Origin of the sequence: Synechococcus sp. CCAP 1479/9 (assembly GCF_019038535.1) — a bacterium.
In the GTDB taxonomy this organism is placed as follows: domain Bacteria; phylum Cyanobacteriota; class Cyanobacteriia; order PCC-6307; family Cyanobiaceae; genus Cyanobium.
Window position 1 is genome coordinate 225,434 of sequence record NZ_JAFKRK010000016.1, and the last position, 353,912, is coordinate 579,345.

Genomic DNA, 353,912 nt, shown 5'->3' on the forward strand with positions numbered 1-353,912 from the left:
CCGCAGTCCTGCAGGGCCTGCCAGGCGCGGGTCTCGGTGGGGGGATGGACGAAGCCGCTCACCAGCAGGTGCTCCCCCCGGTGCGGCGTCCAGAGCAGCTCCAGGCTCGCCACCGGCGGCCGTTTGCCGATGGCGTCCCGCACCGGCACCAGCCGTTCCGCCCAGGCGAAATGGTCGGGCTGGTGGGTGAGGGCCAGGCCGTGGCGATCAAGGCGCCCCTGCACCGTCTCGAGCGGCAGGCCGGCCCAGGTGATGCCGATGGCGCTGAACAGCTCCGCCAGGGTGACGCCGAACTTCACCGGCATCGGATCGCCGCCGTGCAGCACCACCGGCACCGCGTCGCTGGCCAGCACCAGGGCCACCAGGGGCAGCAGGGGGGCGGTGCGGCTGCGGCCGTCGTAGGGCACGCCGAAGCAGAGCGGCCGCCGGCCGGGGGTTTCCAGCACCGGCCCGCAGCGCCGGTAGCTGTCGAGCATGCCGGAGAGCTCGGTGGGGTGGGGACGGCGGATCCGGTGGGCGATCAGGAAGGCCCCCATCTGGGCGTCCGCGACCCGACCCTGGAGCATCAGGTCCATGGCCTCGGCGGCCTCCTGGCGATCCAGGCCGGTGCTGGTGTGCTCGCCGCTGCCCACCTTGCCGATCAGCTCGCGGAACCTGGCCCGCTCGGGGCCGAGCGCCTGCAGGCGCACCTGGCGCCGATCGTCGGCACCGTTCCGGGGCTCCGCCGTCCCCCCGGGGGAAGCGTCAGGTCCCGGCCTGGCCGGTTCTGGTAACAGTGACGACATGGGTGGACGGTTCCATGCCGGAAACTAAAGCCTTCCGGATCGGTGGGTTCGCGCAGCTTTCCCCGGCGCTCCCCGACACAACGATCCTTCCGGACGACGCAGCTCTCATCGGCGTCCCGGGTTCCCGTCTCGCCGGACCGGCTTGAGACGCGCTCCCTGAAGCACCCCCCGAGGCTCAGCTTCCGCCCACCTGCCTGGCAGGAATCCGCCGCATGGCTGGCCATGCGGACCGCCGTTTTCGCATGAACAGCACCGATACCAGCACCGATACCAGCGTCGCCACTGACACGTCCGCCCCGCTGCCGGCGGAGCTCAGCAAGGTCGAACGCGCCAAGGCGGAGCTCTGCGGCCTCGATCTGGCCCCGCAGCTGGCGGAGCTGGCCGCGGCGGGCTGGGAGTCCCTCGACGAGGCCACCCTGACGATCCGCCTCAAGTGGCTGGGGATCTTCTTCCGTCCCGTCACCCCCGGTCGCTTCATGGTGCGGCTGCGGCTGCCCAACGGCGTCATCGCTGCTGAACAGCTGGAGCTGCTGGCTGACGCCGTCGACCGCTGCGGCGAGCACGGCAGCGCCGACATCACCACCCGCCAGAACCTGCAGCTGCGGGGCCTGCTGCTGGAGGACATGGCGCCCCTGCTGGCGGCGATGGAGCGGGTGGGCCTCACCAGCCGCCAGTCGGGCCACGACAACCCCCGCAACATCACCGGCAACCCCCTGGCCGGCCTCGATCCCGAGGAACTGATCGACACCCGGCCGCTGGTGGACGCGATCCAGGCCCGGCTGCTGGCCGATGGCGGCCCCCGCAACCTGCCGCGCAAGTTCAACGTGGCGGTCGGCGGCGCCCCGGACAGCTTCCTGCTCCACAACGACCTGGCCTTCCTGCCGGCACCCCATCCGCAGGAGCCGGCCGGGCCGCTCGGCTTCACGGTGATGGTGGGCGGCTTCTTCTCGGCCCAGCGCAACGAACTGGCCGTGCCCCTCGGCCTGTGGCTGCGGCCCGACCAGCTGCCCGACTTCACCCTGGCCCTGCTGCGGCACTACGACGCCCACGGCAACCGGACCCAGCGCAACAAAAGCCGGCTGATGTATCTGGTCGATGGGCTGGGGCTGGAGGCCTACCGCGATGCCGTGGTGGCGGCCTATCGGCAGCTGGCCGGATCGGCGGCGACGGCGCCCCTGCCCCACGACGGCAGCCATCTGGTGGTGCGGCCCCCCCGCGACGGCCTGGGACTCCAGGCCCAGAAGCAGGCGGGCCTCCACTGGGCGGGTCTTCATGTGCCGATGGGTCGCCTCGACGCCGCTTCGATGCTGGAGCTGGCCCGCCTGGCCCGCACCTACGGCAGCGGTGAACTGCGCCTCACCGAGGCCCAGAACGTGCTGATCGTCAATGTGCCCACCGATCGGCTCGGGGCGCTGGGGGCCGAACCGCTGCTGGAACGGTTCCGCCTGGAGCCCGGCGCCCTGCAGGCCGAAGCGGTGAGCTGCACGGGCAGCCGCTACTGCAGCTTTGCCCTGATTCCCACCAAGCGCACCGCCCAGGCGGTGATCGACGAACTGGAGCGGCGGCTGGAGCTGCCCGAGGCCGTGCGCAGCCACTGGACCGGCTGCCCCAACGCCTGCGGCCAGCCCTACATGGGCCAGATCGGCCTGATGGGGGCCAAGGCCCGCCAGGACGGCCAGATGGTGGAGGCGGCGAAGATCTTCCTGGGGGGCCGCCTGGATCAGGACCCGCAGCTGGCCGAGCTGCACGAGAAGGCGGTGCCCCTCTCCGAGCTCCCGGATGTGCTCGAAGGGTTGCTGGTGGAACGCTTCGGCGCCCGGCGGCGGACCGCGCCATGAGCGCCCCGTGACGGCCGCGCGCGCCCCCTGGGATCCCCGGCAGTTGCCGGTCGGCGGCAGCCCCGAGCGCTGGCCCTGGCTGCAGGGCCTGCGGCGGGCCCGGGACCTCGACCTGGAACCCTGGCTGCAGGCGGTGGAGGCGGGATCGCTGCGGCCCGCCCCCGATCTGCTTGCCGCCCTGGCCGAGCGGCTCGATGGCCCGGCGGCGGCACGGTTGCTGGCCTGGTGGCTGGCCCAGCCTGCCGCCGACCCCGCCCTGCTGGCCGTGATCGGCCGCCACCGCGATCCCCGCTGCCGCACCTTGCTGCGGCAGGCCCTGGCAGCGTCCGCCGCTTCCCTCGCCGACGGCTCGGCAGCGGCGGCACGGGCCGCGCTCCTTCTGCCCCTGCTGGGCCATCAGCGCCACCCGGACGATTTCCCGCTGCTGCGGGAGCGGGCGCTGACGCCCTTGCCGCTGCAGCAGCGCCGGGCCGCCCTGGAGGGGCTGGCCGTGGGGCTCGGGGTCTGGCCGCCGCTCCCCCTGCGGCAGGCGCTCGGCGCCCTGGTGGGGGATCTGGATCCGGCCCTGGCCGCCACGGCCGTGGATCTGCTGGCCCGCCTGCCCGGGGGAGGCCAGGACCTGGCCGCCCTTGATCGCCGCCGCCTGGACCCGGAGCTGGCGCGGCGCGTGGAGCGCCGCCTGGCCGCCGGGCGATCATGACCGCACCCCAGCGCGCGTGAGGCAAGGCCGATGTTCCGTCACCTGCTGGTGCCCACCGATGGCTCCGATCTCTCCGATGGCACCATTCGCCGGGCGGTGAGCTTCGCCCGCGAGGCGGGGGCCACCATCACCTTCCTGCACGTGCTCGCCAACCTGGCGATGCCGCCCCAGGGTTCCCTCTACGGCGATCCGGTGCTGCTCGATCCGGCCGTGGTGGAGCAGTTCACCCAGGCGGAGCGGTCCTATGCCGACGAGTTGCTGGGGCGGGCCAGGGCCCTGGCCGAGGAGGCCGGGGTCCCCTGCGACACCGCCATCGGTGAGCATCCGGTCGTCTACGAAGCGATCATCGACGCCGCCACCCGCCACGGCTGCGACCTGATCTTCATGGCCTCCCATGGCCGCCGCGGCCTCGCCGGGCTGCTGCTGGGCAGCGAGACCCAGCGGGTGCTGACCCACACCGAGCTGCCGGTGCTGGTGTTCCGGCGCCCCGGGCCCACCGCCGGCCAAGCTCAGGAGGCCCCCTCGGCCCCGGCCGCGCCGGCCTCCTGAAGGCGCCAGCGGCGCACCACCTCGGCCACGTCCAGGCCGTCGAGGTCGACCTGGGCATTGAGGCGCTGCATGGTGGCGGCGGGGATCCGGCCGGCCAGCGCCTCGATCACGGGCACCAGCTCCGGGTGCCGCCGCAGCGTCGCCGCGTTGAACACGGGCACCGCGTCGTAGGGGGGGAAGTAGTGGCGGTCGTCCCGCAGCTGCTGCAGGTCGAGGGCGGGGATCAGGCCGTTGGTGGTGTCGCCGGCGATCAGGTCAACGCGCCCCTCGGCCAGGGCCCGGTAGGTGAGGCCCAGATCCATGGCCTCGGGCGGCTGGGCGAAGCGCAGCCCGTAACGCCGGGCCAGGCCGGCGAAGCCGTCGGGGCGGTTGAGGAACTCGTAGCCGAAGCCCGCCCGCCAGCCGGGGGTGTGGGGGGCCGCCTCGCTGATCGTGGCGATTCCCAGCCGGCGCGCTTCGGCGCGACGCACCAGGATCGCGAAGCTGTTCTCGAACCCCAGCGACGGGAACACGGTGAGACCGAAGCGCTCGCCATAGAGCCGGCGCGTCTCCTCAAACACCCGCCGCGCCGGATCGGGCGTGTCAGGAGCTGGCGGCGGCTGGGCGAGCAGGGTGGTCCAGGCGGTGCCGGTGTACTCCACATAGCCGTCGATGCGGCCGCTGCGGACGGCGGCATGGATCAGGCCGGTGCCCCCCAGGCCGAAGTCCCGCTTCACGGTCAACGGGGTGGCGGCCTCGATCTGCTGGGCCAGAAGTTCCCCCAGGATCAGCTGCTCGGTGAAGCTCTTGCTGCCGATCCGCACCGTGCCGGCGCCGGTGGGCGGCAGCAGCCGTAGCGCCAGCACGGCCCCCAGGGCCAGTCCCGCCAGACCCCAGGCGAGCCGCAGCAGCCGTCGCCGCCCGCCGCTGGGACCCTTGGCGCGGGGCTGGGCCAGCCGCCGTTCCAGCCACCCCAGGCCGCCGTCGGCGAGCAGGGCGATGGCGGCGGCCGGCAGGGCCCCGGCCAGGATCAGGCCGTTGTTCACCGTGGCGATGCCCCGGAAGATGAACACCCCCAGACCACCGGCGCCGATGGCGGCGGCGATGGTGGCCACCCCCACGCCGATCACCGTGGCCACCCGCAGGCCGGCCATCAGGGTGGGCAGGGCCAGGGGCAACTCCACGTGCAGCAGCACCTGGCGGTCGCTGAGGCCGAGGGCATGGCCGGCCTGCTTCAGCTCCGGAGGCACCTGGGCCAGGCCGGTGACCAGACCCCGCAGCAGGGGCAGCAGGGCGTAGAGGGTGAGGGCCACGATCGCCGGGGTGGTGCCGATGCCCCCCAGCAGCGGCACGGTGAGCAGCAGGCCGAAGATCGCCAGGCTCGGCACCGTCTGGACGGTGCTGGCCACCGCCAGGACGGGCCCGGCCCAGCGGGGCCGGCGGCTGATCCACAGGCCCAGCGGCAGGCTGATCGCCAGGGCCAGGCCGATGGCGGTGCCCACCAGCAGCAGGTGCTCGCCGCTGCGCTGCAGAATCTCCCCCGCCAGGGCGCCGTCCCACCAGGCCGGCGGCCACCGCGAGCTCATGGGGCTTCGGCCGGCGTCAGGGCCCGGGTGGCCTGGAACACCGGCACGCTGACGCCGATCAGCAGCAGGGCCCAGCCGCTGTTGGCGGTGTCGTTGAGCAGGGCGCCCACCAGAAAGGCGATCGACCCCACCAGCACGATGGCGGTGCTCCACGGGTGGCCCCAGGCCTTGAACGGCCGTGGCCGCTCCGGTTCCCGGTGGCGCAGCACGAACAGGCAGACGATCCCCACCAGGTAGAGGCTCACGTAGAGGAACGCGGCCAGCCCGAGCAGGATCGTGAAGTCGCCGCAGAGCACCAGCAGGGCCGAGGCCAGGCTGGTGAGCACCAGGGCCACGGTGGGGGTGCCGCCCCTGTTCACCCGGTCGACCAGGGGGCTGAACAGCTTGTCCCGGCTGAGGCCGTAGAGGATGCGCGGCGCGCCCATGATCGAGGCGTTGATCAGCCCCGCCAGGGAAAGCAGCGCCAGCACGGTGATCGCCTGGCCGCCGAAGGCGCCGAACAGCAGGGCGGCCGCGTCCGCCACCGGCAGGCTGGAGACGGCGATCACCTTCAGGGGCAGCACCCGCAGCAGGGCCAGGTTGAACAGGGTGTAGAGGACGATCACGGCCAGCACGCCGCCGATCAGGGAGCGGGGCAGGTCCTCCTGGGGTTCGCTGAACTCCTCGGAGAAATAGATGGGGCTGTGCCAGCCGTCGTAGGTGGTGACGATCGCCTGCAGGGAGAACACCAACGCCACCGCCATCCCCGTCCAGCCCGCCGGGGTGGCCAGGGCCGTGGCGGTGGTGGGGATCGCCGCGCTGGCGGCGGCGCGGCTGTCGGGGCCGCCCAGCAGGAAGCAGGCCGCCACCACCGCCAGGAAGGCGATCGCCTTGGCCAGGCTCAGCAGCTTCTGGCTGCCGCTGCCGGCCTCCACCCCCAGCAGCTGAATGAGGGTGAACAGGGCCACCACCCCCAGCCCCACCAGCTTCCCGGGCAGCTCCAGGCCCGGCAGCAGGAAGGCCGCGTACTCGCCGATGGTGACCGCCACCCAGGCGATGCCGGTGCAGTGGCCGACCCAGTCCATCCAGCCCACGGTGAAGCCGGCGGCATCGCCGAAGCAGCGGCGGGCGTAGACGTACCAGCCGCCGGCCAGGGGCAGGCTGGCCCCCAGTTCCGCCACCGCGTTGGCGCCCAGCAGGGCGTAGAGGCCACCGGCCAGCCAGGCCGCCACCACCCAGGGGCCGCTGCCCAGCTGGGCCGCCACCAGGCCGGGGGTGCGCAGGATGCCGGCGCCGATGGTGCCGCCCACGGCGCCGGCGATGCCGAAGGTCACCCCCAGAACGTTGAGCAGGCGGCCCGGGGTCTGGGCGGTCGCGGGCTGGTCCGGGACCACGGGATCGGGGGGAGCGGCGGGAGTCAGGAGGCGATCACCCGTTCCAGCAGCCCGTGCAGTTCCTCCAGCTCGTGGCGGCTCAGCAGCCAGTCGCCCTCCAGATCCTTGGTGACGCGGGCCTCGAGGATCCAGCCATCTTCCGTGCGCACGAGGGCGAAGTGGGGGGACTGGAGGGGGGCGGCCATGGGCTGGCGGGAGGGGGGCGTTACCTCCTGCTTAGCCAGGGCCGGTGGGGCGGGCAGCGCCAGATCCGCCAGCAGCGGCGGTGGGCCCAGCTGCTCGAGCCGGAACGTGGCGCCGTAGCTGGGGGTGGGCTGCTGGGAATAGAAGCGGGCGGGGGCGGGCCGGCCCAGGCGGGCGCGGCCTCCGGCCACCAGGGCGGCGGCCCGGCTGCGGGCCCGCAGGGACCCCAGCACCAGCGCCTGCAGCCAGTCGGGTGCGGTGCTCCAGCCCAGGGCGGCGCAGGTCTGGCGGTCCAGCAGGCCCAGCAGACCCCGCCGCAGGGTGGGGCGCAGGGGGCCGGGCCAGTCGGCCAGGAGCATGGCCAGGGTGGCGTCGGCGATGCGCCGGTTGGTGGCCGCCGGGGCGAAGGCCTCCCCCTCCACCCGTTCGTTCAGGGCCAGCAGGTCCGCCAGGCAGTCCGGCAGCGCCCCGATCCCCATCCGCTCGCCCACCCCACGCCAGAACCGGAACAGGTGCTCCTGCTCCAGGGGGGTCAGGGGCCGCCAGCCGTAGCGCGCCAGCCAGCGGATCGGCTCGGCCACGAAGGTGGAGAGCACGTAGAGGAAATCGTCGTTGCCGATCGCGTAGTGGCCGTGGATGCGGTTCATGCGCTCGATCACCGCGGCCCCGGCCGGGCTGTCCAGACCATGGCGCATTAGTTCGGCCACCATCAGCCCGGTGTCGTCGTAGCGCTTGCGGGGCCGGCGTTCGAATTCCCCGGTGCGGGCCAGCAGTCCTGAGATGGAGGGCACGCAGAAGGTCTTGAGCAGGGCCAGCTCCAGGGCCCGGGTGAGGTCCCAGGGAAACAGCTCGCCGGCCAGCCGGTGGGCGGTGGCTTCGGCGGCCCGCAGGGTCGTGTCGGCGTCGGCGGCGTCGGCGGCGTCGGCAGGGTCGGCGGGGGAGTGCATCGGGGGCCTCAGAAGCGGGAGCCGGGCTGCTGCAGGAACGCCCGTTCCTCCGGGCTGCTCGGCCGCCCGAGGATCTGGTTGCGGTGGGGGAAGCGGCCGAAGCGGGCGATCACCGCATGGTGACGGCGGGCGAACTCGGTGGTGCGGGCGTCGGTGTGGCGCTCGAACAGGGGCAGGCCCAGCTCCTGCACCGCCAGATCCTCGCTGTGCATCAGGGGCATCAGCCAGAACGGCCGCCGTTCCGGTGCCGGCTCCGCCTCCACCCAGCCGGCCTCCACGGCCCGCAGCGTCAGGGCCAGGGCCTGCCCATCGCCAGCGAAGGCGCGGGCCTGGTCGCGCCAGATCTGACGGGGGAACTGGTCGAGCACCAGCAGCAGGGCCAGGGCGTCCACGGCGCTCTCGCCCCAGGCGGCCCGGTTGCCGGCCAGGGCCTGGTCGGTGAGGGCCCCGAACCGCTCCCGCACGATCCGGTCGCGGTCGGGACCGGGTCGGAACCAGGCGGAGGAGGGCGTCTCCTCAAACCAGAAGTGCAGCACCTCCTGCGGCGTCGGCATGGCTCAGACGAGGAATCGGTGCAGGAGGAATGGAAGCACCATCAGCAGCAGGGCCACGGCCACCAGGGCCGGCAGGTGGCTGATGCCGTAGGGAACCACCACCAGCAGCACCCCGCAGCCCAGGGCCACCGCATGGGCCTGTTTCCTGCCATAGAGCACGTAACCGAGCCCGATGGACCCGATCACCAGCATCAGCAGCTGGCGGAGGCTGGGATCGCTGCCCATGGAACCTGGCCCGGAGCGGCGGACGCCCCCATGCTGGGGCTCCCATCGCCCTCCTGCCCACCCATGACCCACCTGGTGGTGCTCCAGCACCTGGAGCGGGAAGGTCCGGGCCGTTTCGGCGAAGAGGCCCGGCGCCGGGGCTGGACGGTGACGGTCTGCCGGCCCGACCTGGGGGAGCCGATGCCCCGGCTCGGGCCCGACCAGGCCCTGCTGGTGCTGGGGGGACCGATGGGGGTGGGCGACATCGGATCGCCGTCCTTCCCCTGGCTGGCGGCGGAGGTGGCCCTGCTGCGGGAGTGCCTGGCGTGCGAGCGCCCGGTGGTGGGGCTGTGCCTGGGGGCCCAGCTGCTGGCCTTCGCCGCCGGGGGGCAGGTGGTGCCGCTGACGGCGGGGGACCCGCCGGTGCGGGCCTACGAAGTGGGCTGGGGGCCGGTGGCCTGGACACGGCCCGAGGGTCAGGAACCGGTGCTCGCGGGGCTCGGGGCCGGCCTGCCGGCGCTGCACTGGCACGGGGACCGGATCCGGCTCCCCGCCGCCGCCACCCTGCTGGGGTCGACGCCCCTCTGCGCCGAACAGATGTTCCGCATCGGCCACCACGCCCATGGGCTCCAGTTCCACGCGGAGGTGACGGACGCCGCGCTGGAGGTCTGGCTCGAAGAGGACGGCGACTACGTGCGCCAGGCCCTCGGACCCGACGGGGTGGAGCAGATCAGGGCCGGCCGGGAGCGCTGGGGGGAGGAGGGGGAGCGCCTGGGGCGCCGGCTGATCAACAACCTGCTGGATCGGGTGGGCGCCCTGCTGTGTGGCTATCCCCTGCTGTGAGGGCCAGCCCGTCGGCCAGCTGGCGGCGCCGGTCCTCCACCGCCCCATCCTCCAGCAGCCGCTCCGCCCGGGTCAGCCCCGCCTGGAGGCTCTCGCTGATCCCGGCGCGCCAGAGCAGGAAGCCCCCGTTCCAGATCAGTCCGGGCCGCAGCGGTCCGGTGGCGGCCAGGGCCTCCCGGGCCTGGACATGCCACTGGGCCAGGCTCTCCAGCGGCACCTCGGGCGCCCCCAGGCCGTGGTCGCGGGCCCGCAGGATCAGCCGCTCAGCGTCACCCGCCGCTGCCCCCTGCCGGTGGGAGGCGATCGCCACCCGGTTGGTGGGCAGCTCCACGCCCCCCTCCATCCCCTTGATCAGCAGCAGATCGTCCTGGCCCGTGGCGGCGAGGGCCTCGGAGGCCAGCCGCTCGGTGGGGGCGTGGACGAAGCCGCTGACCTGCAGGTGGGGCCCGGGGTGGCAGCTCCAGAGCAATTCCAGGGTGGCGACCGGCGGGCGTTTGCCGATCTGCTCCCGCAGCGTCACCAGCCGCTCGGCCGCCGGGAAGTGGGCCGGCTGGTGCAGCAGGGCCAGCCCCTCCGCGACGAAGTGCCGGTTCACCGCGTCCCAGGGGAGGCCGCGAAAATCGAGGCCGAGGGCGGCCAGGGCCTCGGCGGTGGTGAGGCCGTATTTCACCGGCATCGGATCGCCGCCGTGCAGCACCACGCCGGCCCCCGCCGCCAGCAGCAGCAGGGCCACCAGGGGCAGCAGCGGCGCGGAACGGCTGCGGCCATCGAAAGGCACGCCGAAGCTGAGCACCCGGCGCGGGCTCGCCGCCAGCCGCGGCCCACGGCGCCGGTAGCTGTCGAGCAGGCCGGCCAGCTCCTGGGGCTCCGGGCGCCGCAGGCGATGGGCGATCAGGAAGGCGCCGGCCTGGGCGTCCGTGCAGCGACCGTCCAGCAGGTGATCGAGGGCTTCGCCGGCCTCGGCCCGGCTCAGGGCCCGGCCGCTGCGTTCGCCGCTGCCCAGGGCGGCGATCAGCTCGCGGAAGCGGCGCTGGTCGGCCCCCAGGGCCTCCGCCCGCTCCTGCCGCCGCTGCGCCGTCCATTCCCCCCCGGGGCTCGGCGTCGACATGCGCGGCGGCCTCCTTACAGTGATCCCTAGGGTGAGGGGCATGCCCGGGATCATCGCAAGCCCCCTTCTGCTGGTGGTGCATGGCCGTGCCGGTGGCGTCATCCCCTCCGAACTGCAGGCCCTGGCCAGGGAGCTGGAGGCGGGGCGCGGGGCTCCGGTGGGGCTGGAGGCCCTGACAGCGGGCGAGCCGCCGGAGGCCCCCCGCGGCAGCGCCGCCGCCCCCCTGGCCCTGGTGCCCCTGTTCCTCCTGCCCGGCAGCCATGTGCGCCGGGACGTGCCGCGGATCGCCGAGCGTTGCCGCCGGGGCGGGCCCGTGCGGCGCCTGCCGTTCCTGGGGGCCTGGCCCGCCTGGCAGCGGGCCCTGGCCGCCGAGCTGGCGGCGCTGCCGGCCCCGATCCAGCCGGCCGGCGCCCCTGCCCAGCCAGCACCCTGGCTGCTGCATCACCCGCTGGAGGGGCCGCTGGGGGCCGCGTTCCTGGCCCACCTGGAGGCGGTCACCGGTGGCCGCTGCCGCGCCACTCCATACAGTGCCCCCAGTCCCGAGGACGCTCCGCTGCCCCTGCCTGGCCCCGCCCTGCCCCTGGCCCTGGCCGCCAACCGGCTCACCGACGCCCTGCCGCCGTCGCTGGGCCTGCCGCTGCTGCAGCGGCCCCGGTTCCGGGCCGTGGTGCTGGAGGCCCTGATGGCGTTGCCATGACGGAGCCATGACGGACGAGACCCTGGCCCCCAGCGTCGATGACGGCCCCGGGACCGTGTACCTGGTGGGGGCGGGCCCGGGGGATCCGGACCTGCTCACCCTGCGGGCCCACCGGCTGCTGCAGCAGTGCGATGCCCTCGTCTACGACTCCCTGGTGCCCACCGCCCTGCTGGATCTGGTGCCCGAAGGGTGCGAGCGCCATTTCGTCGGCAAGCGCCGCGGCCACCATTCGGTGCCCCAGCCCAGCACCAACGCGGTGCTGCGGGAGCTGGCCGGCCGCCACCGGCTGATCGTGCGCCTCAAGGGCGGCGATCCGTTCCTGTTCGGCCGCGGCGGTGAGGAGGCGGCCCACCTGGCGGCCCACGGGATCCCGGTGCAGGTGGTGCCCGGGGTCACGGCCGGCATCGCCGCCCCCGCCTACGCCGGCATTCCCGTCACCCACCGGCGGGCGGGATCGAGCGTCACCTTCGTGACCGGCCACGAGGAGATCGACAAGCGCCGCCCCGGCGTCGACTGGCGCGGCCTGGCTCGTAGCAGCGACGGCCTGGTGATCTACATGGGCCTGCACAACCTGCGCCACATCATTGGCGAGCTGATCGCGGGCGGGCTGGCCCCCAGCACCCCCGCCGCCGTGATCCAGCAGGGCACGGTGCGGGGCCAACGGCAGCTGGTGGCCACCCTGGACGTGCTGGCCGACCGGGTCGAGGCCGAGGCCTTCGCCTCCCCTTCGATCGTGGTGGTGGGCGCCGTGGTGCAGGAGCGGGTGCCCTCCTGTGCGCCGTCGCCGGCCGATGTGGCGATGCCGATCCCCTTCTGAGCCCCGCCCGCTGGCAGGGGCGCCATGCTGGGCCCCAGCCCGATCCCGTCAGTTCCGGCATGAGCCAGCCCGGCCTCTCCCACCTCAACGCCGCCGGCCAGGTGCACATGGTGGAGGTGGGCGACCGGCCCGCCAGCGACCGCCGGGCCGTGGCCGAGGGCCACATCACCATGGCCCCCGAGGTGCTGGCCCTGGTGCTGGAGGGCCGGGCGGCCAAGGGGGACGTGCTGGCGGTGGCCCGGGTGGCGGCGATCCAGGGCGCCAAGCGCACCTGGGAGCTGATTCCCCTGTGCCATCCGATCGCCCTCACCGGCCTGGAGGTGTTGATCGAGCCGACCGCTGACGGCAGTGGGCTGCGGCTGGAGGCCAGCGCCCGCACCAACGGCGCCACCGGTGTGGAGATGGAGGCCCTGACGGCGGTGCAGGTGGGCCTGCTCACCCTCTACGACATGGTCAAGTCGGCCGATCCGGCCATGACCATCGGCCCGGTGCGGCTGCTGCGCAAGGAAGGGGGGCGCCACGGCCCCTGGCAGCACCCCGACGTGCAAGGCCTGGCCGGGGAGAGCGATGGCTGAGCCGTTCCCCCGCGAAGGCCTCCCCCTGGAGGAGGCACGGCGCCGGGTGCTGGCGGCGATCACCCCGCTGACGGACCGTGAGCGGCTGCCGCTGGCGCGCTGCCTGGGCCGGGTGAACGCCGAGCCGGTGCGGGCCGCCGAGGCCGTGCCGGGGTTCCGGGCCTCGATCATGGATGGCTACGCCATCGCCGAAGCCGAGGCCCCCAGCCCTGGCCGCCGCTGGCGCCTGGTGGGACGTTCCGCCCCCGGCGCGCCCTACGACGCGGTGCTGGCGGCGGGGGAGGCGATCCGGATCCTCACCGGCGCGCCCCTGCCGGAGGGGGCGCAGCGGGTGCTGCCCCAGGAGCTGGTGACGCCCGATCCAGCTGCCGAGAGCCTGCTGCTCACCGGAGAGGCGGGTCCCAACCCCTGGATCCGCGCTCCCGAGGAGGAGGCGGCCGCCGGCGACGTACTGCTGCCGGCCGGGGTGCGGCTGGGGGCCGCCGCCCTGGGGCGGCTGGCCAGCTGCGGTGTGGCGGCCCTTGAGGTGAGCCTCCAGCCGCGGGTGGGGCTGCTGATCAGCGGCGATGAGCTGGTGGCGGCCGGCGCGGCCCGGGGGCCGGGGCAGATCTGGGAGAGCAACGGCACCCTGCTGCGGGCCCTGCTGGAGCGGCTGGGTTACCCCGTCTGCGAGCAGCGGGTGGTGGCCGACGACCCGGCCGCCCTGCGCCAGGCGCTGCTGGAGCTGGCCGCCGGCTGCGACGTGGTGGTCAGCACCGGCGGCGTGTCGGCGGGCGACAGCGACTGGATCCGGCCCCTGCTGAGTGAGCTGGGGGAGGTGGGCTTCTGGAAGCTGTTCCTCAAGCCCGGCCGGCCCTTTGCCTTCGGCCAGCTGGGGACGCGCCCCTTCTTCGGCCTGCCCGGCAACCCGGTGGCCGCGGCGATCACGGCCCTGCAGCTGCTGTGGCCGGCCCTGCAGCAGCTGGAGGGGGGCGAGGTGGTGCTGCTGCCGCGGCTGAAGGTGCGCCTGGCCTCGGCCCTGAAACGGGGCGCCGGCCGGCCCGAACTGGCCCGGGCCCGGTTGGCGGTGGCTGGCGACGGCGCCCTGCTGGCGCTGGTGGAGGGCAGCCAGGCCTCCTCCCGCATCGGCTCGCTGCAGGGGGCCGACCTGCTGCTGGAGATCCCCGCCGAGGTGGGTGCCCTGGAGGCCGGCACGGAGCTGTGGGCCCAGCTGCTGCGGCTGCCGCTGCTCTGAGTCAGTCGCTGCTGGCGTCCGCCGTTCCTGGGGTGGGGATCGGCGCCGGGATCGGGGCGGGGAGGCCGTCGATGCTGCGGCGGTTCTTGCGCTTCCAGTAGCGCTGCAGGCCGTCGTTGCCCTTGCGACGCGCCCAGCTGTCGAGCTCGGTGCGGTCGCCGCCGTAGCTGTAGCGGGGCACCGCCATGCCACAGGAGGTCTGGACCCGTTCGATGGCCAGGTCGAAGATCTGGCGGGCGCCGGCCAGGGGCTCGAAGTGGCTGAACAGGGCCTCCCAGCCGGCCTCACCGCACTCTTCGCCGTACTGGATGGTGCGGGCGGTGCCATAGAGCCGCAGGATCTGGGGCGGGCCCTCGAAGGCACAGAACATCAGCGTCATGCGCGGGCACGCCTGCACGTGGGCGGCGGTCTCATTGCCACTGCCGGTGAGGTTGAGCCAGATCACCCGGCGCTCGTCGAGCACCCGCAGGGCATCCCGCCCCTTGGGGGACACGTTCACCGTGCTGTCCGCGGTGGCGGTGCCGACGAAGAACAGCTTCTGGGCGGCGATGAAGGTGATCTGGTCGGCCGTGAGGGCGTCGCTGGACTGGCCCATGGAACGGGGTGCGAAGGGAGGGGAGTGGAGGGGTTCACAGCGGGGTGTTGCCGGTCACCCAGGTGCCGCTGCCGCCGCTCCACTCCCGTTTCCAGAAGGGGGCGTGGTGCTTGAGATCCTCCAGCAGCTCCTGGACGCAGCGCAGGGCGGGACCGCGGCGGTCGGCCTGGACGGCCACCAGCACGATGGCCTCCCCCGGCCGCACCCGCCCCACCCGGTGCGCCACCAGCACCGCGCCGGCGCCGTGTCGCGCCGCGCAGGCCCCGGCGAGGGCCCGCAGCTGGGCCTCGGTCATGCCGGGGTAGTGCTCCAGTTCCAGGGCCTCGAGGGGCTCGCCGGCGGCGGTGGTGGGGCGGACGCGGCCGATGAAGTGGCTTTCGGCGGCTGAGCCCGTGGCGTCGGGCCCCTCGGCAGCCAGGCTCCGCTGCCAGGCCGCCAGCCGTTCCAGCGGCTGGAAGGGGGCCTCCAGGAGCTGCACCACGATCGGGGGGGCCGGGCGGACGGGGCTGGTGGTGGACATCGGTCAGCCTCCGGTGATCGGCGGCAGGAAGGCCACCTCGTCGCCGGGGGACAGGGGGCTGTCGGGGGCGGCGAAGGCCTGGTTGATGGCCACCCGGACCATGGCCGGCAGCTCGGCGCCCTCCTCGCCGGGGCCGCCGTCCAGGGCCAGTTGCCGCCAGAGATCCGCGGCGGTGGTGCGCTGGGCGTCGAGCTGGATGAGCCGTTCGCCCCAGCCCGCCTGTTCGCGCAGGCCGGCGAACAGGCGGACGCGCACGGGGAGGACGCTCGGGTGGGTCATGGGGTCAGGCGGAGAGGCCGACCTGGCTGTGCAGGGACCGGCAGACCACCCGGTTGCGGCCGTGGCGTTTGGCTTCGTAGAGACAGTCGTCGGCCAGCTGCAGCAGCCGGTCGGCGTCGCACTCGGCCATCGAGTTCGGATCCCAGGCGGCGATGCCGATGCTGACGGTGAGGACGTTGCCGGTGGCGACGCCCGGGTGGTAGATGCCCTTGTCCTGGATCGACTCGCGCAGCTTCTCGCACAGGAGCAGGGAGGCATCGGCATCGGTCTTGGGCAGGATGATGGCGAATTCCTCGCCCCCCAGCCGGGCCACGAAGTCGCTTTTTCGCCGCAGGGACGTCCGCAGGGCATCGGCGATCTCCTTGAGGCATCGGTCGCCGTAGGCATGGCCCAGAACATCATTCACCACCTTGAACTGATCGATGTCGATCAGCGCCAGGGACAGGTTGACCTGGGCGGCTCTGGAGGCGGAGACATTCCCCTTCAGGAAGGAATCGAAGCTGCGGCGATTGGCGAGCTGGGTGAGGGGATCCAGCATCGCCAGTCGCTTCGAGCGCTCGCTCTCAAAGGCATAGAACAGCAGGCTCAGCAGGCTGCTCATCGCTTCGATGCGTTGCACCTCCTGGTCGCTGAAGACGCTGCCTTCATGCAGGGCGATCGTGAGCACCGGGATGGAAACCCCGCGTGAGTCCAGTCGGATGCCGAGGTAATCGCTGCAGCCCACCTCCTTGAGGGAGTCCAGAAAAGGGAAGCCGTTGTCCTTCGTGGCGACCAGCCGCTGCCGAAACACCTTGCTCCTGGTGGCGATGAAATGCAGGGGGCTGCGCAGGTGCTCATCCTGCTCCAGGAAGTCCCGCTCCATGCGCAGGGTGCTGACGAGGCCCGGCCTGGAGCTCACCCAGACATACTGGCTGCAGTCGATATCATCCTGGTCGGGCAGGAAGGCCAGGGAGAAACGGTGGATCTCCAGGCCCCAGGATTTCAGTTCATTGACGAACAGGAGCACAAACTCCTCGAAGCTGCGCAGCCTCGACCAGTTGTCAATGATATAACGCTCCAGCGGGATCTTCCTGTCGGAGGTGTTGAATTCGTCGCCATGCCCGGAATCGCGCAGTCTTGATGTGGCACGGATCTGCTCCAGCCTCTGCTGCAGGGAATCGCGGTCCGCCCATTCGGAAGATCGGATGAACGACTCCACCTCCTCCATGGGGAGGGGTGGCGAGACGAGGAACCCCTGCAGGGCATCGGCACCCAGTCGGATCACGGCGGCGAGTTCGTTGTGGGTTTCGACGCCCTCACAGACCACGGTCTTGCCGAGGGCATGGACGGTGTCGATGAAGGAGCCGACATAGCGCTGCAGCCGGAAGGAACGATCGACCCCCTTGATCAGATCAATGTCGAGCTTGATGGCGTCGTACCAGGCTTCGCTGATGCGTCGATAGTTGGAAAGCCCGGAGCCGAAGTCGTCGATGAATATTCTGAAGTTCAGCTCCCGCATCAGCCGCTCCGAAGCCGTTGTCACCCCTTCCGATCCCGCCAGGATGTCCGTGGCCGCCATCTCCGTGATCTCAATGCAGAAAATCGAGCTGTCGATGCCATGGTGCTTGACCAGGCCGATCAGCTGGTTGAGGCGCTGATCGGTGGAGACGGAATCAGAGCTGATGTTGACGGAGACATACTCGATGCGATGACGCAGAACCTCCGAGGCATTGATCTGCTGTTGCACGTCGTTGAGCCTGCTCACAACGAGGGCATCGATCTTGTGGGCGATGCCGATGTCATGGGCCAGCTGAATCACGTGCCCCGTGCCGAGCTTGCTCAGGGCCGGCGGCAGGAATCGGATCAGCAGTTCAAGCCCGAAATGGCCTGGATTGCTCAGTTGAAGAATCGGCTGGAAGCGCAGTTCAAGGTCACTGGCCTTCAGGGATGTGAGTTGACTTCTGATCTCGCCCTTATCCTTGACGAGCAGGTCATCACCGCTCTTCACGAGGCGGTAGGAATGTCTGTCTTCGGCCGCCAGCATCTCCCCGAAGGCCTGCATCGTCAGCAGGGTTTCGGCTGAGGCACCCAGCTGAAATCGCTGGCCGGTGATGCTCACATCGTCCCAGGCGAGCACGGTATCGCTGGAGATCTGGATCGATCCGGACACAATGCCGAGCAGACGGGCCAGGAGCGCCTCACAGGCAGCGTCGTCATCGATGGGAATGCTGCCGGAGGCCCGCACGATCAGGGCGATCTTGTTTTTCGAAATGTGGTAGAAGTTGAAGCCGGGATGCACAGCCCATCCCTTGTCAATCGCCCGACAGGCCTTTGTGAGGATGTCGTTGATCTCCACCTCACTGAGATAGCCGCGTTGCCGTTCGAGATAGCGGAAGTCGATGGTCACCAGGAAGCCGTCTTCGCCGCGTTCCGCGTGCTTCCTGAGCGCCGAAGCCTCGAGATCCTTCACCAGGGCGTAGTGGGTCAGGAAGGAGGTCTGGCCGTGCTTGCGGAAGCTTCCGGTCACCGGCTGCTCCTTCCTCCGGCTCTGGCCGGAACGCCAGGCGATCGCCACGCTCAGTCCGACCCCCAGCAGCCCAAGCGTCAGGGCGAGGTTGCGGACGCGATCGGCCCTTGTCGGCAGGGCGGGTGCCAGGGTCAGCCCCACCACCAGATCACCGAAGTCCACCCGGACCAGCGAACCGGCCGGCGCCCCCTTCGCCATCCCCTTCGCCTCCATCGCGGTCCATGGGGCCAGCCGGATCTGCCGGTCGCCATCCTGTTCCGGGTCGACCAGGCTGGTGCCGGAGAGCCGGATCCATTCAGGGGCCTGGCGGCGAGCGGGGCCCGTGGTGAAGAGCAGGGCATTCGCCTGGCCCGGCTCGTCCGCCACCACCAGCGCCAGCCGTGGGAACCGTCGGGCACAGACCAGGGGCCTGCCCTTCAGGGCCGCCGATCCTGTGGCGATCACCGCGGGAACGGGGGAGTTCGCCAGTTCCACCGCGGCGACGGACTTCAGCCCCAGGGAGGCCAGGGGCGGCCCCGGGGTGCTGAAGCTGCGCTCGACGACCTGCAGGGCGGTGCACAGCCGCCCGGCGATCCGATCATCCTGGCGGCGTAAGTCGTTGGAACTGCGCTGATCCAGCAGATGCGTGAAGATCAGAAGCGAGGTGCCCGAAAGAAGCGCGCCACTGATGATCATCAATGTGGTGCGTCGGCGCATGTTCCTTCCTCACCAGCCTCACCTTAGCCACCGAAGGCGTGGTGAGCCTCCAGCCATCGCAGGTTCCCTGCCCGGCCGAACGGTACGGTCGTGAAACTGGTTGCCCTCCGTGCCGCCATCGGCGGGGTCCTTCGATCTTCTTCTCGGCCGTTCTTTCCCCTGGGTTTCCTCACCATTGCTCAGGGAATATTCAGGCTTGCTCGCTGAGCGCTCGAAGGTGACTACGGCGACGTTCATAGGTTTCCCCACCCCCCTAACATTCGCGGGCATGCATCCTTTCTGGCCGTGGGCGCCGTACGGATCACGAATTCAGCGGTCGGGTCGCCAGTTGGGTGGTCGTGTGTGTCATCGCACACCGGCTTGATCCCCGGCCATGTTTCCATCTTGCCGATGGATCTTCAGCCGTGATCCATACAGCTGTGGTGGGAGGCGGCGCCTGCGGGCTGGCCGTGGCGAGGGGGCTCTGGCAGCAGGGCCGCCCTGTGCGTGTCTACGAACGGGCCCTGGCCTCCCATCTCCATGGCCATGGCTTTCTGCTCCTGGCGAATGGTCGTGCCGCCCTGCGTCGGCTCGGCTGCGATCCGGACGGCGCCCTCGGCCATCCGATCACGTCGGTGAAGATCCTTTGTTGTTCGGGGCAGGTGCTGGTGGAGCACCCGCTCGAGGGGGCGGTGGCGATGTTGCGCCACCAACTGCTCAATGTGCTGCTGCGCGGCGCCCCCGACGATCTGGTCCACTACAACCACCCGTTCGAGCGCTTCGACTGGGACCGGGAGCGGGCCCGGGCGGTGTGTTTCCAGAACGGTCGCTCCCACCCCGCCGATGCCTTCGTCGCTGCCGACGGGGTGCGCTCCAGCTGCCGGCTGTCCCTGGGATGCGGGGCGATGACCAACCCGGGCCGGGTCAAGGAGATCGTGGCCCACGTGCGCCAGCCCCTGGTGGCCGCCGAGCTGGGCCACCGCTTCCTCAAGGTGCTCGATCCCTCCGGGGGGCTGGCGGTCGGGCTGGTGCCCCTGGGGGATGACCGGCTGGTCTGGTTCGTGCAGTTCGACAGCCAGCGCTTCACTGTCCCCCAGCCCTCCGAGGTGGGGGCCTTCCTCGAGGCGCATTTCGTGGGGTTCCCCGCCGTGGTGCGCCACGTGCTGGCTGCCACCGACCCGACCCGCGCCCATGTGTGGCACACGGTGGATGAGGATCCGGCCACCCGCTGGAGCAAGGGCAACGTGGCCCTGGCGGGGGATGCGGCCCACCCGCTGCTGCCGTTCACCAGCCAGGGGGTCAACACGGCCCTGGAGGATGCGGTGGTCCTCAGCGACCTGCTGCTTGGCTGTCGCGATCCCGTCGATGTGCCCGACCTGTTCAGCGCCTACGAACGCCAGCGGCGGCCGGCGCTGCTGGGCTGCGTGGAGGCCGGTCGCCAGATGGCGAGGTCTTTCGTCCAGCCGTCGGCCACCCGGCTGCAGCTGCCGCTGATGGCATGAGCGATCGCTTCACCGACAGCTTCCGCGACGGCGCGGTGCCGATGGAGCTGCTGCGCCAGCGGGCCCACAACCTGCGCTGGGCCGAGCAAGCCCCCGGCGTGATTCCGCTCACCGCCGCCGATCCCGATTTCCCGGCGGCGCCGGTCATCCGCGAGGCCATCGCCGACTACGCCAGCTCCGGGGTGTTCAGCTACGGCCCCGCCGGCGGGCTGCCCTCCTTCCGCCAGGCCGTGGCCGGCTACCTGCGGCAGCGGGGGGCGCCCGTTCCGCCCGAGGCGGTAGTGGCGGTGAACAGTGCGGCCGCCGGTCTGGCCCTGGTGACCCGCCACTGGCTGTCGCCCGGTGACGAGGCGATCGTCTGGGACCCGGTCGACTTCCTCTTCGCCCACACCGTCCGCAGTGCCGGCGGGGTGCCGGTGCTGTGGCGGATCGAACCCGAGGCCCCCCTGGATCTGGCGGCGCTGGAGGCCCTGGTCACCAGCCGCACCCGGGTGCTGTGCCTGTGCAACCCCCACAACCCCCTGGGCCGCTGCTTTCGCCGCGACGAACTCGAGGCCCTGGGCCGCTTCTGCCTGGAGCGGGGGTTGCGGGTGCTGAGCGATGAGGTGTGGAGCGATGTGATCTACCCGCCGGCCACCTTCACCAGTTGGCTGGCCCTGGAGCCGGAGCTGGCCGGCCTCGGGGCGGTGGTGCATGGCTTCTCCAAGTCCTTCGGCCTGGCGGGTCTGCGGGTGGGTTACGTGGCGATGGCGGATCCGGAGGCGGCGGCCCGGCTGCTGGCCGACAGCGAGCTGCCCTCCACCGTCGATGGCGTGGCCACCCTCAGCCAGGTGGCCGCCACGGCGGCCTACAGCCCCGACGGCCTGGCCTGGCTGGAGGCCTTCCTGCGCCACCTCCAGGCCCGCCGCGACCAGGCCGTCACCCGGCTGGCGGCGATCCCCGGCCTGCGGGTGCAGCCCCCCGCGGCCACCTTCGTGCTGTTCGTTGGCCTGCCGCCGCAGCAGGAGAGCGTCGAGGCCTTGGTGGAGCGGCTGCGGCGGGAGCACGGAGTGGCGGTGGTGCCGGGGAGCCCCCGCTGGTTCGGCCCCGGGGCGGCGGGCCATCTGCGGCTGAGTTTCGCCACCTCCGAGGCCCTGCTGGGCGAGGCCCTCGAGCGCCTGGCGGCCGGACTGGCCCCGGCGCCCTAGCCAGCGGCGGGCCGCTCAGGGCAACAGCCGCACAGGATCCCCCACCGCCACCGGTCCAGGAGTGACCACACTCAGACGGATGCCGGCCACCACGCCGTTGTGACGGGCGGTGGCCCGCAGGATCTCCAGGTTCTCCTCCAGGGCGCCCTGGGCCAGGGTGGTGACGACGCAGCGGGGGCAGCCGCCGTCGACCCGCAGCACCAGCTGCTCGCCGATCTGCAGGCAGGCGCCGCTCCAGCCCTCCTCCACGAAGCCGGTGGACTCCGGCGGCGTGCTGATCAGGAGGTTGGGGCGGAAGCGCTCGACGGCGAAATCCAGCTGGGGTTCGAGCTGGCGCAGTCGCTCCAGGGTGGCGGTGGTGATGGCGTGGATGGGGCAGGCATCGAAGAAGGTGCCTTCGGGCAGCTCCAGGGCGTTGGTCACGTCCTGGAAGGCGCGCTCCTCCACCGGCGGCCAGTACTGGTCGAGGCTGGCGCCCTGCGGCGGGGTGTCCAGCAGGCTCACCCGGCGGCCGAACAGCTTGCTGAAGAAGGCATCCACATCGTCCTCGGCGCTGCAGAGCTTCGCGCTGCCGTCGTCCTCGCGGGGGCCGATCAGCACCGGCGGCAGGGGCGCCGCCGGCGTCGGTTCCTCCCGGAAGCGGGCCCGGTAGCCCAGCAGGCCCTGCCAGAGCCGCGGGTTCTTGGCGCTGGCCACCCGGCCGCTGGCGTGGTCCCAGAGGGCGTAAGCCCGGTCCCCCCGGATGCCTCGGGGGTCGACGTCGAGCTGGCTGGGGGAGTCCCCGAGCATCGACTTCACCGGGTACCGCCAGAGCGCCTGCACCGTTCCCACCAGATCCTGCACGCCCGTCGCCTGTCGCTGCGGGCGCACTCTGGGGGCGGAGGCGCGACAACACCGGTAGCAGCTCCTACCGTCCGCAGGGCGCACGCCGGGATCCGCTCTCCTGGGCCATGAAGGACTTCATCCATCTGAGATCCGCCCGGTTCCCGGAGCTGCCCGGCGAGGCCGAGGAGATGGTGAATCCGGGCACGGTGGGCAAGGCCCTGGCGCTGCATCTGCAGGAGCGGCTGCAGGCGAACGGCCGCCAGGTTCCTTTCGTCTGCTGCGAGGACTGGGGCTGGTGGGTGGAGCTGGCCGACGCCCCCTTCCGTTTCGGCGTCTGCATCTACAGCCAGCCGGCCGAGGGGGAGGCCATGGAGTTCTGCTGCACCGACGGGGCCGTCGCCGAGCGGATCTGGCAGTGGCGCCGCTTCCACTTCATCGACACGGCCCCCTGGGCCGAGGCCCTGCACGGGGAACTGCTGGCGATCTTCCGCGATGATCCCCAGGTGGAGCTGCTCGGCAGTGGTCCCACGTTTCCCTTGCGGGCCCCCTGAGCTGGCGCGCCCTGTCAGGGGCTCCAGAAGCCGCGCGAGTTGAGCCACAGCCCCAGCACCAGCAGCGGCAGCAGGAACCCCGCCAGGATCTGCAGCCGCGGCCGCAGGCCGGTGGCTTCCGGTGCGGCACCGGCGACGTTCTGCCGGGGGGGCGTGCCCTTGCCATGGGTGGGCGTGCGTCGGCGCGATCGCGATGCCATGGACTCGGGTGGTGGGCCCTAATTCTTCACCAGTACCTGCTCGAGCGAAAGACGATCACGGATGTCACCGGGGAGGTGGGTCCAGTGGCGGGCGATCAGCTCGGCCAGCTGGTGGCCGTTGACGAGGCTGATCCTGGCGAAGCCCTCCTCGCCGGCTGCGGTGGTTGCCGCCGGCTGGAAATCGGCGGTGGTGATGAAGACCCCGTGGCCGCCGAAGGGAATGAACTGGCGCAGCTCCCGCACCGCGTCGGCGCCGATCCGGGCGCCGAGGTTGCCGCGGTGAAAGCGGGCATGGATGCGGATGCGGGCCGGCAGGGACAGGCTGATGTCGCCGCAGGCATCGAACACATCGCGCAGCACCCCGTGGTGCTCGGTCCGCTCCCAGTCCTGGAAGCCGAGGGCATCGAGCAGGTGGACCACCAGGCGCTCGAATTCGGCGGCATTCAACTGCAGGAGCTGTTCGAGCACGCTGCGGTGGGCCTCCTCCTTCCGGGTGGTCGCCCGGGCCGGGGCCGTTGTCTCCTGGCGGCCGATGGCGCGGATGAATTCGGCCTGGTGCTCCACCAGGAACACCGTCAGCAGGGAACGCATCCGGGTGTGGGCCGGAACGGTGAGCAGGGTGCGGATGGAATTGCGGAACGGCGCCGAGAAGTGGTCGAGCCGGAGCGGCTCGGGTGACCAGGTGACAGGACGCCGGTGGCGCAGGGGACAGCCGTCGTCGCCGGTGGGGTCGTAGTAAGCGCGGCCCTCATCAACGACGCCGAAGCGCAGCAGGTCGGCTTCCGCCGCCGGGATGATCACGTGGTCGCCGGGGCGGATCTCGAACAGGAAGCGGTGGATCTCGTTGACGTAGTTGGAGAGCAGGATCGCGCTCTGGATGTCCGGGAAGTAGCGCCGCACCACCGAAAACAGCTGCTCCCGGCTCCGGAGCGGGCCGAGGTCCTCGGTGATCTCCCGCCAGCCGATGCCGACGAAGCCGCCGCTGAGGAAGTTGTCCGCATAGATGCCGCCGCCTGCCCGAACGCACCAGACGTTGGTCATCGCTGCGCCCCGGGGGGACCCGCCAGTTCTCGGCTCATCGGAGGAAAGCGGGTCGGGAGGGGAGGCCTGCGGACGCCATGGCGGGAGTGACAGCGCCTACAGCTTCTGGACAGAAACTCCCTGAGATTGTCGCGAATCTTGCCGGGAAGCGCATCCTCATCAACCCTGAGACACAGGAGAATGGTCTGATACCTCGGATCTTAAGGCATCGCTCACCTTTTCTTCAGTTCTCTGGGTTGAGGCGGCGCACCGCCCGCTCCAGGGACGGGGCCAGGCCGCGCCGCTGCTGCAGCCTGGGGCTCCAGATCCGGCCGCTGCGCAGCTCTTCCAGGCCGGCCAGCACCATGTCCTGTCCCTCATTCAGCTGCAGCTCGCAGAGGGGCACGGTGAGGGGGCCGCGGAAGTAGAAGGCACTGAGCTGGTCGTCGTGGTGCTCGAACCAGAGCGGCAGGGCCGGCGCCCCCCAGCCGATCTCCTCGCCCAGCTCCCGCAGGATCGCCTGCTCCGGCCGCTCGCCCGGATCGAGGTGGCCGCCGAACAGCCCCCAGCAGCCCGGATGGACGATCCCCTCGATGTCGTCCCGGAGCTGCAGCAGCCAGCGGCCCTCCCGCTCCAGCATCGCCAGCGCCACCGCGAAGGTCATGGGTGGGGGCGGTCCATGGGGCGGTGCGGCCTGTGGGGGGATTCTGGAGTGGGATTCCGGCCGGCGCCCGGTGGCGTGGCAGACAGCGGCCGCCGCCCTTGTCTCCCTAGCTTTCCTCGGGATTGCCCAGCCCGTGAACGCCCCCGATCTCACTTTCCTCCTGCTGCGGGCCGCCACGGCGGTGCTGTGCGGGTTGGCGGCGCGGGAGGCCTGGTCGCGCTCCCGCCTGCCGGGTCAGCCGCGGCAGCGGCGCTGGCGGTCCCGGTTCGGCGCGGCCGTGCTGCTGGCCCTCGGGGTGTTCGCCCTCGAGGACGGGGTGGGTGAGGCCCTGGGCCGGCCGGGCGAGCTGCTGCGCTGGCGCAGCTGGGTGTGGGTGATCCTTGATCTCTCCATCCCCGCCCAGGTGCTGGCGGTGATGGCCACCCTGCGCCAGCGCGACCGGCTGGAGGCCGAGCTGGCCGCCGCGGTGCGGCGCGATCCGCTGACCCTTCTGCCCAACCGGACCGGCTTCGCCGAGGAGGCCACGGTGGCCCTGGCCGCCGCCGCCCGCGACGGCCGGCCGGTGGTGGGGGCCATGCTCGACATCGACTTCTTCAAGGCCATCAACGATGGCTGGGGCCATGGGGCCGGCGATGTGGTGCTCCGCGACGTGGCCGCCGCCATGCGGGCCATGCTGCGCCCGGGCGATGTGCTGGCCCGCGTCGGCGGTGAGGAATTCGCGCTGGTGTTGCCGGGTGTGGACGTGAAGGGGGCGGAGCCCCTGCTGGAGCGGCTGCGGGCGGCGGCGGCGACGGTGCCGCACCCTGGGGCGCCGGGGCAGCGCGTCACCCTCTCGGCCGGCCTGGCCGTGGTGGAGGGCACGGGCCTGGCCGCGCTGGAGAGCGGCCTGCGCAGCGCCGACGGCGCCCTCTACGCCGCCAAGGCCGCTGGGCGGAACCGGGTGATGGTGGCGGGCTGAGGGGCGCCAGGATCAGCCCCTGAACTCCTGCTCGTTCGCATGAATGGCTTCTGATTCCCGGAGCCCACCTCCCTGAATGGGGCAACGTCGGCCGTGTCGGTGGAGAACAGCACCACGTCGTCATCGCGCTGCACCGGCAGCCGGTGCACGATGTTCAGCTCGGCACTGGCGCGCACCCGGCCGGCTTCTGATCCGAGGTCAAAACCCTTGAGACGTTCGCGGATCTCCTCCCGCAGGTCGACGGCCTCCTCCTCCCAGCTGGTGCCCCGCCGCTGGTAGGAAGCCATGGCCGCCGTGCCGTTGGCGATCGAGGTGCTGGTGGTCAGCAGGAGGGTGCGGGGCATTGGTTGCCGAATGGTGTTCGACGTTGTGGTTCAGATTCCCTCAATCCAGTTCGCCTGCAGGAACGGACTGCCTGCATGGAGTTGAGATGGGCGAAGGCTCTGACCAGCGAATCCCTTCTGCAGGTCTGTGTCGGCAGCGGCCTGTTCCTGCTTATCAAAATGCAGGCATGGAAGGGCATGAGCTCGGGCATCAGGGATGAGGGAGGCGCCGCCGTGTGCGCATGGCTTCGGCCAGCTGCCGTTCGTTGATCACCGGAAAGCCCCAGAAGGCACTCAGCTTGCTGCCTTCCTCGGCGGGAAGATCGAGAATGACGAGCAAACCCTGATGTGGCTGGATCGAGAGGCGCTTGATGTGATCAGAGAACTTCCGAAGATGGGCATTGTAATCTCCCCCTGATTTGCACTCCACCAGCAAGGGATCGCAATTGATGAGAAAGAGCAGATCAAACTCATACTTATTGCCGTTGGGAAAGATGATCCTTGGATTTATCAGCCAGGCCAGATCCTTTCGTTGAGGCAGCAGGGCCTTTTGCAGGCTGATGCACACGAAACGCTCGAACCAGCCGCCGCTGAAGAAGGAACGGATGTCGGCCCGATCCTGAACGGTCACCTGCAGCAGCTTGCTCCCCTTGCGATAGCGGTATTCGGCCAGCAAGGAATCCTTGAGCAGACCGCTGCAGACGCGTGTCATGCCGCTGATCTGGTCCTGGCTGGCGCTCCGCAGATCAAAGCTCAAACCCCTGCCATTGGAGACCGCCCAGTTCAGACGCTTCAGCAGGGGCAGCAGCAGGGGCTGGCCTTGCTTATCCCGCACTGCCTTGCCTAGGACTAGGGCCTGTCGATCGAAGATCGGATCCCTGGCGGGATCAGGCGTTGTATGGCTCACGACTGTGATGCCCCGGGCCGTCAGCCAGGAAGCAACGGCGGACTCCCGTGCCTCGCCAGAAGACTTCGATGGGGGCACGGAAGTGGAAGGAAGACAGGCCGAAGCGCCCGGCGCAGGTTCGACCGCTGGCATCCTGGGCCTTGGCGGCGCAACGGTGCCTGCTGACCCGGTTTCCGCTGAGACGTCCACAGCAGTGGCTGCATGGCTCCGTTGGCGTCGGAACAGCAGTGCGGAGCAGGTACCGGCCCCAACCCCGCCACCGACCAGTCCGACCGCCGCCGGATTGGGTGCCAGGGCGGACGTAGCCGCACCAAGGGCGACCGATGAAAGGGCCACCAGTACGGCTCCCTTGATCTGGTCTCCCGTTTGCAGCGAGTTCATCCGGCGAAAGATTTGTTCAGGACGGGGCCAATGCGTTCCGATAGGCCGGGCGTGAGCAATGACCACTCAGTTCAGAGTGGTTCGTACGATCTCATCAGGCTAATCGGGAGCTTCAGGGCCTGAGTCTGCCCGTTACACGCCGATAAGACATGCGAACGATTTTAGGGCATGTCTGGTAGGCAGGCACAGAGAATGGGATCTCCATGCTGAGGTGAAGCGTCTGGGGGAATGATCAATCTGATGGGTGTAACTCTTTCTGTGAAGATCATGCTTGCCAAAGCACAACAGCTCGCCCAGGCGGATTCGGATGAGCTGTGACTGCCCCAGGATGAACGAGTCACCCTGAACCGCGGCCTTGAAATGGCCTGCGGCACAGCGGGCTTGAGGGCCGTTCGCGCCCAGGCCCGTCATGGCCGCCGTTGGGCGCAGGCGCAAGCCTGTGGAAAATGCTGAAACCCCTTGCACCGCAAGGCAACGCGCAGCTCCACGGAAGACAGGCGGCTTCCGCCCCTCAGGGCCAGGCTTCTGTCCGGTTGCCCGATAGGCGCGCAGCTTGCCCCAGAGCCCGCGTGTTCGACCGACCGGATCTTCGCAGGAACGCCCTGCAGGATTCCTCGCGGGTCCGGGAAGCTGGTCGGTCATCGCCGCAGGAGTGACCATGACGGACGCCACCCGCACCAGCCAGCCCCGCCGCACCCACCCCGTCCTGCGGGACCGGGGGCGTCTGGCGCTGCGCAGCATCCATGGCCAGGTGGCTCGCTTCAGCGGGGTGGTGGATCGCTTCGGTGGCAAGGTCAAGCTGGGGACCATCGTTCCGACCCTCTGCATCCGCTCGTTGCGCCACACCGCCAGCGGCCGGGTGGTGGACCCGGAGCACGCCTGGTTCCGCCTCAGCCAGGAGTGGAGCGATCTGGGGCTGCAGCCCGGGGATGCGGTGCAGTTCACCGCCAAGGTGCATCGCGTCACCAAGGGCTGGCAGGACGGGCAAGGCGCCTCCGGCGGTGGTGGCCGGGTGCGTGAGCAGCTGATCGGTTTCGCCGGCCAGGTCCGCAACGTGGTGGTGACGCGCCGGGCCACCCGTTCGCTCGATCCGGCGCTGGAGCTCCGCCGTCAGCTCCGGGAGCGGGACGCCAGCCTCACCGCCGCCGATCGCCAGAGGTTTTGTCTGGCCCTTCAGGTGGCCCATGGCTTGCGGGCCCTGCAGCTGCAGCGGCGCCGCACCCGGTTCGCCCTGGCCTGGGCCCTCGGCCTGGGCCTCACTGCCGGGGCCCTGCTGGGATGGACCGTGGCCAGCCATGGCGAGGGCCCGGTCATGGAGTCCGCGACTGCCCGACCCGAAAGGCATAGCCGCTGATGGCGGAAAGCTCCTGGGCAAAGTTGGTGGCCTCCTCCACGCTGGAGAAGCTGGCCACCTGCACGGCGCCCTCCGCGGTGATGAAGGCATCGCCGCAGAAGCGGTTCCGCACCAGGCTCAGCGTTTCCGGCGGCCCCAGCACCGGCCACCAGCTCAGACCGGCCACGGGCGGCGACCCGCAGCTGGCTTGCCACGTCTCCAGCGCCTCGGCGCCGGCCCCCGCGCCGGCAGGTGCCTGCTCGGCCAGGCGCGGGTTCCGGCGCACCACCTCCACGGCCACACCGCACACCGCCAGCGCGAGAACAATGGTGAGGAGGATCCGGCCTGCTCGATCCGGTGGCTGCTTGGCCTTTAGCTCCCGGGGTGCCGATGGCGGCGATGGCTGCTGTGATGGCTTTGGCGAGGGTGGGGCCGACCTCGCCGGCGCCTCCTCCCGGTCGGGCTGCTCCGCATAGCGGCCGCGGAAATGGTCTCCCGCCGAGTTCCCCTGGCGCGGCGTCATGGCTGGGCAAGCTCCCCTTTGAGAAACTCGAGCTTGGCGCGATCAATGGCGTTGATCAGGAAATAGCACTCGTCCAACGTCAGGCTCAGGGCCGGGACCAGCATGCAGTGGCCCCCCTTGGATTCGATCGCGATCGACTTGCGCCTGCCGAGGAAGTAGGCGGCCACAAAGCAGACCGCAAGGAACAGCAGGAAGCCCGTCAGCCCATTGCCTGTCCCCAGGGTGCCCCCAGACATCAGGGCGACCAGCAGCAGAATCCCGGCGATCACCAGAAGACCAGGCTTCGAAATCACCCGCAGGCCCGTGGACGCCACGGCATCGAGGGTGATGCTGTCGAGCTGGGGGTCGGAGAAGACAAAGAAGCGATGCCGCACCCGGTAATTGGTGAGCTGCAAGGACACCTTGGCACTTTCGAGATTGATTTCTTCTCCGGGAAGTAACGAGAGAGACCCTGCCATCGACACCATGGAAACCAGCAGGCCAACCTTACCCAGGCCACGGGGAATCGGTTGGGCTGATTTCGGTTGTACGCACGACGCAACCCGCCGATCCCGGCCGATTCGCGCTATCTGTATGCCTGGCCAATGCGATCCGATTCCGCCATAATTCGCGGCCACCTGATGATCGGCCCACCCGGCAGCGGCAAGAGCACCGTGGCGGCCGAGCTCGCCGGTCTGCTCACACAGCCGGGGCAATCTGAGCCGGTTCTGCTCATGGCCGATGGGCCGTTGATACAGCCTCTTCAGCAGGCTTTCGCCGGCGGCCGCAGCGTGGTCGTCGATGGCTCCCACGTCACCCGGGCCGCGCGGCTGGAGCTGATCCAGGCGACACGCTGGCCCCAGCCGGTGGAATGGATCGGCTGTTGGCTCACCACGCCGCTCCAGCTCTGCCAGGAGTGGCATCAGGCCCGCAGCCGGCAGGCGGCGGCCGCGGAGGAGGTCGCCAGCGGCCACCGGCATCTCCATGCCAGCAAGGTGTGCCAGCCCGCTCGCCAGGAGGGATTCGCGGCCGTGGTGTCGACCGATCCCTCCCGCCATGGCCCGCAGGGGATCGGCCAGCCGTTGCGGGCCGGCCTGGCAGGCCTGGCCACCTCCATCTCCCAGGGCCGCTGGCGTTCACCGAAGCGGCAAAACCTCCACGGCTTCTCCCGTCTGCTTGATTTCGAGCGGCTGACGCACCTGCTGCAGCTGCTGAGCGAGGGGCAGGCTCCCGCGGCGGCGGAGGCGACGGCGCTCCTGTAGCAGCGTCATGGCCGCTGCTACGCCGATGGGCCGGCCATCGCGGCCGATCCGGCCTGGCTGGAGGCCCAGGGGTTCGCCTCGGCCGCCCCGGTGACCACGCCGATCAGCCTGCCGCCCTGTGGCGCGGCTGATCAGCATCTGGGCGGTTGGTGTGCCAATGGCGACAGGGACAAGTTCCTGCAGTTGATCACCTTTGTGCGTCATCTTCTGCAGCATCCGTTCGAGCGCCCGCTGAAGGAGGAGGACGAACCGAAACCTGCCGCCCAAGGACAGTCCAGGCCCGATAAGGTTCTGTATCACCATCTGGGCAGGCAGCTCACCGCTCTCTACCCGGAGATCTTTCCCTGGGGGGGATGGCATCACTCCCTCCACAACGATGTGACCGATGTGATCCATCCCTACGGACTCTCCACCGGCCATGCCCGCAAGGGCTTCACGATCGGCACGGCCCTGCTCAGTGGCCCGGAGCTGATCGAGATGCACAACATCGTGCTCGAGGCCACCACTCGCCAGCACGATCCCTCACCGGCGGCATCCACTTCGGCAGCGATACCGAGCTGCAGCGCCTCATCGGTGGGGCCAACGCCAAGCGTGCCCGCGACGCCATGACCGTCCTGTGCTTTCGCTGCAACGAGCAGATGTTTCCCTTCTTCATGGCCGGTTCGGCGCGGTTCCCCAGCCAGATGCGCCTGTCGAAGCGTCACCTGAACGACCCCTGGCGCCACCGCCAGGAGGCGGAGGCCCTGCACCAGATCGCTCTGGACCTCAGCGACCCCGATCACCCCTACCCCGTCGAGATCCGGCTGCCGCCCTGGACCCTGAGGGAGGACGTCGATTTCCGCCGCTGGCTGTTTGGCTTCGGCGACGCCATCTACATCGAGAAACCGGAGGAGCTGCGGATCATGCAGGTGAACCAGGCCAGGCGTCTGATGGCCACCATCGCCGCGAAGGCGGAGGCGGAGAACGCCGCCAAGCTCAAGGCCTGGGAGCGCCAGCCATGACCCGTCGGTTTCGCGAACGCGAGGGCCCCTTCGGCGGCCGCTACTGGGAAGACGAGGAGGGCAAAAAGATCCACGAACGGGAAGGCCCCTTCGGCGGCCAGTACACCGAGGACGACGAGGGCCGCAAGGTGGAGGAGCGCACCGGCCCCTTCGGCGGCCGCTATGCCGAGGACGGGGAGGGCGGCCGCAGCCAGGAGGCCGCAGGCCCAGGGGGATCCACGTTCGTGGACGGGGAGGGCAAGCGGACCCGGCATGTCACCGGAGCCTTCGGGGAACGGCAGGTGGTCACCGACAGCGACACGCCGATCCTTCCGGAACGGCCCGCCCGGCCGGCGCGCTTTTCGCTCCCACGCTCCGCGCCGTCGAGCTCCTCATCCGACGATGCCTTCAGCGGGATCGCCTTCCTGCTCGGGGCCCTGGTCGTCCTGGTCCTGGTGTTGCTGTTCATCTTCATCGGGCTGCCGATCCTGGCCGGTGTCTGGCTGGCGAAGTTCACCAACCGCCGCTGGGTGGAGCCGGTCGCCGAACGCCACCGCTGGCGCTGGGCGATCCTGCCCGCCGCCTTCGCTGCCGGTGCCCTGCCCACCAACGAGCTGGTGGCCGCCGGTTACGGCGCCCTTCAGTGCCGGGAGCCGCAGAGCGTTTCCTGTGCCAGTTACCGCCGCAACCCCACCCCCACCGTGCTCGGCCTGCACCGCTGGCTCGTGCAGCGCGACGGTCCCATCGCCCAGCCGGAGCCGCCGGCCCCGTTCCAGCCACCCATCCAGCGGGAGTTCCAGCCGCAGGTACCGCCGCCCACCCAGGGTGAAACGCTCGGCTGGCTGACGGCCCGGGATCCGGCGGCCCGCATCAATCTGCGCCAGCAGCCCGGTGCCTCGGGGGCCTCCCTCGGCTACGGCCTCGTCGGCGACCAGGTGACCATCACCGGCACCGCCACCGGGAACGACGGCCAGGTCTGGAGTTTCGTCCGCTTCCCCAACGGTCGCGCGGAGGGCTGGATCCGGAGCGACTTCATCGCCACCTCCCCGCAGGCCGCCCCGCAGCCTTCGCCTCCCGCTGCCGCAGCGGCCGCACGCCCCCTCGAGCAGGCCGAGGCCATCGGCCTCATCGAGCGCTGGCTGGCCAGCAAGGGCCGGGTGTTCGCCCCGCCCTACGACGTCGATGCGATGGAGGGGCTGGTGGGGGAGGGGCCGCTCCGGTACGACATCACCAAGCCCAATGGCTCGATCGACTGGCTGCGGGCCAACAGCAGCCAGTACAGCTACCAGCGCAACCGCATCTCCGGGATCACGGCGTTGAATCTCGGCGCCCCGCCGCCGTCGATCACCGTGACCATCGACGAGCAGTCGACCCTGCAGGGGCCGAAGGGCAGCCGCTCCACCAGCTCCAACAACCAGTACCTGTACACCTTCGGCTGGCAGGACGGCCGTTGGCAGATCCTGGATGCCCGCCAGCTCTGAGTCCTTCCCGTCGTTCGCACCAGCTTTCTCCCAGTCCGCGGCCGTGGAGACGATGCTTCGGGTTGTGTTCCAGCGTTGCCGATGAGCCACCAGCTCGACCTCCTTGCCAGCGAGCCGCCGCCCCTTGAGGGCGGGCTGCGCGAGCTGCGCGCCCGGGGCCTGGAGCTGCGTCACGGCCCCGGCTGGCTGCCCGGGGCCGACCGGCACCTGGCTGCTCTGCGGGATTCCGTGCCCAGGAAGCAGGAGCAGATCACCCTGTTCGGCCGGCGTCACTCGATTCCCCGTCTCACTTGCTGGATGGGGGATCCGAGCTGCCACTACACCTACAGCGGCGTGCGCAACGCCATCGAGGCCTGGTCGGCGCCGGTGCTGGCGATCAGGTCGCTGGGGGAGGCCGTCGCCGGCTGCCGCTTCAACTCGCTGCTGCTCAACCGCTACCGCAACGGCCACGACAAGCTCGACTGGCACGCCGACGACGAGCCGGAGCTGGACCCGGGCCAGCCGATCGCCTCGCTGAGCCTCGGTGCCGCCCGCAGCTTCCGCCTGCGGCCCCGCGATCCGGCCACCAACCCCTCGGCGCCCCCCACCCAGCGGCACTGGCTGCACCAGGTGCCACGGCGGCTGCGGGTCCGGCAGGAGCGCCTCAACCTCACCTTCCGCGTCATCCGACCCGAGGCCGTCGGCCATGTATGACCTGCTGATTCCTGGGGTGCTGGAGCAGTTCACCCCTGCCGCCACCACGGAACGCGGCTTCCTGGAGCAGGTCCAGCAGGCGGACATCCGCCTGGTGGAGCACTTCCGCACCCACGGGCCCGTGTCTCCGGAGATCTACACCGATCCCCTGATCCGCGCCGCCTACCTGCTGCGCCACCTGGGCCACTACACGCTGCAGATGGACGACCTGCTCACGGCATTCGATGGCCGCCCGGAGGTCGTCGCCATGCTGTACCGGCCCCGGCTGCGGCTGGCCGCCCTCTGCGGCGGACCCTGTCCGGAGGCGATTGCCCTTTCCTGCCTGTGGTGATGGTCCGCCGCCCTCGCCGGTCCGGTGCCGGGCCAACAACGCCTTGACCTTATTGGTGCCGCGGAATTCGTTGCCCTTCTCCGGGTTCTTCTGGAGGAGAAGTCCTTCCAGCGGCCCGGGATGCTGCGCATCGTCGCCTCGATGTGCTGGCGAACGGCGCGCTCGATCGCCGGCTGATCCTTCCAGCGGCCGCTCTCCACCGCCTTGATCCAGGCGCGATGAGAAGAAGCTGTGGTGCCCCCGGGCGATGTGCATCAGCTTCTGTTGCTTTCGTTGCTGCTTCGCCTGCAGCAGGGTGTCCATTCGCGGACGGTCGGGTGCCATGCAGCTTTGCCCACGGCGATCTTCGATCTTGGTGCCGGCACAAGCATTTCCGGTGAAAAGGGTCCCCTAGTTCGAGATGGAAAACGCCCCCGGAAGCCGGAGGCCTGCCGGGGGAGGGGATTTCCAATCAAATGGTGTCACCAACGAGTGGTGACTGCGGTCCCGTAGAGCCCTGCGGTGCAAGCGATCCGAAGGCCCTTTGCGCGCAGCCCCATACTGGCCCCCATGGGCGCAGCCATAAGCCTGTGGAAAACCCTGAGATCCATTGCGCTGCAAGGCAGCGCGCAGCTCCACGCAACCACTGCGGTTTTCGGCGATTCCGGGGCTGCGCGCGGAGCCGCCAAAGCTGCTCCCCCCTGCAGCCGCAACCGTTTTGTCCAACTGGAGGATCCGCGCGCAGCCGGTTACAGGCCGCGCACCCCCCTCAGCCGATCCCCCCCACCACCGGCCACCACGCCGCCGCGGCCACCAGCTCCGCCTCGCTGCAGTCCGCCGCCCGCCGCACCTCCGCCGCCTGGCTGTCGCAGAGGGAGCCATGCAGCGCCTCCCCCAGCGCCTGACGCAGCAGGTCGCTGGCGGCGAAGGCGGCCGCGGCTTCCGCCAGGGAGGTGGGCAGGCGCGCCGCCGTGCCGGCGGGCAGGCCGGCCGGATCGCCCACCACCGGCGGCGGCAGGGGCCTTGGCTGCGCCAGGCCGTCGGCCACCACGGCCGCCACGGCCCCCAGCAGCAGGTAGGGGTTGGCGGCCGGGTCCGCCACCTTCAGCTCCAGGTGGGCCGGGGCGCCATCGGCCGCCGCGGGCACCAGCCGCAGGGCCGCCTCCCGGTTCTCGACGCCCCACACCTGGAACGGGGCCGACCAGGAGCCCGGGGCCAGCCGCCGGTAGGACACCGCCAGGGGGCAGGCCAGGGCCAGCAGGGCCGGCAGTTCCGCCAGCAGGGCCGCCAGCACCGCGGCGCCCGCGTCGCTGAGGCCGGCCTCGCCGGTGCCGCCCTCCAGCAGCGGCATCCCGTCTCGCCGGACGCTCAGGTGCAGGTGGCCGCCGTTGCCCACCCGCTCCAGGCTGGGTTTGGGGCTGAAGCTGCAGCGCCAGCCGAAGCGGCGCGTCACCCGCTGAATCAGCAGCTTGGCCTGCACCAGACGGTCGGCGGCCTCCAGGGGCGTGCCCGGCGCCAGCGACAGCTCGAACTGGCCGGCGCCGTACTCCGGGTGGAACTGCAGCCAGGGCAGGCCGGCCGCCTCCAGGGCCTCGAGCAGGGCCGTGGCGTAGTCGAGGCCCTCCACCAGCCGATCAGCCCCGTAGGGCCCCCCGGGAATCGCCGGCGCCGGCGTGCCGTCGGCCGCGGGCTCGGCCACCAGCCACTCCAGCTCGAACCCCGCCTGCAGCTCCACCCCAGCCTGCCGCAGCTGCTCCATCTGGCGGCGGCACAGGTGGCGCTGGTCGCCGGCGTAGGGCACGCCGCTGCGCTCGAAGCGCTCCCCCGGCGCCCAGGCCCAGCCGCTGGCCGGCTCCAGCGACGCCAGGGCCGCGGCGTCCGCCCGCAGGCGCAGGTCGCCGTCGGGCCGGGCCAAGCGATGGGCGGCATCGATGCCGCCGCCTGCGCCGAAGGCATCGGCCACCGGCGAGAAGCCCACCCCCACCGCCACCGCCGCCTCGAAGCCGGCCAGGGGCACCACCTTCACCAGCGGCGCCCCGGCGTGGTTCACCCAGGTGATCGCCACCCAGCGGATCCCCTGGGCGGCCAGCTCGGCGGCCATGGTGTCGGGGGGAATGGACACGGTCCCAGCAAGCGTCTGCCGCCATGATTGGACGGATCGCCGCCGCCTGCATGCCGTCGAGCTCACCCGAGCCGTGGCTCCACCCCAGCGCCACCGCGCTGCTGCTGGTGGACCTGCAGCAGGGCACCTGCGGCGACGCCCAGCCCCGCCCGGACCCTGACTTCGATCGCCGTTTCCGCGCCACCACCCTGCCGAATGCCCAGCGGGTGCTGGCGGCGGCCCGCCAGGGCGGGCTGGAGGTGATCCACACCGTGATCGCCAACCTCACCGCCGACGGGCGCGACCGCAGCTTCGATTACAAGCGCTGCGGCATGGGCTTCCCGCCCGGCAGCCGCGCCACCGAGGTGATCGCCGAGCTGGCGCCGGTGGCCGATGAGCTGGTGCTCCCCAAGAGCTCCTCCTCGCCCTTCAGCTCCACCGTCCTCGACTACCTGCTGCGCAACCTGGCCGTCCGCACCCTGGTGGTGATCGGCCTGCTCACCGACCAGTGCATCGACCACACGGTGAAGGACGCCGCCGACCGCGGTTACCGGGTGGTGTGCGTCCACGACGCCTGCCAGGCGGTGACCCCGGAGCGCCATGACGCCGCCCTGGACTGCTTTGCCGGCTACGCCGAGCAGATCAGCTGTGGGGAGTTCGTGGCAGCCATGGACTTAGCCGCAAGCGGCGAACCCCGCCGGGGCGGCTTCATGGGGGGCTCCGCGGTGCTGGAAGCGGATCTCAAGGCCGATTTCGCCGACGAGATCGACGCCCTGTTCGGTTGATCTGCTCGCCGTGCCGCCCAGCGAACCCCAACCTCAGCCCCTGCTCCTCGACACCCAGCTGCTGCTCTGGTGGGCCATCGAACCGCGTCGGCTGCCGGCCGGGACGACGAGCTTGCTGGCGGATCCGGCCCAGCCCCTGGTGTTCAGGGTCGTGAGTCTGTGGGAGGTGGCGATCAAGTCGTCCCTGGGCCGGGCCGATTTCCAGGTGGAGGCGGCCGCCCTGCGCCTGGGCCTGCTGGGGCAGGGATTCCGCGAACTGCCCGTCCGCGCCGAACACGCGCTGGCGGTGCAGCACCTGCCCTGGATCCACCGCGATCCCTTCGACCGCCTGCTGGTGGTGCAGGCCCAACTGGAGGGCCTGCGGCTCCTGAGCGCCGATCGCACCCTTGTGGCCTACGGAGAGCACGTGCAGGTCGCAGGCTGATTCGTGGTCAGCCGAGCGGCTCCGGGTCGTAGTACACGCCGGCGTTGTTGAACGCGGGCACGCTGGTGACGTACTCCGTCGTCAGGGTGGCGGGGTCGAAGGTGATGATCGTCCGGGTCCGGTCGAGCCATTGCACCCGGTCGGCGCCGGTGACCTTCAGGGTGGCCACCCAGGGGGCCACGACATTGTCGTTCAGATCGAAGTCGCCACCCTCGGGGTGGCGCTCGTACAGCTTGACCACGCCATGGGCCAGGACCCGGTCCGGGTCGCACAGCCAGTAGCCGGTGCGGCCGGCCAGGATGACCTCGGACACCCGGGAGTGCCCGGCCGCGGCGAAGCTGAGGTGGACGGCCATGGTGCGCTGGGCTGCTGGGGTCTTGCTGTGTCCCGGCGTCCCGGCTTGGCATCGGGAGGCCGCTCGGGCTACGCCCTGACCTGACCACCTTCCCCTGCAGCACCCTCGGCCCGCATCCCCAGAACGGGGGATTCGGCTCAGCCCGTGACCGGGGTGCGACCCTCCATCGCTGATTCCAGGTTGATCAGCCCAGCGGCGATCGACTTGACGACCGCCTTGGTGCGGTTGTCGACCTGGAGCTTCTGGAAGATGTGCTTCACATGGGTCCTGACGGTCTCGGGGCTCACCACCAGCTCCTGGCTGATCCGCTGGTCGGTCAGGCCCAGCATCAGGTGGTTCAGCACCACCCGCTCGCGCTCGGTCAGTGGTTCGATCGGAGCCGCGGGCGGCTGCTGCCGCAGCACCGCCGCCACCGGTTCGGGGTAGTACACGCCGCCGCTGGCGACCACCCGCAGCGCCGGCATGAACAGGCCCGACTCGAAGCAGATGCCGTTGCAGCCCCTGGCCAGGGCCTCCCGTACCAGGGCCTCGTTGGCGTCGTCGGCGACCAGCAGGGTGCGGATGGCGGGGTCCAGCGCCTTCGTGCGCTCCACCAGCGCCAGCCCGGTCCCCTCCTGCAGCCTCTGGCTGACCACCAGCAGGGACGGCCGGTGGCGCTCCACCTGTCGGAAGCCTTCCTCCTCGGTGGTGGCGGCCCCCACCAGGCTTTTCTGGACCGGGGTGATGCACATGAAGGCCCCCAGCCATTTCATGTGCTCCAGGCAGGCCACCGTGGTGAGCCCGGCCAGGATCTTCTCCAGGTCCTCCAGGAGGGCGGGGATCCCGGGGATGAGATCCGTGAGGTCCACAGCTGGCGGAACAGGCGGCGTTCATGATGGCCTGGTCCGGGTGCGTCTGGGTCCGCCTGGCTCAGAGAGGATCCGCCCCTTCGCCAAGGATCGCCAGGTAGCCGTCGTAGGCGAACACCCTGTTGCGCCGACCTCCGGTGATTTCCCGGGCGATCCCCAGGGCGACCAGTTGCTCCACGGCCTTCGCTGCCGTGGGGAAGCTCAGCTGAGCCCGGGTCGCGAGCTGGGGAATCCCGGTCAGGGGCCGCTGCCTTAGCGCGGCAAACACCTGCCGCACGCTGGTGCCCGAACGTCCAAGGCCCGTGAGCTTGCTCTCGTCGGTCTGAAACAGGGCCAGCAGCCGGTGGGCTGCGTCCACCGCGGCAGCGGCGGTGCTTTCGACGCCTTCCAGGAAGAACAGGACCCACGCCTCCCAATCCCCATCGCGTCGCACCCCATCGAGGAGTTCGTAGTACCGGCTCCGGTGCTGTTTGAAGAACAGGCTGAGATAGAGCAGCGGTTGGCGCAGGATGCCGCCATCCACCAGCATCAGCACGATCAGCAGTCGCCCCAGGCGGCCATTGCCATCCAGGAAGGGGTGAATCGTCTCGAACTGGACATGGGCAAGGGCTGCCTTCACCAGCAGGGGAAGGTCGTCCTCGGCATGGAGGAACCGTTCCAGCTCGGCCATGCAGCTGTCCACCCGTCCCGGAGGAGGTGGCACGAAGCGGGCGTTGCCCGGCCTGGTACCGCCGATCCAGTTCTGGCTGCGCCGGAACTCACCCGGCTGCCGATCGGCTCCTCGCCCGCGGGCCAGCAGCACGGCGTGGATCTCCTTCAGCAAGCGGGACGAGAGGGGGAAACCGCCGGCCAGCCGGGCCAGACCGTGATCAAGGGCCGCCACGTAGCTCGACACTTCCACCACATCGTCGAAGGGAACTCCGGGAGCCTCCTCCAGCTCAAACATCAGCAGGTCTGACAGAGACGACTGGGTTCCCTCGATCTGGGACGAGAGCAGGGCCTCCCGACGGACGTAGGCGTACAGGAAAAGGTCGGGATCGGGCAGCAGACTTGAAACGCCATCGAGACGCCCACAGGCCAGGAGAGCGCGATCCTTCAGGGCCAGTCCCAGTCGGCCCAGGTCGAGCGGGGGCTGCGGTGGCAGCGGATCTGGCACGAAGGCCCTGACGGGCTCCCCGGCGGTGCTGGTGATTTCGACATGGCCTGTGGCTTCCCGTTTCATCTCCTGTGGTGGAGGCCCAACCTTGAATAAGCATCAGCGTAATTCAAGCGAACCGGCATTTCCTTTAACAAGATCGGCGACCCCTTGGCCCTGGTGATCCGCCAGGCGCGCGTCAGTCAGCCCCGACCAGCTGGGGCCAGGTGCATTGCATCGGAGGCCCGCAGCACGCAGGTGTCCACGTACAGCATCAGGTGCCGCGTTCATCCCGCAGTGCCTGGAGCTGGGGCAGCAGATCGCGCACAGCCTGCCGCGGAACCAGCTCAGCGATGGCTTTGCCGCGGCGGGTGATCACCACCGCCTGGCCTTGCTCCACCGCGTCGAGCAGGCTCGACAGCTGGGCTTTGGCCTCCGCCACCGTGACCTGTCGCATGGTGTTGGTCATCGAGATGACCAACACCATGCGGGTCCGTGGGACGGCGCCTCGGCAGAAGTGGCCAACGCGCGCCGTCTGTTTATGCCCCCTCAGGCCACCAGCCGCGCCAGCGGCAGGGTCGGAGGGGAGATGCTGCCCTTGCCTCTGCCAGCGCAAAAATGGCGAGATCAGCTGGACAGCGGCGTGCAGCTTTGCCGTATCCAGATCGAGAGTTCTTCAAGCACCTGATCACGCTGTGGAGGGGAGGTTTCTGCGAGCCGCCACATGCGCTGCTCCGCCTCTTCATGGCGGGGCTTCCACTCAAACCCATTCGCCCGCAGCACCATCTTCACAGAGAAAAACACCACCCGCTTGTTGCCATCGGGTAAGGGGTGGCCCTTGGCGAAGGCGTAGGCCACAACAGCAGCCAGAAGAGCGATGTCCGCCTCAGGCCTGAAGGTGTGGAATGCCAGGACTTCCGCCAGAGCGGTTTCGATCTTGCGTAGATCCGGCGTTACCTGGAGACCACCATGCCTGTTGATCGTCGCCGCATGGACCCGTGCAATCTCAAAAGGGCCTGGGAGGATCAGGGTCCCAGGCGCAATCCTCACTGAGCCAGCGAACGGAACACGTCGTCGTACTCATCCATGAACGCCAGAGCGTCATCGATGAGTTCCGGGCGCACTCCATTCCGCGTCGTCAGGGGGGGGAGAGCGCCTGGCCGGGGAGGCTCAACAGAGGGCACGCTGCTCTGACCGGCAACCTTGCTCTTCCAGATCGGGGAGGCATCGGTAGCCACGGCCGGTAGTTCAGGTTTAAGTGGATTGACACTAGCCATGATCGTCAACCTTCCTGGTGGCCGTAGTGACATGGATCCCCGCCTTTGCTGGGATCTGGTGATGCCCGATGCCGGTTTCGAACCAGCGACATCCTGCTTGTAAGGCAGGTAGCAATTCCTGATGCAGCAAGGCATTTGGGCCATTGCTGCGAATCGGTGCGCACAATCATGCGCAGAATTGTCCTGATGTCCGTGGCTGGGAACACCCCTCCTTGCCCTCAGAGCGGTTCAGCCCCTTCACCCAGGATGGCGATGTAGGCGTCGTAGGCAAACACCCGGTTGCGCCGGCCTCCGGTGACTTCTCTGGCGATTCCCAGAGCCACCAAGCGCTCCATGGCCTTGGCTGCGGTGGGGAAGCTCACCTGCGCCCTGGCCGCGAGCTGGGGAATCCCGACCAAGGGCCGTTGCCTGAGCGACGCGTAGACCTGCCTCAGGCTGGTGCCCGATCGGCCCAATCCTGTGAGCTTCATCTCGTCGCTCCGGAACAGCTCCAGCAAGCGGTGGGCCGAGTCCACAGCGGCAGCAGCGGTGCTCTCCACACCCTCCAGAAAGAACGCTATCCACGCCTCCCAGTCACCCTGCTGGCGCACCTCATCGAGTAGTTCGTAGTAGCGGCTGCGGTGCTGTTTGAAGAACAGGCTGAGATAGAGCAGGGGCTGGCGCAGGATGCCTCCATCCACCAGCATCAGCACGATCAGCAGTCGTCCTAAGCGGCCATTTCCATCCAGGAACGGGTGGATCGTCTCGAACTGCACGTGGGCGAGGGCGGCCTTCACCAGTACGGGCAGATCGTCGTCGGCATGGATAAACCGCTCCAGCTCGGCCATACAGCCTTCCACCAGCCCAGGAGGTGGTGGCACAAAGCGGGCATTGCCCGGCCGGGTGCCGCCGATCCAGTTCTGGCTCCGCCGGAACTGGCCCGGCATTCGATCGGCACCACGCCCACGGGCCAACAGCACTTCGTGGATTTCCCTCAGCAAGCGGGAGGAGAGGGGGAAACCACTGGCCATCCGGGCCAAGCCGTGTTCGAGGGCCGCCACGTAGCTCGATACCTCCACGACATCGTCAAAGGGAACCCCAGGAGCCTCTTCAAGCTCGAACAACAGCAGGTCTGACAGAGACGACTGGGTTCCCTCGATCTGGGACGAGAGCAGGGCCTCCCGGCGGACGTAGGCGTATAGAAACAGTTCTGGATCGGGAAGCAGGGCCGACACGCCATCAAGCCGCCCACAGGCCAGCAAGGCGCGATCCTTGAGGGCCTGCCCCTGCCCGCCCAGATCAAGCGAGGGATGAGGTGGGAGGGGATCCGGCACAAAGGATCTGACGGACTCCCCGGCTGTGGTGGTGATCTCGTAGTGGCCCGTGGCGACCCGTTGCATACCTGGAGGTGGTGCCCCAACCTTGAATAAGGACCGGGCCTATTCAAGCGAATGTGCACTTCCTTTAACAAGCTTGCCCGGCCCAGCTCGATGGCCTTGAGCCCCGGCCTTAGCCTCCGGCTGAACGAACCTTCGGCGGTCCGGGTTCAGTCCCTGGCCTCCTCTCCAGCAGCTCTGGCCACCGCCTCAGCGATCCCCTCAAAGCCCACAGGCACGCCGTGCAGGGGAAGGGCTTTCAGGGATGGAAGCGTGATCGAGTGCTGGCTCCGCTTGCGAGCGTCGAGAACCACCGTCGGTACCACGTAGAACTCCCACTGGTCCAGATCAAGCGGATTCAGGGTGGCCTGCTCCTCGTGGGCAAGAAGTGCGAAGACGTAGACACGGGCTTGTCTTCGGGCTTCATCCTCGTAGAAGCCGGTCTGAGGGTCCCATGCCCTGGTCTTAGGACAGAGGAAAGAGATCGTCGAAAGCCGCTCCTGATGCCAACTCTGGATGTAGGCCGCTGACTTCACCTCAACGGCGATTCCCTCTGGAGTCCGTAGGTCGTAGGGCGCCCACTCTTCTCGAATCCCATCGTTGGCCACCCCCAGGGCCTGGGCCACGATGTACTCGGCCAGGAGCCCCCGAAGCGTGTTGCTGACCAGGTCGGAGGCGCTCCACTGCCAGAACGAGCGCAGGTTGAAGTCCAGAGCCGCTCCCCCTTGGTGGAAACGCTCTTCGCCGGAGCGACGCAGACGATCGACGGGTCCCAGCTCGCTCAAGCCACCGCCCACCCCTCGGTGAGGGTCTCCGCCTGCTCGATCACGGTGTCGTTGGCCTTGGCCTGGAGATCCGGCGGGTAGCCGTACTTCCGCAGGATCCGCTTCACGGCTACCCGCAGTTCGGCCCGTACGTTCTCCCGCAGGGTCCAGTCGATAGTGACCCTGCCCTTCACGGTGGCCACCAGCTCGCGCGGGATGACGGGGAGTTGATTGTTGCAGAGGACGGCCACGGCGCTGTCGTTATTGCCCTGGGCGTCGTAGAAGGCCACCTCGTCGTCGTTGAGGCCGAGGGCTTCGCCACGGCTGGCCGCAGCTTGCAGGTCCTTGGCGAGCTGGATGAGCTCCTCAATCACCCTGGCCGCCTCGATTGCCCTTTGGCGGCACCGCTGGAGTGCTTTCTCCAGCAGCTCCTTGAACGAGCGGGCCTGCAACACGTTGCGCTTGATCTCACCCTTGAGCAGCTTCTGGAGCTGCTCCTCGGCCAGGTTGCGCTGGGGCATTCCCCTTACCTCGGCGAGGAACTCGTCAGATAGGAGCGAGATGTCGGGATCCTTGAGGCCGGCGCCCTCGAACACGTCGAGCAACCCATCTGACACTACGGCCTTGGAGATGATCTGGCGGATGGCCAGGTTCACCACTTCATCGGACTGGCTGTTGCCAGTCACGCCCTTGGCCAGCATGACGCGCACGACCTGGATGATGCCTACGTCATCACGGAAGCGGATTGCCTCCGCGTTGGGGACAGGCAAGGCGAACTCCTGCGACAGCTCGGTGACGCTCTTCAGCAGCCGCTCCTTCCCCTGGGCCAGGATGTGCTCCTGGGCGGCAGGGAGAGAAGAGATACCATACTGGTGCGTGCCGTTCATCAAGGATCTCCAATCGAGGTCGTGAAATAGGATGCAGCACACTGCATACTTCTCGATCATCACGGCCACCGCCTCGGACAGGTACAGCGCCGTGTTGCACTGGCCGCCGGGCTAAGATTAGGTTGGCAGGGCCGCATTGAGCTGATCGACGAGGCCGAGGTAGTCGACGATCAGGCCACCCGAGTTGCTTTGGACCACCCGGTTCTCGCGGGTGATGGTTTGCATCAACATCCAGGAACTCTTACGCTCCCAAAGGAACAGCCAACTCTTCACTTCGCCCAATCACCGGCCTGGCATAGCTCGCTTTTAAGTCTGTCAGGTCACGGTCCTCAGAGACGAGGTAATCAGCGTTGCCGTCAATAGCACAGAGGAGAAACACTTCATCATCTGGGTCTGCTGGAGGAGTTGGCGCAGATGCAGATGTGATCGATATCTTAGTGAATGCGCCCATGAGATACGTTATCAACCTCCGAGCACGATCCTCTGGATGATTGCGCTCTAAGAGAATCAGTGCATATTCCCTAACGATCTTTTCACAAAAGATACCAGTGTGTGCCTCTAGGACCCGGATCACTACTCGAAGGCAAAACGTTCTATTTGCTGCAAGAACTGGATAGTCAAGCCATCTTGATCCTGCGCCGACAATCACGTTAGTGTCCAGGACAACACGACAATTGTGACCTTGCATGGACATTAACCCTCGTTTGATTCAAGTAGATCTTTTAGAGCACGAGCAAAATCTGTCTGTGTCCAGCCAATTGAGCGCAAACGCGCCACTTCCGTTTCTGCTTGCCCATAGAGCTTCGCAGCTAAGTCATGCTTTCGTGCTTTCCGTGCAGCAACAGTCCTCCCAATTTCCTCACCCACCCGTTGAGGCTCTCTGCAAACCAAGAAATCCCACTCGCCGAGCTGCCCCCAATGATTCACAGCGGAGACCCAACGCTTGGCTGCTTGGTGTTTAGCGTCAGTGTCGTCGTGTTGCTTCCCTTTGACCTCGAGCACCAGGCTCACTGAGTTACACAGACGGACAATAAAATCCGGTTCATAAACGTGTGGATTCCCATAAAGTTCATATGGTATGTTGAATTCGAGTCGATCATTTCTCGCGTAGCAATATACCACACCTTCCATCGCCAGCCTTTCAAGTTGGAACATCGCGGCCTGCTCCCACGTGCCCGTATCGCATGCAACAAAGTTCAAGTGACTCGCGCCTGTGATCTGCACCGGCTTCACCGTCTTGAAGCGAACACGCTCTGTACTGTCAATGGGTCTGTAGCGGTTCAGTCTCGGCAAAAGAGGAGCCTCTCCTTTGCCGTCATCCGGAGTGATGGCTGCGATCAAAAGACCGATGATTCGTTGTGCATAGGTTTGCAAACCTACCTCGCTTTGATTCAAACCGTTGAAGTCAACACGCTCATTCATATAGCTCTGCACGATTCGTAGAACCTGCGGAAACAAAGTGCTGCGACTTTCCCCCCGCAGCCTTTCTTTGCCCGGATGGGCTGCCTCTGTGAGAGCTCGCACGATCTCGCGCGTTATCTCGAACTCAATTGTTTGTAAATGAACGGAGTCATAGTAAGCCTGCCGGTCAACCTGCTCAAAACCGAAGCCTCCGTGTGCACTTGCATGACCAATCTGGTATCCAACCTGCGGCCTGACAAAGGCCGCCGTGGGAGTTGACCAAGGGTCAAGCTTGGTCATTTCTACCTCTGAAACATTTGCAGTGACCAAGTTCCGCTGCAAAGAAACGACATAGCCCTCGACCACAGGAAAACGAATCTCGAAAGGCTTGCGTTCAGGCATCGCCATCACCTCATGCTTGGGTCGATCCTCGGGTGGCGGGCCACCTCCAGGCTCACGTCCTTTGAAGGGAATTAGTGAGAAGGGAACACCGAAGATGTCCACATACTCTGCCGACAATAATCCGGTCGATGGATCTGGCTCGTAATCCATGCGGCGCAGTCCGCGTCCCACCACCTGCTCGCAAAGCAATTGGCTATGAAAAGCCCGCAGCCCGAGAATGTGTGTCACATTATTCGCATCCCAGCCTTCGCTTAGCATATTCACGCTTATAACACAGCGGATGTGCTCGCCTGCCTCGCCAATACGGCCAACTGTTGAGATAATCTTTCGTAGATCCTCGGCAGCTTCTTTCTTCGTCGTATTGGGATCCTCGCTCTCGGCGGCGGCGAGCAGCTTGGAATCAATGCGGAGTGTCACCTCCGCTCCTTCGCGGTTCCACAATTCGGGAAAGCCTGTTAGGCCTGCGCCGTAGTGCTTCTGCGCCTTAGGTTTCTTAGTCCGTCGTTTGGGCAAGTCGTCTTGATCCTCATCCTCATCGGGCGCGTCTGCTTCGATCATCTCCTCGCCGGAAATCACGCGATAAAACTCCTTTGCAATATCAGTGTTATCGCAAACGATGATCATCACCGGCGGAGTTCGAACTTGGCCAGGAGCGGAATTAGTGATCTGTACGAGATGCTGCCGCCACTCGCCTGCGAGAGTCAACAAGGCATCCTCTGCTTTTCGATAAACTACCGCTGGCTTTGGTTTGCCTCCAGTTAGCTTCTCGCCAGACTTAAGGTCGCGTGTGATGTGATCCCAGAGCTTGAAATACTTCGGGTCTGGCCGCCCTGTATTGTCTATGGCTGGCAAGCGTGGGATCTTCGTTATGCCGCTCTCGATGGCATCCACTAATGAAAAATCGCTGACGATCCATGGAAATGGCGAGCCTTCTGGATAGCCACTGCCGTGGATGTAAAAGGGCGTAGCCGACAAGTCGACGCAGATGCCTATGCCGCATGCAGCATTGATCTTGTCCAACCCACTCACCCACACTGTTGCCTCCTCGCGATCGGCTTTTTCCTCTGCGGAGAGCGTTTCGCCATCTGGCACGGGTGCAGGCCGGTAGGCATGATGGCCTTCGTCGTTCAGCACCATCAGCGGCTCTTCGACCCAAAGGTCGCCTAGACGGCTTTTTGCGAAGGACTCGGGACTTTCCGGACCGAGCTGTATCACGGGCGATCCGCCGACCTTTTGCACTTCTGCCTCAGGAAGAAGCGCGTGCCAGTTCGTCACGAGCACCTTGCCCTTAGAGAGCTCAGGACGCAGCGATGAGGGTACGATGTCGAACTTCTCGTAGTAGTTATTCGGGTCGCCGGGCCGCAGCACGTTTAGCCGCTCCTTGATCGTTAGGTTTGGGCACACCACCAGCGCACATCGTGGAAAGCGCGGATCGCCTGGCTTCGTGCCGCGATTGCAGAATGCCCATGCGATTAGCATGGACATCACCACTGTCTTTCCGCTGCCTGTCGCCATCTTGCAGGCATAGCGGTGAATCGCCTTTAGTCCCGCCTCGTTCGGGATATCAGCCAGCTTGGCATGTTGGGCTACTCTCGCCACCCACTCCTCGGGGCGTGGGTTCTTCCCTTTCTCCAGCGTACTGAAATCCTCCAGCGTCAGCTTCGCAGTCCAGCGGGTCTTCTTCCCGAGAGATAAAATCTCCCGCAAGTAGATGATCGTCTCCACGGCTTCGACTTGACAGAAGAACAATCGCCGCCCTCGATCCTCGCGCGACCAATGGCGCAGCAACTTCTTTGTAGTCTCACTTGCATTTTCCCAGCCTGATGACCGCCAACGTCGCACGTCATCACGCAGTGCGTTTACCAAAGGCAGATCATCACGTTCTTCCTCAGAGAGGAGCGACAACTGTGCGCTGCCGGTGCGCTCAGTCTTGAACCAATAACTTGCCGGTCGGCGTCCAGGCGCTTTCGAAGGAATGCCGGTCTTGGTGTCGTAAAGCCAATGTTGCTCTGGCTCAGCGTAGGGCGAGCACAGAATCGGGTTCTCGACTGGCTGAATGGGAATCTGTTGCTCTGACATTGGATTCCTTGGTTCAGTTGATGGTGAGCACTCGCAGGCCCTCGTTCCCACGAGGGTCGATGACTTTCACTGCTACGCGCCAAATCTCGCCCTTGCCTAATCGCTCAGGGTTCTGAAAGGGAAGGCTCGTTAGACCGCTGAGTGCTTCAAAGGCATCCGTAGCAATCACATTGGCATTGCTTAGCGCTTTCGCCAGCTTGGCCCATTTGCTCCTATCTGGGAAAAAGGCCTGGCAGATGCAGAAGGTTCGTCCGTCATAGTCCGTGTCGAGAAACCACGCGGCGATGCGCTCCTTGTCCGTGGGAAAAAGCGTGTTGCTAACCGGGTCATAAACATCCATGCCTTCGACCTCGACGATGTACTCGCCGTCTGAATGCATTGTGGGACCTTTGACGCGGGGCGCGCTGAAGACGGTGAAGAGCTGGCTGCCTGGCTGCGTCTTGAGTAGGTCGTCCATCGCCACATCGGGTCGGATGAGCGCCATGTGCAGGCGTAATTTGGGATGGCTTGCACTCTCGATGGCATCCTGCGCTGAGGCGTCGAAGCCAAACCCTGCAAAGACAAGGTCGTCATACCCCTTGCGGTTCGCGTCACGGATTACATCTTCTACTTGCATCGCGCTCACATTGCCGATCTCGGGGCCAATGCTCACGGCCACGCGGCGCTCCTGCTGGTCGCCGTTCATCCATTCCCCCTCAGCATGAATAAACGTGGCACTGGTGAGGGAATCGAGCCGACTAAATTTCATGTTTTTGTTGCTGGGAAAGTCGACGCCGCTTGCCCTTAGAAGCCGGAGAATCTTGTCGAGATGCGCCTCGGAGTTTTGTACCGCTGCATCTCCGTCGAAAGTGTCCAACTCGCCGGGCACTCCGCCAATTGGTGAATCTGGGCCGTCTTCAACTGAGATGACTCCTTCCATTGTGAACGGACCGCTCACCCGCACCACGTCCTTAACCGGCTCGGGCTTGTCCACCAGTTCCTCCATCTCAGCGTTGGCGGAGATGCATACATTCACTTCGTCCATCTTCGCCCGCCATGCGGTGCGGTAGGTGGTGAGCGCATCCGACAGCTGCTTGGGCCAGTCACCGTCGGTGTCAAAGGGCACCTCCCATACCTTCCAACCGCCTGTGGGAATCGCGGAGCGATAAGCCTCCGCCTGCTTCGGTGTCAGGCCTTTGAATGGCTTCCTAGCCGGAAAGGAGCGGATCAACTCCGGCTGTGTGTCCGGCAGCAACCAGCGCCGAGTGTCGGCATCCGTCACTGCGTTTGCTCCGGATTCGCGATGCTTCTGGATCAGCTTCTCCACTAGCTTCGCCTTCAGCGACTCTCCTACCTTGGCGACTTCGTGGTTAAGTTGAGCCAGATTCTCAGCGAGGATAACTTTGTACTTGGCAATGATGGGATCGAGCGAAGCGTTTCGAGCAATTCGACCAAGCTTGATGTGTGGTACTGCCTTGCAAGCAAAGGTGGCCTTGCCGGGCACCTTGCCCGTTGGGTCGGTGAGCCACGTTCCGCGAGGATTGCGAGCCAAGTCCTCCGCGCTTAGCGAGCGAAGCTGATGATAATCAAACTTCGCGGTCATCAACCGGTGCTTGGCCAGCGCAAGCGCCACGCGGCTCGAATCGCAAGTGATCCAGCGCCGACCCCATTGCTCGGCTACAAACGCAGTCGTCCCGCTCCCACACGTCGGGTCCAGCACGAGGTCGCCGGGGTCGGTGGTCATGAGAATGCAGCGAGAAATAACCTTCGTCGTCGTTTGAACAACATACGTTTTGTCCTGTTCTGCCGTGCCCATTGTGTCAGACCACATGTTGGTTAGAGGCGTTGCAGCGAAGTCATTGAGAAAGATGCGGGAATTCAAAAAAGTCTTAGTTCGGAAGATTCGCTCCGTTTCGCCAAGTCGCCCCATCCCCTCGGGCGTCATTTTCCAATGCTGATTCGACTTATGGAGAAAGCTCTCGCCCTCAAATTCAAAATACTTTGGCTCCTTCGCGGCCCCATCAGAGGTCACCGGCCCACCCAAAAAGAGTCGGGCTCCTTTAGGGAGTTCCAATCCTTCTTCAGTCTGATAATGGCTGACTGGAACGACTGAGCCATCTGAAAGCATCACCGAGTTATAACGGTCGCCAGACCCCTCTCCGTGAACCTTCTCATCGAAGAGCGTGATGAATTTAGCTTTGCTCTTATCCTTTACATACCAAAGCAGGTAGTCGCAGATGCCTGGCATGCCGATTGTCTCGAAGCCACCCGTTTTCTTGAATGTAATCTGTGCGGTAAAGTTCTCCGGCTTAAACACCTCATCCATCACGCACCTCACGCGATGCAGATTTTCATCGCTGATCTGCACGAAGATGCTGCCAGAGTCTGCCATGAGTTCCTTGGCCATTTGCAACCGGTCGCGCAGGTAGGCGAGGTAGGAATGGATGCCGAGGGTCCAGGTGTCGCGGTAGGCTTTGACCATCTCCGGCTCACGGGTTAGGTCCTGCTCGCGGTCCTTTACGTCGCGCTGGCCGAGTTGCGGCTGGAAGTTGGATGAAAACTTGATGCCGTAGGGCGGATCGAGGTAGATCATCTGCACCTTGTCCGCGAGGTCTTCGCGCCGGGCGAGGCTGGCCATGACTTGTAGCGAGTCGCCGAGGATCATGCGGTTCGCCCAGCCCACATCGTGCTGATAGAACTGCACGGCCTTGGCATAGTCGTGCTGGGGATCGGCAAACAGATCGCGCTGGATATCCTCCCGCGCGAGAACCCGAAGAATTGCCTGGGTGGAGACGCGCTCGTGCATATGCAACGCGACTGGATCGACTTCAAACCAAGGTTTCTCGCGCTTTCCGCTCCACTCCAGCCAAGGTTCGTGACGTCGAAGTGCAGACGCGAGGGTGCGTGTCTCATCGTCCGAAAGGGCCCTCTTCCGCGCAATAGCCAGGAGCTCCGGTAGCTTGTCTTCCGCGCCCGAGTCCGTTGCCGAGCGGAGAATTGGGGGCAGATGTGGATTATACTCGTGCCGGATCATCAACTTTTTCTGAATCACGCCCTGCGCTTCGAGCCCAGCAGGAGGAATGTTCTTCCGTGTGGCTGGATACTTGATTGAGGCGATAGAAGCAGCTGTGTTCGATTCAGCTGGATTCGGTTTAGGTGTGCGGGGCATAGTCCGACTCAGTTATATGAAAAGGCAGGTGCAAGGTCGTACTCGGCCTGGAGATCCGGATCGAGTTTGGAGAGGAAGCTGTTGGTGTGTTCGGGGGGGTGAAGTTGGCCTCGAAGACGTCGGAGAAGTACGTGAAGAACACAAGCCAGAGCACAACGTGCTGTACTCGGCCGCATCCATGCTGGTGCGGAGCGCATCGGCCGCCTTCCAGAGCTGGGCCTCGAAGCCGAGGGGGCCTGGAGCGTTGGTGGCTGGTGCCTCTGATCCTGCGATAGCGATCGAGCCGCCTCGGCCTCGGCCGGGCACCAGGATGCCCTTCTCGACCAGGGCGGCCTTAACGGTGTCGTATGTGGCCTCATCCCAGCCGAGCAACTCCCGCAGCTTGCTGTTACCCGAGCTGCCGTCCAATGCCTGAAGGGCTCCAAGGAACTCATCAAGCTGCTCCTGATCAGCGATCAACAGGTCAGACCTTCGCCTCTCGGGGCAGTATGACCACCACTGCCAGGTAGTGGGGCATCACGCTTCCTGCAGGATCCTGCGCACGGTGGTGGCGGAGAGACCCACCATGGCCGCCACCTTGCGGTGGGGGAGCCCCTGGGCTGCGAGTTCCTTGACGTGCTCAGCCTGCGCCGGCTTGTAGGAGTGCTTGCGGCCGAACTTCACCCCAGCCGCCAGAGCGCGGAGCCGGCCTTCCTCAGTGCGCTCCAGGATCAGCTCCCTCTCGATCTCGGCTGCGGCAGCCAGGATTCCCACCACGAGCTTCGCCATCTTCCCCAGGCCCAGGGTGTCCACGCGGCCGTCGAGCGTGCGCACGTGACAGCCGCGATCCAGCAGCTCGGCAACGCGAGAGACGCAATCCTCCATCGAGCGGCCAATCCGATCGAGCTTCGGCACCACCAGCACGTCCCCAGACCCAAGAGCGGCAAGGGCCGCCTGGAGCTGCACACGATCTGAAAACGGAGCGGCACCGCTGATGTGCTCGCAGTAGATCTGCTCGCTCGGCACGCCAGCAGCGGCAAGGGCATCGAGCTGGGCCGCCGTGTCCTGCTGGACGGTGGAGCAGCGGGCGTATCCGATCTGGGCCATGGGGGCGCTAGAACTGCTCACAATCTGGCGCAGAGTTCCGGCGCATGCAGAGCCCAGTCTTCTGATATGAGGATCTGTTGCGCCGAATATCCTGAGTTGTGGTGCACTGCAGCCAGCCACCATGTCGGCGATTTCGAAGGCACGTCTCGGCCTTCAGCCTCAGCAGCGACCGCGGACCCAGTCGACCCTTCAGGACAGGCCGCCAGCGGACGATCGGGACACTGTTCGGCGAGGGCGCCATGGACGGGGTAGCAGGCGGGCAGGAAGCGTCACTGGAAGGCCTCCGCCATCGCAGGGTGCTCACCGGCAGCGATGGCCCCCAGCTCGGCCGTACTCAGGTGTTCCATGTCAGGCAGCGGCAGCGGCAGCGGCAGCAGGCCACGGCACGCGAGGGTCAGGTACAAGCCAAATCTGTTCTCATGGGTGAGGGGCGCAGCGTTGATGGCCTCCAGCAGCAGCTGCTGGCCCAGGGCGGAGGCCCGCGGGTCGAGGCCCGTTAGCTTCGCGGTGCTGTTGATGGCACCCAGCGCCACTGCGAGGTTCCCCTTCTCGGTGGCCCGGCGATAGAGAAACTCCAAGCGGGCGAGCGTCTGCTCCATCAGCTGGGGCCTCGCTTCCTGCCAGTCAGCGGCGAGTCGGTCGCGCATGGCGGCCAGCAGCCGGCGGCCCTGGCGGTCGCTCAGGCCCCAGCTGCGGCAGAGCTGGCGAAGGTCGGCAGCGGAGCCTCCCTCCAGATGCAGCGCCCGCAGCTGATCGAGTCGGGCCTCGGTCTGGGTGGTGCGGTCGGTCGAAACGGTCATCGGCGGTCACGGGTCAGGGGGGCAGCGGTGCTCATTGGGCTGCCTCGACGGGGTGCACGAACAACCAGTCGATCCTCAGGATCCGATCAAGCTCACCCGGGAGGGTGATCAGGTTTTCGTGGCTCGTCCTGTCGGCGTCCCAAATGATCGCTGGCACCGGCTCGCGGTCCGGTCTACGGATCTCGACGGATGTACCCCTCTTCATTAGCCAGTCCACGTTGCGGTGTGATTTGCGTGCGGCTTCTGTGAAGCTTTGGTGGGGCGCTTGAGCGGCTGGATCTGTGGTGGGTTTCGAGCGGGTCATTGGTCCAAGGGGATGAGGGTGTTCGGAGGACTGGTTGTGTGGGGGGGGGGAGTTCAGGTCATGGATGAAGCGTTTTCTCGTTTCTCCCGTGCTCTCCAGAAATGGCGGTTGATCGGTTGGACTTGAGTGATGCCAAGGGATTTAGTGGTTGGCGTAGCCGGTTGGAGGCGGTTGGAGCGGTTGGCGTTCGAACCACCTCCAACCACCCTCCAACCGGTCCTCCAACCGGTGGATCCCTTGGTACAACAGGGATCCAACCGATCAACCAAGGTTCAACCGATTCAGTGAGCTTCATGACGGCAGAACAGGCGCGAACAGGGTGAAGCCGTGGCCATCGATCTCCCGTAGTAGCCCCCGCCGGACCATGGACTTGGCTTGCTTGCGGATCAGCTCCATCTGCGACTTGGAGGGGTCGTATGTGTTGTGGAGGATCTCAGCGATCTGCCGGCAGGTGCCACCGTTCGGCCCCTTGAGTCCACCGATCGCCTCGAGCACTTGCCGCTGTTCCTCGGTCAGCTCAGCAAGCTTCCGGGTGCGTTTCTCATCGGCCTGGTGCTCGACCAGCCAGGCGGAGTGCTCACCAGTCCGGGACCAGCGGCCGGAGGCAGGGTCAAGGGTGACCACGAGATCAGAGCTAAGGCTGTCGCGTGATTCGCAGGCAAGGCGCCGATCAGGGGTGTCCTTCATCGGCAGGCTGCCGACCTTGCCAGCGTTGAGGTAGTGGAGGGTGAGGATCGTGCTGGCGGCACCGGCGATAGCGCTGTGGCCACTCAGGGCCTCAGTGCCGGTGGCCTCGGAGGACTTGTTGCAGTGATGGATCAGCAGCAGAGATCCGCCGGCATCCATGACGTCTGTCTTGAGTTCGTAGATCAGGGCACCGATCTCTGGATCGTTCTCCCCGAACGGGCATGACCGGGTGATGGATCGAAGGGAATCAACGATCACCACCGCGCCGGGATGGGCCTTGATGGCGTCTTGGAGCTCGTCGAGATCGTGTTCGGTGACGCGGAAGCGACGGACCCAAAGCAGGCGGGGATGGTCCCAGATCGCAAGCTGCTCCAGCTGGTTGTTGGTGCTGGCGTCGCCCTGGTCATCGGTGACGAGGATCACCGGGGGCTGGGATGGCGGGCTGCCGAAGCCCAGGAAGTCCTCCTGCTGGAGCAGCGCCCGGGCGGCAGCGACAGCGAGGCGAGTCTTTCCGACCTTGGGGCGTCCGCCGATGATCGTCAGGTCACCGGAAGGGATCAGTCCAGGGATCAGCCAGCGAATGGCCGGTTTGGGCATGGCCTGACGATCTGCCGCAGTGAGCAGTGAGAAGGTGTTGCCGGCCTGCCGGTCCTGGGCCTCGAGCACCTGAGCACCGAGTTCCTTGCTGGTGATGACGCTGCGCAGGTCGAGTGCTGCGAGGGCATGGCGCAGCCGTGCCAAGCGTCGGAGCGTGTTCCTCTCAGTGGTGACTAGGGCGGCGCAACAGCAGCGGAAGCATTCGAGCCGGCGGCAGAGGCTGAGCTTGGTGGACTTGCGTTTCTTCGGCCTCGACCTGGGTTTTGCTACTGCTGTCGGCACCGGCTTCAGTGCCCGCACCTTGGCGGCATCGGCAGCAGCCCTCAGCTCGGCGGGGACGTCAAGGGGGGGCAGGTTGCGGGAGGCCGTCATGACGCCCCCTGCTGGGCGAGGGAGGCAACGGCTTCAGGCGACGGCGTGCCAAGGACCCACCTGTGGAAGATCTCCAGGTCGGCGGCCTGATAGTCCACCAGCCGCTGCCATTGCTCGACGGCTGCCATGAGGCGTCCCAGGGAGGGGTCGTCTCTCCGGGCCTCCGCCAGGGGATCGCGGAGATCTTGCAGGTGGCGGCGAGTGGCCTCCAGCAGCTCCCGGCCGAGGCGGACGTCTTCAGCGGTGGCCTGATGCGGATCCGGCAGCGCGAGGGTGGCGTGGACGTAGGCCCGGACCCTCGCGAACACGTCGCGCAGCGCAGGGGCCAGGACGGCCACCTCGCGACGACGCTGGAGACGCTGGGCGGGCTTGAAGTCCACGCGGTCGACGTGGGGACGGAGGATCAGACTGTTGTCGGAAAATCCGCCGGAGAGGTTCACCACAGCCCAGCGGCGCCCCTCGATGTCGAGCACCTGGCCGAGCTTCAGGCCGGCGGGAGGGGTGAATCGCTCGCCCCAATAGCAGCTCAGCAGGTCATCCGATCGCCTGCACTTGTCATCGGTGTCACGGCCGCAGACCGGGCAGCGGCGATGTTTCCCGCTTGCAATCCATGGCTTGGTCATTGCCCCCCCTCCACGGCAGGGAAGGGCTTCCAATGCAGCAGCTCAGCCAGACAGCCAATACAGGTCGACATGGCAACACCTCAGGTCGAGGTAATTGCAGCCAACTCCTGGCGCCGCAAGCGGCCCCGATAAGAGAGGGCATCAACGCAGGCAGGGATGTTCCACTGCCTTGGCGAGTTGCAGAGGGGGCCAAAGCGCCAATGTTTCCCCTCAATCAGAAAGCTGTGGTGGTCGGCGTACCGCTTGAGAGTCCGCACAGAGACGCCAAGAGTGAGAGCAGCTTGCCCAGACGGAAGCCACCTCTCTTGATGGAGAGCCATGTTTATGAAATCGGAAGTTCTTTGATAGAAAGTCAGACCTCACAACAGGCGTCACGCCTAGTAGTGGCAAGTCGCTTAGATCAATCAGGCGTCACGCCTAGACGGATTTGCGGCGACTCAACGGAGAGGCCTCGCGCCAAACCGTGGACCGAGGACTTCACCCTTGGCGTCACGCCATAAGGTGTTGAGCACTCTGGTGAGGCCACTTTGCATGGCATGACCTGCCTTGTCAACCCTCCTGGAAGGCGGCCGCTTCCGCCATTGCATTGAGGCGATCCCTGCCTCTTCTGACGGACGCGTCGATGGTCTCACTGTCTGTCCAGGCGCCGTAGTGGAGCTGGTGAGTCTGCAAGCTGTGGCGCATGCATGCAGCTGTAACCCTTGGACTCAGGTCATAGACCTCATGGGCGCGAAGAGCGTACCCATGCCGGAAGCTGTAGGCCGACAGTCGGCCATCAGTTACAGCCACTTCAGTCTTCAGCAATTTCCATACAGCCCGGCGGTCCAGGTACTGACGAACCGACATGGCCGCAGCCCGATCGGTCGTTCCGAGTGGAGGTAGTTCCACGAGCTTGCTCTCCAATAGCCGTAGCAGACGGAGGCTTTCGCCCTCCATCCCGATTGGATCAAGACCTGGTACATCACCCGGGTTGCTATTGCCCCTTGCCGTCCGCTTGCGATACCCCACATGCAACTTGTCTGCGTTGGGCTGGCAATACTTCAGTTCCACCGGCCGCAGGCCAAAGCATCCCAGTAGGCCCACGGCCAGGCGCCACCTCGGATCTGGAATCGCCTCCAGCACCCTCATGAGTTGAGCATCCTTCAATGGTGTGGCTCCCTCCCGCTCCGTACGCGAGCCAGCTCTGCCCACAAAGGCAGTCAGATCATCGGGTGGCGTCCACCGCTCCGGTGCTCCTGTCTGGACCACGGTGTACCGGAGCAGCTGGGCGGCGTACTGGATCCGGAGCTTGCGTCCTCGGCTGCCAGGCTCGCCGCCGTAACGATCCCTCAGGGCCGCCAGCAACGTTCGTGCATCCCTTGGCACCGGCCTGGCTCCCATCACCATCAGCACCTTCGCCATCACCGGTCTGTAGGCCGCCTGCCAGGTCGATTCCTTCACGTCTCCGGTGTCAGCGGTCTTGTGCTTGTGGAACCGGTGGACCAGCTCCTGCCAGTCCATGCGCCCGAGCTGGGTCGCGGCGGGCGCACGCAGGAGGTCATAGGCCTCCTTCAGCCCGAGACGCTGGCCATCCATACGGTTGCGGATCTCCGGCAACAGTCCAAGCAGCTCACAGGTGCAATCGGCGTTCCAGGGCAGATCGAGCACCACGGAGCTGCGGCTGCCGTCTTCAAAGCGGTGGGTCAGCTGAACCTTGCCGGCGATTTCACGGATGCTCCAGCCGAAGCCGTGTTGCTGCTTGATGGCACCACGAACGTTGGCCACCCATTTGGCCGGCTGCGAACCCATCAGGCAGGAAGTCGGGGGAACGCCCCCATTGTGCGCAGAATCGTGCGCAGAATCGACCTCACACGTCCAGACAGGTCATCACAGGCTCCATGACCATGGCTCAGAACCCTTGTGCTGGAGCGGATTGTGGTGATGCCCGATGCCGGTTTCGAACCAGCGACATCCTGCTTGTAAGGCAGGCGCTCTACCGCTGAGCTAATCGGGCGGTTGGCCCATTCTGGCGGAGGGGGCGACGCGGACCAGGCATCCGGGGCCGGCGGCCGGTACCTTGCCGGCAGCGTCCGGAGCCCGGCCATGGCCAGCGGCCGCCGCCACGATCGCGCCACCCGATGGCTGGCCCTGCCCTTCGGGCTGCTGTGGGGGCCGGCCCTGGGGCCGGCGGGGGTGGCCGTCGCCACCGGCGCCTTCCTGCTCGGCGGCCTCTGGCTCTCCCCCGACCTCGACACCCGCTCCAACGCCACCCGCCGCTGGGGTCCCATGCGCCTGCTCTGGTGGCCCTACCGGCGCCTGCTCAGCCACCGCTCCCTGCTCTCCCACAGCCCCCTGCTGGGCACCAGCCTGCGGCTGCTGTGGCTGGCGGCGCTGGTGCTGCTCGCCTGCGCCGCCCTCGGGCCCCTGGGCGCCCCGCCGCCTGGCGAGCTGCTGCAGCGGGGCCGGGAACTCTGGGGTTCCCAGCGGCCCCTGCTGATCGCCGCCTTCGTGGGCCTGGAGGCCAGCAGCTGGCTGCACCTGCTCCAGGACGGCGATCCGATCCCGCGGCTGCCCCGGCCCCTGCGCGCCCTGCGCCGGCGCCTCAGCCGCCTCAGCAGCAGGAGCCGCCGCTGGCGGGGGCCGGCGCGGTCGCGGGTCCGTCGGCGGTAGGGGAGACCCCCCCGTCGAAGGGCAGGGCGCTGCCGCAGCCCTCGAACAGGCCGTAGTGGCGGCTGAAATCACCGATGAACTCGAAGTGGGGCGCCAGCCGGCTTTCGGCCAGCATCCGGAAGGTGTTGCCGCAGACCGGAAACACCCGTCCGGACTCGATGTGGTGGTGCTTGTCGAAGGGCAGGGCGTCGGGGTGGCCGGCGATGCTGCCGCGGTAGATCACCGCCTGGCCGTGGTCCTCGCAGGCGTCCTCCAGGGCCTCGATCTGGAACAGCCGGTAGGTGGCGGAGAAGAAGCGGATCGCGCCGGTGCGCGCCGCCAGCTCCGGGTCGGTGATCTCCAGGGGCCGGTCGTTCACCAGGCGCGGATCGGCGAAGCCGGCCTGGCGCGCCAGCCGCAGGAAGTCGTTCCAGTAGAGGGCGCCGCTGAGGCATTCGCCGTGCAGCACCGGGTCGTGGCGCAGGGCCTCGGGCACGCGCCGGTCGGCGTAGACGTCGGCGAAGAAGAATTCCCCGCCGGGCTTGAGCAGCCGCCGCACCCCGTTGAGCACCGCCAGCTTGTCCGCCGAGAGGTTGACCACGCAGTTGGAGATCACCAGATCGAAGCTGCCGGGCTCCAGTGGCAGCGCCTCCAGCTGCTCGATGCGGCCCTCCAGGAAACGCACATTGGCGTAACCGAACACCTCGGCGTGGTGGTCGGCATGGCGCCGGGCCACCTCCAGCTGCTCCGGCGTCATGTCGACGCCCACCACCTCGCCGCCGGCCCCCACCAGCTGGGCCAGCAGGTAGACATCGCGGCCGCTGCCGCAGCCCAGGTCGAGCACCCGCAGGCCCTCCAGCAGCGGCGGCACCACCAGGCCGCAGCCGTAGTAGCGGCTCAGCACCTCGGGGTGGATCCGGGCCAGCAGGGGCCGCAGCGGCGGCGGCATGCTGCTGGCATCGCAGCAGGCGCTGGTGCGCAGGTCGGCGCTGCTGCTGAGGGTGGAGCCGTAGTACTCCTGCACGCTGCGGTGCAGATCGGTGGCGCTGGTCATCGGGGGAGGGTCGTGGGGGCTGGGGCGGCGTGTGACTGGGACGGGCGGGGCTTCAGCTCAGGGCGCCCCCGCAGCTGGAGCCGGCGCCGGCGGTGCAGCCGAAACAGTGGTCGGCCACGGCGATCGGCGCCCCATCAGGGTCCCGTTCCAGCAGCTGGCGCAGGTGGGCCCGGGGGCCGCTGCCGGCCGGCAGGTCGAGCATCTGGTTGAAGTCACAGTCGTAGAGAGAGCCCTGCCAGTCGACGCTGATCGTCGAGCGGCACATCACCTGCTCCAGATTGGCCGGGTTGTGGTGCTGGCGCAGCAGTGCCCTGTAGTTCTCCAGCTGCCCCTGCTGGCCCAGCACCGCCGCGAAGCGCTGGATGGGCATGTTGGTGATCGTGAACAGGCGGTTGAAGCGCAGCCCGAAACGATCGGCCAGCTCACGCCGGTAGTCGGCCTCCAGGGCGGCCTGGGGCGGCGGCAGGCTGGGGCCCTGGGGGTTGTACACCAGATCCAGCTCCAGGCCTGCGTCCGGATCGCCGTAGCCGAGGGCGTTGAGCTGGCGCAGGCCCGCGAGGCTGCGCGCGAACACCCCATCACCCCTCTGCCGGTCGACGTTGTCGGCGAGGTAGCAGGGCAGGGAGGCCACCACCTTCACCCCCTGCTGGGCCAGGAACCCGGCCAGGTCCTCATGGCCGGGTTCGCTGAGGATGGTGAGGTTGCAGCGGTCGATCACGGCCACCCCCAGCCCCCGGGCCTGGCGCACCAGCTCGCGGAAGCCGGGATGCAGCTCCGGCGCACCGCCGGTGAGATCCAGGCTGGCGATCGCCCGGGCCCGCAGCACCGCCGGAACCAGGGCGATGGTCTCGGCCCCCATCATCTCGGTGCGGCTGGGGCCGGCGTTCACATGGCAGTGGCTGCAGCTCTGGTTGCAGCGGTAGCCAAGATTCACCTGCAGGGTGTCGAGGCGGCCGCGGCTCAGGGCCGGGAACGGCGGAGCCAGGGTGGTGGTGGAGCCGGTCAGATCGGCGACGCCCATGGATGGGGGGAACGGATGCCGGCGGAGTTACCGGCGGGGCGGCGAATCGGATGGGCGGAGTGGGGGCTCAGCTGGGCTGGGCTGCCGCCTCCTTCTGACCACCGATCACCAGCCGCAGCAGAATCGGGGCCAGGAAGGTGGTACCGATCACCATCAACAGGATGGCGGCTTCCAGGGCCGGGGTGAGGATGCCGGCCTGGGTTCCCAGACCCAGGAAGATCAGACCCACCTCGCCGCGGGGCATCATCCCCAGACCCACCACCAGGCGGTTGGTGGGGTCCTTGCTGGTGTAGGTCCAGCCCGTGGCCACCTTGCCGGCCACGGCCACCACCAGCAGGAACAGGGCCACCACCAGCCCCTCGCGGTTGGCGGGATCGAAGGGGTTGAGCACCGAGAGGTCCATGCCGGTGCCGATCAGCACGAAGAACACCGTGGCGAACAGGGCCACCAGGGGTTTGACGGCGGCTTCGATGTCGTGGGTGTGCTTGGAGGCACTGAGGATCAGGCCGGCGGCGAAAGCGCCCAGGGCGGCCTCCAGGCCGATCGCCTGGGCGGCGAAGCAGCAGAGGGTGAGCACCACGAAGCTGGCCACCGCCACATCGCCGGGGGCCTTGAGCTGATCCACCACCCAGTCGAAGGCGGGGGCGGCGAAGCGGCTGAGCACCAGGGCGACGGCCACGAAGATCACCGCCGCGACGCACAGCTGGATGACCGGTCCGAGGGTGAAGGAACCACCGCCGGCCAGGGACACCACCACCGCCAGGATCACGATGCCGAGGATGTCGTCGAGCACGGCGGCGCCGATGACGATCTGGCCTTCCTTGCGCTTCAGCCATTGCAGCTCGCCGAACACGCTCGCCGTGATGCCGATCGAGGTGGCCGTCATGGCGGCACCGGCGAACACGGCCGGGATGAACGGCACATGGAAGATGTAGTAGAGCCCGGCGGTGCCGGCGGCGAAGGGCAGCACCACGCCGGTGAAGGCCACGGTGCCGGCCTGGATGCCCACGGCCACCAATTCATCCAGCTCGCTCTCGAGGCCCGTGAGGAACAGCAGAGAGAACAGGCCGATCTCGGCCACCACCTTCAGGCTGGAAAACGTCTCGGAATACAGAGAACTGATGGACTCCGGGGTCATGCCGCCCAGGGAGCTCAGCATCCCGAGCAGAGCGCCGCTCAGCTGGGCCTGGGCTTCGGGGGGCACCACCAGGTGCAGGCCGGAGGCGCCGATGATCACGCCGGCGACCAGTTCGCCAAGGATGGTGGGCAGCTGCAGGCGCACCATCAGCTCCGCCATGAAGCGGGCCGCCACGAAAATCACGAGAAAACGGCCAACCCCGATCAGGGTTTCCGTCACTTCAACCTGGTGGCTGCCGACTTCCATCAGCAAGGTGGGCAGCAGATCCATCAGGTGGGGTACGGGTGGGTGCAGTTTTAGAAGGAAAGAGGCTTGAACTGTTGTCTGGACGACACCAGAAACCAAAGGATCCCGTGATGGATCCGATCAGCGCTGGTGATCGATGGCGTTGATCCACGCCAGCCAGCGACCTAGAGCAAGCCCACCCGTCCCGGCAGGAACGGGTGGGCGCCCGGGGACCCGATGGATCAGAACTTGTGGTCGCGCAGGGCTTCCACGGGGTAGATGTAGGTGATGATCGAGAAGTCCGCGTAAAACTTGGCTTCGATCTCACGGGTGATGGTGTCGGCCAGCTCGCGGGTGCCGGTGAGCACTTCGATCTTCACGTTGGAGAGGGTGTGGGACACACTCGGCTCGCCAGTGGAGCGCACATTGCGGCTCCCCTCACCACCAGCGGCGTTGACGGTGTAACCGGTGGCGCCTGCCGCCTTGATGAGCTTGACGAGCTTCTTGGAGAGAACTTCCTCCGCAACGATCACAAGCTTCCAGACCTGTTGACTCATGGGATTGACCTAAAGGGTGGTAGGCAGGAAATGGATTGGTGGATGAGAATCTATCGGCCGAGCATCACTTCTGCAATCCCGATGAAGAGGGGGATGCAGATGGCGATCGCCACGGGGGTGCCGATGGCGGTGGAGGCGCCGATGTAGGCCGAGGGATTGGCCGAGGGGATGCCGGCACGCAGGGTGGGCGGGCCCGAGATGTCCGAGCTGGAGGCGGCGATCACCGCCAGCACGACGGCACCACCGATGCTGAAGCCGGTGATCTTGTGGATGATCAGGCCAACGCCGAAGGCCAGGAAGCCGTGCACGATGGGGGAAATGAAGGCGTAGATGGCGAACCACTGGGCCACCTTGCGCAGCTCGTTCATCCGTTGGGCCGCCTCCATCCCCATGATGATCATCAGAACCGCCAGGAAGCCGCGGAACAGGGGGTTGAAGAAGCTCTCGTAGACGGGCTCAGGCTTGGTGAGGATGCCGAGGGCCACGCCCAGCAGCAGCGACGTGACGGCCGAACTCTGGATGCTTTCCTTGATGATTGGCCAGACTTGGACTTTCTCGGCGGTGTTGCCGGTCTTCTTGGAGAGGTAGACGCTGGCCACCACGATGGCCGTCACCAGCGCCGGGATGTCCATGAAGGGGTAGAGGGCCGCCGTCCAGGCCTCATAGGGGATCTTGGCGGAATCCAGCTGGGGCAGCACGGCCGCCAGGGTGGAGCCGCTCACCGCACCGAACAGACCGCCGGTGGCCACGGCGTCAGGCACGCTGATGCCGGGCAGTTTGCCCAGGGTCCAGCGGGCGAGGAAGACGATCACGATGCCCAGGCCCACGGCCGCAAGCGCCGGCAGAAAGATCTCGGTGGGGTTGGAATTCCGAATCGCGATCCCGCCCGTCAGGCCGATCTTCATCAGCAGGAAGAAGCTGATGAACTTGTAGATCGAATCAGGGATCGCCAGCTGGCTGCCAAGGGCGGCCACGATGATCCCGCCGATCAGGAATCCCAGGGTCGGGGACTGAACCTGCTCCAGGAAGAGCGGGAGGAAGTCGGAGATGAATGCCACGTGGTGTCGGAGTTCTCTTCGGTTGAGTGGCCGGAAAGGTAGCAGCCGCCACAGCCGGCCCGTCGAAGGTAACAAAGTGTAAAGTTTGCGTCACGTGGCTGGTCCTTGCCTGGTTCTGAGTTTCTTCTGTGTCGGAAGATGGCGGGCGTTGAAGGAATCCAGGCTCCGTGATCTCTGCGCCTCCAATGCCATTCAGCGGCCGTGAATCAGCAGCCTTTGCGTGATTCCGGTCGCGGCGCTGTTCTGCATCTGGAGCGGCAGGCGGTTCGTGCTGGTGGATAGATTTCCCCTGACTGGCCCAACGGAGGCTCTGCCGCCCATATCCTTTGCCCCGCAGGACCTCCGCCGGCATCCGGATGATGGCAAGGTGATTGCAGGTCGCCGCTTGGGGTGGTCGCGGCCGGGTCCACCGCCGCTCGATGGATCATCGCTTCACGGTGCGATCGATCGCCCCGGACCCTTGTCCTGTGGTCGCCGATGCCACCCCTGGTGTCGCCAACGACCATGGGCTCGGCGGAGCTCCTCGGCGGTGTCAGGGGATGGTGGGATGTGGTCAATGTCGCTCTCAGGCTGGGGCGGGCCTGAGGATCGGGCCCGCGCCGATCCCATCCCCGAGGTAGTCACAGCCACCGCCATGGGTATCCGCAGCCACCGGCAGGGCCCACCCGGACCCTGCCGTCAACGCCTGCGCCGCCATCGCCAAGGATGGTTCCCGTGGTTTTCGCCCGCCTGCGATGTCCGGTTCCCGGCCGCTTTCTGCCTCTCAAGCCGATGGGGTCACCCTGGAGGCCCTGGCCGAGTTGGTGGCGATCGTGGACCGCTTGCGGGATCCCCAGGGCGGTTGCCCCTGGGACCTGGCCCAGACCCACAGCACCCTGATTCCCTACGTGCTCGAGGAGGCCCATGAGGTGGCCGATGCGATCCGCCGCGGCGACGACGATCACCTGGCCGAAGAGCTGGGGGACCTGCTGCTGCAGGTGGTTCTGCACGCCCGCATCGCCAGTGAGGCGGGGCGCTTCGACCTGGCCGCCGTCGCCCGCGCCATCGCCGCCAAGCTGGTGCGCCGCCACCCGCACGTGTTCGATCCGGCGGCGGAGCGGGCCGACGATCCGGAGGCCGTGCGCCGCAGCTGGGAGGCGATCAAGGCCGCCGAGCGCCAGCAGCCAGCCGGCGCCAGCCCCCTCAGCGACCGCCTGGCGGAGAAGGTGCGCGGCCAGCCCGCGCTGGCCGGCGCCATGACGATCTCGCGCAAGGCCGCCGCCGCCGGCTTCGAGTGGGACGCCATCGAGGGAGTGTGGGCCAAGGTGCAGGAGGAGCTGGACGAGCTGCGGGAGGCCGTGGCCAGCGGCGACCGGGCCCATGCCCAGGAGGAACTGGGCGACGTGCTCTTCACCCTGGTGAACGTGGCCCGCTGGTGCGGTATTGACCCGGAGGAGGGCCTGGCGGGCACCAACCGCCGCTTCCTCGACCGCTTCTCCCGGGTCGAGGCCGCCCTGGGCGGCGACCTCGCTGGCCGCGGCATCGCCGAGCTGGAGGGCCACTGGCGGGCCGCCAAGGCCCAGATCCGTGCCGAGCAGGATCCCGGCCCTAGGCCTCCTCAGGCGGGCCCTGCCGCCGGTGGTTCTTGATCGATCCCCGCTGCCGTTTGGCCTTCAGCCGGCGCTCCACCGAGCCGCGGCTGGGCTTGGTCGGCCGGCGGGGCGGCGGCGGCGGCGCGATCGCCGCCTGGATCAGCTCCACCAGGCGCTTCTGGGCTGCCTGACGGTTCTGCCACTGGGAGCGGTGCTCCGCTGCCACCACCACCAGGCCCGCCGGGGTGAGCCGGCCGGCCAGCCGCCGCAGGGCCCGCTCCCGCAGGGCGGGGGGCAGGGCATCGCTGGCGGCCAGGTCGTACACCAGCTCCACCCGGGAGTCGGTGGTGTTCACCCCCTGGCCGCCGGGGCCGGAGGCGCGCGAGAAGCGCCAGCCCAGCTCGGCCGCCGGGATCACCCGGCCGTTCCCCAGGGGCAGATCGCCGCTCACACCAGGCTCACTTCGCCGCTGCCGATGTCGAAGTAGGCGGCCTGGATGGTCAGCCGTCCCTCCGCCACCGCCTGGTGCAGCAGGGCACTGCGCCGGGGCAGCGCGGCGGCGGCGGCGGCGGCGTTGTGGCGCACCGCCTGGGCGAGGTCGGCGCCCGGCTCGAGGCTGGCCCGGATCGGCGTCACCAGCTCCTCCAGCAGGGGCGTGAGCGGGTGGCTGGCCATCGCGGCGGTCACCGCGCCGCAGCCGCTGTGGCCCATCACCAGGATCAGGGGCACCGCCAGCTCAGCCACGGCGTACTCCAGCGAGGCCACCCCCGCATCGAAGGCCGTGTTGCCGGCGCTGCGCACCTCGAACAGTTCCCCGGCCCCGCAGGCGAAGATCCACTCCGGCGCCACCCGCGAATCGGCGCAGCAGAGCACCGAGGCCCAGGGCCGCTGGCCGGCGGCCAGGGCATCGGGGCGCACCTGGCAGTGCATCGGCCAGCTCTCGTGCAGCAGGGTGGCCCGCGACAGGGGATCGGCGCTGCGCTCGGCGTCCTGCCAGGTGCGGCAGAAGTCGCGGTTGCGGCGCAGCAGCTCCTGGAGCGGATCGCCGCCGGGGCGGCACACCGAAAGCCGCTCCACCAGGGTGCCGTCCGCCGCCGCGGCCGCCGCCGGCCGGGGCGCCAGGGTCTCCAGGGCCACGCTGGCGCCCGCCAGGGCGAGGAGCCTCATCAGTTGGCGTCTGGAATGTGCCATGGCGCCGTGACAAGGGGTCCTGCCGAAGGTTTAGCTGGAAAGCCACGAGCCAACCGCATGGGACCGCAACAGCCACCGGCCGACGCCTGCCCCCCGGACGCCTGGGTGGACGAGGAACTGGGCGGGGTGCGCTACGGCCTGGCCGCCACCGTGGTGGAGGAGCACACCAGCCCCTACCAGCGCATCACCATCATCGACAGCCAGACCTACGGCAAGGGGCTGCTGCTCGACGGCTGCTGGATGACGGCGGAACGGCAGGAACGGCATTACCACGAACCGCTGGTGCATCCGGCCCTCTGCGCCGCCGCCTCCATCGAGCGGGTGCTGGTGATCGGCGGCGGTGACGGCGGCACCGCCCGCGAATGCCTGCGCCACCCCGGCGTCGCCCACCTCGACATGGTGGAGATCGACGGGCTGGTGGTGGAGCTCTCCCGCAAGCACCTGCCCAGCCTGGGCGGCGACGCCTGGAGCGACCCCCGCTTCCACCTCACCGTCGGCGACGGCATCGCCTGGGCGGCCAACGCCCCCGACGCCAGCTACGACGTGGTGCTGGTGGACGGCTCCGATCCCGCCGGGCCGGCCGAGGGCCTGTTCAACCGCACGTTCTTCCAGAACTGCCGCCGCCTGCTGCGCCCCGGCGGCGTGTTCGCCACCCAGAGCGAATCCCCCGAGGCCTTCCGCCAGGTCCACATCGACACCGTGCGGCTGCTGCGCGAGGTGTTCGGCCACGCCGATCCGATGTACGGCTGGGTGCCGATGTACCCGAGCGGCTGGTGGAGCTGGACCTTCGCCTGCCCTGACGGCCCCCGCTACCTGGAGCCGCTGCCGGAGCGGGCCGCGGCGGTGGCGCCGGGCTGCAGCATCTGGTCGCCCCGCTGGCAGCGGGGGGCCTTCGAGGCGGTGCCGGCCTTCGTGGAGCGCGCGCTGACCGACGCGGCGAGCCAGCCATGAGCCAGGAGCTGTTCGACACCGAAGGGGCGATCTACATGGGCGCCCGCCGCGACCCCCGTGGCTGCGCCGTGGGCCTGTTCGGCGTTCCCTACGACGGCACCACCTCCTTCCGCCCCGGCACCCGCTTCGGCCCGGCGGCGATCCGGGACGTGAGCAGCGGCCTGGAGAGCTACGACCCCCAGCTCGACCTTGATCTCGAGGACCTGGCCTTTGCCGACCTCGGGGCGGTGGCGATCCCCTTCGGCGCCCCCGAACCGGTGGTGGAGGCCGTGGGCCGGGCGACTGAGGCGGTGCTGGATCTGGGTCTGGCGCCCCTGATGCTGGGAGGTGAGCACTCGATCAGCAGCGGCGCGGTGGCGGCGGTGGCGCGGCGCTATCCCGATCTGGTGCTGGTGCAGCTCGATGCCCACGCTGACCTGCGCCAGGAGTGGCTCGGGGCCCACCACAGCCACGCCTGCGCCATGCGCCGCTGCCTGGAGGTGCTGCCCAGCGGCGAGCTGCGCCAGATCGCCATCCGCAGCGGCACCCGCGAGGAGTTCCGGGAGCTGCATACCAGCGGCCGCCTGGTGCCGATCGACGCCATGGCGGCGGCGCTGGCCCCCCTGCGGGGCCGGCCCCTCTATCTCACCGTTGACCTCGACTGGTTCGATCCGGCGGTGCTGCCGGGCACGGGCACGCCCGAACCCGGCGGCTTCCACTGGCCCCAGTTCGCTGAGCTGGTGGAGGAGCTGCGCCAGCACCGGCTCTTGGCCGCCGACGTGGTGGAGCTGGCCCCCCAGCTCGACCCCAGCGGCGTCAGCGCCGTGCTGGCCGCCAAGGTGACCCGCAGCCTGCTGCTGCTGCTCGGGCGGCCGGTTACCTCAGGCGCCCCGGCTCAGTAGCAGCAGGTGCCGCTGGTTCGCTGCTCGCGCAGGCGGGTGTGCTGCTGGCCGATCAGCTGCACGGCCAGGGTGGGGTGGTTGTGCAGCAGGTTGAGGAAGCGGAGCCGATCGAGGCGCAGCACCTCCACGGGGGTGCGTGCGAAGGCGTCGCTGCGGTGGCTCAGCTCGCGCCAGGTGATGTCCTGGTAGCTGAACAGCTCACCGGGGCGGTAGCAGGTTTTTTCGCCCTGCTCGCCCACCAGCTCGACGATGCCGCGACGCACGGCGTAGATGGCGTTGGCGCTGGCGCCGCGGCTGAAGACGTGGGCGCCGGTCGGGAGGGTGAAGGTCTCACAATCCACATGAACGGCCATCAGCTCAAGGGGTGATGGGGATGTGGCGGTTCTGATCAATGCAGGGGACCTCCGTGGTCGGGGTGGACGGGGTTCTGCCTTCCTAGGGCCAAACGGACCGTTCCGCTACTGGAAGGGAGGGAGAATAGGGAGAAGAAAGGCGAAACGGAAGCATCCGTCACGCTTTTCAGCTTTTACTCGGAATTCAGAATAGCCCGGTGGCCAGGCTCAGCTGCTGGCTGGCCACCGGAAGGCGTGCCTGCTTCAGCGCCGCCTCGGGGGACACCACCGGCAGCCGCGGCGGTCGTGCCGTCCAGTGGTGGCACCAGAGGTCGGCCACCAGTTCGGGATGGATAGGGAGCTGGCGCAGCTGGCACCATCCCATCTCCACCCCGGCGGGAGGGGTGCAGTGGCGGCAGCTGCGGCAGTTGGGACGGTTGCCCATCCTCTTGACCCATTGGGCCATTCAAGGTACGCATTTCCTTGCCGGTGTGATAGGGGTGGAAGCCGAATCACAGGCTTTCTTCGGTATTGGAGGTCGCCGCTCCATAGGATCGCGCCACCCTGCTCCGGCGTCCCCCCTGGCCGGCCGGTCGCCTCCGATGGATTCCACCTCCCTGCGCCGCACACCCCTGGACGCCGCCGCCACCGCCGCCGGGGCCCGCATGGTGCCCTTCGCCGGCTGGCAGATGGCGATCCAGTTCGCCGGCCTGGTGCAGGAGCACAACGCCGTGCGGCAGCACTGCGGTGTCTTCGACATCTCCCACATGGGGGTGCTCACCCTGCGGGGCGAGGGCACCAAGGACGCCCTGCAGCGGCTGGTGCCCACCGACCTGTTCCGCATCGGCCCCGGCGAGGCCTGCTACACGGTGCTGCTCAACGAGGCTGGCGGCATCCTTGACGACCTGATCGTCTATGACCGCGGTCGCGTCGCTGGTCCCGAGGGGGAGCGTGATGAAGTGGTGCTGGTGATCAACGCCGCCTGCGCCGAGGCCGACACCGCCTGGATCACCGGCCAGCTCGAGCCCGAGGGCATCACCATCACCGACCGCAAGGGCGACGGGGTGCTGCTGGCCCTGCAGGGTCCGGAGGCCCCCGCCCGCCTCGAGGCCCTGGTGGGCACGAGCCTGGCGGGCCTGCCCCGCTTCGGCCACCGGGAGCTGGCCATCGACGGTGCGCCGGTGTTCGTGGGCCGCACGGGCTACACCGGCGAGGACGGCTTCGAGCTGCTGCTGGGCCGCGAGGCCGGCGTGGCGCTGTGGCAGCGGCTGCTGGCCGACGGCGTCACCCCCTGCGGTCTCGGCGCCCGCGATACCCTGCGGCTGGAGGCGGCGATGCACCTCTACGGCAACGAGATGGACGCGGCCACCACGCCGCTGGAGGCGGGCCTGGGCTGGCTGGTGCACCTGGAGATGCCGGCCGACTTCATCGGCCGTGCCGCCCTCGAACGCCAGACCGCCGAGGGGGTGGGGCGGAAGCTGGTGGGTCTGAAGCTGCTGGGCCGCGCCATCGCCCGCCATGGCTATCCGGTGCTCCTCGATGGGGAGCCGGTGGGCGAGGTCACCAGCGGCACCTGGTCCCCCACCCTGGGGGAAGCGGTGGCCCTGGCCTATGTGCCCTCGGCGGCGGCGAAGCCCGGCACGGAGCTGGCGGTGGAGATCCGCGGGCGGGCCGAGCCCGCCGTGGTGGTCAAACGGCCGTTCTACCGGCGCGGCTGAGCACCCTTATCTGCGCTGGTCCGGCCCCTCCAGAACGGCCCGCAGGCGCCCTGTGGGAAACTCGCGGATTCGTTCTGCTTGCCACCATGCGCAGCCACGGGTGCGGCGATCTGCGCAACGACGCCATCGGCCAGCAGGCCCAGCTGTGCGGCTGGGTCGACCGGCGCCGTGACCACGGCGGCGTGATCTTCATCGACCTGCGCGACCGCAGCGGCACCGTGCAGATCACGGTGGATCCCGACCTGGCCCCCGCCGCCTTCGCCGTGGCCGAGCGGCTGCGCAACGAGACCGTCCTGCGGGTGGAGGGCAAGGTGCGGGCCCGGCCGGCCGAGTCCCTCAACGAACGCCTGGCCACTGGCGCCATCGAGGTGCTGGCGAGCGGCATCACGGTGCTCAACGAGGTGCGCGGCAACCTCCCCTTCCCGGTGTCGGTGCACGACGAGGAGAACACCCGCGAGGAGCTGCGCCTGCGCCACCGCTACCTCGACCTGCGCCGCGAGCGCATGGGCCGCAACCTGCGCCTGCGCCACGCCACCGTGAAGGCCGCCCGCGGCTATCTGGAGGGGGAGGGCTTCATCGAGGTGGAGACCCCGGTGCTCACCCGCTCCACCCCCGAGGGCGCCCGCGACTACCTGGTGCCGTCGCGGGTCTGCGGCGGTGAGTGGTTCGCCCTGCCCCAGTCGCCCCAGCTGTTCAAGCAGCTGCTGATGGTGGGCGGCATCGAGCGGTATTTCCAGGTGGCCCGCTGCTTCCGCGACGAGGACCTGCGGGCCGACCGCCAGCCGGAGTTCACCCAGCTGGACATGGAGATGAGCTTCATGGACCAGGAGGAGATCCTGGCGCTCAACGAGGGCCTGATCGCCGCCATCTGGAAGCAGGTGAAGGGCATCGAGCTGCCGCGGCCGTTCCCCCGCCTCACCTGGCACGAGGCGATGGCGCGCTACGGCACCGACCGGCCCGACACCCGCTACGGCATGGAGCTCACCGACGCCTCGGACATCGTCCGGGACATGGGCTTCAAGGTGTTCTCCGGCGCGGTGGCCGCCGGGGGCTCGGTGAAGTGCATCGCCGTGGCCGGCGGCAACGAGGCCGTCAGCAACGTGCGCATCAAGCCCGGTGGGGATGTGTTCAGTGAGGCCCAGAAGGCGGGGGCCGGCGGCCTGGCCTTCATCCGGGTGCGGGCCGGCGGCGAGATCGACACGATCGGCGCCATCAAGGACAACCTCACGGCCGAGATGAAGGCGGAACTGCTGGAGCGCACCGGCGCCACGGAAGGCACCCTGCTGCTGTTCGGTGCCGGCGACACCGCCACCGTCAACAAGGCCCTCGACCGGGTGCGCCAGTACCTGGCCCGCGAACTCGGCCTGGTGCCGGCCGAGCGGGACAACGACCAGTGGAACTTCCTCTGGGTGGTGGACTTCCCGATGTTCGAGTTCAACGCCGGCGAGAACCGCCTCGAAGCTCTGCACCACCCCTTCTGCGCCCCCAACGCTGAGGATCTGGGCAGCGATCCGGCCGCCTGGGCCGGGACGCTCCCCACGGCCCGGGCCCAGGCCTACGACCTGGTGCTCAACGGCCTGGAGCTGGGGGGCGGCTCGCTGCGCATCCACGATTCCGCTCTGCAGCGCCAGGTGCTGCAGACCATCGGCCTGCCGCTGGAGGAGGCCGAGCGCCAGTTCGGCTTCCTGATGGAGGCCCTCGACATGGGCGCCCCGCCCCACGGCGGTATCGCCTTCGGCATGGACCGGCTGGTGATGCTGCTGGCCGGCGAGGAGTCGATCCGCGACACGATCGCCTTCCCCAAGACCCAGCAGGCCCGCTGCCTGATGACCCAGGCCCCGGCCGATGTGGCGCCCAAGCAGCTGGAGGAGCTGCACGTGGCCAGCACCTGGACGGAGGAGGAGGGCTGAGGGGCACCGCTGCCGCGCCATTGCCGCCATGGCGCTGTCATAAAGCGGACTCACTTCGCCTTAGACTGGCCTCTCCCGCTCTCCCGCTCCCTAGCCATGGCCATCACCGCTCCCCCCATCGACATCGGCATCCCGGCGGACCAGCGCCAGCAGATCGCCGAGGGTCTCGGCCGCGTGCTGGCCGACAGCACCGTGCTTTACGCCAAGACCCACGGCTTCCACTGGAACGTGACCGGACCGATGTTCAACACGCTCCATCTGATGTTCATGGACCAGTACACCGAGCTCTGGACTGCCCTCGACCTGATCGCCGAGCGCATCCGGGCCCTCGGTTTCCCGGCCCCCTACGGCGGCACCCTCTATGCCGGCCTTTCCTCGATCCCCGAGGCCGAAGGCGTCCCCGCTGCCCTGGCCATGGTGAAGGAGCTGGTGGAAGGCCATGAGGCCGTGGCCCGCACGATCCGCTCGGTGTTCACCACCGCCGACGACGCCAGCGACCAGCCCACCGCCGACCTGCTGACCCAGAGGTTGCAGATCCACGAGAAGACCGCCTGGATGCTCCGGAGTCTCCTGGAGGGGTGAGTGTCAGCGGGCGCGGCCTGCGCCGGTCCGCGCCCGCTTTGCGGGCAACGGGCCGGCTTGGGCTGCGCCGCTGACGCACACCCCAGGAGGCCGGGTGTGGGGGATGGGGGGTGCTGGGCGGGGAGGCCCCTGGGGGCGGTCGGACTGGAAGGGGTCGGTAGATTGGGTGATCAGCGCAGCGCCCGATGTCCGCACCGTCCGCCACGCGGGGCCATGCCGCGAAGTTCGTCTTCGTCACCGGCGGGGTGGTGTCCAGCATCGGCAAGGGCATCGTGGCGGCGAGCCTCGGGCGGCTGCTGAAATCCCGCGGCTACAGCGTCTCGATCCTCAAGCTGGATCCCTACCTGAACGTGGATCCGGGCACGATGAGTCCCTACCAGCACGGTGAGGTGTTCGTCACCGAGGACGGCGCCGAGACCGACCTGGACCTGGGCCACTACGAGCGCTTCACCGACACCGCCATGTCGCGCCTCAACAGCGTGACCACCGGCTCGATCTACCAGGCGGTGATCAACAAGGAGCGCCGCGGCGACTACAACGGCGGCACCGTCCAGGTGATTCCCCACATCACCGGCGAGATCCGCGAGCGCATCCACCGGGTGGCGGCCAACAGCGGCGCCGACGTGGTGATCACCGAGATCGGCGGCACCGTGGGCGACATCGAGTCGCTGCCGTTCCTGGAGGCCATCCGCGAGTTCCGGGGTGATGTGGGCCGCCAGGACCTGGCCTATGTGCATGTCACCCTGCTGCCCTACATCGGCACCTCCGGCGAACTCAAGACCAAACCCACCCAGCACTCGGTCAAGGAGCTGCGCTCCATCGGCATCCAGCCCGACGTGCTCGTCTGCCGCAGCGACCGGCCGATCAGCACCGACCTCAAGGCCAAGATCGGCGGCTTCTGCGGCGTGCCGGCCGGCGCCGTGATCCAGGCCCTCGATGCCGACAGCATCTACGCGGTGCCACTGGCAATGGAGAGCGAGGGCCTCTGCCGCCAGGTGCTCGACGTGCTCTCCCTGGTCGACCACGACAGCGACATGGCCCGCTGGGCGGACCTGGTGGAGAAGCTGCGCCACCCCGGCCCCGCCGTGAAGGTGGCCCTGGTGGGCAAGTACGTGCAGCTCAACGACGCCTACCTCTCGGTGGTGGAGGCCCTGCGCCATGCCTGCCTGGAGCAGGATGCCTCCCTCGATCTCCACTGGATCTGCGCCGAGCAGATCGAGAGCCAGGGGGCCGATGCCCTGCTGCGCGGGATGGATGCGGTGGTGGTGCCGGGGGGCTTCGGCAACCGCGGCGTCGACGGCAAGGTGGCGGCGATCCGCTGGGCCCGTGAGCAGCGGGTGCCGTTCCTGGGGCTCTGCCTCGGCATGCAGTGCGCCGTGATCGAGTGGGCCCGTCACCAGGCCGGCCTGGAGGGCGCCACCAGCGCCGAACTGGATCCTGCTTCGCCGCACCCCGTCATCCACCTGCTCCCCGAGCAGCAGGACGTGGTCGATCTGGGCGGCACCATGCGCCTGGGCGTCTACCCCTGCCGGCTGACGGCGGGCACCATGGCCCAGCGCCTCTACGGCGAGGAGGTGGTCTACGAGCGCCACCGCCACCGCTACGAGTTCAACAACGCCTACCGCTCCCTGTTCCTGGAATCGGGCTACGAGATCAGCGGCACCTCCCCCGACGGCCGTCTGGTGGAACTGATCGAACTGAAGGACCACCCCTTCTTCACCGCCTGCCAGTACCACCCGGAGTTCCTCTCCCGCCCCGGCAAGCCCCATCCCCTGTTCCGGGGGCTGATCGAGGCGGCCCAGCAGCGCCTTCCCGGCTCCCCCAGCGAGGCCGCAGGCCGTGTCGCCAGCCCCATCTACGGCTGACGGCCCCGCGGTGGTGGAGACCTTCCACTCCCTGCAGGGGGAGGGGCTCCATGCCGGCCGCAGCGCCTTCTTCATCCGCCTGGCGGGCTGCGATGTGGGCTGCCCCTGGTGCGACACCAAGCACTCCTGGCCGGAGGCGGCCCATCCCCAGCGTCCCCTGGGCGAACTGGCGGCGGAGGCCAGCGCCGCCGCCGCCGCCGGTGCCGCCTTCGTGGTCATCACCGGCGGCGAGCCCCTGCAGCAGCCCCTGGACGCCCTGTGCGCGGCCCTGGCGGCGGCGGGCCTGCCCCTGCACCTGGAAACCAGCGGTGTGGGGGAGCTCAGCGGCCACTTCGACTGGATCACCCTCTCGCCCAAGCCCCACCGCCCACCGGCCGACGCCCTCCTGGCCCGCTGCGACGAGCTCAAGGTGGTGGTGACCTCCCCGGCCGACCTGGGCTTCGCCGAAGCCATGGCCGCCGAAGCGGACCGCCTGCGCCCGCCCGCCGCCCCCGGTCCGGAGCGGCTGCTCCAGCCCGCCTGGGACGAGACGGCCGCCCGGGAGCTGGCGGTGGCCTATGTGCGCGCCCACCCCGCCTGGCGACTCAGCCTGCAGAGCCACAAGTGGCTGGGGGTGCGCTGAAGCCCCTGGAACTGACCCCCAAGCTGGGGCTTCAGAGGGCCTGGGCCGGCTGCTGCACCTTCTCCGCCTTCCAGAGCCGCCAGCGCAGCTGCAGATCCTTGGGGGTGAACACCACGATCGGCCGGCTGGCGTCGTAGGGCACCACGAAGGGCTTGCTGCCCATCGGGATGAACACCTTGCGCTTCGCCTGGCCGGGGGGGCAGGCCATCAGGGTCGACACCATCGGCCCCACATCGCTCACCGTGTAGACGCTGACGCCCAGTCCCTTCACTTTGCCGGCGCGGAAGCGGCCCCGGAAGGCCCGCTGGTTGCAGTCGGCCTCCACCTCTCGGCCGGCGATCAGCTGCACCCGCCAGTCGCTCGGGTTGGGGGACAGGCGCGGATCGGCGGTGGGGGGCAGCACCCCGGGGAGCTGGATCACCCAGCGGGTCTGGGCGGCGGTGGGCTTGGGGTAAGGCGTCAGGTCCAGCCGGGGGATGGCCCGGGCCGGCGCCACCGTGAGCGCCAGCAGGGACGGCAGGCTGACGATGACGCTGGCGGTGGCCGCGACCGCCGTGGCACGGCGCAGGGCATGGGCCATGGGGAACCTCGGAAGGGACCGGAATCCGGAGCCACCACCATGGCACCCTCCGATCGCTCCGTCCCCTCCGGCCGCTTCCACAATGGGGAGGCCGTCGCCGACACCTGCCCCATCACCCGCTCCCCTGCCACAGCCCCGGCCCCCCCCCTGGCCATCGCCCTGCTCTCCGGCGGCCTGGATTCGGCCACGGCTGCAGCCCTGGCGATCGAGGCGGGCCACCGGGTGATCGGCCTCTCCTTCGACTACGGCCAGCGTCACCGGCGCGAGCTGGACGCCGCCGCCGCGGTGGCCGGCGCCCTGGCGCTGGAGGAGCACCACGTGATCGCCGTGAACCTGGCGGCCTGGGGCGGCTCGGCCCTCACCGATCCGGCCATCCCCGTGCCCGACGGCGGCGTGGTTGAGGGGGTGATTCCCACCACCTACGTCCCCGGCCGCAACACGGTGTTCATCGCCCTGGGGCTGAGCCTGGCCGAAGCCCGCGGCGCCACCAGCCTCGTGCTCGGGGTCAATGCGGTGGATTACTCCGGCTATCCCGACTGCCGCCCGGACTACCTGGCCGCGTTCCAGAGCTTGGCCGACCTGGCCACCAAGGCGGGGCGCGAGGGTCACGGGGCCCGCCTCTGGGCCCCCCTGGTGGCCTGGGACAAGGCCACCATCGTGCGCGAGGCCCTGCGGCTGGGGGTGCCGATCGCGGCCACCTGGAGCTGCTACAGCGGCGAGGATCTCCCCTGCGGTCGCTGCGACAGCTGCCGCATCCGTGATGCCGCCCTGGTGGCCGCGGGCCGGGCCGACCTGACCAGCGCCGCCGTGCGTGCCGGAGCCGCCCTCCGCGCTGGAGCCGACCTTTGAGGAGCGAGCCGCTTCCTTGGCTGGAGCCCCGGGCCCTGGCGGTGGTCCTGGCGGAGCGCTTCGGCCGGGACGGGCTGGTGTTGCTCGACGGCGACGGCAGCCCCCTCGGCTGCCGCGGCGTGCTCGGGGTGGATCCGGTGGCAAGCGTGACCTGCCGGGGGCTGCCGGGCGACCCGGGGGCGCTCGACCCCTTCGACGTCCTGGCGGACCTGGAGCGCCAGGGGGGACCGTGGCTGGGCTGGCTCGGCTACGAGGCCGGGGCCTGGGTGGAGCCGGCCGAGCACTGGCAGGCCTCCGACATGGCCACCCTGTGGGCGGCCCGCCACGACCCCCTGATCCATTTCGACCGGGGGGAGGGTCGGCTCTGGCTGGAGGGCCAGGACCCGGCCCGGTTCGCGGCCATGGTGCGGCTGCTGCAGGATCCCGCCACCGGGGCGGCGGTGGCCGGGGCCGGAGAGCGCCCGGCCGATGGGTCCGGCATCGCCCGGGACGACTGGCACTGGCACACCCCCCCGGACACCTATGCCGCCCAGGTGGGGATCCTGCGGGAGTGGATCGCCGCCGGTGATCTGTTCCAGGCCAACCTCACCGCCTGCTGCGAGAGCCTGCGGCCAGAGCCGCCCGACCCGCTGGTGCTGTACCGCCGCCTTGTGGGCAACGGCCCGGCCCCCTTCGCCGGCCTGGCGGTCGCCGGCGGGGAGGCGGTGATCTCGGCCTCGCCGGAGCGCTTCCTGCGCCTGCACCCCGACGGCCAGGTGGAGACGCGGCCGATCAAGGGCACCCGGCCCCGCCGGCTCGACCCCGACGCCGATGCCGCCAGCGCCGCCGAGCTGATCTGCGACCCCAAGGACCGGGCCGAGAACGTGATGATCGTCGACCTGCTGCGCAACGACCTGGGCCGGGTCTGCGTGCCGGGGTCGGTGCATGTGCCCCAGCTGCTGGGGCTGGAGAGCTACGCCCACGTGCACCACCTCACCTCCGTGGTGATGGGCCGGCTCGCCGCCGGCCGCGGCCTGGTCGACCTGCTGCGGGCCTGCTGGCCGGGGGGCTCGATCACCGGAGCCCCGAAGGTGCGGGCCTGCCGGCGTCTCAACCAGCTGGAGCCGGTGCCGCGGGGGCCCTACTGCGGCTCCCTGTTTCACCTGGGCGCCGACGGCGGCTTCGACAGCAGCATCCTGATCCGCACCCTGCTGCAGAACGGCCGGCGCCTGCGGCTCCATGCCGGCGGCGGCATCGTGGCCGACTCCGACCCGGCCGGGGAGGCCCGGGAGATGGGCTGGAAAATCGAACCGTTGCTGGAGGCCCTGGCATGAGCGGCGAGGGCGGCAGCCATCCGGCCGGCACGGCCATCGCCTGGATCGACGGGCCGACGCCGCAGGGAACCTGGGGCGATCCGGAGCGGCTCTGCCTGCCCCTGAACGACCGGGGCCTGCTGCTGGCCGATGGCCTGTTCGAGACGGTGCTGATCGAGGCGGGGCAGCCCCGGCTGCTGGCGGAGCACCTGGAGCGCTGGCGCGACTCGGCCGCCCGCCTTGGCATGGCGCCACCCCCCGGGGCCGACCGGGTGCGGCCGCTGCTGGCCGAGGCCGTGGCCCGCAGTGGCCTCTCCGGCACCGGGGCCCTGCGGCTCAACTGGAGCCGGGGCAGCGGCTCCGGCCGGGGCCTGGCCCTGCCGGGGCCGGCCGAACCCCAGGGCCGCCCCCGCTTCTGGTTGCAGCTGAGCCCCTGGACCCCGAACTCCAACCCGGTGACGGTGATCGTCAGCGCGTTGGAGCGGCGCAACGCAGCCAGCCTGGTCAACCGCTGCAAGACCTTCGCCTACGCCGGCGCCATCCAGGCCCTGCGGGAGGCCCGGGCCGCCGGGGCTGAGGACGCCCTGCTGCTCGGCAGCGGCGGCGACCTCTGCTGCGGCTCCAGCGCCAACCTGCTGCTGCGCCGGCGGGGCGACTGGATCACGCCGCCCGTGGAGAGCGGCTGCCTGCCGGGGGTGATGCGGGGCCGCGGCCTGGCCCTGGGACTGGTGCGGGAGGAGCGCCTGGCTGTGGCGGACCTGCTGGAGAGCGAGGCGGCCCTGCTGATCAACAGCCTGGGCTGCCGCCCGATCCGGCGCTGCGGCACCACCGACCTGCCCGTGCCCGCCGGGGCCTTGGACCTCTGGAAGCGGCTGCTGGTGTCGTCATAGGTTGGCCCCAGAATCGATCGATCACGTTGTTCGACGCTGTGGGGGGCCTGGGGTCCCGGAAGCACCTGGCAGGACTCCTGGCCGGCTTGCTCGCTGGTACGGGGCTCGCCCTGGCCGGTTGCGGCGCCACCCCCAAGGAGGTGGCCGTTCAGGACGCCAAACCGGGCGACCTGCTCGTCGAGGTGGATGGAAACCGGGTGGAGCTGTTGCGGGCGTTCAAGCCGGGCATTGCCAATGGGCTGCACAAGGGTGTCGTGAAGGTCACCTCCGGGGGCGACGATGGCAAGGGTCAGATGTACGAAGTTACGGCGATCTGCAGCGTCAAAGGAGAGCCAGGCTGGCAAACCTATGACAATATCTTCGGAGATCCGATCAGCGATCTCAACGCCAAGCGAACATTCCCGGTCAAGAATCGCTGGCAGTTCCTGTTCCATTTTGATGGCCGCACGGAGCAGATCGGCAAGCTGGATCCCAGTGTCTGGGTCTCGCGGTTGAAGGACAATCTCTGCCGGAAAGGGGATTTCGACGACACCTGATCCTCCGACGGCATCGGGACGGCCAACCGCTGCGCCAGGCCTGATAATGATTCTTGATTTCATTCATCGAGGGCGCGTCCTGGGCCCCAATTTCCGGTAGCAATCGACACTTTCGGGCCGCAGGCCATCCTTTTGGATGGATGGGAAATTGCGCCTCGGTTTCTCGATGCCCAAAACACTCTTCTCCGTCGATCTCACCAAGCCGATGGATCAGCAGGACATGCCCGGGCACAACCGCTGGCATCCGGAAATCCCTGCCGTGGCCTCGGTGAATCCTGGTGACGTGTTCCGGATCGAATGCAAGGACTGGACCGACGGCCAGATCAAGAACAACGACGACCCCAAGGACATCGAGGATGTGAATCTCGAGGTCGTTCACGTTCTCAGCGGCCCGATCTGGGTCAACGGCGCCCAGCCCGGCGACATCCTGGTGGTGGACATCCTTGATGTCGGTGCCCTGCAGGGGGATGAGTGGGGCTTCACGGGCATCTTCGCCAAGGAGAACGGTGGCGGTTTCCTCACCGATCATTACCCCAAGGCGGCCAAGGCCATCTGGGATCTGGAAGGCATCTACACTTCCTCCCGCCACATTCCCGGTGTTCGTTTCGCCGGCATCACCCATCCGGGCCTGATCGGCTGCGCCCCCTCCCACGAGCTGCTCAACGAGTGGAACCGTCGTGAGACGGAGCTGGTGAAAACCGCCCCCGACCGCCGCACCTACGGCGCCGGCCTCTCCGGCAGCGAGCCGGTTCTGGCGGCCCTGCCCAATCCCAACAGCGCCATCCTCGGCACCCTCCCCGGCAGCGAGTTCGAGCGGGTGGCCAACGAAGCGGCCCGCACGGTGCCCCCCCGGGAGCACGGCGGCAACTGCGACATCAAGAACCTCACCAAGGGCACCCGGATCTACTTCCCGGTCTATGTCGAAGGGGCCAAGCTCTCGATGGGCGACATCCACTTCTCCCAGGGGGATGGTGAGATCTCCTTCTGTGGCGCTATCGAGATGTCCGGCTATCTCGACCTCCACGTCGAGATCATCAAGGGCGGCATGGCGAAGTATGGGATGGTCAACCCCATGTTCAAGACCAGCCCGGTGGAACCCCACTACACCGACTACCTGGTGTTCGAAGGCATCTCCGTGGATGAATTCGACGGCAAGCAGTACTACATGGACGTCCACATCGCCTACCGGCGTGCCTGCCTCAACGCCATCGAGTACCTCAAGAAGTTCGGCTACACCGGCGAGCAGGCCTACCTGCTGCTGAGCTGTGCGCCGGTGGAGGGCAGGATCAGCGGCATTGTCGACATCCCGAACGCCTGCTGCACCCTCGCCATCCCCACCTCGATCTTCGATAAGGACATTCTTCCCTGCTGATCGACCGGCTGGCGGGAGGGGCCTGGGCACCAGGCCCCTTTTTCTTGTCTGCCCCTGTTCTTGTCCGCCACTGTTCTGGCCTGCCACTGCTCCTGGCGGCCATCTCCCTTTCCCCCCTCGTCCTGCGATGCCTGTCTACGAATACAGCTGCAGCAACGGCTGCGATAACTATGAGGTCTGGCGCAGCATCGATGAGCGCCACAAGGAAACCAACTGCCCCACCTGCACCGCCGAAGGCATCCGGGTGTTCACGCCGGTCATGTCACTCAGCGGCCCCTTTCGACTGAAGCAGGAACAATCCGAACCCCGCCTGGTTCGCAAGGAAACCAAGGAAGCCACCGGCAAGCCACGGCTCAAGGAGAGCGGCACCCGCCCCTGGATGCTCAATCGCGGCTGCTGAGCGCGATACCAAGCCAAACGCGATACCAAGCAAAAGTCCCGGGTCGCGCCACCGCTGGTGGCATCGACCCGGGACTGGCTGTTGGCAGGACTCCTCAGACGGTGAGGAATTCCTTGATCACGTCATCGGAGAGCTGGTCGGTCTGGCCGCTGGAGACGATGCCGCCGCGTTGCATGGCGTAGTAGAAGTCGGACTGGCGCACGAAGTGCAGGTGCTGCTCCACCAGCAGCACACTGATGCCGGTCTCCTTCATGATCCGCTGCACCGCGTGTTCGATGTCGAGGATGATGGAAGGCTGGATGCCTTCGGTGGGTTCATCGAGGAGCAGCAGCTTGGGCTTGCCCAGCAGGGCGCGGGCGATGGCGAGCTGCTGCTGCTGGCCACCACTGAGGTCGCCGCCTTTGCGCTTGAGAAACTTCTCCAGGATCGGGAAGAGATCAAAGATCAGCGGGTCGATGTGGCGGTTCTTTTCCAGACCGCCGGGAAGGGCCTCCATGCCCAGCAGCAGATTGTCCTTGACCGTCACCTGGGGAATGATGTCACGGCCCTGGGACACATAACCGATGCCGGCCCGGGCCCGTTTGTAGGGGGGCTGGTTGGTGAGCTGGCCGTCCTGGTAGGCGATCGTCCCCGATCGCTGCTGCAGCAGGCCGATCACGGTCTTGAGGAAGGTGGTCTTGCCGACGCCGTTGCGGCCAATCAGGCAGACCATCTTGCCTTCGTGGATCGTCAGATCCACGTTGCGGAGAATGTGGCTCTCCCCGTAATACACATTGAGGTCGGAGACCTGAAGCAGGGGCTGGGCGCTGGTGGTGGACATGGGCTCGCGGTGGGTGATGGTCGGGAAGCGATTACTGTTCGGGCGGCCCCAGGTAGACCTCGATCACCCGCGGGTCGGCTTTGACCTTCTCCAGTGGGCCTTCGGTCAGCACCTGTCCCTGGTGCAGCACGGTGACATCGAAGCCCAGGTCGCGGATGAACTCCATGTCGTGCTCGATCACCACCACGGTGTGGTCACCGGCGAGGGACTTGATCAGTTCGGCCGTGCGCAGGGTTTCCTCATCGGTGAGGCCGGCAACGGGTTCGTCCAGCAGCAGCACCTCGGGGGCCTGGGCCACCAGGGAGGCAATGGCCAGCCATTGCTTCTGGCCGTGGGAGAGGGAGCCCGCCTTGACGGTGGCGAAGGGCGCCAGGCCCACGTAGTTCATGATCCGATGCACCTCGTCCTTGGAGGACTGGGGCAGGCCGGATCCCAGCAGGCTGAAGGCGTTCTTGACCGGTGAGGCGGAGAGCTCGAGGTTCCGCAGCACGGTGAGATTCTCGAACACCCGCGGGGTCTGGAACTTGCGGCCGATCCCATCACGCGAGATCTGCTGTTCGGAGACACCCAGCAGGGACTTGCCCTTGAAGGTCACCGACCCTTTCGTGGGGCGCACCTTGCCGGTGATGACATCGAGGAAGGTGGTCTTGCCGGCACCGTTGGGGCCGATGATGGACTTCAGCTCACCCTTGTAGAGCTTCAGGCTGAGGTCGGTGAGGGCATAGAAGCCATCGAAACTCACGCTGACGTCATTGAGCTCGAGTAGAGGTTCTGACATGGACTTCGGAAGGGTGCGGAATCAAAAGAGCGGTCACAGCAGATGAGCCAGGAAGCAGCTTCCTGGAGGGCTAATCCACAGGAACGGCCTCCTTGTCGATCTGGGGGTAGGTCTTGGCCTTCTTGGCGATGCCGAAGGCGGCCAGAAAGGTGCGGAAGCCTCCTTTGGTGATCCAGCCGTAGATGCCATCGGGCATCAGAACCACCACGAAGATGAACAGGGCCCCCTGGACGAACAGCCAGGCTTCGGGCAGGGCCTCGCTCACCAGGCTGCGCAGGTAGTTGACCACGGTGGCGCCGATGATCGGGCCCACCAGGGTGCCCCTACCGCCCACGGCCACCCAGATCACCATCTCGATCGAGAAGGAGATCGACATGTACTGGGGCGAGACGATGCCGGACTGGACGGTGTAAAGGGCTCCGGAGATGCCGCACAAAGCACCCGCCACCAGGAAGACGATGGTCTTGAAGGGGACGGGGTTGAAGCCGGCGAAGCGCAGGCGACTCTCGTCGTCGCGGATGGCGATCAGGGCATCACCGAAGCGACCACTGGTGAAGTAGCGGCAGACCAGAAACGCCAGGGGCAGCAGCACCACCGTGAGGCGGTAGAACCACACCTGCATGTCGGGGGAGCCCACCAGCTGGCCGAACAGTTCGCTGGTGCTGGTCTTCAGGCCGTTGGTGCCGTCGAAGAGTTTCTGCTGGCCGTTGAAGAAGTGGAAGAAGACCATCAGAGCCGCCTGGGTGATGATCGAGAAGTACACCCCCTTGATGCGGTTTCGGAAGATCAGCCAGCCCACCAAGCCCGCCACCACCGCCGGAATCACCCAGAGGGCGATCAGGGTGAACACCGGCGACCAGAAGGGCTGCCAGAAGAACGGCAGCTGGTCGACGCCGTAGTTCTCGAAGAACTTGGGAATTCCGTTGCCACCGGCGAGGCTCTTGGTGTTGAGCATCAGGTACATGGCCACGGCGTAGCCCCCGAGGGCAAAGAAGATGCCCTGGCCCAGGCTCAACAGACCGGTGTATCCCCAGATCAGGTCGATCGCCAGTGCCGTGATCGCCAGCGAGAAATAGCGGCCGAACAGGTTGAGGCGGAAATCATCCAGTGCTGCCGGCAGGATGAACAGGGCGATCGCCAGGAGAATCCAGGGGACGAGTCGTTGGAAGATTTTCACAGGTAGGGCCTCCTGGTGGGGAGATGGAACGGGAATCTGCAGTGGGCGGAACTGATCGGGTCAGGCATCGACCGAGCGACCCTTCTGGGGGAACATGCCGTTGGGGCGGAACTGGAGGAAGACAATGATGAAGATGAACACAAGCACCAGCGACATGCTCGTGGTGGCGAAGAACTCGATCACCCCCTTCGCCGCCAGGGGCATGTCCGGGAAGATCGTCAGCAGGGTGCCCGAGCCGATCACCGACTGGATGATCCCCAGGAGCAGGGAGGCCAGCACGGTGCCAAGCAGGTTCCCCACACCACCGAGAACGATCACCATGAAGCAGGAAACGATGTAGGCCGCACCGAGGTTCGGACCGACCGAACCGAGGAGGGTGATGGCACAGCCGGCAACTCCCGCCAGGCCGGAGCCGATGCCGAAGGTGATGCTGTCAACGCGGTCGGTTGGGATGCCGAGGCAGTTGCTCATCTGACGGTTCTGGGTGACGGCGCGGATGCGCAGGCCCCAGACGCTCTTGTTGAGGAACCAGTAGGTGGCGAGCAGCAGCAGGGCCGACAGCAGGATGATGAAGATGCGCAGACCCGGCAGTTCAACGTGGCCGATCATTCCCCAGCTTCCCTGAAGCCATTTGGGAGCGGTGACGTCAATATTCCGGGGTCCGAACCAGGGTTTGGCGAGGGGGCGGACCTGATCAAACAGGTTGACGGCGACAAGACCGATGCCGATGGCGATCGCCCAGCCCAGTCCGTTGAGATAGGTGAAGAATGGCCGATCGGAGAACTTGGCAGCGAGTAGCTTTGAGAGACCAAAGCCGACAGCGACACCGACAAGAATCCCGAGCGTCATGGCCGTGGACACACTCCGAATCAGCTGAATCAGAATCAGGCTGACCCCCCAGGTGGCCAACAGTGTTTCCAGGGGACGTCCGTAGAGCTTCCTGATCAGGGTTCTCTCCAGCAGCACCCCAACGAGTGCCGTCACGATGAAGGACAGCACCAACGAGATCGGGAAGTACAGCTCAAAGATCACGCCACCCATTGGCTTGAATGCCGATTGCACCACGTAGGTGACGTAGGCCCCCAGCATCATGAATTCGCCATGGGCGAGGTTGATGACACCCATCAATCCGAACACGATGGCCAGACCTGTGGCTGCGAGCAGCAGCACAGATCCGATGCTGAGGCCATCGAGGATCTGAGAAAAGAATAGTTCCAACGGAATCCAGGTTGAACGTTAGATCCAGCGTTGCCGTAGCGGCGCTGGACCGGGTCGAACGGGGGGGTGTGGCGGATCGGAAAGGGGTGGTTCCCGGAGGAACCACCCGCTGTTCATTCCCTCACGGATGGCTCCGTGATCACATCTTGAACTTGCCGGCGTCAGGACGATCCTGGGTCCAGTCGCAGGTGAAGCCCTTGGTCTCAGGAACGAACTGGTTCCAGGGCAGCGGCGGGATGGCCTTGACGCTGTCGTACAGGATCTTGAACTGGCCGGTGGGCTCCGCCTCGCCGATGAGCACCCGCTCGGAGGTGTGGTGGTTGGGGAACATCTTGATTTCGCCCTGGGGTGCGGCGAAGGTGATCCCGATCATGTCCTTGCGGACCTTGTCGAGGTCTTCGAAGGTTCCCGCCTTCTCGACGGCGTTCTTCCAGAGGTACACCATGTTGTAGGCGGATTCCGCCGGGTCACCCGTGACGCGGTCGGCGCCGTACATCGCCTGGAAGTCGGCGGTGAACTTCTTGGAGGCCGGGGTGTCCAGGCTCATGAAGAAGTTCCACGCGGCGTAGGTGCCGGTGGTGTACTCGGGACCGATCTGGCGGATCTCCTCCTCGGCGATGGAGAAGGACATGATCGGGTACTTGGCCGGATCAATGCCCGAGGCCTTGAACTGCTTGAACAGGGCGACGTTGGAGTCACCGTTCAGGGTGTTGATGATGATCCCGCCATCGGGGAAGGCCTTCTTGATCTTGGCGATGATCGGAGCCACCTCGGTGTTGCCGAGGGGGATGTAGTCCTCGCCGACGGTCTCACCGCCAAGGGCCTTCATCTGCTCCTTGATGATCGTGTTCGCCGTGCGCGGATACACGTAATCGGAGCCGACCAGGTAGACCTTCTTGCCCAGCTTGTCGCCGAACTTGTCCATCAGCCACTGAACCGCGGGCTCAGCCTGCTGGTTCGGAACGGCGCCGGTGTAGAAGATGTTGCGCGAGCACTCCTGACCCTCGTACTGAATCGGGTAGAAGAGCATGTGGTTCTTCGACTCGAAGACCGGCAGCATCGCCTTGCGGCTGGCGGAGGTCCAGCCACCGAAGACGACGGCGACCTTGTCGGAGTCGATCAGTTTCTGGGCCTTCTCGGCGAAGGTGGGCCAGTCGGAGGCGCCATCCTCGGAGACGGCGACGATCTTGTAGGACTTGCCGCCGACCTTGACGCCGCCGGCGTCATTGATTTCCTTGATCGCCATCTCCTCGACTTCTTTCAAAGTCGTTTCGGAGATGGCCATGGTGCCACTGAGGGAGTGAAGGATACCGACCTTCACTTCACCATCAAAATTGCCGCCGGAACCGGACTCGCCCCCGCAGGAGACGAGGGTTACGCTCACAGCAGATGCGGCGATTGCAGCTGCCAGTCGCCTTGAAAGATGCAGAGACATTGAAGCCTGTTCAAGATGAATTGTAGTCGCCGTAACCGACGGCAAATGGAAAGGTAAGGAAGGACGTGGTTACCCCCGGTATCCAATGAGACAGAAAGCCGCCCAGGGCCCGCCGGAGTGAGGATTTGCACGTCGCAGACCTGTCGATATGTTGCATTACCTACGGTTTTTCTGATCAACGCCTGAAAGGCGAATACCAGAATCCTTGAACGCGCGCTCGACTCAGGCGGCCGCCTGTTCAGGCAGCTGCCGCAGCAGGAAGCTTTCGACCCGATCGAGGCCCTCGCCGCTGCGCAGATTCGTGAAACACCAGGGCCGGCCGCCGCGCATCCGCTCGGTGTCGGCCTCCATCACCGCCAGGCTGGCCCCCACCATGGGGGCCAGGTCGATCTTGTTGATCACCAGCAGGTCGGAGCGGGTGATGCCGGGCCCCCCCTTGCGGGGGATCTTGTCGCCGGCGGCCACGTCGATCACATAGATGCACAGATCCACCAGCTCCGGGCTGAAGCTGGCCGCCAGGTTGTCGCCGCCGCTCTCCACCAGCACCAGGTCCAGGTCCGGGAAGGCCTCCTCCAGCTCCTGCACCGCCGCCCGGTTGATCGAGCAGTCCTCCCGGATGGCGGTGTGGGGGCAGCCGCCGGTCTCCACGCCCCGGATCCGTTCGGGGGCCAGGGAGCCGGCGCGGGTGAGGAACTGGGCGTCCTCCTGGGTGTAGATGTCGTTGGTGACCACTGCCAGCTGCAGCCGCTCCCGCAGCCGGCGGCAGAGGGCGTCGACCAGGGCCGTCTTGCCCGATCCCACCGGCCCGGCCACGCCGACTCTCAGTTTGCTGCCCATCGCCCCGATCCAGGATGGGTGCCATCCTGACGCCAGCGCCGAGGGCTGCGGTGAGTGACGGACCGATCCCGACGCTGAGCCGTCGCTTCGAGCGGCTGGATGGGCGCCTGGTCGCCACCGTGGTGGGCACGGGGGTGGTGGTCTGCCTCGGCTTCATCGAGCTGCTGCGCAGCCCCCTGCAGCAGCTCTCCAGGCTCACGATCGAACTGCTGGCGGTGCGGGCCCTGCTGTTCCTGGCCCCGCTGCTGGTCAGCCTGCTGCTGCTGCTCCGGGATGGTCCGCTGCTGCTCGGCGACCGGCGCCCCCCCGGCTCCTGGGGGCCCGAGCTGCTGGCCAGCGGGCTGCTGAGCGTCGTGCTGCTGCTCTACTTCATGGCGGCGGTGATCATCACCGCCAGCCTCACGCTCAACCAGGGGGATGTGGCGGGGGAGGTGGGCTTCCTGATCGGCCAGCTGGAGCCTGCCCGCTTCGCGGCCGCATTGGTCAGGGCGGGCGCCTATGGCGGGATCTGCGCCGCCATCTGCCTGCACCAGGCCCGGCGCGGCTCCTGCGACGCTGCGGGGATGGCGTCCCGCATGGCCCGGTCGCTGCGGCTCGGCATCGGGGTGATGGTCTGCCTCGATCTGCTCTGGACGATTGCCGTCGATCCCCTGCGCATGGGAGGAAACTGACCGTGTCCAGCACCGCCCAGCCGCGGCGCCCCGGCGCCCAGAGTCTGGTCTTCCTGGCGGGAGCGGTGGCCCTGCTGGGGGTGTTCGTGCTGGGGATCGCCCGCGCCGGCAACTGGCTCGCCCCCAGCGTCCGCCTGCAGTTCCGCACCCTCGACGCCGCCGGCCTGCAGACGGGCATGGCGGTGAAGATCTCGGGATTCGCCGTTGGCCAGGTGCGTCGGATCGTGCTGCAGCCCGACGCCCAGGTGCTGGTGGAACTGGAGCTGCGGGACCCCTACCGCTCCATGGTGGGCCGCCGCAGCCGGGCGGAACTGGCCCAGCTGGGGCTCCTGGGCGACAGCTACATCGCCATCACGCCCGACCCGGCGGCGATCGGCCAGCCCCCGATCGGTGATGGCGAGACGCTCGTGTTCACCAGCCGCCCCGACATCGACGACCTGCTCACCGAGGTGGCCAGCAGCCGCATCCCCCTGCAGCGGGCCGTCAGCAGCGGGCTGAGCCTGGCGGAGACCCGCCTGCCCCGCAGCCTCGACGAGCTCGATCGCACCCTGGTCGCCAGCCGCCGTCTGGCGACGCGCCTGGAGGCCGACACCCGTCGCAGCAGCAGCGAGCTCAACCGCACCCTGGGGGCCACCCGCGCCCTGGCCGAGCGGCTGGAGGACCGCGCCGACGGCACCGCCGCTGACCTGTCCGCCCTGATCCGGCGCCTGGAGAGCACCGAAACCCAGACGCGGCCGCTGCTGCTCCAGACCCTCCGCGAGCTTTCCACCATGGCCACCGCCACCAACCGCCTGGTGAAGACGCTCAACGAGAGCTGGGTGATCGAACTGATCGAGCGGACCGGGGCCGGGGAGCCCCGCGGTGAACGCGGCCGCTGATCGCCGGGATGGCCGCCGGCGGCGTCACCCCTCGACCCGGTCGGCCTGACGCAGCAGCTCCGGCGGGAACGTCACCCCGATGGCCCCGGCCGTGCGGCGATTCAGCAGCAGCAGCTTCCGGGTCACCGGCTCGAAGGCCATCGTGGCGGGCGAGCGGCCGCGCAGCACCTGCACCGCCAGAGCTCCGGCCTGGGCCCCATCGGCCTGCGGATCCCAGCCCACCACCGCCAGGCACCCCGGCGTGGCGATGTCGGCGGGATCGACGGAATAGACCGGCAGGCGATGGCGCAGGCCGGCCGCCGCCAGGGCGGGGAAGCCCACGCTGGTGGCGTAGTCACCTACCCGTACCAGGGCTCCCACCCGCTGGGCAGCCAGGGCGTCGGCGGCACGGGCCACCTCCGCCGGCCCCGCCACCGGCTCGATCACGACGGCGATCGAGCGTTGGCTCGCCTCCCGGCGCAGCAGCTCCGCTTCGAAGCTGGCGTTGGCTTCGGAGGGATGGAAGATGAGCCCCACGCTCAACAGGCCGGGGCTGATCCGGCGGGCGAGGTCGAGCTGCTCGGCGAGGGGACTGGTGCTCACCGTGCCCACCACGTTGGGCCGGTGGCGCGTGTAGCTGGTGCCGGCCCCGGCCCCCCAGGGGTTGGAGCAATACAGGAACACGACCGGCACCCGCGCCGGCGCGATGGCAAGGATCGCCGTCAGCGGCGGGGTGCCGATGGCCACCAGCATGTCGACCCCGGCCTCCAGCAGCTCCTTCACATGGGCGCGGCCTTTGGCCATGCTGCCGTCGGCGAAGCGCTCCAGCAGGGTCACCCCGGCCGGTGGCCGGAAGCCGGCCCTGGCCAGGGCCTGCACGAACCCGCGGCGGGCCGCATCGGGGGCGGCGCCCCGCACGTACTGGAGCAGGCCCAGGCGGGGCGGCCCCGGGGGCCGGCTGCGGGCGTTGCAGCCGGCGGCGACCAGGGTGCCGGCGGCGGCGGCACCGCCCAGCAGGCGCAGCGCCTGGCGCCGGCTGGGCCCTGCGGTGGTGGCCATCAGCTGCGGAACAACCGGGAATAGAGCTCACCATGACCCAGCTGGGCCAGTCCCGCCCCCACTCCCCCGTTCCAGAGGGCCTCGGGATCGGCCGCCACCAGCTCCGCCGCCCGGGCGGCGATGGTGGGCGCCAGGGCCAGCTGCAGTCGCTGGGCTTCGGTGGGGCCCAGGGGCACCAGACGCACAGCGGCGCTGAGCTGGGTGGCGATCCAGCCGTAGAGGTAGGCCTCGACCAGCTCCTCGGGCGCGATCGCCAGGGCCACCCCGGCCCAGGCCCAGGCGGCCGGCCAGGCGAGCCGAGGGGGCCGGTCCCCGGGCAGGGGCAGGGCCAGGTCGGCCAGCAGCTGCAGCAGGGAGCGGCCCATCTGGCGCTGCTGGGCCCGCACCTCGGCCGCCTCCCGCTGGGCCAGCAGCCAGCCGTCCAGCTCCAGCACCTCCTGGCGGGCCGGCCCCTCCGGGAACTCACGCCATCGGGTGAGCGCCTGCATCAGCCGGTTCAGGCTGGCGGCCTCGATCGCCAGCGCCCCCCGGGCCAGCTCCGCCTCCAGCCAGTGGGCCACGCCCTCGGCATCGCCCAGCTCACCCGCCTGGACGAGCACCTCCAGGCCTTCGGAATAGCTGAACGCCCCCACCGGCAGGGCGGGACTGACGAGCTGGAACAGCCGCAGCCGGGCGATGCTCATGGGTGGGAATGGCCGTGATGGTCATGATCGTGGGGGCCATGGGCGTGGTGGTGGCCTTTGCCGGACGGCTCGTAGGCCCCGGGTTCGGGCAGAAACGGCCCGCTCATCCGCTCCACGGTCAGCCCCCGATGCCGCAGCAGATCCTCGAGCACGCTGTCGACCCCCAGGCGCAGCTCGTCGCGGTGCAGCTCCATCGCCACGTGGCGGTTGCCCAGGTGATAGGCCGCCTGCAGCAGGGCCAGGGGGTCGGCGGCCCGTACCACCATCAGCGGCTCATCGGCGGCCTCCACCACCACCAGGGGGCCACCGGCCTCCGGTGCCAGCCGGTCGCCGGGTTCCAGGGCCGCGCCCCGGGGCAGCTGCAGCAGGAGGTCCCGTCCACAGGCGCTGCGACGATGGCCCCGCAGGCTCGTGCGCTCGTCGGCCTGGAGCGGCAACCGCAGCGGCGGATCCGCCGCCGCCGCCGCAGGCTCCGGCCCTGGGACCGCCCCGTGACGCAGGTGCCGCACCAGCACCAGGGAAGCCGTGGCGTCGGGAACAGTCGCGTCGGGAACCGTGGGGCCGGACATCGAGTGGGCCAGCGGGCGAGGGTGATGCGTGCAGCCTGGCCAGCCGTTGGCCAGCGGCCCTGTGTCGGGCGCTACCAAATCCAGGCCACCGGGGCCCCACCATCGTCGCCATGCAGCTCACCGCTCCCGCCCCCTGGAGAGCCCAGGCCCGGCTTCGTTTCGAGACCACCGGCGGCGCGGACGGCGCCACCCGGCACCAGGGCGGAGCGACGGCGCCGCTGAAGATCCAGCGGTCCTTTGCTGCCGCCGATGGCCGCTGTCAACTGCCCCTGCTGCACACCGGCGGCGGCCTGGTGGGAGGGGATGAGCTGGCCATCGAGGCCGACCTCGGCGCCGGCAGCCGGGCCCTGATCACCAGCGTGGCGGCTCAGAAGGTCTACGGAACCGTGGGCCGCTCCCGGCGGGTCCCCGCCGGCAGCTGGACCTTTCAGACCCTCGACTTCCGACTTGCCGCAGGCGCCGACCTGGAGTGGCTGCCCCAGGAGCTGGTGGTCTTCCGGGATGGCCTGTTCCAGCAGACCTGCCGGGTGGAGCTGGCCGACGGGGCCAGCTGGCTGGGGGCCGAGGTGGTGCGGCTGGGGCGCAGCGCCGATGGCGAGACGCTTGGATCCGGCCGCTGGCGCTCCTTGCTGGAGATCCGGCGGCAGGGCCAGTGGGAGCTGGTGGACCGGCTCGAGCTGGGCGGCGCCAGCCTGGAGAGCCCCCACGGCCTGGGGGGCCAGCCGGTGTTCGCCAGCCTGGTGTGGGCCGCCCCGGCGCCGGTGGGCGAGTCCCTGCTGGAGGCCTGCCGCGCCGAGCGGCACGGTCTGGAGGGGGCGATGGCCTGCGGCCGGCTGGAGCGGGGCCTGGTGGCCCGCTACCGGGGCCGCTCCACCCAGGCGGCCCGCTTCTGGTTCACGCGCATCTGGGCCCGGATCCGGGCGGAGCGGGGGCTGGCGGCTCCGGTGCTGCCCCGGGTCTGGCCGTTCCAGGAGCAGCCGCTCGATCTGGAACCGCCGCTGCCGGTCCCGGCCCGCAGCTGGTGACCCCCGGCCAGGCGCAACAGCGGGCCTAGGTTCGCCCCAGGCGCAGCCCCACCGATGCATCGCTTCCAGCTCTCTTTGCAGGCTCTGGGCCAGGCGCGCCAGCTGATCGCCGTGGGCCGCAGCCAGGGGGATCTGGCCCGGATCGCCGATCTGGTGGACAGCTTCCTGGACACGCCCCAGATGGAGGCCTGCATCGCCCGTTTCCGGGCCCTGCCGGGCGGGGCGGCGATGATGGACGAGCGCTATCCGCCCCTGCAACCGGATCTGGAGCGGCTCGAGGCGCTGCCAGAGGGGAGCCTAGGCCGCACCTACGCCGCCCTGATCCGCCGCTTCAACTACGACCCCGAGTTCTTCCGCCCCCGCCCCGTCGACACGGAGGGCCGCTGGCTCACCCAGCGGATCGCCACCACCCACGACATCCACCATGTGGTCAGCGGTTTCGGCACGACGCCGGTGGGGGAGAACGGCGTGCTGGCCATCACCGCCACCCAGATCGGCTTCCCCGCCTACGTGAGCCTGACCCACGCGGCCCAGATCGCCGGCTTCCGTTTCAAGCTCGACGGCTACCAGGCCCTGAGCCGGTCGATCAGCCATGGCACCACGATCGGCTTCACCGCCCATCCCTTCGCCACGGTTCGCTGGGAGGAGGGCTGGGAGCTGCCGGTGGCGGAGTGGCGGCAGCGGCTGGGGGTGACCCTGCCGGCCGATGGGGAGCCCTATGGGATCAACCAGCCCTGAGCGGCCGCGGGGCCGTCCTCCCTCCCAGCCGCGATGACGGACCCCCTGCCCTTCGTGATCCAGGCGACCGTGGCGGGCCTGGCGGCGATTGCCGCCGGCCTGGTCAACGCCCTGGCCGGCGGTGGGTCGCTGATCAGCTTTCCTGCCCTCACGGCCATCGGCCTGCCGGCGGTGATGGCCAACATCACCAACACCGTGGCCCTGGCGCCCGGCTACCTGGGTGCCACCGTGGCCCAGCGCCAGGACCTGGAGGGCCAGCGGCGACGCCTGTGGCTACTGCTGCCGGCCGGCGCCGCCGGCGGCCTGGTGGGTGGCCTGCTGCTGCTGCAGACCGGCGAGCGGCTGTTCACCCAGCTGGTGCCGTTCCTGATCCTGTTCGCCTCAGGGCTGCTGGCGGTGCAGGAGCCCGTGCGCCGCTGGGTGCAGCGCCGCTCCGAGCGCCACGGCCGCGCCCCCTCGGACCTCTGGGCCGTGCCGCCGGTGTTCCTGGCGGCCATCTACGGGGGCTTCTTCGGCGGCGGGCTGAGTGTGATCGTGCTGGCGGTGCTGGCTCTCACGCTCGAGGACAGCCTCACCCGCCTCAACGGGCTCAAGCAGGCGGTGGCCTTCGCCACCAACCTCACCGCCGCCGCCTTCTTCCTGTTCTCCGGCCAGGTGGCCTGGGCTCTTGCCGCGGTGATGGCCATCGGCGCCATCCTCGGCGGGGCGCTGGGGGGCCGGCTGGCGTCCCGGATCCAGCCCGCCACGCTGCGCACCGTTGTGGTGGTGGTGGGCGTGGTGGTGGCGCTGATCTATCTGCTCAAGGCCTGAGCGCAGGCCCGCGGATGGCCCAGCCGGACACCGCCCCTAGGCTTGAAAGCCTCCCATCCCTGGGCCGATGCCGCTGCTGCTGATCCTGGTGGCGGTCGCCGCCGTCGGGTTGATCCTGATCTACAACCGCCTGGCCCAGCTGCAGGTGCTGGCGGACAACGCCTGGGCCGACATCGACGTGCAGCTCAAGCGGCGCCACGACCTGATCCCCAACCTGGTGGAGACGGTGCGGGGCTACGCCAGCCACGAAAAGGAAAGCTTCCGGACCGTGATCGAAGCCCGCAACGCTGCCGTGGCGGCCCGGGGGCCCCGGGAGCAGCAGCAGGCGGAGCAGGCCCTCGGGGCGTCGCTCGGCCAGCTGTTCGCCCTTGCGGAGGCCTACCCAGCCCTGCGGGCGGTGGAGAGCTTCCAGACCCTGCAGACCAACCTCAGCCAGATCGAAGAAACCCTCCAGAGCGCCCGTCGCTACTACAACGCCGTGGTGCGGGACCTGAACACGGCGATCGTGCAGTTCCCCTCCAACCTGGTGGCCGGCGGCTTCGGGTTCCGCCCACGCACCTATTTCGAGCTGGAGAACCCGGCCGAAGCGGCGGTTCCCGCCGTCCGCTTCGATGGCTGAGGGCCTTCCGGTCGCCCGGCGGTTGCGGCGCCGCTGGCGCTGGGGGCTGGGGGGGCTGCTCGGCCTGGCCCTGACGCTGCTGCTCCTGGCCCCCTGGGGGGCCGGTGCCGCCCTCAGCGCCGCCGAGCGCCAGCTCACGCTCACCGATTTCCAGATGCAGGCGGTGGTGGAGCCCACCGGCGCCGTGCAGGTGAGCGAAACCCTCACCGCCCGCTTCGACGGCTCCTGGAACGGCCTGGTGCGCCAGATCCCCCTGCTGGCCAGGCGGCCCGGCGGGCTCGAACCCCTTGGGTTGCGGGTGCTCGCCGTCACCGACCCGGAGGGCCGGCCCTACCGCTACGAGAGCAGCCACCCCGGCGCCGACCTGAGACTGAAGATCTGGATCCCGGGTGCCGAGAACGTCAGCCGCACGGCCGTGGTCACCTACCGGCTGAAGCGCGGCCTGCGCTTCTATCCGGACCACGACGAGTTCAACTGGAATGTCACCGGCAACGCCTGGGAGGTGCCGATTGAGCAGGCCTCGGCCCGGGTGCAGCTGCCGTCGGGGGTGTCCGGGCTGCATGCCGCGGTGTACACCGGGCCCCGTGGCTCCCGGGACCACGACGCCACCCTGACGATCGGCGCCGACACGGTCGCGAGCACCACCACCCGTCGGCTGGAGCCCGGCGAGGGCTTCACCCTGGCGGTGGGCTTCGCCAAGGGGCTGCTGCCGCCGCCCTCGGCCCAGGCCCAGCTGATCGACTGGTGGCAGGGGCGGCTGGCCCTGCTGCTGCCCTTGCTGTGCGCCGGCGTGCTGGGCCCGCTCTGGTGGCGGATCGGACGGGATCCTGCGGTGGGCGCCGTGCCGGTGGCCTACGAACCCCCCGAAGGCCTGCCACCGGCGGTGCTGGGCAGCCTGGTGGCTGAGCAGGTGAGCGGCTCCGCCCTTTCGGCCACCCTGGTGGCGCTGGCGGTGAAGGGCCAGCTCCGCATCGAACAGGACCAGCGGAAGCTGCTGTTCCTGAATCTGGGCAAGCGCTACGTGTTCACCCTGCTGGGCGAGCCGGCCCAGCGGTCGGCGCTGCTGCCCCATGAGGCCTACCTCCTCGACACCCTGTTCCCCTCGGGCACGGCGGGGGACACGGTCAGCACCGATCAGCTCCGCGACCATTACTACGTGCATGTGCCCGGCTTCGAGCGGCTGGTGAAGCAGGCGGTGCTGGCGGAGCGGTTCTTCCGGCGCTGGCCCGGCACCGTGCGGGCCCTCACCTTCTTCGGCGGCCTGGGGCTGGCCGGCGCGGCGGTGGCGCTGGCCCTGGTGCTGCTGCCCCACGACATCGTGCTGCTGCAGGGGGAGGCGCACCCGTGGCTGACCTTCGGCTCCCTGGCGCTGACGGTGGTGCTGGTGGGCGTGTTCGCCTGGATCATGCCCAGCCGCACCACCCGGGGCACGGCGGTGCTGCGCCAGACCCTCGGCTTCCAGGAGTTCCTGCGCCGGGTGGAGGCGCCGCGGCTGGAGCGGGTGGTGCTGACGCCGGAGCTGTTCGAGCGCTTCCTCCCCTACGCGATGGTGGCGGGCCTGACCCGCCAGTGGACAGCGGCGTTCCAGGGGATCCTCGAAGTGGCCCCCAGCTGGTACGTCGGCGGCGACGACAGCTTTAACCCCACCGATTTCGGCACCAGCCTCGAGGACTGCTTCAGCAGCACCACCGGCGCCATGCAGTCGTCACCGAGCAGCTCCAGCAGCTCGAGCGGCAGCTCCGGCGGGGGCAGCTCCGGCGGCGGTGATGGTGGCGGTGGCGGCGGCGGCTTCTGAGCCCCGGGGCAGGCGCCACAGCCAGGCCTAGCTTTCCCCGAGTTGCCGGCGTTGCCGTGGCCCCAAGCGTCCTGCGCCGCCCCGGGGCGGCTGCCCTGGTTCTGGGTCTGGTGCTCCAGCTCCCGGGGGCCGCCCGCAGCGCCGAGGCGCCATCGGGCCCGCCGCCGCCGCCGCGCCAGGTGACAGCGGAAAGCCTGGCGGCCGCCCTGCCCCGGCTCGATGCCCTGGCCACGGAGATGCAGCGCAGCACCGGTGTCCCGGGCCTGGCCATCGTGGTGGTGCACGCCGACCGGGTGGTGTTCCTCAAGGGCTACGGCCTGCGGCGGGTGGGCGAGCCCGGCGCGGTGGATGCCGACACCGTCTTCCAGCTGGCGTCGCTCTCGAAGCCGATCGCCTCCACGGTCGTGGCCGGCCTGGTGGGTGACGGGCGCGTGGGCTGGGACGACCCGGTGCTGCGCACCCTGCCGGAGGCCCGCATCGGTCCGCCGGCCATCGCCCCCTTTGTGACCATCCGCGACCTGCTGTCCCACCGCAGCGGCCTGCCGGACCACGCCGGTGATCACCTCGAGGACCTGGGCTTCGATCGGGCCACGATCCTGGAGCGGCTGCGGTTGCTGCCCACCGGCAACCGCTTCCGCGCCGACTACGCCTACACCAACTTCGGCTTCACCGCCGGCGCCGTGGCCGCCGCCAACGCCGTTGGCCGGCCCTGGGAGCAGCTCTCCAGCGAACGGCTCTACGGGCCCCTGGGCATGGCCCGCACCAGCTCCCGCCACGCCGACTTCGCGGCCGCCGCCAACCGCGCCTCCCTGCACGTGCCGGAGGGGGGCCGCTGGGTGGCCCGTTACCAGCGGGATGCCGATGCCCAGGCCCCCGCCGGCGGCGTGAGCTCCAGCGTGCGGGATCTGGGCCAGTGGCTGCGGCTGCAGCTGGCCGGCGGCCGCCTCGATGGCCGTGCGCTGGTGGACGGCGCCACCCTGGCCGAAACCCACCGGCCCCAGATCGTCAGCCAGCAGCCCCGCGATGCGGCCACGGATCGGGCCGGCTTCTATGGGCTGGGCTGGAACGTGAGCTACACCGACCGGGGCACGGTGCAGCTGGGCCACTCGGGCGCCTTCGACCTCGGCGCCGCCACGGCCGTCTACCTGCTGCCGGCGGAATCCCTCGGCATCGTCGTGCTCTCCAACAGCCAGCCCCTGGGGGTGCCGGAGGCCCTCAGCCTCAGCTTCCTCGACCTGGCCACCACCGGAACGGTGAAGCGCGACTACCTCGCCGCCCTGCGCCCCCTGTTCCGGGGCATGGAGCAGCAGGACTACCCCGCCGTGGTCACCCCGCCCCGGCCCCTGCCCGCCCGCCCCGCCGCCGCCTACACCGGCAGCTACGCCAATGCCTACGTGGGCGTGGTCGCGGTGGTGCGCCGCGGCGATGGCCTCGAGCTGCAGCTGGGACCCCGCCTCACCGCCTTCCCCCTCACCCCGGTGAGCGGCGACACCTTCCGCTATCAGCCCGCCGGCGAGAACGCCTACGGCCCCAGCGCCGTCAGCTTCGCGGTGGGTGCCGACGGCCGGGCCACGGCGGTGCGGATCGACAACCTCAACCTCAACGGCCAGGGGGTGCTCCAGCGGCGCTGATCGGGGCACCGAACGTTCCTTCTGAACCTGACCCGGTGCCGGAGCGCTGCGAGAGTGGGTCCGGCCAGCGCAGCCTGCATGAACCTCACCCCCCAGGAGAAAGACAAGCTGTTGATCGTCACCGCCGCCCTGCTGGCGGAACGGCGACTCGGCCGGGGCCTGAAGCTCAACCATCCCGAGGCGTTGGCCTGGCTCAGCTTCCAGGTGATCGAAGGGGCCCGCGACGGCCGCAGCGTGGCGGAGCTGATGCGGGAGGGCACCACCTGGCTGAGCCGGGATCAGGTGATGGAGGGGGTGCCCGAGCTGATTCCCGAGGTGCAGATCGAGGCGATGTTCCCCGATGGCACCAAGCTCGTCACCCTCCACGAACCGATCCGCTGACCCCCACCCCGCCATGCCCCCTCTGATCCCCGGCGAACTGATCCCCGAGCCCGGCACGATCGATCTCAACGTCGGTCGCCCCGTCACCACCCTGTCGGTGGCGAACCGGGGGGACCGGCCCGTGCAGGTGGGTTCCCACTTCCACTTCCATGAAGCCAACGGCGCCCTCGAGTTCGACAGGGAGGCGGCCCGCGGCCTGCGGCTCGACATCCCTGCCGGCACCGCCATCCGCTTCGAGCCCGGCGACCAGCGGGACGTGCACCTGGTGCCCTACGTCGGCGACCGCCGCGTTTTCGGCTTCAACGGTCTGGTGAACGGCCCCCTCGACTAGGCCCCCCGACCCGCCCGGTTCCCTTCCTCCACCGCCCCCTTCCCGCATCCCCGGCCATGGCCTACCGCATCGACCGCCGTGCCTACGCCGAGACCTACGGCCCCACCACCGGCGACCGCCTGCGGCTGGCCGACACCGAACTGATCCTGGAGGTGGAGAGCGACTGCACCACCTACGGCGATGAGGTGAAGTTCGGGGGCGGCAAGGTGATCCGCGACGGCATGGGCCAGGCCCAGACCCCCCGCTCCGAAGGGGCCGTCGACACGGTGATCACCAATGCTCTGATCCTCGACTGGTGGGGCATCGTCAAGGCCGACATCGGCCTGAAGGACGGCCGCATCTGCGCCATCGGCAAGGCGGGCAACCCCGACATCACCGACGGGGTGACGATCGTGGTCGGGCCCGGCACCGAGGCCATAGCCGGGGAGGGGCACATCATCACCGCCGGGGCGATCGACACCCACATCCACTTCATCTGCCCCCAGCAGATCGAAACCGCCCTGGCCTCCGGCGTCACCACCCTGCTGGGCGGCGGCACCGGTCCGGCCACCGGCACCAACGCCACCACCTGCACCCCCGGCGCTTTCCACCTGGCCCGCATGCTGCAGGCCGCCGAGGGGCTGCCGATCAACATCGGCTTCTACGGCAAGGGCAACGCCAGCACCCCCGCGGCGATCGAGGAGCAGATCCGCGCCGGGGCCTGCGGCCTGAAGCTGCACGAGGACTGGGGAACCACACCGGCCGCGATCGACTGCTGCCTCACGGTGGCCGACAAGTACGACGTGCAGGTCTGCATCCACTCCGACACCCTCAACGAGGCCGGGTTCGTGGAGGACACGATCCGGGCCATCGGCGGCCGCACCATCCACACCTTCCACACCGAGGGGGCCGGCGGCGGCCACGCCCCCGACATCATCCGGATCTGCGGCGAGCCCAACGTGCTGCCCAGCTCCACCAACCCCACCAAGCCCTACACCGTCAACACCCTCGAGGAGCACCTCGACATGCTGATGGTGTGTCACCACCTCGATCCCCGCATCCCGGAGGACGTGGCCTTCGCTGAATCGCGCATCCGCCGCGAGACGATCGCCGCCGAGGACATCCTCCACGACCTGGGCGCCTTCAGCATCATCGCCAGCGATTCCCAGGCCATGGGCCGCGTCGGTGAGGTGATCACCCGCACCTTCCAGACGGCCCACAAGATGAAGGTGCAGCGCGGTTTCCTGCCCGAGGACGCCGCCGGTCCCCGCGGCGGCCGCAACGACAACACCCGCCTGAAGCGCTACATCGCCAAGCTCACCATCAATCCCGCCATCGCCCATGGCCTCGACAGCCAGATCGGCTCGGTGGAGGTGGGCAAGCTGGCCGATCTGGTGCTGTGGAAGCCGGGCTTCTTCGGCGTCAAGCCGGAGCTGGTGATCAAGGGCGGCTCGATCGTCTGGGCCCAGATGGGCGATGCCAACGCCTCGATCCCCACCCCGGGCCCCGTCCATGGCCGGCCGATGTTCGCCGCCTACGGCGGATCCGTGGCGGCCAGCTGCCTCAACTTCGTCAGTCAGGCCTGCCTTGAGGACGACCTGCCCAGCCGTCTTGGCCTGAAGCGGCCCTGCGTGCCGGTGGTGCAGACCCGGGGTATCGGCAAGGCCCAGATGCGCAACAACACGGCCCTGCCCAAGGTGGAGGTGGACCCCCAGACCTACGAGGTGTTCGCCGACGGCGAACTGCTCACCTGCGAACCGGCGGCGGTGCTGCCGATGGCGCAGCGCTACTTCCTGCTCTAGGGCGCACCGCGGCGGCTCAGGCGCCCCCGCAACCGCCGGCTCCAGCCGAAGGCGGCCAGGGCTCCGGCCAGGGGCAGCGGGCCGGGAACGCCTGTGGCGGGCTCGGAGGGGAGGGCCCGTACCACGAGCTGGCTGAGCAGCGCCTCCGTGCTGCTGGAGTCACGGTCGCCGCCGACGCCGGTGATGGCGATGACCTGGTTGGCCCCGACGACGAAGGGGTTGGCGAAGGCGTAGCTGGTGCCCACCTGCTTGTCGAACAGGGTTTCGGTGGAGACCACCGGACTGGTGGGCTCACCCCAGGTGAGCAGGGGATTGCCCAGGCCGACCCGCAGGCTGCCGTAGCGGTAGCTGACCAGCTCGACCGCCTGATCGAAGACCAGCTCGATGGCGCTCTGATTGGCCTCCCCGGTGCCGTTGCCGGGGGTGTCCCGTCCGCAGTTGGTGAGGCCGATGTCATTCAGGCCGGCCCCGCCGGCCTTGTAGAGGCAGAGCCCTTCATCGGTGGCACTGACGGGTTTGGCGGTGTCGTCGGGGAGCAGGGCGTTCTGGAACACCAGCCGGAGCATGCGGCCGTCGGCCTGGGCGTTGAAGGTCTTGGTGGGGGAGGCCTGGGGATCGGCGGGGGTAGCGGTGCTGCTGCCGAGGTCAAAGGTGAAGGTGGTGCCGAGGGCCTGCGCCGGGGATCCACTCAGGACAAGCCCTGCGGCGAGGACACTTCCCAGAAGCAGCTGGGCCCGGGGCAGGGCGGACATGGCGGCGCTGCTCGGTGCGTGAATGAAGCGCAATCTAGAGAGTTCGCGCCACTGCGCCACCCATCCCCGTCCCACGAATGGACCGGTGTGGGAGGGGGCCTGAGGTCAGAGGGCCGCCCGCTCCCGCTCCTCCTCAAGGGCCCATTCCTCCTGGTTGGGGTCCCGGCGTGTGCCGCGCCGCTCCACCGAAAGGACCGGTACCTCCTTGAGGGGGGTGGCGAAGGCCACACCGAAGCTGAGGGCGAAGTGGGCCCGGGTGAACCAGCGCAGCTGGGCCCGCAGGCGCAGCTGGCCGAAGCCGGGATGGGATCGCACATCCAGCAGCAGCCACTGCCCCGCCTCCAGCGCCTGGTCCTCGTTGGCGATCAGGCACATCCCGCCCTCGGCCACGTCGGCGATGTCGGCGAGGAACCAGCGCCCGCAGGGTTCGCCATCGGCGTCGAGGCGCCGGACGGCGATGGTGCGGCAACTCTCGATCGAATGGCGGGCGAAGGCGCGCTTCTCGCGACGGGTTGCGGTTCTCTCCCGCTCGTGCAGCAGGCCGCCGGTGGGGCGCGGCGCCGTGGATGACTGGGATCCGCTCTGGCTGGTCAGCATGGCCCTCATCCCTGCTGTTGTGTTCATCCTGAACCCGGCGGGTCCCGCAGGGGCCATTGCTTATAAAAACGCTATTCGTATGAAGCGCTAGTCCGACGTCGCCCCCGGTTTCGTAGCAACGGCAACGGGTGGCCACCCCGGCGGCACTGCAGGATCCAGGCGCGCGGACGGGTGTGGAATGTTCAGTCAATACAAGCCGAACCAGGGGTACGACGAGTACTTCACCTCCACCGACCAGCCGAGGGCGACCCTGACCCCCCTGCTGTCCTCCCTGGGCCAGATGGGGCTCGACCAGTTGAACCGCAACCACGCGGCCGCCGGCATGCTGCTCAAGCGGCTCGGCGCCACCTTCCGGCTCAACGATTCCGACAGCAAGGGCGTCGAGCGGATCCTCCCCTTCGATCCCCTCCCCCGCCTGATCGGAGCCCGGGACTGGGAGCGGCTGGAGCGGGGCCTGTTCCAGCGGCTGGAGGCGATCGACCGCTTCCTGGCCGACGTCTACGGCGACCAGAAGATCCTTGCCGACGGGGTGGTGCCCAGGGCCGACGTCGAAAGCTCCCAGGGCTGGCGGCCCCAGATGCAGGGCTTCAAGCCTCCCCTGGGGCGCTGGTGCCACATCTCCGGCCTCGATCTGGTGCGCGACGGCGACGGCACCTGGCGGGTGCTGGAGGACAACCTGCGCTGTCCCTCGGGGGTGGCCTACTTCCTTGAGAACCGGCGCGTCATGAAGCGCATGTTCCCGAGCCTGTTCGCCGGCCGCACGGTGCAGCCCATCGACGACTACCCCTCCCACCTCCTGCAGACCCTGCGGGAGCTGGCCCCCTGGACCGACACCCCCAAGGTGGTCCTGCTCACCCCCGGGGTGTTCAACAGCGCCTACTTCGAGCACAGCTACCTCGCCCAGCAGATGGGCATCCAGCTGGTGGAGGGGCGCGACCTGGTCTGCGAGGGGGATCGGGTCTGGATGCGCAGCACCGCCGGCCTCGAGGCGGTCGACGTGATCTACCGCCGCATCGATGACGATTTCCTCGACCCGGCGGTGTTCCGCAGCGATTCGCTGCTGGGCGTTCGGGGGCTGATGGGCGCCTATGCCGCCGGTCGGGTGGCGATCGCCAACGCCCCCGGCACCGGCGTGGCCGATGACAAGCTGATCTACGCCTACGTGGGCGAGATGATCCGCTATTACCTGGGCGAGGAGCCCATCATCGAGAACGTCCCCACCTACATCTGCTCCCGCCCCGACGACCAGGCCTACGTGCTGGCGCACCTCGGGGAACTGGTGGTGAAGGCGGTGGCGGAGGCCGGCGGCTACGGGATGCTGATCGGCCCCCATGCGAGCCAGGCGGAGATCGACGAATTCGCCGTCAAGATCCAGGCCAACCCCCGCAACTACATTGCCCAGCCGACCCTGGAGCTCTCCACCGTGCCCTCCCTGAGCGAAGGGGAGCTCTACCCCTGCCACGTGGATCTGCGTCCCTACGTGCTGCGCGGCAAGGAGGCCTGGGTGAGCCCCGGCGGCCTCACCCGCGTGGCGCTGCGCCGCGGCTCCCTGGTGGTCAACTCCTCCCAGGGCGGCGGCTGCAAGGACACCTGGATCGTGGATGAAGCCCCATGCTGAGCCGCGTCGCCGACTCCCTCTACTGGATCAACCGCAACGTTGAGCGGGCCGAGAACATCTCCCGGTTCGTGGAGGTGAGCGAAGCCATGGCCCTCGACTGTCCCCCCGGCAGCGCCGAGCCCTGGCTGCCCCTGATCGAGGCCAGCGGCGACCGCAAGCTCTTCGATGAGCTCTGTCCGGTGGTCACGCCTGACGCGGTGATCCATTTCCTGGTGCGGGAGGCGAAGAACCCCAGCAGCGTTCTCAACTGCATTGCCAACGCCCGGGAGAACGCCCGTCAGATCCGGGAGGTGATGACCACGGAGATGTGGGAGCAGATCAACGACATCTACTGGACGTTGCAGGAGGAGGCCTTCTGGCGGCAGCCGCCCCAGGAGCAGCTGCGGGAGATCCGCCGCGCCTGCCAGCTCTTCTACGGCATCACCGATGCCACCCTCAGCCGCGACCTTTCCTGGCAGTTCAGCCGGCTGGGGCGGCTGCTGGAGCGGGCCGACAAGACCACCCGGATCCTGGACGTCAAATACTTTCTGCTGCTCCCTTCCCCTGAGGAGGTGGGTGGGGTGCTCGACGAGCTGCAGTGGATCTCCCTGCTGCGCTCGGCCGGCGCCTACCAGATGTTCCGCCAGTCGAGCCAGCAGGCCATCGAACCCAAGGCCGTGGCCGCCTTCCTGTTGCTGGATCCGATCTTTCCCCGCTCGGTGCGCTACTGCCTGGAGCGGATCAGTGACACGCTGCGGATCATCCGCGGCAGCTCCGTTCCGCGCCCCGCCGACGATCTGGAGTGCCTGATCGGGCTCACCCTGGCCCACTGGAGCTTCACCAGGATCGACGAACTGGTGGCCACCGGGCTCCATGAAGCCATCGACAACTTCCAGTCCGATCTCAATCGCCTCCATGAGCTGATCGAAGCGCGCTACTTCATCGCTCCCACCGGCACCACCGCCAGTCAGGAGGCGGCATGCGAGTCCGCATAACCCACACCTTCGACTACCGGTACAGCGCTCCGGTCTTCCTGGGTCCCCATCGGTTCTGCCTCAAGCCCCGGGGCCACGGCTTCCAGCGCCTGCTGCACTTCCACCTGGCGGTGACGCCGGAACCATCCTGCTTCTATCCGCTGCTGGCTGCCAGCGGCGATGAGATCCTGCGGGCCCGCTTCACAGGCAGCACCGAGCACTTCCGGGTGCAGGCGATCAGCGATGTGGAGACCCAGCAGCCCCCGGCCCTGGCGACCTGCCTGGAGGACCAGGAGCCGCTGCTGCCCTATCCGGTGGGCCACCTCAACGGCGATCTGCTGGGCTCCCTGGAGGGCTGGCTGCCCAGCGGCCAGCACGACCCCGCCGCGGTGGACCTGGCCCAGGAGGCGCTGATGGGCAGCGACCAGCGGGGGCTGATGTTCCTCGAGCAGCTGGTGGAGATCATCAAGGACCGGGTCAAGTACACCCAGCGGCACGTGGGGCCGGCCTGGCCGGCGGGGCGCACCCTCAAGGAGCGGGTGGGTTCCTGCCGCGACCTGGCGATGCTGATGGTCGAGACCTGCCGCTGCGTCGGTCTGCCGTCCCGGTTCGTGAGCGGCTACCACCTGGTGGAACCGCAGCCGAAGCAGTACGACCTGCACGCCTGGGCGGAGGTCTACCTGCCCGGGGCGGGCTGGCGGGGGTTCGACCCCAGCGGCATGGGCAGCGTCGACGACCGCTACATCACCCTGGCCACCTCCTCCAAGCCCACCCTCACCGCGGCGGTGAACGGCAGCTTCTCGGGCCCCACGGGGGTGGACAGCGAGCTGGAATGGGCCATCGAGGCGGAGCTGCTGGAGCCCACGCCGATGGGCTCCGCCTGGCACGAGGTGCTGCACGGCTGAAGCGAAGCCACTCTTAAGGTGCGGCCGCTGGTAGCCGATGCATCAGCGGCGGCGGTACTCCCCAGGCCAGGACTGGTGCCACTTCGTCGCTCGCCGCCCATCCCCATGGCCAGCCCCACACCCGCCGCGTGCCCGCCCAAGGGCCAGGCCCTCCTGGAGGCGATGCGGCGCCATCTGTTCTCCAGCCAGGCCAAGTCCGCCTCCCTCGCCACCACCCACGACCACTACGTCTGCCTGTCGCTGGCGGTCCGGGACATCCTGCTGACCAGCTGGGTCGACACCGCCGACACCTACACCAGCCAGCACGTCCGCACCGCCACCTACATGTCGGCGGAATTCTTGCTGGGGCCCCACCTGGAGAACAACCTGGTCAGCCTCGGGCTGCGGGAGGAGGCCGCGGCCGCCTGCGAGGCCCTCGGCCTCACCCTTGACGAGATGCTGGCGGAGGAGCCGGAACCGGGCCTGGGCAACGGCGGCCTGGGGCGGCTGGCGGCCTGTTTCCAGGAGTCGATGGCCACCCTCGAGCTGCCGGCCATCGGCTACGGCATCCGCTACGAGTTCGGCATCTTCCGCCAGCAGATCGGCCCCAATGGCCAGATGGAGAGCACCGATCCCTGGCTGGCCCGCGGCAACCCCTGGGAGGTGATCCGGCCGGAATGGAGCTATCCGGTGCTGATCGGCGGCCAGACCGTGATCGGCGTGGCCTACGACACCCCGATCCTGGGCTACGGCGTCCACACCGCCAACACCCTGCGGCTGTGGTCGGCCCAGGCGCCCGACGCCTTCGACTTCGCCTCCTTCAATGCCGGCGACTACACCCGGGCCGTGCTGCACAAGGTGCAGTCGGAGACCCTCTCCAAGGTGCTCTATCCCAATGACGAGCTGGAGCAGGGCAAGCGCCTGAGGCTCAGCCAGCAGATCTTCTTCGTCTCCTGCTCCCTGCAGGACATGTTCCGCATCCTGGGCAGCCAGGGGATCCCGGTCACCGAGTTCCACCGCAAGTTCGCGGTGCAGCTCAACGACACCCATCCGGCCATCGCCGTGGCGGAGCTGATGCGGCTGCTGATCGATGTCCACGGCGTCGACTGGGACACCGCCTGGAGCATCACCACCGCCACGATCAGCTACACGAACCACACCCTGCTGCCCGAGGCCCTCGAGGCCTGGGGGCTGGAGCTGTTCCAGCAGCTGCTGCCGCGCCAGCTGCAGATCATCTACGAGATCAATGCCCGCTTCCTGCGCACCCTGCGCATCCGCTTCCCCGGCCAGCCGGAGCTGCTGGAGCGGCTGTCGCTGATCGAGGAGGGGCCGCACCGCAAGGTGCGCATGGCCCACCTGGCGGTGGTGGGCAGCCACACGGTCAACGGCGTGGCGGAACTGCACAGCCGCCTGCTGAAGGAGAACCTGTTCGCCGATTTCGCCCGGGTCTGGCCGGATCGCTTCACCAACATCACCAACGGCGTCACGCCGCGGCGCTGGCTGGCGGTCGCCAACCCGCCCCTGGCCGCCCTGCTCAACGACGCCATCGGCACCGACTGGTGCCGGCACCTCGACCAGCTGCGCCAGCTGGAGCCCCTGGCCACCGATGCGGCGTTCCTGGAGCGCTGGCAGGGGGTGCGGGAGCAGGCCAAGGAGCGCCTGGCGGCGACGATCCGCCAGGACACCGGCGTGCTGGTGGATCCCTCCTCCCTGTTCGACGTGCAGGTGAAGCGGATCCACGAGTACAAGCGCCAGCACATGGCTGCCCTGCAGGTGGTGGAGCGCTACCTGCGCCTGCGGGCCGGGGAGGACCTGCCGCCGCGCACGGTGATCTTCGGCGGCAAGGCGGCCCCCGGCTATGCCATGGCCAAGCTGATCATCCGCCTGATCGTGGGCATGGCGGAGATCATCAACATCGACCCGGCGATGGACGGGCGCCTGCGGGTGATCTTCCTGCCCAACTTCAGCGTCAAGCTGGGCCAGAAGATCTACCCGGCCGTCGACCTGTCCGAACAGATCTCCACCGCCGGCATGGAGGCCTCCGGCACGGGCAACATGAAGATGTCGCTGAACGGCGCCCTGACGATCGGCACCCTCGACGGGGCCAACATCGAGATCCGGGAGCGGGTCGGTGACGACAACTTCTTCCTGTTCGGCCACACCGCCGAGCAACTCGCCGCCATCAACCGCAACGGCTACCACCCGATGCCCTGGCTTGAGAACGACGCCCTGGCCAAGGAGGCCATCGACCTGATCGGTTCGGGCCACTTCAGCGAAGGCGACCGCGACCTGTTCCATCCGCTGCTGGCCAACCTCTGCAGCAGCGACCCCTTCCGGGTGATGGCCGACCTGGGCGACTACCGCCGCGCCCAGAACGAGGTCGACAGCGCCTGGTGCGATGCGGGACGGTGGAGCATGATGTCCGTGCTGAACACGGCCCGCTGTGGCTTTTTCAGCAGCGACCGGTCCATCCAGGAGTACGCCGAGCGCATCTGGAAGGTGGCTCCGGTTCCCGTCAATGCCTGCAGCGTGATTCCCAGCCCGTCCCCATGAGCCTCCCGCAACCCGCATGAGCTGGCCCGCATGAGCTGGATGGACAGGGTGGCCGAGGCGGCCGAGTCCCGCCTGAGGGCCGCCGGCATCCAGCTCACCCTCGGCGGTGAGCCCACCCTGGTGCCCCTCGAGCCGGAGGGGCCCGAGTGGAGCGTCACCGCCGATGGACCCACCAAGCTCCCCATCGCCCGGGCCATGGCCCGGGATCTGCAGCAGCGGGTCTGGCCCGGCAGCACTCTCCTGTACTGCCCCGGCAAGCGTTACGACGGCGAAGTCAATCCCCGCTGGGCCCTGCGGCTGTTCCTGGGGGACGACGGCACGGCGCCGGTGCGCTGGCCCGGCCTCTGCCAGCCCGGCCTGGAGGGGGCACCGCTGACGGCCGAGGCCGGCCCGGCCTGGCTGGAGCAGCTGGGCGCCCGGCTGGGCATCCGCCTGCAGCCCGTGCTGCTGCGGGACCCCTTCGAACCCGAACGCCGGGCCTGGGCCGCCCCCCTGAGCGTGGCGCCGCCCGAGGCGGACGACCCGGCGGCGGCGGTGGCCTGGGCGGTGGCGGCCTGGCCCCTGGAGGAGGGCCTGCGGGAACTCACCGGTGCCCCCGGTCCCGCCGGCCTGCGCCTGCCCCTGGAGCACCTGCCCGAGGACGTGCCCCGCCAGGTGCTCACCCTGGAGGTGGACCCCGAGGGCTGGGAGCTGTTCCTGCCCCCCCTGGAGCGGGAACCCCTGCGCCTGCTGCTGCAGGCGGTGGCCGACAGCCTGGGCGAGCTGGCAGCACCGAGGCTCAGCGGCGTGCTGCCCCTCGATGCGGGTGAGCGATGGCAGGTGCTGGGCCTGACGGCCGACCCCGGCGTGCTGGAGATCAACCTGCCCGTCTGCCACAGCTGGACGGAGTACCGCCACTGGCTGCAGCGGCTGGAGGAGGTCGGCGAGCGCGTCGGACTGCGCAGCTGGAAGGACCTGGGCGACGGCCGCCAGGAGGGCACCGGCGGCGGCAACCACCTGCTCTGGGGTGGCCCTGACCTGGCCCACCATCCCTTCTTCTCCCGGCCGGCCTGGCTGACGGGGATCCTGCGCTACTGGCAGCGGCATCCGTCGCTGGCCTATCTGTTCTGTGGTCCGGGGGTGGGGCCGGCCTCCCAGTCGCCCAGGCCGGACGAGGCGATCGGCGAATGCTTCGACCTGGAGCTGGCCTACCGCGCCATCGAACAGGCGGAGGGCCAGCCTTCGGACGAACCCTTCGGTGATGTCCGGGGCCTGATCGGCGAGACGCTGCGCCACCTCCACGCCGACCGCAGCGGCAACAACCACCGCAGCGAGATCAGCTTCGACAAGTTCTGGAACCCCGGGGCTCCGGCCGGCTGCCTGGGCCTGGTGGAGTTCCGGGCGCTGGAGAGCCTGCCCCGCATGGAGTGGAGCAGCACCATCGCCCTGCTGTGGAGCGCCCTGGCGGCCCACCTGCTGGAGCCCCGCCACCGGCCTACCCAGCTGCACGACTGGGGCCCGGCCCTGCATGACCGCCAGCTGCTGCCCAGCCAGCTGTGGGCCGATCTGGAGGCCATCCTGGCCGACCTGGCGGCCGACGACCTGGCCCTGGATCCGGCGCCGTTCCGGGCCATCTGGGAGTGGCGCTTTCCGCCCCTGCTGTGCTGGCAGGGGGAGGCCGGCGCCACCGGCGCGGCACCCGCCCTGGAGCTGCGGCCGGCCCCCGAGCCCTGGCCGCTGATCTGCGACACCCCGGTGCAGGGTGGGTTCACCAGCCGGTTCATCGACGGCTCCCTGCGCCGCTTCGAGGTGGTGGCCAATGGGGCGTTCCGCCGCGACTGCCGGCTGTTCATCAATGGCCGGCCCCTGCCGCTGGAGACCGCCGCCGATGGGGCCGACCTGCCGTTGGCGGTCCGCTTCCGCTTCCAGCGGCTCTACCCGTGCCTGCATCCGGCGATCGAGCCCCACATGCCCCTGGAACTGATCGTGCGCACCCCCGGCGGCGATCGGGCCTTCCAGCTGCACCCCGACGGCCACCGCTTTGATCCCGCTCCGTCACCTGTGGCCGAGCCGGTGCCCGACGCTCCCCCCTGGCAGGGACGCCAGCGCCCAACGGATCTCACCATCGACCTGCGGATTGCCGAGACCCAAGTGCGGACGGTCGATCAGGGTCGTTGAATTCTTCTCTTTCCCTCACTTTTCCGGCCCTGAGCTTCCCACGCATGTAGCCGAATCTTCAGGAGCAAGGCCGTCATCCCGCCGTCCTTCAGCTCGGCAGGGGGTTTTCTTCCCCAGTCTGGTCAGCAATGAAAACGCTGCCTAAGATCTTCCGTGAATGGAACCGTCAGTGCAATCCTTCTGGTTCAGCACCCCGGCGGAACAGGGGCTGATTCCTTGCGTCGACAGCGTTGGCGATGCACTGCGTTTTGCTGCCGACCTGGGCAGTGATGATCTTGTCGTGCTTGATCTGGCCAGTGGCCATTTCATCGACTGCAACCGTTCCGCCCATGAGCGTCTCGGCTACACCCGCGAGCACTTCCTCACCCTGAATCCGGCGGCGATTCAGGCGGATGGGGAGCTGGCCGACGACCTGATGCGCGACCAGCTGCGGGCGATGCGACAGCAGCCCAGGGGCAGCTTCGCCACGCGCCACCGGGCCCGCTCCGGCGCCTGCCGGGATGTGTCCGTGAGCTATCAGGTGCTCAATCTCTGCGGCCGGCTGGTGGCCCTGGTGAGCCACCGTGACCGCACCGAACTGGACACGGCCCTGCGGGAAAGCACCCGGCTGGGCTCGCTGCTGCAGGAGGCCGAGCGGCTCACCCATGTGGGCAGCTGGGAGCTGAACCACCTCACGGGCGAGCTGCTCCTGTCGAGGGAGACCTACACCATCCTGGGCATCTCTCCGGACGTGGTGGGCCTGACCTATGGGCTGTTTCTCAGCAAGGTGCATCCGGACGATCGCGCCCTGGTGGATGCCACCTTCCAGGATGCGACCCGCTCCGGGCGGCCCTACAGGATCGAGTACCGGCTGCTGCTCGACGATGGCCGCCTCAAGGTGGTGCTGGAGCGGGGGCGCACCGTCCTCGGCGACGACGGTGCGCCGCTCACCACGCTGGGCACGGTCCAGGACATCAGCGAGCAGCACGAGATCCAGCAGCGGCTGGAGCGCATCGCCTTCGTCGATCCCCTCACCCGGCTTCCCAACAAGGCCGCCACCGTCCGCCAGCTGGCCCGCCTGCTGCGCACGGCCGGCAGGGAGCACGGCATCGTCCTGATCAACCTCGACCTCGACAACTTCCAGTCGATCAACAACAGCCTCGGCCATGAGATCGGCAACCAGGTGCTCCAGGCCAGCGGCAGCTGCCTGCGGCACCTGCTGCGCCCCGACGACTGGCTGGCCCGGGTGGGCAGCGACGAGTTCATCCTGCTGCGGCCCGTGGCCATGGCCGACCGGCTCGAGGCCCTGCAGTGGGCGGAGGAGATCCGCCGCAGCCTCGGCAACACCCCTGGGATGGGCACCGGTCTGGCGGTCCAGCCCAGCGCCTCCCTCGGGGTGGCCCTGGCCCCCGACCACGGCACCGACCCGGACACCCTGCTGCGCTGCGCCAACACGGCCCTGATGGAGGCCAAGCAGCACGGCAAGAACCAGCTGCGCCTCTACACCCCGGAGATCAGCCTGCAGCTGCGGGAGCGCCTCGAGCTGGAGCTCAGCCTGGGCCGGGCGATCGATCGGGAGCAGCTGCGCCTCTTCTACCAGCCCCAGATCGATCGGGGTGGCAGCCGGATCGCCGGGGCCGAGGCCCTGCTGCGCTGGCGTGATCAGAACGGTCGGATGGTGTCCCCCAACGTCTTCATCCCGCTGGCGGAAAAGACCGGCCAGATCCACACCATCGGCCTCTGGGTGATCGAGGAGGCCTGCCGGCAGCTGCACGCCTGGCATCGCCAGGGGCTGCGACCGGGAAAGCTGGCGATCAACATCTCGGCCCTGCAGCTGGGGGCCGACCATCCCTCCCTCTCCGAGCTGCTGGCCGGGGCGCTGAACACCTACGACCTGGTGCCGGAGAACCTCGAGCTGGAGATCACCGAAACAGCCCTGCTGAACGATCCCGACCGGGCCGGCGAGCAACTGCGGCAGCTGGCCGAGAGCGGCTTCAGCCTGGCCATCGACGACTTCGGCACGGGCTACTCCTCGTTGGCCATGCTCCACTCCCTGCCCCTCGACAAACTCAAGATCGACCGGTTCTTCGTGGAACGGCTCGGCAACGACGATGCCGACCTGGCCATCGTCAAGGCCACGATCGTGATGGCCAAGGAACTGGGGCTGATGACCCTGGCCGAAGGGGTGGAAACCGCCGAACAGCTGCGCATGCTGCAGAACCTCGGCTGCGATCAGTTTCAGGGGTTCCTGCTGGGACGGCCGATGCCCGCCGAGGTCTTTGAAAGCCTGCTGGCCGGCGCGGCGGTGGCCTGAGGACCCGGCCTACCAGCTCACCCCGTGCAGCTTGGGCAGGGGGGCGGTCTTGGAGGTGACGGCGAACAGCCGGGGGATGCGGTGGCTGTTGTACACCCGGAACTCCCGCACCACGCTGGCGCCCTCCTCGCGCACGGCCTGGTTGAGCACCAGGGAACCGTCGGGATCGGAGACGGAGCGGTGGAACGTGCCGGGGGGAATGCGCAGGATGTCGCCGCCGCAGTCGAGGCGAACGATGTGATACGGGTAATTCCAGCCGAGATTGACCAGGAAGAAGGTGCGGCCGCCATGCATGGCGAGCAGGTTGTCCTCCTGATGAGGGTGCAGATAGAACTGCCAGCTGCCGGTCTCCTGGCAGTCGGGCGGGCTCACCGCCGGACCCGAGTGGACCACCAGATCCCGCTTGTTCGAGGTGGGCACGGTGATGTCGAAGAACCGCACCGACGGCGTGTCGCGGAACTTCTCGTAGGGGATCAGCTCGAACATCGGAGCCGGCCGGGGACCCTGGCTGGCTCCCGAGGGCCGGTGATCCTGCAGCTCGTCTCTCGACGGGACGGTGGCGGTCATGGGAGCGACTTCGTGAGAAGCCTCTGCGGTCTCTTCAGTGAACCTAATCCTGGTGGGGTCCCACGGTGAGATCGGCTACGAAAGCCCGCGGGCGTTGGGCCAGTTCCGGTGGTGGAGAAGCGGTCTGCAGCGGATCGGCACGGAGGACCCCAACGGTGGGCACAGGTCCTAGCTTGATGTGAGCAAGCACTCACTCGGCGCGATCGTCCATGGGGACCGCTTCACCTCCTTCCGCCCTGCTGCCCAGGGAAGCCACGGCACCCGAGCCCGTCCTCCGGGCCGTACCCCCCAGGCCCGGCCGCAACGGCTCCCTGGTGGGCCGGTGGCTGCTGCCGCTCCTCGGCCTGGGGGTCGCTGCCGGTGTGGGCGGCTGGCTGCTGGCCCAACGGGGACTGGAGTCCACCGATGATGCCCAGCTGCAGGCCCACCTCACGGTGATCGCCAGTCGCATCCCGGGCACCATCGCCAGGGTGCTGGTGGAGGACGATCAGGCCGTGGCGGCGGGCGATCCCCTGCTGCTGCTCGATCCCCGCGACGCCCAGGCCCGGCTGCGTCAGGCGCAGGCGGACCTGATCCAGGCCCGGCAGGAGGCCCTTTCCCTTCGCTCAGCCACCGGATCGAGCACCAATCTGGCGGCCGCGGCCCTCGACCAGGCCCGGGGAGAAGGCATCGCCGCCGAAGGTGAACTGGCTCGGGCCGCGGCCGATGTCCGGCGTCTGGAGACGCTGGTGCAGCAAGGCGGCGTCTCCCGTCAGGAGCTGGACAGGGCCCGGGCCGGCTACAGCCAGGCCAGGGGCGCGGTCCTCCGGGGCCAGGCCAGTGGCCGCAGCGCCCAGGCCAGCCTGGACCAGGTGACGGTGAACCGGCAGAAGGTCGCCGCCGCCGAGGCCCGCATCCTGCAGGCCCAGGCCGCCCTGGAGCGGGCCCGGCTCGACCTGTCCTACGACCGGGTGGTGGCCCCCAGCGCCGGGCGCATCGGCGACCGGCAGGCGGAACCGGGCAGCCAGGTGCAGCCGGGCCAGCCCCTGATGACCCTGGTGAGCGGCGTCCCCTGGGTGGAGGCGCACTTCAAGGAGACCCAGCTGGCCGCGCTGCGGCCGGGACAGCCGGCCGAAGTGCGCGTCGATGCTTTCCCCGGCCGGGTGTTCCATGGCACCGTGCTCGGCATCGCCCCGGCCTCCGGGGCCCGCTTCACCCTGCTCCCGCCCGACAACGCCACCGGCAACTTCACCAAGGTGGTGCAGCGGGTCACCGCCCGCATCGGCCTGGACCCCCGCGAGCTGGCCGCGGCCCACCTGGTGCCTGGTCTTTCGGTACGGGTGCAGGTGCGTCGGCCATGAGGGGGCCGTGAGGGGGCAGCGACGGTGGCCGTGAAGGCGGCTGTGACGGAGAGGCTCACGCTCCGTCAGTGGGCTGTGGTGCTGACCGCTTCGATCGGCGCCTTGCTGGAGATCATCGACACCAGCATCACCAACGTGGCGCTGATCAGCATCCAGGCCAACCTGGGCGCCACCCTGGCGGAGGTGGGCTGGGTGGTCACCGGCTACGCCATGGCCACCGTGGTGATGATCCCGCTGAGCAGCTGGCTGAGCGGACGTTTCGGCGAGCGCAGCTACTTCATCTTCTGCCTGACGGGCTTCACGGTCGCTTCCGTGCTGTGCGGGCTGGCGCCGAGCCTGGGCTGGCTCATCGGCGCCCGCATCCTGCAGGGGCTGCTGGGGGGTGGCCTGCTGCCCAAAGCCCAGACCATCCTGTTCCGGGCCGTGCCCCCGTCGCTCCAGGGCGTCGCCCAGGGGATGTTCGGCGTCGTGGTGCTGGCGGGTCCGGCCCTGGGGCCGACCCTGGGGGGTCTGCTCACCGACGGCCTGGGCTGGCGCTGGATCTTCTTCATCAACGTTCCGGTGGGCCTGGTCACGGTGCTGATGGCCCTGGCCTTCCTGGAGCCCGATGGGGACAGGGCCGAGGCATCCACGCCTGTGGACTGGCTGGGCATCCTGCTGCTTACCGCCTGCCTGGCCAGCCTCCAGGTGGTGCTGGAGCAGGGGCACCAGCTCGACTGGTTCGAGGACGCGGGCCTGCGTCAGTTGGGCCTCCTCGCCGCCGTCAGCCTGCCGGTGTTCGTGTGGTGGGAACGGCGGCAGCGACAACCGGCCGTGGACCTGCGGGTGCTGCGGCACCGCTATCTGGCGGCCGGCAGCCTCTTCTCGGTGGTGCTGGGCATGGGCCTCTACGGCACGGTCTTCGTGGTACCGGTGTTCGCCCAGTCGGTGCTGGGGTACACGGCCACCCAGACCGGGCTGCTGCTGCTGCCCGGTGCCCTGGCCTCGGCCCTGACCATGGCGCTGCTCGGCCGCGTGGTGCAGCGGATCGATCCCCGCCTGCTGATCGGCCTCGGGGCCGCCGGCATGGTGTTCACCATGCTCTGGATGGCGGCGATCGGGCCGGACACCGGCGCCGAGGCTCTGTTCTGGCCGCTGATCGCCCGGGGGATCACCACGGTGATGATGTTCCTGCCCCTGAGCCTGGCCAGCCTCGGTCCCCTGCCCCGCGAGGAGGTGGGCGCCGGCAGCGGTTTCTACAACCTGTCCCGCCAGCTGGGAGGCACCTTCGGCATCGCCCTGCTCACCCTCGTGGTGGAGCGCCGCACCACCCTGCACCGCGCCCACCTGGTGGAGCATCTGACGACCGCCAACCCCCTGTTGCAGCAGCGTCTGATCGCCCTGCAGGCCTGGCTGCAGGAGCGGGCGAGCGGCTCCGGCGAGGGGCCCGCCCAGGCCCTGCAGGTGTTGAGCCGGCAGGTGGACCGGCAGGCGGCGCTGCTGGCCTACGGGGACGTGTTCCGGGTGGTGGCCGTGCTGTTCCTGGCCGTCATCCCCCTGGTGCTGCTTCTGGGCCGGCCTCGGCCGGCGGCCGCCGATGCCACCCCCTGAGGATCAGGCCCATGGCCTGTTCCGTGCGCTCCCCCAGTTGATCCAGGCTGTCGTGGGCCAGGCCCTGCAACATCAGCCCCTGGTGGACGGCCACCAGAAGTCCGGCGAGCTCCCCCGGATCCAGATCCGGTTCAAACCAGTGACGGGCCTGTCCAGCGGCGATCACCTCCTGGAGCCTGCGGCGGAAACGGCCCATGAACGCCTTGCCCTCCTCACGCGCCGGACTCGTGCCCGGCCGCTGCAACTCGGCGAACCAGAGGCGGAGCAACCCCGGATGGGCCTGGACCAGGGCGGCATGGGCCTTCAGCAGCGCCGCCACTTCGCCATCGGGGTCGCGGAAGGCTTGGCCTGCCAGGGCCTCGAGACGGATCTCCAGCTCCCCGGTGGACCAGTGCACCGCTTCGGTCCAGAGGGCCTCGCGACTGGGGAAGTGGCGGAAGAGGGCCCCATGGCTCACCCCCATGCGCCCGGCGACCGCCGCCGTGCTGATCTGGTCGGGAGCCATGTCGGCGGCCAGCTCCAGCAGGGCCCTGACCGCAGCGGCCCGACGCTCGGCGGCAGGGGTCGCGGGGGCCCTGGGCATGGACCGGACACGCACATCAAGCCGAACGCTAGAGCTGCCTAGGGTGGGCGCCTCCGGGGGATCGGCGCCATGGGTCGCCATGACCGCTGTTTTGGCTTCGAGGCCGACTTCGTCGGCGACCTGCGCTGCATCCCCATGGCCGTTCGGCGCAAGCTCGACCTGGTGGGCGTCAAGTTGAAGCTGAGCCATTGGGGCGACCTCGACGAGGGCGAACGGCAGCGGCTGCTCGACTGGCCCGACGATCCCGAAGCCCTGGTGGCGCTGGACCACTGGCTCGCCCAGCGCACGGCCGCCATGGCCGCCGGTGCCGCCGGGCGGCTGGAGCCCGCCTGCGGCGCCCCGTGGCAACAGGGCGACGAGCCCCCGGAGGTGTTGCTCGCCTCCTGCCGCCAGCTGGGCCTCACCCTGCCTCCCCACGCCTGGGGGCAGCTCGATGAGCTGCAGCGCTTCGCCCTGGTGAAGCTCAGCCATCCGGGCCATGAGCACCGCAACCTGCCGCGGGCCTTCGCCGAGTTCGGCCTCGGGGCATGAACGGCCTGCGGGCCTGCCTGCTCAGCGGCGGCGCCAGCCGGCGCATGGGCACGGACAAGGCCCTGCTGCCCCATCCAGCCGGAGGCACCTGGCTGGAGTTCAGCCTGGCCCAGCTGGCGGCGCTGCCGCTGCCGATCACGCTGGTCAGCCACCACCGGGCCCACCAGGCCCTGGCACGGCCCCTGCGGGACGGACTGGGCCACCCGATCAGCGTCCTGGAGGAGCCGCTACCCCGGGAGGGGCCGCTGCTGGCCCTCGATCGGCTGATGGCGCACCACCCCGGCCAGGGCCTGCTGCTCTGCCCGGTGGACATGCCCTGGCTGGAGGTCGCCACCCTCGAGGCCCTGGTGGGGGCCGCCGCCACCCCCGCCGCCGCTGGCGCCCCCGCCGCCATCCACCTGGCCCACGACGGCCGGCGGCTGCAGCCGCTGCTGGGGGTCTACCCGGACGATCCCGGACAACGGGAGCGGCTGGCTGCCTTCACGGCGGCGGGCGGCCGGCGGCTGCAGGACTGGCTGGCGGGGGAGGCGGTGGTGCCGGTGGCCCTGCCGCCCGCGGGCCTGCGCAATGCCAACACCCCCGACGACGCCACCGGCCTGTGGCCCTAGCTTTCCTGCCATGGCGGAGCGTCCCCTGGATCTGCATGGCCGGCCCCTGGGGGTGCTGCGGCTGTCGCTGACGGCCCGCTGCAATCTGGCCTGCCCCTACTGCTGCCCCGATCTCGAGGACCCGCCCGACCTGCTGACCCTGGCGGAACGGGTGGCGCTGGTGGAGGCGACCGTGGGCCTGGGGGTCCACACCCTGCGCCTCACCGGCGGCGAGCCCCTGCTGAACCGGCGCCTTGAAGAGCTGATCGCCGCCCTGCAGCCGCTGCGGCGGCGGGACCCCGGCGATCCCCGCGGCGCCCTGCGGGAGATCGCCCTCACCAGTAACGGGGTGCTGCTGGGCGCCGAGCGGGCCCGGCAGCTGAAGGCGGCGGGGCTCGACCGGATCACCCTCAGCCTCGATGGCACCGACGGGGCCAGCGTGGCCCGCATGGCCGGCCTGGGGAGCCCGGCCGCCGGCGACGCCGTGCTGGAGAAGGTGCTGGCGGCGATCCGGCACGCCAGGGAGGCGGGCTTCGATCCGGCCCGTGGGGCGCTGAAGCTGAATGCGGTGCTCACCCGCTCGGGCAACGCCGACCAGCTGCTGCCCCTGGCGGCCCTGGCCCGGGAGCAGGGCCTGGAGCTGCGCCTGATCGAGTTCATGGATGTGGGCAACCGCAACGGCTGGGAGCCGGAGCAGGTGCTGCCGGCGAACGAGATGGTGGCCCGCATCGGGGCGGCCTGGCCGCTGGAGCCGGTGGGACGGGCGCCCCACGGCACCGCCGGCCGCTGGCGCTACCGCGACCGCGCCGCTGACGCTGACGCTTCCGGTGCCGATGGCGGTTCCCACCTGGCGGTGGTGGCCTCGATCACGGCGCCCTTCTGCGGCGACTGCAACCGGCTGCGGATCACCGCCGACGGGGTGGCCTACAGCTGCCTGTTCGCTGCCGACGGCACCGACCTGAAGCCCTGGCTGCGGCCCGACGGCGATGCCGCCCGCCTGGAGCAGGCGCTGCGGCGCCTCTGGCTGCAGCGCCGCGATCGCTACAGCGAGGAGCGGCAGATGATTCGCCCCGGTGATGGGGTGGCGACGCCCTCGCGTCCCCAGGCTGAAATGGCGTACCTTGGCGGTTGAATTCCGGCCCCCATCGCCGGGCTCGTTTTCAGTTTGGCGAAGTTGATTCCGTCTTTCCCTGATGGTGAAACTGATCATCTCTTCGCTTTTCTGAAGGCGTCGATCATTGCCAACCCTCTGGTGGTGGCGCCGACCACCTCGGTGGCTGAGGCTGCGGCCCTGATGGCTCAGACCCTCGCTTCCCTGGGCCCGCCCAGCGACTTCCCCGACCAGGACAGCCTCCATCAGCACGCCCGGGCCAGCTGCGTGGTGGTGGTGGATCCGACGCAGCGCGTGCTGGGCAGTTTCAGCAGCATCGACCTGGTGGCGCTGGCCGCCACCGCGCCGTCCCTTCACGCCCAGACCATGGCGGAGGTGATGGTCCAGCCGGTGCTGTGCCTCCCGGAGCCGGAACGCCCTGGGCTGGTGGAGAGCCTGCGGGATCTGCGCCGCTGGGGGCGCCGCTATCTCCCCGTGGTGGATGAACAGGGCGCGTTGCTCGGCATCCTTCACCTCGACCAGATGCTGCGGGCCAGCCAGCGGCCCGCCATCGCGGAGGTGGACAGGGCCACGGAGCAGGACGGTGCTCCGCTGCGCCCTCGCTCGCTCCAGTCCCACCGGCTTCTGGTCGAGCTGGGCAGCCAGATCAGGGGCTCGATCGCGATCCATGACATTCTCGAAAGAAGCCTGCATCACTGCCGCGATCTGTTGGGGTGCAGCCGGGCCAGCATCTGGAGATTCGAGGATGGCTGGCGACAGGCGGTGGTGGTGGTCGAATCCACTGATTCGAGCCACAGCCTGCTGGGTGTTCGCTACGAAGACGGCTGCTTCGATCAGCGCCTCGTGGAGCTGTATCTCGCCGGGCATGTGCGGGTCATCGCGGACGTTGACCGGGCCGGCCTCTCGGAGTGCCATCGTCAGAAGCTGATCAGCCTGCACACCCGCGCCAAGGTGCTGGTCCCGCTGATCAGCGGCGGCACCCTCTGGGGCATGCTCCAGGTGAGCGAGAGCGAACGGCCCCGGGACTGGCAACCGGACGATGTGGAGTTTCTCAAGGCTGTGGCGGTGCAACTGGGCATCGCGCTGCAGCAGGACCGCAACTCCACCCTTCTGGAGGCCAGTGAGGAGCGGTTGCGCCTGGCGCTGAAGGCGGCTGACCAGGGCCTGTTCGACCTGAACGTCCAGACGGGCATGGCGATCGTGAGCCCGGAGTATGCCTTGATGGTGGGATACGACCCGGCGACTTTCGAGGAGACGAGTGAGCGCTGGCTCGAGCGACTCCACCCTGATGATGTGGAGAAGGCGCGCCAGACCTACAACGACTACCTCAGCGGCAAGCAGCCGACCTACAAGGTCGAATTTCGTATGCGCAACGCTGACGGTGACTGGAAGTGGATTCTCTCCCAGGGCAGCATCGTTGAGTGGGATGGGGCTGGGAAGCCCCTGCGCATGCTCGGCACCCATACGGAGATCAGCCAGCGCAAGCGGGCCGAACTGGCCCTGGTGCGCCTCAATGCTGAGCTGGAGGAGCGGGTGGAGGAACGGACGCTCCAGTTACGCAGTGAGGAGGCCAGGCTCCAGGATCTTTTCAACAACACCAATGATCTGATCCAGAGTGTGCGCCTCGAGGATGGGCGCTATGAGTTCGTGAACCGGGCCTGGTTGCGGTTACTCGGCTACGAACAGGCTGAGCTGGGCGCCCTCACGCTCTATGACGTGATCCACCCCGACAATGTTCCGCACTGTCGTCGGCTGATCGAGGAGATGCGGACGGGCTCCGTTCTTGATATTGACAGGATCGAACTGACCTTCCTCACCAGGGACGGGCAGGAGGTGGTCGTGGAAGGCAGCGTCAACTGTCTGCAGGAAGGGGGAGTGACAATCGCTGCCCGGGGCATTTTCCGCGACATCACCGATCGGAAGCGATCGGAACGGATGCTTCTGGAGCGGGAAGCGCGTTACCGGGCTCTGATGGAAGGGGCCAGTGATGCCATCTTTCTGGCTGACAACGAAGGCAGCCTGCTGGAGGTGAACCGCCGCGCCGAGGAACTGATGGGCCTCAGCAAAGAAGAGCTGATGCAGATGAATTTCGCGCAACTCCATCCCAGTGACGAGCAGCAGCGGGCCAGAGCCGCCTTCAGCAGCCTGGCCGATGGCCAACCCCGCCAGCTGCTCAATACAAGAATCCAGAACAGCAGCGGCCAAACCATCCCGATTGACATCACTTTTTCGCAGCTGAAGGTCGGCAACAGTGTGATCAACCAAGCCCTGTTCAGGGACATCGGCGAACGACAAAAGTCCGAGCAGATTGTTCGGCAACAGGCCCAGCGCGAAAGCCTGCTCAGAGAGGTGACCCAGCGAATCCGCCAGTCCCTCGACCTTCAGACGATCTTCGATACCGCCTGTGAAGAGATCAGACGTCTGCTGGGTGCCGATCGTGTGGGCGTCTTCCGGTTCCACGACGGCTCAGGCTTCAACGATGGCAGCTTTGTGGCGGAGTCTGTCCTGGCGGATTATCCGTCAGCACTGAAGGCCAACGTCCATGATCATTGCTTTGGGGATAACTTTGCGAGCCTCTATGCCAAAGGTCGCTTCTTCGCCTCTTCAGATATCGAGGAAGATCGCCTGGAAGACTGTCACCGAGATATTCTTTCGCAGTTTCATGTGCGTGCCAATCTGGTGATTCCCCTGGTGCCAGGGGATGTGTTGTGGGGATTGCTCTGCGTCCACCAGTGCAGCCATGCCCGTGAATGGTTGCCCAGCGAGATCGATCTGGCCCAGCAGCTGGCCAACCAGCTGGCCATCGCCACCCAGCAGGCCCTGCTCTACGAGCAGGTGCAGAAGGAGTTGGAGGTTCGGCAGCAGGCAGAGCAGCGCATTGCCCAGCAGCTCCTCCAGCAGGAAGCGCTTGCCATGATCGCCAACCGCATCCGGGAAACCCTGAATCTCGATGACATCCTTGGCATCGTCGCTTCCCAGGCAAGAGCGATTCTTCAATGCGAACGCGTCATCGTCTTCCAGCTGCATCCGAACGGCTCCAGCCAGATCGTCGGTGAATCAGTGGATCAAGCTTTTCCAAGCCTCATCAGTATGGGCTGGGAGGATGAGGTCTGGGATCAGGAGATTCTCGACAACTACTTGAATGGCGATCCTCGGATCGTTGCAGATGTGAGGAATGATCGCTGGACGGAGTGTCTGATTGATTATTCCAATGCCGGCCAGATCAAGTCGAAGATCGTGGCGCCCATCCTTGCTGATTCCTGCTCCACCACTGACAGCCGTTGGAATGCGCCGAACCGCCAGAGGAAGCTCTGGGGTGTGCTCGTTGCCCATGCCTGCAAATCCGTGAGGACCTGGAAGCCAACGGAGGCTCAGATGCTCCAGCAGATTGCCAATCAACTCACCCTGGCCATCAACCAGGGCGACCTTTTCAGGCAACTCCAGCAGGAGCTCACAGAGCGGCAGATCGCCCAGGCGCAGCTGACGGCGAGCAACAGTGATCTGGCTTTGACCAATGCTGAGTTGCAGCGGGCCACGTACCTCAAGGACGAGTTTCTCGCCAACATGAGCCATGAGCTGCGAACCCCTCTCAATGTGATCCTTGGGATGGTGGAGGGATTGCAGGATGATGTTTTTGGCGTGATCAACCAACGCCAGGCAAAAGCCCTCTCGAATGTACAGCTCAGCGCCACTTATCTGCTTGAGCTGATCAACGATATCCTTGACCTATCCAAGTATGATGCTGGCCGTCTAGAGCTCAGCTGCGCGCCAACCAGTATCGCCCAGCTATGCCAATCGAGTTTGGCATTCATCAAGCAGCAAGCCTCCGAAAAGGGGATCCAGCTGTCGATCAGCATGCAAGAAGCACTGCCCGAGCTCTTGATCGACGAGCGGCGTATGCGCCAGGTCCTGATCAACTTGCTCAGCAATGCTGTCAAGTTCACGCACTCCGGTGGCAAGGTCACTCTTGGGGCTTCCCTGCTGCCCGGCGTTCAGGGGGCTTCCGGTCGTTCCTCCCTTGATGGGATGTTGCGTCTTTCCGTCGTCGACACGGGCATCGGCATTGATCCCGACGACCAACAGAAGCTGTTTGAGCCCTTCGTTCAGATCGACAGTGCCCTCAACCGTCAATACGTCGGTACAGGTCTTGGACTGGTTCTGGTGAAGCGCATCGTCGAGCTCCACGGGGGCCGCGTCGCCGTGTCCAGTGCCCTTGGGGCTGGCAGCACATTCCATGTCGATCTGCCTCTCCTGCACCTGGCCACCAGCACCGCCGGCAGCATCGACAGCCCGCCGTCGAGCGAGATCTCCTGTCTGAGCACACCCAGCCGCTCCGCCCCCCTGATTCTGCTGGCAGAAGATAATGAAGCCAACATCACAACGGTGTCCAGTTATCTGATGGCCAAGGGCTATCGGGTGATGATCGCCAGAGATGGCCTGGAGGCCGTTGACATGGCGATGACCGCTGACCCTGCCCTGATCCTCATGGACATCCAGATGCCCGTGATGGACGGATTGGAAGCCATGCGGAACATCCGCGCCACTTCCATTCCGGCCTATCTGCCGATCATTGCCCTGACGGCTCTGGCCATGGATAACGATTGCGAGCGTTGTCTGGAGGCAGGAGCCGATCGCTATGTCAGCAAGCCGGTCACGCTGCGGAAGCTTGTGTTGATGATCGAGGAGCTTCTGACTCCGGAGCCGGCACGTTGATGGGGGCCTTTTCAATCCTGGTCATTGACGACCAGCCCTCGAACTTCGATGTGATCGAGGCCCTGCTCAGTTCCCCCCACAGCCAACCGGTCTCTGGTCATGCCTATGCGTTTCATTATGCGAATGGAGCCCAGAGTGCCCTCGACGGCCTTGCCTTCACCCGGCCTGATCTGATTCTGCTCGACGTCATGATGCCCGGCATCGACGGCCTGGAGCTCTGCCGCCGTCTCAAGGCCATGCCGGAATGGTCCGCCGTGCCGATCATCATGGTCACCGCGCTGGCCTCGAGGCAGGATCTGGCCCGTTGCCTGGATGCCGGCGCCGACGACTTCATCAGCAAACCGATCAACCGGCTGGAGCTGGTCGCACGCACCCGGTCGATGCTGCGCATTCGCCAGCAGTACCAGGAGCTTGAGGCGTTCAACACGCGGCTCGAGGGCCTGGTGGACGAACGCACCGCCCAACTGAAGAGCCTGCTCTACCAGGATCAGCTCACGGGCCTTCCCAGCCGAGCGTTTCTGACGACGTCGCTGGCGACGGCCTGCCTGGTCGACAACCCCCAGATGGCCGTGGCTTACCTCGACTGCGACGACTTCAAGCGGGTGAATGGCGCCTTCGGCCATGCCGTCGGCGACCAGTTGCTGCAGGCGATCGCCCAACGCCTCCAGGACCATCTCCGCCCCGGCGATCTGCTGGCCCGCATGGGGGAAGATGAATTCTGTTTTCTGCTCTTCGAGGCACCCGATGCCGCGGCGATTGCGAGGTGGGTGGAATCAGTCCGCGAGACTTTCCTTGCTCCGTTCTCCATTGGCAGCATCAAGATCCCAGTGACGATGTCCATCGGCATCGCCCTGGGCATGCAGACAGTCTCGTCACCGGAGATGATTCTCCAGGCGGCCGATGCGGCCATGTATCTGGCGAAACGGCGCGGAAAGAATGGTTCTGAGACGTTTGACAGTGCGCTTCACTTCGCCACCCGCGATCGATTGATTCTCGAGAACGACCTGCTCAGGGCTCTGGAACGGGGGGAATTCATCAATTACTACCAGCCCATTCTGCATCTGGGCTCCCGCCAGATCGTTGGATTCGAAGCGTTGGTGCGTTGGCAGCACCCCTCCCGTGGCCTGGTGCTTCCCGATGCCTTCATCCCTTGCCTGGAGGATTCCAGCCTGGTGGTGCCGGTCGGGCGCACGATTCTTCGGCAGGCGTGTCTGCAGCTACGTCGCTGGCACGATGGCGGCTGGCCCGGGCTCACGATGAGTGTGAATCTTTCGGCGCGCCAGTTCGAAAGCTCCACGCTCCTTGATGACATCGATGCTGTCCTGGCGGATACGGGGGTGGATCCCGCCACTCTCAAGCTGGAAATCACGGAAACGGCGGTCATGGGCGATCCGGAGGCGGCCACGCTGTTGATGCAGCAGATCCGTCAGCGGAAGATCGAGATCAGCATCGATGATTTCGGCACGGGTTACTCCTCCCTTAGCCACCTGAATCGGTTCCCGATCGACAACCTCAAGATCGATCGATCCTTCGTGAGCCAGTTGGAGGAATCCAATGACAATCTTAAAATCGTAGATACGATCATGAGCCTCAGCAGACAGCTGGGCTTGGCCGTGATCGCCGAGGGCATCAGCACCGCGCAGCAGCTGGCATTACTCATCGACATGGATTGTGAGTTCGGCCAGGGCTACCTGTTCTCCCGCCCCCTTCCCCGTGAGGAGATCGAGGCCCGGTTTCTCACCCTGCAGCCACGGCCCCCCGCACCAGCACCGGCACCCGCTTGAAGGCCGGGGTGCCGCAGCGGGGGTCGATCACGGCCTTCATGATCACGTTCACCTCCGGGTAGAACATCAGCGCCGCCCCCTCGCGGATCTCGCCGGGGATGATCTCCACACCTTCCAGGGCGCCCGCTTCCCCCTGCACCGTGACCCGCTGGTGGGCCGCCAGGCCGCAGCGGCGCAGGTCGGCCCGGTTCATCAGGATCGTGTGGCGGTGGGGCATGCCCCGGTAGCTGTCGCCGGCCTTGTAGACGACGGTGTTGTGCTGGCCGTAGCTGCGGGCGGTGATCAGGGCCAGCACCAGGCCGGTTTCCCCGGGCCCGAGGCCGCCGAAGTGCTCCGCCCCAGGCAGCGACAGCTCCGGCAGGGGGGTGGGCGCCACCCGGGCCCGGCCGCTGGGGGTGGGGAAGGCTGGGCGCTCGAACAGGCGCCCCTCGACGCTGAACTCCTGCCGGGTGGCATCGATGCGGGCAATCGGGCCGTAGCCGGGCACGGTGCGGCCGATCAGCTCCCGCACGTAGGACGGATCCTGCAGCCGCCCCCAGTCGATCGGATCGCTCCCCATCAGCCGCCGGGCCAGTTCGGCCAGGAATGACACCTCGCTGATCAGGTCGGCGCCGCGCAGGTGGGTGGTGCCCGGCTCGTTGAGGCGCACGTAGTTGTTGCCCGATTCGGTGGTGGTGCGGTGCGGCGTCTCGAAGCGGTTGAACACCGGCAGCACCAGGGTCTGGCGGGCCGCCAGGCCGTGGAAATGGCCCTGGTTGGGCTTGGTGGCCAGATACAGGATCGTGTCGATCCGCCCCAGGGCGCGCTTCGCCTCGGCGCTGTCGGGGTTGGCGCCCCAGAGGTTGCCCCCCAGGCACAGCAGGCTGTCGACCCGGCCGGCATCGGCGGCCTCGATCAGGGCGCGGGTGTCGTAGCCGGGCACCCGGCTCAGGGGCCGGCCCAGCAGCTGCTCGAGGGCCTGCTGCATCTCCGCCCGCAGCTTGACGGTGACCCCCATCGAGCCGAAGCCCTGCACGTTGGAGTGGCCCCGGATCGGCATGGTGCCGGCGCCGGGCCGGCCCACGTTGCCGCTGAGCAGGGCCGTGTTGGCGATCGCCTGCACGTTGTCGATGCCGTTGGCGTGGTGGGTGATCCCCATCGCCCAGGCGAACACCACCCCGCGGCAGCCGGCGATCACGACGGCGGCGTGCTCCAGCTCCTGGCGGCTGATTCCGCACGTCGTGGTGATCGCCTCCCAGGAGGTGGCCTCCAGCTGCTCCAGCAGCGCCTCCCAGCCCTCGGCATGGGCGGCCAGGAAATCGCGCTGCACGGCGCCGGCCTCCAGCAAGGCCTTCTGCAGCCCCAGGAACACGGCCGTGTCGCTGCCCGGCACGGGCTGCAGGAACAGGGAGGCGATCTCCGAGCCCGCCAGCATCGAGCGGATCGGGAAGGCGGGGGAGCCGAACTTCAGCAGCCCCACCTCGATCACCGGGTTGATGACGATCACCGTGCCGCCCCGCTGGCGCAGCTTGATCAGCTCATTCATCAGCCGCGGGTGGTTGGCCGGAGCGTTGGAGCCCACCAGCACCACGCAATCCGCCTGCTGCAGGCTCTCCAGGCTCACCATCGAGGTGCCGGAGCCGAAGACGGCATTGAGCCCCACGGTGGAGGGGGCGTGGCAGAGGTCGGAGCAGTCGGCCAGGTTGTTGGAGCCCATGGCCCGCAGCAGCAGTTGCAGCAGGTAGGCGGCCTCGTTGGAGGAGCGGCCCGAGCTGTAGGAGGCCACCCGCTCAGGCGGGGCCCGGAAGGCGGCCTCGGCGATGGCGAACACGTCGTCCCAGCCGATGCGCTCGTAGTGGCTGCCGCCCTCGCGCAGCAGCAGGGGGTGGCTGAGGCGGCCGAGGCGGTCGGCCTCCATCGAGGAGAGCTGCTGGAGGTCCGCCAGGCTGCGGCGGCCGAACACGCCCTCGCTCACCGCCGGCTGCAGCTCGGCCATGATCGCCTCGACGCTCTTGAGGCAGCGCTGCAGCGGCTCCCCCAGCTCGTCGACGAAGCCGCCGTGCTGGCCGCCGGTGCCCCAGGCGCAGGAGAGGCAGGCGCTCTTGTGGTTGAGGGTCTGCCAGAGCTTCGGGCCCCGGGGGCTGAGGGTGGCCTTGGCCCAGCCGTCGATCAGGGGCCAGCCGCCGCCCTGGCCGGGCGTGGCGGCATCGGCGGGGCTGGCGTTGTCGCTCATCGGGCCGGCCGGAGTTGGCCCTCACTCTGGCCGCTGGGATCCCCGGGTGGGGGGCCTGGGGCTACCTCCGGATCGTGTCGGCCCGGCGAGAATCGGGCCGGCCGCGGAGCGAGGCAGCGCCCATGATCCGGCATTTCGACCACGTCACCGTCGTCGTTCGCGACCTGGTGGCAGCCCGGCAGTTCTTCGGCCTGCTGGGCTTCGTCGAGGACAAGGCCGTGCTGATCAGCGGGCCCCAGTTTTCCGACTACATGGGGGTGGAAGGCCTCGTGGCGGACCACGTGACGCTCGTGCTGGCCGGCGCCACGCCGCGGCTGGAGGTGCAGCTGCTGCACTACCGCCACCCGGACCCCCTGCCCGAGCCGGCCATGGACAACCTGGCCCGGGTGGGGTTCAACCACATCTGCTTCGCCGTCGACGACCTGGAGGCCACGGTGGCTCGGCTGCAGGCCGGGGGCGTCCAGCTCCGCAACGGGGTTATGGAGTTCCACCACCGCAAGCTGGTGTTCCTGCGGGGGCCGGAGGGCATCACCGTGGAGCTGGCGGAATGGAAGGGTGGCGTCGCCCCCTAGCTGGCGACGGCCAGCAGGGCATCCAGGCGGCCCTGGCGCTCGAGGGCGTAGAGGTCGTCGCAGCCGCCCACATGGGTGTCGTCGATGAAGACCTGGGGCACGGAGCGCCGGCCGTCGCTGCCCCGGGCCACCATCGCGTCGCGGGCGTCCTCGTCACCGTCGATCACGTACTCCGTGTAGGTCACGCCCTTGCGGTCGAGGAGCTGCTTGGCCCGGATGCAGAAGGGGCAGAAGCGCCAGGTGTAGATCTCGACCTTGGGCATGGAGAGCACGGATGAGTCGGGTGCGGCCATTCTGTCGAAATGGCGGCCCGCCGTCCGTCATGGAGATGACGCAGGCCCTTCGGGAGTGTGTCCCCCACCAACCTTTCGAGTCCCCACCATGCAGTACGCCGTTCTGATCTACGAAAGCGAGCAGGACTTCGCCGACCGTCCTGGCCTGATGCCGGCCTACGCCGCCTACTCCCAGGCCCTGGCCGAGGCCGGCCACATGGCCGGCGGCGAGGCCCTCCAGTCCGCCCACACCGCCACCACCGTGCGCCTGCGCCACGGGGAGCGGCAGGTGCAGGACGGACCCTTCCCCGACAGCAAGGAGCAGCTGGGCGGCTTCTTCCTGATCGATGTGCCCGACCTCGACGCCGCCCTCACCTGGGCCGCCCGCTGTCCGGCGGCGGAGCGCTGCGCCGTGGAGGTGCGGCCCGTGCTCGCCATGGAAGCCCACTGAGATGGAGGGCCGGCGGGCGGCGGAACTGGCGGCACGACAGTCCTTCGGCAAGCTGGTGGCCTGGCTCACCGCCCACTGCGGCGATGTGGCGGCGGCGGAGGACGCCCTGGGCGATGCCTTCCTCGCTGCCCTGCGGCGCTGGCCCGTCGAGGGGGTGCCCCGGGCCCCCGAAGCCTGGCTGCTGGTGGTGGCCCGACGGCGCCTGATCGACCGGGCCCGCCGCGACCGGACCCTGGAGCAGCTGCTGCCGGAGCTGGACGCCGCGGCCCCCGGCCTGGATCCGGACACCTCGGAGAACGCCATGGAGATTCCCGACGAGCGGCTGCGGCTGCTGTTCCTCTGCGCCCACCCGGCGATCGACCCGGGCCTCCAGGCGCCGCTGATGCTCCAGACCGTCCTGGGGCTCACCGCCAGCCGCATCGCGGCGGCCTTCCTGGTGGCGCCGGCCACCATGGGCCAGCGGCTGGTGCGGGCCAAGGCCAAGATCCGCGACGCCGGCATTCCGTTCGTGCTGCCGCCCGACGAGGCGCTGCCGGCCCGCTCGGCGGCGGTGCTGCAGGCGATCTACGCGGCCTACACCACCGGCTGGAATGGTGGGGGCGACGACGGCCGCGACCGGGGTCTGACCCGGGAGGCGGTGCTGCTGGCGCGGCTGTGCGCCGCCCTGCTGCCCGAGGAGCCGGAGGCCGGCGGCCTGCTCGCCCTGCTGCTGCACTGCGAGGCGCGCCACGGGGCCCGGCGGGCCGCCGACGGCAGCTACGTGCCGCTGCTGGAGCAGGAGCCGGGCCAGTGGGACGCCGCCCTGATCGCCGAAGCCGAGGCGGCCCTGACCCAGGCCTCCCAGGCGGGGAAGCCCGGGCGCTTCCAGCTGGAGGCGGCGATCCAGTCGCTCCATGCCCACCGTGCCGTCAGCGGCAGGGTCGACTGGCCGGCCCTGCTGGGGCTCTACGACGCCCTGCTGGCCCTGGCCCCGAGTGCGGGGGCCCAGGTGAGCCGGATCGCCGTGCTGGCCGAGCTGGCGGGTCCCGCCGGCGCCCTGGCCGAACTGGACGCTGTGGCCGCCGCCGAGCCGGCCCTGACGGAGCACCAGCCCTGGTGGGCGCTGCGGGCCCACCTGCTGCAGCGGACCGGCCAGGCCGGTGAGGCCCAGCAGGCCTACCGGCGCGCCATCGCCCTGGCGGACGATCCGGCGGTGCGGGGGTTCCTGGGCCAGCGGGCCGCCGCGGCGGCCCCGGCCTCGGCTCCGCTCCCTGACGATCCCGGTGATCGCCGGCATGCTGGGCGTCCCTGAGGCCTCGTTTCCCAGCCGCCGCCAGCGGATGGTCCGTCGCCGCTGCGCCTGAACCGATGAGCCAGCCCACCACGTCCGGATGGACCTGCGTCTGCGACGAAGAGCACGCGTGCACCATCTGGCAGCGGGGCTGCCACGAGAACGGCAACTACCTGCGGGTGTACGTGCCGGATGCCGCCGCCGGAGCGGAGCAGCCCCTGCGGGCGGTGCTCTACCTGCACGGCTTTGCCCTGTGCATGCCCTCCTTCTACGAGAGCCACCTGTTGGCGCTGGCGGCCGAGGGATACATCGTGTTCTTCCCGGATTTCCAGTGCAGTGACTACCCCTCTCCTGCCCCCGGGAAACCCGTGCCGACCTGGCAGGAGGTGCCCAAGGCGGGCCCCTGGACGAGCAAGGCGTTGCGCGTCGCCGTCCGGCCCCAGGGTGCGGCCGCTGGTCCGGAGGCGCTGGGGGACCTGCGCCGGGTGGTGCTGTCGCTGCTCCTGATCGAGCTGATCCTGGTGGTGATCGGCTGGTTCCGGCGCACCTACGCCAAGAACCTGAGCCACCTGCTCTGGACCGTGGCCACGAGCCTGACTTCGTCGCCAAAGGACTGGCTGGCCCAGGCCCTGGCCCTGGTGGAGGCGGGCTGGGACGATCTGGCCAGGGAGCCGGCCTACGCCCACTGGCGGCAGGCCCAGCCCATGGTCTACGGCTTCGGCCACTCCCTGGGCGGGCTGCTGAGCCTGAGCCTGCCCTGGGCGCTCCGCGATGAGCCGGCCGCCCGCTTCCGGCCGCGGGTGATCGTGGTGGCCGATCCGGCCGCCGCGTCGGAAATGGGCATCCCCCGCTTCGTCATCGCCATGCTCAGGCTGTTCGGCACCCCCTTCACCGCCAATCCCCTGCGGATCCAGGAGACCGGCCCCCAGCTCTGCCAGCCGGTGGCGATCCTGCACGGTGCCGCCGACGTCCTGGTGCCGCCGGACCAGTGGGTGGGCCCGATCGATGGAAGCGGGACCAACTTCTCCGCCATTGCCAGCCAGGCCAAGGCGATCTACTTCTCCTGCTCCAACCAGCCGCTGATCGCTTTCCACAACCAGGCCGTCACCTGCACCCGCTTCTACGACGACGCCCTGTTCGAGTTCTTCGGCGGGGTGAAGCACGGGGCCAACGCCTACAACACCGCCTATCTCTGGCCCGGGGCCCTGGCCCTGTTCGGGGAGCAGGTGCAGCCACAGGAGCTGCTGGGGGCCCTGCCGGAGCGGCCCTTCGTCATCACGACGGGGGAGCCCCCACCGACTGACGCGGTCTGATGCCGTACTGGAAACGCACCTCCTCCAGGGGCCGGGGGAAGTCGTCCCAGGGATCCCAGTCGCTGATCAGGTCCCGGGTGACACCGAGGCCGTGCTCCAGGCCGCGGAAGATCACCTCCGGATCCGCCTGGCCGGTTTCCGCCCCCGTCACCGGAGTGGAGCCGATGCCCAGCTGGAACTGGGCCAGGCCGAACAGGATCGTGAAGAAGGGGTCGTTGCTGCCGAAGCCGGCCTGGAAGCCGAGCACGCCGCACTCCTCGCTGGGGCTGGTGCCGTAGCCGCCGAGCACGTGGCAGCAGTCATGGCGCACCACCGGGGGCGGGGGCCCACCCAGCTCGCCTGGGACGCTGAAGCCATTGGCATCGATGAAGGCCAGGTAGGCCCGGCCGAGGCTGCCGTGGGGCAGTTGCGCCAGGGCCCGGTAGCGGCGGGCGAGGGCGGGATCCTCCTGCTTCAGGATCGAGCGGGCGATCTGCAGGGCTCCGGCGGGGCCCTCATCGCGCACGTAGGCCGCGGCGGCCCCCCGCTGGAACCCGCGCCGCATGATGTCGAGGCGCACCAGGTTGAACTGGTGGTCGAGCACGTGGCGGAAGGCCTGCACCGGGGCGTCATCGATCGCCAGCGCCCGGGCCGTGGCCTCAAGCCGGGCCAGGCGGGCCGCGCCGGGGTCGTCCTCGAGCAGGGCCAGCACGGTCATGCCGCGCAGGATCCGCTCGCGCCACTCGGGCTCCGGCACCGCCGCCGCCAGCTGCTCCGGAGTCAGGGGCTCCAGCTCCTCGAGCGGAATGGGCAGCCGGATCAGGTGGTCGCGGATGGCGGTGATCGTGCGCAGGGCCATGGGGCTGGGTGGCCCGCCCTCGGCGGCGATCGCCAGCAGGCTGCCCAGGCCGGCCCGGCCGATGGCCTCGCGGCGTTCCGGGGGCGGTTGCGCGGAGAGCAGGGGGTTCATGGCGTTCAGGCGAGCTCGAAGCGGTCGAGGTCCATGACCTTGCCCCAGGCCGCCACGAAGGCGGCCACGAAGCGCTCACCGGCGTCGGCGGAGGCGTACACCTCGGCGATGGCCCGCAGCTGGGCGTTGGAGCCGAAGATCAGGTCGACGCGGGTGGCGGTCCACTTCAGATCACCCGTGTGCCGGTCGCGGCCCTCGAAGCTGTCCTCCGCCTCGGAGGTCGCCGTCCAGGTGGTGCCCATGTCCAGCAGGTTCACGAAGAAGTCGTTGCTGAGGGTCTCGGGGCGGTGGGTGAAGACCCCGTGGCGTGACTTGCCGTGGTTGGCATCGAGCACCCGCAGGCCCCCCACCAGCGCCGTCATCTCCGGGGCGGTGAGGGTGAGCAGCTGGGCCTTGTCGATGAGCAGCTCCTCGGCGGAGGCCGGCAGGCCCGGCCGCAGGTAGTTGCGGAAGCCGTCGGCCTTCGGTTCGAGCACGGCGAAGGAGGCCACGTCCGTCTGCTCCTGGGTGGCATCCATGCGCCCGGGGGTGAAGGGCACCGTCACCGCGTGGCCACCCCGGCGGGCCGCCTCCTCCACCGCGGCGCAGCCGCCCAGCACGATCAGATCGGCCAGGGAGATGCGCTTGCCGTCGTGGCGGGAGCCGTTGAACTCCTGGCGGATCGTCTCGAAGGCCTCCAGGGCCCGGGCCAGCTTGGCGGGCTGGTTCACCTCCCAGTCTTTCTGGGGGGCCAGCGCCAGCCGGCCGCCGTTGGCGCCGCCGCGCTTGTCGGAGCCGCGGAAGCTGGCGGCCGCGGCCCAGGCGGTGGCCACCAGCTGGGAGATGGGCAGCCCCGCCTCCAGGACCCGCCCCTTGAGGGCAGCGATGTCGTCAGCATCCACCAGGGGATGGTCGACTGGGGGGATCGGGTCCTGCCAGAGCATCACCTCGTCCGGCGCCAGGCTGCCCAGGTAGCGGGAGCGGGGACCCATGTCCCGGTGGACGAGCTTGAACCAGGCGCGGCGGAAGGCCTCCCCCAGCTGGTCGGGGTTGGCATGGAACCGGCGGGAGATCTCCAGGTAGGCCGGATCGACCCGCAGGGACAGATCAGTGGTGGCCATCATCGGCGCGTGGCGCTTCGACGGGTCGTGGGCATCGGGCACGGTGTCGGCCGCCGCCGGGTCGGTGGGCCGCCACTGCCAGGCCCCGGCCGGACTCTTCTCAAGTTCCCACTCGTAGCCGAACAGGTTGTCGAAGTAGCCGCCGTCCCACTGCACGGGGTTGGCGGTCCAGGCGCCCTCCAGGCCGCTGGTGATCGTGTCGTCCCCCTTGCCGCTGCCGAAGCGGTTGCGCCAGCCCAGCCCCTGCTCCTCCAGGCTGGCCGCCTCGGGTTCCGGCCCCACCAGGTCCGGGTCGCCGGCGCCGTGGCACTTGCCGAAGGTGTGGCCCCCGGCGATCAGGGCGACGGTCTCCTCGTCGTCCATCGCCATGCGGGCGAAGGTCTCCCGGATGTCCCGGGCGGCGGCGAGGGGATCGGGCTCGCCGTTGGGCCCCTCGGGGTTCACGTAGATCAGCCCCATCTGCACGGCAGCGAGCGGGTCCTCCAGCTCCCGGTCACCGCTGTAGCGCTTGTCCCCCAGCCATTCGGTCTCCGGGCCCCAGTCGATGTCGATCTCCGGCTCCCAGACGTCCTCGCGGCCGCCGGCGAAGCCCAGGGTGGGCAGGCCCATCGATTCGATGGCGCAGTTGCCCGCGAAGATGATCAGGTCGGCCCAGGACAGGGCGCTGCCGTACCTCTGCTTGATGGGCCAGAGCAGGCGCCGCGCCTTGTCGAGGTTGCCGTTGTCGGGCCAGCTGTTGAGGGGGGCGAAGCGCTGGGTGCCGGAGCCGGCGCCGCCGCGGCCGTCGTGGATGCGGTAGGTGCCGGCGCTGTGCCAGGCCATGCGTACGAAGAACGGTCCGTAGTGCCCGTAGTCCGCCGGCCACCAGTCCTGGGAGGTGGTCATCAGCGTGAACAGGTCCTGGCGCAGGGCCTCCAGGTCGATGGTGCGGAACGCCGCGGCGTAGTCGAAGCCCCCGCCCATCGGATCCGACAGGGGCCCGTGCTGATGCAGCACCGCCAGGTTCAGCTGCCGCGGCCACCAGTCCCGGTTGGAGCGGGCCCCGGCCGTGCTGCCCCGGAGGGTGCCGTGCAGGAAGGGGCATTTCCCGCCGGTGTCGGCACCGGTCGGCGGGGGCACTCCGTCCATCGGCGGCTGCAGCGTTTGCGTTGAATGTAGGCGTGGAATTCCGTGGGGTCCGCAGCGGCGGGGGCTCCCGGGAGATCGGGCCACAATGAGCTCAGCCCGTGCCGCCCGGTGCCCCCATGACGACCTCCGCCCGTGCCGCCGCCGGACCGACGACCGGGTTTCTGGAGGAATCCCCCGGCAACCGATCCGCCATGCGGTTGATGTGTCTGCTGGCCCTGCTGGCGTCGATCGCCTTCGGGTCGATCACGATGATGCGCAGCGCCCCGATGGTCAGCCGGGACGCAGCCGGGCAGGACACCCTCACCTATCCACCCCGGGACGACACCGGGATGATCATCACCTTCGCCTTCCTGCTCGCCGCCTTCGCCCCCAAGGTGGTGCAGAAGTTCGCCGAGCAGCGGCTTGGGACCCTGGGGACCGCCGGCCTGCGGGAGCTGGTGCTCGGCGTCGTCCGGTCCGACCTGGCCGCCGCCACCGACCCGGCCGCCGCCGGCGCCCCGGCCACCACCGCAGCGGAGGATCCACGCCTGGGCCAGCTGCGGGAGGAGCTGGGGCGCCTGCGGGCCGAGCTCGAGCGCAGCCGCACCCCCATCCAGGTGAGCCCGGCCACCCCCGTCGCCCCGCCGGCGCCGGCCCTGACCCCCCTGGAGCGGATCCGCCTGGGGGGCAGCCTCTGATGCCCTACATCACCGCCCGCCAGGACGCGGGGCTCAGCCCTAGCCCCGCCGCCGCCGATGCCGACTCCTATGTGGCGTCCGGTTCCCGCATCGCCGTCACCTGGGTGCGTCCCGCCCCCGGCACGGACCTGGCGATCGCGCGGCTGGCGGGGCCCTACACCTGCCCCGGCGGCACCGCGCCGCTGCCGGATGGCGAGCAGCGCTACCTCAATCCCGCCCGCTTCATCATTCCCGATGAGGCCTGGCTGCCTGAATCCGGCGGGGGGGTGCTGCCCCCGGAGGTGGCCCAGCTCAACCACCACTACGAGGGCTGCCGGCTCCAGGCCTACCCCGATCCCCGCACCGGCGGTGCACCGATCACGATCGGCTGGGGCAGCACCTTCTACCAGGACGGCTCCCCGATCCGGCTGGGGGATGTGATCACCCAGGAGCAGGCCGACGCGCTCTACGAGCACAACTGCCGCGAGCGCTTCTGGAAGGTGCTCGAGGCCACGATCCCCCTCTGGGCGGAGATGGGGGATCGCCAGCGGGCCGCCCTCTGCAGCTTCGCCTACAACAACGGCGCCCATTTCCACGGGGATGGCTACCACGACACCCTCGACCGCCACCTGCGGGAGCGCCGCTGGTCGGCCGTTCCCGCGGCTCTGATGCTCTACCGCAATCCCGGCGAGACCGTGGAGGTGGGGCTGGGCCGCCGCCGCCGGGCCGAGGGGCTGGTGTGGGGCGGCATGGAGCCCGCCGTGGCCTGCGCCCAGGCGGAGCGGGAGATCCGCACCCCGGCCGACTGCGAAGCCTGGGAGCAGCGGCTGAAGCAGGAGGCCGCCGGCCCTGCCCCGGTGGCGAAGACCCTTGCGGCCCCGCCACCCGCCACCGCCCCCGATCGCCCCGCCCCGGATCGCCCTGCCGACCTTCCCGGGCTGGTGGGTCCCCGGAAGACCCCCCGGGACTTCGGCTTCAGCGGATCCGACAGCCATGTGGTGGTCAACGACGCCAGCGAGACGGCCCGCGCCTACGACGTGGAGGGCCGGCTGCTCTGGGAAATCCCGGCGCTGGCCCGCGGTCAGGGCCGGGAGGACCAGTACCGGGACACCTCCACCGACACCCCGCCGGGGATCTACCGCATCGCCAAGAAGGTCTACCGGGACTACGAGCAGGATCCCAGCCCCACGTACTCCGATGATCGCCGCAGCTATGGCTGGTACAGCTTCGATCTGGAGGATCTGGAGATGCAGGAGCGGCGTTTCGGCCGGGCCGGGATCATGGTGCACGGCGGCGGCAGCGCCTGCGGCTGGCCCGGGGCCTGGGCGCCCCGCCAGCCCCTGCACGCCACCCTGGGCTGCGTGCGCCTGCACAACGAGGATCTGCGCGACAAGCTGCTGCCGCTGGTGGAGCAGGGAACCGTCTACGTGTCGGTGTACCAGGAGGCCTGAACCGGGCACCCCCCCTACCCTGACGGCAACGCCACGGCTCCGGCATGCCCACCTCCTTCGCCCTGATGCTCCTGGCGCTTCTCGATGCCACGCCGCGGCTCGCCGAGGCCCAGCAGCAGGGTGGGGAACTCAGCCCCCGGGAGGAGTTCATGGTGATGGTGGGGGTGGGCTCCGGCTACATGAGCGCCCTCTGCAACCTGGAAAAGGACGGCTTCATCTCCACCGCCACCCGCGCCAAGCTGGCCAAGCAACAGCTCGCCGTGATCGGCGGCGACGCCTCCACGAAGGACGATCTGGAGGGGGTGCTCGCCGGCATGAAGGGCGTCGAGGAGGAAAAGGAGCTGTGCCCCAGCCAGGTGCTGCCGCCCCGCCGGAAATGAGCCGCCAAGGGGGACCCTGATGGAGCCGCGCCAGGGCCTGGCCGTGGTGCTGCCGGGCCTCGCACGGTTGCTGGCCTACCAGCGCAGCTGGCTGCGGCCGGATCTGCTGGCGGGTGTGACCGTGGCGGCCTACCTGGTGCCCCAGTGCATGGCCTACGCCGAGGTGGCCGGCCTGGCGCCGGTGGCGGGGCTGTGGGCGATCCTGCCGCCCCTGCTGCTCTATGCCCTGCTGGGTTCGTCCCCCCAGCTGTCGGTGGGGCCGGAGTCCACCACCGCCGTGATGACGGCCGCCGCGGTCGGGCCGCTGGTGGCGGGGGATCCGCTCGTCTACGCCGGCTTCTGCAGCCTGCTGGCCCTGCTGGTGGGGCTGGTGTGCTGCGCCGGCGCCTGGGCCCGGCTCGGTTTCCTGGCCGATCTGCTCTCGAAGCCGATCCTGGTGGGCTACCTGGGGGGCGTGGCCCTGATCATGATCGGCGGCCAGCTGGGGCGGATCAGTGGCCTGCGTCTCCAGGCCGCCTCGCTCCCGGGCCAGCTGGTGGAGCTGCTGGGCCGGCTGGGGGACATCCATCGGCCCACCCTGCTGCTGGCCCTGGGGGTGCTGGTGTTCCTGCTGCTGGTGCAGCGGCGCTTCCCCCGGGCCCCGGGCCCCCTGCTGGCGGTGCTGCTGGCGATGGTGGTGGTGGCGGCGGGCCACCTGGAGCAGCGGGGGGTGGCGGTGATCGGCGCCATCCCGGCCGGTCTGCCCCGGCCGGCCCTGCCGCCGCCGGTGTCCCCCGACCAGCTCCGGACCCTGCTCACGGCAGCGGTGGGCATCGCCCTGGTGGGCTACTCCGACAACGTGCTCACGGCCCGTGCCTTCGCCGCCCGGGGCGGCTACCGCATCGATCCCAACCAGGAACTGCTGGCCCTGGGCACCATCAACCTGGGCAATGGGCTGATGCAGGGCTTCCCGGTGAGCAGCAGCGGCAGCCGCACCGCCATCGGCGATTCCCTCGGCAGCCGTTCCCAGCTGTTCTCCATGGTGGCCCTGGCGATGGTGCTGGCGGTGCTGCTGTGGCTGCGGCCGGTGCTGGCCCTGTTCCCCACGGCGGCCCTGGGGGCGATCGTCATCTATGCCGCCCTGCGCCTGATTGACATCCCCGAGTTCCTGCGGCTGCAGCGCTTCCGCCCCAGTGAATTCCGCCTCGCCCTGATCACGCTGCTGGGGGTGCTGCTGACCGACCTGCTCACCGGCGTGGCCCTGGCGGTGGGGCTGTCGGTGATCGATCTGTTCGCCCGCCTGGTGCGCCCCCACGACGCCGTCATGGGGATCGTGCCCCGGCTGGCGGGCCTGCACGACGTGCGCGACTGGGAGGGGGCGCGCACGATCCCGGGCCTGGTGCTGTTCCGCTTTGACGCCCCACTCTGTTTCGCCAACGCCGAGCACTTCCGCCAGCGGGTGCTGGCGACGATCGCCGCCGAGTCCCAGCCGGTGGCCTGGTTCGTGCTCAACGCCGAGGCGATCGTGGAGATCGACATCACCGCGGCCGACGTGCTTGAGGAGCTGCAGCAGGAGCTGACCGCCCGGGGCATCACCTTCGGCATGGTGCGGGTCAAGCAGGAGCTCTACAGCCAGCTGGAGCGCGCCGGGCTGGTGGAGCGCATCGGGCCGCGCCTGTTCTTCCCCACCCTCCCCACGGCGATCGCGGCCTTCCAGGCCCGGACGACCGGGGCGCCGTTGCCCAGCCCATGACCACCGCCCCCGAGCGCCACCAGCTGCTCCTGGCGGGGGGCGGCCACAGCCACGTGCTGGTGCTGCGGCGCTGGCTGATGCGCCCCCACACCCGGCCGCCGTGCACCCGCATCACCCTGGTGAGTCGCCACGGCACCGCCCTCTATTCGGGCCTGCTGCCCGCCGTGGTGGCGGGGCTCGAGCCCCTGGAGGCCGCCGCCATCGACCTGCGCCGCCTCTGCACCCTGGCGGGTGTGACGTTCGTGCAGGCGGAGATCACCGGGCTGGACCCGGCGGCCCGGGAGCTGCGCCTGGCGGGCCGTCCGCCCCTGCGCTTCGACCGGCTCAGCCTCGATCTGGGTGCCGTGACCGCCATCTCGGGATGGTCAGCGGGGGGGGCGATGGCGGTCAAGCCGCTGGAGCCCTTCCTGGCCTGGGCGGAGCGGCGCCGTGCCGGCGAGCCCCTGGTGATCCGGGGGGGCGGGGCCGCCGCTGTGGAGCTGGCCCTGGCCTTCCGGGCCCGGGGGATGGCCTGCGAGCTGCTGCTGCGGGGCGATGCTCTGCACCTGGGCTCGGAGGCGGCGAACCGGGCCGGTGAACGGCTGCTGGCCCAGGCCGCCATCCCCATCCGTCGACGGGCGCCGGCGGAGGCCCCGGCCGATCTGGCCTGCACCGGCAGCCGCGCCCCCGCCTGGCTGGCGGCCGCCGGCCTGCCGGTGGACCCCGGCAGCGGCCGGGTGCTGACCGAATCCAGCCTGGCGGTGATCGGCCATCCGGCCCTGTTCGCCAGCGGCGACTGCGGCCTGATCGCCGCCGATCCCCGGCCCCCCTCGGGGGTGTGGGCGGTGCGTTCGGCGCCGGTGCTGGCGGAGAACCTGCGCCGCAGCCTGGCCGATCCCGCCGGGCCGCTGCAGCCCTGGAGGCCCCAGGCGCGGGCCCTGCAGCTGCTGGGCGATGGCGGCTGGCACCCCGCTGGCCCCCGGGGCCTGGCGTTCTACGGGCCCGTGGCCCTGGGGCCATCGCATTGGATCTGGCGCTGGAAGCAGCGCATCGACCGGGCCTTCATGGCCCGCTTCGCCGCGCTCCAGCCCATGGCCGCGGCTGCCATGGCCTGCCGCGGCTGCGCCGCCAAGCTGGGAGCCGCCCCCCTGGCGGCCGCCCTGGCCCGGCTCGACCCAGGCGGACCGCGCCGGCCGGTGGAGGACGCGGCCGTTGTGGGCAGCGGTGCCGACGGCGAGCTGTTGCTGCAGAGCGTCGATGGCTTCCCCGCCCTGGTGGATGACCCCTGGCTGAACGGGCGGCTCACCACCCTGCATGCCTGCAGCGACCTCTGGGCCAGCGGGGCTGCCGTGGACAGCGTGCAGGCCCTGGTGACGGTGCCCGAGGCGGCCGCCGCCATCCAGGAGGAGCTGCTGCTGCAGACCCTGGCCGGGGTGTGTTCGGTACTGGAGCCCCTCGGCGCCGCCCTGGTCGGCGGCCACACCCTGGAGGGCCGCGACGGGGCGGGGCTGGCCCTGGCCCTGACCGTGAACGGCCGGGTGGCGCCGGCGACCCACTGGGGCAAGGGGCCGCTGCGGCCCGGCGATGTTCTGGTGCTGAGCCGGCCCCTGGGCAGCGGCGTGCTGTTCGCCGCCGCCATGGCCGGCGCCGCCGCACCCTCCTGGCTGGAGGCGCTGCTGGAGGGGATGCAGCACAGCCAGGCGCCCCTGGTGCCGCTGTTGGCCGCCCACGGTTGCCGCGCCTGCACCGACATCACCGGCTTCGGCCTGCTGGGCCACCTCGGCGAGATGCTGGACGCCTCCGGCGCGGGGGTGGCGGTGGAGCTGGAAGCCGCCGCCATTACCTCCTGGCCCGGCGCCCTGGAGCTGCTGGAGCGGGGCCTCGCCAGCACCCTGGCCCCCGCCAACGCCGACGCCCTGGCCCTGCTGGAGGGGCCCGTGCGGCTGGTGGGGGCGGGGAGCGGTGGGCTGGCGGGGTTGCTGATCGACCCCCAGACCTGCGGACCGCTGCTGGCGGCGCTGCCGGCGGCTGAGGCGCCGGCGGCCCTGGCGGCCCTGCATCAGGCCGGCTTCCCCGAGGCTCGCCTGATCGGGCGGGTGGTCAGCCGGCGGGCGGCTGCCGCAACGTCACCAGCCCCCGGCTGATGAGCTCCCCGGCCGCCTCCGGCGCCCCCAGACCACCCAGATCCACCGCCGAGCAGGCATGGCCGTCCAGGTCGTGGTCGTAGCAGCGGTCGTAGTAGTCGAGCATCTGACGGCAGGCGGTGGCCCAGTCGCCCCGCTCGATCGCCTCCAGGGCCAGGGCGGTGCGCTGGGGCCCCAGCCGCTTGGCGATGCGCCGGGTGGCCTCCGCCAGGGCGAAGGGATCCTGGGCGCCGTAGATCTCGACCAGGTGGTCCACCCGTTCCTGCAGGGGCCGCTCCACCGCCAGCACCGGCGCGGCCTTCATCTGGCGCCACAGCCCGGCGGGAATGCGGCAGCGGCCCACCATGGCGCTCTCGGCCTCCAGCCAGATCTGTCCCGCCCCGGCCAGGGGGGCCAGGGCGGCGGCCAGTCGGTTCTCGTAGTGCTCGCTGCTGGGCTGCTCCGGCAGGCCGAGCCCGCCGAAGCTGCTGCCGCGGTGGTGGGCCAGCCCCTCCAGATCCACCACCGCCGCCCCCAGCGCCTGCAGGGCCAGCAGCAGCTCGGTCTTGCCGCTGCCGGTGCGCCCCCCCATCAGCTGCAGGGGCCAGGGCCGCTCGAACAGCTCCAGCACCCAGCGCCGGTAGCTCTTGTAGCCCCCCTCCAGCAGCAGCACCGGCAGCTCCAGCTGCTGGGCCAGCCAGGCGACGCTGCCCGAACGCATGCCGCCGCGCCAGCAGTGCAGCCGCAGGGGCGCCCCGGCCGAACGTTCGCTCCAGGCCACCAGTTCGGCGGCCAGGGCCTCCATGCGCGGCCCCACCAGGGCCAGACCCCGTTGCACGGCGGCCTGGCGGCCCTGCTGCTTGTAGAGGGTGCCCACCTCGGCCCGCTCCCCATCGCTGAACAAGGGCAGATTGGCGGCCCCGGGAATGTGGCCCTGGTGGAATTCGGCCGGCGTGCGCACATCGAGCAGCGCGCCACCCCCCGCCAGGAACGCATCGATGGGAAGGCAGGGCGCCATGGGGCTCGCGGCTGGGACGGGGGCGCCTGGCGAGGACGAAGGCCGCGGGCCGGCACCCACCTGATGGCCATAGTGGAGCAACGGTCTACCCCCTGCCCGAGCCCGATGCTTCTCCGGATCCGCGCCACCGCCAGCGCCGCCCTGATGGGGGTGTCGCTGGCGCTGCTGCCCCTGCTGGCGCCCCCCGCCGCCCCCCTCCCCGGCCTGCTGGCTCCGGCGGCGGCCCAGCAGAGCCAGAAGGTGCTGCGCATCGGCGCCATCCCCGACCAGAAGCCCGAGACACTCAACCGGCTCTACCCGCTGGTGGCCAATGAACTCAGCCGTCAGCTGGGGGTGAAGGTGGTCTACGTGCCGGTGGTCGACTACGCCGCCGCCGTCAGTGCCTTCCGCACCGGTGGCCTGGATCTGGTCTGGTTCGGCAGTCTCACGGGGGTGCAGGCACGCCTGCAGAAGCCCGGTGCCCTGGTGATCGCCCAGCGCGACATCGACGCGTCGTTCCAGAGCGTCTTCATCGCCAACACCAGCAGCGGCCTCAAGCCGATCAGCAACGTCAAGGGGCTGGCGGAGCTGAAGGGCAAGCGCTTCACCTTCGGCTCGGAGAGCTCCACCTCCGGCCGCCTGATGCCCCAGTTCTATCTGAGTCAGGCCGGGGTCAAGCTGAGCGACTTCGCCGGCGGTGCCCCCGGTTTCAGCAGCAGCCATGACGCCACGATCGCCTTGGTGCAGAGCGGCGCCTACCAGGCCGGCGCCGTCAGCGAAGAGGTCTGGCGCAGCAGCCTCAGCGAGGGCAAGGTCAACCGCGCCAAGGTGGTGCCGATCTGGAAAACCCCCGGCTACGCCAACTACCACTGGCTCGCCCAGCCCGATCTGGACAAGCGCTTCGGCAAGGGCTTCACCGCCAGGATGAGGTCGGCGATCCTCAGCTGGCGCGCCACCGATCCCAAGCAGAAGGAGGTGCTGGCGTTGTTCGGCGCCCAGCGGTTCACCCCGGCCAACGCGGCGGCCTACAGCAACATCGAGAAGGTGGGCCGCCAGATCGGCAAGATCCGCTGATTCCCCTCGGCCGCTGGCACCGCGGCGGGACCCGCTCCGCCGGGCTGGCCCTGGGCCTGGCCGCCCTGTTGGGGGCCCCCGGGCCCGCGGTCGCCAGCGCCTGTGTGCCCGCCGGCGCCTGGGTGGAGCCCACCGCCGCCGGTCCCCGGACCGTGGCGGCCGACGACCTGCTGGACCGCCTGGCCCGGCGTGCGGTGGTGCTGCTGGGGGAGCGCCATGACAGCGCCGCCCACCACCGCTGGCAGCTGGCCACACTCCAGGCGCTGCAGGAGCGCAGCCCCGGCCTCAGCATCGGTCTGGAGATGGTGCCGCGCCGACTGCAGCCGGTGCTCAATCGCTGGGTGGCCGGGGACCTGGAGGAGCGCGCCTTCCTCGACGCCCTCGACTGGCCAGCCATCTGGGGCTACGACGCCGATCTCTACCTGCCGATCCTGCGCTTCGCCCGTGACCGGCGGCTGCCGCTGCGGGCCCTGAACGTGGAGCGCCAGCTGGTGCGGCGGGTGCGGGCCGAGGGGTTCGCGGCGGTGCCCGTCAGCGAGCGGGAGGGGGTGGGACGCCCGGCGCCGGCCAGCGCGGCCTACCGGGTCCAGTTGCACCGGCTCTGGCGGCACCATCCCTTCGTGCCCAGCAGCGGCCAGGGGCTGCCCGGCCTTGAGGATCCCTCCTTCAACCGCTTCGTGGAGAGCCAGCTGCTATGGGACCGGGCCATGGCCGAGGCCATCGCCGAGCAGCGCCGTCGGCGCCCCGGGGCCCCGGTGGTGGCCCTGATCGGCAACGGCCACCTGGCCGGGGGCCACGGCGTGCCCCATCAGCTGCGGGCCCTGGGCCTGGCGGAGGCAGCCTGGTTGCTGCCCTGGGAGGACAGCCTCGACTGCGCGGCGCTGCAGCCGGCTCTGGCGACGGCGGTGTACGGGGTGGTGACGCCACCGCCGGCGGGCCTGCGGCTGGGGGTGTACCTGGAAACCCACGCCGGTCGGGTGGAGATCCACCAGGTGGCCCCCGGCTCGCTGGCGGAGCGCTCCGGTCTGCGGGTCGGCGATGGGATCACGGCGATCGACGGCCAGCCGGTGAGCAGCGCCCGCCAGGTGATCGAGCGGGTGGCCGCGCATCCGGCGGGCCGGCCCCTGGGCCTCACCTTGCGACGGGATGGCCGACTCCTGCCGCTGCAGCTGGCCCTGCCACTGGCGCCGGGCCCATGAGCGCCCGGACCGGCCCTACCAGGGCAGCACCTGGCCGTTGGCGTGCCAGAACGTGCCGCTCGTTTCCAGGCTGAGGGCGTCGATGCGGGCCAGCAGGCCGCGCACGGACTCCTCGGGGCTGATGCCATGGGCGCTGAAGCCGGTCATGCGGGTGCTCACCAGGCCGGGATGGAGCAGGGCCACGGCAATGCCGCGGGGGCGCAGGTCGATGGCCAGGGACTTGCCGGCCATGTTGAGCGCCACCTTCGACATCCGGTAGCCGTATGAGCCGCCGGAGCCGTTGTCGTCGATCGAGCCCATGCGGCTCGTCATCAGGATCACCTTGGCGCCCTCGCCCAGATGGCCCAGCAGGGCCCGCGTCAGCCGCAGGGGGGCGATGGCGTTCACCTCGAACTGGCGCCGCAGGCTCTCGGCATCAAGGGCCCCCAGGCTGGTGGATTCCAGGATCCCGGCGTTGAGGATCAGGGCATCGAGGCGCAGGCCATCGAGCCGTTCGACCAGGGCGTCGATGGCGGCCCCGTCGGTGAGGTCGACCCCCGCCTCGATGCGCACGCCAAGGGCCTCCAGTTCCGGCGACGGGGTGCGGCAGACCGCCACCACCGTGTCGCCCCTGGCCTGGAGCTGGCGGCAGTACTCCAGGCCGATGCCGCGGTTGGTGCCGGTGATCAGAACGGTGGCCATGGGGACGGGGTGGCGGTGCGACGGCTGGCTGGATCGTATGGGGCTCAGCCCTCCTCCCAGCGGAACCCCTGGTCATCCCAGGCCCTGGGGTCCTCGATCGGCTCCAGGTGAGTCAACACATCGCTGCGGGGGAGGGCGATGGCGATCTCCTCTTCCAGCCGCTCGCAGAGGTCATGGCCGGCCTGCACGGTCCAGCCGCCCGGCACCAGCACGTGGAGGGCGACGAAGCGGCGAGATCCGGCCACCCGGGTACGCAGGGCATGGAAGCGGATCTCCTCGGATTCGTGGGAGGCCAGCAGGGCCTCCAGCTTCTCCTGTTCGTCGATGGGCAGCGAGCGGTCGAGCAGGCCGGTGGCCGTCTCCCGCAGCAGATTCCAGCCGGTGAGGGTGATGTTGAGGGCTACGGCGATGGCGATCAGCGGATCGAGGATCGTCAGGCCGGTGAGCTTCACCAGGCCGATCCCCAGCAACACGCCGGCGGAGGTCCAGACGTCGGTGAACAGGTGGTGGGCGTCGGCCCGCAGGGTGATCGAGTGGAAGTGGCGGGAGGCCCGCAGCAGCACCCAGGCCACCACGCCGTTGAGCGCCGTGGCCACCAGGGAGAGGGCCATGCCCAGCCCCAGCTGCTCCAGGGGCTCAGGAGCCTGCAGCCGCCCCACGGCGGCGTGGATGATCGCCACGGACGCCAGCACGATCAGCACGCTCTCCAGGCCGCTGGAGAAGTACTCCGCCTTGAAGTGGCCGTAGTGATGGGTGCGGTCGGCCGGCTTGGCCGCCAGGCTGAGGGCCCAGAAGGCCCCCAGGGCCGCCACCAGGTTCACCCCGGATTCCATCGCATCCGAGAGCAGGCCCACCGAGCCGGTGTACCGCCAGGCGGCTGTCTTGAGCACGATGGTGGCCACGGCCGCCGCCACCGATAGAAGGATGTAGGAGCGGGGGGACGCGAAGACCATGGGATCGGACCGGTCGCCAGGGGAAGGATGCCGCCCGGCCATGCTCGCCCAGCCTGGCCACGGCGCCGCGTTGGGTCGCGGTTTGGCCCGTTCAGGGGCGGCGTTCGGCCACCAGCAGCAGGCCCCCCATGATCGAGAGGTTCTTGAGCAGCTGGATCCGCTCCTGGGGGTCGGCCACATCGTTGTGGAACAGCAGGGTGGTGGGCACCAGGAACAGCAGCAGCAGGATCGCCCCGAGCCGGGAGCGGACGCCGCTGATCACCAGCACCGACCCCACGACCATCAGGACCACGGCCGCCGCCAGCAGCACCGGCGCCAGGGGGATGCCCCGGCTGGCGATCCTTTCAGCCACGGCGCCGAATCCGGTCAGCTTGCCGATCACCGCGTGGAGGAACACCAGGCACAGCAGCACCCGCGCGATGCCATCGAGGAGGGAGGGCCTGGATCCGCTGGAGGACGTCATCGGTGGCCGCGGGCGCAGGACGGGGGCGATGGGGTGATTCTGCTGGGGCTCCCCCGGTCTTGACGAGCCAGGGGCCCCGGCGGCCGGACGAGCCAGGGGCCCCGGCCTGACGGCTGGCAATCTGGAGCGGACCTACGTGCGTCCCGCCCTCCATGGCCGCCGGCCCCGCCACCGCCGTGCTCGCGCTGCGGGGTGTCCGTGTGGCCGGCCGCGGTCGGCCCCGGCTGGAGGACGTCGACCTGGACCTGGCCCCCGGTGAGCGGGTGGCGCTGCTGGGGGCCAGCGGTGCCGGCAAGAGCACCCTGCTGGCGGTGGCCAACGGCCTGCTGGCGCCGGCGGCGGGCACGGTGCTCTGGGAGGGCCAGCCCCCCGCCCGCTCCCGCCGCGGCCGGCGGCGCCAGCAGGCCCGCATCGGCACCCTCTGGCAGGACCTGCGCCTGATCGAGGAGCTGACCGTCCAGCAGAACCTCAACGCCGCCCGCCTGGCCCGCTGGGGCTGGCCCCGGGCCCTGCTCAACCTGCTGCTGCCGCTGGACACCGAGGCCTGCGCGGCGGCCCTGCGGGCGATGGATCTGGATCCTGCCCTGCTGGAGCAACCGGTGACCGCCCTCTCCGGCGGCCAGCGCCAGCGGGTGGCGATGGCCCGGCTGCTGCGCCAGGAGCCCACCCTGCTGCTGGCTGATGAGCCCCTGGCCAGCCTCGATCCGCGCCTGGCCGGCGAGCTGCTGGCCCTGCTGCTGGCTCAGGCCGTGGCCCCCCGGGCCCTGCTGCTGAGCCTGCACCGCCCCGACCTGCTCGACGGTTTCGATCGGGCCGTGGGCCTCAAGGACGGCCGGGTGCTGTTCGACGGGCCGGTGGGGCAGGTCAGCGAGGGCCTGCTGGCGGATCTCTACGGGGGCACCCCGCCCGGCGTAAGCCCTTGAAACCGGCGCCGCCGCTGCTGATGCTGCTGCCGGCCCTGGTGCTGGTGCCCCTGGCCGTCCTGCTGCCGCCGCTGGTGCACGGGGGTGGCTGGGAGCTGATCGGCACCTTCGCGCTGGCGGCGGTGACGCCCTCGCTGGATCCGGTGGTGCTCGCCTCGCTGCTGAAGGGGCTGGGGGTGACGGTCGGCATGGCCCTGCTGGGCTGGGCGGGCAGCCTGGTGCTCGGCCTGCTGCTGGGGGCGTGCAGCTCCCGCACCGTGTGGCGCACCCTGACGGGCAGCACCATGCCGGCGGAGCTGATCCGCCGCCTGCTGGCCCTGCCCCGGGCGATCCATGAGCTGATCTGGGGGCTGCTGCTGCTCCAGCTGGTGGGGCTCCAGCCCGCGGTGGCGGTGCTGGCGATCGCCCTGCCCTTCGGCGCCCTGGTGGCCCGGGTGCTGTCCGACCTGCTCGATGCCCTGCCCACCACCGGCCTGGAGGCCCTGCGGGCGGCGGGCGCCCCGGCCCCGGCGGCCCTGCTCACCGCTCTGGGGCCGGCCCTGCTGCCCGGGGTGCTCAGCTACGGCGGCTACCGGCTGGAGTGCGCCCTGCGCAGCGCCACCCTGCTGGGGGTGTTCGGCCTCGGGGGCCTGGGCACCGACCTCAAGCTGACGCTGCAGTCGCTGGAGTTCCATGAACTGTGGAGCGGCCTGTGGCTGCTGCTGGCGGTGATGCTCGCCCTGGAGACGGGCATCAGCCTGCTGCGGCGTCGCTGGCTGGTGCCCGGCCGGTTCGTGCTGGCCCGGCGGAGGGTGGGCGAACGCAGCCGCGAGATGCTGCTGGCCCTGGCGGCCCTGCTGCCCCTCTGCCTCCTGGTGGGTCGCGGCCTGGGGGTGGATCCGGCGGCCCTGCTCAACTGGCAGCCCCTGCCCGGCCTGGGCGCTGGCGACTGGGCCGCCACCGCGGCCCTCCCCTGGCCGCGGCTGGTGGGCGGCACCCTGCTGCTCACCGCCCTGGCGGCCAGCCTGGCGGTGGGGCTGGCGCCGCTGCTGCTGCTCGTCGCGGCGCCGGTGGGCTGGGCCCGGCAGGGGCTGCGGCTGCTGTGGGCCCTGGGGCGGCTTTGGCCGCCGCCGCTGACGGCCCTGCTGCTGCTGTTCGTGCTGCAGCCGGGGGTGATCACCGCCGCCCTGGCCCTGGGGTTCCACAACCTGGGGGTGCTGGGACGGCTGCTGCTGGAGAGCGCCGACGCCACCGACCCGGCGGCCGAGGAGGCCCTGGCCTGCGCCGGCAGCGGGCCGCGGCTGGCCCTGCTCTACGGCCGCTTCAGCGCCCTGGCCCGCCCCTACCTGGCCTACGGCGCCTACCGGGCCGATGTGATCCTGCGGGAATCGGTGGTGGTGGGGCTGGTGGGGGCGACCGGGCTGGGCAGCCAGCTGCTGGAAAGCCTCAGCTCCTTCGCCTGGGACCAGCTGCTGGCGCTGGTGGCGGTCTACGCCCTGCTCACGCTGGCCGGCGAGGACCTCAGCGACCGGGCCCGGCACCGCTGGTTGCGGGCGGCCTGAGGGGCCGCCCGCGGCGTCGGCTCAGGTGCTGCTCAGCAGGACGCGGCCCCCATCCGGCACCGGCAGCGCCCAGGCCACCTGGTCCAGCCCCTTGTCGGCCAGGGTGGCGCCCTTGAGATCGGCGAAGAAGGTGCCACGCTGCTCCGCACTCACCTGCAGGGGGATGTTCGTGAGGGAGCCGGACAACGAAGAGAGGGAGAGTTCGACGTACCCCCTGACCTCGTAATCCAGGGACTCGACCTTGTCGGGCGTTGGCTGCACCAGGAGCTGGGCGGTGGCCGAGGCGGGCAGACTCAGGGGTGAAAAGCGGAACTTGTTGGCCGTCGACGTCGGCTCGAGGCTGCCGGCGATGTTGGTGCCGGACGTGTCAAGGAAGGAAATGCTGCCTTCCAGCCCGGAACTGGAATTGGTGCGGGCCGTGAAGACCACCGACAGCAGCAGATCCGTGAGGCTGGTGTTCGAGATCGTCAGAAAGTAGCCGATGATCACATTGCGGCTGAGGCTGGCGATCGGGTCCGGGATGCCGGTGGGGAGCTGGGGTTTGGCAAGCAGTTCGAAGGTGGAAATGATGGCCATGGGGTTGCTCGGTGATGGAAATCAATCGCAGGCAGGGGAGATCCTCAGCACCCGACAAAGTCAATCCTGGCAATGACGATGGATCCTGGCGAAGGCCATGGACCTGGCTGCGAGGGCCTGCCTGTGGAAGCACTATGCATCAACTTTCCAGGCAAAATCTGCTGCGGCTACATGCTTTGTATCGATCGCACTTCCGTGTGTTCGAGATGACATGGGTCTGTCGCTTCGATGCGAAATGCATGGAACTGGGGACGCTTGTCGTCCTGTCGCAAGGGCCTAGATATCTCCCATCGCGCGCCACCGATGTCCCTTCACTTTCAGCCGCTCCATTTCTGCTGGGCTGCCCTCCATCCCCGGCCCAGAGGTGTGGTCGTCTTCCTGGGCGGTGCCTTCTTCGGCACCTTTCCCACCGTCTTTTATCGAAGGTTCCTGTCCCTTCTCCATGCCCAGCGCTATTCCGTGGTGGCGTTGCCGTTCCGCTTTTCGTTCCGCCACTGGTCCATCGCCCTCAGCCTGGTCGCCTATCAGGACGAACTGCGCCGGGAGCTCGCCGAGCTGGCCATCCGGCTCGGCCATTCGCCTGAGCCCTACATCGACTGGCGGCCCTTCACCTGGATCGGCCACAGCCTCGGCTGCAAGTACCTGACCCTGCTGGAGCTGCTCAGCGATCTGGAGCTCGACGGCCTGCAGCGATCCCTCGCCGATTGTGTCGGCGCCGACCAGGCCCGCAGGCTGATCGCGGCCCTGTCATCGGAGCCCCTCGATCACCAGTCGCTCCACAACCAGCCCACCCTGCTCCTCGATCCGGTCATGGCCGACCTGGCGGACGCCGTTCCCCTGCCATGGCTGCAGAAGCTGCTGGCGCACTGGGTCCGGGTGTTGCCGTCACGGTCGGAAAGCTTCTGCATCGTCGAGAACTCGCCCCTGTTCCATCTCACCTCCATCGCTGGCTTCGGCAGCCAGCTGGCGGCCGGCACGGTGGCGTCCTTCGTGCGCCTCCTGGGTCCGCGGCTTCGCCACCTGATCCAGCTCGAACCGCGCGACCACCTGGCGATCATGGGCTTCGGCCACACGGATCTGGAGGTGGTTGCCGCCGTCAGCGACTGGTTGAGCCAGGAGCCCGCGTGGCACTCCCCGGGAGGATGACCCAAGGTGAGCCGGCCCCGGTGCCGCTGCGATGCCCCCGACGCGACCCAGTCCCGACGCCCCTGGCCCACCCTTCCACTACCGGTTCCTGCATCGCGTCGCGCCGGCGGCCCGAACCGGTTTCCTGGAGCTGGAGGAACGGCTGCGGACCGCGGCCCGCGGCTACCCGGGCTTCGTCGAAGAGAGCCTGCCCAACCCCCTGGGCCAGGCCGACAGCGGCGAGCTGCTCTACGAATCGTCGCTGACCTTCGCCAGCCTGGCCGATTTCCTGGGCTGGATGGACAGCCCGGAGCGGCGGAACCTGCTCAACCCGGCCGAGCGCGGCGGCTACCGCTACGCGGGGAACGGCGACTGGGACGGCTATGCCCGCTGGCTGGGGGAAGCGGTGCGCCGCCGGGTGCCCGTCTGGAAGGTGAACCTGCTGGTGCTGCTGGTGCTCTATCCCACCGTGGAGGTGCTGCGGGTGCTGCTCCGGCCCTTGCCGCTGGATGGTCCCAGCGGCCTGCTGCTGGCCAATGTCTGCAGCGTGGCCCTCACCGGCTGGTGGCTGGTGCCCTGGGTGAGCCGGCGGTGCCGGCCGTGGCTGGAGGGCACCGGCAGCCGGCGTGGCCAGCGGCTCACGCTCACGGCGATCCTGGCGAGCCTGGGGCTGCTGCTGCTGCTGTTCCGGGCCCTGCCCGCCACCAGCACCTGAGCGCCCTTCCCCTCTGGGCCGCGGGGGTCTCAGTAACGAACCCGATCGGGCCTGGCCTGGTACTCCTTCCAGACCTCCACCGCCTCCTCCCTCAGGACCTGGGTGAGCCGGATCGAGCGCTGCTCCTTCGGCAGGGCCAGCTGCTCGTAGATCGGACGATCGTCGAAGTCGCCGTATTCGAGGGCGTCCTCCACGGTGGCGGCGTAATACACCTCCTCGATGCCGGCCCAGTAGCAGGTGGCCATGCACATCGGACAGGGCTCGGCGGAGGTGTAGAGGATGCAGCCGGGCAACTTGAAGCTCTGCAGGGTGATGCAGGCCAGCCGGATGGCCTCCATCTCGCCGTGCCAGGTGGGATCGTGGCTCGCCACGACACGGTTCATCCCCTGGGAGATGACCACGCCATCCCTGACGATCACCGCCCCGAAGGCCCCGCCGGTGCCGTAATCGATGGCGGCTTTTCGTGACAGCTGAATCGCCTGGCGGATGAAGGTCTCGTGGTCCGGCGTCGCTGCAGCCATGAACCTTCCTCCGCAGGCCCCACCGTAGCCGCGCCGGCCGTGGCAGCCTCCCTTTCGAGATCGCGCCTGGGGCCGCCGATGGCAAGGACTGCCGACCGGTGCGGGCCTGTGCGGGGGGCGGGCCTGGCCGCCGCCGCCCTGGTGGTGGGTGCCCTGACGGTGATCGCCCCCACCTGGGGCGCCCTGGCCTCCCCCGCCGCTCCGCCGTGGCTGCAGCGGCTGATCGGCCAGCTGAAGGCCCAGCCGCCGGGCAACCCGCCCCAGACCGTGTGGCGCTACCGCTACCGGGGCCAGGTGGTGTACTACCTGCCGCCCCAGTGCTGCGACCAGATGAGCACGCTCTTCGATGCCGAGGGCCGGGTGATCGGCGCCCCGGACGGGGGCCTCACCGGCCAGGGTGATGGCCGGGCCGGCGATTTCCATGGGCTGCGCCGGGAGGGTCTGCTGCTCTGGCGCGATCCGCGGTGATCGGGCCCAACCTGATCAGCCCCGCCCGACCAGCTCCAGGCCATCGGCCAGGGGAATCCCCTCCCGCTGGAAGCGGGCCACCAGACGCCCCTGCAGCTCGCGGGAGCAGGCCCACTGCTCGCCGGTCACCGTGGTCAGCAGGACGCTCACGGTGATGCCCAGCGGGCCGGTGGCACTGACGCCCCGCAGCAGGGGGGGCGCCAGCAGGCGGGGGCCCCAGGTGGGGTCGGTGTGGAAGGTGGCGAGCTCGTCGGCCACCACCGCCAGGGCCTGGCCGATGGCGGTGCAGCGGTGGGAAATGAGCAGTTTCACCTCCTCCCCGGAGCGCAGCTTGGTGTGGTTCACCACCCGGTCGAAGGCACTGTTCTGGACCACGGCCACCCGGTGGTCGAAGCAGTGGAGCTGGGTGCTGAGCACACCCACATCCACCACGTCCCCCTCGAGGCCATCGATCTCCACCCAGTCGCCGATGGCGTAGCGGTCTTCGATCAGCACGGCGAGGCCGGCGACGAAGTCCCGCAGCAGCCCCTGGAACACCAGGGCCAGGCCGCCCAGCAGGGCGCCGCCGGCCAGCAGCAGGGAGGAGGAGGCGGCCCGGATCCCGGGAATGTCGATCAGGATCCAGCCGGCCGCCACCAGGATGCAGACCAGATCGATCAGGCGATGGCTCACCCGCAGCAGGCTGCGGTGCCGCTGCTCCCGGCGGGCCTGCTCCTCCACCGGCACCCTGGAGCCATCGGCCCACTGGTGCAGCAGGAAGGTGGCCAGGGAGCGCGCCAGCAGGGCGGCCAGCCCCACCATCAGCACCTTGAGCAGGGAATGAACCGGCTGGAGCAGCAACTGCAGCCCCAGGGGCACCTTGCCCGGGACGGCCATCACCCCCAGGGCCAGCATGACCATCAGCTGCAGCAGCACCAGCAGCAGCAGCACCAGCCCGAAGACCTGGTGGAGCTGCAGGCGTTGCTCCAGGGCCCGATCAGGGGTGGGGCTGCGGCGGCTGATGAGCCCGGCGCAGCGCACCCGGTTCCAGCGCCACAGCCAGAGGGTGGCGGCGGTGAGCAGGGCCAGAGCCAGCTGCACCGTGAGGGTGAACTGCCAGCGGCGGCGCAGATCGGCCGGCTGCATCACTTTGCGGGCATGGCGCAGGCGGCGCTGCAGCCGCTGCTGCCAGCGTTCACCCAGGGCCATCGCGCTGACGCCGTTGAGGCTGGCATCGGCCCGGGTGATGGTGAGCAGGGGCAGGGGTTCGGAACGTTCCGGCACCCTGGCCTCCAGCACCACATCGCCCCCCGGCAGCTGCCGGCGCTCCACCACCAGCTTCTCGGGGGCGCTTCCGCTCACCCGCTGGAGCGGCGACGGCTCACAGGCCCCATCACTTCCCCCCAGCACCCGCACCAGGATCCACTCGGCGATCTGTTCGCTCTCGCTGCAGAGCTGCTCGGGGTCGTAGAGGAGCCGCAGGTTGCCTTCGATCACCTCGGCGCGGCGCCGGGCGTCGGGGGCATTGTCCTGATGGCCCACCACCGGGGAGGCCACGGTGAGGGCGGGAACGCCGAGGATCCGCACCTTGGCCAGCTCGAAACTGCCGGCGGCCACCACGCCACCGGGGTCGGCCGGGCCCGTCCCGGGCCCACGGGCCCCGCTGCCATCGGCGGTGGTGGCGGCACCCGCCCCGGCCGGTGGCAGCCACCAGAGGCCGACGCTGAGCAGCAGGGCGAGGGCCCCCAGCCACCAGGGGCGGGTCCGCCGCCGCAGGACGGAGGGCCGCATCAGGTTTCCGTGAGCCGCGGCAGCAGCTGCACCAGGTTGCAGGGGCGGGTGGTGGCATCGAGCTGGGCGCGGATCAGCCGGTCCCAGGCGGTGGACACCGCATCGAGGGAGCCGGGCAGCACGAACACCACCGTGCCGTTGGCCACCCCTGCCAGGGCCCGGCTCTGCAGGGTGCTGGTGCCGATCGTCTCGAAGGAGAGCACCCGGAACAGCTCGCCGAAGCCCTCGATGGTCTTGTCGAGCAGGGGCGCCACGGCCTCGGGGGTGCCGTCGCGGCCGGTGAGGCCGGTGCCGCCGGAGCTGATCACCACCTGGACGGCGGGGTCGGCGATCCAGCGGCTCAGCTCGGCGCGGATGCGGTAGCGGTCGTCGGGCACCAGGGTGCGCTCCACGACCCGGTGGCCGGCCGCCTGGACCCGCTGCTGCAGGGCGTCACCCGAGGGGTCGTCGGCGAGGCTGCGGGTGTCGGAGACCGTGAGCAGGGCGATGGAGAGGCTCACGGATCCTGGGGCTGGGCTGGCTCCGACGCTAGGGCGGAGAACGCCTCTGGCACACTGACTGTCGAGGAAAGCAGGCCAAGCGGAGAACCCGGGGATGACCTGGAAACGGCTGGGGCGGGGGCTGCTGTTCGGTCTGGCGGGCTTCCTGCTCAGCACCGGCATCAGCTATGTGCTGGTGCTGCAGCTCTACACCCGCCACGACCGCGAGCTGGCCGCGGCGATGGGCAGCTTCTTCTTCTTTGGCCCCATCGGCGGGGCCATCGCCCTGGTGATCGGGCTGCTGGTGTGACGCGGGGGCCGCGCTCAGGCCGCCACCGCCTCCACCACCGCGACCGGTGACGGGGTCGGGTGGATCCCCGCCAGGCGCAGGCCGGCGCGCTCCAGAAGCTGGGCGTACTCCGAGGGGGTGCGCTCCCGGCCGCCCTCGGTCATCACGAGCATGTTGAGATCGAGCAGCTTGCCCGGGGCCGGATCGTTGCCCGGGGGGATCACCTGCTCGAGGATCAGCAGCCGCCCGCCCGGGGCCAGGCCGGCGCGGATGTGGCCGAGGATCGTCAGGCAGGCGTCATCGCCCCAGTCGTGGAGGATGTGCTTGAGCAGGTAGGTGTCGCCGCCGGCCGGCGCGCTGGCGAAGAAGTCGCCACCGACGACGCTGAAGCGCCCCTCCAGCTCCGGCGGCACCGTCACCGGCGCCACCACCACCGGCTGGTCGAAGAGGGTGCCGCGCAGATGGCGGTGCTGGCGCAGCACCGCCTGCAGCAGTCCACCGCGGCCGCCGCCCACGTCGATCAGGTGGCGGTCGGTGCTGAAGTCCCAGGTCGCCAGCAGCCCCTCGGTCTCCACGCGGGAGAAGTCGGTCATGGCGCCGTCGAAGATGGCGCCGCGTTCGGGGTTGTGGCCGTACCAGTCGAAGACGGGTTCGCCGAAGTGGTGGCGGAAGGCGCTCTCGCCGCTGCGGACGCTGTGGAGCAGGTCGGTCCAGGCGTCGTAGTGCTCGCCGCCGAGCATGCGCACGAACTGGCGCAGGGAGCCGGGGTGGTCGCTGCGCAGCAGCTCCGCCAGGGGGGTGAGCACGAAGCGGCGCGGCTGGCTCTCGCTCTCGGCGAACACGCCCAGGCTGGCCAGACCCCGCAGCAGCCGGAACAGGGACTCGCCATCGGCACCGCAGCGGCCGGCGAGCTCCTCGGCCGTCAGGCCTTCGGGGCCGGCGGCCGCCAGATGGTCGGCAACGGCCAGCTCGGCGGCCACATGCAGCATCTGGGTGATCCAATTGCCGCAGGCGAGCTGCAGGAAAAGGCCGGTGAGGTCCGCGCTGGGGTCCATGGGAGTGGGGCGGGGATGGGCGTTGCCGGTCTACACCTGCCCTGCACCGGGGTCATCCCTGGGGGTTTGTTGACCGCGGGTGACCGGTGCGCCGACACAGACGCCACGGGAGCAGACCCCTTAGGTTCCGGGCGAGACCACCCGTCACCGCGCTCCCCAGCCATGACCCTGAGCTCCTCCGAGCTGCTTGACGCCCTGCGCTGGCGCTACGCCACCAAGCAGTTCGACCCCAGCCGCCGCATTCCCGCTGACACGTGGGAGGCGCTGGAGCAGGCGCTGGTGCTCACCCCTTCTTCCTACGGCCTGCAGCCCTGGAGGTTCCTGGTGATCGAGGATCTGGCCCTGCGCGCCGAACTGCGGCCCCATTCCTGGAACCAGTCCCAGATCACCGATGCCTCCCACCTGGTGGTGTTCCTGGCGCGGCGAACGATCGAGCTGGCCGATCTGACGCGACTGATCGAGGCCACGAGCGCCGCCCGCGGCGTGCCGGTGGAGCAGCTCGAGGGCTACCGGCAGCTGATGCAGAAGGATCTGGTCGACGGCCCCCGCAGCGCCGCCATCGCCAGCTGGGCCAGCAACCAGGTGTACATCGCCCTGGGCAACTTCATGACCGCCGCCGCCCTGCTGCAGGTGGACACCTGCCCGATCGAAGGTTTCTCGCCACCCGACTACGACCGCCTGCTGGGCCTGGAGGGGAGTCCCTACCGCAGTGCCGTGGTGTGCGTCGCCGGCTATCGCGATCCGGCCGACAAGTACGCCGACCTGGCCAAGGTCCGCTACCCGCTCGATGCGGTGATCGAACACCGCTGAATGGTCAGCCGCCCCGATACGCCGGCCCTGTCGCTGGCAGCAGGATCGGATCGAGGGCCTCGTGACGCCAGCGGCCCTCGGCCTTCTCCGCCACCAGGGGAATGAGGCGGAGCCGCAGCGGCGTGCCGCTGCCCACCTCCACCCGCAGGCCGGAATAGGTTCGGCGCAGGCTCGAGCCGCGCCCGGAGCGGCCCAGGAACAGACGGGATTGGGCCAGGGGGCGCTCCCGGCCGTCGACGGTTTCCTGGAGCAGAGGCCCCTCCCGCCGCTGGCGGCGCAGGCTGTAGCCGCTGCCGCCGCAGATCAGCCAGGGAATGTGGGCATCGCCGTGGCCGGTGTCGGCGGTCTGGAGAAACTCCATGCAGTGGGCATGGCCGCTGAAGGCCAGATCGATCAGGGGCCGCCCGGCTGGCAGCGGCCCGAGGGCGGCGGCGACGCGATCCAGCACGCCGCGCAGCCGGGCCCGCACCGCCAGGGTCTGGCCCTGGTCCCATTTGCTGGTTTCGGTGACGTAGGGGGGATGGTGCAGCACCAGCAGCCGGCCCCGCACGTCCGGGTTGCGCCAGGAGGCGATCAGGGCGTCGGCGAACCAGTCGAGCTGCTCCTGGTCGACCGCCGGCGGACCTCCTTCGAGCTGCTTGTCGATGTCCCGGATCTGCTCGTCGAGTTGCTCGGCCTTGGCGGCCCGGTCGTCGCGGGCGTCCTCGTCGCCGCCGAGGGGGCCCAGGGAGAGCAGCAGGGTGGCCCGTTCGGCGTCCAGCCGCTGGCGGCGCCGGCGCAGCTGGCCGTCGTCCGCGCCGGCCGGCAGGGGCTGGTTGAAGGTGTTGGAGTCGAGGGCAAACACATCGATCCCGGCCCAGCGGACGCTGTAGTGGCGGTGGGGCAGGCGGGTGAAGGCGCCGGGGCGGTAGAGCAGGCAGCGGGCCCCGTCGACGCTGGCGGTGCGGGTGCGGGCGAGGTGCTCCTCCAGTTCGGCCTCGGGCACGGCGCCCAGCCCATCGAGGAAGGCGCGGGCCCAGGCCTGGCCCACGAAGGAGCCGTGCCAGCCCACATCCAGCTGGATCCAGGAGCGCAGCAGCCGCCGCGGCGGCGCCGTGACGCCGGCGAGCAGCCCCAGCGGCAGGGGGAGGTCGTAGTAGTCGTGGTTGCCGAGCACCGGCAGGAACGGCACCCGGAAGACGAGCCGGTCGTAGCGCAGCCGCTCCCAGTCCTCGCCGCCCACGATCCACTCCCGGTAGGGGCGGATGAAGTTGTCGGGGTACTGCTCGCTGGAGCCCACCGGGTAGACGACGTCGCCGGTGTGGAGCAGGAAGCGGGCATCGGCGCCATGGGCGAGCAGCTGCTCCGCCACCCGCCGCTGGGGGGTGTCTCGGCGATGCAGCCCGGTGCCGCTGTCGCCGAGCACGAGGAAGGAGAAGGCCTCGGGGCTGTCCGGATCGCCGTCGATCGCCAGGCGACAGGGGTCGATGCCATGGCGGGCGAGGGCGGGATGGCCCCAGCGCACCCGGTCGGCCATGCGGCGGATCTTGGTGGCGACGCCCGCCTCGGTGGCCAGGTTCATGGGGGCCCGCTCACGGTGGCGGCAGCGGCGCGAACACCGTCAGGGCGCCCGGCAGGCAGGTGAAGGTGACCGGGTCGGCCTCGAGCATCTCGCCGTCGATCACCAGCCGCTGGGGCGGGTCGGTGGTGATGGTGATGCGGCTGGCCCGCAGACAGAGGAGATCGGGGTGGTTGACGGGCGACTGCACCACGGCGGAGGTGAGCAGGGAGGCGAGGGCGTTGAGGCCCTGGAGGCGGGTGGCGGGGGAGGCGATGGTGACCTCCAGCAGGCCGTCGTCGGGGATCACCCGGCCGAAGCCCTGGGCCAGCACCGAGGTGGCGGGGGCCACGTTGGCCACGGTGATGGCGGCGGCCTGCACGTCGGTGACGGTGCCGTCGATCTCGACCCGGGCCCGGAACGGCTGCTGGGACGCCAGCTGCTGGGCGCCGGCGAGCACGTAGGCGAGCGGGCCGAGCATCGTCTTGAGCTCGCGGGTGGCGCGATCCACCATCCCGGCCTCGAAGCCGACCCCGGCCAGCAGGGTCATCGGCACGTCGTTGCAGCGGGCGGCGTCCACCACGTGGGTGTGGCCGGCCAGGATCGTTTCGCAGGCGGCCACCAGGTCGGTGGGGATGAACAGCGCCGAGGCGAAGGCGTTGGCGGTGCCGCGGGGGATGACGCCGAGGGGAATGCCGGTGCCCGCCACCGCCCCCGCCACGGCCGAGACGGTGCCGTCGCCGCCGCAGGCCACGATCATGGCGTTGCCCGCCTCGTCAGCCGGCCGGGCCTGGAGCAGCTCGACGAGTTCCCGGCACTGGTCGGCCGGGTCGGTGCCGGGCCGGGTGAGCAGCACCGTCACCAGCAGCTGGGGTTCGAGGATTGAGCGGATCAGGGCCAGATCGGCGTTGGCATCCCCCTGGCCGGCGACGGGATTGAACAGCAGGTAGGCCGAGCGGCCGTGGGACAGGCCGCGCAGGGCCAGTTCGGCGGTGGCGGCGTTGAGGGCCAGGGGCACGGCGGCCAGATCGCAGGCGCGGATCAGCAGCCCGGCGTCGGGCGACGTGCCCGCCGGCGCGGCCGGATCGAGGAAGGCCACCACCAGGTCCACCGCACCGGCCAGCACCTCGGCGGCCACCTGGATGTCACCCCCCTCGGCGAGGGCCGCCAGCGGCGTGACCCGCAGCTGGGCGGTGCGAGGGTCGCTGCGGAGCCGCTCCGCCAGTTCGGCGCTGGCCAGCAGGGGGAAGCCGGCGAGCGCCAGCGACTGCCGGTCGAGCCAGTCCAGCAGCGCCTCACGACGCGACGCACTTGCCAGCAGCGCCAGGGCATGGGCCATGGGGATCAGGCTAGGAGCGTCGCCGCCACCTTCCCATGGCCCGTCCCCAGGAGCGCCTGGCCGCCAACACCCCCGGGCCGTTCTATGTGGATCGGACCTGCATCGACTGCGGCACCTGCTGGCAGTTCGATCCGGCCCACTTCGCCCCCACCGGCCGCACGTCGCACGTGTGGGCCCAGCCCCAGAGCGAGGGCGAAACCCGCGCGGCGCTGCTGGCGTTGCAGGCCTGCCCGGTGGCGGCGATCGGCACCACCCGGGAGCTGCTGGCCCGGAGCCCGGCCGATGGTTTTCCGGCCCTGATCACGAGCCGCCCGGAGGGGGAGGTGCACTACGGCGGCTGGGCCTCGCGCAAGAGCTTCGGGGCCAGCAGCTGGCTGATCACCCGACGCCGCGCCGATGGCCGGCCCAACAACGTGCTGATCGATTCACCGCGCTGGAGCGGCGCCCTGGCCCGCCGGATCGGGGCCCTCGGCGGCCTGCAGCGGATCCTGCTCAGCCACCGCGACGACGTGGCCGACCACGACGCCTGGGCCCGGCACTTCGGCGCCGAACGCTGGATCCACAGCGCCGATGCCGACGCCGCCCCGGAGGCGGAGCACCGCTTCGAGGGCACCGAACCCATCACCCTCGACGACGACCTGCTGGTGCTGCCGGTGCCGGGCCACACCGCCGGCTCGGTGGCGGTGCTGTTCGCCGGTCAGGTGCTGTTCAGCGGCGACCACCTCTGGTGGGGCGTGGATCCGCCGGGGGTGGTGGCGTCCCGCCGCTACTGCTGGTGGGACTGGCAGGAGCAGGTGCGCTCGGTGGAGCGGCTGCTGGATCTGGACGTGCGCTGGCTGCTGCCCGGCCACGGCCGCTGGCACCCCTTCGCCCCCGGCGAATGGCGGCGCGAGCTGGAGGCGACTCTGGCGCGGGTGCGGCAGGACCGGGGCGGGGAACCCTGAAGGCGGCTCCGCCTTGTTCCCATGGCTCCGACTCCCTGCCCGAGGCTGATGGATCGTTACCGGGAGGAAGGGGGCTGTGGGCAACCTTGAGGGTGTTCACGGTGGCGGAGACGAGGGAGGTGCTGCAACGGCTCCAGTTGCAGGATGTGGAGATTGAGGTCAGGCAAGTGACCGTCCGCAGCGGCAAACGCGACAAGGACCGGGTCACCGTGTTCCCCGCCAGCCTGATGGAGCCCTTGCCGAATCATCTGCTGGAGCGTGGCCAGGACATCCGCACCATCCAGGAATTGCTGGGGCACAGCGACGTGAAGATCACGATGATCTATACGCGTGTACTGAATCGCGGCCTTTGTGGGGTGATGAGCCCGGTGCACCTTCTGTAGCGGTTGAACCGCAGGATCTCGAAGCCGCCCATGACCCCGTCACCAAAGAGCAACGCCAGAGATAAGCCTTACGCTGGATCGAGCTCCAAGCTATGACCATGGTCTCGAAGGCTTCTTATGCCGCCGGAGCACCTCAAGCAGGGTGGATAGCGGACCCGCCAGAATGCTGTTAGGCAGCACTGCAAACGTACGCACGAGTATCAGGGTGAAAACCTACTCCGATGAAATCAACTGGAAAGGAATCGGCGACTATCTTTCTGCAGCAAGGACGCTTGCCGATCACGGTTCCAGCAACACATCTGGTCCCCGAATGCACTGCCAAGGCCTTGCGCTGGAATTGGCCTTCAAGTTCTATCTTTGGGACAAGATCGGAACATACCCTGGTACCCACGACCTAAACGCACTCGCCTCCGATCATTGTCGCGATATCCAATTCAGCGACGACGAGATTGCGTCAATTCAACAACTCAATCGCCAATATCTAATGGATGGAGAATATCCCTATCCTTCGCGCTATCGGCCAAATGCAATGCGGTTGGTTTCTTCTATGTCGCAATCAACCTTGGAAGAACTGATCGCGAGAATTATTGGCAGTTCGCGCCCGAATCTAGTTCAAAGGATCTTATCCAGATGATGCCGCATCGTCGGCAGCGCGTATTGCTCCCTAACATACGCATGCAGCCGAACCGCCAGCCTTGCGGGCGGCTGATGCGTAGCGTTAATCATGCTGTCTGCTGAGTAGGAGGCTATGACCGAGGTTGTCATCAGATATCTGGAACCGGACGACTATCAATCGATCATCTCGGTTGTCGATGAATGGTGGGGTGGTCGGCCTATGGCCTCCATGCTCCCGAAGCTCTTCTTCGTCCACTTCCGCTCTACCAGCTTCACCGCCGTTGATGATGGTCAGATCGTTGGGTTCCTCGTCGGTTTCGTTTCGCAGACCTTTCCCGACCAGGCCTACATCCACTTCCTAGGCGTGCATCCCGCCCGTCGTGGAGAGGGGTTGGGGCGCCTCCTCTACGGGCATTTCTTTGCTGCGGCTGCCTCCCATGGCTGCCGCACGGCCCAATGCGTGACCTCTCCGGTCAATCGCAACTCGATGGCCTTCCATCGTCGCCTTGGCTTCTCTCTTCTTGACTCCTACGACAAGGTCGACGGCGTGCCCGTCGCCGTGAGCTATGACGGGGAGGGTCAAGACCGTGTGATCTTCACGAAAGATCTGGATAGGCTTGATACCGTTCGCTGATGCCCATCACGCCAATGGAATGGATCAATTGCTGTTCCGCGTAGAGTTCATCTGCTAAGCGTTCGGCCTCCAGGAACCGCTGGGCCGCTTTTGTTGCTAAACCTCGCCAAACCCTGTTCCGTTGAGTCCATAATGAGCCCGCAGCGCTTGTTCAAGGTCACAGACTTTCTCCAACCAGCAGATGGTGAGCCCATTCGCTCAGTCATCACCGAGTCGGCTGACGCAGCGGTGGTTGCTTGGTATGTCAAGCCCGGCCAGCAGATCTCGGCCCATGTGCATCCTGATGGCCAAGATACATGGACCATTCTTTCGGGTTGCGGAGAGTACCGCCTTAGTGCTAGCGGAGAGTCGATTGCCATCGCCCAGGGAGATGTGCTGGTAGCCCATCGCCGAGAAGTCCACGGTGTTCTTAACACCGGTCAAGATCCGCTTGTCTTTGTTTCCGTCGTTACTCCTGCAGCCTTGGGCTTCGAGCTGGTGTAGTTCATCATGAGCGAGATACCTGGCATCAAGATCTAATCGCCGGGGCCAGAGACGCCGAGTCAGCGCACTTAGCTCCTGCCCACCGCTTAGCTTGAGATTAGGTCTGCCGTTTCCTGTGCCTCTTGGCGTGGTACGGGCGCAGATGCAGACCGATCGCGACCAGCGCCAGAGCTCCTGCAACCAGCAGCACTCCGATGTGGCTTCCTGGCACCCCGGAAACCGCGAGTACCGGTTTCAGTAGAGACTTGCTGGGGTCTTTGGGATCGTAGAAGATTTGCACAGAGCTTCGCGCCGGTAAATCATCTGCCTCGTCCTGAGCAACCTCGGTGCTCTTGATGATTCCTACGTCGTCAAGGCTTTGGCACGTGCCTGAGTACGTTCGCCCCATCAGGGAAAACCTTTAGTGCAGCATCACGACATGTGTGCCAACAGCACCCCGCCACTGCTGGCCAATACCGGGAACGCCATCCCTCAATGGCCATCGGGACGTTGCGCGACAACAAGTAACTTCCACCTCCCAAAGTGGCGGCGAGGATCAAGCCGAGGCTGACTGCAATCAATGCAGTCTGTAGCACGCGCATGCTGTGTTCAGTATGGCCGAGTCACATACGCAAGGCCTAACCCATCGCTCAGGCTGACCCGCTAGGGATGAAAGCCAAGCCCGAACCTTAGCCAGATCCCAAGCCAAAGCTACAGTGACCACAAATCCACCCAGACGTGTTCCCATTGGAATCAATGTGGATGTGATTCTGATTGATGCTCTGGAGAATCAACAAGACGCCATGGCTGTGATTTCTCGCCTGCACAGCGTTGAGAAGCTGTTTTTGTTTGGTTTGGCCAATCGCGGTGAATGTCGAATGGAAGCATGCGATGGGATCTGTTTGCCGAGCTTGCTGCGACTGGATGGCACGCTAAATTTGATGTCATTGTCCTCGGTCTGAGCCACCCTCAGATGCTCCTTCTCCAAGTGCCATGACCAGCACGGCCCCGCACGACAAGATTCAGCGGCTCAGGCGGGCCAGTATCTTCGCCTCCACCCCCGACGACGTTCTGGCTGCTGTGGCTGATGCCGTGGAAGAAGTTCAGCTTGCGCCCAACCAGCAGCTGTTCGCCAAGGGAGACCACGGCACCTCGATGTACCTGATCGCTACGGGCCTGGTGCGGGTCCACATCGGTGGCCAGACCATCGTTGAACTCTCGGCTGGTGAGATGGTGGGCGAACTGGCCGCTCTCGACCCGGAACCCCGCTCGGCCTCGGTGAGCGCGATCGATCCGAGTACCCTCTATCAGATCGAGCAGTCGACCTTACACAGTCTGATGGCCGAACACCCCGAGATCGTGCAGGGGATCGTCAAGGAATTGGCCCGCCGCTTGCGTGTCACCACCGCTCCCTACGGATTCAGCATCTGAATGACGCGATGGCGACAACCGCCACATTGCATTTCTTCTGTGGCAAGGCAGGTGCCGGTAAGTCGACGGTTGCGGCGGCTTTAGCGCAGCACCACGGTTCCATCCTTCTCTCCGAGGACGTCTGGCTATTGGCTCTCTATGGTGACGCAATGAACACCTTTGATGATTACGTTCGGTTCTCGAAGCGACTCAAGGCGGTTCTTGGCCCTCACGTGGTTGAGCTGCTCAGATCCGGGCAATCCGTTGTGCTTGATTTCCAGGCCAATACGCAAGCGGGCCGGCGCTGGTTTCGTTCCCTCTTCGAGCAGGCTTCGTCGCACCATGTTCTGCATTTCCTCAAGACTCCCGATAATGTCTGCCTGGAAAGGATTGCCAGGCGAAATCTTGAGCGCCCACCGGGTTCCCATCACTTGAGCGTGGACGACTTTATGCACATCTCCACTTTCTTCCAGCCACCGGAGGCGGCTGAGGGGTTCAACGTCAAGCTGTACACCGTGTGAACCCCGCGAGCCTCTGCACGTGCATCACGCCGATGGCTGAACAACGCCAGCAACACGACCTCACCCTTCGTCCCATTCCTGGAGGACCTGAAGCATGAAACTCACCGGTGGCTGTCACTGTGGCGCCATTCGCTACGAAGTCGAAGGTGATCTGCTCACCCACGCCCTCTGCCACTGCTCCGATTGTCGCCGCCATGCAGGCGCACCCGTGGTGGGTTGGACGATGTATGCCGAGACAGCCCTCCGGGTGACTCGGGGTGTTCCCACAATCTACGCGTCGTCGCAGCAGGCACGACGGCACTTCTGTGGGGACTGCGGCACTGGGCTCTTCTACTACAACGCCGAAGGGCTTCCTGGAATCGTTGATATCCAGAGTGCTACCTACGATTCACCTGAAGCCGTACCAGCGCGCATTCAGATCCAGGTGGCAGAACGCATTGCCTGGATGGAGAGCGCCCACGAACTTCCCCAGTTTCAGCGCTTTCCTCCGCAGAACTAACCGTTGAGCTTCCAGTGCATGACCTTGATAGTGCGCTGGAGCCTGTTGCCCGTCTTGCGTTCGCTCCCCCCCGGGATTCGTTGAACCATGTGGTTCGAAGAACTGACCGGCTTTTCAGAACTCTCCCCAGGGCAAGTTCGCGAGAGGATCACGGTTGAAGGCGAGTCCTTGAAGTCCCATGTCAATGGAAGGGTTCTCGCCTGTGGCCGGTTGGAAACGCCGTCGTTGGCTGACTTGCAAGAGCGTGTTCAGGCCAGCGCCTATCCGTCCGGCACCCTGAGGGTGCGCGAGGTCGTCGCCAATGTGCAGCATCTGCATGCCGATGAGTCGAACGCGACGGCGCTGTTTCAGGTGGCCTCGCAGTTCAATCTGCTTGAGATGGTGTCTCCAGATGTGACGCCAGAGCACGGCGTTGGAATCTATGAACATGACCATACCCAGGGCCCGGCGTGTGCCATGGCAGCTGGGGCAGGAACGATCTATCGCAACTACTTCGCCGACGTCAACGGGCAAACCGGTCAATCAGCGCGCCACCAGATCGACTGCCTGGCTGCTCTCGGTAACGCTCTGGGAAACACAGAGGGCCGCCTCTGGGAGATGAGGAACGGCTACCCTTTGGCCTCGCAGGCAGGCCTGGTTGAGATCTCAGAACGTCTGAAGTCTGCGGATGACGATCAACGCGACGTATGGCGACGGCTGCTTCGCATCGGCATCCAGTGGCGGACGCAGGTGACGTTGAAGGATTGCGGGCACCTCGTTTCACAGGTCTACGGTTCCGCCTTGCCCGTTGCCTATTCCCGGCATGCCTCAAACCTCTGGGCGCCCTTTGCAAGGCTCGTTCTGGAGGCCTCCTATGAGGCAACGATCTGCACCGCCATCCTTAACTCGGTTCAGCATGGAAGCAACAGAGTGTTTCTCACGCTTCTCGGTGGCGGGGCTTTTGGCAACGAAACCGACTGGATTCTTGGCGGCATCCAGCGGGCCCTGAACCTTCACCGACACGCTGATCTTGATGTGGCCATCGTCAGTTATGGTGCCTCCAAGCCGCATGTCAGGAGCTTGGTCAGCTCTTTCTGATCATGAGCTATTTCTTTGAGATTCAGGATGTCCACATCTGGTGGGCGGAGTCCAGGTCCAAGCGCTGGGACCTACCGAAGAAGGAGCTGCTGATGCTGCTCTCTACGCACCATGGGACCTGCCAATGGTCGGGGGTCCAACTTCTTTTTGGTGATGGCTATCAAACGCACCCGCTTTTCGCGGAGCTGGACCATCGGTCTCCTGGCAGTGACCACCTGGGCTTTCAATTTATTTGCCGCTCGCTCAACAGGGTCAAAGGCTCATTGCCCTATTTTCTGTTTTCCGATCTGGTGGCCCAGCCAAGTTGGACTGGCTTGATGGAACGCTGGCGAAATCAGGCCCGGCTGGACCCTATGGATGTCGAGGCCTTCGAGCGCCTGCTGACGGATGGGAAGGAGCCTCGTCCGGGAGCCTGACGCAGGCCTTACCCCGCTTAAAATTCTGCAAATGAGGTCCTGGAGAAAGTGATGGCTCCTGAAGCGCCTGTCAGCACGACACGCTCCGCCATGGCGCGGCGTTTCGCTGGTGGCGCCGCCATGGGTGTCCTGATCATTTCGGTGCCCTTCGCCGCTGGTCATCCCTTCCAGCTCACCAGCCTGGAGATGGCCGCTGCCGCCCTGGTGATCACCAGCTCAGGGGTGATGGGCTGTCTGTGGGGCGGTTTCTTTCTCGACGCCCTTTCCAGGGCGCTGGATTCCACGTCCGTGTGAGGCTTCAGGTTCCGCTCCATGCCGAGCATGCAGACACCCATTGCCTGGGCATTCGATCCATAAAGAGCCCAGGAATGGGTTCGATGGGCAGCGCCACTTCCTGACCGTCGACCCGAACGGCTGCCTCATCGACATTTGCAGCCCCTGCTGGGCGCCTGTCCACCCTGTCCGGCGGAGCAGCCTGGCCGCCACCCGGCCTCCGATGGCATGATGCCCATCATGCGATACCCGGAAAGCCACAAGCAGGCCGTTCGCGCCCGCATCCTCGAGGCCGCCGCCGAGGAGCTGCGTCGCCACGGTCTTTCAGGCATCGGCATCCCCGCCCTGATGCGACGGGCCGGCCTCACCCATGGAGCCTTCTATGCCCATTTCCCCAGCCGGGACGCCCTGGTGGCCGAGGCCATCCGCACGGCGGCGGCCGCCAGCGCCGACGGTCCGCTGGCCCCGTCGCTGTCGCTGGAGCAGAGCCTCGCCACCTACCTCTCCCCCGAGCACCTCGCCCACCCCGAACGGGGCTGCGTGATCGCGGCCCTCGGCGCGGAAGGGGCCCGCCAGCCCGCCCCCGTGCGCTCCGCCTTCGCGGCCGCGGCCCGCGGGCTGCTGGCGGCGATCGAGCGCAAGCTGCATCCGCGCGAGCCGGCGCCGGAGCCCAGCGACGGGGCCCTGCACCTGGCTTCGGCCATGGTGGGCGCGGTGGTGCTGGCCCGCTTGGTGGACGACCCCGCCCTGGCCCGCCGCCTGCTGGAGGCGGCGCCCTCGCCTGGGGCCTGAGACGGCCCCTCTCTTTTTTTGTCCCATGACATGACGACCATCATGGCTAAGACCCCCGACCACCCCGCTCTGGCGGCCGCCCGCTCCCGCGGACCCTTACCGTCTCCAGCGCCCCTCTCCCTGGAGCAGGTGCGGGCCATCGCCCTGGAGGCCGGCGCCGATGACGCCGGCTGGGTGTCGCTCGACCATCCCGACCTGGCGGAGGAGGTGCCCCATGTGCTCACCGCCATGCCAGGTGCCCGCTCGCTGGTGGCGATCGTGCTGCGCATGCACCCCGAGAACGTGCGCAGTCCCCGCCGCAACGTGGCCAACCTCGAGTTCCACCGCACCGGCCATGCGGTGGACGAGATCGCTTCTCGCATCGCCCGGGCCCTTGATGGGCTGGGGCACCGGGCCCTGAACCCGCCCATGGCCTTCCCCATGGACATGAGCTCCTTCCCCAGCCGCTCCTGGATCGTCTCCCACAAACGCGTCGCCCAGGCGGCCCAGCTGGGGGCGATGGGCCTGCACCGCAACCTGATCCATCCCCGCTTCGGCTCCTTCGTGCTGCTCGGCACCGTGCTCACCAGCGCCGAGGTTCCCCAGGCGCCGGCGCCGCTGGCCTACAACCCCTGCATCGACTGCCGCCTCTGTGAGGTGGCCTGTCCCGTGGGGGCCATCGAGCCCGGTGGCGGCTTTCGCTTTTCGGCCTGCTACGACCACAACTACCGCGAGTTCATGAGCGGTTTCGCGGACGTCCTCGAAGAGGTGGTGGACAGCCGTAACCGCCACGACTTCCGCGACCGCGTCCCTCTCCATGAGGCCGTCACCACCTGGCAGGGACTGGCCTACAAGCCCAGCTACAAGGCCGCCTACTGCGTGGCGGTCTGCCCCGCCGGCGACGACGTGCTCGGCGGCTTCGTGCATGACCGCACCGGCCACGTGCAACGGGTGCTCAAGCCGCTCACCGAGCGGGAGGAAACGGTCTACGTGGTGGCCGGCTCCGACGCCGAGGCCCACGTGCGTCGCCGCTTCCCCCACAAGCGGGTGCAGCGGATCCGCTCCAGCCTGCGGGCCACCCGCCCGCGGGAGTTCTTCGGCGCCCTGCCCCTGATCTTCCAGCGGGGTCCGGCGACGGGCTGGGCCGCCACCTTCCACTTCGATCTCAGCGGCCCGGAGGCGGTGCGGGCCACCGTGAGCATCGACGACGGCCAGCTCCGGGTGACCCCCGGCGAGCTCACCGGCAGCCCGGATCTGCTGGTGCGCGCCGACGCCCGCCTCTGGCTCGCCATCGCCAGCGGCCGGCGCAGCCCGGTGTGGGCGGTGCTGCGCCGCCGCCTCAGGATCAGCGGCGACCGCCGCCTGCTGGCCCGCTTCGCGGCCTGCTTCCCGCGCTGAGTTCCCGCCTCACCTCCCCCTTCACCGAAGCCGCGATGTCATCCGCCCCGACCCGACGCCAGCGGCGTTTCCTGGACCGCTACGGCCCCTGGGCCGTCGTCACCGGGGCCTCCTCCGGCATCGGCCGCGCCCTGGCCTGCCGCCTGGCCGACGCCGGCCTGAACCTGGTGCTCGTGGCCCGCGACCGCCCCCGGCTCGAGACCCTGGCGGCCAGCCTGAGGGCCAGCCACGACGTGCAGGTGCTGGTCGTCGCGGTCGACCTGGCCCGGGAGGACCACCTCGAAGCGATCCGCCGGGTCACCGATCCGCTGGAGGTTGGATTGCTGGTGGCCTCCGCCGGCTTCGGCAGCGCCGGTCCCTTCCTGGAGTCCGACATCGCCAGCGAAACAGAGATGCTGATGGTCAACGGCCGGGCGGTGCTGCAGGCCTGCCACCACTTCGGCCGTCGCCTGCGGGAGCGGGGCCGGGGCGGCCTGGTGCTGCTCAGCTCGATCGCCGCCTTCCAGGGGATGCCCTACGCGGCCCATTACGCCGCCACCAAGGCCTACGTGCAGAGCCTGGCCGAGGCCCTGCAGGTGGAACTCCAGGGCGATGGCGTCGCCGTGCTGGCCGTGGCGCCCGGGCCCACCCACAGCGGTTTCGCCGCCAGGGCCGGGATGCGCCTGGGGGCGGCCATGGACCCGGAGTCCATCGCCCGGCCGATCCTCGCGGCCCTGGGCCGGCAGACCACCGTGCTGCCGGGCGCCCTCTCCAAGCTGCTGAGCTGGTCGCTCGTGCCCCTGCCGCGCTGGGCACGGGTGAGCATCATGGGCACGGTGATGCGGGGCATGGCAGGCAGCTGATGCAGAGCAGCGTCTTCACGGTGGTCCTGCTGCCGGTGGCGCTCGCCATCGTCATGCTGGGCATGGGCCTCAGCCTGGTGCCCGAGGACTTCCAGCGCATCACCCGCTATCCCCGGGCGGTCGCGGTGGGCACGGTCTGCCAGACCCTGGTGTTGCCGCTGCTGGGGGCCCTGATCGCCCTGGTGGTGCCCATGGAGCCCGTGATGGCGGTGGGACTGGTGGTCGTGGCCGTCTGCCCGGGCGGCCCGTCGTCGAACCTGATGACCTACCTGGCCCGGGGGGATGTGGCCCTGTCGGTGACGCTGACGGCCGTGAGCAGCATCGTCACGGTGTTCACGATTCCGCTGTTCACCAACCTGGCCCTGCAGCATTTCCTGGGGGAAGGGGCCGCGATCAGCCTGCCGATCGGCACCACCATGCTGCAGATCGTGCTGATCACCCTGCTGCCGACGGCCATCGGCATGGCCTTCCGTCACCGCTTCCCCGGGCCGGCCCGGCGCCTGGAGAAGCAGATGGGCCGGCTGGCCGGGGGCCTGCTGGCGCTGATCATCCTGCTGCTGTTCATCCGCGAGGCCCCCAAGCTGCCGGGGTTTCTGGCCCAGATGGGACTGGCCATCGCCCTGCTCAACGTGCTGGCCATGCTGGCGGGCTTCCTGGCCGGCCGGCTGTTCCGGCTGCCCCTGGCCCAGCAGGTGTGCATCGCGATCGAAGTGGGGATTCAGAACGGAACCCTGGCGATCGCCATCACCGCCGGCCTGCTCAACAACCCCGACATGGCGGTGCCGGCGGCGGTCTACAGCCTGCTGATGTACGTGTCCGGCTTTGGCGCGGTGCTCTGTGGCAGGCGCCTCATCCCTTCAGCCCGCCGGGCGTGAACTCCCATGGACCATGTGCTGATCATCCACGCCGTGCGGGACTACGGGGCTTGGAAACAGGTGTTCGACGCGGCGGCCAGCCTGCGCCGTGAGGCCGGCGAGCGGTCGTTCCAGGTGCTCCGGGACGCGAGCGACCCCAACAAGGTGGTGCACTTCTCCCACTGGGATTCGATCGCCAGGGCCAAGGCGTTCCTCGAGTCCCCCGAGCTGGTGGAGATTCGTCGGCAGGCCGGTGTCGAATCCCCGGAGTTCCTGTATCTGCATCAGCTGGAGGCCGGCACGCTGTGACAGCTGGTGCCTTTCCCCCATGAGCCCCGTCTTCCCCGGCCGCTACACCACCCAGATCGAGGGCCCGTTCGTGGTGTTCCTCATCGGCCTGCGGGTGAATCGCCTCTGGGCGCTGCACCAATGGCTGCCGGTGGCGCGGGCGATGGGCCCCATGATGCGGGAACTTCTGGCCAGTCCCGAGCTCGGCCTGCTCAGTGCCCAGACGATCCTTTACTGGCGCGGTGTGGGGCTGGTTCAGTACTGGCGTTCCTTCGAAGCGCTGGAAAGCTTCTCGAAGAACCCGAAGGCCTCCCACCTGCCGGCCTGGAAGCGCTTCAACCAGGCGGTCGGCGCCAGTGGCAGCGTCGGCATCTGGCACGAGACCTATCTGGTGGAGGCCGGCGCCTATGAATGCGTCTACAGCAACATGCCCCGCTTCGGCCTGGCCCGGGCCGGAACCCATCAACCGGCCACCGGCGCCAGGGAAACGGCGAGCCGCCGTCTGGGTAGGGACGGCGATCCCACCGTGCCCAGCTATGACAACCCATGAGCTCCCAGCGCTAACACCCCTTGAGATCAGCACTGCCAGAATGATTGTCGTTTCAGGAATCGCCGTGTCTCGCCTTCGGTCGCCCCTTGCCCCCCTGGCCGCCGCCGGCCTCCTTGCCGCCCTCGGCGGCGCCCCCGCCCTGGCCCAGCAGCCCGGCCCTGGCGCCCAGAAGGCGGTGTTCGCCAACAAGGCGGAAGCCGAAGCCGCCGCCAAGCACTTCAACTGCACCGGGGCGCACAAGATGGGCAACCAGTGGATGCCCTGTGCCACCCATGGCGAAACCAAAGGCGGGACGTCCGGCCACGGCTCCCACTGATGCCTGACCCAGCCGCGCCCGAGAATCCATCCTCTGGCGGCACTCCTCCAATCGGCACCTCGGCCTGCGGTGGCCGGCCGAAGATCGTGGCCATCGGCATCGCCCCCCTGGGCATCATCTCGATCGGCATCGTGCCCATGGGGGTGATCAGCATCGGCGTCGTGCCGATGGGGGTGCTGAGCCTGGGGGCAGTGGCGATGGGGGTGATCAACGCCTCCGTCGTGGGCATGGGCATCCTCATCGCCGGCGTCAACGTGATGGGCGTCTGGTGGGTGGGGATGGAGGGGATGGGCCCCTACCGCCTCGGCAGCCCGAGCGGCCAGGTACACCATCACCACAACCACAGCTCAGGCCAGGGCCAGCCGAACCTCTACGCCTACCCCAGCCGCGACGAGGCCCTGAGGAAGGCGAAGGACCTCGGCTGCGAAGGGGCCCACGCCATGGGCTCCCTCTGGATGCCCTGCGAGGAACACCCCACCCCCTGATTTCAGGCCAGGGTCTTGAACATCACCAGGGCGTCCACCTCCCCCAGGCGGGGATGGCGGAAGCCCCCCGGCAGCCGGCCGATGGTGCGGAAGCCGTTGCGGCTCCAGGCGGCCACGCCGGCGGTGTTGGTGCTCACCACCAGGTTGAACTGCATCGCCGTAAAGCCCCGCCGCCGCGCCTCCTCCTGGGAGTGGCGGCAGAGGGCATGGCCCACCCCCCGGCCCCGGGCCGCCTCGGCCACCACATAACCGGCGTTGGCCACGTGGGCGCCCAGGCACGGCTGGTTGGGGCGCAGGTAGTAGGTGCCCACGATGGCGCCGTCCGCATCGGTGGCCACGAAGGTGGCGGCGACGGCCCCCACCCAGGCCTAACGGGCGGCGTCGCTGTCGATGGCAGGGTCGTGGGGGAAGGTTTCGCCGGCCCGGAACACCGGCTCCAGCACCGCCCACACCCCTGGCCAGTCGGCCGGCTCGTAAGCCCGGATCATCCCGCCGCTTGCACCACGATCGATTTGGTCACCGTACCGGGCAGATGCCGTGACACCGGACCGAGCTGTGGGGCACGGCATGGCTGGGGTGGTTGGCGGCGCCGAGGCTGCGCTGGCGCTGGAGGGCTTCGGCGCCCGTGAGCAGGGCCGACCCGACCAGCAGGGCGGCGAAGCCCTGGCGCAGGTGGCGATCGGAGAGGTGGGGGGCCAGGGCCTGGCCGCCGATCGCCCCCACCAGTCCGCCGGCGATCAGGGGCGCCAGCAGGGGCAGGCCGGCCGCCGGCCAGTGCCCCAGGGCCCCGAGGGCCACCAGGCTGTTGGTGGCGATCAGCACCAGGCTGGTGCCGCTGGCCAGGGGCATCGGCAGACCGGCCAGCAGCACCAGGGCGGGCACGATGGCGAAGCCGCCGCCCACGCCGGCGATGCCAGTGAGCAGGCCCACCAGCACCCCCTGGCCCGCCAGGGCCAGGGTCGCGCCGGCCCGCCGGGAACCGGTGGGGCGCGTGGCGCTGCCGGTGCCGCGACGCTGCCGGGAGAGCAGCCAGGCGGCCACCAGGGCGGCCGCAGCGAACACGGCCAGCTGCACCGGCTCGGGGATCAGCCCCTGCTTGACCAGGGAGCCGCCGATCCAGCTGCCGGCCAGGGCCGGCACCCCCAGGATCAGGGCGGGCCGGGGCGCCACCTGGCGCCGCCGCAGGTAGGGGCCGGCGTTGGCCACCGCCAGCAGGATGACGGCCAGGAGCGACAGGGGCACCGCCTCACGGGTGGGCAGCCCGGCGCCGCTGATCAGCAGGGGCAGCAGCAGGATCGAGCCGCCGGCGCCGAGCACCGCCAGCAGGAAGCCGATCACGGCACCGCCGGAGGCCATCAGCAGCAGCAGGGCGGCGCTCAAGAACGCCCCCCCTGCCAGGGCTGTGCGGCATGGCGTGGCGATGGGGGAAGGGCGGGCATCGAGGCGGGATCGGCTGCTTATTATGACTATACACGCATATAACGGCAAAAGAGTGAAAAGCTGCTGCCGTCTGCGCCCCATCGGCGGGAAAGGCGCTGCATAATGTCGCTAGCGGCATAGTGAACTGTCATGGGCGTGGTCGGTCCCGGGTCGATTCCCAGTCCGGAACTGCTGGAGGAGTTCAGCCAGTTCTTCCGGCTGCTGAGCGAGCCGGCCCGGCTCCAGCTGCTCTGCCACCTGCGCCAGGGTCCCTGTGATGTCGCCTCCCTGATCGAGGCCACCGGCTTCAGCCAGTCCCACATCAGCCGCCAGCTCTCCCAGCTGCAGCGGGCCGGCCTCGTCAGCTGCGAGCGCGAAGGGGTCCGTCTCATCTACCGGGCCGACGCCGAGCTGGTGGAGGAGCTCTGCCACCTGGTCCAGACGCGCATGAAGCAGCGCCTGCAGCAGCAGCTCGACCAGCTCCAGACCGCCTGAGGCCATGGGCCCCCACCCCCTGTGGACACGGGCCTTCCACGGTTTCAACCTGCTGGTGCTGCTGCTGATGGCCGCCAGCGGCCTTGAGATTTACAACGCCAATCCGGTCTTCGGCGGCCGGGCGGGGGTGACCGTGCCCGAGTGGCTCGCCCTCGGCGGCTGGCTGGCGGGCGGCCGCGACTGGCACTTCGGCGTCATGGGTCTGTACGCCGCCAACCTGGGGCTCTGGATCGGCCTACTGCTGCAGCGCCGCCACCGCCGTCTGGCTGACGGCGGCGATCTCGGAACCCTGCGCCACAGCGCCAGCGCACCGCGGCGCCGCCTGGCCAGCCACCGCATCACCTACACCCTGATGCTGGTCGTGCTGGCCTTCAGCCTGATCACGGGCCTGGCCATGTACAAGCCGGCCCAGCTGTGGTGGCTGGTGTCCCTGTTCGCTTTCGCCGAGCCGGCCGGCCACTCCAGTTGGCAGACGCTGCGGCTCTGCCACCTGGCCACCATCCCCGCCATGGTGCTGCTGCTGGTGGCCCACGTGGGGCTCTCCTGGCGGGTGGGCGGCCTGCGGCTGCTGCGGCGGATGGCCCTCTGATGCGGGGCGCCGACCCGGGCATCCCCGAGATGGCCGATCTCCCCGGTCGCCGCCGCGCCCTCGGCCTGCTGCTCTCCGGCGGCTCCTCCCTGCTGCTCGGCGGCTGCGGCCTCAACCGCTGGAGCGGCTCGGTGGGTGCGGCCACCCAGCCGCTGAACGAACGGATCGAGGCCCTGCTGCAGGGGAAGGGGCCGGTGCCGGAGTTCCGGCGCAGCCAGGTGGAGCCGGCCGCCCTGCTGGTCAACAGCTTCAACGGCACGCCCAACCTGGCGCCCGAGAGCTACCGGCTCGTCGTCAACGGGGCGGTGCGCCGGCCCCTGCGCCTCGATCTGCCCGCCCTGGCTGCCCTGCCCCAGCGGGAGTGCGTCATCCGCCACGTCTGCGTGGAGGGCTGGGCGGCGATCGTCGCCTGGTCAGGCCCGCGGCTGGCCGATGTGCTGGCCCTGGCGGGCCCGTCTCCCCTCGGGGCCTATCTGGCGATCCGCTCCGCCGACCAGTACTTCGAGACCTGGGATCTGGCTTCTGCCCTCCACCCCCAGACCCTGCTCGCCACCCACATGAACGGGGCGCCGCTGCCCGTGGCCAACGGCGCCCCCGTGCGGCTGGCGAGCCCCATCAAGCTCGGCTACAAGCAGAGCAAGTGGGTCACCGGCCTGGAGCTGATGACAAGCCTCGGCGACCGCCTCGGCACCTGGGAGGACAGGGGTTACGAGTGGTTCGCCGGGCTCTGATCGCGCCGGTGTCGCTCAGGCCTTGAGGGGCGCCCAGGCCATGGTGGCGTTGAACTTCTGGCACCAGATCAGCACCGATTTCTGGGCCTTCAGGTCGATCGAGGCGGGGATCACGTAGCTCTGGCCCCCCTTGCTGGATTTCAGCGAGGCCAGCACGGTGTAGCTGCCCGGTTTGAGGGGAAATCCGGGGGCCTTGGTGGCGGCCAGGGGCGTGGCCGAGGGGCTGAAGATCACCTTCAGATCCGGGGCCATGTCGTTGGTCTTGAAGTCGCCGCTGAGGGTGAGCACCGTCTTGCCGCCCTGTTCGCTGATCGAGAAGCCACCGGTCACCGGAGCCTCCGCCTTGCGGAAGCTGCCGCTGGCCATCGCCATGGCCATGGCCTGGCCCAGGGAAGCCGGGGCGGGGGGGATCGGAGCGCTGAGGCTGCGGGCGTGCAGGACGGCACCGGAGAGGGCCGTGGCCGTGACCAGGCCGAGGGCGCCGGTGCGGAGCAGGGCGCGGGTGGAGCGGGTCATGGGGGATGCGGTGTGAGGGGCGAGGGACAGGCCAGGCGTTGCGTCGCCAGAACCCGCGCTCACCGGGAGATACCCGTCAGCGGCCGGTCCGGATTGGATCCGGTTCCGGGTCAGGTGATCGGCACGGTGCGGTCGATGGCTTCGAGATTCACCAGGCGACGCCCCCGGTTGTCGATGGACACCAGATCGGCAAAGGTCCGGCCCTGGAGAATGTCCTCGATGCGGTAGTGGTGGACCTGGAGCAGGGACGATCCCGTCACTTCGTCGGAACCCTCCACCAGCACCATCAGGGCACCGCTGGCCCTGGCGATGGCGTCGAGACCCAGCTGGACCAGGGGACTCTCCGGGGTCAGCGGGTGGGTCAGCACCGCCGTCACGTGCAGCTGGGGCGTGGAGGGGTTCAGCAGCGGCAACGGGTGCACCCGGCGTTGCCACAACCCCGGTTCGATCTCCTCATCGACGAACAGGGTCATCGTGTACGACACCTTCAACCAGTAACTGGGGTCGGCGGTGACGAAGCGGCAGCTGAGGTGCCCACCGGGCCAGCCGCTCAGGCAAAGCCGACGGCTGAAGCGCAACGGGGAATCCACCTGGGTGAACCGCAGGAAGAACAGACCCGTGACCATGGCGGTGGTCAGGATGCCGACGATCCGCTGGGCCGCCGCCAGGCCCAGGGTGTAGGGCGAGCTGACCCTGGCGGACTGGAAGCTGGCGCTGAACAGGTTCTGCAGGGCGAAGATGCCGGTGGCGGGCAGCCCCATCGCCCCGTCGGCCTCCACATGGCCGGCATCCAGCTGGAACGCCAGGGCGAAGATCAGCACCTCCGCCAGGTAGATGAGCGTCATCGCCAGGAAGAACACCGGCCAGGGCATCCGCATCGCCATCGACACCGGCTGGCGCCAGAGGCTGGTCCAGGGGCTGCGCTGATGGCCCAGGGCCCGTTGCGGTTGTCCCAGAAGGGCACGCAGGCGGTCGAGGTGGGGCAGGCGCACGGGGGCCGCAGCCGGACACCCGAACAGTAGGTGCGCAGATCCGATCGGTTCCATCGTCGGTAGTACCCATGTCCCCACCCCGTCGCGGGCTTCCGGAGCGTTCCCCACCCATGCCGAACCCCCGTTCCAGCCGGCCGGCCCGCCCTACCCTGAGGCCCGAGGCCCACGGCGGGGTGCCCCTGAAAGCAAGCCTGGGTCTGCCGTGATCTCCGACGACGCCACCCCTGACGACAGCCTCGATGCCCTGCTGGCGGGCCACGCCCTGGGTGATCTGGATGGGGCGGAGCGGCAGCGACTCACCGACCTGCTGCGTGAGCAGCCCGAGCTCGGCCAGCGGCTGAACGAGTTCCGCACCACGCTGGAACTGATGCCCCTGGCGTTGCCCCAGACGGCCACGCCCCCGCCGCGGCTGCGCCAGCGGCTGATGGATCGGCTGGGGGCCGGGCCGGCGGCACGACCCACCCGGGGGCCGATCCCCACTCGGTGGGCGTGGCCGGCCATGGTGGGGCTGGCCCTGCTGGGGCTGGGCTATGAGCTGCACCAGACCCGCCAGCAGCTGGCGCAGATCCAGGGCCATCTCCATGCTGCCGTTCCCGTGGCTGGGGCATCCCGCCGCATGGCGCTGGCGGCCGTCGATCCCTCCGTTTCCGCTTCAGGGGAAGTGATGGTGACCGGCAACCCCACCCACAACGTGCTGATGCTGAATGATCTGCCTCCACCGCCGCCCCACCACGTGTATCGCCTCTGGGCCGATGTGGACGGCCAGAAGGTGGGCTGCGTCGCCTTCGTGCCCACGGGGCAGGGGCACGTGGCGATGCTGATTCCGACGATGCCCACCAGCGTCGCCACCCGGGTCAGCGTCACGGTGGAGAACGATCAAGTGGGGGCCAGCCCCAGCGGGCGCCTGGTGCTCACCAGCAGCATCTGATGGGCAGGGGCGTAGTGCCGCTGCTGCTGTACGTGCTGCTGCGGGGACTCGACGCCACGGTGCTCAAGGGACTGCAGCAGTTCGGGGCCGACCATCCGGTGCGGGGCATGGATCCGATCAGTTTCTGCAACCTGTTCTTTCTCGCCCAGCTCGCGGTGGGGCTGGCGGCCCTATGGCCTGGGCGAACAACCCTGACGGCCGATCTGGCCGCCCTGGTGCCGTCGGATCGGCGCCTGCTGGCCGTGGATGCCTTTCTGGGGCTGTTCCTCGGCCCCGTCGCCTACTACCTCGCCCTGGAATCGCTGTCGGTCATCAGCCAGACGTTGCTCTTCGCCCTGGTCCTGCCGGTGTCAGCCCTGCTGGCCCGTGGCTGGCTGGGGGAAGCCCTGCCGCGCAGCTTCTGGATCAGCCTGGTTCTCATCTCCGTCGGTCTGCTGCTGCCGTCGGTGTCCATGGCGGCGGCCGGTGGCGGCATGGATGGGACGGCGGGTCTGGCCTGGGCCCTGGTGGGGGTGCTGGCCTATGGGGCGGCGTCCGTCAGCGGCCGCCTCGTCGCCCGCCGGCGTCTGCCCCTGGGGGTCAGTGTCGGGGCGACCAACCTGGTGTCGGCCCTGGTCTTCGGCGTGATCGCCCTGGTGCTGTTCGGCCCCCACCATTTCCTGCTGCTGCAGCTCTGGTGGGTGGTGGGGGTGATCGGGCTCTATGCCCTCACCCTGCCCCTGGGCCGGGAACTGGCCCTGCGGCTCGCCTATCGCCACCTGCCGGTGGCGCAGGTCTCCCTGTGGAGCTCCCTGTCGCTGGTGGTGGCCCTGCTGAGTGCGGCCGTCCTGCTGGGGGAACCGCTCCAGGAGGCAAGCCTGGCCGGTTCGGCGCTGGTGCTGGCGGGGGTGCTGGCCAGTCGCTGGCGCTGGCCGATCCGATCCGGGCCGACGTCGGTACTTCTTCCTGCTGCCCCCGCCCCCGTGCCCCCTTGGCCGTGACTCCCCCCGACCCGGATGCCACGGGCGGCACAGGCCTGGGGACCCACCGGGGGGAACAGCAGGCCAGCTCCCGGGGCCTGGCCGACCTCTACGACAGCTGCGGCGGCCCCGTCTATCGACTGGCCCTGCGGCTGTGCCGCTCCAGCCAGGAGGCCGAAGACCTCACCCACGACGTCTTCCTGCGCTTCTGGCAGCAGGATCGCTACGACCCGTCCAGGGGACCGGTCCTGGCCTATCTGCTCCTGCTGACGCGTTCGATGGCGCTCAACCGCATCAGCCAGCGCAAGAACCGCTGGCAGCTGGTGCAACGCTGGTCGGAGCAGTTGTTCCCCGCTGCCGTGCCCACCCCCCAGGAACACGCGGAGGCGGACGACCTGGCGCGAAGGGTTCGCCAGGCCCTCGACGCCATCCCCGTCAACCAGCGGCAGGTGCTGGAGATGGCTTACTACGAGGGGCTGAGCCAGTCGGCGATCGGTGCCCTGCTGCAGCTGCCCCTCGGTACCGTCAAGACCCGGGCCCGCCAGGGCCTGATCCGCCTGCGCGCCCTGCTCCACGACGCGCCCCCCCAGCCATGACGCCCCTCCCCACCCAGCTCCATGCCGATCCGGCCCTGCGGGTCGTCGTCGACAGCGGGGCCCTGGCCTGGCATCCATCGCCCCTGGCCGGGGTGGAGCGGCGCCCGCTGGAACGCGACGGCGACGAGGTTGCCCGGGCCACCTCGCTCGTCCGCTACGCCCCCGGCAGCCACTTCTCCCCCCATCAGCACGGTGGCGGCGAGGAGTTCCTCGTGCTGGAGGGGGTCTTCTCCGATGAGTACGGCGATTACGGCGCCGGCACCTACGTCCGTAACCCGGTCGGCTCCTCCCATGCGCCCTGCAGTGCGGCCGGCTGCACGATCCTGGTGAAACTGCGGCAGATGGATCCGGCCGACCAGACGCGGGTGGTGATCGATACCGGTGGCGCGACCTTCGTGCCCGGCCTGGTGCCCGGGCTGAGCGTCCTGCCCCTGCACGGTTTCGGCACCGAACAGGTGGCCCTGGTGCGCTGGGAGCCCGGAACCCGCTTCCCCCTCCACGCCCACCCGGGGGGCGAGGAGATCTTCGTGCTCGAGGGGGTGTTCGAGGACGAGCAGGGGGCCTACCCGGCCGGGACCTGGCTGCGCAACCCGGCCGGCAGTCGCCATGCCCCCTTCAGCAGCCGCGGTTGCCTGATCTGGGTCAAGACGGGCCACCTCGACCCGGGCACGGCCTCCCGGCCCGGCTGATCGCGGTTCAGGAGGTCGCCGCCCGGCCCCGCAGCGGTGCCACCGCCAGGGCGACCAGGAAGGCCACCAGCTGGGCGATCACGACGCAGGGGCCGGAGGGCAGCGCGAAGGCGGCCGACAGCAGCAGGCCGAGCACGGCGCCGGCGGCCCCCAGTCCGGCGGAGAGGGCCACATAGGTGCCGAAGCGCCGACTCACCAGCCGCGAGGCACAGGCGGGGATGACCACGAAGGCGCTGATCAGCAGCACCCCCACCGCCTTGACGGAGATGGCCACCACCACGGCCAGCAGGACCAGGAACAGCAGCCGGTGCAGGGACACGGCCACCCCCCGGGAGCGGGCGAGGGGTTCGTCGAGGGTAAGCAGCACCTGGTCGCGCCGGGTGAGGGTGAGGTAGCCGGTGGTGACGACGAGCAGGGCCCCGATCAGGGCCAGGTCGAGCCAGGTGACCCCCAGGATGTCGCCGAACAGAAGCTGCTGGATCCCGCCCTTGTAGACGTGCAGCAGGCTCAGGGCCACCACGGCCATGGCGAGCGAAGAGGAATAGACGATGTTCAACAGGGCATCGGCCGGCAGCTTGCTGCGCTGCACCAGCTGGTTCGTCATCAGGGCGAACAGCACCGCAAAGGGGATCAGCACCAGGGTGGGATCGATCCCCAGCAGCAGGCCCAGGGTGATGCCGAGCAGGGCCGAATGGCCCAGGGCGTCACTGAAGAAGGAGAGCTGGCGCAGCACGGCGAAGCTGCCCAGCACGCCGCCGAGGGCGCCGCTGAGAAGACCGCCCAGCAGGGCCCGCTGCATGAAGGGGAGCTGGAGCAGCTCCACCAGGGTCGATGCCCCTGCCATGCCCTCGGTCATGGGCGCTGTCCCCGGTCCGTCGCTGCCATCGGCTCAGGGTACCCAGGGCGCTCGGGCGGGGCCTCAGGAGAACGTGTGGGCCAGCGCCAGGTCCAGCGCCTCGGCGACCAGGGCCAGGGAGGCCGCCAGCAGGGCCAGGCGACCGGCGCGGCAGAACAACCGTGAGGTGATGACGAAACCCATCGGGATCATGGCTGTACTCCGGTGCAGGGCAAGGGGGAAGGGCTCAGTGGGAGGGGCGGTGCAGGGGACGCAGATCCGGCAGGGCGACCGAGAAGGCGGGGGATCCGTGGCGGGTGAGGGGCCAGCGCCGCACCCAGCAGCTGTCGGTTTCCTCGTCGATGCTGATCACCTGGTAGGTGCCGCCCTGGCGGCTGCCCAGCGCCACGAAGCTGCCGGGGTGCAGGGCTGCTGCCGGATGGGATGGGGTGTGAGGCATGGATGGACCACGCAGCAGCCTTCAACGTAACAGAAGGTTGCGAATTGGTTGACGATTCGCCCCACCGTGTGCATTCCAAAGCACAGGGCCCGGACCCTGAACACACGTAGCCCCCCTCGAGCGTGACCCGAAGGGGGCTACTTTGCGAGGCGATGGGGAGTTGATCAATCTCCCCGGCCCGCACCTTTGATCTAAATCGGAAGCGACGGCGACAGCGCTGGCCCGTACATAGCTTCACGGACCGGCTGTCGCCGGGCCCGGTTCACTCGTCGTCGTCGGAGCCGCCCACGGGCACCAGCCGGATCGCCTTGCGGCCGAGCTTGATCTCGAACTCATCGCCCGGCTCGAGGCCCAGCATCGCGGTGTAGGCCTTGCCCACCAGCAGGTTGCCGTTGAACTGGACCTTGGCGGTATAGCCGAGCTTGCGGCCGGCCTTGGTGGCCGCCTTGCCGACGCCGTCGCCGAGGTTGATCCCCTTGGCATCGAGAAGCGCTTCGTAGAAGGCCGTGAAGTTCAGGCGCTCGTTGCCGTCCTTCTTGGTGCTCACGTAGCCGCAGCTGCGCACCAGATCGGACTTCGAGGCATCGCCCAGCTCTTTCACCTTGGCGAGCAGATCGGCACCTTTGAGCATGATGCAATGGCGGTTGGTATTGGCCGAAATTCTACAACTCGGGCCTGCGATCGCCAGGGGAGCCAGGTTCAGCTTTTGGGTGGACCGTCCACCTGGTACTGCACCTGCTGGGGGAAGGGGATCTCGATCTGCCGGTCCCGGAAGACCCGCCAGATGGCGGCCTGGACTTCGCTGCAGATGGAGACGTTATCCATCGGGTTGGCGATCCAGAAACGCAGGGCGTAGTCGATGGAGGAATCGCCATAACGCAGCAGCAGGCCCTTCGGCGCCGGGGTGGCCAGAATCCGGCTCTGGCCGCGGGCCGTGGCTTCCAGCAGGGCGATCACGTCGTCGGGATCGTGGTGGTAAGCCGCACTGACCAGCACCTGGCTGCGCCGGAGGGTGTCGGTGCCCGTGTAGGTGACGGTGGTGCTGGTGAAGAAGGTCTGATTCGGGATCACCAGTTCGGCGTTATCCCGGTCGCGCCAGAGCACGGCGGCCCGCAGGCCGAGGCTGCGCACTTCACAGGGATCACCGTCGATGAACAGCACCTCCCCCGGTCGCACCGACCCCTCGAACAACAGCCAGAGGCCGCTGACGAAGTTCGAGAAGACTTCCTTGATGCCGAAACCCAGGCCCACCGAAAGACCGCCGGCCACCGCCAGGATCGCGGTGCGGTTGAAGCCCACGTGATCGAGGGCCCAGACGATGCCGACGGCCACCGCCGCATAGCGGATCATCAGGGCCAGGGCCCGGCGGCTGCCGTTGCTGATGCCCACACTGCGCTGCACCAGCCAGGCCACACCCTGGGCCGGCGGCCCGGTGCCCATGGCCAGCACATACAGGATCACCACCGCCAGCAAAAAGCTGCCCACCGTCACTTCTGAGCCGAACCATTCACCGATGGGGATCAGGGCCAGATCCTGGGGGTTGTCGAACACCCGGATCACCAGCAAAGCGGAGACCAGCAGGTACGCCGGGCGGATCAGGCGCGTCTCCAGCAACTGCATCGGCTGGGGCTGGATGAAGCGGCCCAGGAGCAGTCGCACCCCGCCCAGCCCCAGCCAGCCGAGATACAGCAGCAGCCCCAGCAGCACCAGGCCGAAGGGCTGCCCGCCCAGCCCCAGGGCCAGCGACAGCAGGCCCAGCAGCGTGGGGATCACCAGCTTCGGCCGCCCTGCCGGGGGAAACCGCGGGGCCAGCCGCCGGCCCAGCAGCCCCTGGCCCATGAACACGAGCAGCAGCAGGATCAGCTGGATGCGCACCTCGATGCGTTGCAGGTAGCCGAACCAGCCGAAGATCTCCAGCAGCAGCATGTTCATCGGGACCTCTCGCCACCCAGGAGGTCGATCAGGCCCTTGAGGGTGTCCTCCTGGCTCAGGTCATCAAAGAGGAAGCGGGTGAGCAGCGCCTGCCAGGCGTCCCTCTGGCCCTTGCTGGTCTTCCCCTCCAGGCGGAGCGTCGAGCTCTGTATCGACTGCTTTCGGCCTTCCACCATGGCGGCCACCACGGAGGAACTGCTCACCGGCGGAGCCACCTTCCGGTTCACCGGCAGCACGTACTGGTTGCGAAGAACCATGTCTCGCTGGTGCAGCGGACTGATGGCGAATCGGGCCAGGGCCAGGGCCAGCTGGCGCTGGTCCGGACTGGAGTTGACCCCGAAGGCGAGCACCCGCTCCCGGGTGATCGGGCTGGCGGCGCCGAAGGGGCCGGAGGGCAGGGGGGACACGCCCAGGTTCTTGCCCAGGCGCGACCGGAGCCGGGTGATGTTGATGCTGCGGCAGGGAATCCAGTCGAGGCTCCCCACCATCAGCTCCTTCAGCAGTTCCGGCTCGGTGGGATACACGGTGACGTGCTGCTGCAGGTCGGCCGCGCGCAACCACTGCAGCCAGCCATCCAGGCTGGTCCGCATCGCCGGGGTCGCCGGTTTCCCGGCCAGCAGGTCGCTGACGGCGTCGATTGCCCCAAGCGGGCCCAGGGTCCAGGCCAGGCTCGCCGCATCGAGAGACAGCCCCACCTCCATCCCCTTGGCACTGAAGGCCAGAAGCTCGCTGAGGGTGGCGGGGGTACGGCTGACGCGGCGCCGATCGAAGCAGGCCACAAGGGGCTGCAGCTCCAGGGGGAGGCCCGTCAGGGTGCCGTCCCTGCGCCGCACGCGCAGCACGGAGCCCGCATCCAGCTGATCCAGCACCGCGGCCGGGAAGGACACGGTGCTGATGAGCCGTTCCCGGGCCAGTTCCTGGGCCGTGGACTCGTTCACCAGCAGCAGGTCGGGGCTCAGGCCCGTCCGGTTGCGGACCAGGAGCTCATTGCGCAGCCGTTCCTCGGTGAAGGTTTCCACCTGAAGCCGGACCCGCGGCTGCAGGGTGCGGAACGAGGCCTGCAGCAGGGCCGTGCGCTCACGGACTTCCTTCTGCAGTTCGGTGTCCAGGGCCTCCTGGCTGACCCCAACCGCGATGTAGAGGGTGCCCTCGAGGGGGCGCAGGATCGGCTGCAGCCGCTGCCCCTGGCAGCCCCCCAGGGTGGCCAGCAACGGGATGGCGAGCCCCACGGCGAGCCGCCTGATCCGGGCCTGGCATCGGCCCTGGCCGGGCGGGGTGGTGGAGCGGCGGCGGAGGGGGATCACATGGGGAGGTTAGGGGTGTTGCCCGCGGCGGGCCCGCAGGGCCAGCACGGTGGGACCGACCCAGTAGGCCCCCGGATCCAGGCGCGCCCTGGCCATGGCCGCGGCCGCAGCGGCGGACTCCTCGGCCGACCAGTGGCCCTGGCGGATCAGCTCCTGCCCGTAGAGGGTGACGAAGCGCTCCAGCCAGCGGGCCCAGGGGTCACCGCCCCGACCCACCACCGGCAGGGGCAGCAGTTCCTCGATCCCGAAACCCCGGGCCGCCAGCAGGCTGGGCAGGCGCCGGTTGACATCCGGATTGCCGCCGGCGCCGCGGAAGCTGGCGATGGCGGCGTCGCGGAAGCGGGCGATCGCGGCGCCATCGGGATGGAGGCCGAAGGTGTTCCAGTGGACGTATTCATGGGCCACCAGGACGCCGCCGGGCCGCAGGCTGGTGGTCACCAGCTCCAGCAGCGGCTCGAGCCGGGGCAGGAACATGGCCAGCCAGCGGCACCAGGCCAGATCGAAGCCCCCCGTGCCGAGCCCGGGAGCGCGGTGGCCCCGGTCGTCCGTGGTGGCAGCCCCCCCCAGGTCCACGGCCTGCACCTCCAGCTGGTGGAAGCCCGACTGCGCCGCCGCCGCCCGGGCCGCCGCGACGTAGGCCCCGCTGCGCTCCAGGGCCAGCACCCGGCCGCCGGGGCCGACGATGCGGGCCAGATCGAGGGCGCAGAAGCCGGGCCCCGCCCCGAGGTCAAGCACCCGCTGGCCTGGCCCCAGGCCGGCCCGCTCCCAGGCCGCGATGGCGGCCGGTCGCCAGAGCTCATGCTGCAGCCGCAGCCGCTCCTGCTCCTCCGGTTCCGTCCCCAGGATGTAGGTGTCCGCCGGCGTGTCGCCTGAGGTCATCGACCGGGCGCTGCTCAGTCCTCGGGGTAGAGCAGTTCGGCGAGTTCGTCGGGGTCCACGTCGTAGACACGGGCCAGGGTGGTCTCGATGGCGCTGGTCACCACGTCCGGCAGGAAGCGCATCGCGTTCAGGGCGTCGTCGGCGATGTCGTCGGTGAGGAGTTTGTCGCCCCCCAGCTTCTCGTCGTTGATCACGGCCATCACCCAGCTCTGGTAGGCGGTGACGAGATCGGCGAACTCGAGCTCAGGATCGTTCAGATCGAGGGCCATCGGGCGTCTCCAGGGACGGTCGTTGCCCCTGCAGTTTGCCGCTTGGCCGTCAGGATGGCTGGATGGATCAGGAACCCCTGCCATCGGTGGCCTCCCTGCAGGGCACCCTTTTCGACTTCGCCATTGCGGAGCTGGTGCGCCAGCACCGGCAGAGCTTCCCGCCCCTGTGGACGGCGGAGAGCTGGGCCAAGCTGCTCATCTGGCTGGCCCTCAGCTGCGGCTGTTCCGGCGAGGCCCGGGCCCTCGAGGCCTTCGCGGCGGCCCTGGGTCCGGCGCTCACGGCCCGCATGCGGCGGCTGTTCTTCGAGCGGGAGCTCCCCGACCTCAACCTGCGGGTGATGGCCGATCCGGCCGAGCAGCAGGTGCTGGTGCTGCCCCTGGAGGCCGGGCCCGCACCCGCCGCCGGCGCCGAGGAGGCCATGGCAGCGGCGGCCGCCGCCCTCGCGGCGGTGGGCCTCAGCCCTCTGGTGTCGGACGATCGAGGGCGCTGGCAGTCGCTGGAGGCGCTGGTCGCCGTGCCCTGGCGGAACGGGCAGGGCTGAGGCCGGCGCAGCGGCGCCGCAGGCGCCGGGCCTGGGCGAAGGCGACGCCGACGCCGAGCAGGGGCAGGGGGCCGGGCACCGGCGACGGGGTGAGGGCGAGCAGCTCGCCGTTCACCCCGTCGCCATCGTTGGCCACGTAGATCGTGCCGTCGCGGCCGACGGCCAGGCCCGTGGGGCTGACCAGGTCATCGAAGATCGTGCGGACGCTGCCATCGAGGCCCAGCTTCAGGATGCTGCCCGACGGGGGGCCCCAGAAGTCATCGCTGTACTGGAGCAGGTAGAGCGCATCATCCGGTCCGGCGGCGATGTCGATCAGGTTGCTGAAGCCGCCGGCAAACTTCGTCACCGGGTTGATGAAGTCGTAGCGGAACACGTCGGCGGTCCCGGGGGCGAAGGGAAAGCCGGAGAGCTGGGTGATGTACAGCGCCCCGTCGGGGCCGATGGTCATGCCGGTGGGCACGGCCTGGGCCGGGACCTCGGGGAAGGGGAAGGGAAAGGGCAGCGGCGGGGTGGTGACGAGTTCATCGGGGAACACGTTGACCAGCGAGACCTGGTTGGCGCCGTCGGCCTTCACCAGGCTGTTGCCGCCGGAATCGGTGACGTAGGTGTCGTCCCCGCGCACCACCAGGGCGAAGGGATTGCTGTTGAGATCCTTGCCGTCGGGATTCTGGGTCGCTTCGAAACCGGCGATGTCGGCCAGGGGCGTCAGGCTGCCGGCGGCCAGGTCGATGGCGACCGTCTTGCCGAAGAGGGGGCTGCCCGCGCCGGGGATCAGGGTGGGGTTGCCGCCGAAGCCGAAGACGCCGAAGAGCTGGCCGGAGCCGTTGAAGGCGAGGTCCGCCAGGCCCGTTCCCTCGGGGAACAGGGGGGAGGACTGGACCGCCAGGGACGGCAGGTTGGAGAGCGCCCGGGAATAGATGTTGGTGGAGCGGTCGAACAGGCCCACGGCGCCGGTGGTGCCGTAGCAGAGGGTGTTGCCGCTGCCGGCGACGAGGCAGGGGCCGCTGCCGCCCCGGCCCGCTTCGCTGAGCACGAGGTTGCCGTTCGGCGCGATCGTCAACCCGCGCGGATTCTCCAGCCCCGTCGCCAGGGTCCGGACCCGGTACGGAGCGGCGTCGGCGGGGGCGCCTGCGGCCAGCAGGCCGGCGCCGGCCCAGGCCCCCAGGGCCAGGCCAACCAACCCATGGCCAAGCAGACGATGGCCAGGCCGGAGCGGGCGTTGGGGGGCGGCGGGGTGCAGCGGCGACGGCGTCATCGGCAAGACGGTCCGGGGGAGGCGACAGGCGGCACTCTGCCGATCCTGCGGGCCCCGTCAAGACGCCGAGGACACCCCCGCTGGACGTCGAGCCTGCGTTCTAGGTTCCATGTCCCTGAGGTCCCGGGCGCGGATGCGGCTGATCGGCAGCTTCGAGGATCCCGGCTATGTGGCCCTGGCCGATGCGGCGATGGCCTTCTTCGACCGCCGCACCGACCTGCAGCGGCGCGGGGTCGCCTTCTCCTTCGGGGCCGAGGCGGGCGCCGGCGATCCCGGTGCGGCGGGGGCGGCGGATCCCGGCAAGATCTCCACCGACATCAGCCTGGTGTGGATCGACCGCTCCGACCCCGAGGCCCAGGGCCTGGCGGACGTGATCATGCGCGGCGTCTCCGCCGGTCTGAAGCGCTACCTGGCCGAGCGGCCCCTGTTCCTCACCTGCTGCCCGGAGCGCTCCCTGTTCGTCAACCCGATCTTCAACCTGCAGCGCTACGCGCCTGGGGAGGGGTTCTACAGCTGGCACTGCGACTGGAACACCAGCGATGAGGCCACCGAGCCGATCCGCCGGGTGCTGGCCTGGATCCTCTACCTCGACACGGTCCCCGACGCCGGCACCGAATTCCACTGGCAGGACCACCACGAGGAGGCCGTCAAGGGCAAGCTGGCGATCTTTCCCGCCGGCCTCTCCCACCTGCATCGGGGCCGCGTCAGCCAGACCCACAGCAAGACCATCGCCACCGGCTGGATCAATGCCGGCACGTTGGACGCCTACGTGGCGCGCCTCGCCGCCGGCTGAGGCCCCGGTTCCGTGGTCAGTCCAGGGGCGACGGCACGATCAGCCGCTCCAGCCGGAGCTCCAGTTCCTCGGTGAGCGCCTGCACCGCCTGGCGCCGATCACGGCGGTAGTCGGCGAGGCGCTCGTCCACCACGATCGGCCGGTCGATGCTGATCCGCACCCGCCGCCGCCCCAGCCGGGGGCGCTGGTTGGCGGTGTGGCCCTGGATCCGGCACTGGGTGTCCCAGAGCAGCAGCAGGGTGTCGGCGAAGCGCTCCTGGCTCGGCCGCTCCCGCACGTAGCTGCCACTCACCGCGACGAAGGATTCCACCACCCGCATGTGCCACAGCTGGGCCGCCGTCTCCTCCGCCAGCCGGTCGGCAAGGGCCTGGGCCAGGGGACTGGGGGGGGCGCTGCCGGGGGGCCGGGCGGGGTAGAGCCGATCCCAGCCGGCCTGCTCCAGGCGCCGGCAGCGGTCGGTGAGGCTGCCGCTGGGCCCCATGCCGAAGGACTGCTCCACCCGCCGCAGGGCCAGATCCATCAGCCGCTGCAGCCGGGGCCCGAAGGCGGGCTCCGGCTCCGCACTGTCCGCGGCGGGGGCGCACTCCTCGGGCAGGGCCAGGTGCACCTTGTCGCGGTAGAAGACCTCCATCTGCTCGAGCATCCGCTCTCCCAGGAGCACCAGCCGCTGGTGCAGCTTTGAGGGGTCAAGGTCGTGGCCGGGATCGGGGCTCAGGCCGGCCCCTTCCTCCAGGCGGCAGAGCAGCGTCTCGATCGCCCCCCAGACCGGCTCGATGAAGCTGTACTGCAGGCCGATCGGCAGCAGGTCCATCCGCTCGCGGCGGCCGGCCTCCGCCAGGTCGGCCGCCGTCCAGAAGGCGAGCTGGGCGGTGCCGGGCTCAAGCGGGCTGAGGCGCTCGTTGTGGCCGTTGGTGGCGCCCTCCGGCGCCAGGGCGAAGGGATGGGGCCCCTCCAGCAGCAGCTTCCGGGCCGTCCGCAGGGCGGGCAGATCCACCTTGCTCCGCTGGATCGAGGCGCCCCCCAGGTGGGTGAACAGCCACCCCATCGTCGGCCCGGCCCAGAGGGGGATGCCCCGGTCGAACAGGAACTGGCCGGTGGGCGCCGGATCGAAACGCAGGCCCTGCCGCCGGCCCGCCCGGGCCAGCTCCACCCACAGCAGCCGGGCCATGCTCAGGGGATCGTCGAGGCTCGGGTGCCGGAAGGCGAGCAGCAGCCGGCTCTCCCCGGCCTGGAAGGAGCGCATCGCCTCCACGAGCGTGTCCATACCCTCCACCTCCACCGCCGCGATCCGGCAGCGCCAGCGCAGCCAGAGCGGCAGCACCAGCCGGCCCAGCGCCAGCACCCGGCCATCCAGGCGGGGCGGCAGGAACTCCAGGGGCGGGGCGGTGGCCATCGGCGGAGGTTAGGCGGGCCGCCGGGGGCGGGCTGTGTCCAGGGTCAGCCTTGGCCCAGGGTCAGTCTCAGCGCAGTTCGAGGGGGATGATCGGCCCCTCGCCCCGCCGCACCCCCAGCCGGATCGGCCGGGGCGGACCCTGCGCCGGCAGGGTCACCTCCACCCAGAGCTGCTCGCCGGCCGGGCGGCGGGAGGGATCGTCCACCCCGGGCGGGATGAAGTAGGCCACCGAGGGCCCCAGGCGCCAGCCTTTGCCCTGCGGTGTCGCCGCAAGGCTCTCGGATCGGGGGGTGGTGTCCGTGGCCAGGGTGGCCCGCACCCGGTCGGCCTCGCTGCGCAGCACCAGCCGCTCCCCCGACCAGGGCCTGGACTGGCCGGCCGGCACCTCGGGGGCCGGCACCAGCAGGGCCAGGTTCACGTAGCGCCCCCGGATCGGCAGGTGGGGATCCACCGGCTCGCTCAGCATCCAGCCCCGGGGTCGGGTGGCCCGATCCAGCAGCAGCTGGCCCCCCAGGCTCAGCAGCAGGCCGCCCTGCAGCAGGGCCACCAGCAGGCCCCGCCCCGGCCCGGGGATCATGGGGTCCCCCTGGCGATGGCCCGGGCCACGAGCCGGCGGCGCAGCAGCTCCAGGCCCCAGCCGCCGCCGAGGAACAGCACCCCCAGGCCGACCAGACTGGCGGAGCGCCCCAGGCTGTCCATCACCTGGGACACGTAGAAGGTCATCACGTCGATGGCGATCAGGGCGGCGCCGAAGTTGACCCGCTCGGAGCGGCCCTCCATCACGCCCCAGGCCACCAGCAGCAGGCCGCCGACGGCCCACCAGAGGTAGGTGAACACACCGGCGCCCTGATGGCTCCCCCAGGCCATCGCCAACCCCGGCAGCATCCAGCCGATTGCCACCCCCAGCGGCCAGGTGCGCCGCCCCCGCAGGCGCAGGCCCAGCAGCAGGGGGGTGCCCAGGGCCACGGCCCAGCCGCAGAGCGCCAGCGGCAGCGGCAGGGGCGGGGGCGGCGTGCCCGGCGCCCAGTGGGTGAACAGGTGCCAGAGCAGGCCCGCCGGCAGCAGGCCCAGCCCACCCAGCCAGAGCAGCACCCGCCGCGCCGGCGCGGCGGGACCTGGCCCTGTCGGCGCCCCCAGATAGCAGAGGCTGAGCAGCAGCAGGCCCGCCACCGGCGCCGCCAAAGCCGTTGGATCCCCGGATCCCCCCTGGAGTCCGTCGGCGGCGGCTTCGACGGCCCGCTGCCATTCGCTGATCAGCCAGGCCGGCGCCAGCAGGGCCAGCAGCGCCAGCTGGGGCCACTGGCCCAGAAGGGCCCAGCCCAGGCCCGCGCCGATGGCCCAGAGCAGCAGCCCCAGGGGCCAGTGGGCTTCCAGGTGGAACAGTTGGCCGGCCAGGAAGATGCCGGCCCCCAGGGTCACCGTGCCGACGCCGTGCAGGCTCACCGCCAGGGGCGGGAAGCGGCGCTCCACGGCGGCGGCGCCCCCGTGCAGGCCCACCACCAGCGCCAGCAGCAGGCCGAAGCGCTGGCCGGGCCCGAGGGCCGCCCAGTGGGTGGAGACGAACAGCAGCAGCCCGGTGGCCACCAGCACGCCCCCGAGAGCGACCGCCACCAGCACCGGCACCCGCAGCCGCGGGCGGCCGGGCTGGGCCCTCTCCCAGGCCCGGATCGCCTCGGCGCCGGCGGGGTCGATCAGGCCCGCCTGCCGCCAGCGTTCCAGCCGTGATTCCCAGCCATCAGCCATGGGCTGAGGCTACGGGGATTGGGTGGCTCCGGAGCCGTGCTCCGCGTGAATGTTTTGCGCCGGGGCGAAGCGCCGTGGCGGGGCGATGTGGATGATGAAGAGATCCTCTGATCGGTGCCGTTGTCGGCCAGCGGAGCGCCACGGCCCCAACCTTCGCCCGTCGACAACCCTGCTGACGGACGGATCGGGGCCGCCGCGCGGCAACGGCGCCTGATCGAGGAGCGCCATCGGCTTCTGGCCGAAAACGCCAGGGATGTGATCTGGACCATGGCGCCCGACGGCTCGATCACCTCGGTCAGTCAGGCGGTGGAGAGCCTCCGGGGCCTGACGCCGGAGGAGGCGATGGTCCAGCCCATCGAGCAGATCCACCCCCCCGACTCCTTGGCGATCTCCCTGGGTTACTTCACCCAGCTGGTCGAGGACCTGCAGGCCGGCCGAGCGCCCCAGTCCTTCCGCGGCGAGCTGGAGTACTACTGCCGCGACGGCTCCACCGTCTGGATGGACGTGATCGCCCTGCCGGTGCTGGACGAGCAGGGGGCCTTCCTGGAGCTGCTGGGGGTCAGCCGTGACATCACGGAGCGCAAGCGCACGGCGCTCGAACTGCAGCAGGCCCGGGCAGAGGCCGAGGCGGCCAACCAGGCGTTGCTGGCCGCCAACCGGAAGCTGGTGTTGCTGGCCACCACCGATGGCCTCACCGGGCTCTGGAACCGGCGGGAGCTGGATGAGCGGGTGCGCCGGGAGATCGACCGTGCCGATCGCTACGGCGATGACCTGTCCCTGGTGCTCTTCGACATCGATCACTTCAAGGACGTCAACGACCGCTTCGGCCACCTGGCCGGCGACCAGGTGCTGGTGGAGCTGGGGCGACGGGTGGAAGCCCAGCTGCGGAGCTGCGACGGCGTCGGCCGCTGGGGCGGCGAGGAGTTCCTGGTGTTGATGCCCAACAGCCGTGCCGAGGAGGCCCGCCAGATGGCGGAGCGGCTGCGGCAGCGGGTGGAGGCGGAGCCCTTCGCGGTCGTGGGACGGGTGACGATCAGCTCCGGGGTGGTGCAGCGACGGCCCTGGGAGTCGGCCGAAGCCTGGTTCCATCGTCTCGATCAGGTGCTGTATCGGGCCAAGGAGCTGGGGCGCAACCGGGTGGAGCTGGAGCCGGAGCCAGGGCGCTGAGTGCCAGCCCGCTTTGAGACCATGGGCGCACTGCCTGTGCCCAGCCCGTGACCGAGTCTTCCCTGCCCAAGACCTACGACCCGGCCGCCACCGAGGCGCGCTGGCAGGCGGCCTGGGAGGAGGCCGGCGCCTTCCATCCCGACCCCACGGCGCCCGGGGAGCCGTTCAGCATCGTCATTCCGCCGCCGAACGTGACCGGCAGCCTGCACATGGGCCACGGCTTCGAGACGGCCCTGATCGACACGATCGTGCGCTTCCAGCGCCTGCAGGGCAAGAACGTGCTGTGCCTTCCCGGCACCGACCACGCCTCGATCGCGGTGCAGACGATCCTGGAGAAGCAGATCAAGGCCGAGGGCGGCAGCAAGGACGACCTGGGACGCGACGCCTTCCTGGAGCGGGCCTGGGCCTGGAAGGGGGAGAGCGGCGGCACGATCGTGGGCCAGCTGCGCCGGCTGGGCTACTCCGTCGACTGGCGCCGGGAGCGCTTCACCCTGGATCCGGGCCTGAGCGCGGCGGTGGTGGAGGCCTTCGTGCGCCTGCACGAGCAGGGGCTGATCTACCGCGGCGAATACCTCGTCAACTGGTGCCCGGCCTCGGGATCGGCGGTGAGCGATCTGGAGGTGGAGATGAAGGAGATGGAGGGGCACCTCTGGCACTTCCGCTATCCGCTCAGCGGCGACCCCGCCGCCGATGGCACCGACCATTTGGTGGTGGCCACCACCCGCCCCGAAACGTTGCTGGGCGACACCGGCGTGGCGGTGCACCCCACCGACCCCCGCTACGCCGCCCTGGTGGGGCAGACGATCACCCTGCCCCTGGTGGGGCGCCAGATCCCGATCGTGGCAGATGAGCACGTGGATCCGGCCTTCGGCACGGGCTGCGTCAAGGTGACCCCCGCCCACGACCCCAACGACTTCGCCATCGGCAGCCGCCACGGCCTGCCCCTGATCACGGTGATGGCCAAGGACGGCAGCATGAACGCGGCCGCCGGCCGCTTCGCCGGCCTGGACCGCTTCGAGGCCCGCAAGGCGGTGGTGGCGGCGATGGAGGCGGAGGGGTTCCTGGTGAAGGTGGAGCCCCACCGCCACAGCGTGCCGTTTTCGGATCGCGGCAAGGTGCCGGTGGAGCCGCTGCTCTCCACCCAGTGGTTCGCACGTGCCGAACCACTGGCGGCCCGCTGCCGCGAAGCCCTCGATGGCGGCGCGCCCCGCTTTGTGCCGGAGCGCTGGGAGAAGGTCTACCGCGACTGGCTCACCGACATCCGCGACTGGTGCATCAGCCGCCAGCTCTGGTGGGGCCACCGCATCCCCGCCTGGTTCGTGGTCAGCGAGACCGGCGGCGTGATCACCGAGGCCACGCCCTACGTGGTGGCCCGGGATGCCGCGGAGGCCGCCGCCAAGGCGGCGGCCCAGTTCGGCGAGGCGTCCCGGGCCGCCGGCCGGGAGCTGCAGCTGGAGCAGGACCCGGACGTGCTCGACACCTGGTTCTCCAGCGGCCTGTGGCCCTTCTCCACCCTGGGCTGGCCCGAGACGGAGGCCGCCGATCTGGCCCGCTGGTACCCCACCAGCGTGCTGGTGACGGGCTTCGACATCATCTTTTTCTGGGTGGCCCGCATGACGATGCTGGCTGGCGCCATGCAGCCCCTCGGCGCCGGCAAGGCCTGGATGCCCTTCGCCGACGTGATGATCCACGGCCTGGTGCGGGACGAGAACAACCGCAAGATGAGCAAGAGCGCCGGCAACGGCATCGATCCGCTGCCGTTGATCGAGCGCTACGGCGCCGATGCCCTGCGCTTCGCCCTGGTGCGCGAGGTGGCCGGCGCCGGCCAGGACATCCGCCTCGACTACGACCGCAACGACGGCAGTTCCGCCACGGTGGAAGCGGCGCGCAACTTCGCCAACAAGCTCTGGAACGCCACCCGCTTCGCCCTGATGAACCTGGGCGGTGAAACGCCCGCCAGCCTGGGCGCCCCGGACCCGGCGCAGCTGCAGCTCGCCGACCGCTGGATCCTGTCGCGGCTGGAGCGGGTCAAGCGCGAGACGGCCGAGCGCTACGCCAGCTACGGGCTGGGGGAAGCCGCCAAGGGGCTCTACGAGTTCGCCTGGAACGAGGTCTGCGACTGGACGATCGAGCTGCTCAAGCGGCGCCTCAACCCGCGGCCCGCTGTCGAAGGGGAGCCCCTCAGTGCCGAGGTGCTGGCCGACCAGCGGGTGGCCAGGCAGGTGCTGGCCAAGGTGCTGGCGGAGCTGCTGGTGCTGCTGCATCCGCTGATGCCCCACCTGAGCGAGGAGCTTTGGCATGGGCTCACCGGCGCCCCCGAGGGCACCTTCCTGGCCCTGCAGCCCTGGCCGGCGGCCGACAGCGCCGCCCTCGATGAAGGCCTGGAGGCCTCCTTCGCCGAGCTGATCGAGGCCATCCGGGTGGTGCGCAACCTGCGGGCCGTGGCCGGCCTCAAGCCCTCCCAGGGGGCGCCGGTGCTGTTCATCACCGGCCGCGAGCAGCTGGCGGCGGTGCTGCTGGAGGGCAGCGACGACATCACCACCCTCACCAGGGCGGAGAGCGTGACCGTGCTGGATCCGGCGGCGGCCGCGGCCCGTCCGGCGACTCGGGCCCTGGCCGCCGTGAGCGGCGAGCTGCAGGTGCTGCTGCCCCTGGAGGGCCTGGTCGACCTCGACGCCCTGCGCGCCCGCCTGGAGAAGGACATCGCCAAGGCCACCAAGGAGATCAGCGGCCTGGCCGGCCGCCTCGCCAACCCCAACTTCGCCGGCAAGGCGCCGCCGGAGGTGGTGGCCGAGTGCAAGGCCAACCTGGCCGAAGCCGAGGCCCAGGCGGCCCTGGCGCGGCAGCGGCTGGCGGATCTGGGGTGAGGCTGTTAACGACCCCATAAGCGGTCGTTAACGAAGGCGGGTGCCGGCTGGATGAGGGTTCTTCGGTGTCCCTCGCCGACCACGCCTTGCCCTCCCCCACCGCGCTCCGGTCCCTGTTCTCCCTGCTGGAGGATTCCGCCGTTTTCCGCCGCTCCTCCAGCCCGGAGATCCGTTCGGTGGCGCCGCTCCTGCCCAGGGGGGCGCGCAAGGGTTCCGCCGGTTCGCTCGGAGTCGTCGGCTCCAGACCGCCTGGGTTCAACGTCGAGCGCGATGACCGCGATGACGACCGTTTCGCCCGCGCCGCTGGCCAGGGCCGCGATGCCGACCGTGGCCGCAATGACGACTGTGGCCGCGACGACGACCGTGGCGGGCGCGGCAAGCCCCCTGCACCGGCCAACCCCCTGCTGGCCAGCATCGACCTCTCGCCGGTGCCTCCCGCCCCCGGCGCCGCTCCCACCGAGCAGTTCCAGACGGAGATCTCCGCCTACGTGACCGTGGGCGGCAAGCTCTTCATCCTTTCCTCCGGCGGTGGCAGCACCCTGCAGGTGACCGATGCCACCGACCCCACGGCCCCCAAGGCGCCGCAGCGGGTTTCCTTCGGGGCCTACAACAGCCAGTCGGTGGCCACCCACGACAACCTGGTGGCGGTGGCCCTGTCCCCCAGCGACTACGCCACCAATGCCGGTAAGGGGCTGGTGCGCTTCTACCGGATCGACAAGTCCGGCGCCCTCACCCTGGTGAAGGACGTGGAGGTGGGCTACCTCCCCGATGGCATCGCCTTCACGGACGACGGCAAGAAGCTGGTGATCGCCAACGAGGGGGAGCCGATCGCGAACTATGCGATCGATCGCCCCGGCAGCATCGGCATCATCGACATCAAGGGCAAGTCAGGCAAGGAGACCTTCACTTACACCGATCTGGGCTTCGCCGGGCTGACCCTGCCCTCCGGGATCCGCATCTCCGGTCCGGCCGGCACCACCCAGGCCACGGACATCGAGCCCGAGTACGTCTCGATCCTGGGCAACAGCGCCTACGTGACCCTGCAGGAGAACAACGGCGTCGCCAAGGTCAACCTCAAGACCAACACGATCGAAACGATCTTCGCCCTCGGCAGCGTCGACTTCAGCACCCAGCTCGTCGACATCACCGACCGCGACGGCCCCCCGGTTCCCCCCAGCAGCACCGGAACGCCCCTGATCAAGCCCGTCCTGGGCAACAACGTGGCCGGCCTGCGGATGCCGGACGGGGTGGCCGCCTTCAGCACCAAAGGCAAGGACTACTTCATCACCGCCAACGAGGGCGACGGCCGCGAATACGGCACCGCCGGAACCCCGGGCTTCTACCTCGATGAAACCCGGCGCAACACCGGTCTGAGCAGCCGCCTCAAGACCCTCAGCGAAGACACCACCGCCCCCTTCACCGCTTTCGGCAGCCGCAGCGTCAGCATCTTTGATGCCAAGACCGGTTCCCTGGTCTGGGACAGCGGCAACACCCTGCAGACCATCGCCATCGCCGCCGGCGTCTACGACGACACCCGCAGCGACGACAAGGGCGTCGAGCCCGAAGGGGTGGTGGTCAAGCAGCTGAACGGCCGCACCTACGCGATCGTCAGTGCCGAACGCGGCACCAGCAGCCTGCTGGCGGTGTTCGACATCACCCAGCCGGCCCAGGCCAGCTTCGTCACCAGCACCGTGCTGGCCGGCAGCGTCTCACCCGAGGGCCTGCTGGTGATCGATGCCAAGGACAGCCCCACCAGGCGGGACCTGCTGGTGGTGTCTAACGAGGTGTCCAACACCCTGAACATCCTCGATCTCGGCGCCCTGATCGCCGCCCCTCCGGTGGGCGGCGCCGGCACCTTCACCGCCACCATGCTCAAGGACGTGGCCGGTGGTGCGGAGCTGTCGATCTCCAGCCTGATCACCAACGGTGAGTTCACCAACGGCACCGCGCCGGGCAGCGTCTACGTGCCCCCGGGCATCTTCGATGGCCAGGGCGCCTACAGCAATGGCGATGGCACCTACACCCTGCTGGTCAACCATGAGGTCGGGGCCAGCGCCGGTTACGCCTACACCGCCGAGGGCCTCAACGCCTCGGTCACCGGCTCCCGCATCAGCCGCCTGATCGTCGACATCGATGCCGATGACAAGGCCTCCAACGGCTTCCAGTCGCGCATCCTCAGCGGCGGCCTCGCCTACGACAAGGTGATCGGTGACGACCCCAACGGCTTCGATCGCTTCTGCTCCGCCAACCTGGTGGAGGCCAACAGCTTCGGCGCCGGCCGTGGTTTCGCCGATCGCATCTTCCTCACCGGTGAGGAGGTGTTCGGCGGTGGTGGCGGCTCCTTCTATGCCCTCGACACGGCCAACAGCGATCTCCATCAGGTGAAGGCCTTCGGCAAGGGCACCTGGGAATCGGCCACGGCCATCGACACCGGCAGCGCCAACACCGTCGCCGTGCTGCTCTTTGATGACGCCAAGGCTCCCCTGCGGCTCTGGGTCGGCGCCAAGACCGCCGGCGGCTTCCTGGAGCGCAACGGCCTGGCCGAGGCGAACGGCTCGCTGTACACCTTTGTGCCCACGGCCCTGGCGGAAACCGGTGTCGATGCCACCCCCGGCCCCGATTCCGACGACCTCAAGGCCCTGGCCCTCGGCTCCCCCCTGGCCGGCAGCTGGGTGAAGATCGAGAAGCCGGCGGGCAAGGCCAGCTACGCCGATCTCACCGACGCCGAGATCCGCACCCTGGCCAACGACCTCGGTGCCCTTCAGCTCAGCCGCATCGAGGACGGTGAGGTCAACCCCCTCAACGGACAGCAGGCGGCCTTCGTTTCCACGGGAACGAAGGACTTCACCAGTGGCGACCTCTACGGCAACGTCTACACCCTGAGCTTCACCGATGCCTTCGGCGCCGATGGCCGCCTGGCCAGCACCGGTGCCAGCAGCCTGCGGGTGATCTATGACGCCGATCGCCTCGCCGATCCCACCACGGGCCTGCGCAACCCCGACAACCTCACCTGGAGCGCCGATGGCTCCCTGTATCTGCAGGAGGACCGGGCCAACGGCGGTGGCCTCGACATCGCCAACGGCAACTTCGGTACCCAGGAAGCCTCGATCTGGAAGCTGAACCCCAGCGGCCCCATCGATCCGATCACGGGTGCGCCCGCGGAGCGCTGGGCCCAGATCGATCGCACCGCCGTCCCCACCGCCTACGGCCAGAGCCAGCCCGGTGTGGTCACCGACCCCAGCACCAACGGGGTGGGCAACTGGGAGTCCTCGGGGATCATCGATGTCTCGAGGATCTACGGAACCGCCCCCGGCAGCATGTTCCTCGCCAACATCCAGGCCCACAGCCTCGGCGGCGGCAACATCAACGGCTCCGGGTATCTGGTGGAGGGGGGCCAGATCGACCTGATCCGGCAGACCGTTCCGCTGGTCTGATCCCAGCGACAGGTCCAGCCCTCGGCCCCTCCTGTGAGGGGCCTATTTCTTTCAGGGCTGCTCGGCTTCCTCCTCCAGCGGCTGCCAGATCAGGGGCCCAAAGCGGGCCACCACGGCCCGCAGGCCATCGAGTTCGCGGCCGCTGCGGCCGCTGAAGCCCAGCACCACACAGTCCTCCGGCACCGTCCAGTCGACCGGGCGGTCGCCGGCATCGCCACCGCCGCCGATGCGCTGGCCGTCGCTGCTGCTCAGGAACAGCCGGTCGACGCGGCTGCCGCTCAGGCCCTCGATGCGCCGGATCGTCACGCCCTCCGCCAGCTGCAGGACGCCCCGGTCGCCGCCGCCGCCGCCGCCATGGAGCTCCGGCTCGAGGGGATCGCCCTCGCCGGCGTAGCGCAGCCGGATCTGATCCACCCGCGAGCCGGTGCGCAGGCCCACCTCCACCAGCCGCTGCCGCCGGCGGATCGCGTCGGCCCGCCCGGGGAAGGGGAAGGGGGCGCCGCCGTTGCCCCCCATCGGCAGCTCCTCGGCCAGGGTCACGTTCAGTTCGGGACTGCCCGCCGCCAGGGACGGCAGCGCCGGGACCTCCAGGGGGGTGGCGGCGGCGGCCCCATAGGCGGCCCGGCAGGCGTCGATGGCGCGGCGGTCGGCGGCGGCGGCGGCGCGCCGGACGGCCAGTGCCGGGTCCGGGGCCACGCCGTAGAGCCGGTACGTTTCCGCCACCCAGTCCATCTGGCGGATCAGCCCCACCACCTGCTCGCGCTGCTCCAGCAGGCCGGCGCCCGCGGCGTCGCCGCTGAACAGCCTTCGGTTGGCGGCCACCGCCTCGAAGGCGGCGCCGATGGCCGGCACCGTCTCGTAGCCCCGGGTCCGCACCCCGATCAGGGCCGGCTGATCCAGGGGCAGCCGGGCGAAATCGTGGGCGAAGGGGATCAGGGAGGCGGCGTCGGCCGGCGGCTGGGCCCGGGTGCCGATCACCTGCATCCGGAAGCCCAGGTTCACCGCGGCGCTGCGGGCCACCGACGTCACCGTCTCCACCAGGGCGGGGTTGAGGCTCAGGCCGCCGAGGCCCAGTTCGGCGCCGATCTGCCGCTCCACCAGCCGGGCCTGCTCCCGCGACTGGGCGTAGAAGGTGAACACCCCATGGCACTCGCCGCCCACCTCCGCCGCCGCCACGAAGCCATCACCGTGCAGGGCCACGAAGGCCTCCAGCTCGGCGGCACCAGCCGGCACCGCCAGCCCCTCCAGCGGCCGGGTCTGGCCCACCTCCAGCGCCGCGCTCACCTGCCGGGCCCACACCACCAGCGAGAGGCTGAAGGCGGTGGTCTTCAGGGAGTCGCGGAACGACCGCTTGGCCCCCAGCAGACTCAGGGGGCCCAGGCCGACCCCCAGGGAGGTGTCGTTGTGCAGCGATCGCACCAGCTCCTCGCTGCTGCGGCAGAGCTGCCAGCCCACCGTGCTGCCGCCGCCCGCCGCCAGCACCGTGCCCCCCACCGCCGCCTCGAGGGGCTCGCCCGGATCGGCGACGCTGTGGCGGCCCCGGAACAGGGCCCCCCGGGCGACCTGCTGCGCCAGCTCCGACGGGTCAGCCATGGCGACACGGGCAGAGAACCCAACCCTAGGCAGGCTCGATACGGTGGCCCCATGGACCCGCTCTGGCTGTCGGATCACCTGCTGAGCTGGCTGCGTTCGCCGCTGGGGGCGCTGGCTTTCGTGCCCCTCTATGCCCTGTGGGTCACCCTGCTGCTGCCGGGGGTCTGGGCCTCGATGCTGGCCGGGGTGCTCTATGGCCCCGTGGCGGGCAGCGTGCTGGTGTTCACCGGGGCCTGCCTGGGGGCCCAGGCGGTGTTCCTGCTGGGTCGCGGCCGCTGGCGGGGCTGGGCCCGCCGCCGCCTGGCCGGGGCGCCGCGGCTGCAGGCGGTGGAGCAGGCGGTGTGCCGCCAGGGCCTGGTCCTGGTGCTGCTCACCCGCCTCTCGCCCGCCTTCCCCTTCAGCCTGCTGAACCTGGCCTACGGCCTCAGCGAGGTGAGCCTGCGCGACTATTCGATCGGCCTGATCGGCATCCTCCCGGGCACCGTGCTGTTCTGCGCCCTGGGGGCGGCGGCCGGCGATCCGCGGCGCTTCTCGGCCCTGCTGGCCGGTCCGGCCGATGGGGCCACCTGGGCCCTGCGGCTGCTGGGGGTGGCGGCCACCCTGGCGGTGGTGCTGCTGGTGGGCCGCCAGGTGCGCCTGGCCCTGGAGGAACGCGGGGTAGCCTCCCACGTTGCGATGCAGGCCAGCAATGGTGACGGCCGAGACTCCCCCCCACCCCAGCGCCGGCGCCTGCCCTAACTGCGGCGGCGATCGCCTCACCCCGGTGCGACAGGTGCGGGTGAGCAAGGCCCATGTGGCGGCTGAACTCGCCCACTGCACCAGCTGCGACTTCCTCTTCCTGGCCGATCCCACCTGGCTGGACGTGGCCTATGAGGAGTCCTTCTACGGCGATACCGGCTACGTCGACCGCAACCTGCACGCCTCGCGCCTGCTGCGGCTGCTGCTGGTGATCGGCCGGCTGGGCCGCTTCGGCCCCAGCGAGCCGGGCTGCGACCTGGGCACCGGCCTGGGCATGCTGCCGCGGCTGCTGCGCGACCACGGCTTCGATTTCCACGGCACCGACGCCTATGCGGCCATGGAGCTGATCCGCCCGTTCTGCGGCCCTCCCGGCGATGGGGCGATCGGCTGCAAGACCGCCTTCGAGGTGATCGAGCATGTGCCCTGCACCCCCGAGTTCCTGCGCCAGGAGGTGGGGGCCACGCCCCTGTTCGTCTTCTCCACCCTGATGCGACGGGGAGGCGAGATCCCTGGCCCAGACTGGTGGTACTACGCCTTCGGCAACGGCCAGCACATCAGCTTCCACAGCCGCCGCAGCTTCGAGGCCGCCATGGAGCGGGCGGGGATGGATCCGTCCTGGCTGGTCTGCATCGACGGCCCCGTGCATGAGCGGGCCCTGCATCTGATCGCCCCTTCGGCCCGCTGGCGGCGGGCCTTCCGGGTGGCTGGCGCTCTGGTGAACCGGGGCCTTGACGGGCTGCTGCTGCCGTGGCTGGAGCCCCTGGTGGGGCTGCGCACCCGCATCATCCCCGACCACTACATCGCCATGGAGCGGCTCAGATCTGCCGCAGAGCGTCAGCCTTGTCCTTGAAGTCGCTGAGCAGCAGCTGCAGGTAGGTGACCTTGCGCAGCTTGACGTTGGCGGTGAGGGACATGCCCACCTGCAGCGGCAGCACCTTGCCGCTCTTCAGCTTCAGCTGCTGGGAGTTGAGCCGGATGTCCACCGGAAAGCGGTAGAAGTTGTTCATCTGATCCGGGGGCAGGGCATCGGAGCCGATGCGCCGCACCGTGCCCTGCAGCACACCGAAATCGGTGGCGGGAAAGGAGTCAATGCTGATGTCGGCGGTCTTGCCCACGGAGACGAAACCGATCTCCCGGCTGGGCACCTCCACCCGCGCCTCCAGCTTGTCGAAGGGCACCACCTTCATCACCGGTTCGCTGGTCTGGGCGACGAAGCCGCGGGAGCGGGACTTGAGCTCGAACACCACCCCCGACTCGGGGGCCGTGATCGCCTGATAGCGGATGTTGACGTTCAGCTCAGTCAGCTTGCTGCGCAGATCGGCCAGCTCGCTCTGGATCTCACGGACGCCCTGCTGCAGGATCGCCTGCTGGCGCAGCCGGTCGACCTGGGTTTCCTCCAGCTTGCCCTGCACCTCCTGCACCTTGTTGCGCTGGGAGAGGTACTGGAGTTCGGCGGTGGCGCCCTCCTTGTTGAGGGTCTCGAGGCGGCCGAGCACGTCCTGCTCCAGGGTCAGGCTCTGGCGCAGCACCCGCTGCTCGGTGTCGTTGAACTGCAGGTAGCGGTCGAGCTCCACCTGCTTGAGGCGCAGCTGCTGCTGCTTGTACCGGATCGTCTGCAGCAGGCTGCGCTGGCGGTCGAGGGTGGCCTCGGTGTCGAGGCGCAGCAGCACCTGGCCCTTCTCCACCCGCTCGCCCTCCTTCACCAACACCGCGTCCACCACACCGCCGACCGGCATCTGGATGTCCTTTACGGCGCCCATGGGCTCGAGCTTGCCCGGGGCGGTGACGATCTCCTCGGTCTGGGCGAAGGCCAGCCAGCCGAGGCCGAACAGGGTGACCCCCATCAGCGTCCAGGTGATCGAGCGGGCCCAGAAGCGGGACTGCTGCAGCACCACGTCGTCGCTGTCGGTGTGGATGCTGCGCTCGAGGCCGTTCTGGGCCCGCCGCAGCAGGCCGGCCGGGGTGGGCAGAGGCGGACGTGCCATCAGCCCGCCTCCTGCTGGCGATACAGCGCGAAATAGCGTCCCTTCAGGGCCATCAGTTCCTCATGGGTGCCGGTCTCGACGATGGCGCCCTGGTGCATCATCACGATCAGATCGGCGCGGCGGATGGTGGACAGGCGGTGGGTGATGAAGAACACCGTGCTCTGGCTCATCGCCTCGCGCAGGTTGTCGCACACCTGGCGTTCGGTGTCGTAGTCGAGGGCGCTGGTGGCCTCGTCCATCACCAGCAGCTGGGGCTGGCTCAGCAGGGTGCGGGCGATGGCGATGCGCTGGCGCTGGCCGCCGGAGAGGGAGGCGCCCCGCTCCCCCAGGGGGGTGCTGTAGCCGGCGGACAGCTCCATGATGAAGTCGTGGGCGCCGGCGATGCGGGCGGCCTCGACGATGGCGTCGCTGGGGGCCTCCGGGTTGGTGAGGGCGATGTTCTCGCTGATGGTGCCGGAGAACAGCAGGGGGTCCTGGGGCACGATGCCCACCTGGCGGCGCAGGGAATAGAGCTCCACCTTGTCGATGTCGTAGCCGTCCACGAGGATGCGGCCCTTGGTGGGGGAATAGAGGCGGGGGAGCAGCTTCATCAGGGTGCTCTTGCCGCTGCCGCTCTGGCCCACGACCCCGGTGAAGGTGCCGGGAGGCACGTGGAGGCTGACGTTGCTGAGCACCTCCGGCCCGCCGGGGTTGAAGCGGAAGTCGAGGTTCTCGAACACCACGTCGCCCTTCACCGGTGGCAGGGGGATGTGGCCGCGGTCGGCTTCGCTCGATTCCTCCGGGGTGTCGACCACGTCGGCCAGCCGCTCGAACGAGACGCGCAGCTCCTGGATGTTCTGCCAGATCGAGGAGAGCCGCAGCAGGGGCTGGGTGACGTAGCCGCTGATGATCCGGAAGGCGATCAGCTGGCCCAGGGTGAGCTCCCCCTTGAGCACCAGGGTGGCCCCCACCCAGAGCACCAGCAGCTGGGAGAGCTTCTGGAGCACCGAGCTGGTCTCGTTGAGGAAGGTGCCGGTGATCGTCTTCTCGAAGGTGCGGGAGATGTATTTGGCGTACATCTCCTGCCATTTCCAGCGGCTCACCATCTCCACGTTCTGGGCCTTCACCGTCTGGATGCCGGTGAGCACCTCCACCAGGTGGCTCTGGGTGCGGGCGTTCTCCTCGGCCGCCTGGCGGTACTGGCGCCGGAACAGGGGCGCCCCCAGCAGGGTGAGGCCCACCTGGATGGGCAGCACCGCCAGGGCGATCAGGGTCAGCAGCCAGCTGTAGATCGCCATCACGATGATGTAGATCACCGAGAAGGCCGCATCCAGCAGCGTGATCAGGGCCTGGCCCGTGAGGAAGTTGCGGATCTTCTCCAGCTCGGCGATCCGGGTGCCCAGTTCGCCGACGGGGCGCTTGTCGAAGTAGCCGAGCGGCAGCCGCAGCAGGTGGTCGATCACCTCGGCGCCGAGGCGCAGGTCGATGCGGTTGGTGGTGTCAGTGAACAGGAAGGTGCGCAGGGAGCCGATCACCCCCTCCATCAGGGTGACCACCACCAGGGCCATGCCCAGGATCTGCAGCGTGTCGAGGCTGCGCTGGGAGATCACCTTGTCGATGATCACCTGGATCAGCAGGGGGTTGGCCAGGCTGAACAGCTGGACCACGAAGGAGGCCAGCAGCACCTGGAGCAACATGCCCCGGTAGCGCTTCAGGGCCGGCCAGAACCAGCCAGGCCCGAAGGTCTGCTCCGGGGTGTCGATGCTGCGCTCCAGCAGCAGCAGCTCCAGCCCCTCCGGATACTGCTCGGCGATCTGGGCGGGGCTCAGCTGCACCCAGCCCTCCGCCGGCGAGGCCAGCCGCAGGCCGGCGGCGTTGCTGGCGGTGGCGATGGCGAAGCCCTCCTTCCACGGCACCAGGCAGGGGGTGATCAGCCGGGTGGCGGAGGTCGCCGGCACCTTGGCACCGGTGACCAGCAGGCCGAGCATGGCGGCGATCTGGCCGCAGAGCTGCAGATCCGGCGGCTGGCCGCGGCGCATCTTGTCGCGCAGGATCTTGTCCACCGCGTCGCGGCGGTAGGGCAGTTCCAGCAGCTTGCCCAGCATCTGGAAGCAGGCCAGGGTCTCCTCCAGCGGACCGTTGCCTCGCACCAGGGTGAGGTGGCGATCGGCCCGCTCCTGGCCCAGATCGAGGCTGCTGACCTGGAAGCTGACGTCCGAGCCGGCTTCGGACGTCAGCAGGCCGGCCGCGCCCACGGCCGCGCTGATGGCGGCGTTGAAGGCGGTGTCCGTGCCCGGGGCGCTGGATTCGGGGGCCTCGGCGGGGGCGGGAGCGAGGGCCACCAAGCGCAGCGGCAGGGGCGGGCGGGCCTGGGGCAGGGCCTCCGTCGGGTTGAGAACCGAGCCGATCGCCAGGTCGGGGACGTTGGCGCTGGCCAGCAGCAGTTCCTCGCCGTCCAGCAGGGTGACGGCCCCTTCGTCTGGCGACACCGCCCGTGCCCGCTGGCGCAGGCGTTCGAGCTTCTCCCGCCACAGGGCCGGGTCGAAGCGGCCCGCGGCGGCCCCCTCCTGCTGCAGCAGCAGCTGGTGCAGCTCCGCCGTCCACAGGTGGCGGCCACACCACTGGCGCAGGCCGGCCTCGGCCAGCAGCAGCTCGAGCATCACCGTGTCGGGGATCGCCGTCGCCAGCAGGTCGGAGGCGGCGCTCACCGGCTCGATCCCCTCGGCCCGCAGCAGCGACGCCAGCCCCACCACGGCGCCGGGTCCGAGGCGCTCGATGGTGAAGGGCCGGCCGTCCCGTTCCGCCAGCAGGCGTGCATCCCCCTCGAGGAGCACCAGCACCCGGTCACCGATGGTGCCGGCGCTGCTGAGGTCCTCGCCGACGCGGAAGCGGCACGGGCGGGCCTCCGCCAGCAGGCGCTCCCGGCCGGCGACGGAGAGGCCGTCGAAGGGCGGCAGGGTGAGCCAGTCGGTGCGCCCCGGGACGGTGGAGGTCATCGCCCCTGCTCCGACCGCAGCCGCAGGGCCACCTCCTGATCCACCCATTCCTCGAACAGCTCCCGCGCCATCCGTTTCTGCATGGCGTCGTCGAAGCTGGCGGATCGGAGCGTTTCCAGCCGCACCACCAGCCACCAGCGGTCGATGCGCAGGGGCGGGTGCAGCTGGCCCGGGCGGCTGGTGCGCAGCAGTTCGGCCAGGGCTGGATGGGCCTGCAGCAGCGGCACCGGACCCACCACCCCCCGGGTGGAGCGCTCCGGCCCCTTGGCGTAGGTGGCCGCCAGCTCGGCGAAATCGGCTTCCCCCTCGGCGATGCGCAGGTAGAGCTCCCGGGCCAGGGCCCCGTCCTCCACCCGCAGCAGGCTGTAGATCACCTGGTCCAGCTGGTTCTTGCGGGCCAGGTAACGCTGCTCGGCCCGGTGCAGGAAATGCTCCTGGCAGTGACGATCGATTCTGGCCGGCAGCTCGGCCTGCCAGAGCACGTCAGCCTCCGACAGCTCATGGCGCTGCAGGTGGGCCCGGAGGTCATCGGCTGAGCGGAGGCCGTGGCTGGCGCCCCAGTCCTGCTGGGCCTTCTGGCGTTCCTCCTCCGCCAGGGTCACCCCGGCCACGGCCGTGGCGATCACCGACTGGCGCAGCAGGGGAATCAGCAGCTGATGGCGGGCCAGGTGGCGCCGCAGCTCCCCGGGGATCTCCGGCAGCGGCTCCACCTGCACCACCACCGGTGGCCCGGAGGGACGCGCGGGCGGATCGAGGCTGATGTCGTGATCCAAGGAGAGGGCGACGGCCACGGGATCGGCTAACACCCGGTCATTCTGGGGCTGAACCGGCGATTCCCGATGTATCGGCGGCAGGATCAGCGGTGGTGGCGGATCGGCCGGTCAGGAGCGCCGCACGATCGGCTCGGCGCGCACCACGCTGCCGAGGAGCAGGAACAGCGCCTCGATGCTGCCCACCCGCGTCACTTTCTGGAACCAGGCATTTTCCCCGTAGATCAGCTGGATGAGGGCGGCCTCCGTCTCCTGGGCCGGCATCTGGAAGCTCAGCCCCAGCAGCGGCAGCTGGCGCAGGCGGCCGGAGCGCATCAGGCGCACCGGCAGTTCCAGGTGGAACTGGGGCACCCGCAGCAGGCCTTCGGTTTCCTTCCCTGTGGGGGCGGCGGTGTTGAGCACCAGGCTCGCCCCCTGCTCGGACACGTCGTTGGTGGTGCCCCAGTACTCCTTGCCCCCCAGTTCCAGGGGGAAACGGTCGGCCTGGCGACGCACCGGCTTGTCGATGCAGGCCAGCAGACAGATGAACATCAGCAGGCCGTTGTAGAGGTTCCAGCCCACCATCAGGCCTTCCCCCTCGAAAACGGATCGGGACCAGCGGATGTCCAGCAGGGGCAGGCCGTAGTTCAGCACCAGCACACCCACGAACAGGAACAGGTACGTCAGGAACGGCCAGGCGAAACGCAGATCCAGGATCTGTTTCTGGCTGGTGACGTCCTTGTTGGTCACCAGGCTGCCCACGGAGCGGAACGGACGGAACAGAATCTGTGACAGCCTCCTCAGTGCCGGGAAGCAGAACAGGGCTTCATAGACTTCCGTCCAGAAATGGAAGTAGTGGCCGTTGGTCTGCCAGGAGGGCAGGAAGTAGAGCATGATCACGAACGGCAGGCCGTAGGCCAGGTATTCCACCGGCGGAGCGGCGATCAGGGTGAAGCCGATCAGCATCGATAACAGCGGGAAAACGATGTAGACGGCGCGAAACAGGGGTGTCAGCAGGCTGAGCAGGAGATTCAGATAGAAGACCTTCTGCCAGAAATTCAGCGTCTTCCAGATCGGCAGTTGCTTGGGAGAGGTGAAGACCTGCACATTGCCCTGCATCCAGCGCAGCCGCTGCTCGAGGTAATCACGGAACGTGCGTGGCACTTCGCCCAGGCTCAGCACTTCATCGAGGTAGATCATGCGCCAGCCGCGGGTGAGCAGGCGGGTGCCCGTCTGGTTGTCTTCGACGATGCAGTGGGTGACATAGCCGCCGATGGCCTCCAGCGCCGAACGCCGGGCCAGGTAGGAGGTGCCGCAGCAGACCACGGCATTGAACGGATCGCGGATCACCTGGACGTAACGGAAGAAATAGTCCATGTCGTCCGGCACCAGCACATCCAGCCCGAGGTTGCGGTTGTGGAAATCGGAGTTGAAGTAGTGCTGCGGCGTCTGTACCAGGGCAACTTCGGGATCCTTGAAGAAACCCACCGTGCGGTCGAGGAAGCGGCTGAAGGGAATGAAATCGCAATCGAAGACGGCGATCAGCTCGCCCTTGGAGTGGGCCAGGGCGTAGTTGAGATTGCCGGCCTTGCGGTGCAGATTGTCGGGCCGGCTCAGATACTGCACCCCCAGCTCGGCGGCCAGGGCGGCAATGGCGGGGCGGTGGCCATCATCGAGAACGTAGATGGTCTTGTTGGCGTACTGGATGTTGCGGCAGGCCATGACGCAGCGCCGGATCAGTCGCTCGGATTCGTTGTAGGTGGGAATCCACAGGTCCACACTGGGCTGCTGTTCCTTTGCCCAGGCCAGGAGCTGGTCCGCCTCACGTCGCCGTTGCTGGGGCCTGTAGCGGAGGGAGGGGTAGAACTGCAGCGCCGATGTCAGCAGGTAGGTGACCTCGCAGAGGAAGAAGACGAGGCTGAAGAACAGGCTGACCGGGTGGGCCGTGTTGATGGTGGTGGCGCGCCAGATGAAGTAGCGGATCGTGAACAGCGACAACACCACGTTCACCAGCAGATAGCTGGAGGGCCGCCTTGGCAGCAGGTTCACCCCCAGGCAGATGCCGATCGCCAGGGCCAGGGGCAGCAGCACGTCGACCCACACATCCCGCACCTGCCAGAGCTCGGGCAGGACCCGGAAGCTGAGGGGATTGAGCAGCCCGACCGCCACCACGGACACCTGCAGGTTGGCCAGCAGCACCGCCAGCACCAGGCACCCCGCCGAGAGCAGCAGCACCATCCAGACCCAGGGCGAGATCCTCGAGCGGCCCTGGGGATCCGAAAACGAATGCAGGAACTTCATCGCTGGAAGCTGACCTTCGCCGTGAACCCCACGTAGCAGAACTCCCCCGGAGGCGCCGGGAAGTCGTTGAGGATGCGGATCTTGACCTCGCTTTCCCTGGCCAGGTTGATCGGCACCGGCGTGGGGGCCTCCTCGCCCAGCTGGGTGCGGCCGATGCCGGAGCGGATCCCCACCACCTCACCCCGCAGCTTGTCCCGGCTGCCCACCAGCTCGATCTTCGCCTTGCTGCCCAGGCGGATCCGGTTGAGGTCGTTCTCCGCCACCGTGGTGGTGAGCCAGCGCTGGCTGCAGTCGATCATCTGGATCACCGACTGCATCGCATCGACGGAGTCGCCCCGCTGGGCCCCCAGCTGCCAGATCACCGCCTTGCGGGGGCTGACCAGGCGGGCGCGGCTGCGCTCCTGCCATTCCTTCCGGGCCACGGCCACCTGCTGCTCCAGGCCGTTCACCTGGAAGGCCTGGGTGCGCACATCGCCTTCGGCGTTCTCCAGGGCGATGGTGGCCTCCTGGAGCCGCACCACCGGATCGGAGTTGCTGCGGTTGTTGCGCAGGGTCAGTTCGTTCCGGGAGGCCTCCAGCACCGCCGCCTGGCCGGCCAGCTGGGCCTCCAGACCCCGCACCTCCCGGGCCCGCTGCAGTTCGGTGGTGCGGGCCCGGTCGACCACATTCGCGGCCACGGCACCGGCCCGGAACAGCTCCTCCTGGCGGCGGGTCTCCCGCTGGGCGAAGGCCAGTTCCTTGCGGGCGCGATCCAGGGCGAAACCCAGGTTGTCCCGGTCGCCCTGGTCGCGGGCCACCTCCAGGTTGCGCTGCTGGCGGGCGTCCTGGGTGAGCCGCTCCACGAGCTTCTGGCGCAGGTCGCGGCGCGTCCGCAGTTCCTGCAGCCGGCCCCGGGCCGTTTCCAGCTCGGTCTCGAGGGCCGAAAGGGCATCCCGGGAGGCCCTGGGGTTGACGATGATCGCCAGGGTCTGGCCGGGGCGGACCTCCACGCCCGTCCCCACGGTGAGGCTCTCCAGGGTGCCGGTGACCGGACTTCTCAGCACGATCGGGGTGGCATTGATGACCGCATCGCGGGAGCGGGCGGTGAAGAAGTTGATCACGATGGCCAGGGCCGTGATCAGCAGCCCCGCCGAAATCAGCAGGATGGTGAGATCCGCCCTGCGGGAGCTGGGAATGGCGTCGTCGTCATCCGTCGCGGCGATGTCAGGGGCGGCGACATCCAGGACCTGACCGGCAGCGCCGACGGATTCAGGCTCACTTGCGCCCGCGGCGGATGGGGGCATCCCAGCGTTGGATGGAAGACACTCCATTCTAACAGCGCCGAATTTTTTTGCTTCGATAAGACCTAACGATTGGTTGTGAATCTGTCAGCGGCCGGCTCTCCTGAGGCCGCCCATCTGAGCCGCTCAGCGCTTGTCGAGGGCCGCCTGAATCGTGGCGGTTGCCGGTTTGGGTTGGCTGTCTTCATCGAAGGGCAGGGGCCGCTGGGGCAGGCCATCCGCCCTCGGCAGGAACGCATTCAGCCAGGTGGTGCGATCACTCAATCCCCAGGTGGTGATCAGCTTCAGCCGCGGTTCCGGCAGGACCGCCGCCAGGAAGGCGCCGTACACCGCCGCCACGGACCGGTCCCGCTCCGGGATGGCCGCCGGCAGTTCCCGGTCGTTCACGTCCAGTTCGGTCACGAGGATGTCCAGGTCCAGGGCGGCCAGCTCCTTCAGGAAGGCGGGCAGGGTGCGGAAGGTGGTCGGCCCGCTGCCGTTGGCATAGAGATGGGCCTGCAGACCCACGGCGTTCAGCGGGACGCCGCGCTGCCGCAGCTGGCGCAGGAGCTTCAGGAAGGCCTGCCGTTTGCGCGCCGTCTTGGCGTCATCGCCCTCCAGCCCGTACTCGTTGATCACCAGGGCCGCCTTCGGGTCGGCCTGGTGGGCCAGGGTCAGCGCCCGGGCGATGTAGTCGGGACCCAGCCGCTCCAGCCAGAGGCTGCGGCGCAGGCCCGTGCCGTCGTCGGCGATCGGTTCGTTCACCACGTCCCATGACGGCAGCTGGCCGCGGTAGTGGCCCACCACGGTGCCGATGTAGGTCGCCATGGCTTTGTCCAGCTCCGCCGGCGGCAGGGCCTTCACCCAGGCCGGCAGCTGCTCGTGCCACACCAGGGTGTGGCCCCGCATCGCCAGCCCCTGCTCGCGGGCGAAGGCCAGCAGCCGGTCCGGGGCGCTGAAATCGAAGCTCCCGGGCGTGGCCTCCACCCCATCCCACTTGAGCTCCGATTCGGGCACGATCAGGCCGCTCTGCTCGCTCACCAGGCGGCGCAGGCCCGGATCCCGCAGCTGGTCATTGGTGACGGCGGTGCCCCAGCGCAGCCCGCGCGCCGCCGCCAGCCCCTGCAGGGTCGGGGCCGCCCCTGGCGGCAGGGCCCGGGCCACGCTCCAGCCCAGGGCGGCCACCACGGCGATCACGATCAGTTGCCGACGTCGCATGGACCGGGGCGGGGGGAGGGGCGCCCCCGTCACTCTGGCCGGCCATCCCGGCGCCGTCATCCCAACGGGAGGCTCAGGCCGGTTCCGCCGCCAGCAGCGCCCGCAGGCCGTCCTCGTCCAGCACGCTCACCCCCAGGTCCTGGGCCTTGGTGAGCTTGCCGCCGGCCTCCTCGCCGGCCACCACGTAGCTGGTCTTCCGGCTCACCGAACCGCTCACCTTCCCGCCGGCCGCCTCGATCAGGGCCTGGGCCGCGGAGCGGCTCAGGGATGGGAGGGTGCCGGTGAGCACGAAGGTGAGTCCCGCCAGGGGCGTCGCCGACGGCGGCCCGCCATCGCCGTCCCCGTCCGGCTCCGGCGCGGCGGCCAGGGAGAAGCCCAGCTCCCCCAGCTGCTCCAGCAACAACTGGTTGGCCGGCGTGGCGAACCACTGCCGCAGGGACTGGGCGATCTCGGGGCCGATGCCGAAGACCGCCGTGAGCGGATCCGCTGCCCCGCCGGCTTCGTTTGCTTCGTCGGCCAGGGCGGCGGCCTCCAGCGCGCCGGCGCTGGGGAAGGCCCGGGCCAGGGCCTTGGCATTCACCTCCCCCACGTGGTGGATGCCGAGGCCGTAGAGCTGGCGGTGCCAGGGCTGTTGCTTCGACGCCTCCAGGGCGGCCACCAGCTTGGCGGCGGAGGTCTCGCCCATGCGCTCCAGGCTGGCCAGCAGGGCGGCATCGAGCCCGTAGAGGCCGGGGATCGACCTCACCAGGCCCCGGTCCACCAGCTGCTCGATCAGCTTGATCCCCAGGCCGTCCACATCGAGGGCTCCCTTGCTCACCCAGTGGCGCAGGGAACCGCGCAGGATGGCGGGGCAGCCGTTGTTGACGCAGCGGGTGGCGGCCTCCCCCTCCTCCCGCACCAGTGCCGAGCCGCATTCCGGGCAGGTGGGGGGCAGCTCCAGCCGCCTGGCCCCCTCCGGTCTCAGCTCCACCAGCACCCGCACCACCTCGGGGATGATCTCGCCCGCCTTGCGCACCACGATCGTGTCGCCGGCGCAGAGATCCAGCTCCGCCAGGCGATCGGCGTTGTGGAGGGTGGCGCGGCCCACGGTGGTGCCCGCCAGGGGCACCGGCTCGAACTCCGCCACCGGCGTGACGACCCCCGTGCGGCCCACCTGGCAGGTGAGCCGCAGCAGGCGGCTGGGGGCCTCCTCGGCGGCGTACTTGAGGGCGATCGCCCAGCGGGGCGCCTTCTGGGTGAAGCCCGCCTCCTCCTGCAGGCGCAGGTCGTCGAGTTTCACCACCACCCCATCGGTGGCGTAGGGCAGCCCGCGGCGCTCCTCTTCCCAGCGGTCGCAGAAGGCCTTCACCGCCGCCAGATCGGGGCAGAGGGCGCAGTGGGGATTGACGCGGAACCCGGCCGCCTTCAGCCAATCCAGGGCCTGCCACTGGCTGCGGGGCACGGCAGGGTCGCCGGGGCCGGCCTGCCACGCATCGGGCAGGTGCAGGGTGTAGGCGAAGAACGACAGCCCGCGGGAGGCCACCACCTTCGGATCCAGCTGCCGCAGGGTGCCGGCACAGGCGTTGCGCGGATTGGCGAAGGGGGCCTCGCCCCGCTCGGCGCGCTCGGCGTTGATGGCGGCGAAGGTGGCGTCCGGGATGAAGGCCTCACCGCGCACCTCCACCCAGGCGGGGGGCTGCTCCAGGTCGAGGCGCAGGGGCACGCTGCGGATCGTGCGCACGTTGGCGGTGATCTCCTCGCCCCGCTCCCCGTCCCCCCGGGTGGCGGCCCGCACGAGCACCCCCTGCTCGTAGCTGAGGGCGAGGGCATTGCCGTCGATCTTGAGTTCACCCACCATCGGCAGGGCCGGCGCCGCTGCGCCCTCCTGGGCCTCCCGGTCGAGCACCCGCAGCAGCCGGGAGTACCAGCCGTCGAGCTCGTCGTGGGAGAAGGCGTTGTCGAGGCTCAGCAGGCCGATCCGGTGGGCCACGCTGGTGAACCCCTCGGCCGGGGCACCGCCCACCCGCCGGGTGGGGCTGTCGGGCCGGATCAGCGCGGGATCGGCCTCCTCCAGCGCCACGAGTTCCCGGTAGAGCCGGTCATAGACCGGGTCCTCCATCACGGGAGCATCGAGCACGTAGTAGGCGTGGGCGGCGCGGTTGAGCAGCCGCCGCAGTTCCTCCGCCCGGGCTTGGGCCACGGCTCAGGCGGCCGCCAGCTTGGTGATCCGATCCACCCGCCAGGTCTCCTCCACCTTCACGAAGGTGAAGTCGAGGGGGAGTTCCTCCTTGCCGTCGGTCTTGAGCTTGACCGTCAGGATCACCTGGCCCTCCTGCAGCCGGGGACGCCCGGACTTGAGGTTGCGGTATTTGTTGAGCTGCAGCCCGGCCAGGAAGCGGATGAACTGCTGCCGGTTGACGTGGGAGCGGTAGTTGCGGGTGGTGAGCAGGTAGGCCCCGTCCACCTGGCCGGAGGCCACCTGGGTGAAGAACTGCTTGATCAGCGGATTGATGCCCCGGGCGCTGAGCACCAGCCGGACCGCCGAGATGGTCCAGTACAGAAGCAGGCCACCGGCTCCCGCCAGCAGGAGCTTGGTGCCGATGTCGCGGGCCAGTCCCCAGTCCATGGTGATCCCATCCGTTCGCAGCGTTGCAGAGTCTGACGGACGACCCCACCAGAATGGGCCGATGCCCCTGGAACCCCTGCTGCCGCTGTTCCACCGGCTCAACCGCGAGCACTTTGACGGCCAGCTCACCCGGGAGAACCGGCCCCTGGTGGACGTGCGCTGGAGCGACGGCCGCCTCACCCGCACCGCCGGGCTCTACCGGCGGGGGCGTCTGGCCGACGGCCGCGACCTCTGCGAGATCGTCCTCTCCCGCCCCCTGCTGGAGCCGCTGCCGCGGCAGGCCACCCTGGGCACCCTCTGCCACGAGATGATCCACGCCTGGGTGGACCGGGTGCTGGTGGCGTCGGAGGTCCATGGTCCCCGGTTCCGGGCCCGGATGGAGCAGATCAACCGGGCCCAGGACGCTTTCCAGGTGAGCCTGCGGCACCGCTATCCCCTGCCGGTGGCCGCCAGCCGCTGGATGGCCCGCTGTCCGTGCTGCGACAGCCGCACGCCCTACCAGCGCCGCCGGCAGGGCCTGGCCTGCCGCCGCTGCTGCGAGCGCCTCCATGGCGGGCGCTGGGATGCGAGCTGTCTGCTGGTGTTCGAGCCCAACACCGCCTAGGTTCTGGCGCAGGTGTTGGGGCCGATGGCGACGTTTCTGTGGACCCTGGAATGGGGTGGCTTCACCATTGCCCTGGTGGGGATGGGGCGGGAGCACTGGCTGTCCGGTCGGCGCCGCTAAATTGGCCTGATGCATCCGATGGATCAGGGCTACGGCCGCGAACGGGATCCCTGGGACCGCGAACCTCCCGAGCGCGACTCCAGGGAGCGTGAACTGTCCCGGCGCCCCCGTGGCGGCAGTGATCCCCTCGATCAGCGCGTTGATCGCTGGGTGACGGCCGGCCGTCAGTTCGTTGAGGGGGTGGCGGGGTCGCGGCCTGGTGGCCGACCCGCCGGGCGTGGGACCGACCGTCGCCCCCAGCTGCGGCCCCGGATGGACGAGCTCGGCCGCTGGGTGGAGGGCCGCCTCGACTGGCTGCTCGACGACGGTGACGACTGGCGGGAGCCTTGGCAGGAGAGCGACCGCGGCGCCCCCGGGGCTCCGGTGGAGCCGCCGGCCCCCGGCCGTTCCCGCCGCCCGATGCTCGAGGCGGTCTCCCGGCGCGGCCGCCCAGGACCGCCGCCATCCCCCACCACCGCACCCGCTTCCGCACCCGCTCCCGGCAACGGGGCGCCAGACGACGGCGACTGGCCGGATGACGCCAGCTTCACCCTGCCCCGCTGGCAGCGCCCCGAAGGCTCCGGTGAGCCGGAACCGGCCGTCCCGCCTCCGGACTCCGGCCGGCCGCTGCCCCGCTCCAGCCGCCGCCGTGCCTGAGCCGGGAACACCGCCATTTCGGCGGGAAGTGGGCTAGGACTGGCTTTGAATTCGAATGGACGTCGGCCATGAGCAGCCTGGTGGTGGTTGGGTTTCCGTCCGTGGCGGAGGCCGACCAGGTGCGGCGCCAGCTGGTGGAGATCCAGAAGGAGGAACTGATCGCCCTCGAGGATGCGGTGGTCGTCGAGGCCGAACCCGACGGCAAGGTGCGCCTGCACCAGTCGCTCAATCTCACCAAGGCCGGTGCCCTCGGCGGTGGCTTCTGGGGCACCCTGGTGGGCCTGCTGTTCCTCAATCCCCTGCTCGGGGCCGCCGTCGGCGTCGGCCTGGGGGCCGCTTCAGGCTCCCTGTCGGACCTGGGCATCAACGACAACTTCATGCGGGAGGTGGGAGAAACCCTCCCCCCCGGCAGTGCGGCCCTATGCCTGCTGCTGCGCGACGCCACCCCCGACCGGCTGATCGAGCGGCTGCGGGTTCATGCGCCCCACGCCAAGCTGCTGCGCACCAACCTCAGCCATACCGACGAGGACCGGCTGCGTCAGATGCTCGAGCAGGCGAGCAAGCAGGCCCAGGCCCTGCGGCTGTCCTGAGCTTCGGGTTCACCCGGAAGCTGCAGCCCCGCTGACGCAGTTCCCTGTTCACCGGCTTCACCAGGTCGCGGGGGACGTCAACGGCCATCTCCTCAGCCGAGATGCTGATCGACGGGGAGCCGTTCTGGAGGGCGCTGAGCAGGTCGGCCCACAGGCTCACCATGGTGCGCTGGGCCTGGGGCACCAGCCCCAGCCGCTCGAGATGGGGGGCGCAGCCCTGGTGCAGCCAGAGGCTGGAGTGGTGGTGGCCCGGCTGGGGACGCATGGCCAGGCCGGCCGCCAGGGCCTCGGCCGTGGGTTCGCCGCTGCTGCGGCGCAGGCCGGAAGCCACCAGCAGTTTTCCGGTGTGGACGGCGGAGACGCCGTAGCGGCGGCCCAGTTCGGTGAGGGTGAGCCAGTCCCCTCCCGGCGGGGTCTGGGCGCTGTGGCGGTTGGACATGGGGCGGATTCAGGTATCCGAATGCTGGCCAGCGACTTTCGAGCGTCAATTCGTCAACAGCAAACCGCCACAAGGTGTTACCGAATTGATGAGTCTTTACGAACCGATTCCGCCTGGGCCGGCCCCAGCCAGCGCTCCAGCGCCGGGGAGAACACCTCCCGGATCACGGTGAGTTCCCGCCCGTGGCGAAAGAAGCGGTAATGCCGGCTCCAGAAGGGTCCCGTGTGGCCGAAACGTTCCTGCAGCCAAGGTTCCTGCACCTGACCGAAGCCATCCACCTCGCGGTACAGCTCCGCCCGCCCCGCCGAGAGGCTGCGCCAGATCGGCAGCCGGCGATCCTGCAGATGGGCCTCCGCCTCCGCCTGGTTCCACCAGCTCTCGGCCCAGCCCAGGGTCTGGGGCCCGCAGGTGAGCCACACCTGGCGCCGCAGCAGCGGCTCGGCCAGCTCGGCCACCTCCGCCGGCGCTCCGGCGGAGACACCCGCTTCGGACGCCATGGCGATCAGTTCCACCTCCACCGGATGGCCGGTGAGCAGCTGCAGATGCCGTGTCGGGCTGCCGTCCCCGAGCAGCAGCAGCGTCCAGGGGCCGCTCAGCTCACCGCCGGCCGGAGGCTGGGGGCGTTCGGCGGCACTGGCCTGCCACAGGCACGCGGGGGACGGCAGCAGGCCGCCGGTGGCTTGGTTCATGGCGGGCCGGGGGGCAGGTCAGTAGCCGTTGCTGATCGAGATGCGCCGCACCTCGCCACCCCGTTCGATCATGGCGGTGTCGCCATCGGCGGAGCGAAGGCGCCAGCCGCTGCCCCCGATCGCCTCGCCGACGCTGACGCTGGTGGAACTTCCCCCCATCTGGAAGATCGCCGAGGCGGGCCGCCCCGCCGAGCCCACCACTCCCACCAGTTCGGGAACGGGGCCGCCCCCGGCCGGGGCGGCGCTGCGTTCGCCGTAACCGCCGCCCCCGCCACCGGTGGCCGCAGGTGCTGCGGCGGCCAGTTTCGGGCTCACCGGCACCCGCAGGACCGGCGCCCTCGAGCCCTCCGGCTGGGGCAGCTGGGAGAGCTGCTCGATCCAGGGTTCCTCCGGGGGCGGGGGCAGCTGGTCACTGGCGAGCGGCAGGACGGACGGGCCGCCGGCCAGGCTGGTTCCGGCGGCCCCGAGCGGGGCCGGGTTGGCTGGGCCGAGGCTGCGCAGCCGCTCCACCAGCAGCAGGCTGCGCTCCTGGCTGAGGGCCTGCTGCATGCGGCTGGAGTGGGTGAGGTACAGAACCGAACTGGCGACGCTGACCATGCAGACGCCTCCCATGGCCGTGAGCAGCAGGGTGTTGCGGTCGTGCCGGGATGGGGCCGGGGCCGGGGCGGCGGGACGGCCCCGCAGCTGCCGTACCGGGGGGGCCAGGGGCAGGGGCGGCGGCGCCTCGGCCTGGGAGGCCACGTCAAGATCGATGGTGGCCTCCGGATCGAAGACCCGGTTCATCATCTGCTCGGCCTTCAGCTCCCAGTAGGCACGGGAGGTGGGGATGCCACGCAGGGGACGCCGAGGGGAGGGGCTCATCTGCAGACCTCGGCGTCAGGCGTGCGTCACTGTAACGATGCTTCCGCGGTCTGACGAGGGCCCGGCTGTCCCCGGCGCCGCTGCAGCTCCAGCCAGAGCAGCAGGGCGTTGACGTCGGCGGGGCTGACCCCGGGAATCCGGGAGGCCTGGCCCAGGCTGCGGGGCTGGATGGCCGCCAGCTTCTCGCGGGCCTCCGCCGAGAGGGTGCCGATGGCGGCGTAGTCAACATCGGCGGGGATGGCGCGGTCGAGCTGGCGCCGCACCCGCTCGATCTGCTGTTCCTGGCGGGCCAGATAGCCGCTGTACTTGATGTCGATCTCGGCGCCGTCGCGCACATCGATCGGCAGATCAGGATCCATGAGCCCCAGCCGCACCAGATCCTCGCCGTGCAGGCCCGGCCGGCGCAGCAGATCGGCCAGGGTGATCGAGCCGTTGATGCCGGCGCCGGTGGCAGCGGCCACGGCGGTGGCGGCGGGATCGGAGGCCTTGAGCCGCACCGTTTCCAGCCGCTGTTTCTCGGCGTCGATGGCGGCCTGCTTCTGCTCGAACAGGCGCCAGCGCCGTTCGTCTATCAGGCCCAGCCGGTGGCCCAGGGGCGTGAGGCGGCGATCGGCGTTGTCGCCACGCAGCACCAGCCGGTACTCGCTGCGGCTGGTCAGCACCCGGTAGGGCTCCTTGAGGTCCTGGGTGACCAGGTCGTCCACCAGGGTGCCGATGTAGCTCCCCTCCCGGGGGAAATGCACCGGGTCCTGGCCGCCCAGCAGCCGGGCGGCGTTCAGCCCGGCCACCAGCCCCTGGGCGGCGGCCTCCTCGTAGCCGGTGGTGCCGTTGAGCTGGCCCGCCGAGAACAGGCCCCGCACCCGTTTGGTTTCCAGGGAGGGCTCCAGCTGGGTGGCCGGCAGGATGTCGTAGTCGACGGCGTAGGCGGGGCGCAGCATCACGCAGGCCTCCAGCCCCGGAAGGGTCCGCAGCAGGGCCAGCTGCAGGGACTCGGGCAGGCCGGTGGAGAAGCCCTGGACGTAGAGCTCGGGGGTGTCGCGCCCCTCCGGCTCCAGGAAGATCTGGTGGCTGTCCTTGTCGGCAAAGCGCACGATCTTGTCCTCGATCGACGGGCAGTAGCGGGGCCCCTTGCTGTCGATGAAGCCGCCGTAGATCGGGGTGAGGTGGAGGTTGTCGCGGATCAGCTGGTGGGTGGCCGCCGTGGTGCGGGTGATGTGGCAGGCCATCTGCTCGCCGCTCACCCGGGCGGTGGGATCGAAGCTGAAGAAGCGGTCGGCGGCGTCGCTGGGCTGCTCCTCCAGCTGGTCGAGGGCCACGCTGCGCCGGTCGACGCGGGCGGGGGTGCCGGTCTTGAGGCGGTCGGTGCGGAACCCCAGGGCCTGCAGCGCTTCGGTGAGCCCTTCGGCGGGCTGCTCGCCGGCCCGGCCCGCCGCCATCGAGCGGTTGCCCACCCAGATGCGGCCCCCCAGGAAGGTGCCAGTGGTGAGGATCACGGCGCCGGCGCCGTAGACGCTGCCGAAGTAGGTGCGCACGCCGATCACCCGGGCCGGCGGGCCAGTTGGATCGTGGGGATCGCCCTCCAGCTCCAGCCCCGTGACCATCGCTTCGCGCAGGGCCAGGTTGGGGGTGTGCTGCAGCAGCTGCAGCATCTGGCGGGCGTAGTGGCGTTTGTCGGTCTGGGCCCGCAGCGCCCACACGGCCGGGCCGCGGCTGGCGTTGAGCAGCCGTTTCTGCAGGGCGGTGGCATCGGCCAGCCGGCCGATCACCCCCCCGAGGGCATCCACCTCATGGACCAGCTGGCTCTTGGCCGGGCCGCCCACGGCCGGGTTGCAGGGCTGCCAGGCGATGCGGTCGAGGTTGAGGCTGAACAGGGCGGTGGACACCCCGAGCCGGGCGGCGGTGAGGGCCGCTTCGCAGCCGGCGTGGCCGCCGCCGACCACGATCAGGTCGAAGCGTTCGGTGGGGTCTGCGCTCAGGGCCATCCTTTGAATGTATGGCGTGGCAGGGGCCGGTGGGGCTGCCGGGCCCGGCCGATGATGGGGACCTGCGGTCGAGGCGTCCGCCCATGCGCACCGCCCTGGTGCTGATCGATCTGATCAACGACCTCATCCACCCCGACGGGGCGATGCCCACCTGCGCCGCCGAGGTGGCAAGACGCGGCGTGCTGGGCGCGGCCAACCAGGCCCTCGAGCACGCCCGCGCCCAGGGCTGGCCCACGCTCCTGGTGAAGGTGGCCTTCCGAGCCGGCTATCCGGAGCTGCCCGCCCACGCGCCACTTCTCGGCCGGGCCCGGGAGCTGGGGGCCCTGCGGCTGGGCCAGTGGGGCACGGAGTTCCACGCCGATCTGGCGGTGCAGCCCGGCGATCCGGTGCTGGTCAAGCACCGGCTGAGCCCCTTCCACGGCACCGCCCTGGCGACGCTGCTGCGGGCCGTCGGGATCGAGCGGCTGCTGCTGGGGGGCGTCAGCTCCGCCTGGGCCCTGCAGGCGGCGGCCCGGGAGGCCCATGACCGCGACTTCCATGTGGTGCTGGTGGAGGACGCCTGCGCCGCGGCGAGCCCCCAGGAGCATCAGGCCTCAATCGCTCAGCTGTCCCGCCTGGCCGCCGTGGTGCGGGCGGCCGACCTGGCAGGGCTCAGCGACCCTTCCTGAGGGCCCCGGCCTGCTCACCCCGGTGGCTGCAGCGAGGCGGCGTAGGCGGGATCCTCGGTGCCGAACACCCGGTCCCAGAAGGTGAAATAGAGCCCGAAATGATGGCCGTGGCGCCGGTGGTGCAGGGAGTGGTGGGCGGGGCCGATCAGCCAGCGCCCCAGCCAGTGGTGGGGAAAGCTCAGCGGCAGCACCTCCAGGCCCAGGTGGTTGACCACGGCCCACACCGTCATCGTGGTGAGCACCGCCAGCAGGGTGGCGAAATGCATCGGAATCAGCATCACGATGCCGATCAGGAACAGGGCCTGAACGACGGCTTCGAGGGGGTCGAAGGCGAAGGAGGTCCAGGGTGTGGGCTGGCGGGATCGGTGGTGCCCGCGGTGAAACCAGGGGAAGAGTTTTGGCTGGTGGAACAGCCGGTGGGTGGCGTAGAAATAGGCATCCTGCAGTACCAGCACGGCCACGTAACTGAGCGGCAGGCTCCACCAGGTGTCGGCATGGATCTGGCCATGCAGGCGGGTCAGGCCCTGCTCCTGCAGCGTCATCAGCAGGGCGGTGGCCAGGGAGAAGATGGCGGCGGAGATGATGGACAGCTGGATGTCATTGAAAACGGAGACCCTGGCCTCCTGGCGCTGATAGAGAAGCCAGTGGGCGAAGCCGGCCATGGCGAGATAGCGCGCCAGGATGATAGCGAAAAAGGCGATAACGTAAAACCAGAAGGAATGATGTTGCACGTATAGCTTCACGGAGCCTTGATGTTCAGGCTACTGGCCCTTTCCCTGGCTGGATACGGCGGATATCCCTATGCAGCGAACCTAGGCGGCGAGATTGCGGAAGCGGGTGAACTGCGGTTCGAACAGCAATTTCACGGTGCCGACGGGGCCGTTGCGGTGCTTGGTGACGATGACTTCGGTGATGCCGCGGTCGGCGGTTTCGGGGTTGTAGTACTCGTCGCGGTAGATCATCAGCACCAGATCGGCGTCCTGCTCGATCGAGCCCGATTCCCGCAGGTCGCTGAGCATGGGGCGTTTGTTGGTGCGGGATTCGACGCCGCGGCTGAGCTGGGAGAGGGCGATGACGGGCACGTGCAGTTCGCGGGCCATGCCCTTGAGGCCCCGGGTGATGCGGGAGAGTTCCTGGACGCGGTTGTCGGGGGTGCTGCCCTCCATCAACTGCAGGTAATCGATCACGATCAGGCCGAGTTCCTTGCCGGTTTCGGCCATCAGGCGCCGGCAGAGGGAGCGCATCTCGAGCACGCCGGAATTGGGCTTGTCGTCGATGAACAGGGGCAGCTGGCCGAGGCTGTTGATGCCCTGGCCGAGCAGGGGCCATTCCTCCTGCTGCAGGCGGCCGGTGCGCAGGCGGCCGCTCTCGATGCCCACCTCCATCGACAGCAGGCGGTAGGTGAGCTGTTCCTTGCTCATCTCCAGGCTGAACACGCACACCGGCAGCTGGTGCAGCTGGGCGACGTTCTTGGCGATGTTGAGCACGATCGAGGTCTTGCCCATGGCGGGCCGTCCGGCGACGATGATCAGGTCGCTGCGCTGCAGGCCCTGGGTGATGGCGTCCAGGTCGTAGAAGTTGACCGGGATGCCGGCAACGGCGGTGCCGAGGGAACGGCTCTCGATCTCGTTGAAGGTGCTGGTGAGGATCTCCGCGGTGGGGGTGAGGCCGGCGGTGGGCTTCTCCTGGCTGATGGCGAAGATTTTCTGCTCGGCCTCATCGAGCACCTGCTCCATCGGCAGGCTCTGGTCGAAGCCGAGGCGGATCACCTCGTTGGCGGAGCGGATCAGCTGGCGCCGCAGGTGCTTGTCCATCACCAGCCGCGCCACCTGGTCGATGGAGGCGGTGGAGAGGGTGCGCTCCACCAGCTCGACCAGCCGGGCGCTGCCGCCCACCTTTTCCAGCTGGCCCGTGTCGGCGAGCCAGGCGGCCATGGCCGTGAGGTCGGTGGGCTTGCCCTGGCTGTGCAGCATCAGGGCGGTGCGGTAGATCTCGCGGTGGGCGCCGAGATAGAAGGCTTCGGGCCGCAGCACGTCGGCGACGCGGCCGATGGCGTCGGGATCGAGAAGGATGCCGCCCAGAACCGACTCTTCCGCCTCCAGGTTCTGGGGCGGGACCGAATCGGGCAGGGCCTCGAAGCCGGCCTGCTCCTCCCGTCGGGACGCCGGCCTCGGACCGTCGGGCCGGGGTGGCTCGGAACCAGCCAGGGGCACGCTCACCATGGACGGGACTCCAGAACGCGGCTCACGGAACGGAAAGCCGGATCGGTCAGGATCGGGCGCCGGTGAGGAGGATCACTCTGGCGCCCGGAGCGGAAAGAATCGGTTCGCTGCTGGCCGATCAGTAGCTGACCACTTCCAGGTTGACGTCGGCGACGACCTCGGGGTGCAGCTTGACCTGCACCTTGTAGGAGCCGGTGCGGTGGATCTCGGGAACGGTGATGGCGCGGCGGTCGACCTCTTTCTTGGTGGCCGCTTCGATGGCCTCGGCCACGTCACCGTTGGTGACGGTGCCGAAGAGGACGTCGTCGCCGCCGGTCTGCTTCTTGACGGTGAAGCGGCCGATGGTGTCGAGGGCGGTGCGGAAGGCGATCGCCTCGGCCTTCAGGGCCGCCTGACGCTCCGCCTCCTTGGCCCGGCGGTGCTCCACCTGGCGCAGCACCGCGGCGGTGACGGCCAGGGCCTTGCCGGTGGGCAGGAGGTAGTTACGGGCGTAGCCGGGAGCGACATCCACCAGATCCCCGTCTTTGCCCAGGGAAAGGATGTCCTCGCTCAGGACCACCTGCACACGCTTCTTGACCATGACAACGCCCCGGCTGAGCCATCTGAAATCCGATCGGCAAGCCTACGACATGGAGTTGGTGGGTGCCGCGGCCCGGGGTAGGCGGACCCGGGTGGCCAGGCCCAGGGCGCGCATCAGGCGGATGTGCTGCCAGGTGAGGTCGAACTGGCGGGGGCCGAAGCCGTGGCGCGCCGAATGGGGGTAGGCGTGGTGGTTGTTGTGCCAGCCCTCACCGAAGGTCAGCGCCGCCACCCAGGGGTTGTTCTTCGACTTGTCGCCGCTGTCGTGGACGGACTCACCCCACATGTGGGTGGCCGAGTTGACCAGCCAGGTGCACTGATAGACGATCACCAGGCGCAGGGGGATGCCCCACAGCACCAGGGCCCAGCCGCCGGCACCGGTGACGCTGCCGATCCAGAAGAGCAGCAGGCCCAGGGGCACCTGGAGCAGCAGGAAGCTGTGGTTCAGCCAGCGGTAGTAGGGGTCGGTGGCCAGGTCGCCGGTGAGCCGGGGCACGGCGGCCATGGCGGGAATCTCCTCGAACATCCAGGCCATGTGGGACCACCAGAAGCCCTTGTTGCTGTCGTGGTGATCCGCTTCCGTATCGGAAAACTTGTGGTGGTGGCGGTGCAGGCCGACCCAGTCGATCGGGCCGTGCTGGCAGCTGAGGGCGCCGCAGGTGGCGAAGAAGCGCTCCAGCCACTGGGGCACCCGGAAGGAGCGGTGGCTGAGCAGGCGGTGGTAGCCGATCGTGACGCCCAGGCAGGCGGTGACCCAGTACATCACCAGCAGGGCACCGACGGCCTCCAGGCTCCAGAAGCGGGGCAGCAGGGCCACCACCGCCAGGATGTGGATGACGACCATGAAGCCAATCGTGCCCCAGCGGGTGCCCTTGGGGGAGACGCCGCGGGGTTCGCCGCGGCGCGGTTCGTGCAGGGCCCGGGCCCGGACCAGGGAATCGGGTCCCTGGTTGATGGCGGCGGGGCGGCGGGTGTGGCGGGCTTTGGTGCCGCCATCGCGGCGGTCGCCGGAGGGGGCGCCTGGCTGGATGCCGGGGCGGGAGAGGGGGGTGACGGCCATGAAGGACCGGGCTCCTGATGAGTGATTAAGATGGTAGCAATACGAATCCTGATCGAGTGGGGTATCGAGACGAACTCGTATCTGGCCGCGTCGCCTTCGCCCACCTGATCCGCGTCTGGCACGAGCGCAACGGCTGGTCCCACCGGGTTCTGCCGATGCTGGCCGAGGCCCTCGACCTGGGTCGGGTGCACAACTCCCAGCTCTCGATGCTGCGCAACGGCAAGCTGGCCTCCCCCGGCCCGGAGGTGTTCCTGGCCCTGGGGAGCGTCAACCTCTGGCTCGACGCCCAGGCCCCCGAGGGTCGGTTGGAGCCGCTGGCGGCGCGCACGCTGCTGGCGGCCCACCCCGAACTCCTGGAGGCCCTCTGCAGCTCGGCCCTGCCGGTGCGCGACGAGCGCCAGCGGGTGCTGGGGCCCGGGGCCCTGCTTGAGGTGTTCGTGGGGCTCTCGCAGCCGCCGGCCAGCTTTGATCTGCGCATCGGCGAGGCGGAGGCCGCCGGGCTCAGCGCCGCCCTGGCCCAGCTGCTCACCGCCGGCCGGCCCTGGCGCGACTGCCGCGACCGGCTGATGGCGGCCTATCCGGTGGCCAAGCGCCAGCGGCGGGAGCGCTTCGCCGAGGTGATCGCCGGCCAGCGCGACTACACGGCGGTGGAACTGGACGCCGAGCTGCCCGAGCTGCGCCGCACCCTGGCGGCCCTGGGGGCGGCGGGGGAGGAGGAGCTGGGCCCGGACCGCTTCCTGGACCTGCTGCGTCAGCGGGCCCGCCGGCTTCAGGGGGAGGGGGCCGCCCAGGCCCCGGACGACCTGGCGGCCGCCATCCGCCGCGAGATCGGCGCGGCGATTCCTGCCACGCCCGACCCGGCCGAGCTCTGATTCAGGGGTTCAGGCGGGGGCGTCGGCGCGGCGGCCGAAGACCGGGGCGATGCGCACCTTCCTGGCCAGGCCGAGGGCCCGCAGGGCGCGGATGTGCTGCCAGGTGATGTCGAACTCGAACCAGCGCAGCCCGTGGCGGGCCGAGTGGGGGTAGGCGTGGTGGTTGTTGTGCCAGCCCTCGCCGAAGGTGAGGATCGCCACCCACCAGCAGTTGCGGGAGCGGTCGGGGCAGTCGAAGTTGCGGTAGCCGAAGGCGTGGGTGGCGGAGTTCACCAGCCAGGTGACGTGGTACACGAGCACCAGGCGCAGCGGGATGCCCCAGAGCACCAGCCCCAGGCCGCCGCCATGGACGCCGGCCCAGTTGCCGTACCAGTAGAGGGCGGCCCCCAGGGGCAGCTGCAGCAGCAGGAACCAGCGGTCCAGCCAGCGGTAGAGGGGATCCTTCTCCATGTCCCCGGTGAAGCGGTGGATCTCGGTGAGGGCCGGGATCTTGTGCAGCATCCACTCGCTGTGGGCCCACCAGAGGCCGCGGGCGGCGTCGTGGTGGTCGTTGGGCTGGTCGGAGAAGAGGTGGTGGTGCCGGTGCAGGCCCACCCATTCGATCGGTCCGCTCTGGCAGGCCAGGGTGCCCATCAGCACCAGCAGCCGCTCCACCCAGCGGGGCGCCTCGAAGCCCCGGTGCGCCACCAGCCGATGCAGCCCGAGGGTCACCCCCAGCACCGTGGCCCAGTAGAGGACCGCCAGCACGATCACCCCCTGCAGGCTCCAGAAGCGCGGCAGCAGGGCGAAGACCGCCCCCACATGGATGGCCAGCATGAAACCGGTGGTGCCGGTCTTGAACTTGCGCTGGTTCGCCGGCAGGGGCGGCCGGGGCAATTCCATGGCCGCCAGCAGCTGGGCCTTCTTGCGGGAATGGCTGGCGTCCTGCAGGGGCACGCGCAGGGTCCGGGCGCTCTGGCCTGATCGGGAGGCTTCGGATCGTGCGACCAAGCGGTTCTCCGGTGGAAGGGCGGGTGTGGTCTGGGGCTCGGCCTCCCATCCTGACCCACGGCAGCGATGGCAGAGTGACCCCTGCTGGCCCCAGGGCTTTGGAGCAGGTCTGTCCCGGCCCCACTGACACGGCTGCCGCTTACGCGGCTGCCGCTTACACGGCTGCCGCTGACACGCCTGCCGCTGACACCGTCGCCGCCGCCCTCGAGCGGCTGGCCCCGGTGGCCGCCGCCCGCACCGCCGCCGTGCGGCCCCGCCTGGCGCGGGTGCTGGAGGCCTTCGCCGCCGAACGCCTGGGGGTGCATCACTTCGCCTCGGTGAGCGGCTACGGCCACGGCGACCTGGGCAGGGAGGTGCTGGATCGGGTCTTTGCGCGGGTGCTGCAGGCCGAAGCCGCCGCCGTGCGGCTCCAGTTCGTCAGCGGCACCCACGCCATCACCGCCGCCCTGTTCGGGGTGCTGCGGCCCGGCGACCGGCTGCTGGCGCTCACCGGCCGCCCCTACGACACCCTCGAGGAGGTGATCGGGCTGCGGGGCTCGGGCCAGGGGTCCCTCGCCGAGTTCGGCATCACCTACGACGAGCTGCCCCTGACGGCCGACGGCCTGGTGGACGAGGCGGGCCTGGAGGACGCCCTGGCCCCGGAGACGCGGATGGTGCTGATCCAGCGCAGCTGCGGTTACAGCTGGCGCCCCTCCTTGCCCGTGGCCACCATCGGGCGCCTCTGTGAACGGGTCAAGGCGCTGCGGCCCGACTGCGTCTGCTTCGTCGACAACTGCTACGGGGAGCTGGTGCAGGACCTGGAACCCACCGCGGTGGGCGCCGACCTGATCGCCGGTTCCCTGATCAAGAACCTCGGCGGCACCATCGCCCCAACTGGGGGCTACGTGGCCGGCCGCCGGGAGCTGGTGGAGATGGCCTGCTGCCGGCTCACTGCCCCGGGCATCGGCAGCGAGGGGGGCACCGGCTTCGACCAGTACCGCCTGCTGTTCCAGGGGCTGTTCCTCGCCCCCCAGATGGTGACGGAGGCCCTGATCGGCGCCGACCTGGTGGCCGAGGTGTTCGCCGGTCTGGGCTATGCGGTGAACCCCGCCGCCGGTGCCGAGCGCAGCGACGTGATCCAGGCCGTGCGGCTCGGCCACCCCGACCGGCTGATCGCCGTGTGCCGGGCGTTCCAGGGGTGCTCCCCGGTGGGGGCCTACCTGGATCCGGTGCCGGCCCCCATGCCCGGCTATGCCAGCGATCTGGTGATGGCCGGCGGCACCTTCATCGACGGCAGCACCAGCGAGTTCTCCGCCGACGCCCCCCTGCGGGAGCCCTGGGTGCTCTATGCCCAGGGCGGCACCCACCACGGCCATGTGGCCCTGGCCCTCGAGCGGGCCCTGGCGGCCCTGGCCCAGGCAGACTGAGGCCTGCTCCTCCGCATCGCACCGGCCTTGGCGCACACCTTCCCCGACGACTGCCGCTACTCCGAGAGCCACGAATACGTGCGCCCGGAGGGTGACCTGGTGCGGCTCGGGATCAGTTCCTTCGCCGTCGACCAGCTGGGGGACATCGTCTTCGTCGAGCTGCCGGCGCTGGGGGCCGCCCTCGCGAAGGGGACCAGTTTCGGCAGCGTCGAATCGGTCAAGGCGGTGGAGGACCTGATGGCCCCCGTGAGCGGCACGGTGGAGGCCCGCAACGAGGCGGTGCTGGCCAGCCCCGAGGAGCTCCAGAACGATCCCTACGGGGAGGGCTGGCTGCTGCTGGTGCGGCTGGGGGCCCCCGGCGAGCTCGACGAGCTGATGGATGCCGCCACCTACGGGGCCAAGGTGCAGGCGGGCTGATTGTCCTTAGGATCCCGCCACCTCCAGCCCGAACGCCCGTGTCCGCCTCCTTCCTGGTCCGGCATCTGGGTCCGGATTCCGAGGATCAGCAGCGGATGCTGGCGGAGCTCGGCCTCGGTTCCCTTGATCAGCTGGCGGCCGAGGTCGTTCCCGCCGACATCCTGCTGACGGCGGCGGAGGCCGAGGTCGGCCTGCCGCTCCCCTGCCCGGAGCCCCAGGCCCTGAAGGAGCTGGCGGTGCTCGCCTCCCGCAACCAGGTGCTGCGCAGCCTCATCGGCCTCGGCTACCACGGCACGGCGACCCCGGCCCTGATCCAGCGCCATGTGCTGGAAAACCCCTGCTGGTACACCGCCTACACCCCGTACCAGGCGGAGATCGCCCAGGGGCGGCTGGAGGCCCTGCTCAACTTCCAGACCCTGGTCAGTGAACTGACGGGGCTGCCGATCGCCAACGCCTCCCTGCTGGATGAGGCCACCGCCGCCGCCGAGGCGATGGCGATGGCGGCGGCGGTCACGACGCGCCGCGGCGCCCGCCGCTTCCTGGTCGACCGGGCCGTCCTGCCCCAGACCCTCGCCGTGCTCCACACCCGGGCCGAGCCCCTGGGGATCGTCATCGAGACGTTCGATGCCGAAGCCGCCGCCACCAGCCCCGAGGCGGTGCTGGGCGAGGACGTCTTCGGTCTGCTGCTGCAGCTGCCGGGGGTCGAGGGCCGGCTCTGGGATCCCTCGCCGCTGCTGGCGGCGGCCCGCTCCGGCGCCGTGATCAGCACGGTGGCCGTGGATCCCCTGGCCCAGGCCCTGCTGGCCCCGGTGGGTGAGCTGGGGGCCGACATCGCCGTCGGCAGCTTGCAGCGTTACGGGGTGCCGATGGGGTTCGGCGGCCCCCACGCCGCCTTCTTCGCCACCCGGGAGGACTTCAAGCGCCAGATCCCCGGCCGCCTGGTGGGTCAGTCGAAGGATGCGGAGGGGAACCCGGCCCTGCGGCTGGCCCTCCAGACCCGGGAGCAGCACATCCGGCGCGACAAGGCCACCAGCAACATCTGCACCGCCCAGGTGCTGCTCGCCGTGATGGCGAGCTTCTATGCGGTCCACCACGGCCCCGATGGCCTCGAGGCCATCGCCCGTCGCCTGCTCGTCCTGCGCCAGGGCCTGGTGCTTGCCCTGGACGCCCTGGGCCTGCCCGCCGATCCCGGGGCCGGCTTCGACACCGTCGTGGTGCGCACCGCCGGGGCCCCCGCCCTGCGCCAGCGGGCCGTGGCCGCCGGTTTCAACCTTCGCTGTGGCGTCCGCGGCGACGACGGCCAGGACGCCCTGGCCATCAGCCTCGATGAACTCTCCACGCCCGAGGAGCTGGCTGCCCTGCTGGGCGCCCTGGCGCCGGATGCCGCCGCCGGCGCGGCGGCCCAGGCGGCCCTGCGGGCCGGCCTGTCCACCCTGGAGGCCCGTCCCCTGGCGGAACTGCTCGACGGCGTGCCCCTGCGCCAGCGCCCCTGGCTGCGCCAGGAGGTGTTCCAGCGCTATCGCAGCGAGACCGAACTGCTGCGCTACATCCAGCGCCTGGTGAGCAAGGACCTGTCGCTCGTCCACGGGATGATCCCCCTGGGCAGCTGCACCATGAAGCTCAACGCCGCCGCCGAACTGGCGCCGGTGAGCTGGCCGGCCTTCGGCCAGATCCATCCCTTCGCCCCCGCTGACCAGACCGCCGGCTACGCCGCCCTGGTGGGGGATCTGGAGGCCTGGCTGGGGGCGATCACCGGTTTCGCCGGGGTGTCCCTGCAGCCGAACGCCGGCTCCCAGGGCGAGTACGCCGGTCTGATGGTGATCCGGGCCTGGCACCGCAGCCGGGGCGAGGGCCATCGCCAGGTGTGCCTGATCCCCACCAGCGCCCACGGCACCAATCCGGCCAGCGCCGTGATGGCGGGCATGCGGGTGGTGGCGGTGGCCTGCGATGCCCAGGGCAACATCGACATCGCCGACCTGGAGGCGAAGGCGGCCGCCCACGCCGCCGACCTGGCGGCCCTGATGGTCACCTACCCCTCCACCCACGGAGTCTTCGAGACCGGCATCCGCCGCATCTGCCAGGTGGTGCATGACCACGGCGGCCAGGTGTACCTGGACGGCGCCAACCTCAACGCCCAGGTGGGCCTCTGCAAGCCCGGCCTCTACGGCGCCGACGTCTGCCACCTCAACCTCCACAAGACCTTCTGCATCCCCCACGGCGGCGGTGGCCCCGGGGTGGGGCCGATCGGCGTGGCGGCCCACCTGGTGCCGTTCCTGCCCTCCCACCCCCTGGCCGCCGCCACGAGCGGCCAGGCCATCGGCCCGGTGTCGGCGGCGCCCCTGGGCAGTGCCGGCATCCTGCCGATCAGCTGGATGTACATCCGCATGATGGGCGGCGCGGGCCTGCGCACCGCCAGCCAGGTGGCCCTGCTGGCGGCCAACCTGATCGCCGAGCGTCTCGAGCCCCACTTCCCGGTGCTCTACCGGGGCCGGGGCGGCCGGGTGGCCCATGAGTGCATCCTCGACCTGCGGCCCCTCAAGCGCAGCTGCGGCCTGGAGGTGGACGATCTGGCCAAGCGGCTGATGGACTACGGCTTCCATGCCCCCACCGTCAGCTGGCCCGTGGCCGGCACGGTGATGGTGGAGCCCACCGAGAGCGAGTCGCTGGCGGAGATCGACCGCTTCTGCGCGGCCATGGAGGGGATCCGCCGCGAGGCCTGGGCCATCGAGACCGGCGCCGCCGACCCCCTCGACAACCCGCTCAAACAGGCGCCCCACACCCTGGCGGCGGTGACCGCCGACGAGTGGGATCGGGCCTACAGCCGCAGCGAGGCGGCCTTCCCGGCCGGGGAGAGCCAGCGGCAGGCCAAGTTCTGGCCGGCCGTCGCCCGCATCGACAACGCCTTCGGTGATCGGAACCTCGTCTGCACCTGCCCGAGCGTCGAGGAAGTGGCAATCGCCGAACTGGCCGCCTGAGTGTTCCGGCGGTACCCTTTCCCCCCGGGATGGCGCATCATTGCTGTGCCATCCCTTAGCGGCGATGGCAACCGCCTTTCATTGTCATGGGGTTCATGAACGGCAACGACAGTTCAGGCGGTGAGCCGGGCACGGGGATCCTTTCCCCGGATCTGCCGGAAGCCAGCCAGCGGGTGGATGGCACCAACGTGGTGCGGGTGCCCTTCGGGGTGCGCCGGGCCCGGCGCAGCCGTCCCGAGCGGCCCGACCACTGGGCCACCCTCGTCCTGCCCTTCCAGGCGGGCGGCGGCGGGTCCCCCACACCGCCCCACGCGGCCTAGGCCCACCCTTCCAGGGTCACGGCCAGGCTCAGTAGCTGGCGCCGCTGCGGCGCTGGTGCACGGCCGTCGTGGCGGCCGCATCCAGCAGGTCGCCGCTGAGGGCCTCGGCGTAGAGCAGCCAGTGGTCGCCGCATTCCATCCGCTGGCTCACCCGGGCCTCCAGCCAGGCCAGCGCCTCCGGTAGCAGGGGCTGGCCGTCGGGGCTGGTCTCCAGCTCCAGTCCGGCCAGCCGGTCGGCCCCGGGGGGGAACGGCTGCAGGAACCGCTTCATCGGGCCGCTTTCGCGCCCGGACGCCAGCACGTTGAGGGAGAAGGCGTCCCCCACGTGCAGCAGGCTCTCGATCGCCCGGTCCTTGGCCACGGCCACGGTGAAGCCGGGGGGGCTGAAGCTGGCCTGGCTGACCCAGCTGGCCACCATGGCCCCACCGATGGCGTCGGCGCCGTCCCCCTTGCGGGTCAGCACCACGCACAGGGACCCCACCACCCGGCCGAGGGCCTGGATCGCCGGGTTGGTGCGGCTCTCGCTGAGACCGCCGCCGGTGCTGCGCCGCTGGGCCTGGCGATGCTGCTGGCGCAGGCGGCGGCCCAGGGCGGTGCCGGTTTCCTCCAGGGTGCGCAGGGTGGCCAGATCCGGGCTGAACTTCACCCGGATCGGATCGAAGGCGAACTGGAAGCCGCCGTCACGGAGCTTGGCTTCGAGCAGGTCGATGGCTTCGCCGCTCCAGCCGAAACTGCCGAACACCCCCACCGGCTTGGCCCGGTCGCCTTCGGCCAGCACGGTGCCGAGGGCCGAGACGATCGGCGTGGGGGCATGGCCGCCAAGGGTGGGTGAGCCGATCAGCAGGGCGTCGCAGGAGTGAATCGCCTCCAGCAGCTGCTCGGAAGGCGCGAATTCGCAGTTGATGCTCTCGACACGCACGCCGCTGCGGGCCACCCCCTGGGAGAGGGCGTCGGCGATGGCGGCGGTGTTGCCGTAGGCGCTCGCGTACAGCAGGGCCACCGACAGGCTGGCCTTCTCCTGGCTCTCCCCCCAGCGGCGGTAGTCGGCCAGCAGGCTGCGCCAGCTCTGGGCGATGGCCGGGCCGTGGCCCGGCGCGATCGTGCGGATCGGCAGTTCGTCCAGCCGGTCGACCACCGTCTCCACCTGGCGGGCCATCGGCGCCATCAGGCAGTCGAAGTAATAGCGGCGGTCCTCCTCGGTGCTGGTCCGGTTCGCCTCGGCGAAGTCCTCGGTGCAGAGGTGGGCGGCGAAGAACTTGCCGCTCATCAGCAGCCCGGTGGTGGCCTCGAAGGCGATCAGGCCGCCGGGCCAGCGGGGGGTGGGGGTGGGCAGCAGGGTCAGGACATGGCCGTCGGCGAGGGTGCGGCTGGTCTCCTGCTTCACCACCTCGATCGTCGGCAGGGGCACCGGGCCGACTGGGGCAGCGGCCTCACCCCCTGGGCCGGGCCGCTGCTGCTCCCAGAGTTCGGTGAGCACCTGGGCGCCGGGGTTGGAGGCCACCAGCACCGTGGCCGGCCAGCCCGTCGCCAGCTGCTTCAGCAGGGCGACGCGGTTGGGGTTGACGTGGCCGACCACCACCTTGAGGGGCGCGTCGGCCGGCACCAGCAGGGCCAGCTGCTCCAGGAAGGGGGCGGCGAAGGAGGCCCCCGGCGGATGGACCAGCACCGGGGCGCCGCCGGAGGCGCCCTGCTGGAACAGGAAGCTGTTGGCGGTGGTGCCCCGCTCGAGGCCGTATTCGACTTCGAAACGCAGGCGGCGCGGGCTGAGGCCGCGCAGGCAGAGCAGGCCGGGTTCGACCGGCAGGGTGATGACGCGCCGATCGGACGCGGATGGGGAGGTGGTCATCAGTAGTGGTTGCCCACTTTGCGGTGATGCACGGCCGTGGCGGCGGTGGTGTCAGCCACATTGCCCTCTTCCACCACCGCATAGATGATCCAGTGATCCGGGCCTTCCATGCGCTGGGTCACCCGGCAGCCCAGGTAGGCCAGGGCATCCCCGAGGACGGGGCCGCCGGCGGCCACGCCTTCGAGCACGTTGACGCCGGCGAAGCGGTCGGCCCCCGGCGGGAAGCGGCGCAGGAAGTGGCGCAGCAGGGGCTGGTGGTTGTCATCCCGCAGGATGTTGAGCACGAAGCGGTCGTCCACCTGCATCAGGGCCTCGATGGCCCGGTCCTTGGCCACCGCCACCGTGAGCCCCGGCGGATCGAAGCTCGCCTGGCTCACCCAGCTGGCCACCATGGCGCCGCTGCGGCTGCCGGCCTCGTCGTCCTGGCGGGCCGTGACGATGTAGAGGCCGCCGCTGAGGCGGCCGAGGGCCTTGTCCAGGTCGCCGTCGATGGCCTTCATGGCGGCGATGGTCTTCTCCTTGGTGAGCAGCTGGCCCAGGTCGGTGCCGGCCTCCTCGCAGCGCTGGTAGTCGGCGCCGCCGGGAACCTGGCGGATGCGCAGGGGCTCGAACGCCCATTTCTGCCCCAGGTTGCGCAGCTGGCCCGCCAGGGTGTCGATCGGTTCGTCGTTGCCGCCGAAGGCGTCGTAGCAGCCCACCCACTGCTTGGGATGGAGGGCCGCCAGCAGGGTGCCGATGGCCGTCTGCAGGTCGGCGTCGGGGGAGGCGGGCCAGGTGGGAACCACCACGGCGCTGGCCTCACCGATCAGGGCGGCGAGTTCCTGGGGATCGGTGCCGCGCAGGTCGACGAGCTGCACCTGGCCGGAGGCCTTGCCCACGCCCCGGGCGATGGCCTGGCTGAGCCGGTCGCAGAAGCCGTACTGGCTGAGATAGCAGACGGCCGCATAGGCCTCGCCGGCGCTGCGTTGGCCGCTCCAGTCGCGGTAATCCCCGACCCAGAGGGGCAGGTGCTCCCGCAGCAGGGGCCCGTGGCCCACGGCGATCGTGTTGATCTCCGGCAGCCCCTCCATCCGCTTGAGCGCCTGCAGCACGCTGCGGGCGTTGGGCGCCATCAGGCAGTCGTAGTAGAAGCGGAAGTCCGGCGCGATGGCGCCGGGGTCGACATCGAAGAGGTCGTCGGAGCAGTAGTGGAGGCCGAAGGCATCACAGGTGTAGAGGATGCCGGTGCCGTGGTCGAAGGAGAAGATCGTGTCGGGCCAGTGCAGGTTGGGGGCACTGAGGAAGCTGAAGCGATGGGCCACACCGCTGTCGGGATGGACGCCCAGGTCGAGCTCATCGCCGCTCTTGACCGCCCGGCTGCGGAAGGGCCGGTGCACCTGGTCCTGGAGGAACTGGATCGCCACCTTGGAGCCGACGATCTCGATGTCCGGGTGGCGATCGATCAGATCGCCGATCAGGCCGGAATGGTCCGGCTCGGTGTGGGAGACGACCAGGTGATCGATCGCGGTGGGGTCGATCAGACCCTCCAGCAGGGGAATCCAGGTGTCGCGAAACTTGGCGTGGCTGGTGTCGACCAGGGCGGTGCGCTCGCCGCGCACCAGGAAGGCGTTGTAGGTGGTGCCGTTGCGCAGGCCGAACTCGATGTCGAAGCGGCTGCGGTCCCAGTCAAGGGAGCGGATCGCCGTGGTGTCGGCGGCGATCGGCTCGCACTGCAGGCTGAGCCGGGAGGTCGCCGCCCCCGGCGGTGACGGCAGGGTGCTCGGGGCGCTGGCGGTGCTGCTGCTCATGGGGTCAGACTCCTTCCGCAGACTTGTGACTGTAGGCAGGGCAGGTTGGTTTTCGGTCTGTTAGACCAATCGCGGGTATCCCTAAAAACCCTGGTATCCCGAAGAACCTTGGAGAATGGTGACGAACAGCCCGAGCGCGAGTCGATAGGTGGCCACCGGAGACCTGGAACGGTTTCGGGAGGCCTTTCGGCGCCTCGAGAAGCGCCTGGAGGAAGCCTCGCGCTCCGACCGGTACAAGCCTCCGACCGGCCTGGCCACGGCCCGCCTCCATCTCGCATCGATGGGACCCTCCGAAGGCGTGTTCGCCGAGGTGCTTGACCTGAGTGCCGATGGTCTGAGGATCGCCATCGAGGCTGGTCACCATCCCGCCGTCGGCCAGCCCTGCAGCGTGGTGGTGGGGGATGGGGAGGGAGAGACCTACGACCTCAGGGGCACCATCCGGTGGATGGAAGCCACCAGCTACATCTCGGTCATCGGCCTCTCCCTCGATTCCGCCGAGCGCCTCGAGGCCTGAGGGCCTCAGTCGGCCACCTTCACGCTGACGGTGGTCACCGACTGGGCCTTGGGGGCCGTCACCGTCAGCAGCCCATCGCGGTAGTGGGCTTCGAGGGCGTCGCGCTGGATGCCGCCGGGGAAGCGGAAGCTGCGGCTCCAGGTGCCATAGCGGAACTCGCTCAGCAGCGGGGCGCGGCGGCGTCCTTCCGCGGTCGGGGCCTCGCCATGGCCGGCCTCAGGCGTGGCGGCTGCTGCGGTGGGGGTGGCCGGCGCCTGGCCGCGGCGCTCGGCACTGATGATCAGGGAGCGGTCCGTGGCCTTCACGTCGATGGAGGCGCGGTCGACGCCGGGCAGCTCGAGGGCAATGGTGTAGCTGTCCTCGGTTTCGTGGATCTCGGCGGCGGGAACACGCTCGGCCGTCTGCAGCTGTTGCTCCAGCCGGTCGAACAGATCGAAGGGGGAGGGGTGAAGCGTGCGCATGGTTGGTGCGTCCGAAGGGTGCGTCGTGGATGGTCGGGTGAGGAACCACCCGTCCGATCAATGTGCCCGCCTTGCCTGTGGACTTCGAGGGGGAGAACCGACGCGGCAGGTTCGGTCCCCCGGACCGGGTTCGGCCCCTACGCCAGCGGGGGCGGAGAACCGGAACGGGGTGGCTCCAGCCACCACCAGCAGCCGAAGGCGGCCGCCTGGCCGCAGGGCTGGCCGCCCCGGTCCCGCAGGGTCCACAGCCGGGCGTTCTCGATCCGGAAGCGGCGCCCGCCGCTGTCGATGCGGATGCCGCCGTAACCCTCGAGGGCCTGGCAGAGCCGGGCCCGCTCCAGGGCGAGGGCCCGGCTCTGCCGCTCGGCCGGCTCCGCCGTGAGCCGCGAGGGCAGGCCCACCATGGCGCCCCAGGGGCGGCGCCACAGCACCAGGGCGGCCCGGTTGGCGTAGATCAGCCGGGGATCGGGGCCACCGTCGTGGGCCAGCACGACGGTGGCGGCCACGAACAGTTCCTGCGCCGCCTGCAGGGGCGAGAGGCCGCCCGAAACGCCGGCGAGCAGCGGCCGGCCGAAGGCCAGCCGGTGGCCCTCGATCAGGCGCCCGGCGGTGGCAATGGCGTCCTGGCCCAACCAGGGGGGTGGTTCCGGCGGAGGGATGGCTCAGGCCTCAGCGGCGGGGCTCGTGCTCGTCGGGCATCATCATCCGCATGGCCGCGTCCAGCTCCGGCGGGGCCTGATGCCGCCGGCTTGCAAAGGAGGAGAGCAGCCGGCCGGAGAGCACGTTCTGGAGCAGGGTGGGCTGGGCGGCGAATCGCTTGCCGATCGCGGCGAAGCAGCAGAAGAGCAGCACGGCAGCCAGGACGTTCCTGGCCAGCTGCACGAACCAGTCGTTGAGCCGCCTCATGCCCATGGCATCGGCGCTGTTCTGGTAGCGCTTGATGAAGGGGTTGAGGTCGTTGCTGAGCCTGGTTTTGACCGCTTCTAGGGGCAGGTCGATGGAGGGGGGAAGGTTGGGGGCCTGGCCGGGCAGCAGCCGCATGGCCCGGAGGATGTCGTCGTAGGAGCGGGCGCTTTCGATCGCCCTGGTGGTGGCGATATAGGCGTTCAGCTCCCGGGTGTCGTTGGCCCTGAACTGCCGCAGCAGGTTGATGCCGCTGTAGACCTGCAGGGGGATCAGCAGCAGGAAGCCAAAGGCGATCCAGAAGCTGAGACGCCGCATCAGCACCACCCGGCCCTGGATCGTCGTCGAGGCGGGATCGATGAGCCGGGCGAGCAGCAGCAGGATCGCGCCGACCATGGCGATGGGGCCCGAGGCGAGCAGCTTGTCACCCACCGACTGAAGCCAGAGGGGATCGATCAGGCGCACCGGCCAGGCTGAGCTGAGGATCCCCACCAGGAACAGAACGACCAGCAGGATCGCCCCCCAGTGGAGGGCCATGGCGACCTCCTCGCCATAGTTCTCGCTGAAGGCCCGCTCCGCGCCCGCGCGGGGGTGGGGCTCGGGATGGCGATCGGCCGTGGGCTGGGGGTCGGCGTGGGGGCTCATGGGAAGGAAAGGGCTCAGGTGGAGCGATGGGGTGCCGATGGCCAGGGGCACCGAAAAAAAAGCCCGGCACGGGGCCGGGCTGGGTGATCTGCCGGCCGGAGCGGATCAGGCCTGATGGAGGTTGGCGGTGTTGATGCGACGGCGCAGCTTGCGGGAGAACCCGAAGGCGGCGGCGGCGCCCAGAACGGGCAGGGGGCCGGGCACCGAATCGCCGGGACCGGGACCCACTTCGCGGATCAGCTTGTTGGTGATCGCCGTTTCGAAGGCGGCGAAATCGGCGGCGGTCTCAACGAAGCCGGCGTTGGTGGCGCCATTGGCGGGGGTCACCACGTTGGCCGTCAGGAAGCCGCTGGCACCGGCGCCGACGCCCAGGCCGTTGATGATGATGCCCTTGGCGACGGCGCTGGCCCGCTGGGCCTGGGCGCACTGGCTCACGGTGCCGCAGCTACCGGCGGTCGTGTTCCCGACTCCATCGGTGGAGATGTCGATCACGCGGCCGTTGGCACGGGTGGTGACGAAATCGTTGGTGTCGATCTCAGTGACCGCGGCCGCCATGCCGCAATCCACGCAAGTGGTGCTAGAGCCCTGGCGAGGCATGGCGTTGAGGGCCGTGATGAAGCTGGCCAGGGAGTTGGTGCCGGGGCCGGTCAGCGAGGTGATGTGGCGCCAGTCGATCACCGGAGGGCTGAAGGCCGTGGTGCTCCACTGACCCACGGCGATGGCGATGCCGCCCTTGGAGAAGGTGTCGGCGATCTTCTGCTGCACCGTGGCGTTCTGGAACGCGTTGACGTAGCCCTGCTTGTAGAGGGTGAAGTCGGAGTTGCTGATGCTGCCGGAGACATCCAGCGACAGGAACAGTTCCTGGAAGACGTTGGTGGCGGCTTGGGCCTGCTGGGCACCGCCCAGCAGCGTGATGGCGACAGCCGCAGCGGCCGCTCCTCCTCGGAGCAGGGGCTTGAGGGTGGATCTCATGGCGGATGGGATGGGGGGACGGTGTGGTGCTCCGGATGACCGGAGCCTGCCTTAACGCAGGCAGTGCACAGGGCCTCCTGGGAGGTGAGCGACCAACGCCCGAAACTTAGCAGTGGGTGATAGATCTTTCACCCAATAGCCACAAACTTAACACAGCATTAACCGACTCCCTCCGCCGGGCCCGCCACTCAGCCTTCGCTGTCGTTGCCGGTGGCCATCGCCCGCACCATCGCCTGCTGGGCCATGGCCGTCCCGTGGGCCTTGAGTCGGTCGAGGAAGAGCCGGTTGGCCTCCGGGAAGCGGGGCTCCTCCGCCAGGGGCAGGGGACCGGCGCCATCGAGGCCGGATTCCCCCTCCATGGCCGGCGTGATCACCACCAGGTCGGGGTCGAGGGGGGCGTCGTAGCGCCACCAGCGGGCCGGGTCGGCGATGGCGGGATGGATCGGATGGGGGGCGTGCTCCAGGGGGGCGGCCACCCCCTCCCGGCGGCGCTTGGCCAGGTCACCCAGCAGCTGGCTGCGGGTGCGGCCCCGCAGCTGGAACAGCACGAAGGGGTCCTCGCTGAAGCGGTCCCCCATCAGGTAGTAGACGGCGCTGATGTGCTTGCAGGGGTTGGCCTTGTCGGGGCAGCTGCACTCGCTGCGCACCTCCTGGAGCTTGAACGGGAACAGGCGCTTGCCGCTGGCGGCGAAGGCCCTCTCGATGTCGGCGGGCATGATCCCGGCCAGGAGCTGGGCCGACCAGCGGGCCTTCTGGCTCAGGGCCTCCAGCACGTAGCCCCAGTCCTCGTCGTTGAGCACGTCGAGCCAGAGCTTCACTTTGTAGGGGTCCGGGTCGGTGCCCTGTACCCGGGCATGGACCCGGCGCCCCTCGAAGCGGATCGAGACGACGTTGCCTTCCCGGGCATAGGTCCAGGCGCGCTCCAGGCGCTTCTTGAACCGATAGGAGTGGATCAGCTCCATCCACTGCTCCACCCACCAGGGCTGCTGCCCCAGGCCCTGCTGGCCCAGTTGCGTGGTGATGGCGCCGGAGGCGCCGGGGAAGGAGCTGGTCATGCCGCCGGCCTCACGGGGCCCATCCTGCCGCCTGTCGGACCCACTGGCCTAGGTTGTCCCGACGCAGGGCGTGGAGTCCTTGAATCGCATCACGTTCGGCGCCGGCGACGGTTTTCAAAGTCTTCTCAGGGCAAGGGTTCAGGATCACTTCGAGGCCACCGGGCAGGAGCGGCGCGATGCCCCGGCCATGGTGCTCAAATCGGCCGTGATCCTGGCCTGGTTCGTCCTCACCTATGGGCTGCTGGTCTTCCGCGTCGGCAACACCCCGGGGGCGATCGCCCTGTCCGCCGTTCTGGGCCTGGCGATCGCCGCCATCGGCTTCAACATCCAGCACGACGGCGGCCACGGCGCCTACTCCCGCCACCGCTGGATCAACCGGGCCGCCGCCATGACCCTCGATCTGCTGGGGGGCAGCTCCCTGATCTGGGCCCACAAGCACAACGGGCTGCACCACACCTTCACCAACATCTCCGGCCACGACGACGACATCAACCTCGGCCTGATCGGTCGGCTGTCTCCCCATCAGCCCCATCGCTGGTGGCACCGCTGGCAGCACCTCTACCTCTGGCCCCTCTACGGGATGCTGCCCATCAAGTGGCAGTTCTTCGATGACTTCGCCGATCTGGCCGGCCGTGGCCGCGGCGACCATTCCCTGCCCCGCCTCGGCCCCGCCGACTGGGTGGTGTTCCTGGCCGGCAAGGCGATCTTCTTCTCCCTGGCGTTCGTCATCCCCCTTCAGTTCCATCCCGTCGGTGCGGTGATCGGCTGCTACCTGGTGACGGCGATGGTGCAGGGCGTGGTGCTGAGCGTGGTGTTCCAGCTGGCCCACTGCGTGGAGGAGGCCGATTTCCCCATGGCTGACCCCGCCAGCCCGGCCATGGGGCCCTGGGCGGGCCATCAGGCAGCCACCACCGTCGACTTCAGCCGCTCCAACGGCCTGCTGAGCTGGCTGCTGGGGGGCCTGAACTTTCAGGTGGAACATCACCTGTTCCCCCAGATCTGCCACGTTCACTACCCGCAGATCTCCGCCATCGTCGAGCAGACCTGTCGCGACTGCCAGGTTCCCTTTCGCACCCACCCGTCCTTCCTGGCCGGTGTGGCCTCCCACTACCGCTGGCTGCGGCGCATGGGCCAGCCCCCTGCCGAGCCGGCCCTGCCGTTGCTGCTGCCGGTGATCGGGGAGCGTGCGGGCGTCGCCCAAGCCTCCGACGTCACCCTGGCCCGCCGCTGAGGCCCCACGCCAGGTCGCCCGCTCCTCAGCCCTCCTCCAGGGCCACCAGGTCGCGCAGCTGGCCCACGTCGAAGCCACCCAGCCATTCCTCACCGCTGCCGACGATGTCGGCGGCCAGCCTGGATTTCTCCTCGATCATGCGGTCGATCTTCTCCTCCACCGAACCGCTGGTGATGAACTTGTGCACCAGCACCCGGTTGGTCTGGCCGATCCGGTAGGCCCGGTCGGTGGCCTGGTTCTCCACGGCGGGGTTCCACCAGCGGTCGATGTGGAACACGTGGCTGGCCCGGGTGAGGTTGAGGCCCACACCCCCGGCCTTGAGTGAGAGCAGGAACAGCTGGGGGCCGCGGGGATCCTCCTGGAAGCGGTCCACCATCGCCTGGCGGTCCGTCTTGCTGCTGCCGCCGTGCAGGAAGGGCACGTCCTGGCGCCAGCGCTGCTCCAGGTAGACCTTGAGCAGGTGGCCCCATTCGGCGAACTGGGTGAACAGCAGGGCCCGGTCGCCCGCCTCGATCACCTCCTCGAGGATCTCCTCCAGCCGCAGCACCTTGGCGCTGCGGGCGGCGAAGCCGCTGTCGACTCCGCTCTCCTTGAGGGCCAGGGCCGGGTGGTTGCAGATCTGCTTGAGCCGGGTGAGCAGGGCGAGCACCTGGCCGTGGCGCTGGCCCAGGGGGGCGCGGGCGATGGCATCGAGGCTCTCGTCCACGGTCTTGCGGTAGAGCTTCGTCTGCTCCGCCGACAGGCCCACCCATTCGCGCAGCTCCACCTTCTCCGGCAGGTCGGAGATGATCGAGCGGTCGGTCTTGAGCCGCCGCAGGATGAACGGCCCGACCCGGGCCTTGAGATCCCGCAGGGAACTCATGTCGCCGTAGCGCTCGATCGGCAGCCGGTAGCGCTGGCGGAAGAAGCCCTCCTCCCCCAGCACCCGCGGATTGAGGAAGTCCATCAGGGCCCACAGCTCGCTCACCCGGTTCTCGACCGGGGTGCCGGTGAGGGCGATGCGGAAGCGGCCCTGCTTGCCCGGACGGCCCAGGTCGCGGGCCGCCTGGCTCTGCTTGGCCGCCGGGTTCTTGATCGCCTGGGCTTCGTCGATCACGACGCCCTGCCAGTCGATGCTCTCCAGCAGTTCGCTGTCGCGCTGCAGCAGTCCATAGCTGGTGAGCACCAGATCCACCCCGTCCAGGGCCTTGGCCAGCTTTTCGGGGGTGGAGGGCCGGCGGGGTCCGTAGTGCTCCCGCACCTCCAGGTCCGGAGTGAAGCCTGCCGCCTCCCGCTTCCAGTTGGTGAGCACCGAGGTGGGGGCCACCAGCAGGACAGGTCGCTTCAGTTCCTGCTCCACCTTGAGGTGCTGCAGGAACGCGAGCAGCTGCACCGTCTTGCCCAGGCCCATGTCGTCCGCCAGGCAGGCCCCCTGGTCGAAGCGGTGCAGGAAGGCCAGCCAGCCCAGGCCCCGCTCCTGGTAGGGCCGCAGCTGGCCGGCGAAGCCCTCTGGAGCCGGCAGGGGATCGGGGGCCTTCTGCTGGTGGTACTGCTCCAGGACGGCGCTCAGCCGGGGCCCCGGGATGAAGCGATGCACCGGCAGCCGCATCAGGGTGTCGCCGTCGCTGGCCGTCAGCCGCAGGGCATCGTCGAGGCTGAGGACGGGATCGGCGGCGCAGAAGCGGGTGGCGTTCTTGTGATCGCTGGGCCGCAGCTCGATCCAGGCCCCCTTGTGCTGCACCAGCGGACTGCGCTTGGTGGAGAGACGCTCCAGGTCCTTGAGGGTGAGCGTGACCCCGCCGATCATCAGCTCCCACTTCCACTCGAGGCTTTCCCCCAGGGAGAAGCCGCGGGAACGGTCCGGCAGCTCGGCCTCGATCGCGAGTCCCAGCCGGCTGGCCAGCCCGCCGCTGAGGCTGGCCGGCAGCACCACGCCCACCCCCACGTCGCGCAACTGGACGGCGGCGGTGCGCACCAGCACGAAGGCCTCGGCCGGGGTGAGCTGCATGGTTTCCGGGGCCGCCGCATCGAGGCCCCGCCCGATCGGCTCGAACACCTGCAGGGCCCGGCCCAGCCCTTCCAGCAGCAGCTGGCCCGGCTCGGCCACATCCACCTCCCCAAGCTGGAGCCGGCCGTCGCCCGCATTCCAGACCGTGCGTGCCGGCACCCGCAGGCTTGGATCGGCCTCCGCCTGCAGGGAGAAGCGCAGCTCCCAGAGCTCCTCGCCCTCCTCGGGGGTGAACAGCTCCAGGCAGGCCCGGGCCGGTGCCACCCGCCCCGCCACCGCTTCGCGCCAGTGCTGGGTGGCCACCGCCAGCCGTTCCCGTTCCTCCTCGTCCAGTTCGAGCCGACCGGGGCCGGGGCCGAGGGCCTTCTGCCAGGCCCCCAGCAGGGGATCGAGGCCCTCGGCGGGGGGGCGGAAGCCGGCGCGCAGCTGGCCGTCGAGCAACGCCTCCAGCAGGCTGGCCACCCGCAGCCGGCCGCTGCCGGGTCGGCGGCAGGCCAGCCCCCCCTCCCCCGGCGCTCCGGGGGCCATGGCGCAGGTGGCCACCTGGGGCAGCCGGATGGCCAGTTCCTCCAGCCGGCGCCGGTCCCCTTCCCGGTTGAGCAGGGGCAGCCAGCGGGCCCGGTCCTCCTCCACCTGGGGCAGCCAGCGGCCGCGGGCGATCAGGCTCAGGGCCCAGCGCTCCAGATGGCTCCACCAGCGCAGGTCATCGGCCAGGCCGGGGTCGTCGCCGGAGAGGGGCAGCCCGGCGAGCCATTCGCCCGCCCCCGCCGGATCGAGGGCCAGCCCCTCCACCCGCCAGGGCCACCACTGCACCTCCTTCGGGATCGGCTCGCCCGCCTGCAGCGGCAGACCGCTCCAAGCCGCCAGACCCTCGCTGGCCGCCTTGCGGCGACCGCGGGCCCCCTGGCTGCGGCTGGGCAGGGTGAGCTGGGCCTCCGCCGGCCGGAAGGCCTCCGACCAGAGGCCATGGTCATCCAGCCAGGCGCCCAGATCGTCGACGCTGAGGGACAGGGGATGGTCGGGAACGGTGCGCAGCGGCGCTACCGGAGTGGCGACCCTCCAGGTGTCGGCCCAGAGCAGCAGCCGGCCGCCGGCCCCTTCCGGCGGAAACAGCCAGGTGGCATGGAGCAGGCTCATGGCCGCAGGGCAGGCAGGAGGCGCTGGGCGGCCTGCAGCAGCAAGGCGCTGCCGATCAGGGGAAGCCAGAGCGGCAACCAGCCGCGCAGCAGCTCAAGGATCGCGCCGACCGCGCCGCGGGCCAGGGGCTGGTGCAGGAGGGACTGGATCTCCGGGACCGGCAGGACCAGGGCGGAGATCGGCACGGGGCCTCCGAGGCTGCGGATGCCGCAGACCGCCCCCACCAGGCCGGCGGCCAGGTGGTCGTCATCCGGATCGACGCGCTGGAGGTGAAAGGCCAGCAGGCCGTAGAAGAAGCCGCAGCCCGCCGACCGCAGCCCACTCTCCAGGCCGGCCGGCAGGCCGATCAGGGCGGCGGCGAACCCGCCCAGCAGCGCCCACGACAGGGACTGCAGCCGCAGACGGGCACGGGAATCGTCGGACGCCTGGGTCAACGGCAAGGCCATGGCGATGGCCCGATCATGCCTGGCCACCGGCAGGCTTACATTATTCATTGGCTCTGGCCAGTGCTACGGGTCAGCCAGTCCACCGCTGCTCCAGCAGCACATCAGAGCACTGCTCCAGCAGCACATCAGAACACTGCTCCAGCAGCTCAACAGAACGTCTCTCCAGCACGGCCACTGGGCCACGGCCGCAGGCCGTTGTTGCCGTCACGGCTTTCCGGTGTTTCCCTGATTCCAGTCACGCTTCACTGCTGCCGGGCAGGGAAGGGACCCCCACCACGGTTGGCCACCCCCTTGAGCGCCGCCCATCCGCCACCGCACGCCTCCGATGCCCACCAGGCACGGCGCGCGCTGCCGGAGATGCTGCAGATCGCAACCGCCATCAGCGGTGCGGTCAACCTGCCGGCCCTGTTGCGGCAGATCCTTTCCAGCTCCAGGGATCTCACCCTCAGCGACGCCGGCAGCATCTACCTGGTGGAGGAGGGGAAAGGGGAGAAGCAGCTCTGGTTCACCGCCTTCCAGAACAGCTCCCTGGCCGCAGGGGGGACCGGCATCGACGCCAGCCTGCTGGATGTGCGCTTCCCGATCACCCCCGAGCGACTGGTGGGCTGGACGGCCCTGCACGGCGAGGCGCTCAACCTGCCCGACGTCTACGCGATTCCCGCCGACCGCCCCTACCACTTCGACGCCGAACTGGATCGCCGCATGGGCTACCGGGCGGTGTCGATGCTGGTGGTGCCGCTGCGGACCATGGCCGGGGAGGTGGTGGGGGTGATGCAGCTGATCAACAGGAAGCGGGAGTCCTCCTCGCTGCTCACCCCTGAAACGGCCGCCTCGCTGGTGCGCCCCTACGACGCCGGCGACCAGCAGCTGATCGAGGCCCTGGCCGCCCTGGCGGCGGTCTGTGTCGAGCGCACCCAGGCCCTGGAGGGGCAGCAGCGGCAGATCGATTCGATGATTGCCCTGCTGGCCGGAGCGATCGATGCCCGCAGTTCCCACACCGGCCGCCACTGCTCCCGGGTGCCGGAGCTGGCGCTGCTGCTGGCGGAAGCGGCGGAGGCCACCCAGGACGGACCGCTGGCCCCCTTCCGCTTCAAGGGGGAGGCGGAGCGCCGGGAGTTCCGCACGGCGGCCTGGCTGCACGACTGCGGCAAGATCGTCACCCCCGAGGCGGTGGTGGAGAAGGCCACCAAGCTGGACGCCCCCGCCAACCGGCTGCACGAGATCCGCACCCGCTTCGAGGTGCTGCTCCGGGATGGACGCATCGCCATGCTCGAGGGTCTGCTGGCGGGCGGCGATCCGGACGCCCTGGAGCGGGAGTACGCCCGGCTGGAGCAGGAGCTGCAGCAGGATTTCGCCTGCGTGGCCCGCTGCAACCTGGGCAGCGAAGGCACCGATCCGGAGGATCTCGCCCAGCTCCGGCGGCTGGCGGAGCGCACCTGGTGGCGCCATTTCGATGACCGGATCGGCCTGGGCTGGGAGGAGCAGACCCGGTACAGCGGGCCGCCGCCGCCCCTGCCCGCCCGGGAGTCCCTGCTCAGCGACGCCCCCCACCAGCGCATCCCCCGGCCGCCTGAGGAGGTGCCGGAGGCCCGCTGGGGGTTCAACCTGGCGGTGCCGGAGCTGCTCTACAACCGCGGCGAGCTCTACAACCTCTCGGTGGCCAGGGGCACCCTCACCCCCGAGGAGATCTACAAGATCCGCGAGCACATGATCCACACGATCGTGATGCTGGAGAGCATGACGTTCCCCCCCTCCCTGGCCCGCGTCGCGGAGATCGCGGGGGGGCATCACGAGACCCTCGACGGCCGCGGCTACCCTCGGGGCCTGGGGGCGGAGCAGTTGTCGATCCCGGCCCGGATCCTGGCCATCGCCGACATCTTCGAGGCCCTGACCGCCGCCGATCGGCCCTACAAGCGGGGCATGCCCCTGTCCCAGTCCCTGGCGATCCTGGCCGGTCTGCGGGATCGCGGCCGCATCGACGCGGACCTGTTCGCGCTCTTCCTGCGATCCGGCGTGTACCTCACCTATGCGGAGCGATTCATGGCCGCCGACCAGATCGATCCGGTGGATCTGGACGCCCTGCTGGGGCCCCATGCCTGACCAGCCCCATTCCAACGTCATCCAGGAGCTGCTGGGCGAGCTTCACGCCTCCTTTGCCGGGGTCCGGGAGGGGCGGGTGGCCGATTACATCCCCGAGCTGGCCAAGGCCTGCCCCGACGACTTCGGCATCGTCATCGCCACGTCGGGCGGGAGGATCTACGAGATCGGCGACACCAGGAAGGAGTTCACGATCCAGTCGATCTCCAAGCCGTTCATCTACGCCCTGGCGCTGAAGATGCTCTCCTTCGACGTCATGGCCAGCAAGATTGACGTGGAGCCCTCCGGGGAAGCCTTCAACGCCATCAGCCTGGATCCGGACTCCGGCAAGCCGCGCAACCCGATGATCAACGCCGGGGCGATCGCCGCCTCCGCCCAGATCTGTGACGCCCACCCCGGCGGGGCCGTCGACCTGCTGCTGGAGTATTTCGCCGAGCTGGCCGGCCGGCCCCTGACGATCAACGAGGCCGTCTACCGCTCGGAGAAGGAGACGGGCCACCGCAACCGCGCCATCGGCCACCTGCTGCGCAACTTCAACATCATCGAATCGGATCCGGAGCCGGCCCTCGACCTCTATTTCCGCCAGTGCGCCATCTCCGTCACCTGCCGCGACCTGGCCGTGATGGCCGCCACCCTGGCCTGCCAGGGCCGCAATCCCTTCACCGGCGGCCAGCCCCTCTCCTATGACATCACCGTGCGGGTGCTGGCCCTGATGGGCACCTGCGGCATGTACGACTTCGCCGGGCAGTGGCTCCATGACGTCGGCATCCCGGCCAAGAGCGGCGTCGCCGGCGGCGTCATGGCGGTGATCCCGGGACGGCTCGGCATCGCCACCTATTCACCGCCCCTCGACGGTTTCGGCAACAGCGTCCGGGGGGTGGCTGTCTGCCGCCAGCTGTCGGTGGGGGTGGGACTGAGCCTGTTCAATCAGTACTACCAGGTCGATGCCACGATCCGCCGCTCCTACCAGGGCTCCCAGCGCAAATCGCGCCGCTGGCGCAGTGAGCGGGAGCTGGAGATCCTGGCCCCCCACCGGGACGAGGTGCGCATCATTCACGTGCAGGGGGTGCTCGATTTCGGCGGCATCGAGCAGCTGGCCGCCGAGCTGGTGCGGCTCAGCGGCGACGTGCGCATCCTGATCCTCGATCTGGCCCACGTGACCGAGTGTCCGATGGAGTCCTCGGGGCTGCTGGACCGCCAGCTCTGTTCCCTGGAGGATCAGGGGGTGGAGATCCTCCTGTCGCGGGCCGGCCGGCTGCCCCTGGTGTCCAGGGCCGGCTGGGCCATCACCGAACGGATCGATGCCTACGAGCACCTGGATTCGGCCCTCGAGGCCGCCGAGGAGCTGCTGCTCACCTGGTACGCCCCCGCGGCCGACGGGGACAACAGCGCCGACGATGACCTGGCGGATCAGGGTGTCCTGGCCGCCCTGGGGGCGGACCACCGGCGGATCCTGGCGGAGCGCCTGGTGAGGCGATCGTTCATGGCGGGGGATTTCGTGATCCGCCGGGGGGATCCCGGCGACGAGCTGTTCCTGGTGCGGACCGGCTCCTTCGACATCGCCCTCGACATCAAGACCGGCGATGGACTCAGCCATTCCACCCGGCTGGCCACCTTCGGCCCCGGGCTCTGCTTCGGCGAGATCGGCTTCGTGGCCCAGACGCCGCGCACCGCCGACATCATCGCCACCCGCCCCGGCGAGTGCTGGGTGCTGCACCGCAACGCTTTCGATGACCTCTGCGCCAGCCATCCCGACGTGGTGATCGCCCTGCTAAAGGCGCTCACCTGCGACATCGGCGCCAAGCTCAGCCAGACGAGCGTCCAGCTGACGCTGATGGAGCACTACTGAGGCCGGCGGAGCGACCCCGGGCCCCCGCGCTGGGCGATCATGCCTGTCCCAGCACCTCTCCCTGCGTTGTCGTGATGGCTGCCGATCCCACCCGCCCCAGGCCCCGCAGCGGAGCCGAGATCCGGGAGGCCTTCCTCGCGTTCTACGAACGGCAGGGGCACCGGCGGATGGCCAGCGCCTCCCTGGTGCCCGACGACCCGACGGTGCTGCTCACCATCGCCGGCATGCTGCCCTTCAAGCCGGTGTTCCTTGGCCAGGCGCCGCCACCGGCTCCCCGGGCCACCAGCAGTCAGAAGTGCATCCGCACCAACGACATCGAGAACGTGGGCCGCACGGCCCGGCACCACACCTTCTTCGAGATGCTGGGGAACTTCTCCTTCGGCGACTACTTCAAGGAGGAGGCGATCGCCTGGGCCTGGGAACTCACCACCGAAGTCTTCGGCCTCGATCCGGCCAACCTGGTGGTCAGCGTCTTCCGGGAGGACGACGAGGCCGCCGCCATCTGGCGTGACGCCGTGGGGGTGGACCCGAAGCGGATCATCCGCATGGACGAGGCCGACAACTTCTGGGCTTCCGGCCCCACCGGCCCCTGCGGCCCCTGCTCGGAGATCTACTACGACTTCCACCCGGAACGGGGCGACGACGGCATCGACCTGGAGGACGACAGCCGCTTCATCGAGTTCTACAACCTGGTGTTCATGCAGTACAACCGCGACGCGGCAGGCACCCTCACGCCCCTGGCCCGGCGCAGCATCGACACCGGCATGGGTCTGGAGCGCATGGCCCAGATTCTGCAGCAGGTTCCGAACAACTACGAGACCGACCTCATCTATCCGCTGGTGGAAGCCGCCGCCGCGCTGGCAGGGGTCGATTACCGCGCCCTCGACCCCCGCGCCCAGACCTCCCTCAAGGTGATCGGCGACCACAGCCGGGCCATCACCCAGCTGATCGCCGACGGCGTCACCGCCTCCAACCTGGGCCGGGGTTACGTGCTGCGCCGCCTGCTGCGCCGGGTGGTGCGCCACGGCCGGCTGCTGGGCATCGACCGTCCCTTCCTGGCGGTCATGGGGGAGGCGGCGATCGCCCTGATGGCCCCGGCCCATCCCCAGCTGCCGGAGCGCCGCGAGGTGATCCTGGCCGAGCTGGTGCGGGAGGAGGCCCGCTTCCTGGACACCCTGGAGCGGGGCGAGAAGCTGCTGGCCGAGGTGCTCGCCGCCCGGCCGGAGCGCATCAGCGGCGACGCGGCCTTCGAGCTCTACGACACCTACGGCTTCCCGCTGGAGCTCACCGCGGAGATCGCCGAGGAGCACGGCCTGACGGTGGATCTGGACGGCTTCGAGGCGGCCATGGAGCGCCAGCGCCAGCGGGCCAAGGCGGCGGCCGTGAGCATCGACCTCACCCTCCAGGGGGCGATCGAGCAGGTGGCCGGCGCCCTCGAGCCCACCGACTTCCGTGGCTATGGGGCCCTCGACCAGGCGGCCTGCGTGCTGGCCCTGGTGGTGAACGGGGAGCCGGCCACCGCCGCCGCCGCCGGCGATGCGGTGCAGATCGTGCTCGACAGCACCCCCTTCTACGGCGAATCGGGCGGCCAGGTGGGCGACCGGGGCGTGCTGCTGGCCGGGGAGGGGGCCGCCGGGGTCGGGGGAGGCCTGATCGTGGCCATCGAGGCGGTGAGCCGCAACCGCAGCGTGTTCGTCCACAGCGGACGGATCGAGCGCGGCCGTCTGGCGGTGGGCGATGTGGTGCAGGCCCGGGTGGATCGCAGCTGCCGCCGCCGCGCCCAGGCCCACCACACCGCCACCCACCTGCTGCAGGCGGCCCTGAAGCAGGTCGTCGATGACGGCGTCTCCCAGGCGGGCTCCCTGGTCGATTTCGACCGGCTGCGCTTCGACTTCCACTGCCCCCGGGCCCTGACCCCGGCCGAACTGGAGCAGATCGAGGACCTGGTCAACGGCTGGATCGCCGAGGCCCACCCCCTGGAGGTGGCGGAGATGGCCCTGGAGCGGGCCCGGGCCGCCGGGGCCGTGGCCATGTTCGGTGAGAAGTACGGCGAGGTGGTGCGGGTGGTGGACGTGCCCGGTGTCTCGATGGAGCTCTGCGGCGGCACCCACGTGGCCAACACCGCCGAGATCGGCCTGTTCCGGATCGTCGCCGAGACGGGGGTGGCGGCGGGCATCCGCCGCATCGAGGCCGTGGCGGGTCCCGCCCTGCTCCCTTACCTGCGGGAGCGCGACCGGGTGGTGCGCGAGCTGGCCGACCGCTTCAAGGCCCAGCCCGGCGATATCCTCGAGCGGGTGGCCCTCCAGGGAGAGGAGCTGCGGGCCAGCCTCAAGGAACTGGCGGCGGCGCGGGGGGCCCTGGCGGCGGCCAAGGCCAGCGCCCTGGCGGAGCGGGCCGAAGCGCTCGGTTCCCATCGGCTGCTGGTGGAGCGCCTCGATGGCGTCGACGGCGCCGGCCTCCAGGAGGCGGCCCAACGCCTGCAGCAGCAGCTCGGGGAGGGGGCGGCGGTGGTGCTCGGCGGCCTGCCGGACCCGGCCGATCTGGGCAAGGTGATCCTGGTGGCGGCCTTCGGCTCCGCGGTGGTGGCCGCCGGGGCCAAGGCGGGGGCCTTCATCGGCGGCATCGCCAAGCTTTGCGGCGGCGGTGGCGGCGGTAGGCCCCAGCTGGCCCAGGCGGGGGGACGGGACGGCGCCGCCCTCGATGGGGCGCTGGTGGAGGCCCGTCGGCTGCTGGCTGCCCAGCTGGCTGGCGGCTGAAACTTGCTGGCTGAGGCTCAGAAGCGGTAGTTCACCCGGGTGTAGAGCCCCTGGCCCAGGAGCCAGTCGTTCCAGGGGCCCAGGTTGTCGGTGGTGGAGAAGGGCACGGCCCAGCCCAGCTCCACCGACCAGTGGTTGCTGGCCAGCCAGCGCAGCAGCAGGCCGCCGGAGCCCACCGTGTCGCCGAAGCTGCCACCGCTGAAGTTCGTGCGGATGCCGCCGGCCCCGATGAAGGGGACGAGCTGGAGAGCACTGGTCTTGCTGTCCCAGAAGGTCCAGACCGCTTCGGTGCTGGCCAGCCAGCCGCTGTCGCCGCTGATCAGCTGGCCGGGCAGCCCGCGCAGCCCCACATCGGAGCCGAGGGTGAACTGCATCGAGGAGGTCAGCGGGGCAAAGGCCAGCTGGGCGGCGGTCCGCAGGTTGACCTGCCAGCGGGGGGAGACCGTCCAGGAGGCGGAGAGGAAGCCGCCGATGGCGGTGGCCCGGCCCGCCACGATGCCCGCTTCGGCCAGTTCCTGGCGCTGGACGGTCGGGGTCGCCGCGGCGACCCCCTGCAGCAGGTAGGCGCTGCCGCTCCAGCTGCTGTGGCGGCCGGCGCCGCTGCCGTTGACGCCCAGCCGCAGGTAGCCGCCGGCGGGGGCGCGGACGCTGGCGGGCACCGAGACCGGCAGGGCGCTGCCCTGCTCGTAGATGTTGCTGCGGCTGTTGCTGTAGCCGGCGAAGAGACTCCAGCGCTGGCTGAGGGATTCGCGGAACACCCACTCGAACTGGGCCAGGGCCTGGTACTGGTTCGTGGAGAACCCGTCGGCGGGGGCCGGCAGTTCCACCAGGTTGCGGCGGCTGAAGCCGATGCCGCCGGTGAGGCTGAGGTTGTCGCTGAAGGGGTAGGTGTAGCTGAGGGAGGCGATGGCGGCGCCCAGCTCGGGGGTGTCGGTGGCATCGAGCTCGCCGTAGACCAGCAGGGTGTCCCCGCGCCGCAGCAGGCTCGGCTTCAGCAGCGTGGCCACGGCGCGGAACTCCCCCGAGCCGCTGTTCCCGTCGTTGCGCAGGGACAGATCCCCCTGCCAGGGCTCCCGGGAGGGCTCCACGGCAACGCGGAACACCCCTTCGGAGGGGTCGCTGCCCAGCCGGGCCAGGGTGCCCCGCACGCTCTCGATTCCCGGCTGCCGTTTGAGCAGCTGCAGCTGCAGCTCCACCGTCGACAGCCGCAGGATCTGGCCCCGCAGGGGGCGCAGCAGCCGGCCGACGCGACGGTTCAGCCAGGGATCGCTGCCGGAGACCTGGATGCCGACCACACGGCCTTCCACCACATCGAGATACCCCGGCGCCGGGTCGCTCCCCACATAGACCCGGCTGCTGACGTACCCGTCGAAGACGAGCCGGGTGCTCAGGGCCACGGCGCAGGCCTTGAGCCGCTCCTGGGGATCGATGATCCGGCTGCATTCGGCCAGGATCGTGCGCACCTGCTCGGGGGTGTAAAGCGTCAGCCCGCGGATCTCCGGCAGGGGGGCCGGTGCCAGGGAGGTGGGGAGCTGGGGGGCCGGTTCCGGGGCGGCGGGGCCAGCGCCGGCTGGCGGGGCTCCGCCGCCGTCGGGCTGGGGGGCGGGAGTCTCCAGGGGGCGGACGTCGACCGGAGGGGCCGGCTGGGGCTGGGCGGGAGAGGGCCGTTCCAGCTGGCTGGGCGGGCCCGGAAGGCGGATCGGGCCATCCTGCAGGGGCGGAGCCACCAGCTGGGCGAGAAGGAGGAGCATGCAGGGTGGGCCGAATTCCCGCTCAGAAAGAGAGGCTGGTAGCTTGCTGAGGTGTTGATGAGATCAGGCGGACTAACACCTGAGGCGTGAATGATGACCCAGCAAGTGGTTCAGCCATCGGCGCCTAGGGAACTTACCTGCTGTGGTCGAGAGTGGGGCTAATCTTGAGTAACAACCGCTACTTTTTGCCCGGCGAGTTGGTCCGAATCCGCCTCATTTGTCCGGCATGGCTGACGCAACGGCGGTCCCGCCTCGTGCCTCTGGGGCTCGCGGTCGTGCTGGGCCTGCTGGCTTCTCCCGTCGCCGCCGGTGAGATCACCGCCACCGGCGGGATCCTCGGACTCGGCAGTGTGGTCAATGGCCAACTCGGCGGCAGCTGCTCCGGCGGGGCCTGTGCGATCCGTGGGGGCACCTCCGCCGGGGCCAACCTCTTTCACCGTTTCTCCGCCTTCGACACCCGCGGGGCGATCACGGGGGTCACCCTCGATGTGGGTGGGCATCGCAACGTGATGGTGGGGGTCACCCACCCCCTGGGCAGCTTCATCGACAAGGCCGTCACCCTCAGCGGTCCGGCCAACCTGGTCTGGCTCTCCCCGGGGGGGCTCCGACTCAGCGGCGCCGGCACGTTCACCAACGTCCAGCAGCTCAACCTGACCACCGCCACCACGTTGCGGGTGGGTGACGGGCGTTTCGACGTGCTCGGCACCACGGCCGCCGCCGCCACCGCCTTGACGGGCACTCCGCTTCTGGGCCTGTCCGGTCTCAGCACCGACCCGGCCAGCCTGGGTCAGCTGGGCCTCTCCGCCCAGGGGGACCTGGCCATCGACGGCGGCCTGCTCACCGTTGATGGCGGCCTGCTGCTGGATGCCCAGGGCGGCCACGTGCTGCTGGGGGGATCCCGGCTGCAGGCGCCTGGGGGCACTGTGGCCCTGCAGGGGCAGGCGGTGTCGCTCCAGGACAGCACGGTGGAGGTCTCCGGTCCGGCCGGGGGCAGCATCCTGGTGACCGGTGACCGGGTCTCCATGGCCGGCTCCAGCCTGCGGGCGGATGCCAGCGGGGCCGGCCGCGGCGGGCGCATCGAGATCCTGGGCAAGGACCTGGCCGAGGTCCATGGCGTCATCAGTGCCCGGGGCGGTCCCCAGGGCGGCGATGGCGGCTTCGTCGAAACCTCGGCCAGCAGGCTGGCACTCTCCACCGCCCCGGATCTGTCGGCGGCGCGGGGGCGGGGCGGCACCTGGCTGATCGATCCCCGCGACATCGACATCGTTCCCAGCGGATCCGGTGGCGGCCCTCCGCCCGGCGGTTCCGGAGGCGGACTGCCGGGCTCGGCGTCGCTGATCGATGTGGGGCTGATCAACACCGCCCTCAACGGCGGCCAGACGGTGATCGTGGACACCACCGACCCCGCCGCGACCCAGTCGGGGACCATCTCCCTGCTGGCCCCGGTGCAGAAGACGGCCGGGACGAATTCCACCCTGGAGCTGCGGGCCGACGGCAACATCCAGATCAACGTCCCGGGCGTGGATCCCACGGCCTTCTCGAACACTTCCGCAACCGGGAGGCTGGACGTCAATCTCTGGTACCAGAAAGGAGCCGATCCCTCGGTCCCCGTGGGAGCGATCAGTTGGCAAAAGGGCGCGGTGGACATCAACACCGGAACCCTGCGCACCTTCCAGGGGGCGTCGCGGATCGACGGCAACATCGAGCTGACGGGAGCCTTCGAACCGTTCAATCTCGTTTCGGGCACCGTTCGCACCGGTGAATTCACCTGGAGTCCGACGAGTTTCGGTGCCATTCAGCTGTCGCGGTTCAATGAAACCAGGCCGGCCGTTCTGGATATCTCCAGGCGTTATGTCCAGGGGCCCGGCCGCTCGGTCACCGCCTTCTCGAGGGCTCTGCTGCAGATCGGCCCTTCGACCCGGAGCAGCCTGATCGACCGCGGCACGGTCACGGATTTCACACCCGTCAAGACCACCCTGATCAATGTCGCCACCGGGGCGACCCTGGCGCTCAATCAGGCCACGATCGCTGGCCCGAATCTGGCCGTGGAGAGCGGCGCCCAGCTCCAGCTGACAGGGGCCAACCAAGTGGCGGCCCTCGACAACGCCGGATCGATCGTGATCGCTCCTGGCTCCACCCTCGACCTGGAGAGTGCGGCCGTCTCCCCCGGGGCCTCGATCGTCCTGCAGGGCAATGGTTCGGCGCGGCTCCGGATCGACGGCGCCGCCTTCCGCAATGAAGGAACGATCCAGGGATCCGGCCTGATCGAGGTGGGCTCCGGTCTGGGGACGTTCACCAACGGAAACTCCCTGCTGCCGGGGGCACCGGAGGCGTTGCTCGATCCGGTCGGCGCGCTGCAGATTCGTGCCCGCAGCCTCACGCTGGAGCCCAACAGCCGGCTGCTGTTCGATCTCTCCACCCCCGACCAGCTCTCCGTCTTCGGCGACACCCTCCTCGGCGGGGGGCTGGAGGTGGCGTCGCCGCCGGTCGTGGGGGTCATCACCCCTTTCGAGCTGATTCGGGCCCGCGGCATCTCCCTCGCCTTCGATCCCGCCCAGATCGTCCTGCCGATCGGTTTCACGCTTCAGGGCGTCGTCGCGACCGGCGATCCCCAGCTGCCATTCAGCTTCGGCGGCAATGTGGCGGCGACGCCGCCGCCGCCCCCGGCCCCGCCCGATCCGTCCGTCATCCCCACCCCGCCCGTCACGCCCCTTCCACCCCAGGCGGTCACGCCTCCGGCGACCCCGACACCGTCCTCCCCGCCGAGCCCCTCGAGCCCGCCGGCCCCGTCGTTCCTCCTGCCCGATCTCGGCTATCGCATCTTTCCGTCGACCCAGACAACCCCCTTCGGCTCCACCGTCAGCAGCAACCGGCGCGGGGTGGGCTCCGATGCCCTGGCGGTGAACCTCTCGGAGGCGGATTTCAGTCTCACCGGCGGGTCGGTGCCGGTGCCCGGCCCCCTCACCACCACCACCAGCAGCCTCTCCACTTCCCAGGTGGCCGCGGCGATCACCGACGGCGATCAGCAGCGCACCGAGGACGTGCGCCGGACCCTCGGGGATGTGGGAATGGCCGGAGATTCCGGCGGAACCCTGCGTCTCGAGGAACTGCAGCAACTGCTGAGCAAGGCCTCCCAGAAGGGGGACCGGGATGACGAGCGCTTCAATCCGGCGGTGCTGATGGTGTCCTTCACCGAACAGAAGCCCACCGCGGGCGAGGAGCCCAAGGCCGCCGACGCCAGCGGCAAGAAACCGGCCAACTCGTTCCTCGATCTGATCCTGCTCAGCCGCCGGGGGGAGCCCGTCGGCAAACGTGTCGAGCTCTCCAGGGAACGCTTCGGGGAGCAGCTGCGGGCGCTCTACCGCCAGCTGGCCCGCCTCGAGCCCCTCCAGGTGGAGAATCCGGACTCCCCGTCACGGCAGATCCACCGGGCCCTGATCGAGCCCATTGCGGCGGAACTCCGGGCCAAGGGCATCACCACCCTGGTGATCGTCGCCGACCGGGGCCTCCAGGGCCTCCCCTTCGCCGCCCTCCACGACGGCACCAGCTATTTCGGTGATCGCTACGGCTTCTCGATCACCCCGTCCCTCAACCTCACCTCCTTCGGCCCTCCGCGCCAGACCCGGGGGCGGGTGCTGGCGGCGGGTGCCTCGGAGTTCGAGGGGCTCAGCCCCCTGCCCCTGGTGCCCGAGGAACTGGCCGGCATCCCGGAGGGGGTCGGGGTCGACCGTTTCCTCAACAAGAACTTTTCCCCGGAGGTGCTGCTGAGCCGGGCTGCCGACCCGCGCTACGAGCGTCTGCACGTGGCCACCCACGCTGAATTCCTGCCCGGTGGCCCCTCCCAGGCCCGCATCTACACCGGCACCGGCTCGGTGACCCTGCAGGAATTCGCCCGCCTGCGCCAGCAGCGCAGCGGCAGCCCGCTGGAACTGTTCGTGCTCAGCGCCTGCCGCACGGCCCTGGGCGACAGCGACAGCGAACTCGGATTCGCCGGCCTGGCCCTGCAGGCGGGATCCCGCAGCGCCATCGGCACGCTCTGGTATGTCGATGATGTCGCCACCTCCGCCTATTTCCTGCAGCTTTATCGCTTCCTCGACCAGGGGATGCAGAAAGCCGATGCCCTGCGGGCCACGCGCCAGGCCATGTCCACTGGCAAGGTGCGGCTGGAAGGCGATAAGGTCATCGGGTCCGATGGCGTTCCCCTTCTCACGGAGCTGAGCCCATCCCAGCGGCGTCGGATTGCGGCAGGCGTGACCCATCCCTACTTCTGGGCCGGGGTTCAGTTGATCGGGACTCCCTGGTGAGGCCTCACCCACGGGTTCCTGGGCCCGGTCCCTTTCCCCTGCCTCATCTGACGAGCCTCTCCGGCCATCCCGGTTCTTCATTCCGTGCCTGATCTTCCAGCCGTCTTCAACGTCTTTCTGATGCTGGCGATGGCCCATTTCGTCGGAGACTTCGGGCTCCAGAGCGATCGCATGGCCCGGGAGAAATGCCCGGGCTGCGGTGTGACCCTCGGCTGGGGTTGGTGGCTCACCTCCCATGCCGCCATCCATGGTTTTCTGGTGGGAGCCATCACCCAGTCACCCCTTTTGGGTGTGGCAGAGTGGGTCGTGCATCTTTTGATTGACTTCGGCAAATGCCGTCGTCTCTGGAGCCTGTGGTTCGATCAGGCGCTGCACATCATCACCAAGCTCCTCTGGGCCTGGCTGGCCATCCAGCATGCCAAGCCTGGGTTCTGGTTGTCATGAAACGTTGCCGTCAACTGTGGTCATGAAGACAGTTTTCATGCAGAAATCGGTTATTCAGAAAGCGATCCTGGACAGAGGGGCCATGAACAAAGCCGGTGCCGACCATCGCCAGGCTGCCTTTCACACGGCTGCCCGTCACACGGCTGGAGTTCGCCCAGGCCGTACGGGCCTGATGGTGCTGGCGGCCGGCCTGCTGACCCTGGCCCCGCTGGCGGTGCTTGAGCCGCCGCAGGCGCAGGCCCAGAGCGAACTGCGCAAGACCTTCCCGGGGCGCCGCGTCGGCGGAGGAACCCGCGGTGACTGCTCCAGCCGCCTGCTGGCCCACCTGGTGCCCGACAGCAGCGTCTTCGCCCCCGGCAAGGACCGCTACCTCGGCCTGCTCGAAGGCCCCAGCGCCTCCCCCAGCCCGCTGGAAATCACCTTCCGGCCCCTGAGCGGACGCGGCACCGCGGATGGTTCGATGGCCTCGGGCCAGCGCCGGGTGCTGCCGGCCTCCGGCCCGGGCATCACCCTGATCAGCCTCCCCTCGGTGAAGGTGCCGACGATGTGGGAGTCGAGCTATCTCTGCCCCGGGGCCGCGGCGACCGCCACCCCCGCCGATCCGCTCAGCTTCGTCGCCGCCGAATCACCGCCGGCCCTCAGCCTGCTGGTGACCGAAGCCTCGAAAGAGGATGGGGCCGTGCAGGCCTCCCTGGCGAAGCTGCGCCGCTCCTGCGGTGCCAGCGTGCCCCGGGCAGAGGTCGGCACCGCCTTCGGTCTGTCCGACCTGATCACGGCCCAGTGGCCCGAGCAGATTCCAGTGCGCTGTCCCGCCTGAGTCCACCCCGCAGCTCCCAGATCCGCAGGGGCTCGGTGCGTCCCTTGACGTTCAGCTCCCCCCAGTCGAGCCACTCCAGCGGCAGGCCCTTGGGCAGCAGATCCACCGTGCTGGAGGACACCAGCACCCGGCAGAGATTGGTCTGACGCTGCTTCTCGAGGCTCTCCAGCCTTGCGGCGCAGTTCACGGCGTCGCCGATCACGGCGTACTCCAGCCGTTCGCTGCTGCCCATCGATCCGGCCAGCACGGCGCCGGAATGGACACCGATACGGAGACCCATCGCCGGCAGTCCCTCCTTCTGGAGCTCCTCGTTGAGGTTGTCCACGGCCCGCTGGATGGCCAGGGCGGCATCGATGGCCGCCTTGGCATCGGCCTCCTCGCCGCTGCTCAGGGGGGCCCCGAAGACCGCCAGCAGGCCGTCGCCGGTGAACTTGTTGACCATCCCGCCCCGGCGCGTGATCGCGGGGACGAACAGGGCCATGCCCCGGTTCAGCCAGTCGAGCAGCTCTCCAGGACTGAGTCGTTCCGACACGCTCGTGAACGAGCAGGTGTCCGACATCAGCACGGTGACCGGCAGCTGCCGACCCTCGAAGCGCCCGTCGCTGAGCAGGCCATCGCGTTGGTTCCAGAGCTGGCGCGCCACGGCCGGGGAGGTGGTCTGGCCCAGGAGCCGCTCGATCTGCTGGCGCTGCTTCTGGCTGGAGGCACCGCGGCGCACCCAGCCCGCGCCGGCCATGGCGATGAACCCCGTCAGGGGCAGGCTCAGGCCCACCCAGACGAAGTTGTAGAGCAGCAGCACGGCGCCACCGACCATCAGGCTGGCCACCAGCCCCACCACGAGCACGCTGCGGCGCAGCAGCACGAAGGCTTCCCCCAGCACGATCCCCAGCACCACCGCCACCACTTCGGCGACCCGCTCCACCCAGCCCGGCAGCGTCCGCAGGCGCCGGGGGTCGCCGGCGACGCTGCGGTCCATGAGGGCGGCCAGGCGATGGGCATGGATCTCGACGCCCGGCACCAGCAGTTGACTGGCCCCGAGGGTGGAGCGGGTCTGGGGCACCGGGAACAGGTCCCGCAGGCTCGGCGCGGTGCTGCCGATCAGCACGATGTGGCCACGGATCTGGTCGGCGGGGATCGGCCGGCGGCCGAGCACATCCTGGAGGTTCCAGAGGTGGAAGCTGCCGAGCTGGTGGAAGGACAGCATCTGCTGGTATCCAGCGGCATCGAGCTGGTCGTAGCCCCCCGACGCCGGATCCAGCCAGGGGCCCGGTTCGGTCCCCTTCTCGAGCCGCTGCCGCAGGCTCCGCTGGCCCTTGCCCACCTCCAGCAGGCGCAGGGCCAGCGACACGGTGGCTTCGTCCTGCCCGGCCACATGCACCAGATCGCGGCGGAGCACCCCGTCGGTATCGAGCACCAGATCGTTGAACCCCTGGCGATCGGCCGGCGTCCCGGGCACCGGGCCGATGGCTTCGGCCACGTTGAAGATCGAAACGAGGCGGGGATTGGTGCGGAACCGTTCGCGCAGGCAGGCCTGGTCGGGGCCCACGCCCTGATCGCGGTAGATGTCGAGGCCGATCGCCACAGCCCCTCCGGCGTTCAGCCGGTCGATCGCCTCGCACAGCACCCGATCGTCGATGGGAAAGCCGTAGGTGGCCAGGTCCGATTCGTCGATGCCGATGATCGTGATCGGCTTGTCCGTGCCCGGCGGCGCCGGACGCAGGCTGGTGATCAGGTCGTAGAGCAGCAGGTTGAGGGTTTCGTTGATGGGGCTGCGCTGCAGTGCCAGGAGCAGCAGGCCGGCGGCGGCGTAGGGGACGAGCGAGCGGAGGCCATCCCCCAGATGCAGGGCCTTCAGCCGGGCCAGCCAGGTCGCTGCCTTGGAGTCGGGCGGGGTTCCGCTGTCCATCAGCTGCCCTTGAAGGCGTAGAAGAGTCGCTTCATGGTGTCCAGCAGAGCATTGGAGCGCTCGGTGCGCTGTTCGCGGTCGAGGCTCTTCAGTTCCGCCTGGCGCTCCTGGACCATGGCGGCGAAGCGCTCCAGCAGGTCCGGATTCTCGTCCAGCAGGCCACTGATGCTGTCCCGGCCCACCTCCAGCAGCAGGCACTCCTCGGTGGCCCGCACCGTGGCGCTGCGCGGGGCGTCGAGGAAGAGGGTCATCTCGCCGAACACCTCACCCGGCCCCAGCTGGCGCACGGCCACGGTGTTGCCCGGCTCCAGCTCCTTGAGGATCTCCACGCTTCCCCGCAGCACGTGGAACATCGAGCGCCCCTCGGCACCCTCCTGCACCACCGCCTCGCCGGGTCCGTAGGCCACCAGGTGGCTGCCTTCCACCAGGGTTTGCAGCTGCTCGCCGCTCAGCTCGGTGAAGATGCCCTCGCTGGCCAGGGTCTGGCAGCACAGCTGGGGGGAGGGCCGGGCGGGGAGCTGGGGCCGGTCCCGGGAGCGGCGGGGCTGCAGCTCACGCACCGGGAAGGGGATGCTCTGGCCTTCCCGGGCCAGGGCATACCAGATCTGCTCGAGCAGGTCGCTGCGCAGGTCGCCGATGGCGCCGTCCCCCAGCTCCCGCTGCCACACCTGCAGCTCGTAGGCGATGGCGCTGTCCTGGAATTCCATGACCCGGATCCGGGGGGAGGGCTCCCGCAGCACCCTGGGGTGCTGCAGCACCACCTTCTCCAGCAGGGCCCTGGCCTGGGCGGGCGGCAGGTCGTAGTCGAGGCCGACGCTGAACCGGTTGCTGACAGCCCCGGAGCGGCCCAGGTTGCGCAGCACCCGCGCGGTGACGAGGCTGTTGGGGACGACCACCAGCTGGCCGTCCATGTTGCGGAGCATGGTGTCCCGCCAGCTCACCCGCACCACCACCCCGCGCACCCCCTGGTCCAGCTCGAGGAAGTCCCCTTCGGTGAAGTCGTCCCCCAGCTGCAGCTCCAGGCCGGCGAACAGGTCCTTGAGCGACTCCTGGGCGGCCAGGCCGATCACGGCGGTGAGCACGGCGGAGGTGGTCACCAGACCCACCAGATCCAGCCGTGCCGACTGGCGCACCAGCACCACCGTGGCCAGGGCGCCGCTGCCGACGGTGAGCAGCTGCATCAACAGCTGCGGCGGCGGCCGCCACAGACCCAGGTGGGCGGGCACCTGCAGGGCTGCCCAGAGGGCCAGGAGGATGGCGGCGTAGGTGAGCAGCAGGTCGTCGGTGAGCAGCACCCACACCCGGTAGGCCGGCGGCAGCCCCTGCAGCGGCAGCGAACTCAGCAGGGCCCAGGTGCCGATCGCCAGCAGCGGCAGCCGCAGCGGCACGGTGGGCAGGGCCCGGCGACGGCAGAGGCGGGCCAGCACCAGCAGCCCGGCTGTGGCGGCCAGGGCGCCGATCCAGATCTGCAGCAGGGCCAAGGCGCACGCTTCGATCGCCCCATCCTGCCGCCGATCCTGGCCGTCGGCTCCATGGCGGAGCAGGCTGGAAGCAACCATCCCCCAAGTCGATGCGCCCGATCTGCCCGCGCTCCGTCGTCCCGCTGCTGGGCCTGACGGCGCTCGCTTCCTGGCCGGGCACCGCGGTCGCCCAGGTGCAGCTGCGCTGCGAGGGCACCCTGCTGGAGGCCAGGGGCAGCGCTGAACAGGAACGGCCCACCCGCCGCCTGGCCTTCTCACTTGCGCTCGAGGCCGAGGCCGCCACGGCCGATGGGGCGCTCCAGAGCCTGCAGGAGCGGCTGGCGGCGGTGCGGACCGCCCTGCAGGGGCAGCAGGTGGAGGAGCTGCGGGTCACCTCCCCGAGCACCTGGAAGCGTGAGGCCGAACGCAACCGGCCGGCGGCGGTGACGGCCAGCCTGCAGGTCAGCGGCCGGTTGGTGCCCCAGCGGCTGCAGGCCCTGATCCGGGAGGTGGGGGCCCTGAGCGGGGTGCGGCTGGCGCCGGTGGCCACCGAAGCCGATCGCGGCCTGGATGGGGCGGTGCGGCGCCAGCTGCTGCGGGCGGCCTACCAGGACGCCCTTGAGCAGGCCAGGGAGGTGGCCGCCGCCGTGGGTCTTAGCCGGTTGGCCCCCCTGGAGGTGCAGGTGGACGGTAACGACCTGCGGCCGATGATGATGCGGGCCGCCGCCGCCGAGGCCGCACCCCCCTTCGATCCGGCCGAACTGGCCCAGCCGAAGGACCGGCTGGGCCTGCTGGTGCGGTTCTGCGCCCGCTGAGGCGATTCCGGCGGCGTCGGTGCATGACTTCGGTGCGTTTCCGGCCCGGTTGAGCAGAATGGGCCATCCGCACCGGAGCCCTGAGCCCATGCGCCGCCGCCACCTGCCGAGCCTCTCGATGGTGCCGATCCTGGTGCTCCTGGTCGGTCCCGCCCTCGGGCCCCTGCCGGTGCGGGCCTCCGAAAGCGCCGTGGTGCAGGAGATCCTCGATGGCAATGAGCTCTTCATCGACGGCAAGACGGCCAAGGTGAAGGAGAAGGCCGTCGCCCCCCAGAAGGTCAGCACCCAGAACAGCCGGGGCCAGATCCGTTTCGACAGCGGTGCCGCCGGCCGCCTCAACCGCTTCGCCCTGCTCAAGCTGGGCCAGGGCTGCTTCCTGATCGAGAAGGGCCAGATCCTGGTCTCGGGCAAGCAGAGCGGCTGCACCCGCTCCGCCCGCCTCAGCGTGCGGGGCACCAACTACCTCCTGGACGTCGGTGAGTCGGGGGAGGCGGAGATCTCCGTGCTGGAGGGATCGGTGGAGGTGGAGCCGCTCGCCGACGGCGAACCCACCGGCAAGCCCGCCACCACCGTGGAAGCGGGCCAGAAGCTGCGCCTCTCGCCCGCCGGGGTGGTGCTGGCGATCCTGGGGCTGAGCGTCAGTGATTACAACAGCATCCTGGGCGGCCCCCTGTTCCAGGGCTTCCGGGTGCCGCTGCCCGCCTACGGCTCCCTGGAGAGCTACATCCGCTCCCGGGTGCCGGGGGTGAACCTGCCCGTTCCGATCAGTCCGCCGTCGCTGCCCTTCGGCCTGCCGCGCTTCTTCTGAGCCGGTGATCCGACCCCACCGGCTTCTGTTGACGGCCCTGGCGGCGGCCCTGGTCTGGCCCAGCGGCAGCGTGGCCAGCCCGGCAGGGTCGGCGGTCGTGCAGGAGATCATCGATGGCCCGGAGCTGTTCATCGAGCGCCGCCAGGCCCACGTGCAGGAGCGGGCGATCACACCCGAGCTGGTCCGCACCCAGAAGAGCCGCGGCCAGCTGGGCTTCGCCGGTGGTGCCGCCGGCCGCCTCAACCGCTTCACCCAGCTGCGCCTCGGCAGCACATGCTTCCTGCTCAGCAGCGGCCAGATCCTGGTGTCCGGCCAGCAGAACGGCTGCACCCGCTCCTCGCGGCTGAGCACCCGGGGGACCAACTACCTGATCACCCTGCTCGACGGCGGCGAGCAGGAGGTGGCGGTGCTGGAGGGCTCGGTGGAGCTCCAGCCCCTGGCCGATGGACGGCCCCTGCCTGGGGCGCCGATCCTCGTAGCGGGGGGCACCAGGGTGCGGCTCTCCAGCCAGGGGGGCCTGCTCGGGCAGCGACCCCTCACGGCGGACGATTACATCGCCATCCTTCGGGGGCCCCTGTTCGAGGGGTTCACGGCTCCCCTGCCCGGCATGAAGGCGCTGGAGGCCTTCGTGGAGCGCCGTTTCCCCGGGGTGATCGCCGCCCCGCCCAGGCCGGCGGTCAGCCGTGATCCCCTGGTGGAGACCATCAACCGCTACCGGGCCCAGGCCGGGCGCCCCGCCCTGCAACCCCTGCCGGCGCCCCTGGCCGCCGAGAATGCCGCCTACCTGGCCCCGGTGCTCGAGGGGGTGCTGGCCAGCCGCGACTGCGACCACGACCGCTCCCGCTGGGGGGCGTTCCAGGAGCGCATGGCGGCGACGGCCAGGCTCATGCCCACCAGTGAGGTGATCGCCTGCCCGATGCCGGCCGCCGCCTGGAACCCGGAGCAGATCGTGTCCCGCTGGATGGGCTCAGCCCTGCACACCCAGATCCTGATCAACCGTCCCAAGGCCCAGGCGATTGACTGCGTGCGGCTGGAGCGCTCCGGCCGAGCCGTCGCCATCTGCACGCTCTGGAGCCCGCTGCCACGATGATGCCGCGACGCCGCACCTTCAGGGTCCTGGTGGTGGCCGTGCTGGCCTGGGTGGGGGTCAGCTCCGGCTGGCCGGGGCCCCGGATGCGGGTCTGGGAGCGGGGGGTGGAGCAGCAGCTGCTGCTGCTGCGCGGCCCGCGCCGACCGCCGCCGAAGGTGGTGCTGGTCACGGTCGATGACGCCACCCTCCAGCAGGGGGACTGGTTCGAGGAGGAAGGCAAGATCCCGGAATGGGCGAAGGGCGTCGGCAGCCTGCCCTGGCCCCGGGCCACCTACGGGATGGTGGCGGAGAAGCTGCTGCAGGCGGGCGCCAGGGCCGTGGCCGTGAATGTGGTCTTCGAGGGGCCCAGCGGCAAGGGGCCGGCCGATGACGATGCCCTGGAGCTGCGGCTGCGGCGCTACCCCGGCCGGGTCGCCCTGGCGGCGGAGATGCTCGAATCCAGCGACACCCAGGGGGCCGGAGCCCTCACCTTCGTGCGGCCGGAGCGCTTCCTGGCGGCCATCGGCGGCACCGGCTCCCTCGGGCTCACCAACATCCTCGCCGGCACCTCCAGCGAGCCGAGCCGCCACCCCGAGGCCTACGCCAGCGGCGTGCTCCCCGCCCGCGGCGCCGAGGGCCACAGCGCCCTCTCCTCCACCCTGCTGCGGCTGGGGGGCCAGCGGAGCCGCCAGGACGACCGGGCCAGCGCGCTCAATTTCTATGGCCCGGAGGGCAGCTTCCAGCGCCTGCCGGCCTGGGAGGTGCTCGACCCCGCGCGCTGGAAGACCCATCCCCTCCGCAAGGACGTGAAGGGGGCCCTGGTGCTGCTCGGCCCGGTGGTCGCCCAGGGAACCGATGGCTACCCCACCCCCTTCGGCCCCCTGTCGGGACTGGAGGTGCTGGCCACCGCCACCGCCAACTCGCTGCAGGGGGACGGGCTGCAGCCCTGGCCCCGCAGCGCGCCGGGACGGGCCCTGCTGGCCCTGGTGCCGCTGCTGCTGGTGCTGGGGGCGGCCCGGCGCTGGACGGACCTGCGCTGGCGCCTCGCCCTGGTGGTGCTGGTGTTGGTTCTCCAGGGGGCCCTCGTCGCCGTGGCGCTGCAGCAGGCCAACCGCTGGCTGCCGCTGCTGGCGCCCTCCTCGGGCCTGGTCCTGCTGGGCCTGCTCTACGGGGGGGATGCCTACCTGCGGGAGGGGCAGGAGCGGCGGCGGCTGCGCCGCACCTTCGAGCGCTACGTGGCCCCCGGGGTGGTGGCGGAGATCCTCTCCGACCCGGAATCGGCCCAGGGCATCCTGCGCGGCCGCCTGCTGGAGGTGACGGTGCTGATGACCGACATCAAGGGCTTCACGGTGCTGACCAAGCAGCGCAGCGGCGAGGGCCAGAGCGAGCTGCACGTGCTCCAGCTCAACGAGTATCTGGGGGCCATGGTGGAGGTGGTGATGGCCCATGGCGGCACCGTCGACAAGTTCATCGGCGATGCGGTGATGGCCGTCTTCGGCTCACCGGTGAGCCGGGGGGTGGCCGAGGAGGCCAGCCAGGCGGTGCGCTGCGCCCTGGCCATGCGGGCGGCCCTGGCCGGCCTCAACGAGGACTGGGCGCGGCGGGGCATCGCCACCCTCGACAACGGCATCGGTCTGGCCAGCGGCCAGGTGATGGTGGGCCAGATCGGCAGCCCTAAGCGGATGGAGTTCACCGTGATCGGCGACACGGTGAACCTGTCGGCCCGGCTCGAATCGGCCACCCGCAATGTGGACGCGGCGGTGGTGTGTGACGCGCACACCGCCAGCCTGATCGCGGCCGACCCCGATCTGGCGGCCCGCTCCCTGGGACCCCAGGCGGTGAAGAGCCTCGGGGAGGTGGAGATCTTCACCGTCGCCCTGGCGGACCAGGCCTCCAGGGAAGGTCAGGCTTCGAGGTAGGTCGTCTGCTCCAGGCTGGCCCGCAGGTGGGCCATCAGGCGACGGGCATCGCTGATCGCCAGGTCGCCCCGGCCGATCGCCTGCTCGCTGGCCAGCCGCAGCCGCTCCAGCAGCAGGTCAGGGTCGTGCTCCATCGCCTCGAGCACCTCGGCGTTGGTGTTGCCCCGCACCACGTGGTCGACCCGGTAGCCGCCGCCGGCCGCCAGCCGGATGTGCACGGCGTTGGTGCTGCCGAACAGGTTGTGCAGGTTGCCCATCACCTCCTGGTAGGCCCCGCCGAGGAACAGCCCGATCCAGTAGGGCTCGCCGGGCCGCAGGCCGTGCAGTTCCAGCAGCGGCTTGACCTGGCCCCGGTCGATGAAGCGGGCGATCTTGCCGTCGGAATCGCAGGTGAGGTCGGCGAAGCTGCCCAGGCGGGTGGGGCGCTCGTCGAGCCGGTGGATCGGCAGCACCGGGAACAGCTGGTCGATCGCCCAGGTGTCGGGGGCTGAGCGGAACACCGAGAGGTTGGCGTAGTAGGTGCCGGCCAGCGCCGCCGGCAGGGCCTGCAGCTCCTGGGGGATCACGGTGCCTGGGGGCAGGGCGTCGAGCTGGCGGGCGATCGCCTGGCAACTGGCCCAGGTGAGGCGCTCGGCCGTGGCCCGCTCCGGCAGGCTCAGGTAGCCGAGCCGGAAGGCGGTGAGGGCGTCCTCCTTGAACTTGAGGGCATCGTTCCAGGCTTCCTGCAGCCGCTCCACCGCCGCCCGCTCACCGGCGTCGTCCCCCTCGGCAGCCCCTGCGGCGGCGGTCGCCGTGATCAGGGCGTGGGTGTCGCGCAGGTTGCGCAGGATCAGCGCCTCCCCCTCGGCCGGCGGCGGCACCGTTTCGCTGTGGCCGCCGGCCCCGAGCACGTCGAACACCAGCACGCTGAAGTGGCTGGCCAGGGCCCGGCCGCTTTCGCTCACCAGCGTGGGCGGGCGGATGCCGTGGGGCTCGCAACACTCCCGGATCGTGGCGACGACGTCGTTGGCGTAGTTCTGCAGCGAGTAGTTGGTGGAGGCGGCGGTGGCGGTGCGGCTGCCGTCGTAGTCGATGCCCAGGCCGCCGCCCACGTCGAGGAAGCCCATCGGCGCCCCCAGACGGGTGAGCTCGGCATAGATCTGTCCCGCCTCCTGCAGGGCGTCCTTGAGGACGGCGATGTCGTTGATCTGGCTGCCGATGTGGAAGTGGAGCAGGCGCAGGTCGTCGAGCAGGCCCGCCTCCCGCAGGCGCTCCACGGTGGTGAGCACGTCGGGGATCGAGAGGCCGAACTTGGCCCGTTCCCCCACCGAGCTGCCCCAGCGGCCGGTGCTGCGGGCCGAGAGCTTGGCGCGGATGCCGATGAACGGGGCGCCGCCCAGGGCGCTGCTGGCGGCGATGATCCGATCCACCTCATCGGCCTGCTCGATCACCACCACCGGCTGGCGCCCCAGGCGCCGGGCCAGGATCGCCGTCTCGATGTAGCGCCGGTCCTTGTAGCCGTTGCAGATCAGCAGGGCGTCGGGATCGTCGAGCAGGGACAGGGCGATCAGCAGCTCGGCCTTGCTGCCCGCCTCCAGGCCGAAGTGCCAGCGGCGACCGCTCTCCACCAGCTGCTCCACCACGTGGCGCTGCTGGTTGCACTTCACCGGGAACACCCCCTGGTAGCGGCCGTTGTAGCCGTACTGGGCGATGGCCCGCTCGAAGGCGCCGTGGAGACGCTCGAGCCGGTCCTCGAGGATGTCGTCGAAGCGGATCAGCAGCGGCAGGGACAGGTCGCGGCCCTGCAGCTCCCGCACCAGCTCCACCAGGTCGAGGGAGCCGCCGCGGTCGCCGCGGGGCTGCACGATCACGTGGCCCCGGGCGCCCACCCCGAAATAGGGCTCACCCCAGCGGTCGAGCCCGTAGAGGGCCGCCCCGTCGGCGGCGCTCCAGGCGTCGGGCCGCCCGGAAGGGACGGGGGGCATGCCCGGCGGGCTGGTCGGTTCGGCGAACACCATCGCAGCCTTGGGTTGGCTCAGGCCTCAGGGGGGCAATCTAGGCGCGGCGCCGCGGCCGGTTCGCCCTGCCAGTCACTCCAGGCGGCGACGGCGCCGTGCAGCCCGATGACCGGATCGACAAGCCGGCCCAGCTGCCGGGCCAGGGGGTCGCCGCCGGTGACCGGGCGGGGGCGCTCCGGCGGGTCCGGGGGCCGGTTGTGCTGCTCCAGCGCCGAGGCCAGGGCCGCCAGCGACGCCGGCAGCCGCTCCCGCAACGCCCCGAAGCCCGGCGGCAGGGGCGGACCGTCGCGGCGGGGATCGCCGCGGCCCAGCACCACCGCGGCGTCGATCAGCCGCTGGCTGTGCAGCAGGAAGGCCATCAGGGGCACCGCCATCGCCCGGTGGGCGGGCTTTTCGCTCAGGAAACGCTGGATGGAGACATGGGCGTTGCCCATCTCCAGGCGCACCTCGGCTGGGGTGGCCAGCGGCCCAGGGGCGGCCTGGGGCGGTTCCAGCAGCCGGTCGAGCACCTGCTGCACGAAGCGGGCATTGCAGCGCAGGCTGGCCGCCAGCCGGGCCGGCAGCTGGGACCGTTCCCAGCGCGGCAGCACCAGGTGAATGGCGGCCAGGGCGAGGGCGGCACCGATCAGGGTGTTGGCGATCCGCCACAGGGCCAGGTTCCAGTCGCCGGGCTGGTTGATGTCCTTGTAGAGGACGATCCAGGGGGTGAGGAAGAAGACGAACAGGCCGTAGTTCACCGGCAGCACCGCCATCATCACGAGGGTGAGGGGCACCAACAGCAGCACCAGCATCAGCGGGTGGGGGAAGCAGGTGGCCAGCACGATGGCCACGATCCCCCCCAGCACGGTGCCCAGCACCCTCTGGCCGGTGCGCGACAGGCTCTCCCCCGCCGAGGGCCGCAGGATCACCGAGACCGTCAGGGTAATCCAGTAGCCGATCGGCAGGGCGAACAGGGTGTAGACGGCCACGGCGGCGGCCGAGGCCACGCCGAAGCGCAGGCCGTGGCGGAACACGCTCGACTCCAGGGTCAGGTTCGCCCGCAGGGTCGCCCAGCCCTGGGCCAGGGCAGCGCGCCCCCCGGCGCCGGGAGAGGCCATCGGCACCTGGGTGGGGCTGAGCGCCGTCAGGGGGATGGCCTCCCCTGCCCCGTCAAGGGTGGCGATCCATTGGGCCTGGTTCGCCTGAATCTGCCGGTAGGCGTCGCGCAGCGCCGGATCGAGGCCCTCGATTTCCCCGGCGATCCCCTCCAGCTCCTCCCTGAGCAGCCGCAGGGCGGGCAGGGGGCCCCGCCCCAGCAGCGCCTGCTCCAGCTGCAGCAGGGCATCGACGCAGCGGCCGTTGAGTGCCAGCAGGCGCTGGTGCACGGGGGACGTCTCCGGCGCCGGCAGCGCCGCCAGCAGGTCCCCCAGGGCCGCGCTGGTCACGAACAGGGCGTCGGTGGTTTCGATCAGGCGGGTGAAGGCTCCGTCGGCGGGGCTGGCTCCCAGCCGGCCGCTGCGGGTGTCCGCCAGGGTGGCCCGGGCGCTGGCGAGGGCGTCGCGGACCCTGAGCTTTTCGGTAAAGAGCTGCGCCTCCGTGGCCGGCGGGCCGCCATCGGCGGGGCAGGCCAGGCGGTGGTAGCGGGCGACGGCCCGATGGGCAGCGGTCAGGGCGAGCCGCACGGGCCGGTAGGGCCGCAGCGGCCAGATGGCGACCGCCAGCAGGGTGGCCCAGCCCCCGCCGGCCAGGTAGAGGAGCGACCAGGCCAGGGCCTTGGCCGGATCGGGATCGCTGACGTTGATGCCGATCAGGAAGCACCAGGCCGTCACCAGACCGATCAGGGCTCCGCTGTTGCCATAGAGGGCCAGCATTCCGCAGCCCAGCGCCACGGCGGCCATCGCCGGCACGCACAGCCAGGGCCAGGCCGCCAGGCCGATGCCGCCGCCAAGGGCCAGGGCGCCGAGCAGGGAGGCGAGCCCCATCGCCGTGGCCTTGGTGCGGTAGGCCCCGCCCGTGTCGGCCATGTTCACGTACAGCCCCCCGAGGGCCATCCAGATCAGGGCGGGTTCGTGCAGCTGGGCGGCGGCCAGCAGCGGCGGCACGCTGGCCAGGGTGGTGCGCAGGCCGAGCCGGAGATTGGGCCCGGCCCCCGGCGCGGCCAGCCAGGTGGCGCGCCCAGTTGCTGCTCCGGGCATCCGCGGCGGCCGGGGTGGCCCCGATCGTATGGCGCCCGGCGGTCACGGGGTTGCTTGCCAAGCGGCAGCCCCAGCGCGGACGATGGCCCGAACACCTTTCCCTTCCCCATGGCCACCGAACGCACCTTCCTCGCCATCAAGCCCGACGGGGTGCAGCGGGGCCTGGTGGGCGAGATCCTCGGCCGCTTCGAGGCCAAGGGCTTCAAGCTGGTGGGCCTCAAGCAGCTGGTGCCCAGCCGGGACCTGGCCGAGAGCCACTACGGCGTGCACCGGGAGCGCCCCTTCTTCGCCGGCCTGGTGGAGTTCATCACCAGTGGGCCGGTGGTGGCCATGGTCTGGGAAGGCGACGGCGTGATCGCCAGCGCCCGCAAGCTGATCGGCGCCACCAAGCCCCTGGAGGCCGAACCCGGCACCATCCGCGGCGACCTGGCGGTGAACATCGGCCGCAACGTCATCCACGGCTCCGATGCACCGGAAACCGCCGTCTTCGAGATCGGCCTCTGGTTCCAGCCCTCCGAGCTGTGCGAGTGGACGCCGGCCGACCAGGTGTGGCGGGTCGAGCCCTGAGCGGCCATCCTGGGGACCTTCGGGTCCCCAGGCCATGCTGCTGCGCAGGAGCCTCCGGCCTCCCAGGCCGATGAAGCTGGCGCCCGTGGCCGTGCTGGTCGCCGGCCTGGCATGGGCTCTGCCCGCTGCCGGCCCCCTCGCCGGGGCCACGGCGGCCCCCCGGGTGCCCCGGGTGGTGGAGGTGCCGTCCCGGCCGGCCTATGTGATGCCGCCGGCGGCGCCGGAGCGCCCGGCCCTGGTGGGTCAGGTGCTGCGGCCGTCCACCGTGCTGCGCACCGAGAATCCTGGCCGGCTGCAGATCCTGCTGGCCGATGGCCGCAGCTTTCGGCTGGGGGGCAACGCCCTGCTGAGGATCGAGCCGACGCTGCTCGAACTGGTGCGCGGCCGGATCATCGCCTGGATCGCTCCCGGGACGAAGGGTCCCACCCCCCTGCAGATCCGGACCCGGGTGGGCACCGCCTCGATCCAGGGCACCACGGTCTTCATCGAGGACACCGCCGACTCGGTTCTCTTCCTGAGCTGGGAGGGGCAGGTGGAGGTGCGCGCCGATGACGGCACCGTGTACCGGCTGAGCAGTGGCCAGCGGCTGGAGGCCACCCCCGGTGGCTGGAAGGGCCCGCGCCGGATCGACGCCACCGAGGCGAGGCTGCGGCGGCGCAACAGCGAGCTGCTGAACGGTTTTGGGGCGCCGATGGAAACGCTGCCGGTGCTCGAGCGCGAACTCGGACTCACCCCCTGATGCCCCCCTGGCCTGGGCTGGGGCGCCGGCTCTGGTGGCTGGCCCTGGCCGCCCCCCTGCTGGCGGGTCTCGACCGGGCGCCCCTCACGCCCCTGGGCCAGGGGCCGCGGTTGCTCGACGACCAGCTCCTCCAGACCTTCTTCCTGCTGCGGGGGGGGCGCCCCGCCCCGGCTGACCCGGTGATCCTGGCCATCGATGCCGACTCCCTGGAGCTGGGGGAGCTGCTGTCCCCGGGGGAGCGCCAGGCGTCGCCCCTGTGGCGCCAGATGGGCCCCTGGCCCTGGCCCCGGGCCCTCCAGGCCCGGCTGGCGGCCCATGTGCTCGAGCAGGGGGCGGCCCGGGTGCTGTTCAACATCGAGTTCAGTCAGCCCAGCCGCTTCGGCCCCGCCGACGACCGGGCCTTCGCCGCGACCCTCGCCCCCTGGCGCCAGCGGGTGCACCTGGCGGCGGTCTACGGCGTGCAGGAGGAGGGGGGGCTGGTGCAGAGCCGGCTGCGGCTGCCCATTCACCCGCTGGCTGCCCCCGGCCTCACCACCCTGCTCCAGTCGCCCCGGGGGGTGGTGGAGGCGGTGCCGGGGCAGGACTGGATCGAAGCCCGGCTGGGCGATTTCCCGCCGCCCCTGCCCCGGCCGATGGCCTTCCTGGTGCGCCCGGCGCCGCCGCCGCCGGCGCCGATGGGGCTCGACTTTCCCGGCCCCGCCGGCACCATGCCCCGCGTTCCGGCCTGGCGGGTGCTGGAGGTGCCGGCCTCCACCTGGCGGGGCCGCACGGTGCTGATCGGCGTCACGGCCCCGGGCCTGGGGGACCTGCAGGAGACGCCCTTCGGCCCGATGGCCGGCACCGAGATCCAGGCGGTGGCCCTGGCCAACGTGCTCCAGGGCCGGGGGCTGGGGCGACTGCCCCTGGCGGGAGACGGGCTGCTGCTGCTGGGCTGGGGCGCCATGGCGGGGCTGCTGCTGCGGCGCCCCGCCAGTGCCGGCGGCACCCTGCAGCTGGCACTGGCCCTGGCGGGGACGGTGCTGGTGGCCGGCTGGGCGGCGTGGACCCTGGCCCTGCTGCGGCTGCCCCTGGCGGCCCTGCTGCTGGCCCCCGTGGCCGGGGGCGGGGTGCGGGCCGTGGGTCAGGGGCTGGCGGAAAGCCGCGAGCGGGCCTATCTGCACCAGGTGCTGAGCCGGCGCGTCTCCCCCACCCTGCTGCGCGACATCCTGCGCAGCCCCGGGCCCCTGTGGAACCAGGCGGTGGGCAGCCGGGCCCGCTGCGCCGTGCTGTTCAGCGACCTGGTGGGGTTCACGCCCCTGAGTGCCGTGCTGGAGCCCGCCGAGCTGTTCGCCCTGCTCAACCGCTACTTCGAGGCCATGGCCGCGGCGGTGCTGGAGCAGGAGGGCCTGCTTGACAAGTTCATCGGTGATGCGGTGATGGCGGAGTTCGGGGTGCCCCGCAGCCGGGGGGATGCCCAGGAGGCCCGGGCCGCGGTGCGGGCCGCCCTGGCCATGCAGGAGCGGCTGGAGGCCCTGAACCTTGAGCTGGCCGCGGCGGGCGCCCCACCGCTGCGGCACGGGATCGGGCTCCATTTCGGCGAGGTGATCGCCGGCAACCTGGGCTCCTCCCAGCGCCTGGAGTTCACCGTCGTGGGGGCGAGCGTCAACGTGACCAGCCGCCTGGAAGGGCTGACGCGCCTGTTCCCCGAGCACCCGATCCTGGTCAGCGGCGACCTGCTGGCGCTGCTGCCGGAGGAGCTGGAGGTGCTGCCCCTGGGTAGCCACCGGATCAAGGGCTGGCCCGTGCCCCTGGAGGTGTTTGCCCTCCAGGGGCTGCGGCCGGCGGCGGCCGGGCCTGGCTAGGCCGCCGCCGGGAACGGCCGGTCCCAGCGGAAGGGCGCCAGCAGGGCGTCGGCCTCCCCGTCTGCCCCGGAGCCGCTGCCGGTCGCGGTGATCGCCGCAGCGATCCGCTCCGCCGTGATCGCCGCCAGCAGCACGCCGTTGCGGTGGTGGCCCGTGGCCAGCCAGAGACCCTCGATGGGTCCGGGGCCCAGCAGCGGCGCGTCGTCGGGGGTGCCGGGGCGGAAGCCCCACCAGCGTTCCATCGGCGGCCACAGGGCCGCCTCCGGCAGCAGGGCGGTGATGCCGGTCTGCAGCTGCTTCTGGCCTTCGGGGGTGAGGCCGTCGTCGAAGCCGGCCTGCGGTTCGCTGGTGGCGCCCACCACCAGCAGGCCGTCCTCCCGCGGCACCAGGTAGGTGCCGGGCCCGAACACGACCCGCTCCAGGCTGGCCCGCGGGCCCTGCAGCGACAGCATCTGGCCCTTCACCGGATGCACCGGCAGCGACGGCAGCAGCCGGCCGCTCCAGGCGCCGCAGGCGAGCACCGCCGTGGTGGCGGCGATGGCGTGCTCGCCCCCCTCGGCCCGACGCAGCCGCACCCCCCGCAGGCGTCCGCCGTCGCCGGTGAGCAGTCCCAGCACCTCGGTGCCCTCCTCGAAGCGCACCCCCAGGGCGGCGCAGGCCCGCTCCAGGGCCCGCATCAGGCGGCGGCGGTTGTCGATCTGCCCGTCCTGGGCGAACAGCAGCCCCGCCCGCCAGGCGGGTCCGATCCCCGGCACCTCCCGCTCCAGTCCCGCCCGGTCGAGGGGCTCGCCGAAGGGGGCCGTGGGGTAGGCGTCCCGCTCGGCCGCACCGGTGAAGGGGACGACGATGCCGCAGGGGCGCAGGCCGCAGGGGAGGCCGCTGTCGGCCTCGATGCGGGCCACCCAGGCCGGAATGCGCTCCAGGCTGGCCTGGCCCAGGGCCAGCATCGGCCCGCTGAGCCCCTCGGCATGGGGGGCCAGCATGCCGGCGGCCACGAAGCCGGCCGCCTCGCTGCGGCGGCGGCTGAGCACGGTGGCCGAGCGGCCGAGACGGGCCAGTTGGTGGGCGATGGCCAGACCCATCAGGCCACCGCCGAGGATCAGGACGGGTTCGGCGTCGGGAGGGGGGCCAGCCAGGGCGCTCATCTCCAGCTCGGAAGGCCCCCATTCAAGCGGCCGCCTGCCGCTGCCTAGGATCGCCCCCAGTGCCTCCGGCCGAGCGCGGGGGGCCGACAGCGCCGGCAGGACTCGCGACCATGGCTGAAGGGAACAGGGCAGAAGGCAAGGGCGAAGCCGCTTGGGAGGCTGTGATCGGCCTGGAGACCCACGTGCAGCTGGGCACCGCCAGCAAGATCTTCACCGCCGCCTCCACCAGCTTCGGCGACGATCCCAACACCCACATCGACCCGGTGGTGTGCGGCCTGCCGGGCACCCTGCCGGTGCTCAACCAGAAGGTGCTCGAGTACGCGGTCAAGGCGTCCCTGGCCCTCAACCTGCAGGTGGCGGAGCACAGCAAGTTCGACCGCAAGCAGTACTTCTATCCCGATCTGCCCAAGAACTACCAGATCTCCCAGTACGACCAGCCGATCGCCGAGGACGGCTGGATCGAGGTGGAGGTGGCCGAGAAGGGCAAGGAGACCTACCTGAAGAAGGTGGGCATCGAGCGGCTGCACATGGAGGAGGACGCCGGCAAGCTCGTCCACGCCGGCAGCGACCGCCTGGCCGGCTCCACCCACTCCCTGGTGGATTACAACCGGGCCGGCGTCGCCCTGGCCGAGATCGTCTCCAAGCCGGACCTGCGCACGGGCCGGGAGGCGGCCGAGTACGCCTCGGAGATCCGCCGCATCATGCGCTATCTCGGCGTCAGCGACGGCAACATGCAGGAGGGTTCCCTGCGCTGCGACGTCAACATCTCCGTGCGCCGCGGCCCGGACGCCCCCTTCGGGGTGAAGGTGGAGATCAAGAACATGAACTCCTTCTCGGCGATCCAGAAGGCCATCGATTTCGAGATCGCCCGCCAGATCAAGGCCTACGAAGCCGGTGAGCCGGTGGTGCAGGAGACGCGCCTCTGGGATGAGGCCAAGCAGCTCACCAAGAGCATGCGTAGCAAGGAGGGGGCCAGCGACTACCGCTACTTCCCGGACCCGGATCTGGGGCCGATCGAGGTCAGTCAGGAGCAGCGGGAAAGCTGGCGCTCCGAGCTGCCCGAACTGCCGGCGGCCAAGCGCCACCGCTATGCCGAGAGCCTGGGCCTCTCGATCTACGACGCACGGGTGCTCACCGATGAGCGTTCGATGGCCGAATACTTCGAGGCGGCGGTGGCGGCCGGGGGCGACCCCAAGGCCGTGGCCAACTGGGTCACCGGCGACATCGCCGCCCACGTGAACGCCAACCGGATGTCGATCGCCGAGCTGCCCCTGGGGCCCGCCCAGCTGGCCGAGATGGTGCAGCTGATCGAGGCGGGCACCATCAGCGGCAAGATCGCCAAGGACCTGCTGCCCGAACTGCTCGAGAAGGGCGGCTCGGTGGCGGCGATCGTCGAGTCCCGCGGCCTGGGCATGATCTCCGACCCGGCGGCGATCGCCGCCATCGTGGCGGAGCTGCTGGCCGCCCACCCGGAGGAGGTGGAGGCCTTCCGCGGCGGCAAGACCAAGCTGCAGGGCTTCTTCGTGGGGCAGCTGATGAAGCGCACCGGTGGCCGCGCCGACCCCAAGCTGGCCAACCGGATCCTCAGCGAGCAGCTGAAGGGCTGAGCGCCCGCTCCACCTGCGGCGCCAGGGCGTCGGGCCCGCCGCGGTTGTCGAGCACCACCGTGGCCAGGGTCCGCTTGCGGGCCAGGGGCCACTGGGCCGCCAGCCGGGCGCGGGCGTCGTCAGCGCTGAGCCGATCACGCCCCATCAGCCGCTGGAGCTGCTGGTCCTCGTCGCAGTCCACCAGCCAGATCTCGCTGCAGAGCGTGTCCAGCCCCGCCTCGAACAGCAGCGGGATCATCAGCACCACGGCCGGCGCCTCCCGCAGCCGCTCCAGTTCCGCGGCGAAGCGCTGGCGCACCAGCGGATGCACCAGCTGCTCCAGCCAGCGGAGCTCGGCGGCGTCGTTGAAGACGAGCCGGCCGAGGGCCGCCCGGTCCAGGGCCGGCAGCGGCTCACCGGGCTCACCCGCGCCCGCCAGCGCCACCCGCTCCCCATAACGCGCCAGCACCGCCGCCGCTCCTGGGCTGCCCGGCGCCAGCGCCTCGCGGGCATAGACATCCGCATCCAGCACCGGCAGACCGCGCTCGGCCAGCAGACGCCCCACCGTGCTCTTGCCGCTGGCGATGCCGCCGGTGAGGCCGATGCGGCGCTGGGGGGGAGGGGCCATCGGGCCAGTCTGGGCCGGCCGCTGCCGGGGCCGGGTGCGTGCCGTTTCAGGATGCCCCCAGTGGCCACATCGCCTTGACCCACCCCTGGACCCCGATCCCCGGAGGCGTCACGGCCCCGGAGGGCTTCCTGGCCGCCGCCGTCACCGCCGGCCTCAAGGCCTCCGGCCGGCCGGATCTCTCCCTGCTGCTGGCGCCGGTGGGGGCCGTCTGCGCCGGCACCTTCACCACCTCGCTGGTGCGGGCCGCCTGCATCGACCTCTGCGCCGAGCGTCTGGCGGCCTCCGACGGCCATGCCCGGGCGGTGCTCACCAACTCCGGCCAGGCCAACGCCTGCACCGGTGAGCGCGGCCTGGCCGACAGCCTGCGGGCCACCGCCGAGCTGGCCGGGCGGCTGGGCCTGGCGCCCGAAGAGGTGCTGATCTGCTCCACCGGCGTGATCGGCGTGCCGATCCCGATGGAGGTGCTCGTGGCGGGCCTCGATCCCCTGGTGGCCGCCCTCGGCCCCACGGGCGGCGGTGCGGCGGCCGAGGCGATCCTCACCACGGATCTTGTGGCCAAGGAGATCGCCCTGGAGGCCCAGCTCGGCGGCCGCCGGGTGCGGATCGGCGGCATGGCCAAGGGCTCGGGGATGATCCACCCGGACATGGCCACGATGCTGGGCTATCTGACGTGCGATGCCGGCGTGCCGGCCGATGTGTGGCAGGCGATGGTGCGGCGGGCGGTGGATCGCTCCTTCAACGCGATCACGGTGGACGGCGACACCAGCACCAACGACACGTACCTGGCCTTTGCCGCCGGTGAGCCCCTGGGCCCGGAGCACTTCGAGGCACTGGAGGCCGGCCTGACGGCGGTGTCGCAGCACCTGGCCCGGGCGATCGCCCGCGACGGCGAGGGCGCCACCTGCCTGATCGAGGTGCGGGTGGAGGGCGCCACCGACGAGGCCGGCGCCCGGGCCATCGCCCGCACCGTGGCGGGCTCTTCGCTGGTGAAGTGCGCCGTCCACGGCCGCGACCCCAACTGGGGCCGGATCGTGGCCGCCGCCGGCCGGGCCGGGGTGGCCTTCGACCCGCAGGCCGTGGCCCTGTGGCTGGGGGAGCACCAGCTGATGGCGGCGGGCCAGCCCCTGGCCTTCGACCGCCCCGCCGCCTCCGCCTACCTCAAGGCCCGGGCCGCGGGCGCCTATCTGGCCGACGACACGGTGGCGATCCGGCTGCGGGTGGGGCAGGGGCCCGGCTGCGGATTGGCCTGGGGCTGCGACCTCTCGGATCAGTACGTGCGCATCAACGCCGACTACACCACCTGAGCCGAACGGCCCCACCGCGGCAAGATGGCAGCGCATGCGCTGACGTCGATGGTCACGGCCAGGCCCTCTTCCCCTCCCGGCGGCGCCCCTCCCCGGGGCGCGCCCCCCGCGGGCAAGCAGCGGGCGGCGGGCCGCCCCGCCTGGGACTGGCGGTTGTGGGCGATCGTGGGGCTCTGCTTCGGGGTGGGCTACGCCGCGAGCCTCCGCCTGCTCAGCCTGGCCGGCCCGGAGGAGGGGGGCGCGAGCCAGCGCTTCGATGTCCAGCCCGCCCCAGGCACCACGCTCGATTCCCTGCGCCAGCGCTTCGGCGGCGATTCCCGCGAGATCCGCGGCGATCTGGACCTGCTCGAGCTGGAACAGGAACAGAAGGAGGAGGCGACGGCCATCGAGGAGCGGCGCCGCCAGATGGAGGAGCGGGACGCCCAGGAGCGCCAGCGCCTGCTCGAGGGTGGGGAGACACCCCCGACCGACCAGCCGGCCGCCCCCGGAGCCCCCGAGGCCGAGCTCCCGGCCGCCCCTGCTCTGCCGCCACCACGCACACCGCCGGCCCGCGAGCGGGAGGCGGCCGGCCCGGCGCCGATCGCCCCGCCGCCGGTGAGCGCCCCACCGGCCCCCGGAAGCCAGCCCTGATCTGCCACAGTTCGGTGAACCCTCCGGTCAGGTCATGAGCGCGCCGCAGTCCCTCGCCCAGGCGGCCATGAACCGCCTGGCCGCCCGTCTGGGCAGCGGCCTGGCCGATGCGGCCGCCACCCTGGCGGCCCTCGCCCAGGAGGCCCCCGCCCGGGTGCAGCAGGAACTCACTCTGTTCTGGGAGGAGGTGTCGATGGAAGCGGAACGGATCGAGCACGACCGCGACGCCGGTGTCCCCGCGTCCCGAGGCGGCGCCGCGGAGGATCCCCAGGAGCGCATCGATGCCCTGCGGGCCAAGGTGGCCGAACTCTCCCGGCGCCTCGACCAGATGCCCGCCACCCCCGATGGTCCGCCGCGGTCTCCGGGGCAGGCCTGATGGCGGCCCTCTCCACCCCCGGGATCCTGCTGTCCCGCCTCTGGCGATCGCTGCGCATCTGGCGCCTCGTGCTCCAGCTGCTGGCCGGCCTCTGGTGGGACGCCCGCCCCTGGACCTACCCGGGCGGAAGAACCCCTGAAGCCCAGGCCACCCGCCAGCGCCGCCGGGCCCGCTGGCTCACGGCCCAGTTCCTCGAGCTCGGTTCCGCCTTCATCAAGCTCGGCCAGCTGCTCTCGGCCCGCCCTGACGTGCTGCCCGCCGACGTGGTCGAGGAACTGGCCCATTTGCAGGACCGGGTGCCCGCTTTCCCCTTCCCCGTCGTGGAGTCCCTGCTGGAGCAGGAGCTGGGGGAGCGGCGGGCGGAGATCATCGATCTGGAGATCGTGCCGCTGGGGTCGGCGAGCCTGGCCCAGGTGCACCGGGCCAGCCTGCGCAGCGGCCGCCAAGTGGTGTTCAAGGTGCAGCGGCCGGGGCTGGAGCGCCTGTTCCGCCTCGATCTGGAGGTGCTCCAGCAGGTGGCGGCCGCGGTGCAGCGCCATCCCCGCTGGGGCGCCGGCCGTGACTGGGTGGGCATCGCCAAGGAGTGCCGGCGGGTGCTGCTGCGGGAGCTGGATTTCCGCCTCGAGGCCGAGCACGCCGCCCGGTTCCGCCAGCAGTTCCTCGACGACCCCGGCATCCGCATTCCGGCGGTGATCTGGGAGCTGAGTTCCCGGCGGGTGCTCTGCCTCGATTACGTGCCGGGCATCAAGATCAACGACCGCGAGGCCCTGGTGCGCGCCGGCATCGATCCGGCGGCCGTCGCCGAGAAGGGGGCGGCCAGCTACCTGCAGCAGCTGGTCCGCTTCGGCTTCTTCCACGCCGATCCCCATCCCGGCAACCTCGCGGTCGCCAGCGACGGGGCGCTGATCTACTACGACTTCGGCATGATGGGCCAGATCTCCGAGCGGCTGCGCAGCCGGCTTGGACGGATGGTGCGGGCCGCGGCGGCCCGGGATGCCGCCTCCCTGGTGGACGAGCTGCAGCAGGCCGGGCTGATCGCCGCCGGCATCGACCAGGGTCCCGTGCGGCGGCTGGTGCGGGTGATGCTCACCGAGGCCCTCACGCCACCCTTCAGCGCCAACGTCATCGACAAGCTCTCCGGTGACCTCTACGAACTCGTCTACGGCCAGCCCTTCCGGCTGCCGCCCGAGCTGATCTTCGTGATGCGGGCCCTCTCCACCTTCGAGGGGGTGGGCCGCAGCCTCGATCCGGGCTTTAGCCTCATCGCCATCGCCCGTCCCTACCTGTTGCCCCTCATGACCGCCAGCGGCAACGGCCCCAACGAACTGTTCAGCGAGCTCTCCCGCCAGGCGGCCGAAGTGGGCAGCCGCGCCTTCGGGATCCCGCGGCGCCTGGACGAAAGCCTGGCCCGCATCGAACAGGGGGATCTCCAGGTGCTGATCCGCGCCGGCGAAACCGATCGCCTGCTGCGGCGCCTGGCCCTGGCCCAGCAGAGCGCCGGCCAGTCCGTTCTGATCGGGGCCCTGGCCGTCGCGGCCTCCGTGCTGGCGGTGAGCAGCCGCCCGGTGCTCACCGCCGTGCCGGTGGTGCTGGCCCTGCCCCTCACCTTCGGCTGGCTGAAGATGCAGGCCCGCCTCAAGCGGGATGGCCGCCTGGATCAGCTGCCCGGTGTCTCGGCCCCGGCCCGGCGGGAGTGAGCGGGGCCGGGCGCGGCCTCAGGCCTTGCCCCGGGGTCCCCGGTCTTCCACGCCGGCGTAGACCGCCTGGCTGCCCAGTTCGTCCTCGATGCGCAGCAGCTGGTTGTACTTGGCGACCCGGTCGCTGCGGCTGAGGGAGCCGGTCTTGATCTGGCCGGCCCGGGTGGCCACGGCCAGGTCGGCGATGGTCACATCCTCCGTCTCGCCGCTGCGGTGGCTGATCACGCTGGTGTAGCCGGCCCGGGTGGCCATGTCGATGGCCTGGAGGGTTTCGGTGAGCGAGCCGATCTGGTTCACCTTGATCAGGATCGAGTTGGCGATGCCCTGCTCGATCCCCTGCTGCAGGCGGGTCGTGTTGGTGACGAACAGGTCATCGCCCACCAGCTGGACCGTGCCCCCCAGGCGCTCGGTCAGCAGGCGCCAGCCCTCCCAGTCGTCCTCGGCCAGGCCGTCCTCGATCGAGACGATCGGGAAGCGGCTGGCCAGGGCCGCCAGCTGGTCGACCATCTCGGCGCTGGTGTAGCTGCCGCCGCCGAAGGCGTAACGGCCATCGGCGTAGAACTCGGTGCTGGCGACGTCGAGGGCCAGGGAGATCTGGTCGCCGGGGCGGTAGCCGGCCTTCTCGATGGCCTGCATCAGCAGTTCACCGGCGGCGTCATTGCCGGCCAGGTCGGGGGCGAAACCGCCCTCGTCGCCCACCGCCGTCGACAGGCCCTGGTCCTTGAGCAGCCCCTTGAGGGTGTGGAACACCTCGGCGCCCATGCGCAGGGCTTCGCGGAAGCTGCCGGCCCCGTGGGGCACCAGCATGAACTCCTGGAAGTCCAGGTTGTTGGAGGCGTGGGCGCCGCCGTTGATGACATTCATCAGCGGCACCGGCAGCAGGGTGGCCATCGGGCCGCCCAGGTAGCGGTAGAGGGGCAGGCCCAGGGCCTTGGCGGCGGCGTGGGCCGTGGCCAGGCTCACGGCCAGGATGGCGTTGGCGCCGAGGGCGGATTTGTTGTCGCTGCCGTCCAGTTCGTTCATGGCCTCATCGACGGCGCCCTGGTCGAGGGCGCTCAGGCCGCAGAGGGCCGGGGCGATGCGCTCCTCGATGTTCTCCACCGCCTTGCTGACGCCCTTGCCGAAGTAGGCCTTCTCGCCGTCCCGCAGCTCGTGGGCCTCATGGGCGCCGGTGCTGGCGCCGCTGGGCACGATGGCGCGGCCGCTGGCCCCTCCCTCCAGATACACCTCCGCTTCGACCGTGGGGGTGCCGCGCGAGTCGAGCACTTCGCGGGCAACGATGGAGTCGATGACGAGGTCGAGGGAGTCGTACACAGGCGGTGTGCTGGTGGGCGAATCCTATGGGTCCCCCTCCGCCCTCGCCTGTGTTCCCTGCGCCACCCTGGTCAGAATGGCCCCAGCTGGTGCACCGCCGATGCGACTCCTCCACACCATGCTCCGGGTGGGTGATCTGGAGCGCTCCCTGCGCTTCTACACCGAGGTGCTGGGCATGAAGCTGCTGCGCCGCAAGGACTATCCCGGCGGCGAGTACACCCTGGCCTTCGTCGGCTACGGCGACGAGACGGACACCACCGTGCTGGAGCTCACCCACAACTGGGGCACCAGCGCCTACGAGCTCGGGACCGGTTTCGGCCATCTGGCCATCGGCGTGGATGACATCTACGCCACCTGCGCAGCGATCGCTGCCAAGGGCGGGCGGGTGGTGCGGGAGCCCGGTCCGAAGCAGCACGGCACCACCGTGCTCGCCTTCGTGGAGGATCCGGATGGCTACAAGGTGGAACTGATCCAGACGTCGTCACGGTCCGATGCGCACTGATTCCCGCCTGGGTGACGACCGGGGCGCTGGCGGCGCTGCGGCCAGCCTCACCGGCGATCCCGACCGCTTCAGCGACGCCGCCTGGGATCTGCTGATCGCCTCCCAGGAGCAGGCCCGGCGCTGGCGCCACGGCGCCATGGACGTGGAGCACCTGCTGCTCACCCTGCTGCTGAACCGGCGCTTCGCCACCTGGGTGGACCCCCTGCCCCTCGACGAGGACCGGCTGCTGGACCGGCTCGAAGCCTTCTGCGCCGAGCAGCCGGATGGAGGCGGCGGCACCCTGTACATCGGCGATGCCCTCGAGGACCTGCTGGAGGAGGCCGATCGGCGCCGCGCCGCCTGGGGGTCACGCCTGCTGGATGTGCCCCACCTGCTGCTGGCCCTGCTGGCGGAGCCCCGGATCGGGGCCTCCCTGCTGGCGGAGGAGGGGTTGAGCGAGGACCTGCTGCTGCGCCAGTGGCGACCCCTGCCAGCCGGGTCTGCCGTGCCCTCGGTCGCCCCTGCACCACCGGCGGCCCCGGTCGCGGCCCCGCCGGCCCCCCCTGCCCCGGCCCCGCCGCCGCCGGCCCCCTCGCGGGCGGCCGTGGCCCCCGCTCCCCCGGCCCCCGTGCGGCCCCCGTCGGCGCCGGAGCCCGCCATGACCCTGCAGCGGGAGGGGGAGCCCGAACCCGGCGCCCTCGACCGCTACGGCCGCGACCTCACCGCCGCCGCCAGGGCCGGCGAACTCGATCCGGTGGTGGGGCGCGACACCGAGATCCGCCGGCTGATCCAGGTGCTCTCCCGGCGCAGCAAGAACAACCCGGTGCTGATCGGTGAGCCCGGCGTCGGCAAGACGGCCGTGGCCGAATCCCTGGCCCAGCGAATCGTGGCCGGCGAGGTGCCCGATGCCCTGCGGGGCCTGCGGCTGGTGGCCCTGGATCTGGGGGCCCTGATCGCCGGGGCCAAGTTCCGGGGCCAGTTCGAGGAGCGCCTGCGCAGCGTGCTGGCCGAGGTCCGCGACAACGACGGGGTGCGCGACGACGACGGGGAAGGCGGTCGGGCCGGCGGGGTGGTGCTGTTCATCGACGAACTGCACACCGTCGTGGGCAGCGACCGTTCCGGCGCCGATGCGGCCAGCATCCTCAAGCCGGTGCTGGCCCGCGGTGACCTGCGCTGCATCGGCGCCACCACCCCCGAGGACTACCGGCGCAGCATCGAGAAGGATCCGGCCCTGGAGCGCCGCTTCCAGCAGGTGGTGATCCGTGAACCCGATGGCCCCACCTGCCTCGAGATCCTGCGGGGCCTGAAGGAGCGCTACGAGCTCCACCATGGCGTCACCATCACCGATGGGGCCCTGGTGGCGGCGTCCCGGCTGGCCTCCCGCTACATCAGCGACCGCTGCCTGCCGGATTCGGCCATCGACCTGATCGATGAGGCCGCCGCCAACCTGCGCATGGAGGCCACCTCCAAGCCCCAGGTGGTGGAGGCGGCCGAGGCGGAACTGCGGCGGGTGGAACTGGCGCTGCTGGCCGCCGAGGCGGCGCCCCTGGAGGAGCGCGTGCAGCTGCAGGAGCAGCGGCGCCTCGCCCACGAGCAGCTCGACCGCCTGCAGCGGCGCTGGGCGGGGGAACGGGAGCGCCTGGGGGAGCTGCGCGAGCTGCTGCAGCAGGACGAGGACCTGCGCCATGCCATCGCCGAGGCCGAGCGGGATGGGGACCTGGAGGAGGCGGCCCGGCTCCAGTACGACCAGCTGCACGGGGTGCAGCAGCGCCGGGCGGCCCTGGAGGCGGAACTGCAGAGCGATCCGATGCTGCGGGAGCAGGTGGAGGAGGGGGACATCGCCGACGTCGTGGCCCGCTCGACCGGCATCCCCATCCAGCGGCTGCTGGCCGGTGAACGCCAGAAACTGCTGGAGCTGGAGCAGCGGCTGGGTGAGCGGGTCATCGGTCAGCCCGAGGCGGTGGCGGCGGTGGCGGCCTCGATCCGCCGCTCCCGCGCCGGCATGCAGGCCCCCACCCGGCCGGTGGGGTCGTTCCTGTTCCTGGGGCCCACGGGGGTCGGCAAGACGGAACTGGCCAAGGCCCTGGCGGCGGCCCTCTTCGATGAGGAGGAGGCCCTGGTGCGGCTCGACATGAGCGAATTCATGGAGCGCAACGCCGTCGCCCGCCTGGTGGGGGCCCCCCCCGGCTACGTGGGCTACGAGGAGGGCGGCCAGCTCACCGAGGCCGTGCGCCGCCGTCCCTATGCGGTGTTGCTGCTCGATGAGGTGGAGAAGGCCCACCCCGATGTCTTCAACCTGCTGCTGCAGGTGCTCGACGACGGCCGCCTCACCGATTCCCAGGGCCGCACGGTCGACTTCCGCCACACCGTGGTGATCATGACCAGCAACCTGGCCAGCCGCGCCATCCTCGAGCGGGCCCGCTCCACCCCCTCCCAGGGCGAGGCCGGGGATCCCCGCCCCGATGACGGGGAGCAGGCCCGGGACCGGAACCTCGACCTGGCGGTGGAGGAGGCCCTCTCACGCCAGTTCCGGCCGGAGTTCCTCAACCGCATCGACGAGGTGATCCGTTTCCGTCCCCTGGCCCGGGCCGATCTCGAGCGGATCGTGCGGCTGCAGCTGGCGGAGCTGGCCCTGCTGCTGCGGGAGCAGCATCTGGAGCTGGAGGTCGACGAGGCCGTCGTGGTGGCCCTGGCCGCCCAGGGCTACGAGCCGGAGTACGGGGCCCGCCCCCTGCGCCGGGTGCTGCGGCGTCGCATCGAGAACCCCCTGGCCACCGAACTGCTCGAGGATCACTTCACGGCGGCCAGGGGGGTGCGGCTGGAGCTCGCCGGCCCCGGGGAGGCGGGCTTCCGCTTCCTCCCGCTGGGGGACGCTGGGGAAGGACGTCCGGTAGGGTGATCGTTTGTCGATGTCTGCCGTCACCAGGGCAGCCATCGGAATCCACACCGTGGAACCCATTCCCCCCGTCACCACCACCACGAGCAGTCCCGACGGGCCCCTGGCCCGGGGGAACGGCACGTCCGAACCCGACGACGGTCCGGACGGCTTCCCCTCCGAGGAGAGGGAGCCCACCGGGTTCGTGGCGGTCACCCTCGCCGAGCTGCGCAAGGTCGTCTGGCCGAGCCGTCAGCAGCTGTTCAGCGAGTCGGTGGCGGTGATCCTGATGGTGAGCCTTTCGGCCGCGGCGATCGCCGCGATCGACCGCTTCTATCACTGGGGATCGACCCAGATCTTCCGTTGATGACCCTTCCCCTGTCTGCCGTGCCTGAGATCGAACCCGACGCCCCCGAGGTGCTGGAGCTCCCCGCCGAGGGCATGGACCCCGCTGTGGAGGGCATGGAACCCGCCGCCGACGGCGGAGCCGAAGCGGCCGAAGCCGCCAAGCCCCAGGTGGCCCGCTGGTTCGCCGTCCAGGTGGCCTCCAGCTGCGAGAAGAAGGTCAAGGCCACCCTGGAGCAGCGGGCCGTCACCCTGGGGGTGAGCAACCGGATCCCCGAGATCGAGATCCCCCAGACCCCCGGCGTGAAGCTGAAGAAGGACGGCAGCCGCCAGTCGATCGAGGAGAAGGTGTTCCCCGGCTACGTGCTGGTGCGCATGGTTCTCGATGAGGACACGATGATGGCGGTGCGCAGCACCCCCAACGTCATCAACTTCGTGGGGCAGGAGGAGCGCCGGGCCACCGGCAAGGCCCGCGGCCACATCCGGCCCCGGCCCCTCAGCCGCCAGGAGGTCGACCGCATCTTCAAGCGTGCCGCCGAGAAGAAGCCCGTCCTCAAGGTCGACCTCACCGAAGGCGATCAGATCCTCGTCACGGCCGGTCCGTTCAAGGACTTCCAGGGCGAGGTGATCGAAGTCTCCGGCGAACGCAGCAAGCTGAAGGCCCTCCTGTCGATCTTCGGCAGGGAGACCCCGGTGGAGCTTGAGTTCTCCCAGATCAGCAAACAGAGCTGATCGAGCGGCGGCCGCCTCCCTGCGGAGGGCGGCCCCGGGTGGCCCCCTCGAGGGCCGCCATCCCGCCGGGCCGGCCAACGCCCCGGCGATCCGCAAGCCTCCCGCGAGGGAGTTCCGTCCCTCACTCCCGCAAGGGAGTTTCGTCCCGCACTCCCGCAAGGGAGTTTCGTCCCCCAGCCCAGCCGATGGCCAAGAAAGTCGTAGCTGTGATCAAGCTGGCCCTCCAGGCCGGCAAAGCGAACCCCGCACCACCGGTGGGCCCAGCCCTCGGTCAGCACGGGGTCAATATCATGGCGTTCTGCAAGGAGTACAACGCCCGCACCCAGGAGAAGGCCGGGTACGTGATCCCGGTGGAGATCTCGGTCTTTGAAGACCGCAGCTTCACCTTCATCACCAAGACCCCGCCCGCCTCGGTGCTGATCTCCAAGGCGGCCGGCATCGACAAGGGTGCCGCCACGTCCGCCAAGGGAGCGGTGGGTGCCATCAGCCGCGCCCAGCTCGAGGAGATCGCCAAGACCAAGCTGCCCGACCTCAACTGCGCCAGCGTTGAGTCGGCCATGCGCATCATCGAAGGCACCGCCCGCAACATGGGCGTCGCCGTCAAGGACTGACCGCCACCGGTCGTCGTTCCATCCCGTCCACCTCTCTGGGGGAGACCGATCACGGTCGTCCGCACCCCTTACCGCCATGACAAAAGTCTCCAAACGCTTCACCGCCCTCGCCGCCAAGGTCGAGGACCGTTCCTACGAACCGCTCGAGGCCCTCGAGCTGGTCAAGGACACCGCCACCGCCAAGTTCGACGAAACGATCGAGGCCCACGTGCGCCTGGGCATCGACCCCAAGTACACCGACCAGCAGCTGCGCACCACCGTGGCCCTGCCCCACGGCACCGGCCAGACCATCCGCATCGCCGTGATCGCCCGGGGTGAGAAGGTGGCCGAGGCCAAGGCCGCCGGTGCCGACCTGGCCGGTGACGATGAGCTGGTCGACCAGATCGCCGGTGGCGCGATCGACTTTGACCTGCTGATCGCCACCCCCGACATGATGCCGAAGGTGGCCAAACTCGGCCGGGTGCTCGGTCCCCGCGGCCTGATGCCGAATCCCAAGGCCGGCACCGTCACCACCGATCTGGGCGGCGCCATCAGCGAGTTCAAGGCCGGCAAGCTGGAGTTCCGGGCCGATCGGGCCGGCATCGTCCACGTGCGTTTCGGCAAGGCCAGCTTCCCCACCGCCAAGCTGCTGGAGAACCTCAAGGCCCTGCAGGAAACCATCGACCGCAACAAGCCCAGCGGTGCCAAGGGCCGCTACTGGCGCAGCCTCTACGTCGCCTCCACCATGGGCCCCTCGGTGCAGGTCGACTTCTCCGCTCTCCAGGACATCAAGCAGGAGAGCTGAGCGCCCGCCGTGCCTGCCTCGTCATGGGTGCGGATCGGCGGCTGGGTGGCGGTGCCGCTCACGCTGCTGGCTCTGGGGTGGGGCCTGCTTTCCAGGTCCCCGTCCTCCTCCATGGCGTCGCCGGCACAAGCCCCCCGCCGCGACGCTCCGGTCACCTTCGTCGGCGATTCGCTCACGGCCCAGGGCGACTGGCAGGCGGCCTTCCCCGATCGCGTGGTGTTCAACCAGGGCATCAGCGGCGACACCAGCTTCCAGCTGATGGCCCGCCTGCCGCAGATCCGCCGGACTGACGCCGGTACCTACCTGGTGATGGTGGGCATCAACGACATCGTCTGGGGCTACGACCCCGGCCGGATCGCCGGCCGCATCCAGTGGCTGCGGACCGGCCTCCAGATCGGCACGGGGGCCCGGGTGATCATCCAGTCCACGATTCCCTGCGCCAGCTTCCGCTGCGGTGCCGACGGGGTCCGCCGGGTGGCCGAGCTCAATGCCCTTCTCGCCAGCCAGACGCCTCCCCGGGACTTCGTCGATCTGACCCCGGTGATGGCGGACGGCGATGGACTCAGGCGTGCCTACACGGTGGATGGCGTGCATCTCAACGCCGCCGGTTATGCCCGCTGGGTGGCGCGGCTGCGGGAGCTGGACCTGCCGTGATGTAGGTTCAAGAGCTGGATTCGTCCAGAAGGGCACGCGCCCCACCCAAGACAGCAGGTCGTCAGAGTCACCGATTCCGGTCGGTCGTTCACTGTCGTAAGTCCTGCCGAGGTTCACGCGATTGGTTTTTGCCTGTGCTGGGGTCTCCAAGGGAGTCCTTCAGATCGGAGCGGAGCGATGAGCGGCCTCGAAGCCTCCCGCAAGGGATGGCTGTCCGGACCGCGTTCCCTGCTTGTTCCCCCGATCCGATCCACCTCCTATGGGCCGCACGCTGGAGAACAAGCAACAGATCGTCGAAGAGCTCAAGGGGCTCCTCGGTGAAGCCGAAATGGCGCTGGTCCTTGATTACAAGGGCCTGACCATCAAGGAGATGACTGATCTGCGGACCCGTCTGCAGGCCAGCAGCGGTGTGTGCAAGGTGACCAAAAACACCTTGATGCGCCGTGCCATCGATGGTGACAGCGCCTGGTCGGATCTCGATTCCCTGCTCACCGGTACCAACGCCTTCGTCCTGGTCAAGGGCGATGTCGGCGGTGCGGTGAAGGCCCTGCAGTCCTTCCAGAAGGACAGCAAGAAGTCGGAAGTGAAGGGAGGCCTTTTCGAAGGCAAGCTCCTTTCCCCAGACGACATCAAGGCCATCGGGGATCTGCCCTCCAAGGAGGTGCTCATGGCCCAGATCGCCGGTGCGATCAATGGCCTGGCCACCAAGCTGGCTGTGGGCATCAACGAGGTTCCGTCCGGTCTCGCCAGGGCGCTCAAGCAGCACGCCGAATCCGGCGAAGGTTGAGTTCGCAGCCGCGAACCCCTGGGCTCCACCGATCCTCCCGTTCTGTTGCTGATTCCCCCCCATGTCCGCTACAACCGACCAGATTCTCGAACAACTGAAAACCCTCTCCCTGCTTGAGGCTTCCGAGCTCGTCAAGCAGATCGAAGAGGCCTTCGGCGTGTCCGCCGCCGCTTCCGCCGGCGTCGTCATGGCCGCCGCCGCCCCCGGCGCTGCCGCTGAGGCGGTTGAGGAGCAGACCGAATTCGACGTCATCCTCGATGGCTTCGATCCGGCCGCCAAGATCAAGGTGCTCAAGGCCGTCCGCGAGGCCACCGGCCTCGGTCTGGGCGAAGCCAAGGCCCTGGTCGAAGCTGCTCCCAAGGCCGTCAAGGAAGGCATCTCCAAGGGCGATGCCGAAGCTCTCAAGAAGAGCATCGAAGAAGTGGGTGGCAAGGTCTCCATCAAGTGACCCGCCGTTGCCGGGCCTGCGGGCCCGGCAACCCTGCTTCGTTTCCAGCCGGCCCTTCGGGGCCGGCTTTTTCATGGTCTTGTTCCGTGGCCGGCACCGTGCGTGGTTCGCGCCGTGGCGGAAAGGACCCGTCCATCAGGGCCTATCCATAAAAAAGAGCCCCGCCGAAGGCAGGGCTCTGGAGATGGAACGATTCCGGGAGTCTGTCCTCGTTTCGACCCTGGAAGAGCGTCCTTCACTCCTCACGAGATCAGATTAAGCGGGTGGAATGGGAGGTGGCGGCTGGGAGGTCCGGAGATTCAACTGGCCACAGCCCGGAGCTGGTCAGGGGCTCAGAGCCCTTCGCCGCCGCTGCTGTTGCCGCCGCTGTAGGGGATCACCTGGAGGGCGACGGCCCGGCCGGAGTCGCCCAGCGCCATGGTGGTGTCCTCAACCTGGCCTGCGGCCGGATCGGTGGCGGACAGGGCTGGGGGTTGGGCCCGGCCGGGGCCGAGGGGCCGGCGCCAGGTGGGGGCGCCGCCGGCGTTGGCGATCAGCTGATCCAGAGGGGTGGGGCTGGCGAAGTAGAGGTGGCTCAGGGCCCGTTCCCCGTAGGTGCGCCGCTTCAGATCCCAGCCCTGCTCGAGCCTGAGGGCCACGAAGCCGTCGCGATCCCGCAGGGGGATGTCGGCCCTGCCCACCACGAGGATGGCCGAGGTGCCCGGGGAGATGGCCTGGAGTTCCAGGCGGGATCCCACCTGCTGCACCCGCAGCCGGTAGGTGGTGCCCATGTCCTGCTCGGCGACCCGCAGGGAATAGCCGTTGCTGTCCAGGTAGCGGTTGCAGATGCCGGTGTAGTCGAACCGGTTCAGGGTGGGATCCACCAGGCCGTCCGGGCGGGCCTGCCAGCAGGCGGGCTGGGGGGTCAGCTGCTCTAGGACCAGCAGGGTCCAGTCGTTGTCGCCCACCGGGCGGGCCAGCACCGCGAAGCGTTCGGCGTCGACATCGGCGCTCTGGAAGAGGCCGGCGGCCATGGCCAGCCGGGGCTGAAGGATCGGCAGCCCGGCTCCCGCCAGGGCCAGGCCCGCCAGGGCCAGGTAGGTTCGCTGCATGGGAACACCTCCAGGACCCGGGCGTTCTCCGGGAGAGAGGGTCCCATTCAAGCGATCCTGTCAAGACGTCTCCATGGGTGATCGACCGGTGCGGGTAGTGGCTGCCGCCTGTGACGGGGCCTGCAGCGGCAACCCCGGCCCCGGGGGCTGGGGCGCCCTGCTGCGCTTCGAAGACGGCTCCCGTCGGGAGCTGGGGGGGGCGGACGCAGCCACCACCAACAACCGGATGGAGCTCACCGCCGCCCTGGCGGTGCTGGAGGCCCTGCGGGAGCTGCCGCGCCATCCCGATCTGGTGCTGCGCACCGACAGCCGTTATCTGATCGACGGCTTCGAGAAGTGGATGACCGGCTGGAAGCGCAAGGGATGGCGCACCGCCTCCGGCGGGGCCGTGCTCAACCGTGATCTCTGGGAGCAGCTGGATGCCGCCAGGCTGCCGGGGCTGGCCCTGCGCCACGTGCGCGGCCACAGCGGGGACCCGGACAACGACCGCTGCGATGCGATCGCGGTGGCCTTCTCCCGCGGCCAGTCTCCGGCCCTGGCGATCGAAACCCAGCCCGGCCGATCCCGGGCGCCGGGAGCCCCTGTCACCGCAGCCCCTGCCACAGAAGCCCCTGCCGCCGTAGCCCCCGCGGTGGCCGACCCCCTCGATCCGGCCCCGCCGTCGCTCCAGCAGCTGCTCTCCCGCCTGGAGCTGGCCGACCGGCTGGCGGCTGGCGGCTACAGCCTCAGGGCCGTGGAGCTCGCCAGGCTGCTCGAGGTGCCCACGGCCCGGCTTGAGGGGAAAGTGGAGCCCTGGCTCTGGCGCGACTGGCTCGTCCGCCCCCTGGGCAACGGATGCTGGCGTCTGGAGCGCGGCGCGGGAGGATTGGACACGCCGGAGTGAGAGGAGACAGGCATGCCGCAGGAGCCATCGACCAGCGGCGGCCAGGTGGGAACCGGCGCCCTCTATGCCCGGTTCGTCGAGCCCCTGCTGCGTCGTGATGACGGTGCCGATGCCGAGCAGCTGAGCCGCCTGACCCTCCTGGCCCTGGGCCAGGCGGCCCTGCGCCGCCGCTGGCCCCTGGTGAGCGGCAGCCTGGAGGGCCTCGGGGCGGAGCTGCAGCGGCGGGACCCCCGGCTGGAGCAGACCCTGTTCGGTTGTCGCTTCACCAATCCGGTGGGGCTGGCGGCTGGTTTCGACAAGAACGGGGTGGCGGCCGCCATCTGGCACCGGTTCGGCTTCGGTTTCGCCGAACTGGGCACCATCACCTGGCAGCCCCAGCAGGGCAATCCCCGGCCGCGGCTGTTCCGGCTGGCCGAGGAACGGGCGGCGCTCAACCGCATGGGCTTCAACAACGACGGGGCCAGGGGCGTGCGCCGGACCCTGGAGCGCCAGCTCCTGCCACCCCCCGGTCAACGGCCTGCGGTGCTCGGCATCAACCTCGGCAAATCGAAGGCGGTGTCGCTGGAGATGGCCCCGGACGATTACGCCGCCTCCCTGGAGCTCCTGGCCCCCCTGGCGGACTATGCCGTCGTCAACGTCAGCTCGCCCAACACCCCGGGGCTGCGGGACCTGCAGGAGGAGGCCCAGCTCCGGCGGCTGGTGGAGCGGCTGCGGCGCCTGCCGGCCTGTCCGCCCCTGCTGGTCAAGATCGCCCCCGACCTGGAGGACGACGCCATCGACACCATCGCCCGGCTGGCCTACGAGGAGGGGCTCGCCGGTGTGATCGCCGTGAACACCTCGGTGCACCGCCTCGGACTGGACGGACGCCGGCTGGTGGCCACGGGCCGCACCCTGGCGGAGGAAACCGGAGGGCTGAGCGGCCGGCCCCTGCGGCGGCGGGCGGTCGAGGTGCTGCGGCGGCTGCGGGCGACCGCCGGCCCCGCCCTGCCGCTGATCGGTGTGGGGGGCATCGATTCGGCGGAGGCCGCCTGGGAGCGGATCAGCGCCGGAGCGTCCCTGATCCAGATCTATACGGGTTGGATCTACGAAGGTCCCGCACTTGTGCCCTCGATTCTGGAGGGATTGTCCCGCCAGCTCGACGGCCATGGATGCCGGACGCTTTCGGAAGTTGTAGGTTCGGGGATGCCTTGGCGCCCATGATTCGGTAACTTTCGCAGGCATCGGATCGGAGCCTTGGTTTTTTCTGGCCTGATCGGCTTGAAGGATGATCTGGAAGATCGTCTGAGACCCGTCCGCGCTCAGCTCTTCCCACGCCAGCTGCTGCTGGAGCTGCAGGACGATTCCCTGAAGGGCCAGGTGCTCAGGGGATCGGGTCCGGAGGCCGTGAGCATCGATCTGCCCCTGCCGCCCCTCACCTGCCTGGATGGCCAGCCCCTGGAGAAGGAGCCCCTGGGTGACCTGATCGGCGATCTGCTGGTGCGGGACGGCCTGCTCGATGCCGTCGTCCTGGCGTCCCTTCCCGAGGGGGCGGCGCAATGGCGGGTCATCGACTGGCCCTTCGAAGCCATCCCCGACGACCCCATTCAGGCCCTGCGGACCATCGACCCGCCCCTGAATCTCGCGGTTCCCCTGTCGGAGGCCACCATCGATCTGCGGCCCCTGGCCGGATCCACCCCCCGGCTGCTGATGGCGGTGGCTCCCCGAAAGCTGGTGGACGACTGGATCGATGTCTTCAACCTGGCGGGTGTGCAGCTCGAGCGGCTGGCCCCGGCCCAGTCGTGCCGTCTGGCGGCGGTCAGCTCCCTGCTGGAGGCGGCGCCGCCGGATGAACTGACCGTCCTGATCCACCCGCTGCCGGCCGGCGCCCATCTGTTGCTGCTCCATCGGACCGAGCCGGTCTTCGACTGGCCGCTCCCCCAGGACGACGAGGCCCTGGTCAGGGAGGTGAACCGCTGCGTGACCTTCTACCGTCGGCGGGATCCCTCCATCCGTCGGCTCCGGCTGTTGCTCAGCGCGCCCCTCCCCAGCCAGGACAGCCTGCAGGACGCCCTGGGCGTGCGGGCCGAGATCCTGACCCCTGAGCCCTTCGGGTCCCTGGTGCTCCAGGGGCTGGCGATGGCGGAGTCGGTCCGATGAGCCCACCGATCCTCGATCTGCTTCGGGAGAGGCGCAAGGAGCTTGGCCAGGAGAGCATGGTCTCGGCCCTGCAGGATCGACGCCCCCTGCTGCTGCGCGGTGCCCTGATCGGGGCGATCGTCCTGGGCGGGTCCGTCCTGGCCAGTGCCCTGGTGTTTCTCCGCTTCCAGTACGTCCGGATGCAGACCGCCCAGCTCACCCGGTTCGAAGCTGAGTCCACCCAGATGCAGGCGGAGATGGCGGCCAGCCGGGCCAAGCTCGAGCAGCTCGCGGCCACCAACCGCAACCTGACCGAGGGCCTCACCACCCTGCGCACCTCTTCGGCCCTCCTGGCCGACCTGCAGCTGCGCACCCCCGAGGGCATCCAGATCCAGAGCGCCGAAGCCGAAGGCACCAATCTGGTGCTCAAGGGACAGGCCCTCGATCCCCTCGCCTTCGCCCGCATCAATGCCCTGCAGCTGGAACTGTCCCGTTCCCCGCTGCTGAACCCCAAGGGTGTCGCCCTCGTCAAGCTGGAGCGGGTTCCGCCCAGTGAGGCGCCGACCGGCCAGGCCGGGACCGCGGCCCCCCCTCCCACCCCCGCGACGGTCCGCTTCGAACTGTCGGGGCCGTTCGCGACCCTGCCCCCCGCCCGCCAGCTGGGCGTCATGCGCCAGCTGGGTTCGGAGGGCATGGTGCGCCGGCTGCAACTTCTCCAGGCGGAGGGCCTCATCCCATGACCAACCTTCAGCAGGGCTCCAAGCGCCTCCCGGTCGCCAGCCTGCGCCTGATCTGGCTGCTGCTGCCTGCGGGCGTGTTGGGCGGTCTCGGGCTGCTGGTGATCCTGGCGGGCCTGGTGCCCCTCTGGGCCGGCCTGCAGCGCGACAGCCAGCGGCTCCAGGAGCTCGAGCAGCTGCGGGATCAGGTGACGCTGATGCGGGGCCAGCTGGTGGCCACCCAGGAGAGCACCGAGGCCGCCATGGCCAGCAAGGCCAAGATCGAGCGGCTGATCACGGGCAACGGCGACCTGTCCACCTTCCTGGCCATGCTCGACCGCGAGGCCGCCGCCTCGGGCGTGGAGCTGACCCTGTTCGAACCCACCCAGGCCGCCCCCGCCGCCGGCACCCCGCCCGGAGCCGCCCCTGCGGCCCCCGCCGCTCCACCCGCCGGGGCGGCTCCGCCCGCTGGGGGTGCTGCACCGGCTCCGGGTGCCGCCCCAGCTGACCCCCTGGCTCTTCAGGGTCTGACCCTGCGCACCCTGCTGGTGTCGGCCAAGGGGACTTTCCCAGCCCAGCTGTCCTTCCTGCGGCGGCTGGAGGCCCTCAATGTGCTGGTGGTCCAGAGCGACCTCAGCCTCACGCTCCCCGAAACGGAGCCCTCCGAGCGAAATCAGCCCAGGGTCATCGCCAACCCTCCGGTGCTGATGAAGCTCACCCTGGGTCTGTACAGCCGCACCCCGGCCCCTGTCGCCGCCCCTGCCGCAGCGGCCCCCGCGGCGGCAGCCCCGGCCCCCGCGGCGGCACCCACGCCAGCGCCGGCGCCAGCCCCGGCGCCCGCAGCCGCTCCGGCACCCGCACCGCCGGCAGCATCGACCCCAGCTCCCCCTGCCCCTTCCAACTGACCATGCCGATGCAATGGGATCCGGCAACTGGCCGTTTCGTCCGATCGCCGATACCATTCGTCGGATTCGGAGATCAGTGGAACGTGGCAAAACGTCAGTGGCGGCACGTTCTTTCTGCGTCTCTCGGCCTGGTGGCCCTCCAGGGATCGGGGCTGTCAGCCGCGGTCGCCGCCGTCGCCCCAACCCCTGCAGGTGGTGCCTCCGGCACCCGGTCTTTGGAGATCGCCCAGGCCAGCGGCGCCCTCGACATCAAGCTGCGGCGTCTGCCCGATTCCGTTGAAGTGGTGATCGAGGGCACCGGCCCCTCCCCCATGCTTCAGCAGACCACCCAGGGGGCCGTCTGGCTGGGCCGGCTGCAGACCGCCCAGCCGATGACCCTGCGTCGCGGGCCGGTGCAGCTCTCCTTGCCCGAGGCGGGGCTGCAGAGCATCAGCATCGAGGGTTCGGGCAACGTCTTCGAACTCAAGGTCTCCCCCACCCCCGGATTCCCGGTGGGCCGGCCCGTGGTGAGCGGCGACGGCCGCAGCCTGATCCTCACCTTCAACGCTCCGGCGCAGACCACCCTCCAGACCCTCACCCCCAACGTCACCACCCCGGGACGGGTGCCCCAACCCGGCTTCGTCCCGCCCCTGCAGCCGCGCGCGGTGGCCCCGCCGCTGGGGGACATGGCCGTGGGGACCATGACCATCAGCAATCCCAGCTACGTCAGCGTCAGTGGCCCGCCGGTCACCATGACCCTCCGCAACGCCCCGGCGAAGGATGTGCTGATGGCCCTCAGTCAGCTGGGCGGCTATGGGTTCGTCTATGTCGCGGACCCCGCCGCTGCAGCCACCGGCGGAACGGCCGCAGCAGCGGCGGCTTCTCCTGACCAGCGACCCATCTCGATCTCCTTCCGCCGTGAGAATTACGGCCGGGCGATCAACTCGGCGCTCCTGGCGGCGGGCCTGCAGGGCAAGCGCGACGGCAACACGATCTTCGCCGGCCCCAACGTGCTGGCCAAGAGCTTCGGTGCCCAGCTCTCCAAGGTGTATCGGCTGAACCAGGTGCCCGCCAACTCGGCCGCCGACTACCTGGCCAACCTGGGCGCGCAGGTCACCAAGACCAACACGATCACCACGGCGGTGTCCGAGGGTGTCGCCGCCACGGCTGCTCCCACCGGCAGCCCCACGGCTGCCACCACCACATCCAGCACCACCACCACGGTGGAATCCTTCGGGGCCACCAATGGCCCCCTGATCGGCCTGCGGGCCACCACCGACACGCGCCTCGGCACCATCACTCTGGTGGGGGCCCCGCGGCTGGTGGCCATCGCCGAGCAGTACCTCAAGCAGCTCGATCTGCGCCAGCGCCAGGTGGCCCTGTCGGTGAAGATCCTGGATGTGAACCTCCAGAACGACAGCGAGCTCTACAACAGCTTCGCCTTCCGCTGGGGCAACAATTTCATCGTCAACGACAACGGCACCCTGGCGGCCAATTTCGGCGGCGTTCTGGGTGCATCCTCCGCTCAGAGGGGCCTGGGTGAACCCCTGCTTCCGGGGCGACCGCTTTCTGGCTTTGTGGGGCAGACCAACCCAGGTGCCGCCGTCGGAGCGACAGGTCAGCCGCTGTACCCCAACAACAACTTCTTCGATTTCTTCCAGGCCCGCATCCTCTCCGATAACTCCAAGGTGCTGGCCAGCCCCACCCTCATTCTCCAGGAAGATCCTTCCATCCTGCGAGAAGACTCCTCCGGTGGCGGAGGTGGAGCAGCTGGCGGAGGCGAAGGTTCCAGCATTTTCTCCTCGGCCTTCGATGACATCGATGCGCCCATCGGTCGCCGGAGGGGTAACGAAGGCGTGGTCCGGGTCGGAGTCAACGTCCCAACGGAAGTTTCCACCACCATCACGGGAACGGCCGGAGCCGTCACCTGTTCCATCGATCAGCTTTCCACCGCAGGTCTTGTGCTGGGGGCACGGGTTCAGAAGATCGATGACAACGGCTTCGTCACCTTCTCGCTCTCCCCAAGCATTTCTGCGGTGGAGAGAGAAATCGAGGCCGGTGGCTGCCCTCCGATCAGCATCCTCCGGGTGCGTCGCCTGGATACGGGTGTGGTTCGCGTCCGCGATGGCCAGACCCTGATCCTCACTGGCGTGATCTCCGATTTCGATCGGGCCCTGGTGTCGAAATGGCCCATCCTGGGAGACATTCCCATCATCGGCCAGTTTTTCCGCGCCTCATCCAACCAGCGTGAGAAGCGGGAGCTGGTGATCATGGTGACGCCGAGGATCATCAATGACACCGAGGGCGGCACCTACGGCTACGGCTATCAGCCCTCCACCCCGGCCTCCCGCGCTTTCCTGGGAGGAGAGCCCCAGCCGGGCATGACCCCCTGATCGGGGCCACGCCCTGATTCAGAAGGCCAGCGGCAGCAGGAACTTCATCGCCAGCGGGGCCACGGCCGAGGCGAAGGAGGCGGCTCCGGAGAGCATCTGGCCGCCCATGCCGCTGCCCTGGTTGGCTTTCTTGCCGGGTTTCAGCAGGGCGGTGGCGACTTCGGTGAGCTGTTTCGCCTGGGCCTCCTCGCCGGCCTGGCCGTAGAGGACGGCGGCGTAGTTCAGGTCGGCGGCGGCCAGTTCGGTCTTGCCCTGTTCGGTGCGGCTGAGGCCCCGGGCCACCCAGCTGATCGCCGCGTCCGGCTGCAGCCGGATCGCCTCTGAGAACAGCTGCTCCGCCTGGGGATGGCGGCCCTCCAGGGCGGCGCTGACCCCGGCGTTGTGCAGCTCGGGGTAGCTCAGCACCGTGGGGGCCACGCCCCGGGCGTCCTGCCAGTGGCTGCGGGCCAGTCCGCCGGGATCGATCTGGGCGCCGCTGAGGTCGCTCTGGCGCAGGTCGGTGCCCTCCAGATTCGCCCCGCGCAGATCGGCACCCCGCAGGGACGCCCCCTGCAGGCTGGTGAAGCGCAGATCGGCGCCTTTGAGGTTGGCCCCATCCAGCCGGGCCTGGCCCAGGTTGGCGCGCTGCAGCTTGGCGCCCCGCAGGTCGGCGTCGCGCAGGTCGGCGTGCACCAGGTCGGCGTCCTGCAGCTTGCAGCGGGGGCAGTCGCGCTGATTCAGCAGACGCATCAGATCGCCGTCGCTTCCCGCCCGCGCAGGAGAGGCCAGCAGCAGGGCCAGCAGGGCCGGGCCGGTGAACAGCAGCCCCGTCAAGGCGTGGCGGGCGAACCCTTGGGGCCGTGTCATGGTCGCCTGTTCAGGGGTAGTCCCGTTGTACCGCCTCCGCCGGCCGGTTGCTGGTCCGCAGGGAACGGCGCAGCACCCGTCCCAGCCGTTGGGCCGTTCGTCGTCCCGCCCGGCTGGGGGCGGCGGCGAAGCGCTGCTGCTGGTAGTTGGCCACAAAGGCCTCCAGGGGATCGGCCAGGGACGGCCAGCGCTGGCTCAGCCGCCGGGCGAAACCGCCCAGGGTTTCCCCCGCAGTCGGTGCCATCCCCTGCCGGGCGAAGGCCCGCAGGGTGCGCTCCAGCTCCAGGCGCAGGGGATCGCCGCGGTGGCGCCGGCCCAGCCAGCCCAGGCCCCCCAGGCCGGCGGCCAGGCTGACGGCCACCGCCAGCAGCACCACCACCCCCAGCAGGTGCCGCTGCTCGCCCAGCAGCCGGGCCACCAGGGCCTGCTGCTGCTCGCCGTCGTACCCGAGCCACCAGCGGGCCCAGGCGATGTCGAGGCCCCACCACTGCTGCTGGATCCAGTCCAGCGGGCTGCCGCCGGCCCGGATCCCGGCGCCCGCCGCCCCAGAGCGCGCCAGGGGGTCCCCCGCCGCCCAGGCGGTGGGATCGACGCGCCTCCAGCCCTCCCCGGCCAGCCAAACCTCGCTCCAGGCGTGGGCGTCGGCCTGGCGCAGGTCCACGTAGCCGGTGCCGCCCACCGGTTGGACCCACTGGCCGCCGCGGTAGCCGCTCACCACCCGCGCCGGCACCCCCGCCGCCCGCATCAGGGTGGTGAAGGCGCTGGCGTAATGGCCGCAGAAGCCCAGACGGCTCTCGAACAGGAAGTGGTCGAGGGGGGCCTGGCGGGGCAGGGCCCCGGGTTCGAGGGTGTAGCGGAAGGGCTGGCTGCGGAACCAGCCTCTGGCGGCATCCAGCCGCTCCCGGTCGCTGCCGAGGCGCCGCCAGCCGGCGGCCAGGGCCTCCAGCCGCGGGTTCTCGCCCAGCGGCAGCAGCAGGTCGACGGGGCCGGGGGGGGTGGTGCGCCAGCCGGGCTGATCCGCCGTCCGGGTCAGGGCGTAGACGCGTCGCTGGCTGCCCGGGGCCCGGTTCAGCAGTTCGCCGCTGCGCTGCAGGCTCAGGTCGGCGGACAGGGGCCGGCCGGAGCCGCTCCAGGGCACCGCCGCCAGGCCACTGGGTTCGATCAGCCAGAGCTGGATCCCCTCCTCCGGGGTGGCGGGGGGCGGCGGCGGGGGGGTGGCCTGGCCGACCGCCGGTCGGGGGAGGCTGGGCGCGGCGCTGCGCCAGCTGCGGCCATCGAAGCGTTCATGCACCAGCACCCGCCAGTAGCGCTGCTCCAGGGGTGGGGGCTCGCCGCCGAGGGGGAAGGCGACGCGGGCGGCGGCCTGGCGGCTGACGGCCAGCCGGGCGATGGAGCCCGGCTCCATGCTGTCGCTCAGGCCGGTCATCGCCCCCATGCCCTGACCCGCACCGAAGTTGGTGAAGGGCATCAGGCGGGGCAGCAGCAGGAACAGCACCAGGGCGATGGGCAGGGCCGCCAGCAGCACCTGCAGACTGCGGCGCAGCAGCGCCTTCCAGTCGGGACCGGCCCCCAGTTCCAGGGCCAGCAGCCCGGCCAGGGCCATCAGGATGGCCAGGCCCTGCAGCAGGCTCGGGGCCAGTTCGGGGCGCAGGGCCGCCAGCAGGCCGGCGCAGACCAGCTGCAGCAGGGCCACCACCCGCCGTTCCTCGAGGCTGCGGGCCTCGCGCAGCTTCAGGGCCGTCAGCACCGCCAGGCCGAAGGCCAGCAGGCTCAGGGACAGGGCGGGCGACAGGCCCAGCAGACCCAGGGCCAGCAACCCCATGGTGAGCCACTGCAGCGGGGCGGCGGCGCGGCTCATCGGCAGCAGGCCAGGGCCGTCAGGCACTGGTCCCGGTGGAGCACCCCCCGGCCGGGCGCCACGCTCCGGCCGTTCAGCTCCAGCCCGTAGCTGAGGCCCCGGCCGTGCCAGCTCCAGATGCGCTCACTCAGGTGTTCGAGGGCCGTCTCCAGGGGCACCCCGGGTTCGGGGGCCAGCAGGGGGGCCGCTTCGGGGCGGTCCAGGAAGCGCTTGGCGTACTCGCCCCGCCCCTGGGCCAGCAGCTTCCAGGCCAGCCGGCTGGGGCTGTCCTGGGGGCGATGGGGGGCCAGGTCGCGCCAGTCGTCGCTGCCGTCCTGGCGGCTGGCCAGGGCCGGCTCGCCGTCCACCGGTGCCGAGCCGGCGGCCAGCAGCCGCACCGGTCCGGCCCGACGGGCCGGGTAGATCAGCTGGGCCGTCTCCGGATGCCAGCGCGACCAGCAGCAGAACAGCCCCAGGGGCGCCGTCGTCTGGATCCGCAGCAGTCCGGGCCGTTGCCAGCCCCGGGACGGCGGGGTCCAGGCCACGGCCAGCTCATGCTCCCCCGCCGCCAGCGACAGGGCCGGGCCCGGGGCCTCCCGCCCCAGCCGCAGGCGCACCCCTTCGCTGCGGCCCGGGCAGCGCAGCCGGACCGGATAGGGGACCGGCTCGCCGGCGAAGCCCGGCGCCGGTGCGCCGCAGGCCAGCTCCACGCCCTGCAGGTTGAAGTGGGTGAGGTGCAGGGTGAGCAGGAACAGGCTCAGCATCAGGAAGCTCAGCAGCAGGGTGCCGTTGCTCTGCATCTGGACCCCCACCACCTGCAGCAGCACCGTCCCCGCCAGCCAGAGCCAGCCGAACCGCGTCGGCAGGATGTAGAGGTTGCGCATCCGCAGGCGCACCCGTTCGCCCTGCTGGGGCCTACCGAAGTCCATCGACGCCTTCCTGCAGCCGCTGACTCAGCTCCCCCTCGCCGCCGCTGCGCTGGCCGCCGTCCATGCGGTGCTCGCAGACGGCCGCCAGCACCGCCTGGACGTCGTCCGGAATCACATGGTCGCGGCCCTCCAGCAGCGACCAGGCCCGGGCGGCGGCCAGCAGGGCCAGGCCGGCCCGGGGCGAGAGGGGATGGGCCTGGGACGGCTGGCGGCGGCTGCGCTCCAGCAGGTCGAGCACGTAGTCGAGCAGGGCGGTGCTGCAGTGCTGCCGTTCGCAGCGGTCCTGCAGGGCCAGCAGGTCCTCCGGGCCGAAGGCGCCACTGAGGCCGTCGGGCCGCAGGCCCTCACCCAGCAGCAGGGCCCGCTCCGCCTGGCGGGGGGGGTAGCCGAGGCTGAGGCGCATCAGGAACCGGTCGAGCTGGGATTCCGGCAGGGCCGAGGTGCCCCCCTGATCCAGGCCGTTCTGGGTGGCGATCACCAGAAAGGGCCGGGGCAGGGGATGGCTGGTGCCGTCCACGCTCACCCGACCGGCGGCCATCGCCTCCAGCAGGGCGCTCTGGGTGCGGGGGCTGGCCCGGTTGATCTCGTCGGCGAGCAGCACCTGGCTGAACAGGGGACCGGGCTGGAAGCGGAAGCTGGCGGCGGCGGGGTCGAACACGTTCAGGCCCGTGAGATCCGCCGGCAGCAGGTCACTGGTGAAGCTCACCCGCTTGAAGCCGAGCCCGAAGCTGCGGGCCAGGGCCTCCGCCAGGGTGGTCTTGCCCATGCCGGGCAGGTCCTCGATCAGCAGGTGGCCGCGGGCCAGCAGGCAGGCCAGGGCCAGCCGCACCTGATGCTCCTTGCCCAGCAGCACCTCGCCGATCGCGCTGATGACCGGCTGGAGGGGGGAAGAGGGCACGGGGGAGTGCGGCGCACCGATGGCCCACCCATTGCAGCAGCCCGGCCACGCTTCCGTGTTACAACCGCCTTAATGTTCGCTGGAGCCGGTGCCAGCCCTCCACCCGGCGATGGGGACGCCTGAACCGCCGGATCCCCATGGCGGCAACCTGCAGGCGGCCGCCCGACGGCTCGGCTGCCCCCCGGAGCAGCTGCTCGATGCCAGCGCCTCCCTGGTGCCCTTCGGGCCGCCGCCCCGGCTGCGGCGCCTGCTGATCCGGGCCCTCGGCAGCGATCTGCGGGACTATCCCGACCGGGACTACACCGCGCTCTGCGACGCCATCGCCGCCTGGCACGGCCTGGATCCGGCCAGGGTCCTGCCCGGCAACGGGGCCGCCGAGCTGTTCACCTGGGCGGCTCGGGACGCGGCGGCCGGTGGCCTGAGCCTGCTGCCGGCCCCCGGATTCGCCGACTACCGCCGCGCCCTTGGCTGCTGGGGCGGCGCCTGGCGCCAGCTGCCGCTGCCGCTCGACTGGTCCGGGGCCGGACCGGGCCCCTGGCCGCTGGTCGAGGCTGCCACCGAGGCCGCCACCACCGCCGCCGGGTCCGGCGCGGCCGTGCTCTGGCTCACCAATCCCCACAACCCCACCGGCCAGCTCTGGAGCCGGCGGTCGCTGGAGCCCCTGCTGGAGCGCTTCGCCCTGGTGATCGTGGACGAGGCCTTCCTGCCGCTGGTGCCCGGCGGGGAGGAGCAGTCGCTGGTGCCGCTGCTGGCGGCCCATCCCCAGCTGGTGGTGATCCGCAGCCTCACAAAGCTGTTCTCGATCGCCGGGCTGCGGCTCGGCTACGCCCTGGGCGACCCCGGGCGGCTGGCCCGCTGGGCCGGCTGGCGCGATCCCTGGCCCGTCAACGGGCTGGCGGCGGCGGCGGGCCGGTTCCTGCTGGCCGATCAGGCCGGCCTGCGGCGCTGGCAGGGGCGGGTGCAGCGCTGGGTGGCCGGGGAGGGGGCCTGGCTGGCGGCCCGCCTGGCGGCGGTGCCGGGCCTGGAGCCCCTGCCCTCGGCCGCCAACTACCTGCTGGTGCGCAGCCGCCCGCCGGCCGCCTCGCTCCAGCCGCTGCGGCTGGCGCTGGAGCGCCGCCACCGGATCCTGGTGCGCGACTGCCGCTCCTTCGAGGGTCTGGGGGAGGACTGGCTGCGGATCGCCATCCAGGACAGGGCCGGCAACCGGCGCCTGCTGGCGGCCCTGGAGCAGATCAGCCGCGGCCGATGAGCTGCTCCAGCACCTGCACCAGCCGGCGGTCGGCGTCCCGCACCGCCAGGGTTCCCATGCCGTCGCCCATCGCCACCAGGGGGTCGGCGGCGGCGGCGCTGCCCCGCAGGCGGGGCCCCAGCAGGCGCCAGACGGCCCGCTCCAGGGCGGGCTCCCCGGGGTCGTGCTGCCAGACGATCACCGCGGCACCCACGGCGGCGGCGGCGGCGGCGTTGGCGTCCTGATGGTGGTCGGCGGCCGCCGGGAAGGGCACCAGGATCGCCGGGGTGCCGCAGACCGCCAGTTCGCTGAGGCTGCCGGCGCCGGCGCGGCTGATGGCCAGGTCACAGTGCTGCAGCAGGCCCGGCAGCTCATCGCTGAAGGCCCGCTCGACCACCCCGTCGAGACGCAGCTGGCCGGCGTCCGGATCCTGGCTGCCGGTGAGGTGGACGACACGGCAGCCGCTGGCCGCCAGCAGCGGCAGCAGGGGCCGCACCATGCGGTTGAGGCGCAGGGCGCCCTGGCTGCCGCCCATCACCAGCAGCAGGGGGCCGGGGCCCCGGGGCACCCAGGCCGGCAGGTCCGCGGGGCTGAGGAACGACCGCCGCACCGGCGTGCCGCATACCAGGGGACGGCAGCGGGGCAGCCGTTCGACCGCCTGGGGCAGCCCCACCGCCACGCGCGTGCACAGGGGCCCCAGCAGCCGCGTCACCCGGCCCGGGACGGCGTTGCTCTCATGCAGCACCACCGGCACCCCGCACCAGCGGGCGGCGAGGATCGCCGGCGCGGCGATGTACCCGCCGCTGCTGAACACCGCGCTCACCCCCTCGCGCCGGATCAGGCGCCGCACCGGCATCACGGCCATCAGCAGCTGGAGCAGGTTCCAGAGCTTGCGCAGTCCTTTCCCCTGCAGCCCGCCGGCCCGCACCGTGTGCAGGGGGTAGCGGCTGGGCACCAGCTCGGTCTCCAGCCGGTCCGGCACCCCCAGCCAGTGCACCTGCCAGTCGTCCGGCAGGGCCTCGGCCACCGCCAGGGCCGGGAACAGGTGGCCACCCGTGCCGCTGGCGGCGATCAGCAGGGTCGGCATGGGCGGGTGGGACGAGCGCGCCTAACTTAAAAGCCGACTCCGGTCCGCCCACCGCCGCCCCGGATCCCTCCCCCTCCATGGCTCCGCCCTGCCCGCTGAACGCCCCCCTGCCCCCGGTCCGGACGCCGCAGCTCCTCGGTGCCTGCCTGGCCGGCCTGGCGGTGGTGGCCAGCGTTGGTGTGGCCCCCGCCCTGGCGGCTCCTCCGACGGCGGCCCAGCTGCAGGCCCTGGAGAGCGCCCTCAACAGCAGCTCCGACACGGCCCTGGCCGGCCTGCTGCAGGCCGGTCCCGGTCTGGATCCGGCCCAGCTGGAGAACCGTCGCCGCCTGCTGCGCCAGCAGTTCCCCGATGCCCGCTGGCAGCTGAGCTCCGGCACCCAGCTGCGGGACGGCCAGCCCACGGTCACCCTGCGGGTGGAGGGCACCCGGCGCCAGGGCGGCACCACCTACCGGCTGGAGGCGGAGCAGCTGCTTGCCCTGCAGAGCGACGGCACCCGCATCAACGGCCAGACGGTGCTGCGGGAGCGGTCCCTGCTGCGCAGCGGTGACAAGCCCGTGCCGGTGAGCCTGCTGATCCCCGACGCGGTCCTGACCGGCCAGCGTTATGACGTCGACGTGATCTTCGACGAACCCCTCGACGGTGCCCTGGCCGCGGGCGGCATCACGGCCATCACCCCCCAGCAGCAGGCATCGATGGCCAGCCCCAGCATGGAGCTGGGCGCCCTCGGCGGCGGTGGCCTGTTCAAGATCGTCCAGGCCCCCCTGTCCCCCGGCTCCCAGACCTGGGCGGTGCTGCTGGTCCATCCCGACGGCATCGTCAGCGCCACCAAGCGGGTGCGGGTCGTCGCCGACCGCAAATCGCTCGAGCCCTGAGCGATGGGCCGACCGCATCGGATCTGGGTGGTGGATGACGATCCGGAGCTGCGCCAGCTGCTGGCCACCTACCTGGGCGAGCAGGGCTACGAGGTCCGCTGCATGGGGGATGGCGCCCAGCTGATGGCCCGGCTCGAGGGCCAGCGCCCCGATCTGCTGGTGCTCGACCTGATGCTCCCCGGTGACGACGGCCTCACCCTGCTGCGGCGCCTGCGGGACGGGGCCGACGACCTGCCTGTGCTGATGCTCACCGCCCGGGCCGACGCGGTGGATCGGATCATCGGCCTGGAGCAGGGGGCCGACGACTACCTGGCCAAGCCCTTCCTGCCCCGGGAGCTGACCGCCCGCATCGAGGCCGTGCTGCGTCGCCGCGGCACCCTGCCCGGCGGATTGCCCCAGCCCGACGGGGCCCGGATCGCCTTCGGCGACCTGGAGGTGGACCTGGCGGCCCGCACCCTGGAGCGCCACGGGGAGGCGCTGACGATCACCGGCGGTGAATTCGCCCTGCTGGCGGCGTTCGTGCAGCACCCCCACCGGCCCCTGTCGCGGGAGCGGCTGATCGAACTGGCCCGGGGCCCGGGCAGCGACACCGACAGCCGCAGCATGGACGTGCAGGTGTCACGGCTGCGGCGGCTGATCGAACCGGAGCCGGCCCGGCCGCGCTACGTGCAGACGGTCTGGGGCTACGGCTACGTGTTCGTCCCCGATGGCAAGCCCCGTCAGTCCTGAGCGGCCCTGGCGGCCGCCGCTGGGCCGCACCCTGGGGTATCTGCTGGCGGGCACCGGTGCCGCCGCCTTCTGCCTGCTGCTGCTGCAGCTGCTGCTGGGTCGTCGGCTGGCCCAGCAGCAGCTGGTCCAGACCGGTTCGGAGGTGGCGGCGAACGTGGTGCTGGGGGAGGTGGCCCTGGAGCGCTTCAGCCCCGAGGTGCTCGGCCAGATCAGCGGCATGCAGCTGGTGGTGGGCCAGCAGCCGGAGCCCGGGGCCATGCCCCGCCTCAGGGGGGACCGGCGGCTGCGCTGGCAGACCCTGCGGCTGCAGACGGAGCTCTGCCACCGCCTGGCGCGCTGTCCGGCGGTGCGGCCGGCCTCCTCGCCGCGGCGGGGGGTGTGGGTGGAGATGGCCTCCCCCTTGGAGCCGGTGTGGCTGTTCGTCTCCATGCCCTCCCCCCGAGGCTGGCCGCCCGATCCCCTGCTGCTGACCCTGTCCGTGGGCCTGGGGGCCCTCGGGGCGGTGCTGCTCTATCTCACCCTGGAGATCCAGCGGCCCCTGACCCGCCTGCAGGAGGCCCTGGCCGACGTGGGCCTTGAGGCCCTGCCCAGGGCCCTGCCGGACCAGGGGGCCCCGGCGGTGCGCCAGCTCATGGCCCGCTTCAACGCCATGCTGCTGCGGCTGGAGGACTCCGGCCGGGAGCGCACCACGATGCTGGCCGGCATCGCCCACGACCTGCGCAGCCCCCTCACCCGGCTGCGCCTGCGCCTCGCCCTCGCCGCCGAGGGGCCGATGGCGCCGCAGGAGCTGGAGCGGGCCCAGGCCGACATCCGCTCGATCGAGCGGATCACCCGCCAGTTCATGATCTTCGCCGGCGCCGAAGCTGACGAGACGCCGGTGCTCGTGCCCCTCGATGCCCTGGTGGCCGAGGCGGCGGCGGCGGTGGGAGACGTGCCCCTGGAGCTGGATCTGGAACCGCTGGTGCGGCGGGTTCGCCCGACCGCCGTGGCCCGGGCGGTGGGCAACCTGCTTGACAACGCCCTCACCTACGGCCGGCCACCCCTGCGGCTGGTGCTGCGGCCCCTGGGGCCGGGGGAGGGGCGGCCCCACGAGGAGGCTGCGGCGGTGGAGAGCGGCTTTGAGATTCAGGTCTGGGACTGCGGCGAGGGCATCGACCCGCAGCAGTGGCGCAAGGCCATGACCCCTTTCCAGCGGCTCGACCGGGCCCGCGGCGGCGAGGGGCACTGCGGCCTGGGCCTGGCCATCGCCGCCAAGGTGGCCCGCGACCATGGCGGCGACCTGCGCCGGCTGGAGGCCACCGAGACCGCCGAGCCGCTGCCGGGACGCTTCGCCGTGGCGCTGCGGGCCTGGCCCCTGGCCGGGGGGTGAGGGGGCTTCAGTTGCATCCGGTCACATCTCGCCGGTGGCCAGTCTGACCGCCGTCACACCTGCCGGTCACGATGGAAACGTTCATGAAAAGTCCTCCCATGCCCTTCCCCCTGCTTCAGCCCCTCCGCGTCGCCGTGCTGGCGATGGTCCTGGGGTCCACGGGTGTCGCCATGGCCGAGAGCGGCCCCACCCCGTCCGGCCGTCCCACGCCGGCCCAGATGCAGAAGATCTTCCCCGAGCAGAAGCGACTGGCGCTCAGCGATCAGCAGGCCCGCATCGCCATCCTCCAGCGTGGTGAGCGCTGCCTGTCGGCCGCCGGCAGCAGCGAGGCCCTGCGCACCTGCATGAAGGAGCAGCGCAGCGCCAGCCAGCGCCAGCGGGAGCAGCATCGGGCGGCCATGAAGGCCCTCTTTGAGCGCAACGGAATCCCCCTGCCCCAGTGGGGCAAGGGGGATCGCAAAGGGGGCTGGGGGGAGGGCCGTGGCCCGGGCTCCAGCAGCCTCTGAGGCCGGCCAGGGCCGGCCGTGAAGACGGGGCCTCAGGCCTCGTCGAGGGCGGCCACGCCGGGCAGCACCCGGCCTTCCAGAAGCTCCAGGCTGGCGCCGCCACCGGTGGAGATGTGGCTCATCTTCTCGGCCACGCCCACCTTCTCCACCGCGGCCACGGAGTCACCGCCGCCGATGATCGTGCAGCAGCCCTTGGCGCTCAGGTCGGCCAGGGTGTGGGCGATGGCGTTGGTGCCGGCGGCGAACTTGTCGAACTCGAACACGCCCATGGGGCCGTTCCAGATCACGGTCTGGCAGTCGGCCAGGGCGGCCTGGAAGGTCTTCACCGAATCGGGGCCGATGTCGAGGCCCATCCAGCCGTCGGGGATGGCATCGATCGCCACGGTCTGACTGTTGGCGTCGGGGGCGAAGTTGTCCGCCAGCACCACGTCGGTGGGCAGCAGCAGCTGGACGCCCTTGGCGGCCGCCTTGGCTTCGAGTTCCTTGGCCAGTTCCAGCTTGTCCTCCTCCACAAGGCTCTTGCCCACCGCCAGGCCGCGTGCCTTGTAGAAGGTGAAGATCATGCCGCCGCCGATCAGCACCTTGTCGCACTTGTCGATCAGCGACTCGAGCACGCCGATCTTGCTGCTCACCTTGGAGCCGCCCACGATCGCGGCCAGGGGACGCTTGGGCTCATCGATGGCGCCCTGGAGGTACTGGAGTTCCTTCTCCATCAGGAAGCCTGCCACGCTGGGGCTCAGGTACTTCGTCACGCCCTCGGTGGAGGCGTGGGCCCGGTGGGCGGCGCCGAAGGCGTCATTCACATAGACGTCGGCCAGGGCGGCCAGCTTCTCGGCGAAACCGGCGTCGTTCTTCTCCTCCTCGGCGAAGAAGCGCACGTTCTCCAGCAGCACCACATCGCCATCGGCCATGGCGGTCACCTTGGCCTCGGCGTCGGGGCCGATGCAGCTGTCGGTCTTGGTCACGGGCTTGCCCAGCAGTTCGCTGAGACGGGCCGCCACCGGGGTGAGGCGCATGGCCTCATTCACCTGGCCCTTGGGCCGGCCGAAGTGGGCGGCCAGCAGCACCCGGGCGCCGTGGTCGACCAGGTGGCGCACGGTGGGCAGGGCAGCCCGGATGCGGGTGTCGTCCGTGATCGCCCCGGCCTCATCGAGGGGCACGTTGAAGTCGACCCGAACCAGCACCCGCTTGCCGCGGAGATCGTCGGCACTGAGGCTGGAGAGGGATCGCTTCGCCATGATTACGGATAAGGAAAGGCCGGGGGAGATTAGCGTCCGGCGCCTCCCGCGCCGCCGCCGCCGCGATTCGGTTCTTCCCACCCCCGGTCCCTGGCGGCCGCAACGGTCGGCGCTAGGACAAGAGGGCCGGGCCTTCCGCCATGTTCGACACCGTCCTGTTCCCCATCGACCAGAGCCGCCAGACGATGGAAACGGCGGCCGTCGCCCTGCAGCTCGCCCAGCGCCACGGCAGCCGTGTGGTGCTGTTGTCGGTGGTGGAGGCCGAAGAAGGGGTGATGCACGATCCGGCCGATGTGGCCCGCCTGCTGGAGCAGGCCCGCGCCAGCTTCACCCAGGCCGGTGTGACCTGCGAGGTGCTGGAACGGGAGGGAAAGCCGGCCTTCGTCATCGGCGATGTCGCCGATGAGATCAACGCCGACGTGATCGTCATGGGCACCCGCGGCATCACCCTCGACGGCGACCACCAGAGCACCGCCGCCCGGGTGCTGCAGCTGGCGCCCTGTCCGGTGCTGGTGGTGCCCTGATGGCGGATGTCGGCGACACGGTCCGCCTGAGCACCGCCGCCCCACCGATCCAGTGGTACCCGGGCCACATCGCCAAGGCGGAGAAGGCCCTCAGCGCCAACCTGGAGAAGGTGGATCTGGTGATCGAGGTGCGCGATGCCCGTATCCCCCTGGCCACCGGGCACCCCCGGCTGCAGCGCTGGATCCGGGGCAAGCAGCATCTGCTGGTGATCAACCGCCGCGACATGGTCAGCCCGGCGGCCCGTCTGGCCTGGGATGGCTGGTTCCGCCAGCGGGGGGAGGTGCCCTGGTGGTGCGACGCCAAGGTCGGCACCGGCGTCAAGCAACTGCAGCAGGCGGCGATCCGGGCCGGAGAGGCGCTCAACGCCCGCCGGGCCGGCCGGGGCATGAAGCCGCGCCCCGTGCGGGCCCTGATGCTCGGCTTCCCCAACGTGGGCAAGTCGGCGCTGATCAACCGGCTGGTGCGCCAGAAGGTGGTGGAGAGCGCCCGCCGCGCCGGGGTCACCCGCAGCCTGCGCTGGGTGCGGCTGGGCCAGGACCTCGACCTGCTCGACGCCCCCGGGGTGCTGCCCCCCCGCCTCGATGACCAGCTGGCCGGGCTGCGGCTGGCCCTCTGCGACGACATCGGCCAGGCCTCCTACGACGGCGAGGCGGTGGCCCAGGCCTTCCTGCGCCTGCTGGCCCAGCTGGAGCCGGTGGCGGCGGCCGGCGTGGCGCCGGGACTGCTGGAGCGCCGCTACGGGGTGACGGTGCCGCCGTTGCCCGGAGCGGACCCCGAGCTGCCCATGCCGGATGCCGAAGCCTGGTTCGCCGCGGCGGCGGCCCGCCACACCAGCGGCGACACCGCCCGCATGGCCCAGCGCCTGCTCGATGATTTCCGCCGTTCCCTGCTGGGGCCCATCTCCCTGGAACTGCCGCCCCCCGAACGGCCTTCCCAGGAGCCGGCCCCCGGCTGATGGGCGCGTTCGGGGAAGGCGAAGGGGAGCTGCTGAGGCTCCATTACCCGAAGCCGTTGCCGATGCGGCTGGATCGCTGGCTGGTGTCCCAGCGGCCTGAGCAGAGCCGGGCCCGCATCCAGAAGTTCATCGATGCGGGCTATGTGCGGGTCAACGGCGTCACCGGCCGGGCCAAGACGCCCCTGCGCACCGACGACACCGTCGAGCTGTGGATGCCGCCGCCCGAGCCCCTGCCCTACCTGGTCCCCCAGCCGATGGCGCTGGATGTGCTGTTCGAGGACCAGCATCTGATCGTGATCAACAAGCCGGCCGGACTCACGGTCCACCCAGCCCCCGGCAACAAGGACGGCACCCTGGTGAACGGCCTGCTGCACCACTGCCCCGACCTGCCGGGCATCGGCGGCGAGATGCGGCCCGGCATCGTGCACCGCCTCGACAAGGACACCACCGGTTGCATCGTCGTCGCCAAGAGCCAGGAGGCCCTGGTGAAGCTGCAGGTGCAGATCCAGAAGCGCATCGCCTCGCGGGAGTACCTGGCGGTGGTGCACGGCCGGCCCGCGGCGGACAGCGGCACGATCGTGGGCGCCATCGGCCGCCATCCTGCCGATCGCAAGAAGTACGCCGTGGTGACGGACACCACCGGACGCCATGCCTGCACCCACTGGCGCCTCATCGAAACCCTGGGCGACTACGCCCTGCTGCGCTTCAAGCTCGACACGGGCCGCACCCACCAGATCCGGGTCCACTGCGCCCACACGGGCCACCCGATCGTGGGGGATGCCACCTACGGCCGCTGCCGCAAGCTGCCGGTGGCGCTCCCCGGCCAGGCCCTGCACGCGGTGCGGCTGGCCCTCGACCACCCGATCAGCGGCGAGCGGCTGGTGTGCGAGGCGCCCCTGCCGGAGGTGTTCGAGAAGCTGCTGCTGGCCCTGCGGCGGCGGTCGTCCTGAGGGCGTTACTGCGGCAGACTTGAAACCCTGGATCCCGGTGTCATGGCCCCGCCGCCGCGACGGCTGTTCGTCGACCAGTTCTTCGTCGGCTGGGTCTACGGCCCCTGGGTGGTGGCCGGCCTGCTGGTGATCCTGGCGCTGCGGCTCCTGCTGGCGGAGGATTTCAACCTGCACAGCCACGCCTGGGGGCTGTTCGGCAACGCCGCGATCTGCTTCTCGATCGGCTGCGTCTGCAAGCTCTCCTGGGCCATGGCGCGGGTCGGTGCCGTGCGCCAGCTGGAGCTGCAGCTGCGCCGGGAGCTGGGCCTGCGCTGATGGCGATGACCCGATCCCAGCTCGGCCTGGTCGTCACCCTGCCCTGGCTGGCCGCCGGGGTGGTGCTGCTGGCGATGACGCGCATCGAAGGGGAGACCCGGGAGGCGCAGCTGGGGCTGTTCGGCAGTGCGGCGATCTGCTTCTCGATCGGCTGCCTGGCCCGCACCAGCCTGGGTCTCCACGATCTGACGCAGGCCCGCAGCTCGGCCGCCCCGCCGGAGGCACCCCCTGCCGCTCCGCCGGGGGCCTCCGGCGGGGCCCGGCAACCGTGATCCGGCGTCAGGTCCGACGCGGCCTGGCCCCGGTCCTGGGCCTGGCGCTGGCGGCACCGATGGCCCAGGCCTGGGGCCAGGAGCTGATCGCCGCCCCCCGGCCCCGGCGCCTGCCGCCCCCCTCCCCGGCGCTGCTGCGCAGCCTCCAGGGGTTCCAGGAGGACCTCGAACGTCTCGACCGCACCCTGCTGCCCGCCGCACCCGAGGCCGACGCCACCGGGGTGCCGGACGCCACCCTCCCCGGCCTCCCCGATCCGTCGCTGCCGGCCCCGGCGGCGACAGCCCTGCCCCAGGTGCCCGAGGCGGTGCGGATCGAGCGGCGCCAGCGGCTCAGCCTGGCCGAGGCCCTGGCGGTGGCCGTGCGCAATGATCCCGATCTGGTCGCCGCCGTGCTCGGCGTGCGTGAGCAGCAGGACCTGGCCGGCTCGGCCCGGGGGCGCCGCTGGCCGGAGCTGGGGCTGAACCTGGCGGGTGGCTTCAGCCAGCAGCGTTCCTACAGCCAGGTCTGGACCGACAACGCCGGCATCTATCCGGCGGGCTCCCCGTTTCTGGTCCGCAACCAGGGCTGGAATGTGGTCCAGTCCAACGTCGGGGCGGCGGCCGCCCGGGTGGAGCTGGCCTGGGAGCTGCTCAGCCCGTATCGCGCCGCCGCCATCGCCGAGGCCGACGACAGCCTCAAGGCCTCCCGCCAGCGCTATGCCGACCGGCTGCGCCAGCTGCAGCTGGACGTGAGCATCGCCTACTACGGCCTGCAGCTCGCTGACCAGCTGCTGCGGATCCGCCGGGCCGTCGTCGAGAGCGACACGGTGGTGCGCGACCAGGTGGCGGCCCTCCAGCAGGTGGGCCTGGTGCCGCGGCTGGACCGGCTCCGCGCCGAGGCCGCCCTGCAGCAGAGCCGCTATCGCTTCGAGCAGGCGGAGGCCCTGCAGCTGAGTCGCCAGCGCCAGCTCAGCAACCTGATCAACGTGCCCTTCGACGTCAGCCTGCGGGCCAGCGATGCGGTGCGGCTGCAGCCCCCCTGGCCCCTCGATCTGGAGCAGACGATCGTGCGCGGCTGGCAGGACAACCCCCAGCTGCGGGCCCTGCAGGCCGCCCGCGACGCCCTGCTGCGCCAGGCCGACCGCCGCGCCGCCGAGCTGCTGCCCAGCCTGCGGCTGGTGGCCACCGGTGGCTACGGCCAGGGGCTGATCACCCAGCCCGTGATCCGGCTGGAGGGCTGCTGCAGCTCGGCCCTCATCCCCCAGCTGCTCAACCAGCGCTCCGACTGGGCGGCGGGCCTGCAGCTGCACTGGCGCTTCTTCGACGGCGGCGTCACCGCCGGCGCCGTGGCCGCCAGCCGCAGCGCCGCCGCCCGCACCGACCAGCAGCTGGCCCGGGAGCGCAACGCCATCCGCCAGCGCCTTGAGGCCGCCTTCTACGACCATCGTGCCGCCCTGCGCCAGATCGTGGCGGCCCGCGCCTCCTACAGCGCCTCCCGCGAGGCCTTCCGCGACGTGCGGGCCCGCTACCAACTGGGGCTGGCCGACTACAGCGATGTGGCCGACACCGTCGCCACCCTCACCGGCGCGATGGAGGGGGTGGCCGAATCCACCACCCTGGCCAACGTCAGCTACGCCCAGCTGCTGCGCGAACTGCTGCCGGTGCCGGACCGGCCCGATCAGCCGGTGGCGCTGCCGCTGGTGCTGGGCGGCTCCTGAACGTCGCCGTGGCGTTGCTGCAGCCGCTGCCAGCGGCGCTGGCGCCAGGCGAACGAGCGCCACAGCAGCAGCACCAGCAGGGCGGCGAACCAGAACCACACTTCCGGGGCATTGGCGTGCAGGAGCACCACCAGCAGGGCCGCCTCCAGGACCAGCCAGGGAAGTTCGCGGGTCATGGCAGGGCGTCCCGCTGCCGCAGGGGCGGCTGGTCCTGGCGCTCCTGCTGGTGCAGGGTGCGGTAGCTGCCGGTGAGGTCGCGCAGCAGCGGCAGCAGGTAGCTGACCGGTGGGCGCCATTCGACATAGCCGTGGGCCTTGAGCGTCAGCCCTTCGCGGATCGGAAAGACGCTGCTGCCGCGGCTGAGGGTCCAGCGATAGCCGTCGAGGCCGGAGCCGCCGGCTGTGGGCAGCAGGGCGATCTCGGTGCGCATCACCGGCCCGTTGCGCACCAGGGCCTCCGCCAGCTGGGGGTTGCCCATGGTGGTGTTGACGTCCTCGCGGGTGGCGGGCAGCAGGTTGATGCGGCGCACACGGCCGCGGATGCCGCCGAACCGGCCCCGCTCGTTCCAGTCCGGCACCACCTCCATGGCCAGGCCGGTGCGCAGGCGGCGGGCATCGGCCGGGGCGAAGTAGGCCACCGCCTGCAGGGCCTGGCTGCCGCCATCGGCGTTGCCGCGGTCCGCACGGGGGCTCCCCAGGGTGCCGAGGCGTTGCCCGGGCTTCACCGTCTGGCCCCGCACCACCTGCAGGTCGAGCAGCCGCCCGTCCCGGGTGGCGGTGAGGGTGCCGTCGTAGCTCAGGCGGGTCTGGGTGACCCGGACGGCGCGGCGGGCGTCCTGGATGGCGAAGCGCCGCCGCTGGGCTTCGGTGTCGATGGCGAGCCGGACCTTCTCCCAGGCGTCGATGGCCTCCCGCTGCCGGATGCCCAGTTCGGCGACGTTGTTGTCGAGCTGGATGGCCCGGTCCTCACTGGCCACCACTTCGGCGGCCAGGGGGGCCACCACCTCGCGACGGGCCAGATGGCGGAAATCGGCCACCTTCTGGTCGTAGACGCGACGCAGGGCGTCCAGGCGCTCCCGGTTGCCCTCCAGCTTGGCCAGGGCGGTGTCCCGCAGGCGCCGGGCCGAGGCCAGCCGCGCCCGGTCGCGCCGGTCGAGATCGGCGTTGATGCGGATCAGTTCGGCCAGATCCTTCTCCTGGCGGCGCAGCTGCTGCTCCAGGGTGGGCAGGTAGAGGCGGATCAGCGTCTGGCCCCGGCTCACCCGCTGGCCCTCCCGCACCGGCAGGCTGAGGATCTGGCCCTCGGCCCGGGAATCGATCACCGTGGCGCCGCCGGGCACGATCACCACCCCCCGGCCGACCACCTCGGTGGGCACCGGCCAGAACAGGAACCACCCGGCCGTCAGGGCCCAGGCGCTGCCCAGGGCCACCAGCACCCGCCGTTCCGCCGCTTCCTCCGACGCTTCCATGGCCACCCTCAGCCCCGCAGCCGTTCCACCAGGTGGGTGCCCACCCGCAGGGCATTGGCGATGGCGGTGAGGGAGGGGTTCACGGCGCCGATCGTCGGCATGAAGCTGGTGTCGACGACGTAGAGGTTGTCGAGCTCGTGGGCCTTGCAGTCAAGGTCGAGCACCGAGGTGGCCGGATCGCTGCCGAAGCGGCAGGTGCCGGCCTGGTGGCCAACGGCGGCGATGCCCATGCTGTTGGCGATATAGAACTGGCGCTCCACCAGGTGCTGGCGCAGATAGAGGCGATCCAGCAGGCCCTCGAGGCGGCTCACCAGGCGCGCCGAGGCGGTGAGGTTGTTGGGGGTGTAGCTGAGCTGGATCTGGCCGGAGCCGGTGACGGTCACGCGGTTGTTCGGATCGGGCAGATCCTCGCTGGAGATCCAGAAGTCGAGCGCATGTTCGGCGATCTTGTCCATGCTCCAGCCGGGCATCATGAAGGTTTCCAGTGGCGCGTAGCCCTTCATGATCGTGCCGTTGGTCTTGCCCGTCATCTGGATGTTGCCCATCGGGTAATCGAAGTCGGCATCCCCGAGATACCAGTCGTTGATCGACACCGTTTTCTGGAAGATGGTGCGGTTCGGCTCATGGGCCAGGGCCACCATCGCCTTGCTGTTGTGGAACATGTAGTGGCGGCCCACCTGGTCGGAGCCGTTGGCCAGGCCCCGGGGATGGCGGTCGTTGGCCGACAGCAGCAGCAGCCGGGCGCTGTTGGCGGCGCCGCAGCTCACCACCACCACATCACCGCTCACCGTCAGCGGTTCGCCGTCCCGCTCCAGTTCCACCGCCTTCACCGTGCGGCCGGATTCATCGGTGATCAGGCGCTTCACCTGGGCCCGCGTCAGCAGGGACACGTTCGGCTGCGCCAGGGCCGGCCGGATGCCCAGCACCTCCGCGTCCGACTTGGCGTGCACCAGGCAGGGGAAACCATCGCAGCAGTTGCACTTGCGGCAACGGCTGAAGGCCATGTGGGCTTCGTCGAGCTGGACGCCGCTGGGGGCGTGGAAGGGATGGAGCCCTGCAGCCCTCAGGTCGTCGACCAGTTGCTGCATCCGCGGCTCATGGGCCACCGGCGGATGGGGATAGGGACCGCTGCAGGGCGGCTCGGTGGGATCCTCACCGCGCTGGCCGTGCACGTGGTACATCTCCTCGGCCTTCTGGTACCAGGGCTCGAAGTCGGCGTAGCGCAGGGGCCAGGCCGGCGAGGTGCCATCGAAGTGGGCGAGTTCCTCGAAGTCCTGCTGGCGCAGGCGGAAGTGGGCGGCGCCATACATCTTGGTGGCGCCGCCGACGAAGTAATGGCTGCCGGGCTGGAAGGGCTTGCCGTGCTTGTCGAGCCAGGGATCCTTCGACACGTAGCGGTTCTGCTGGAACACCGCTTCGGCGTCCCAGTTCTGGGGTTCCTGGGGCAGCCAGTCGCCCCGCTCCAGCACCAGCACCTTCAGGCCCGTGGGGGCCAGGTGGCGGGCCAGGGTGCCGCCGCCCGCGCCGCTGCCGATGATCACCACGTCGAAGTGGGCGCCGTGGCTGACCTCCAGCTGGGCCGGCTCCGGCAGGGGCGAGCTGTGCAGGCTCGGACCGGCGATGGCGGCGATGGGGGACGGGATGCTCATGGCTGGATGGGGTAGCGATTGAGCTGGTTGAGCATCTTGCAGACCATGGCGCTCCAGCCGGTCTGGTGGGAGGCGCCGACGCCACGGCCATTGTCGCCGTGGAAGTATTCGTTGAACAGGATCAGATCGCGCCAGTGGGGATCCGTCTGGAACAGTTCCACGGAGCCATTGAAGGGGCGGCGGCCCTGGCCGTCGCGCCGGAACAGACCCACCAGCCGCTTCTCCAGCTCCAGGGAGGCCTGCCAGAGGGTGATCCAGTGGCCCGAGCGGGTGGGGAACTCCACCTTGAAGCTGTCGCCGTAGAAATGGGCGAACTTCTGCAGCGATTCGATCAGCAGGAAGTTCATCGGCATCCACACCGGTCCGCGCCAGTTGGAGTTGCCCCCGAACATCGCCACCGGACTGTCCGCCGGGCTGTAGGCGAGCGTCTCACTCTCGCTGCCTTCGGTGTAGGTGTACGGGTGCTCCTCATACACCTTGGAGAGGGAGCGGATGCCGTAGGGGGAGAGAAACTCCTCCTCATCGAAGAGCCGCTCGCAGATGCGCTGCAGGCGCTCGCGGGGCACCAGGGTGAACAGCACCCGGTCGTTGTTCCAGATTCCCAGGTTTTCCACGATCCAGGAGGGCGTGGTGCGCTCGTGGGTGAACCAGGCCAGGGTGTGGGTGACATCGAGCATCGGCAACCGTGCCACGGTGTCGATGTCGAAGCTCTGCACCGCCAGCAGGGGCACCAGGCCCGAGAGTGAGCGGGTGCGCAGGTAGTCGACGCTGCCGTCCGGCCGCTTGATGACGTCGTAGTAGAAGCCGTCCTCCTCGTCCCAGTTGAGGTAGTTGCGGCCGGCGGGATTGTTGAGGCCGATGGCCAGCTGCACGAAATCCACCACGAACCGCTCGCAGATGTCGGCGTACTCCGGTTCCTCGTGGCTCAGCTCCACGGCGATCTGCAGCAGGTTGAGACTGAGCGAGGCCATCCAGGCCGTGCCGTCGCACTGCTCGATGATGCTGCCGTCGGCCAGGGGGAAGCGCCGATCAAACACGCCGATGTTGTCGAGGCCCAGGAAGCCCCCTTCAAACACGTTGTCGCCGGAGCGGTCGTTGCGGTTGGCCCACCAGCCGTACTCCAGGATCAGCTTGCGCAGGGCGGCGCGCAGGAAGGCCAGATCGGCGGCGTCGCTGTTCTTGCGATCGATCTGATAGATGCGCATCGCCGCCCAGGCGCCGATCGGCGGATTGGGATCGGACAGGGCCCACTCGTACGCGGGGGTCTGGGCGTTGGGGGCGGTGTACTGGGGCTTGCGCAGCAGCATGCACTGCTCCTTGGCCGTGGCCGGATCGAAGACGGCGAAGGCCACGGAGTGGAACATCAGATCCCACTGGCAGAAGTAGGGGTACTCCCAACAGTCCGGCATCGAGATCACGTCGTGGGCGTGCAGCCGCTGCCAGAAGGCGTTCTGGGTGTGGCGCCGCTCGGCCGGTGGGGGTGTGCCGGTGGGGTCGCCCTCGAGCCAGCGCATCACGCTCCAGCCGTAGTACTTCTTGCACCAGAGCAGTCCGGCGGTGCCGGCCAGGTGGATGCGGCGGTCGTCCTCGGACAGCCCCGGCACCCGATGGTCGAAGTACTCCAGCCACTCCCGCTCGCGCTCGCTGAAGATCGCGCCAAACGCCTCCCCAAACGCATCGCCTTGCTCGGCCGGGCCCGGTGTGGGGCCGTCGACCCGATGCAGGCGCAGCTCCACCAGCCACTCCTCGCCGGGGGCCAGGGTGCGCTCCAGCACACGCCCCGCCTTGCTGCCCCGCAGGGCCGGATTCACCGCGCCGGCTTCGCCGTCGACCACATGGCGATGGAACCCGTCCTTCTGGAAGGGTGTGGCGTTGGGCTGACCCCAGAGCCGCTCGCTGTTGGTTTCGTTGTCGGTGAAGATCCAGGCGCCGGGCTCCCGGCAGTCGAGCTGGTAGACCCCCAGATGGGGGAGCTCATCGGTGACGACCGAAGGCCCGCTGGCGTCACCGCCACCTCCATCACCGGCGTCGGCGAGCGGGCGGATCCCGTGCTCGACTTCATCGGGATAGCCCCAGCGCCAGGTGTTGCGCAGCCACAGGCTGGGCAGCAGGGTGAGGGGGGCAGGATCGGGGCCGCGGTTGGTGGCCCGAATGCGGATCAGCAGGTCCTCCGCTCCAGCCTTGGCGTACTCGATGACGACATCGAAGTAGCGGCTGTCGTCGAAGATCCCCGTGTCGACCAGTTCGTACTCGGGCTGGTCCCGGCCGCGGCGGCCGTTCTCCGCCAGCAGATCGGCGTAGGGGAAGGCCCGCTGCGGGTACTTGTACAGCCCCCGCATGAAGCTGTGGGTGGGGGTGTTGGCGAGATGGAAGAAGTAGTCCTTGAGGTCCTCGCCGTGGTTGCCCTCGGGGTTGCCGAGGCCGAAGGGCCGTTCCTTGAGGATCGGATCCACACCATTCCAGAGGGCCAGCGAGAAGCAGAGGCGGCACTGGTCGTCGCAGAGGCCCAGCAGGCCGTCCTCGCCCCAGCGGTAGACGCGGGAGCGGGCATGGTCGTGGGGGAAGGAGCGCCAGGCGTCCCCGTCGGCCGAGTAGTCCTCGCGCACCGTGCCCCACTGGCGCTCGCTCAGGTAGCTGCCCCACAGGCTCCAGGGGGCGAGGCCGTGGTCACGCTCGGCCATGCGCCGGCTTTCCGACGGGCTGATGGCGTCGATGGCGGCGCGGCTGGGGACGCTGGCCGTCATCGGGAGGCCGTCAGGGCGGCACCGATGCGCAGGGCATTGGCGATCACCGTGAGCCCCACCCCCACCGACGGGCAGGAGGGCAGCACGCTGGCATCGGCGATCCAGAGGTTGGCCAGCTCGTGGCTGCGGCCGTCGAGGTTCACCACCGAGGTGGCCGGATCCGACCCCATGCGGCAGGTGCCGCAGGCGCCGCCGATCACCGGCAGGGGCGCTTCGCCGCGGGGATGGGTGGGGGCGGCCTTGGCCACCAGGGTCAGGGGGTCGGCCTCCACGGCCTTGAGGCAGTCGATCCAGCGGTAGACGAGCCGGTCGTGGGCCTCCCGGTTGTTGGCCGTGTAGTGGACCTGCAGCTGCTGGCCCCGCAGGGCGACCCGGTTGTGGGGATCGGGCCGCACGGCGCTCATGGCCCACCAGGTGATCGAACGGGCGGCCAGCTGCTCGAGGCCGAAGTCCGGCAGCAGGCGGGTCACCAGGGAGAGCACCGGCGGCGACTCGGCGAACAGGGCGTCCTGGAGCACCCCGCCGCCGCTCTGGATCGAACCGAGCGGGAAGTCGACGTTCTTGTCGCCCCAGTAGAAGTCGGTGATGCCATGGCCCCGGCCGTAGCGGCCCGAGTTGGGGGCGGCCGCCAGCTGCAGGATCGAGGTGAGCTGGGGCTTCATCAGGTTGCGGCCCACCTGGTCGGAGCCGTTGGCCAGACCGCGGGGGTGATGGTCGGTGGCGGACCGCAGCAGGATCTCCGGTGTGCCGATGGCCCCGGCGGCCAGCACCACCTGGTGGCTGCGGAACAGCCAGCGCTGGTGGTCGATCTCCACCTCGACGCCGCGCACCTCCTGGCCCGATGGGTTGACGTGCAGCTGCAGCACCCGGGCGTTCTCCCGCACCGTCACGGTGCTGGAGCTCCGCGCCGGATCGACGCCGAACAGCTCGGCATCGCCGGTGGGATCGACCGCCGAGTCGGACCAGCTCTGCGGCAGGTCGTACGGATGCAGCCCCTGGCGCTCGAAGGCGGCCCGCAGTTCCACCAGGAACGGCTCCACCGGTCGCGGTGCGGCCGGATAGGCGCCCTGCATCGCCGGGGCGGTGGGGTCGGCACCGGCCACGCCGTGGACGCGATAGAGCGCTTCAGCCCGCTCGTACCAGGGGGCCAGGTCGTCGTAGCGCAGCTCCCAGTCCGGGGACGGACCCTCCTGGAGCGGAACGCCCTTGAATTCCGCTTCGCGCATGCGCTCCAGCACGCCCCCCCAGATCTTGGTGTTGCCGCCGATGGCATGCACCATCTGGGGGGAGAAGGGATCACCGTCGGTGCCGAACCACTTCTCCTCCGGGTGGTAGCGCGGCTTGCGGAATAGCCCCACCTCGGCCACGTTCTGATCGGCCTGGGGCATCACCCCACCGCGCTCCAGCAACAGCACGGTGTGGCCCCCGTCGGCGAGGGCGGCGGCCAGGGTGCCGCCAGCGGCGCCGCTGCCGATCAGGATCACGTCGTAGTGGGTGTCGTCGATGATCATGGTTCAGGCTCTCCAGACGTAGAGCAGCACGAACAGGATGATCCAGATCACATCCACGAAGTGCCAGAACAGGGACGTGGCGATGACGCCTTCTTCACCGCCGTCGTAATTGCCGGGGACGAAGGATTTGGCCAGCATCAGGCCCATCAGAAGGATGCCGGTGAGCACGTGCAGGCCATGGAAGCCGGTGAGCAGATAGAAGGTGCCGCCGAAGGTGCCGGAGGTGAAGCCGAAGCTGAGGCCGCGCCATTCCACCGCCTGGCCGTAAAGGAAATAGGCCCCCATGGCCATGGTCAGCAGCCAGAAGCCCCGGAACAGCCAGATCTTCCCCTTGCCCTTGAAATGCTCGGCCACCACCATCGTGAAGGAGCTGGAGACCAGCACCACCGTGTTGATCAGCGGCAGACGCCATTCGAGCCCGTCCACGCCGGCGGGCAGCCAGTCGAGGGCGGAGAGCCGCAGGAGGGCGTAACCGCTGAAGAACGCCAGGAAGATGACGCTCTCGGAGCACAGGAAGATGATGAAGCCGGTGAGGTTGTGGTTGGCGTGCTGGCCTTCGCCGTGGGCGTGGGTCGCGGCCGCGTCGCCGGGGGTGGCGGGGGTGCTGCTCATCGGTTGGCCTCCTGAAGGGTGAGGGCGCGTTCGATCTCGGCCTGGTGCTCCACCAGCGGCTCCCCGGTGCCGTAGCCGTAGGGGCGGCTGATCACGGTGGGAACGTGCTCACCGAAGTTGTCCTCCGCCGGAGGGGAGGGAAGCAGCCACTCCAGGCCGATGGCGTTCCAGGGGTTGTGCGGGGCCCTCGGCCCCCGGGCCCAGGAGCTGATCATGTTGAGCAGGAAGGGGATGATCGACACCCCCAGCAGGAACGCCCCCAGGCTGGCCAGCACGTTCCAGAAGGCGAACTCCGGGTCGTAGGAGGAGACCCGCCGGGGCATGCCCATCAGGCCGAGGGGGTGCATGGGCAGGAAGTTGAGGTTGGCGCCGATGAAGGTGAGCACGAAATGCAGCTTGCCGAGGCCCTCGTAGGGCATGCGGCCGGTGAACTTGGGGAACCAGTGGTAGATGGCGGCGAACACACCCATGACGGCCGCGCCATAGATCACGTAGTGGAAGTGACCCACCACGAAGTAGGTGTTGCTGACGTGAATGTCGATCGGCACCGTGGCCAGCATGATGCCGGTGATGCCGGCGAAGACGAAGTTGAACAGGCCGCCCATGCAGAACAGCATCGGGGTGGTGAGCCGGATCTTGCCCCGCCACATCGTGCCCAGCCAGGCGAACACCTTCACCCCGGTGGGCACGGCGATCAGCATCGTGGTGACCATGAACAGATTGCGCATCCACTGGGTCACGCCACTGGGGAACATGTGGTGCACCCAGACGATCAGCCCCAGGCCGACGATGATGAAGGAGGCCAGGCACACATACACATAGCCGAACAGGGGCTTGCGGGAATAGACGGGAAACAGCTCGGAGAAGATGCCGAACACCGGCAGGATGATCACATACACCGCCGGGTGCGAATAGAACCAGAAGAAGTGCTGATACAGCACCGGATCGCCCCCCCCCTCCGGCCGGTAGAACGAGGTGCCGACGCTCAGGTCCATCAGCAGCATCACGGCGCCGCCGGTGAGGGCGGGCAGGCCGATCAGCTGCAGGGTCTGGGCGGCCAGGGCCGTCCAGCAAAACACGGGCATGCGGAAGAAACCCATGCCCGGCGCCCGCATCCGCAGGATCGTGGTGACGAAGTTCACCGCCCCCATGATCGAGGAGATGCCGGAGAGGGCCACCGCCAGCACCCAGAGGAACTCGCCGTTGATCAGGTGGCCGAGGGGGTTCTGGAGACTCACCGGCGGATAGGACCACCAGCCGGAGGTGGCCGGGCCGCTGGGCACGAAGAAGCTAGCGATCAGCAGGGTGCCGAACACCGGCACCAGCCAGAAGGCGGCGGTGTTGAGCCGGGGGAAGGCCATGTCGGGGGCACCGATCATGGTGGGAATCAGCAGGTTGTTGAGCCCGTTGAGCACCGGAAAGATGAACAGGAACAGCATGATCGTTCCGTGCATCGTGTAGAGGCCGTTGTACACGGTGCGATCCACCAGATCGGCCTCGGGTGTGATCAGTTCGCCCCGCATGATCATGGCCAGCAGGCCACCCACCAGGAAGAAGAAGAAGGCCACCACGATGTACTGGATGCCGATCACCTTGGCATCGGTGCTGAAGCCGAAGTAACGCCGCCAGGAGGCGGGCGGTTCTGGGGACAGGGCGGTGCTGGTCATGGCCTCAGGCGTCGTGGGGAAGGGAGCTGGAACCGGGAGCGTTCACCTGGGGCGGGGGGGCCGGCACCACCGTGGGCCAGCCGCCGCGGGGGTTGGTCTGGCGGTCGGCGTATTCGTCGGCCGCGACGCTGAGGCCGCTCTGCAGCGGGGCGGCGGCGGCCTGTTTCAGCCACAGGGCATGGTCTTCGGCGGTCTCGACCACCACATCGGCCTGGTTGGCGGCGAACCAGGTGCCGCTGAACTGGGAATCGCGCAGGCGGTAGCGCCCGACGCGGGTGGGGGTGAGGCTGAAATCGATCGCCCGGCCCGGAATCACGTCCTGCTTGAGCCGGAAGGCCGGGATGAAGAAGCCGTGCAGTACATCCTCGGAGACCAGGCGGAAGGTGACCGGCCGATCCAGTTCCAGATGCAGCTCGGTGCTGGAGACGTGTTCGCCGGGGTAGCGGAATTCCCACGACCACTGCCGGGCGATCACCTCCACCTGCTCCGCCGGCAGCCGGTCGCCGGGGTATCCCCCCTGCTGCTCCTGGGGACTGCGCAGGTGGATGTGCTCCATCGGCCCCAGCACCCTCAGTTCGGTATTGATCTGGATGGCATACCAGGCGATGGCCATCACCAGCACCAGGGGGATGGCGGTCCAGATCACCTCGAGACGGGTGTTGCCCTCGATCGGTTCGGCATCGCTTTCGTCGTACTTCTCGGCGCGGTGCACGAGCAACACCCAGCCCATCACCGAGATCACCCCCAGGAACACGAAGGTGCCGATGCCGGTCTCGAAGCTGAACAGACCGTCCACCAGCGGGGCGGCATTGGAGGCCTGGACCGGCAGCCAGCGCAGCGACTGCCCCGCCACCCAGAGGCTGATCAGCAGCAGCAGGCCGACCCAGAGGGCCAGGGCGACGAGGGCGATGGGGCTGGGGCGACGCGGTGGTGCGGAGGTCATGGCAGGGGGGCCCTCACGGAAGGGCGTCGCGGAGGTCGGCGCCGTTGGCCAGGAGCTGATCGGCGGTGATGTGGACGCCGAATTCGCCCGCCAGTTCGGCCCCAAGGGTGCCGTGCAGTCCGATCACCAGGAACAGGGCCAGGCCCACCAGCAGATAGAGCCACTGCACCTGGCGACCCATGTCCCGGCGCCAGAGAAAGCGCTGGTAGCCGCGCCAGACGGTCATGGCGATGATCGCCAGCAGGATTGCCACCCCGCCGACGCCATGCCAGAGCATGGTTTCCATGCTCTGCAGGCCGATGCTGCTGGTGACGCCGGGAATCGGCACCGCCAGCAGCATCTCGAAGAAGCCCGTCGCCACGGTGAAGAAGCTGACGATGGCGCAGGCGAGCAGGTTGTACCAGCCCACGTCGTGGAAGCCGGCCCGGGTGATCGGCAGGGCCAGAAAGCGGAACACCCGCTTCTCGATCGGGTAGAGGGCGCCGACGACGTCGAAGGCGATGGCGATCACGAACAGGCCGATCGTGAAGTGGACCAGATTCGGATGGATCGGCAGGCTGTAGGGCAGGTCGTTGGGCCCCAGCCAGTCGCCCAGCTGCTGGATCGGGGCCTCGGCAGGGAGCACGGAGAGGGCCATCAGATCAGCCCGGCCCGTCCGGCGGCCACCACCGGCACGGTGTGCAGGCCATACACCCAGATCAGCTGGTTGCCCAGGGTGACCTGCACCACCACCAGCGCGGCCAGCACCCCGCCGGCGGCCAGGAAGGGCAGCGGCAGGCTCTCGGGGTCGCGGTTGCGCAACACGTAGCGCCAGCCGGTGAGCACCGAGAGGATGCCGGCCAACGACCATCCCAGGGTGCTGTGCAGGTTGAGGATCGCCCGGGAGGCGCCGTAGGGATCAGCGAGGCCCGCCTCCACCTGGCCGAAGATGATCGCCACGAAGATGGCCCCGGTGGCGAACAGCAGATTCCAGAAGCTGACTTCAAACAGATTCGGCCGCCGCAGCACGACCCCGATCAGATCGAAGACCACGCTGATCACCGCCATGGCGATGACGAAGTGGACCACGATCGGATGGAGGGTGTCCATCCAGGGCAGGTTGTGGTCATTGAGGGCTGGCAGCAGTTGCTGCATGGGCACCGGCCACGCTGTGCCCCTTCACCATGGCCGGACCCCGAGAGCTGTCCTGGCTCTGTGATCTTTTGCTACAGCCCTGTGGCGATACCCCCACCTGGCGCCGAAGACCCGCGCCAGTGGGGCTTCCTGGCAGGGCCGTGCTCGCCGGGCGAGGGATTGCCCCTACCTTTCAGACATCCCGCGGACCGCATCGATGGCGAAGGAACGCTTCTTCCTCGAGCTGGAGCCGAGCGAAGCCGTGATGAAGAGTTGGCCCCATGTGGTGATCGTGGGCGGCGGTTTCGCCGGCCTCAAGGCGGCCCACCGGCTGGCCGGCCAGCCGGTGCGGGTGACCCTGGTGGACAAGCGCAACTTCAATCTTTTCCAGCCGCTGCTGTATCAGGTGGCCTCCGGCCTGGTGTCCGAGGCGGATGTGGCGACGCCCCTGCGGCTGCTGCTCGCCAAGGCGGCCAACGTGCAAGTGCTGCTGGGAGAGGTGGTCGATCTTGATGCCGCCTCCAAAGAGGTGGTCTTCAACGATCGTCGTCTGCGTTACGACAGCCTGATCCTGGCCACCGGCTCCGGCAGCACCTACTTCGGCCATGAGGAGTGGCGGGAACTGGCGCCGCCGATGAAGATTCTCGAGCACGCCGATGAGATCCGGCGGCGGGTGCTGACGGCCCTGGAGGAGGCCGAGCAGACCCCGGATCCGGAACGCTGCCGCTTTCTGCAGTCGGTGGTGGTGGTCGGCGGCGGCCCCTCCGGCTGCGAACTGGCCGGATCGATCAACGAGCTGATGCGCCACGCGGCCCAGCGCGACTTCCGCCAGCTGGATCCCGGGCTCTGCCGTGTGGTGCTCGTCGACCCCGGCGATCGGCTGCTGCGGGCCATGGATCCGTCGCTGTCCAAAGCGGCCGGCGATTACCTCGCTTCCTGCGGTGTTGAGCTGGTGCTGGGCGGCCGGGTGCAGAGCATCGAGGCGGGCCGGCTCACGGTCGCCTTCAAGGCGCCGGCGCCGGGGACCCCCAGCGAGCGGGTGCTGGAGGCGGCCACCATCTGCTGGAGCGCGGGGGTGCGGGCCTCCCATCTCGGCAAGCTGCTCTCGGAGCGCACCGGTTGCACGGTCGACCGCGGCGGGCGGGTGGTGGTCGAGCCGGACTTCTCGATCGCCGGCCATCCCGAGATCCGGGTGGTGGGCGATCTCTGCTCCTATTCCCACACGGCCGATGGCAAGCCCCTGCCCGGCATGGCCGGCCCGGCGGTGCAGATGGGGGGCTGGGTCGCCCAGGACCTGCTGGCCCAGCTGGCGGGTCGGCGCCAGGCCACCTTCCGCTGGTTCGACTTCGGCAGCATGGCCGTGATCGGTCCCCTCTGCGCCGTCGCTGACCTGCGGGGCCTCAAGTTCACCGGCCCCGTCGGCTGGCTGCTCTGGGGGCTGGCCCACCTCGCCTTCATGCCCGCCAACGAGAACCGTCTCACCCTGTTGACCAAGTGGCTTTGGGTGATCGCCACCCAGCAGCGGGCCAGCCTGCTGATCACCGGCCGACCCGACCAGCACCTGGGGGTGGAGGTGGGGCTGGAGCGGGCCGAACGGGCCCAGGATCCTGCTGCGGCCTCGGCGGAGAACCCCCCGGCGGCCTCGGCGGAGCAGCCGGCGGCGGCCTGAAGGCTCAGAGGCCGGGGCTGCTGTGCATCAGGCCACCGTCGGCAAAGATCGTGGTGGCGGTGATGTAGCTGGCGGCGTCGCTGGCCAGGAAGCCCACCACCTTGGCGATCTCCTCGGGCTGGGCCATGCGGCCCATGGGGATGGCGGCGTTGAGCTTGGCCAGCAGCTCGGGATTGTTCATGGTGGAGTCGTTGATCGGCGTGGCCACGGCGCCGGGGCCCACATTGACGATGGTGATGCCGTGGGGCGCCAGCTCCAGGGCCGCGGTGCGGGTGAGCATGCGCACGCCGCCCTTGGCGCAGCAGTAGGGGGTGTTGTCGGGCATCGGCCAGTCCTCGTGGACCGAGGAGATGTTGATGATGCGGCCGCCGCCGCCCTGGGCGATCATCTGCTTGGCGGCGAACTGGGTGGCGAAGAAGACCCCGCGCAGGTTGACATCGAGAACCTTGTCGAAGTTGTCCGGGGTGGTGGTGAGGATCGAGGTGCGGGTTTCGATGCCGGCGTTGTTGATCATCACATCGAGCCGACCGTATTTCTCCACGGTGGTGTCCACCAGGCGCTGCAGGTCATCGAGCTTGCCCACATCGGCCTGAACCCCGAAGCTGCTGCCGCCATAGGCGCCGATTTCACGCTCGAGTTCTTCGGTGGCTTCGGGATGGGAGCGGTAATCGATCACCACCTTGGCGCCGAGTTCGGCGAGGTACTCCACGATCGATTTGCCGATGCCGCTGTTGCCACCGGTGACGATGGCGACCTTGCCCTGCAGCAGGGTGGAAAGGGCCTTGCCGGCCAGGGGGTTGGAGCTCGTCATCGGGTGCGGCCGGGAAAGGAATGTGGAGGCATGTCCACGCTTTCATCCTAGGGACGGCCACCGAAACGGCCCAGTGAATTGTTGCTGTCAGCATCGGCAACTCAGCACCGGGATGGGGTGACCGTGGCGCCACTCCTGATGGCCCCTAGTCTGTGGCGGAAGCGAGTGGAACCAGCCCGATGGACGGCGAGGCGTTGCAGGGGCCGGACAGCAACCGGAACCGGAACGGGCCGGTCCGCCCTTCGGCGGCCAGGGGCGCGGCCCTGCTGGTGGCAGCCTTCCTGGCCAACACCTTGCAGAGCGCATTTGCGCGGGCGGTGGGCAGCGCCATGGACGCCCTGATGTTCACCTGGCTGACGTTCGTTCTGGCGCTGGTCTTGCTGATTCCCCTGCTGGTCGTGCGCGGCGGCCGTGATCTCCCGACCCGGGCGTTTCCCCTTCACCTGCTGCGTGGCGGCATGGGCATGGGCGGTTTCCTTCTGTTCATGTCGGCGGCCCAGCTGGTGAATCTTGTCAATGCCAATGTGCTGCTGAACACGACGCCGATGTTCATTCCGTTGCTGGCCTGGCTGGTGCTCAGGCAGCGCATTCCTGCCAGCCTCTGGAAGGCCCTGGCGGTGGGATTCGCCGGGATGGTGATCGTTGTTCAGCCGAATGCCAGCCTTCTGGACAAGCCCGGTGACCTTCTCGGCCTGGCGGCCGGATTCGTCTGCGCCATCGAGTTCTTGGCGGTGAAGGCCCTGGGCAGGAGCGAGTCGGCGTTGACGCAGCTCGTCTATTTCCTGACCATCGGCGGTCTGGTCTCCAGCCTGATGATGGTGGGTCGCTTCCACGCCATCACGCCGGATCAGTTCCTGTGGGTGTTGGCCTCGGCCCTCTGCCTGCTGAGCTTCCAGTTTCTGCTGATCCGCGCCTACAGCTATGCCGATCCCAGTGCGATCGGGGCGTTCCAGTATGCCTCGGTGGTCTTCGCCGGCCTGATCGGCTGGATCTGGTTCGGCCAGATCCCGAACGCCGGCGTGGTGGTGGGAACGGTGCTGATCTGCGTCGGCGGGGTGCTCAGCCTGGTGGGGCAGAACCCGCCCCCAACAACGGTCCCATGACTCTGGCTGCCCCATGACACTGACCCTTCCCCACATCGACAGCCTCGGGTTCACCACGGCCGATGCCGAAGCCAGCGCCGCCTTCTTCGAGACCTGTCTGGGCTTCCGGCGCCTGGGGGAGGCCGTGGTGCTGGAGGGCGGCCCCTACGCCCGGTTGGTCGGCCTGCCCGGAGCCCGCCTCCGGGTGCTGCGGCTGGCGATCGGTGCGGAGGTGCTGGAGCTCAGCGAGGTGCTCGCCCCCGGTCCCGGCGCCCGTCCGGGGCGGCCGATCCCGGCCGGTTCCCGCAGCAACGACCGCTGGTTCCAGCACGCCTGCCTGGTGGTCAACAGCATGGAGGCGGCCCTGGCGGCGCTGCAGCCGGCCTTCGCCGCCGGCCGGATCACGGCGATCTCCTCGGCGCCCCAGCGGCTGCCGGACTGGAATGCGGCCGCTGCCGGCATCGTCGCCTTCAAGTTCCGCGATCCGGACGGCCATCCCCTGGAGCTGCTGCAGTTCCCGCCGGACAAAGGGGACGCCCGCTGGCATGGCGACGCCCCCGGGCCGGTGCTGGGCATCGACCACAGCGCCATCGGCATCGCCGACACGGCCGCCAGCGGCCGCTTCTACCGCGTTCTGCTGGGCCTGGCCGCCGGCGGCGACGGCGTCAACAGCGGCCCGGAGCAGGACGGCCTCGATGGCCTGGCGGGCACCCGGGTGCGCATCACCGGCCACCGCTGCCCCAGCGGCGCCGGTGTCGAGTGCCTCGACTACCGCGAACCCGGCGGAGGCCGGCCGATGCCCGCCGACCAGGGTCCCCAGGACCTGGCCCACTGGCAGCTGCGCCTGCGGGTGGCCGACCTGGAGACCGTTGCCGATCGGGCCGTGGCCCTTGGCGGGCGTCCGATCTCCCCAGGGATCATCACGCTGGGGGATCGGGCGGAGTGGCTCGGGGCTGGTCGGGCCCTGCAGCTGGCGGATCCGGATGGCCATCGCCTGCAGCTGCTCCAGGACTGAGACCCACCACCAGCACCACGATCGAGCGGGGGCCCAGGGTGTAGGTGTCCGTCTCCAGGGCCGGCGCGCTGCTCCAGGGCACGATGTCCTCCGGGCTGGGCCGGGAGGTGTCGATCCAGCAGCGCCAGCTCGGCTGGTCGCCCCCGGCGGGGGGCAGGCGGAACAGCAGCGGCTCCCACCAGGCGTTGACCATGGCGTGCCAGCGGAACCGTTGGCCGACGCTGGTGATCGTCACGGCGAAGGCATGGGAGCTGTCGCTCCAGTCGGGCTGGTTCGGTTCGACCCCATGCCAGCTCACCTGATGGCGTTGCACCAGTTCGCCGAGGCTGAGGTTGCGGGCGTGGACCACCACGTCCCGCTGCTGGCGATACCGCACCAGCTCCCGCACGAAGCGATGCAGGTCGGCCCGGCGCTCCAGCAGCGACCAATCGAGCCAGCTGATGGCGTTGTCCTGGGCGTAGGCGTTGTTGTTGCCCTGCTGGCTGCGGCCCATTTCGTCCCCCATGGCCAGCATCGGTGTGCCGGTGGCCAGCAGCAGCAGGGTCAGCAGGTTGCGGCTCTGGCGGGCGCGCAGGCGCAGGACCTCGGCGTCCTGGGTGGGTCCCTCCACGCCGCAGTTCCAGCTGGCGTTGTCATCGCTGCCGTCGCGGTTGTCCTCGCCGTTGGCGTCGTTGTGCTTGCCGTCGTAGCTGACCAGGTCGGCCAGGGTGAATCCGTCGTGGCAGGTGATGAAGTTGACGCTCGCCTCGGCCTCCCGCTGCTTGTGGCCGTAGATGTCGGGGCTGCCGATCAGCCGCTGGCCGACGCTGGCCGCCAGGCCCCGGTCCCCCTTGATGAAGCGGCGCACATCGTCCCGGAAGCGGCCGTTCCACTCCTGCCAGTTGTCGCCGACGAAACTGCCCACCTGGTAGAGGCCGGCGGCATCCCAGGCCTCGGCGATCAGCTTGGTGCCCGCCAGCACCGGGTCGGTGTCGATGTCCCAGAGGATCGGCGAGAGGGGCGTGGGCTGGCCGGTCTGGTCCCGGTCCAGCACCGAGGCCAGATCGAAGCGGAAGCCATCCACGTGCAGATGCTGCACCCAGTGGCGCAGGCTGTGGTGGATCAGGCGTCGCACCACGGGATGGTTGGTGTTGAAGGTGTTGCCGCAGCCGGTGACATCGATGTAGGTGCCATCACCGTGCTGCAGGTAGTAGTCGCCGTCGGCCTGTCCCCGGAAGCAGAAGGCCGGCCCCCCGGCGTCCCCCTCGGCGGTGTGGTTGAACACCACATCGAGGATCACCTCGATGCCGGCCCGGTGCAGCGCCTTGACCAGGTCGCGGAACTCGTCGATCACCGCCAGGGGATCGCTGCTGCAGGCATAGCCCGGATGGGGGGCGAAGAAGGAGACCGGCTGGTAGCCCCAGTAGTTGCGCAGGCCGGCGGGGGCCGCCAGGGGATCGAAGGCGAAGACCGGCAGCAGCTCCACGGCCGTGATGCCCAGGTCCTGGAGGTAGGGGATCTTGCTGATCAGGCCCCGGTAGGTGCCGGCCTGCTCCGGCGGCACACCGGCGCTGGGGTGGGCGGTGAAGCCGCGCACGTGCAGCTCGTAGATCACCGTCTCGCGGGACGGCCTGTGCAGGGGACGATCCCCTTCCCAGTCGTAGGCGAGCGGGTCGGCCACCACGTTCTTCATGGCGCTGCCCCAGTCGCCGGCGCTGCTGCGGCCGGGGGCGCGGCCGTAGCCCGGCGGCATCGCCAGGGCCAGCCCGTGGGGATCGAGCAGCAGGTTGGTCGGATCGAACCGCATCCCCAGCGCCGGCTGCCAGGGGCCCTCCACCCGCCAGCCATAGAGCTGGCCAGGCCCGATCCCCCCCACCTGAACATGCCAGTAGTCGCCGGTGCGGTGGCGGGCGGGATCGAGGGTGAGGCGCTGGAGGGGCTCGGCGTCCTCGACGCGGTCGAACAGGCACAGCTCCACCGCCGTCGCCCGCCGGGCGTAGAGGCTGAAGTTGACACCGCCATCGCTGAGGGAGGCGCCCAGGGGGGCACTGCTTCCCGGGGACGGCGGGGCCGCCGTGGAGGGGGTCATGGGGTCGGCGGGGGGAGGTGGCAGGGGCTCCTGCTTTGAATGATGGCCAGGGGCTGCGCTTTCGCCCTGCCGCGGCGCCGCCGGTTCACCCGGCTTACGTTGAGCCGGCAGGCCATGCCGCTGTGGCACTTCTCCATGGATCTCGAGATCGTCACGTTGCTGGTGCCCAGCGGCCCGTCCCTGGCGGCGGGGGTGGGATTGCTGGTGTTGCGGCTGTTCGTGGGGGTGGCCTTCATCCGCCACGGCTGGCCGAAGCTGCGCAACCTCCGCACCTGGTCCACGGCGATGAAGACGCCGGAATGGCTCTGTTTCCTGTCGGCGGCCTCGATGTGGGGCGCGGGTATCGCCCTGATTCCGGGTCTGCTCACCCCTCTGGCGGCCCTGGCGATCCTGGTGTCGATGGCCTACGCCATGGTGCTGGAGCTGGCCTCCGGGTTCCCGTTCATCGCTCCGGATCCCTATCAGATTCCCGCGGGTGACTACGCCGGACCGATGGGGGTCGGCGAGCCGCCCAGCTGGGAGAAGGCGGCCATGTATGTGGTGATGTGCCTGGTATTGATCACCTCCGGCGGCGGCCTGCTGTCTCTCGACAACCTGCTGATCGCCGACCTGCTGGGCGCGATTCTCTGAGGGATCCCGCCCGTTCGGGAGGGGGTCACTCCCGCTCCGGCGCGGCCGCGGGGTGATGGTCCTCCCGTTCGCCGCCCCAGTACTTGAAGGCCAGCAGGGCCAGGGTCACCACGGCCATGCCGGCGCCGGGGAAGAAGATGTCGGCGCCGGCGACGGTGTGGGAGGGGTCTTCGGCATCGAAGCTGTTGAGCAGTTCGAGGAAGGAGATCGCCATCGCCAGGATGATGAAGTTGGCGAACATGCCCTTCACTTCGTGGAAGTTCCGGAAGCTGAGGGTCTTCGGCAGCTTCAGCTCGCTGATGAACAGCGAGTACATGCCGATCGCCAGGGCCAGGCAGCCCGTTCCGACCAGCAGCAGGTCGATCCCCTCGAGGATGTCCATCTCGAAGCGGTTGAGGTCCACCAGGTCGGTGATGCTGACCAGGGCCAGCCGCAACTGCTCCAGGATCAGCCGGCTGCCGCGGATGAACAGGGCCAGGCAGCTGGCCAGCAGCGCCAGAATCGGCACCAGGGTGAGGTAGCGGGCGCGGACGAGCAGGCGGCGCAGCATGGCGGGCAGGGGTGGAAGGGGTGTCAGGGCAGGGGCGGCAGGCGCGGGCAGGCCTCCACCAGGGTGCGGGTGATGGCGGCCTGGGGATGGGCCAGCAGCGCGGCCCCGGCCCCCTGCTCCACGACGCGGCCGCCGTCGAGCACGAGGACGCGATGGCAGAAGCCGCCGGCCACGGAGAGGTCGTGGGTGATGAACAGCATGCCCAGGCCGAGCTGGCCCTGCAGGCGCCGCAGCAGGGCCAGCACGTCAGCCTGGACCTCGGCGTCGAGCATGCTGACGCTCTCGTCGCAGAGCAGCACCTGGGGGGCCAGGATCAGGGCGCGGGCGATGGCCACCCGCTGCTGCTGGCCGCCCGAGAGCTGGCGGGGCAGACGGTTTTCGAAGGATTCGGGCGGATTCAGCCCCACCAGGGCCAGCTGCTCCCTGGCGCGGCGACGGGCCTCCTGCCGGCCGGCCAGCCCATGGATCAGCAGGGGATCGGCCACCGCCTCCCCCACGGTCATCTGGGGGTTGAGGCAGGCCAGGGGATCCTGGAAGACCATCTGCAGCCGGCGCCGGGCCCGCCGCAGGGGCCGCCCCCCCAGGCGCCGCAGGTCGACCCCCTGGAGCCGCACCGCCCCGCCCCGCACCGGCGCCAGCCCCATCAGGGCGCGGCAGAGGCTGCTCTTGCCGCAGCCCGACGCCCCGACCACGCCGATGGTCTCGCCTTCGTGCAGGGTCAGGCTCACCCCATCCACCGCCTTGATCCAGCGCGGCTGCCAGGGCAGGGAGGGCAGCGGGTGCCAGCTGCGCAGTTCCTCCACCTCCAGCAGCACCGGCGCGGCGGCGGGGGCCTCGCTGTGCCCGCCCTCCCGCTCCCGGGCGGCGCCCACCAGCCGCTGGGCCAGGGGCGAGGCCGGGGCCGTGAGCAGCTGGTGGCTGGGGGCCTCCTCCACCAGCCGCCCCTGATCGAGCACGGCGATGCGGTCGCACCAGCGGCCGGCCATGGCCAGGTCGTGGCTGATCAGCAGCAGGGCACTGCCGGTTTCGGTGCAGAGCTCGCTCAGCTGGGCCATCACCTGGCCGGCCACGGCCACATCCAGGCTGGTGGTGGGTTCATCGGCGATCACCAGGGGCGGTCCCAGGGCCAGGGCCAGGGCGATGGCCAGGCGCTGGCGCATGCCGCCGCTGAACTCGTGGGGGAAGCTGCCGTAGCGCTCCGGGGCGATTCCCACCCGGGCCAGCAGCTCCCGGGCCCGCTCCCGGCCCCCGCCGCGGTGGGCGGCCAGGGTGTCGCGCAGGTGCTCGCCGATGGTGAGCAGGGGGTTGAGCCGGGTCATCGGGTCCTGGAACACCAGGCCCACCGCCTCGCCCCGCAGCCGCCTGAGGGCGCCGCGCCTGAGCCGCCGGGGGTCCTGGCCCGCCAGCAGCAGCTCGCCGTCGCAGACGCTGCCGGGGGGCAGCAGCTGCAGCACGGCCCGGGCCACGGTGCTTTTGCCGCAGCCCGAGGGGCCCACCAGGGCCAGCCGTTCACCGGCGCTGAGGGTCAGATCGAGCCCATCGAGGGTGGGCCGCTCACTGCCCGGGTAGCGCACCTGCAGACCACCGATCCGCAGCACCGGGGCCGCAGGCTGGGACGGGGCGGGCAGGGCCATGGGCGACACCGGCGGCGCCCAGTCTGGATGGCCGAATGCGCAAATCCCCTGGTTCGTGACGATTGCCCCATACCATGGGTGGACCCTGAAGGGTGTGATGCTGAGGGTGGCACCGGATCAAGGTTCCTCTCCGCTGGCTTACGCCTCGGCCGTAACTCCTGGTGCAGAGGCGATCCAGGAGGTGCCATCCACCGTCGCCCCCGAGCGCGACTACGGCGTCCCCCTGCCGGCCTGGCTGCGCCAGAGCCTCCAGCAGTCCCCGCCCGCCGATCAGGAGGCGCGCCCCGTCGACCCCGAGGCCCTGGTGGCCACGGCCTTCGACTTCGCCTACCAGCTCCACGACGGCCAGTTCCGGGCCAGCGGTGAGCCCTACATCGTCCATCCGATCGCCGTCGCCGGCCTGCTGCGCGACATCGGCGCCAGCGCGGCGGTGATCGCCGCCGGCTTCCTCCACGACGTGGTGGAGGACACCCAGGTCACCCCCGAGGAGATCGAGGCCCGCTTCGGCGAGGAGGTGCGGGCCCTGGTGGAGGGGGTCACCAAGCTGGGCGGCATCCATTTCACCAACCGCACCGAAGCCCAGGCGGAGAACCTGCGGCGCATGTTCCTGGCCATGGCCAGCGACATCCGGGTGGTGCTGGTCAAGCTGGCCGACCGGCTGCACAACATGCGCACCCTCGGGGCCCTCAAGCCCGAGAAGCAGCAGCGCATCGCCCGGGAAACCCGCGACATCTACGCCCCCCTGGCCAACCGCCTGGGCATCGGCCGCTTCAAGTGGGAGCTGGAGGACCTGGCCTTCAAGGTGCTGGAGCCCGAGTCCTACCGCGATGTGCAGCAGCAGGTCGCCACCAAGCGCAGCGAACGGGAGGAGCGGCTGGGGACCACGGTGCAGCTGCTGCGCGACCGGCTGGTGGCGGCGGGTCTGCAGGAGTGCGAGGTGAGCGGCCGGCCGAAGCACCTCTACGGCATCTGGAGCAAGATGCAGCGCCAGCAGAAGGCCTTCCACGAGATCTACGACGTGGCGGCGCTGCGGATCCTCTGTCCGAGCGTGGAGAGCTGCTACCGGGCCCTGGCCGTGGTGCACGACATCTTCCGGCCGATTCCCGGTCGCTTCAAGGACTACATCGGCCTGCCCAAGCCCAATGGCTACCAGTCGCTGCACACGGCGGTGATCGGTCGTCACCGGCCGATCGAGGTCCAGATCCGCACCACCGACATGCACCAGGTGGCGGAGTACGGCATCGCCGCCCACTGGAAGTACAAGGAGGGGGGCTCGCCGGCCGCCGGCGACACGGAGCGCTTCAACTGGCTGCGGCAGCTGGTCGACTGGCAGAAGGACGACGGCGGTGAGGACAGCAGCGACTTCCTGGCCTCGATCAAGGAGGACCTCTTCGACGAGGAGGTGTTCGTGTTCACCCCCAAGGGCGATGTGGTGGGGCTTCGCAAGGGCTCCACCGCCGTGGACTTCGCCTTCCGCATCCACTCGGAGGTGGGCAACCACTGCCAGGGCGTGCGCATCAACGACCGCCTCTGTCCCCTGGCCACGCCGTTGCAGAACGGCGACTTCGTGCAGGTGATCACCGCCAAGAACGCCCACCCGAGCCTCGACTGGCTCAACTTCGTGGCCACCCCCACGGCCCGCAACCGCATCCGGGGCTGGTACAAACGCAGCCACCGCGACGACAACATCCAGCGCGGCACCGAGATGCTGGAACGGGAGCTGGGCCGTGACGGCTTCGACGCCCTGCTCAACGGGGAGGCGATCGCCCGGGTGGCGAAGCGCTGCAACCTTGTGGGCACCGAGGACCTGCTGGCGGCCCTGGGGTTCGGTGGCGTCACCCTGCAGCAGGTGCTCAACCGCCTGCGGGAGGAGGTGCGCCTCAGCACCGCCGCCGCCGCCCCCACCCCCACCAACGAGGAGGTGGCCGCCGGGGTGGCCGCGGCCCAGCCGCGCCACGTCCCCCACGGGCACCCGTCGAACAGCCCGATCCTGGGCCTCGAAGGACTGGAGTACCGCCTGGGGGGCTGCTGCAGCCCCCTGCCCGGGGAGGGGATCGTGGGCACCGTGGCCCTGGGCAACCACGGCATCACCATCCATCGCCAGGACTGCGCCAACGTGCCCCAGGTGCCGGTGGAACGGCGGCTGCCGGTGCGCTGGAACCCGCTCGGTGAGGCCCAGCAGCGGCGCTACCCGGTGCGGCTGCGCATCGAGGTGCTGGATCGGGTGGGGGTGCTGAAGGACATCCTGATGCGCCTTTCCGATCACCGCATCAACGTCAGCGATGCCCGGGTGCGCACCAGCGCCGGCAAGCCCGCCCGCATCGACCTGCGGGTCGAGCTGCTCAGCGCCGCCCAGCTGCGCACCACCATGGACCAGATCCGCTCGATGGCCGACGTGCTCGACCTCTGCCGCACCGGCATCGGCTGAATCACCGGGAGCCCCGCCGCCCCTAGACGGCGGCTCGGCGGGCACCAAGCAGAACCTGCTTCATGCTGCCGTTGGCCTGGAGGGTCAGCACCAGCAGATAGGCCGCCAGAAACAGAATCCCGCCCACCGCGGCCAGCAGGCCAAGGCCCAGTCCCCGGGCGGAGAAGTCATGCCTCCAGGCCACCCAGAGGCCCGTGAGCAGCAGCATGCCGAGGAAATCCAGATCGAACTGCCCGGGCCAGCCCATCGCCCGGAAATCTGACCAGAAGACGCTCACCAGGTCGATGCCATGGTGCGGCACCACCACCAGCGTGTAACCGGCCACGGCCAGCCACAGCAGCACGAGAGCGGCACGAAAGGCGGTCATGGAGGGAGGTTCCCGGGGTGCGATCGCCGAGTCTGGAACGATCGGCCGGATTTCGCTGGTCGCCTGACGACACGCCGGGGCGTCCTGGGAATCGCTCCTGGCCGTCACTTCATGATCAGCACGTCCACCCCCGGGGTCCGGCTGCGCACCAGGACGCCCACGTCGTGGTCGCCGCGGTGGAACTGCAGGTTGATCTCCTCCTCCCCCAGGCGCAGCCCGTTGAAGTCGAGGATGTTCAGCCCCATCGGCAGGGTGGGGTTGCGCAGACGCACCTGCACACGGCCGCTGCCCTGGTCGCGCTCGATCGACATCCCGGTGATCGCCTCCAGCAGGCCGAAGACGCTGGCGCTGGCCCAGGCCTGGGGGCTGCAGGCCACCGGGTAGGAGGTGGGCCCCTCCTCCTCCCGGCGCTGGAAGCCGCAGAACAGCTCCGGCAGGCGGTACATCGGCAGGGCACAGGCGGTCTCGAACATCCCCGTGAGGATCTGCAGCGCTTCGGAGCGATGGCCGTAACGGGCCAGGCCCATGGCGATCAGGGCGTTGTCATGGGGCCAGACGGAGCCGTTGTGGTAACTCATCGGGTTGTAGCGCCGCTCCCGTTCATCGAGGGTGCGGATGCCCCAGCCGTTGAAGCTGGAGGGGGCCATCAGGCGCCGGGCGATCGCCGCCGCCGCCTGGGGGGTGGCGATGCCGGTCAGCAGGCAGTGGCCCGCATTCGAGGCGCGCACCTGGCAGGGCTCGCCTGAACCATCCAGGGCCAGGGCGTAGGAATCGATCGACGGCGTCCAGAAGGCCTGATGGAACCGTCGCTTCAGTGCGGCGGCCTCCTCCAGGAGCCCATGGGCCTCGCTGGTCCGACCCAGGCGCTCCAGGATCGAGGCGAAAGCCCGACGTGCCCCGTAGACATAGGCCTGAACTTCACAGAGGGCGATCGAGCCTTCCGCCAGACGGCCATCGGCGTGGTGGATGGCGTCGTCGGAATCCTTCCACCCCTGGTTGCGCAGTCCCCCCTGGGAAGCCCGCCTGTAGTGGACGAACCCATCCGCACTGGAGGCCTCGGCCCGGCGGATCCAGGCGATGGCCGCCTCCAGCTCCGGCAGCAGCCCGGCGATGAAATCGCGATCATCACTGCGGCGCAGATAATCGCCCGCCAGCATCAGAAACAGGGGCGTGGAGTCGACGGCACCGTAGTAACTGGCGAACGGCACTTCTCCGAGCGCCGCCATCTCGCCGAGCCGCGCTTCGTGCAGGATCTTGCCCGGCTCCTCGTCGTGTGCCGGATCCTCCACGAGGGCCTGGTGGCTGGCCAGATAGCCCAGCACCCCCCGCGCCAGCCGGGGTTCCACCATCAGCATCTGGCGCGCCGTGATCAGGCCGTCCCGGCCGAACGGACAGCTGAACCAGGGAATCCCGGCGTACGGGTAGAGCCCATCTTCCACCCGGCTGGCCAGCAGGTGCACATCCGAGAAGGAACGCATCAGCCAGCTGTTGAAGGCCGGGCTATCGGTGATCACGGAGGCCGCACTGCGGCGGGCGTCGCGGAACCACTCGATCGTGGCGGCCATGGCGGCGTTGTAGTGCTGCTCCGCGCCCAGGGGCTGATCCGTGGGCTGGAAATCCAGCACCAGGTAGAGCCGGCGGGTCTGGCGCGGCTCCAGGGTGAGCATCAGAGCGACGTGGTCCCCATCGACGTCCTGGACCGGATCGCTGAGCCGCAGAACCGTGCACCGATCCTCCCCGTCCAGGCCCCTGTAGGTGAGCGCGAGTGTGCCAGGCCCGCCCCGGACGATGCGGCCGCGCTGCAGGCGCTTGTAGCCCCTCACCTCGAAGATGTCCAGGAAGTCGGCATCCAGTCGCACGCTCAGCGGGATCTGGATGGGCTTCTCCTCGTAGCTGGTGAAGCAGAACTGCTGCAGAAATGCCGTCGCCGTCAGGACCGTGCTGCGCTCCAGATGCAGGGTCATGGCGGCGGAGCCACCGGCCCCGTCCTCGTTGTTGCTGAGATGGCTGACCAGCACGCCCACCGCCCCACGCTCGGTGGCGCCCAGCACCACCGGCGGCCGGTTCCACAGCAGCACCTGCAGCCGGCTCACATGGCGGGTGCCGCGAAAATAGATGCCGGTGTCGTGCTGCAGTTCCGGGCAGATCTCGCCGCGGGAATCCAGGATCGCGAAGGTTTCCTCGTTCTTGAGAACGTACGGAGGCAGCGGATCAGGCATGCACCGCGATCCGGTGGGCGTTGTTGTGGCAACGACTGGCCTGGATCAGGTGCCGGTAGAGCTGTTCATAGTCCTCGGCCTGACGACTGACCGAGAAGCTGACCTCGAAGTGGCTGCGGACCCGGGCGCGGTCCAGCTGCTCCAGCCGGCCGATCGCGGCAACGGCCTCCTCGATCGAATCCACCAGGAAGCCGTTGATCCCATCGAGAATCACCTCGGGGGTCGAGCCGTTGCGCCAGGCGATCACGGGCGTGCCGCAGGCGTTGGCCTCGATCATCACCAGGCCGAAGGGCTCCGGCCAGTCGATCGGGAACAGCAGGGCCAGGGCATCCGCCAGCAACGCCTGCTTGCCGTCATCGTTCACTTCGCCGATGAATTCCACCAGCGGATTGTTGAGCATCAGCGGTTCGATCTGCTCCCGGAAGTAGGCACGGTCCACGGGGTCGATCTTGGCCGCCACCTTCAGCGGCAGACCCACCGCCGTAGCGATTGCGATGGCGCGATCGAGCCGTTTCTCCGGTGAGATGCGACCGACGAAGGCCAGGTAGGGGGAAGGGGAATCCTGGTAGCGATAGAGGTCGGTGGGCAGCCCGTGGTAGACGGTTCCCAGCCAGTTGGCCTGTGGTACGGGCAGGCGCTGGAACTCCGAGATGGAGACCAGCGGCATCTGATGGAAATGGCTGTACAGCTTCGTCTGCTCGGGGGCATGCAGGGGGCCGTGCACCGTGCTCAGGTGGGGCACCCCGAGCAGTGACGCCAGGGGGAAATGGCCATGGCCGTTGTGAAAGTGGAGGATGTCGAAGTCATCGTGCCTCTTCACCACATGATCAAGCTGAATGGCCTCATGAACGCTGGGATCACCGCCATTTCTGTTCTGCCGCAGGGACTGCGGGACACAGGGGAACAGCTCGGCACTGGTGAGGGAGTCGCCGCTGGCAAACAGCACCACCTCATGGCCGCGGCGGACCAGTTCCTCGGTGAGGTAATGAACAACCCGTTCCGTTCCCCCATAGCCGATCGGCGGAACTCTCTCATGGAGCGTTGAAATCTGCGCGATTTTCATCACCACCCCTTCCTGCGTCAGGACTTTCACTCCCTTTAACCTTATGCAGGAATCCCCTCACGGATGCTGATAGTGCAGATCTGCTGCAGTCCGGCCGGCTGTTGGTCGTTTCCAGCCGGTGTTTCCCGGCAGGTTGTTTTCTTCAGATGGAGGAAGTGAGCTGCAGCGAGAGGCTGTAAAGAAGCACGACGGTTCCCCGCAGATCGGAGCGTATGGCGATCCTCTCCTTCTGCGTGCGGTCTCCGCGGACGATGGGCTGGAGGCCAGCCAGGGCATGGAGCACTTCGCCATCCCCAGGCGCACGCCGACGGACCAGATCACGAACCCTTCGCCGACCGGGACCGGGACCGGCTCCGTCCTGGCCCCGCTCCCTAGGGTCGGCCACCGGTCCCGCCACCGCGCCACCCCCGCGACACTCACCGATGTCCGCCCGCCCCAACCCCCTGCTGGGGCTGCCCTTCGTGGGCGCCCTTGAGGACCTCGGGCCTGAGTACTGGGATGTGGTGGAGGCGACGGCTTTTCCGCTCACGCGCCTGCGGTTCCGCAACGACCCCCTGCTCCACCAGCTGGGTCTCGACCCGGCCACCGTCAGCGACGACGACCTGGAGGCGGCCTACGGGCGATTCGAGGGCCGCGCCCCCCTGCTGGCCCTCCGCTACCACGGCCATCAGTTCGGCACCTACAACCCCCTGCTGGGGGACGGCCGCGGCTTCCTCTACGGCCAGCTGCGCGATCGCCACGGCCAGCTGCAGGACCTGGGCACCAAGGGGTCCGGCACCACCCCCTGGAGCCGGGGCGGTGACGGCCGCCTCACCCTCAAGGGCGGGGTGCGGGAGGTGATCGCCGGCGAGGCCCTGCAGCGCCTCGGCGTCACCACCAGCCGCACCCTGTCCCTGATCGAGACCGGTGAAGACCTCTGGCGCGGCGATGAACCCTCCCCCACCCGCAGTGCGGTGATGGTGCGCCTGGCCCGCACCCACCTGCGCTTCGGTACCTGCGAACGACTGCTCTTCCGTCGCCAGCCGGCCCAGCTGGAGCGGCTGCTGCGCCACGTGGTGGCCGTCCACTACCCGCACCTGGCGGCGATCCACGGCGACGGCGAGCCGTTGCTGGTGGCCTTCTACGCCGAGCTGGTGCAGCGGGTGGCGCGGCTGGCGGCGGAGTGGATGGCGGCGGGCTTCATCCATGGGGTGCTCAACACCGACAACATGTCGCTGGCCGGCGAGAGTTTCGACTACGGCCCCTACGCCTTCCTCGAGGGCTGGGATCCGGGCTTCACCGCCGCCTATTTCGACCACGACGGCCTCTACGCCTACGGCCGCCAGCCCCTCGTCTGTCAGCACAACCTGCGGCTGCTGCAGGAGCCCCTGGCGATGCTGCTGCCGCGGGCGCCCCTGGAGGCGGCTCTGGAGCCGTTCGGCGCCATCTATGACGCCCACCACCGCCGCTGCCTGCTCCGCCGCCTCGGCTTCGACGCCGCCCTCCTCCCTGCCGGGGCGCTGGCCGAGCTCCCCGATCCGGTGCCCCCCACCCTGCGGCTGCTGGCCGGCTGGCCCGTGCCCTATGGCGCCTTCTTCGCCGCCCTGGCCCAACGCATCCGGGCCGGCGGGCTGCCGGCCACGGCCGAGGACCTGGGCCCCTTCGTGGCGGAGGCTCCGGCGCCGCCAAGGGCCGAATGGCTCGCCTGGCGGGACAGCTGGTGGCACTGGAGCCAGGCCGTGGCGGCCCCGGACGGCACCGCAGCCGAGGCCGCCATCGGCGGCTGCCTGCAGCGCTGGAACCTGCCGGAGACGCCGGTGCGGCCGGTGATCGAGCGGATCTGGTCGGCGATCGATGAACAGGACGACTGGACGCCGCTGCAGCAATGGCTGGCGCGGACGGTGTGATCGGTGCGGGTCCGCCGACGCTGGAGACGGCCCGTGTCAGTGGCTACAGCCGACCCAGGCGGCGTCTTCTACAACACCTCGAAGCTCAGGCTTTCTCCATCGCAGCGATGCCATGACCTCCGAACAGGCCGCCCAGCTCATCGACAACACGCTCGATCTGGTGCATCAGCGCCTGCTGGATCTGGAGTCGCAATCCCTCGACCATGAGCACAGGGCGCTGGCGGCGGAATTCCGTGAGTGGCGTCAACCTTCCGGCGGCCACATCGACCTGATGGTGTTTCCCGGACTGGCCGAATCCTGAGGCTTCAGCTTCCATCAGGGAGCGGCTTTTCCCAGAACTGGGCCCGGCCCATGGCGGGGTCCAGCTGGTAGGGACGGAACCCGGCACTCCGGTAGGCGCCCTGGGCCGCCCCGTTCCCCTCCAGCACCTCCAGGGTGAGCTTGCAGCAGCCGAGCCGCCGGGCGATCAGCTCCGCCCGCTGCAGCAGTCGCCGCCCCACCCCCTGGCGGCGGAAGTCGCTGGCCACCACCAGATCGTGCACGTTCAGCAGGGGCCGGCAGGCGAAGGTGGAGAAGCCTTCCAGACAGATGGCCAGCCCGGCCGGCTCCTCCCCCGCGAAGGCCAGGATCCCGTGGGCCGACGGGCGCCGGGCCAGGGCGTCGACCAGATTCGCCCGGGTGAAGGCGGACAGCCCCTGGCCACCGCCCATGGGGTCGCGGGCATAGGCCTCCATCAGGCTCAGCACGGCGGCGGCGTGGGCCGGGTTGGCGAAGTCGGCCTCGAGAACGTCGATCACCGGAGACACCCTGCTCAGGAGGCCCGCTGGCGGCGCTCCAGCCACCGCAGGCAGAGGAAACCGCTGAGCGTGGCCGCCACCACCCCCACGACCGCCGAGCCGAGCAGCAGGCGGGAGGTGAAGTCCCAGCCCAGCTGGCGCAGGGTCTCGTGGTGCAGGGTCAGGCGTCCCGGCCAGCCCCTGCCCGGGCCCAGCAGCAGGCTGCCCAGCTGGTAGTTGAACCAGATCAGGGGGATGTCGGTGATCGGATTGCTGATCCAGGTCCCGGCGGCGGCCAGCAGGTGGTTGCCCCGCACCAGGCTGGCCAGGCCCACCCCCAGCAGGGTCTGGAAGCCGAAGATCGGGAAGCAGCCCATGAACACCCCGGCCGCCAGCCCCCGGGCCCGCTGGCCGTGGCTGCCCTCCTGGCGCCAGACCCATTCGATGGCCTGGCGGAAGCGACGTTTCAGGGTTCGCAGGGCCAGAAGTGGAGGTCCAGGCGCGGAGGATGGGGCATCCGGCCAGCCGCGGGGGGCCGTGGCGAACGCCGCAAAAACGTTAAGGGAAGGAATCCCCGGCTGCCCGCCAGCCCGTGGTCGTGGCGGCCCGCCTAGCGTCCCAGGGTGATCGGAAGGGCTGTGCGGCACGCCTTGCTCCTGCTGCCGCTATGGGGCCTGGTGGGGATGGTCTCCGGGGTCGCGCCGCTGCCGGCGGCCACCGCGAACGAGGCGCTTCCGGCCAGCTGCCAGATCCTGGAGGCCTCCGGTCTGCCGCAGATCTCGACTGTCGCGATCGATTTTCTGGAGCGATGTCTGAGCCGCTTCCCCCCGATCAGCAGCCCTGAATCGGAGCGTCTGCGCATCATCGCGGCGGCGATAAGGGAGGCCGTCTGTGTGTCGCACAGGCCTCCGATCGCCATCCTCACCGGCGGCCCCCCGGGGGCGGGGAAATCCACTGCGCTGCGCACCCATGCTCCGCTGGCCCTGGCACCGGGCACGCTGCGCATTGATGCCGATGCCTTGCGGGCCCAGCTGCCGGCGTACCGCGGCTGGAATGCGGATCTCACCCAGGCCGAGAGCGGTGTGCTGGTGGATCGCCTGCTGGCCGGCATCGGCCGGCCCTGCCGTTTCGACCTTCTTTACGATGGAACCATGAGCCGGGCTGATCGCTACCGACGCCTGATTCCCGAGCTCAGGGCGATGGGTTACCGGGTGTTCCTGCTGCATGTGAGCGTGCCCGAATCCCTCAGCCGCAGGAGGGTGCTGGAGCGCTATCAGGCCATGGGCCGCTATGTCTCCCGGGCGGCGATCGGGCGGTATTTCGCCACCGGCCCTGCCACCTTCGCGATGCTGTCCGGCTGGGCGGACGGCTATCTGCAGGTCGATGGACTCACGAGCCGCGTGCTGCAGCAGGGGGGCGAGCCCTTCCCCTCCGGGCCCCAGCCCTTCCTGCCCGGCGACGCCACGCCGCGATGACGGCGCTCGTCCTGATCGCCTACAGCGTCGTTTCGGGCCTGCGCAGCACGGTGCTCAAGGGGCTGCAGCTGCAGGGGGCGGCCCACGCCATCGCCGGTGAGAATCCGATCAGCTTCTGCAATGTCTTCTTCATTTCGCAGCTGATGATCGGCCTGGCCTTGCTGATCGCCGAGCCCGTGGATGTGGGACGGGAGATCGATGGCCTCCGTCCCCGGGTCCGTCTCGCCATCGCCGCCGATGCGTTCCTCGGCTGCTTTCTGGCCCCGCTCGCCTTCTACATGGCCCTCGACCAGCTGGCGGTGATCACCCAGACCCTGCTGTTCTCCCTCACCCTGCCGGCCTCGGCCCTGCTGGCGCTGTGGTGGCTGAAGGAACGGCTGCCGGAGCGCTTTGCCCTCAGCCTGGCCCTGATCCTGCTGGGCCTGCTGGTCGGCAGGGTCTTCGGTTCCGGCCTCGGCATGGGGATGGATCAGCTGCCGGGACTGCTGTGGGCGCTGGTGGCGGTGATCGCCACGGCCACCCGCAACTGCCTGCGCCGCCAGCTGGCGGCCCAGCACCTGTCCCGCGGCCTCACCGGGGGTGTCACCAACCTGGCGGGCGCCCTGGTGTTCGGACTGATCGCCCTGCTGGTCTATGGCCCCCAGCACTTCTTCTATCTCCAGCTCTGGTGGGTGATCGGCGTGATCGTCATCTACGGCCTCACCCTCAGCCTGGGGACGGAGATCCTGCGCCAGCTGAGCACCGCCCGCTTCAGCGTCACCCAGGTGGCCTTCGCCGGCAGCGCCAGTGTGGTGGTCACGGTGCTCACGGCCGCGGCCTTCCTGCACGAACCGCTCACGCCCGGCGTTCTCGCCAGCCTCGGGCTGATCCTGCTGGGGGTCCTTCAGCGCCACCTGAGCCGCCCCAGCCCCTCCCCGTCTTGATTCCCCTCACCCCCCCGCTCCCGGGCGACACCATCGCCGCCATCGCCACCGCCGTGGCCGCCGGGGCCGGCAGTGTGGCGATCGTGCGCCTTTCGGGCCCGCAGGCCGAGGCGATCGGCCGGCGCCTGTTCGTGGCCCCCGGCGCCCAGGACTGGGAGAGCCACCGGGTGCTCTACGGCCATGTGGTGGATCCGGCCGATGGTCGGCGGGTGGATGAGGCCCTGCTGCTGCTGATGCGGGCCCCCCGCAGCTTCACCCGGGAAGACGTGGTGGAACTGCACTGCCACGGCGGCCTGGTCGCCGTGCGGCGGGTGCTGGAGCTGGTGCTGGCCGCGGGTGCCCGCCTGGCCGGCCCGGGGGAGTTCAGCCAGCGGGCCTTCCTCAACGGCCGTCTCGACCTCACCCGCGCCGAGGCCATCGCCGAAATGATCGCCGCCCGCAGCCGCCGGGCCGCCGACCTGGCCATGGCGGGTATCGACGGGGGCCTGCAGCGCCGCATCGGCGGCCTGCGGGAGCGCCTGCTCGATCAGCTTGCCGAACTGGAGGCCCGGGTCGACTTCGAAGAGGACCTGCCCCCCCTCGACGGGACGCTGGTGCGGGCCGAACTGGAGGCGGTGCGGGGCGAGCTGGAGCGGCTCGTGGCCGAGTCCCGCCAGGGGGAGCTGCTGCGGGAGGGCCTGCGGGTGGCCATCGTCGGCCGGCCCAACGTGGGCAAGTCGAGCCTGCTCAACCTGCTCAGCCGCCGCGAGCGGGCCATCGTCACCGACCTGCCGGGCACCACCCGCGACCTGCTGGAAAGCGACCTGGTGCTCGACGGCGTACCCCTCACCCTGCTCGACACCGCCGGGATCCGGCCCACGGACGACCGGGTGGAGCTGCTGGGCATCGAACGCAGCCGCCAGGCCCTGGCGGCTGCCGATGCGGTGCTGCTGCTCTTCGACCTGCTGGCCGGCTGGACCGCCGCCGACCAGGAGCTGATGGACCTGGTGCCCGAGGGGGTGCCCCTGCTGCTGGTGGGCAACAAGCTCGATGCCCTGCCGCTGGAGGCCGCTGACGCCACGGTTCCGTTGGCCCCGCCGGAGACGCCCCTGGCGCGCATCAGCGCCCTCACCGGTGCGGGCCGCGACGGCCTGGTGGGGGCCCTGCTGGGCCTCTGCGGCGCCGCCGAGATCCAGGGGCTGGAGGTGGCCCTCAACGGCCGTCAGCGGGAGCTGGCGGCGGCGGCGGCCACCAGCCTGGAGCGGTCGCTGGAGACCGCCGCGCTGGGCCTGCCCTGGGATTTCTGGACCATCGACCTGCGCGGCGCCATCGCCGGCCTCGGGGCGATCACCGGCGAGGAGGTGAGCGAGGCGGTGCTGGAGCGGATCTTCTCCCGCTTCTGCATCGGCAAGTAGCCCAAGGCGACGACCGGTCACCTCCGGCCGCCATCACGAAACGCTCACCCCTGTTGACCGCTTAACCTCCACCCCCAATGCTTTGGGGAGCGATTCCCAGCGGCGAATGCAAACGGTCGACTGGCTCTGGATCCTGCATCCCGCCCTGGCGGTGGTGCTGATCTACCCCCTGATCGGCATGGTGGTGCGGCTGGGCGTCCAGGCCAGGGAGCGCCGGGTCGAGAAGGCCAAGCTGCCCCCCACCACCGGCCGCGACCACGCCGACCTGGGCCAGTGGCTCTCGGCGGGCGTGGTGCTGCTGGTGCTCGTGGCCCTCACGGTGGTGATCGTCACCAAGCAGCCGCCGGAGGGCTTCACGGGCGGCCCAGGCCGCGCCCTGCAGCTGCTGCTGGTGCTGGTGGGCACGGTGGTGTCCCTGCTGGCCCTCTGGCGGGTGAAGGCCAAGGGCTACCGGCTCGTCTTCGCCCTGCTCACCTGGGCCGGGGTGCTCGGCCTCGGCGCCCAGCCGGAGGTGTGGCGCCTCAGCGACAACCCGCTGAGCCCCGCGTTCTGGCAGTCCCACTACTGGGCCGGGGTGGCCGTGGTGGGGCTGATGATCTTCTCGATGGCCGCCCGCCCGGAGATCCTCAAGGATCTGCGCTGGCGCCGGATCCACCTGAGCGCCTCCATCCTGGCGGCGGTGCTGTTCGTGGCGCAGGGGATCACCGGCAGCCGCGATCTGCTCGAGATCCCCCTGGCCTGGCAGAAGCCCACCATCTATGCCTGCGATGCGGAGAAGCGGGTCTGCCCGCCCTTCGCCCCGCCTCCGGTGCCCGCCCCCCCGGTCGGCGCCGCCGGCAGCTGAGGCCGCCCGTGATCTCACCCGGTGGGGCCCAGGCTCCGGTGCTGTCCTTCTCCCCGGCCCTGGAGGCCCAGCTGCGCCAGTGGCTGGATGAGGACATCGGCCGCGGCGATCTGACGGCTCCCGCCCTGGTCGGCCGCACCGGCCGGGCCCACTGGGTGACGCGGGCCGACGGCGTGTTCTGCGGCGGGGTGCTGGTGGCGCCGCTGCTGGCGATCCTCGATCCCCGGGCGTCGGTGCGGTTGCTGGTGGGCGACGGGGAGCCGGTGGTGGCCGGCCAGCGGCTGCTGGAGCTGGAGGGGCCGGCGGCCGCCCTGGTGGCGGTGGAGCGCACCGCCCTCAACCTGGCCATGCGCCTCTCGGGCATCGCCAGCGCCACCGCCGCCCTGGTGCAGGTGCTGGCGGGCACCGGTGTCCGGCTGGCCGACACCCGCAAGACCACCCCGGGCCTGCGGGTGCTGGAGAAGTACGCCGTGCGCTGCGGTGGCGGCTGCAACCACCGCCTCGGCCTCGACGATGCCGCCATGCTGAAGGAGAACCACCTGGCCTGGTCCGGCGGTGTGGCGGCGGCGATCGCGGCGGTGCGGGCCTCGGCCCCCTGGCCGGCCCGGCTGATCGTGGAGGCCGAGACCGCCGCCGAAGCCGAAGCCGCCGTGCGGGCGGGGGCCGATGCGGTGCTGCTCGACGACTTCACCCCCGCGGCGCTGGCGGACCTGGTGCCCCGGCTGCGGGCCCTGGCGCCGGCGGTGGTGCTGGAGGCCTCCGGGGTGCGGCCCGAGCAGCTGGCCGCCTACGCCGCCACCGGCATCGATCTGATCTCCACCAGCGCCCCGATCACCCGCAGCCCCTGGCTGGATCTGAGCATGCGCTTCGCGGCGACCCTGGCCTGAGCCCAGCCGGGGCCGTGGCCGTGGCCGTGGCCGGGGCCATGGTGAAGAACCGCCTCACTCCCCTGGCCGCCGTGGCTCCGGCCCCGATCGGTTGTCAGAGTGAGCGCCGATGTCCCACGAGCCGAACCGCGTGCCGCAGCGACCCGTGCCGCCTCCAGCGCTTGCGCAGCCCACACCCCACCAACAGGCCGACCCGATCGGCATCGGCGCCTGGGCCAGGCGGTGCGCCGTGGCGGGACCCTCCCTGCTGCTGGCCCTGGTGGCGGCGCTGGGCAGCCCCACGGCGGCCAGGGCCGAATCCGTGCTTGAGCAGGCGGCGCGCACCGGCGAGATCACCATGGCCGGCCCCACCGACGTGGTGCCCTTCGCCTACCTCGATGCCAGTAAGTCGCTGGTGGGCTACAGCCTGGATGTGGCCCGGTTGATCGAGGCGGAGGTCTCCACCTATCTCAACCGGCCGGTGAAGATCGTCTACACCGCCAACGCGGATCCGCTGGCGGTGTTCCGGGACGTGAGCCGCGGCGATGTCGACCTGGCCTGTGGGGTCCAGTTCACCTGGGAGCGGGAGATGTTTGTCGACTTCTCCATGCCCTTCGCCCTCTCCGGGATCCGGGTTCTCACCCGGCAGGGTGGGCTCGATGGCTCAGCGGCCTCGATGGCGGGCAAGCGGATCGGTGTGGTGAAGGACTCCCTGGGCAGCGCCACCATCGCGGCCGTGCAGCCGACGGCGGTGCGGGTCCCCTTCGCCGGCATTGAGCCGGCGGTGCGGGCGCTGCTGGCCGGCCAGGTGGATGGGGTGGGGGGTGATTCCCTGCTGCTCGCCGGTGCCCTCCAGAGCCTCGGCGGCAAGGGTTACGGGCTGGTGCCCGCGGAGCCCTTCTCCCGCTTTGCGGTGGGTTGCATTCTTCCGGAAGACAATTCCACCTTCCGCAACCTGGTCAATCTGGCCATCGCCCGGTTGGTGCAGGGCTACCTCGACGATGAGCCGGCGGCCGTGGCCAGCGTCAACCGCTGGCTGGGTCCCAAGGGAGTCCTGGAGCTGCCCCCCGAGGTGATCAAGGCCTATTTCCAGTCCGTTCTGCTCAACTACGAACGGGTCCGGCCCCTGTCGGGCACGACCCCATCGGCGGTCGCCCCCACCTCCCCTGCTCGCTAAGCGGATTCCTCCCATGTCCATCACCTCCCGCGCGGCCCTGCTCGGTTTCTCCCTGGCCCTGGCGGCCCTGACCGCACCCGGCGCCGCCCAGGCGGCCCTGCTGCCCTCCCCGGCCAGCGGAGCCACGATCGAGCAACGGCTGCAGCGCATCACCGCGGCGTTCCGCGCCCAGGGTGACCAGAGCGGTGCTGACGGCGCCGCCGCCGGTGATCAGCGGCTGGCCTACGGCTTCGCCAACGCCGGCCGGGGCGGCTGGGGCAATGTGGCCGGCGGCGGCGGCTTCGTCAATGGTCACCCCTATTACGGCGGCGGCGCCGGCTTCCGCAACGGGGGCGGCGGTTTCGTCAATGCCAGGGGCGGGGGCGGCTTCGTGAATGGGGGCGCCTTGCGCGGCGGGGCGTTCCGGAACTGGTAGGCCCCTCCAGGGACCGCACCGGAGCCTGCGTTTCAAGCCTGGAAGCTTCCGTGGGCAAGCCAGCGAACCGCCCCTAAGGTGCAGCACGTTGACGAATCGGCGAATGGATTCTCCCGCTGCGGTGGCCCCCGGTTCCCTCCGATCCCGCCGCGGCAGGGCCCTGGCCCTGGGATCGGTGGTCTGCCTCTGCTCCCTGGGGGCCGCCCTGCCGGCCCACGCCGCCGACGCCGTGCTGGAGCAGGCGGCAAAATCCGGTGAGGTGCTGATGGTGGGTCCCGCCGACAGCCCGCCCCTGATCCGGATGGGGCCGAAGGGGGAGCCGGAGGGCTACGCCATCGACCTGGCCCGCCGCATCGACCGCCAGCTCAAGGCGGAGCTCGGCGAGTCGGTGCGGATCCGCTTTGCCCCCGTCGACAACACCGGCGTCACGGTGGAGGCCGTCGCCAGTGGCAAGGCAGGCCTCGCCTGTGGCGTGCCCTTCAGCTGGGAGCGGGAGAAGCTGGTGGACTTCTCCCTGCCCATCGGTCTTTCCGGCCTGAGGCTGCTCACCCGCAGCGGCGGCCTCGACGGGTCCCCGGCCTCCCTCGCCGGTCAGCCGATCGCGGTGGTGGAGGGGTCGCTCGGGGCCGGCTTCCTCGGTTCCCTCCAGCCCAGTGCCAAGGCGGTCAGCTTCCCCACCCTGCCCCAGGCCGTCACGGCCCTTGAGCAGAAGAAGGTGGCGGGGGTGCTGGGCGATGCCAACGTGCTGGCCGGCCTGCGGCACGACCGAAAGCTCTCCGGCGTGGCCCTGGTGCCTGAGCAGCCCTACGTGAGCTACGGCGTCGGCTGCATCGTGCCGGAGAACAATTCCCGGCTGCTGAACGTGGTCAACCTGGCCATCGCCAGCCTCTTCCAGGGCTACCTGGAGGGTCGTCCCGATGCCGTGGCCAGCGTCGCCCCCTGGTTCGGCCCCACCGGTGTGCTGGCTCTCCCCGCGGACAGGGTGCGGGCCTTCTTCGAATCGGTGCTGATCACCCGCGAAGGCCTCCTGCTGGTGGCCCCGGCCCCGGCGTCCCGCCCCTGAGTCCCCCCGTTCCGCCCCACTCTTCCGCCTCCCCTTCCTTCCTGGCAGCAACCCGATGACGAACCACCCCCGTTCCGGTCTGTTCGGTTTCCTGCTGTTGCTGGCCGCCCTGGCGCCGGCCGGCGCCGGGGCCAGGGCCGTCATCGACGCACCGTCCTCACCCCCCGTGGCGGCGGCCCCCGGCTCCATCGACGCCCGGCTGCGGCGCATCTCGGAGGCCATGGGACAGGCCACGGGCCAGCTGGCGGGGGCCGAGGGCCAGCCGGCGGGGGCGGAGGGTCGGGCCAAGGCCCCTGACGGCCGCCTCGCCTACATCTTCGTGAACGGGGGCGGGCCCCGCTTCGGCTGGGGCAACGGCGGCTTCCGCAACGGTGGCTGGGGCAACGGTGGCTTCCGCAACGGCGGCTGGGGCAACGGTGGCTTCCGCAACGGGGGCTGGGGCAACGGCGGCTTCCGCAACGGTGGCTTCCGCAACTTCTGGTGACCGCCACCGGTACCCCGCCACCGGGCAACCCGGAAGGGTTCGGGCCGTTGCAGTTGCTGGTGGTCCAGCCCACCCCCTACTGCAACCTCGACTGCGACTACTGCTATCTGCCCAACCGTGACGACCGGCAGCGGTTGTCCCTGGAGCTGCTGGAGGCGGCCCTGGCGCGGGTGCTGGAGAGCCCCTACGTGGGCGGCGACTTCACCCTGCTATGGCACGCCGGCGAACCGCTCACCGTGCCGATCGCCTTCTATGACGCCGCCACGGGGTGTGTACGGCGGGCGCTGGAGGGCTGGACGGGGGAGCCCCTGACGATCCACCAGTCGGTGCAGACCAACGCCACGCTGATCAACGAGGCCTGGTGCGACTGCTTCGAGCGCAACGGCATCGCCGTGGGCGTGAGCATGGACGGGCCGGCCTTCCTCCACGACCTTCACCGCCGCACCCGCACCGGCCTGGGCACCCATGCCGCCACGCTGCGGGGCATCGAGCACCTGCGCCGCCGCGGTATCCCCTTCCAGGTGATCGCCGTGATCACCGAGGAGTCCCTCGGCCACGCCGATGAGCTCTACGCCTTCTTCGTGGAGAACGGCATCACCGACGTGGCCTTCAACATGGAGGAGACCGAAGGGGAGAACCGCGTCTCCACCCTCAGCCGCCCCCGGGCCGAGGCCGCCTATCGCCGTTTTCTCGAACGGTTCTGGGCCCTGTGGCAGGAGCGGCCCGAGGTCATGCGGGTGCGTGAGTTCGAGGGCATCTGCAGCCTGGCCCAGGCCGATGCCCGGCTGGCCTGCACCGACATGAACAACCCCTTCGCGATCGTCAACGTGGATGCGAGGGGGGCGATCTCCACCTTCGATCCGGAGCTGCTGGCGGTGCACACCGACACCTACGGCGATTTCGTCCTCGGCCACGTCATGACCGACAGCCTGGTCTCGGTCGCCGAAAGCCCCAAGTTCCGGCGCATCCTGGCGGACATGCGCGCCGGCACCGACCGCTGCCGGGACGAGTGCGCCTACTTCGGCCTCTGCGGCGGCGGTGCGGGCAGCAACAAGTACTGGGAGCACGGCACCTTCGCCTGCAGCGAAACCCAGGCCTGCCGCTACCGGATCAAGATCACCGCCGATGTGGTGCTGGCCGGCCTCGAGGAGGCCCTGGGGCTGGCGTCCTGATCCCCCTGGGGGCCCATGCAGAAGAGCCGCTGCGGTGAGGCAGCGGCTCTTGGATCGATCAGCCGTGCAGCGCCGGCGCGTGGGCGAGCGGTCACAGCAGGGGCTGGGTGTTGACCAGCCAGGGGGTGGTCGGTGTGGCTCCGAAGCCGGCGGCCGGGAACGGCGAGGCCAGGGGGTTGGTGGCGAGGGGTTGGCTGCCGCCGAGGGAGGCGAGCTCCGTCAGGGCCATGATCGGATCGCTGTCGAGCAGCGGATCGGAGGTCAGGGTGTCGCCGAAGGCCATCGGGGCTTCGAGGATGTCGTCGCCGCCGACCGGGGCGAGGCTGGTGCCGCCGCCGATGATCGGGTCGACCGTCTCCAAAGCGGCCAACTGGGGCGTGGTGACCAGGGGCGCGCCGGTGGCAGTGACCGTGAACTGTTGCTGGAGCTGCAGGCCGGTGGAACTGGTGGGAGAGACGATGGGTCCCGCGGAGACGTAGTTCCAGTTGCTGTCGAGCGACCAGAAGTGGAAGCGGCCCGTGGACACTTCCTTCCAGAGAATCTGGTTCTGGTTGGTGCCGACGGTTTCGGCGGCGAG

Annotated in this window: 337 protein-coding genes and 1 tRNA gene (1 of these 338 cut by a window edge); 184 read left to right on the top strand and 154 right to left on the bottom strand. The window is 70.0% G+C overall.

Annotation, left to right across the window (positions count from 1 at the left end; all coding sequences use genetic code 11):
- Positions 1-785 carry the 5' portion of an anthranilate phosphoribosyltransferase gene (locus KUG38_RS05395; RefSeq protein ID WP_216919634.1) on the bottom strand. It extends 370 nt beyond the left edge of the window, so only the first 785 of its 1,155 coding nucleotides appear in the window; it begins with the start codon at positions 783-785; its stop codon lies off the left edge, out of view.
- A gap of 242 nt (positions 786-1,027) precedes the next feature.
- Here KUG38_RS05395 and KUG38_RS05400 point away from each other — a divergent pair, with 242 nt between their 5' ends.
- From KUG38_RS05400 to KUG38_RS05410, 3 genes are read left to right on the top strand one after another with little or no spacing between them, the layout of a single operon-like run.
- Complete coding sequence (locus tag KUG38_RS05400; RefSeq protein ID WP_286195648.1) at positions 1,028-2,623, top strand: ferredoxin--nitrite reductase; 1,596 nt, start codon at positions 1,028-1,030, stop codon at positions 2,621-2,623.
- Positions 2,624-2,630: 7 nt separating this feature from the next.
- Positions 2,631-3,323, top strand: coding sequence for a hypothetical protein (locus KUG38_RS05405; RefSeq protein WP_216919638.1), 693 nt, complete (start codon positions 2,631-2,633; stop codon positions 3,321-3,323).
- Between the two features lie 30 nt (positions 3,324-3,353).
- A complete protein-coding gene (locus KUG38_RS05410) occupies positions 3,354-3,872 on the top strand; it encodes a universal stress protein (RefSeq protein ID WP_216919640.1) in 519 nt (172 codons plus the stop codon).
- Here the strand turns inward: KUG38_RS05410 and KUG38_RS05415 are convergent.
- Genes KUG38_RS05415 through KUG38_RS05435 form a run of 5 tightly spaced genes read right to left on the bottom strand, consistent with a single transcriptional unit; the run spans position 3,833 to position 8,719 of the window.
- A complete protein-coding gene (locus KUG38_RS05415; protein WP_216919643.1) occupies positions 3,833-5,437 on the bottom strand; it encodes a glycine betaine ABC transporter substrate-binding protein in 1,605 nt (534 codons plus the stop codon). The two genes, KUG38_RS05410 and KUG38_RS05415, sit on opposite strands and share 40 nt — an antisense overlap.
- On the bottom strand, positions 5,434-6,810 hold the full coding sequence (locus KUG38_RS05420; RefSeq protein ID WP_216919645.1) for an APC family permease: 1,377 nt from the start codon (positions 6,808-6,810) through the stop codon (positions 5,434-5,436). The genes KUG38_RS05415 and KUG38_RS05420 overlap by 4 nt, the downstream gene beginning before the upstream one ends.
- 23 nt (positions 6,811-6,833) lie before the next feature.
- Positions 6,834-7,940: an oxygenase MpaB family protein gene (locus KUG38_RS05425; RefSeq protein WP_286195649.1), complete on the bottom strand. Its 1,107-nt coding sequence runs from the start codon at positions 7,938-7,940 to the stop codon at positions 6,834-6,836.
- 8 nt (positions 7,941-7,948) lie between these two features.
- Complete coding sequence (locus KUG38_RS05430; protein WP_216919647.1) at positions 7,949-8,494, bottom strand: DUF924 family protein; 546 nt, start codon at positions 8,492-8,494, stop codon at positions 7,949-7,951.
- 3 nt (positions 8,495-8,497) lie between these two features.
- Positions 8,498-8,719: an amino acid transport protein gene (locus KUG38_RS05435; RefSeq protein ID WP_190609996.1), complete on the bottom strand. Its 222-nt coding sequence runs from the start codon at positions 8,717-8,719 to the stop codon at positions 8,498-8,500.
- A gap of 63 nt (positions 8,720-8,782) precedes the next feature.
- Here KUG38_RS05435 and KUG38_RS05440 point away from each other — a divergent pair, with 63 nt between their 5' ends.
- Positions 8,783-9,541, top strand: a complete 759-nt coding sequence (locus KUG38_RS05440; RefSeq protein WP_216919649.1) for a type 1 glutamine amidotransferase — start codon at positions 8,783-8,785, stop codon at positions 9,539-9,541.
- On the opposite strand, the gene KUG38_RS05445 is transcribed toward KUG38_RS05440, so the two are convergent.
- On the bottom strand, positions 9,486-10,649 hold the full coding sequence (locus KUG38_RS05445) for an anthranilate phosphoribosyltransferase (RefSeq protein ID WP_286195650.1): 1,164 nt from the start codon (positions 10,647-10,649) through the stop codon (positions 9,486-9,488). The two genes, KUG38_RS05440 and KUG38_RS05445, sit on opposite strands and share 56 nt — an antisense overlap.
- Before the next feature lie 40 nt (positions 10,650-10,689).
- Between KUG38_RS05445 and KUG38_RS05450 the strand changes: the two genes are divergently transcribed.
- The 4 genes from KUG38_RS05450 to KUG38_RS05465 are packed head-to-tail and all read left to right on the top strand — an operon-like array spanning position 10,690 to position 13,972.
- A complete protein-coding gene (locus tag KUG38_RS05450) occupies positions 10,690-11,346 on the top strand; it encodes a CbiX/SirB N-terminal domain-containing protein (protein ID WP_216919654.1) in 657 nt (218 codons plus the stop codon).
- 7 nt (positions 11,347-11,353) lie between these two features.
- A complete protein-coding gene (gene cobA, locus KUG38_RS05455) occupies positions 11,354-12,163 on the top strand; it encodes a uroporphyrinogen-III C-methyltransferase (protein WP_216919656.1) in 810 nt (269 codons plus the stop codon).
- A 59-nt stretch (positions 12,164-12,222) separates the two neighbouring features.
- Positions 12,223-12,738, top strand: a complete 516-nt coding sequence (gene moaC, locus KUG38_RS05460; protein WP_216919658.1) for a cyclic pyranopterin monophosphate synthase MoaC — start codon at positions 12,223-12,225, stop codon at positions 12,736-12,738.
- Entirely contained in the window at positions 12,731-13,972 is a 1,242-nt protein-coding gene (locus KUG38_RS05465) for a molybdopterin molybdotransferase MoeA (protein WP_216919660.1), read from the top strand. Before moaC ends, KUG38_RS05465 begins: the two co-directional genes overlap by 8 nt.
- 1 nt (position 13,973) lies before the next feature.
- On the opposite strand, the gene KUG38_RS05470 is transcribed toward KUG38_RS05465, so the two are convergent.
- From KUG38_RS05470 to KUG38_RS05485, 4 genes are read right to left on the bottom strand one after another with little or no spacing between them, the layout of a single operon-like run.
- Positions 13,974-14,567 carry a pyridoxamine 5'-phosphate oxidase family protein gene (locus tag KUG38_RS05470; RefSeq protein WP_216919662.1) on the bottom strand — a complete coding sequence of 198 codons (594 nt, stop codon included), beginning with the start codon at positions 14,565-14,567 and terminating at the stop codon, positions 13,974-13,976.
- Between the two features lie 34 nt (positions 14,568-14,601).
- Positions 14,602-15,087: a molybdopterin synthase catalytic subunit gene (locus KUG38_RS05475; RefSeq protein ID WP_216919664.1), complete on the bottom strand. Its 486-nt coding sequence runs from the start codon at positions 15,085-15,087 to the stop codon at positions 14,602-14,604.
- A gap of 3 nt (positions 15,088-15,090) precedes the next feature.
- Entirely contained in the window at positions 15,091-15,366 is a 276-nt protein-coding gene (moaD, locus tag KUG38_RS05480; protein ID WP_216919666.1) for a molybdopterin converting factor subunit 1, read from the bottom strand.
- 4 nt (positions 15,367-15,370) lie between these two features.
- A complete protein-coding gene (locus KUG38_RS05485; protein ID WP_216919668.1) occupies positions 15,371-18,568 on the bottom strand; it encodes a bifunctional diguanylate cyclase/phosphodiesterase in 3,198 nt (1,065 codons plus the stop codon).
- Positions 18,569-18,972: 404 nt separating this feature from the next.
- Here KUG38_RS05485 and KUG38_RS05490 point away from each other — a divergent pair, with 404 nt between their 5' ends.
- Complete coding sequence (locus KUG38_RS05490; RefSeq protein WP_216919670.1) at positions 18,973-20,049, top strand: FAD-dependent oxidoreductase; 1,077 nt, start codon at positions 18,973-18,975, stop codon at positions 20,047-20,049.
- Entirely contained in the window at positions 20,046-21,236 is a 1,191-nt protein-coding gene (locus KUG38_RS05495; RefSeq protein ID WP_216919672.1) for a pyridoxal phosphate-dependent aminotransferase, read from the top strand. Before KUG38_RS05490 ends, KUG38_RS05495 begins: the two co-directional genes overlap by 4 nt.
- A gap of 15 nt (positions 21,237-21,251) precedes the next feature.
- Here the strand turns inward: KUG38_RS05495 and KUG38_RS05500 are convergent, their stop codons facing one another.
- Complete coding sequence (locus KUG38_RS05500) at positions 21,252-22,079, bottom strand: MOSC domain-containing protein (protein WP_353617721.1); 828 nt, start codon at positions 22,077-22,079, stop codon at positions 21,252-21,254.
- Between the two features lie 107 nt (positions 22,080-22,186).
- Between KUG38_RS05500 and KUG38_RS05505 the strand changes: the two genes are divergently transcribed.
- Positions 22,187-22,612 carry a hypothetical protein gene (locus KUG38_RS05505; RefSeq protein WP_216919676.1) on the top strand — a complete coding sequence of 142 codons (426 nt, stop codon included), beginning with the start codon at positions 22,187-22,189 and terminating at the stop codon, positions 22,610-22,612.
- A 14-nt stretch (positions 22,613-22,626) separates the two neighbouring features.
- On the opposite strand, the gene KUG38_RS05510 is transcribed toward KUG38_RS05505, so the two are convergent.
- From KUG38_RS05510 to KUG38_RS05520, 3 genes are all read right to left on the bottom strand, one after another.
- Entirely contained in the window at positions 22,627-22,812 is a 186-nt protein-coding gene (locus tag KUG38_RS05510) for a hypothetical protein (RefSeq protein WP_094585359.1), read from the bottom strand.
- Positions 22,813-22,830: 18 nt separating this feature from the next.
- The gene (locus tag KUG38_RS05515) at positions 22,831-23,853 is read right to left on the bottom strand and encodes a restriction endonuclease (protein WP_216919678.1); all 1,023 of its coding nucleotides are present in this window, start codon (positions 23,851-23,853) and stop codon (positions 22,831-22,833) included.
- 223 nt (positions 23,854-24,076) lie between these two features.
- Positions 24,077-24,496, bottom strand: a complete 420-nt coding sequence (locus KUG38_RS05520) for an NUDIX hydrolase (RefSeq protein ID WP_216919680.1) — start codon at positions 24,494-24,496, stop codon at positions 24,077-24,079.
- A 133-nt stretch (positions 24,497-24,629) separates the two neighbouring features.
- Between KUG38_RS05520 and KUG38_RS05525 the strand changes: the two genes are divergently transcribed.
- The gene (locus KUG38_RS05525; protein ID WP_216919682.1) at positions 24,630-25,454 is read left to right on the top strand and encodes a GGDEF domain-containing protein; all 825 of its coding nucleotides are present in this window, start codon (positions 24,630-24,632) and stop codon (positions 25,452-25,454) included.
- Here KUG38_RS05525 and KUG38_RS05530 read toward each other — a convergent pair.
- Together KUG38_RS05530 and KUG38_RS05535 are read right to left on the bottom strand one after the other, a co-directional pair.
- The gene (locus tag KUG38_RS05530) at positions 25,406-25,798 is read right to left on the bottom strand and encodes a hypothetical protein (protein WP_216919684.1); all 393 of its coding nucleotides are present in this window, start codon (positions 25,796-25,798) and stop codon (positions 25,406-25,408) included. The genes KUG38_RS05525 and KUG38_RS05530 overlap by 49 nt on opposite strands.
- Before the next feature lie 190 nt (positions 25,799-25,988).
- Positions 25,989-27,065, bottom strand: coding sequence for a PDDEXK family nuclease (locus KUG38_RS05535; RefSeq protein ID WP_216919685.1), 1,077 nt, complete (start codon positions 27,063-27,065; stop codon positions 25,989-25,991).
- Positions 27,066-27,723: 658 nt separating this feature from the next.
- Here KUG38_RS05535 and KUG38_RS05540 point away from each other — a divergent pair.
- On the top strand, positions 27,724-28,419 hold the full coding sequence (locus KUG38_RS05540; RefSeq protein WP_216919687.1) for a hypothetical protein: 696 nt from the start codon (positions 27,724-27,726) through the stop codon (positions 28,417-28,419).
- Here the strand turns inward: KUG38_RS05540 and KUG38_RS05545 are convergent.
- Positions 28,376-28,921 (bottom strand): hypothetical protein, encoded by a 546-nt coding sequence (locus tag KUG38_RS05545; RefSeq protein WP_216919688.1) that lies wholly within the window; start codon positions 28,919-28,921, stop codon positions 28,376-28,378. The genes KUG38_RS05540 and KUG38_RS05545 overlap by 44 nt on opposite strands.
- Positions 28,918-29,712, bottom strand: a complete 795-nt coding sequence (locus KUG38_RS05550; protein ID WP_286195651.1) for a hypothetical protein — start codon at positions 29,710-29,712, stop codon at positions 28,918-28,920. The genes KUG38_RS05545 and KUG38_RS05550 overlap by 4 nt, the downstream gene beginning before the upstream one ends.
- Here KUG38_RS05550 and KUG38_RS05555 point away from each other — a divergent pair.
- The 6 genes from KUG38_RS05555 to KUG38_RS05580 all read left to right on the top strand — a co-directional run bounded on the left by KUG38_RS05555 (position 29,692) and on the right by KUG38_RS05580 (position 33,647).
- A complete protein-coding gene (locus KUG38_RS05555; RefSeq protein WP_286195652.1) occupies positions 29,692-30,162 on the top strand; it encodes a hypothetical protein in 471 nt (156 codons plus the stop codon). The genes KUG38_RS05550 and KUG38_RS05555 overlap by 21 nt on opposite strands.
- Before the next feature lie 90 nt (positions 30,163-30,252).
- Positions 30,253-30,771, top strand: coding sequence for a hypothetical protein (locus KUG38_RS05560; protein ID WP_216919693.1), 519 nt, complete (start codon positions 30,253-30,255; stop codon positions 30,769-30,771).
- A complete protein-coding gene (locus tag KUG38_RS05565) occupies positions 30,768-31,163 on the top strand; it encodes a hypothetical protein (protein WP_216919695.1) in 396 nt (131 codons plus the stop codon). The genes KUG38_RS05560 and KUG38_RS05565 overlap by 4 nt, the downstream gene beginning before the upstream one ends.
- Positions 31,160-32,623 (top strand): IMS domain-containing protein, encoded by a 1,464-nt coding sequence (locus KUG38_RS05570; protein WP_216919697.1) that lies wholly within the window; start codon positions 31,160-31,162, stop codon positions 32,621-32,623. The genes KUG38_RS05565 and KUG38_RS05570 overlap by 4 nt, the downstream gene beginning before the upstream one ends.
- Positions 32,624-32,704: 81 nt before the next feature.
- Positions 32,705-33,316: an alpha-ketoglutarate-dependent dioxygenase AlkB family protein gene (locus tag KUG38_RS05575; RefSeq protein ID WP_216919699.1), complete on the top strand. Its 612-nt coding sequence runs from the start codon at positions 32,705-32,707 to the stop codon at positions 33,314-33,316.
- On the top strand, positions 33,309-33,647 hold the full coding sequence (locus KUG38_RS05580) for a hypothetical protein (protein WP_216919700.1): 339 nt from the start codon (positions 33,309-33,311) through the stop codon (positions 33,645-33,647). The genes KUG38_RS05575 and KUG38_RS05580 overlap by 8 nt, the downstream gene beginning before the upstream one ends.
- A gap of 748 nt (positions 33,648-34,395) precedes the next feature.
- Here KUG38_RS05580 and KUG38_RS05585 read toward each other — a convergent pair.
- On the bottom strand, positions 34,396-35,748 hold the full coding sequence (locus KUG38_RS05585) for a type I glutamate--ammonia ligase (protein ID WP_353617722.1): 1,353 nt from the start codon (positions 35,746-35,748) through the stop codon (positions 34,396-34,398).
- Between the two features lie 50 nt (positions 35,749-35,798).
- Between KUG38_RS05585 and KUG38_RS05590 the strand changes: the two genes are divergently transcribed.
- A complete protein-coding gene (locus tag KUG38_RS05590) occupies positions 35,799-36,512 on the top strand; it encodes a cysteine hydrolase family protein (protein ID WP_216919701.1) in 714 nt (237 codons plus the stop codon).
- Positions 36,513-36,522: 10 nt separating this feature from the next.
- Positions 36,523-36,936 carry a type II toxin-antitoxin system VapC family toxin gene (locus tag KUG38_RS05595; RefSeq protein WP_216919702.1) on the top strand — a complete coding sequence of 138 codons (414 nt, stop codon included), beginning with the start codon at positions 36,523-36,525 and terminating at the stop codon, positions 36,934-36,936.
- A gap of 7 nt (positions 36,937-36,943) precedes the next feature.
- On the opposite strand, the gene KUG38_RS05600 is transcribed toward KUG38_RS05595, so the two are convergent.
- The 17 genes from KUG38_RS05600 to KUG38_RS05680 form a co-directional block, all read right to left on the bottom strand.
- Positions 36,944-37,249, bottom strand: coding sequence for a hypothetical protein (locus tag KUG38_RS05600; protein ID WP_216919703.1), 306 nt, complete (start codon positions 37,247-37,249; stop codon positions 36,944-36,946).
- Positions 37,250-37,428: 179 nt separating this feature from the next.
- Positions 37,429-38,139, bottom strand: a complete 711-nt coding sequence (locus KUG38_RS17120) for a LuxR C-terminal-related transcriptional regulator (RefSeq protein ID WP_216919704.1) — start codon at positions 38,137-38,139, stop codon at positions 37,429-37,431.
- A 61-nt stretch (positions 38,140-38,200) separates the two neighbouring features.
- Positions 38,201-39,295: a Fic family protein gene (locus KUG38_RS05610; protein WP_353617724.1), complete on the bottom strand. Its 1,095-nt coding sequence runs from the start codon at positions 39,293-39,295 to the stop codon at positions 38,201-38,203.
- Positions 39,296-39,548: 253 nt separating this feature from the next.
- Complete coding sequence (locus KUG38_RS05615) at positions 39,549-39,731, bottom strand: type II toxin-antitoxin system Phd/YefM family antitoxin (RefSeq protein ID WP_216919706.1); 183 nt, start codon at positions 39,729-39,731, stop codon at positions 39,549-39,551.
- A 170-nt stretch (positions 39,732-39,901) separates the two neighbouring features.
- On the bottom strand, positions 39,902-40,324 hold the full coding sequence (locus KUG38_RS05620) for a type II toxin-antitoxin system death-on-curing family toxin (RefSeq protein WP_216919707.1): 423 nt from the start codon (positions 40,322-40,324) through the stop codon (positions 39,902-39,904).
- A 445-nt stretch (positions 40,325-40,769) separates the two neighbouring features.
- On the bottom strand, positions 40,770-41,930 hold the full coding sequence (locus KUG38_RS05625; RefSeq protein ID WP_216919708.1) for a Fic family protein: 1,161 nt from the start codon (positions 41,928-41,930) through the stop codon (positions 40,770-40,772).
- 146 nt (positions 41,931-42,076) lie between these two features.
- Positions 42,077-42,691, bottom strand: a complete 615-nt coding sequence (locus KUG38_RS05630; RefSeq protein WP_216919709.1) for a hypothetical protein — start codon at positions 42,689-42,691, stop codon at positions 42,077-42,079.
- The gene (locus KUG38_RS05635; RefSeq protein ID WP_353617741.1) at positions 42,688-43,644 is read right to left on the bottom strand and encodes a DUF3387 domain-containing protein; all 957 of its coding nucleotides are present in this window, start codon (positions 43,642-43,644) and stop codon (positions 42,688-42,690) included. The genes KUG38_RS05630 and KUG38_RS05635 overlap by 4 nt, the downstream gene beginning before the upstream one ends.
- A gap of 154 nt (positions 43,645-43,798) precedes the next feature.
- Positions 43,799-44,251: a PIN domain-containing protein gene (locus KUG38_RS17125; protein WP_353617725.1), complete on the bottom strand. Its 453-nt coding sequence runs from the start codon at positions 44,249-44,251 to the stop codon at positions 43,799-43,801.
- The gene (locus KUG38_RS05645; RefSeq protein WP_216919715.1) at positions 44,251-47,439 is read right to left on the bottom strand and encodes a BPTD_3080 family restriction endonuclease; all 3,189 of its coding nucleotides are present in this window, start codon (positions 47,437-47,439) and stop codon (positions 44,251-44,253) included. The genes KUG38_RS17125 and KUG38_RS05645 overlap by 1 nt, the downstream gene beginning before the upstream one ends.
- Before the next feature lie 13 nt (positions 47,440-47,452).
- Complete coding sequence (locus KUG38_RS05650) at positions 47,453-50,587, bottom strand: site-specific DNA-methyltransferase (RefSeq protein ID WP_216919717.1); 3,135 nt, start codon at positions 50,585-50,587, stop codon at positions 47,453-47,455.
- A 516-nt stretch (positions 50,588-51,103) separates the two neighbouring features.
- On the bottom strand, positions 51,104-51,673 hold the full coding sequence (locus KUG38_RS05655) for a recombinase family protein (RefSeq protein ID WP_216919718.1): 570 nt from the start codon (positions 51,671-51,673) through the stop codon (positions 51,104-51,106).
- A gap of 269 nt (positions 51,674-51,942) precedes the next feature.
- Positions 51,943-52,473, bottom strand: coding sequence for a hypothetical protein (locus KUG38_RS05660; protein WP_216919720.1), 531 nt, complete (start codon positions 52,471-52,473; stop codon positions 51,943-51,945).
- 595 nt (positions 52,474-53,068) lie between these two features.
- Positions 53,069-54,433, bottom strand: a complete 1,365-nt coding sequence (locus KUG38_RS05665) for an AAA family ATPase (protein ID WP_216919721.1) — start codon at positions 54,431-54,433, stop codon at positions 53,069-53,071.
- Positions 54,430-55,056 carry a hypothetical protein gene (locus tag KUG38_RS05670; RefSeq protein WP_216919723.1) on the bottom strand — a complete coding sequence of 209 codons (627 nt, stop codon included), beginning with the start codon at positions 55,054-55,056 and terminating at the stop codon, positions 54,430-54,432. The genes KUG38_RS05665 and KUG38_RS05670 overlap by 4 nt, the downstream gene beginning before the upstream one ends.
- Before the next feature lie 549 nt (positions 55,057-55,605).
- Positions 55,606-56,844 (bottom strand): site-specific integrase, encoded by a 1,239-nt coding sequence (locus KUG38_RS05675; protein WP_216919725.1) that lies wholly within the window; start codon positions 56,842-56,844, stop codon positions 55,606-55,608.
- A 133-nt stretch (positions 56,845-56,977) separates the two neighbouring features.
- Positions 56,978-57,049 (bottom strand) — tRNA-Val (locus KUG38_RS05680).
- Between the two features lie 89 nt (positions 57,050-57,138).
- Between KUG38_RS05680 and KUG38_RS05685 the strand changes: the two genes are divergently transcribed.
- Positions 57,139-57,705, top strand: coding sequence for a metal-binding protein (locus KUG38_RS05685; protein WP_216919727.1), 567 nt, complete (start codon positions 57,139-57,141; stop codon positions 57,703-57,705).
- On the opposite strand, the gene KUG38_RS05690 is transcribed toward KUG38_RS05685, so the two are convergent.
- The 5 genes from KUG38_RS05690 to KUG38_RS05710 form a co-directional block, all read right to left on the bottom strand.
- On the bottom strand, positions 57,647-58,738 hold the full coding sequence (locus KUG38_RS05690; protein WP_216919728.1) for a methyltransferase domain-containing protein: 1,092 nt from the start codon (positions 58,736-58,738) through the stop codon (positions 57,647-57,649). The two genes, KUG38_RS05685 and KUG38_RS05690, sit on opposite strands and share 59 nt — an antisense overlap.
- Positions 58,739-58,790: 52 nt before the next feature.
- Positions 58,791-59,759 (bottom strand): arsenosugar biosynthesis radical SAM (seleno)protein ArsS, encoded by a 969-nt coding sequence (gene arsS, locus KUG38_RS05695; RefSeq protein ID WP_216919730.1) that lies wholly within the window; start codon positions 59,757-59,759, stop codon positions 58,791-58,793.
- 67 nt (positions 59,760-59,826) lie between these two features.
- Positions 59,827-61,167: a cation:proton antiporter gene (locus tag KUG38_RS05700; protein WP_216919732.1), complete on the bottom strand. Its 1,341-nt coding sequence runs from the start codon at positions 61,165-61,167 to the stop codon at positions 59,827-59,829.
- Between the two features lie 197 nt (positions 61,168-61,364).
- The gene (locus tag KUG38_RS05705; RefSeq protein WP_015110057.1) at positions 61,365-61,679 is read right to left on the bottom strand and encodes a P-II family nitrogen regulator; all 315 of its coding nucleotides are present in this window, start codon (positions 61,677-61,679) and stop codon (positions 61,365-61,367) included.
- Positions 61,680-61,729: 50 nt separating this feature from the next.
- The gene (locus KUG38_RS05710; protein WP_216919735.1) at positions 61,730-62,737 is read right to left on the bottom strand and encodes a sodium-dependent bicarbonate transport family permease; all 1,008 of its coding nucleotides are present in this window, start codon (positions 62,735-62,737) and stop codon (positions 61,730-61,732) included.
- Positions 62,738-63,471: 734 nt separating this feature from the next.
- Between KUG38_RS05710 and mazG the strand changes: the two genes are divergently transcribed.
- Positions 63,472-64,365, top strand: coding sequence for a nucleoside triphosphate pyrophosphohydrolase (gene mazG / locus KUG38_RS05715; protein WP_216919737.1), 894 nt, complete (start codon positions 63,472-63,474; stop codon positions 64,363-64,365).
- Here mazG and arfB read toward each other — a convergent pair.
- Both arfB and KUG38_RS05725 read right to left on the bottom strand, forming a co-directional pair.
- The gene (gene arfB / locus KUG38_RS05720) at positions 64,325-64,759 is read right to left on the bottom strand and encodes an alternative ribosome rescue aminoacyl-tRNA hydrolase ArfB (protein ID WP_190610075.1); all 435 of its coding nucleotides are present in this window, start codon (positions 64,757-64,759) and stop codon (positions 64,325-64,327) included. The two genes, mazG and arfB, sit on opposite strands and share 41 nt — an antisense overlap.
- Positions 64,756-65,475 carry a carbonic anhydrase gene (locus tag KUG38_RS05725; protein ID WP_286195653.1) on the bottom strand — a complete coding sequence of 240 codons (720 nt, stop codon included), beginning with the start codon at positions 65,473-65,475 and terminating at the stop codon, positions 64,756-64,758. Before KUG38_RS05725 ends, arfB begins: the two co-directional genes overlap by 4 nt.
- Before the next feature lie 81 nt (positions 65,476-65,556).
- Here KUG38_RS05725 and speE point away from each other — a divergent pair, with 81 nt between their 5' ends.
- Together speE and speB are read left to right on the top strand one after the other, a co-directional pair.
- Complete coding sequence (gene speE / locus KUG38_RS05730) at positions 65,557-66,450, top strand: polyamine aminopropyltransferase (RefSeq protein WP_216919741.1); 894 nt, start codon at positions 65,557-65,559, stop codon at positions 66,448-66,450.
- Positions 66,447-67,331 carry an agmatinase gene (speB, locus tag KUG38_RS05735; protein WP_216919743.1) on the top strand — a complete coding sequence of 295 codons (885 nt, stop codon included), beginning with the start codon at positions 66,447-66,449 and terminating at the stop codon, positions 67,329-67,331. Before speE ends, speB begins: the two co-directional genes overlap by 4 nt.
- Here the strand turns inward: speB and KUG38_RS05740 are convergent.
- Positions 67,325-67,684 (bottom strand): cyclic nucleotide-binding domain-containing protein, encoded by a 360-nt coding sequence (locus KUG38_RS05740; protein WP_286195655.1) that lies wholly within the window; start codon positions 67,682-67,684, stop codon positions 67,325-67,327. The two genes, speB and KUG38_RS05740, sit on opposite strands and share 7 nt — an antisense overlap.
- A 184-nt stretch (positions 67,685-67,868) precedes the next feature.
- Positions 67,869-68,108 carry a hypothetical protein gene (locus KUG38_RS05745; protein ID WP_216919747.1) on the bottom strand — a complete coding sequence of 80 codons (240 nt, stop codon included), beginning with the start codon at positions 68,106-68,108 and terminating at the stop codon, positions 67,869-67,871.
- A 157-nt stretch (positions 68,109-68,265) separates the two neighbouring features.
- On the opposite strand from KUG38_RS05745, the gene gcvT reads away from it, so the two are divergent.
- The 5 genes from gcvT to KUG38_RS05770 all read left to right on the top strand — a co-directional run bounded on the left by gcvT (position 68,266) and on the right by KUG38_RS05770 (position 74,360).
- Complete coding sequence (gene gcvT / locus KUG38_RS05750; protein WP_216919750.1) at positions 68,266-69,381, top strand: glycine cleavage system aminomethyltransferase GcvT; 1,116 nt, start codon at positions 68,266-68,268, stop codon at positions 69,379-69,381.
- An 86-nt stretch (positions 69,382-69,467) separates the two neighbouring features.
- Positions 69,468-71,291: an aspartate--tRNA ligase gene (gene aspS, locus KUG38_RS05755; RefSeq protein ID WP_216919752.1), complete on the top strand. Its 1,824-nt coding sequence runs from the start codon at positions 69,468-69,470 to the stop codon at positions 71,289-71,291.
- 96 nt (positions 71,292-71,387) lie between these two features.
- Positions 71,388-71,873 (top strand): Dps family protein, encoded by a 486-nt coding sequence (locus KUG38_RS05760; protein ID WP_216919754.1) that lies wholly within the window; start codon positions 71,388-71,390, stop codon positions 71,871-71,873.
- Between the two features lie 185 nt (positions 71,874-72,058).
- Positions 72,059-73,738: a CTP synthase gene (gene pyrG / locus KUG38_RS05765; RefSeq protein ID WP_216919756.1), complete on the top strand. Its 1,680-nt coding sequence runs from the start codon at positions 72,059-72,061 to the stop codon at positions 73,736-73,738.
- Entirely contained in the window at positions 73,713-74,360 is a 648-nt protein-coding gene (locus KUG38_RS05770; RefSeq protein ID WP_353617726.1) for a 7-carboxy-7-deazaguanine synthase QueE, read from the top strand. The genes pyrG and KUG38_RS05770 overlap by 26 nt, the downstream gene beginning before the upstream one ends.
- 31 nt (positions 74,361-74,391) lie before the next feature.
- Here KUG38_RS05770 and KUG38_RS05775 read toward each other — a convergent pair whose 3' ends face one another.
- A complete protein-coding gene (locus tag KUG38_RS05775; protein ID WP_216919758.1) occupies positions 74,392-74,940 on the bottom strand; it encodes an ecotin family protein in 549 nt (182 codons plus the stop codon).
- A gap of 39 nt (positions 74,941-74,979) precedes the next feature.
- Here KUG38_RS05775 and queC point away from each other — a divergent pair, with 39 nt between their 5' ends.
- From queC to KUG38_RS05805, 6 genes are all read left to right on the top strand, one after another.
- Positions 74,980-75,789, top strand: a complete 810-nt coding sequence (gene queC, locus KUG38_RS05780) for a 7-cyano-7-deazaguanine synthase QueC (protein ID WP_286195656.1) — start codon at positions 74,980-74,982, stop codon at positions 75,787-75,789.
- Complete coding sequence (locus tag KUG38_RS05785) at positions 75,786-77,102, top strand: anthranilate synthase component I family protein (protein ID WP_216919759.1); 1,317 nt, start codon at positions 75,786-75,788, stop codon at positions 77,100-77,102. Before queC ends, KUG38_RS05785 begins: the two co-directional genes overlap by 4 nt.
- The gene (locus KUG38_RS05790) at positions 77,099-77,971 is read left to right on the top strand and encodes an aminotransferase class IV (RefSeq protein ID WP_216919760.1); all 873 of its coding nucleotides are present in this window, start codon (positions 77,099-77,101) and stop codon (positions 77,969-77,971) included. Before KUG38_RS05785 ends, KUG38_RS05790 begins: the two co-directional genes overlap by 4 nt.
- A 26-nt stretch (positions 77,972-77,997) precedes the next feature.
- On the top strand, positions 77,998-78,507 hold the full coding sequence (locus KUG38_RS05795) for a hypothetical protein (RefSeq protein ID WP_286195657.1): 510 nt from the start codon (positions 77,998-78,000) through the stop codon (positions 78,505-78,507).
- A 166-nt stretch (positions 78,508-78,673) separates the two neighbouring features.
- Positions 78,674-79,879 (top strand): formamidase, encoded by a 1,206-nt coding sequence (gene fmdA / locus KUG38_RS05800; RefSeq protein WP_094585380.1) that lies wholly within the window; start codon positions 78,674-78,676, stop codon positions 79,877-79,879.
- A gap of 127 nt (positions 79,880-80,006) precedes the next feature.
- Complete coding sequence (locus tag KUG38_RS05805) at positions 80,007-80,279, top strand: FmdB family zinc ribbon protein (RefSeq protein ID WP_216919761.1); 273 nt, start codon at positions 80,007-80,009, stop codon at positions 80,277-80,279.
- Between the two features lie 94 nt (positions 80,280-80,373).
- On the opposite strand, the gene urtE is transcribed toward KUG38_RS05805, so the two are convergent.
- From urtE to ureG, 6 genes are all read right to left on the bottom strand, one after another.
- Positions 80,374-81,099 carry an urea ABC transporter ATP-binding subunit UrtE gene (gene urtE / locus KUG38_RS05810; protein ID WP_216919762.1) on the bottom strand — a complete coding sequence of 242 codons (726 nt, stop codon included), beginning with the start codon at positions 81,097-81,099 and terminating at the stop codon, positions 80,374-80,376.
- A gap of 31 nt (positions 81,100-81,130) precedes the next feature.
- Positions 81,131-81,877, bottom strand: a complete 747-nt coding sequence (gene urtD / locus KUG38_RS05815) for an urea ABC transporter ATP-binding protein UrtD (protein WP_216919763.1) — start codon at positions 81,875-81,877, stop codon at positions 81,131-81,133.
- 70 nt (positions 81,878-81,947) lie between these two features.
- Positions 81,948-83,054 carry an urea ABC transporter permease subunit UrtC gene (urtC, locus tag KUG38_RS05820; RefSeq protein ID WP_216919764.1) on the bottom strand — a complete coding sequence of 369 codons (1,107 nt, stop codon included), beginning with the start codon at positions 83,052-83,054 and terminating at the stop codon, positions 81,948-81,950.
- A gap of 60 nt (positions 83,055-83,114) precedes the next feature.
- Positions 83,115-84,272: an ABC transporter permease gene (locus KUG38_RS05825; protein WP_216919766.1), complete on the bottom strand. Its 1,158-nt coding sequence runs from the start codon at positions 84,270-84,272 to the stop codon at positions 83,115-83,117.
- 139 nt (positions 84,273-84,411) lie between these two features.
- On the bottom strand, positions 84,412-85,707 hold the full coding sequence (urtA, locus tag KUG38_RS05830; protein ID WP_216919768.1) for an urea ABC transporter substrate-binding protein: 1,296 nt from the start codon (positions 85,705-85,707) through the stop codon (positions 84,412-84,414).
- A 222-nt stretch (positions 85,708-85,929) separates the two neighbouring features.
- Complete coding sequence (ureG, locus tag KUG38_RS05835) at positions 85,930-86,544, bottom strand: urease accessory protein UreG (protein ID WP_216919770.1); 615 nt, start codon at positions 86,542-86,544, stop codon at positions 85,930-85,932.
- A gap of 50 nt (positions 86,545-86,594) precedes the next feature.
- Between ureG and KUG38_RS05840 the strand changes: the two genes are divergently transcribed.
- The gene (locus tag KUG38_RS05840) at positions 86,595-87,215 is read left to right on the top strand and encodes a hypothetical protein (RefSeq protein WP_216919772.1); all 621 of its coding nucleotides are present in this window, start codon (positions 86,595-86,597) and stop codon (positions 87,213-87,215) included.
- Between the two features lie 2 nt (positions 87,216-87,217).
- On the top strand, positions 87,218-88,093 hold the full coding sequence (locus KUG38_RS05845) for an MlaD family protein (protein ID WP_216919774.1): 876 nt from the start codon (positions 87,218-87,220) through the stop codon (positions 88,091-88,093).
- A 24-nt stretch (positions 88,094-88,117) separates the two neighbouring features.
- Here KUG38_RS05845 and KUG38_RS05850 read toward each other — a convergent pair whose 3' ends face one another.
- The 3 genes from KUG38_RS05850 to ureE are packed head-to-tail and all read right to left on the bottom strand — an operon-like array spanning position 88,118 to position 90,383.
- Complete coding sequence (locus KUG38_RS05850; RefSeq protein ID WP_216919777.1) at positions 88,118-89,131, bottom strand: ABC transporter substrate-binding protein; 1,014 nt, start codon at positions 89,129-89,131, stop codon at positions 88,118-88,120.
- The gene (locus KUG38_RS05855) at positions 89,131-89,814 is read right to left on the bottom strand and encodes an urease accessory protein UreF (RefSeq protein ID WP_216919779.1); all 684 of its coding nucleotides are present in this window, start codon (positions 89,812-89,814) and stop codon (positions 89,131-89,133) included. The genes KUG38_RS05850 and KUG38_RS05855 overlap by 1 nt, the downstream gene beginning before the upstream one ends.
- The gene (gene ureE, locus KUG38_RS05860; protein ID WP_216919781.1) at positions 89,811-90,383 is read right to left on the bottom strand and encodes an urease accessory protein UreE; all 573 of its coding nucleotides are present in this window, start codon (positions 90,381-90,383) and stop codon (positions 89,811-89,813) included. Before ureE ends, KUG38_RS05855 begins: the two co-directional genes overlap by 4 nt.
- Before the next feature lie 110 nt (positions 90,384-90,493).
- On the opposite strand from ureE, the gene KUG38_RS05865 reads away from it, so the two are divergent.
- From KUG38_RS05865 to ureC, 9 genes are all read left to right on the top strand, one after another.
- The gene (locus KUG38_RS05865; RefSeq protein WP_216919783.1) at positions 90,494-91,408 is read left to right on the top strand and encodes an urease accessory protein UreD; all 915 of its coding nucleotides are present in this window, start codon (positions 90,494-90,496) and stop codon (positions 91,406-91,408) included.
- Between the two features lie 54 nt (positions 91,409-91,462).
- Entirely contained in the window at positions 91,463-92,146 is a 684-nt protein-coding gene (locus KUG38_RS05870) for a Coq4 family protein (RefSeq protein WP_216919785.1), read from the top strand.
- 33 nt (positions 92,147-92,179) lie between these two features.
- Positions 92,180-92,956: a sulfite exporter TauE/SafE family protein gene (locus KUG38_RS05875; protein WP_216919787.1), complete on the top strand. Its 777-nt coding sequence runs from the start codon at positions 92,180-92,182 to the stop codon at positions 92,954-92,956.
- 67 nt (positions 92,957-93,023) lie between these two features.
- Positions 93,024-93,575 carry a LemA family protein gene (locus KUG38_RS05880; protein WP_216919790.1) on the top strand — a complete coding sequence of 184 codons (552 nt, stop codon included), beginning with the start codon at positions 93,024-93,026 and terminating at the stop codon, positions 93,573-93,575.
- Positions 93,568-95,370, top strand: a complete 1,803-nt coding sequence (locus tag KUG38_RS05885; RefSeq protein ID WP_216919792.1) for a DUF2207 domain-containing protein — start codon at positions 93,568-93,570, stop codon at positions 95,368-95,370. Before KUG38_RS05880 ends, KUG38_RS05885 begins: the two co-directional genes overlap by 8 nt.
- Before the next feature lie 56 nt (positions 95,371-95,426).
- Positions 95,427-97,001, top strand: a complete 1,575-nt coding sequence (locus tag KUG38_RS05890; RefSeq protein WP_216919794.1) for a serine hydrolase — start codon at positions 95,427-95,429, stop codon at positions 96,999-97,001.
- Positions 97,002-97,079: 78 nt separating this feature from the next.
- The gene (locus KUG38_RS05895) at positions 97,080-97,382 is read left to right on the top strand and encodes an urease subunit gamma (protein WP_216919796.1); all 303 of its coding nucleotides are present in this window, start codon (positions 97,080-97,082) and stop codon (positions 97,380-97,382) included.
- Positions 97,383-97,395: 13 nt separating this feature from the next.
- Positions 97,396-97,713 carry an urease subunit beta gene (locus KUG38_RS05900; RefSeq protein ID WP_216912645.1) on the top strand — a complete coding sequence of 106 codons (318 nt, stop codon included), beginning with the start codon at positions 97,396-97,398 and terminating at the stop codon, positions 97,711-97,713.
- A gap of 56 nt (positions 97,714-97,769) precedes the next feature.
- Positions 97,770-99,494 carry an urease subunit alpha gene (ureC, locus tag KUG38_RS05905; protein WP_216919798.1) on the top strand — a complete coding sequence of 575 codons (1,725 nt, stop codon included), beginning with the start codon at positions 97,770-97,772 and terminating at the stop codon, positions 99,492-99,494.
- Here the strand turns inward: ureC and KUG38_RS05910 are convergent.
- A complete protein-coding gene (locus KUG38_RS05910) occupies positions 99,491-100,246 on the bottom strand; it encodes a hypothetical protein (RefSeq protein WP_216919800.1) in 756 nt (251 codons plus the stop codon). The two genes, ureC and KUG38_RS05910, sit on opposite strands and share 4 nt — an antisense overlap.
- Before the next feature lie 105 nt (positions 100,247-100,351).
- Positions 100,352-100,843 (bottom strand): PilZ domain-containing protein, encoded by a 492-nt coding sequence (locus KUG38_RS05915; protein ID WP_216919802.1) that lies wholly within the window; start codon positions 100,841-100,843, stop codon positions 100,352-100,354.
- Between the two features lie 178 nt (positions 100,844-101,021).
- Between KUG38_RS05915 and KUG38_RS05920 the strand changes: the two genes are divergently transcribed.
- From KUG38_RS05920 to KUG38_RS05945, 6 genes are all read left to right on the top strand, one after another.
- Complete coding sequence (locus KUG38_RS05920) at positions 101,022-102,461, top strand: circularly permuted type 2 ATP-grasp protein (protein WP_216919804.1); 1,440 nt, start codon at positions 101,022-101,024, stop codon at positions 102,459-102,461.
- Positions 102,455-103,435, top strand: coding sequence for an alpha-E domain-containing protein (locus KUG38_RS05925; protein ID WP_216919806.1), 981 nt, complete (start codon positions 102,455-102,457; stop codon positions 103,433-103,435). Before KUG38_RS05920 ends, KUG38_RS05925 begins: the two co-directional genes overlap by 7 nt.
- Positions 103,420-104,319, top strand: a complete 900-nt coding sequence (locus KUG38_RS05930; protein ID WP_216919807.1) for a transglutaminase family protein — start codon at positions 103,420-103,422, stop codon at positions 104,317-104,319. The genes KUG38_RS05925 and KUG38_RS05930 overlap by 16 nt, the downstream gene beginning before the upstream one ends.
- A 105-nt stretch (positions 104,320-104,424) precedes the next feature.
- Positions 104,425-106,851: a glycogen/starch/alpha-glucan phosphorylase gene (locus KUG38_RS05935; protein WP_216919810.1), complete on the top strand. Its 2,427-nt coding sequence runs from the start codon at positions 104,425-104,427 to the stop codon at positions 106,849-106,851.
- Positions 106,852-106,881: 30 nt separating this feature from the next.
- On the top strand, positions 106,882-109,008 hold the full coding sequence (locus KUG38_RS05940) for a transglutaminase family protein (protein ID WP_216919812.1): 2,127 nt from the start codon (positions 106,882-106,884) through the stop codon (positions 109,006-109,008).
- A 169-nt stretch (positions 109,009-109,177) separates the two neighbouring features.
- On the top strand, positions 109,178-111,301 hold the full coding sequence (locus KUG38_RS05945) for a putative bifunctional diguanylate cyclase/phosphodiesterase (protein WP_216919814.1): 2,124 nt from the start codon (positions 109,178-109,180) through the stop codon (positions 111,299-111,301).
- Positions 111,302-111,310: 9 nt separating this feature from the next.
- Here KUG38_RS05945 and KUG38_RS05950 read toward each other — a convergent pair whose 3' ends face one another.
- Entirely contained in the window at positions 111,311-111,787 is a 477-nt protein-coding gene (locus KUG38_RS05950) for a redox protein (RefSeq protein WP_216920196.1), read from the bottom strand.
- Positions 111,788-112,077: 290 nt separating this feature from the next.
- On the opposite strand from KUG38_RS05950, the gene KUG38_RS05955 reads away from it, so the two are divergent.
- Both KUG38_RS05955 and KUG38_RS05960 read left to right on the top strand, forming a co-directional pair.
- A complete protein-coding gene (locus KUG38_RS05955) occupies positions 112,078-113,208 on the top strand; it encodes an HlyD family secretion protein (protein WP_216919816.1) in 1,131 nt (376 codons plus the stop codon).
- 78 nt (positions 113,209-113,286) lie between these two features.
- The gene (locus KUG38_RS05960) at positions 113,287-114,798 is read left to right on the top strand and encodes a DHA2 family efflux MFS transporter permease subunit (RefSeq protein ID WP_353617728.1); all 1,512 of its coding nucleotides are present in this window, start codon (positions 113,287-113,289) and stop codon (positions 114,796-114,798) included.
- Here the strand turns inward: KUG38_RS05960 and KUG38_RS05965 are convergent.
- A complete protein-coding gene (locus KUG38_RS05965; RefSeq protein WP_216919820.1) occupies positions 114,737-115,381 on the bottom strand; it encodes a TetR/AcrR family transcriptional regulator in 645 nt (214 codons plus the stop codon). The two genes, KUG38_RS05960 and KUG38_RS05965, sit on opposite strands and share 62 nt — an antisense overlap.
- Before the next feature lie 69 nt (positions 115,382-115,450).
- Here KUG38_RS05965 and KUG38_RS05970 point away from each other — a divergent pair, with 69 nt between their 5' ends.
- The 5 genes from KUG38_RS05970 to KUG38_RS05990 are packed head-to-tail and all read left to right on the top strand — an operon-like array spanning position 115,451 to position 124,107.
- Positions 115,451-115,912 carry a nitrate reductase associated protein gene (locus tag KUG38_RS05970; RefSeq protein WP_216919822.1) on the top strand — a complete coding sequence of 154 codons (462 nt, stop codon included), beginning with the start codon at positions 115,451-115,453 and terminating at the stop codon, positions 115,910-115,912.
- Positions 115,909-116,520 carry a molybdenum cofactor guanylyltransferase gene (locus tag KUG38_RS05975; protein ID WP_216919824.1) on the top strand — a complete coding sequence of 204 codons (612 nt, stop codon included), beginning with the start codon at positions 115,909-115,911 and terminating at the stop codon, positions 116,518-116,520. Before KUG38_RS05970 ends, KUG38_RS05975 begins: the two co-directional genes overlap by 4 nt.
- 10 nt (positions 116,521-116,530) lie before the next feature.
- Positions 116,531-117,631, top strand: a complete 1,101-nt coding sequence (locus KUG38_RS05980) for a GTP 3',8-cyclase MoaA (protein WP_216919826.1) — start codon at positions 116,531-116,533, stop codon at positions 117,629-117,631.
- A 42-nt stretch (positions 117,632-117,673) separates the two neighbouring features.
- Positions 117,674-122,323: a GAF domain-containing protein gene (locus KUG38_RS05985; RefSeq protein WP_216919828.1), complete on the top strand. Its 4,650-nt coding sequence runs from the start codon at positions 117,674-117,676 to the stop codon at positions 122,321-122,323.
- Positions 122,323-124,107 carry an EAL domain-containing response regulator gene (locus KUG38_RS05990; RefSeq protein ID WP_216919830.1) on the top strand — a complete coding sequence of 595 codons (1,785 nt, stop codon included), beginning with the start codon at positions 122,323-122,325 and terminating at the stop codon, positions 124,105-124,107. The genes KUG38_RS05985 and KUG38_RS05990 overlap by 1 nt, the downstream gene beginning before the upstream one ends.
- Here KUG38_RS05990 and KUG38_RS05995 read toward each other — a convergent pair.
- Positions 124,061-126,319 carry an FdhF/YdeP family oxidoreductase gene (locus KUG38_RS05995; protein ID WP_216919832.1) on the bottom strand — a complete coding sequence of 753 codons (2,259 nt, stop codon included), beginning with the start codon at positions 126,317-126,319 and terminating at the stop codon, positions 124,061-124,063. The two genes, KUG38_RS05990 and KUG38_RS05995, sit on opposite strands and share 47 nt — an antisense overlap.
- A gap of 122 nt (positions 126,320-126,441) precedes the next feature.
- Between KUG38_RS05995 and KUG38_RS06000 the strand changes: the two genes are divergently transcribed.
- Positions 126,442-126,891, top strand: coding sequence for a VOC family protein (locus tag KUG38_RS06000; RefSeq protein WP_216919833.1), 450 nt, complete (start codon positions 126,442-126,444; stop codon positions 126,889-126,891).
- Here the strand turns inward: KUG38_RS06000 and grxC are convergent.
- Positions 126,888-127,154: a glutaredoxin 3 gene (grxC, locus tag KUG38_RS06005; protein WP_216919836.1), complete on the bottom strand. Its 267-nt coding sequence runs from the start codon at positions 127,152-127,154 to the stop codon at positions 126,888-126,890. The genes KUG38_RS06000 and grxC overlap by 4 nt on opposite strands.
- A gap of 118 nt (positions 127,155-127,272) precedes the next feature.
- Between grxC and KUG38_RS06010 the strand changes: the two genes are divergently transcribed.
- From KUG38_RS06010 to KUG38_RS06020, 3 genes are read left to right on the top strand one after another with little or no spacing between them, the layout of a single operon-like run.
- Positions 127,273-127,614: a YciI family protein gene (locus tag KUG38_RS06010; protein WP_190610140.1), complete on the top strand. Its 342-nt coding sequence runs from the start codon at positions 127,273-127,275 to the stop codon at positions 127,612-127,614.
- A 1-nt stretch (position 127,615) separates the two neighbouring features.
- Entirely contained in the window at positions 127,616-128,905 is a 1,290-nt protein-coding gene (locus KUG38_RS06015) for an RNA polymerase sigma factor (protein ID WP_216919838.1), read from the top strand.
- A gap of 56 nt (positions 128,906-128,961) precedes the next feature.
- Complete coding sequence (locus KUG38_RS06020; RefSeq protein ID WP_216919840.1) at positions 128,962-130,197, top strand: alpha/beta hydrolase family protein; 1,236 nt, start codon at positions 128,962-128,964, stop codon at positions 130,195-130,197.
- On the opposite strand, the gene KUG38_RS06025 is transcribed toward KUG38_RS06020, so the two are convergent.
- Positions 130,160-131,146 (bottom strand): ubiquinone biosynthesis protein COQ4, encoded by a 987-nt coding sequence (locus KUG38_RS06025; RefSeq protein WP_216919842.1) that lies wholly within the window; start codon positions 131,144-131,146, stop codon positions 130,160-130,162. The genes KUG38_RS06020 and KUG38_RS06025 overlap by 38 nt on opposite strands.
- Positions 131,147-131,151: 5 nt before the next feature.
- Complete coding sequence (gene katG, locus KUG38_RS06030) at positions 131,152-133,374, bottom strand: catalase/peroxidase HPI (protein ID WP_216919843.1); 2,223 nt, start codon at positions 133,372-133,374, stop codon at positions 131,152-131,154.
- Between the two features lie 116 nt (positions 133,375-133,490).
- Here katG and KUG38_RS06035 point away from each other — a divergent pair, with 116 nt between their 5' ends.
- Genes KUG38_RS06035 through selD form a run of 5 tightly spaced genes read left to right on the top strand, consistent with a single transcriptional unit; the run spans position 133,491 to position 139,716 of the window.
- Positions 133,491-134,051: a hypothetical protein gene (locus KUG38_RS06035; protein WP_216919845.1), complete on the top strand. Its 561-nt coding sequence runs from the start codon at positions 133,491-133,493 to the stop codon at positions 134,049-134,051.
- A complete protein-coding gene (locus KUG38_RS06040) occupies positions 134,051-135,481 on the top strand; it encodes a glycoside hydrolase family protein (RefSeq protein ID WP_216919846.1) in 1,431 nt (476 codons plus the stop codon). The genes KUG38_RS06035 and KUG38_RS06040 overlap by 1 nt, the downstream gene beginning before the upstream one ends.
- 44 nt (positions 135,482-135,525) lie before the next feature.
- Positions 135,526-135,861, top strand: coding sequence for a hypothetical protein (locus KUG38_RS06045; RefSeq protein WP_216919847.1), 336 nt, complete (start codon positions 135,526-135,528; stop codon positions 135,859-135,861).
- A 19-nt stretch (positions 135,862-135,880) separates the two neighbouring features.
- Positions 135,881-137,593 carry a sulfate permease gene (gene sulP, locus KUG38_RS06050; RefSeq protein WP_216919848.1) on the top strand — a complete coding sequence of 571 codons (1,713 nt, stop codon included), beginning with the start codon at positions 135,881-135,883 and terminating at the stop codon, positions 137,591-137,593.
- Entirely contained in the window at positions 137,590-139,716 is a 2,127-nt protein-coding gene (selD, locus tag KUG38_RS06055) for a selenide, water dikinase SelD (RefSeq protein WP_216919849.1), read from the top strand. The genes sulP and selD overlap by 4 nt, the downstream gene beginning before the upstream one ends.
- On the opposite strand, the gene mnmH is transcribed toward selD, so the two are convergent.
- Positions 139,673-140,713, bottom strand: coding sequence for a tRNA 2-selenouridine(34) synthase MnmH (gene mnmH / locus KUG38_RS06060; protein ID WP_216919850.1), 1,041 nt, complete (start codon positions 140,711-140,713; stop codon positions 139,673-139,675). The two genes, selD and mnmH, sit on opposite strands and share 44 nt — an antisense overlap.
- Positions 140,714-140,818: 105 nt before the next feature.
- Between mnmH and KUG38_RS06065 the strand changes: the two genes are divergently transcribed.
- Together KUG38_RS06065 and KUG38_RS06070 are read left to right on the top strand one after the other, a co-directional pair.
- The gene (locus tag KUG38_RS06065) at positions 140,819-141,766 is read left to right on the top strand and encodes a putative selenate ABC transporter substrate-binding protein (RefSeq protein WP_216919851.1); all 948 of its coding nucleotides are present in this window, start codon (positions 140,819-140,821) and stop codon (positions 141,764-141,766) included.
- Positions 141,767-141,834: 68 nt separating this feature from the next.
- Complete coding sequence (locus KUG38_RS06070) at positions 141,835-142,965, top strand: ChaN family lipoprotein (protein ID WP_216919853.1); 1,131 nt, start codon at positions 141,835-141,837, stop codon at positions 142,963-142,965.
- A gap of 15 nt (positions 142,966-142,980) precedes the next feature.
- Here KUG38_RS06070 and KUG38_RS06075 read toward each other — a convergent pair whose 3' ends face one another.
- From KUG38_RS06075 to KUG38_RS06085, 3 genes are all read right to left on the bottom strand, one after another.
- Complete coding sequence (locus KUG38_RS06075; RefSeq protein WP_216919854.1) at positions 142,981-143,646, bottom strand: SDR family oxidoreductase; 666 nt, start codon at positions 143,644-143,646, stop codon at positions 142,981-142,983.
- 44 nt (positions 143,647-143,690) lie between these two features.
- A complete protein-coding gene (locus KUG38_RS06080) occupies positions 143,691-144,599 on the bottom strand; it encodes a cation diffusion facilitator family transporter (RefSeq protein WP_216919855.1) in 909 nt (302 codons plus the stop codon).
- Between the two features lie 91 nt (positions 144,600-144,690).
- Positions 144,691-145,062 (bottom strand): DoxX family protein, encoded by a 372-nt coding sequence (locus KUG38_RS06085; RefSeq protein ID WP_216919856.1) that lies wholly within the window; start codon positions 145,060-145,062, stop codon positions 144,691-144,693.
- A gap of 152 nt (positions 145,063-145,214) precedes the next feature.
- Here KUG38_RS06085 and KUG38_RS06090 point away from each other — a divergent pair, with 152 nt between their 5' ends.
- Positions 145,215-145,985 (top strand): ATP-binding cassette domain-containing protein, encoded by a 771-nt coding sequence (locus KUG38_RS06090; RefSeq protein ID WP_216919857.1) that lies wholly within the window; start codon positions 145,215-145,217, stop codon positions 145,983-145,985.
- Complete coding sequence (locus tag KUG38_RS06095; protein WP_216919858.1) at positions 145,982-147,526, top strand: PhnE/PtxC family ABC transporter permease; 1,545 nt, start codon at positions 145,982-145,984, stop codon at positions 147,524-147,526. Before KUG38_RS06090 ends, KUG38_RS06095 begins: the two co-directional genes overlap by 4 nt.
- Positions 147,527-147,547: 21 nt before the next feature.
- Here the strand turns inward: KUG38_RS06095 and KUG38_RS06100 are convergent, their stop codons facing one another.
- Entirely contained in the window at positions 147,548-148,102 is a 555-nt protein-coding gene (locus KUG38_RS06100; RefSeq protein WP_216919859.1) for a hypothetical protein, read from the bottom strand.
- Between the two features lie 303 nt (positions 148,103-148,405).
- Here KUG38_RS06100 and KUG38_RS06105 point away from each other — a divergent pair, with 303 nt between their 5' ends.
- The gene (locus KUG38_RS06105; protein WP_286195659.1) at positions 148,406-149,248 is read left to right on the top strand and encodes a DUF1350 family protein; all 843 of its coding nucleotides are present in this window, start codon (positions 148,406-148,408) and stop codon (positions 149,246-149,248) included.
- A 31-nt stretch (positions 149,249-149,279) separates the two neighbouring features.
- A complete protein-coding gene (locus KUG38_RS06110) occupies positions 149,280-149,942 on the top strand; it encodes a putative antibiotic biosynthesis monooxygenase (RefSeq protein WP_216919862.1) in 663 nt (220 codons plus the stop codon).
- Between the two features lie 29 nt (positions 149,943-149,971).
- On the opposite strand, the gene KUG38_RS06115 is transcribed toward KUG38_RS06110, so the two are convergent.
- The gene (locus tag KUG38_RS06115; RefSeq protein ID WP_216919864.1) at positions 149,972-150,463 is read right to left on the bottom strand and encodes a nucleoside deaminase; all 492 of its coding nucleotides are present in this window, start codon (positions 150,461-150,463) and stop codon (positions 149,972-149,974) included.
- 78 nt (positions 150,464-150,541) lie between these two features.
- Between KUG38_RS06115 and KUG38_RS06120 the strand changes: the two genes are divergently transcribed.
- Positions 150,542-150,931 carry a DUF6970 domain-containing protein gene (locus tag KUG38_RS06120; protein WP_216919866.1) on the top strand — a complete coding sequence of 130 codons (390 nt, stop codon included), beginning with the start codon at positions 150,542-150,544 and terminating at the stop codon, positions 150,929-150,931.
- Between the two features lie 15 nt (positions 150,932-150,946).
- Here the strand turns inward: KUG38_RS06120 and KUG38_RS06125 are convergent, their stop codons facing one another.
- Together KUG38_RS06125 and moaB are read right to left on the bottom strand one after the other, a co-directional pair.
- Complete coding sequence (locus KUG38_RS06125) at positions 150,947-152,701, bottom strand: mechanosensitive ion channel family protein (protein ID WP_216919868.1); 1,755 nt, start codon at positions 152,699-152,701, stop codon at positions 150,947-150,949.
- A complete protein-coding gene (moaB, locus tag KUG38_RS06130) occupies positions 152,701-153,201 on the bottom strand; it encodes a molybdenum cofactor biosynthesis protein B (protein ID WP_216919870.1) in 501 nt (166 codons plus the stop codon). The genes KUG38_RS06125 and moaB overlap by 1 nt, the downstream gene beginning before the upstream one ends.
- Before the next feature lie 94 nt (positions 153,202-153,295).
- Here moaB and KUG38_RS06135 point away from each other — a divergent pair, with 94 nt between their 5' ends.
- Positions 153,296-153,490, top strand: a complete 195-nt coding sequence (locus KUG38_RS06135) for a hypothetical protein (protein WP_216912548.1) — start codon at positions 153,296-153,298, stop codon at positions 153,488-153,490.
- Between the two features lie 14 nt (positions 153,491-153,504).
- Here KUG38_RS06135 and KUG38_RS06140 read toward each other — a convergent pair whose 3' ends face one another.
- Positions 153,505-154,524, bottom strand: coding sequence for a methyltransferase (locus KUG38_RS06140; RefSeq protein WP_216919872.1), 1,020 nt, complete (start codon positions 154,522-154,524; stop codon positions 153,505-153,507).
- A gap of 162 nt (positions 154,525-154,686) precedes the next feature.
- Between KUG38_RS06140 and KUG38_RS06145 the strand changes: the two genes are divergently transcribed.
- On the top strand, positions 154,687-155,334 hold the full coding sequence (locus KUG38_RS06145; protein WP_216919875.1) for an NAD(P)H-dependent oxidoreductase: 648 nt from the start codon (positions 154,687-154,689) through the stop codon (positions 155,332-155,334).
- Positions 155,335-155,338: 4 nt separating this feature from the next.
- On the opposite strand, the gene KUG38_RS06150 is transcribed toward KUG38_RS06145, so the two are convergent.
- Both KUG38_RS06150 and KUG38_RS06155 read right to left on the bottom strand, forming a co-directional pair.
- Positions 155,339-156,895, bottom strand: a complete 1,557-nt coding sequence (locus KUG38_RS06150) for a metallophosphoesterase family protein (RefSeq protein ID WP_216919877.1) — start codon at positions 156,893-156,895, stop codon at positions 155,339-155,341.
- A gap of 10 nt (positions 156,896-156,905) precedes the next feature.
- Positions 156,906-158,210, bottom strand: coding sequence for a diacylglycerol kinase family protein (locus KUG38_RS06155; RefSeq protein ID WP_216919879.1), 1,305 nt, complete (start codon positions 158,208-158,210; stop codon positions 156,906-156,908).
- 35 nt (positions 158,211-158,245) lie between these two features.
- On the opposite strand from KUG38_RS06155, the gene KUG38_RS06160 reads away from it, so the two are divergent.
- The 5 genes from KUG38_RS06160 (at position 158,246) to KUG38_RS06180 (ending at position 161,269) form a co-directional block, all read left to right on the top strand.
- A complete protein-coding gene (locus KUG38_RS06160; RefSeq protein WP_216919881.1) occupies positions 158,246-159,154 on the top strand; it encodes an MBL fold metallo-hydrolase in 909 nt (302 codons plus the stop codon).
- Between the two features lie 92 nt (positions 159,155-159,246).
- Positions 159,247-159,537 (top strand): tyrosine-type recombinase/integrase, encoded by a 291-nt coding sequence (locus KUG38_RS17255; protein WP_502988688.1) that lies wholly within the window; start codon positions 159,247-159,249, stop codon positions 159,535-159,537.
- A 205-nt stretch (positions 159,538-159,742) separates the two neighbouring features.
- The gene (locus KUG38_RS06170; protein WP_216919883.1) at positions 159,743-160,171 is read left to right on the top strand and encodes a HEPN domain-containing protein; all 429 of its coding nucleotides are present in this window, start codon (positions 159,743-159,745) and stop codon (positions 160,169-160,171) included.
- Between the two features lie 114 nt (positions 160,172-160,285).
- Positions 160,286-160,786 (top strand): GNAT family N-acetyltransferase, encoded by a 501-nt coding sequence (locus KUG38_RS06175; RefSeq protein ID WP_216919885.1) that lies wholly within the window; start codon positions 160,286-160,288, stop codon positions 160,784-160,786.
- 132 nt (positions 160,787-160,918) lie between these two features.
- Complete coding sequence (locus tag KUG38_RS06180; RefSeq protein ID WP_216919887.1) at positions 160,919-161,269, top strand: cupin domain-containing protein; 351 nt, start codon at positions 160,919-160,921, stop codon at positions 161,267-161,269.
- Between the two features lie 97 nt (positions 161,270-161,366).
- Here the strand turns inward: KUG38_RS06180 and KUG38_RS17260 are convergent, their stop codons facing one another.
- Entirely contained in the window at positions 161,367-161,657 is a 291-nt protein-coding gene (locus KUG38_RS17260; RefSeq protein ID WP_502988682.1) for a DUF3592 domain-containing protein, read from the bottom strand.
- Positions 161,658-162,006: 349 nt separating this feature from the next.
- Here KUG38_RS17260 and KUG38_RS06185 point away from each other — a divergent pair, with 349 nt between their 5' ends.
- The 15 genes from KUG38_RS06185 to KUG38_RS06255 all read left to right on the top strand — a co-directional run bounded on the left by KUG38_RS06185 (position 162,007) and on the right by KUG38_RS06255 (position 170,948).
- Entirely contained in the window at positions 162,007-162,210 is a 204-nt protein-coding gene (locus tag KUG38_RS06185; protein WP_216919889.1) for a hypothetical protein, read from the top strand.
- 31 nt (positions 162,211-162,241) lie between these two features.
- Positions 162,242-162,679 (top strand): cyclic nucleotide-binding domain-containing protein, encoded by a 438-nt coding sequence (locus KUG38_RS06190; protein WP_216919890.1) that lies wholly within the window; start codon positions 162,242-162,244, stop codon positions 162,677-162,679.
- Positions 162,680-162,687: 8 nt separating this feature from the next.
- The gene (locus tag KUG38_RS06195; RefSeq protein WP_216919892.1) at positions 162,688-163,179 is read left to right on the top strand and encodes a P-loop nucleotide/nucleoside kinase family protein; all 492 of its coding nucleotides are present in this window, start codon (positions 162,688-162,690) and stop codon (positions 163,177-163,179) included.
- Positions 163,180-163,273: 94 nt separating this feature from the next.
- Positions 163,274-163,678, top strand: coding sequence for a GFA family protein (locus tag KUG38_RS06200; protein ID WP_216919894.1), 405 nt, complete (start codon positions 163,274-163,276; stop codon positions 163,676-163,678).
- An 87-nt stretch (positions 163,679-163,765) separates the two neighbouring features.
- A complete protein-coding gene (locus KUG38_RS06205) occupies positions 163,766-164,755 on the top strand; it encodes a hypothetical protein (RefSeq protein ID WP_216919896.1) in 990 nt (329 codons plus the stop codon).
- Positions 164,756-164,757: 2 nt separating this feature from the next.
- Positions 164,758-165,171, top strand: a complete 414-nt coding sequence (locus KUG38_RS06210) for a hypothetical protein (RefSeq protein WP_216919897.1) — start codon at positions 164,758-164,760, stop codon at positions 165,169-165,171.
- A 90-nt stretch (positions 165,172-165,261) separates the two neighbouring features.
- Entirely contained in the window at positions 165,262-165,465 is a 204-nt protein-coding gene (locus KUG38_RS06215; protein WP_216919898.1) for a hypothetical protein, read from the top strand.
- A gap of 219 nt (positions 165,466-165,684) precedes the next feature.
- On the top strand, positions 165,685-166,236 hold the full coding sequence (locus KUG38_RS06220; RefSeq protein ID WP_216919899.1) for a TetR/AcrR family transcriptional regulator: 552 nt from the start codon (positions 165,685-165,687) through the stop codon (positions 166,234-166,236).
- Positions 166,237-166,278: 42 nt separating this feature from the next.
- Positions 166,279-167,613 carry an SCP2 sterol-binding domain-containing protein gene (locus KUG38_RS06225; RefSeq protein ID WP_216919900.1) on the top strand — a complete coding sequence of 445 codons (1,335 nt, stop codon included), beginning with the start codon at positions 166,279-166,281 and terminating at the stop codon, positions 167,611-167,613.
- A gap of 35 nt (positions 167,614-167,648) precedes the next feature.
- Complete coding sequence (locus KUG38_RS06230) at positions 167,649-168,455, top strand: SDR family NAD(P)-dependent oxidoreductase (protein ID WP_216919901.1); 807 nt, start codon at positions 167,649-167,651, stop codon at positions 168,453-168,455.
- On the top strand, positions 168,455-169,330 hold the full coding sequence (locus tag KUG38_RS06235; RefSeq protein WP_216919902.1) for a bile acid:sodium symporter family protein: 876 nt from the start codon (positions 168,455-168,457) through the stop codon (positions 169,328-169,330). Before KUG38_RS06230 ends, KUG38_RS06235 begins: the two co-directional genes overlap by 1 nt.
- 6 nt (positions 169,331-169,336) lie before the next feature.
- Positions 169,337-169,618 carry an antibiotic biosynthesis monooxygenase gene (locus tag KUG38_RS06240; RefSeq protein ID WP_216919905.1) on the top strand — a complete coding sequence of 94 codons (282 nt, stop codon included), beginning with the start codon at positions 169,337-169,339 and terminating at the stop codon, positions 169,616-169,618.
- A gap of 19 nt (positions 169,619-169,637) precedes the next feature.
- Positions 169,638-170,147, top strand: a complete 510-nt coding sequence (locus tag KUG38_RS06245) for a DUF4188 domain-containing protein (protein WP_216919907.1) — start codon at positions 169,638-169,640, stop codon at positions 170,145-170,147.
- Positions 170,148-170,211: 64 nt separating this feature from the next.
- Positions 170,212-170,463 carry a DUF3721 domain-containing protein gene (locus KUG38_RS16905; RefSeq protein WP_353617731.1) on the top strand — a complete coding sequence of 84 codons (252 nt, stop codon included), beginning with the start codon at positions 170,212-170,214 and terminating at the stop codon, positions 170,461-170,463.
- On the top strand, positions 170,463-170,948 hold the full coding sequence (locus tag KUG38_RS06255) for a DUF3721 domain-containing protein (protein ID WP_216919911.1): 486 nt from the start codon (positions 170,463-170,465) through the stop codon (positions 170,946-170,948). Before KUG38_RS16905 ends, KUG38_RS06255 begins: the two co-directional genes overlap by 1 nt.
- A 2-nt stretch (positions 170,949-170,950) precedes the next feature.
- Here KUG38_RS06255 and KUG38_RS06260 read toward each other — a convergent pair whose 3' ends face one another.
- Together KUG38_RS06260 and KUG38_RS06265 are read right to left on the bottom strand one after the other, a co-directional pair.
- Positions 170,951-171,310: a GNAT family N-acetyltransferase gene (locus KUG38_RS06260; RefSeq protein ID WP_353617732.1), complete on the bottom strand. Its 360-nt coding sequence runs from the start codon at positions 171,308-171,310 to the stop codon at positions 170,951-170,953.
- Between the two features lie 154 nt (positions 171,311-171,464).
- The gene (locus tag KUG38_RS06265; protein WP_286195660.1) at positions 171,465-172,328 is read right to left on the bottom strand and encodes a sulfite exporter TauE/SafE family protein; all 864 of its coding nucleotides are present in this window, start codon (positions 172,326-172,328) and stop codon (positions 171,465-171,467) included.
- Positions 172,329-172,517: 189 nt separating this feature from the next.
- Here KUG38_RS06265 and KUG38_RS06270 point away from each other — a divergent pair, with 189 nt between their 5' ends.
- From KUG38_RS06270 to KUG38_RS06280, 3 genes are read left to right on the top strand one after another with little or no spacing between them, the layout of a single operon-like run.
- On the top strand, positions 172,518-172,862 hold the full coding sequence (locus KUG38_RS06270) for an ArsR/SmtB family transcription factor (protein WP_216919913.1): 345 nt from the start codon (positions 172,518-172,520) through the stop codon (positions 172,860-172,862).
- A 4-nt stretch (positions 172,863-172,866) separates the two neighbouring features.
- A complete protein-coding gene (locus KUG38_RS06275) occupies positions 172,867-173,451 on the top strand; it encodes a cytochrome b/b6 domain-containing protein (protein WP_216919915.1) in 585 nt (194 codons plus the stop codon).
- Entirely contained in the window at positions 173,451-174,182 is a 732-nt protein-coding gene (locus tag KUG38_RS06280) for a molybdopterin-dependent oxidoreductase (RefSeq protein WP_286195661.1), read from the top strand. The genes KUG38_RS06275 and KUG38_RS06280 overlap by 1 nt, the downstream gene beginning before the upstream one ends.
- A 15-nt stretch (positions 174,183-174,197) precedes the next feature.
- On the opposite strand, the gene KUG38_RS06285 is transcribed toward KUG38_RS06280, so the two are convergent.
- Together KUG38_RS06285 and KUG38_RS06290 are read right to left on the bottom strand one after the other, a co-directional pair.
- Positions 174,198-174,698, bottom strand: coding sequence for a DM13 domain-containing protein (locus KUG38_RS06285; RefSeq protein ID WP_216919917.1), 501 nt, complete (start codon positions 174,696-174,698; stop codon positions 174,198-174,200).
- A gap of 110 nt (positions 174,699-174,808) precedes the next feature.
- Positions 174,809-175,690 (bottom strand): hypothetical protein, encoded by an 882-nt coding sequence (locus tag KUG38_RS06290; RefSeq protein ID WP_216919919.1) that lies wholly within the window; start codon positions 175,688-175,690, stop codon positions 174,809-174,811.
- A gap of 202 nt (positions 175,691-175,892) precedes the next feature.
- Here KUG38_RS06290 and KUG38_RS06295 point away from each other — a divergent pair, with 202 nt between their 5' ends.
- Genes KUG38_RS06295 through KUG38_RS06310 form a run of 4 tightly spaced genes read left to right on the top strand, consistent with a single transcriptional unit; the run spans position 175,893 to position 178,862 of the window.
- Complete coding sequence (locus KUG38_RS06295; protein ID WP_216919921.1) at positions 175,893-176,618, top strand: anti-sigma factor domain-containing protein; 726 nt, start codon at positions 175,893-175,895, stop codon at positions 176,616-176,618.
- Between the two features lie 14 nt (positions 176,619-176,632).
- Positions 176,633-177,598, top strand: coding sequence for a DMT family transporter (locus KUG38_RS06300; protein WP_216919923.1), 966 nt, complete (start codon positions 176,633-176,635; stop codon positions 177,596-177,598).
- Positions 177,595-178,173, top strand: coding sequence for a sigma-70 family RNA polymerase sigma factor (locus KUG38_RS06305; protein WP_216919926.1), 579 nt, complete (start codon positions 177,595-177,597; stop codon positions 178,171-178,173). The genes KUG38_RS06300 and KUG38_RS06305 overlap by 4 nt, the downstream gene beginning before the upstream one ends.
- Positions 178,170-178,862, top strand: a complete 693-nt coding sequence (locus KUG38_RS06310; protein ID WP_216919928.1) for a cupin domain-containing protein — start codon at positions 178,170-178,172, stop codon at positions 178,860-178,862. Before KUG38_RS06305 ends, KUG38_RS06310 begins: the two co-directional genes overlap by 4 nt.
- Before the next feature lie 7 nt (positions 178,863-178,869).
- Here the strand turns inward: KUG38_RS06310 and KUG38_RS06315 are convergent, their stop codons facing one another.
- From KUG38_RS06315 to KUG38_RS06345, 7 genes are all read right to left on the bottom strand, one after another.
- Positions 178,870-179,706 carry a metal ABC transporter permease gene (locus KUG38_RS06315; protein WP_094585374.1) on the bottom strand — a complete coding sequence of 279 codons (837 nt, stop codon included), beginning with the start codon at positions 179,704-179,706 and terminating at the stop codon, positions 178,870-178,872.
- A gap of 238 nt (positions 179,707-179,944) precedes the next feature.
- A complete protein-coding gene (locus tag KUG38_RS06320; protein WP_216919930.1) occupies positions 179,945-180,157 on the bottom strand; it encodes a DUF8657 domain-containing function in 213 nt (70 codons plus the stop codon).
- A 262-nt stretch (positions 180,158-180,419) separates the two neighbouring features.
- Entirely contained in the window at positions 180,420-180,788 is a 369-nt protein-coding gene (locus KUG38_RS06325; protein ID WP_015110192.1) for an AbrB family transcriptional regulator, read from the bottom strand.
- 68 nt (positions 180,789-180,856) lie between these two features.
- On the bottom strand, positions 180,857-182,089 hold the full coding sequence (locus tag KUG38_RS06330) for a mechanosensitive ion channel family protein (RefSeq protein ID WP_216919932.1): 1,233 nt from the start codon (positions 182,087-182,089) through the stop codon (positions 180,857-180,859).
- Positions 182,086-183,318, bottom strand: coding sequence for an extracellular solute-binding protein (locus tag KUG38_RS06335; RefSeq protein ID WP_216919934.1), 1,233 nt, complete (start codon positions 183,316-183,318; stop codon positions 182,086-182,088). Before KUG38_RS06335 ends, KUG38_RS06330 begins: the two co-directional genes overlap by 4 nt.
- Positions 183,319-183,402: 84 nt before the next feature.
- On the bottom strand, positions 183,403-184,272 hold the full coding sequence (locus KUG38_RS06340) for a methyltransferase domain-containing protein (protein WP_216919936.1): 870 nt from the start codon (positions 184,270-184,272) through the stop codon (positions 183,403-183,405).
- Positions 184,273-184,286: 14 nt separating this feature from the next.
- Complete coding sequence (locus KUG38_RS06345) at positions 184,287-184,541, bottom strand: hypothetical protein (RefSeq protein ID WP_094585220.1); 255 nt, start codon at positions 184,539-184,541, stop codon at positions 184,287-184,289.
- A gap of 62 nt (positions 184,542-184,603) precedes the next feature.
- Between KUG38_RS06345 and KUG38_RS06350 the strand changes: the two genes are divergently transcribed.
- Entirely contained in the window at positions 184,604-185,083 is a 480-nt protein-coding gene (locus KUG38_RS06350) for a protein phosphatase (protein ID WP_216919939.1), read from the top strand.
- Here the strand turns inward: KUG38_RS06350 and KUG38_RS06355 are convergent.
- Positions 184,998-186,263: a ScyD/ScyE family protein gene (locus KUG38_RS06355; RefSeq protein WP_216919940.1), complete on the bottom strand. Its 1,266-nt coding sequence runs from the start codon at positions 186,261-186,263 to the stop codon at positions 184,998-185,000. The genes KUG38_RS06350 and KUG38_RS06355 overlap by 86 nt on opposite strands.
- A 208-nt stretch (positions 186,264-186,471) precedes the next feature.
- Here KUG38_RS06355 and KUG38_RS06360 point away from each other — a divergent pair, with 208 nt between their 5' ends.
- Entirely contained in the window at positions 186,472-187,131 is a 660-nt protein-coding gene (locus KUG38_RS06360; protein WP_216920201.1) for a 2OG-Fe(II) oxygenase, read from the top strand.
- 16 nt (positions 187,132-187,147) lie between these two features.
- Here KUG38_RS06360 and KUG38_RS06365 read toward each other — a convergent pair whose 3' ends face one another.
- The 3 genes from KUG38_RS06365 to KUG38_RS06375 all read right to left on the bottom strand — a co-directional run bounded on the left by KUG38_RS06365 (position 187,148) and on the right by KUG38_RS06375 (position 190,267).
- Positions 187,148-188,524: a lysophospholipid acyltransferase family protein gene (locus tag KUG38_RS06365; RefSeq protein ID WP_216919942.1), complete on the bottom strand. Its 1,377-nt coding sequence runs from the start codon at positions 188,522-188,524 to the stop codon at positions 187,148-187,150.
- 67 nt (positions 188,525-188,591) lie between these two features.
- Positions 188,592-189,101, bottom strand: a complete 510-nt coding sequence (locus tag KUG38_RS06370; RefSeq protein ID WP_216919945.1) for a hypothetical protein — start codon at positions 189,099-189,101, stop codon at positions 188,592-188,594.
- Positions 189,098-190,267 (bottom strand): DUF2157 domain-containing protein, encoded by a 1,170-nt coding sequence (locus KUG38_RS06375; protein ID WP_216919955.1) that lies wholly within the window; start codon positions 190,265-190,267, stop codon positions 189,098-189,100. Before KUG38_RS06375 ends, KUG38_RS06370 begins: the two co-directional genes overlap by 4 nt.
- Positions 190,268-190,387: 120 nt before the next feature.
- On the opposite strand from KUG38_RS06375, the gene KUG38_RS06380 reads away from it, so the two are divergent.
- From KUG38_RS06380 to KUG38_RS06390, 3 genes are all read left to right on the top strand, one after another.
- Positions 190,388-191,434, top strand: a complete 1,047-nt coding sequence (locus KUG38_RS06380) for a sensor domain-containing diguanylate cyclase (protein ID WP_216919957.1) — start codon at positions 190,388-190,390, stop codon at positions 191,432-191,434.
- A gap of 47 nt (positions 191,435-191,481) precedes the next feature.
- A complete protein-coding gene (locus KUG38_RS06385; RefSeq protein ID WP_216919959.1) occupies positions 191,482-194,301 on the top strand; it encodes a valine--tRNA ligase in 2,820 nt (939 codons plus the stop codon).
- A gap of 65 nt (positions 194,302-194,366) precedes the next feature.
- Positions 194,367-197,735 (top strand): choice-of-anchor I family protein, encoded by a 3,369-nt coding sequence (locus tag KUG38_RS06390; RefSeq protein WP_216919960.1) that lies wholly within the window; start codon positions 194,367-194,369, stop codon positions 197,733-197,735.
- A 51-nt stretch (positions 197,736-197,786) separates the two neighbouring features.
- Here the strand turns inward: KUG38_RS06390 and KUG38_RS06395 are convergent, their stop codons facing one another.
- Positions 197,787-199,328, bottom strand: a complete 1,542-nt coding sequence (locus KUG38_RS06395; protein ID WP_216919963.1) for a jacalin-like lectin — start codon at positions 199,326-199,328, stop codon at positions 197,787-197,789.
- Between the two features lie 51 nt (positions 199,329-199,379).
- Between KUG38_RS06395 and KUG38_RS06400 the strand changes: the two genes are divergently transcribed.
- On the top strand, positions 199,380-200,066 hold the full coding sequence (locus tag KUG38_RS06400) for a TVP38/TMEM64 family protein (RefSeq protein WP_216919964.1): 687 nt from the start codon (positions 199,380-199,382) through the stop codon (positions 200,064-200,066).
- Positions 200,020-200,916, top strand: a complete 897-nt coding sequence (locus KUG38_RS06405) for a class I SAM-dependent methyltransferase (RefSeq protein ID WP_216919966.1) — start codon at positions 200,020-200,022, stop codon at positions 200,914-200,916. Before KUG38_RS06400 ends, KUG38_RS06405 begins: the two co-directional genes overlap by 47 nt.
- Here KUG38_RS06405 and KUG38_RS06410 read toward each other — a convergent pair.
- From KUG38_RS06410 to KUG38_RS06445, 8 genes are all read right to left on the bottom strand, one after another.
- Positions 200,882-202,051, bottom strand: a complete 1,170-nt coding sequence (locus KUG38_RS06410; RefSeq protein WP_216919968.1) for an HlyD family secretion protein — start codon at positions 202,049-202,051, stop codon at positions 200,882-200,884. The genes KUG38_RS06405 and KUG38_RS06410 overlap by 35 nt on opposite strands.
- Entirely contained in the window at positions 202,051-205,026 is a 2,976-nt protein-coding gene (locus tag KUG38_RS06415; RefSeq protein WP_216919969.1) for a peptidase domain-containing ABC transporter, read from the bottom strand. The genes KUG38_RS06410 and KUG38_RS06415 overlap by 1 nt, the downstream gene beginning before the upstream one ends.
- Entirely contained in the window at positions 205,023-205,817 is a 795-nt protein-coding gene (locus KUG38_RS06420) for a peptidylprolyl isomerase (RefSeq protein ID WP_353617733.1), read from the bottom strand. The genes KUG38_RS06415 and KUG38_RS06420 overlap by 4 nt, the downstream gene beginning before the upstream one ends.
- Positions 205,818-205,907: 90 nt before the next feature.
- Entirely contained in the window at positions 205,908-208,076 is a 2,169-nt protein-coding gene (locus tag KUG38_RS06425; RefSeq protein WP_216919972.1) for a glycosyltransferase, read from the bottom strand.
- Positions 208,073-209,359, bottom strand: coding sequence for an HlyD family secretion protein (locus tag KUG38_RS06430; protein ID WP_216919974.1), 1,287 nt, complete (start codon positions 209,357-209,359; stop codon positions 208,073-208,075). The genes KUG38_RS06425 and KUG38_RS06430 overlap by 4 nt, the downstream gene beginning before the upstream one ends.
- 123 nt (positions 209,360-209,482) lie before the next feature.
- Complete coding sequence (locus KUG38_RS06435; RefSeq protein ID WP_216919975.1) at positions 209,483-210,553, bottom strand: endo-1,4-beta-xylanase; 1,071 nt, start codon at positions 210,551-210,553, stop codon at positions 209,483-209,485.
- A gap of 73 nt (positions 210,554-210,626) precedes the next feature.
- Positions 210,627-212,732 carry an NAD-dependent DNA ligase LigA gene (gene ligA, locus KUG38_RS06440; RefSeq protein WP_216919976.1) on the bottom strand — a complete coding sequence of 702 codons (2,106 nt, stop codon included), beginning with the start codon at positions 212,730-212,732 and terminating at the stop codon, positions 210,627-210,629.
- 3 nt (positions 212,733-212,735) lie between these two features.
- A complete protein-coding gene (locus tag KUG38_RS06445) occupies positions 212,736-213,158 on the bottom strand; it encodes a hypothetical protein (RefSeq protein ID WP_216919977.1) in 423 nt (140 codons plus the stop codon).
- A gap of 61 nt (positions 213,159-213,219) precedes the next feature.
- Here KUG38_RS06445 and KUG38_RS06450 point away from each other — a divergent pair, with 61 nt between their 5' ends.
- The 3 genes from KUG38_RS06450 to KUG38_RS06460 all read left to right on the top strand — a co-directional run bounded on the left by KUG38_RS06450 (position 213,220) and on the right by KUG38_RS06460 (position 215,108).
- Positions 213,220-213,762 carry a SprT family zinc-dependent metalloprotease gene (locus KUG38_RS06450; RefSeq protein WP_216919978.1) on the top strand — a complete coding sequence of 181 codons (543 nt, stop codon included), beginning with the start codon at positions 213,220-213,222 and terminating at the stop codon, positions 213,760-213,762.
- Positions 213,763-213,891: 129 nt separating this feature from the next.
- The gene (locus KUG38_RS06455) at positions 213,892-214,518 is read left to right on the top strand and encodes a hypothetical protein (RefSeq protein ID WP_286195664.1); all 627 of its coding nucleotides are present in this window, start codon (positions 213,892-213,894) and stop codon (positions 214,516-214,518) included.
- Between the two features lie 68 nt (positions 214,519-214,586).
- Positions 214,587-215,108, top strand: a complete 522-nt coding sequence (locus tag KUG38_RS06460) for a DUF1269 domain-containing protein (RefSeq protein ID WP_094585673.1) — start codon at positions 214,587-214,589, stop codon at positions 215,106-215,108.
- On the opposite strand, the gene KUG38_RS06465 is transcribed toward KUG38_RS06460, so the two are convergent.
- From KUG38_RS06465 to mnmG, 4 genes are all read right to left on the bottom strand, one after another.
- Complete coding sequence (locus KUG38_RS06465; RefSeq protein WP_143594113.1) at positions 215,029-215,547, bottom strand: hypothetical protein; 519 nt, start codon at positions 215,545-215,547, stop codon at positions 215,029-215,031. The genes KUG38_RS06460 and KUG38_RS06465 overlap by 80 nt on opposite strands.
- 77 nt (positions 215,548-215,624) lie before the next feature.
- Positions 215,625-216,236, bottom strand: coding sequence for a chorismate lyase (locus tag KUG38_RS06470; RefSeq protein WP_216919979.1), 612 nt, complete (start codon positions 216,234-216,236; stop codon positions 215,625-215,627).
- A gap of 18 nt (positions 216,237-216,254) precedes the next feature.
- Positions 216,255-217,097 carry a hypothetical protein gene (locus KUG38_RS06475; protein ID WP_216919980.1) on the bottom strand — a complete coding sequence of 281 codons (843 nt, stop codon included), beginning with the start codon at positions 217,095-217,097 and terminating at the stop codon, positions 216,255-216,257.
- Between the two features lie 26 nt (positions 217,098-217,123).
- Positions 217,124-219,079 carry a tRNA uridine-5-carboxymethylaminomethyl(34) synthesis enzyme MnmG gene (mnmG, locus tag KUG38_RS06480; protein ID WP_216919981.1) on the bottom strand — a complete coding sequence of 652 codons (1,956 nt, stop codon included), beginning with the start codon at positions 219,077-219,079 and terminating at the stop codon, positions 217,124-217,126.
- Between the two features lie 83 nt (positions 219,080-219,162).
- Here mnmG and KUG38_RS06485 point away from each other — a divergent pair, with 83 nt between their 5' ends.
- Positions 219,163-219,747 carry a cysteine hydrolase family protein gene (locus KUG38_RS06485; protein ID WP_216919983.1) on the top strand — a complete coding sequence of 195 codons (585 nt, stop codon included), beginning with the start codon at positions 219,163-219,165 and terminating at the stop codon, positions 219,745-219,747.
- A 14-nt stretch (positions 219,748-219,761) separates the two neighbouring features.
- Here KUG38_RS06485 and KUG38_RS06490 read toward each other — a convergent pair whose 3' ends face one another.
- The 4 genes from KUG38_RS06490 to KUG38_RS06505 form a co-directional block, all read right to left on the bottom strand.
- Positions 219,762-220,409 (bottom strand): sterol desaturase family protein, encoded by a 648-nt coding sequence (locus tag KUG38_RS06490; protein WP_353617734.1) that lies wholly within the window; start codon positions 220,407-220,409, stop codon positions 219,762-219,764.
- A 150-nt stretch (positions 220,410-220,559) separates the two neighbouring features.
- Positions 220,560-221,969 (bottom strand): replicative DNA helicase, encoded by a 1,410-nt coding sequence (dnaB, locus tag KUG38_RS06495; RefSeq protein ID WP_216919987.1) that lies wholly within the window; start codon positions 221,967-221,969, stop codon positions 220,560-220,562.
- A gap of 118 nt (positions 221,970-222,087) precedes the next feature.
- Positions 222,088-222,549 (bottom strand): 50S ribosomal protein L9, encoded by a 462-nt coding sequence (gene rplI / locus KUG38_RS06500; RefSeq protein WP_216919989.1) that lies wholly within the window; start codon positions 222,547-222,549, stop codon positions 222,088-222,090.
- A 42-nt stretch (positions 222,550-222,591) separates the two neighbouring features.
- Positions 222,592-223,608 (bottom strand): acyl-CoA desaturase, encoded by a 1,017-nt coding sequence (locus KUG38_RS06505; RefSeq protein WP_216919991.1) that lies wholly within the window; start codon positions 223,606-223,608, stop codon positions 222,592-222,594.
- A 56-nt stretch (positions 223,609-223,664) separates the two neighbouring features.
- Here KUG38_RS06505 and KUG38_RS06510 point away from each other — a divergent pair, with 56 nt between their 5' ends.
- Positions 223,665-224,480, top strand: a complete 816-nt coding sequence (locus KUG38_RS06510; protein WP_216919994.1) for a DUF8644 domain-containing protein — start codon at positions 223,665-223,667, stop codon at positions 224,478-224,480.
- 9 nt (positions 224,481-224,489) lie between these two features.
- Here the strand turns inward: KUG38_RS06510 and KUG38_RS06515 are convergent, their stop codons facing one another.
- Positions 224,490-225,362 carry an acyl-CoA desaturase gene (locus tag KUG38_RS06515; RefSeq protein WP_286195743.1) on the bottom strand — a complete coding sequence of 291 codons (873 nt, stop codon included), beginning with the start codon at positions 225,360-225,362 and terminating at the stop codon, positions 224,490-224,492.
- Positions 225,363-225,544: 182 nt separating this feature from the next.
- Here KUG38_RS06515 and KUG38_RS06520 point away from each other — a divergent pair, with 182 nt between their 5' ends.
- The 4 genes from KUG38_RS06520 (at position 225,545) to KUG38_RS06535 (ending at position 230,588) form a co-directional block, all read left to right on the top strand.
- The gene (locus KUG38_RS06520; RefSeq protein WP_353617735.1) at positions 225,545-226,876 is read left to right on the top strand and encodes a methionine gamma-lyase family protein; all 1,332 of its coding nucleotides are present in this window, start codon (positions 225,545-225,547) and stop codon (positions 226,874-226,876) included.
- Between the two features lie 27 nt (positions 226,877-226,903).
- Complete coding sequence (gcvH, locus tag KUG38_RS06525; protein WP_094585684.1) at positions 226,904-227,293, top strand: glycine cleavage system protein GcvH; 390 nt, start codon at positions 226,904-226,906, stop codon at positions 227,291-227,293.
- 38 nt (positions 227,294-227,331) lie between these two features.
- Positions 227,332-230,268, top strand: coding sequence for an aminomethyl-transferring glycine dehydrogenase (gcvP, locus tag KUG38_RS06530; RefSeq protein WP_216919996.1), 2,937 nt, complete (start codon positions 227,332-227,334; stop codon positions 230,266-230,268).
- Positions 230,269-230,354: 86 nt separating this feature from the next.
- The gene (locus KUG38_RS06535; protein WP_353617310.1) at positions 230,355-230,588 is read left to right on the top strand and encodes a hypothetical protein; all 234 of its coding nucleotides are present in this window, start codon (positions 230,355-230,357) and stop codon (positions 230,586-230,588) included.
- 28 nt (positions 230,589-230,616) lie between these two features.
- Here the strand turns inward: KUG38_RS06535 and KUG38_RS06540 are convergent, their stop codons facing one another.
- Together KUG38_RS06540 and KUG38_RS06545 are read right to left on the bottom strand one after the other, a co-directional pair.
- A complete protein-coding gene (locus tag KUG38_RS06540) occupies positions 230,617-232,434 on the bottom strand; it encodes a diflavin flavoprotein (RefSeq protein WP_216919998.1) in 1,818 nt (605 codons plus the stop codon).
- Positions 232,434-234,221, bottom strand: a complete 1,788-nt coding sequence (locus tag KUG38_RS06545; RefSeq protein WP_286195665.1) for a diflavin flavoprotein — start codon at positions 234,219-234,221, stop codon at positions 232,434-232,436. The genes KUG38_RS06540 and KUG38_RS06545 overlap by 1 nt, the downstream gene beginning before the upstream one ends.
- A gap of 148 nt (positions 234,222-234,369) precedes the next feature.
- Here KUG38_RS06545 and KUG38_RS17130 point away from each other — a divergent pair, with 148 nt between their 5' ends.
- On the top strand, positions 234,370-234,735 hold the full coding sequence (locus KUG38_RS17130; RefSeq protein ID WP_216920000.1) for a PilZ domain-containing protein: 366 nt from the start codon (positions 234,370-234,372) through the stop codon (positions 234,733-234,735).
- A gap of 5 nt (positions 234,736-234,740) precedes the next feature.
- On the opposite strand, the gene KUG38_RS06555 is transcribed toward KUG38_RS17130, so the two are convergent.
- The 5 genes from KUG38_RS06555 to KUG38_RS06575 form a co-directional block, all read right to left on the bottom strand.
- The gene (locus tag KUG38_RS06555) at positions 234,741-235,196 is read right to left on the bottom strand and encodes an Hsp20/alpha crystallin family protein (protein ID WP_216920002.1); all 456 of its coding nucleotides are present in this window, start codon (positions 235,194-235,196) and stop codon (positions 234,741-234,743) included.
- 137 nt (positions 235,197-235,333) lie between these two features.
- On the bottom strand, positions 235,334-235,828 hold the full coding sequence (locus tag KUG38_RS06560; RefSeq protein ID WP_286195666.1) for an MEKHLA domain-containing protein: 495 nt from the start codon (positions 235,826-235,828) through the stop codon (positions 235,334-235,336).
- Between the two features lie 37 nt (positions 235,829-235,865).
- A complete protein-coding gene (locus tag KUG38_RS06565; protein ID WP_216920004.1) occupies positions 235,866-236,744 on the bottom strand; it encodes a hypothetical protein in 879 nt (292 codons plus the stop codon).
- A gap of 105 nt (positions 236,745-236,849) precedes the next feature.
- Positions 236,850-237,716 (bottom strand): DUF1194 domain-containing protein, encoded by an 867-nt coding sequence (locus KUG38_RS06570; RefSeq protein ID WP_216920005.1) that lies wholly within the window; start codon positions 237,714-237,716, stop codon positions 236,850-236,852.
- A 188-nt stretch (positions 237,717-237,904) separates the two neighbouring features.
- Positions 237,905-238,771, bottom strand: a complete 867-nt coding sequence (locus KUG38_RS06575) for an SWIM zinc finger family protein (protein ID WP_190610291.1) — start codon at positions 238,769-238,771, stop codon at positions 237,905-237,907.
- Between the two features lie 70 nt (positions 238,772-238,841).
- On the opposite strand from KUG38_RS06575, the gene KUG38_RS06580 reads away from it, so the two are divergent.
- Positions 238,842-240,002 (top strand): fatty acid desaturase family protein, encoded by a 1,161-nt coding sequence (locus KUG38_RS06580; RefSeq protein WP_353617736.1) that lies wholly within the window; start codon positions 238,842-238,844, stop codon positions 240,000-240,002.
- A gap of 25 nt (positions 240,003-240,027) precedes the next feature.
- Here KUG38_RS06580 and KUG38_RS06585 read toward each other — a convergent pair whose 3' ends face one another.
- The 3 genes from KUG38_RS06585 to KUG38_RS06595 all read right to left on the bottom strand — a co-directional run bounded on the left by KUG38_RS06585 (position 240,028) and on the right by KUG38_RS06595 (position 243,780).
- The gene (locus KUG38_RS06585; protein WP_216920009.1) at positions 240,028-243,126 is read right to left on the bottom strand and encodes a DEAD/DEAH box helicase; all 3,099 of its coding nucleotides are present in this window, start codon (positions 243,124-243,126) and stop codon (positions 240,028-240,030) included.
- The gene (locus KUG38_RS06590) at positions 243,123-243,572 is read right to left on the bottom strand and encodes a hypothetical protein (RefSeq protein WP_216920012.1); all 450 of its coding nucleotides are present in this window, start codon (positions 243,570-243,572) and stop codon (positions 243,123-243,125) included. Before KUG38_RS06590 ends, KUG38_RS06585 begins: the two co-directional genes overlap by 4 nt.
- A gap of 70 nt (positions 243,573-243,642) precedes the next feature.
- Positions 243,643-243,780, bottom strand: coding sequence for a hypothetical protein (locus tag KUG38_RS06595; protein ID WP_216920014.1), 138 nt, complete (start codon positions 243,778-243,780; stop codon positions 243,643-243,645).
- 149 nt (positions 243,781-243,929) lie between these two features.
- On the opposite strand from KUG38_RS06595, the gene KUG38_RS06600 reads away from it, so the two are divergent.
- From KUG38_RS06600 to alaS, 3 genes are all read left to right on the top strand, one after another.
- Positions 243,930-245,672: an HD family phosphohydrolase gene (locus KUG38_RS06600; RefSeq protein ID WP_216920016.1), complete on the top strand. Its 1,743-nt coding sequence runs from the start codon at positions 243,930-243,932 to the stop codon at positions 245,670-245,672.
- Positions 245,665-247,518, top strand: a complete 1,854-nt coding sequence (glsA, locus tag KUG38_RS06605; protein WP_216920018.1) for a glutaminase A — start codon at positions 245,665-245,667, stop codon at positions 247,516-247,518. The genes KUG38_RS06600 and glsA overlap by 8 nt, the downstream gene beginning before the upstream one ends.
- A gap of 74 nt (positions 247,519-247,592) precedes the next feature.
- Positions 247,593-250,274: an alanine--tRNA ligase gene (gene alaS / locus KUG38_RS06610; protein WP_216920020.1), complete on the top strand. Its 2,682-nt coding sequence runs from the start codon at positions 247,593-247,595 to the stop codon at positions 250,272-250,274.
- A gap of 17 nt (positions 250,275-250,291) precedes the next feature.
- Here the strand turns inward: alaS and KUG38_RS06615 are convergent, their stop codons facing one another.
- Positions 250,292-252,025 (bottom strand): ShlB/FhaC/HecB family hemolysin secretion/activation protein, encoded by a 1,734-nt coding sequence (locus KUG38_RS06615; protein WP_216920022.1) that lies wholly within the window; start codon positions 252,023-252,025, stop codon positions 250,292-250,294.
- Positions 252,026-252,279: 254 nt separating this feature from the next.
- Between KUG38_RS06615 and KUG38_RS06620 the strand changes: the two genes are divergently transcribed.
- From KUG38_RS06620 to KUG38_RS06630, 3 genes are all read left to right on the top strand, one after another.
- Positions 252,280-256,329, top strand: a complete 4,050-nt coding sequence (locus KUG38_RS06620; RefSeq protein ID WP_216920023.1) for a CHAT domain-containing protein — start codon at positions 252,280-252,282, stop codon at positions 256,327-256,329.
- A 120-nt stretch (positions 256,330-256,449) separates the two neighbouring features.
- On the top strand, positions 256,450-256,773 hold the full coding sequence (locus KUG38_RS06625) for a DUF3307 domain-containing protein (protein ID WP_216920025.1): 324 nt from the start codon (positions 256,450-256,452) through the stop codon (positions 256,771-256,773).
- Between the two features lie 82 nt (positions 256,774-256,855).
- Entirely contained in the window at positions 256,856-257,590 is a 735-nt protein-coding gene (locus tag KUG38_RS06630) for a hypothetical protein (RefSeq protein ID WP_216920027.1), read from the top strand.
- On the opposite strand, the gene KUG38_RS06635 is transcribed toward KUG38_RS06630, so the two are convergent.
- Entirely contained in the window at positions 257,544-259,496 is a 1,953-nt protein-coding gene (locus tag KUG38_RS06635; protein WP_216920029.1) for a CHASE2 domain-containing protein, read from the bottom strand. The genes KUG38_RS06630 and KUG38_RS06635 overlap by 47 nt on opposite strands.
- Positions 259,496-260,977 carry a mechanosensitive ion channel family protein gene (locus tag KUG38_RS06640; RefSeq protein ID WP_216920031.1) on the bottom strand — a complete coding sequence of 494 codons (1,482 nt, stop codon included), beginning with the start codon at positions 260,975-260,977 and terminating at the stop codon, positions 259,496-259,498. The genes KUG38_RS06635 and KUG38_RS06640 overlap by 1 nt, the downstream gene beginning before the upstream one ends.
- Before the next feature lie 89 nt (positions 260,978-261,066).
- On the opposite strand from KUG38_RS06640, the gene KUG38_RS06645 reads away from it, so the two are divergent.
- The 4 genes from KUG38_RS06645 (at position 261,067) to KUG38_RS06660 (ending at position 265,567) form a co-directional block, all read left to right on the top strand.
- The gene (locus tag KUG38_RS06645; protein ID WP_216920033.1) at positions 261,067-261,771 is read left to right on the top strand and encodes an SIMPL domain-containing protein; all 705 of its coding nucleotides are present in this window, start codon (positions 261,067-261,069) and stop codon (positions 261,769-261,771) included.
- A gap of 88 nt (positions 261,772-261,859) precedes the next feature.
- Positions 261,860-262,579: a FecR family protein gene (locus KUG38_RS06650; RefSeq protein WP_216920035.1), complete on the top strand. Its 720-nt coding sequence runs from the start codon at positions 261,860-261,862 to the stop codon at positions 262,577-262,579.
- 4 nt (positions 262,580-262,583) lie between these two features.
- A complete protein-coding gene (locus KUG38_RS06655; RefSeq protein ID WP_216920037.1) occupies positions 262,584-263,669 on the top strand; it encodes a FecR family protein in 1,086 nt (361 codons plus the stop codon).
- Positions 263,669-265,567 carry an adenylate/guanylate cyclase domain-containing protein gene (locus tag KUG38_RS06660; RefSeq protein ID WP_286195667.1) on the top strand — a complete coding sequence of 633 codons (1,899 nt, stop codon included), beginning with the start codon at positions 263,669-263,671 and terminating at the stop codon, positions 265,565-265,567. Before KUG38_RS06655 ends, KUG38_RS06660 begins: the two co-directional genes overlap by 1 nt.
- Here KUG38_RS06660 and speA read toward each other — a convergent pair.
- On the bottom strand, positions 265,552-267,531 hold the full coding sequence (gene speA / locus KUG38_RS06665; RefSeq protein WP_216920040.1) for a biosynthetic arginine decarboxylase: 1,980 nt from the start codon (positions 267,529-267,531) through the stop codon (positions 265,552-265,554). The two genes, KUG38_RS06660 and speA, sit on opposite strands and share 16 nt — an antisense overlap.
- Positions 267,532-267,581: 50 nt before the next feature.
- Positions 267,582-269,738 (bottom strand): FUSC family protein, encoded by a 2,157-nt coding sequence (locus tag KUG38_RS06670; RefSeq protein WP_216920041.1) that lies wholly within the window; start codon positions 269,736-269,738, stop codon positions 267,582-267,584.
- A 108-nt stretch (positions 269,739-269,846) separates the two neighbouring features.
- Here KUG38_RS06670 and ndk point away from each other — a divergent pair, with 108 nt between their 5' ends.
- The 3 genes from ndk to KUG38_RS06685 all read left to right on the top strand — a co-directional run bounded on the left by ndk (position 269,847) and on the right by KUG38_RS06685 (position 272,885).
- The gene (ndk, locus tag KUG38_RS06675; protein ID WP_216920042.1) at positions 269,847-270,305 is read left to right on the top strand and encodes a nucleoside-diphosphate kinase; all 459 of its coding nucleotides are present in this window, start codon (positions 269,847-269,849) and stop codon (positions 270,303-270,305) included.
- 70 nt (positions 270,306-270,375) lie between these two features.
- Positions 270,376-271,044 (top strand): FecR family protein, encoded by a 669-nt coding sequence (locus KUG38_RS06680; RefSeq protein WP_286195668.1) that lies wholly within the window; start codon positions 270,376-270,378, stop codon positions 271,042-271,044.
- On the top strand, positions 271,044-272,885 hold the full coding sequence (locus tag KUG38_RS06685) for an adenylate/guanylate cyclase domain-containing protein (protein ID WP_216920044.1): 1,842 nt from the start codon (positions 271,044-271,046) through the stop codon (positions 272,883-272,885). The genes KUG38_RS06680 and KUG38_RS06685 overlap by 1 nt, the downstream gene beginning before the upstream one ends.
- On the opposite strand, the gene KUG38_RS06690 is transcribed toward KUG38_RS06685, so the two are convergent.
- Complete coding sequence (locus KUG38_RS06690) at positions 272,882-274,030, bottom strand: FAD-dependent oxidoreductase (protein ID WP_216920045.1); 1,149 nt, start codon at positions 274,028-274,030, stop codon at positions 272,882-272,884. The genes KUG38_RS06685 and KUG38_RS06690 overlap by 4 nt on opposite strands.
- A 110-nt stretch (positions 274,031-274,140) precedes the next feature.
- Between KUG38_RS06690 and gatB the strand changes: the two genes are divergently transcribed.
- Positions 274,141-275,637, top strand: coding sequence for an Asp-tRNA(Asn)/Glu-tRNA(Gln) amidotransferase subunit GatB (gatB, locus tag KUG38_RS06695; RefSeq protein WP_216920047.1), 1,497 nt, complete (start codon positions 274,141-274,143; stop codon positions 275,635-275,637).
- Here gatB and coaE read toward each other — a convergent pair.
- Positions 275,615-276,244: a dephospho-CoA kinase gene (gene coaE, locus KUG38_RS06700; RefSeq protein WP_216920049.1), complete on the bottom strand. Its 630-nt coding sequence runs from the start codon at positions 276,242-276,244 to the stop codon at positions 275,615-275,617. The genes gatB and coaE overlap by 23 nt on opposite strands.
- 38 nt (positions 276,245-276,282) lie before the next feature.
- Between coaE and argJ the strand changes: the two genes are divergently transcribed.
- The 4 genes from argJ to KUG38_RS06720 are packed head-to-tail and all read left to right on the top strand — an operon-like array spanning position 276,283 to position 280,251.
- Positions 276,283-277,548: a bifunctional glutamate N-acetyltransferase/amino-acid acetyltransferase ArgJ gene (gene argJ / locus KUG38_RS06705; RefSeq protein WP_502988683.1), complete on the top strand. Its 1,266-nt coding sequence runs from the start codon at positions 276,283-276,285 to the stop codon at positions 277,546-277,548.
- A gap of 48 nt (positions 277,549-277,596) precedes the next feature.
- Entirely contained in the window at positions 277,597-278,178 is a 582-nt protein-coding gene (locus KUG38_RS06710) for a hypothetical protein (RefSeq protein ID WP_216920052.1), read from the top strand.
- Positions 278,179-278,212: 34 nt separating this feature from the next.
- Complete coding sequence (locus KUG38_RS06715; protein WP_216920054.1) at positions 278,213-278,554, top strand: hypothetical protein; 342 nt, start codon at positions 278,213-278,215, stop codon at positions 278,552-278,554.
- On the top strand, positions 278,554-280,251 hold the full coding sequence (locus KUG38_RS06720) for an ABC1 kinase family protein (protein WP_216920056.1): 1,698 nt from the start codon (positions 278,554-278,556) through the stop codon (positions 280,249-280,251). Before KUG38_RS06715 ends, KUG38_RS06720 begins: the two co-directional genes overlap by 1 nt.
- Positions 280,252-280,269: 18 nt before the next feature.
- Here KUG38_RS06720 and eno read toward each other — a convergent pair whose 3' ends face one another.
- Positions 280,270-281,565, bottom strand: a complete 1,296-nt coding sequence (eno, locus tag KUG38_RS06725) for a phosphopyruvate hydratase (protein ID WP_216912354.1) — start codon at positions 281,563-281,565, stop codon at positions 280,270-280,272.
- 100 nt (positions 281,566-281,665) lie between these two features.
- On the opposite strand from eno, the gene gloA reads away from it, so the two are divergent.
- The 9 genes from gloA (at position 281,666) to rplL (ending at position 289,282) form a co-directional block, all read left to right on the top strand.
- The gene (gene gloA / locus KUG38_RS06730; protein WP_216920058.1) at positions 281,666-282,067 is read left to right on the top strand and encodes a lactoylglutathione lyase; all 402 of its coding nucleotides are present in this window, start codon (positions 281,666-281,668) and stop codon (positions 282,065-282,067) included.
- Positions 282,057-284,945, top strand: a complete 2,889-nt coding sequence (locus tag KUG38_RS06735) for an ATP-dependent Clp protease ATP-binding subunit (RefSeq protein ID WP_216920060.1) — start codon at positions 282,057-282,059, stop codon at positions 284,943-284,945. The genes gloA and KUG38_RS06735 overlap by 11 nt, the downstream gene beginning before the upstream one ends.
- Positions 284,946-284,955: 10 nt before the next feature.
- Positions 284,956-285,288 (top strand): preprotein translocase subunit SecE, encoded by a 333-nt coding sequence (gene secE, locus KUG38_RS06740; RefSeq protein ID WP_216920062.1) that lies wholly within the window; start codon positions 284,956-284,958, stop codon positions 285,286-285,288.
- A 95-nt stretch (positions 285,289-285,383) separates the two neighbouring features.
- Positions 285,384-285,998, top strand: coding sequence for a transcription termination/antitermination protein NusG (gene nusG, locus KUG38_RS06745; RefSeq protein ID WP_286195747.1), 615 nt, complete (start codon positions 285,384-285,386; stop codon positions 285,996-285,998).
- A gap of 185 nt (positions 285,999-286,183) precedes the next feature.
- Positions 286,184-286,609 (top strand): 50S ribosomal protein L11, encoded by a 426-nt coding sequence (rplK, locus tag KUG38_RS06750; RefSeq protein WP_216920066.1) that lies wholly within the window; start codon positions 286,184-286,186, stop codon positions 286,607-286,609.
- A gap of 76 nt (positions 286,610-286,685) precedes the next feature.
- Complete coding sequence (gene rplA / locus KUG38_RS06755; protein WP_216920068.1) at positions 286,686-287,393, top strand: 50S ribosomal protein L1; 708 nt, start codon at positions 286,686-286,688, stop codon at positions 287,391-287,393.
- Between the two features lie 9 nt (positions 287,394-287,402).
- Positions 287,403-288,047 carry a GDSL-type esterase/lipase family protein gene (locus KUG38_RS06760; RefSeq protein ID WP_216920070.1) on the top strand — a complete coding sequence of 215 codons (645 nt, stop codon included), beginning with the start codon at positions 287,403-287,405 and terminating at the stop codon, positions 288,045-288,047.
- Between the two features lie 259 nt (positions 288,048-288,306).
- A complete protein-coding gene (gene rplJ, locus KUG38_RS06765) occupies positions 288,307-288,834 on the top strand; it encodes a 50S ribosomal protein L10 (protein ID WP_094587443.1) in 528 nt (175 codons plus the stop codon).
- Between the two features lie 61 nt (positions 288,835-288,895).
- Positions 288,896-289,282, top strand: a complete 387-nt coding sequence (gene rplL, locus KUG38_RS06770) for a 50S ribosomal protein L7/L12 (protein WP_094587442.1) — start codon at positions 288,896-288,898, stop codon at positions 289,280-289,282.
- 332 nt (positions 289,283-289,614) lie between these two features.
- Here rplL and KUG38_RS06775 read toward each other — a convergent pair whose 3' ends face one another.
- Positions 289,615-290,373: a DUF3747 domain-containing protein gene (locus KUG38_RS06775; protein WP_216920072.1), complete on the bottom strand. Its 759-nt coding sequence runs from the start codon at positions 290,371-290,373 to the stop codon at positions 289,615-289,617.
- Positions 290,374-290,446: 73 nt separating this feature from the next.
- Here KUG38_RS06775 and KUG38_RS06780 point away from each other — a divergent pair, with 73 nt between their 5' ends.
- From KUG38_RS06780 to KUG38_RS06805, 6 genes are all read left to right on the top strand, one after another.
- On the top strand, positions 290,447-291,256 hold the full coding sequence (locus KUG38_RS06780) for a ribonuclease H family protein (protein WP_216920074.1): 810 nt from the start codon (positions 290,447-290,449) through the stop codon (positions 291,254-291,256).
- Positions 291,257-291,268: 12 nt separating this feature from the next.
- Positions 291,269-292,456, top strand: coding sequence for a quinone-dependent dihydroorotate dehydrogenase (locus KUG38_RS06785; RefSeq protein ID WP_216920075.1), 1,188 nt, complete (start codon positions 291,269-291,271; stop codon positions 292,454-292,456).
- Positions 292,457-292,513: 57 nt separating this feature from the next.
- Complete coding sequence (locus KUG38_RS06790) at positions 292,514-293,392, top strand: type IV pilus biogenesis protein PilM (protein WP_216920077.1); 879 nt, start codon at positions 292,514-292,516, stop codon at positions 293,390-293,392.
- A complete protein-coding gene (locus KUG38_RS06795) occupies positions 293,389-294,111 on the top strand; it encodes a PilN domain-containing protein (protein ID WP_216920079.1) in 723 nt (240 codons plus the stop codon). The genes KUG38_RS06790 and KUG38_RS06795 overlap by 4 nt, the downstream gene beginning before the upstream one ends.
- A complete protein-coding gene (locus tag KUG38_RS06800) occupies positions 294,108-294,992 on the top strand; it encodes a hypothetical protein (RefSeq protein WP_216920081.1) in 885 nt (294 codons plus the stop codon). Before KUG38_RS06795 ends, KUG38_RS06800 begins: the two co-directional genes overlap by 4 nt.
- Before the next feature lie 83 nt (positions 294,993-295,075).
- Positions 295,076-297,364: a type II secretion system protein GspD gene (locus KUG38_RS06805; protein WP_353617738.1), complete on the top strand. Its 2,289-nt coding sequence runs from the start codon at positions 295,076-295,078 to the stop codon at positions 297,362-297,364.
- A gap of 18 nt (positions 297,365-297,382) precedes the next feature.
- Here KUG38_RS06805 and KUG38_RS06810 read toward each other — a convergent pair whose 3' ends face one another.
- The 4 genes from KUG38_RS06810 to KUG38_RS06825 are packed head-to-tail and all read right to left on the bottom strand — an operon-like array spanning position 297,383 to position 301,874.
- Entirely contained in the window at positions 297,383-298,210 is an 828-nt protein-coding gene (locus KUG38_RS06810; protein ID WP_216920083.1) for a pentapeptide repeat-containing protein, read from the bottom strand.
- Positions 298,211-298,220: 10 nt separating this feature from the next.
- Positions 298,221-300,095 carry a transglutaminase TgpA family protein gene (locus KUG38_RS06815; RefSeq protein ID WP_216920085.1) on the bottom strand — a complete coding sequence of 625 codons (1,875 nt, stop codon included), beginning with the start codon at positions 300,093-300,095 and terminating at the stop codon, positions 298,221-298,223.
- Positions 300,065-300,976: a DUF58 domain-containing protein gene (locus tag KUG38_RS06820; RefSeq protein ID WP_216920087.1), complete on the bottom strand. Its 912-nt coding sequence runs from the start codon at positions 300,974-300,976 to the stop codon at positions 300,065-300,067. Before KUG38_RS06820 ends, KUG38_RS06815 begins: the two co-directional genes overlap by 31 nt.
- Entirely contained in the window at positions 300,963-301,874 is a 912-nt protein-coding gene (locus tag KUG38_RS06825; RefSeq protein ID WP_216920089.1) for an AAA family ATPase, read from the bottom strand. Before KUG38_RS06825 ends, KUG38_RS06820 begins: the two co-directional genes overlap by 14 nt.
- Before the next feature lie 109 nt (positions 301,875-301,983).
- Between KUG38_RS06825 and KUG38_RS06830 the strand changes: the two genes are divergently transcribed.
- On the top strand, positions 301,984-303,123 hold the full coding sequence (locus KUG38_RS06830; RefSeq protein WP_216920216.1) for a pyridoxal phosphate-dependent aminotransferase: 1,140 nt from the start codon (positions 301,984-301,986) through the stop codon (positions 303,121-303,123).
- Here KUG38_RS06830 and KUG38_RS06835 read toward each other — a convergent pair.
- A complete protein-coding gene (locus KUG38_RS06835) occupies positions 303,107-304,189 on the bottom strand; it encodes a UDP-N-acetylglucosamine--N-acetylmuramyl-(pentapeptide) pyrophosphoryl-undecaprenol N-acetylglucosamine transferase (RefSeq protein ID WP_216920091.1) in 1,083 nt (360 codons plus the stop codon). The two genes, KUG38_RS06830 and KUG38_RS06835, sit on opposite strands and share 17 nt — an antisense overlap.
- A gap of 77 nt (positions 304,190-304,266) precedes the next feature.
- Here KUG38_RS06835 and KUG38_RS06840 point away from each other — a divergent pair, with 77 nt between their 5' ends.
- The 4 genes from KUG38_RS06840 (at position 304,267) to KUG38_RS06855 (ending at position 307,665) form a co-directional block, all read left to right on the top strand.
- Positions 304,267-305,061 carry a DUF8623 domain-containing protein gene (locus tag KUG38_RS06840; protein ID WP_216920093.1) on the top strand — a complete coding sequence of 265 codons (795 nt, stop codon included), beginning with the start codon at positions 304,267-304,269 and terminating at the stop codon, positions 305,059-305,061.
- 3 nt (positions 305,062-305,064) lie between these two features.
- Positions 305,065-305,790, top strand: a complete 726-nt coding sequence (locus tag KUG38_RS06845; protein ID WP_216920095.1) for a response regulator — start codon at positions 305,065-305,067, stop codon at positions 305,788-305,790.
- Positions 305,768-307,159, top strand: a complete 1,392-nt coding sequence (locus tag KUG38_RS06850) for a sensor histidine kinase (protein WP_216920096.1) — start codon at positions 305,768-305,770, stop codon at positions 307,157-307,159. The genes KUG38_RS06845 and KUG38_RS06850 overlap by 23 nt, the downstream gene beginning before the upstream one ends.
- 98 nt (positions 307,160-307,257) lie before the next feature.
- The gene (locus KUG38_RS06855; protein WP_216920098.1) at positions 307,258-307,665 is read left to right on the top strand and encodes a hypothetical protein; all 408 of its coding nucleotides are present in this window, start codon (positions 307,258-307,260) and stop codon (positions 307,663-307,665) included.
- A 32-nt stretch (positions 307,666-307,697) separates the two neighbouring features.
- On the opposite strand, the gene KUG38_RS06860 is transcribed toward KUG38_RS06855, so the two are convergent.
- Positions 307,698-308,903, bottom strand: coding sequence for a phosphoglycerate kinase (locus tag KUG38_RS06860; protein WP_216920099.1), 1,206 nt, complete (start codon positions 308,901-308,903; stop codon positions 307,698-307,700).
- 140 nt (positions 308,904-309,043) lie between these two features.
- On the opposite strand from KUG38_RS06860, the gene KUG38_RS06865 reads away from it, so the two are divergent.
- Genes KUG38_RS06865 through KUG38_RS06890 form a run of 6 tightly spaced genes read left to right on the top strand, consistent with a single transcriptional unit; the run spans position 309,044 to position 313,617 of the window.
- The gene (locus KUG38_RS06865; RefSeq protein ID WP_216920101.1) at positions 309,044-309,427 is read left to right on the top strand and encodes a universal stress protein; all 384 of its coding nucleotides are present in this window, start codon (positions 309,044-309,046) and stop codon (positions 309,425-309,427) included.
- Positions 309,427-310,383: a ribosome biogenesis GTPase YlqF gene (gene ylqF, locus KUG38_RS06870; protein WP_216920103.1), complete on the top strand. Its 957-nt coding sequence runs from the start codon at positions 309,427-309,429 to the stop codon at positions 310,381-310,383. Before KUG38_RS06865 ends, ylqF begins: the two co-directional genes overlap by 1 nt.
- The gene (locus tag KUG38_RS06875) at positions 310,383-311,333 is read left to right on the top strand and encodes an RluA family pseudouridine synthase (protein WP_216920105.1); all 951 of its coding nucleotides are present in this window, start codon (positions 310,383-310,385) and stop codon (positions 311,331-311,333) included. Before ylqF ends, KUG38_RS06875 begins: the two co-directional genes overlap by 1 nt.
- Before the next feature lie 42 nt (positions 311,334-311,375).
- The gene (locus tag KUG38_RS06880) at positions 311,376-311,648 is read left to right on the top strand and encodes a hypothetical protein (RefSeq protein ID WP_094585743.1); all 273 of its coding nucleotides are present in this window, start codon (positions 311,376-311,378) and stop codon (positions 311,646-311,648) included.
- 5 nt (positions 311,649-311,653) lie between these two features.
- A complete protein-coding gene (locus KUG38_RS06885) occupies positions 311,654-311,920 on the top strand; it encodes a hypothetical protein (RefSeq protein ID WP_216920107.1) in 267 nt (88 codons plus the stop codon).
- Entirely contained in the window at positions 311,917-313,617 is a 1,701-nt protein-coding gene (locus KUG38_RS06890) for a TolC family protein (protein ID WP_216920109.1), read from the top strand. The genes KUG38_RS06885 and KUG38_RS06890 overlap by 4 nt, the downstream gene beginning before the upstream one ends.
- On the opposite strand, the gene KUG38_RS06895 is transcribed toward KUG38_RS06890, so the two are convergent.
- Genes KUG38_RS06895 through KUG38_RS06940 form a run of 10 tightly spaced genes read right to left on the bottom strand, consistent with a single transcriptional unit; the run spans position 313,578 to position 325,345 of the window.
- Positions 313,578-313,793, bottom strand: a complete 216-nt coding sequence (locus KUG38_RS06895) for a hypothetical protein (protein ID WP_216920111.1) — start codon at positions 313,791-313,793, stop codon at positions 313,578-313,580. The genes KUG38_RS06890 and KUG38_RS06895 overlap by 40 nt on opposite strands.
- Positions 313,790-315,085 carry an NHLP bacteriocin system secretion protein gene (locus KUG38_RS06900; protein WP_216920113.1) on the bottom strand — a complete coding sequence of 432 codons (1,296 nt, stop codon included), beginning with the start codon at positions 315,083-315,085 and terminating at the stop codon, positions 313,790-313,792. Before KUG38_RS06900 ends, KUG38_RS06895 begins: the two co-directional genes overlap by 4 nt.
- Positions 315,086-315,093: 8 nt before the next feature.
- On the bottom strand, positions 315,094-316,734 hold the full coding sequence (locus tag KUG38_RS06905) for a GMC family oxidoreductase (protein ID WP_286195669.1): 1,641 nt from the start codon (positions 316,732-316,734) through the stop codon (positions 315,094-315,096).
- Positions 316,731-319,478: an MGH1-like glycoside hydrolase domain-containing protein gene (locus KUG38_RS06910; RefSeq protein ID WP_216920115.1), complete on the bottom strand. Its 2,748-nt coding sequence runs from the start codon at positions 319,476-319,478 to the stop codon at positions 316,731-316,733. The genes KUG38_RS06905 and KUG38_RS06910 overlap by 4 nt, the downstream gene beginning before the upstream one ends.
- The gene (locus tag KUG38_RS06915; RefSeq protein ID WP_216920117.1) at positions 319,475-320,989 is read right to left on the bottom strand and encodes a GMC oxidoreductase; all 1,515 of its coding nucleotides are present in this window, start codon (positions 320,987-320,989) and stop codon (positions 319,475-319,477) included. The genes KUG38_RS06910 and KUG38_RS06915 overlap by 4 nt, the downstream gene beginning before the upstream one ends.
- Positions 320,990-320,992: 3 nt before the next feature.
- A complete protein-coding gene (locus KUG38_RS06920; RefSeq protein WP_216920119.1) occupies positions 320,993-321,601 on the bottom strand; it encodes a cytochrome c oxidase subunit 3 in 609 nt (202 codons plus the stop codon).
- Entirely contained in the window at positions 321,598-323,268 is a 1,671-nt protein-coding gene (locus tag KUG38_RS06925; protein ID WP_216920120.1) for a cytochrome c oxidase subunit I, read from the bottom strand. The genes KUG38_RS06920 and KUG38_RS06925 overlap by 4 nt, the downstream gene beginning before the upstream one ends.
- A gap of 4 nt (positions 323,269-323,272) precedes the next feature.
- Entirely contained in the window at positions 323,273-324,211 is a 939-nt protein-coding gene (locus KUG38_RS06930) for a cytochrome c oxidase subunit II (protein ID WP_216920122.1), read from the bottom strand.
- A gap of 13 nt (positions 324,212-324,224) precedes the next feature.
- The gene (locus tag KUG38_RS06935) at positions 324,225-324,848 is read right to left on the bottom strand and encodes a DUF2231 domain-containing protein (RefSeq protein WP_216920124.1); all 624 of its coding nucleotides are present in this window, start codon (positions 324,846-324,848) and stop codon (positions 324,225-324,227) included.
- The gene (locus tag KUG38_RS06940; RefSeq protein ID WP_216913805.1) at positions 324,848-325,345 is read right to left on the bottom strand and encodes a DUF2231 domain-containing protein; all 498 of its coding nucleotides are present in this window, start codon (positions 325,343-325,345) and stop codon (positions 324,848-324,850) included. The genes KUG38_RS06935 and KUG38_RS06940 overlap by 1 nt, the downstream gene beginning before the upstream one ends.
- A gap of 196 nt (positions 325,346-325,541) precedes the next feature.
- On the opposite strand from KUG38_RS06940, the gene KUG38_RS06945 reads away from it, so the two are divergent.
- Positions 325,542-326,993 (top strand): NAD(P)/FAD-dependent oxidoreductase, encoded by a 1,452-nt coding sequence (locus tag KUG38_RS06945; RefSeq protein ID WP_216920126.1) that lies wholly within the window; start codon positions 325,542-325,544, stop codon positions 326,991-326,993.
- Between the two features lie 4 nt (positions 326,994-326,997).
- Here the strand turns inward: KUG38_RS06945 and KUG38_RS06950 are convergent, their stop codons facing one another.
- Complete coding sequence (locus tag KUG38_RS06950; protein WP_094585754.1) at positions 326,998-327,804, bottom strand: SDR family NAD(P)-dependent oxidoreductase; 807 nt, start codon at positions 327,802-327,804, stop codon at positions 326,998-327,000.
- A gap of 152 nt (positions 327,805-327,956) precedes the next feature.
- On the opposite strand from KUG38_RS06950, the gene KUG38_RS06955 reads away from it, so the two are divergent.
- The gene (locus tag KUG38_RS06955; RefSeq protein WP_216920127.1) at positions 327,957-328,907 is read left to right on the top strand and encodes a DMT family transporter; all 951 of its coding nucleotides are present in this window, start codon (positions 327,957-327,959) and stop codon (positions 328,905-328,907) included.
- A 13-nt stretch (positions 328,908-328,920) separates the two neighbouring features.
- The gene (locus KUG38_RS06960; RefSeq protein ID WP_286195670.1) at positions 328,921-329,901 is read left to right on the top strand and encodes a VOC family protein; all 981 of its coding nucleotides are present in this window, start codon (positions 328,921-328,923) and stop codon (positions 329,899-329,901) included.
- On the opposite strand, the gene glgX is transcribed toward KUG38_RS06960, so the two are convergent.
- Positions 329,807-331,969: a glycogen debranching protein GlgX gene (glgX, locus tag KUG38_RS06965; RefSeq protein ID WP_216920129.1), complete on the bottom strand. Its 2,163-nt coding sequence runs from the start codon at positions 331,967-331,969 to the stop codon at positions 329,807-329,809. The genes KUG38_RS06960 and glgX overlap by 95 nt on opposite strands.
- Positions 331,970-332,104: 135 nt before the next feature.
- Here glgX and KUG38_RS06970 point away from each other — a divergent pair, with 135 nt between their 5' ends.
- Complete coding sequence (locus tag KUG38_RS06970) at positions 332,105-332,599, top strand: DoxX family protein (protein ID WP_216920222.1); 495 nt, start codon at positions 332,105-332,107, stop codon at positions 332,597-332,599.
- 25 nt (positions 332,600-332,624) lie between these two features.
- Here the strand turns inward: KUG38_RS06970 and KUG38_RS06975 are convergent, their stop codons facing one another.
- Both KUG38_RS06975 and KUG38_RS06980 read right to left on the bottom strand, forming a co-directional pair.
- Positions 332,625-333,149: a YqhA family protein gene (locus KUG38_RS06975; protein ID WP_216920131.1), complete on the bottom strand. Its 525-nt coding sequence runs from the start codon at positions 333,147-333,149 to the stop codon at positions 332,625-332,627.
- 23 nt (positions 333,150-333,172) lie between these two features.
- The gene (locus KUG38_RS06980) at positions 333,173-334,783 is read right to left on the bottom strand and encodes an ABC transporter ATP-binding protein (protein ID WP_216920133.1); all 1,611 of its coding nucleotides are present in this window, start codon (positions 334,781-334,783) and stop codon (positions 333,173-333,175) included.
- A gap of 97 nt (positions 334,784-334,880) precedes the next feature.
- Between KUG38_RS06980 and KUG38_RS06985 the strand changes: the two genes are divergently transcribed.
- The gene (locus KUG38_RS06985) at positions 334,881-337,211 is read left to right on the top strand and encodes a RelA/SpoT family protein (protein ID WP_216920134.1); all 2,331 of its coding nucleotides are present in this window, start codon (positions 334,881-334,883) and stop codon (positions 337,209-337,211) included.
- Positions 337,212-337,233: 22 nt separating this feature from the next.
- Here KUG38_RS06985 and KUG38_RS06990 read toward each other — a convergent pair whose 3' ends face one another.
- The 3 genes from KUG38_RS06990 to KUG38_RS07000 all read right to left on the bottom strand — a co-directional run bounded on the left by KUG38_RS06990 (position 337,234) and on the right by KUG38_RS07000 (position 340,860).
- Positions 337,234-337,578, bottom strand: a complete 345-nt coding sequence (locus KUG38_RS06990; RefSeq protein ID WP_216920136.1) for a hypothetical protein — start codon at positions 337,576-337,578, stop codon at positions 337,234-337,236.
- A gap of 104 nt (positions 337,579-337,682) precedes the next feature.
- On the bottom strand, positions 337,683-339,797 hold the full coding sequence (locus KUG38_RS06995; RefSeq protein ID WP_216920138.1) for an amylo-alpha-1,6-glucosidase: 2,115 nt from the start codon (positions 339,795-339,797) through the stop codon (positions 337,683-337,685).
- Positions 339,790-340,860, bottom strand: coding sequence for a glycosyltransferase family 4 protein (locus KUG38_RS07000; protein WP_216920140.1), 1,071 nt, complete (start codon positions 340,858-340,860; stop codon positions 339,790-339,792). The genes KUG38_RS06995 and KUG38_RS07000 overlap by 8 nt, the downstream gene beginning before the upstream one ends.
- A gap of 422 nt (positions 340,861-341,282) precedes the next feature.
- On the opposite strand from KUG38_RS07000, the gene KUG38_RS07005 reads away from it, so the two are divergent.
- Both KUG38_RS07005 and KUG38_RS07010 read left to right on the top strand, forming a co-directional pair.
- Positions 341,283-342,746 (top strand): protein adenylyltransferase SelO, encoded by a 1,464-nt coding sequence (locus KUG38_RS07005; protein ID WP_216920142.1) that lies wholly within the window; start codon positions 341,283-341,285, stop codon positions 342,744-342,746.
- A 112-nt stretch (positions 342,747-342,858) separates the two neighbouring features.
- Complete coding sequence (locus KUG38_RS07010; RefSeq protein ID WP_094585766.1) at positions 342,859-343,047, top strand: hypothetical protein; 189 nt, start codon at positions 342,859-342,861, stop codon at positions 343,045-343,047.
- Positions 343,048-343,051: 4 nt separating this feature from the next.
- Here the strand turns inward: KUG38_RS07010 and KUG38_RS07015 are convergent, their stop codons facing one another.
- Together KUG38_RS07015 and KUG38_RS07020 are read right to left on the bottom strand one after the other, a co-directional pair.
- Positions 343,052-343,543, bottom strand: a complete 492-nt coding sequence (locus KUG38_RS07015; protein ID WP_216920144.1) for a GNAT family N-acetyltransferase — start codon at positions 343,541-343,543, stop codon at positions 343,052-343,054.
- Positions 343,544-343,557: 14 nt separating this feature from the next.
- On the bottom strand, positions 343,558-344,169 hold the full coding sequence (locus tag KUG38_RS07020) for a DUF2062 domain-containing protein (RefSeq protein WP_353617739.1): 612 nt from the start codon (positions 344,167-344,169) through the stop codon (positions 343,558-343,560).
- Positions 344,170-344,172: 3 nt separating this feature from the next.
- Here KUG38_RS07020 and KUG38_RS07025 point away from each other — a divergent pair, with 3 nt between their 5' ends.
- The 10 genes from KUG38_RS07025 to grrM all read left to right on the top strand — a co-directional run bounded on the left by KUG38_RS07025 (position 344,173) and on the right by grrM (position 353,335).
- Positions 344,173-344,997 (top strand): zeta toxin family protein, encoded by an 825-nt coding sequence (locus KUG38_RS07025; RefSeq protein WP_216920146.1) that lies wholly within the window; start codon positions 344,173-344,175, stop codon positions 344,995-344,997.
- Entirely contained in the window at positions 344,994-345,920 is a 927-nt protein-coding gene (locus KUG38_RS07030) for a DMT family transporter (protein ID WP_216920147.1), read from the top strand. The genes KUG38_RS07025 and KUG38_RS07030 overlap by 4 nt, the downstream gene beginning before the upstream one ends.
- Positions 345,920-347,314 (top strand): tRNA uridine-5-carboxymethylaminomethyl(34) synthesis GTPase MnmE, encoded by a 1,395-nt coding sequence (gene mnmE, locus KUG38_RS07035; RefSeq protein ID WP_216920224.1) that lies wholly within the window; start codon positions 345,920-345,922, stop codon positions 347,312-347,314. Before KUG38_RS07030 ends, mnmE begins: the two co-directional genes overlap by 1 nt.
- A 106-nt stretch (positions 347,315-347,420) precedes the next feature.
- The gene (locus tag KUG38_RS07040) at positions 347,421-348,158 is read left to right on the top strand and encodes a DUF4079 domain-containing protein (protein ID WP_216920148.1); all 738 of its coding nucleotides are present in this window, start codon (positions 347,421-347,423) and stop codon (positions 348,156-348,158) included.
- Between the two features lie 11 nt (positions 348,159-348,169).
- The gene (gene nadC, locus KUG38_RS07045; RefSeq protein WP_216920225.1) at positions 348,170-349,045 is read left to right on the top strand and encodes a carboxylating nicotinate-nucleotide diphosphorylase; all 876 of its coding nucleotides are present in this window, start codon (positions 348,170-348,172) and stop codon (positions 349,043-349,045) included.
- A 130-nt stretch (positions 349,046-349,175) separates the two neighbouring features.
- A complete protein-coding gene (grrP, locus tag KUG38_RS07050; RefSeq protein WP_353617740.1) occupies positions 349,176-350,201 on the top strand; it encodes an extracellular substrate binding-like orphan protein GrrP in 1,026 nt (341 codons plus the stop codon).
- 13 nt (positions 350,202-350,214) lie between these two features.
- A complete protein-coding gene (gene grrA, locus KUG38_RS07055) occupies positions 350,215-350,616 on the top strand; it encodes a GrrA/OscA1 family cyclophane-containing rSAM-modified RiPP (RefSeq protein ID WP_216920150.1) in 402 nt (133 codons plus the stop codon).
- A gap of 103 nt (positions 350,617-350,719) precedes the next feature.
- Positions 350,720-351,679, top strand: coding sequence for an extracellular substrate binding-like orphan protein GrrP (gene grrP / locus KUG38_RS07060; RefSeq protein WP_216920151.1), 960 nt, complete (start codon positions 350,720-350,722; stop codon positions 351,677-351,679).
- A gap of 55 nt (positions 351,680-351,734) precedes the next feature.
- Positions 351,735-352,163 (top strand): GrrA/OscA1 family cyclophane-containing rSAM-modified RiPP, encoded by a 429-nt coding sequence (grrA, locus tag KUG38_RS07065; RefSeq protein ID WP_216920153.1) that lies wholly within the window; start codon positions 351,735-351,737, stop codon positions 352,161-352,163.
- Positions 352,160-353,335: a cyclophane-forming radical SAM/SPASM peptide maturase GrrM/OscB gene (gene grrM / locus KUG38_RS07070; protein WP_216920155.1), complete on the top strand. Its 1,176-nt coding sequence runs from the start codon at positions 352,160-352,162 to the stop codon at positions 353,333-353,335. The genes grrA (KUG38_RS07065) and grrM overlap by 4 nt, the downstream gene beginning before the upstream one ends.
- A gap of 91 nt (positions 353,336-353,426) precedes the next feature.
- Here the strand turns inward: grrM and KUG38_RS07075 are convergent.
- On the bottom strand, positions 353,427-353,912 hold a 486-nt coding region (locus KUG38_RS07075; protein WP_502988684.1), incomplete at its 5' end, for a hypothetical protein.

Bases quoted from the DNA above. Each gene is read 5' to 3' on its own strand.
- KUG38_RS05400 (WP_286195648.1), top strand. From the start codon at position 1,028: ATGAACAGCACCGATACCAGCACCGATACCAGCGTCGCCACTGACACG.
- KUG38_RS05410 (WP_216919640.1), top strand. From the start codon at position 3,354: ATGTTCCGTCACCTGCTGGTGCCCACCGATGGCTCCGATCTCTCCGAT.
- KUG38_RS05415 (WP_216919643.1), bottom strand. From the start codon at position 5,437: ATGAGCTCGCGGTGGCCGCCGGCCTGGTGGGACGGCGCCCTGGCGGGG.
- KUG38_RS05425 (WP_286195649.1), bottom strand. From the start codon at position 7,940: ATGCACTCCCCCGCCGACCCTGCCGACGCCGCCGACGCCGCCGACGCC.
- KUG38_RS05430 (WP_216919647.1), bottom strand. From the start codon at position 8,494: ATGCCGACGCCGCAGGAGGTGCTGCACTTCTGGTTTGAGGAGACGCCC.
- KUG38_RS05435 (WP_190609996.1), bottom strand. From the start codon at position 8,719: ATGGGCAGCGATCCCAGCCTCCGCCAGCTGCTGATGCTGGTGATCGGG.
- KUG38_RS05440 (WP_216919649.1), top strand. From the start codon at position 8,783: ATGACCCACCTGGTGGTGCTCCAGCACCTGGAGCGGGAAGGTCCGGGC.
- KUG38_RS05445 (WP_286195650.1), bottom strand. From the start codon at position 10,649: ATGTCGACGCCGAGCCCCGGGGGGGAATGGACGGCGCAGCGGCGGCAG.
- KUG38_RS05450 (WP_216919654.1), top strand. From the start codon at position 10,690: ATGCCCGGGATCATCGCAAGCCCCCTTCTGCTGGTGGTGCATGGCCGT.
- cobA (WP_216919656.1), top strand. From the start codon at position 11,354: ATGACGGACGAGACCCTGGCCCCCAGCGTCGATGACGGCCCCGGGACC.
- moaC (WP_216919658.1), top strand. From the start codon at position 12,223: ATGAGCCAGCCCGGCCTCTCCCACCTCAACGCCGCCGGCCAGGTGCAC.
- KUG38_RS05465 (WP_216919660.1), top strand. From the start codon at position 12,731: ATGGCTGAGCCGTTCCCCCGCGAAGGCCTCCCCCTGGAGGAGGCACGG.
- KUG38_RS05470 (WP_216919662.1), bottom strand. From the start codon at position 14,567: ATGGGCCAGTCCAGCGACGCCCTCACGGCCGACCAGATCACCTTCATC.
- KUG38_RS05475 (WP_216919664.1), bottom strand. From the start codon at position 15,087: ATGTCCACCACCAGCCCCGTCCGCCCGGCCCCCCCGATCGTGGTGCAG.
- moaD (WP_216919666.1), bottom strand. From the start codon at position 15,366: ATGACCCACCCGAGCGTCCTCCCCGTGCGCGTCCGCCTGTTCGCCGGC.
- KUG38_RS05485 (WP_216919668.1), bottom strand. From the start codon at position 18,568: ATGCGCCGACGCACCACATTGATGATCATCAGTGGCGCGCTTCTTTCG.
- KUG38_RS05495 (WP_216919672.1), top strand. From the start codon at position 20,046: ATGAGCGATCGCTTCACCGACAGCTTCCGCGACGGCGCGGTGCCGATG.
- KUG38_RS05505 (WP_216919676.1), top strand. From the start codon at position 22,187: ATGAAGGACTTCATCCATCTGAGATCCGCCCGGTTCCCGGAGCTGCCC.
- KUG38_RS05510 (WP_094585359.1), bottom strand. From the start codon at position 22,812: ATGGCATCGCGATCGCGCCGACGCACGCCCACCCATGGCAAGGGCACG.
- KUG38_RS05515 (WP_216919678.1), bottom strand. From the start codon at position 23,853: ATGACCAACGTCTGGTGCGTTCGGGCAGGCGGCGGCATCTATGCGGAC.
- KUG38_RS05520 (WP_216919680.1), bottom strand. From the start codon at position 24,496: ATGACCTTCGCGGTGGCGCTGGCGATGCTGGAGCGGGAGGGCCGCTGG.
- KUG38_RS05530 (WP_216919684.1), bottom strand. From the start codon at position 25,798: ATGCCCCGCACCCTCCTGCTGACCACCAGCACCTCGATCGCCAACGGC.
- KUG38_RS05535 (WP_216919685.1), bottom strand. From the start codon at position 27,065: ATGAACTCGCTGCAAACGGGAGACCAGATCAAGGGAGCCGTACTGGTG.
- KUG38_RS05540 (WP_216919687.1), top strand. From the start codon at position 27,724: ATGACGGACGCCACCCGCACCAGCCAGCCCCGCCGCACCCACCCCGTC.
- KUG38_RS05545 (WP_216919688.1), bottom strand. From the start codon at position 28,921: ATGACGCCGCGCCAGGGGAACTCGGCGGGAGACCATTTCCGCGGCCGC.
- KUG38_RS05565 (WP_216919695.1), top strand. From the start codon at position 30,768: ATGACCGTCCTGTGCTTTCGCTGCAACGAGCAGATGTTTCCCTTCTTC.
- KUG38_RS05570 (WP_216919697.1), top strand. From the start codon at position 31,160: ATGACCCGTCGGTTTCGCGAACGCGAGGGCCCCTTCGGCGGCCGCTAC.
- KUG38_RS05575 (WP_216919699.1), top strand. From the start codon at position 32,705: ATGAGCCACCAGCTCGACCTCCTTGCCAGCGAGCCGCCGCCCCTTGAG.
- KUG38_RS05580 (WP_216919700.1), top strand. From the start codon at position 33,309: ATGTATGACCTGCTGATTCCTGGGGTGCTGGAGCAGTTCACCCCTGCC.
- KUG38_RS05590 (WP_216919701.1), top strand. From the start codon at position 35,799: ATGCCGTCGAGCTCACCCGAGCCGTGGCTCCACCCCAGCGCCACCGCG.
- KUG38_RS05615 (WP_216919706.1), bottom strand. From the start codon at position 39,731: ATGCGACAGGTCACGGTGGCGGAGGCCAAAGCCCAGCTGTCGAGCCTG.
- KUG38_RS05625 (WP_216919708.1), bottom strand. From the start codon at position 41,930: ATGCAACGGGTCGCCACGGGCCACTACGAGATCACCACCACAGCCGGG.
- KUG38_RS17125 (WP_353617725.1), bottom strand. From the start codon at position 44,251: ATGTCCATGCAAGGTCACAATTGTCGTGTTGTCCTGGACACTAACGTG.
- KUG38_RS05645 (WP_216919715.1), bottom strand. From the start codon at position 47,439: ATGTCAGAGCAACAGATTCCCATTCAGCCAGTCGAGAACCCGATTCTG.
- KUG38_RS05650 (WP_216919717.1), bottom strand. From the start codon at position 50,587: ATGCCCCGCACACCTAAACCGAATCCAGCTGAATCGAACACAGCTGCT.
- KUG38_RS05655 (WP_216919718.1), bottom strand. From the start codon at position 51,673: ATGGCCCAGATCGGATACGCCCGCTGCTCCACCGTCCAGCAGGACACG.
- KUG38_RS05660 (WP_216919720.1), bottom strand. From the start codon at position 52,473: ATGACCGTTTCGACCGACCGCACCACCCAGACCGAGGCCCGACTCGAT.
- KUG38_RS05665 (WP_216919721.1), bottom strand. From the start codon at position 54,433: ATGACGGCCTCCCGCAACCTGCCCCCCCTTGACGTCCCCGCCGAGCTG.
- KUG38_RS05670 (WP_216919723.1), bottom strand. From the start codon at position 55,056: ATGACCAAGCCATGGATTGCAAGCGGGAAACATCGCCGCTGCCCGGTC.
- KUG38_RS05675 (WP_216919725.1), bottom strand. From the start codon at position 56,844: ATGGGTTCGCAGCCGGCCAAATGGGTGGCCAACGTTCGTGGTGCCATC.
- KUG38_RS05685 (WP_216919727.1), top strand. From the start codon at position 57,139: ATGGCCAGCGGCCGCCGCCACGATCGCGCCACCCGATGGCTGGCCCTG.
- KUG38_RS05690 (WP_216919728.1), bottom strand. From the start codon at position 58,738: ATGACCAGCGCCACCGATCTGCACCGCAGCGTGCAGGAGTACTACGGC.
- arsS (WP_216919730.1), bottom strand. From the start codon at position 59,759: ATGGGCGTCGCCGATCTGACCGGCTCCACCACCACCCTGGCTCCGCCG.
- KUG38_RS05700 (WP_216919732.1), bottom strand. From the start codon at position 61,167: ATGGATCTGCTGCCCACCTTGCTGATGGAAGTCGGCAGCCACCAGGTT.
- KUG38_RS05705 (WP_015110057.1), bottom strand. From the start codon at position 61,679: ATGAGTCAACAGGTCTGGAAGCTTGTGATCGTTGCGGAGGAAGTTCTC.
- mazG (WP_216919737.1), top strand. From the start codon at position 63,472: ATGTCCGGTTCCCGGCCGCTTTCTGCCTCTCAAGCCGATGGGGTCACC.
- KUG38_RS05725 (WP_286195653.1), bottom strand. From the start codon at position 65,475: ATGAGGCTCCTCGCCCTGGCGGGCGCCAGCGTGGCCCTGGAGACCCTG.
- speE (WP_216919741.1), top strand. From the start codon at position 65,557: ATGGGACCGCAACAGCCACCGGCCGACGCCTGCCCCCCGGACGCCTGG.
- speB (WP_216919743.1), top strand. From the start codon at position 66,447: ATGAGCCAGGAGCTGTTCGACACCGAAGGGGCGATCTACATGGGCGCC.
- KUG38_RS05740 (WP_286195655.1), bottom strand. From the start codon at position 67,684: ATGGCCGTTCATGTGGATTGTGAGACCTTCACCCTCCCGACCGGCGCC.
- KUG38_RS05745 (WP_216919747.1), bottom strand. From the start codon at position 68,108: ATGGGCAACCGTCCCAACTGCCGCAGCTGCCGCCACTGCACCCCTCCC.
- gcvT (WP_216919750.1), top strand. From the start codon at position 68,266: ATGGATTCCACCTCCCTGCGCCGCACACCCCTGGACGCCGCCGCCACC.
- aspS (WP_216919752.1), top strand. From the start codon at position 69,468: ATGCGCAGCCACGGGTGCGGCGATCTGCGCAACGACGCCATCGGCCAG.
- KUG38_RS05760 (WP_216919754.1), top strand. From the start codon at position 71,388: ATGGCCATCACCGCTCCCCCCATCGACATCGGCATCCCGGCGGACCAG.
- pyrG (WP_216919756.1), top strand. From the start codon at position 72,059: ATGTCCGCACCGTCCGCCACGCGGGGCCATGCCGCGAAGTTCGTCTTC.
- KUG38_RS05775 (WP_216919758.1), bottom strand. From the start codon at position 74,940: ATGGCCCATGCCCTGCGCCGTGCCACGGCGGTCGCGGCCACCGCCAGC.
- queC (WP_286195656.1), top strand. From the start codon at position 74,980: ATGGCACCCTCCGATCGCTCCGTCCCCTCCGGCCGCTTCCACAATGGG.
- KUG38_RS05790 (WP_216919760.1), top strand. From the start codon at position 77,099: ATGAGCGGCGAGGGCGGCAGCCATCCGGCCGGCACGGCCATCGCCTGG.
- fmdA (WP_094585380.1), top strand. From the start codon at position 78,674: ATGCCCAAAACACTCTTCTCCGTCGATCTCACCAAGCCGATGGATCAG.
- KUG38_RS05805 (WP_216919761.1), top strand. From the start codon at position 80,007: ATGCCTGTCTACGAATACAGCTGCAGCAACGGCTGCGATAACTATGAG.
- urtE (WP_216919762.1), bottom strand. From the start codon at position 81,099: ATGTCCACCACCAGCGCCCAGCCCCTGCTTCAGGTCTCCGACCTCAAT.
- urtD (WP_216919763.1), bottom strand. From the start codon at position 81,877: ATGTCAGAACCTCTACTCGAGCTCAATGACGTCAGCGTGAGTTTCGAT.
- urtA (WP_216919768.1), bottom strand. From the start codon at position 85,707: ATGTCTCTGCATCTTTCAAGGCGACTGGCAGCTGCAATCGCCGCATCT.
- ureG (WP_216919770.1), bottom strand. From the start codon at position 86,544: ATGGGCAGCAAACTGAGAGTCGGCGTGGCCGGGCCGGTGGGATCGGGC.
- KUG38_RS05850 (WP_216919777.1), bottom strand. From the start codon at position 89,131: ATGGCCACCACCGCAGGGCCCAGCCGGCGCCAGGCGCTGCGCCTGCTG.
- KUG38_RS05855 (WP_216919779.1), bottom strand. From the start codon at position 89,814: ATGAGCATCGCCCGGCTGCGGCTGTTCCAGCTCGTCAGTCCCGCCCTG.
- ureE (WP_216919781.1), bottom strand. From the start codon at position 90,383: ATGTCCGGCCCCACGGTTCCCGACGCGACTGTTCCCGACGCCACGGCT.
- KUG38_RS05865 (WP_216919783.1), top strand. From the start codon at position 90,494: ATGCAGCTCACCGCTCCCGCCCCCTGGAGAGCCCAGGCCCGGCTTCGT.
- KUG38_RS05870 (WP_216919785.1), top strand. From the start codon at position 91,463: ATGCATCGCTTCCAGCTCTCTTTGCAGGCTCTGGGCCAGGCGCGCCAG.
- KUG38_RS05875 (WP_216919787.1), top strand. From the start codon at position 92,180: ATGACGGACCCCCTGCCCTTCGTGATCCAGGCGACCGTGGCGGGCCTG.
- KUG38_RS05880 (WP_216919790.1), top strand. From the start codon at position 93,024: ATGCCGCTGCTGCTGATCCTGGTGGCGGTCGCCGCCGTCGGGTTGATC.
- KUG38_RS05885 (WP_216919792.1), top strand. From the start codon at position 93,568: ATGGCTGAGGGCCTTCCGGTCGCCCGGCGGTTGCGGCGCCGCTGGCGC.
- KUG38_RS05895 (WP_216919796.1), top strand. From the start codon at position 97,080: ATGAACCTCACCCCCCAGGAGAAAGACAAGCTGTTGATCGTCACCGCC.
- KUG38_RS05900 (WP_216912645.1), top strand. From the start codon at position 97,396: ATGCCCCCTCTGATCCCCGGCGAACTGATCCCCGAGCCCGGCACGATC.
- ureC (WP_216919798.1), top strand. From the start codon at position 97,770: ATGGCCTACCGCATCGACCGCCGTGCCTACGCCGAGACCTACGGCCCC.
- KUG38_RS05910 (WP_216919800.1), bottom strand. From the start codon at position 100,246: ATGTCCGCCCTGCCCCGGGCCCAGCTGCTTCTGGGAAGTGTCCTCGCC.
- KUG38_RS05915 (WP_216919802.1), bottom strand. From the start codon at position 100,843: ATGCTGACCAGCCAGAGCGGATCCCAGTCATCCACGGCGCCGCGCCCC.
- KUG38_RS05920 (WP_216919804.1), top strand. From the start codon at position 101,022: ATGTTCAGTCAATACAAGCCGAACCAGGGGTACGACGAGTACTTCACC.
- KUG38_RS05925 (WP_216919806.1), top strand. From the start codon at position 102,455: ATGCTGAGCCGCGTCGCCGACTCCCTCTACTGGATCAACCGCAACGTT.
- KUG38_RS05930 (WP_216919807.1), top strand. From the start codon at position 103,420: ATGCGAGTCCGCATAACCCACACCTTCGACTACCGGTACAGCGCTCCG.
- KUG38_RS05935 (WP_216919810.1), top strand. From the start codon at position 104,425: ATGGCCAGCCCCACACCCGCCGCGTGCCCGCCCAAGGGCCAGGCCCTC.
- KUG38_RS05940 (WP_216919812.1), top strand. From the start codon at position 106,882: ATGAGCTGGATGGACAGGGTGGCCGAGGCGGCCGAGTCCCGCCTGAGG.
- KUG38_RS05950 (WP_216920196.1), bottom strand. From the start codon at position 111,787: ATGTTCGAGCTGATCCCCTACGAGAAGTTCCGCGACACGCCGTCGGTG.
- KUG38_RS05955 (WP_216919816.1), top strand. From the start codon at position 112,078: ATGGGGACCGCTTCACCTCCTTCCGCCCTGCTGCCCAGGGAAGCCACG.
- KUG38_RS05965 (WP_216919820.1), bottom strand. From the start codon at position 115,381: ATGCCCAGGGCCCCCGCGACCCCTGCCGCCGAGCGTCGGGCCGCTGCG.
- KUG38_RS05970 (WP_216919822.1), top strand. From the start codon at position 115,451: ATGGGTCGCCATGACCGCTGTTTTGGCTTCGAGGCCGACTTCGTCGGC.
- KUG38_RS05975 (WP_216919824.1), top strand. From the start codon at position 115,909: ATGAACGGCCTGCGGGCCTGCCTGCTCAGCGGCGGCGCCAGCCGGCGC.
- KUG38_RS05980 (WP_216919826.1), top strand. From the start codon at position 116,531: ATGGCGGAGCGTCCCCTGGATCTGCATGGCCGGCCCCTGGGGGTGCTG.
- KUG38_RS05990 (WP_216919830.1), top strand. From the start codon at position 122,323: ATGGGGGCCTTTTCAATCCTGGTCATTGACGACCAGCCCTCGAACTTC.
- KUG38_RS05995 (WP_216919832.1), bottom strand. From the start codon at position 126,319: ATGAGCGACAACGCCAGCCCCGCCGATGCCGCCACGCCCGGCCAGGGC.
- KUG38_RS06000 (WP_216919833.1), top strand. From the start codon at position 126,442: ATGATCCGGCATTTCGACCACGTCACCGTCGTCGTTCGCGACCTGGTG.
- grxC (WP_216919836.1), bottom strand. From the start codon at position 127,154: ATGCCCAAGGTCGAGATCTACACCTGGCGCTTCTGCCCCTTCTGCATC.
- KUG38_RS06010 (WP_190610140.1), top strand. From the start codon at position 127,273: ATGCAGTACGCCGTTCTGATCTACGAAAGCGAGCAGGACTTCGCCGAC.
- KUG38_RS06015 (WP_216919838.1), top strand. From the start codon at position 127,616: ATGGAGGGCCGGCGGGCGGCGGAACTGGCGGCACGACAGTCCTTCGGC.
- KUG38_RS06020 (WP_216919840.1), top strand. From the start codon at position 128,962: ATGAGCCAGCCCACCACGTCCGGATGGACCTGCGTCTGCGACGAAGAG.
- KUG38_RS06025 (WP_216919842.1), bottom strand. From the start codon at position 131,146: ATGAACCCCCTGCTCTCCGCGCAACCGCCCCCGGAACGCCGCGAGGCC.
- katG (WP_216919843.1), bottom strand. From the start codon at position 133,374: ATGGACGGAGTGCCCCCGCCGACCGGTGCCGACACCGGCGGGAAATGC.
- KUG38_RS06035 (WP_216919845.1), top strand. From the start codon at position 133,491: ATGACGACCTCCGCCCGTGCCGCCGCCGGACCGACGACCGGGTTTCTG.
- KUG38_RS06040 (WP_216919846.1), top strand. From the start codon at position 134,051: ATGCCCTACATCACCGCCCGCCAGGACGCGGGGCTCAGCCCTAGCCCC.
- KUG38_RS06045 (WP_216919847.1), top strand. From the start codon at position 135,526: ATGCCCACCTCCTTCGCCCTGATGCTCCTGGCGCTTCTCGATGCCACG.
- sulP (WP_216919848.1), top strand. From the start codon at position 135,881: ATGGAGCCGCGCCAGGGCCTGGCCGTGGTGCTGCCGGGCCTCGCACGG.
- selD (WP_216919849.1), top strand. From the start codon at position 137,590: ATGACCACCGCCCCCGAGCGCCACCAGCTGCTCCTGGCGGGGGGCGGC.
- mnmH (WP_216919850.1), bottom strand. From the start codon at position 140,713: ATGGCGCCCTGCCTTCCCATCGATGCGTTCCTGGCGGGGGGTGGCGCG.
- KUG38_RS06065 (WP_216919851.1), top strand. From the start codon at position 140,819: ATGCTTCTCCGGATCCGCGCCACCGCCAGCGCCGCCCTGATGGGGGTG.
- KUG38_RS06075 (WP_216919854.1), bottom strand. From the start codon at position 143,646: ATGGCCACCGTTCTGATCACCGGCACCAACCGCGGCATCGGCCTGGAG.
- KUG38_RS06080 (WP_216919855.1), bottom strand. From the start codon at position 144,599: ATGGTCTTCGCGTCCCCCCGCTCCTACATCCTTCTATCGGTGGCGGCG.
- KUG38_RS06085 (WP_216919856.1), bottom strand. From the start codon at position 145,062: ATGACGTCCTCCAGCGGATCCAGGCCCTCCCTCCTCGATGGCATCGCG.
- KUG38_RS06090 (WP_216919857.1), top strand. From the start codon at position 145,215: ATGGCCGCCGGCCCCGCCACCGCCGTGCTCGCGCTGCGGGGTGTCCGT.
- KUG38_RS06100 (WP_216919859.1), bottom strand. From the start codon at position 148,102: ATGGCCATCATTTCCACCTTCGAACTGCTTGCCAAACCCCAGCTCCCC.
- KUG38_RS06105 (WP_286195659.1), top strand. From the start codon at position 148,406: ATGTCCCTTCACTTTCAGCCGCTCCATTTCTGCTGGGCTGCCCTCCAT.
- KUG38_RS06110 (WP_216919862.1), top strand. From the start codon at position 149,280: ATGCCCCCGACGCGACCCAGTCCCGACGCCCCTGGCCCACCCTTCCAC.
- KUG38_RS06115 (WP_216919864.1), bottom strand. From the start codon at position 150,463: ATGGCTGCAGCGACGCCGGACCACGAGACCTTCATCCGCCAGGCGATT.
- KUG38_RS06120 (WP_216919866.1), top strand. From the start codon at position 150,542: ATGGCAAGGACTGCCGACCGGTGCGGGCCTGTGCGGGGGGCGGGCCTG.
- KUG38_RS06125 (WP_216919868.1), bottom strand. From the start codon at position 152,701: ATGCGGCCCTCCGTCCTGCGGCGGCGGACCCGCCCCTGGTGGCTGGGG.
- KUG38_RS06135 (WP_216912548.1), top strand. From the start codon at position 153,296: ATGACCTGGAAACGGCTGGGGCGGGGGCTGCTGTTCGGTCTGGCGGGC.
- KUG38_RS06140 (WP_216919872.1), bottom strand. From the start codon at position 154,524: ATGGACCCCAGCGCGGACCTCACCGGCCTTTTCCTGCAGCTCGCCTGC.
- KUG38_RS06145 (WP_216919875.1), top strand. From the start codon at position 154,687: ATGACCCTGAGCTCCTCCGAGCTGCTTGACGCCCTGCGCTGGCGCTAC.
- KUG38_RS06150 (WP_216919877.1), bottom strand. From the start codon at position 156,895: ATGAACCTGGCCACCGAGGCGGGCGTCGCCACCAAGATCCGCCGCATG.
- KUG38_RS06155 (WP_216919879.1), bottom strand. From the start codon at position 158,210: ATGGCCCATGCCCTGGCGCTGCTGGCAAGTGCGTCGCGTCGTGAGGCG.
- KUG38_RS06160 (WP_216919881.1), top strand. From the start codon at position 158,246: ATGGCCCGTCCCCAGGAGCGCCTGGCCGCCAACACCCCCGGGCCGTTC.
- KUG38_RS06175 (WP_216919885.1), top strand. From the start codon at position 160,286: ATGACCGAGGTTGTCATCAGATATCTGGAACCGGACGACTATCAATCG.
- KUG38_RS06180 (WP_216919887.1), top strand. From the start codon at position 160,919: ATGAGCCCGCAGCGCTTGTTCAAGGTCACAGACTTTCTCCAACCAGCA.
- KUG38_RS17260 (WP_502988682.1), bottom strand. From the start codon at position 161,657: ATGGGGCGAACGTACTCAGGCACGTGCCAAAGCCTTGACGACGTAGGA.
- KUG38_RS06190 (WP_216919890.1), top strand. From the start codon at position 162,242: ATGACCAGCACGGCCCCGCACGACAAGATTCAGCGGCTCAGGCGGGCC.
- KUG38_RS06195 (WP_216919892.1), top strand. From the start codon at position 162,688: ATGGCGACAACCGCCACATTGCATTTCTTCTGTGGCAAGGCAGGTGCC.
- KUG38_RS06200 (WP_216919894.1), top strand. From the start codon at position 163,274: ATGAAACTCACCGGTGGCTGTCACTGTGGCGCCATTCGCTACGAAGTC.
- KUG38_RS06205 (WP_216919896.1), top strand. From the start codon at position 163,766: ATGTGGTTCGAAGAACTGACCGGCTTTTCAGAACTCTCCCCAGGGCAA.
- KUG38_RS06210 (WP_216919897.1), top strand. From the start codon at position 164,758: ATGAGCTATTTCTTTGAGATTCAGGATGTCCACATCTGGTGGGCGGAG.
- KUG38_RS06215 (WP_216919898.1), top strand. From the start codon at position 165,262: ATGGCGCGGCGTTTCGCTGGTGGCGCCGCCATGGGTGTCCTGATCATT.
- KUG38_RS06220 (WP_216919899.1), top strand. From the start codon at position 165,685: ATGCGATACCCGGAAAGCCACAAGCAGGCCGTTCGCGCCCGCATCCTC.
- KUG38_RS06225 (WP_216919900.1), top strand. From the start codon at position 166,279: ATGGCTAAGACCCCCGACCACCCCGCTCTGGCGGCCGCCCGCTCCCGC.
- KUG38_RS06230 (WP_216919901.1), top strand. From the start codon at position 167,649: ATGTCATCCGCCCCGACCCGACGCCAGCGGCGTTTCCTGGACCGCTAC.
- KUG38_RS06235 (WP_216919902.1), top strand. From the start codon at position 168,455: ATGCAGAGCAGCGTCTTCACGGTGGTCCTGCTGCCGGTGGCGCTCGCC.
- KUG38_RS06240 (WP_216919905.1), top strand. From the start codon at position 169,337: ATGGACCATGTGCTGATCATCCACGCCGTGCGGGACTACGGGGCTTGG.
- KUG38_RS06245 (WP_216919907.1), top strand. From the start codon at position 169,638: ATGAGCCCCGTCTTCCCCGGCCGCTACACCACCCAGATCGAGGGCCCG.
- KUG38_RS06255 (WP_216919911.1), top strand. From the start codon at position 170,463: ATGCCTGACCCAGCCGCGCCCGAGAATCCATCCTCTGGCGGCACTCCT.
- KUG38_RS06270 (WP_216919913.1), top strand. From the start codon at position 172,518: ATGGGCGTGGTCGGTCCCGGGTCGATTCCCAGTCCGGAACTGCTGGAG.
- KUG38_RS06275 (WP_216919915.1), top strand. From the start codon at position 172,867: ATGGGCCCCCACCCCCTGTGGACACGGGCCTTCCACGGTTTCAACCTG.
- KUG38_RS06280 (WP_286195661.1), top strand. From the start codon at position 173,451: ATGCGGGGCGCCGACCCGGGCATCCCCGAGATGGCCGATCTCCCCGGT.
- KUG38_RS06285 (WP_216919917.1), bottom strand. From the start codon at position 174,698: ATGACCCGCTCCACCCGCGCCCTGCTCCGCACCGGCGCCCTCGGCCTG.
- KUG38_RS06310 (WP_216919928.1), top strand. From the start codon at position 178,170: ATGACGCCCCTCCCCACCCAGCTCCATGCCGATCCGGCCCTGCGGGTC.
- KUG38_RS06315 (WP_094585374.1), bottom strand. From the start codon at position 179,706: ATGGCAGGGGCATCGACCCTGGTGGAGCTGCTCCAGCTCCCCTTCATG.
- KUG38_RS06320 (WP_216919930.1), bottom strand. From the start codon at position 180,157: ATGCCTCACACCCCATCCCATCCGGCAGCAGCCCTGCACCCCGGCAGC.
- KUG38_RS06325 (WP_015110192.1), bottom strand. From the start codon at position 180,788: ATGCTCAAAGGTGCCGATCTGCTCGCCAAGGTGAAAGAGCTGGGCGAT.
- KUG38_RS06330 (WP_216919932.1), bottom strand. From the start codon at position 182,089: ATGAACATGCTGCTGCTGGAGATCTTCGGCTGGTTCGGCTACCTGCAA.
- KUG38_RS06340 (WP_216919936.1), bottom strand. From the start codon at position 184,272: ATGACCTCAGGCGACACGCCGGCGGACACCTACATCCTGGGGACGGAA.
- KUG38_RS06345 (WP_094585220.1), bottom strand. From the start codon at position 184,541: ATGGCCCTCGATCTGAACGATCCTGAGCTCGAGTTCGCCGATCTCGTC.
- KUG38_RS06350 (WP_216919939.1), top strand. From the start codon at position 184,604: ATGGATCAGGAACCCCTGCCATCGGTGGCCTCCCTGCAGGGCACCCTT.
- KUG38_RS06360 (WP_216920201.1), top strand. From the start codon at position 186,472: ATGCGGCTGATCGGCAGCTTCGAGGATCCCGGCTATGTGGCCCTGGCC.
- KUG38_RS06365 (WP_216919942.1), bottom strand. From the start codon at position 188,524: ATGGCCACCGCCCCGCCCCTGGAGTTCCTGCCGCCCCGCCTGGATGGC.
- KUG38_RS06370 (WP_216919945.1), bottom strand. From the start codon at position 189,101: ATGATCCCCGGGCCGGGGCGGGGCCTGCTGGTGGCCCTGCTGCAGGGC.
- KUG38_RS06375 (WP_216919955.1), bottom strand. From the start codon at position 190,267: ATGGCTGATGGCTGGGAATCACGGCTGGAACGCTGGCGGCAGGCGGGC.
- KUG38_RS06395 (WP_216919963.1), bottom strand. From the start codon at position 199,328: ATGGCTGACCCGTCGGAGCTGGCGCAGCAGGTCGCCCGGGGGGCCCTG.
- KUG38_RS06400 (WP_216919964.1), top strand. From the start codon at position 199,380: ATGGACCCGCTCTGGCTGTCGGATCACCTGCTGAGCTGGCTGCGTTCG.
- KUG38_RS06410 (WP_216919968.1), bottom strand. From the start codon at position 202,051: ATGGCACGTCCGCCTCTGCCCACCCCGGCCGGCCTGCTGCGGCGGGCC.
- KUG38_RS06415 (WP_216919969.1), bottom strand. From the start codon at position 205,026: ATGACCTCCACCGTCCCGGGGCGCACCGACTGGCTCACCCTGCCGCCC.
- KUG38_RS06425 (WP_216919972.1), bottom strand. From the start codon at position 208,076: ATGAAGTTCCTGCATTCGTTTTCGGATCCCCAGGGCCGCTCGAGGATC.
- KUG38_RS06430 (WP_216919974.1), bottom strand. From the start codon at position 209,359: ATGCCCCCATCCGCCGCGGGCGCAAGTGAGCCTGAATCCGTCGGCGCT.
- KUG38_RS06435 (WP_216919975.1), bottom strand. From the start codon at position 210,553: ATGCGACGTCGGCAACTGATCGTGATCGCCGTGGTGGCCGCCCTGGGC.
- KUG38_RS06445 (WP_216919977.1), bottom strand. From the start codon at position 213,158: ATGGACTGGGGACTGGCCCGCGACATCGGCACCAAGCTCCTGCTGGCG.
- KUG38_RS06450 (WP_216919978.1), top strand. From the start codon at position 213,220: ATGCCCCTGGAACCCCTGCTGCCGCTGTTCCACCGGCTCAACCGCGAG.
- KUG38_RS06455 (WP_286195664.1), top strand. From the start codon at position 213,892: ATGCATCCGATGGATCAGGGCTACGGCCGCGAACGGGATCCCTGGGAC.
- KUG38_RS06460 (WP_094585673.1), top strand. From the start codon at position 214,587: ATGAGCAGCCTGGTGGTGGTTGGGTTTCCGTCCGTGGCGGAGGCCGAC.
- KUG38_RS06465 (WP_143594113.1), bottom strand. From the start codon at position 215,547: ATGTCCAACCGCCACAGCGCCCAGACCCCGCCGGGAGGGGACTGGCTC.
- KUG38_RS06470 (WP_216919979.1), bottom strand. From the start codon at position 216,236: ATGAACCAAGCCACCGGCGGCCTGCTGCCGTCCCCCGCGTGCCTGTGG.
- KUG38_RS06475 (WP_216919980.1), bottom strand. From the start codon at position 217,097: ATGAGCCCCTCCCCTCGGCGTCCCCTGCGTGGCATCCCCACCTCCCGT.
- mnmG (WP_216919981.1), bottom strand. From the start codon at position 219,079: ATGGCCCTGAGCGCAGACCCCACCGAACGCTTCGACCTGATCGTGGTC.
- KUG38_RS06485 (WP_216919983.1), top strand. From the start codon at position 219,163: ATGCGCACCGCCCTGGTGCTGATCGATCTGATCAACGACCTCATCCAC.
- KUG38_RS06490 (WP_353617734.1), bottom strand. From the start codon at position 220,409: ATGGCCGGCTTCGCCCACTGGCTTCTCTATCAGCGCCAGGAGGCCAGG.
- dnaB (WP_216919987.1), bottom strand. From the start codon at position 221,969: ATGGTGAGCGTGCCCCTGGCTGGTTCCGAGCCACCCCGGCCCGACGGT.
- rplI (WP_216919989.1), bottom strand. From the start codon at position 222,549: ATGGTCAAGAAGCGTGTGCAGGTGGTCCTGAGCGAGGACATCCTTTCC.
- KUG38_RS06505 (WP_216919991.1), bottom strand. From the start codon at position 223,608: ATGGCCGTCACCCCCCTCTCCCGCCCCGGCATCCAGCCAGGCGCCCCC.
- KUG38_RS06515 (WP_286195743.1), bottom strand. From the start codon at position 225,362: ATGGAATTGCCCCGGCCGCCCCTGCCGGCGAACCAGCGCAAGTTCAAG.
- KUG38_RS06535 (WP_353617310.1), top strand. From the start codon at position 230,355: ATGGGGTTCATGAACGGCAACGACAGTTCAGGCGGTGAGCCGGGCACG.
- KUG38_RS06540 (WP_216919998.1), bottom strand. From the start codon at position 232,434: ATGACCACCTCCCCATCCGCGTCCGATCGGCGCGTCATCACCCTGCCG.
- KUG38_RS06545 (WP_286195665.1), bottom strand. From the start codon at position 234,221: ATGAGCAGCAGCACCGCCAGCGCCCCGAGCACCCTGCCGTCACCGCCG.
- KUG38_RS06555 (WP_216920002.1), bottom strand. From the start codon at position 235,196: ATGCGCACGCTTCACCCCTCCCCCTTCGATCTGTTCGACCGGCTGGAG.
- KUG38_RS06565 (WP_216920004.1), bottom strand. From the start codon at position 236,744: ATGAGCCCCCACGCCGACCCCCAGCCCACGGCCGATCGCCATCCCGAG.
- KUG38_RS06570 (WP_216920005.1), bottom strand. From the start codon at position 237,716: ATGAGATCCACCCTCAAGCCCCTGCTCCGAGGAGGAGCGGCCGCTGCG.
- KUG38_RS06575 (WP_190610291.1), bottom strand. From the start codon at position 238,771: ATGACCAGCTCCTTCCCCGGCGCCTCCGGCGCCATCACCACGCAACTG.
- KUG38_RS06585 (WP_216920009.1), bottom strand. From the start codon at position 243,126: ATGAGCCTGCTCCATGCCACCTGGCTGTTTCCGCCGGAAGGGGCCGGC.
- KUG38_RS06590 (WP_216920012.1), bottom strand. From the start codon at position 243,572: ATGGCCTTGCCGTTGACCCAGGCGTCCGACGATTCCCGTGCCCGTCTG.
- KUG38_RS06600 (WP_216920016.1), top strand. From the start codon at position 243,930: ATGCTGCAGATCGCAACCGCCATCAGCGGTGCGGTCAACCTGCCGGCC.
- glsA (WP_216920018.1), top strand. From the start codon at position 245,665: ATGCCTGACCAGCCCCATTCCAACGTCATCCAGGAGCTGCTGGGCGAG.
- alaS (WP_216920020.1), top strand. From the start codon at position 247,593: ATGGCTGCCGATCCCACCCGCCCCAGGCCCCGCAGCGGAGCCGAGATC.
- KUG38_RS06615 (WP_216920022.1), bottom strand. From the start codon at position 252,025: ATGCTCCTCCTTCTCGCCCAGCTGGTGGCTCCGCCCCTGCAGGATGGC.
- KUG38_RS06625 (WP_216920025.1), top strand. From the start codon at position 256,450: ATGCTGGCGATGGCCCATTTCGTCGGAGACTTCGGGCTCCAGAGCGAT.
- KUG38_RS06630 (WP_216920027.1), top strand. From the start codon at position 256,856: ATGAACAAAGCCGGTGCCGACCATCGCCAGGCTGCCTTTCACACGGCT.
- KUG38_RS06635 (WP_216920029.1), bottom strand. From the start codon at position 259,496: ATGGACAGCGGAACCCCGCCCGACTCCAAGGCAGCGACCTGGCTGGCC.
- KUG38_RS06645 (WP_216920033.1), top strand. From the start codon at position 261,067: ATGCGCCCGATCTGCCCGCGCTCCGTCGTCCCGCTGCTGGGCCTGACG.
- KUG38_RS06650 (WP_216920035.1), top strand. From the start codon at position 261,860: ATGCGCCGCCGCCACCTGCCGAGCCTCTCGATGGTGCCGATCCTGGTG.
- KUG38_RS06660 (WP_286195667.1), top strand. From the start codon at position 263,669: ATGCCGCGACGCCGCACCTTCAGGGTCCTGGTGGTGGCCGTGCTGGCC.
- speA (WP_216920040.1), bottom strand. From the start codon at position 267,531: ATGCCCCCCGTCCCTTCCGGGCGGCCCGACGCCTGGAGCGCCGCCGAC.
- KUG38_RS06670 (WP_216920041.1), bottom strand. From the start codon at position 269,738: ATGCCCGGAGCAGCAACTGGGCGCGCCACCTGGCTGGCCGCGCCGGGG.
- ndk (WP_216920042.1), top strand. From the start codon at position 269,847: ATGGCCACCGAACGCACCTTCCTCGCCATCAAGCCCGACGGGGTGCAG.
- KUG38_RS06680 (WP_286195668.1), top strand. From the start codon at position 270,376: ATGAAGCTGGCGCCCGTGGCCGTGCTGGTCGCCGGCCTGGCATGGGCT.
- KUG38_RS06685 (WP_216920044.1), top strand. From the start codon at position 271,044: ATGCCCCCCTGGCCTGGGCTGGGGCGCCGGCTCTGGTGGCTGGCCCTG.
- KUG38_RS06690 (WP_216920045.1), bottom strand. From the start codon at position 274,030: ATGAGCGCCCTGGCTGGCCCCCCTCCCGACGCCGAACCCGTCCTGATC.
- gatB (WP_216920047.1), top strand. From the start codon at position 274,141: ATGGCTGAAGGGAACAGGGCAGAAGGCAAGGGCGAAGCCGCTTGGGAG.
- coaE (WP_216920049.1), bottom strand. From the start codon at position 276,244: ATGGCCCCTCCCCCCCAGCGCCGCATCGGCCTCACCGGCGGCATCGCC.
- KUG38_RS06710 (WP_216920052.1), top strand. From the start codon at position 277,597: ATGGTCACGGCCAGGCCCTCTTCCCCTCCCGGCGGCGCCCCTCCCCGG.
- KUG38_RS06715 (WP_216920054.1), top strand. From the start codon at position 278,213: ATGAGCGCGCCGCAGTCCCTCGCCCAGGCGGCCATGAACCGCCTGGCC.
- KUG38_RS06720 (WP_216920056.1), top strand. From the start codon at position 278,554: ATGGCGGCCCTCTCCACCCCCGGGATCCTGCTGTCCCGCCTCTGGCGA.
- gloA (WP_216920058.1), top strand. From the start codon at position 281,666: ATGCGACTCCTCCACACCATGCTCCGGGTGGGTGATCTGGAGCGCTCC.
- KUG38_RS06735 (WP_216920060.1), top strand. From the start codon at position 282,057: ATGCGCACTGATTCCCGCCTGGGTGACGACCGGGGCGCTGGCGGCGCT.
- secE (WP_216920062.1), top strand. From the start codon at position 284,956: ATGTCTGCCGTCACCAGGGCAGCCATCGGAATCCACACCGTGGAACCC.
- nusG (WP_286195747.1), top strand. From the start codon at position 285,384: ATGGAACCCGCCGCCGACGGCGGAGCCGAAGCGGCCGAAGCCGCCAAG.
- rplK (WP_216920066.1), top strand. From the start codon at position 286,184: ATGGCCAAGAAAGTCGTAGCTGTGATCAAGCTGGCCCTCCAGGCCGGC.
- rplA (WP_216920068.1), top strand. From the start codon at position 286,686: ATGACAAAAGTCTCCAAACGCTTCACCGCCCTCGCCGCCAAGGTCGAG.
- rplJ (WP_094587443.1), top strand. From the start codon at position 288,307: ATGGGCCGCACGCTGGAGAACAAGCAACAGATCGTCGAAGAGCTCAAG.
- rplL (WP_094587442.1), top strand. From the start codon at position 288,896: ATGTCCGCTACAACCGACCAGATTCTCGAACAACTGAAAACCCTCTCC.
- KUG38_RS06775 (WP_216920072.1), bottom strand. From the start codon at position 290,373: ATGCAGCGAACCTACCTGGCCCTGGCGGGCCTGGCCCTGGCGGGAGCC.
- KUG38_RS06780 (WP_216920074.1), top strand. From the start codon at position 290,447: ATGGGTGATCGACCGGTGCGGGTAGTGGCTGCCGCCTGTGACGGGGCC.
- KUG38_RS06785 (WP_216920075.1), top strand. From the start codon at position 291,269: ATGCCGCAGGAGCCATCGACCAGCGGCGGCCAGGTGGGAACCGGCGCC.
- KUG38_RS06795 (WP_216920079.1), top strand. From the start codon at position 293,389: ATGAGCCCACCGATCCTCGATCTGCTTCGGGAGAGGCGCAAGGAGCTT.
- KUG38_RS06800 (WP_216920081.1), top strand. From the start codon at position 294,108: ATGACCAACCTTCAGCAGGGCTCCAAGCGCCTCCCGGTCGCCAGCCTG.
- KUG38_RS06810 (WP_216920083.1), bottom strand. From the start codon at position 298,210: ATGACACGGCCCCAAGGGTTCGCCCGCCACGCCTTGACGGGGCTGCTG.
- KUG38_RS06820 (WP_216920087.1), bottom strand. From the start codon at position 300,976: ATGGACTTCGGTAGGCCCCAGCAGGGCGAACGGGTGCGCCTGCGGATG.
- KUG38_RS06830 (WP_216920216.1), top strand. From the start codon at position 301,984: ATGGGGACGCCTGAACCGCCGGATCCCCATGGCGGCAACCTGCAGGCG.
- KUG38_RS06835 (WP_216920091.1), bottom strand. From the start codon at position 304,189: ATGCCGACCCTGCTGATCGCCGCCAGCGGCACGGGTGGCCACCTGTTC.
- KUG38_RS06840 (WP_216920093.1), top strand. From the start codon at position 304,267: ATGGCTCCGCCCTGCCCGCTGAACGCCCCCCTGCCCCCGGTCCGGACG.
- KUG38_RS06845 (WP_216920095.1), top strand. From the start codon at position 305,065: ATGGGCCGACCGCATCGGATCTGGGTGGTGGATGACGATCCGGAGCTG.
- KUG38_RS06850 (WP_216920096.1), top strand. From the start codon at position 305,768: ATGGCAAGCCCCGTCAGTCCTGAGCGGCCCTGGCGGCCGCCGCTGGGC.
- KUG38_RS06855 (WP_216920098.1), top strand. From the start codon at position 307,258: ATGCCCTTCCCCCTGCTTCAGCCCCTCCGCGTCGCCGTGCTGGCGATG.
- KUG38_RS06860 (WP_216920099.1), bottom strand. From the start codon at position 308,903: ATGGCGAAGCGATCCCTCTCCAGCCTCAGTGCCGACGATCTCCGCGGC.
- KUG38_RS06865 (WP_216920101.1), top strand. From the start codon at position 309,044: ATGTTCGACACCGTCCTGTTCCCCATCGACCAGAGCCGCCAGACGATG.
- ylqF (WP_216920103.1), top strand. From the start codon at position 309,427: ATGGCGGATGTCGGCGACACGGTCCGCCTGAGCACCGCCGCCCCACCG.
- KUG38_RS06875 (WP_216920105.1), top strand. From the start codon at position 310,383: ATGGGCGCGTTCGGGGAAGGCGAAGGGGAGCTGCTGAGGCTCCATTAC.
- KUG38_RS06880 (WP_094585743.1), top strand. From the start codon at position 311,376: ATGGCCCCGCCGCCGCGACGGCTGTTCGTCGACCAGTTCTTCGTCGGC.
- KUG38_RS06885 (WP_216920107.1), top strand. From the start codon at position 311,654: ATGACCCGATCCCAGCTCGGCCTGGTCGTCACCCTGCCCTGGCTGGCC.
- KUG38_RS06895 (WP_216920111.1), bottom strand. From the start codon at position 313,793: ATGACCCGCGAACTTCCCTGGCTGGTCCTGGAGGCGGCCCTGCTGGTG.
- KUG38_RS06900 (WP_216920113.1), bottom strand. From the start codon at position 315,085: ATGGAAGCGTCGGAGGAAGCGGCGGAACGGCGGGTGCTGGTGGCCCTG.
- KUG38_RS06905 (WP_286195669.1), bottom strand. From the start codon at position 316,734: ATGAGCATCCCGTCCCCCATCGCCGCCATCGCCGGTCCGAGCCTGCAC.
- KUG38_RS06910 (WP_216920115.1), bottom strand. From the start codon at position 319,478: ATGACGGCCAGCGTCCCCAGCCGCGCCGCCATCGACGCCATCAGCCCG.
- KUG38_RS06915 (WP_216920117.1), bottom strand. From the start codon at position 320,989: ATGATCATCGACGACACCCACTACGACGTGATCCTGATCGGCAGCGGC.
- KUG38_RS06920 (WP_216920119.1), bottom strand. From the start codon at position 321,601: ATGAGCAGCACCCCCGCCACCCCCGGCGACGCGGCCGCGACCCACGCC.
- KUG38_RS06925 (WP_216920120.1), bottom strand. From the start codon at position 323,268: ATGACCAGCACCGCCCTGTCCCCAGAACCGCCCGCCTCCTGGCGGCGT.
- KUG38_RS06930 (WP_216920122.1), bottom strand. From the start codon at position 324,211: ATGACCTCCGCACCACCGCGTCGCCCCAGCCCCATCGCCCTCGTCGCC.
- KUG38_RS06935 (WP_216920124.1), bottom strand. From the start codon at position 324,848: ATGGCCCTCTCCGTGCTCCCTGCCGAGGCCCCGATCCAGCAGCTGGGC.
- KUG38_RS06940 (WP_216913805.1), bottom strand. From the start codon at position 325,345: ATGCAGCAACTGCTGCCAGCCCTCAATGACCACAACCTGCCCTGGATG.
- KUG38_RS06945 (WP_216920126.1), top strand. From the start codon at position 325,542: ATGGCGAAGGAACGCTTCTTCCTCGAGCTGGAGCCGAGCGAAGCCGTG.
- KUG38_RS06950 (WP_094585754.1), bottom strand. From the start codon at position 327,804: ATGACGAGCTCCAACCCCCTGGCCGGCAAGGCCCTTTCCACCCTGCTG.
- KUG38_RS06960 (WP_286195670.1), top strand. From the start codon at position 328,921: ATGACACTGACCCTTCCCCACATCGACAGCCTCGGGTTCACCACGGCC.
- glgX (WP_216920129.1), bottom strand. From the start codon at position 331,969: ATGACCCCCTCCACGGCGGCCCCGCCGTCCCCGGGAAGCAGTGCCCCC.
- KUG38_RS06970 (WP_216920222.1), top strand. From the start codon at position 332,105: ATGGATCTCGAGATCGTCACGTTGCTGGTGCCCAGCGGCCCGTCCCTG.
- KUG38_RS06975 (WP_216920131.1), bottom strand. From the start codon at position 333,149: ATGCTGCGCCGCCTGCTCGTCCGCGCCCGCTACCTCACCCTGGTGCCG.
- KUG38_RS06980 (WP_216920133.1), bottom strand. From the start codon at position 334,783: ATGGCCCTGCCCGCCCCGTCCCAGCCTGCGGCCCCGGTGCTGCGGATC.
- KUG38_RS06985 (WP_216920134.1), top strand. From the start codon at position 334,881: ATGCTGAGGGTGGCACCGGATCAAGGTTCCTCTCCGCTGGCTTACGCC.
- KUG38_RS06990 (WP_216920136.1), bottom strand. From the start codon at position 337,578: ATGACCGCCTTTCGTGCCGCTCTCGTGCTGCTGTGGCTGGCCGTGGCC.
- KUG38_RS06995 (WP_216920138.1), bottom strand. From the start codon at position 339,797: ATGCCTGATCCGCTGCCTCCGTACGTTCTCAAGAACGAGGAAACCTTC.
- KUG38_RS07000 (WP_216920140.1), bottom strand. From the start codon at position 340,860: ATGAAAATCGCGCAGATTTCAACGCTCCATGAGAGAGTTCCGCCGATC.
- KUG38_RS07005 (WP_216920142.1), top strand. From the start codon at position 341,283: ATGTCCGCCCGCCCCAACCCCCTGCTGGGGCTGCCCTTCGTGGGCGCC.
- KUG38_RS07010 (WP_094585766.1), top strand. From the start codon at position 342,859: ATGACCTCCGAACAGGCCGCCCAGCTCATCGACAACACGCTCGATCTG.
- KUG38_RS07030 (WP_216920147.1), top strand. From the start codon at position 344,994: ATGACGGCGCTCGTCCTGATCGCCTACAGCGTCGTTTCGGGCCTGCGC.
- KUG38_RS07040 (WP_216920148.1), top strand. From the start codon at position 347,421: ATGCAAACGGTCGACTGGCTCTGGATCCTGCATCCCGCCCTGGCGGTG.
- grrA (WP_216920150.1), top strand. From the start codon at position 350,215: ATGTCCATCACCTCCCGCGCGGCCCTGCTCGGTTTCTCCCTGGCCCTG.
- grrP (WP_216920151.1), top strand. From the start codon at position 350,720: ATGGATTCTCCCGCTGCGGTGGCCCCCGGTTCCCTCCGATCCCGCCGC.
- grrA (WP_216920153.1), top strand. From the start codon at position 351,735: ATGACGAACCACCCCCGTTCCGGTCTGTTCGGTTTCCTGCTGTTGCTG.